The following is a 446,669-nucleotide window of genomic DNA, read 5'->3' as shown; positions in this document are numbered from 1 at the left end:
CGACGGCGTACCGCGCGCCCAGCTTTCCACCCTTGGCGAGACCCGCAGCCCGGGCCTGGCCGACCTGTTCGTCGCCGTCATGAAGGGGACCTACGCATGAATGCCGTCAACCATCCCGTCAGCCCCCTCGGCACGCTGCGCTGGCTGCTCAAGCGCGAGTACTGGGAAAACCGCGGCGGTTTCCTGTATGCCCCGCTGATCGCCGGCCTGATCTCGCTGGTGATGAGCACCGTCGGCATCGCCTTCGGCCTGTTCGCGCTGCACCGCGCGGCGCGCAACGGTGCGCTGCATGTCGATGGCGAGAGCGTGAACGTCAATGGCCTGGACCTGGCGCTGCTCACCCGCAACATCGACGGCAAGGACCTTGCCGACCTCGGTAACGGCCTTGACCTGACCCTGGTGCTCAGCTCGGCATGGCCGTTCCTGGTGCTGGCCTTCGTGGTGTTCTTCTATTGCCTCGGCGCCCTGTACGACGACCGCCGCGACCGCAGCATCCTGTTCTGGAAGTCGTTGCCGCTGTCGGATACCCAGACCGTGCTGTCCAAGGTCATCAGCGCACTGGTCGTGGCACCGCTGATCGCGGTGATTGCCGGCATCATCACCATGTTCGGCTTCATGCTGATCATCAGCATCGTCGCGCTGATGCACGGTGGCAGCCCGATGGCGCTGATCTGGGGGCCCGCCAGCCCGTTGACCCTGGCCGCTGGCCACCTGAGCTGGATTCCGGTCTACGCGCTTTGGGCCCTGCCCACTGCAGGGTGGCTGCTGCTGTGCTCGGCCTGGGCCAAGAGCAAGCCGTTCCTGTGGGCGGTGATGCTGCCACTGTTTGCCGGCGTCATCGTCAGCACCACCAAGATCATGCCGCTGTTCGGCCTGACCACCGGCTGGTTCTGGCAGAACATCGTCGGCCGCCTGCTGCTGGGCGGCGTGCCCGGCATGGACCTGCTGTACCGCCTCGGCGCAGGTGAAGGTTCGCGCCGCGACCTGGATTCGGTGGTCAGCCTGATGTCCCCCGCCTCGCAGCTGAAGTCGCTGGCGATGCCGGAGCTGTGGATCGGTGCGGCCGTCGGGGCACTGTTCATCTTCCTCGCCATCCGCCTGCGCAAGCGCGCCGGCGAGATCTGATTCCATCCACCCGGAGGCACCACCCATGCGTTCTTTGCTCGCCTGTTCTGCGTTGTTGCTGTTGCCGTTGTCGGCGCTGGCCGCCGATGCTCCGAATTGCAAGTTCACTGCCGCCCGCGCACTGAAGCTGGACGTGGCCGGTGCCAAGACGGTGGTGTTCGAGGTCAACCAGCATGACCTGAAGGTGGTCGCCAGCGCTGGCGGCGGCCAGCTGGACGGCCGCGCCTGCGCGTCCAGCCAGGAATGGCTGGACCAGCTGGTACTGGACCAGCGCAAGGTGGGCGACAAGCTGGTGGTGAGCCTGCGCCGCGACGGCCGCCAAAGCGGCATCAGCCTGGGCAACAGCTACGCCTGGCTGGATATCCGTGGCAGCGTGCCGGACAACCTGCCGCTGCAGTTCAAGGTCGGCTCGGGTGACGCCAGCGTGGAGAACGCACAGTCGCTCAGCGTGGACGTCGGCTCCGGTGACGCGGTGGCCCGCGGTACCCGTGGCAGCATCCACGCTGCAGTGGGTTCCGGCGACCTCAACATCGATGGCGGCAGTTCGCTGAATCTGCTGTCGCTGGGTTCGGGCGACGTCAATGCCCGCAACATCGGCGGCGATGCCATCACCGGCACTGTCGGTTCGGGTGACCTGAAGATCACCGATGTGCGTGGCAACGCACGCCTGGATACGGTCGGCTCCGGCGACATCGAGTTCAAGCGCGTGCAGGGCAGCGTCGAAGTCGGCGTGGTCGGCTCCGGTGGCATCGATCTGGCCGATATCGGCGGCAACGTGCATGTGCGCAGCCACGGCTCGGGCGACATCCAGGTGGACGGCGTACGCGGCAGCCTGACCGTCGATCACAGCGGCAGCGGCGATATCGAACACCGCAACGTCAGCGGCCGGGTCACCCTGCCGCGCAGCAAGTAATCCTCTTCCACACACGTCCAGGGGAACATCATGAACCTGTTGCGCCTGCTGCCCGCCACCCTGCTGTGCCTGCCGCTGATCGCCTGTGGTGGCACGTCCTCCGCCCCCGACAAGAGCGTCGGCAAGAGCGTCGCCGAAGCCACCAGCGGCGTCGGCCAGACCGTCAAGGAAGCCATGGACGATGCCCGCAAGGACATCGCCCAGGGCAACATCAAGATCTCGGCCGACAAGCAGCCGCGTGCGGAGATCACGCCGGATGGCCGCCTGCTGATCGCCGGCAAGGAGGTCGCCGCCAACGACGTCCAGCGCCGCCACCTGCAGGAGTACCGCGGTCACGTGGTCGCCGTTGCGATGGCGGGCATGGATGTCGGGCTGGCCGGCGCCAAGCTCGGCGCCAACGCCGCCGGTGAAGCGCTGAAGGGCATCTTCAGCGGCGACAGCGAAGGGGTGGAGAAGCGCATCAACGCCGAAGCCGCCAAGATCGAGGCCCAGGCCAAGCGCATCTGCGATCGCCTGCCGGCGATGCTGGCCAGCCAGCAGGCACTGGCGCGCGAGCTGCCGGCATTCAAGCCCTACGCGACGATGGACCAGAGCGACGTGGACGACTGCGGCAAGGACAACTCGGTCACGTTCTCCAACTGAGACAAATCGACGCACCCGACCGACTGCGGCCTTCCGTTGCCGGTCGGGCACTGTCGGCGGGCTTACAATGGGGGCCCCGGATGCCCCCGAACCGAACGCCATGAAGAAGTTGTTGCTGCTGCTGGCCACCCTGCTCTGCCTGGGCCTGGTCGGCTGCGACAAGGATTACCGCAATCACCGCGCCGAGCGCGGCAAGCCCAAGATTTCCGTCAGCGAAGGCATGGTGACCGTGCGCCGCCCGCCGGCACCGAACATCATCATCCTCGGCGACGGCACGATGAAAGTGGACGAGATCCAGATTCCACTGGACGACGGGCAGAAGCAGATGCTGCAGACGATGTTCGGCAAGCTGCAGGTGCTGCGCCAGAACACGCTGGTGGCCGCACCGGCCGATCCGAACATGCAGCCGGTGAAGATCCAGCCGCCGGAGGGCATGGAGGTAATCCCGGCCGACCTGATCCAGCGCATCCCCGAGTTCAAGGATTACACCGACACCTTCGGCAACATCGTCGCCGACCGTCGCTGAAGAAGAACGCCGCCCGAGGGCGGCGTTCTTCGTTTCCGTAGAGTCGAGCCATGCCCGACTCCGGAACAACCGTCGAGCGTGGCTCGACTCTGCAACCGGCAGATCACCCCCCGGCGCCACCACCGCCAGCCTGGATGCCACCAGCAGTCAGCGCAGTCGGGTCCAGCAGGCGACGCAGCTCGGCCTCGTCAAGCCCGCTGTCTTCCAGCGCCACGTCCAGCACCGGGCGCTGTTCCTTGTAGGCACGCTTGGCAATCGCCGCTGCCTTCTCGTAGCCGATGATCGGGTTCAGCGCGGTGACCAGGATCGGGTTGCGCGCCAGCGCCTCGGCCACGCGGTCCTCGCGCACCTTCAGCCCGGCGATCGCGCTGTCGGCCAGCAGCCTGGACACATTGGCCAGCAGGCCGATGCCATCGAGCAGGTTCACCGCGATCAACGGCAGGGTGACGTTGAGCTGGAAGTTGCCGGTCTGCCCGGCCACGGTGATCGCGGTGTGGTGGCCGATCACCTGCGCGCAGGCCATCACCGTGGCTTCCGGAATGACCGGGTTGACCTTGCCCGGCATGATCGAGCTGCCCGGCTGCAGTGCCGGCAGTTCGATCTCGCCCAGCCCGGCCAGCGGACCGGCGTTCATCCAGCGCAGGTCATTGGCGATCTTGATCAGTGCCACGGCCAGCGCATTGAGCTGGCCGGACAGTTCCACAGCATCGTCCTGCGCGGCCAGGCCTTCGAACTTGTTCTCGGCGCTGTCGAACTTGAAGCCGGTCTGCTGCTTCAGCGCCTTGGCCACCTGCGCGCCGAAGCGCGGGTCGGCGTTGATGCCGGTACCGATGGCGGTGCCGCCCAGCGGCAACCGGCGCACGCGCTTGAGGCTGTCTTCGATGCGCTCCTGCGCCGAGGCCAGCTGCGCCGACCACGCACCGAATTCCTGCTCGAAGGTGAGCGGCATCGCGTCCATCAGGTGGGTACGGCCGGTCTTGACCACCTTGCGCAGGCTGCGGCCCTTCTTGTCCAGGGTCTTGCGCAGGTGCACCAGCGCCGGCAGCAGCTGCTCGTGCGTCGCCAGCACCGCCGACACCCGCAGCGCAGTCGGAATCACGTCATTGGAGCTCTGCCCCTGGTTGACGTGGTCATTGGGATGCACGGTGGTCTTGCCCGCCTTGCCGGCACGGTTGGCCAGGGTGGCGATGACCTCGTTGGCATTCATGTTCGACGACGTGCCCGAACCCGTCTGGTAGACATCGATCGGGAACTGCGCGTCCCAGTTGCCGGCGGCCACTTCGGCGGCAGCGGTCTGGATGGCCTTGGCCACGGTCTTCGGCAGGTGGCCCAGCTCCGCGTTGACGCCGGCGGCCGCGCCCTTGACCAGGCCCAGCGCGCGGATGAAACCGCGCGGCATGCGCTGGCCCGATACCGGGAAGTTCTGCACGGCGCGCTGGGTCTGCGCGCCCCACAGGGCATCGGCAGGCACCTGCAGCTCGCCCATGCTGTCGTGTTCGATTCTGAAACCCTTGCTTGCAGCTTTGCTCATTGCATCAACTCCGCACTACTTCAGTTGGGGAAAGGGAAGCGGCGGCTGGCAGGGTGTCGCTTCCCGGGCTGGCGGCTGCGGCCACAATACTCCCTTGCCCGCAGCATGGGATGACGAGGGCGGGCCAGATCGTTCCACCTGCACGGCCGTTCTGCGCGCGCAAGGGTAGTGCCGGCCGCTGGCCGGCAACCACGCTCGGCCTACGCCGCCATGGCTTGCCGGCCAGCGGCCGGCACTACCTGACCGGCACGTCGTAGAATATGGCCCCCGCCGCTCGTCCCAGCCCTGCCGACATGTCCGATTCCGCCCTGCTCGCCCTGTCCCCGCTCGATGGCCGCTACGCCGGCAAGGTCGACGCCCTGCGCCCGATCTTCTCCGAATACGGCCTGATCAAGGCCCGCATCGTGGTCGAGGTGGAATGGCTGCTGGCGCTGGCCGCCGAACCTGGCATCGTCGAACTGGCGCCGTTCTCCGACGCCGCCGTCGCCCGCCTGCGCGGGTTGGCCGCCCGCTTCAGCCCGGCCCAGGCCGCGCGCGTGAAGGAGATCGAGCGCACCACCAACCATGACGTCAAGGCGGTGGAGTACTTCATCAAGGAACAGCTGAAGGACGACGCCGAGCTGGCTCCGGCGCTGGAATTCGTGCATTTCGCCTGCACCAGCGAAGACATCAACAACCTCAGCTACGGCCTGATGCTGGAACAGGCCCGCCGCGAGGTGCTGCTGCCGACCCTGGACGGCATCGCCACCACGCTGCGCAACCTCGCCCACGCCCAGGCCGGCCAGCCGATGCTGTCGCGCACCCACGGCCAGACCGCCTCGCCGACCACCCTGGGCAAGGAACTGGCCAATGTAGTCGCGCGCCTGGAGCGCCAGCGCCGGCAGATCGCTGCGGTCGAGCTGACCGGCAAGATCAACGGCGCGGTCGGCAACTACAACGCCCACGTGGCCAGCTACCCGGACGTGGACTGGCCGGCCTTCGCCGAGCGCTTCGTGACCGGCCTGGGCCTGGTGTTCAACCCGTACACCACGCAGATCGAGCCGCACGACAATGTTGCCGAGATCGGCGATGCCGCGCGCCGCGCCAACATCATCCTGATCGACCTGGCCCGCGACATCTGGGGCTACATCTCGCTGGGCTACTTCAAGCAGCGGCTGAAGGAAGGCGAAGTCGGCTCGTCGACGATGCCGCACAAGGTCAATCCGATCGATTTCGAGAATGCGGAAGGCAACTTCGGTATCGCCAACGCGCTGTTCGAGCACTTCAGCGCGAAGCTGCCGATCAGCCGCTGGCAGCGTGACCTGACCGATTCCACCGTGCTGCGCGCACTGGGCACCGCGTTCGGCCACAGCCAGGTGGCGCTGGATTCGCTGGCCAAGGGCCTGGGCAAGCTGGAAGTGAACCCGCAGCGTCTGGATGCCGATCTGGACGCGGCCTGGGAAGTGCTGGCCGAGGCCGTGCAGACGGTGATGCGCCGCCACGGCCTGCCGAACCCGTATGAGCAGCTGAAGGCGCTGACCCGCGGCCAGGGCATCACGGCCGAGTCGATGCGTGCGTTCGTGCAGGGGCTGGAGCTGCCGGCGGATGCGAAGCAGCGCCTGCTGGAGATGACCCCGGGCAGCTACACCGGCCTGGCCGAGTCGCTGGCGAAGAAGATTTAAGGGGATCCTTGCGGCGGCGGCCGCGGGCGCTGCCTGCGGCAGGCAACGGCAACATCAACAGCAACAGCGATCCAGGCTCTGGGTTGCTGCGGGCTGGGCGGGGCGGGAGGGGGCCAGCGGGACACGCCGTGAACCCATCCATGGGGGCTCGATGGCGCCATCCATGGCGCCAACGGTCCCGCTGGCCCCTCCCGCCCCACCTCTGACAGATTCCCGGTGACGGATCGAAGAGCATTGGGTTGTCGGGACGGAATTTGAAAGAGGGACGCGGCTTCGCCGCGTCCCTCTTTTGTTTTGGCATGAGCAAGCGCAGCGCGCGACCCGCTGTTGCTTTTGCTTTTCTTCTTCCATTCCGTGGCGGGCCGCGCAGGAAACTGCCAGGGGCCGGGCGGGTGGGCTGCGCGGGGGTGTCCGCCGCATGGATGCGGCGGCCAAGCTTACAGGGACGTACTTGCAGCGTCCCCCGCGCAGCCCACCCGCCCGGCCAAGCGCGGCTTTTGCTTGTGAACCCACCCCGCCACGAGGGGCTCCGCCGTTGGCCGGACACCCCGCGACAATCCCGCGCACGTGCGCAATCCCCACGAACGGCGGACAATGGAGATCTCAGGCGGCCCGCTGCGCCGCCCCTCCCGCTTTCCGCTGCAAGGATTCCCCCATGGCCGCCCGCAAGTCCTCCGCCCCCCTGATCGAAGTCACCGCCCGCCCCGGCCAGCCGCTGGGCATGGCGCCGGCCACCTTCCTGCGCGACTTCTGGCAGAAGCGCCCGCTGCTGATCCGCAACGCCTTCCCCGACTTCCAGACCCCGGTGCAGCCGGAAGACCTGGCCGGGCTGGCCTGCGAAGAAGGCGTGCTGGCGCGCCTGATCGAGCACGACAAGACCCAGGACGGCTGGCGCGTGCGCACCGGCCCGTTCCAGGAAGACGTGTTCCCCGCCCTGCCCGACCATGACTGGACCCTGCTGGTACAGGACGTGGACAAGTGGGACCCGGACGTGCGCGCCCTGATCGAGCACTTCAGCTTCCTGCCGCGCTGGCGCATGGATGACGTGATGATCAGCTTCGCCGCCACCGGCGGCTCGGTCGGCGCCCATGTCGACCAGTACGACGTGTTCCTGCTGCAGGCCCATGGCCACCGCCGCTGGCAGATTGATGCCAGCGAATCGATCAAGGGCAGGCAGCCGCCGCTGGGCTTCCGCCCCGACGTGGAGCTGAAGCTGCTGAAGGTGTTCAAGCCCACCCACGACTGGGTGCTGGCGCCGGGCGACATGCTCTACCTGCCGCCGAACGTGCCGCACCACGGCGTCGCCGAAGACCCCTGCCTGACCTTCTCCTTCGGCATGCGTGCGCCGTCCTCGGCCGAGCTGATCAGCGACTACCTGGACACCCTGATTGCCGATGCCGACGAGAACATCCGCTACCAGGATGCCGACCTGAAGGTGCCGGCCGATCCGAACGAGATCGACACAGTGGCGATGGCACGTGTGATCACCGCCCTCAACGCCATCCGCATGAACGACCCGGACAAGCTGGGTGACTGGTTCGGCCGTTTCATCACCACCTACCGCGCCGCCGGCGAAGTGATGGCTCACCAGGCCGCACCGGCACCGGAGGAAGTGGTCCAGGCCCTGGCCTCGGGCCTGCTGCTGCAGCGCCATCCGTGGGCACGCCTGGCCTGGCGCCGGGCCAAGCGCGGCGCCAGCCTGTACGTCAGTGGCCAGGACTTCGCGCTGCCGGTGAAGGACGCGCAGCGCCTGGCCGGCGCCGAGCAGCTCGATGCCGCCGCCTATCGCGGCCTGTCCGACAAGGGCCGCGCGGTGGTCCAGCAGCTGTTGGTCGGTGGCGTGTTCCAGCTGATCGATCCGAACGAGGTGTATGACGCTGAAGATGAGGATGACGGCGAAGACGCCGTGGTGCTCGGCGAAGTGGTCGAAGGCCGTGACCGTGTCGACGCGATCGACGCCGACGCGGTGTCCGACGATGTCCACACCGTGACCGTGCACGACGACGGCATCGAGGTCATCGTCAACTTCGAGGATCACGACGAAGACGACAGCGACGACGGTCGCGCCTGAGCCCTGCCATGGTCCGGGTCCAGCAGGTCAGCCACGCCGACGCCCACGTCGCCATCCACGACGTGCGCCAACGCGTGTTCGTGCAGGAACAGGGCATCGCCGCCGAACTGGAACGCGATGCGCTGGACCCGCTCAGCGCCCATGTGCTGGCGCTGGACAGTGACAACCAGCCGGTCGGCACCGGTCGGCTGGCCCCGGACGGCCGCATCGGCCGCATGGCGGTGCTGGCCAGCCATCGCAGCCACGGGGTCGGTGAGGCCCTGCTGGAGGCACTGGTCGAGGCCGGGCGCAGGCTCGGCCTGGCCGAGCTGCACCTGCACGCCCAGCTGCCCGCCCGCGATTTCTATGCCCGCCAGGGCTTCCTGCCGGAAGGCGAGGTATTCGAGGAGGCCGGCATCGGCCACCAGCAGATGCGCCGCCGGTTGGGCGCGGCCAGTGCCATCGACAGCCGCGAGCAGGCGGTGGCCATCACCACGGCCATCGTCCACCGTGCCCGCCGCCAAGTGTGGCTGCACAGCCGTCAGCTGGACCCGGGACTGCTCGACGCGCCGCCGGTACAGGCCGCCCTGCGCCGCTTCGTCACCGCCCGCCGCGACAAGCAGCTGCGGGTGATCGTGCACGACGCCGCCGCCATCGCCTCTGCCGGGGCACCGCTGCTGGCCTTGGCCCAGCGCCTGCCCAGCGTGATCCAGTTCCGCGAGGTCACCGACCCGATCGACCGTGCGTTGGCCTCGGCCTGCCTGCTCAACGACGCCGGCGACTTCTACTTTCGTCTGATCGGTCATCGCCTCGACGGCGAGGCAGGCGTCGCGCTGCCTGCACGTTCGCAGCCGTTCGAGCAGCAATTGCAGCGGGTCTGGGACCGTTCGCGCGATTGCAGCGAACTGCGTGCGCTCGGCATCTGAGCGGGTACCGCCTACTCAACCTGTCTGGAAGCGGCACCGGGGGACCCGGGATGCCCGTTTTGGTGCCCCTTCCTGTCCGGATGGGGGTACAATTTGGCTGTTTGAACGCGCCCGCGCAGGGCTATTCATCTTCCTGCCGGGTCCTTCTGAAGCCATACCCCACAAAGCGAATCAACACCCTCCATCGTGGACAATCAACTGAAGCAGTTTGCGCAATCTTCGCAGCTCGCCGGCGGCAACGCCTCCTATGTCGAGGACCTGTACGAGCAGTACCTGGTCTCCCCGGACAGTGTCGATCCCAAATGGAAGACCTACTTCGACGGCTTCAAGGGCCGCGAAGCAGGCGACATTCCGCACTCGGCCGTCATCTCCCACATTGCGGACGCGGCCAAGGAAGCGCTGAAGGCCGGCACCGGCAACGGTGCGGGCGACGAGCGTGAACGCAATGTCGGTCGTCTGATCACCGCCTACCGCTCGCGCGGCCACCTGGACGCCCGCCTCGATCCGCTGGGCCTGGCCGCGCCGGTCAACACCCCGGACCTGGGCCTGCCGTTCCACAGCCTGTCCGATGCCGACCTCAACAGCGAGTTCAGCACCGGCGGCGTCGGTGGCCAGCCGCGCATGAAGCTGCGCGACCTGCTGGCACGCCTGAAGGCGACCTACACCGGCTCGATCGGTGCGGAGTTCATGCACATCTCCGAGGTCGAGCAGCGCCAGTGGATCTACAAGAAGCTGGAAGCAGCCGGCGGCAACTACCAGCTGGACGCTGACACCCAGCGCCGCACTCTGGAGCGCCTGACCGCGGCCGAAGGCCTGGAGCGCTACCTGCACACCAAGTACGTCGGCCAGAAGCGCTTCTCGCTGGAAGGCGGCGACTCGCTGATCCCGATGATGGACACCATCATCCGCAGCGCCGGCAAGGATGGCGTCAAGGACGTGGTGATCGGCATGGCCCACCGCGGCCGCCTGAACGTGCTGGTCAACACCCTCGGCAAGAACCCGCGCAAGCTGTTCGACGAGTTCGAAGGCAAGTTCGAGCACGACGAGCACGCTTCTGCCGGCGACGTGAAGTACCACATGGGCTTCTCGGCCGACGTGGCTACCGACGGCGGCCCGGTGCACCTGGCGCTGGCGTTCAACCCGTCGCACCTGGAAATCGCCGACCCGGTCGTGGCCGGTTCCGTGCGTTCGCGCCAGGAGCGCCGCAAGGACACCGCACGCAAGCAGGTCATGCCGATCCTGATCCACGGCGATGCGGCCTTCTCGGGCCAGGGCGTGGTCATGGAGCTGTTCCAGATGTCGCAGGCCCGCGGCTTCGCCGTCGGCGGCACCGTGCACATCGTGGTCAACAACCAGGTCGGCTTCACCACCTCCAACCCGCTGGACACGCGCTCCACGCGCTACGCCACCGACGTGGCGAAGATGATCGCCGCCCCGGTGCTGCACGTGAACGGCGATGATCCGGAAGCGGTGGTGTTCGCCGCGCAGCTGGCCTTCGAGTTCCGCCAGAAGTTCGCCAAGGACGTGGTCATCGACCTGATGTGCTACCGCCGTTGGGGCCACAACGAGGCCGACGAGCCGGCGATCACCCAGCCGCTGATGTACCAGGTGATCCGCAAGCACCCGACCACCCGCGAGATGTACGCCGAGCAGCTGGAAAAGGCAGGCGTGATCGCTGCCGGTGCCGGCAAGGCGATGGTCGATGCCTACCGCGAGAAGCTCGATGCCGGTGAGGTGACCACCGAGCTGGCCAAGGTCGAGAAGACCCCGCCGACCAGCCCGCTGTTCGTCGATTGGCCGAAGCTGCTGGAAGGCAAGCTGTCCGACCCGGTCTCGACCAAGGTCGAGAAGAACAAGCTGGTCGAACTGGCCAAGCTGATCAACACCATTCCCGAAGACGTGCAGCTGCACTCGCGCGTGGCCAAGGTCTATGACGACCGCCGCAAGATGGCCGCCGGCGAGATCCCGGGCGACTGGGGCTTTGCCGAGAACCTGGCCTACGCCACCCTGCTCGACGAAGGCCATGCACTGCGCCTGGTCGGCCAGGACGTCGGTCGCGGTACGTTCACCCACCGCCACGCGATCCTGCACGACCAGAAGACCGACAACTACTACATGCCGCTGCGGCAGCTGGTGGATTCGCCGGAGAAGGCCACCGTCATCGATTCGCTGCTGAGCGAAGAAGCGGTGATGGCCTACGAGTACGGCTTCTCCACCACCGATCCGAACACGCTGTGCATCTGGGAAGGCCAGTTCGGCGACTTCGCCAACGGCGCCCAGGTGGTGATCGACCAGTTCATCGCCGCCGGTGAAGCCAAGTGGGGCCGCATTTCCGGCCTGACCCTGCTGCTGCCGCATGGCTATGAAGGGCAAGGCCCGGAGCACAGCTCGGCGCGCCTGGAGCGCTTCCTGCAGCTGTGTGCACTGGAGAACATGCTGGTGGTGGTTCCGTCCACCCCGGCACAGGCCTTCCACATGCTGCGCCGCCAGCTGCACCTGACCACCCGCAAGCCGCTGGTGGTGATGTCGCCGAAGTCGCTGCTGCGCCACAAGCTGGCCGTGTCGACCCTGGACGAACTGGCCAACGGCGAGTTCCAGCACCTGATCGGCGACGCCAGTGCGGACGCCAAGAAGGTCAAGCGCGTGGTGCTGTGCTCGGGCAAGGTCTACTACGACCTGCTGGAAGACCAGACCAAGCGTGGCCAGGACGACGTGGCGATCATCCGCGTGGAGCAGCTGTATCCGTTCCCGCGTGCGCTGCTGGCTGCCGAGCTGAAGAAGTACGGCAAGGCCACGGACGTGGTGTGGACGCAGGAAGAACCGCAGAACCAGGGTGCGTGGTACCAGATCCGCCACCACCTGCAGTTCTGCCTGGCCGATGGCCAGAACCTGCACTACGCCGGTCGCGCACGTTCGGCGTCGCCGGCTGCCGGTCACATGGCTGACCACGTCCGCGAACAGCAGCAGCTGATCGCCGACGCGCTGGTCAACCCGTTCAACGACACGTTCGCTGAATAATCCTCCCCCTATTTAGAAGACAAACCAGGAAGCTCCCGCAATGGCCACCGAAGTCAAAGCCCCGGTACTGCCCGAATCCGTCGCCGACGGCACCATCGCCACCTGGCACAAGAAGGTGGGCGACGCCGTCAAGCGCGACGAAAACCTGCTTGACCTGGAAACCGACAAGGTCGTCCTGGAAGTGCCGTCGCCGGTCGACGGCGTGCTGAAGGAAATCAAGTTCGCCGAAGGCTCGACCGTGACCTCCAGCCAGGTCGTGGCGATCATCGAGGAAGGCGCCGTGGCTGCTGCCCCGGCTCCGGCTGCCGAAGCCGCTCCGGCAGCAGCCGCTGCCCCGGCCGCCGCGGCTCCGGCTCCGGCCGCTGCCGCCGCTCCGGCCCCGGCCGCCAAGTCGGCCGCCGATGCGCTGCCGCCGGGCGCCCGCTTCACCGCCATCACCGAAGGCGTGAACCCGGCCGACGTCGACGGCACCGGCCGTCGCGGCGCGGTGACCAAGGAAGACATCGTCAACTTCGCCCGCAACGGCGGCGCCGGCAAGGCCGGTGGTGCACGTCCGGAAGAGCGCGTGCCGATGACCCGCATCCGCAAGCGCATTGCCGAGCGCCTGATGGAGTCGAAGAACTCCACCGCCATGCTGACCACCTTCAACGAAGTCGACCTGTCCAAGGTGTCGGCGGCGCGCAAGGAACTGCAGGACGAGTTCGTCAAGGCCCACGGCATCAAGCTGGGCTTCATGAGCTTCTTCGTGAAGGCCGCCGCCAACGCGCTGCAGCGCTTCCCGCTGGTCAACGCCTCGATCGACGGCGACGACATCATCTACCACGGCTACTCGGACATCTCGATCGCCGTCTCGACCGAAAAGGGCCTGGTCACCCCGGTCCTGCGCAATGTCGAGCGCATGTCGTTCGCCGACATCGAGAAGACCATCGCCGACTACGCCAAGAAGGCGCGTGACGGCAAGCTGGGCCTGGATGAACTGCAGGGCGGCACCTTCACCGTGACCAACGGTGGCACCTTCGGTTCGCTGCTGTCGACCCCGATCATCAACCCGCCGCAGAGCGCCATCCTGGGCATGCACGCCATCAAGGAGCGTCCGATCGCCCAGAACGGCCAGGTCGTGATCGCGCCGATGATGTACCTGGCGCTGTCGTACGACCACCGCATCATCGACGGCAAGGATTCGGTGCAGTTCCTGGTGGACATCAAGAACCAGCTGGAAAACCCGGGCCGCATGCTGTTCGGCCTGTAAGACACCTCCCGCCCCTCCGCGCCTGCGCGGAGGGGTTCTGGTAATGCATCAAGGAATAATTCAATGGCTGAACAATTCGACGTCGTCGTCATCGGTGCCGGCCCGGCCGGTTACCACGCTGCCATCCGCGCGGCCCAGCTGGGCCTGAAGACCGCCTGCATCGACGCGGCGCTGGGCAAGGACGGCAAGCCGGCCCTCGGCGGCACCTGCCTGCGCGTGGGCTGCATCCCGTCCAAGGCGCTGCTGGATTCCTCGCGCCAGTTCTGGAACATGGGCCACATCTTTGGCGACCACGGCATCAGCTTCAAGGATGCCAAGATCGACGTCGAGGCGATGGTTGGCCGCAAGGACAAGATCGTCAAGCAGTTCACCGGCGGCATCGGCATGCTGTTCAAGGCCAACAAGGTCGCTGCCTATTATGGTTTTGGCGAACTGCAGCCGGGCAACGTGGTCAAGGTCACCCAGCATGACGGTTCCATCGTCGAGCTGAAGGGCACCAACGTCATCATCGCGGCCGGTTCGGATTCGATCGAACTGCCGTTCGCCAAGTTCGACGGCGAGACCATCGTCGACAACGTCGGCGGCCTGGACTTCACCGAAGTGCCGAACCGCCTGGCGGTGATCGGCGCCGGCGTCATCGGCCTGGAACTGGGCAGCGTGTGGAAGCGCCTGGGCGCGGAAGTCACCATCCTCGAAGCCATGCCGGAGTTCCTGGCGGCTGCCGACGCCGAAGTGGCCAAGACCGCTGCCAAGGAATTCAAGAAGCAGGGCCTGGACATCAAGCTCAATGCCAAGGTTTCCAAGACCGAGATCACCGGCAAGGGCAAGAAGAAGGAAGTCATCGTCACCTACACCGACGCTGAAGGCGAAAAGACCCTGACCGTGGACAAGCTGCTGGTGGCCGTTGGCCGTCGCGCCGCCACCAAGGGCCTGCTGGCCGAAGGCACCGGCGTCAAGATCAACGAGCGCGGCCAGATCGAAGTCGACGCGCACTGCCACACCGGCGTCAATGGCGTGTGGGCGGTCGGCGACTGCGTGCGCGGCCCGATGCTGGCGCACAAGGGCTTCGAGGAAGGCATCGCGGTGGCTGAGCTGATCGCCGGCCTGCCGGGCCACGTCAACTTCGACACCATCCCGTGGGTCATCTACACCGAGCCGGAACTGGCATGGGTCGGCAAGACCGAAGCCCAGCTGAAGGCCGAAGGCATCCCGTACAAGGCCGGCAGCTTCCCGTTCGCCGCCAACGGCCGCGCCGTGGCGATGATCGAACCGGCGGGCTTCGTGAAGATCCTGGCCCATGCCGAAACCGATCGCATCCTCGGCATGCACCTGGTCGGCGCCAACGTCTCCGAACTGGTGCACGAAGGCGTGCTGACCATGGAGTTCAGTGGCTCGGCCGATGACCTGGCCCGCATCTGCCACGCCCACCCGTCGCTGTCGGAAGTGATCCACGACGCGGCGATGGCAGTCAGCAAGCGCGCCATCCACAAGGCGAACTGATCGGCATCATGGTAGGTGCCGACCGTTGGTCGGTACTCACCTGCAGAAGAAAAACCCCGCCTTGGCGGGGTTTTTTGTTGCCCGTTTTCCTGCAGAGCCAAGCCCATGCTCGGCTCTCCGGTCGGCAGCCGCGGAGGGTGAAGCCGAGCGTGGGCTCGGTTCTACACCTTTCCAGCCGGCTTCTTCGGCGGATCGTCACAGATGCGGTGCTGGGCCACGGTTTCACCGGCCTTCCACTCCTTCACCACCCGGCAGCGCTCCTTGGGTTTGACCGCCTTGGCCGCTGCAGCATCCGCCTCATCGGCAGCGGCGGTCTGCTGGCGTTCCAGCCATGCGGACGGCGGCACCGGTGTGGCCAGTGCCGGCCCCGCGAGCAATGCCAGCGCGACCAGCAACACAGCCCTCATGCCGCCACCGGCCCGCCGCCGAGCAGGCGCGCGGGCAGCATGAACAGCGCGCGCAGGAACGCAAACAGCGCCGAGAAGGTGATGCCGACCAGGCGGAACGGCAGGCTCAGCAGCCACACGAACGGCCAGGCGATCAGGGCGAGGATCGCCAGCGGCCAGCACAGCACGAACAGCAGGCACCACACGCCGAGCGCGAACAGGGTCTTCATCACGGTCTCCTTGTGGCGGCACCTTGCCGCCTGCGGACACCTTGGCGCCCGGCTCTGGCCGCCCGCAAACGGTTTGCGACGAAACCCGGCTCGGGGCGATGAATCCGGTGGTGGGGAAACCGAAGATTGATCAGGTTGCCGGCCAGCGGCCGGCACGACCGAACGGATTCACACCGGCACTGCGCCCGGGCGGCCGTGGGTGACCTGGAAGCGCGCCGCAGTGCGCACCGGCGCATCCGCGTGAAGCACGCTGTCGGCGAAGCGCAGCTCCGCATCCACGGTCTGCCGGTTCAGCTGCAGCTTCCACCAACCACGGCGGTCACCGTCGAAATAGCGGATATGCGGGTTCTGCGGAATCGACGAACCGTAGTACGGGCCATAAGGCGTATCGTCGCCGCCACTGCTGATTGCCGGCGCGATGAACTCGGTGGCCACCACCGGGGCATCGGCCGCGTCGAAATCCAGCTTCAGGTCATTGACGAAAGTGGAATGCCAGTCACCACCGAGCACGATGGCATTGCCCTGCCCGCCCGCCTGCATCGCCTGCAGCAACCGCTTGCGTGCGGCGGGATAGCCGTCCCAGGCATCGTTCCAGAAGCGCTCGCGCGGCGTGCCACCGTCCAGCCGCAGCTGCGCCATCAGCAACTGTTGCACCACCACGTTCCAGCGCGTGCCGCGTGCGGCCGCCATCGACTGCGCGAACCAGGCTTCCTGGCCCACGCCCAGCATGCTCATGCGTGGATCCAACGCAGTGTCGCAGCGCGGCGACTCGCCCACCCCGCAGGGATTGGCCGGACGGAACTGGCGGCAGTCGAGCAGCGCAAGCTGTGCCAGATCGCCGTAACGCAGGCGCCGATGCACGCGCAGGCCACCGTTGCCCGCAGGCGTGCTACGCATCGGCAGGTGTTCGTAGAACGCGCGGTAGGCCGCCGCGCGGCGAACGACGAAGTCCTCCGTCGAGACGCCGGGCTTCTCCGGATGGATGCCGGAGTAATCGTTCTGCACTTCGTGGTCGTCCCAGATCACTGCGAACGCGTGGGCGGCGTGCGCGGCCTGCAGATCGGGATCGAGCTTGTACAGCGCGTACTGGTCGCGGTAGCGCTCCAGGCCGACGGTCTCGCCACTGAAGCGTTCCGCATCCAGCGTGCGTCCGCGCGCGTTCTGCAGTGGGCTGTACTCGTACAGGTAGTCACCGGCATGCAGCACCAGGTCGACATCACTCTTCGCGATATCGCGCAGCACCGGGTAGTAGCCACTGTTCCAGGCCTGGCAGGTGCACAGGGCCAGCCGCAGCTGCTGCAGCTGCGTGTCGGGCAGCGGCGCGGTGCGGAAGTGGCCGACCGCGCTTTCCTCGTCACCGTCGCAGGCAAAACGGTAGTAGTAGTCGCGGCCTGGGCGCAGGCCATTGACCTCCACGTGCACCGAATGCGCCAGCTCGGGCACCGCCGCGGCGACGCCACGCTGCACCAGCCGGCGCATGCCCGGGTCTTCGGCCACGAACCAGCGCACCGGCACCGCCCGCGATGGCATGCCACCGCCGTTGAGCGGGTCCGGCGCCAGACGCGTCCACAGTACGGCTCCCTGCGGATCCGGATCGCCGGCGGCGACGCCCAGGGTGAACGGATCACGCCCCAACCGCGGGCGCGGGCCGGCCGTGGCCAGCCCCGGCATCGCCGCCAGTGCGATCGCCGCCCCCGTGCCCTGCCACGCCATGCGCAACAGGCGACGACGGCTTTCCGGATCGACGGGGCCGCGCATCAGAAGTACACGGTGGCGGTGGCCATCACCTGCCGCGGCGCGCCAACCTGCATGGTCGCCAGGCTGCGGTTCGGGTCGGCGGCGTAGGTGCCGTTGGTGTTGATCGAGGACAGGTAGCGCTTGTCGGTCAGGTTGGTCAGGTTCAGCGCCACGGTCAGGTTCTGCGCCGGGCCGAGCTTGCCGAAGTCATAGGCCACCGAAGCATTGACCAGCCAGTAGCTGGGCACCGACACGTCGTTGGTATAGGTCACGTAACGCTTGCCGACATGGTTGGCGGCCAGGCGCAGGTCCCACGGGCCCGGGGTCCAGGCCAGGGTGCTGGCGAACATCCATTCCGGGGTGTCGACGGTCTTCTTGCCGCGGGTCGGCACCACGCCGTTGTTGACGTAGTCGTTGTCGTAGGTGCTGTCATTCCACGACAGCGCGTTGGACCAGGTCAGGTCCTGCATCGGCTTCAGCTGCAGGGTCGCCTCGGCGCCGCGGCTGGTTACCGAACCGACGTTGGAGAACAGCGCCGGGCAACCGAGGATGCCCACGCACTGCGCGATGGCCAGCAGACGGTTGTCGAACTTGACGTCGTACACCGCTACCGAGGCTTCATAGCCCTGGCCGTAGCCGCGCCAGCCCAGCTCGATGGTGCGCGACTGTTCCGGCTTCAGGTTCTTCGCGCTGGCATCGAAGGCGGCCTGCGGCACGTTGAACGGGCTGCCCACGCCCAGCGCGTAGGCGGCCACGTTCTTGGCGAACGAGCCGAAGATCTCGTTGCCCTCGTTGAGCTTGAAGTTGAAGCCCGCCTGCGGGAGCAGGCCCTTCTTCGAGGTCAGGCTGCTGTTGTTGGCATAGCTGCCCAGCGGCGTGCGCACGCGGGTGCGGGTGTGCGGCGACTTCGCGCCGATGTCGATGGTCAGGCGGTCATCGAACAGGCGGAAGCGGTCCTGCACGTAGAACTGGCGGGTGATGGTGGTGTAGCGCTGGTGCCACACGCGCTGGTCCGGATTGCGCAGGAAGAAGTCGTCGGTGATCGGGCCGTCGATGTAGTAGAAGTTGCGCTGCACGCTGTGGCCGTTGTCTTCGTACCACAGGCCCGCCTCCAGTTCGTGGCCCGCCACGTTCCAGGTGAACGCCGAGGTCACGCCGGTGCGGTCGATCGCATACTCGGTGGTGCGGATCGAGATCGGGATCTCGCGGCTGGTGCCCGGGTTGGACGGATTGGACGGGCTGAACCAATGGCCCTGGCCACGGTTGCTGTGGTTGTAGACGTTGACCTTCAGGCGCATCGACTCGTTCAGGCCGAAATCACCGGCAATGCTGGACACATCGTCATTGCGCAGGCCGTGACCGGAGTAATAGGCGTCCCACGGGCTGTTGACGCCACCACTGTACTTTCCGCGTGCAGCAGCCACCGCGCGATCCCAGTCCGGCGCGTAGTTGTCCCAGTCCCAGCCGAGGCGATCGATCATCTCCAGCGACAGGTCCTGGTAGTCGGCCTCGACGCGGCGCGAAGCGTTGAACAGCGCGGTGATCCTGCTGTCCGTGCCGAAGTTGTAGGTGGCCTTGCCGTTGAACTGCTTCAGTTCCTGCGAGCCCTTGCCCTTCCACTTGTCGCCTTCGGAATACACGCCGGACAGGTAAGCGGCAAAGCCCTGGTGGTCGCCGGTATCGAGGCGCGCATAGCTGCGGCGCGCATTGTCGCTGCCGAAGCTCTGTGCCAGCACGACCCCATATTCGGTGGACGGATCGATCGAGTAGAACTGGAACACGCCGCCGAGGTTGCTGGTGGACGGCGTACCCAGCGCACCAATGCCGGTGGAGACCTCCGCACCGCCCAGGTTCTCGCTGATCACCGCGCGGCTGATGTGCAGGCCGTTGCTGTTGCCGTAGGCCATGTTGCCCAGCGGAATGCCATCGAGGGTGTAGCCCAGGCGATTCTGGTTGAAGCCACGCAGGCTGATGCTGGTGGACCATTCGTAGGCGCCGGTGGCATCGGCCGATTCGAAATGCACGCCCGGCTTGGCCGCCAGCAGCTTCAGCGGGTTGGCACCGGGCGGCAGGACCTTCATGTCCTCGGCGGTCACGCGCTGCACCTGGCGGGCTTCGCCGCGGCCGATCACCGAGATCGAATCGAGGGTCGTGGCCGACTGCGCGTCGGTCGCGGGGGCGGTTTCAGCGACAGCCAGCGACGGCAGCGAAGCACAGACCAGCAGGGCCAGCAGATTGCGGCGAAGCGGAGCGTGGGACGGCATGGAGGCGGATTCCTTGGGCACGCTGGACGCCGAAGGGCGGCGTCGAAGAGCAGCAGCGGCGGAATCGTAGAAGCCTCGCGTTACATGTCATTTACACGCCACGTACGGAAGATTGGCGTTCTGCATGGTTTGCAAGCCGTGGGGTGGTTGCCGGCCAGCGGCCGGCACTACGGTTATTCGAATGAGCCGACCGAGTCGTGGGCCAGGTTGTCGAAGCGGGTGTACTCACCGAAGAACTTCAGCTTGCACGATCCGGTCGGGCCACCACGGTGCTTGCCGATGATGATCTCGGCCAAGCCCTTGTCCGGCGAATTTTCCTTGTTGTAGTAATCGTCGCGGTAGATGAACACGATCATGTCCGCGTCCTGCTCGATTGCGCCCGATTCGCGAAGGTCGGCCATCACCGGGCGCTTGTCGGTACGTGTTTCCAGCGAGCGGTTGAGCTGCGACAGCGCGATCACCGGCACGTGCAGTTCCTTGGCCAGGCCCTTCAGCGAACGCGAGATCTCCGAGATTTCGGTGGCGCGGTTTTCACTGTTGCCCGGCACGCTCATCAGCTGCAGGTAGTCGATCACCACCAGGCCCAGGTCGTGCTCGCGCTTGAGCCGGCGGCACTTGGAACGCAGCACTTCCGGCGACACGCCCGGCGTATCGTCGATGAAGATCTTGGTTTCCTTCAGCATCTTGATCGCGCTGGTGACGCGGCTCCAGTCTTCATCTTCCAGCTGGCCGGTACGCAGGCGCTGCGCGTTGATACGGCCGTTGGAGGAGATCAGGCGCATCGCCAGCTGCGAGGCCGACATTTCCATCGAGAACACCGCCACGCCCTTCTTCGACTTGATCGCCGCGTACTCAGCGATGTTCAGTGCAAAAGTCGTCTTGCCCATGGCCGGGCGCGCGGCGAGGATGATCAGGTCGGTCGGCTGAAGGCCGGCGGTCATCGCATCGAAGTCGTTGTAGCCGGTCGGCAGGCCGGTGATGTTGCCGCCGTTCTCGAAGCGGTTGCGCAGTTCCTCGAAGGCATCCTTCAGCGCGCCAGGCATCGCCACGAAGTCGGTACGGCCGCGTGCACCCTGTTCAGCGATGGCGAACACGCTCTTCTCCGCAGAGGCCAGCAGCTCACTGCTGTCACGGCCCTCAGGCTGGAAGCCATCGTTGACGATGTCGGTGCCGACCTGGATCAGCTGCCGCAGCACGGCCTTGTCACGCACGATCTCGGCATAGGCCACGATGTTGGCCGCCGACGGCGTGGTGCTCGCCAGCTCGATCAGGTAGGCACCATCGCCCACCAGCTCCAGCTTGCCCTGTGATTCGAACCACTCGCCCAAGGTCACCGCGTCGAACGGCCGCTCGCGCTCGGACAGCTCACGGATCGCGCGGTAGATCATCTGGTGATCGCGGCGGTAGAAATCGCCCTCGGTCAGCTGGTCGTTGACCCGGTCGTAGGCCTCCGGCGCCAGCATCAGGCCACCCAGCACCGCCTGCTCGGCTTCCACCGAATGCGGCGGAACGCGCAACTGGTCGATACGCGATTCATCGCGATCACGATCAAAGCCATCACCGCGCTCTCTGCGGTTGGAACGGAAGCCGGAACGAGCGGACATGCTGCGGTGTTTCCTGCAAAAGTGGGCCGGACGAGTGTAGGCATGCGCCGACCCCGGCAGCCATGGACAAGCCTGTGGATAAGCCGTGGAGAAACGGGGGATATCCGCCAGTGCCTGGCCACTCTGGCGCGGGGGCGTCGCAGTGCCTGCGACGGGCGCCGTTGCGGCGCCCGGGTGGGTCATTATCGCAGATCAGGCGGCCAGGGTCGGATTCCGTGCAGCGCACGGGCTCCGGTGCTCAGCGGAACGTGGGGCCAGGGCCCGCCGCTGCGCGCCGGGATCCGACCCGCGGCCTGGCTGCTGCTACCCCATCGGTCTCAGTCGCCCTTCACATGCACCGCGATCAGTGCCAGGAACCGGTCCACGTAGCCCTGCAGGAATTTCTGCGTGCCCTCGTTGTGGATCGTGCCGTCGGCGTCGATCAGGCCGTCCTTGAAATGGATGAACGCCTCGGGCTGGCCGAGCACGTGCATGTCCAGGAAGGCCAGGCTGTTGCGCAGGTGCTGCTGGGCCACGGCGGTGCCGATCTGGCCGATGGAGGCGCCGATCACCGCCGCCGGCTTGCCGGCAAACGCACTGTCACCGTAGGGGCGCGAGCCGATGTCGATGGCGTTCTTCAGCACGCCCGGCACCGACCGGTTGTATTCGGGGGTCACGAACAGCACCGCGTCGGCGGCGCGCACCTGATCCTTCAGCCGGGTGCCCTGAGGCGGGTACTGGCCATCGAAATCCTGGTCGTACAGCGGTAGATCACCAATCTGCACGTACTGGAAGCGCGCGCGGTCGCCAGCGATCTTCTCCAGCGCATGGGCCAGCTTGCGGTTGCAGGAATCCTTGCGCAGGCTGCCGACGAACACGGCGATGGTGGGGACGGACATAGGGACATACTCCTCACGGTGCGGGAGGCCCAGCCTAGACGCCGGGCCCGTGCCGTCCGGTGAAGATCAGCCCCCGGTCACGCGGGTCCGCACCTGCCGCCAATGCGCCTGCCAGGCCTGGAACATCAGCACGTTCCACAGGTGGGTATGCCACTTGCGCTGGCCGCCCAGGAACTGCTGCCACAGCGGCTGCACCGCCGCCGCCGACAGCACGCCTTCGCGCTCCAGGCGCGCCGGCTGCAACAGATCTTCGGCCCACGGCCGCAGGTCGCCCTTCAGCCAGTCGCTGACCGGCGCGCCGAACCCGCGCTTGGGCCGGTGCACCATCGACTGCGGCACGTAGCGGCCAAGCACGCGCTTGAGCAGCACCTTGCTGGTGGTTTCGCTGCGCTTGAAGCCCAGCGGCAGCGACCAGGCGAACTCGGCCACGCGCCAGTCCAGCAGCGGCGCGCGTGCCTCCAGGCTGACCGCCATCGAGGTGCGGTCGACCTTGCAGAGCAGGTCATCCGGCAGGTAGGTCACGTAATCGGCCAGCATCATCGCGTCGGCCGGCGTGCCGGCACCGTGCAGCGGATCGGCCAGGTCGTAGAAGCTGCCGGCGGCCTGTGCGCCAGGCACTGCCGCGGCGGGGTCGCGCCAGCGCGAGATGCGGTTGCGGTACACGTCGCCAATGCCACGCGCGCCGGACTCGGCCAACAGCGCAGCCAGTCCGCCGGTCCGCGAGGCCTCGCCCTGCTGCTGCGCGCGCGCGCCCATCCAGCGTCGCAGCGGGCCCGGCACGCGGCCCAGCATCTGCCAGTTGCGCAGCGCGCGCACGTAGCGGGTATAGCCGAAGAACAGCTCATCACCGCCGTCGCCAGACAACGCCACGGTCACGCCCTGCCGCGCCAGCCGGGCGACCAGCGCGGTCGGCACCTGCGAGGCATCGGCAAAGGGTTCGTCGAACATTGCCGGCAGCTGCGGCACGACTGCCAGTGCATCCGCGCCGCTGACGTAGAGTTCGGTGTGGTCGCAGCCCAGATGCGTGGCCAGTTCCCTGGCCAGCGGTGCCTCGTCGTGGCCCGAATCGGTGAAGCCGATGCTGAAGCTGTGCACCGGCTGCCCGCTCTGCGCCTGCATCAGCGCCGCCACCAGCGACGAATCGGTACCGCCGGACAGGAACACGCCCACCGGCACGTCGGCCACCATGCGCAGCGCCACCGCGTCGCGCAGCAGCCCGTCCAGCTGCTCCTCTGCTTCCTCGATGCGGCCCTGGAACGGCGCAGCCAGTGCCGCCTGCATGCGTGCACGCGCATCCCAGTACGGGCGCTGCGCCTGCTCCGGGCGATGCGCCGATGCACCCGCCGCCACGGCGTCGACGTCCAGGCGCAGCACGCGGCCGGGCATCAGCTTGTAGCAGCGCTGGTGGATGCTGTGCGGGGCCGGAATGTAATCCAACCGCAGCAACAGGGTCAGCGCGTCGCGGTCGATGTCGTTGTCGAACGCCGGGTGCTGCCACAGCGCTTTCAGTTCGGAACCGAACACCAGGGTGTCACCGGCCCAGCCGTAGTACAGCGGCTTCTTGCCAACGCGGTCGCGTGCCAGCCACAGGCACTGCGCCTGGCGGTCCCACAGCGCGATGGCGAACATGCCGTTGCAACGCTGCAGGGTTTCTTCCATGCCCCACTGCAGGATCGCCGCGAGCAGCACTTCGGTGTCGGAATGGCCACGGAAAGCATGCCCCAGCGGCTCCAGTTCGGCACGCAGGGCGGCGAAGTTGTAGACCTCGCCGTTGTAGGCCATCACGTAGCGGCCATCGGACGAGGCCATCGGCTGGTGGCCCAGCGGCGACAGATCGAGAATGCTCAGCCGACGGTGCGCCAGCGCGATGCCTGCCCCGGCATCGACCCAGCTGCCGCCATCATCCGGCCCGCGGTGGTGCAGCGCCTCGCCCATGGCCAGGACCTGCGCCTGCAGCACCTCGGCCGACGCCACCGGCGCCGGCAACAACATTCCCGCCAATCCACACATGCATCAAGGTTCCTGCGCCAGTTCAAGGGCGGCGCCAATCACCGCATTGTCGCTTGGAAGCCCGAACATTGCTGCCCCTGCCAGCGGGGTATAGGTATCGGCGCCGCAGACCCGGCGCAGCGGCAGGTGGCCGAAACCGGCCTCGACCAGTGCGGTGACCACGCCCTCGCCCACCCCTCCACTGTGGCGGCCCTCGTCCAGCACCAGCACGCGCCGTGCGCTGGCGGCCTGGCTGGCGATGAAGCCGGCATCCAGCGGCACCAGCCAGCGCAGGTCGACCACCCGTACCTGCCAGCCCAGCTGCTGTTCGATGGCCCGCGCTGCGCGCAGCGCCATCGGCACGCCATTGCCGTAGGTGTAGACCACCAGGTCGCCAGCCTCCGGCCCGTAAACACGGCCTTCGCCCGGCACCAGTGCCCGGCCCTGGGCCGGGTAGTCGAACAGCCACTGGCCATCGCCCGGCTCATGCAGGTCCTTGCTCATGTACAGCGCGATCGGCTCCAAGAACACGGCCACGCGCCCATCCACCCGGGCCAGCGCCGCCAGCGTGCGCAGCATCATCACCGCATCGTCGCCGCGCGATGGGCAGCCGACCACCAGCCCGGGGATGTCGCGCAGGGCGGTGACCGAGTTGTCGTTGTGGAAATGGCCGCCGAAACCCTTCTGGTATCCCAACCCGGCCACCCGCACCAGCATCGGGTTGCGGTACTGGTCGTTGGAGAAGAACTGCAGCGAACAGGCTTCGCCACGCAGCTGGTCGATGGCGTTGTGCAGATAGGCCAGGTACTGGATCTCCGGGATCGGCAGCATGCCCATGTTGGCCAGGCCCTGCGCCATGCCCAGGATCATGGTCTCGTCCAGCAGGGTGTTGAACACCCGGCGCGGCCCGAAGCGGCGCAGCAGATCCTTGCTGACGGTGTAGACACCGCCCTTCTGCGCCACGTCCTCGCCGAACAGCAGGCTCTGCGGATACTTGGCCAGCAGCTCCTGCAGACCATGGTTGATCTGGATTGCGAGATGCCGCGGCACCTGTCGTTCCGGCAATGCCTCGGCACCGCCATAGAGTGCCTCGCGTGCTTCGGCAGCGACCTCGCGCTGCGCTTCGGCCTGCACCGCTGCAGGGGTGTACGGTGCCAGCGGCGCCATCACCTCCCGCAGCGACTGCAGCTTCGCACTGCCTTCGGCATCGGCGGCGGCGGCCATGCAGCGCGCGCGCATCGTTTCGTAGGCCACTTCGATGGCGGCCGCATCCATCCAGCCTGATTCCAGCGCGATCTGCGCCGAGCGCAGCAGCGGATCCTGCGCCTCGGCCGCGCACAGTTCCGGCAGCGCGCGCCATTCCACTTCAAAGTCGGTGCCGGCATGGCCCATCAGGCGCGTGGTGCGCAGATGCAGGAAGGTCGGCCGCCGCGTGCGCCGGCAGTGTTCCACCGCCGCCTGCACCTGGGCGTGCCCGGTGGCCAGGTCGAGACCATCGGCAAAGAAATAGTCCAGCCCCGGCTGGTGGCTGAAGCGCTCGGCGATCCAGCCATCGGGGGTCTTCACCGAGATGCCCAGGCCGTTGTCCTCGCAGACGAACAGGATCGGCGCCGGTAGTTTCTGGTAGGCCGACCACATCGCGGTATTGAAGGCGGTCTGCGCGGTGGCGTGGTTGGCCGACGCATCGCCGAACGAGCACAGCACGATGCTGTCGGTGGGAATGGGCAGCGCCTGCCCCAGCCGCTTGCCACTCTCGATGGCCAGTGCGGTGCCCAGCGCCTTGGGCAGGTGCGACGCAATCGTCGAGGTCTGTGGCAGCACCCACAGCGGCTTGCTGCCCCACACCTTGTGGCGACCACCGCTGGCCGGATCATCCGCGCTGGCGGCGAAGGACAGTGCCGCATCGCGCAGCGGGTCGATGCCCGGCACCTGCCGCGAACGCTCGGCCATGAAGGCGCCGGAACGATAGTGCAGGAAGGCAGGATCGGTGTACCGGCAGGCCCGCGCCAGCAGCGCGTTGCCTTCATGGCCGGACGAACCGATGGTGTAGAAGACCTTGTTCTGCACGCGCAGCACGCGCGCCATCAGGTCCAGCTGGCGGCTGGCCAGCTGCGAGTCGAACAGTTCATCGAAGGCGGCAGCGGTGAGCGTACTGCCCGGCAGGATCGGAGCATCTGCCGCGGGTCGCGGGCGCGGCGTCCCGCGCCACCCGCGCACCGCCTCAAGGAAATTGACGTCGCACACCTCGGCGCGGTTGAGCCCCCGCATGCGTGCGGGAATCGGATCCGGAACCACAGCGAACATCGAACACCCTCCGTGTCGTTGTTGCGTTCCGCCCGGCAATACCGGGCGCTACCCTGTGGGCATCAAGCCGCCTCGAAGCGTGAGCGCACCTCGGCGGTCACCGCCGGCATCGGCAGGAAGCGCGGCTGCGCACGCACGCGCTGCAGCCAGGCGCGCACCTCGGGGAATGGCTCCAGGCTGATGCCGCCCTCGCCTGCCACGTCGGTGTAGGCAAACAGGGCGATATCGGCGATGCCGTAGCTGCTGCCGGTGAACCACTGCGCCTGGCGAAGGTGCTGCTCCATCACCGCCAGCGCGGTGGCGGCGCGCTCGTGCAACCGTGGCAGCTCGGCGCGGCGTGGCGAGTCGGGCGCCGTCCAGCCCCGGATGAAGCGCGCTACCGCCACGCACGGCTCGTGCGTGTACTGCTCGAAGAACATCCAGCTCAACGCCTGCGCACGCTCCCAGCCATCGCTGGGCAGGTAGGGCGTGCCTTCGGCCAGCCAGAACAGGATCGCGTTGGACTCGGTCAGCACGCGGCCGTCGTCGCGGACGATCAGCGGCACCTTGGCATTCGGGTTGAGCGCCAGGAATTCGGGCGTGTGGGTCTGGCCATGGGCACTGTCCACTTCCACCCAGCGGTAACGGCTGCCGAGCTGCTCAAGCAGCAGCCGGACCTTGTGGCAATTGCCCGAGACCGACATGCCATGCACCGTCAGCGGGACGCGCTCTTCCACCATTGCCTGCTCCATCGGATCCGGCCGGCGGCCGGCTGCGTGCAGTCTGGCAAGTGCGCCAGGGAATGCCAAGCGCGGATGCAGCATGGCAACGCGGTAGTGCCAGCCGCTGGCCGGCAATCGCACGAATCCTGCCGCAACGAGGTTGCCGGCCAGCGGCCGGCACTACCGGGTCACGTTCAGCGTGCACGCTGCCGCCACTGTTCGCGCGACTGGCCCCAGATCTGCATCGGTTTGTCGTTGTACGGCGGCGGCAGTTCGCCCATCCGCAGCAACGTGCTGCCCAGCTTGCGCGCGACCGCCCGCGAGTTGTCGTTGTTCTCGGCGATGGTATGGATCACCTCGTGCCAACCCAGCGTGTCGAAGGCCCAGTCGATCGCCGCGACGGCCGCTTCCGGCGCATAGCCCCGGCCCCAGCTGGCGCGGCGGATGCCCCAGCCGACCTCGGTACCCGACCAGTCCTGCGGTTGCCAGGGGCCCATCCGCCCGATCCAGTCCCCGCTGGATTTTTCGATCACGCTGAACATCGAGAAGCCGAACAGCTGCCAGGCGCCAGCCAGGCTGCAGAAGCCGCGCCAGGCTACCGATGGCGGCTGCACGCCACCGAGGGTGCGCATCGTTTCCTCGTCGGCGCAGAACGCCAGATAGGGTTCGTAGTCCTCGCGCAGCAGCGGGCGCAGGATCAGGCGCTCGGTTTCCAGGCGCAGGTCGAAGATGCTCATGCCGACTCCATGTCGAAGGGGCCACCATGATGGTGGATTCCGCCTCCACACGGATGAATGCCCGCGCTCACAACGAAACGGGCCGGCATGCGCCGGCCCGTCGGGTACAGCACGTATTCTGGATTACTGGCGCGTGGCCGCAGTGGCGCCGGCAGCAGCGGTCTGCGTGACCAGCTGGCCATCGACCACCGGCAGGCGATCGCTGGCCGGCTTGTTGTCCATGCGCACGGTCTTCTCGGCGCCGTCGTAGCGGTAGGTCACGTTGTAGCCCTTCACCACGTCATTGGTGCCCATGGCGATGCGGTTGCCCGGCTTGCTGGCCATGCGCATGGTACCGGTGGTGCCGTCCTCGTTGCGGTAGGTCACGTTGTAACCGGTAACACGGCTCGACTCGGAGGTGGCGGTCTCGGTGTGGCACTGGCGCTCGGTGCGGTTGACCACGCGGCCACCCACATGTCGCTTGTCGATCTGGTTGCCGATGAAGCCACCGGCCACGGCACCGGCTGCGGTCGCGGCCTTCTTGCCGTTGCCACCGCCGACCTGGTTGCCGAGCAGGCCGCCGACCACCGCGCCGACCACGGTGCCGCCGACGTTGCCGTCACGCTCCGGCAGGCGCTCCTGCACGGTCACGTCCTGGCAGACCTCGTGCGGGGTCTGGGTGGTGGAGGTCTCGCGCACGGGATCGGTGCCGATCACGGTGGCGTAGGCCTTCTGCTTCTCGGTGATCGGGTCGACCTTCAGCACGTCGGCGTATTCCAGCCCGCGCGGTGCAGACGGGTCGAGCGTGTCGCCACGCGCGCCATCGTCAACGGCATTGCCGTCAACCAGCCGCGATTCACCGTTGGGGGTTCCGGCGCTGATGGAATCAGGCGACTTGTCGCCGCTCTTCATGAAGGCGGCGGTGGCGATGCCACCGACCAGCAGCGCGCCCGCTGCGACCAGGACAGTTGTAGTTGTGCTTTTCATGACCTGCTCCTTGCGGACCATCCGCAACGTTCTCGGCCCAGATTGCAGCATGCACTGCCTGAACGGAATCTCCACATTTCCTGCTCATTCCTGTAACCCATTCAGCATCGGGAAATGCTGGGCCCGTGGTAGCGTTTGCATATTCCCCACGAGGATCCACGCCATGGCCAACCCGATGCTGCTGCCGGTACTGCAATGGGCCCGCCGGCTGCGCTACCCCACCCTGTTCAAGCTGACCGCCGGCCTGTTCGTGCTGACCCTGTTCATTCCCGACCCGATTCCGTTCGTCGACGAGCTGGTACTGGGCTTCGGCACCCTGCTGCTGGCCAACTGGAAGAGCCGCAATACAGTCCCGGCCCCGCCGCCGCTGGAACAGCGTTGATCCCGCTGGTCGACAGCCACTGCCATCTGGATGCCAGTGAATTCGATGCTGACCGCACGGCGGTGATCGAGCGCGCGGGCGCCGCGGGCGTGCGCGAGCAGGTGGTACCGGCCGTCACGGCCGCCAGCTGGCCGAAGCTGCGCGAGGTCTGCCGGCAGGCACCGGGGCTGTACCCGGCCTACGGCCTGCATCCGATGTTCCTGGCCGAGCACCGGCACGACCATCTGCCGCTGCTGCGCGAATGGATCGTTCGCGAACGCCCGTGCGCGATCGGCGAATGCGGGCTGGACTTCTTCGCCGAGGGATTGGATGCAGAGGCGCAACTGGCGTACTTCATCGGCCAGCTGCAACTGGCCCGCGAGTTCGAGCTGCCGGTGATCGTGCATGCGCGACGCGCGGTGGATGCGGTCATTGCCGCGATCCGTCGCGTCGGCGGCCTGCGCGGCGTGGTGCACAGCTTTTCCGGCAGCCCGGAACAGGCCGCGCAACTGCATCGGCAAGGCTTCCTGCTCGGTCTCGGTGGTCCGCTGACCTACGAACGCGCGCAACGGCTGCAGCGCCTGGTGCGCGGGATGCCGCTGGAACAGCTGCTGCTGGAGACCGACGCGCCCGACCAGCCTGACGCCGGCATCCGCGGCCAGCGCAACGAACCAGCGCGACTGGCAGTCATCGCCCGCCACGTGGCCGCACTGCGCGGGATGGAGCTGGACGCGGTGGCCCAGGCCACGACGGAGAATGCGCGGCGCCTGTTCGCGCTGCCGGCAATGTAACGGGCAGGTGCCGGCCGCTGGCCGGCACGATCCATCACACCTCGCTGGACTCGACCACTTCGGCCTTCACCTTCTTCGGCTCCAGCAGCATTTCAAGCGCCTTGCCGACCGCCGCGAAGGCGAAGGCACCGGTGATGTGGGTTGCCGCACCGAGGCCTGCGCCACAGTCCAGTTTCAATGCAGCATCCGCACCGAGGTTCGGGCGGATGCCGCAGACGCTGCCATCGGCCTGCGGATACTTCACGTTTTCCAGCGAGTACACCGCCGGTACGCCAAAATAGCGCTTGGCATTCTTCGGGAAATTGAACTCGCTGCGCAGCTTCTTGCGGATCAGCGCCAGCATGGCGTCGTGCTCGGTGCGCGAGACATCGCGGATGCGCACCAGGGTCGGATCGGTGCGACCACCGGCAGCCCCCACGGTCAGCAGCGGCAGCTTGCGGCGGCGGCACCAGGCGATCGTCTCGACCTTCACCCGGAAGCTGTCGCAGGCATCGATCACCAGGTCGAAGCCACGGCCCAGCAACTCGGCCATGTTCGACACGGTCAGGAATGCCCGCACGGCATCGACCTCGATGTCCGGGTTGATCGCGCGGCAGCGCTCTGCCATCGCCTCTGCCTTGTTGCGGCCGTAGTTGCCCTCCATCGCGGGCAGCTGCCGGTTGGTGTTGGACACGCAGATGTCATCGGCGTCGATCAGGGTCAGGTGGCCGACCGCCGAACGCGCCAGCGCTTCCACCACCCACGAGCCGACCCCGCCCATGCCCACCACCGCCACGCGGCTGCCCTGCAGGCGCTCGAGCGCACCTACGCCATACAGCCGTTCGATGCCGGCGAAGCGTTGTTTGACCTGTTCGTTCATGCGGCTATTTTAACGTGCAGGCGCCAGTGCCTACAGCGCGCCGGCATCGAACCCACCGTTGCACGCCCGGAGAGCCCGCCATGAACGCCAGCCCGCCCCGCCGCCCGTCCACTGCCCAGCGGTACCTGTTCGTGCTGTGCCTGGGCCTGCTGATCGGCCTGGTCGCCACGGTCATGGTCGGCCGCGCCCTGCAGGCCCGCCGCGACCCGTTCCCGGACAGCCTGATGCAGGTGATGCAGCGGCAATCGCAGCTGCTGCAGCAGGCCCAGCAGCAGAACCGCTGCAGCCTGGCCGACAGCGTGCCGCGGCTGCAGGCCCTGCGCCTTCTGTCCAACGATTTCGACCTGGCCTTTCCCGGGCTGAAGGACAACGGCCGGTTCCAGCAGCACGCCAGCCAGCTGCGCGGCAACCTCAACGCCGCATTGGCGGCTCCGCCCAGTGACTGCACCGCCCTGGCCAAGGTCGTGGAAACCGTGCAGGCCGATTGCCGCGCCTGCCACCAAGACTTCCGCTGACGCGCATTCATCCTGTAGCCGGGCAAGGCACGCCTGGTTGGCACCTTGTTCACGTTCGAAAGGAGAGGATTCGTCCACCCTGCTGCATGACGCAGTACCACCCAACACACCCGCCTTCACGGCCAGGAGACGCTCCATGAAGATCCAGCTCATTGCCGCCAGCGCCATCGCTACCCTCGCCCTGGCTGGCTGTGCCACCTCGCCCGGCTACGGTGGCGGTGGTTACAACAACGGCTACAACAATGGTGGCTACGGCAACAACGGCGGTTACAACCAGGGCCGTTGCGCTGACTGTGGCATCGTCACCCGCATCAACACCGTGCCGTCGGGCCGCACCGCGCCCAGCGCGACCGGCGCCATCCTCGGCGGCATCGTCGGTGCCGTGGCCGGCCATGAGATCTCCGATCACACCGGTGGCAGCCGTGGCAACAAGAACATCGCTGCGGCCGCAGGCGCGGTCGGTGGCGCGCTGGCCGGCAACCAGATCCAGAAGAACGTGACCAGTGATACCTACGACATCAGCGTGCGCATGGACGATGGCCGCACCATCGTGGTCAACCAGCGCGACCTCGGCGGCATCCGCGAAAACACCTACGTGCGCGTGGTCAACGGCAAGGTCATCCTGCGCTGACCTGCGCCGGGCCGGCGGCAAAGAAAAAGGCCCGCTTGCGCGGGCCTTTTTCATGTGACGGCTTGCAGCGCGATCAGGTCGGCTGCACGGCGTCGGCCTGCAGGCCCTTCTGGCCCTGCACGACGGTGAAGGTGACCTTCTGGCCTTCCTTCAGGCTCTTGAAGCCCTGGGTCTGGATGGCACGGAAGTGCACGAACACGTCTTCGCCGTTTTCACGGCTGATGAAGCCGAAGCCCTTTGCATCGTTGAACCACTTGACGGTACCGGTCTCGCGATCAGACATCTCACTAACTCCCTGGTGACTCTCTCTTGTTGTTGGAAACGCCTGGTGGGCGGCTGACAAGCAAGGGGGAAGCGAGGTGCATCGATGCAGCGGATCGGGAAGATCTTGCTTCATCAGGCCACGATCCACGGTGACCTTGCCAAGCTCAGCGACTGCAACTTAACCCGCCCAAAACGAAAAAGCAACTGGCAAAATCTTTCACTGTCAACCCCAAAACGGCGACCATACGGGACAGCATGGGACTCTCATTCATCTTATATCTGCTAGCGGTCATTTTTGTCCTTGTCGGCATCGCCGGAATCATCCTGCCGGCCCTGCCCGGCATCCCGCTGGTGTTCATCGGACTGCTGCTGGCGGCCTGGGCGGACGGCTTCACCCACGTCGGCTGGCCGACCCTGGTCGCGCTGGGCGTACTGACCGTCCTCTCGCTGCTGGTGGACGTGCTGGCCACGGTGGTGGGTGCGCAGCGGGTCGGTGCCAGCCGCAAGGCACTGTGGGGTACGTTCGTCGGCAGCATCGTCGGCCTGTTCTTCATGCCGATCGGCCTCTTTGCAGGCCCCCTGATCGGCGCCCTGGCCGGCGAGTACTGGCACACCCGCGAACTGGGGCGCTCGACCAAGGTAGGCCTGGCCACCTGGCTCGGTATCCTGCTCGGCCTGGCGCTGAAACTGGCCGTGGTGATCGCGATGCTCGGCCTGTTCGCCTTCGCTTGGTTCCTGTAACCCGCACTGCCTTCACGCCGCGCGCACGCGGTGCCCGTGCATAAACCGTGGGGGCTGGCCGTGAACCGGTGCAGCCGCCACACTGTGCGATTCCCGTATTCACCTAAGGGCCTGCTGCAATGACCCTGTCTCCGCTGCTTCCCCGTCTCGCGCCGCTGGCGCTGGCCCTGGCCAGTGCGCCGCTGGCCGCGCAGGAGTTCGCGCCCAGCGCCGAAGCCTCGCCGGCCGCGTGCGCGGCGATTACCACCGATGCTGCCCGCCTGGCCTGTTATGACCGCCAGTTCGGCCGTACCCCGCAGGCCACTGCCGAGGCCGACGCTGCGGCCGAGGCGGCCGCGCAGGCCCGTCGCGAAGAACGCCAGACTGCACGCGTGAGCCAGGGCGAAGAGAAGCTGCGCGAGCGGGTCAGCGATCTGTTCCGTCCAGCAGCCCCTGACAGCGCACTGGCCAATGCTGGCCGCGGTTCGCTGCTGGACAGCCGCTGGGAACTGGCCGAGGACTCCAAGCTGGGCCCGTTCCAGCTGCGCGCCTACAAGCCGGTGTACCTGCTGCCGGCGTTCTGGACCAGCGATCGCAACACCACGCCGCATTCGCCGAACCCGGCCAACACGGTCACCACGCCGCAGGTGCTGGACAGTGCCGAGCTGAAGTTCCAGATCAGTTTCAAGACCAAGATCGCCGAGAACCTGTTCGGCGACAACGGCGACATCTGGGCCGGCTACACCCAGAGCTCGCGCTGGCAGGCCTACAACGGCGAGGATTCGCGCCCGTTCCGCGAAACCAATTACGAGCCGGAAGTGATGATGGTGTTCCGCAACGGCTACTCGATCGGTGGCTGGCGCGGGCGCATGACCGGCATCGCGCTGAACCACCAATCCAACGGCCGCGCCGACCCGCTTTCGCGCAGCTGGAACCGGGTGATGCTCAACATCGGCCTGGACCGCGAGAACTGGGCGCTGGTGCTGCGCCCCTGGTACCGCATTCCCGAGACCCGCAGCGACGACAACAACCCGGACATCGAGGACTACATGGGCCGCGGTGATGCGACCCTGACCTGGAACCGCAACGGCCACGAAGTCTCGCTGATGGCGCGCCATTCGCTGCGCACCGGCAGCCGCTCGCACGGTGCCCTGCAGCTGGATTACGGCTTCCCGATCAGCAACCTGCTGCGCGGGCATGTGCAGGTGTTCGACGGTTACGGCGAAAGCCTGATCGACTACAACCACAAGGCCACCTACGTGGGCGTGGGCGTGTCGCTGCTGGAGTGGTTCTGATGCCCGTGACGATCTGGCACAACCCGGCCTGCAGCAACTCGCGCGGCGCATTGAAGCTGATACGTGATGCCGGCTTCGAGCCAGTGGTGATCGAGTATCTCGGCAATCCACCCGATGTGGCCACACTGCGCCAGGTGCTGGCCGAATCCGGCCTGGACGCGCAGGCACTGGTGCGCAGCAAGGAGGCGCAGTTCGCCGAACTGGGCCTGGAAGGTGCGGACGAGGCCACGCTGCTGGCCGCGATGGCCGAACACCCGCGACTGATCAACCGCCCCGTGGTGCGCACGGACAAAGGCACACGCCTGTGCCGTCCACCGGAAACAGTGCTGGAGATCCTGTAACCCGCCTCGCCGCCGCGTAGCGGAGCGTGTTGGTAGAGTCGACTGTTGGTAGAGTCGACTGTTAGTCGACTTCCTCCTCACCCTTCATATGCATCCGCGGAAAAGCCCGCACTGCGTGCGATAGTCGACTGACAGTCGACTCTACCCGGACGCCCTCTTCTACCCGGACGCCCTCCTCCCCGGCTGGATTACAACCAGTCGGTGATGCCTTCGCGGCGGTACACCTCGGCGAACGCCGGGCGCGCCTTCATCGACGTGGCGTGCGCCTTCAGTACCGGCCAGGTGTCGCTGGGCCTGGGCATGTTGCGCGACCAGCGCATCAGCATCACCAGCATGTAGTCGACCACGCAGGGCGTGGCGCCCAGCAGGTAGGGGCCATGTGCATGCAGGTGCGCGGCCACATGCTGCCAGGCCGCTTCCAGGCGCTGCCGTGCCATCCCGCGGCTGGCCTCGATATTCGCCTCGCCCGCCATTTCGTGTGGATAGAACCAGGCTCGATAGGCCGGCTGCAGCGTATTGGCACACCAGAACATCCAGCGGTAGGCATCGGCGCGCTGCGGCGTGCCCAGCGCGGGCAGCAGGTTGGCGTCCGGATGGCGATCCGCCAGGTACAACGCAATGGCCGCCGCTTCGGTCAGTACCAGGCCATCGATCAGCAGGGTCGGCACCACACCGGCCGGATTCAGCGCCAGGTACTGCGCCGACTTGTGCTCGCGCGCGTCGAAATCCAGCAGCACCAGTTCATGCTCGATGCCCAGCTCGATCAGCAGCCAGTGCACCACCAGCGCGGCGGTACTGGTCGAACCATACAGCGTGGTGCTCATGCAGAAGATCCTGTACAGGTGGATCAGCCGATTATGCGCCCGCGCGCACGATCGTTGCTCAGCCGCAGCTGCTCATGCAGGAATCCCGGCGTTCGCCACAGGACATCATCGGCGCGCGCATCGTACAGTCATGCGTCTTCAGTTCGCAGGCATGGCGCAGGTCCGGGTTGTCCACGTCCTTGCAGCGCTTGTCCGGCGCCGGCACCATCCGCTGCTCGCAATTGCTCTGGCGGCTGCCGAGAGAGTCATTCTGCGCCATGCAGCTGCGATAGCCGGCCTGGCACTGCACGCGGCACTGCGCCGATGCAGGGAAATCCGCGCCTTCGTACGACGCTGGGGTGTTGCAGCCGGCCAGCGCCAGCAGCATGCCTACCACGATGAATCGATGCAGGGCCATGGACACGTCCTGTGCGAGGGTGTGCCGACCGTAGCAGAGCAAGGGCTACAGGCGCGTTAATCCTCCTCCCGGATACAACAACGGCGCCACACGGGCGCCGTTGTCTGGACCGAAGCGTGCGGGGAGTTACTCCACCACCACCGGAATCTTGCCGATGCGGGCCTGCCATTCGCGCGGGCCGGTCTTGTGCACCGATTCACCGGTGGAGTCGACTGCCACGGTCACCGGCATGTCCTGCACGGTGAACTCGTAGATCGCCTCCATGCCCAGGTCAGCGAAACCAACCACCTTGGCGGCCTTGATCGCCTTGGACACCAGGTAGGCCGAGCCACCGACGGCCATCAGGTAGGCCGACTTGTGCTTCTTGATCGCCTCGATCGCGGCCGGGCCGCGCTCGGCCTTGCCGACCATGCCCAGCAGGCCGGTCTGTGCCAGCACCTGCTCGGTGAACTTGTCCATGCGGGTGGCGGTGGTCGGGCCGGCCGGGCCCACCACTTCGTCGCGCACCGGATCGACCGGGCCGACGTAGTAGATGAAGCGGCCCTTCAGATCGACCGGCAGTTGCTCGCCCTTGTTGAGCATGTCGACCATGCGCTTGTGCGCGGCATCGCGGCCGGTCAGCAGCTTGCCGTTGAGCAGCAGGGTCTGGCCCGGCTTCCAGCTGGCCACGTCTTCCGGCGTGATCGTGTCCAGGTCCACGCGGGTGCCCTTGGACGCGTCGTAGGTCAGCTTCGGCCAGTCTTCCAGCGACGGCGGGTCCAGCATCACCGGGCCGCTGCCATCGAGGGTGAAGTGCGCATGGCGGGTGGCCGCGCAGTTCGGGATCATCGCCACCGGCAGGTTGGCCGCGTGGGTCGGGTAGTCGTTGATCTTGATGTCGAGCACGGTGGTCAGGCCACCCAGGCCCTGCGCACCGATGCCCAGCGCGTTGACCTTCTCGTACAGCTCCAGGCGCAGCTCTTCGATGCGGTTGGACGCACCACGGGCCTGCAGCTCGGTGATGTCGATCGGCTCCATCAGTGCTTCCTTGGCCAGCAGCATCGCCTTCTCGGCGGTGCCACCGATGCCGATGCCGAGCATGCCCGGCGGGCACCAGCCGGCGCCCATGGTCGGCACGGTCTTCAGCACCCAGTCGACGATCGAGTCGGACGGGTTGAGCATGGCGAACTTGGTCTTCGCTTCCGAACCACCGCCCTTGGCGGCGACGATCACGTCGACCTTGTTGCCCGGCACCACCTTGACGTTGACCACGCCCGGGGTGTTGTCCTTGGTGTTGATGCGCTTGCCGGCCGGATCAGCCAGCACCGAAGCGCGCAGCTTGTTGTCCGGGTGCATGTAGGCACGGCGCACGCCTTCATTGGCCATGTCTTCCACGCCCATGGTGGCGTCGTCCCAGCGCACGTCCATGCCGATTTCCAGGAACACGGTGACGATGCCAGTGTCCTGGCAGATCGGACGGTGGCCTTCGGCGCACATCCGCGAATTGATCAGGATCTGGGCCATCGCTTCCTTCGCGGCCGGCGACTCCTCGCGCTCGTAGGCGGCGGCGAGGTTCTTGATGTAGTCGACCGGGTGGTAGTACGAGATGTACTGCAGCGCGTCGGCGATGGACTGGATGAGGTCTTCCTGCTTGATCGATGTCACGTCTTGCTCGCTTGCTCGAGGCTGGCGGGGGTAATCCGCCCATTTTACCCCCTCCCCCGGCCCCGGGGTGGTAGTGCCGGCCGCTGACCGGCAAGATCCCCCCGACGCTCTGTCACGTCACGCGCCACTGCGGCGTCCTTGCCCACATGAACGCCGAAACCGCTTTCCAGACCCACCGCCCGCGCCTGATGGCCCTGGCCTACCGCCTGCTTGGCAGCCGCGCCGACGCCGAAGACGTGGTCCAGGATGCCTGGCTGCGCTGGTCCGGCGCCGACCCGGCGGCCGTCCGCGACCCCGAAGCCTGGCTGGTCACCACCACCACCCGGCTCGGCCTGGACCGGCTGCGCGCGGCCAAGCGCGAGCGCGTGCACTACGTCGGCCCATGGCTGGCCGAGCCGCTGGCGGTCACCCTGGAGCCCGACCCGGCGCCCGGCCCGGCCCAGCTGCATGCGCTGGCCGACGACGTTTCGGTCGCCTTCCTGACCCTGCTTGAACAGCTCGGCCCCGAGGAACGCGCCGCTTTCCTGCTGAAGGAGGCCTTCGACCACGACTACCGCGAGATCGCCGAGCTGATCGGCCATAGCGAGGCCAACTGCCGGCAGCTGGTGCACCGTGCCCGGCAGCGCCTGCAGGCCGGACGGCCGCGCTTCAACGCCGATGCCAGCCACCACCGGCAGCTGCTGGCGCGCTTCATGGATGCCTCGCAGCGCGGCGACAGCGAGGCGATCCAGGCTCTGTTGCACGCCAACGCGTTGCTGGTGTCCGACGGCGGCGGCGTGGTTACCGCAGCGATCCGCCCGCTGCTGGGTGCCGAGCGCATCGGCCGCCTGTTCTGGGCCATCGCGCGCCGTGGCGCGGTGCATCCGGCCCAGCTGGGTTACGTCAACGGCGAGCCGGCGATCCTGCGCTTTGTCGGTGATCGCTTGCACTCGGTCACCACCATCGAGGTGGTCGATGGCCGCATCGCCAACGTGTACAGCGTGTTGAATCCGGAAAAGTTGCCGAAGGTTGTCACGCGCGGCGACGCTGCGGCGTCCTGGTAATGAAAGGCGGCCATCGTGGCCGCCGTGGAGCCCCCGATGTCCAATCACACGTCTCCCCGCGTCCCCTACACCCGCCTGGCCGCCGAGGCCTTCAAGGGCCTGCTGGCCACCAGCCAGGCGGTGCATGACAGCTCGATCGATCCGACCCTGATGGAACTGGTGTTCCTGCGCGTGTCGCAGCTCAACGGCTGCGGCTACTGCATGGACATGCACGGCACGGCGCTGCGCAAGGGCGGCATCGAGCCGCGCAAGCTGGACACGCTGCCGGCATGGCACGAGAGCCGCTTCTTCGACGAACGCGAGCGCGCGGCGCTGGGCTGGGCCGAGGCACTGACCCGGCTGACCGACGGCGCGCCGTCGCAGGCGGCGTTCGATGCATTGGCGCCGCACTTCGATGAGAAGGGCATCAGTGACCTGAGCATGGGAATTGCGGTGATCAACGCCTGGAACCGGCTGGGTGCGGGCCTGCTGCCGCCGCTGCCGGCCTGACCCACCCCGCCTTCGACAGTTCATCGGTGCTGCTGGTAGGTGTCGACCTTGGTCGACACGGTAGATCCACGCCATGCGTGGATGCGGGAGGGCCGGATCCCTTCGCTTCGCGAAGGGCTCTGACCCGCTGTGGGTCGCTGGGGTCAGAGCCCTTTGCCGCGCAAAGGGATCTGACCCCCGTGCCGGCCACACGCCTGCACTGACCCCCTCTGCACGTATCGGGCGCGCACAATACGCGCATGCCTGCTACCCCCACCGCTGGCGCTGACGCCGCGAAGAAACCCAGCCTGCGCCAGCGCTTCAGGGCGATGCGCAATCTGCCGCCGTTCCTGCGCATGGTCTGGAAGACCAGTCCCGCGCTCACCCTGGCCAGCCTCGGGCTGCGCCTGATCCGCGCGCTGCTGCCGGTGGCGATGCTGTACGTCGGCAAGCTGATCATCGACAGCGCCCTGCACCTGAGCCAGCACGACGCGGGCTTCCCGCCGCTGGGCGAAGCGCTGTCCAGCGGCGTGCTGAATCCGCTGCTGGGCCTGTTGGCGCTGGAATTCGGCCTGGCCATCGCCTCGGACCTCCTCGGCCGGCTGGTCAGCTACGCCGATGCCCTGCTCTCCGAGCTGTTCGCCAACGTCACCAGCATCCGGCTGATGGAACACGCGGCGACGCTGGATCTGGAGGACTTCGAGGACCCGGACCTGCAGGACAAGCTGGACCGTGCGCGGCGCCAGACCATGGGCCGGATGAACCTGATGAGCCAGCTGTTCGGCCAGGTGCAGGACGCGATCACCGTGGCCAGCCTCGCCGTCGGCCTGCTGGTCTACGCGCCGTGGCTGATCCTGCTGCTGGCGCTGGCACTGGTGCCGGCCTTCATCGGTGAATCGCACTTCAACGCAGCCGGCTACAGCCTCAACTTCCAGTGGACGCCCGAGCGCCGCCAGCTCGACTACCTGCGCCAGCTCGGTGCCAGCGTGGAAACGGCCAAGGAAGTGAAGATCTACAACCTGCACCGCTTCCTGGTGGAACGTTACCGGCGGCTGTCGGTGGCGCTGTTCCAGGCCAACCGTGCCCTGGCACGGCGCCGCGCGTTCTGGGGCACGCTGCTGGCCGCGCTGGGCACGCTGGGCTACTACACCGCCTACGCCTACATCGCCTGGCGCACGGTGCGCGGCGACTTTTCGATCGGCGACCTGACCTTCCTTGCCGGCAGCTTCCTGCGCCTGCGCCAGCTGCTGGAAGGCCTGCTGATCGGCTTCTCGCAGGTGGCCAGCCAGGCGCTGTACCTGGACGACCTGTTCTCGTTCTTCCAGATCGAGCCGGAAATCCATTCGCGCGAAGGTGCGGTGCGCGTGCCGCAGCCGATCCAGCAGGGTTTCGTGTTCGAGAACGTCGGTTTCCGCTATCCCGATGCCGAACAGTGGGCGGTGCGCCACCTCGATTTCCAGCTGCAGTCCGGCGAAGTGCTGGCCCTGGTCGGCGAGAACGGCGCGGGCAAGACCACGCTGGTGAAACTGCTGGCACGGCTGTACGAGCCGGACGAAGGCCGCATCCTGCTCGACGGCCGCGACCTGCGCGACTACGACCTGGACGACCTGCGCGCCAACCTCGGGGTGATCTTCCAGGACTTCGTGCGCTACAACCTCAGCGCCGGCGAGAACATCGGCGTCGGCCAGGTCGAGGCGATGGACGACCAGGCACGCATCGCCGATGCCGCGCGGCGAGGCATGGCCGAGGAAGTGATCGACGACCTGCCCGGCGGCTACGACCAGCTGATCGGGCGCCGCTTCAAGCAGGGCGTGGACCTGTCCGGTGGCCAGTGGCAGAAGATCGCCATTGCCCGCGCGTGGATGCGCAATGCGCAGGTGATGATCCTGGATGAGCCAACGGCAGCGCTGGACGCGCGCAGTGAGTTCGAAGTGTTCCAGCGGTTCAGGGAGCTGGCGGATAATCGTACGGCAGTGCTGATTTCCCACCGTTTCTCTTCGGTACGCATGGCCGATCGCATCCTGGTGCTGGCCGATGGCCGCATCGAGGCCAGCGGTACCCATGCGCAGCTGATGGCCCAGGGAGGACGGTACGCCGAGCTGTTCGAGCTGCAGGCGGCGGGTTACCGCTGAGAACGCCTCTCGTTCCGCCCAATGAGAACCCGTCTCATTTGAGATAGAATCACCCCCGACGACTTTCGATAGATACGCCCATGTCCTCCGCTTTCGGCGCCGAAACGGTGCTTGAGGTCCGTCACTGGACCGATGCCTACTTCAGTTTCACCACTACCCGCGACAGCGGCTTCCGCTTCGAGAACGGCCAGTTCGTGATGATCGGCCTGGAAACCGAGGCACGGCCGTTGCTGCGCGCCTATTCCATCGCCAGCGCCAACTGGGAAGAGCACCTGGAGTTCTTCAGCATCAAGGTGCAGGACGGCCCGCTGACCTCGCGCCTGCAGCACATCAAGCCGGGCGACAAGGTGCTGGTCGGCAAGAAGCCCACCGGCACCCTGCTGATCAGCGACCTGCATCCGGGCAGGAATCTGTACCTGCTGGGCACGGGCACCGGCATGGCGCCGTGGCTGTCGGTCATCAAGGACCCGGAGACCTACGAGCGTTTCGAGAAGGTGATCCTCTGCCACGGCGTGCGCTACGAGAAGGATCTGGCCTACCGCGATTACTTCGAGAAGGAACTGCGTGAGCACGAGTTCCTGGGCGAGATGATCGGCGACAAGCTGCTGTACTACCCCGCCGTCACCCGCGAGCCGTTCGCCAACCAGGGCCGCCTGACCCAGCTGATGGAAAGCGGCCAGATGCAGCGCACCCTCGGCCTGCCGGAGCTGAGCCCGGAAAACGACCGCGCGATGATCTGCGGCAGCCCGCAGATGCTGGCTGATCTGCGCAGCGTGCTCGATGCCCGCGGCTTCCAGGTCTCGCCGCGCATCGGCCAGCCGGGCCACTACGTGTTCGAGCGCGCGTTCGTCGAGAAATGATCTGCAACGGCAGCCGGCCGCCGGCCGGCTCTCCGTGCGCTCCGGGATTGCCGGCCAGCGGCCGGCACTACCCCCTTCACAGCAGCGCTTCGATCGCGCTGCGCAGCTGTTCCGGCCTGGTGGTTGGCGCAAAGCGCGCAGCCACCCGCCCCTGGCGATCGACCAGGAACTTGCTGAAATTCCACTTGATGCGGGCGCTACCCAGCAGGCCCCGCTTCTCGCGTGACAGCCACGCCCACAACGGATCAGCCCCCTCGCCGTTGACCTCGATCTTCTCCGAAAGCGGGAAGCTGACCGGATAATCCAGCGAACAGAACTGGCGGATCTGCGCGGCGTCCCCCGGCTCCTGCGCGCCGAACTGGTTGCATGGGAAGCCGATCACCACCAGGCCACGCTCGCGATACTCCTGCCACAGCTGTTCCAGCCCGGTGTACTGCGGGGTGAAGCCACAGCGGCTGGCGACATTGACCAGCAACAGCGGGTGACCCCGGTACCCGGTGAGGGCCTGTGGCTGGCCGTCGAGGTCGCGGAAGCTGAAATCGTAGGCAGTGGTCATGGCGCTGAACCGTGGGCGGTGAATGCATGGTACCCGCGCCCGGCCGCGGCAACATGCCTTTTGACACAAGTGCGGGCGCCGCCGGGCGGGTTACCCTCGGGCCCTTGTTTGCCTTACCGGAGTTCCTGCCTTGACCACCCGCCTTGCCCTTGCCGTGGCCATGTCCCTCGGCCTTGCCCTGCCCGCCTTCTCGGCCGGCGCCGCCACCCCGGCCGCCAGCAGCACCGCCCAGCAGGCCAATCCGTTCTTCGCCGAAAGCCCGCTGCCGCTGCACTTCCCGCAGTTCGACAAGATCAAGGACAGCGACTTCGCCCCGGCCTTCGACGCCGGCATGGCGCAGCAGCTGAAGGAAGTGGAGGCCATCGCCAACAACAAGGCCAAGCCGACCTTCGACAACACCATCATCGCCCTGGAAAAGAGCGGTGATGTCCTCGACCGCGCGACCACCGTGTTCTTCAGCCTGGTCGGTGCCGACACCAACGACACCCGCAAGAAGCTGCAGGCCGACTACTCGGCGAAGTTCGCCGCGCACAGCGATGCGATCGCGCTGAACGGCAAGCTGTTCGCCCGCATCCAGGCGCTGTATGACACCCGCAGCCAGCTGGGCCTGGACGCCGAAGGCGTGCGCCTGGTCGAGAAGTACTACGACAACTACGTGCGCGCAGGCGCCAAGCTGTCCGACGCCGACAAGGCCAAGCTGAAGGAGATGAACGCCGAGCTGGCCAACCTGGGTACCAAGTTCAGCCAGAACGTGCAGTCGGAGGTGAACGCTTCGGCGATCACCGTCGACGACGTCAAGGAACTGGACGGCCTGTCCAAGGAGCAGATCGCCGCCGCCGCCGAAGCCGCCAAGGCCCGCGGCCAGGACGGCAAGTACGTGATCACCCTGCTCAACACCACCGGCCAGCCGCCGCTGACCAACCTGGCCAACCGCGCCCTGCGCCAGAAGATCTACGAAGCATCGGTGAGCCGCGGCAGCCGCGGCGGTGAGTTCGACAACACCGCTCTGGTCTCGCGCATCATGCAGCTGCGCGCCGACAAGGCCAAGCTGATGGGCTTCCCGAACTTCGCCGCCTACAACCTGACCAACCAGACCGCCAAGACCCCCGAAGCGGTCAACGCGATGCTGGGCAAGCTGGCCCCGGCCGCGGTGGCCAACGCCAAGCGTGAAGCCGCCGACCTGCAGGCGATGATCGACCAGGAACAGAAGGCCGCTGGCAAGCCGACGTTCAAGCTGGAACCGTGGGACTGGGCCTTCTACAGCGAGAAGGTGCGCCAGGCCAAGTACAACTTCGACGAGTCGCAGCTGAAGCCGTACTTCGAAATGAAGAACGTGCTGGAGAACGGCGTGTTCTACGCCGCGGGCCAGGAATTCGGCCTGACCTTCAAGCAGCGCACCGACCTGCCGGTCTACCACGATGACGTCACCGTCTACGACGTGTTCGACGCCGACGGCAGCCAGCTGGCGATCTTCATCTTCGACCCGTATGCACGCGCCTCCAAGCGCGGTGGCGCGTGGATGAACTCCTACGTCTCGCAGTCCAAGCTGACCGGCTTCAAGCCGGTGGTCGCCAATCACCTGAACATTCCGAAGCCGCCGGCCGGCCAGCCGACCCTGCTGACCTGGGACGAGGTGAACACCACGTTCCACGAGTTCGGCCACGCCCTGCACGGCATGTTCTCCAACGTGAAGTACCCGTACTTCTCGGGCACCTCGGTGCCGCGTGACTTCGTCGAGTTCCCCTCGCAGGTCAACGAGATGTGGGCCGACAACCCGGTCATCCTGAAGAACTACGCCAAGCACTACCAGAATGGTTCGGCGATGCCGCAGGCACTGCTGGACAAGGTGCTGGCGGCAGCCAAGTTCAACCAGGGCTTCGCTACCACCGAGTACCTGGGTGCGGCCATGCTGGACCAGCGCTGGCACCAGATCGGCGCCGACCAGGTGCCGGCCGCCAAGGACGTGATGGCCTTCGAGCGCGCCGCGCTGGAGAAGGACGGCATCTACTACGCGCCGGTGCCGCCGCGCTACAAGACCCCGTACTTCAGCCACATCATGGGCGGCTACTCGGCCGGTTACTACGCCTACATCTGGTCGGAAGTGCTCGACGCCAACACCCAGAAGTGGTTCAAGGACAACGGCGGCCTGAGCCGCAAGAACGGCGACCACTTCCGCGCCACCCTGCTGTCCAAGGGCGGCAGCGTCGACGCGATGCAGCTGTTCCGCGATTTCGCCGGCCACGAGCCGCAGATCGAACCGCTGCTGGAAAAGCGTGGCCTGACCGGCGCCGGCAACTGATCGCCCGCGCAGTAGCCTGAAACGAAAAACCGCCCGGGAAACCGGGCGGTTTTTTTGTTGTGGTTGGGGGCAGAGCCCTTTTCTGCGAAAAGGGATCTGACCCCGGGGTCTCCGCCCCGCGCTGGCTTCAGCGTGGCGCCACGTACCCACCCGGTACGCCTTCCGGCGACAGCACCAGCTGCCACAGCTGCGCGTGCCGGCAGCGGAAGGTGGCCATCGATCCGGCCAGGTAGAACCGCCACATGCGGCGGAAATGCTCGTCGTAGCGCGCGTCCAGCTGCGGCCACGCCGCTTCCACATTGCGTCGCCAAGCCTGCAGGGTGAGGTCGTAGTCGGTGCCGAAGTTGTGCCAGTCCTCCAGCACGAAGCGCCCTTCGAACGCCTTGCTGATCTGCACCGCCGACGGCAGCATTGAATTGGGGAAGATGTAGCGCGCGATCCACGGATCGGTGCGATGCCGCGAGATGTTGGTGCCGATGGTGTGCAGCAGCAGCAACCCGCGCGAAGACAGGCAGCGCCTGGCCACCTCGAAGAAACTGGCGTAGTTCTTGTCGCCGACGTGCTCGAACATGCCGATCGAGAAGATCGCATCGAACGGCTCATCCAGTTCGCGATAGTCCTGCAGGCGGATCTCGATCGGCAGGCCGGCGCACAGTTCGCGTGCGAACCCGGCCTGTTCCTGCGAAATGGTCACGCCGACGCCGCTGACGCCGTAGCGCTCTGCTGCGAACTTCAGGGCTTCACCCCAGCCACAGCCGATGTCCAGCACACGCTGCCCGGGGCGCAGCCCCAGCTTGCGGCAGACCAGGTCCAGCTTGGCCTCCTGCGCGGCATCGAGATCACTGGCATTGCGCCAGTAGCCGCAGCTGTACACCAGGCGTTGGCCGAGCATGGCCTGGTAGAGGTCGTTGCCAAGATCGTAGTGGCGGCGGCCCACTTCGTAGCTGCCCTGCCCGACCTGCAGGTTGAACAGGCGCGCCTTCAGCGCATCGGCCACTTCGCGCCAACCGTGCACCCGTTCATCCAGGTGTGCCTGCATCAGGTGGACGAGGAATTCATCGAGGACGTTGGCATCCCACCAACCGTCCATGTAGCTCTCGCCGAGGCCAAGCGAGCCGTGCGCCATGACCCGCGCGAAAAAGCGCGGGTCATGCACCTGGATGTCCTGTGGCTGGGTGCCGCCGATGCGGACCCCGGCTTCCTGCAGCAGGCCGGCGACCCGCTCCTGCAACCCTGTATCCACGCCACCTCCTCGACTGCGGTCAACCGCGTGCGAACAGCTCCACGTAGTCCTTGGCCACGTGCGGCAACAGCACCGCCGCCGGTACGTCGGCGGTCTGGGTGCCGTCCGAGTATGGACCCACCTGGTACGGCGGGAAAACAAAGCGCAGCGCGGTGATCTGCCCCTTGTCGTTGGTCAGCGGCTGGAACTGGCTGAAATTGTCGGCCTGGGGGCCGGTACCGTCGGCAATCATGCGCGATGCGTTACGCAGCGATTCCTGCAGCTGGGCCGGGTCCATGTCCTCGCCACTGAGGCGGGTGGCCACGCGTTCGCGCAGCTGGTCGGCGACGAAATCACTGATCGCCTTCCAGCCCTTGGCATCGGCCACCAGCTTGTCGGCACTGAGCATCTGCTGCTGCGCCGGCAGCCACACGAAACGCGCCACCAGCGGCTCGCCGTGGGCGCCACCGGTATAGCGGCTGCCATCGGCACTGACCACCACCAGCTGCGGCGTTTCCAGCAGCTTTTCGAAGCTCAACGACAGTTCGTAGGGCATGGTCGGCTTGTCATTGCCGAGCCCGTCCAGTGCCTGCTGCAGGTCGCTGCGTGCGCTGGTTGCGTAGTTCTGCAGCGCGCGCGCCAGGCCCGGGTAGCGATCGATGCCGGCCGGGTAGCTGATGCCCACCACTTCGCGCTCGTTGTTCTCGATCACGTCGCGCAGGTCCAGCGGCGCTTCCGTGGCCGGCGTTTCGCCTGCGGCAGTGGCCTCGGCGGCGGGGGCCGCGTCGGTCGCCGGTGCCGGCTCGCTTTCACGCTGGCAACCGGCCAGCAACAGCACGCCCACCACGCCGGCCAGCACGCTGCCGTGCAATGGCCGGTTGTTTCCAATCTTCATCGGGATCCCCTGTTCATGTTTGTACATCATCGCCTGCCATGGCTGAAGCGTGGCCCGCTGGCATTCAGCCAGCGAGCAGGTCGTGGTACTCCTCGTGCCGCTGCAGGAAGGCTTCGGCGTAGGAACATGCCGGCACCACCTTGTACTTCTGCTCGCGGGCAAAGCGCAGTGCCACGCGGGTCAGCTCACCTGCGATGCCACGGCCGGCAATCGGCTCGGGTACCTCGGTGTGGGTGATGACCATGCGCCTGCGTTTGATCTGGTAATCGAGCACCGCCAGCTGTCCGCGCACACGGGCGGTGAAGCGATGGTTGGCCAGGTCGTGTTCGACCTCATAGGCCAGACCGGGGGGCGTGACCGAAGCCATGGAACTGTCTCCTGCGGCGACTGCGTGGATGGTGCGCAGCCGGGCGCCATGATCGCGTGAAGCCTGAACAGGGGCAAGTCCAATCCATTCACGTCAGTTTTCGACCCTCAAGCTGGAGCGAGGACGGCCGCTATCGCCTGTGGAGGGGTACGGCCATGCTGGCACGGCCCTTGCGACCGTTGATCATGCGCACCACCGCGGAGGCTCCGATGCACCCCAGCGATTCCCATTCCGACACCGACCGCGCCCTGCTGGAGGGCCTGCTGCAGCTGGCGGTGGAAGGGCAGACCGAAGATCAGGATTTCCAGCGCATCGGCGAAGAGGTATTCGCCCGCCTGCTGGACACCTACGGCCAGCAGACCCGCGCCTGACCAGGAGCGGGTCCCTGCCCCCGGGGGCGGATCCAGTGGATCCGACCCCGGCCCCTCAACCGCCGCCGAGGCGGAAGGTCGGGTTGGAAAGCTCGCGCAGGAAGTGGGTGAAGATGCTCGGCTGCATGGCCAGCATGAAGATCACACCGAACGCCGCGCCCGCCAGGTGGGCGCTGTGGTTGATGCGATCACCACCGCGCTTGTCCATCCAGATGCTGTAGCCCACGTAGAACGCGGCATAGACAATGGCCGGTGCCGGGATGAAGAACACCAGGATGATCGACCACGGCTTGATCAGGATGAAGGCGAACAACACCGCCGACACCGCCCCGGACGCGCCCAGGCTGAGGTAGTTCGGGTTCTTCTGGTTCTTCAGGTAGCTGGGCAGGATCGAGACCAGCAGCGCACCGATGTAGAACGCCGGGTAGGTCAGGTAGCTGCCGGTCAGCTGCACCATCACGCTCTCGATGAATCCCCCGAAGAAGAACAGGGTGATCATGTTGAAGATCAGGTGCGACCAGTCGGCGTGGATGAAGCCATAGGTCACCAGCCGGTCGTACTGGCGGTGACGGTCGATGGCCGGCGGCCACAGGATCAGGCGGTCGGCCAGCTTGCGGTTGTTGAACGCCATCCACGACAGGAGGGCGGTGATGGCGATCAACAGCAGATTGACGGGGGTCATGTCAGGCTCAGGCGCTACGGTAGTTGTCGACCATACGATAGCGTTTCGCGTACCAACCGAAGGCCAACGCCGCGACGAAGGCGAAACCGGCGAAGAAGAACATCAGGAATGCCGCCTCGCTCAGGCCCGTACTGGCGATCTTGTGGGTCACCGCATCGTTGCGCACAGCAGCGTTGGACAGCAGCACCCACAGGTTGCCGATGGTGGTGGTCAGGTTCCAGAAGCTCATCACCACGCCCTTCATCGCCTGCGGCGCCTGGCTGTAGGCGAACTCCAGGCCGGTGGCCGAGACCAGCACCTCACCGAAGGTCAGCAGCGCATACGGCAGCATCTGCCAGAAGATCGACATGGCATTGCCACCATCCATCACCACCTGGATGCCGCCGACCACGATCCAGGCCAGGCCACTGAAGGCGATGCCGGCGGTCATGCGGCGCAGCGCGGTCGGCTCGAAGCCGAAGCGGCGCAGGGCCGGGTACAGCACCAGGTTGTTGAACGGAATCAGGATCATCACCAGCAGCGGGTTCAGCGCCTGCATCTGCGAGGCGGTGAACCAGCTCGGCATCTGCATCTGCTGGCCCTGCAGGACCCAGGTCGAGGCCTTCTGGTCGAACAGCGAGAAGAACGGCGTGGTCAGCGCGAAGATCACCAGCACGCGCAGCACGGAGCGCACACCTTCCACGGCTTCGGTCGGGTGCAGGCCACGGGCGCGATCGAGCTGCATCCAGGTGCCACCGCCAATACCGGCCAGGATCGACACCAGCGCCAGGCACAGGCAGATGACGATGCCCAGCGAGCCAACCAGGCCGAACGAGGCCACTGCCAGCACCAGGCCGAGTACGGCGATCACCAGGCCCGGACGGCCCTGGCCGGCCACGCGCGTGGTCAGCGCGGTACGCACCACGTTGGCGAACGAATGCGGGTCCTTCGGCGGCAGCGGCACCAGCACGTAGCGCTTGCGACCCAGCCAGAACACGAAAGTGGCGATGAACATCAGGATGCCCGGGATGCCGAACGCCCACTGCGGGCCCCAGTTCTTCAGCACCAGCGGGATCAGCAGCGAGGCGAACAGCGAGCCGAAGTTGATGATCCAGTAGAAGGCGTCGAAAACGATCTTGGCCAGGTGCTTGTTGCTCTGGTCGAACTGGTCGCCCATGAACGAGGCCACCAGCGGCTTGATGCCACCGGCACCCAGCGCGATCAGGCCCAGGCCGAGGAAGAAGCCCTCGCGGCTGTTCTCGAACAGCGCCAGGCACAGATGGCCGGCACAGTAGACCAGGCTGAACCAGAGAATGGTGTGGTACTTGCCGAAGAACCTGTCGGCCAGCCAGCCTCCGAGCAGCGGGAAGAAATACACGCCGATCATGAAGCTGTGCATGATGTCCTTGGCTTCACCGGCACGGCCTTCCGCAGTGATTTCCTGCAGCAGCAGCGAGGTGATCAGGAACTGCACCAGGATGTTGCGCATCCCGTAGAAACTGAACCGCTCGCAGGCCTCATTGCCGATGATGTACGGGATCTGGCGCGGCATCTTTCCCTGGCCGGCGATGGGGGCAACTGCGTCGTGGCTCATCCTGTAAGGCAATCCTGCAAAGCGAAAGGCGCAAGGTTACCGGAAGCGGGGCTTGCGAAGCACGCTGCAGGGCTGCATGACAACGGTGCCAATCCGTGGCAGGCAACGTCACTACATGCCGGAAGTCACGGCACCTGCACGACAAAAGCGTAAACTTATCGTTATGCGCCCCCTCGCCCACGCCCGTCTCCTGCTCAGCTGTCTCGTGCTGCTGCTGGCGTTGCAGGCACAGGCGCGGCCGCAGGCACCGGCCGCCGCCAGCGGTGAGGCCGAGCCCCGGCAGCTGACCGTGGCCGCGCTGGAACTGCCCAGCCGCGATGATGCGCAGTGGAAGCAGCGCCGCGAACAGGTGGCGCACCTGCTCACCGAGCTGCAGCCGGACGTGATCTCCGTACAGCAGGTGCTGCAGCAGCAGGGCCGCAATCCGGCCTGCTGGCTGGCCAGCCGGCTGCGCTACAGCTGCGACTTCGTTACCGCCGATCCGCCCAGCCAGCCGTTGCGGCATGGCAACGCGATGCTGACCCGGCTGCCGGTCAGCGAGGATGGCGTAACCCTGCTGCACCCACCCGGCACCTTCAGCGCCGCCGGCATGATGCGGCTGAAGCTGGGCCAGGCGCTGGTCAACATCTATGTGGCACGGCTGCGCCCGGACCCGGACGAGGCCACTGCCCGCCAGCACCAGACCAGCGACCTGATGACCTGGATCGGGGCCACCGCCGAGGGCATGCCCAGCCTGATCGCCGGTGATTTCTCGGCAACCACCGTCGAGCTCGTGCGCAGTACCCCGGGGTTCCAGCCGGCCCGGCGCAATCCGGGCGGCCGCCCCGAGCCGCCGGCGGCCAGCGGCGGTGGCGCCAGTGGTCATGGCCTGGACGTGCTGTTCCAGGTCAAGCACTTCGGCGGCATCCGCCAGCAGCCGATCCTGCTGCCGGCCGACGGTGACCTGCCGGGCCTGCGTCTGGGCGTAATGGCCACCCTGCGCCTGCAGGGCGATACGGCCACGGCCGAATAGGTAGTGCCGGCCGCTGGCCGGCATTCCAGGGCTGCCGGCCAGCGGCCGGCACTACCAATGCGGAAAACAAAAAGGCCGGGGTCTCCCCCGGCCTTTTCTGTTCATCCTGTTACCACGATCAGGCAATCGCTTCCTGGTAACGGCGCTCGACTTCGTTCCAGTCGATGACGTTGAAGAACGCGCCGATGTATTCCGGGCGGCGGTTCTGGTACTTCAGGTAGTACGCGTGTTCCCACACGTCCAGGCCGAGGATGGGGGTGTTGCCTTCCATCAGCGGGCTGTCCTGGTTGCCGGTGCTTTCGACCACCACCTTCTTGTCCGGAGTCACGCTCAGCCAGGCCCAGCCGCTGCCGAAACGGGTCAGCGCTGCCTTGGTGAAGGCGTCCTTGAACTTGTCGAAGCCGCCCAGGTCCTTGTCGATGGCCTTGGCCACGTCGCCCACCGGGTTGCCGCCCGCGTTCGGTGCCATCACGGTCCAGAACAGCGAGTGGTTGGCATGGCCGCCACCGTTGTTGCGCACCGGACCCTGCAGGTTCTCCGGCAGCGACTTGAGCTTCTTCACCAGCTCTTCGACCGGCAGGTCAGCGTACTCGGTGCCTTCCAGCGCCGCGTTGACGTTGTTGATGTAGGTCTGGTGATGCTTGGTGTGATGGATTTCCATCGTCGCCGCATCGATATGCGGTTCCAGCGCGTCGTAGGCGTAGGACAGCTTGGGCAGGGTATAGGCCATGATGCATCTCCTGATTGCGAGGGCACCCGACGGTGTCGGGCGTTGCGCGGTGAATGATGGGGACAGACCGCCAGATTACCAAGGGGGATGTAAAGGAAATTGCGTCCTGCCGGTGAGCACGACGGCAATTGTTACGCAGCGGTGACGCGGCGCCGTCCTCATGCACCGTGCAGCGCGCAGGCGCTACAGTGCGAGCACCACCCTCGCCCGCTTCCTTGCCCATGCGCAACCCCCGGCTGCTGATCACCGCCATCGCCCTGCTGCTGCTCGGCCTGGTCGTCAACCATTTCATGCAGCGCCCGCCGGCGCCGCAGTTCGCGCCGGACCTGCAGGGTGCGCCTGCCGCGCGCGCACCGGCCACAGCCACGCCCGGCAAGGACAACGGTCTGCCCGCGTTCCTGCCCGCCGAAGCCCGGCAGACCATCGCCCTGATCCAGCGCGGTGGTCCATTCCCGCATCGCCAGGACGGCAGCACCTTCGGCAACCGCGAACAGCAGCTGCCGCAGCGTCCGCGCGGCTACTACCGCGAATACACCGTGGACACCCCCGGCGCGCGCACCCGTGGCGCTCGCCGCATCGTCACCGGCGGCGACCCGCCGGAGGCGTGGTACTACACCGACGATCACTACGAATCGTTCCGCAGCTTCACCGTACCGGCCCAGGGAGCGCAGTGATGAGCCACGATGATTTCGGCCTCGGCCTGCATGACATCAACAATGCCGGCGTCTACGCCATCGACAGCGACGACATCGGCGCACTGGCCGCAGCGATGCGCGATGCCGGGCTGAAGGTGATCCGCATCGATCTGGAAGGCGTGGCCGACAAGCGCACCCTGCTCGCCCGACTGGCTGCACAACTGGATTTCCCGGCTGGCTTCGGCGGCAACTGGGATGCACTGTCGGACAACCTGCGCGACCTGCAGTGGCTGCCGGCCAACGGTTACGCGCTGTTCCTGGCCGACGTGGACACGTTGCGCGCCTCCACGCAGAAGGATTTCGACACCCTACTGGACGTGATGGACGAAGCCAGTCGCGACTGGGTTGGCCGCGACGTGCCGTTCTGGGTGTTCCTGTCGCAGAGCGCGTAGGGCAATGCCCTGGTAGAGGCCGACCCTGGTCGGCATGCGCTGGTGCCTTGGTAGAGGCCGACCTTGGTCGGCGTTTCTGTGCCAACCAAGGTTGGCACCTACCCAAACGCGAGCCGGCCAGGGCGTGGCGCGCCCCTTGCCTACCGGCTCCCGTTATCTTCCTGCAGCTCTTTCTTGAACGGAATGTCCGGCGGCGGTCGCGCCACCGCCGGCTGGTCCTGCATGTTGGGGTTGGTCAGGCCGCAGCCGCCACCCGCCTGCAGGATCGAGATCACGCAGGAGATCTTCGTACCGGTGCCCGGCAACGGAATCTCCATCGACTTGATGCCCTTGCGCACCCATTCGGCCAGCAGTGATTCCTGCGGCACCCAGTACTTGTCGAACGAGGTCGGCGTGTAATCGTACGGCGGTCGCTTCAACCAGGTGCCAGACTGCGCGATGCGCTCCTTGCTCCAGCCATCGTTGGCGCCACCGGGGGCACCACGTTCGGCGTGACCGCCACCTTCCTGCCCCGGCACGCGCACGCTGCCGTCGGCATTGAACAGGCCATTGCCCTTGCCGGCGGCACTGGCCTGGCTTGCGCCCCTGCTGGCGCCGTCGTGGTTGCGGCTCGACGCGCCCCAGTCGTCGCCCTTGGCAGGCGTAGCCCAGTTGCCCGGGTTGGGAGCCGGACGCGCGCCGGCCTGGGCCGGTGTCGTGCTGGAGGCGGATGGCCGTGGCGCGCTGCTGTTGGCCTGGGTTGCAGTGCTACTGGCCGCAGACGCCGGCGTTGCCGCTGGCGCGCTGCCACTGGACGTTGAAGGCGCCGCCGCGGGTGCCGACGCAACTTCGCGCTCGCGCACCTGCAGGTCACGGCCTGCCGGCGCACGCACGGTCGGCTCGCGCCCGGCCACAGCAGCCATCCGTACCTGCGGATCGACCACGGCCTGCACTTCGCGCTCGCGCACCTGCACATCGCGCTGCGGCACACGGACCTGTACATCGGCCGTGCGCAGCGGCTGCGATATCGCCGGTGCATCGACCGTACTGATTTCACGCTCCTGCACCGGGATGTCACGCAGCTGCGGCGTCCGCACCGCGATCTCCGGCGCACGCAGTGCGGCCGGGGCCGGCGGCACCTGCACCGGCTGCACGCTGCGCTCACGCACCGTCGGTACCGTGTCGCGCGGCACGATGCTGATCTCCGTGCGCGGCACGCTGACAGGTGGCACCACGAAATCCGTACTGGCCTCGGCTACTTCGGTGGCCTGCACCGGAGACGGCGGCGGTGCCGCGACCGGCGCCGGCTCGGATTCGGCGGGCGGCGGCGGCACGCTGGCCACTGCAGCCGGAGCGGGTGCGGACGCAGCTGCCGACGCGGACGCCGGACGCGGCTCAGGTGCCGTTGCGGCCCCTGCGTTCTGGCCAGCTGCAACCTGGCCCGGCGGTGCAGCGGCCGCCGCTTCCGCACCTGGCTGATCGCCGCCGCCCTCCCGGGTAGCGCGACCGACGAACTCCACCTGCACGCGCTCGCCCTCGGCGCCTTGTTCTTCCGGTGCCGAGGTGCGGATCACTGCCACCCATAGCAGCAGCATGAAGAACAGCAGATGCAGCAGCGCACTGGCCAAGGCCGAGACCCAACGCATCCAGCGCTGGTCGCGCGGCGCAGCATCCCAGTCCTGCCAGAACAGACGGCGCATCGCTTGCCAGGGTGACAACCGGGGCAACTGCCCGGGTGGCCCTGGCAGCGGACGCGGCAGCAGCACCGCGATCAACTCGCTGGCGTGCAGCGGCCGCGGCAATGGACCGAGCGAGCGCAGCCACAGCGCCCAGCCGTACGGCAGGCGCGTGGTTTTCTCGAGGACGGCCCTGGGCTGCTGGCGGGCCAGCAGCAGGTCGATGAACTGCTCGGCCCGGGTCAGAGGCACGCGTCAGCGATCAGGCGGCGTTGCCGCGAGGGATATACGGCGCGTGGCCACTGTCGTGGTCGGTCGCGTCGCGCACGGCGGTCACGCCCGGCACGCGGCCCATCAGGGTCTTTTCAATGCCCTGCTTGAGGGTCACGTCGGCCATGCCGCAGCCCTGGCAACCGCCACCGAAGCGCAGCAGCACCACGCCTTCGGCCGAAACTTCCTGCACGGCCACCTTGCCGCCATGCGAGGCCAGCTGCGGATTGATTTCGTTTTCCACCACCCAGTGCACGCGCTCGACCAGCGAGGCGGCATCGCCGGGCGCTTCGCCCTTGATGCGCGGCGCCTTGATGGTCAGCTGCTGGGTACCGGCACTGCCGGCGACGATGTCGATCTCGGCGCCATCGAGCCAACCGACGCTGCCGGCATCAACGTAGAGCGTGAAACCATCGCAGTCCACCGCCCACTCGTCGCCGAGCAGGTCGGTCGGTTCGGCGAACTCCAGCCGGGCGTCGGCGCGCGGCGTGCCGGGATCGACCGCGCTCAAGCGCACACCCATGCCGGGCACGCCCTCGCGTTCGATCAGCTTGCGGAAATGGGTCTGGGCAGTGTCGGAGATCTGGATCATCAGGCTATTCTAGCCAAGTAAGCGTCAGCCGCTCATTCGATTTATACACCGTCCGGCGCATTGTTCAGTCAACACGAGGTGGAGATTCCCATGGCCGACCTGATTCCACTGGCCCAGGCCCGTTGCGTGCCGCGCAAAGGCAGCGACCACAAGCTCGGCGAAGCCCGCCTGGCCGAACTGCTGCCGCAGATTCCCGGCTGGGAGCTGAGCGAGGGCGGACAGGCCCTGTCGCGCACCTTCCGCTTCAAGGATTACTACGCCACCATGGCCTTCGTGAACGCGCTGGCCTGGATTGCCCACCGCGAGGACCACCATCCGGACCTGGGCGTGCACTACGACCGCGCTGTGGTGCGCTTTTCCACCCACGACGTGGGCGGCCTGAGCGAGAACGACTTCATCTGCGCTGCGAAGACTTCGGCCCTGACGGAGCAACTGCCATGAACGTACGCTTGCTGAGCCTGTCCCTGATTGCTGCGTCCGGCCTGGCCGGCTGTGGCCCGTCGGAACCGCCGGCACCACCGCCGCCGCCGCCGACCGAAGTGGCCGCGGTGAAGACGCCGCCACCGCAGTACCCCCTTGAACTGGCCTGCATGGGCGTAGGCGGCACCAGCACCTTCAAGGTGACCATCGGCACCGACGGCAAGCCAAGCGAGGTCGCCCTGCTGACCAGCGCCGGCAACCCGCAGCTGGACGAACTGGCCAAAACGGCCGTTCAGGGCTGGCAGTTCAAGGCCGCCACCCGCAATGGCGCTGCCGTGCCGGCCACCATCCAGGTGCCGGTCAGCTTCAACCCGCCGCAGCCGAAGCCCGATCAGTGCTTCGCCATCGAAGAACGCCTGCGACGCGGCGGCTGATCGCGCGCGCCCCGACGAGGCCAGCCGACGCCCGCCTCGCCCTCCCCGCCCCGGGCTCATCCGGGGCGGCTGTCTGTTGAACAGGACCGCGTCGGTACATGCTGCAGATTCCCGCCGAAAATGTCTGGATCGCACTGGCGGTCACCCTCGCGGCCGGCCTGGCCACTGCCATCGGCAGCCTGCTGGTGCTGTTCTCGCGCCGCCCCAATCCGCGCCTGCTGGCGTTCGGCCTGGCCTTCGCCGGCGGCGCGATGGTCTACGTGTCGCTATCGGAGATCCTCAACAAGTCCATCGCATCGTTCGCCCTGGCCTATGGCGAGCGCACCGGCTTCACCTACGGCACGTTGGCCTTCCTGGCCGGCGTGATCGTGATCGTGCTGATCGACCACTTCATTCCCAATCCGCATGACAGCCTGGACAAGCAGGACCCTGCGTTCCGCGAAAACAGTCGCGAGTACCTGAAGCGGGTCGCGCTGCTGACCTCGGTGGCGATCACCGCGCACAATTTCCCGGAAGGCCTGGCGACCTTCTTCGCTACGCTGGAAAGCCCGTCGGTGGGCATGCCGCTGGCCTTCGCCATCGCCATCCACAACATTCCCGAGGGTATCGCGATCGCGGTGCCGGTGTACTTCGCCACCCAGAACAAGTTCTATGCGTTCAGTGCCAGCCTGCTGTCCGGCCTGGCTGAGCCGGTGGGCGCGGCGCTGGGCTACTGGTTGTTGTCAGGATCGCTGTCGCACGCCACGTTTGGCTGGGTGTTCGGACTGATCGCCGGCGTGATGGTGTTCCTGGCGCTGGACGAGCTGCTGCCGGCAGCCAAGCGCTATGCCAAGGGCCACGAGACGGTATATGGCCTGGTGGCCGGCATGGGCACCCTGGCGATCAGCCTGGTGCTGTTCAAGTGGTGAGGGGTTCCCGGCCAACGGGCTAAGCCCCCTCGCGGCTGGCACGTTCCGCAGTATCGAGAGGTCACGGGCGGGGCCGGCTTGCAGGGGACGCCGTGAACCCGTCCATGGGGGCTTGTCCGCGGCATCCATGCCGCAGACACCCCTGCAAGCCGGCCCCGCCCGTGCCCCGTCATTCTTCCGTGCACGCCAGCCGCGCGATGAAAAGATTGAAGAGCGAAGCGCGCGCTGCGCGCGTGAGTCGAGTACGACTCGAGTCTACAAAGGCTGCGTGCGGGTATGGGCCTACGCTGCGGATGTCCGGGTCCGCCTTGTAGCGAGCCGAGCACCGCAGGTCCGGCGAGGGCGAAGAGGCGCGGGTGTCTGAGCGCTGCGAATGGCGCCGACCAAGCGCCCGGCGCCGCCGAACTGCCGTCAGCGCAGCCGATCCAGCGCCTCGACCAGCTCATCGGCCAGCGGCGCGTTCAGCACATACGGGCTCTTGCCGTCGTCCAGCGCGAACTCCAGCGAGGCCGCGTGCAGGAACAGACGCTTCAGCCCGATCTGCTCACGAAGCCGCTTGTTGACCGCCGGATCGCCGTACTTGTCGTCGCCGGCCACCGGATGCCCCAGGTGCTGGGCATGCACGCGGATCTGGTGGGTACGGCCGGTCTCGATGCGCACCTCGCAATAGGAATGGCCGCCGCGGCGCTCCAGCACCCGGAAGTGGCTGATCGATTCCTTGCCGATCGCGTTGACCTGCACATGGCGCTCGCCGCCCTGGCGCAGGCCGACATGCAGCGGCGCATCGACCGTCATCACCCCGTCGGGCATGCGCCCGGCCAGCAGGGTCAGGTAGCGCTTGCGGATGCCGGCGCCGTGGTCTTCACGCAGCAGCGCCTGCAGTTCGCTCAGCGCCGAGCGCTTCTTGGCCACGATCAGCAGGCCCGAGGTGTCGCGATCCAGCCGGTGGACCAGCTCCAGGGTCTGCCCCGGGCGCAGCGCGCGCAGGGTCTCGATGGCGCCGAAGCTGATGCCGCTGCCGCCGTGGCTGGCCACGCCGGTGGGCTTGTTCAGGGCCAGCAGGCGCGTGTCCTCGAAGACGATGGCCTGCTCCAGCCGGCGCATGAATGCCTCCGGGGGACCCACCTTGTCTCCCTCTTCGGTGAGACGAACCGGCGGCACGCGCACTTCGTCGCCCGCCTCCAGCTTGCGCTCGGCCTTGGCGCGGCCGCCGTTCACCCGCACCTGGCCACTGCGCACCAGCTTGTAGACCAGGCTGCGCGGGGCCCCCTTCAGCTGGCCGAGCAGGAAGTTGTCCAGGCGCTGGCCGGCGCGGTCGGCGGGAATGGTGATCATGCGCACGGAAGGCTTGTCGCCAGCGGGCTTGGTGGGGTCTTGGGCGGTCATCAGGCTGTTTATTCTGTTACACTCGGGGGGCGAGATAAGGGATTGATTTCGTTGGAAGTTACTCAGGGCCAGAAGCCCAGCTTCCGACGAATCCGGCACAGTGCGCGACCACCGCCCGCGGGGCGGCCATGTTAGCGGCTCACCGGCCTTCCCGGCCATCGCCGGATGCCTGACACGCAACCGTGCTGAACATGTCCCGCGTGGCGCTCCAGCCTGGCTGACAGCTGCCTGCGGCCCTGCAACACCCAAAAACCATAAGAGTGAAGCGCTCCCGCGGCCTGCCGTGGTGTCGTAGCGCTGGAAACCCAAGCCGCCCTCCCCGCGCTTGCGCGAATGGGCGGCGAGCCGTGTCCAGAGGCGAAACCCCATGGCGTTCCGCGCGGTAGCCGCTTGCGAGGAACGCAACAATGAAGCGAATGCTGATCAACGCCACGCAGGCTGAAGAGCTGCGTGTTGCCATCGTGGATGGCCAGTCGTTGTATGACATCGACATCGAACAGCCGTCGAAGGAACAGAAGAAGTCCAACATCTACAAGGGCCGGATCTTCCGCATCGAGCCCTCGCTGGAAGCGGCCTTCGTCGAGTACGGCGGTGGCCGCCATGGCTTCCTGCCGCTGAAGGAAATCTCCCGCGACTACTTCCAGGCCGGTGTCGACCACAACAAGGCCGGCATCCGCGAGCTGCTTAAGGAAGGCCAGGAGATCGTCGTCCAGGTCGACAAGGAAGAGCGTGGCAACAAGGGCGCCGCCCTGACCACGTTCATTTCGCTGGCCGGCCGCTACATGGTGCTGATGCCGAACTCGCCCAGCGCCGGCGGTGTGTCGCGCCGCATCGAGGGCGAAGACCGGGCCGCGCTGAAGGACGCCCTGGACAAGCTGAACATCCCCGACGACATGGGCGTGATCATCCGTACCGCCGGCGTCGGCCGCGATGCGGAAGAGCTGCAGTGGGACCTGGACTACCTGCTCAATGTCTGGCGCGCCATTGCCGAAGCGGCACTGAGCAAGCCCGCCCCGTTCCTGATCTACCAGGAATCGCGCCTGATCGTGCGCGCCCTGCGTGACTACCTGCGCGCCGACATCGGCGAGATCCTGGTGGACACCGAGGAGATGTACGAGCACGCCCGCGAATTCATGCAGCAGGTGATGCCGCAGACCCTGCGCAAGCTCAAGCACTACAAGGACGACATCCCGCTGTTCAACCGCTTCCAGATCGAATCGCAGATCGAAGGCGCCTACGAGCGCAACGTGCGCCTGCCGTCGGGCGGCTCGATCGTGGTCGACCAGACTGAAGCGCTGACCGCCGTCGACGTCAACTCCTCGCGCGCCACCAAGGGCAGCGATATCGAGGACACCGCGTTCCAGACCAACCTGGAAGCGGCCGAGGAAGTGGCCCGCCAGCTGCGCCTGCGTGACCTGGGCGGCCTGGTGGTGATCGACTTCATCGACATGGCCTCCAACAAGCACCAGCGCGAAGTCGAGAACCGCCTCGCCAACGCGCTGAAGTACGACCGCGCGCGCGTGCAGGTCGGCCGCATCTCGCGCTTCGGCCTGCTGGAAATGAGCCGCCAGCGCCTGCGCCCGAGCCTGGGGGAGTCCAGCCAGATCGTCTGCCCGCGTTGTGACGGCCACGGCCGCATGCGCAGCGTCGAGTCGCTGTCGCTGTCGATCATCCGCGTGGCTGAAGAGCATGCGATGAAGGAGAACACCGGGCAGGTGCTGGTGCAGGCCCCGGTGGAGATCGCCAATTACCTGCTGAACGAGAAGCGCAGCGCCCTGCGCGAGATCGAACAGCGCCACGAGGCGCCGATCGTGATCGTCGCCGACGAGCAGCTGCACACCCCGCACTACACCGTGACCCGCCTGCGCGAGAACGAGCTGGGTGAAGAAAGCAGCAAGCCCAGCTACCAGCGCGGCACCCCGCGCAAGCTGCCGGTGCACGCGCTGACCAAGGGCCAGCTGAACATCCCGCCGCCGGCGGTGACCCAGGTCAAGCACACTTCCCCGGCCCCGGTGCGCGAGGAAGTGGAGCCGGCCGCGGCCGCTCCGGCCCCGGTCGCTGCAGCGCCTGTTGCGCCGGCCCCGGCGGGTGGCGTGATCGGTTGGCTCAAGCGCGTGTTCGGTGGCGAACCGGCGCCCGCGCCGGCACCGGCCGCCCCGGCTGCACGCCAGCAGCAGGACGGCGGTCGCAAGGACCGCAACAAGGATCGCAACAAGGACCGCAAGGACCGTCGCGACGACAATCGTGGCAATGGCAACGCGCAGCAGCAGAAGGATGGCGGCAACCGCAAGGACCGCGGCGAGCAGCGCAAGGACGGCCGCAACGGCAATAACGGCAATGCGCAGCAGCAGCCGCAGCAGGGCAAGCAGAAGGAGCCGCAGCACAAGGATGGCCAGCAGCCGCCGCAGCAGCAGAACAAGCCGCGCAACGAGCAGCAGGGCCAGAACCAGAACCAGCAACCGAAGCTGAAGCAGCCCAAGCAGCCGCGCCCGCAGCAGCAGGACGGTGACAAGCCGGCCGAGAAGCCGCAGCGCAATGCCGCCGAAGCACCTGCCGAAGCCGTGACCGCAGCTGCAGCCGTAGCCGCTACGGCCGTCGCCGCCAATGGGGTGAACGCGCAGGACGCCACCGCGCTGGTCGCCCAGGTCGCCCCGGTGGAAGCGGCCGCACCGGTCGACACCGCTGCCAATGCGGCCAGTGCGACCGACGTGGTCGCAGTTGCCGGTGAAGAGGCTGCAACCGACGCCAATGGCGAGCAGGCTGGCGAAGGCGCAACCCGCCGTCGCCGTGGCCGTCGTGGTGGCCGTCGTCGTCGCCGCGGTGGCGCCGAGAACGCCGCCGGCAGCGACACCCTGGGTGATGACCAGGACGAGGGTGATGACGGTGATGACGCCGACGGCGCCGAGCCGAACATCGACAGCACTGCCGGTACTGCGCCGGTTGCGGCTGTGCAGTCCACGCGTTCGCAGCCGGAGTTCGACTTCGATGACGAAGCCGAGCCGGTCGCTGTCGAAGCCGAGAAGCCAGCCCGTGCTGCCGCCGCGGTTGTCGCCGCGCCGGTTGCCGTGGTGAGCAGCGCTGTGGTCGAAGCCGCCGCCCCGGTCGTGGCTGAAGTGCAGGCACCGGTCGAAGCTGCGAAGACCGAAGCGGTGTCCTCGCCGGTGCAGACCAGCATGCTCGATGCCATCGACGCCGCGACCCCGGTCCAGCCGGTCGCCGCTGCCGCACCGGTCGCCAACGCCACTCCGGTGGTGGACGCTGCTGCGCCGGCCATCGAAGCAAAGCCGGTTGTGGCTGAAACGGCCGCGGTGGTTGAAGCCGCTCCGGTGATCGAAGCGAAGCCGGTCGCAGTCGAGGCCGCGCCGGTCGTGGAATCGAAGCCGCAGGTGGTTGAAGCAACCCCGGTGGTTGAAACCAAGCCGGTGGCCAGTGAGAGTGCCCCGGTGGTGGAGGCCGCCCCGGCCGTTGAAGCCACGCCGGTCGTCGAGACTGCGCCGATCGTGGAACAGCCGGTCGCTCCGGTAGCGGTCGAAGCCGCACCGATCGAAGCCGCCGCCCCGAGCGCTGATGCGGTGGTGACGCCGTCGATCGATCCGGTCGCCGATGGCCATGCCGACGCTGCAGCCCAGGCTGCAGAAGCCAAGGCTGATGAAGAAGACGACGAGGCCGCCAAGCGCACGCCGCCGGCGAACTGATCGCTCCTTGATAGCGTGAAAACGAAACGGCGGGGATCAATGATCCCCGCCGTTTTTGTTTGTGCTTCGGGCCGAACCGTGCCAACCAAGGTTGGCACCCACCAGGGCACAACCCGCGCACGGTCACCGCTTTGGTAGAGGCCAACCTTGGTTGGCGCCGTTGATCGAGTGCACGCGGACACGCCCGTGCCAACCAAGGTTGGCACCTACCCAGACGTGTCCCGTCAGGGTTTCGGCGCGAACTGCAGGCGGGTCCACACGCCGTAGTGGTCCGAGGCCCAGCGACCGCTGTCGTCGGGCTGGTCGAACAGGATCTTCGCCTCGCGCGCGACCATCTCGTCCTGCTGGAAGAAGATGTGGTCGATCCGCGACGGCGCCTGGTAATAGTGGCGGTTGAGCGTACTGACCCCGGACAGATCGGTGTTGACGTGCACGCTGCCGTAACTGTCGCCGTAGTGGCTGCGCAGCTCGCTCAGATCGCCGGCATCCACCAGTGCATTGAAGTCACCTGCGATCACCACCGGCGCGCCCGCCGACGTCGCGCTGATGAAGCGCAGCAGGTCCTCGACCTGGCTGCGACGGATGCGTTGTCCGCTCTCATCACTGCGCTCGTTCAGATGCGTGGCGTAGACGTTTACCGGCGTGCCCTCGACGTCGATGCGCAGGTGGGCCACGGTGCGGTAGTCGTCCAAGGGCTGCAGCAGATGATCCCCCTGGGCAAGGATCGGCCGCCGGGTCAGAAGCGCATTGCCGTAGCGCTTGGGCGCGCCGACCGCATCGGTGGACACGAACACGTACCTGTAACCAAGTTGGCTGGCCAGCCATTGCGCCTGGTTTCGCACGTTGCGGCGTTGGATCACCTCCTGCAGGGCAACCGCATCCGGCTGCAGGCGCTTGAGTTCGGCCAGGATGGTGCGGCGCCGGCGTGGCCAGTCCTCGCGGTCATGATGCAGATTGAAGGTGACCATGCTCATGCCTGGCGCGGTGGCGACATCAGCCGCTGCCCCGGCGGCTGGATCGGCCGCCATCGCGGCGCCCGGCAGTGCCAATGCAATGGCCAGCCCCAGGGCGCGCACGATCGTGCGCACCCTTGCCCCCTGCTGCTTCATCGTTACTGCCCCTTGCGCTCGGCGCGGCGCACCGCGCTCGGTACATCGATCTCGACCCGTGCCGGCAGCTGGTGCACGTGCAGTTCCTTGTTGACCCATTCGGCCGCTTCGCCGTTGATGTTCGCCTCGCCCGGATCACCGGCGTACGGCCACGGCAACACCACGCCACCGACCGGTGGCACCAGGCCCGGCTGCACCTCCAGCACCAGCTGCTTGTCGCTGCGCTGCAGGCGGTAGTTGAGCTGGCCCTGCGGCGTGCGCAGGCCCTGCACGGCGATGCCCTCGCCCTGCAGCCAGGCGCTCGGAATGCCGGCGGCCAGTACCAGCGCATCGTCCATGTCACGGCTGTACGCGAACATGTCCAAGGCCGAGCGCACGAAGTCCGAGGCTACCCAGGCGTGCGGCAGGTCACCGACGAAGAACGGCTTGCGCGGCGTGCGCGAGACCACCTCGGCCCACTGGTTCCAGGCCTGCGGCGCACGGTCCCTGAAGAAGAACTCGGTGGCCTGCCAGGCGCGGTCACGCCAGCCCAGGCGTACGAACGCCGCCACGTTGCGCCACTCGTACGGGGTGTAGTCCTTCCACTCACGCTTGCCGTCACGGCGGGCCACGAACTCCTTCCAGTAGCGCTCGAAGGTCGCCTCCAGTGCATGCTGCGGCAGTCGGCCCTGCTCGCCGCCCGGCGCCAGCGCGATGGTGGTCGAGGTCGCATCGAAATCGCCCAGCTCGGCCGAGCCCGGCAGGTAGTCGATGTCGTGCTGCTGCATCGCCGACAGCAGCGAGGCCTGCAGGTCATCACGGAACTGGTCACGCGATCCGGCGATCTGCATCGCCTCGACCTTGCCCAGCTGGGCCGCCAGCGATGCCGCGTCCTTGTAGCCGCGCAATGCCCAGAAATTATCCCAGTACGAATGCATCGGCTTGGCCGAATAGCCTTCGTGGCTGATCGAGGCCGGCATCATCCCGTAGAAGGCCGGATTGCGTGCGCGGTTCTCCTCGGTGCGCTCGCTGGCGCGCAGCTGCTCCATGTAGTTGTAGGCGCCCTGCACGTGCGGCCACATCAGCTCGGTGAACGTGCTGTCGCCGGTGTAGCGTCCATACTCGGCAATGCTGTAGATCAGTTCGCCATGGCTGTCGTTCTCCGGTACCGGGTCGCTGCCGCGCGCATCGACGCAGCACGGCACCTTGCCGTTCTCGAACTGGTACGGCGCATACCAGTTGATGTAGTCACGCACGGCATCGCTGCGCCCCATGCGCAGCAGGCCCTCGGAAATCATCGCGCCATCGCGGATCCAGCTGCGCGCGTACGAGCGCGTGCCCGGCTGCAGGCGTGGGCCAACCCGCGAGATCAGCATGTGCGCGACGGCCGTGCGCAGGGTATCGACCAGTGCCTGGCCCGCAGCCGGCACCTGCAGCGAGACCACGCCCAGCTTCTGCCGCCATTGATCGGCCACCTGCGCCTGCGCCTTGGCCACGTCCAGCGCCTGCGGCGCCCAGCCACCGGTCTGCGGCAGCACCACCGCCACTTCGCGGCTCTGGCCGGGCTCGAGCTTGATCGTGTACATCAGCGCACCCGACGCCATGCCGGTGCTGTCCTTCACTGCGGTCGTGGCCGGGTACTTGCCGCTTTCCAGATGCATCGCATCGAGTTTGCCATCGAACGTACTGGCAAAGCGCGCATCCGGCACCTGCAGCGGATAGATGCGCGGCTCACCGTTGACCCGAACCAGCTGTTCGCCCACATCCAGTGCATCGATGCGGCTGAAGCCACCGACGGTGTTGAGGAACTGGGTGGGCGGGTTGACCTGCCACGGACGGATTGCCAGCGCCAGGGTGTACTCGTGGGCGACCTTGTCCGGATTGCTCAGCCGGTAGCGGCCGATCAGCTGCGCGCGCTCGGGCGTGCCCTGCACGAAACTGGTCACCGAAAGCCCGGCCTTCTCATGCACCCAGTCGACGGTGGCGATCGGCAGGTAGTGATCCTGCAGCGACTGGGTGATGGCGACCTTCGACCAGTCCAGCAGCTTGCCGTCCAGGCGGATGAACGGCTCGATGCTGAAGCTGCCCTTGGCCGGCTCCAGCGCGCCATCCTCGCTGATCAGCGCCTGTTCCTGGCCACCATCGAGGCCGAGCAGGGTCCAGTACGGCTGTTCGCCCACATAGGCACGCGGCAACGAGCCTCGCGGCAGATCGGCGGCCACCGAGGACAGGAAGGCATTGGGCGTGGCGGCGAAGGCCAGCGGCTTGAGTGCGATGTCACGGATGCCATAGCGCCAGTTCGGGCCATCGCGCAGATCGAAACGCACGTAGCGCGCGTCGGTATCCGGCAGCGCCAGCCAATCGCGCCCCCCCGCACCGCCGGTCACCTCGCGCACAGTGCGCCAGTCCCGGCCATCCTCGGACGTCCGCACGGTGTAGCGATTGGCTTCCAGGTTCGGCAGCCAATCGATCACTACACCGCCGATCTCGCGGCTCTTGTGCAGGTCCAGGCTGATGGTCTGCTGCTTGACGCCACCGCTGATCCAGAACGTGTCGCTCTTGCCGTCGATCATGCGGTCCTGCAGCGCGGTGGCCGTATCGGCAATCACCGATGGCACCAACGCCGAATCATCCTGCGGCGGCAGGCCCTGCAGGGTCAGCTTGTCGAAGCACACCGTGCCGCGGCCACCGACCTTGCTGTAGATCGTGAACTCGACGGCGGCGCTTCGTGCCATCTCCTTCTCGGGCGAGGGACCCCACGCCTTGTCGATCTGGCGGCGGCGGTACTCGACCGGCGTCCACGCCTTGGGAAAGCTATAGCCGGGCCGGTTGACCCACCAGACGTTGTCGCCGCTGGCATCGATCAACTTGAACTGCAGGTCGTTGCCCGGCGATTCGCCACGCAGCTGGAATCCGAAGCGGTAATTGACCGGGTACTCGATGTTCAGCGCGCGGCGGATGCCGACGTAGCCGGAGACATCGTGGAAGTCATAGTCCAGGCACAGCGCGCGGCCACCACCGGCGCCACTGACCGGGCGCAGCGACCCGCTGACCTGGTCGGACAGCACCAGCGTCCAGGCTGCGATGTCGTCGAAGTCGTCCAGCACCTTCGGTGCCGGCAGCGCCGGAGGTGCGGCGATCGCCAGGGAAGTCCACAACAGGCCCAGTCCAACGGCGATCGCTCGCTTCATCCCTTGACGCTCCCCAGCAACAGACCTTGGATGTAGTACCGCTGCAGCACCAGGAACAGCGCCAGCACCGGGACCACGGTGACCACCGCGCCAGCCATCATCATTTCCACGTCCATGATGTGCTCGCGCGAGAGGGTGGCCAGTGCCACCGGCAAAGTGTAGTGCTCCTGGTCGGTCAGCACGATCAATGGCCACATGAAATCGTTCCATGCGCCCATGAAGGTGAAGATCGCCAGGGTCACCAGCACCGGCTTGAGCATCGGCAGCACGATCTGGAAGAAGATGCGCAGCTCCCCCGCCCCGTCGATGCGCGCCGCTTCCAGCAGTTCGTCCGGGATGGAACGCGCGTACTGGCGTACCAGGAAGATGCCGAACACGCTGGCCAGCGCCGGCACGATCACGCCACCGAAGCTGTTGACCAGGCCCAGCTGCTTCATCAGCAGGAACAGCGGCAGCATCGCCACCTGCGCCGGAATCACCAGCGCCGCCATCAGTACCTGGAACAGGCGCTCGCGGCCGACGAAGTTGAGCTTGGCGAAGGCGTAGCCGGCCATGGTGTTGAGCAGCAGCGAACCGACCGTGATGCCGAGCGACACCAGCAGGCTGTTGGCGAAGTTGCCACCCATGCCAGTGCGCGCGAACAGCTCATGGTAGTTGTGCGTGGTGATGCTGGAAGGCAGCAGCGGCGGCGGGAAATGGCTGGCCTCGCCCTGCGGCATGAACGAGACCGAGAGCATCCACAACAGCGGTGCCAGGCTGACCAGGGCCAGCACCAGCAACGCACCATTGATCAACCACGGGTACCAGCGCGACTGGCCGATTTCACGACTCATACCAACTGCCTCTTGCGGCCGAAACGCAGCATCACGGTGGTCACCGCCAGGATGATCAGGAACAGCAGGAACGCCACGGCGGAGGCGCGTCCCAGGTTCCACCACTTGAAGCCTTCCTCGAACATGAAATACAGCACGCTGACGGTGCTCTGCAGTGGGTCGCCGCGGGTCATCACGTAGGGTTCGGCGAACAGCTGGAAGTAGCCGGACACGGTAATCACGCCGACCACCAGCAGCACCGGGCCGAGCATCGGCAGGGTGATGTGCAGGAACTGCTTCCAGCGCGAGGCACCGTCGATGCGCGCGGCCTCGTACAGGTCATGCGGGATCGCCTGCAGGCCGGCCAGGAAGATCACCATGTTGTAGCCGAAGTTCTTCCACACCGCGAACAGCATGATGGTCGGCATCGCCCAGTTGGGATCGCCCAGCCAGTCGATCGGACTGATGCCCAGATGGCCCAGGCCGTAGTTCACCAGGCCGTAGCTGGTATGGAACAGGTAGCGCCAGATCACCGCCACCGCCACCAGCGTGGTCACCACCGGCGCGAACAGCGCGGTGCGGAACAACGCCTTGAAGCGTGCGGCCGGCGCATTCAGCAGCATTGCCGCGCCCAGCGACACGCCGATCGACAAGGGCACGCCGATCAACACGAAGTAAGTGGTATTCCACAGCGACTTCCAGAACATCGGGGTCTGCAGCAGATCGATGTAGTTGCCGAGGCCGACAAAGCGCAGGTTGCTGCTGTCAGCCAGGGCATACAGGTCGAAGTCGGTCACGCTCAGCGCCAGCGCCGAAGCCACCGGCAGGCCGAAGAACACGCCCAGCACGATCAGCGAGGGACCGGCGAAAATCCAGCCGGCGAGTGAAGTACGTTTCATTGCGCGCTCCCGGCGGCCACGGCACTGCTCGATTGCGGCGACGGAACGCGCTGCTGCAGGCGTTGTTGTTCATGCATCCAGCGGCGCTTTGCCAGCACCTTGTCCACGCGCTGGTCGAGTTCTTCGACGGCCTTGTCCTGCGGCAGGCCACCGCGCACCACCTTCTCGGTGACGATGCGCATTTCCTGCACGATGCGCTCCCATTCGAGCACCTTCGGCGTCGGCTTGACCCGCTCCAGCTGGTCACGGAACGCTGCGGCCAGCGGATCGTTGGCCAGCGACGGCGCACTCCACGTGCTGCGGCGTGGCGGCAGGTCGCCGATGATCGAATGGAAACGTGCCTGGATCTGCGGGCGCGACAGGAACTCGATCAGCTTCCACGACGCCTCCTTCTGCTGCGACTTGCGGAAGATCACCAGGCTGGTGCCACCGGCGATGCCCGCGCCCGGACCCTCCGGCCCCGGCAGCGCTGCGGTGCCCCACTGCCCTTCCAGTTCCTTCGGCTGCAGCTTCTTGAACTCGCGGATGTTCCATGGGCCGGAAATGTAGAAGACGTTGAAGCCGCGGAAGAACTCATCCCAGACGTTTGAGATCTGCGTCTCGGACATCTTCGGCGCCCAGCCCTGCTCGAACATGTTGGCGTAGAACGCCAGCGTGCGGCGGAAGCCGGGGCTGCTGAAGTTGCCGCGGGTGTCATCATCGCGCAGCAGCGGATCGGGCTGCTGCAGTGCCAGCGACAGCTGCTGCTCGAACTCGTTGATCGGCATCAGCACCGCATAGCGGTTCGGGCCCTGCATGCGCTTGATCGCCGCCATCTGCTCATCCCACTCCTGCCACGTGCGTGGCGGGTGGTCGTAGCCGGCCTTGGCCAGCAGGTCCTTGCGGTAGTAGATCAGGCGCGTATCGACATACCACGGCACGCCGACCAGCTCGCCGTGGATCACGTTGGTGTCCCAGATGCCCTGGAAATAGTCCCTCTCATCGACCACGGCAGAGCGATCGACGAACGGCTGCAACGGGGTCAGCGCATCGAGCTCGGCGAACTCCGGCACCCAGGTGTTGCCGAGCTGGCACACGTCCGGCAGGCCGTCGGCGGCGAACGCGGTCAGCAGCTTTTCGTGCGCAGCGGTCCACGGGATGTTCTGCACGTCCACCTTGATGCCCGGGTTCTCGGCTTCGAACTCATGGATCAGTTCGCTGACCACCTCGGCTTCCCGGCCCATTGCCCAGAAGCGCACAGTGGTGGTGCCCGGTTCGGTGCGGGCGCAGCCGGCCACGGCCAGTGCGGCCAGGGCTGGCAGTGTCCAGCGGCGCAGACGGTCGATCCAGTTCGGCATCGGGTTACTTGCCCTGGCCTGTGTTGCGGTTGGCATTGTTCTTCTGTTCCTGCGCGGCAGCCGCGCGTGATTCGGCGATACCCACCGCGCGTGCCGCCGCGGCCTTTTCGTCTTTCTGCAGTTCCAGCGGCTGGAACGAACCTTCCGGCGCCAGCCAGCCACCACTGAACCCCGCCCGCTCCAGGCCCTTGCGGATGTACGGGTTCTTCTTCATCACTTCCCAGACGAAATCATTGCGATAGTTGGCGATCATGGTCAGGATCGGCCCCTGGTCGATGGCGATGTAGTCGCTGGCGACCCAGCCACGATCCGGCACCACGCGGCCGGTCTTGATCGGGATGTCGTAGTTGAAGCTGGGATTGAACGAATCCAGGAAGCCGTAGCTGGAATAGATGTAATCGCCGTAGCGCTTGTGCATCTCCAACGTGGCCGGGATCACCTGTTCCGGCGCGAACACCACCGACGCGATCGCGGCGGTCGGAGCGATGGTGCCGTCATCGAAGTTCTCGCGCAGGCCAGCGCCGCGCGAAGAGTAATGGCGGAACTGGCGCTGCTCGCCACGGTATTCCTGCGTGGTGTTCTGCGGGCCATCGCTGGCGGTCAGGCCCCAGACGTTCTCGCCGTAATCCTTCCACTGCATCGGGTTGGCGATGGCGTACTCACGCTGGGCCAGTGCGGCCGAGCGGCTGTTGAGGAAGTAGGTGCTGCCGCGCTCGCGCATGTAGGCGTCCTGGATGTCGCGGAAGTCGATCCAGACGTGGCTGTACTGGTGGCCGAACAGCGGGCCGAAGGACAGGTATTCCTGGCCCTGGTAGACCCCCCAGTCGTTGTCATAGGTGCGCGTCCACACCGTCCACGCATCCGGGCTGACCGGGTGCGTCGGCGAACCCAGGGCAAGGATGTAGACCATCATGGCCTCGTTGTAGCCCATCCAGTCGTGGTCGATGAAACCGCTCTCGGGGAACCAGCCCATCGAGATCAGCGGCGCACGCTGTTGCAGCCAGGGCCAGTCGACCTTCTTGTACAGCGTGTCGGCGATCTGGCGGATTTCCTTCTCGCGCGGATCGTCACCGTCGTAGTACGACTGCGCGAACAGCACCCCCATCATCAGCAGCGCGGTATCCACCGAGGAAAGTTCGACCCAGCTGTCGTAGCGACGGCCTTCCTGCATGTCCAGGAAGTGGTAATAGAAGCCCTTGTAACCCGCCTTGCCGGTACGCTGCGGGCCCATCGGCACGTCGCGGAAGAATTTCAGGGTAGTCAGGGTGCGGTCGATCGCCTGGTTGCGGCTGACCCAGCCGTTCTCGATGCCGATCGGATACGCGGTCAGTGCGAAGCCGACCGAGGCGATGCTGGCGAACGGCCGCGACGGATAGCGGTCCGGGGTCAGGCCATTGATCTCGTTGGTGGTATCCCAGAAGAACTGGAAGGTGCGGCGCTCGATGTCATCGAACAGCGGCGGCAGCTCAGGTTTCATCGGCCGCGGCGGTGCATCGGCCTCGATCAGGATCACCGGCGGCCGCGGCTTGGCAGGCTCCTGCTGGGCCGGCTGGCAGGCGGCCACGGCCAGGCTCAACGCTGCGGCGGACAACAGATGACGTGCCTGCATGGCGCGATTTCTCCGGTGGTCTGATCGATGGGAAAGCATACCGTCCAATGATCTGAAATCGTTTACAAGGTGCGTTCTTAAAAAACCACGAAAAACGTGGTTTGACACCGCGATCATTGCCCATGCCGATGCCCCCTGACCGGCAGCGGCATGGGCAATGGACCGGCACAGGGCCGGCCATTGCCGTTTTCACGCGACCGATGCCGCCGGCGGAGCGGCGGCATCGGGGTCATGCATCCATCCGGGCTTAGAAGCGGAAGCCCACTTCGGCCTTGACCTGGCGCGGCGTACCGACGATGTCGCCGGTCTCGTTGTAGCTCGCGGTCAACTTGCCATTCTTGTAGTAGTTGTAGTTCGAGAAATTGTCGAAGTTGAACACGTTGATGATGTCGATACGCGCATACAGCTCGGTATCGCCCGGCATCTTGAACGTCTTCGTCGCCTGCAGGTCGACCGAGCGATAACCGAAGATCTTGCCACCCAGCAGGAACTTGCCGTTGCCACCCGGAACCGCCGCCATCGGGGTCGGCAGGTCGAAGCCATTGGCCTGCGGCACGCCGTACCAGTCGTTGATCGCGGTCGGGGTGGCCAGGGTGATCTTGCCACCGAAGGTGATGCCCCAGAAGCCCGCATACGAACCGGTCACCACCAGGCGGTGACGCGGCGCGCCGTTGGAGCGGATGGTCGGGTAGTCACCGATCACGCCACGGTCGAACGCGTAGTGCTCGTTGATGTCACGGTTGTGGCGGGCGGTGGTCCAGGTATAGGCGATGGAGGTGCCCCAGCCGCTTTCCTGGGTGAACGGCTTCTGCGCCGACAACAGGATCTGGGTAGCACGGGTCTTGATGCCCTGCTGGCCGATGATCAGGCTGCCGAAGCCCGGCACGTTGCAGCTCCACGCCTGGCCCAGACCGGCTTCGGTGCCACCGCACAGACGCGGATCGTCGAAGAAGTTGCCGGTCGGGTAGCGATTGCCCAGGGTGAAGGCGAAGCCGTCATAGGTGAGCGTGCGCGAGATGGTGGCGTCGGTCAGCCAGTCGCCGATCTGGTTGCTCATGCCCAGGCTGAACTGGTCAGCGTAGGGCACCTTCAGATTGTTGTTCAGCAGGTCGACTTCCAGGCCGGCATTGCTGGTCGAACCGACCAGGCTCTGGAGGTTGCCGATACCGTTGAGCAGGTTCGGGTTCCAGTCATAGCACGCGGCGTTGCCCTGGAAGCACTGACCGGTTGCCGGATTGCGGAAGTAGATCGTCGGCTGCGGCAGGGCCAGCTTGGTGGTTTCCAGCTGCAGGTAGTCGAACAGGTCGCGGTCGTAGGAACGACCGGCACCACCGTGGATCACGTGCTGCTCGTCGGCATTGATGTCATACGAGAAACCCAGACGCGGCTGCCAGGCATTCTTGAATGCCTTGCGGTTGTGGCCGTTGCTGATGTAATCGTTGATGTTCAGGCCGCTCAGCGCCAGCGTGTCGGCGTAGCTCTGGCCAGCGGCGGCACGCGGATCCTGCGCGAACAGCGCATTGACCACTTCCGGCGGGGTCACGAAGTCCAGATAGGACGGGTTCTTCTCGTAGTCCCAGCGCAGGCCGAGGTTCAGCTGCAGGTGGTCGTTGACCTGCCAGTCATCCTGGATGAACAGACCGATCTGCTTCACCTTCGAGCGCACTTCGCCGGACACGCCGGACACGCCGGTGACCGGCTTCACGAACTGGGCCTTGTACGGGATGCTGTCCGGGAAGGTCGGGTTGTCGATGGTGTAGTAGAACTGTGGATTGATCTGCGCCGCATCGGAGGCGTACAGGTCGATCTGCTTGTACTTGGCACCCATCTTGATGGTGTGGTCGCCCGCCCACTGGATGCCATCCAGGGTCAGGTTGTCTTCGATCGACCAGCCCTTCTGGCCCTTCACCTGCGACGACATTGCCGAGGAACCACCGATCGAGACGATGGCGCGCTCCTCGCTCTTGCCGTCCGGCGCGGTGTAGTTGAAACCGTTGCCCATGCTCAGCGGCTTGGGATTGTTGAACGAATCCTCGTGGGTAACCATCAGCTCGTTGTAGTAACGCTCACCGCTGTGGTTCCAGCGCAGCGCGTAACGACGGTCAGTGTTCTTGGTTTCCTTGCCGTGCATCGGCGCGGTCTGGTCCGAGAACTGCTGCTGGGTTTCATCACGGTCCTGGAAGGTCAGTTCCAGGCGATCGTTGTCGGTCGGCTCGAAGTCGACCTTGGCGAAGATCAGGTCCTGCTGGAACGGCTGGCTGGCCGGGCCCAGGCCGGCCTGGGCATCAGCCGGGACGCGGTTGGCCTTGTTGGTCACCGAACCATGCGGTGCGATGGTCACCGGCAGATCGAAGCGCTTGGCTTCATAGGTCACGAAGAAGTGGGCCTTGTCCTTGACGATCGGGCCGCCCAGGGCGAAACCGTATTCCTTCTCGGCCGAATCCTCCTTGCCCTTGCCCGGCTGACGCTCGGCCGGGGTCATCGCGCGCATGCTGTCGTTGGTATAACGGTAGAAGGTTTCACCCTTGAACTCGTTGGTACCCGACTTGGTCGCGGCCGTGACCGCTGCACTGGACACCTGGCCGTACTCGGCCTTGTAGTTGCCGGTGATGACCTTGTACTCGCCGATGGCCAGCTGCGGGAACGGGTTACCGGCACTGCCGGACTGACCGGCCACGCCGCCGCCCTTGACGTAGCTCTTCTGGCCCACGCCGTCGATGTAGACGTTGGTGCCGTCGGAGTTGGTGGCACCGCCGCGCAGCGAGGTGTTGCCCTTGGCGTCGCGGGTGAAGATCATGCCCGGCACCGCGTCGGCGAACTCCAGGAAGTTGCGCGAGACCTGCGGGGTGGTCTGGATCTGCTGCAGGCTGACGGTCTTGCCGACTTCGGACGTGCGCACTTCCTGCAGCAGGGTCGGCGCGACGACGTTGACAGTGTCCAGGTTGGTGGCTGCGGTCGTACCCGGGGTGCTGCTGGCAGCGCCGGCAAAGTTCAGGGTAGCGGTCGAGGCCACGGTGACGGTGACCTTCTGCGACTGGCCGTTGGCAACCACGTCATAGGTGCCCGGGTCCAGGCCCATCAGCGAGTAGCTTCCATCGGCACGGACGGTACCGCGACGGACGGTGCCGGTGGCCACGTTGGTGGCGGTCACCTCGGCGCCGGCCTGCGCGCCGGAAACCTGGCCGCGCAGGCTGGCATTGGCCGACTGCGCCATGACGTTCGGAGCAGCAGCCAGCATCAGGCAGCTGACCAGTGCGGTGCTCAGCAGCCGGCGTGCCGGCGTGCGGAAGGTGGTGTGCATCATCAACTCAATCTCCGGGTGGCGGTAACCGCTTGCGCGGTCCCTGCGATCAATCAAAAAAGAAGGAACGCCTCCGGCTTCAACGGCCGGATGGCGGAGTGGTGGAATCGCGAACTATCAAGCGGGGAACCAGGGTCTGCTTGTCCCCTGTCCCATCCGTGGAGGTGCCGTCCATCAACTGCATCAGGCGCGTCATGGCCCGATCGCCGAGTTCGGCGATGCTGACCTGCATGGTGGTCAGCGACGGGTGGACGAAACGCGCCAGTGGAATGTCATCGAAACCGGCCAGGGCGACGTCGGACGGAACGTGGACACCTGCCTGCGTGAACGCATACAGGCAACCCAGCGCCATCATGTCGTTGGCGGCGAACACGGCATCAGGCAGCGCTCCGGCTGCCAACAACTCCTGACCGGCGCGATGGCCGGAAGCTTCGTCGAAATCACCGGGCAGCTCGATGCCTTCGGCGTCACTGCCGAAAGCCGCCAACGCGTCACGGAAGCCACGCAGGCGCTCGCGCGCGTCGAAGTTGAGGTCCGGGCCAGAAATGAAAGCGATACGGCGGTGACCCGCGTCAAGCAGATGGCGGGTCATCGCCATCGCACCGGCATGGTCATCGATGCTCAGCACCGGGTGGTCCTGCCCGGGCAGATAGGTGTTGATCAGCACCGTTGGCAACGACTGCGGCAGGTTGTCGGTCAGGAAGCCCGGGCTCTCGGCATAGGGCGAGAGCACCAGCAGGCCGTCGACGCGGCCGCGCATGGCGCGCAGGGCCGCGCCCTGCTGCTCCTGGTCACCGTGGTAACTGGACACCAGCAGGTGCTGGCGGCGGTTGCGGGCGACGTTGTCGATGCCGCGCATCAGCTCGGAGAAGAATTCGCCGTACAGGTCAGGCAGTACCACGCCCACCGTATTGGTGCGACGGCTGCTGAGGCTGCGGGCGGCGGCGTGCGGGGTGTAACGCAGCCGTGCGGCCACCTCCAGCACAAGCTGGCGGACCGGTTCGGCGACATTTTCATGCCCGTTGAGCGCGCGGGAAACCGTGGCCACGGAGACCCGGGCTTCGCGAGCGACGTCTTTGATTGTGATAGCTGCCTTGTTCACGAAGCCGCCCTCCACGGCTTGGACCTACCAGCATTGGCGCGGAATGTAAGCGTTTCCATCTGGGCTTGTAAACAGTCCGTTAGGCGAATGTCCTGAAATGGACATGGAAATCTGTCTGTGGCGGGCCCGCTGACGGACCCGCCAGGACAGTGTGGGACAAGGGCTCAGCCCTGTTCTGACGGGGTCAATGCGCGAATGGACAGCGCGTGGATGTCGGTCTCCATCATCGCGCCCAGCGCGGCATAGACCGCGCGATGCCGGGCCAGTGGACCCAGTCCGGCGAAGCGTTCACTGACCACATGCACGTTGAAATGGCCGCGGCCATCGCGCGCACCGGCGTGGCCTGCATGACGATGACTGTCGTCTTCGATTTCCAGCATGCTCGGGGCCAGCGCCTGCTGCAGTGCGTCACGCATCCGCTCGATCCGCTCCGCGTTCACGGCAGGACCTTGCGGAACGGACGCACCTGTACATGGGTGTAGACGCCCGCGGCTACGTAAGGGTCGGCATCAGCCCAGGCCTGGGCCTGCACGAGCGACTCGAACTGCGCGATCACCACCGAACCACTGAAGCCGGCCGGGCCCGGGTCCTCGCTGTCTACTGCCGGGCACGGTCCGGCCAGCAGCAGGCGCCCTTCGTCGCGCAGCGCGTGCAGGCGCGCCAGGTGTTCCGGACGTGCCTGCAGTCGCTGTGCCAGCACGTCCTGGCCGTCATAGCCTTCAATCACATACCACACGGCATTTCCTCGCTTGCGTTGTCGGGTGCGCAGATTCTAGCCAATGCCGCCCTCGCCCCAGCCCGGCTGGACACTGGCGCGACAAAGGCTTACCCTAGACACCATTGCACGTGGCTGGATGCGGCAGCCCGTCGGTTTCTGCGGCCAATGCAGCCCCCGACGACCGTCCCGCTGCTTCGAACCGGACCACCTGGCCGGGCCACGTAGACGACCTCCCCGTAGTTCCGTCGCTGCCGTTTCCTGCGGCGCGTCCTGCTGTTTGATATGTGTGGAATCGCGCCGATCCCGGCGTGTCTGGTGCCGTGGGGCGCCGTGGCGTTGGCCCGGTGAACCCGCTGCCGCGACTGGTCCGATGCAATCCTGATGTCCATTAGATGACTTCCGAACTCGCGCTCGACGCGAACCCGCCAACCCGGCCGCCCGCCCCCCAGCAGCAGGAAATGCCGCTGGCCGTGGTGCATGGGCAACCGGTCCTGCAGATTCCGCAGGACCTGTACATCCCGCCGGACGCGCTGGAAGTCATCCTGGATGCCTTCGAAGGCCCGCTGGACCTGCTGTTGTACCTGATCCGCCGCCAGAACCTGGACGTACTGGACATTCCCGTGGCCGAGATCACCCGGCAGTACGTGGAATACATCACCGTGATGCGCGAGCTGCGCTTCGAGCTGGCCGCCGAGTACCTGGTCATGGCCGCGATCCTGGCCGAGGTGAAGTCGCGCATGCTGCTGCCGCGCCCGGTCAGCGAGGAAGGCGATGAGGCCGACCCGCGCGCCGAACTGGTGCGCCGCCTGCAGGAGTACGAACGCTTCAAGCAGGCCGCCGAGGACATCGACGCCCTGCCCCGCCAGGACCGCGACACCACGGTGGCACACGCCTTCATGCCCGAACGTGCTGCGGTGAAGCTGCCGCCGCCGGTGGACCTGAAGGAAATGCTGCTGGCCCTGCACGACGTGCTCAAGCGCGCCGAGCTGTTCAGTGGCCACGCCATCAAGCGCGAGGCGCTGAGCGTGCGGCAACGCATGGGCGAAGTGCTGGGCCGGCTTGAAGATGGCAAGTTCTACCGTTTTGAAGGGCTGTTCACCGCAGAAGAAGGCAAGCTGGGCGTGCTGGTCACGTTCCTGGCGGTGCTGGAACTGGCCAAGGAACAGCTGCTGGACATCGTCCAGGAAGAGCCGCTGGCGCCGATCTACGTGAAGTCCCTGGCCGCCGGCAACACCAATGCCCCGCTGCAGTTCAGCAGCGAGTTCGACGACAACGACGCCGCCAACGAGAACGAGTGAGCGCTGACTGCCGATGGACCAAACGCTGATCAACCGCATTGTCGAGGGTGCCCTGCTGGCCTCCAGCCAGCCGCTCACCCTGGCCCAGCTGAAAGACCTGTTCCCGGAAGAGGAGCCGGCACCGCCGGGCAGCATCGAACGTGCGCTTGAGCGCCTGCGCGAAGCCTGCGAAGGCCGTGGCGTGGAACTGGTCGAGGTCGCCTCCGGCTTCCGCTACCAGGTGACCGGCGAAGTGCATGGCTGGATCAGCCGGCTGTGGACCGAACGCAAGACCCGCTATACCCGTGCCACCCTGGAAACCCTGGCGCTGATCGCCTACCGGCAGCCGATCACCCGTGGCGAGATCGAGCAGGTGCGCGGCGTGGCGGTCAGCAGCAACATCATCCAGGCGCTGGAGGAACGCGAGTGGATCCGCGTGGTCGGCCACCGCGACGTGCCCGGCAAGCCTGCCCTGTTCGGCACCACCAAGGGCTTCCTGGACTACTTCGGCCTGAAGCGCCTGGACGAGTTGCCGCCGCTGTCGGAACTGAAGGACCTGGGCGAGCTGGAACCCCAGCTGGCCCTGGACCGCGACGCACCGGCCGCCGCCAGTGCCGAGGGTCCGGACATTTCGGCTGGCGCCGATGGCGCTGCTGCCAGCGATGACGCCGGCCTGGCCGGCAGCGACACCCCCGATTCCGCCGACGCAGCGTCTGCGTCGGCTTCCGATGAGCAAGCACCTTCGCCCCTTGATGATGGGCACCCCGATTCCGCGCCGGGCGAGCGCGCGGTGCCCCTGAATGAACGCGAAGACAACGCCGTCGCGATGACGACCGTGGCTGTTGACCAAGCCGATTCCGAACCAGAGGCCGACCCCGAAACCGTCGGCCGGAGCAAAACTGATGAGTGACACCCCCCGTAACAAGCTCTCGCTGAAGCGCGAAGCCACCTCCGAACAGTTCAAGCTGGAAGAGCGCCTGCACAAGGTGCTGGCCCAGGCCGGCCTGGGTTCGCGCCGCGCGCTGGAACAGCGCATCGCCGAAGGCCTGGTCAAGGTCAACGGTGAAGTCGCGCAGACCGGCATGTCGGTCAAGAGCGGCGACAAGATCGAGCTGGATGGCCGCGGCTTCGTCGCCACCGCCCTGGCCGAACCGTCGCGCGTGCTGGTCTACAACAAGCCGGAAGGCGAAGTGACCACCCGCGAAGACCCCGAAGGCCGCCCGACCGTGTTCGAATCGCTGCCGCCGCTGAAGGGCGCGCGCTGGATCGCCATCGGCCGCCTGGACATCAACACCACCGGCCTGCTGCTGGCCACCACCGACGGTGAACTGGCCAACGCCATGATGCACCCGTCGTTCGAGGTCGAGCGCGAGTACGTGGTGCGCGTGCGCGCCCCGGAAGGCGAGGAGAAGGTCTCCGACGCCATCGTCGACCGCCTCGCACGCGGCGTGGCACTGGAAGACGGCCCTGCCAAGTTCGACGAGATCGAACGCATCGGCGGCACCGACTCGCACGACTGGTTCCGCGTCGTGGTGAAGGAAGGCCGCAACCGCGAAGTGCGCCGCCTGTGGGAGTCGCAGGGCTGCCAGGTCAGCCGCCTGAAGCGCACCCGCTACGGCAAGGTGAGCCTGCCGCGCGAACTGGCCCGTGGCCATTCGGTGGAACTGGGCACCGCCCAGGTTGAAGCCCTGCGTGCGCAGCTGAAGCTGGAAGAAGGCGCGCCGTCGGCTCTGACCCTGCAGCCGGTGATCGGCCAGCGTCGCGCCGCCAAGACCACCGTGCGCGTGCGCGAAGGTGGCCGTGGCAATGCCTACGTCAACGGCCATAACACCGCAGACGAAGGCCGCGAGCTGCGTCGCTTCGACAACGTCCGCGAAGACCGCGGCCGTGGCCGCGGCGGCAAGGGCGGCGGTTTCAAGGGTGGCCTGACGGTCAGCGGTGAAGCAGCAGCCAAGCAGTCGCAGAAGCCGTTCAAGCAGCGCACCCAGAAGAACGACCGTTCGCTGCCGGAAGGCAACCCGGCCGCGTTCCGCACCTGGTACGTGCCGGATGGCGTGAGCACGGGCCCGAGCGGCCATCGCAATGCCGGTCCGGGCGCGCGCGGCCCGGGTGCCCGTGGTCCGGGCGCAGGCGGCCAGGGCCGTCCGTACGGCAAGCCGAAGGGTCCGGGCGCCGGCGGCGGACAGGGCCGTGGCGGTTTCGGCGGTGAAGGCCGTGGCGGCGCAGGCGGCCAGGGTCGTCCGGCCGGTGCCGGCAACCGCTCGCAGGGCCAGGGCAACAAGCACCCGTATGGCCATCCGGGCAATGCCCCGAGCTTCCCGTCCGACCACGCCACGCCGGGCTTCAACCCGTATGGCAGCCCCAGGCCGGCGCAGGGCGCCCGTCCGGGCGGTCGCGGTCCGGGTGGTGGCAACCGTGGTCCGGGCGGCAATCGCGGCCCCGGCGGTCCGGGTGGCAACCGTGGCCCGGGTGGCCCCGGCGGCAACCGCGGTCCGGGTGGCCCGCGCCGCAGCGGCCCGCGCGGCGGCTGATCACCGGCACGCCTGAAATGAAAAACCCCGGCGCAAGCCGGGGTTTTTCGTTGAAAAGGGGACGGAGGGGATTAAGTCGTTTTTGCCACGGCCTGTAACAAAGGGGCGAAAGCGACTTAATCCCCTCCGTCCCCTTTTGCGTGGCGCTGGAACGCGGCGGGTGTGGTGCCCGTCATGCCGCGGAAGAAGGCGATGAACGGGCTCTCGGCGGAGAAGCCGGTGTCCTGCGCCACGTGCGCCACGCGCTGGCCCAGCAGCAGCAACTCCATGGCCCGCATCAGGCGCCATTGCTGGCGCCAGGCCTGGTAGCTCATGCCGGTATCACGCTGCATCAACCGGCCGACGGTACGCGCGCTCAGGCCCGTGCGCGCGGCCAGCTCCCCCAGTTCGGGCGGCAGCTGTTCGGCCACCGGGAGGCACCGTGCGATCCGCGGATCACGAGGCAGAGGCAGGTCCATCGGCGCCACCGGTGCAGCAGCGATTTCCAGCACGCACAACGCCAGTTGGTGGTGCGCGCGCGGCGACTGCCAGTCATGGTCGAATGGCGCCTGCGCGATCGGCTCCAGCAAGGCCTGCAGCAGCGACCTCACGCCGATGATCGCCGGCTGCCGGGGCAGCTGGGCCGACAGCGTGGCGTCGAAGTACAACGAACGGTAGTCGACCGCCTGGCGCATCTGCGCGCGATGGCGCAGTCCGCCCGGAATCCACGCGGCGCGCGCGGGCGGCAGCAGGCTGATGCGATCACCGTAGGTCAGGCGCGTGCAGCCCTGCCGGGTATACAGCAGCTGCGCGCGTGCATGCTGGTGCCAACCCGAGTCGTGATCCGCCAGTGAGGCTGCAATCCCCAGCACCGGAGCACTCCAGGCATCGGCGTCGAAGTGCGCGTGCGGCTGCAACCAGGCCATGTCTGATTTCATACATTCGATGACAGGATAGACAGAGTGCGCCATTGCGGACGCGACCACAATGCGGGGCCCTGTTCCTGGAGCGCCCGCATGTCGCGCCGCCTGTTGTTGCTCACCATTGCGCTGCTGATGTTCCCGCAGTTGGCACAGACCCTGTACAGCCCGGCCCTGGCCGATCTGGCCGAACGCTTCGCCCTGCCGCCGAGTGCCGCCAGCCAGGCCATGAGCCTGTACCTGTTCGGCTTCGCTGCAGGCGTGCTGCTGTGGGGGCGCCTGGCCGATCGTATCGGTCGTCGCCCTGCCCTGCTATGCGGCCTGGCCGTGTTCGCACTGGCCGCCTGCGGCGGCCTGCTGGCCAGCACCTTCGGCCAGGTCCTGCTGGCACAGGCACTGGCCGCACTGGGTGCGGCGGCGGCCTCGGTGGTAACCCAGACCGTACTGCGCGACCACCTGCAGGGATCCGCGTTGGCGCAGGCGTTCTCCTGGATCGGCATGGCCCTGGCCCTGAGCCCGGCCATCGGCCTTGCACTGGGCACGCTGCTGGTCGCCGCCCATGGCTATGTCGGCGTACAGTCCGGCCTGCTGCTGATCGCTGCCCTGCTGGCAGTCGCATGCCTGGCGGGCCTGCGCGAAAGCCGCCCTGCACAGACCCCGCACGCGCCCATGCTGCCGCTGCTGCGGGAACTGCTGCGCGATCGCTGGATCTGGTCACACGCGTTGCTGGTGATGGCCTTCAACGTGGCGATGTACAGCTGGTATGTGCTCGGCCCCTTCGTGTTTGCGCGCCTGCACTGGCCAGCCACCTGGTTCGGCGCCAGCGGCGCGGTGCTGGCACTGGGCTCGGCACTGGGCGCGTGGGGCAATGGCCGCCTGCTGCGTGCAGGCGTTGCCGCAACCACGCGCATCCGCATCGCCGCAGGACTGGTCCTGACGGGAGGCCTGCTGGCCGCGCTGCTGCATGATCACCCTGCCCTGATCGCGGCGATGGTGCCGGTGGTGACGGGCTTCGGCCTTGCCATTCCCAATGTGCTCGGCCAGGCCCTGCGCAGCTATCCACACTGTCTCGGCAGCGCAGGCGCGCTGTTCGGCCTGCTCTACTACCTGTTGATCGGTGCGGCAATGGCGCTGGTCGGTGCAGTGCAGATGCTGGCACCGACCGTTATCGCGTGTGGCCTGCTGGCCTTGTGGCTGCAACGGCGGCGTCCCGCTGCAGCCTAGGAATTGCTGCAAAAGCAGCGCACTGTGCTGGCCTTCCGGGAACGGCTTTGATTCCCCGGCTATCGTGCGCGCGCTCCCACACAAGGCAGATGCCCATGATCACCATCACCGCCGAACAGGCCCGCGCCAACGTCGATGCCGCCAAGCGCCCGATCGAACTGTTCTACCCCGATCTCGACAACGCCATCCAGATCGGCTCGGAAAATGGCCGCCGCTACATCGTGTTCGGCTTCAGCCAGGTGATGGCCAGCGAGCAGCTCGTCGAAGACGTGGTCGCACAGCTGCTGAAGAATGGTTTCGGTGTCGAACGGTTGTTGAGCGATTCCGAACAGCACTACATCCGCATCAGCTGGGGAACTGCCGCGCCGTCGCGCCTCAGCGCCGGCTGAGGGTGAACGCGGTGCCGTCCACGCCCAGATCCCAGCCCTTGCCGGTACCGGACAGGGCCAGCGAGATGTCGCCCTTGGTCATCACCTGCGCGTTGCTGGACTTCACCGCACCGGCATGCGCGCCCACCGAGGCGTAAGTACCCAGCAGCTCGTTGACGCTGACTGCGCCGGTGAAGCTGCCACGTCCGTTGGTGATCTTCGACTTGCCCACGGTCAGGCCGCCGCCCTTCATCTCGATGCGCACCGGCATGCTGGCACCATTGCTGCAGGTGACCGTGCCATTGCCGGATGCAGTCTTGTAGATCAGCGACCAGCCGGAGAGGTTGTAGCGCAGCTCGCAGTCGAGGTTGCCAGCGGCGTGCGCGGCCGGGGCCAGCGATGCGGCAGACAGGGCAAGCAGCAGGGCGAAGGGCTTGTTCATGGCAGGACTTCCAGTTCGGTCGGACTGCCGGCGAATCTAGCAGCGCGCGCGTGCACGTTGGATGCAGGCGCACGCGCTGGTGCAGCAGTGTTCAGGCCGGTGCTCAGGCCTGTTCGTCCAGGTGGAAGGCATCGGCATCGAGCATCGCCGGGAAACGCGCGCGGTGTGCGGCCAGCGCCTCAGCCGAGATGGTGGTGGTGACCACCTGTTCGCGCTCGCGGATCTCCACCTGCGGCTGGCCGAGGAAATCCAGCACCGCGCTGTCGCCTGCGTAGTGCAGCTGGTTGCCATCGATGCCGACACGGTTCACCGCCGCCACGAAGCACAGGTTCTCGATCGCCCGCGCACGCAGCAGGGTCTTCCACGCATAGGCGCGCGCCGACGGCCAGTTGGCGACGAAGATCTGCAGGTCGAAATCCAGCTGCTGCGGACGCTCCACGTTGTAGCGGTTGCGGCAGAACACCGGGAAACGCAGGTCGTAGCAGACCTGCGGATTGATCCGCCAGCCCTTCCATTCCACGCTCAGGCGGTCGCGACCGGCGGCATAGCGCTCGTGCTCGCCGCCGTAACGGAACAGGTGGCGCTTGTCGTAGTACTGCAGGTCGCCATCGGGCGTGGCGAACAGCAGGCGGTTGTAGACGCCCTCGCCGTCGCGCAGCTGCACGCTGCCGATCACCGCCGCGTTCAAGGTCCTGGCCTGTTCGCGCACCCAGGCCACGGTCGGGCCGTCCATGCCTTCGGCCTGGGCAATGGCGTCGTTGGAGAAACCACTGGTGAAGGTCTCCGGCAGGATCACCAGGTCGGTGGTGCCGGCCAGCGGTGCGAGCAGCGCACCGTAGTAGGCGCGGTTGCCGGCCGGATCGTGCCAGCGGGTGTCGCCCTGGACGAGGGAAATGCGCAGGTCCTGCATGTTCAAGCCTCGCTCAGAGCAGGCGCAGGCGTTCGATCGCCGCGTCCATCGTTGCTTCATTCTTGGCAAAGCACAGGCGCACCAGGCGCTGGCCGGCCGGCGGGCTTTCGTAGAACGGCGACAGCGGGATCGCGGTCACGCCCTTCTCGATGGTCAGCCACTTCACGAACTCATGGTCCGGCAGGTCGCTGATGGCCGAGTAGTCGACCAGCTGGAAGTAGCCGCCGGGGACCGGCAGCGCCTTCAGGCGGGTGCCGGCCAGCTGCTCGCGGAAACGGTCGCGCTTGGCCTGGTAGAACGCGCCCAGCTCCAGGTGGTGTTCGGGTTCGTCGCGGATCATCGCGGCGAAGCCGTACTGCGCCGGGCCGAAGCTGGTGAAGGTGTTGTACTGGTGCACCTTGCGGAACTCGGCGGTCAGTGCCGGCGGTGCGATCGCATAGCCGATCTTCCAGCCGGTGCAGTGATAGGTCTTGCCGAAGCTGGAGATGACGAACGCGCGCTCGCGCAGTTCCGGGTAGCGCAGCGCCGATTCATGGCGGCGACCGTCGTAGATGATGTGTTCGTACACCTCATCGGAGATCAGGTAGATCTGCGTGCCACGCAGCAGCTCGGCCAGTGCCTGCATGTCCTGCGCCGACAGCATCGCGCCGGACGGGTTGTGCGGGGTGTTGACGATCAGCATGCGGGTGCGCGGGGTGATCGCCGCACGCACGCGGTCCCAGTCGACCGCGAAGGTCTGCGGATCCAGCGACACATGCACGGCCTTGGCACCGGCCAGGTCGATCGCCGGTTCATAGCAGTCATACGCCGGGTCGAGCACGATCACTTCCTCGCCGGCACGCACCACGGCGTGGATGGCGTTGAAGATGGCCTCGGTACCGCCACTGGTGACGGTGATCTCGCTGTCCGCATCGACCTGCGCGCCGTAGCAGTCCAGCGCCTTCTGCGCGATGGCCTGGCGCAGCGGCGCCACGCCGGTCATCGGCGGGTACTGGTTCAGCCCGGCGGCCATCGCCCTGGCGGTCTCGTCGATCAGGCGCTGCGGCGCCGAAAAGTCCGGGAAACCCTGGCCCAGGTTGACTGCGCCGTGTTCGGCGGCGAGCTGGGACATCACGGTGAAGATCGTGGTACCGACCTTGGGCAGCTTGGTGTTCGGTTGCATCGGCCTGGGCTGTGGGGGAACAGGCCTGCGAGTTTACGCAATCCGCGCGTCGGTAGTGCCGGCCGCTGGCCGGCACCCCTGGGACGATCTGCGGCGCCGGGTCGCATCTGCCGGCCAGCGGCCGGCACTACCATCGGCATTCACCGCTACAATTGCCATCGCACTCCGGCATGAAGACCCCTGCCCCTTGAACACCCCTGCATTGCTGGCCGCCAGCGGCCTGAGCTTCTCCCGCAATGACGAGCCGGTGTTCGGCCCGCTGGACTTCCATGTGGACGCCGGCGAAGCCCTGCTGGTGCAGGGCGGCAATGGCGCCGGCAAGACCACCCTGCTGCGCGTGCTGGCCGGCCTGGCCCGGCCCGGCGCCGGCCAGGTGCGGATCGATGGCAAGCCGGCGAGCAATGCCGAACGTGCACGCTACGTGGCCTACCTCAGCCATCTGCCGGCCCTGAAGCCAGACCTGGACACGCTGGAGAACCTGCACTTCCTGTGCGGCCTGCATGGACGGCGTGCGCGGCAGATGCCCGGCAACGCGCTGGCCATCGTGGGCCTGGCCGGTTATGAGGACACCCTCGTTCGGCATCTGTCCGCCGGGCAGAAGCGGCGGCTGGCACTGGCACGCATCTGGCTGTCACCGGCGCCGCTGTGGCTGCTGGACGAGCCCTATGCCAACCTCGACCTGGAGGGCATCACCCTGGTCAACCGGATGATCTCGGCGCACCTGCGCGCCGGCGGCGCTGCGCTGGTCACCACCCATGGCGCCTATGCCGCACCGCCGGTGCGTACCCGCCAGCTCGACCTCGGCGGTGCCGCATGATCGCGCCGGGTACCGAACCAGGCCTGTGGCAGACCGCAGGCGCCCTGCTCAAGCGCGACCTGCGCCTGCTCTGGCGCCGCCGCGGCGATGCGCTGCAACCACTGCTGTTCGCGGTGCTGGTAGTGGTGCTGTTCGCGCTGGCCCAAGGCCGCGAACCACAGCTGCTGGCCGCCACCGCGGGCGCGGTGCTGTGGCTGGCCGTGCTGCTGGCGGGACAGCTGTCGCTGGATTCACTGTTCCGTTCCGACGCCGAAGATGGCTCGCTGGAACAGTGGCTGCTGGCGCCGGTGCCGCTGGCCTGGCTGGTGCTGGTGCGCGTGCTCCTGCACTGGGCGACCACTGCGCTGCCGCTGATCGTGGTCAGCCCGCTGTTGGCCGAAATGCTGCATCTGCCGCATGACCAGCTACCGATGTTGCTGGCATCGTTGCTGCTGGGAACGCCGTTGCTGAGCCTGATCGGTGGCGTGGTCGCCGCACTGACCGTTGGCATCCGACGCTCTGGTATTCTCGTGGCGCTGCTGTCGCTGCCGCTGTACGTGCCGGTGCTTGTGTTCGGCGCCGGCAGCCTGGCGGCAGCCGGACGCGGGCAGGATCCGGTCGGTGCGCTGCTGATGCTGGGCGCCGGCCTGCTGCTCGCGCTGGTGCTGGCGCCGCTGGCCACTGCCGCTGCAATACGTATTTCTCTGAGTTGACCGAGCTGAGAGCCAATCCACCCCTGCTGGATAGCCGCCACGCATGAATCCGATTGTCCGCTGGTTCCACCAACTCGGTTCGCCTCCCACGTTCGACCGTTTCGCTGCCCGCTGGTCGCGGGTGTTCTACCTCGCGGCGGTGCCGGTGCTGCTGGTCGGCATGTGGCAGGCGCTGCTGGTAGTGCCGCCGGAAGCCAAGCAGCTGGACAGCTTCCGCATCCTTTACATCCACGTGCCCAGTGCCTGGATGAGCCTGTTCGTATTCGCGCTGATGGCGCTGTATGCCGCCATCGCGCTGATCTGGCGGATCAAGGTCTGCGAGATCCTTGCCATGGCCTGCGCGCCGATGGGCGCCGGTTTCACCCTGATCACCCTGCTGACCGGCAGCATCTGGGGCAAGGGCACCTGGGGCACCTGGTGGGACTGGGACCCGCGCATGACCAGCGAGCTGGTGCTGCTGTTCCTGTACCTGGGCGTGATCGGCCTCTACCACGCCATCGAGGACCGCCGCAGCGCCGCACGTGCGGCGGGACTGCTGGCCATCGTCGGCGTCAGCCTGCTGCCGGTGATCCGCTATTCGGTGGACTGGTGGGGCGGCCTGCATCAGCGCCAGTCGATCAACGTGTTCGGTGAATCGGCGATCAGCAGCGCGATGATCGCGCCGCTGTGGTGGATGGTGATCGGCACCAAGTTATGGTTCGCCGGTTCGGTGCTGGCCAAGGCCCGCGCCGACAATCTCGACCGCGAGGCCGGCAAGGCCTGGGTCGGTGGTCGCGTCGGTGCCGAACGCCCGGTCCGGGAGGCCCAGCCATGACCCACCTGCCCTATGTGATCGGCGCCTACGCCGTGTTCGTGCTGGTGCTCGGCGCCGATGCCATCGGTTCGTGGCTGCGCCTGCGCGTGGCACGCCGGCTGGCGCTGGCCCGCCAGCAGCGGCAGCAGACCCGCGCCGGCAGGCAGGACGCAGCTGCGCCGCTGTCGACGGAGCTGGAACGATGACCCCGGTACAGCGTCGCCGCTTGGCATGGGTGCTGCTGGCCCTGCTCGCCTCCGGGCTGGCCACTGCGCTGGTGGCGATGGCACTGGAGCGCAACATCGCCTACCTGTACACGCCTTCGGAAGTGCTGCGCGGTGATGTCGATGCGCAGTCGCGCTTCCGCTTGGGCGGCATGGTGGTAAAGGGTTCCTTCAATCGGCCGGTCGGCTCGCTGGAAGCACGTTTCGAAGTGACCGACGGCGACGCGCAGCTGGCAGTGACCACCTCGCGGATCCTGCCGGACATGTTCGCCGAAGGCACGGCGGTGGTCGCCAGCGGCCGCCTGCAGGACGGCACCTTCGTCGCCGACGAAGTGCTGGCCAAGCACGATGAGAAGTACGTGCCAAAGGAAGTGGCCGACAAGATGGGCGATGCCCACCGCAAGCACGATGTGCCGGTGACGGCCCCCGAGGTGCGCTGAGTGCTGCCCGAACTGGGTCAGATCCTGCTGATGTGCGCATTGCTGGCCTCGCTGCTGCAGGCCGGCCTGCCGCTGGTCGGCGCACATCGCAACAACACGGCATGGATGGCGGTGGCACGGCCAGCCGCGCTCGCGCAGCTGCTGCTGCTCGCCGGCGCGTTCGCGGTGCTGACCGCCGCGTTCGTGCAGCAGGATTTCTCAGTGCGCTACGTGGCCGAGAACTCCAATTCGCTGCTGCCGATGATCTACCGCTATTCGGCGGTCTGGGGCGCGCATGAAGGCTCACTGCTGATGTGGGCGCTGGTGCTGGCATTGTGGACCGGCGCGGTGGCGCTGTTCTCCCGGCACCTGCCGGCACCGGTGCAGGCGCGCGTACTGGCGGTGATGGGCATCGTCAGCGTCGGCTTCCTCGCCTTCCTGATATTCACTTCCAACCCGTTCCTGCGCCTGAACCCGGCGCCGCTGGAAGGGCGCGATCTCAACCCACTGCTGCAGGACCCGGGGCTGATCATCCATCCACCGATGCTGTACATCGGTTACGTGGGTTTCGCCGTTCCGTTCGCATTCGCGGCGGCGGCGCTGCTGGAAGGTCGCGTGGATGCGCGCTGGCTGCGCTGGACGCGGCCCTGGACCAACGTCGCGTGGGGCTTCCTGACCCTGGGCATCGCGCTGGGCAGCTGGTGGGCCTACTACGAGCTGGGCTGGGGTGGCTGGTGGTTCTGGGACCCGGTGGAGAACGCCAGCTTCATGCCATGGCTGGTCGGTGCGGCACTGATCCATTCGCAGGCCGTCACTGAAAAGCGCGGCACGTTCGGCAGTTGGACCCTGCTGCTGGCGATCGCCGCCTTCGCGCTGTCGCTGCTGGGCACCTTCCTGGTCCGCTCCGGTGTGCTGACCAGCGTGCATTCGTTCGCCGCCGATCCCTCGCGTGGCCTGTTCATCCTGGTGTTCCTGTCGGTGCTGGTCGGTGGCAGCCTGCTGCTGTACGCGCTGCGCGCCAGCCAGCTGAGCGTGGACGCCGACGACCCGCGCCGTGGTTTCACCGCCACCTCGCGCGAGACCCTGCTGCTGGCCAACAACCTGCTGCTGGCCACGGCCTGCGCGATGGTGCTGCTCGGAACGCTGTATCCGTTGCTGGCCGATGCGCTGTCGCTGGGCAAGATCTCGGTCGGCCCGCCCTACTTCGGCAGCCTGTTCCTGCTGCTGATGGCGCCAATGATCCTGCTGCTGCCGTTCGGCCCACTGGTGAAATGGCAGCGTGACCAGCCCTCGCGCGCCTTCGCGCTGCTGGCACCGTGGCTGGGCCTGGCGCTGCTGCTGGGCGCGCTGGCCTGGTGGCAGGCGCCGCAGAACGGGTGGAAGGCCGGCATCGGCGTGGCCGCTGCGGCCTGGGTCGCACTCGGTACCGCACGCTTCGTCTGGCAGCGACTGCGCGGCAACGGCCGCTTCACCGCCGAAATGCTCGGCATGATCGTTGCCCACGCCGGCATCGCCGTGTTCTTGGCCGGCGCGCTGCTGGTGGAAGCCTTGAACGTGCAGCGCGAAGTGGCGCTGGCCCCGGGCCAGCAACTGGTGGTCGGTCGCTACGAAGTGCGCTTCGAGGGCGTGGACCATCGCGAAGGCCCCAATTTCATCGCCGACCGCGGTCACCTGCGGGTGTTCCGCGACGGCCGCGAACTGGCCCTGCTGCACCCGGAGAAGCGCCAGTACGCCAGCGGCGGCCAGGTGATGACCGAGGCCGGCATCGATGCACGCTTCGACGGCGATGTCTACGTGGCATTGGGCGAGCCGCTGGGCAACAATGCATGGGCGGTACGGGTGCACATCAAGCCGTTCGTGCGCTGGATCTGGCTGGGCGCGCTGTTGATGGCCCTGGGCGGATTCATCGCCGCCGCCGACCGCCGTTTCCGTCGTCCGTAGGAGTTTCCATGTCCGAGTCCCCCGCCCCGCGCCCCTCCCGCCCGCTGCCGCCGGTAGCCATCGTGATCGGCGTGCTGTTTTTCTTCGGCCTGCTCGGGCTGATGATCTACGGGGTTATGAAATCGGGTGATCCGCAGCGCGACGTGCTGCCATCGGCGCTGATCGACAAGCCGGCGCCAGCGTTCGCGCTGCCGGTGCTGCACGACCCGGAAATGATCGTGCACAGCGACGAACTGCGTGGCGCGCCGTACCTGTTGAACGTGTGGGGCAGCTGGTGCGCGGCCTGCCGCGAGGAACACCCGGTGCTGACCCGTTTCGCCGAGAGCAAGCGCGTGCGCGTGATCGGCTACAACTGGAAGGATGAACCGACCGATGCCCTGCATTGGCTGGAACAGCTGGGCAACCCGTTCATGGTCGTGCTCAGCGACGTGGAAGGCCGCACCGCGATCGACTGGGGCGTGACCGCCGCACCGGAAACCTTCCTTGTCGACGGCAGCGGCATCGTGCGCTGGAAGTACAGCGGTGCGATGACCCAGCGCGTGGTCGACGAGAAGCTGATCCCGGCGCTGGAGAAGATCGAGAAGGCCCAGGGCAATGCCGGCAGCACGTTGCACACGGCGCCCTGAGCCCATGCGCTGGCTGCTGGCGCTGCTGCTCCTGATGCTGCCGCTGGCCGCGCTGGCACAGCAGCCGCTGCATGATCCGCAGCCGCTGCAGTTCCGCGATGGCGCCGAAGAACGCCGCTTCCACGACCTGGCCGCGCAGCTGCGCTGCGTGCAGTGCCAGAACCAGTCGCTGGCCGATTCCAACGCGCAGATCGCGCAGGACCTGCGCCGCGAGGTGCTGCAGCTGATGCAGCAGGGCCACGACGACGCGCAGATCAAGCAGTTCCTGGTCGCGCGCTACGGTGAGTTCGTGCTCTATCAGCCACCGTTGCAGCCGGGCACCTGGCTGCTGTGGGGCGGTCCCCTGCTGATGCTCGGTGCGGGTGCTCTGGTGGTGCTGGGCATCGTCCGCCGCCGTGGCCGTACGGTTGGCGCAGCAGCGGCCGGCAAGGCCGATGAAGGAGACGGATGGTGAGCCATTGGCTGCCGGTGCTGGCCGGTCTGGTTGCTGCGCTGATGGCAGCACTGGTGCTGTGGCCGCTGCGCCACTCTGGCCGCCGCGGTTTCGTGGTCGGCGTGTTCGCACTGGGCGTGGCCGGTGCCTGCCTGTACCTGCTGGTCGGTGATCCGCGTGCAGCACAGGTACAACCGACGCCGTCGGTAGCCACCCTGCGCGATGGCGTGCAGGCCCTGCAGGATGCACTGAAGCGTGACCCACAGCGGGCCGATGGCTGGGCGCTGCTGGGCCGGTCGCAAGCCGAACTGGGCAATGCCGCAGCCGCGGCGGACGCGTTCGCGCGGGCCGCCACTCTCGCCCCGGAAGACCCCGGCGTGCTGGTGGAAGCGGCGCAGGCACGTGCGCAGGCCGATGCCGGCAAGCAGTTCGATGACACCGCAATGGCCTGGTTGCAGCAGGCGCGTGCACAGGCACCCGATGCCGAGCGTGCCAGCTGGCTGCTGGGGATCGCCCTGCGCCAGCGCGGAAAGAATGCCGAGGCCGCGGATGTGTGGAGCGGCCTGCTGCCACGGCTTGAGCCCGGCGCCGCGCAGGCGCTGCAGGCGCAGATCGCCATCGCCCGTGAAGCCGCCGGTCAGCCGTCCGATGCAGCCGTTGCGGCGCCACCGGCGCTGTTGCAGGTGCGCGTGCAGTTGCCTGCGTTGAAGGGCACCGAGTGGCCGGCCAGCACCCAGGTATTCGTGCTGGCCCGCGCCGCGGGTGGACCGCCGATGCCGGTGGCCGCACGCAAGCTGCCCTTGGCCGGATTCCCGGCCACGGTCGGGCTGGGTGACGCTGACAGCCCGATGCCAACCGCACCGCTGTCGGCCCATCGCGAAGTGGAAGTGCTGGCACGCATCTCGCGCACCGGCAGCGCCAACCGCAGCGAGGATGACCTGCAGAGCGTACCGGTGAAGGTGAGCCTGCCCCACGACGGTGTTGTGGAGCTGCGCTTCCCGTAACGCGCCGCGGTAGTGCCGGCCGCTGGCCGGCAACCTCATGAATCGTGATGCGCCTGCGAGGTTGCCGGCCAGGGGCCGGCACTACCTGCATCGCCGATGGAAACCAGCGTGTCGCCAGCTCCACATGCGGCCCCGCTAGAATGCCTGCATGACCGAATTCATCCCGCCCGGCACCCGCTTCCACGCCCTGCCCTCGCCCTTCCCGTTCAAGCGCGGCGGCGCCCTGCACGGCGCGCGCGTGGCCTATGAGACCTGGGGAACACTGGCGGCCGACGCCAGCAACGCGATCCTGATCGTGACCGGCCTCTCGCCGGATGCACACGCGGCAGCCAACGACGCCAACCCGGCAGCGGGCTGGTGGGAAGGCATGGTCGGACCCGGCAAGGCGATCGATACCGACCGCTGGTTCGTGGTCTGCGTGAACTCGCTGGGCAGCTGCAAGGGCTCGACCGGTCCGGCCTCGCTCAACCCGGCCACCGGCCAACCGTATCGTCTCGACTTCCCCGAGCTGTCGATCGAAGACGGCGCGCGCGCCGCGATCGAAGTCGTGCGCGCCCTGGGCATCGAACAGCTGGCCTGCGTGGTCGGCAATTCGATGGGCGGCATGACCGCGTTGGCCGTGCTGATGCTGCACCCGGTCATTGCGCGCAGCCACGTCAACATTTCCGGCAGCGCGCAGGCGCTGCCGTTCTCCATCGCGATCCGCTCGCTGCAGCGCGAAGCGATCCGCCTTGATCCACGCTGGAATGGTGGCCACTACGACGACGACGCGTATCCCGAGTCCGGCATGCGCATGGCGCGCAAGCTGGGCGTGATCACCTACCGTTCGGCACTGGAATGGGATGGCCGCTTTGGCCGCGTGCGACTGGATTCGGACCAGACCGACGACGATCCGTTCGGCCTCGAATTCCAGGTGGAAAGTTACCTGGAAGGCCACGCACGGCGCTTCGTGCGTTTCTTCGACCCCAACTGCTATCTGTACCTGAGCCGCTCGATGGACTGGTTCGACTTGGCCGAGTACGCCGATGGCGATGTGCTGGCCGGGCTGGCGAAGATCCGGGTGGAGAAGGCGCTGGCGATCGGCGCCAACACCGACATCCTGTTCCCGGTGCAGCAGCAGCAACAGGTCGCCGATGGCCTGCGTGCCGGAGGCGCTGACGCCCATTTCATCGGATTGGAGTCACCGCAGGGTCACGACGCCTTCCTGGTCGACTTCGATCGTTTCGGCCCCGCCGTGCGCGGCTTCCTCGACGCGCTGTAGTGGCTTGGCGGCGCAACCTGGCGCTCGCCGCGTTCGGCGCGTTGATCGCGCTGATGGTCAGCGGTGTGCTGCCGCTGTGGCTGGGTGGCTGGTGCATGCTGGCCAGCGCGGTGTTGTTCGCGCTGTACGGCCAGGACAAGCGCGCGGCGCAGCGAAAGCAATGGCGCATTCCCGAACGCACCCTGCAGATGCTGGCCTTTGCCGGCGGTTGGCCGGGCGCGCTGCTGGGCCAGGCCCTGTTCCGCCACAAGCACCGCAAAGCCGAGTTCCAGTGGGTGTTCTGGCTGTGCGTGCTGGCCAACGTGGCCTCGATCGCGGTGATGCTGCGCGAGTTTTCGCGGTAACCGTTCGAATGGGTAATGCCGGCCGCTGGCCGGCAAATCCGTGTCCGTATCAAGCGCCATGAGGTTGCCGGCCAGCGGCCGGCATTACCGGTTCACGCTTCGCGGACCAGAGCCCCGTCGCGCAACCGGTACTGCGCATCAACCACGCCTTCGGGCAGGTCGTCGTGGGTGATCATCAACAGGCTGCGCCCGTCCAGCAACCCGGAAAGGTCCTGCAACAGCGCGCGTGCGGTATCCACGTCGAGGCCTTCGGTCGGTTCGTCCAGCAGCAGGATCGGCGCATTGCGCAGCAGCGCACGCGCCAGTGCCAACCGCCGGGCCTGGCCGGCCGACATCGTCGCGCCGTTCTCGCCCACCCAGGCCGGCAGGCCGCCGTTGCGCTCGGCCCATTCGCCCAGGCGCACGCGGCGCAGCACCGCCCACAAGGCGGCGTCGCTGGCATCGGGATCACCCAACCGCAGGTTCTCGGCCACGCTGCCGGCAAACACCGGCGCGTTCTGCGGCAGCCACGCCAGTTGCCGGTGCCAGTCGGCCTGGGCGAAATCACGCAGGTCGCGGCCACCGTAGGTCAGCCGTCCCTGCTGCGGATCCCACAACCGCAGCAGCAGGCTCGACAGCGTGGTCTTGCCGCTGCCGCTGTCTCCACGGATGGCGATGCGTTCGCCTGGCGCCAGGGTCAGCTGCAGGCCGGACAACACCGGCCGCGCGCCGCCTGGCCACTGGAAATGCACGTCATCCCAATGCACGCGCGCAGCCGGCGGCACCACCTGTGGCGCCTGCGGATCGTCCACTGTCGGCGGTTGCTCGACGATCGCCTGCAGGCGATCGGCGGCAATGCGCCCGGACTGCAGCGACTGCCAGGCCAGGCCCATGCCGGCCCACAGCTCGATCAACGCCACGGTGAGGAACACCAAACCTGCGGCCATTTCCGGTGCGATGCGCTGCTGCTCGGCCGCGTGCAGGGCCAACGCTAGCATCGCCACCAGCCCCAGCCCGGCCACCAGGCCATGCAGGGTCGAGGCCGCGATCAGGCGCCAGCGCCGACGACGATCCCGCGAGGCCAGCTGCTTGGCTGCCACGCGCACCTTCAGCTGCCACGCTGCATCGGCATGCAGCGCGGCCAGGTCACCCGCACCTTCCAACCCTTCAAAGGCCGCGGTGCGCAATGCGGCGCGATGCGCCGCGCGGTCGGCCTCTTCATCATCGTGGCCACGCACGCCCAGCCACGGCACGCCGAAGGCGATCAGCAGCGCCAGCACCGCCAGCAGCACCGCAGCCGGCGGCAGGATCAGTGCCGCCGAAACGATCGCGACCAGCGACAATCCGCCCAACGCCACCAGCGGCCCGATCGCACGCACCAGCAGGCCGTCCACTTCACCGATGTCGCCGAGCAGGCGCGCCAGAAGGTCGCCGGTGCGCGTAGCCCCCAATCGTGCGGGTGCCAGCGGCAACGCGCGGCGGAAGAACCACACGCGCAGGTCGCGGGCGATGCGCAGCGTGGCGTCGTGGCCGACCAGCTTCTCGAAATAGCGCGACACGATGCGCGCCATCGTCAGCCCGCGTATACCCGCGGACGGTGAGAAGAAGTTGAAGCCTTGGCCGAGGCCGGCCGCACCAGCCAACGCGGCGGCGGTGAGGAAGCCACCGGACAGGCCAAGCAATGCGGTGCCGGCCAGCATGGTGGTCCACAGCAGCAGCACGGTCAGCAGCAGGCGCGGCCGATGGCGCAGGAACACCGCGCGCAGCGAATCAGGCGAACGGCTCATGCGCGCACCGCCTGTGCCGGTTCGACCAGGCGCCCTTCCGGCAGCAGCAGGCAGCGGTCGGCCCAGGCGATCACCGCCGGGCTGTGGGTGGCGACCACCACACTGCGACCTCGCGCATAGGCAGCCAGGCTGCGCAGCAGTGCGGCCTCGGTATCGGCGTCGAGAAACGCGGTGGGTTCGTCCAGCAGCAGGACCTGCGGGTCGCGCAGCAACAACCGGGCAAGGCCGATACGACGGGCTTCGCCGCCGGACAGGCCGAAGCCACGTTCGCCGATCACCGTGTCCAGGCCCTGTGGCAGGCGCTGTGCGAACTGCAGCACCTGCGCGGCCTCGGCCACCGCACGAAGACGCGCATCGCTGGCACCCGGATCGGCCAGGCGCAGGTTGTCGGCAATGCTGCCGTGGAACAGGTAGGGGCGCTGGCTGGCATAGGCCACCTGCACACCGGGACGCAGCTGCAGCTTGCCGGCGCACGGCGGCAGCCAGCCGGCCAGCGCTTCCAGCAGGGTGCTTTTACCGGAGCCGCTGGGACCAACCAGGGCCAGGCGCTGGCCCGGCTCCAGCCGCAGGTCCAGATCCTGCAGCACATCCTGCGGCGCGCCCAGCGGGCGCAGCACCAGCCCTTGTGCCTGCAGCGGCGGCAACGCGGCCTCGGCCGGCTCCACCGCCAGCGGTGCAACCTCGTTCTCGACCAGGCCCTGCTCATCGGGTAGCGACTGCAGCAGGCGCTCCACTTCGGCGGCGGCGGCCAGTGCATTGGCGCGATCATGGTAGTGCGCGGCCAGCCGTCGCAGCGGCGCATAGAATTCCGGTGCCAGCAGCAGGCAGAACAGCCCCGCACCCAGCGTCGGCACCGCTGCATGCAGCGACATCATGCCCAGATAGCTCAGGCCCAGGTACAGCGCCACCATCGCCACGCTCACCGAGGCGAAGAATTCCAGCACCGTGGACGACAGGAAGGCAATCCGCAGCACCTTCAGCGTGCGCACGCGCACGCCTTCAGCGGCGGCCTCGATACCCTCCAGCTCGGCGTCACCGCGGCCATACAGGCGTAGCAGGCCCAGGCCCTTGATCCGGTCGGCGAAATGGCCGCTCATGCGTGCCAGCTCACCCAGCTGCGCACGGCCGGCCGCTTCGGCGCCCCAGCCCACCAGCATCATGAAGAACGGCACCAGCGGCGCGGTGAACAGCAGGATCAGCGCCACCACCCAGTCGACCCAGGCGACAGCGGCCAGGATCAGCAGCGGCACCACCACCACTTCAGTGCGCACCGGCAGGAAGCCGCTGTAATAGCTCTCGATCGCATCACCGTGATGCAGCATCAGTTCGCCCAGTTCGCCGGTGCGGCGCTGCCGCAGCCACAGTGGGCCGTGGCCCAACAGGCGTGCGAACACGCGTTCGCGCAATGCCAGGCGTGCGGCGTCGGCCACGTCACCGGCGGCGGCCTGGGTGGCGCTGCCCAGCAGGGTGCGCAGCACCAGGATCACCGCCAATCCCGCCAGCACCGGCAGGCCAGAGGCCAGCGGCACGCGCTCCACCAGCACCTGCTGCACCAGCCAGGCGATGGCGGCAGCCTGGCCGATCAACAGTGCGCCGGACAGGCTGATGCACAGCGCGGCCAGGCGCTGGCGGCCCCGGGCGGAGCGTGCCAGGTCGGCCAGCCAGGCCGTGCGCACACGCCGCTGTCGGGCGGTTTCAGCTTCCGGGGACAGGCCGTCAGGGGTCGTTTCGGCAGCGCTCAAGAGGTCTTCACGGGCAACGGGGGAGACACGGCATTGTAGGCGCAGGCAATAGCCCGCCCCTGCGGCCGGCGGTCGCAGTCTTCATCAGGTTGGCATACGATCAACCGGGGCACCTGTTCATACATTGATCTGGATCAAGGCTGTTTGAAGTAGTCGGTCACATCATTCACGTCGTAGACCACCCTTCCCGCCACCTGCAACGGCACTATCCAACGAGGTAGCCAGGCCATGATTGATCAGACAGTCGTAGAACTGTCGCGGCTGCAATTCGCGCTGACCGCGATGTACCACTTCCTATTCGTACCGCTCACCCTCGGCCTGTCCTTCATGGTGGCCATCATGGAGAGCGTGTATGTGATGACCGGCAAGGAGATCTGGCGCAGGATGACCCTGTTCTGGGGCGTCCTGTTCGGCATCAACTTCGCCATGGGCGTTGCCACCGGCATCGTCATGGAATTCCAGTTCGGCATGAACTGGTCCTACTACAGCCACTACGTGGGTGACATCTTCGGTGCGCCACTGGCGATCGAAGGCCTGATGGCGTTCTTCCTGGAAGCCACCTTCGTCGGCCTGTTCTTCTTCGGCTGGAACCGCCTGAGCAAGGTCAAGCACCTGATGGTGACCTGGCTGATGGCGCTGGGGACCAACCTGTCGGCGATCTGGATCCTGGTGGCCAATGGCTGGATGCAGAACCCGACCGGTGCGGTGTTCAACCCGGAAACCATGCGCATGGAAGTGGTCGACTTCATGGCGGTGGTGTTCAACCCGGTGGCGCAGGCCAAGTTCGTGCACACCGTCAGCGCCGGCTACGTGACCGGTGCGGTGTTCGTGATGGCGATCAGCGCGCTGTTCCTGCTGCGCAACAAGCACAAGGACCTGGCCCGTCGTTCGTTTGCGGTGGCCGCGGCGTTCGGCCTGCTGTCATCGCTGTCGGTGGTCGTGCTGGGTGACGAGAGCGGTTACGCCGCCAGCGAACACCAGAAGATGAAGCTGGCCGCGATCGAAGCGATGTGGGAGACCGAGCGTGCGCCGGCCGACTTCACCGCCTTCGGCATCCCCAACCAGGAGACCCACCAGAACGACTACGCGGTGAAGATCCCCTACCTGATGGGCCTGATCGCCACCCGCTCGTTGAACCAGCCGATTCCCGGCATCCTGGAACTGGTCGAGCGCGCCGAACACCGCGTGCGTGGCGGCCAGCTGGCCTACGGTGCATTGGAACGCCTGCGCGCCAACAAAAACGACGTTGAAGCGCGCGAGATGTTCGACCGTCACTGGCAGGACCTGGGCCACGGCCTGCTGCTCAAGCGCTATCGCGATGACATCCTCAACGCCACCCCGCAGGAAATCTCGCAGGCGGCGATGGACACGGTGCCGCGCGTGATGCCGTTGTTCTGGACCTTCCGCGTGATGGCCGGCCTCGGCTTCTACCTCATCGCCTTCTTCGCCCTGGCCTTCTACTACTCCTGCCGCAACAATTTCCAGGACAAGCGCTGGTTCCTCAAGCTGGCCCTGTGGACGCTGCCGGCGCCGTGGATCGCGATCGAGTGCGGCTGGTTCGTGGCCGAGTATGGTCGCCAGCCGTGGGCGGTCGATGGCGTGCTGCCGACCTTCTATGCAGCATCGGGGCTGGCCCTGCATGAAATCGTGCTGACCCTGGCCGGCTTCACTGCCATCTACACCGCGCTGATCGTGGTCGAGATCAAGCTGATGCTCAAGGCGATCCGCAAGGGTCCGGACGAGGTGCTGCCGTCACTGCAGTCGCCCCAGCCGCATGCTTCCCACAATGTCTCGGCGCCGGCCGCCGGCCAGGCCTGAGGCAGGAGAACCAAGATGGATTTCATTCTTCTGGACTACACCACGCTGCGCGTGATCTGGTGGCTGCTGCTCGGCATCCTGCTGATCGGTTTCGCCGTGATGGATGGTTTCGACCTGGGCGTGGGCACCCTGCTGCCCTTCGTCGCCCGCAACGACGCTGAGCGCCGGCTGGTGATCAATACCATCGGTCCAGTATGGGAAGGCAACCAGGTGTGGCTGATCCTGGGCGGCGGCGCGATCTTCGCCGCATGGCCGCCGCTCTACGCGGTCAGCTTCTCCGGGTTCTACCTGGCGATGTTCGTGATCCTGTTCGCGCTGATCCTGCGACCGGTCGGCTTCAAGTTCCGCAGCAAGATGCCCAGCGAGCGCTGGCGCAACACCTGGGACTGGGCGCTGTTCATCGGTGGCTTCATCCCGGCGCTGATCATGGGCGTGGCGGTGGGCAACGTGGTGCTGGGCGTGCCGTTCCACTTCGATGACAGCATGCGCATCTTCTACACCGGCTCGTTCTTCGGCCTGCTGATGCCCTTCGCGCTGCTGGCCGGCCTGCTCAGCGTGTCGATGCTGGTCGCCCACGGTGCCGCCATGCTGGTGCTGAAGACCGACGGCCCAGTGGCCGAACGTGCGGCCCGTTTCGGCAGCATCGCCGCGATCATCGCCTTCGTGCTGTTCGCGGTGGGCGGCGCCTGGGTGGCCTTCGGCCTGCCGGGTTACCAGATCACCTCGCAGGTGGTCACCGACGGCGCCACCAATCCGCTGCTGAAGACCGCCGAACTCGGCGCCGCCGGTGGCTGGATGCGCAACTACAGCGCCATGCCGGCCACGATCCTGGCGCCGCTGCTGGGCCTGGCCGGACTGCTGGCCAGTGCGGTACTGCTGCGGGCCCGTCGCGGCGGCCTGGCCTTCATCGCCTCCGGGGCAGCCATCGCCGGCATCATCCTGACCGTCGGCTTTGCGATCTTCCCGTTCCTGCTGCCGTCCTCGAGCCAGCCCACCTCCAGCCTGACCGTGTGGGACGCCTCGTCCAGCCACCTGACCCTGTGGATCATGCTGCTGGCCACGGCGGTGTTCCTGCCGATCATCCTCGCCTACACCACCTGGGTGTACCGCGTGCTGAAGGGCAAGACCACCACCGAAGAGATGGGCAACAACCCGAACGCGTATTGATTGCTTGCACGTGTGCCGACCAACGGTCGGCACCTACCCGGAATGAAGGAGACTGATCATGTGGTATTTCGCCTGGATTCTCGGTGCCGGCCTCGCCTCGACGGTGGCCATCCTCAACGGCATGTGGTTCGAAGCCCGCGAGCAGAACCGCATCGAGAAGGAAAATCGTCGCTGAGCTGTAAAAAAGCCTTGCCGCCTTGGCCTTCACACGGTATCTTAGGCGGCTCCTTCGGGGTGTAGCTCAGTCTGGTAGAGCGCTACGTTCGGGACGTAGAGGTCGCAGGTTCGAATCCTGTCTCCCCGACCACTTCGGTGGTCGCATTGAAGCCTGGTGAAGTCGTCCAGGCTTTTTTGTTCCCTGAAGTGGCACTGCTTCGGCAGTGTGAAGAAAACAGCATTCACCCCTTGCCGCCATCGGGGTGAATCGCTAGAATAGGCGGCTCCCTTCGGGGTGTAGCTCAGTCTGGTAGAGCGCTACGTTCGGGACGTAGAGGTCGCAGGTTCGAATCCTGTCTCCCCGACCACTTCGGTGGTCACCAAGAAGCCTGGAAGACATCACTGTCCTCCGGGTTTTTTTGTACCAGGCGCCAGGCCTCCCGCATGACGGGACCTTGCCAGGCAGCGCACGTACAATGGCCGCGCTGCCGGCCCGCCTGCAGCCCCCACCCCCACCTGCCGCTTCGGCGTAGACCGATGCCGGCGCTGCATGCCATTGCCCCGGCATGCGACACCTGCAAGGACCACCGATGAGTTCCTCCACTTCCGATTCGCCGTCGCTGCTGCACGGTCGTGTCCTCGCGTTTGCCGCGATCCTGCTGGCAGCGGTCAACCTGCGCACTGCGGTCACCTCGATCACCCCGCTGCTGGACGTACTCGGCCAGCAGTTCGGCTTCGGCACCACCATGACCGGCGTGCTGGGCATGCTGCCGACCGCGTCGTTCGCACTGTTCGGCGTGGCCACGCCGGCGCTGGCGCGGCGCCTGGGCCTGGAGCGCACCACGCTGCTGGCGATGGTGATGGCGATGGCCGGCCTGCTGCTGCGCTCCAGCGCCGGCAACGTCGGCACGCTGCTGCTCGGTTCGGTGCTGGCACTGGCCGGCATGGGCATCGGCAACGTGGTGGTGCCGCCGCTGGTGAAGCGCTATTTCGCCAACAAGGTCGGCACCATGAGCACGCTCTACATCAGCGTGCTGCAGCTGGGCACGATGCTGCCGGCGCTGCTGGCGGTGCCGGTGGCCAACGCCGCAGGCTGGCGCGTGTCGCTGGGCATGTGGGCGCTGCTGGCGCTGGCTGCCGCACTGCCGTGGCTGGTGCTGGCCAGGCGCGCGCCGAAGGCGCAGGCAGATGCCACCGACCCGGCCGCACAGCCGCATGGGAAAGTCTGGCGCACCTCACTGGGCTGGAGCATGACGCTGATGTTCGGCATGACTTCGCTGATGACCTATTCGATGTTCACCTGGCTGCCACGCATCGTGGTCGAGGCCGGCGGCACACCGGCCTTTGGTGGCGTGATGGTGGCGGTGTTCTCGGCGCTCGGGCTGCTGCCGTCGCTGGTCATTCCATCCATGGCAGTTCGCATGCAGAACCCGTTCCCGCTGGTGCTGATCGGCTTCTTCTCGTTCGTGATCGCCTTCACCGGCCTGCTGCTGGCACCGATGAAGGCCCCCCTGCTGTGGGCGTGCCTGCTCGGCGTCGGTCCATCCACCTTCCCGCTGGCGCTGACCCTGATCAACCTGCGCACGCGCACCCCCACCGGCTCGGCGGCACTGTCCGGCTTCATGCAGGGCGTGGGTTACAGCTTCAGCTGTCTGGGGCCGTTCCTGGTCGGCTGGCTGCATACGGTCAGCAACGGCTGGACGCTCCCGTTCAGCTTCCTGTTCGGCTGCGCCACCCTGATGCTGTGCGCCTCCTGGGTGGCCTGCAAGCCGCGCAAGCTGGAAGACCTCTGGTAAGCCGCGCAGGGCCTCGCAACCGGCCCACCTACCGCTCGTCAGCCCGTCTGCGCATTTTGACGCCGGGCTGACAATTCCGGGCGGATAGTGCCCACGAATGCCCATCCTTGCCGCGTGCCGGCATCGGGCATGGGGGCGGCAGCGCCGCCCAGGCCACCATTCGGTGTGCGGGGGACTCTCGTTTCAGACAAGACATTGCAGGTCGCTGTCCGGGTTTGTATCCGTCCTTGCTGGACGGGAATGCACGAAGGGAGTGACGCGGGCCACGGCCACGCCAAAAGCTGGCATGTGATGTGCGTCACATTTCTCAGGTTGTCTGGTTCGGAAGCCAAGGGTCCCCAATGGTTGTCCACCGCCGGCTGGCGCTCTGCGTCGGCCTTGCCTGTACCGCCCTGGCCTGGGCCAGCAGCGCTGCCCCGCCTGACCGCGAGGCGGCCCTGGCCGAGATCGGCCGTTACCGCGACCAAGCCCGCTGGCTGGATGCCCTCGGCGCGATCGAGCGCGCCAGCCAAGAGCAACCCAACGACGACCTGCTGTTCAAGCTGCGCGTACTGACCCTGGGCGACATCGGCAACGCCTGGCGCGCCTGGGAGCTGTACCAGCAGCGCCCGCAGCTGTTCGACGCTGCACAGAAGCAGCGCATCGAAGGCGACTACCTGGCCAAGCTGGTGGTCTGGAGCCTGGCCTACAGCAGCAGCGAAGACAGCCGCCTGGAAGAAGCCGAATCGACCCTGGCGCGCATGCAGCGCTACCTGGGCAGCGAAGGCACCCCGCCCGCGCAGGCGCCGCTTCGCGTCCGCATGGACCGGCTGATCCTGCTCAACCGGCTGGGCCGCCATGCGCAGGTGCGCGAGGAAGCCCGCGCACTGCAGGCCGAAGGCCATGCCCTGCCCGACTATGTGCTGCCTGCGGTCGGCGATTCGCTGATGGGCACCCTGCATCCGGAAGAAGCCATACCGGTGCTGCAGGCGGCAGTGGCCGGCGACCCGACACGCGATGCTTCGCATTCGGAACTGGCCTATGCCTACCTGGAGAGCGAGCAGCAGGAAAAGGCGATCGACCTACTGCAGGCCTGGCGTGACAAGGAGCCGGCGTGGCGCTGGAGCAACGGCAAGTCACCGTACGCGAACTGGTCACGTTACGAGGCCGACCTGAATCTGGCGATGGTACGCGCCTACAGCGGCGACCTGCGCACCGCACAGCACGACCTGGAATCGATGGTCGACATCGCACCGGGCAACGGCGGCCTGCAGAGCGCGCTGGGCAGCGTGTACATGATGCGCGGATGGCCACGCATGGCACTGCAGCGCCAGCAGATGGCACATGCGCTGGACCCTCGCAACATCGAGCCGCGGCTGGGCATGGAGGAGGCCTACGTCGCCCTGCAGCGCGATGACCTGGCAAGGCCACTGCACGACGATCTTGTCGCACGCTACCCGACCCAACCCGCCGTCGAACGCATGGACCAGGCCTGGCGGGCGCATCGCGGTTGGCAGCTGAAGGCATGGACCGACATTGGTCGCAGCTCCGGCGGTGGCGGCACCTCGCCGCTGGGCAACAACGACCGCCACTACGGCATCGAAGTGCAGACACCGGTGCTCGACGACCGCTGGCGGTTGTTCGCCTTCGCCGACAGGCGCTCGGTCGACTTCCAGGACCAGCGCATCGACCCGCGGTGGCTGGGCGCGGGCGTACGCTACCGCTTTGGCCAGCTGGATGCGGAAGCGGCGGTACTGCGCGCCAACGACCACATTGGCGATACCGGCCTGCGCATCGGCGTGGGTTGGCAGTTCAACGATTACTGGCATGCCGGGCTGGTGGCCGCACGCAATGACCCGGAAGCCTCGATGCAGGCGCGCGTGGCGGGCATCACCGCTGACAGCGTGAGCGCGCAGGTCGACTACCGGCGCAGCGAGCTGACCCACTGGATGTTCGGTGCCAGCCGCTTCCGCTACGACGACGGCAACCACCGCGAGCTATTCAGCACCAGCATCGAACAGCGCCTGCTGACCCGCCCGCGCTGGTTGATCGACGGCCTGGCCAGTGCCTACACCAGCCGGGGCAGCCGCGACGACGCGCCCTACTTCAACCCGAAGCGCGACCGCATGGTCGAGATCGGGCTGCGCATCGACCAGCAGCTATGGCGGCACTACGAGCGCCACTTCCGGCACCGCCTGACGGTCTCGCTCGGTGACTACTGGCAGGACGGCTTCGGCAGCGCTCTGGTCCCTTCGGTGTCCTACATGCACGAATGGCAGCTGGGCCAGGGCCGCGTGTTCGAGTACGGCGTGCGCTGGTCGCGGCCGGTCTACGACGGCCACCGCGAGCGTCATATCGGCTTCGAAGCCGCACTGCGCTGGGGAGAGTGACATGGCCCGCATCCTACGACTGATCGTGCTCCTGCTGCTGGCCGCCACGCCGCCGGCGTTCGCGCAGCAGGCCCTGCATCTCGATGCTACTGACAACGGCCTGCTGATCCTCAGCTACCACGACATCCGCGACCGGGTCGCGGCCAAGGGCGACGCCGATACCTACGCGGTGAGCACGCAGAACTTCGCCGCGCACCTGGATTGGCTGGGGGCACACGGCTACCACCCGGTGTCGCTGTCGCAGGTGATCGACGCCTCCCAGGGACGCGCCACGCTGCCACCGAAACCGGTACTGCTGACCTTCGATGATGGCCTGCGCAGCGTCTACGACAAGGCGTTCCCGCTGCTGCAGGCGTACCGCTACCCGGCGCTGGTGGCAGTGATCACCGATTACGTGGACATGGCGCCCGGACGCACGATCGACTATGGCTACCGGCCGTTCGGCCACGATGACTTCGTTACCTGGGCGCAGCTGAAGCAGATGCACGACAGCGGCCTGATCGAAGTGGCCAGCCATACCGACGACCTGCACCACGGAGTGCTTGCCAATCCGCAGGGCAATTCGACGCCAGCGGTGGTCACCCGCATCTACCGGCCGGCCACGCGCAGCTACGAGAGCGAGGCGCAGTACGAGCAGCGCCTGCGCGCCGATCTCGGCCGCAGCGTGCAGCGCATCCAGCAGCACCTGGGCGTGCCCCCGCGCGCCATTGTCTGGCCGTACGCCGCCTACAACCAGTTGAGCAACGACATCGCCGAACAGCTGGGCATGCCGGTGTCCTTCGATCTGGAAGGCCGCAGCACGCCAGTGGCCAGCGACCTGCATGGGCTGGCGCGCTTCCTGGTCAGCGACAACCCGACCGTGGAGGGCCTGGCCTACGAGCTGCGGCGCGACGTTGCGCTCGACGGCATCCGCGCGTTGCAGGTCGACCTGGATGATGTGTACGACCCGGACCCGGCGCAGCAGGGGCGCAACCTCGATGCGCTGATCGAGCGGGTCAAGCGCATCTCGCCCACCCACGTCTACCTGCAGGCGTTCGCCGATCCGGACGGCAACAACACCGCCGATGCACTGTACTTCCCCAACCGGCACATGCCGATGCGCGCGGACCTGTTCAGCCGGGTCGCCTGGCAGCTGAAGTCGCGCGCGGGGGTGAAGGTCTACGCATGGCTGCCGGTGCTCGGCTTCGAGCTGCCCGACCCCGTGCAGCGCAAGGCACTGGCGATCCACAACGGCGATGCCGACGGCATGTACCGGCTGGACTTCACCAATCTGGAGGCACGCCAGATCATGCTCGACATCTACGAGGATCTGGCCGTCAACTCGTACTTCGAAGGCCTGCTCTTCCATGATGATGGCTACCTGCGCGACACAGAACTGCCGACGCTGGCGGCCGGCGACGATGGCAGCGCTCGTACCCGGGCGCTGATCGACTTCACCCTGGCCCTGCGCGACAGTGCGCAGCGTTGGCGGCCGAAGCTGGCCACGGTGCGCAACCTGTACGCGGAGCCGGTGCTGCGTCCGCAGAGCGAAGCCTGGTTCGCGCAGCGCCTGGACCTGTTCAACAAGGCCTACGACCAGACCGCACTGATGGCGATGCCGTGGATGGAAGGCAGCAGGCATCCGGAACGCTGGCTCGACCAGCTGCTGGCCGCGGTGCGTGCGCACGATCCCCAGTTGCAGCACACCCTGTTCGAACTGCAGACCGTCGATTGGCGCAGCGGGCAACCGATTCCCGCCGAGCGCCTGCGCGCGCAGATCCGCCAGCTGCAGGCGCAGGGCGTGCACCACTTCGCCTGGTACCCGGACGACTTCATCGCCGGCCAGCCTTCCACCCATGATGCCCGCGCGGCGATGTCCGCCGGCAACTTCCCGTACCCGGAGAAGTGACATGGACATGCACCCGCTGCTGCAGGTCCTGTTCCAGTTCGCCTTCTACTACCCGATGGTGATGGCGTTCTTCTGGATGTCGGGCGGCCTGTATTACTACTTCCGGCGCGAACGCCATTCGCGCCCACGCAACGACCCGCCGCTGATGGTCGATCCACCGTTCGCGAGTCTGTTGATTCCCTGCCACAACGAGTCCGCGAACCTCGACGACACGCTCGGCGCGGCGCTGGCACAGCGCTATCCGGCCGACTACGAGGTGATCGCCATCGACGATGGCAGCAGTGATGACACCGGCGCCCGGCTCGACGTGCTGGCGGCGAAGCATCCGCGGCTGCGCGTGCTGCACCTGGACCGCAACCTCGGCAAGGCCAACGCGCTGCGCATGGGTGCGCTGGCGGCCCGCTCGGAGTACCTGGTGTGCATCGATGGCGATGCCATGCTGGAGGAACACGCCCTGCACTGGATGGTCTGGCACCTGGTCAGCGGCAACCGCGTCGGTGCGGTCACCGGCAACCCGCGCATCCGCAACCGTTCCACCCTGCTTGGACGCCTGCAGGTGGCCGAATTCTCCTCGATCATCGGCATGATCAAGCGCGCGCAGCGCGTGTACGGGCGCATCTTCACCATCTCCGGAGTGATCGCCGGCTTTCGCCGCACCGCCCTGCACCAGGTCGGCTGGTGGTCGGACGACATGGTGACCGAAGACATCGACATCAGCTGGCGCCTGCAGCGTGCGCATTGGGACATCCGCTACGAACCCAACGCGCTGTGCTTCATCCTGATGCCGGAAACGCTGAAGGGCCTGTGGCGGCAACGGCTGCGCTGGGCGCAGGGTGGCGTGGAGGTGATGCTGCGGCATGCGCGTTCACTGCTGCACTGGAAGGAACGGCGCATGTGGGGCGTACTGCTGGAGTACGTGCTGAGCGTGATCTGGGCCTACACCATGTTGTTCATCGTGGTGCTGTGGGTGCTGGGCAAGCTCATCGACCTGCCGCCGCAGCTGTACATCGCCAGCCTGCTGCCGCAATGGCATGGCGTGATCCTGGCCCTGGTCTGCCTGATGCAGTTCGCCAGCAGCCTGATCATCGACCGTCGTTACGAAACACAGATTGGACGCAACTACTTCTGGGTCATCTGGTACCCGATGGCGTACTGGCTGATCAGTCTTTCCACCACCCTGGTGGCGTTGCCGAAGACCCTGCTGCGCCGTCGCAGCAAGCGCGCCACCTGGACCAGTCCCGACCGGGGGATCCGATGAACGCACAACGCCCGTCCAACCGCTTCGACTCGCGGATGATCCGCAAGCCGCATCGCCAACCACGCTTCCAGCGCACCGCCTGGGGCTTCGTCACCCTCGCGTTCTGGGGGTTCTACTTCTACCTGTGGGCACCGTTGGTGACCCTGTTCTCGTGGCTGATCGGCGGCCAGCTGGCCTGGCAACAGCTGTACCAACGGCAAAGCCAGTTCGACCCCTATGTGCTGGTGGCACTGCCGCTGATGCTGCTGTGTGCCAGCGTGCTGCTGATCGGCTGGGCCGAGTACAACCGCGCGCGCTTCCGTGGCCACGAGCGACGCCTGCCGCGACCGCTGGCCAGCCTCAATGAAGTCGCGGCCGATCTGGGTGCCAGCACCGGCCTTGCGGAGCGCCTGCTGGGCTGCAAGGCCGCCACGCTGCACATGGACGATCACGCGCGGCCGATCGGTATCCGCCGCGAGGTGGTGTGACGCCCCGGTAGTCGCCGACCCGGGTCGGCGCTTGCTTGGGTAGCTGCCGATCCTGGTCGGCGCTTGGGCCTGATGGGCGTCGACCTTGGTCGGCACCGGGGTCTACCGCGAAGAGCATTCGCGCATCGCGTGGATCTACTTGCGCGTCTGCCCTTCACCGCGCACGACGAATCGTTCGACGGTGAGTGCTTCCAGGCCCATTGGGCCGTACGCATGCAGGCGCGTGGTGGAAATGCCGATCTCGCTGCCCAGGCCCAGCTGTCCACCGTCGGAGAAGCGCGACGAGGCATTGACCATCACCACCGCCGAGCGCAGTGCGTTGACGAAGCGCTCGGCATGGCCGGCGTCTTCGGTGGCGATCACTTCGGTATGGTCGGAGGTATAGGCACGGATGTGCGCGATGGCCGCCTCGAGGTCATCAACCACGCGCACGGCCAGCACCAGGTCGAGGAACTCGGCAGCGTAGTCGTCTTCGCTGGCGGCGGTGCTGCCCGGCAGCAGCGGCTGCGCGTTCGTGTCGGCGCGCAGCTCCACGCCACGCTCACCGAGCGCCTGCGCCACGCGCGGCAGGAAGGCTTCGGCCACATCACGATGCACCAGCAGGGTCTCCAGCGAGTTGCAGGCCGACGGACGGCTGCACTTGCCGTCCACCAGAAGGTCGATGGCTTTGCCGAGGTCGGCGCTGGCATCCACGAACAGGTGGCAGACACCCTTGTAGTGCTTGATCACCGGCACCCGCGCATGCTCGGCAACGAAGCGGATCAGGCCTTCGCCGCCGCGCGGAATCGCCAGATCGATCAGTTCATGCAGCTGCAGCAGCTCCAGCATTGCTTCGCGGCGCAGGTCGGTCAGCACGGTCACTGCCGCCGCCGGTACGCCATTGGCCTGCAGGGCGCCGGCCAGCGCCTGCGCGATGGCGGTGTTGGAGTGGATCGCTTCGGAACCACCGCGCAGGATCACGCCATTGCCGGCCTTCAGGCACAGCGCAGCCGCTTCGGCGGTCACGTTCGGGCGCGCCTCGTAGATCATCGCGATCACGCCCAGCGGCACGCGCACCTTCTGCACGCGGATGCCGTTTGGACGCACATCGTCGCGGGTGATCTGGCCGACGGGATCGGGCAGCGCGGCGACCTCACGCACGGCTTCGGCCATCGCGAACAGGCGTGCCGGGTCCAGCGCCAGGCGGTCGAGCATGGCACTGCCAATGCCTTTCTCGCGCGCAGCGGCAAGGTCACGCGCATTACCGGCCAGGATCAGCCCGGCATTCACTTCCAGCGCCTGCGCCATTGCCAGCAGCAGCGTGCGGCGCGCCGCACTGTCGAGGCCGGCAACGATCTGGGCCGCGTCACGGCAGGCACGCGCCTGCGCTTCGATTTCGCTCATCGGGGAGTCCTTCAAACCGGTCATGGCAGCACCAGATCGTCGCGATGGACGACACTGCCACCGTAGTTGTAGCCCAGCACGGCCTCGATGTCGCGCGAATGGCGGCCGGCGATCCGGCGCACATCATCGGCCGCGTACTGGCTGACGCCGCGCGCCACGCAGACGCGGCCCTGCGGCGCGTTCCAGCACACCTGCACCATGTCGCCACGGCGGAACATGCCCTCCGCGCCGGTGATGCCGCCGGGCAGCAGCGAGGCGCCCTTCTCGCGCATCGCCTGCGCCGCGCCGGCATCGACCACGATCGCACCCTCGACCAGCGGCGCGTGACGCAGCCAATGCTTGCGGGCCGCCTCACGGCTGCGCGCGGCGTGGATACGGGTACCGAACAGGCGGTCCTGGGCCAGCGCGCGTACCACGTCACCGCTGCGGCCATTGAACAGATAGGTTTCGATGCCGAGACGCCCCGCCTTCGCTGCCGCTTCCAGCTTGGTGCGCATGCCGCCGGTACCGGCGCGCGAGCCGGCGCCGCCGGCCATCGCCAGCACCTCGTCACTCAGTTCCGGCACGTCGTGCAGCGGCCGCGCGTCGGCCACGGTGCGCGGGTCGGCGCTGTACAGTCCGTCGATGTCGGTGGCAATGAACAGCGCATCGGCATCAACCAGCGCGGCCACGGTGGCGGCCAGGTTGTCGTTGTCGCCGAGCTTGAGTTCGTCCACCGACACGGTGTCGTTCTCGTTGACCACCGGCAACGCGCCCAGCCGCAGCAGTTCGTTGAGCGTGGCGCGTGCGTTGAGGTAGCGGCGGCGGTTGCGCAGGTCGTCATGGGTCAGCAGCACCTGCGCCACCGGGCGCTCGAAGAAGCGCTGCCAGAGCCCGATCAGCTGGGCCTGGCCGAGCGCAGCCAGCGCCTGCCGCGCCGCCATCGCCGCGCCAGGCTCATCGGCCCGCGGCAGGATCGCGCGCCCGGCAGCGACCGCGCCGGAAGACACGATCACCACCTCGCGCCCGGCCAGGACATTGGCCGAGACGAACTGCGCCAGGCCCAGCGCATGGCGTGGTGACAGGCCGCCGCCATCGGCTGCCAGCAGGCTGCTGCCGACCTTCAGCACCGCACGCCGCCATGGCGGCAGCGCTTGTTCGGGGAACGGCGAGGCGACGTTGGCAGCGTGCTGGATCATCGGTCAGTGTCTCAGCGGGTGTTCCATTCGTGCACGGTCAGCTCGGAGGCCTGCATCGTCACCAGCGGGTCGGTGGCGACGATGGCCTGCGCCTGCGCCAGGCTGTCCACGTTGCACAGCACATAGGCGCCACCACTGCCGTCGGCGAAACCACCAGTCAGCTGCAGCTTGCCCTGCGCCTGCAACGCATCGAGGAAATCGCGGTGCGGCTGCACCGCTGCATCGTTGAAGTCCGGCCGGCGCATCGCCATCACCAGGTAGACAGTGCCCGCCATCAGGACAGCGCCTGCCAGCGCGCGCGCAGTTCGTCCAGGCGCAGGTCGGCGGCCGAACCCGGCGACACGCGCGCGGCGAGGCTGCCTTCCGGGGTACGCCCCTGCCCTGCACTGTCGGCACCGGCCGCAGCGGCCTTGTAGGCCTCACGGAACGGCACGCCGGCCACGGCCGCTTCCACCGCCACGTCGGTGGCATACATGCCCGAATCGATGGCCGCACGCAGCTTGTCGTCACGCCATTCCAGGTTGGCCAGCAGCGCCGGCAGCAGCTCCAGCGCGGCCAGGCCACGGCCGAAGCCGTGGAAGATGGCGCCCTTGGACGACTGCAGGTCGCGGTGGTAGCCCGACGGCAGCGACAGCAGCTGCTCGATCTCGGTGCGCGCGGCGGCGACGCTGGCGTGGGTCGCACGCATCAGCTCGATCACGTCCGGGTTGCGCTTGTTGGGCATGATCGAACTGCCGGTGGTGTACTGCGCCGGCAGCGCGACGAAGCCGAACTCGGCGCTGGTGAACAGCGACAGGTCCCAGGCGATGCGGCGCAGGTCCAGCGTGGCACCACCGAGCGCTTCCAGTGCGGCCAGCTCGAATTTGCCGCGCGACAGCTGTGCGTAGATCGGCGAGACCTGCATGCGCGCGAAACCGAGCGCGGCCGTGGTGTGTTCGCGGTCCAGCGGCAGGTTCACGCCGTAGCCGGCAGCCGTGCCCAGCGGATTGGCATCGACCAGCGCATGGGTGTCACGCGCGCGGATGGCGTTGTCGATGAAGGCCTCGGCCCAGCCCGCCCACCACATGCCGGCCGAGGACACTACGGCGCGCTGGATGTGGGTGTAGCCGGGAATCGGCAGGTCCCCCTCGGCCTGTGCGCGGTCCAGCGCGACCTTGGCCACTTCGGCGCTGAGCTGTGCCACGCGCTGCAGCTTCTCCTTCAGCCACAGGCGGGTGGCGACCAGGATCTGGTCGTTGCGGCTGCGGCCGGTGTGGATCTTGCGGCCGGCATCGCCGAGGCGTTCGGTCAGGCGCGCTTCGATCGCCGAGTGGCCATCCTCATACTGGGTATCGAGCACGAAGCGGCCTTCGCGGAAGTCCTGCGCCAGCACCTCCAGTTCGCGCAGCAGGCCGTCCAGCTCGTCGGCACTGAGGATGCCGATGTGCTGCAGGCCTTGTGCATGTGCGGCGCTGGCGGCGATGTCATGCAGGAAGAACTCGCGGTCGAGGATCACGTCGTCGCCGGCGAGGAAGGTCTGGATCTGGGCGTCGACAGCGACGCCGGGCTTCTGCCAAAGAAGGTCTGCCATGGGGGCTCCGGAAGGCGTGTTCAGTGCGGGATGGACATCAGTTCGTCGATGCCCAGCGCGAGGTTGAGGTTCTGCATGGCCTGGGTGGCCGCGCCCTTGAGCAGGTTGTCCAGGGTCGCCACCACGACGACCCGCTTGCCGCCCGGGGCCAGGGTGAAGCCACCGACCTGGGCACCGTGTCGGCCGGCGATGCGACTGACCCACGGCGCGTCATCCACCACGTCGATCAGGGGTTCGCCGGCATAGGCCTGCTGGAAGCGCTCGACGATCTGTTCGCGGGTCTGCACGCGGTTCAGCCACAGGTTGGCGGTAAGCGTGATGCCCCGGAAATGCGGCGCGACATGTGGCATGAATTCAACAGCCACGCCCAGCTGCACCGACACCTCCCGCTCGTGCACGTGGTTGGTCAGCGCGTAGGGCATCAGGTTGTCGGCCAGCAGTTCGACATTGTTCTTGTCCGACGGCGTGGTACCGGCGCCGGAGTAGCCGGAGACACCGAAGCACTGCGGCGGACCGGCCAGCAGGTCCAGCAGCGGATGCACCGCCAGCTGCATCGCCGTGGCATAGCAGCCCGGGTTGCTGATGTGCTTCTGGCCGTTGTAGCGGCCGCGGGTCAGCTCCGGCAGGCCGTAGTACCAGCTGTTGTCGAAGCGATAGTCGGCCGAGAGATCGACGATGACGGTGTCCGGCTTCGCCGCTTCCAGCGCAGCCACGAACGGTGCGGCCAGGCCATTGGGCAGGGCCAGGATCACTGCGTCCACACCCTTGGCCGCCACCGCGTCGGCGTCCAGGTTCTCGTACTGCAGATCGCCCTGGAATTCCGGGTGATGGTCAGACAGGCGCTGCCCGGCGCGCTCGCGCGAGGAGACGAAAGCCAGTTCCAGCCGCGGATGGGCGGCCACCAGCTTGATCAGCTCGGCGCCGGTATGACCGCGGGCACCGACGATGCCAAGGGTAAAGGTCGAATCGTTCATGCGTGGCTGTCCAGGCGGTACTGCAGGTGGCGCTTCACGCCCTGCCATTCCGCATCGATGATGGAGAAGATGACGGTGTCGCGCGGCGTGCCGTCGGCATGCCGCTTGTGATTGCGCAGCACGCCGTCCTGCTTGGCGCCGAGACGGGCGATGGCAGTGCGCGAGGTGGCGTTGAACCAGCTGGTTTCCAGCACCACGCTGATGCAGCCCAGCGTTTCGAAGGCGTGCTGCAGCAGCAACAGCTTGGCTTCGGTGTTGGCGCCGGTACGCTGCACGCGCGGCGCATACCAGGTGTAGCCGAGGCTGAGTTTCGGCACACCGGCATCCATGTCATAGAAACGGGTACTGCCGACGATTCCGCCAGCCGCATCACGGATCACGAACGGCAGCACCTTGCCTTCGCTCTGCGCCTGCAGCGCGGCCCGCACATAGGTCTCGGCCTGTTCCGGCGACGGCACCTGGGTGTACCAGAGCTGGTCCAGGCCGCTGCCTTCAAGCGCATCGCGCAGGCCGGGCACGTGTTCCATCTGCAGCGGCTGCAGGGTTACGTGCTGGCCGCGCAGGGTGGGAACCGTGTTCCAGACATCGAGGTTGCTCATTGCTCAGCCCTGCAGGCTCGGGGTGCGCTGCGCGCAATGATCGACATAGGTCTTGATCCGGTCGATGCCATCGGCACCAAACCAGAATACCTTCCAGTGGTCCTGCTTGTAGCAGCCGTCGGATTCGGCGTAGTAGAAGTGATTGATCGGGTTGCCATGGCGCGAGCGCCAGAACAGCTGCGGCGTCTCTTCCAGCATCACGTTCCAGACCGCACGGCCCAGGCCCTCGCCCTGCGCGTCGTCGAGCACGGCGAACTTGTCCAGGTACACGCCCTCTGCCTCGTCGGTGAGGATGACCGCGGTGCGGTAGTTCTCGCTGACGTAGGCGCGCAACAGCTTGGTCTTCTCGAAATAGTCCGGCACCAGCGCGCGGCCGAAGCTGGATTCGATCAGGCCCTTCAGGCGCGGCAGGTCCAGTTCGTTCCAGGCAGTGGCGCGCAGCACCTTCTCACCCTTGCGCACCAGCGTGCCCGAACCCTTGTGGGTGAACAGTTCCTTGGCCAGGTCGGCCGGGCGCGTGATCGACACCGACGATTCCAGCGGCAGGCGGTCGAGCAGATCCTTGATCTGTTCGATCTTCACCTTCATGCCGCCGTGGATCCACGGCTGCGCGATCAGGTGGTCGTACTCGGTGGACAGGTTGATCGAATCGATCACGTTGCCCGTCTCGTCCAGCAGGCCGCCCGTGCCGGTCAGGAAGATGATCTTGTACGGCTGCAGTTCCTGCACCAGCTCGTTGGCGGCGAAGTCGGCGTTGACGTTGAGGATCTGGCCGCCGGCGGTCTCGCCCAGGCTGGTGATGACCGGGATCGAGCCAGCGCGCAGGCTGGCCTCGATCGGTGCCAGGTTGACCTTCTTCACCTCGCCGACCAGGCCGTAGGTATCCACGTCCAGGTACTCGGCTTCGAACACGCCGCCGGTGATCGAGGTGGCGCGCGCGCCGTTCTGCTGCAGCGCCTCGACCAGCCGCAGGTTGGACTGCTGGAACACCCGGCGCACGATCGCCAGCGCTTCCGGCGAGGTCACGCGCAGGCCGTTCACGGTCTGCTTCTCGATGCCGGCGGCCGACAGTTCGGCATCCAGCTGCGGGCCGGCGCCGTGCAGCACGATCGGGGTCAGCCCGACTTCCTGCAGGAACGACAGCGAAGAGGTCAGCGCGTCGAGGTCGTCGCGCAACACCGCGCCGCCGACCTTGACCACGGCGAAGCGCTTGGCATCCAGCTGCGAGAAGCGCTTGAGGTACTGGCTGATCTCCTTCGCGCTGGCCATGCTGGAAAGCAGGCGCACGATGGTCTGGCGGGTCTGGCGATGGGGCTGGAGGGCAGGAGACATTTCGGTTTCGTCGGAAAGGGAAGAATCAGGCGCCGGCGGCGATGATGCGGTGCACGGCGTCGGTGTAGCGCTGCAGCTGCTCCAGCGTCACGAACTCATCGGCGGTGTGGGCCTGGGCGATGTCACCCGGGCCGAACACCAGCGTGGTGTAACCACCGGCCGAGAACAGCGAGGCCTCGGTCCAGAAGTCCACCGCGTTGCCGATCGGCAGTTCCAGCGCATCGGCCACGTCACGTGCCAGCAGGCGGCGGTTCTCGGCTTCGGCGATGTCGCCGGCCGGCAGGCTGGGGCCACGGAAGGTTTCGGTGAATACCGCCGCTTCCGGCTCGGCGAAACCGGCGAAGGTGGCCAGCAACGCGTCGATGTTCATCGACGGCAGCGGCCGGAAGCCGAAGCGCACTTCGGCAACGGGCGCGATCATGTTGGCCTTGATCCCGCCTTCGACGCGGCCGATGTTGAAGCGCAGGCCCGTCAGCCCACCGAAGCGCGCCGATGCCAGCGATTCCACATGGTCCAGCGCGCGGTTGCCCCAGCGCATCGCCTGGTGCAGCGCGCTGGCAGCCGCATCCTGCTTGCCCGAGGCGTGCCCTGCACGACCGGCGAACTGCATCAGCACCGAGCTGATGCCGCGATGCGCCAGCACCGCTTCGCTCATGGTCGGCTCGGCCACCAGCACCGCTTCGTACGGAATGCCGCGGGCCAGGAACGCGGCGATGCAGCGCGGATCGTTGGCTTCTTCATCGCTGGAGAACAGGAACGCGGCATCACCATCGCTGGCATTGGCAGCAGCCACCAGTGCAGCGGCCGCGCCCTTGATATCACAAACGCCCAGGCCGACCACGCGGTCGTCCAGGCGCCGCATCACATGCGGGTCGGCACTCCAGTGGGGCGAGTCCGGCACCGTATCCAGGTGCACGTTGAACAGGTACTTCGGCGTACCACGCACGGCGTACAGGCTGACCGCGCCCGCGCCATGGTCGATCACCTCGACGTTGAAGCCGGGCAGGTTCGCGCGCAGGTAATCGAAGATGCCACCGGTGGTGATCGCACGCGGCGGGTTGCGGGTGTCGAAAGACACCAGGGCCTGCAGGTGATCGAGCGTCTGTTCAAGCATGAAACAAAGATCCTGTGGAATTCCGCCGGGCATGGCCCGGCGCTACCGTGATGCGTCTGGTGGAGAGCCCCCTTCTTGTTGAAGGGGGCGCGCCAACGGCGCAGGGTTAAGGTGGAATGCGCGGGAGACGCGCGCGCAATTCAATCGCTCAGCGATTGACTTGCGCGTAAAGCGTCGAGCTCATCCCGAACAGCTTGATGAAGCCTTCGGCCTCTTCCACGCCCCAGTCGGCCGACTGCGCGTAGGTGGCACCCTTGGTGTTGAGCAGGTGCGGCGACTTCACCGCCACTGCATCGACGCGGCCACCGCGGGTTTCCAGCACCACTTCACCGTTCACCTTGGCCTGCGAGGACTTCAGGAAGGCTTCGATGTCGGTCTTCAGCGGATCGTGGTAGAAGCCTTCGTACACCAGCTCCACCCACTTGCGCGCCACGTCCGGCTTGAAGCGGTTCTGCTGCTTGGTCAGCACCGCATCTTCCAGCGCGCGGTGTGCGGCCAGCAGCGAAACCAGGCCCGGGGCCTCGAACACGATGCGGCCCTTCAGGCCGATCACGGTGTCGCCGGTGTACACGCCGCGACCGACACCATACGGGGCGAACAGCTTGTTGAGCTGGGCCAGGATCTGGTCGCCCGGCAGCGCCTTGCCGTTCAGTTCAACGGCTTCGCCTTCAACGAACTTCAGGGTGACGGTCAGCGCCTGTTCCGGCCACTCGCTGCGCGGTGCGCACCAGCCACGGGCGCCCTCGCCCGGGGCTTCCCAACGGTCGATCTCGCCGCCGGACATGGTCAGGCCCAGCAGGTTCTCGTTGATGGTGTAGGCCTGCTGCTTGGCGCGCACGCCGAAGCCGCGCTCTTCCAGGTACTTCTGCTCGTAGGCGCGGGTCTGGGTGTGTTCCTTCTGGATCTCGCGGATCGGCGCGATGATCTGGTAGTCACCCAGCGCCTTCACGGCCAGGTCGAAGCGGACCTGGTCGTTGCCCATGCCGGTGCAGCCGTGGGCGATGATGTTGGTGCCCAGTTCGGCGGCACGCTTCAGCGCGGCATCGACGATCAGGTAGCGGTCCGAGACCAGCAGCGGGTACTGGCCCTGGTAGCCTTCGCCGGCCCACACGAACGGCTTGACGAAGCCTTCCCAGATGGCCGGGCCACCGTTGACGGTGACGTGGCTGGCCACGCCCAGTTCGGCGGCGCGCTTTTCGATGAAATCGCGCTCTTCATCATCCACGCCGCCGGTGTCGGCGAACACGGTGTGCACGTTGTAGCCGCGCTCCTGCAGGTACGGCACGCAGAAGCTGGTATCCAGGCCGCCGGAGAAGGCGAGAACGACGTCTTTGTTGCTCATGGGAGTCAGGTCCACTTGGGGGATGGGAATTCGGTAGAGCCGACTGTTGGTCGGCTGGAATGTTGGATGCGCCGCTGCGGGAGCAGCCGACCAACGGTCGGCTCTACCCCTTGTTCGATCTAGCGCCCGGCAACCGCCGCCATGATCGCCTTCTGCACGTGCAGGCGGTTCTCGGCTTCGTTGATGGCGATGCACTGCGGCGAATCCATCACCGCGTCGGTGGCCTTCACGTTCCGGCGCAGCGGCAGGCAGTGGCTGAACACACCGTTGTTGGTCAGTGCCATCTTCCGCTCGTCCACGATGAAGTGCTTGAACTGGTCGCGGATCGGCTTCTCCGGCTCCCAGTTGCCGAAGAACGGCAACGCGCCCCAGCTCTTGGCGTAGACCACGTCGGCGCCGGCGTAGGCGCTGTCGATGTCATGGCTGATCTTCAGCGAACCGCCGCTCTCGGCCACGTTCTGCTCGGCCCAGCCCATGTAGCGATCGTCGAGGATGTAGTCGGCGGTCGGGCACAGCAGGGTCACGTCCATGCCCATGCGGGTGGCGATGGTCAGTGCCGAGTTGGCCACGGCGGTGTTCAGCGGCTTGGGGTGGTAGGTCCAGGTCAGCACATACTTCTTGCCACGCAGGTCCTGGGTGCCGAAGTGCTCCTGCAGGGCCATGACGTGGGCCAGCTCCTGGCACGGGTGGGTGATGGTCTCCATGTTGATGACCGGCACCGGCGAATACTTGGCGAAGCTGTTGAGGACGATGTCCTGGCGATCGTAGGCCCAGTCGATGAACTTGGGGAACGCACGCACGGCGATGATGTCGCAGTAACGCCCCAGCACCTTGGCCACTTCCGCAATGTGCTCCTCGGTATCGCCGTCCATCACCGTGCCGAGGTTGAACTCGATCGGCCACGCATCCTTGCCCGGCTGCAGCACTACCGCGTGGGCGCCGAGCTGGAACGCGCCCAGTTCGAAGCTGGTGCGGGTGCGCATGGAAGGGTTGAAGAACACCAGCGCGATCGACTTGCCCTTGAGCTGGTCGCCGAGCTTGTTGCGCTTGAACAGCGCGGCCTGGGTCAGCAGCGCGTCAAGATCGCTGCGGCTCCAGTCCTGGGTGTTCAGGAAGTGCTTGGGGGACATCATCTTTCCTTGCGTGGCGGCGCCGGGTTCGACGCGGTGGAAGGGAAAAGCAGGAAGCAAAGGTGGATCGAAAAGGTTGCAGTTGCAGCTTTCAGCACATGCATTTTTGAAGCGCGGAAACGAAAAAACCCAGCCGGCGGGCTGGGTTTTTTTCGGACGAACAGCAGAAAGCTCCGGTTACCCAGCGAGGATGTGGGGTTCCGGTCGACGCGCACGCGAGGTCATGCCCGACGCCTGTCGGGCTGCGCTGCTGTCGTGCTGGAAGTCGGTGAGCTTCATGGCCGCCAATCTTTGCATGCGGCCGGGGCCGACGCAAGGGGCCGGGGTCGCAGAATCAGGGATTACCGGCGGCGCCCTGCTCGGGGCCGACCCAGGGGGTGATCGAAACCCGGATCTTCAGCCGGTTGCCGGGGTCTTCCGGCAGGCGCGACCGGTACTTGGTGCCCTTGTAGACGTAATCCACGTCATAGGCGATCGGCCGGCGGAATTCACGCCCGACCGGCACGATGCGGCAGTCGCGGGTCAGCATCGGGCCGTTGTTGGCCGGTGCCGGGGCAGGCGTCTCGGCGGCGGTCTCCTCGGAGACCTCTTCATCGCTGCGCTTGAACATCGAGCGCACCGAGTCCCAGAAGCGGCTGATCCGGCCCTTGTCCTCGACCGGCTCTTCACCGGTGACGTTGACCGGGGCCAGGGTGCGGGTCGAGATCGGCTCGCAATGCTCCTCGGTGCGGGTCGCGCGCAGGGTCTGGAACACCGGCTCGACGTTCAGCACCTGCGCATAGTCGAACTTCACGTTCTCGACGATCACCACCCGGTTGCGCGGCTCGGCCTCCTGCGCCTGGGCCACGGCGGCCGTCGCCGACAGGCAGGCCAGGGTCAGCAACGCGGTGGATTTCAGTGGCGACGGGAGCAAGGACACGGCAATAGTGTAGGCAGTGACGAGCGCAAGGGGCTGAACATTACCCGTCCACGCCGCTCCTGCCCACCCCACCTTGGGTGGAGCCGGCGTCCACCGGTGGCAATCGGCGCCCCAAAGCGGGCCGACACGTTCTAAAATCACAGGCTTGTCCCCCAGCCACAGCCCCATGACCCTGCGCCTGCACAACAACCTGACTCGCCAGCTCGAACCGTTCACCCCGCTCGATCCGGCCTGTCCGACCCTGTATGTGTGCGGCCCCACGGTCTACAACTACGTGCACATCGGCAACGCCCGTGGCCCGGTGGTGTTCGGGGTGCTGGCCGATCTGCTGCGGCGCCGTTTCGGTGGCCTGCGCTACGCGCGCAACATCACCGACGTGGACGACAAGATCAACACCGCTGCGCGCGAGCAGGGGGTGCCGATCAGCACCATCACCGACAGGTTCGCCGCCGCCTACCGTGAAGACATGGCCGCGCTGGGCGTGGTGCCGCCGGACATCGAGCCGGAAGTGACTGCGCACATGCCGCAGATCATCACCATGATCGAGCAGCTGATCGCCAATGGTCATGCCTATGCCGCCGAAGGCCACGTGCTGTTCGCGGTGGCCAGCTTCGACGGCTACGGCAAGCTCTCGCGACGCGATCCGGAAGAGATGCTGGCCGGCGCCCGCGTCGATGTCGCCCCCTACAAGCGTGATCCGGGCGATTTCGTGCTGTGGAAGCCGTCCAGCGACGACCTGCCCGGCTGGGAATCGCCCTGGGGCCGCGGCCGCCCGGGCTGGCACATCGAATGCTCGGCGATGGCGGCCGCCCATCTGGGCGAGACCATCGACATCCATGCCGGCGGTGTCGACCTGCAGTTCCCGCACCACGAGAACGAGATCGCGCAGAGCGAATGCGCGCATGGCGGCAGGATCTTTGCCCGCTACTGGCTGCACAACGGCATGCTCAACTTCGGCGGCGCCAAGATGAGCAAGTCGCTGGGCAACATCGAGCGCGTACACGACCTGGTGCGCCAGCATCCGCCGGAAGCGCTGCGTCTGGCCCTGCTGTCGGCCCATTACCGGCAGCCGCTGGACTGGTCCGATGGCCTGATCGAGCAGTCGGTGCGCACCCTGGACCGCCTGTACGGCACGCTGCGCGAGCTGGCGTCGATCGAAGCCAGCGCGGTGATCCCGGCCAGCGTCGAGGCGACCCTGGATGACGACCTGAACACCCCGCAGGCGCTGGCCGAAGTGGCCCGCATCGCCGCCGATGCACGCCGCGCCACCGACCCGGCCGAACAGGCACGACTGAAGGGCGAGCTGCTCGGCGCCGGCCTGGCGCTGGGCCTGCTGCAGGCCGATCCGGCGCAGTGGTTCGGTACCGCTGCGGGCGACGGCGGCGACGATGCCCGCATCCAGGGCCTGATCGACGAGCGTGCTGCGGCCAAGAAGGCGCGTGATTTCGCCCGTTCCGATGCCATCCGCGACCAGCTGGCCGCCGAAGGCATCGTGCTGGAAGACACCCCGCAGGGAGTGCGCTGGTCGCGCAAGCGCGGCTGACCTGCCCTGCCCCGTGGCCGGCCCGCCGGCCACGCCCCCACTGTAGAGACTGTTGTGACCGACTCCCCGTTCCCGCTTGAACCTACCGCCGCCGAGGCCCAGACCGCCATCGCCGAGGAATTCGGCTTCTTCGGCGACTGGTCCGAGCGCTACCAGTACCTGATCGACCTCGGCCGCAAGCTGCCCGCCTTCCCGGACGAATGGAAGACCGAAGAGCACCGCCTGCTCGGCTGCCAGTCGATGGTCTGGATCGTGCCGGAAGGCAACGCGCAGTCGCTGCGCTTCCATGCCATCAGTGATTCGGCCATCGTTTCCGGCCTGATCTTCCTGGCCCTGCGCGTGTACTCCGGGCGCTCGGCACAGGAAATCCTGGATACCGAGCCCAGCTACATCCAGGACATCGGCCTGGCCCGTCACCTTTCCCCCACCCGCAGCAACGGCGTGGCGGCGATGCTGGCCTTCATCCGCGAGACCGCGCAGGCCCAGCTGCAGCGCGACCCGTCGTGAGCGAGCCTGCCACAGCCGAAGACACCGCGCTGGGCCTGCTGTCCCGGCCCGGTTTCGCCAAGCTGCTGGCCTACCGCATCTTCGCGATGCTGTCCTACCAGGTGGTGGCGGTCACCGTCGGCTGGCACATCTACGAAGTCACCCGCAATCCGTTCTCGCTGGGCCTGGTCGGCCTGGCCGAGGTGCTGCCGTTCTTCTGCGTGGCGCCGTTCGCCGGCTATCTGGTCGACCACCTGCCGCGCCGCCGGCTGGGCATGGTCGCCTGTTCCGGGCTGATCGCCACGGCGCTGGTGCTGACCGGCGTTGCGACGGGTTGGCTGCCGTTCGAAGGCGTGTGGCCCATCTATGCGGCCATCGCCCTGACCGGCATGGTCCGTGCGTTTCTTTCGCCCATCTACAACGCGCTGTTCGCCCGCGTGCTGGCCCGCGACCAGTTCGCGCGTGGCGCCGGACTGGGTGCCGTGGTGTTCCAGGCCGGCATGGTGGCCGGCCCGGCGCTGGGCGGCGTGCTGGTCGGCTTCGGCGGCAAGGGCCTGTCCTACGCGGTGGCTACGGCCTTTGCGCTGGTGGCGATGGCCTGCCTGGCCACGCTGAAAGTGGAGGAGCCGGTGCACACCGGTCCAGCCGCGCCGATCTTCAAGAGCATCGCCGAAGGCGCGCGATTCGTGGTCGGCAACCGGATCATGGTCGGCGCGATGGCGCTGGACATGTTCTCGGTGCTGCTGGGCGGCGTGGTGGCGATGCTGCCGGCCTTCCTGCACGAAATCCTGCACCACGGCCCCGAAGGCCTGGGCATCCTGCGCGCGATGCCGGCGCTCGGTTCGGTGTGCGTGGGCCTGTGGCTGGCCCGCCACCCGCTGCACCGCAATGCCGGCCGCGTGTTGCTGTTCGCGGTGGGCGGGTTCGGCCTGTGCGTGATCGGCTTCGGGCTGTCGCAGCACTTCTGGCTGTCGGCGCTGATCCTGCTGTTCTATGGGGCCTTCGATGGCGTCTCGGTGGTGATCCGCTCGACCATCCTGCAGCTGGCCACGCCGGAAGAAATGCGCGGACGGGTGTCGTCGATCAACGGCATCTTCATCAGTTCGTCCAACGAGCTGGGCGCGTTCTATGCCGGCACGATGGCCCGTCTGCTGGGGCTGGTGCCTGCAGTGGTGCTGGGTGGGTTTGCGGTGCTGAGCGTGGCCGGGATCACCGCGTGGAAGAACCCGACGCTGCGGAAGTTGAATCTTCGCGACCTGCAGTGAGCCTGCGAACAGCGGATTCGGCGGCGCCGGGCGTTTGGCTGGCCACGTCACTTTCCCTCGATGAATGGGTTTGTCACTTTCTTTGCGCGCGCAAAGAAAGTAACCAAAGAAACGCGCCGCCATCCGCGAGCCGGCGCTGCGCGCCGGTGCCCTGTGCTCCTCGGTGAGTCAGGGGACGGCGCCGAACTCGCTGCGCTCAAACAGCGGCGCCTCTTCGCCCCTGATTCCCCTGCGGTGCTCGGCTCGCTACAAGGCGGACCAAGTCAACGGCCACAACTGCTCGTGCCAGCCACGGTCGCTTACCGACGATCCCCCAACAAAAAACCCGGCCGAGGCCGGGTTTTTCGCATGACCAGACAACGATCAGGAATCAGTCGCCCTGCTGCTTCTGCAGGTGCTCCCAACGCTCCTGGGCGTCGATGGTGCGCTCGGCGGTCAGGCGCGCTTCCAGGCGCTCCAGGCCAATCTCTTCGCCGGTGTCGACGCAGTAACCGTAGTCGCCCGCTTCCAGGCGCTTCAGGGTGCTGTCGATCTTGCCGATCAGTTTGCGATAGCGGTCGCGGGTACGCAGTTCCAGCGAGTTCTCGGTCTCGCGGGTCGCACGCTCGGCTTCGTCGCCGATATCACGCACTTCCTCGCGCAGGTTCTCGATGGTCTGCTTGGACTCTTCCACCAGGTCCGCGCGCCAGTTCTGCAGGCGCTGGCGGAAGTACTCCTGCTGCAGCGGGCTCATGTATTCCTCTTCCGAGGACGGCTTGTAGCCAGCCGGCAGGATCGGGCGGCCGGTGGCCTCGTCGGTCTTGTACTCGACCACCTTGTACTTGCTGCGCGGGGCCGGTGCCGCCGAGCGGGCGGCGACGGCCACGGCAACCTTGCCGACAGGGCGCGACACGGTCTTCGGGGCGGAATCGGATTTCACGGCGGTTTTGGCAGGCGATTTCGAAACGGGCACGGGATTCTTGGATTGCGGGGCCTTCGAGGCGGCAGGAGCGGCGGCCGGGGCCGGCTTGGAGGCCGGTTGGGCTGCTGCCACTGCCACGGTCTTGGCCGGGACAGGCTTGGCCGGAGCCGGCTTGGCAGCAGGCTTCGGTGCGGACTTCACTACTGGGGCCGGGGTCGGCTTTACGGCCGGCGCGGCAACATTCTTGGCAACCTTCTTTACAGCGGCAGGCGTGGCGACCGGCTTGGCCGCAGCGACCTTCTTTGCTGCGGGCTTGGCGACCGGCTTGGCTGCAGCCTTCTTCACCACCGCCTTCGGCGCCGGCTTGGTTGCTGCCTTCTTCGCCACTGGCTTGGCGGCAGCCTTCTTCACCGGCGCAGCCTTGCTGGCGGCCTTCTTCACCACCGGCGCCTTCTTGCTGGCAGCGGCAGGCTTGGCCTTGGCGGGCGCAGCAGCCTTCTTCGCCACCGGCTTGGTTGCCTTGACCGGCGTTTTCTTTGCGGTGGCCTTCCTGGCCGCCGGTTGCGAGGACGCTGCCTTGGTCGCCGGCTTGCTGGCCGGTTTCCTGGCAACGGGCTTTGCCGCCAACTTCTTCACAACAGGCTTGGCGGTTTTCTTGGCGGCCGTTGCGGCCTTCTTTGCAGTTTTTTTAGCAGCCACGAAACGCTCTTCCTTGGATTCCCCGGGGCCCGGGAAAGCGGGCCTTTATAGCCTACCCGACCCGCAGCAGCAACCTCGGCACCCTGCTCCATTCAGTCCTGGAGTCAAGGCGCCCTTGGAGGCAGTCCGACGAACACGGACCGCCTTGCGCGGTACGGAACCTGGCCAGCACCCGCAGGTGCTGGTACCGGTCGCAGGCCATCGGCGACATGCGACCAACGGCCCATCCTGCACAAATGCGGCCTTCATGCCAACTGGCATAAGATGACTGGGTGATCTCGCGCCTGCTCATTGCCCTGCTGCGCTTCTACAAGCGCTTCATCAGCCCCTTGCTGGGGCCACGCTGCCGTTTCGTGCCGAGCTGTTCTGAATACGCGATGGAAGCCATCTCGCGGCACGGCCCGCTGCGCGGCAGCTGGCTGGCTGCACGCCGGCTCGGTCGCTGCCACCCGTTCCATCCCGGCGGCTTCGACCCCGTGCCCGAGTCTCCCAACGCCCCCTCTTGCCGTTGCACAGGAAAACACTGACATGTCCTCCACCCTCATCACCAACGCCCGGATGGTCAACGAAGGCCGCACCTTCGACGGCGACCTGCGCATCGAGAACGGCCGCATCGCGCAGATCGGCAGCGGGCTGGCGCCGCGCGACGGCGAGCAGGTGGTGGATGCGGCCGGACGCTGGCTGCTGCCCGGCATGATCGATGACCAGGTGCACTTCCGCGAACCGGGCCTGACCCACAAGGGCGACATCGCCAGCGAATCGGCCGCGGCCGTGGCCGGTGGCCTGACCAGCTTCATGGACATGCCCAACACCAACCCGCCGACGCTGGATTCGACCATTCTGGAAGCCAAGTACGAGCTCGCGCGCGGCCGCGCCTGGGCCAACTATGGCTTCTACCACGGCGCCAGCAATGACAACCTCGACGCGATCCGTGCCCTGGATCCGAAGAAGGCCCCGGGCGTGAAGGTGTTCATGGGTGCTTCGACCGGCAACATGCTGGTGGACAACCCGGAAACGCTGGATGCGATCTTCCGCGAATGCCCGACCCCGATCATCACGCACTGCGAAGACACGCCGATGATCGATGCCAACCTGAAGGCCTTCCAGGAAAAGTACGGCGATGCGCTGACCCCTGACATGCATCCGGACATCCGTTCGCGCGAGGCCTGCATCAAGTCGACCCGGCTGGCGATGTCGCTGGCGCGCAAGCACGGCACCCGCCTGCATGTGCTGCACATCTCCACCGCCGACGAGCTGGCGCTGTTCGAGAAGGGCCCGCTGATCCGTGCCGACGGCAGCCGCAAGCAGATCACCGCCGAGACCTGCGTGCACTTCCTGCACTTCGCGCGCCCGGACTATGCGACCAAGGGCAACCTGATCAAGTGCAACCCGGCCATCAAGGAAGTGTCCGACCGCGAGGCGATCACCGCTGCGCTGGCCGACGACGTGCTGGACGTGCTGGCCACCGACCACGCGCCGCACACCTGGGAAGAGAAGCAGAAGCCGTACGCGCAGGCACCGTCGGGCCTGCCGCTGGTGCAGTACGCGCTGGTGGCCGCGCTGGAGCGCGTCCACGAAGGCAAGCTGACCCGCGAGCAGGTGGTGCAGAAATTCGCCCACGCGCCGGCACAGTTGTTCGACGTGGAAGAGCGCGGCTTCCTGCGCGAAGGCTACTTCGCCGACCTGGTGCTTGTGGAAGACGTGCCGTTCACCGTCAAGCGCGAGGACGTGCTGTCCAAGTGCGGCTGGTCGCCGTTCGAGGGCACGACCTTCCGTTCGCGCGTGGCCTCCACCTGGGTGAACGGCCAGCTGGTGTGGGACGGCAGCAAACTGGTCGGCGAGCCCGCCGGCCAGCGCATGACCTACGACCGCTGATGCGTGCGGCTCTATTTACCGGGGCGCTGCTGCTGGCGGCGCCCCTGCTCAGCGTACCGTCGGCTCACGCGCAGGATGCCATCGGCAGCCTGATCGACAGCCGCGTGGTGTTCCCGGCCAGTGCGTCGCAGGGCGCATTGGTGATCGGCAAGGTGCCCGCCGGCAGCCGCGTGCAGTACGCCGGCCGCCAGCTGCGGGTGAGCGGCTACGGCAGCGTGGTGTTCGGCATCGGCCGCGACGAGAAGGGACCATTGCGCGTGCAGGTGCAGCGCCCCGATGGTGGCAGCGAGACCGCGACCATTGCGGTGACGCCGCGCGACTGGCCCACCGAGCGGGTCAACGGCGTGCCGCCGAAGACGGTCAATCCGCCGCCGGCGATTGCCGAGCGGATCAAGCGCGAACAGGCGCAGGTGACCGCCGCGCGTGCCCGCGATGACGACCGCACCGACTTCACCCAGACCTTCATCTGGCCGGTGCAGGGCCGCATCAGCGGTCGCTTCGGCAATGCCCGCGTGTACAACGGGCAGCCCGGTGCCGGTCATTCCGGCATGGACATCGCGGTACCAACCGGCACCCCGGTGAAGGCACCGGCCGCCGGCATCGTCACCTTCGCCGGGCCGGACCTGTACCTGACCGGCGGTACGCTGCTGCTCGACCACGGTTTCGGGGTCAGCTCCAACTTCCTGCACCTGTCGCGCATCGACGTGAAGGTCGGTGACCGCGTCGAGCAGGGCCAGGTGATCGCCGCGGTCGGCGCCACCGGCCGTGCCACCGGCCCGCACCTGCACTGGGGCATGAACTGGTTCGATACCCGTATCGATCCGCTACTGGTACTGGAACGCAAGTAACGCGCGCAATGCGCTTTGGTGGGTGCCAACCTTGGTCGGCACAACCTCACAGAGCGTGCGGACCAAGGTCCGCACCCACCAGAAGCAGTCAACAGCGCCGATCGATCAACCGCGCGCAGCCCACCACACGCGCAACAAGGTGCGCACCGGGGTCGCTTCAATCGGCTTGCCTGCGGCCTGCGCGGCAACGCGGGCGCGCGCCAGGCTGGACCACACACGGCGCGGGCGCGGGCCGGGCACGCGCGTGCCCCAGCCCTTCAACAGATGCTGCGCCCAGCGCTGTGCAGCCGTGCTGGCATCACCGTCCAGCAGGCTGCGCGGTACACCGGCAACGCCGGCATCCTGCAGGCGCTGGGCCAGGGTCTGCAACTGCACCGCGCGACCGGCACCGGTGCGCGGCTTGTCCGCGAACAAGGCCGCCTCGACCGCAGCCACGGCTTCAGCGTAGTTGGCCAGCGCACGCTCGGCACTGGCGGCGTCCAGCGCGACGGTGCGTGCTTCAACCAGATCCGGCAGCGCCTCGGCCAACTGCGCCCACGGCGCACGCACCGGCTCCAGCAGACGGCCCAGTGGATGGCGCGAACGATGCCCGGCCCAGCTGCGCAGTTCCTCGCCCCACCATGCCAGCTTGGCATCGGCCGGCAGCGGATCGCCGCCGGTATTGAGCATGTCGTCGAACTCCTGCAGCAGCGCGAACCACGCCACGGCAAGTTCGCGTTGCGATTCGGCCACGAACGGGGCGGCCACCGACCATTCCGGCCAACGGCTGCGCCACTTGTCGAGGAAACTGTCCAGCGCGGTACTGCTCACTACGTGATTCCTTACGGCTGGGCCGGGGCTGCCGGCCGGGTCGGCCAGAGACTGGCCAGTTGCAGAAGTTCGGCGTTCTCGACCAGCACGTCGGCCTGCCAGGCCAGCGGGTCGTCGCTGTGCAGGCGGTAGCCCCACAGCGCCGCCACCGACGGCATGGCGGCAGCGCGTGCGGCGATGATGTCGCGCTCGTCGTCACCCACGTACACGCAGTCTTCGGCGGCAATGCCAATGGCCTGCGCAGCGTGCAGCAGCGGCAGCGGGTGCGGCTTGCGTTCGGCCAGGCTGTCACCACCGACCAGTACCGCACAGCGCTGCTGCCAGCCATGCTGCGGCAGGATCAGGCGCGCCAGGTACTCGGGTTTGTTGGTGACGATGCCCCACACCGTACCGGCCTCATCCAGCGCGGCGAGCATGCCGGCCACGCCATCGAACAGCACCGCGTGCTGGCCGATCAACGCTTCATAGCGCTGCAGGAATTCCGGGATCAGTGCATCGCGCGCAGCGGCATCCAGGTCCGGGAACGCGGCCGAGACCATCGCCCGCGAGCCCTTCGACACCACCGGGCGCAGTGCGGCCGGATCGATGGGTGCACGACCACGTTCGGCCAGCATCGCGTTGCAGGTGGCGACGAAGTCCGGCGCGCTGTCCAGCAACGTGCCATCCAGGTCGAACAGCACCGCACGCGGGAAGCGGGCGGAGGTCATGCCGGCTTGACCGCGTAGGCCAGGTAGTTGATGTCGGTGCGGCTGCTCAGGCGGGCGTGGTTGCGCCACGGCTCGTAGGCCATGCCGCTGACGTCCACCAGCTGCATGTCGGCCTCGCGCAGCCAGCGCGCCAGCTCGGCCGGCTTGATGAATTCCTGGTAGTGGTGCGTGCCCTTGGGCAGCAGCCGCGCCACGTACTCGGCACCGACAATCGCCACTGCGAAGGCGGCAGCGGTGCGGTTGATGGTCGACAGGAACAGGTGGCCGCCCGGCTTCAGCAGGCGCTTGCAGGCCTCGATGATCGCGCCCGGGTCCGGCACGTGCTCCAGCATTTCCATGCAGGTCACCACATCGAAGCTGCCCGGCTGCTCGGCGGCCAGGTCCTCGGCGGCCTGCACCCGGTAATCGACCTTGGCGCCGCTTTCCAGCGCATGCAGGCGCGCGACCTTGACCAGCTCCGGGGCCAGGTCGATGGCGGTGACGTCGGCGCCGGCCTGGGCCAGCGCTTCGCTCAACAGGCCGCCACCGCAACCGATGTCGAGCACACGTGCGCCGCGCAGCGGCACGCGGTCGGCCACGTATTTCAGGCGCACCGGGTTCAGCGCATGCAGCGGCTTCTGCGGGCCGTCAGCGTCCCACCAGCGGTTGGCCAGCGCGGCGAACTTGTCCAGCTCGGCCTGATCGAAATTGGAGGAAGCGTGGGGGGCAGTCATGAGGGAGTCCTTGCGGCGCCGGGGTTCAGGCGCGGATATGACGGATGCGCTCGCGCCACTGGCGCGCGTTGGCGATGATGCCCGGCAGGTCCATGCCGACCAGCTCGCGCTGCACCAGCTTCGGCTTGCCGGCGATCCAGACGTCGCTGACCTGCTGGCGGCCGGTGGCGTACACCAGTTGCGACAGCACGTTGTGCAGCGGCTGGGTTTCCAGTGCGGACAGGTCGACGCAGACCAGGTCGGCCTGCTTGCCGACTTCGATCGAACCGATGCGCTCGCCGAAGCCCAGCGCGCGGGCACCACCCAGGGTGGAGGCGCGCAGCGTGGTCGCCGCGTCCAGCGCGGTGGCGTCATCGGCCACGGCCTTGGCCAGGATCGCCGCGGTGCGGTTCTCGCTGAACATGTCCAGGTCGTTGTTGCTGGCGCAGCCGTCGGTGCCGATCGCCAGGTTCACGCCGGCGCGCTGCAGGGCGCAGGCCGGACAGAAACCGGAGGCGAGCTTCAGGTTCGATTCCGGGCAATGCACCACGCTGACGCCACGCTCGGCGCACAGGTGGATTTCCGCATCGGTCAGCTGGGTCATGTGCACCGCGATCAGGCGGTCGTTGACCAGGCCGAGGCGATCCAGCCGCGCCAGCGGGCGCTGGCCGTGCAGCTTGATCGAATCGTTGATCTCCTGCGCGGTCTCGTGGGTGTGCAGGTGCACCTGCATGTCGAGCTGGTCGGACAGCATCCGCACCCGCTCGAAGTTGGCATCGTTGACCGTATACGGCGCATGCGGCGCGAACGCGGTGCCGATCAGCGGATCGGTGCGCCACTGGTCATGCAGTTCACCGGCCTTGGCGAAGTACTCGTCGTCGGTCTTGGCCCAGGCGGTGGGGAAATCGATGATGACCGCCCCGACCAGCGCGCGGAAACCATGCTTCTTGTAGACGGCGGCCTGCACATCGCCGAAGAAGTAGTTCTCGTTGGCGCAGGTGGTGCCGCCGCGCAGCATCTCGGCGATGGCCAGGGTGGTGCCGTCGGCGACGAATTCGGGGCCGATCACCGCCGCTTCCACCGGCCAGATGTGCTGCTGCAGCCAGGTCATCAGCGGCAGGTCGTCGGCGACGCCGCGCAGCAGGGTCATCGGGTTGTGCGTGTGCGCATTGACCAGGCCCGGCATCAGCGCCGCCTCGGGGCGGCTGACCACCTGGGTGGCGCGGAACCGTGCGCGCGCCTCGGCACGCGGCAGGATGGCCACGATCTCGCTGCCACGCACGGCAACGGCATGGTCTTCCAGCACCACCGCATGCGGCTCGATCGGAACGACGTAACCGGCTTCGATGAGCAGGTCGCAGGCTTCGGGGAGGTGCGGGCTATCGCTCATGCGGGCTCACTGGCTGGGGGGCGGCGAGATACTTCTGGGGGACACGCCCCTGAGTCAGGGGCTGCCGCGAAGCGGCGGGGTCTGGAGACCCGTGAAGCGGGGCCCATGATCTGCCGAAGCAGATCATGGGAGCGCCAGCGCGAACGCGCTGGCGCGTATCCGGCCAGCGGCCGGCACTACCGTAATCCGGCTGCGCCGGATTACTTGACGCGTGCGGAGTATTCGCCCGAACGGGTGTCGACGCGGATCACTTCGTCCTGGTTCACGAACAGCGGCACGCGGACCACGGCACCGGTTTCCAGGGTGGCCGGCTTGCCGCCGCCGCCCGAGGTGTCGCCACGGACGCCCGGATCGGTTTCGGTGATCTTCAGCTCGACGAAGTTCGGCGGCTGCACGAAGATCGGCTCACCGTTCCACAGGGTGACCACGCAGGACTCCTCGCCCTTCAGCCACTTCTCGGCGCCGCCCATGCCGGCCTTGGTGGCCTGGACCTGCTCGAAGGATTCCGGGTCCATGAAGTGCCAGTACTCGCCGTCGCTGTACATGAAGTTCATGTCGGTATCGACGACGTCGGCTGCATCCAGCGAGTCGGTCGACTTCATGGTCACTTCCTGGGTACGGCCGTCCTTGATCAGGCGGTACTTCACGCGGGTGAAGGCCTGGCCCTTGCCCGGCTTGACGTATTCGGTGTCGATGATGACGGCCGGTTGGTTGTTGACCAGGATCTTCATCCCGTTCTTGACGTCGTTCATGCCGTAGCTGGCCATGCGTAAACTCCTGAGTGGCAAAAACGCCGCGGGTGCGGCGAGCCGTTAGAATGGAAAGCCCACCGGGTGCCGGTGGGCGACTGTTTTTCTGCCCCCATGATAACCGCAGGCCCCCTCTCCATGCAGCTTTCCGCCTTCCCCCGGCCCCAGTCGCCAGGCGCGCCCGCGCGCTGGCAGCAGCTCTGGCGCCAGGCACTGCGCGACCCGCAGGCGCTGCTGGCCCGGCTGCAGCTGGACCCGGCGGCACTGGGCGTCTCCGAAGCGGCCATGGCCCAGTTCGCGCTGCGCGTGCCGGAGGGGTTCGTGGCCCGCATGCGCAAGGGCGATCCGGCCGATCCGCTGCTGCGGCAGGTGCTGCCGATCGACGAGGAAATGCGCCCGGCGCCCGGGTTCAGCTTCGATGCGGTGGGTGATGGTGCGGCCAAGAAGGCCACCGGCGTCATCCAGAAGTACCGTGGCCGCGCCCTGCTGGTGGCGACGGGCAGCTGTGCGATCAACTGCCGCTACTGCTTCCGCCGCCACTTCGACTATGGCGCGGAAAATGCAGCCAAGGGCGGCTGGCAGGAGGCCGTAGCCGCCATCGCCGCCGACCCCGACATCGACGAGGTGATCCTGTCCGGCGGTGACCCGCTGTCGCTGGCCACGCACAAGCTGGTCGAGCTGACCGACGCCCTGCGCGCGATCCCGCATATCCGCCGCCTGCGCATCCATACCCGGCTGCCGATCGTGCTGCCCGAGCGCGTGGACGATGAACTGGTCACCTGGCTGGGCAGCCTGCCGTGGCCGCTGGCGGTCGTGGTCCACGCCAACCATGCCAATGAATTCGATGCCAGCGTGGACGCGGCGATGGCCCGTCTGCGCGGTACCGGCGCCCAGCTGCTGAACCAGGCGGTATTGCTGCGCGGGGTCAACGACAGCGTGCAGGCCCTGCAGGACCTGAGCGAGCGCAGCTTCGCCGCCGGCGTGCTGCCCTACTACCTGCACCAGCTGGACCGGGTCGAAGGTGTGGCCCACTTCGAAGTGGACGACACCCGGGCCAAGGCATTGATTGCCGGGTTGACCGCGCGCCTGTCCGGCTATCTGGTCCCGAAGCTGGTGCGCGAACTGCCCGGCGACCCGAGCAAGCGCCCGGTGTAATTCCGTAGCGTGGGTCATCCCTTTTCCTGCGGAAAAGGGATGACCCACGGCACAACGTCAATCGGTCAAACGCCCGATTCGATCATCCGCACCACTTCGGTGGCGGTGACCGGGTGGCTCAGCCAGTAGCCCTGCCCCAGATCGCAGCCGCGCTGCGCCAGCAGTTCGAACTGCGCCTGCTGCTCGATGCCCTCGGCCACCACCGTGATGCCCAGCGCGTGGGCCATGGCGATGATCGCCGTGGTCAATGCGAGGTCGTCGGGATCACGCTGCATGTCGGCCACGAAGCTCTTGTCGATCTTCACGCCGTCCACCGGCACCTGGCGCAGATGACTGAGCCCAGAGAAGCCGGTCCCGAAATCATCCAGCCAGACCTTCACGCCGGCGCGGTGCAGCTTGTCCAGCAGCTGTGCGGCGACCATCTCGTCACCGATCACCGCGGTCTCGGTCAGCTCCAGATGCAGGCGCGACGCTGGCAGCCCGGACTCATGCAGGCATTGCGCGACCAGCGCCGGCAGTTCGCCGCCGCGCAGCTGCCGCGGTGACACGTTCACCGACACGAACAGGTCGTCCCCGGCCGCCCCGCGCGGCCACTGCGAGGCCTCCATGCAGGCCGCACGCAGTACTTTCGGGCCGATGATCTCGATCAGACCACTCTGCTCGGCCACCTCGATGAACACCGATGGCGGAATCGTGCCCAGGGTCGGATGCTGCCAGCGCAGCAGCACTTCGACGCCGACCATGCGGCGGTCGCGCATGCGGAAGATCGGCTGGTAGGCCAGGCGCAGTTCGCCGCGCTCCCAGGCGCCGCGCAGCTCCTGTTCCATATGCACGCGACGTTCGACCGCGTGGTCCATCGCCCGGCTGTAGTAGCGATAGCAGTTCTTGCCGGCCATCTTCGCCTGGTACATGGCGATGTCGCCGTTTTTCAACAGGGTGGTCGCATCGGCCGCATCGTCGGGGAACAGGGTCACGCCGATCGAGGTGCCCAGGAACAGCTCCCTGCCCTGCACCACCAGCGGCCTGCCCAGCTCGCGCACCAGCACTTCGGCCAGCAGCCGCGCGTTGGCGGCCACATCACCGTCGCCCACCAGGATCACGAACTCGTCACCGCCGAAGCGGGCCAGCAGGGCCTCGTCGCCGCCTGCCTCCGCAACGGCGCGGCCGATGCGCTGTGCGAACTGCAGCAACGCCTCGTCACCGGCCTCATGGCCAAGCGTGTCGTTGACCCGCTTGAAATCGTCGATGTCGGCGAACAGCAGGCCCAACCGGTGATTGGCGGCACGCGCGGCCATCAGCCGATGGTCCAGCGCTTCGCGGAATGCCAGCCGGTTGGTCAGCCCGGTCAGCGCGTCGGTATAGGCCATGCGCCGCACTTCACGGTCATGGCGGGCGATCGCATCGCGCATGCGGGCGAAGCCGCGCACCAGCTCACCCACTTCGTCGTCACGGGTGTTCTCGGCCAGGGGCGTCTGGTAGTCACCGGCCTCGATGCGGCGCGCGGCCGCGGCCAGATCGCGGATCGGCGCGACCAGCGTGCGCTGCACGTACAGGATCACCACCACGCCGATCACCACCAGCAACCCCAGCATCAGCAGCAACCAACCCAGGTGGCGGCTGCCGACCAGTTGCAGGCGCTCGCCAAGGGTGGCGTTGGCCGCCTGCTCGCGTTGCTGTACTTCGTCCAGCGCCATGCCGACGCGGACGCCGCCGATGCGCTGGTTGCCGACCATGATCGGCATCGTGTTGTCCAGCACCTTCGGCGATTCCTGCACCAGCAAGGCCTGCGCCGCCGCAGCCTTGGGTGCCAGGGGATCGGCCATCGGCTGGCCGAATCCCGGGACCTCGACCGAGCCGTCGTGCACCAGCCGGCCGCGCTCGTCGAACACCAGTACATAGCGCACCACCGGCTGTCGCGCCGTGCTGCGCACCAGCACGCCGACCTGGTCCAGGTCGCGGTAATACAGCGGGTTGGCCAGCGCATCGGACAACTCGCGCGCCATCGCCTCGCCGCGGCTGCGCACGCTGCGGTCGAACAATTCATGGATGACGCCACCGCTGAGGGTGCGCACCTCGCTCTGCATCGCCGTCTGGCGCCCCAGCAGCACCGCCAGGATGGCGACCACCACGACCATCGCTCCGCCCATCGCCAGCAGGAACCGGGCCTGCATCCCCGAGCCGAGCCACTTCATTCCACTTCCATCCGCACGCGCGTCAATCCTTGTTTCAATTCATCCAACCGCTGCTGCGCATGCGCATCGACACGGTGGAAACCGGAAGTGCCAAAAAACCGATGCAACGCGCCCTGTGCCTGCGGGTCGCTGGCTGCCTGCAGCAGGACTTCCTGCAGGCGGTCGCGCACCCGGGCATCGAGGTCGGCGCGGACCATCTCCACCGCACGCGGATAGGGTTCGGTGCGCAGCAGTTCGCGGAAATCGCGCCGGAATGCAGCCGGCACCCGCCGCTCGTCGTTCCAGTCCACGCTGCTCACCGCCCCCACATCCGCCATCCCCTTGTGCACGTACGTCGCGATGTTCAACTCGCTGCGCGCGAACACATACCCCACGCTGTCACGCCCTGGCACGTCCCAGACCCCGGCCAGGATCTGCGGCGACAGGCCATGGTCCAGCAGGGTCATCACCGGTACCAGGTAGGCGCTGGTGGATGCCGTGTTCTGCAGGGCCAGGCGATGGCCGCGCAGATCCTGCACCCGCTGGATGGGACTGTCGCTGCGCACGAAGAACACCGTCTGGTATTCGCGCACCCCGTTGCGCTCGGTCAACAGCAGCGGCCGCGCACCACTGCGCTGGCCCAGTGCCACCGCCGTACCGGAGGTTTCCGTGACCCAGTCGACCCGTCCCCGCCGCAGATAGCTGGCCATCTGCTGCGGGTCGCGGGCCATCAGTACCCGCCCCTCCTGGATGCCGACGTCATGCATGCGCGCCACCACGTAGTCCAGCAGGGGTTGCAGCTGCTCGTAGTGAGCCTGGGGGTCATCGCTGATCCGGCCCAGCACCAGCACCGGATCCGGTGCCGCATGCACGGCTCCGGCCAGCAGGACCATGGCCAGGCTCAGCAGTCCCCTCTGCATTGCCTTTCGCAGACCCGACACAGACGTCATCCCCCCCTGGGTATCCAAACAGACTACCCGAAAAAATGAGAACGTCGTCAGCTGTCCTTGCTGCCGGCCTGGGCCAGACGCGCCATGCGCTGGGTGTCGGCGAGGATGCCGCGCAACAGGCGCACTTCCTGCTCGCTCGGCTCGCTGCGCAGGAACAGGCGGCGCAGCTTGCGCATCGCCGATTCCGGCGCGCGGCCCTTGTGGAAATCGATCTCGTCCAGGGTGTCGCCGAGCTGGGCGAAGAAGCTCTCCATCTGCTCATGGCTGGCGGCCTGTTCGCGGAAGCCCGGCTCGGCGTCGGCGGCCGGCTGCGCGCCCAGCAGCTGCATGCGCGTTTCGTACGCCAGCACCTGCACGGCGGCGGCCAGGTTGAGCGAGCTGAACTCCGGGTCTGACGGGATGTGCACTGCGGCGTGGCAGAGCTGCAGCTCCTCGTTGGTCAGGCCGGTGCGCTCGCGGCCGAATACCAGTGCGACCTCGGCACCTTCGCCCGCCTTGGCCACCGCACGGGCAGCGGCATCGGCCGGCAGGTACTCCTCCAGCTGGACGCGGCGGGCACGGGCCGTGCAACCCAGTACCAGGCGGCAATCCGCCACGGCCTCGGCCAGGGTGGCCACCACCGGAGCGTCCCCCAGCACGTCTTCGGCACCGGCCGAGCGACGGAAGGCCTCCTCGTCCAGCGGCTTTTCGGGGGCGACCAGCACCAGGCGGGCCAGGCCCATGGTCTTCAGGGCGCGGGCGGCAGCCCCCATGTTGCCGGGGTGCTGGGTACCGACCAGGACGAATCGGAGGCGGGTGGCGGCGGGAAACTGGGACATGAACAGGGAAAAGGTCGAGCTGGACGATGACCAATGGTAAACTGTGCGGCCGGCCACTGCGCCGGACCCGCTCTTTTCCCCCGCCAGTCCATCTCTTCTGCCTTTCCGGGAGCCCACGCCATGCAGAAACCCGCCGTCACCGTCATGGTCAAGGCCGCCCGCCTCGCCGGCAACGTCCTGTTGCGCAACATCAACAAGCTCGAGGCACTGAACGTGGTGCAGAAGGGCCGGATGGACTACGCCAGCGAAGTGGATGCGGACGCGGAAAAGGTCATCGTCAAGGAACTCAAGCGCGCCTACCCGGATTACGGCATCTTCGGTGAAGAAGGTGGCGTGCAGGGCGAGCGCCGCCAGATGTGGGTCATCGACCCGCTGGATGGCACCAGCAACTACCTGCGCGGCGTGCCGCACTACTGCGTGTCGATCGCCCTGGTCGAGAACGGCGAGCCGACCGATGCCGTCATCTTCGATCCGCTGCGCAATGAACTGTTCACCGCAAGCCGTGGCGCCGGCGCCGTGCTGAACGACCGCCGCATCCGCGTGGCCGACCGCAAGGATCTGGAAGGCACGATGATCCACACCGGCTTCGCCCCGCGTGAACGCAGCCGCGCCAGCGCGCAGCTGAAGTCGGTCGACACCCTGCTGGTCCAGGCTGAGGACATCCGCCGCACCGGTTCGGCCGCGCTGGACCTGGCCTACGTGGCCTGCGGCCGCGCCGACGCCTATTTCGAAGCCGGCGTGAAGGCGTGGGACATCGCTGCCGGCCTGCTGCTGGTCCGCGAGGCGGGTGGCAAGGTCTGCGACTTCAAGGGCGCGACCCTGGGCCGGATGGACAACCGTGGCCCGGAGACCCACCAGATCGTTGCCGGCAACCTGAAGGTGGCCGAGTCGCTGCAGAAGGTGCTGGTGAACACTGGCTACGCGGCGGAGTTCGACGCGAAGTTCTGAGGTTTCGCGTAAAGCGGCTCATGGAGACGGCACCTGCGAGGGTGCCGTTTTCGTTTGCGCGCACGGAGAGTCGTTTCCGCGACCGCGGAGGGGTGTCACTTTCTTTGCGCGCAAAGAAAGTAACCAAAGAAACGCTCCGCCAGCCGCGAGCCGTCGCTACGCAACGGTTCCCTGCGCTTCTCGGAGAATCAGGGGACGGCGCCGAACTCGCTGCGCTCAGACACCGGCGCCTCTTCGCCCCTGATTCCCCTGCGATGCTCGGCTCGCTCAAGGCGGACTGGAAGATCAAGATCAAGATCGACAGCATCCACACGTGGCGTGGATCTACTGGGTGCAGCTGTGGCATTTGACCTTGGGTCCGCCTTGAGCGAGCCGAGCACCGCAGGTCCGGCGAGGGCGAAGAGGTGCGGGTGTCTGAGCGCAGCGAGTTCCCGCACCGTCCCTCGACGGGCCGAGGAGCGCAGGGTACCGGCGTGCGCAGCACGTCGGCTCGCGCCCTGGCGGCGTGTTTCTTTGGTTACTTTCTTTGCACGAGCAAAGAAAGTGACACCTCCCCGCAGGCGCGGAAACGATCCGCCGGGCACGATCCGGCATCAGCAATGCACCGCGCAAACAAAAACGCCCGGCGCGAGGCCAGGCGTTCCTGCACTGCTTTACGAGCGAAAGCTCACGCCACCGTCGACGCCCGCAGCGCGGCGATGCGCTCTTCCAGCGGCGGATGGCTCATGAACAGCTTCTTCGCCGTCGAACCGGCAATACCGAAGGCGGCAATCTGGGTCGGCAGCGTGCTCTGGCCGTGGTTCAGCTGCAGCCGCTCCAACGCGGCGATCATCTTCTGGCGGCCGGCCAGCGAGGCACCGCCGGCGTCGGCGCGGAACTCGCGGTGGCGCGAGAACCACATCGAGATCATGGTGGCGAACAGGCCGAACACCATCTCCAGCACGAACACGATAATGTAATAGGCGAAGCCACGGCCGCCGCCTTCGCGGTTGCCGGACAGCGCGCTGTCGATAATGCCGCCGACCACGCGGGCCAGCACGATCACGAAGGTGTTCAGCACGCCCTGCAGCAGCGCCATGGTGATCATGTCACCGTTGGCGACGTGGGCGATCTCGTGGCCCAGCACCGCTTCGGCCTCGTCTTCGCTCATGTTGTGCAGCAGGCCGGTGGACACCGCGACCAGCGCGTTGTTGCGGTTGGCGCCAGTGGCGAAGGCGTTGATCTCCGGGCCTTCGTACACCGCTACTTCGGGCATGCCGATACCGGCCGCCTTGGCTTGGCGCTCGACGGTGGCCAGCAGCCAGCGCTCGGTCTGGTTGCGCGGCTCGGTGATCACCACCGCACCGGTGGAGCGCTTGGCCATCCACTTGGAGAGCAGCAGCGAGATGAAGGAGCCACCGAAGCCGAAGATCGCGGCCATGACCAGCAGGCCGCTCATCTGGCTTGGATTGACCCCGAGCAACGACATCACGATGCTGGCGAGAATCAGGACCGCGAAGTTGGTCGCCAGGAACAGGGCAATGCGGGTAAACATGGGAAAATCCGGCTCGGAAGGGGTCGATACCGGTCAATTTGCGGTGTGGTCAGCTTGAATTCAAGCGCCAACCTGACCGACGATTCAGCCAGCATGACCTCCCCCATTCCCTGCGGTCGTTTCGCGCCCTCGCCGACCGGCCTGCTCCATCCCGGATCCCTGCTCGCCGCCTTCGGCAGCTGGCTGCTCGCGCGACATAACGGCGGCTTGTGGCGGCTGCGCATCGAAGACGTCGATCCACCACGCACCGTGCCCGGCGCCGCCGAGTCACAGCTGCGGGCGCTGGCCGCGTTCGGCCTGGTCCACGATGGCCCGATCCTCTGGCAGAGCACCCGCGGCGAGGCCTACCAGGCCGCGCTGGACGTGCTGCTGGCCAGCGACCAGGCCTTTGTCTGCCACTGCAGCCGCAGCGACCTGGCCGCCAACGGCGGCATCCACCATCGTTGCGTCGCCCGGCAACGTCGACCGGACCCTGCCGTCCGCTTTCGCGTGCCACCGTGCAGCATCGTGCACTTCGACGATGGCCTGCGTGGACCGCAGCAGCAGGACGTGCATGCCGAGGTCGGCGACTTCGTGCTGCGCCGCGCCGATGGCTGCTGGGCCTACCAGTTGGCGGTGGTGGTCGATGACGCCGTGCAAGGAGTGACCGAAGTGGTGCGCGGCGCCGACCTGCTCGACTCCACCGCGCGGCAGATCCTGCTGCAGCAGGCATTGGGGCTGGCGGTGCCGCGCTACTGGCACCTGCCGCTGCTGCTGGATGCGCCGGGCCACAAACTGTCCAAGTCGCTGGCGGCGCTGCCGGTGGACAGTTCGCATCCGCTGCCCGTGCTGCGCCAGCTCTGGAAGCTGCTCGGCCAGGCACCTGGGGCGCTGGAACCTGCGCACGACCTGGATACGCTGCTGGCCACCGCTCGGCAGGCCTTCGACCCGGCACGACTGCCGCGGACCGACATCCTGTTGCCAGCCGGCGCACTTTCCGCGCCGATGTTGCAGAATCCCCCTTCCCCCACCCGACACCCGGACAACACTCCATGACATCTCGCGTCGCACTGGTCACCGGCGGAACCGGCGGCATCGGCACCGCCATCTGCCAACGCCTGGCCGACCAGGGCCACCGGGTCGCCACCAACTACCGCGACGAGGCCAAGGCCCGCGCCTGGCAGCAGGCAATGACCGAACGCGGCTACAGCGTGTCGATCTTCCCGGGCGATGTCTCCGATCCAGGCAGCGCCGAAGCGCTGGTGCGCGCCGTCGAGGCCGAGCTGGGCCCGGTCGAGATCCTGGTCAACAACGCGGGCATCACCCGCGACACCACGTTCCATCGCATGCGCGCGGACCAGTGGCACGATGTGATCAACACCAACCTCAATTCGGTGTTCAACGTCACCCGCCCGGTCATCGAGGGCATGCGCCGCCGCGGCTGGGGCCGGGTCATCCAGATCAGCTCGATCAACGGCCTGAAGGGCCAGTACGGCCAGGCCAACTACGCGGCGGCCAAGGCCGGCATGCACGGCTTCACCATCTCGCTGGCGCGCGAGAACGCCGGCTTCGGCATCACCGTCAACACCATTTCGCCCGGCTACGTGGCCACCGACATGGTGATGGCGGTGCCGGAGGAAGTGCGCGCCAAGATCGTCGCCGACATTCCCACCGGGCGCCTCGGCAAGCCGGAGGAAATCGCTTACGGGGTGTCCTTCCTGGTGGCGGAGGAAGCCTCGTGGATCACCGGCAGCAACCTGGACATCAATGGCGGCCACCATATGGGTTGGTAAGCCGCGCCGGCGGCCGCGGCGGCCTCGGCGGCGCACACCCGCCGCCCCTGCCGATGGTCATGCTGCGCAGCACGCAAACCCTTGTTGCGCAACATGATCCCCTGTGAAAGCCAAGCCTGGCGGGGGCTGAGGCGGTTGCAACGGCTGCTGCACTGCGCCATGCTTCGCATCTACTGTGACGAGTGACCGCTTCAATGGCTGCGACCCGCATCATCAAGAAGTATCCGAACCGCCGTCTCTACGACACCGAGATCTCCAGCTACATCACCATCGAGGACGTGCGCCAGCTGATCCTGGACGGTGAAGACTTCGAAGTCCGTGACGCCAAGAGCGGCGACGACCTCACCCGTTCGGTCCTGCTGCAGATCATCGCCGACCAGGAACAGGACGGCGAACCGATGCTGTCCACCCAGCTGCTGAGCCAGCTGATCCGCTTCTACGGCGATTCCCTGCAGGGCTTCATGGGCAACTACCTGGAGCGCAGCATGCAGGTCTTCCTCGACCAGCAGCAACAGTTCCGCCAGCAGATGGGCAACCTGCTGGGCCAGACCCCGTGGGCGATGATGAACCAGTTGACCGAGCGCAACCTGGAGCTGTGGCAGGAATTCCAGCGCAGCATGGGCACCGGTTTCGGTGGTCCGCGACCGGGTGGTACCGGCACCGGCACCGGTACCGGTACCGGCAACAAGCCCAACGAACCCGGTACCGGCACCGGCGGCAAGACCCGCCGCTGAGCCGATGTACCGGCGGATACGAAAACGGCGCGCCCAATGGCGCGCCGCTTTGTTTTGTGCCCCGGGGGAGCATCAACGTTTCGCCTTGCACCCCGTGCATACGCGTTCGACCTTGTAGCCCTTCGCCTTCAGCTTCTCGACCACGCCGTCACCGCCCAGAAGGTGCAGCGTACCGACCACCACCAGCGTGCCACCCTGCCCGGCCTGCAGGTACGGCAGCAGCTTCGGTACCCACGCATCGTTGCGCCCGGTGTTGATGCGCTGGTAAAGCTGCGGATACTGCTGGCGCATTTCCGCGGCCATCTTCGTCCACAACACGCGCTCATCGCCTCGCCGCCAGGCATCATGCAGCTGGCGCGCCTGCTCATCGCCCTTGCCCGCCTGATCCAGCGCCTCGGACAGCATCTGTCGCTGCTCCTGCACGGTCATGCCGTCGAGCATGCCGATCTGGGTATCGATGTCTTCCAACCCAGCGGTCCTGCGGCCGGTCTTCTGCGCGCGCTCCATGAAATGACGGTCCAGGCCCAGCGCCGGGTCCAGGCCCATCTTCTGCATCTGCCCGACCGAAATGCTCAGGCCGACGAACCAAGGCTTCATGCCCTGCATCTGTGCCAACGGAAGCTTGTTCTCGGATGCGAACGCCTGCAGCTTCTGCCAGGTGGCCGCGTCGAGATCGCGCTTGAGCTCGCTGCCATCGGTGCGCACTGCAGCCTGCACCATGCGGCTGGCCAGCTGCGGCGACTGCATGTCCTCGGGCGAAAGTTCGAACACGACCCGCTGCGAGGCCTCGAAGGCCTGCTCGACATCGGGCGACAGCGGGTAGTCCTGCGGTTTCAACAGGTGGAATGATCCAAGCAGGTATACGCGTGAATCACCCGGGCCGGTCACCTTCCACAGCAGCGGCACCGGCGGCTTGGCCGCCGCCGTGGCCGCGGCGTCGGTGGCCGGTGCATTGCGCGCCGGTGCCAGCGGTGCGATTGCAAACGCTGCCATCAGCAGCGTTGCACGGAACAGTCCCTTCAACGGCATCTCAGCCCTCTCCTTCAGACAGGTGGTAGGCCTTCTCGCCCGCTTCCATGCGCAGGTCCAGCCGGTTTTCCGGCGGCGCCAGCGGGCACGTGGCATAGGCGGTGAATGCACACGGCGGGTTGTAGGCATGATTGAAATCGATGCGTAGCGTGCCGTCGGCTGCCGGCGCATCGGTATCCAGGTAGCGCCCGGCCGGATAACTGCCGCGGCCACTGGTGCGGTCGGCAAAGATCAGGAACAGCGGCTGCCCGGTGGCTCCGATCGCCTCCAGCCGCCATGTGCGGCCGTCGCGTTCGAATTCGACCGCACCCGTATTGGGCATCTCGGTGGTCAGGCCGGTGATGTCGACAATGGGCAGGGTCTTGCCCGCCGGATGCGGGATGAAGCGTGCCTGCACCTGCCAGTCCGGGCCACCCGGCCAGTACTCCAGCCCGGCGAAATCACGGCGCGCCGGCGCATCGGCATGCTTGACCCGCAGCGCATCGCGCGGCCCGCGCCGGATGATGCTGAGCTGGCCCTTGCCACCGTCGAAGGCCAACAGGGTTGGCTGCGGATCCTTGTCGGTGTCGATGCGGATACGGCCGCGCACCGGCTGGCCATCATGGCTGACATCCACACCGGCTTCGGGCGTGAACCACCACTGGCTGCCCTCGCGACGCAGCAGGCCCAGCTTGTCCGGGCCAACCGTCAGGCGGATGCCGTTGGTGGCACCACTGCCGACGAAGTGTGATTTGTTCTGCAGCCAGTGCAGGCCGACCAGGGCCGTCCAGCCATCGGGCCGGGTCAGGTCCTGGTAGCGGGCCACCCGCCATTGCTGCTGCGCGGCCGCATAGGCCGGATCTTCGGTAACCTTCGGCGCCGGCGGTGTTGCCGGACTGCACGCGGCCAACAGCAAGGCGGCCAGCAGGCCGCCCATTCCCCGATAACGCATCGATGCTCCCCTCAACGTCCGCGCAGGAACCAGCGGTCGATCTCCGCCAGCGAAAAACGGGCCCAGGTCGGCCGGCCGTGGTTGCACTGGCCAGACCGTTCGGTGATTTCCATGTCGCGCAGCAGCGCGTTCATTTCCGGCACGGTCAGGCGCCGGTTGGCACGCACCGCACCGTGACAGGCCATTGTGGACAGCAGTTCGTCACGTGCGCTGGCCACGCGGCGGCTCTGGCCGTGCTCGCGCAGGTCGGTCAGCACATCGCGCAGCAGCCCCTCCGGTTCGGCATGCGCCAACAGCGCTGGAATACTGCGCACGTGCAGCGATCCGGGGCCGGCACGGGTCACCTCGAAGCCAAGCGCCGCCAACGTTTCGGCTTCACTTTCGGCGGTGTCGGCCTCGCGCTCGCCCACGGCGAGTGTGATCGGCACCAGCAGCGGCTGCGACTGCAGGCCGATACCATCGTGCGCGTTCTTCAGGCGCTCGTAGCCGATGCGCTCGTGCGCGGCATGCATGTCGACCACGATCAGGCCTTCTGCGTTCTCGGCCAGGATGTAGATGCCGTGCAGCTGCGCGATCGCGTAGCCCAGCGGCGGTACGCCGGCGTCGGCACTGGTCACCGGCAGTCCGTTCTCGGTCGGCATCGGCGGCAGCGCAGCACCGCGTTCGGCGCCGGCCGGCGCGGCATACAGCGCGGCATAGGCCGCCGGTGCATCGGCCACCTGCAGTCCAAGGGGCTGCTGCGGGCGCCAGCCGGAAAAACCACCACCACCGCCACCCGAGCCGGCACCGGGCGCAGGTCCACGCGCCAGCCCGAAACCCGATGCGCCCGCGCTCGATGCCATCGGTGCAGCAGCGGCGTCCACCGCATGCACCGGACCCGCACCGATCTCCTGCGCCGACATGCCGGCGCGGGTATCAGCCAGCGCGTCCTTCAGCGTGCGGTAGACGAAATCGTGCACCAGCCGCGAATCACGGAAGCGAACCTCGTGCTTGGCCGGGTGCACGTTGACGTCAACGCGGGTCGGGTCGAGCTCGAGGAACAGCACATAGGCTGGCTGGCGGCCGTGGTACAGCACATCGCCGTAAGCCATCTTCACCGCATGGGCGACGCTGCGGTCGCGCACCGAACGGCCGTTGACGTACAGGTACTGCTGGTCGGCGCTGGCGCGCGAATAATGCGGTTGCGCGATCCAGCCGTGCAGGCGCAGGCCGGCACCACTGTGGTCGACGCGCACGGCCTGGTTGGCGAAATCCTCGCCCAGCGTTTCGGCCAGGCGCGCATCGGAATACAGATCGCCCGGCTTGTAGCGGCGCGAGGCCTTGCCGTTGTGCGACACGCGCAGCTCGACATCCGGTCGCGCAAGCGCCAGCGAACGCAACCACTCTTCGATATGGCCCAGTTCGGTACGCTCGGCGCGCAGAAACTTGCGCCGCGCCGGTACGTTGTAGAACAGCTCGCGCACTTCCACCGTGGTGCCGGGTGCATGCGCACGTGGCGTCACTTCGCCGATCTTGCCGCCTTCGATCTGCAGTGCCGAACCGTGTTCGTCATGTGCGCGACGCGAGGACAGGGTAAAGCGGCTGACCGAGGCGATCGACGGCAGCGCTTCGCCACGGAAACCGAGCGTGGCCACCGATTCGAGGTCGTCCAGATCGGCGATCTTGCTGGTGGCGTGGCGCGAGACCGCCAGCGGCAGCTGTTCCGGCGCGATGCCACTGCCATTGTCGCGGATGCGGATCAGGCGGACACCACCCTCTTCAAGATCGATATCAACGCGGCTGGCACCGGCATCGATCGCGTTCTCGACCAGCTCCTTGACCACCGACGCAGGACGTTCGACCACTTCGCCGGCGGCGATCTGGTTGATCAGGATTTCCGGCAACGGCCGGATCGGGCGCGGTCCGGGCGCGCTCATGGGAGAGGATGGGCAGCAGACTTCATGGGTTGATGATAGCGGAGCCGCCCCGTGTAGAGTCGACTGTCAGTCGACTGCCCTCCGCCGGGCGGCGAAAACCCCGCGCTGCGCGCGTAGTCGACTGACAGTCGACGCTACAGAAAGCAGCAACCCGCCTTCGGCGGGTTACTTGCTGCCGCCGGCCATGGTCCCGGCAGCGTCGATCTCGGCCTGGGCACGGGCTGCGTACAGCGTGCCCGGCGGTGGCTGGCGGCTGAAGAAGGTGTGCACGCCGTCGAGCACGGCACCGGCGATCTTGCGCTGGTAGGCCGGATCGATCAGGCGGCGTTCTTCGTCCGGGTTGGAGATGAACGCGGTTTCCACCAGCATCGCCGGCATGTCCGAGGTGCGCAGCACGGCGAAGTTCGCACGTTCGATGTTCGGCTTGTGGTTGTTGCCGATCCGCTTCAGGCCGCCCAGCACGTGGCCGGCGGCATCTTCAGACGCCTTCATGTAACCGCTCTGGGCAAGGTCCAGCAGCACGTTGGCAAGCGTGCCTTCGGTCTGCTGCAGGCGCACGCCACCCACCAGGTCGGCCGCGTTTTCCTTGTCCGCCAGCCAGCGGGCGCGCTGCGAAGAGGCGCCCTTGGTCGACAGCACGTATACCGACGAACCAGTGGCCGAACGGTTTTCGGCCGCGTCGGCATGGATCGAAATGAAGATGTCGGCCTTGTTTGCACGTGCCTTCTGCGCACGCATCGGCAGCGGGATGAACACGTCGCTGTCGCGGGTCAGATAGGCCTTCAGGCCCGGCGTCGCATTGACCTGGCGGGCCAGCTCACGCGCCACCGCCAGGGTGACATCCTTTTCGCGCTTGCCGGTCGGGCCGATCGCGCCGGGATCCTGGCCACCGTGGCCGGGATCGATGGCGACCACCAGATGACGCATGCCGGCCTGCATGCGGATGCGCGAGGCATCGCTGGGCATGGCCGGGCGCGGCGGTTCCACCGGCGTCGGCGCCGGTGCAGGCACGGTAGCCGGCGGCGTGGTCACCACGGCGGCGGTGCGCTGGCCGGCCAGGATCGCGGCCGGCGAGGAAGAAGGTGAGCTGCTGGCCACGGTACCGGCCGCCGCAACCTGGGCCGGCGCGGTGGACGGCGCCGGGGTCGGCGTGGCCGGTGTGGCGGCAGTGGCACTGGCCTGCTGCCGCACCTGCGCGGTCAGCAGTGCGGTCGCACGTGCGGCATCGGAACGCGACTGTGCGCTTTCAGCCGGGGTCGGCCCGGGCGTCGCCACCGGTGCCTGCGGCTGCACCGCCGGTGTCGCTGCCGGACGGCTGGCGGCCACGGCCGGGCCATCGCCCGGCCATTCGATCACCAGCTTGGATTCATTGCCCTCCCGCTGCATCTGCGGGCGGAACGGCGCCACCGATTCAGCGAGGTCGAAAACGACACGGAAGGTCCCCGGCACCGGCTGTCCGGTACGCACCGCCGTGACCACGCCCTGCGCAGCCGGCATCTTCAGGTTGCGTATGGCGCTGGAGTCAGGGAAGTCGACCACCAGACGGTTCGGACCGGCCAGAGAAAGCGTCTTGTAGCCGCCACTGCCGACCAGCGAGATCTCGGCACGGGTGCCGGTGGCGCCGGTGTTCAGCAGGACCTGGCGGACTTCACCGGCCCACGCGCTGACGCTCGCCAGACCCAGTCCGACGGCGGCACAGATAGCGATGAGACGGTTCCCCGGGCGCATGGCTCAGGATTCAATCACCGCGCTGAACGGAATGCAACACCTTTTTCCTTAATAATCCGTAACCTGCCGGTCTTTGTTCTCGTCAGCCGACAGAAATGGCCTGCAAGTCGCCCCCTTGGGGAAGCCGCTTCAGCCACTCATGTCCGACGTCGCTGGCTCCGGTGAGACGGGCGCGACGTCCCTGCCCCTCGATCTCCAACGCCACCACCAGGTCGGTCGGCGGCAGCGCGCCAGCGCCGCGTTCCGGCCATTCCACCAGCCACAACACCGCGCTGCCCTCGTCCAGGCCCAGGAAATCGAGTTCGCCGGCCTGGCCGATCCGGTACAGGTCCAGGTGCCAGGCCTCGCCACCGCTGGCCAGCGGATAGCGCTCGACCAGGGTGTAAGTGGGGCTGCGGATGGCGCCCTGCACGCCCAGTGCGCGCAGCAGCGCGCGTGCGGTGGTGGATTTGCCGGCGCCGAGGTCACCGCGCAGTTCGATCAGCGCCTGCGGCGGTCGGGTCGCCGCCAGCCACTGCCCGAGCAGTTCGGTGGCATCGCTGTCGGCAAGGAAGAATTCAGTCATGAAGAGCGTTCCGGGTTGGCCAGTTGCCGCAGCGGCACCAGCAGATCAGTGGGAAGCATGCCGCGCGCGCCGTCGGCGGCCGCAGCGTCGCCGGCGAGCGCGTGCAGCAGTGCGCCAGCGGCGGCAGCGTCGAAGGCGGCCAGGCCCTGCGCGCGCAGGCTGGCAATGATGCCGGTGAGCAGGTCGCCCATGCCCCCCACGGCCATGCCGGGGTTGCCTGCAGCAATCAGCCGTGGCACCTGCCCGGGCGCCGTCACGATGCTGCCCGCGCCCTTCAGCACCACCACGGCGTGGAATCGCTCGGCCAACGCCTGCGCACAGCGGTAGCGATCGGCCTGGATGTCAGTGGTACTGCAGTCGAGCAGACGCGCGGCCTCGCCCGGATGTGGCGTAAGGATCGCCTCCGGCAGCGCGCGCGGATCCTGCGCCAGCAGATTCAGTGCATCGGCATCAACCACCAGCGGTTTGTCGCTGTCCAGCACCTGCGCAAACATTGCGCGTGCCCATTCGTCCTGGCCCAGGCCGGGGCCGATCGCCACCACCCTGGCCTTGTCCAGCAGCGCCGGCAGCACATCGCCATCTTCAAGCGCATGGGTCATCGCCTCGGGAAGCCGGGCCAGCAACGGGCCGACGTGATCGCGCCGGGTGGCCAGGCTCAACAGTCCCGCGCCGGCACGCAGTGCCGCTTCGGCCGCCATCGCGATGGCCCCACCGCTGCCATGGTTGCCGCCGACGCACAGCACGTGCCCGGATTCGCCCTTGTGGGTATTGGCACGACGCGGCGGCAGCAGTGGCGGCAAGCGAGCCTGGGTCCAGTGCTCTGCGGCGGGTGACACGCCCTGCCATGCGGCCGTGGGTAGCTGCAGCGGCGCCAACGTCTTCCGCCCGCAATGATCCAGCGCATCGCCGGTATACAGCCCGCGATGCAGCACGATGAACTGCAGGGTCAAAGCAGCCTTCACCGCCTCGCCCGGTACGGCGCCCTGGTCGGCATCGACGCCACTGGGGACGTCCAGCGCCAGCACCGGTGCCGTCTGTGCGTTGAGGGCGGCGATCAGCGCCTGCGCCGCGCCTTCCGGCGCGCGATCGAAGCCCAGACCGAAAAGGGCATCAACCCAGATATCGGCCTCGGGCAGCGCGCCGTCGAAATCGGTGATGGTGCCGCCGTCGGACGTGAATTCCGATGCTGCACGCAGTGCCAGCGACGTCGCCGGTGGCTTGCCCGGCAAGGCGATCACCGTCACCGCGCGCCCGGCCTTCCGTGCATGGCGGGCCAGCACCAGGCCGTCGCCACCGTTGTTGCCTGCTCCGACCACCACGCCGATCCGCTGCGCCTGCGGCCAATGCTGCAGCAGGCACTGCCAGGCGGCCTGACCAGCCTGCGCCATCAGGCCCCAACCGCCCTCGGCGGCCAGCGCCGAGGCCTGCGCATCAAGCGCACGCGCGGCAGCGGAATCGAAAAGATCGGCAGGGTTGGCCATGCGGGGATTTTATACTGGTGCACATGTCCCCCGCCCCCGTCCCTGTCGATCCGGCCCAGGCCGTGCAGCGCATCCGCGAACTGGCGCGTGCGCATGGCTTCCAGCGCTGCGGTATCGCCGGCATCGAGCTGGGCGAGGACGAGGCGCACCTGGCCGACTGGCTGGGCCAGGGCCTGTACGGCACGATGGACTGGATGGCGCGCCACGGCACCCTGCGCGCGCGCCCGGCCGAGCTGCTGCCCGGCACCGTACGGGTGATCTCGGTGGGCATGGACTACAGCCACAAGGACGACACCGAAGCCTGGGCAACCCTGGCCGACCCGGGCCGCGCCTACGTGGCCCGTTACGCCTTGGGCCGCGACTACCACAAGCTGATGCGCAACCGCCTGCAGAAGCTGGCCACGCAGATCAACGATGAAGTGGCACCGCTGGGCTACCGCGTGTTCGTCGATTCGGCGCCCGTGCTGGAACGCGCACTGGCGCGCAATGCCGGCCTGGGCTGGATCGGCAAGCACACCTGCCTGATCGACCGCCGTGGCGGCTCCTGGTTCTTCATCGGCGAGATCTACATCGATATCCCGCTGCCGATCGATGCACCGGCCACGGCACACTGCGGCACCTGCACGCGCTGCATCGATGTCTGCCCGACCCAGGCCATCACCGGCCCGCAGCGGCTGGACGCGCGGCGCTGTATTTCCTACCTGACCATCGAGCACGACGGTGCCATCCCCGAAGACATGCGGCCGTTGATCGGCAACCGCATCTACGGCTGTGACGACTGCCAGCTGGTCTGCCCCTGGAACAAGTTCGCCAAGCGTACCGACGAAGCCGATTTCCGCGCGCGCAACAACCTCGACACTGCCCGTCTGGACCAGCTGTTTGCCTGGGACGAAGCTGAATTCCTGCGCCGTACCGAAGGCAGCCCGATCCGGCGCAGCGGCCATGAACGCTGGCTGCGCAACATCGCCGTGGCACTGGGCAATGCACCGTCCTCGGCCGAAGCGTTGGCCGCGTTGCAGACCCGCGTCGATGATCCCTCGCCGCTGGTGCGTGAACACGTGAAGTGGGCGCTGGGCCAGCACACGGTGCGCTGACGTGCGATCCTGAGCCCCCGTTCCGCCCGCAGCACGCCGTTCCCATGCAGCCACGCAACAACGACATCCTCACCCCCAGCCAGCTCAACACCCTGGCCCGCGACCTGCTGGAAGGCAGCTTCCCGGCGATCTGGGTCGAGGCCGAACTGGGCAGCGTGGCGCGTCCTTCTTCCGGGCACCTGTATTTCACCCTGAAGGACGCACGTGCCCAGCTGCGCGCGGCGATGTTCCGGATGAAGGCGCAGTACCTGAAGTTCGTGCCGCGCGAAGGCATGCGCGTGCTGGTGCGCGGCAAGGTGACTCTGTACGACGCCCGTGGCGAGTACCAGATGGTGCTGGACCACATGGAGGAAGCCGGCGAAGGCGCACTGCGCCGCGCCTTCGAGGAGCTGAAGGCACGCCTGGAGGCCGAGGGCCTGTTCGACCCGGCACGCAAACGGCCGCTGCCGGCGCACGTGCAGCGCCTGGCGGTGATCACCTCTCCCACCGGCGCCGCCGTGCGCGACGTGCTGAGCGTGCTCGGCCGCCGCTTCCCGCTGCTGGAAGTGGACCTGCTGCCGACCCTGGTGCAGGGCGGCAGCGCCGCTGCACAGATCACCCGCCTGCTGCAGGCCGCCGATGCCAGTGGCCGCTACGACGTGATCCTGCTGACCCGTGGCGGCGGTTCACTGGAAGACCTGTGGGCGTTCAATGACGAAGCACTGGCCCGTGCGATCGCAGCCAGCCGCACCCCGGTAGTGTCGGCGGTGGGCCATGAAACCGACTTCAGCCTCAGCGATTTTGCCGCCGACCTGCGCGCACCAACGCCGTCGGTGGCAGCCGAGCTGCTGGTACCGGACCAGCGCGAACTGGCCCTGCGCCTGCGCCGTACGGCCGCGCGCATGGTGCAGCTGCAACGGCATGCGATGCAGCAGGCGATGCAGCGTGCCGACCGCGCCCTGCTGCGCCTGAACGCACAGAGCCCGCAGGCGCGGCTGGACCTGTTGCGCCGCCGCCAGCTCGATCTGGGCCGGCGCCTGCATGCGGTCTTCAACCAGCAGCAGGAGCGCCGTGCCGCACGCCTGCGCCATGCGGCCGCGGTACTGCGCGGGCACCATCCGCAACGCCAGCTCGACGCGATGCAGCGCCGCCTGGCTGCCCTGCGCGGGCGGCCGCAGGCAGCGATGCAGCGTCTGCTGGAGCGCGATGCACTGCGACTGCGCGGACTGGCGCGTTCACTGGAAGCGGTCAGCCCGTTGGCCACCGTGGCCCGTGGCTACAGCATCCTGACCCGCAGCGACGATGGCACGCTGGTACGGAAGGTCGACCAGGTGCAGCCCGGTGACGCGCTGCAGGCCCGCGTTGGCGACGGCGTGATCGACGTGCAGGTCAAGTAAAGGGGTGTTCGGCAGGGCTGCGCCCTGCACCCACGGTAGTGCCGGCCGCTGGCCGGCAACCTCAACAGCAACAGCCAAAGCGGCTCTGGATTGCTGATGGTTTGGCGGGGCGGTGTGGCTGTGCAGGACACGCCGTAAACCCCGCTCCGCGGTCCGGCCCAGCCGCTGGCGGCTGTGCGTTCGGGCGCTTGCGAAGCAGTGCTTCGCAAACGAAGCGCCCTCACCCCTGGGGGCTCGATGGCGCCATCCATGGCGCCAACGGTCCTGCACAGCCACACCGCCCCACCCTCGACAGTTTCCCGATGACGGTCGGTAGATCCACGCCATGCGTGGATGAATCTCTGTCAGATATCGAATCAATTCGGGGTCAGATCCGTTTTCCTGCGGAAAACGGATCTGACCCCAAGCGCCATTCCGGCAGATCGCGGACATCTGTCGAAGGCGGGGTGGGTCCGGTTGCGGGAGTGTCCGCGGCATGGATGCCGCGGCCAAGCCCCCATGGACGGGTTTACGGCGTCTCCCGCAACCGGACCCACCCCGCCATCCCACGGATAGCCAGCTTTTGCTTCGGCTGTTGCTGTTGCTGTTGCTGTTGCTGTTGCTGTTGCTCTGGCTTCGGCAGGTGCAGGGCGCAGCCCTGCCGAACACCACCCTACTTCGCCTGCTCGCAGAACTTCTGCCGGTACTCGAGCGCCTTCGGCATCAGCGCCTGCAGGTTCTGGATGCGGGTGCCCGGGTTCGGGTGGGTGGAGGCAAACTCCGGCGGTGCCTGGCCGCCACTCGCCTGGCCCATGCGCTGCCACAGCGGCACCGCCTCGCGGGGATCGAAGCACGCCGCTGCGGCCAGCATCAGCCCCACTTCATCCGCCTGTGTCTCGTGGCTGCGCGCATACGGCAGCAGGTAGCCATAGCCCATCGCCGACATCATCATCTGTTGCTGCTGCGCATCCATGCCGCTGGCGGCGCCGGCCACCTGGCCGATCTGGGTCAGCTTCTGCTGGGCCATGCGCTGTGCACCATGGCGCAGCAGCGCATGGGCGATCTCATGCCCCATCACCACCGCCATCGCATCGCGGGTGCGTGCTACCGGCACCAGCCCGGTGTAGACCGCCATCTTGCCGCCCGGCAGGCAGAACGCATTGGCCTGGTCGGACGGGATCACATTCACTTCCCACTGGAAATCCCGCGCGAAATGCGCCGGCTGCACGCCGTGCTCCTGGGCCAGCGCGGTCTCCACCACGTCCACCTTGGCAATCAGGCGCTGGGCGATATCGCGCACATCGCGCGCGATCGGTGCATTGGGGTCCATCGGCCGTTCCTGCGACAGGATCTGCTGGTAGGCCTGCAGCCCCAGCGCGGTTTCCTGGCGCGCGTCCAGGCTGCTGTCGATCATCACCTTCTCGCCGGTGTACGGATCGACCGTGCGGTTGGAGAACCAGTAGAACAGCGCATAGCCGGCGGCCAGCAGCAGCACCCACCAGCGGATGTTGCCGAACAGGCCACGCCGCTGTGGGCCTTGCGACGAGCGGGAGAAGGGATCGTTGCGCATCGGGGGACTTCCTGCTGGCCCCGCCGGCTGGCGGGCACGGCGCAATCTTAGTGCGCCGCTGCCCGCAGCGGGTGAAGCCGGGTGCCGCTCAGATGCCGCGCACCAGGCGGAAGCCGATGCGGGCATTGGTGGTATCCGAATCCTGGGACTGCCGCCAGGCCGCGCGGGTCTGCTCGGGGGCATTGGCCCAGTTGCCACCGCGGATCACCCGCGACCGGCAGCCCGGGTTGAACCAGGCGACGCCATCGGACGGTGCGCGGCGGTAGCTGGCATGCCAGCAGTCGGCCACCCATTCGCTGAGGTTGCCGCCCATATCGTGCAGACCGAAGGCATTGGCCTGGAAGCTGGCCACCGGCGCCGGCCCCCACCAGCCATCGCCGTACCCGATAAACGCGTTGTGCCAGTGCCGTCCCGAAGGCGAAACGTCCTTGCTGCCGGTGAAGTTGCCGCTGCCTGGCGGCGGCACGCCGGCATCGCCCCACGGATAGCGGCCACTGCTGCCAGCGCGCAGCGCGTACTCGAACTCGGCTTCGCTGGGCAGCCGGTAGCTGCGGCCAGTCTGCTCGGACAGCCACGCCGCATAATTCTCGGCATCACGCACACTGACGTGCATCACCGGCGAGTTGCCCAGCGCGCGACCGCCGTCGTAGTCGGAACGCCAGTCCACGCCGCTGCGGCGGATGAAATTGCCGCTGCGTTCGTCGTAGACCACCGAATGGCCACGCCGGGTCGCGCGCGGGCGCGCATTGGAGGCTTTCACGTAGCGCTCGAAATCGCTGACGGTGATCTCGGTGATCGCCATGGCAAAGCCGCGATCGAAGCGCACGTAGTGCGACGGACGCTCGGCATCACTCGAGCCCGGCTCGGCATCGCCTGCACCCATCTGGAAGCCACCGTGGGGCACCACCACCATCTGCGGTCCGCGCCCCCCATCGCGCATCGCATCACTGAACACCTGTCCCGGCCGGAAGCTCCCGTAATGGGTGGCCAGGTCGATGCGCTCGCGAAGCTGGCCCACCACTGCATCACCCGGCAGAGCGATGCGAAGCGCCTCGGCCAGCTTCTCGCGCGCCGGCTTCAGGCCTTGTGGCGTGGCAAGGTCAAGCAGTCCGTCATCACGCAGCTGCAGCAGCGTGGCGGCGCGGATCTGCTCGATGCGTTCGAAGGCGTCGGCGATCGTCGGCGACGAATCGCGCACTTTGCTGGCTTCGGCCAGCCAGGTACCCGCACTGGCGAAATCGCGCGCCCGAGCAGCCTGTTCGGCACGGCGGATCAACCCGCTCTCGGCTGCGGCCAGGCCCTGCCGTGCGCGGCTGTTGTCTTCATCCAGCGCCAGCGCCTCACGGAAGTTGCCGATGGCACCGTCGCCATCCTCACCGATACGGTCCGAGCGCAGGTCCTCCTCGCCAGCACGGTTGTAGGCCACCACCCGTTGCGCCAGCTCCACCCGCGCCTGCAGCGCACGCACCTGCTCGTCCTTCGGCGACAGGGTCAGCAACACCAGTGCCTGGCGGCTGGCCTCGGCCAGCGCCTCGCGCTGCTTCAGCGGCCGCACCAGCAGGGCATCGGCCAGCTGCTGCAGTCGCTGGCGGGCACGCTGCAGGCCCAGCCGGGCCTGGCGGTCATCCGGGTCTTCTTCCTGCACCGCCAGCCACAGCGGAATGGCGGCATCCGCATCTTCATAGAGCCGGCCTTCAGCGAACGCCTGCTCGGCGGCGCGCCGCAACTGGGCTAGGCTGCGGCCCTGGCGGTCCACCCGTGGCGGCGTCCACTGCTGTACGTCCTCGGCGGCATCTTCACCGGCGATGGTCACGCTGCCCTGCCCGGCCTGCGAACTGGCATTGGCGCCGGTGTCGGCGCCCTCGGCCGCGCGCGCCTCTTCGCTGGCGGCCCGTTCCGCCGGCGCGGACGGCGACGGCGTGCAGCCGGCCAGGGCCACGGCCAGGGCGGTGCACAACACGGGCGACAACGGAAAACGCAAGCAGAGCCTCCTTCGGCACAGACGCGGACCGACGTTAGGCTATTCTCCCCTGCCTGAGCAAACCCGAGTAGTAGGCCCTGACCCGTGGCAACCTGGATCACCACCCCCGCCGAGCTGGAAGCGTACTTCCAGCAGCGCCCGACCCGCATCGGCCTGGACACCGAATTCATCCGTGAACGCACCTACTGGCCGCAGCTGGCCCTGGTGCAGATGGCGGTCGGGCAGGACATCCTGCTCATCGACCCGCTGATTCCCGGCATGACCGAGGCGCTTGCGCATTGGCTGGCCGATGAATCCATCACCAAGGTAATGCACAGCGCCAGCGAAGACCTGGTTGCCTTCAAGTGGGCCTGCGGCGTGCTGCCGCGACCGCTGTTCGACACCCAGATCGGGGCATCGCTGGCCGGCATCGGCGGCGGTATGGGCTACCAGAAGCTGGTGGCGGAGATCACCGGAGTGGCGCTGGCCAAGGGCGAGACCCGCTCGGACTGGATGCGCCGCCCGCTGTCCGAGTCGCAGCTGCAGTACGCCGCCGACGATGTCGAGCACCTGTTCGCACTGCACGACGCCATTGATGCCAGGCTGCAGGCGCTGGGCCGCCAGCAGTGGTTGCACGACGATGGCGAGCGCCTGCTGGCCAGTGTCGCCAACGATGAAGATCGCTGGCCGCACCTGGCGATGCGCTCGGCACAGTTCCTTGATGACGCCGCGCAGCACCGCCTGTTGCGCCTGCTGCGCTGGCGTGATGTGCAGGCACGCAGCAGCGACCGCCCGCGAAGCTGGATCCTGGACAACGAACTGGCCGCCACTCTGGCGCGCACGCCTCCGGCCGACGAGGCAGCGCTGGGCAAGCTGTTCGAGCAGTTCCCAAAGGCACCGCGCAAACTGGCCGGCGCCGTGTGGCAGGCGCTGTCCACGCCGCTGGCCGACGAAGCCGACGCGCCGCTGGCGCTGCCGGCCAACGACAGCAACAAGCAGGCGCTGAAGAAGCTGCAGGATGCCGTGGCCGAACGCAGCCGCGAACTGGGACTGCCAGATGGCATCCTTGCCTCGCGCAAGCACCTGGAAAGCTATCTGGAACGTCGCCAATGGCCCGCCGCACTGGCCGGCTGGCGCCAGCAGGAACTGGAGTCGCGCCTGCAGGCGCTGCTGCCGGCGAACTAGCAACCCGCATCGGCCGCCTCACGGGGCGGCCCTGCCAATGCTCGACAAGGACATTGCTGCGTGCCTGCATGGCCCTCTTCCTGCATGTCACGATGGATGATCCGCTCGCTGCTGCTGGCCAGCAGCACCCCTGCATGGATCGCAGCAGCCAGCTCAACGCCTACGCGGCACTGACGGGCGGGCTGGATCTGGCCCGTTCGGTTCACTACCTCGCGCTTGCGGCACGCCTGATCGAACAGGCCCCCGCTGCCAGCGAGCAGGACAAGCTCGAACCCTGGCTTCATCCGTACGCCCTGATGCACGGCTATTTCCCGGAATCGAGGCGTAGAGACAGGGCCAGGGCACACTCGCCTACCGGCCCGAGCTGCTGCTTGCCTTTCCGCTGCACATGGACGATCCGCAACGCGAACGCCTGTTCCGGGTGACGGGATTCACCTTCAAGCCTCCTGCTGAATGCCACCGACATGGCAGCCGCATGTCCTGCTTGCCGCCGCTAACGACCGCGCTTCTAATGTCCAGCCTCGTACTCGCTGGATTGCAGCAATGACAAACGGATTTGCAAAAGACGGGCTTTCCCCCGAAGACCTTGCCTGGCGCGTGCAGGCGCGCACTGCGCTGCAGGAACGGCGCTATGCCGAACTGGATGCGTTGCTTGCTCCACATGAGCTGGCCTGGCTGCAGGGAGAGAATGCGCTGCCCGGCATCCGCTGGCGGCTGCGCAACCTGCACGACGCCACGCTGACGCTGGAAGCCCGCCTGCAACAGGCCCAGCAGTGGGCCTCGGCCGCCCCCGGCAGCTACTACGCCTGGCTTTGCCTGGGCGTCTGCTGGCAGGACGCTGCCGGCGAACTGCGCAGCGCCGATGTTGCAGCACTGGTCGAAGACAGCCAGTGGCTGGCGGCGCAGCTGGCCCGCGACCATGCCGTGCACGCCTACCTGCAGGCGATGCCGCTGTCGCCACGACCTGCGTTGGCGCTGGATGGCATCAAGCGCATCACCAGCTACCTGCGCGAACCGAACTGGCTGCGTGCGCTGCAGGCCGGGGAACCCGCCGCATCCGATGACGCCACGCTGGCCGAGCACTACCCTCAAGCCTGGCCAAAGGCATTGCAGCTGCTGTCGCGCTTCGGCACGCCGTTGCAGACGCTGCCGGATACGCTGCCCCCGTTGCTGCGCGAGCGCAGCCAGGACGATTTCGACGCACCACTGGCGTACTGGATGCGCCTGGTACTGGAGCAGCGCCCGGACGATCTGGCCACGCTGGAGGACACCCTGTACTTCCTGTACCCGCGCTGGGGCGGCAGCCATGAGGCGATGGAGAACTTCATCGAGGGTAGCTGGTGCCGTGGCCTGGAACTGGCGCAGAGCAACGCGCTGCGGTGGCACAAGGAGCAGGACTGGATGGGCGATCTGCCCCACCGTGAGGATGCCGAGGCCGTGGCCGCGCACGAGCGCGCCTACACGCAGATCCTCGACTGGCACCTGGACCGCCACCTGCGCGCGCAGGTGCTGGCCCAGCGCGCCGGGCTGCGCTACCGTCTTGGCCGCGTTGAAGACAGCGAAGGCGTCGTGCAGTGGGATCCGGACCACATGCAGGCGGTGCTTGAAGATCTGCAGCAGGCATGGACATTGGACCGCGATGTGGTCCTGCATGAGGGGCTCAGCAACCTCGAGGCCTGCACCTGGTTCGCCCATGTCGACGGTGCCGAAGCACTGTTCGCACAGGTGGTGGACTATGCCGCGCGCGAAGGCGATTCGGCGATCGGCCTGCTCTGGGCCGCCACCGCCATCGAGCATGGCCTGCTCGGCCAGGCCAGCGACCCGACACGCGCCAGTGTCCTGCTGCAGCGCGCGTTGAAGCTTGCGCAGCAGGACGACACCTCGGCGGTGACGTTCGCCGCCAATCTGTTCTGTGATGTTTCGCAAGCCGCAGGCCTGTCGCTGCTGCAGCGCATGGCGGACGATGGCGACGCCGGCGCGATGTCGGCGCTGTGCGACCTGTACAAGGGCCGCCTCGGTGGCCGCGACCAACCGCAGTTCGCCGATGCGGAAAAGGCCGCCTACTGGCAGGAGCGTGCGGTGGAAGGCGGCGACCTGATCGCCACCTACAACCTGGCCGTACGCCTCGTCGCCGCAGGCGGCGCGGAGAATGAAGCGCGTGCGCGCGAGCTGTACCTGCGCTGCCTGGATGAGGCCGAGGCCGGCGAGCGCGTGTGGGGCCCAACCTGCCGCAACCTGGCCTGCCTGGCATTCGATGGCCGGAACGACGCGCACAAGCGCGAAGCGGTCGAACGCGCCTTGATTCCGCTGTGGTGGCGCGGCGACGACGACGACAAGCTGTGGGCTGCCGGCTATCTGGCCGACATCTACCACTTCGGTAACGGCGTCCCGGCCAATGCATTCCTCGCCCTGACCTGGCTGCAGCGTGCCAGCGAGATCGATCCGGAGTATGTGGACGTGGTACGCATGGCACCGCTGATCAACGGCGAAGGCCGCTGGTTCGGTGCCAGCCGCGCACGCAAGCAGCAGGAACAGGACCGGCAGCAGGTGGACAGCGCCACCTGGGCCCTGACCTTCGGCCAGCGCAGCCAGGACAGCAACCTCACTGCGGTCTGAAGCAACGAAAAGGGCGGCCCGGTAATCCGGGCCGCCCTTTGCATTCCAGCAGTGCGATGGCGGGATGCTCCGCCGTCGCGACAGCGCATTACCAGTTCATGTTCAGCGAGACACCGACGGTACGTGGTTCGTTGTAGACCGCGGCCATGTAGTTCTCGATCACACCCTTGAGGTTCTTCTCGTTGGTGATGTTGCGCGCGAACAGCGCCACTTCGTAGGCACCGTAGTTGCCCGAGTAGCCGATCTTCAGGCCACCCTCGAAGTCACCCTTGGAGTTGAACTCCTTGCTGTCGTACAGCACGAAGCTGGTGTAACCCTGCTTGTTCCAGTCGGTGGACACGAACATGGTGCCCGCGTCGCTGACCGGGAAGTCGTAGCGGGCGGCCAGGTTGACGTTGTACTTCGGCGCGTTCGGCAGCGGGTTGCCGTCGATCTGGGCGAAGGTGTTGGCACCGACCTTGATGGTCGGGTCACCGACGGTGCAGACCACCTGGCCGTTGAGGCCGCAGACCTGCGCATACACGCGCTTGTCCTTGATCTCGCTGTGCAGCAGGCTCAGGCCGGCGCTCAGGGTCAGGTTCGGGATCGGGCGCAGCTCCATGTCCGCTTCGAAACCGTAGGCCTTGGCCTTGTCGGCATTGAACAGCACGCCATTGCCGTCCGAATCGTTGCCGTTGAGCTGGATGTCGTTGACGGTGTAGGTGAACGCGGTAGCGTTCAGGCGCAGGCGGTTGTCCCACAGGCTGCTCTTCACACCCGCTTCCCAGGACAGGATGGTCTCGGAATCGGCGGTGGTGAAATCGGCGTTGAACACCGCCGAACGCCCCTGGATGGTCGGGCCGCGGAAGCCACGCGCGACCTTGGCGTAGACGCTCACGTCCGGCGTGATCTGATACATCGCGCTCAGATCCCAGCTCGGGGTGGTGTCGGACATCCTGACGTCGGTGCGGCCCTTGTAGGTGACCACGCCAGCGGCAGTGTCAGCGGTCTTCAGCAGGCGGGTGTGCTTTTCGTCCTTGGTCTGGCGCAGGCCGGCGGTGACAGTGAACTTGTCGGTGAAGGCGTAGCTCAGCTGGCCGAAACCGGCCCACGAGGTGTTCTTGTTGCGCAGGCGCACCCAGTTGTTCGGATTGCGGGCCGCGCCCTGCAGGAACCACGCGCGCTGGTAGAAGTCGGTGGTGTCGCTGCCGTTGAAGTAGAACGCACCGGCCTGCCACTGCAGGGCGCTGTCATCATGGCTGGCCAGGCGGAATTCCTGGGTCCACTGGTCCAGGTCACGGATGCGGCCCATCGACTGGCCGTAGCCGTTCGGCACGCCGTTGACCGGGAAGTTCACCGCGGCGCCGCCGTCGGTGTCGCCGCGGCTGTAGCCGGAGGTGGTTTCGTAGGCGGTGATCGAGGTGAAGTCGATCGCGCCGAAGTCATAACGCGCCTTCACCGAACCGCCGTAGGTCTTGTAGGCCTGCGGGTTGTTGTCGGCTTCGTCGTAGGCGACCTTGTCACGCGGCACGTCGGTCTTGTTCGAGCCCTTGGTCAGCGCACCGCGCAGGAACAGGGTCGAGGTGCCCTCGTAATCACGGGCGTGGGCCGAGGCCAGGATCGAGAACTGGTCGCTCGGGGTCAGCAGCAGCTGCGCGCGTACGTTGCGGTCATCGAAGCCGCCCATGGCGTTCTTCTTTGGGCTGACCGTGCCGTCGGCGCTCGGGCCGCGGTAGGTGTTGTCGACGTAGTCGTCGCGGTGCTGGTACAGGGCCGACACGCGGAACGAGGCGATGTCGTTGATCGGGCCGCCGAAGCCGCCGTCGATCGACACGCTGTTATAGGTCGCATAGCTGGCACTGACGCGGCCGGTGTAATCCTGGGTCGGCTTCAGGGTGTCGAACTTGACGATGCCGGCGGTGGTGTTGCGGCCGAACAGCGAACCCTGCGGGCCGCGCAGCACTTCCACCTGGTCGACGTCATAGACCGGGTTGGACTTCAGCACCACGTGCTCCAGCACCACGTCGTCCTGGATGATCGACACCGGCTGCGAGGCACCCAGGTAGAAGTCGATGTTGCCCAGGCCACGGATGTAGAAGCGCGGGAAGATGCGGCCGGTGGTGGTTTCCGCATACAGGCTCGGCACGCGGCCGGACAGCGCCAGCAGGGTGTCATCGCCGCCGGCGGTGAAGTCGCGCATGCGCTCGCCCTGCACCACGCCCACCGAGACCGGCACTTCCTGCAGGTTCTGCTCGCGGTGTTCGGCGGTCACGGTGATGGTGTCCAGCCCGGTCGGGGTCGGCGCGCTGTCCTGCGCGGCGGCACCGAAGCTGCCGACCAGGGCCAGGCCGGCACAGGCCAGAGCCAGCGGGTGGCGGCGGAAGGAAACAAAGGAAGACGACAGACCCGACAGGCGGCGGGAATCGGAATGGGAGGGCATGAAATGCTCTGAGGAGGCGTCCGTGCGGCCTGCGCGGGCCGGGCGGCAAAAAGGAGGAGAACTGCGCAAGCCGCCATTATCCCCCAAATTGTTACGATTTCGTTGCGCGGCGCCCAAACCCGGCGAAACAAGCGGTTTCGGCACAGTCACCCGCTGATGTGCCTCGCGTCTCGACACGAAATTCCTTTGATCGGCTTGGCAAGCGGCAGGCGCTTGGCTAGACTGAAGCCCTGCCGTGGGGCCATAGCTCAGCTGGGAGAGCGCGTCGTTCGCAATGACGAGGTCAGGAGTTCGATCCTCCTTGGCTCCACCACTATTCAGAAGAACCCGTAGATCTTCGTGATCTGCGGGTTTTTCTTTTCAGCGCCGGCAACTCAGGCCGGCTCCTGGTCGCCGTCCTTGCGCTGCGGGCCGCGTGAGTGCGCATCGCGCACCTGTTGGTCGCGCTGCCCGGGCCGCTGCTTGGCCACATCGTCCTGCTTCCTGTCCTGGCGGCTTTCCTGGACGCCCTGCTTCGGGTCCTGATCCTTGTCTCGCTCGTTCATCGAAAACTCCCTCGTCGGCGGCAGGCCAACGCTGTGCACCACGCTAGAGGCTGGCGGGTAATCCACAAGTCAGTCCTGCGCCAACGTCATGTGCAGGCACTGGCTTGCCGCCATTGCCCCCGCGCAGCCAGAATCCGAGGGCCAACGCCCACCGGTACGCCATGCCCTCTTCTGCCCAGCACGCAGCACACGCCGTGCCGATGATCATTGATGCGACCGACGGCAGCATCCAGCTCGGCAATCTGCCGACTCTGATCGGCCCCACCCTGTCACGGGATGAGGCACGTGTCGCCTTCGTCACGCTGATGCGAGGAGAGCGCGACGTCGGCACCGGCTACGTCTGGCTCAGCCTGCACCGGCTCAGCCTGGGCGGTGCGCCCGCTGGCATCAGCCTGTGCTTTCACGGGCAACAGCTCGACATGGTGACGATGGGCGTCGATCTACCCGGTGCGACGTTGGAAGACGGCTGGCCGACCCAGGCGGCAATCGATGCCGAAGTCGCCTTCATGCGCCGCACGCTGGGTGCGGCGCTGGGACGCAAACTGGCCGGCGGCCACGCCCGCTTCGACTGGGGCGAAGCCTGGGCCCGCTTCGATCCGAAGGGCTTCATGGCCAGCAGCGGTATCCGCTACCGGCCACGTCGGTGACCGTGCTCAGGTGCGGGTGATCGATACCCCGCCCTCCACACGCATCGCGGTTCCGGTAACGAAACTGCTTTCATCGCTGGCCAGGAACAGCGCCGCGTTGGCGATCTCCTCTGGCTCGGCCATGCGCTTGAGCGCGTGCAGCGAGCGCACGAAGTCGCGCGCATCGCCGGTCGGTGCCGCCTGCCGGCCCATCTCGGTATCGGTACCACCGGGCAGCAGCACGTTGCTGCGCACGCCGCGCGCACCGTATTCGGCGGCGATCACCTGGCTCAGGCCGATCAACCCGGCCTTGCTCGACGCATAGGCCGCCATGCCGGGGAAGCCCACGGTGTGGCCGACAAAAGTGCCAACGAACACCAGCGAGCCGCCGCCGCGCGCCAGCAGTGCCGGCAACTGCGCACGTGCGGCATGGAAAGCGGCATCCAGATTGGTGGCCATCACCTCGCGCCAGGCGTCCACCGGGAACTCCGCTGCCGGCACGCCCGGGCCGAGCATGCCGGCATTGTTGAGCGCGATGTCCAGGCCACCAAATGACTGCCGGGCCAGATCGACCAGTGCTTGTGCCGTGCCCGGGTCAGCCACGTCAGCGGCATGCGCCACGGCTTCGCCACCGGCGGCGCGAATCTGCTCGGCCAGCGCCTGCAGCGGCTCCGGCCGCCGTGCGTTGAGCACCAGCTTCGCCCCTTCGGCGGCGAAGCGCAGCGCGCTGGCGCGGCCGATGCCGGCGCTGGCTCCGGTGATGAGGGCGATCTTGTTGTTCAGGCGCATGGTGGCAGTACCGGTTGTGAAGTGGCCGCCACGATGCCGCGCATCTCCCCTGCCGACACTCCGTTTCCGGGCCTGGCCCGTCGGTGCAGGAAACGGAGTTTCCGCAGCACCGGCACGTGCCAGAATCCGGCCATGGACAGTACCGCCACCACCGCCCTCGATGCCCGCGTCGAACGGGTCTGCCGCCACCTTCAGGCGAGCCTCGACGAACCTTCGCTGCAGGAGCTGGCCGACATCGCCGGCTGCAGCCCGACGCGCCTGCATCGTCTGTTCAAGCAGGCCACCGGGCTGACCCCGAAGCAGTACGCCGCCGCGCTGCGCGCCGACCGCCTGCGCACCGGACTGGAACAACAGGAGCGCATCACCGATGCCTTCCACGATGCCGGCTTCGGTTCCAGTGGGCGCTTTTACGAGAACGCACCGAAGTTGCTGGGCATGACGCCCAAGCAATGGCGCGCAGGTGGTCGCGGTGAAGTCATCCACTTCGCGCTTGCCGAAAGCTCACTGGGCAGCGTGCTGGTGGCCAGCAGTGCCATCGGCGTGGTTGCGATCCTGCTCGGCGACGATCCGGAGACGCTGCTGCAGTCATTGCAGCAACGCTTCCGCCAGGCCGAACTGGTCGGTGCCGACCAGGGCTATGAGCAACTGGTGGCACAGGTGGTAGGCCTGGTCGAGGATCCTTCGCGAGGCGCCACGCTGCCGCTGGATATCCGCGGCACCGCGTTCCAGCAACGGGTGTGGCAGGCACTGCAGCAGATTCCGCGCGGGCAGACTGCGTCGTATGCGGATGTCGCCGCGCGCATCGGCGCCCCGCGCTCGAGCCGTGCGGTTGCCCGCGCATGCGCGAGCAACCCGCTGGCGGTGGCGGTGCCCTGCCACCGCGTGGTGCGCCGCGACGGCGACCTGTCCGGCTATGCGTGGGGCGTAGCGCGCAAGCGCGAACTGCTGCGCCGGGAAAAGGCCTCGACTGCCTGAAGCAGGTGCCGACCTTGATCGGCACGCTCAGCTTCCGGTAGCTGCCGACCTTGGTCGGCACGCCGCCAAGCCCTCAATCCAGCTTCACCACCAACTTGCCGAAGTTGCGCCCCTGCAGCAGCCCGAAGAACGCCTCCGGCGCATTCTCCAGCCCTTCCACCACATCCTCGCGGTACTGGATGCGACCCTCGCGCAGCCACTGCCGCATCTCGCGTTCAAAGTCCGGCCACAGGTGGTTGAAGTCGTGCACGATGAAACCACGCACGGTCAGGCGCTGGCGCAGGATCTGGCTGAACAGTGCGGGCAACCGGTCCGGGCCGGGCTGCTCGACGCCCCGCTCGTTGTAGGTGGCGATGGTGCCGCACACCGGAATGCGGGCGAAGTCGTTGAGCAGCGGCAGCACTGCATCCAGCACATGGCCACCGACATTCTCGAAGTACACGTCGATGCCCGCGGGCACTGCCGCGCGCAGTTGATCGGCAAAATCAGCCGCGCGATGATCCAGCGCCACGTCCACGCCCAGCGTCTGCAGGTAGGCACGCTTGGCTTCGCCACCGGCGATGGCGACCACGCGCGCGCCCTGCAGCTTGGCCAGCTGGGCGACGGTCGCGCCCACCGGCCCGGTCGCGGCAGCCACCACCAGCGTCTCACCCGGCTTCAAACGGGCGATTTCGTGCAGGCTGGAATAGGCGGTGAAGCCGGGCATGCCGTATACCCCCAGCGCGGTACTCAACGGCAGGCCGGCCGGATCCAGCCGACGCCCCAGCGCCTTGGCCGGCAGCACCGCATGGGTCTGCCAGCCGCCCGGCGCCAGCAGCAGATCTCCGACCGCCACACCTTCGGCGTTGGATCGCAGCACTTCGGCCACGGTCTGGCCCTCCATCACCGCGCCCACCGCCACCGGCGCGGCATACGAGGGGCCCTCGTCCATGCGTCCACGCATGTACGGGTCCAGCGACAGGTAGCGGTTGCGCAGCAGCACTTCGCCATCCCCCAATGCCGGCAGCGCAGCCTGTTCCAGGCGGAAGTTGGCCGCGCTTGGTGCGCCCTGCGGACGCGAGGCCAGCACGATACGGGAGGTAGCGAGGGAATCGGACATGGTGACCGGCTCTGCTGTTGCCAGCATCAGGAAAGGAATGCCGACACTACGCCGCAACGATCGCCGGCAACGGCCATGAAAACAGCGTTCCATGGACCGGCGCGGCGCGGGTCCGGCGCAGCCCTTGCCCTTGCAGCTTTGGCGATCGCGGCGATCTGCTGATTTCCACCGCAGACGATGATCGACTGACCACGCCCCCGCCCCACAACGGAGGATCAAGCACTTGCGAGCCCGCAGACGGCAATGTGAAGAAATCTTGGCAAAACGCTTGCCGAAGGCAGCCGACCTCCGTAATATACGCGTCCTTGGCAGCGACCTCGCTGCAACGAAACATGTGGCCGAGTAGCTCAGTTGGTAGAGCAGGGGATTGAAAATCCCCGTGTCGGCGGTTCGATTCCGTCTTCGGCCACCACTTTCGAAGGCCTGCAGAAATGCGGGTCTTTTTTTTCCGGAAACCGGGTTTGATCACGGTTGCCACACAATTTGGCCGAGTAGCTCAGTTGGTAGAGCAGGGGATTGAAAATCCCCGTGTCGGCGGTTCGATTCCGTCTTCGGCCACCATCTTCAGAGACCTGCAGAAATGCAGGTCTTTTTTTTGCGTGCGGCCTGCCATCCACGCATGGCGTGGGTCTACCTGGCGCTGGCCCCTTCCATTGCCTCGATCCATGCCGGGCCACCGCCGTCTGGTTGACGAAACATTTACACCGGTACCCGCCGCGGCACCTACGCTGCAGATTCCTGCCGGAGCCTGCCGATGCAATTGCGCCCCACCCTGCTCGCCTGCCTGCTGCTGGCCGCCGCCCCGGTGATCGCCGCCGAACCGGTGCGTGCAGTCGACACGCTGGACATCGACCGCTATGCAGGCCAATGGCACGAGATCGCTCACCTGCCGGTGTCATTCCAGAAGCAGTGCGTCGGCGAGATCACCGCCAACTACGGGCTGCGCCGCGATGGCCGCATCAGTGTCACCAATGCCTGCCGCAACGCCAACGGAGAACGCGTGATCGCCGAAGGCGTTGCACGCCCGGTGGCTGGCCATCCCGGCCAACTGCAGGTGCGCTTCGTTCCGGACTGGCTGAGCTGGGTGCCACTGGTCTGGGCCGACTACTGGGTGCTGGCGCTGGACCCGGACTACCAGTGGGCCCTGGTTGGTGAACCGGACCGGAAATACCTGTGGATCCTCTCGCGCCTGCCGGAAATGGACCGCGCCCGGTTCGAGCAGTTGAAGGAAAAAGCCGAAGCCATGGGCTACGACCTGCGCCCGCTGCGCCTGATGGCCCCGCTTCGCGATACGCCCGCCGATTGAGCCGCAGTTCAATCCGTACGCGCACCGTGCGCCCGAAGATCCAGCGCTACGCACGCCCCGCCGCCATCTTCACGCGCTACCCTCTGCGACGGCTCGCCACAGGCGATCCAAACGACCATACGCCGTAGTATTCTTATTCCAACGCACCGCCTCCAGAGGACCTGCGCCCATGCTCCACCGTTTCCGTATCGCCTTGATCGTCCTGAGCACCTTCGCCCTTGCCGCCTGTGGCAACGGCATCGTCAAGCGTGTTTCGGAACCGGCGGCCAGCCTGCAGCAGCTGACCGTGCGCGCCGACGGCAACTGGACCGTGGCCCTGCGCCTGCAGAACTTCAGCTCGATGCCGATGACTTTCGATGATGTGTCGCTGGCGCTGACCGTGGGCGATGCCGAGGCCGGCACCCTGCAGGCCAAGCCCGGTATCTCCATCGGCGGCACCTCCGCGGATGTCATCAATGTCGACCTGGTGCCCAGTTCGGCCGCACGCCTGGTGGTGGCCGATGCACTGGCCGGCAACCGCACCCTGGCCTATGGCCTGAAGGGAACGGTCGCGGCCACGCCGCAGGAAAAGAAGCAGCGCAGCTTCGACATCAGCAGCCGCAGCACCCTCAACCAGGCCCCGGGCCTGCCGGGCGTGCTGCGCTGATTTCCACCTTCCGTCGCGGCGCCTGGCGCCGCTCTCCCCTGCCCTGATCAAATCGAGACGTACCGATGAGCAGCTACACCGCCCCGCTTTCCGACCTCCGTTTCGCCCTGCACGACGTGCTCAAGGTCGAACCCCTGTTCGCCCGCCTGGGCTTCACCGACGCCACCGCCGACGTGGTCGATGCCGTGCTGGAAGAAGCTGGCCGCTTCAGCGCCACCGTGCTGGCCCCGCTCAACAGCGTTGGCGATGAGATCGGCTGCGTGCTCGACCAGGCCACCGGTGAAGTGACCACCCCGCCCGGCTTCAAGCAGGCCTACGACCAGTTCGTCGATGGCGGCTGGACCGGCCTGACCGCCTCGCCGGAACTGGGTGGCCAGGGCCTGCCGCACACCCTTGGCGTGCCGCTCAACGAAATGATCAACGCCGCCAACCTGGCGTGGGGCAACTTCCCGCTGCTCTCGCACGGCGCCATCGAAGCGCTGAAGCAGCACGGCGAGGCCTGGCAGCACGAGGCCTTCCTCAAGCCGCTGATCGAGGGCCGCTGGACCGGCACCATGTGCCTGACCGAGCCGCACTGCGGTACCGACCTGGGCCTGCTGAAGACCAAGGCCGAGCCGAACGCCGATGGCAGCTACTCGATCACCGGCACCAAGATCTTCATCACTGCCGGCGAGCACGACCTGACCGAAAACATCGTGCACCTGGTGCTGGCCAAGCTGCCCGACGCCCCTCCGGGCGCCAAGGGCATCTCGCTGTTCGTCACGCCCAAGTTCAAGGTCGACCGCGATGGCAATGTCGGCGAGCGCAACGCACTGCGCTGCGGCTCGATCGAGCACAAGATGGGTATCAAGGGTTCGGTCACCTGCGTGATGAACTTCGACGGTGCGCAGGGTTACCTGGTCGGCCAGCCGCACAAGGGCCTGCAGGCCATGTTCACCATGATGAACACCGCGCGCCTGGGCGTCGGCCTTCAGGGCATCGGCCTGTCCGAGCGCGCTTACCAGAACGCACTGAAGTACAGCCGTGAACGCCTGCAGTCGCGCGCCCTGAGCGGTGCGAAATTCCCGGACAAGCCGGCCGACCCGATCCTGGTGCACCCGGATGTGCGCCGCATGCTGCTGACGGTGAAGTCGCTGGTCGAGGGCAGCCGCCTGCTGGCCCTGCACGCCGCCACCCTGATCGACGTTGCCCATCACGCCGAGGACGCCGCCGAGCGCGAGCGCGCCGATACCCTGGTGAGCTTCCTGACCCCGATCTCCAAGGCCTGCCAGACCGAATGGGGCATCGAGAACACCTACAACGCCCTGCAGTGCTTCGGTGGCCACGGCTATATCCGCGAACACGGCATGGAGCAGCTGGCCCGCGATGCGCGCATCACCACGCTGTATGAAGGCACCACCGGCATCCAGGCGCTGGACCTGATCGGCCGCAAGACCGCCTCCAGCCAGGGCGCCGGCCTGAAGCTGATGCTGGCCGAGATCGAAGCCTTCGCCAAGGAGCATGAAGGCAACGAATCGCTGGCCGAGTTCATCGGCCCGCTGCGCGCCAAGGCCGCCGAATGGGGCAAGCTGACCCTGGACGTGCTGCAGCGCGCGGCCGGCAATCCAGACGAACTGGGTGCGGCCAGCTACGACTACCTGTTCTATTCGGGCTACGTGGTACTGGCCTACTGGTGGGCCCGCAGCGTGGCCGCCGCCGACGCCAGCGCGCACGGCGCCGCCTTCGCCCAGGGCAAGCGCGAAACCGCCCGCTTCTACTTCGCCCGTGTGCTGCCGCGCACCCTCAGCCACGCCGCCGCGATCCAGGCCGGCGCCGCCCCGCTGATGGCGATGGACGACGAGCGCTTCGGCGCCTGAGCCGGCTGCCGCCCGGCACCCGCGGTAGTGCCGGCCGCTGCCCGGCAACCGCAATAGCAACAGCTGGATCCCGGTGGATGGCGGGGCGGTGTGGGCTGGCAGGACACGCCGTAAACCCATCCCTGGGGGCTCGATGGCGCCATCCATGGCGCCAACGGTCCTGCCAACCCACACCGCCCCGCCTCTGACAGTTCCCCGCGATCTGCGTAGATCCACGCCACGCGTGGATGAGAACTCCCTAAATCCCTCTGGAGAAGAGCCCCCTTTTGTTAAAGGGGGCGCGCCGACAGGCGCGGGGATTAGGAAGAATGCGCGGGCAACCCAGCGCGCCAACGGCGGGCTGGGTTGCTAAAGGGGGCGCACCGACAGGTGCGGGGGATTAGGAGGAATGCGCGGACCTGAATCGTTGCGATTTGCGTATCGCCGACAGGCGATACACAAATCGTCAACATTCAGGTATAAGCTGTTCTCCCGATGGAGACAGACACTACACGCTTGGGTCTGATCGAAGCCGGAGCTCCGTTTTCTGCTCCGGGCGCCGAAGCATCGCCCAACGCCACGACGCTGCATCGCCCCGGTTCGGTCCGGCTGCTCTCGCTTGATGCCCACGGACGCGTACTGGACTGGATCACCTGGCAGGATGCGGCGTGCCTCTACGCCCGCGAAGCGGTGGCCTGGACGCTGGGCGACCCCTGCCTGCACATCCGCGGCGGCACCAACCGCTTCAGCGGCCTGCAGAGCGGCATGGACCTGCACCCGATCATCGCCGCGCGCGGCCATGCCCGCTCCCGCGCGATCGACCCCACGCCGAACCTGACCAACCCGGCCCTGTTCGCCCGCGACGCCCACCTGTGCATGTACTGCGGCCAACAGTTCAACCGCCCCACGCTCACCCGCGACCACGTCGTGCCACTGTCCAAGGGCGGCCTGGACTGCTGGGAAAACGTGGTCACCGCCTGTTTCCACTGCAACTCGCGCAAGAGCGACCGCACCCCGCAGCAGGCCGGAATGCCGCTGCTGGCCGTGCCCTACCGGCCCAGCTGGATCGAGCACCTGATCCTGTCCAACCGCAACATCCTGGCCGACCAGATGGCCTTCCTGAAGGCGCAATTGCCCAAGCGGTCGAAACTGAGCACCTGAACGCCTGAAAATGCAACCCTCACCGTCCTGTCACGGACGGCGGCGTTTGCTTGCCCCACCCCCGTTTGAGGGCGAAAATGGGCATTCAGAAAAAGTGCGAACATGATGATCGACTCTGCCCGCTATCCCCGCCTCGCGCGCATCCAGACGCCGGATGACCTGCGCACGTTCGACGAATCCGAACTGAGGGCGGTTGCCGACGAACTGCGCGCCTACCTCATCGAATCGGTGGGCAAGAGCGGTGGCCACTTCGCCGCCGGCCTGGGCGTGATCGAACTCACCGTGGCCCTGCACTACCTGTACCAGACTCCGGTCGACCAGCTGGTCTGGGACGTCGGTCACCAGACCTACCCGCACAAGATCCTGACCGGGCGCCGCGACCAGATCCACACCGTCAAGCAGAAGGACGGCGTCGCGCCATTCCCGAAGCGCGAGGAGAGCGAATACGACACCTTTGGCGTCGGCCACTCCTCCACCTCGATCTCGGCGGCACTCGGCATGGCCATTGCCCGCCAGTCCGAAGGCGACGACCGCAAGATCGTGGCGGTGATCGGTGACGGTGCGATGACCGCCGGCATGGCCTTCGAAGCGCTGATGCACGCCGGCGGCATGGACCCGGAACCGAACCTGCTGGTGATCCTCAACGACAACAACATGTCGATCTCCGAGGCGGTCGGCGGCCTGACCAAGATGCTCGGCCGTGCCACCGGCAGCCGCACGCTCAATGCGCTGCGCGAAGGCGGCAAGAAGATCCTCGGTGACAAGAAGAACAACCCGGCGCGTTTCGTGAAGCGCTGGGAAGAACACTGGAAGGGCATGTTCGTGCCGTCCACGATGTTCGAGGAGATGGGCTTCCACTACACCGGCCCGATCGACGGCCACGACATGCCCGCCCTGCTGTCCACGCTGAAGACGCTGCGCGCCTCCAAGGGCCCGAAGCTGCTGCACGTGATGACCACCAAGGGCAAGGGCTACGAGCCGGCCGAAGGCGACCAGATCGGTTACCACGCCGTGGGCCCGTTCGATCCGGACAAGGGCCTGGTGGCCAAGGCCGGTGCCAAGAAGCCGACCTATACCGATGTGTTCAGCGACTGGCTGTGCGATGCCGCCGCCGCCGAGCCCCGCCTGTACGGCATCACCCCGGCGATGCGCGAAGGCTCCGGCCTGGTGCGTTTCAGCAAGGAATACCCGCAGCGCTATTTCGACGTGGCGATTGCCGAACAGCATGCGGTCACCCTCGCCGCCGGCATGGCCACCCAGGGTGGCAAGCCGGTGGTGGCGATCTACTCGACCTTCCTGCAGCGCGCGTACGACCAGCTGGTACATGACGTGGCGATCCAGGACCTGGACGTGCTGTTCGCGATCGATCGCGCCGGCGTGGTCGGCCCGGACGGTGCGACCCATGCCGGCAACCTCGACCTGAGCTTCCTGCGCTGCGTGCCCAACCTGGTGGTGATGGCACCGTCCAACGAAGCCGAGTGCCGGCAGATGCTCAGCACCGGCCTGCAGCACCCGGGCCCGGCCGCCGTGCGCTACCCGCGCGGCACCGGCACAGGCGTTGCAGCCGGCACCGACCTGTCCACCCTGCCGATCGGCAAGGGCGAACTGCGCCTGCAGGGCAGCCGCATTGCCCTGCTCGCCTTCGGCAGCACCGTGGCCGCCGCCGAGCAGGTCGGCCGCGAACTGGGCCTGAGCGTGGTCAACATGCGTTTCATCAAGCCGCTGGACCGCGAGCTGGTGCTGGCTGTCGCCGCCCAGCACGAGGGCCTGGTGACGATCGAAGACAACGTGGTGGCCGGTGGCGCCGGTTCAGGCGTCGGCGAGCTGCTCAATGCCGAAGGCGTGCTGCGCCCGATCCTGCACCTGGGCCTGCCCGACAGCTACCAGCACCATGCCAGCCGCGAGGACCTGCTGGCCGAAGCAGGCATCGACGCCGCGGGCATCCGTGCGGCCATGCTCAAGCGTTGGCCGCAGCTGGCCACAGGTACCCCGCCGCTGAGCGCGGCGGGCTGAGCCCGATTGCCACCCAGTGGATCCGCGCATGGCGTGGATAGCGGGGCCCGGAAACAGGACCTGGCCGGACACCCCGCCCTCAGCCGTAGCTGACCGCTTCCACGAAGGCGCCGCTGGCTTCCACGCGCACGGCAGCGCGCTGCCCGGTATCGACAAAGTGCAGGCGCGCCAGGGTTTCAGCGAAGTCGAAGGCGCGGGCACCGTCGCGGAAATCGATCGGCTCCGGCCGGTCCGGATGCAGCACGCGCCATTGGCGCTGTTCGCATTGCAGGCGGATCAACATGCGGCTCACTCCTTGAGGCAGCGTATCGACGGTAGCGGGACATTCCTGCCGATCACGGCAGGCATCGTCGCAACAGATCAGGGACACACAGAGATGCCCTGATCGCAGAAGATACGGCAATTCAAAATGTGAGCTGTATCAGATTTTTCTGATTTTAGAGGGGCACGCTCAGTTCACCTGGAACTGTGCCCGGCAGCCGTCGCTGACCCAGATGCCACGACGATCCCAGCCCCAGGTCTGGCCCTCGATGCAGGCACTGCGCGAATCCTGGCGAACCAGGCGCACGCCGCGGCGGATGCGGGCGTCGCAGTACTCCTGGCGATGCCCATTGGAATGACAGGTGATCACCTCACCGCCGCCCCAACCGTTGCCGTTGCCGTTGCTCCAGCCACCCCCATTGCCCCAGCCACCGCCACGACGGTACTCGCCGACGAACTCGGCGCGGCAGCCCTGGGTCACCCAGACGCCATAGCGCGACTGGCCCCAGGTCTCACCTTCCACGCACGGCGAGCCGGACAACTGGCGGATCATCCGCGCGCGGCCCTCCAGACGGCACTCGTTGCTACGGTTCTTGATCGACTCGCAGCGCACGATGCCGCTGCCTTCGCGGCCACCGTAGCGGTCGTCGTCATAGCCGTAGCCATAGCTCTGCGCCTGGGCGCCACCCGCCGCCGCCAGCATCGGCAGCAGGGTGCAGGCCAGGGTACGCCAGGTGAGTGCCTTGCCCATCGAGATCTCCAGATGAATACGATGGCGCAAGCATCCGGGATTCGCGGCACGGCGCACAGGGGGGGCGCGTGACGCCGGTTTTTCCCCATTCAAACAACGCAACCGTAGCTGACTGCACCGCAACGACCGGCGTCAGTCTCCTACGTGCAGGGCATCCACCGCGCTGCCGAGCGCCTCGACCCGTACCGTGCTGCGCTGGCCGGTGCGACGGTGGTGCTCGAGGGCCCGCGCCGCGGCGACATCGAAAGCCTCGGCGCCCCGCGCATATCGGGTTGCGTCATGCACCTGCGGATCCAGCACGGACCAGTGCCGGGCGTTGCGTTGAACGGTAATGACCATGAGGGGCTCCTGCGGATGGAAGGATGCGACGGCAGGCGGACGGTCCACGTGCCGGTACACCTTCAGGCTAGCGATCACCTCAGGGGTGGCCCATCAGATTTGTACGAAAATGCCGCGCCCTCCGGTCAGCCCTTTGCCTGCCCTCACATCCCTGAGTCCATTTAGCCTGTTCATTCCGTGATTCTTGTCACGGAGTCAGCTGGGCTTCACACTACCGTCATCAACAGGGGCCCCTTCCACATGCGCACCTTCTTCTCGCAGCAGCGTTGGACGCTGCTGAAGTTCTATTTCGTGGCCAGCTACCTCGTGCTGATCGAGGAACTGATCCGCGCCGCCATGCACTGAGCGCTTGCTGCAGGGCTATTTGCGACAGACACTGTCGCTTTAGGCACGGAGCCCGCCCGATGAAAGCGCTTCTTCTGATTCCAGCCCTGCTGGTGCTGTCCGCCTGTGCCAACCAGCATCAGGCCGCTGCGCGTGCCGATACGGCGGCCACTTCGCCTGCCACGCCGAAGGTCGGTGGCGACCGCGATGCCCACGGTTGCATCGGTTCGGCCGGCTACCAGTGGTGCGAGCACAGCCAGCGTTGCGAACGTCCGTGGGAACTGGCGCAGGCACAGGGCCTGGCCAACACCGCCGAAGCCATCGATGCCTACTGCGCGAAGCCGGCCAGCCCGGCGCGCAAGTGAGTCGCGCCGCCCATGGCTGAGCTGAGTCCGCTCCCCACCCTGGCCCCAGGCCGCTACCGCCACTTCAAGGGCGGCGAGTACGAAGTGCTCGACATCGTCCGCAGCAGCGAGACCCTGCAGCCGATGGTGCTGTACCGCGCGCTGTATGGCGAAGGTGGCCTGTGGGTACGCCCGTACGCCATGTTCGTCGAGCAGGTGCCCGGCGAGCACGGACCGCAACCGCGTTTCGCCCGCGTCGACGCATGAGGGTTCCGCTGCCGGCCATGGCCGGCAGCGCGCGGTAACGCGGCGGGCCTGCGTTACAATCGTACCGTCCAGTCGGTTTCTTCCCGCCATGTCCGCATCCCCCTCCCGTTCGCGCCGCAAGGCGCCCGACAGCGTGCGCCAGTCACTGCTGCAGGCCACCATTGAAGTGATCGGCCGTAACGGCCTGGCCGCGCTGACCGTGCAGGACGTCGCGCAGGCCGCCGGTGTCAGCAAGGGTGCGTTGTTCCATCATTTCAGCAGCAAGCAGGTGCTGGTGGATGAAGCCATCGGAGCGCTGATTGGAGAATTCGAAGCGCGCGTGCGCGCCCTGCTGCAGGAAAACCCCGAAGGCCATGGCCGCTTCAGCCGCGCCTATGTGCAGGCCAACTTCGAGCATCTGCTGCAGCAGGAGCAGGACAACGACATCGGCCTGACCTTGGGCAACCTGATGGAACCGGGCCTGCTTGTGCACTGGCGCAACTGGAAGCGCGCGATGCTGGCCGAGTTCCCTGGCGAAGCCGGCGACCCGCGGCTGTACGCGGCGCGCTGCGCTGCCGATGGCTACTGGGCCACGGCCTACGGGCGTCCGCTGGACGAGGAAGAACGTGCCAATGCATTGGCCATGGCCGAACAGGCCCTGAAACTGTGCGACCCGCAGTGAGCTGGAGCGCTCGATGAATCCCTACCTCTACCTTGCCGCCGCCATCGTGCTGGAAGTGATTGCCACATCACTGCTGAAGGCATCCGACGGCATGAGCCGGCTGGCGCCGACACTGGGCGCACTGGTCGGCTACGGGCTGTGCTTCTACCTGCTGTCGATGACCATGAAGTCGATCCCGACCGGCATCGCCTACGCAATCTGGTCCGGCGTCGGCATCGTGCTGATCTCACTGATCGGGCTGGTGGTGTTCAAGCAGCGCCTGGATGCACCGGCGTTGATCGGCATCGGCCTGATCTGCGCCGGCGTACTGGTGATCAACCTGTTCTCGCGCAGCAGCGCGCACTGAGCACGCTGCTGCGCGATCAACGCTAGCTGACCTTCTTCGCTACGGTCATGCCGAGCAGGAACAGCACCACGGCGATGATGATGCCGGCCCAGAACAGGAACTTGGCGATACCGACCGCGGCACCGGCAATGCCACCGAAGCCGAGCACGCCTGCGATCACACCGATGACGGCGAAGATGATGGCCCACTTGATCATGTCAAACCTTTCCCTGCGGGGACTGCGTACTGGATGATCAGGCTAGACCGTGGCCGATGCGGCAATCGTGAACAGGCCGCGTGCGCGGCGTGAATCAGCGCGGACGGAAGCGCAGCAGCGCGACGGCAAACGCCAGGAACACGCTGCCCACCAGGCGCTCGAACCAACGTCGCGCAAACGGCTTGGCCAACCAGCGGCGAAGGCCATGGCCACCGGCCGCATACATCACGTACCAGAACAGTTCGCACGCGGCGAAGGTGGTCACCAGCACGCTGTACTGCAGCGCCTGGCCGCGTGACGGGTCGACGAACTGCGGCAGGAACGCCGCCGCGAACAGCAGCAGCTTGGGATTGCTCAGGCCCACCTGAAGGCCACCACGGGACACCTTCCACGCGCCCAGCGAGGCCGCAACCGGCGGCGTAGCATCGACCGTCACCGGCGGTGCCGGCCGGCAACTGTCACGCCATGCCTTCAGGCCCAGCCAGGCCAGATAGGCCACGCCCAGATAACGCAGCACCTCGAACAGCATCGGCGAGGAATGCAGCAGCGCACTCAGGCCTGCTGCGGAGGCCGCCAGCACCAGCAGCATCGCCAGCAGGCAGCCGGCCATCGCCGGCACGCTGCCACGGAACCCCAGCCCGACGCTGCGGCCGAGGATATGCAGCATGTTCGGCCCCGGCGTACCACACAGAACGAACACCGTGGCGAGGAACCACCACCAGGTATGCAGGGCCATAGCGCACATCCACTTCAGAAGATCCAACCAGCATAGAGTGCGCCGGGCCTGGCGCGGCACACACAGCGCAGCATGGATGTGGTGGTTACAGATCGCCGCCATCGGCAACCGGGCACCATCTGTGCTGCAATGAGGGCTCCTGGCACGGAGCGGCGCATGAAGACCCTTGGCCTGATCGGTGGCATGAGCTGGGAAAGCTCGGCCCAGTACTACCGGCTCATCAACGAGGAGGTACGGCGGCGGCTCGGCGGTGCGCACTCGGCACAGCTGCTGCTGTGGTCGGTGGATTTCGCCGGCATCAAGCAGCTGCAGCACGAAGGCGACTGGGACACCCTGGGTGACCACATGGTCGATGGCGCGCGGCGCCTGCAGGCGGGCGGCGCTGACCTGCTGCTGATCTGCACCAATACCATGCACAAGCTGACCGATCGCATCGAGGCGGCCTGCACGCTGCCGCTGCTGCATATCGCCGCCCCCACCGCCCAGGCCATCGTGCAGGCAGGCGCACGCAAGGTGGGCCTGCTCGGCACCGCCTTCACCATGGAACAGGACTTCTACCGCGGCCGGCTGCAGGATCGCTTCGGGCTGGAGGTGCTGGTACCCGAAGCCGATGATCGTCGCAGCGTGCACGACATCATCTACCAGGAGTTGATCGCTGGTGTGGTCAGCGAGCACTCACGGCAGGTCTATGCCGGCGTGATCGCGCGACTGGTGGCGCGCGGTGCCGAAGCAATCATTCTTGGCTGCACCGAGATCATGCTGCTGGTACGCCCGGAGGACAGTGCAGTGCCGCTGTTCGATACCACCGCCCTGCATGCGCGGGCCGCCGTGGACACGGCCCTGGCTTGAATCAATGCGCGCAGGAGCGCGGAATCAGTCCGCGCCCTGCACCTCCAGCGCGGTGATCAGCCACTCGACCACCGCCGGTGAATCGCACAGGAAGAAGATGGCGTCACCGGAGCGTGCTTCGGTAAGCAGCCGATAGACCGTGATCGCCACTGCCGACTGGTTGGCGATGAACACTTCCGGGCTGCGCGGCCCTTCACTATGCCCGGCAACAGCATGCAATGCCTTGCGCGCAGCCACAGTGGCAGCCGGGTCCGCGCTGCGGGTCAGTTCCGGCCCGCGCAGCCCCCAGGCAACGAACACATGCTTGCCCTTGAACGTAGTGTCCAGGACCCGCACCTCGGCGCCACCTGCGTCGGCCGAGCGATGAATGACGGTACTGCTGATCAACGCAACCCCCTGTGGTCGTCGTGGTCCGCGCATCCTCCCCCGCAGGCCGCCCGCACACCAGTGACGGCGGCCACAGGCTGCGCCGACAGGCGTGGAAGACATGTAAGAAGGTGTAAACCGATGCGATCGGATGTGCAGCGATGATACGGGATGTAAGCCTCTGCATGGGCTGGTGCGCACTACTAAATCCCTCCTGAGCCGCTTCCGGAACGATGCGTTCCGACGGCCCCGTGCTGGGTCATTCTTGCCGCCCGAATCCCCGCCCGAGGCTCCCCCATGACCCTTCGCCCGCTGCTGCCGATCACCGGCGCCGCCCTTGCCCTGCTGCTGGCCGCCACCGCCGTGGCCGCCCAGGACTACGACACTGATCACATTCCAGCGCTGCGCTGCGAATCCCAGTTCAACAAGACCGAGCAATGCCCCATCGAGGGACCGATGCGCCTGGCCAGGCAGCTGTCGGTGACCCGTTGCGTGGAAGACCAGAACTGGGGCCAGAGCCGGCGCATGCTGTGGGTGACCGACGGCTGCCGCGCCGAGTTCGTCGCCGACGAACACGGCCGCTGGCCGGGACGTGGCCGCAGCCGTGATCGCGACAACGAGGGCGAACGCCTGGTCTGCGAGTCCTACGAGAACAAGGACAAGGAGTGCCGGATTCGCGTGCGCCATGAGGTACGGCTGGTCAGGCAGAAATCGGTGACAGCCTGCATCGAGGACCGCAACTGGGGCTGGGACCGCCGCGGGGTGTGGGTCAGCGACGGCTGCCGTGCCGAGTTCCGTGTGTATTGACTGCCGGCCGCGCGCTGGCTGCATCGAGCAGGCGTGCGTGCCAGGCGGAGTCGATAGACTATGGCCTGCACGGCAGGGAGCACGACATGGAACGATGGTATCTGGCGACGCTGCTGGCGTTGATCCTGCATCAGATCGACGCTGCGTTCTGGCAGGAATGGGCCATGTTCCATGTCCCCGGTGGCATCCAGGGCTTCCTGCTGTTCAACCTGTTCGCAGTCGGCGCCGTGCTTTGGGGTTATCGCCAGATCATGCTGGGCACATCCACGGCGCGCAGCTATGCACTGGCTTGCGGGGGGCTCGGCATTGGCACGGCACTGATCCATCTGGCCTTTGCCCTGTTCGGTCGCAGTGAATTCCACCTGCCGCTGTCGATTGCCGTCCTGCTCGCCTGCTTTGTATCGGGTGGCGGCCTGTTGCTGAAGCTGCGCCCGCGATGAACCGGGCGTCCTCTTCTCCGCACCTGCGCGACGGCATTCCGCAGGACGCAGATGCCTTGATCGCGCTCGACAGCGTGGCAGCCACTGATCCACGGCGGATCATGCAGATTGCCGACTGGCTGGCGTACGGCGTCGTGCAGGTCGCCGAGCAGGACGGCAAGATCGTCGGCTACCTGGTCATCCATCACCACTTCTTTGGCGAAGCCTTCATTGAAATGTTGATGGTGGCGCGCGAACAGCGCAGCCAGGGCATCGGCGCCATCCTGCTGCGGCACGCGATCACGTGGCGCGGTGGCGGCAAGCTGTTCACCTCGACCAATGCCTCCAACACGGGCATGCAACGCCTGCTCGCTGCCGCCGGCTTCGTGGGCAGCGGCATCGTGCATGGCCTGGATGAAGGCGATCCGGAACTCATCTACCGCTTCGCGGAAGACTGATCAGCATCTGCAGAACGCACAAAAAAGCCCACGCATTGCTGCGCAGGCTCCTTGATTCATCACAGTGGTCGGGACGGCCGGATTCGAACCGACGACCCTCTGCCCCCCAGGCAGATGCGCTACCAGGCTGCGCTACGCCCCGACTGATGCTGCGATGTGCCCGCCAGTGCGGCGGGCCGTGAAGTATAGCGGATTACGATGGAAATGGGATCAGCGGCGCAACAACTGCAGCACTTCTTCCAGCTCCATGCGCACCTGCTTGATGATCTGGTTGCTCAGCGCCGATTCCTCGCGGGCATCGGGACCATCCAGACGCAGGCGGGCACCACCGATGGTGTAGCCCTGTTCGTACAGCAGGCTGCGGATCTGCCGCACCATCAGCACGTCATGGCGCTGGTAGTAGCGGCGGTTGCCTCGGCGCTTGGCCGGCTCAAGGCTGGGAAACTCGGTTTCCCAGTAGCGCAGGACGTGCGGCTTGACGTCGCACAGCTCGCTGACCTCACCAATGGTGAAGTAGCGCTTGGCCGGGATCGGCGGTAGTTCGCGGTTACTGCCCGGATCCAGCATAAGCCTCCACCCTCTCCTTGAGCTTCTGGCCCGGACGGAAGGTGACCACCGTACGGGCGGAAATCGGAATTTCCTCGCCGGTCTTGGGGTTGCGACCCGGGCGCTGGTTCTTGCGCCGCAGATCGAAATTACCGAAGCCCGACAGCTTCACCTGACGTCCCTGTTCCAATGCTTCACGCAGCACATCGAAAAACGCGTCGACGAATTCCTTGGCTTCCCGCTTGTTCAGACCGACTTCGTCGAACAGCTTTTCCGCCATCTCCGCCTTGGTCAATGCCATTGCCTGCTACCCCCGAGTGCTGCCCGCTCAGCCGCGGATCCGGGCGTGGTGTTCACGCTCGATGGCAGTGACCGCCTCGGCCACCACCGCATCCACGTCGCGGTCCGTCAGAGTGCGCGACTTGTCCTGCAAAATCAAGCCCATAGCGAGACTCTTGAAGCCCGGCTCGACGCCCTGGCCAACATAGCGGTCGAACAGGTTCAGGTCGCGCAGCAGCGGGCCTGCGGCCTGGCGGACGGTCGCCGCCAGGTCGGCCCAGGCCACCTGCTCAGGCACCAGGAACGCCAGGTCGCGGCGCACCGCCGGGAAGCGCGACAGCTCGCCGGCACGCGGCAGGCGACGGGCGGTCAGCGGCTCCAGGTCCAGCTCGAAGGCGTACACGTCGGCCTCGATCTCCATCGCCCGCGCCAGGCGCGGATGGATCTGGCCGATCCAGCCGATGGCCACGCCATCGCGGAACACCTCGGCCGAACGCGCCGGGTGGCCGTAGGCGCGGGCCGACGGACGGAACTCCAGCTGCGCGCCACTGGCAGCCGCCAGCGATTCCAGGTCGCCCTTCAGGTCATGGAAATCGACCTTGCGGGTCGGCAAGCCCCACTGCACCGCCTGCGCCTCACCGCAGACCGCAGCGGCCACGCGCGGGGTTTCCAGCGGCGCCGGTTGGCCGTCTCCGCCCTGCTGGGCAAACACACGGCCGATCTCGAACAGGCGCACGCGGCCCAGCTGGCGCGCGGCATTGCGGCCGAGCGTGGCGACCAGGCCCGGCAGCAGCGACGGACGCATCACCGCCAGTTCCGCCGACAGCGGGTTGGCCAGCGGCACCAGACCGTCGCGCAGCTGCCACTGGGTCAGCAGCGCGTCGTCGACGAAGGCGAAGTTGACGGTTTCCTGCTGGTCACGGGCGATCAGCTGGCGGCGCACGCTCAGCGCGTCCAGCTGCGTCTCGCTCGGCATCGCCACGCGCGAGGCACCGCCCGGCAGCGTGGTCGGGATCTGCTCGTAGCCGTGGATGCGGGCCAGCTCTTCGATCAGGTCTTCTTCGATGGCGATGTCGAAGCGGCGGCTCGGCGCCGTGACCTGCCAGCCCTCGGCGGTGGCAACCACGTCCATGCCAAGCGCGCGCAGGATGCGCTCGACTTCGGCATCGTCGATGCTGATGCCGAGCACGCGGGTGATGCGGGCGCGGCGCAGCACGATGGTCGCCGGCTGCGGCAGATCAGCTTCACGCACGGCCTCGGTGACCGGTGCCGGTGTACCGCCGGCCAGGTCCAGCACCAGGCGGGTGGCGTACTCGATCGCGGTGCGCGGCAGCGCCGGATCGACGCCGCGCTCGAAGCGATGGCCGGCATCGGTGTGCAGGCCCAGCTTGCGGCCACGGCCCATGATCGCGGCCGGCGCGAAGTGCGCGGCTTCCAGGAACACGGCGGTGGTCGCGTCGGTGACGCGGGTGTCGAAGCCGCCCATCAGGCCGGCCAGGCCGACCGCACGGTCAGCATCGGTGACCACCAGGAAGCTGTCGTCCAGCGCAGCTTCGCGGCCGTCCAGCAGCTTCAGCGTCTCGCCCGCGCGCGAACGGCGCACGGCGATGCTGCCCTGCAGGGTGCCGAGGTCGTACGCGTGCATCGGCTGGCCCAGCTCCAGCATCACGTACTGGGTGATGTCGACCAGCAGCGAGACCGGACGCACGCCGCTGCGGCGCAGGCGCTCGGCCATCCACAGCGGGGTCCTGGCGGCAGCATTGACGCCTTCGATGACACGGCCCAGGTAACGCGGCGCTTCGGCGCCGGCGTCGAGCTGGATGGCCAGCTCACGGCTGCCGACAGCCGCAATGGCGTCGGCCGCGAAGTCCAGCACTTCACTGCGGGTGGCGGCGGCGACGTCGTAGGCGATGCCGCGCAGGCTGAAGCAGTCGGCGCGGTTCGGGGTCAGCTTGATCTCGATGCTGGCGTCCGGCAGGCCCAGGTACTCGACCAGGGTCTGGCCGATCGGGGCATCGTCCGGCAGTTCCAGCAGGCCGGACGCATCGCTGTCCAGGCCCAGCTCCTTGGCCGAGCACAGCATGCCGTTGGACTCGACGCCACGCAGCTTGGCCGGCTTGATCTTCAGCTCGCCGATCTGCGCACCAACCATCGCCAGCGGCGCGACCAGGCCCGGGCGAGCGTTCGGTGCGCCACACACGATCTGCAGCAGTTCGCCCTGCCCGGCATCGACCCTGCACACCTGCAGGCGGTCGGCTTCCGGATGGCGCACGGCTTCAACGATGCGTGCCACGACCACGTGATCGAGGCCTTCGCCAAGCGCGGTTACTTCTTCCACTTCCAGGCCGATGGCGGTCAGCACCGCGCTCAGCTCATCGCGCGAGGCGGAGGTCGGGACGTGGCTGCGCAGCCAGTTTTCGGAGAATTTCATGGTGTCACCCTGGTGGGAGGCGTGCCTCCCGTTGCGGTTTTTGGGGTCGCCCAGCGCATGCGCAAGCAGGCGTCCATCCAGAAAGCAGCCGAGCATGGCTCGGCTCTACACGGTTGCGGCTTACGCGAACTGCTTCAGGAACCGCACATCGTTCTCGAAGAACGCGCGCAGGTCGTTGACGCCGTAGCGCAGCATCGCGAAACGCTCCACGCCCATGCCGAAGGCGAAGCCGGTGTAGCGCTCCGGATCGATGCCGACATTGCGCAGCACGTTCGGATGCACCATGCCGCAGCCGAGCACTTCCAGCCAGCGGGTGCTGCCATCGGGCTGCTGCCAGGCGATGTCCACTTCCGCGCCCGGTTCAACGAACGGAAAGTAGCTGGGACGGAAACGCATCTCGAAGTCGCGCTCGAAGAACGCGCGCACGAACTCGGCCAACGTGCCCTTCAGGTCGGCGAAGGTCGAATGCTCGTCGACCAGCAGGCCCTCCACCTGGTGGAACATCGGCGAGTGGGTCTGGTCGCTGTCGCTGCGGTACACCTTGCCGGCGGCGATCATGCGCAGCGGCGGCGCGTGGTCGCCCATGTAGCGCACCTGCACACCGGAGGTATGCGTGCGCAGGAGGCGGCCGTCGCCGAAGTAGAAGGTGTCATGCATGGCGCGCGCCGGGTGGTGCGGCGGGAAGTTCAGCGCCTCGAAGTTGTGCCAGTCGTCCTCGATCTCCGGCCCTTCCGACAGCTCGTAGCCCAGCCGGCCGAAGATGCCGGTGATGCGCTCCAGGGTGCGGGTGATCGGGTGCAGGCCGGCACGGTCGCCATTGCGGCCCGGCAGGGTGATGTCGATGGCTTCGGCGGCCAGGCGCGCATCCAGTGCCGCGTCTTCCAGCAGCGCCTTGCGCTCGCCCAGCGCGCGGGTCAGCACGTCGCGGGCCTGGTTGATCGCTTCACCGGCGGCCTTGCGCTCGTCGGCCGGCAGGGCACCGAGCTGCTTGAGCTGCGAGGTGATGCTGCCGCTCTTGCCAAGCAGGGCCACGCGCAGCTGCTCCAGCACGTCGGGGCTCTGTGCGGCGGCCACATCGGCCAGCGCCTGGGTGGTGAGGGATTGGATGTCGCTCATGGGGGGCTGGAACTCCAGTCGATCTGCCATCGCGATGCGCGAAGGGCCGACCCCTGTCGCCACCGCCGTCCCCGCGCTGCCGTCGTGGCCTCGCCGGGACCCAAAAAAGAATGGGGAAGGACTTGCGCCCTTCCCCATGCATTGCCTTGACCTGACACCGTCCGAGTGAACGGTTACGGCATCGGGAAGGACTTATGCCGCCAGCGCGCCCTTGGCCTTTTCGGCCAGCGCAGCAAAACCGGCTGCGTCGTGCACGGCGATGTCAGCCAGGACCTTGCGATCCAGGGTGATGCCGGCCTTCAGCAGACCGTTCATGAAGCGGCTGTAGCTCAGGCCGTTGATGCGGGCAGCCGCATTGATACGGGTGATCCACAGCGAACGGAAGTTGCGCTTCTTCTGCTTACGGCCGATGTAGGCGTACTGCTGTGCCTTGATGACCGCCTGCTTGGCGACGCGGAAGACCTTGCGGCGGGCGTTGTAATAGCCCTTGGCGAGATCCAGGATTTTCTTGTGGCGGCGACGCGCCTGTACGCCACGCTTAACTCGTGCCATTTTTCAGTTCCTCAGAGGTAAGGGAGCATGCGGTCCAGACGGCCTGCGTCTTCTGCACGGACATGGCCCGTCTGACGCAGATTACGCTTACGCTTGGTCGCTTTCTTCGTGAGGATGTGGCTACGGTTGGCGTGGCCGCACTTGTACTTGCCCGAGGCGGTCTTGCGGAAACGCTTGGCCGCTGCCCGGTTGGTCTTGATCTTGGGCATTGCAATGTCCTTGATGGGATATGACCCTGGTTTCTGACTGATCTGGCGGCGGCCTGGGCCGCTCTTTCCGTCCTGCCATGATCGGCGTACGACCCGTCCTGGGTGGGTCGAGCCGGGCATGATACAGGCAAAACCGCCCTGCCACCAGCCCCTGCAACCCTTTACCGGCGATTCACCGGCGTCCTGCAAAAGCAAAGGGACGCCAGCGGCGTCCCTTACCCTGAACCCTTCAGCCAGGCGCCCCGGAAGGCGGCCCGTCAGGCCTCAGGTCTTCTTCTTCGGCGCGATCATCATGACCATCTGACGCCCTTCCAGGCGCGGACGGGATTCAATGACGATGTCCTCGCCCAGATCGGTCTCGATCCGGTTGGCCATTTCGCGGCCCAGTTCCTGGTGGCTCATTTCACGGCCACGGAAACGGATGTTGACCTTGATCTTGTCACCATCTTCGAGGAACCCGCGCATCTTGCGCAGCTTGATCTGGTAGTCGCCCTCGTCCGTGACCGGACGGAACTTCACTTCCTTGATCTCGACCTGCTTGGTCTTCTTCTTGGCCTCGCTGGCCTTCTTCTGCGCTTCGAACTTGAACTTGCCGAAGTCCATGATCTTGCAGACCGGCGGATCGGCCTGCGGCTGGATTTCGACCAGGTCCAGGCCTTCATCTTCGGCCATGGACAGCGCTTCGTCGCGCGACAACACGCCGATCATTTCTCCGTCACTGCCGATCACGCGGACGCGCGGCACACGGATTTCCTGATTCTTGCGGTTCTGTTTGTTGTCAGGGGTGCTGATATTACGTTCTCCCAAGGGTATCGAACCGGCCCGGGTGCCTGTGCCCCCGGACCGGACCTTTGCTTACGCGCCCTCGGCCTGGAGCCGCTCGATGAAGGCCTGCAGGCTCATGCTGCCCAGGTCTTCGCCAGAACGCGTACGCACCGCCACAGCCCCATTTTCCTTCTCGCGGTCACCGATGACCAGCAGGTAGGGCACGCGCTGCAACGTATGCTCGCGGATTTTATAGCCGATCTTCTCGTTACGCAAATCCGAGCTGACGCGGAAGCCTTGCTCCGCAAGGGTTTTGGTCACGCCCGAGACGTAGTCGGCCTGGGCGTCGGTGATGTTGGCCACCACCACCTGGGTCGGCGCCAGCCAGGCCGGGAACTGGCCGGCATGGTGCTCGATCAGGATGCCCAGGAAGCGCTCCATCGAGCCGACGATGGCGCGGTGCAGCATGACCGGGTGCTTCTTCTGGCTGTTCTCGTCCACGTACTCGGCGCCCAGGCGGCCCGGCATCATGAAGTCGACCTGCATGGTGCCCAGCTGCCAGGTACGGCCGATGGCATCCTTCAGGTGGTACTCGATCTTCGGGCCGTAGAAGGCGCCCTCGCCCGGCAGCTCCTGCCATTCCACGCCACAGGCGGTCAGCGCCGAGCGCAGCGCGCCTTCGGCCTTGTCCCAGGTGGCGTCGTCGCCCAGGCGCGATTCCGGGCGCAGCGCGATCTTGATCTGGATCTCGTCGAAACCGAAGTGCTGGTAGACCGCCAGCGCCTGCTGGTGGAAGGCCGTCACTTCCGACTCGATCTGGTTTTCCGTGCAGAACACGTGGCCGTCGTCCTGGGTGAAGCCACGCACGCGCAGGATGCCGTGCAGCGCGCCGGACGGCTCGTTGCGATGGCACGAACCGAACTCACCATAGCGGATCGGCAGGTCGCGGTAGCTGTGCAGGCCCTGGTTGAACACCTGGATGTGGCCCGGGCAGTTCATCGGCTTGACCGCGTACGTGCGCTTCTCCGATTCGGTGAAGAACATGTTGTCCTGGTAGTTGTCCCAGTGACCGGACTTCTTCCACAGGCTCACGTCCAGGATCTGCGGGCAGCGCACTTCGCCATAGCCGCTGTTGCGGTAGACCTTGCGCATGTACTGCTCGACCACCTGCCACAGCGCCCAGCCCTTCGGGTGCCAGAACACCAGGCCCGGTGCTTCTTCCTGCAGGTGGAACAGGTCCTGCTGCTTGCCGATGCGGCGGTGGTCACGCATTTCAGCTTCTTCGATGCGCTTGATGTACGCCTCGAGCTGCTTCTTGTCGGCCCAGGCGGTGCCGTAGATGCGCTGCAGCTGCTCGTTCTGCGCGTCGCCGCGCCAGTAGGCGCCGGAGATGCGGGTCAGCTTGAAGGCCTTCAGGAAGCGCGTGTTCGGCACGTGCGGGCCACGGCACATGTCCACGTATTCCTGGTGGTAGTACATGCCCATCGCCTGGATGTCGTCGGACATGTCCTCGATCAGGCGCAGCTTGTAGTCCTCGCCACGGGCCTTGAAGATCTCGATCACTTCGGCGCGCGGGGTCATCTTCTTGATGACGTCGTAGTCCTGGGCGATCAGCTCGCCCATGCGCTTCTCGATCGCGGCCATGTCGTCCGGGGTGAACGGGCGCTCGGAGTAGATGTCGTAATAGAAGCCTTCGGCGATCACCGGGCCGATCACCATCTTCACGTCCGGGTAGAGCTGCTTGACGGCGTGGCCGACCAGGTGGGCGCAGGAGTGGCGGATGATCTCCACGCCCTCCTCGTCCTTGGCGGTGATGATGCGCAGGCTGGCATCGTGGTCGATGACGTCGCTGGCATCGACCAGCACGCCATCCACGGCACCGGCGATGGTGGCCTTGGCCAGGCCGGCGCCGATCGACTGGGCGACCTCCATGACGCTGACGGGGTTTTCAAATTCGCGGCGGCTGCCGTCGGGAAGAGTAATGTTGATCATCGCAGTGGCTTCGTGCGGGGCCCGCTGGGCGGGCTGGAAAGCGTTCCCGGGGCGGCGCCCGGGCAATAAAAAAGCGCCGCGAGGGCGCCTGGAACACAGGGCCTTCGGGGGCAGGTCAACAGTGGGCGGTGGTAGTGCTCATGTCGCACGCTCGGCCGGCGCTGGGCGCGGGCCACCTTGTTCCAGTCAGGGTTCTACGATGATCTTAAACCAGCGCACCGGAAAGCCCAAGGGCTACCGTACGGTCGGCTGAATGTGCCTCGCTGGCGGCGTGAAATTGCAATGATTACCATGTCGGCGCAGGCCGCTCCGTGCCAGCCTGCCCGCTTTCCCCCAGGACCCCGTGATGCGCCACCCGCTCCGACCGGCTTCCGCCGGCCCCGCCCGTGCCCCGCGTTCGCCGGCCCGCTGCCGCGCCGGCCGCCCGCAATGATCACCGTCGGCCTTTCCACGCTCGGCTTCTGCAGCCTGGGCATGCTGGCAGCGATGTTCTCGGCGCTGGCCTTCTATGCCGCTTCGCCGCATTGCCGCTGGCCGCGCCTGCGCCGCGCCGGCCGCCTGGGCCGCCAGATCGGCCTGGTCGCCGCTGCCGCCGCGCTGTGGCTGTGGATGGCCGAGCTCGGCTTTGCCGCCGGCCTGGTGGCGATGTTGTGCACCTGGATGCTGGCCGCGATGCTGCTACCGGCGCTGGCCGCCTGGCACCGTCCCGGCACGGAGTCGCCCTGATGTGGCCGCGCGCCTTCGCTGGCATCGTGGCCGGCTTCTTCCTGGCCGCGGCCGCGACCGGCCTGCTGGCATGGGTACCGCCCGGCCCTTGGCACCGGGCGCTGGTGCCGACCCTGATCGCTTTCATCCCGCTGTGGATGCTGGCCGCCCTGTGGGCGTTCAGTTTCCGCAGCGCGCTGCGCGCCTGGCTGGTGCTGGGTGGCAGCGCCGCCGCCGGCTTCGCCATGCTCGGGCTGCTGCGCCTGACCGGCGCGGTGCAATGAGACCTCTCCCATGAAGTTCAGTTCGCAGACGCTGCGCACGTTCACCACCCTGCATACCTGGGTCGGCCTGGTGGCCGGCTTCGGCCTGTTCGTGGCCTTCTACGCAGGTGCGCTGACCCTGTTCCATCACGACCTGCCACTGTGGCAGACCCCGGGAGCCGCCACCGCACTGCCCGCCGGGCTGGACGATGCGCAGTACCTGCTGGAAGACGTGCTGGCTGCGCATCCGGAGGCACGCCGCCACGTCGGCATGACCTTCCCCGGCGCCGAACACCCGCAGCCGCTTGCGTACTGGCAGGCCGATGACGGCAGCTGGCGCTATGCCTGGCCCGGCCAGATCGCCGGCAGCCCCACACCACCGCAGACCGGACTGGCCGAACTGGTCAACGAGCTCCATTACAGCCTCGGCCTGCCCGTGGCCGGGATCTACGTGATGGGCATTGTCAGCCTGCTGTACGGCATGGCACTGCTCAGCGGCCTGGTGATCCATCTGCCGAAGCTGCTCGGCGACCTGTTCGCGCTGCGTCCGGGCCGCAACCTGAAGCAGCTGTGGCAGGACGCGCACAACGTGATCGGCGTGCTCAGCCTGCCTTTCCACCTGATGTTCGCGGTCACTGGTGCCCTGCTCTGCCTGGTGTTCGTGCAGATGGCCCTGCTCAACCCGTTGATCTACGACGGCAAGGCGCTGCAGGCGGTGCCGACGGCGATGGACACCGCGCCCGTGCGCGATGCCAGTGGCATTCCGGCACCGCCGGGCAGCCTGCGCGTGCTGCATGCGCGCGCGCTTGAAGTCGCCCGCGCACAGGGCGTGGCCAACTTCGAGCCGGCCTACCTGAAGCTGGCCAATGCCGGCGATGCCAATGCCACCATCGAGATCACCGGCGAATCCACCGGTACGCTCGGCCCGCTTGGCGCGGTGGCGCTGGACGTGGCCACCGGCGACGTTCTGGCCTCGCAGCTGCCGGGCCAGCGCGACGCCAACCACGCCACGCTCAGCGCCGCCTACGCGCTGCACTTCGGCGAATTCGGCAACGGCGTGGTGGTCTGGCTGTACTTCCTGCTCGGCCTTGGCGGTGCGTTCCTGTTCTATTCGGGCAACCTGCTGTGGATCGAGTCGCGGCGCAAGCGTCGCCAGCCGCAGCAGCCGCGCGCCGGGGTGAACATGGCGCGGGCCACGGTCGGCGTGTGCATCGGCCTGTGCGTGGCGATCTCGGTCGCGTTCGTCACCGCGCTGGTGCTGGAGCGGCTGGCGCCGACGGCGGTCGATCGCGGCATCCGCTGGGCCTGCTTCGGCAGTTGGGCGGCCTGTGCGCTGTGGGCCGCGCTGCGACGCCCGGCGCAGGCCGCACGCGAGTTGCTGTGGGCGGCGGCGATCAGTACCGCGCTGGTACCGGTGCTGCACGGCGCACTCAATGGTGACTGGCTGTGGCGCGCCGCCGCGCGTGGGCACTGGCCGCTGTTCTGGGTCGACGCCATCGCGCTGGCCATGGCCTTCGGCTTCGCCCGCCTGGCAGTGGCCAGCCAGCGCCGCGCCCGCAATGGCGATCCCAACAGCGTCTGGGCCAACTGAGCCTTCGCCGGGCACGCCGCGGCGCTACCTACCATTGCGCGCAACGCCCCCTGTAGCGTCGAGCTTGCTCGACAGCTGTTGATTTCGCGCCAAGCACCGTCGAGCAAGCTCGACGCTACCCAAGCAGCATCATGCCTAGCCGGGGTAACGACTCACTTCGATCAGGTTGCCATCCGGGTCGCGGAAATACACCGATTCGATCGGCCCCAGCGCGCCGGTGCGTGCAACCGGCCCCTCCTCCACTGCAACGGACTGCGCCTGCAGGTGGGACAGCACATCGACTGTCGCCATGCGCGTGACCAGGCACAGGTCGGCACTGCCCGGCGTGGGCCGCAGCGCATGCGGCTGCAGCGGGGCACTGGCAGCATGCAGATTGATCTTCTGCTGGCCGAACTGCAACGCGGTACGACCCGCGCCGAAGCGCACGACCTGCATGCCGAGCACGCGCTGGTAGAAATCACAGCTGCGGTCGATGTCGGCGACGGTGTGGACCAGGTGGTCCAGGCGTTCAAGATGGATCATGCCCGCAGCGTAACGCTGCGGGCGTGGCGATGCTGTGCGGGGTTGGGCCAATGGCGTTGCGGCATTGCGCCGGGCATCGCCTGATGCAGCTCAATCGCCGATGCGCGCCTTCTGCCAGGGGCCCAGCATGGCGTTGAGCAGGCTGGCCTGTTCGTCGTCGCCGGTCAGCTCCCACATGAACACCCCGGCCAGGCCCTGCTCACGGGCGAACTGCGCACGCAGGCCGATCGAGCGCGGGTCTTCATAGCTGATGAAGATCTTCTGCCCGGCGTTGTACAGCCACGGGCTCTGCGCCTGCGGCTGCCAGTGTTTCGTCCAACCCGGCTGATCGAGATAGCGCGCCTTGATCACCCGCCAGTCGCCGGCATCGGCCGGCGCACTGTAGGACTGGTACAGCCCATCCGCTGCATCGCCGGTGACCTTGAAGCCACGCCCGTAGAACGGTACGCCCAGCACCAGCTTATCGGCCGGCACGCCGTGCTCGCGGTAGTACTGCACCGCGCCGGCCACGTTGTTCCAGCGCCGCAGCTCCGGGGCCAGCGGATCGGCCGGCACTTCATGCAGCGGCGCATTGAAGGTCGACACCGCCGAGAAACCGGTGCCCATGTCGTAGCTCATCAGGTTGATGAAATCGAACACCTTGGCCAACGCCGGCAGGTCGTAGCTCGCTGCTGGATCGTAGGGGCCATCGGTCTGCAGGCGACCGGCGGCCAGCGCGGCGGTCAGCAGCATCGGCTGTCGCTCCTTGCGCCCGTGCGCGTCGAGTGCCACGCGGAACGCCTGCGCGAGCCGGGTCAGGTTGGCGCGATCCTGCGGGCGGTGCGCCAGCTCCTTCGGTCCGCCACTGACCGGGAACTCCCAGTCGATGTCCACGCCATCGAAGCTGCCGGCATGGCGGTCGAAAAACAGCGCCATGCACGAGTCGACCAGGCGCTTGCGGCTGGCCTCGGTCAGCGCTGCATCGGAGAATCCACCTGCGCCCCATCCGCCAATTGAGATCAGCGTGCGCAGATGCAGGTGCGCCTTCTTCAGCTCGGCCAGCGCAGCGAAATTCTTCGGCGCTTCGGCACCGATCGTGCAGCGCCCGTCCTCTATGGTGGAGAACGCGTAGAACAGGTGGGTGAGGCGCTCGGCCGGAATGCTCGACACCGGGTAGCGCGCGGCCGAACCACCGGGGTAGTAGGCACCGAAGATCGGTGGCTGCGCGGGCGCCGCATGCACGGCAATGGGCAAGGCACCGGCAATCAGCACGGCAAGGACAGCCACGGTCTGGCGGAACATGGGATCTCCCGGTTCGAAGGCGCAGCCACGTTAGCAAACGGATGGGGCTGTGGGACGGTTGTCGCGGCATGTCGTCCAGTGGACAGGCGCGCCGCATCCCTTGACGACATCGGGGCAGACATGCGATTGCCGTCATGCACTGCAGCAGGACACACACCGACGCCGGTCTCCCATGCATCGGCTAAGGTAGCCGCGGACCTCCAACCGTGCATGGACATGAGCACCGACCACAACGACATTGACGACGGCGACCTGCTGGACGACGAAATCCTCGACGAACACCAGGCACTGGAGGCACGCGCCTACGCCGTCTTCCGCGAGGGCGACCTGCAGCAGGCAGTGGCGCTGTTCGGCGAGCTGATCGCACTCGCTCCCGAAGTGCCGTATCTGCATTACATGCGCGGATTGGCGCACAAATACCTGCGCGACTGGGCTGCCTCGCTGCAGGACAACCGGCAATCAGAACAGCTGCGCGGCGAGTTCGATGAAGCCACCGCGTGGAATGCCGGTATCGCCGCCACCGGCGCCGGTGACTGGGCCGAAGCGCGCCGCCAATGGGCCCGCTGTGGCATCACCCTGCCCGAGGGCGAAGGTCCGATCGAGGGCAACTTCGGCGTGGCCTGTGTGCGCTTGGCACCGTGGTCCGATGCCGAAGTGGTGTATATGAGCCGCATTGATCCGGTGCGTGCACGCATCGACAACGTACCGCTGCCCGAAAGCGGCTTCCGCTTCGGCGACATCGTGCTGCACGACGGCGCATCAACCGGCCATCGCACCTACGGCGAGCGCCAGGTGCCGGTGTTCAACGCGATGCAGCGCCTGCAGGCATCGGACATGACGACCTTCACCGTGTTCGTGCAGTGTGATTCGGCCGATGACATCGCTGCCCTGGAGGCCATCACGCTGCCAGGCATCGGCATGGTCGAGGACTGGACGGCCACCGTGCGCCGGCTGTGCCGCCGCTGCAGCTACGGCACGCCGCACCAGCATGGTGATGAGGCGCCAGATGAAGACCAATGGAGACGCGAACGTGACCTCGGCGTGGCCGCACAGGGCCGGGCTGCGGTGGAAAAGCTCATGGCGGTGTGGGTCGCTGCAGCCCCCAGCCGGGTGCTGGAGGCCATCGAACAGCGCGAGCACCCGATGAGCGCCCCGGAGCCAGGCCAGGTCTGGTGGCTGGGGGAGGACGAAGAAGGCGCGTAAGTGCAAGGACCAACGGTCCTCATCCACAGGATTCCAGGCAAAGAAAAAGCGGGCCGAAGCCCGCTTTTTCATTTGCGAAAGCGTGAGGACCAACGGTCCTCACCCACCGCACAATCAGCAATACCGATTATTCGGCGCTGGCGGCGTCGCCTTCTTCCACGGCCTTCATCGACAGGCGGATACGGCCCTGCTTGTCGACTTCCAGCACCTTGACCTTGACCACATCGCCTTCCTTCAGCACGTCGCCGACCTTCTCGACGCGATCGCTGGAGATCTGCGACACGTGGACCAGACCGTCCTTGCCCGGCAGGATGGTGACGAACGCACCGAAGTCCATGATCTTGGCGACCTTGCCTTCATAGATGCGGCCCGGTTCGACGTCCGAGGTGATCTGCTCGATGCGGGCCTTGGCGGCCTGCGCAGCGATGGCGTTGACCGAAGCGATGACGATGGTGCCGTCGTCCTGGATGTCGATCTGGGTGCCGGTTTCCTTGGTGATGGCCTGGATGGTCGAACCACCCTTGCCGATCACTTCGCGGATCTTGTCCGGGTGGATCTTGATGGTCAGCAGGCGCGGCGCGTAGTCCGACAGCTCTTCGCGCGGAGCGGTCAGGCCGTGGGCCATTTCGCCCAGGATGTGCAGACGGCCAGCCTTGGCCTGCTGCAGGGCCTGCTTCATGATCTCTTCGGTGATGCCTTCGATCTTGATGTCCATCTGCAGGGCGGAGATGCCCTCAGCGGTACCGGCGACCTTGAAGTCCATGTCGCCCAGGTGATCTTCGTCACCCAGGATGTCGGACAGGACGACGAAGCGCTCGCCTTCCTTGACCAGGCCCATGGCGATACCGGCCACCGGAGCCTTCACCGGCACGCCGGCGTCCATCAGGGCCAGCGACGAGCCGCAGACCGAGGCCATCGACGAGGAACCGTTCGACTCGGTGATTTCCGAGACGACGCGGATGGTGTACGGGAAGGCTTCCAGCGACGGCATGACAGCCAGCACGCCGCGCTTGGCCAGGCGACCGTGGCCGATTTCGCGGCGCTTCGGGCCCATCATGCGGCCGCACTCACCCACCGAGAACGGGGGGAAGTTGTAGTGGAACAGGAAGTTTTCCTTGTACTCACCGGCAACGGCGTCGATGACCTGGCCGTCACGGGCGGTGCCCAGGGTGATGGTCACGATGGCCTGGGTTTCGCCACGGGTGAACAGCGAGGAACCGTGGGTACGCGGCAGCACGCCGGTCTTCACGGCGATCGGGCGGACGGTGTCCAGCGCACGGCCGTCGATACGGACCTTGGTGTCCAGCACCGAGTCACGCATGGTGCGGTATTCCAGCTCGCCGAATTCCTTCGACAGCTCGGCCGGGTTCCAGCCTTCGGCGGCCACGCGGCCAGCCAGGGTTTCGAACACGTCCTTCTTGATTGCCGAGATGGCGTCACGGCGCTGCAGCTTGTCACGCACCTGGAAGGCTTCGCCCAGGCGCGGGCCGATGGCTTCCTTCAGGGCGGAGATCAGCGCGTCGTTCTTGGCCGGGGCTTCCCAGGTCGACGGCTTGGTGCCGGCTTCGACGGTCAGCTCGTTGATCGCGTTGATGACCTTCTGCATTTCGCGGTGACCGAAGGTCACGGCGCCCAGCATCACTTCTTCGGACAGCAGCGCGGCTTCGGATTCAACCATCAGCACGGCGTTGGAGGTACCGGCGACGACCAGTTCCAGCTGCGAGTCAGCCAGTTCGCTGACGGTCGGGTTCAGGATGTACTCGCCGTTCTTGTAACCGACCTTGGCAGCGCCGATCGGACCCATGAACGGGGTGCCGGCCAGGGCCAGGGCAGCGGAGGCACCGATCAGGGCCGGGATGTCGCCGTCCACGTCCGGGTTCAACGACATGACCGTGGCGATGATCTGCACTTCGTTCTTGTAGTCTTCCGGGAACAGCGGACGGATCGGACGGTCGATCAGACGCGAGATCAGGGTTTCCTTCTCGGTCGCACGGCCTTCACGCTTGAAGAAACCACCCGGGATACGGCCGCCGGCGTAGAACTTTTCCTGATAATCGACGGTCAGCGGGAAGAAGTCCTGGCCTTCGCGCGCGCTCTTGGCGGCGACGGCGGTGACCAGCAGTACGGTGTCGTCCATCTTGACGATGACGGCGCCGCTGGCCTGACGGGCGACTTCGCCGGTCTCAAGCGTGACGGTGTGCTTGCCGTACTGGAAGGTTTTGGTGATTTTTGCCACGGAGGGTGTCCTTGGGGATGCTGTCTGCGAATTTGGACCGTCGGCGACCCTTGCCGCCAGCGGGTGGCCGGATCGTTCCGGCCTGAATCGGGGATTGCGGTACTACAAAACAAAACCGCGGCGCATCGCTGCGCCGCGGGGGATTCGTTGCTTAGCGACGCAGGCCAAGCTTCTCGATCAGGGCCTTGTAGCGCTCGACGTCCTTCTTCTTCAGGTAGTCGAGCAGGCTGCGACGGCGGTTGACCATCTGCAGCAGGCCGCGGCGGCTGTGGTGGTCCTTCTTGTGGGTCTTGAAGTGGCCGGTCAGCAGTTCGATGCGGGCGGTCAGCAGCGCAACCTGGACTTCCGGGGAGCCGGTATCAGCCGAGCTGCGCTTGTTGTCTTCAATGACCTTCTGGGTGTCGATCGACATTTCTTTTTCTCTGTGATGCGTGGCCGGCAGGAACGCGCTTCGCGCACCGCCAGGCTCGCCGTGGACTACGAGGATGAAACCTGCGCCAGGCAGGCTGCCGGAAAACGGCCGCGAAATTGTAACGGTCGGGGGCTTCCGGGACAAGGACCGGGGCTGAACCGCCCGGGCCCGGTCAGAGGTTGAAACGACGCTGCGGGGCCAACAGGCCGCTCTCGTCGACCTGGCCCAGGCCCTGGACAGCGTCGTCCGGACCAAACACCGCCACCAGGCCACGCGGCCAGGACAGATCGCGCTGGCGCTGGCCGACGCAGAAGCGGTGGGCCTGGTCGGCATCCAGGTCGACCCGCGGGTACTCGGCCAGGCCGGCCGCCAGCGGCAGCAGCAGCGCGTCCATGCCCGCCTCGTCACCCGCCTCGACCATCGCCCGCAGCTGGTCCAGGGTGACCATCACCGGCTCACGGAACGGCTCGACCCAGAGCCGACGCAGTGCGCTGATGTGGGCACCACAGCCCAGCGCCTCGCCCAGGTCGCGGGCCAGGCTGCGGATGTAGGTGCCGGAGCCGCAGGTCACGCGCAGCCGCAACCGTTCCGGCTGCTGCACCAGCACCTCGATGGCATGTACCTGCACCTCGCGTTCGGGCGCTTCGATGACATCGCCGCGGCGGGCCTTCACATACAGCGGCTCACCGCCCTGCTTCAGCGCCGAATAGATCGGGGCACGCTGGCGGATGTTGCCGGTCAGCGCCGCCAGTGCGGCCTGCAGCGCTTCGGCACTGATGGCCGGCACCGGGCGCTGCAGCAGCACCTGGCCTTCGGCATCGTCGGTATCGGTGGTCTGGCCCAGAACGATCCCGGCGTCGTAGGCCTTGGCCGAGCCGAGCAGCAGGCCGGCGATCTTGGTTGCCTCGCCGAAGCACAGCGGCAGCAGGCCGGTGGCCAGCGGGTCAAGGCTGCCGGTGTGCCCCCCTTTCTCGGCGCGGAACAGGCGGCGGGCTACCTGCAGGGCGGCGTTGGAACTCATGCCGGTCGACTTGTCGAGCAGCAGGATGCCATCCAGGCGGCGGAACTGAATTCGGGTCATGGCAGAATTTTGTAGGGTCGAGCCATGCTCGACTGCCGCAGCGCGGTCTGCATCAGACATCGCGCAGCCGGAATGCAACAACGCCGGGCATGCCCGGCGCCACGCGGTTATTCTTCGTCGCTCTCGCGACGCTTCTCCGCGGCCAGCGTATCGGGCAGGTCGCGCAGGATGTTGTCGATGTGCTCACCACGGTCGACCGAGTCGTCGTAGTGGAAATGCAGCTCCGGCACGTGGCGCAGCTTCATCGCGCGCGCCAGGTCCATGCGCAGGCGGTAGCCCAGCTCCTTCAGGCCGGCCACGGCTTCGGCCGAACGTTCCGGCATCAGCGCGGTGACGAACACCTTGGCATGGGCCATGTCGCGGGTGATTTCCACGTCGGACACGCTCACCGAGGGCAACCCATGCTCGCGCACGGCGTTGTGCACCAGGGTGCCGAGTTCACGGCGCAGCTGGGCGGAGACACGGTCGGTTCGATGGAAAGTCTTGGGCACGAGGAGCTCTTGGTTCAGTTGTCGCCCGACCAAGGGTCGGGCGCTACCTTTGATTCGATTGTCGCCCGACCAACGGTCGGGCGCTACAGGTCCATGGTGGGGCCCGACCGTTGGTCGGGCCACCTTGCAGCATTACAGGGTGCGCGGCACTTCGATACGCTCGAAGCACTCGATCTGGTCACCCGGCTTGACGTCGTTGTAGGCCTTCACCGCGATACCGCACTCGGTACCGTTGCGGACTTCCTCGACGTTCTCCTTGAAGCGACGCAGCGATTCCAGCTCGCCTTCGAAGATCACCACGCTGTCGCGCAGCACGCGGATCGGCTTGTTGCGCCTGACCACGCCCTCGATGACCATCGAGCCGGCAACGGCGCCCAGCTTGGAGCTGCGGAACACGTCGCGGACCTCGGCGATACCGATGATCTCTTCGCGGATCTCCACGCCCAGCAGACCGGAGGCCACCTGCTTCACCTGATCGATCACGTCATAGATGATCGAGAAGTAGCGCAGGTCCACGCCGTTGGATTCGATGATGCGACGGGCCGAAGCATCCGCACGCACGTTGAAGCCGATGACGGTGGCCTTCGAAGCGGCCGCCGAGTTGGCGTCCGATTCGGTGATGCCGCCCACGCCGGAGTGGATCACGTTGATGCGGATGTCTTCGTTGGACAGCGCCACCAGCGCCTGGCTGAGGGCCTGCACCGAACCCTGCACGTCGGCCTTGATGACCAGGTTGAGGACCTGCTGGCCCTCGCCCTTGCCCAGGGTCGCCATGATGTCTTCCATGCGGCTGCCGGCGGTGGCGACCAGGCGCGATTCACGGCGCTTGGTCTCACGCTGCTGGGCAACGTCCTTGGCCAGGCGCTCGTCCTCGACCACCACGAAGTCGTCACCGGCTTCCGGCACGCCGGACAGACCCAGGACCTGCACCGGGATGGACGGGCCGGCGAATTCCGGCTGCTTGCCGGTTTCGTCGAACAGCGCACGCACGCGGCCGTACTGGATGCCGCACACCAGGTAGTCGCCCTTCTTCAGGCGGCCCTGCTGCACCAGCACGGTAGCGACCGGGCCGCGGCCCTTGTCCAGCGACGATTCGATCACCACGCCCGAGGCGCGGCCTTCGTCGACGGCCTTCAGTTCCAGCAGTTCGGCCTGGATCGAGATGGCGTCCAGCAGATCGTCGATGCCCAGGCCGGTCTTGGCCGAGATCTCCACCATCTGGGTGTCACCACCGAAATCTTCGGCCACGACCTGCTCGGACAGCAGTTCGTTCTTGACCCGCATCGGGTCGGCGTCGGACTTGTCGATCTTGTTGATCGCCACGATCAGCGGCACACCCGCCGAACGGGCGTGCTGGATCGCTTCCTTGGTCTGCGGCATGACGCCGTCATCGGCGGCCACGACCAGCACCACGATATCGGTCAGCTTGGCGCCGCGGGCACGCATCGAGGTGAAGGCAGCATGGCCCGGGGTATCCAGGAAGCTGATCACGCCCTTCGGCGTATCCACGTGGTAGGCACCGATGTGCTGGGTGATGCCGCCGGCTTCGCCGGTGGCGACCTTGGTGCGGCGGATGTAATCCAGCAGCGAGGTCTTGCCGTGATCGACGTGGCCCATGATGGTGACCACCGGCGGACGCTGGGTGGCTTCGCCCTGGTTTTCACCGGTCGAGGCCAGCAGTGCGTCTTCGGCGTCGTTGTCGTTGGCACGGATCGCCTTGTGGCCGAGTTCTTCGGTCACCAGCGCGGCGGTGTCGTGGTCGATGGACTGGGTGATGGTGGCCATCACGCCCATCTTGAACAGCGCCTTGACCACCTCGCCGCCCTTCAGCGCGAGCTTCTGCGCAAGGTCGGCCACGGTGATCGTGTCGCCGATCGCCACTTCACGCACCACCGGCGCGGTCGGACGCTCGAAGGCGTGCGGGCCGGCATTGTTGCCACCGCGCGACATGTCGCGACGGCCACCGGCCTGGTTACGGCCACCCGGCCGACCACGGGTGTTGCTGTTGTTGCTGTTGCCACGACGCGCACGGTCGGCAGCCGACAGGTGCATCTGGCCGGCGAAACGGTCGCCCGGGCCACGCTCGTTGCGCGGCGCGCTGCGGTTGTTGCGGTCGTCGTTGCGCGGCGGCGGCGGCGCACTGCGCGGCGCAGCCGGAGCGGCGGCCGGCGTGCGCGGCGGACGCGGCGCGGTTTCATCGATCGGAGCGCGCTTGGGCTTGGTGGCAGCCAGTGCCTCGGCAGCCTTGGCGGCGGCCGCAGCTTCCTCGGCAGCCTTCTTCTCGGCCTCTGCGCGTTCCTTGGCCGCAATCTCTTCCTCACGGGCACGGACGATGGCTTCGTCGCGCAGACGATCCTTCTCGGCCAGGGCCTGCTGTTCGGCGAGGTTGCGGGCGCGCGACTCTTCCAGCTTGCGCAGGATGTCGGCGCGCTCTTCGTCCGGCGTCATGGCGCGCGCACCATCCTTGACGTAGGTGCGCTTCTGGCGCACCTCGACATTCACGGTCGTCTTGCTGCGACCGGAATTGACCGTCACTTCCTGCTGCTTCCGGCGGTTGAGCGTGATCTTCTTTGCAGACTGATCGCTCTCTTCCGGGGCCTGCTCGGGCTTGCCGTGCGAACGACGAAGGAAGCCCAGGAGCTTCACCTTCTCGGAGCTGGTCACGACCTGGTCGGGACCGCTGAACTTCATGCCGGCACCGGCCAGCTGTTCCAGCAGTTTTTCGACCGGCGTGTTGACCAGTTCGGCAAGCTTGCGGATGGTGGTTTGCTGCGACATTCGGATCCTATGATCTTGTGGGCGCCCCCCCGCATCTGGAGGTGGCGCGGATTCTACGCCCTGAGCGGCTCAGGGCCCTGTTCATTGCCGGCTCATTCGCCGCGTTCCAGTCGGGCGATCTCTTCGGCACGGGCGGCCAGGATCAGCGCAGCGGCGCGCGCCTGATCCAGTCCTTCGATGCCGAAGTCCATGACCTCGTCGGCGGCCAGGTCGGACAGGTCCTCGCTGGTACGCACGCCGTGGCCGGCCAGCGCATATGCGGTGGCTTCGTCCATGCCCTTCAGGGACAGCAGGTCCTGCGCCGGCTGGCCGTCTTCAAGGCCTTCTTCGACTGCCAGGGCCTCATTGAGCAGCGCATCGCGGGCACGAGCGCGCAGCTCTTCGACGATGTCTTCGTCGAAACCTTCCACGGCCAGCAGTTCGCCGACCGGGACATATGCGATTTCCTCGACGGTGCCGAAGCCTTCGCTGACCAGGATGCCGGCGATTTCCTCGTCCACTTCCAGCTTGTCCATGAACAGCTGGCGGGCCGAAGCCTGCTCGGCCTCCGACTTGGCGGTGACCTGGTCCTGGGTCATCACGTTGAGCTGCCAGCCGGTCAGGCGGCTGGCCAGGCGCACGTTCTGGCCGCCCTTGCCGATCGCCTGGGCCAGGCGGTCTTCGGCAACGGCCAGGTCCATCGAGTGCTTGTCTTCATCGACGATGATCGACTGCACTTCGGCCGGCGCCATCGCGTTGATGACGAAGTTGGCCGGGTTGTCGTTCCACAGCACGATGTCCACGCGCTCGCCATTGAGCTCGTTGGACACGGCCTGCACGCGCGAACCGCGCATGCCGATGCAGGCACCGATCGGATCGGTGCGCTGGTCGTGGGCGAGCACGGCGATCTTGGCGCGGTCGCCCGGATCACGGGCGCAGGCCTTGATTTCCACCAGGCCCTGGCCGACTTCCGGCACTTCCAGTTTGAACAGCTCGATCATGAATTCCGGGGCGGCGCGGCTGATGAACAGCTGCGGGCCACGGGGTTCCGAACGGACTTCGGCCAGGTAGCCGCGCACGCGGTCGCCGGCGCGCAGCACGTCGCGCGGAATGCCCTTGTCCTTCGGAATGAAGCCTTCGGCATTGCCACCGAGGTCGACATAGATGTTGCCGCGCTCGGCGCGCTTGACCACACCGGTGATCAGTTCGCCGACGCGATCCTTCCACGCATCCACGACCTGCTGGCGCTCGGCTTCGCGCACGCGCTGGACGATGACCTGCTTGGCGGCCTGGGCGGCGATGCGGCCGAAGTCCGGGTTCTCGATCTGCTCTTCGATGTAGTCGCCGACGTCCACGCCTTCGGCTTCGTCGACGGCGTCCATCAGGCGGATCTGGCGGTCCGGCGATTCCATGACCACGTCGTCGGCCACCACTTCCCAGCGGCGGAAGGTTTCGTAGCTGCCATCCTTGTGGTCGATGACCACGCGGGTCAGCACTTCCTCGTCGGGATAGCGCTTCTTCGCTGCCGAGGCCAGGGCGGCCTCGATGGCATCGAAGATCACTTCACGCGGCACGCCCTTCTCGTTGGCGACCGCGTCGACTACCAGCAACAGTTCCTTGCTCATTGGCTCACTCCGCGCGCGGCTTCTTTGCCGCCGGCTCGTTGGAAGAAGAATTCGTGTTCGGCTTCGGACGCTTCGGCGCCGGACCGGTCGGCTTGCTCGGGGCCAGCCCCAGCGCCACCCAGTCGGGCATGATCCGTGCCTTGTCGATGTTGTCGGCCGACACCACCACTTCGGTCTTGTCGACGATGAAGGTGATGGTGCCTGCGGCCTCGTCGGTTGCCTCGATACGGCCCTGCAGGCGACGACGGTTGTCCTGCGGCAGCTTCAGCGTGACCTTGGCCGATTCCCCCTGGTGGCGAGCGAACTGCTCCAGGTTGAACAGCGGGCGATCCACGCCCGGCGAGGACACTTCCAGCGTGTAATTGCCGCTGATCGGGTCTTCGACGTCCAGCTGCGCCGACACTTCGCGGCTGACCCGCTCGCAGTCGTCGACATTGATGATGCGCTCGGGCTGTTCAGCCAGCGGCACGTCGATGTAAAGGCGCAGGGTCGCACCGCCGGGGGCCGGCAGATACTCAACGCCCAGCAGCTCCAGGCCCAGCGACACAACGGTCGGGGCGAGCAGATTCGCGATGTCGGTTGCCTTGTCGCTCACAGCCTGCCTTGATCTCTTGGTTGGGTGCCGGCCTTGGCCGGCGTGAAAACATGACGCCCCGGAAACGACAAAGGGCCCGCTGGGCCCCTTTTCCGGAAAGACTCCGGTGACTGGATTCCGGTTGCAACCTGCAGTGCCTGCCGGTTGCGGCCCTCCTTCCGGGTCCGGACTCCCGCCGGGAGGCCGCCTTCAGGGGTACTGCTAGGCCGCTGATGATAGCGGCTGCACCGCGCTGGTGCAAGGTGCGGACCTGGGGTCAGATCCCTTTCCCGCGGAAAAGGGAGCTGACCCCGATCACGCAGAAACGACGCAGCCACCCAAAGAAAAACGCCTTCGAAGCAGGACTTAGAAGGCGATCTCTTTACTTGGTAGCGGGGGCAGGATTTGAACCTGCGACCTTCGGGTTATGAGCCCGACGAGCTGCCAGACTGCTCCACCCCGCATCAGAAGCGGAATTATGAGCTTTGGCTCCAAAAAATGCAAGCTTTCTCTCATTCATCAAACCGGTTGGCGCCGATCTGAAGTTGGTAGCGGGGGCAGGATTTGAACCTGCGACCTTCGGGTTATGAGCCCGACGAGCTGCCAGACTGCTCCACCCCGCACCGGAAGTGTTTGAACTGCTGCCCCGCTCTCTTTCGAGGAGGGCTACCGCAACGATGTTCTGGCTGAACCGCTGCAGTGACAACTCAGGCTGCGCATATTACACGAATCGCGCAGCTTTGTGTCAACTTTTATGCAAGATGCGCAAATGCCTGCTGGCACCAGACCATGATCGGGTTCCAGGCCAGGCCCAGCGCCAGCAGCGCCAGCGCGTTCACGCCCAGCACCAGGCCCAGCACGCGGTCGTTGCTGCGCGGCATGGCCTCGCCCACCGGCTCATCGAAGTACATGACCTTGATGACGCGCAGGTAGTAGAAGCAGCCGACCACGGCACACAGCACGCCGAGGATGGCCAGCCACAGCAGGCCCCCGTTGACGGCCGCGCCCAGCACCGCCAGCTTGGTCCAGAAGCCCAGGAACGGCGGAATGCCGGCCAGCGACGCCATGATGCACAGCACCAGGCCGGCCATCCACGGGTTGCGGGCATTGAGGCCCTTGAAGTCCTCGATGTTCTCGGCTTCGAAACCGGCACGCGACAGCGCGATGATCGCGCCGAACGCGGCGGTGGACATGATGGCGTAGGCCAGTGCGTAGAACAGCGCGGCGGCATAGCCCTGCGCGCCACCACCGGCGATGCCCATCAGCAGGAAGCCGATGTGCGAGACGGTGGAGAACGCCAGCATGCGCTTGAGGTTGCTCTGCGCGATGGCCATCAGGTTGCCGATGACCAGCGAGACCGCGGCCAGGCCGGCGATCAGCAGCTGCAGTTCAGTCGACAGCGGACCCACGCCCATTTCCAGCAGGCGGTAGGCCATGCCGAAGGCGGCCAGCTTCGGCGCCGAGCTGATGAACAGTGCGATCGGTGCCGGGGCACCCTGGTACACGTCCGGCAGCCACATGTGGAACGGTGCGGCGCCCAGCTTGAAGGCGACGCCGGCGATCATGAACACCGCACCGGTGATCAGCAGCACGCGCTCTTCCGAGTGCGGGATGGCGTCATGGATGACGTCCAGGTGCAGGCTGCCGGTGGCGCCGTAGATCAGCGACATGCCGTACAGCAGCAGGCCCGAGGCCAGCGAACCCAGCACGATGTACTTCATCGCCGCTTCCGAGGCCAGACCGTTCTCACGGTTGCTGGCAACCAGTGCGTAGGAGCACAGCGCCAGCAGTTCCAGGCCCAGGTAGACCATCAGCAGGCTGCCGGCCGAGACCAGGATCATCATGCCGGCGGTGCCGAACAGGATCAGCACCGGGATCTCGCCCTGGAACAGGTTGCGGTCACGCAGGTAGCGCCAGCCGTAGACCAGGGTCAGGCCGCTGAGCAGCACGATCCCGGTCTTCATCACGTCCGCGGCGGTATCGCGCACGAACATGCCATGGAAGACCTCGCCCTGCCCGCCCACGCCGGTGGCCAGCATGAACAGCACCACGGCCAGCGCAGCGAGCGAGAACAGGTGGGTGACGATCTTGTTCCGGTTGCTGACGAACAGGTCGAGGATCATCAGGGCGAAGGCGCTGCCGATCAGCACCAGCTCGGGAGCGAGCGGTGGCAGGTCAGCGGCGGTCAATGGCAGCAGCGGCGAGGTGGTCATCATCAAATCCTGGAATTACAGCAGCTTGCTGGATGCGATCTGCATCGCCAGCTTCGCGATCGAGGGCTCCATCAGGTCGGTCAGCGGCTTGGGGTAGATGCCCAGGGCCAGCACGCCGATGGCGAACACGCCCAGCACCAGCCATTCACGACCGTTGATGTCCTTCAGTTCGGCAACATGGCTATTGGCCACTTCACCGAAGAAGATGCGCTTGTACAGCCACAGGGTGTAGGCGGCGCCGATGATCAGGGTGGTGGCCGCGCCCAGTGCGATCCACGGATTACGCTGGAAGGCCGACAGGATGACCATGAACTCGCCGACGAAACCGCTGGTGCCCGGCAGGCCCGCATTGGCCATGAAGAACAGCATGGCGAAGGTGGCGAACCACGGCATCACGTTGACCACGCCGCCGTAATCGGCGATGCGGCGGCTGTGCATGCGGTCGTACAGCACGCCGACACAGGAGAACATCGCACCGGACACGAAGCCGTGCGAGATCATCTGCACCATGGCGCCCTGCAGGCCCAGGCGGGCAGCATCGGCGTTGCCGGCTTCACGCACCAGCCACAGGGCGATGAAGGTGCCCAGGGTAACGAAGCCCATGTGCGCGATCGACGAATAGGCGATCAGCTTCTTCATGTCGTCCTGCACCAGGGCGACCAGGCCGACGTAGATCACCGCGATCAACGACAGCGCGATCACCAGCCAGGCCCATTCCTGCGACGCGTCCGGGACGATCGGCAGGTTGAAGCGCAGGAAGCCGTAGCCACCGATCTTCAGGGCGATGGCGGCCAGGATCACCGAACCGGCGGTCGGCGCTTCCACGTGGGCGTCCGGCAGCCAGGTGTGGACCGGGAACATCGGCACCTTGACCGCGAAGGCGATCAGGAAGGCGAAGAAGATCCAGGTCTGTTCCTTGGCCGACAGCGGCAGCGCGTACAGGTCGGCCAGCTGGAAGCTGCCGCCCTTCATGTACAGGTAGATCAGCGCCACCAGCATCAGCACCGAGCCGAGGAAGGTGTACAGGAAGAACTTCAGTGCTGCGTAGATGCGGCGCGGGCCACCCCAGACACCGATGATCAGGAACATCGGGATCAGCATGGCTTCGAAGAACACGTAGAACAGCATCGCGTCCGTCGCGGCGAAGATGCCGACGGTGACGCCTTCCAGGATCAGGAAGGCCGCCACGTACTGGTTGACGCGCTTGTCGATGGCGCTCCAGGCGCCGATCAGGGCAAGCACGCTGACCAGGGTGGTCAGCAGGATCAGCGCCACGGCAATGCCGTCCACGCCCAGGTTGTAGCCGATCTTGTACGCCGGGATCCAGGCATGGGTCTCGACGAACTGCAGGCCGTCGATGCCCGCGTTGTAGCCGCTCAGCAGCGAGAGGCTTGCAACGAAGGTGAGTACCGCGACGCCCAGCGACGCCCAGCGGGCAGTCTGTGCATCACGGATCGCAAGGATCAGGGCGCCACCGATGATCGGCAGCCAGATGAGGACACTGAGTAGAGGCCAGTTCGACACGTCTTCTTATTCCGTACAGGTCATCAACGCAGGTAATGCATCAGCACGCCCAGCAGGGCAATCAGGCCGATGATCATCGCGAAGGCGTAGTGATAGAGGAAACCGGATTGGGTACGACGCAGCACGCCGGCTGCAACGTCCACAACACGTGCCGAGAGATTGACCACGCCGTCGACGATGTTGCTGTCGATCCAGCGCGAGACCTTGCCCAGCTTGACGCTGCCACCGGCAAAGCCATCGATCCACAGCTTGTCGAAGCCGTACTTGTTTTCCAGCACCGAAACGATCGGGGCGAAGGTCTTGCGTGCCTTGCCCGAGAGGTCCGGCTTCCACAGGTAGAACAGCGCGGCCAGCAGGAAGCCCGCCAGGGTCAGCCAGAACGGCGGCAGCATCATGCCGTGCAGCGCGAACGCGACCGGGCCATGGAACTCTTCACCCAGGAACGCGACGGTGTTCTTGGCCGGATCGTAGAAGTCGACGATGCCGGTGAAGAACGTCTGTGCCTGGCCCTTGATCGCCTCGTGCGCATGGTTGCCGGCCCAGTCGGTGCCGTGCAGCATCGGACCGATGCTGAAGAAACCGATGGCGATCGACGGGATGGCCAGCAGGATCAGCGGCAGGGTCACCACCCACGGGGTTTCATGCGGTTCATGCGGACCGTGGCCATGGCCGTGGTCGTCATGGGCATCGCCATGGCGGGCATCGGCGGCGTGGTGATCGTCATGGCCGTGGCCATGATCGTCGTGCGCGTCGCGGAAACGCTCCTTGCCGTGGAAGGTCATGAACAGCAGGCGGAAGCTGTAGAAGCTGGTCACCAGCACGCCACCCAGCACCGCCCAGTAGCCATAGGTGGCCACCCAGCTGTTCTGCATGTGGGCGTGGATCTCGGCCGCCTCGATGATGGTGTCCTTCGAGTAGAAGCCGGAGAAGAACGGCGTACCAACCAGGGCCAGCGTACCGATCCACATGGTGATGAAGGTGATCGGCATGTACTTGCGCAGGCCGCCCATCTTGCGCATGTCCTGCTCGTGGTGCATCGCGATGATGACCGAGCCGGCGCCCAGGAACAGCAGGGCCTTGAAGAAGGCGTGGGTCATCAGGTGGAACACGGCGGCCGAGTAGGCCGACACGCCCAGGGCGACGGTCATGTAGCCCAGCTGCGACAGCGTGGAGTACGCGACGACGCGCTTGATGTCGTTCTGCACGATGCCGATCAGGCCGGTGAAGAACGCGGTGGTGGCACCGATGAACAGCACGAAGTTCAGCGCCGTCTGCGACAGCTCGAACAGCGGCGACATGCGGGTGACCATGAAGATACCGGCGGTCACCATCGTCGCGGCGTGGATCAGTGCCGAGATCGGGGTCGGGCCTTCCATCGAGTCCGGCAGCCACACGTGCAGCGGGACCTGGGCCGACTTGCCCATGGCGCCGATGAACAGGCAGATGCAGATGACGGTGGCGATCGACCAGATCACCGGCTCGTTCAGCAGCTGCATGCCCAGGATCGTGCCGTCCCAGATCTGCAGCTGGGCGCGCGGGTCAGCCAGCATGCCGGCCTGCGAGAACACCTGCGAGTAGTCCAGGGTGCCGAACACCCACAGCACGCCAGCGATACCCAGCAGGAAGCCGAAGTCACCGACACGGTTGACCAGGAACGCCTTCATGTTGGCGAAGATCGCGGTCGGGCGCTTGAACCAGAAGCCGATCAGCAGGTACGACACCAGGCCCACCGCTTCCCAGCCGAAGAACAGCTGCAGGAAGTTGTTGCTCATCACCAGGGTGAGCATCGAGAAGGTGAACAGCGAGATGTAGCTGAAGAACCGCTGGTAGCCCGGGTCGTCCTGCATGTAGCCGATCGTGTAGATGTGGACCAGCAGCGACACGAAGGTCACCACCACCATCATCATCGCGGTCAGCTTGTCGACCATGAAGCCGACGTGCGCCGAATACTGGCCGACTTCGAAGAACGTGTAGATGTTCTGGTTGAACGGCTGCGCGCCGCCCCACATCAGCTGGTAGAACGTGTACATCGACAGGCCGCAGGCTACCGCGACGCCGAGGATGGTGATGGTCTGCGCGCCGAAGCGCTTGACCTGGCGACCGAACAGGCCGGCGATGATGCTGCCGAACAGCGGTGCAAGCACCACTGCGATCAACAGACTCTTGGAGAGAGTGATTTCCATCTGTGGATCAGCCCTTCAACGAATCGACTTCGCCGACATTGATCGTGCGGCGGGTACGGAACAGGGTCACCAGGATCGCCAGGCCGATGGCGGCTTCCGCGGCGGCGACGGTCAGGATGAAGAACACGAACAGCTGGCCGGACGGATCGCCCAGCTGACGCGAGAAGCCGACGAAGTTGATGTTCACCGACAGCAGCATCAGCTCGATCGACATCAGCAGGACGATGACGTTCTTCCGGTTGAGGAAGATGCCGGCCAGGCTGATGGCGAACAGCACCGCGCCAAGCGCAAGCATGTGGCCAAGGGTAATCACGGCTGGGTCTCCTCGCCGGTGGCCGGCTTGCTGTTGCTGTGCACGACCGGTGCTTCGGCGCCCATCTTGACCATGCGCAGGCGCTGGCCGGCCTTGACCATGGTCTGCTCACCCGGGTTCTGGCTCTTCACGCCGGTACGGCGACGCAGGGTCAGCATCACGGCGGCGACCACGGCCACGGTCAGGATGACGGCGGCGAACTCGAACGGCAGCAGGTATTCGGTGAACAGCGTGCGCGCCAGCCAGGTGACGTTGGAGCTGTCGGCAGCGACCGCAGCGGCGTTGTCGGCCGGGAACGGAGTGACCGCCCTGCCCTTCACGCCGATCAGGATCAGCATCTGCACCAGCATCGCCACTGCCACGATCAGGCCGACCGGCAGGTAGCGCACCCAGCCCTCACGCATCTTGGTGGGATCGATGTCCAGCATCATCACCACGAACAGGAACAGCACCATCACCGCGCCGACGTAGACCAGCACCAGCGCCACGCCGAGGAACTCGGCGCCCACCAGCAGCCACACGCAGGCAATGGAGAAGAAGGTCAGCACCAGGCACAGCACTGCATGCACCGGGTTGCGCACGCTGATCACCGCACCGGCCGAAACCGTTGCCGCGATGGCGAACACCCAGAAAGCGATATTTACCCAATCCATCTCTCGACCTCAGCGGTAAGCGGCATCGGCGGCACGACGCTCGGCGATCTCGTTTTCGAGACGATCGCCAAGGGCCAGCAGCTGCGGCTTGGTAACGATGTTTTCGCCACGGTTCTCGAAGTGGTACTCGAGGATGTGGGTTTCGACGATCGAGTCCACCGGGCAGCTTTCTTCGCAGAAGCCGCAGAAGATGCACTTGAACAGGTCGATGTCGTAGCGGGTGGTGCGGCGGGTGCCGTCCTCGCGCTTGGCCGAGTCGATGGTGATGGCCAGGGCCGGGCACACCGCTTCGCACAGCTTGCAGGCAATGCAGCGCTCTTCGCCGTTGGGGTAACGGCGCAGCGCGTGCAGGCCACGGAAGCGCGGCGACTGCGGGAACTTCTCCATCGGGTACATCATCGTGTACTTCGGCTTGAAGCTGTACTTCAGCGTCAGCCAGAGGCCCGCCAACAGTTCGAGCAGCAGCAGGCTCTTGAAGTAATGGGTAATCCTGTTCATCACTTTAGACGCCCTTTTGAATCACGCCGAAGAACACCATGACGGCGGTAACCGCGATCCACAGAATGGCCAGCGGGATGAAGACCTTCCAGCCCAGGCGCATGATCTGGTCGTAGCGGAAGCGCGGGAAGCTGGCACGGAACCAGATGTAGGCACTGGCGAAGAAGAACACCTTGACGAACAGCCACGGTGCACCACCCTTCCAGATCCAGTCGACCAGCGGCGAGACATCGCCGAAGTTGACCCAGCCCTGGACCGGGCTCAGCCAGCCGCCGAGGAAGAAGATCGAGATCAGGAAGCTGATCAGGATCATGTTCGCGTATTCGGCCAGGAAGAACAGCGCGAAGGCACCGCCGGAGTATTCGACCATGTGGCCGGCGACGATTTCCGATTCGCCTTCCACCACGTCGAACGGCGCGCGGTTGGTTTCAGCCACGCCCGACACCCAGTAGATGACGAACAGCGGGAACAGCGGCAGCAGGAACCAGTCGAAGAAGCCGGAGCTGCCGGCCTGCGCCATCACGATATTGCTCAGGTTCAGGCTGCCAGCGGCGATCATCACGCCGACCAGGGCGAAGCCCATGGCGATTTCGTAGCTGATCATCTGCGCCGAGGCGCGCATGGCACCCAGGAACGCGTACTTCGAGTTGGACGCCCAACCGGCCAGGATGATGCCGTAGATACCCAGCGAGGTCATCGCCAGCAGGTACAGCAGGCCGGCGTTGGCATTGGACAGCACGATCTGCGAATCGAAGGGGACCACCGACCAGGCCGCGAAGGCCGGGGCCAGGGTGATCAGCGGTGCCAGCAGGTAGATCGCCTTGTTGGCGCTGCTCGGCTGGACCACTTCCTTGAACAGCAGCTTGAAGACGTCGGCGAAGGCCTGGAAGATGCCCATGCCCACGTACATCGGGCCGTGGCGGACGTGCATCCAGCCGATCAGCTTGCGTTCCCAGACCACGTAGAAGGCCACCGAGATGATCACCGGAACGGTGATCACCAGGATCTTCAGGATGATCCAGATCAGCGCGCCGATGTCACCGAGGCCAAGCAGCCACTGGTGCAGCGGGTCGACCGCGTTCAACAGCAATTCGTTCATGCAGCCACCACCGTTACGCGAGCGGCACCCAGCGGCGCGGTCGCGCCGTGGCCCGATTCAATCCAGACCGAACCCGCAGCGACGCGGGCGTCGACCACCACCGGCAGGGTGGCCTTGCCGGCATCGGTGCCGACCTTGGCCATCTGCCCTTCCTGCAGCTGCAGGCGAGCGGCATCTTCAGCGTTCAGCACGATGCGCGGGGCGTTGTTGAGCGGATGCGACTGCAGCGCCGGGGCGCGACGGACCACCGCATCGGTGCGGTAGATCGCGGCGGTCGAAGCCACTTCCAGGCCTTCGCCGGCAATCACCGGCTGCGCCGAAGCGGCAACGGTGACCGACACCGGGGCCAGGCTGGCACGCAGGCCGGCCAGGTCGGTGAAGTCGAAACCGGCCAGCGCCATGTCGCCGCCCAGTGCGCGCAGCACGCGCCAGCCTTCACGGGCCTCGCCCGGCAGCTTGCCGCCGGCACGGGCCGACTGCTCGCGACCATCGAGATTGGTCAGGGTGGCGTCGATTTCCGGCAGCGCACCGATCGGCAGGATCACGTCGGCGACGTCGCGGGTCGAGGCACAGGCGAACTGGCTGAAGGCCACCACCTGGGCACCGGCCAGCGCCTTGCGCGCGGCAGGTGCATCGGCGAAATCCAGGCCCGGCTCCAGGCCGTACACCACGTAGGCCTGGCGCGGCTGCGCCAGCATCGCGGCGACGTCCTTGCCGGCCGGCAGCACGCCGGCGCGGGTCAGGCCCACGGCGTTGGCGCCCTGCGGGATGCGGCACAGCTTGGCACCGGTGGCGGCGGCGAAGTCACGCGCGGCGGCGCGGATGGCGGCAGCCTGCGGGTGGTTTTCGGCGATGCCACCAACGATCAGCACGGTGTTGTTGCCGCCCTGCACGGCCGAACGCAGCTCGGCGTTGGCCAGCGCGTCGACGAACTTCGACGGCGCGACGATCTGCTTGCCGGCAATGCTGAAGGCGAAGTCGAAGTCCACCGGATTGACGACGTGGATCTTCGCGCCCTTGGTGGTCTGCGCCTTGCGCAGGCGGGCGTGCAGCAGCGGCAGTTCGTGGCGGATGTTGCTGCCCAGAACGACGATGCGGTCGGCGCCTTCGATTTCGGCCAGCGGCAGGCCGAACACTTCGGCGGTTGCAGCGTCGGAGAAATCACGGTTGTTGATGCGGTGGTCGATGTTGCTCGAGCCCAGGCCCTTGGCCAGGCGGGCCAGCAGCGCGCCTTCCTCGTTCGAGGTGGACGGATGCACCAGCACGCCCAGGTTGTCGCCCTGGTTGGCCTTGAGGATCTCGGCGGCCGCGGCCAGGCCTTCGGCCCAGCTCACTTCCTTCCACTCGCCATTGACCTTGCGCAGCGGCTTGACCGCACGGTCTTCGCTGTACAGGCCCTGGTGCGAGTAGCGGTCACGGTCGGACAGCCAGCACTCGTTCACCGCTTCGTTGTCGCGCGGCACGGTGCGCAGCACTTCGCCGCGACGCACGTGCAGGAACAGGTTCGAACCCATCGCGTCGTGGTAGCCCAGCGACTCGCGCGCGGTCAGTTCCCACGGGCGGGCGCGGAACTGGAACACCTTGTTGGTCAGTGCGCCGACCGGGCAGACGTCGACGACATTGCCGGACAGTTCGGTGGTCAGCGGCTTGCCGTCGAAGGTACCGATCTGCAGGTTCTCACCGCGGTACATGCCACCCAGTTCGTAGGTACCGGCGACGTCGGCGGTGAAGCGGACGCAGCGGGTGCACTGGATGCAGCGGGTCATCTCGGTGGCGACCAGCGGGCCCATGTCCTCGTCCGGCACCACGCGCTTGCGCTCGTTGAAGCGGCTGACCGAACGGCCATAGCCCAGCGACACGTCCTGCAGCTCGCACTCGCCGCCCTGATCGCAGATCGGGCAGTCGAGGGGGTGGTTGATGAGCAGGAACTCCATCACCGAGCGCTGGAACTTCAGTGCCTTCTCGCTGCGGGTGGCGACCTTCATGCCATCCATCACCGGAGTGGCGCAGGCCGGCGCCGGCTTCGGCGACTTTTCCACGTCCACCAGGCACATGCGGCAGTTGGCGGCGATCGGCAGCTTCTCGTGGTAGCAGAAGCGCGGAATCGAAATGCCGGCCTTGTCGGCCGCCTGGATGATCATCGAACCCTTGGGCACGACCAGCGACTTGCCATCGATTTCGATGGTCACGTGATCCGGTGGCACGTTCGGGTTTACGGGTTGCGCGCTCATGCGGCGGCTGCCTCCACCTTCTTGCCGTCAACCATCGAATGACCGTTGACGATGTAGTACTCGAATTCGTCCCAGAACTGGCGCAGGAAGCCCTGGATGGGCCATGCAGCCGCTTCACCGAACGCACAGATGGTGTGGCCTTCGATCTGGCCGGCCACCGCCTTCAGCTGGTGCAGGTCTTCCATCGTGGCCTTGCCGGCGACGATGCGCTCCAGCACGCGGTGCATCCAGCCGGTGCCCTCACGGCACGGGGTGCACTGGCCACAGGATTCCTTGTGGAAGAACTGGCTGATACGGCAGGCGAACTTGACGCAGCAGACGCTGTCGTCCAGCACCACGATCGCGCCCGAACCCAGGCCGGAGCCCAGTGCACGGATGGTGTCGTAGTCCATCGGCAGGTCCTTCAGCTCGGCCGCGGTCAGCACCGGCATCGACACGCCGCCCGGGATCGCGCCCTTCAGCGTGCGGCCCGGACGCAGGCCACCGGCCATTTCCAGCAGGTCGTGGAATTTGGTGCCGAGCGGCACTTCGAAGTTGCCGCCATTCTGCACGCAGCCGGACACCGAGAAGCACTTCGGACCGCCGTTGGCGGTCAGGCTCAGGCCCTTGAACCACTCCGGACCGTTGCGGATGATCGCCGGCACCGAACCATAGGTTTCGGTGTTGTTGATCGTCGACGGCTTGCCATACAGGCCGAAATTGGCCGGGAACGGCGGCTTGTAGCGCGGCTGGCCCTTCTTGCCCTCCAGCGATTCCATCAGCGCGGTTTCTTCGCCGCAGATGTACGCGCCGGCGCCCAGCGCGCCGTAGATGTCGATGTCCACGCCGCTGCCGAGGATGTTCTTGCCCAGCCAGCCGTTCGCATAGGCGTCGGCCAGGGCCTGCTCGAAGTGCTCGAACGGCTCGTGGTGGAACTCACCGCGCAGGTAGTTGTAACCCACGGTCGAACCGGTGGCGTAGCAGGCGATCGCCATGCCTTCCACCACCGAATGCGGGTTGTAGCGCAGGATGTCGCGGTCCTTGCAGGTGCCCGGCTCGGATTCGTCCGAGTTGCAGAGGATGTACTTCTGCATGTTGCCCTTCGGCATGAAGGACCACTTCAGGCCGGTCGGGAAGCCTGCGCCACCGCGGCCGCGCAGGCCCGAGGCCTTGACCATCTCGATGACCTGCTCCGGCGGGATCTTCTCTTCGAGGATCTTGCGCAGGGCGGCGTAGCCACCGGTCTTCAGGTAGCTTTCGTACGACCACGGGGTGTCGTAATGCAGGGTGGTATAGACCACCTGGTGCGGCAGCGGCGCGGGGCCGACCGGACCCTTGGATTCGTGGTGATGTGCCATGCCCTTACTCCAGCCCGTCCAGCAGCTCGTCGACCTTTTCCAGGGTCAGACGCTCATGGTAGTGACCGTTGATGACCATCATCGGCGCGCCGCCGCAGCCAGCCAGGCACTCTTCCTCGCGCTTGAGGTAGACGCGGCCGTCCGGGGTCGATTCACCGTGCTTGATGCCCAGCTTCTTCTCGCAGTGGCGGACGATGTCCTCGGCGCCATTGAGCCAGCAGCTGATGTTGGTGCAGATGGCCACGTTGTTGCGGCCCACCTTCTCGGTCTCGAACATCGAGTAGAAGCTGGCGACCTCGTAGGCCCACACCGGCGGCAGGTCCAGGTACTTGGCCACACCGGCGATCAGTTCGTCGGTCAGCCAGCCCTGGTTCTGCTCCTGGGCCGCATGCAGGCCCTGCAGCACGGCAGAGCGCTTGCGGTCCGGCGGGAACTTGGACAGCCAGTGATCGATGTGAGCGCGGGTCTTGTCGCTCAGCACCACCATCGGGTCGACGTCGCGCGCCGCCTCGAAATTACCTGTCGCCTTCATCGGCCGACCTCAGCGAAATGCATAACGTGAAATTCCAGAAACTGCGGCGCCGGCTTGCGCCGGCTGCCTGCAGCGGGCGTTGGCGTGGCGGACGGCATTACCGGTCAACCTCGCCGAACACCAGGTCGTAGGTACCGATCATCGCCACCACGTCGGCCAGCATGTGGCCGCGCACGATCGAATCGATCGAGGACAGGTGGGCGAAGCCCGGCGCACGCAGGTGCACGCGGAACGGCTTGTTGGCGCCATCGGAGACCAGGTAGCAGCCGAATTCGCCCTTCGGGGCTTCCACCGCCGAGTAGGTCTCGCCGGCCGGCACGCAGTAGCCTTCGCTGAACAGCTTGAAGTGGTGGATCAGCGCTTCCATGTCGTCCTTCATGTCCTCGCGCTTGGGCGGAGCGACCTTGAAGTTCTTCACCATCACCGGGCCCGGGTTGGCCTTCAGCCACGCCACGCACTGCTTGATGATGCGGTTGGACTCGCGCATTTCGGCAACGCGGACCAGGTAGCGGTCGTAGCAGTCGCCTTCCTTGCCCAGCGGGATGTCGAAATCGACGGCATCGTACTTGGCGTACGGGCGCTTCTTGCGCAGGTCCCAGGCGACGCCCGAGCCACGCAGCATCACGCCGGTCATGCCCCACTGGTGCGCCAGTTCCGGCGTCACCACGCCGATGCCGACGGTACGCTGCTTCCAGATACGGTTGTCGGTCAGCAGGGTTTCGTATTCGTCGATGCGCTTGGGGAACTCGACGGTGAAGTTCTCCAGGAAGTCCAGCAGCGAGCCCTCGCGCGAAGCATTGAGCTGCTTCAGCGCCTTGCCCTTGTGCCAGCGCGACTCCTTGTACTTCGGCATGTGGTCCGGCAGGTCGCGGTAGACACCGCCCGGACGGTAGTACGCCGCGTGCATGCGTGCGCCGGAGACTGCTTCATAGCAGTCCATCAGCTCTTCGCGCTCGCGGAAGGCGTACAGCATCACCGCCATCGCACCCAGGTCGAGCGCGTTGGAGCCCAGCCACATCAGGTGGTTGAGGATGCGGGTGATCTCGTCGTACATGGTGCGGATGTACTGCGCACGCTCCGGCGCCTCGATGCCCATCAGGGTCTCGATCGCGCGCACGTAGGCGTGCTCGTTGCACATCATCGACACGTAATCCAGTCGATCCATGTAACCGATCGACTGGTTGAACGGCTTGGACTCGGCCAGCTTTTCGGTACCACGGTGCAGCAGACCCACGTGCGGGTCGGCGCGCATGATGGTTTCACCGTCCATTTCCAGGATCAGGCGCAGCACACCGTGAGCGGCCGGATGCTGCGGGCCGAAGTTCATGGTGTAGTTGCGGATTTCCTGCCGGCTTTCGGCGGCGTTGCTGGCGAATGCTTCGCCGGCCTGGTGTACGTGGCTCACTTCACTGCCTCCTGCGCGCGCTCACCTTCTGCGGTCTGCAGACGGGCGTCGTCGCGGATCACGCGCGGCACGCCGACACGCGGCTCCACCGAGGTGACCGGTTCGTAGATCACGCGCTTCTTTTCTTCGTCGTAGCGGACTTCGACATTGCCGATCAGCGGGAAGTCCTTGCGGAACGGATGGCCGACGAAACCGTAGTCGGTCAGGATCCGGCGCAGGTCCGGGTGGCCTTCGAAGATCACGCCGTACAGGTCGAACGCTTCGCGCTCGAACCAGTTCAGGCCCGGCCAGATGCCGGTCAGCGAGGACACCACCGGCAGTGCTTCGTCAGGCGCGAAGCAGCGCAGGTGCATCATCAGGTTGTGCTGGTACGAGCGCAGCTGGGCGACCACGGCGAAACGCTGGGTCGGCATGTGCTGCGGGCGGGCACCGTCGGCACCGTTTTCCTCGGTGGGGAACTCACCCCACGCGAAACGGCCCTGGGCCTTGCCTTCGACGCCACGGCTGAAGCCCTGCGAGGACACGTCGGCGGTGTCCCATTCGTCGGAGCCATAACCCAGGTAATCGACGCCGCAGAGATCCACGGCCTGCTCGAAACCAAACTCGTCACGCAGCGCCAGGGCGGTGGCGTGCCACTCGGCGGCAGGCACTTCCAGCGTCACTTCGCCGCGGGGTTCGACCACGATGACCTTCGCACCAGCGAAACGTGCGGAGAGTCGGTCGATGAAGGATGCTTGCTCTGCCATGGGGGCTTGGCGCGCTCTTGTCAGGTGAAGGGGTCAGCGGGCGATGGTCTGTGTACGCCAGATCTTCTTCTGCAGCTGCAGGATCCCGTACACCAGCGCCTCGGCGGTCGGCGGGCAACCCGGGACGTAGACGTCCACCGGCACCACGCGATCACAGCCGCGCACGACAGAATAGGAGTAGTGGTAATAGCCGCCACCATTGGCGCAGCTACCCATCGAGATGACCCACTTCGGGTCCGGCATCTGGTCGTAGACCTTGCGCAGCGCCGGGGCCATCTTGTTGACCAGGGTACCGGCCACGATCATCACGTCGGACTGGCGCGGCGACGGGCGGAACACCACGCCGTAGCGGTCAAGGTCCAGGCGCGCGGCGCCGGCATGCATCATCTCGACCGCGCAGCAGGCCAGACCGAAGGTCATCGGCCACATCGAGCCGGTGCGCGCCCAGTTCAGCAGTGCATCGACGCTGGTGGTGACGAAGCCCTTTTCCAGCAGCGGGTTGTCACCTTCCGGCCGCAGGATGTCATCAACCCGGCCTTCCGGCGTGGGGTTGTTCATGAGGCCATCGAGAGTCTGAATCACTCCCATTCCAGCGCTCCCTTCTTCCAGACGTAAATGAAACCGAGGAACAGCATGCCGACGAACAGGCCCATGGTGACGAGCGAACGCGCGCCCAGCTCCATGAAGACCTGGGTCCACGGCACGATGAAGATGATTTCCAGGTCGAAGACGATGAACTGGATCGCGATCAGGTAGTAGCGCACGTCGAACTTCATGCGCGCGTCTTCGAAGGCCTCGAAGCCGCACTCGTACGGCGACAGCTTTTCCAGATCGGGGCGGCGGGGACCGAGGAATCGACCAACCAGCATCAGCGTAATGCCGATACCGGTGGCAACGATCAGAAACAGCAGAGACGGCAAATATTCGGCCAGCACAGCGATTCTCTCTTGCCTCTGCCGCTGCGCCTGCAGGCGCTTTGGCATGGGGGAGTGGACGGGAATCTACCTGGCGCCTTGCGCGCCAGGCGAACCCGCTTTACTTACAAATGGTGCCCAAGAGGGGACTCGAACCCCTACGACCTAAGTCGCTACCACCTCAAGGTAGTGCGTCTACCAATTCCGCCACCTGGGCAAACGATCACATCAGACTATCTTCCCGATGCGCCGCGTATTGTAACCGGCTTCAGTGTTTCTGGGAGCCTTCCGAAGGCTTTTCTTCACCAGAAACCGAAGATTCCGCCTGAGCCGGCACATTCGCGGCCGGAACCGGGGCGGCCGGGACCGCATCAGCCTTCGGAACGGCCGGCAATTCGCCTGCCGGAGCCGCCGAAGCGACCGCCGCCGGGGCGGACATCAAGCCCAGATCCTGGTCGGCCGCCGGACGGCTGCCATGACCGGCATACCAGGCCATGAAGAGGCTGATGCCGAAGAACACGACGGCCAGCCACTTGGTCGACTTGGACAGGAAGTTCGAGGCGCCACGCGCACCGAACACCGTACCCGAGGCGCCGGCACCAAAGCCCGAACCCGCCGCCGCACCCGAGCCACGCTGCATCAGGATCAGCGCGATCATGGCCACAGCGACCAGCACGTAGACGACATTGAGGATCAACATCAGCATTGGAAACCGCCCTCGGACAATACTTCTAGGATTAGTTCGCGGCCGCCGCCCTTGCGATGGCCAGGAAGTCCGCGGCCACCAGGGAGGCGCCGCCGACCAGCCCACCATCGACATCCGGCTGCGCGAACAGTTCCCCGGCATTGTCGGGCTTCACGCTACCGCCGTAAACAATGGGCAGTGAATCAGCGATTCTAGCATCGATACGCGCGACTTCGCCACGGATGAACGCGTGCACCTGCTGTGCCTGCTCCTTGGTGGCGGTACGGCCGGTACCGATGGCCCAGACCGGCTCATAGGCGACCACGGCCTGGGCCAAACCGGCCGCGCCGACCAGCTCCAGCACCGGTGCCAGCTGGCTGGCGATGACCGCTTCGGTCTGCCCGGCCTCGCGCTGCTCCAGGGTCTCGCCCACGCACAGCACCGGCACCAGGCCGGCGTGCTGGGCGGCCGCGAACTTGCGCGCGACCAGCTCGCTGCTCTCGTGGTGGTACTGGCGGCGCTCGGAATGGCCGACCAGGCCATAGCGGGCCCCGACCTCGACCAGCATGGCCGCGCAGACCTCGCCGGTGTAGGCGCCCTTCTCGTTGCTGCTCACGTCCTGCGCGCCAAAGGCCAGGCCGGTCTCGCCGAAGTCCTCGACCAGCTCACCCAGGTACGGCAGCGGCGGCAGGATCACCACGTCCACCCCCTCCAGCGGCAGCCCGGCAGCCACCTGCCCCAGCAGTTCATTGGCGAATTGACGGCTGCCATGCAGCTTCCAGTTTCCGGCGACGATCTTGCGGCGCATGAGCGGGTGGCTCCTGTGTGAAGTCAGCCGGTCATGATACCCGCTGCGACAAAAATCCGTTTCCTTGTAAGCGGTTACATGGATTTTCAGCCAACGGCGCAGCCCCTCGTGGCGGGGGGCGGGGTTTGGTTGCTCGCGGAGAGCCCGGTTGGATTGGCGGGCTTGGCCGGCCTGGGGGTTCACGGCGCGTCCTGCCAACCCACACCGCCCCGCCCAACACGCAGAAACCCAGAGCCGCTTTGGCTTTGGACTTGCCGGCCAGCGACCGGCACTACCGCGGGTGCAGGGTGCAACCCTGCAAAGACAAAGGCCGCCTTTCGGCGGCCTCACTTTTCTTTACTTCAGCTTGATCTCGCGCAGGCGCTCCTCGAGGAAGCCGTGGGCGGTGATCGGCTCCGGGTACCGGCTCGGGTTCTCCGGGGTGATGCACGAGGGCAGCACGTCGATCAGGAAATCCGGGTTCGGGTGCAGGAAGAACGGCACCGAGTAGCGCGGCTGGCGGGCCAGCTCGCCCGGGGGGTTGACCACGCGATGGATCGTCGACGGGTACACATGGTTGGTCAGGCGCTGCAGCATGTCGCCGATGTTGACCACGATGGTGTCCGCGTCCGAGGTGAACGGCACCCACTCGCCCTCATGCGACTGCACCTCCAGGCCCGCGGCGCTGGCGCCGACCAGCAGGGTGATGAAGTTGATGTCGCCATGCGCGCCGGCACGCACGTTCGGGATGTCGTCGGTGGTGATCGGCGGGTAGTGGATCGGGCGCAGGATCGAGTTGCCGAAGTTGGTCTTGTCGGCGAAGAAGTCTTCCGGCAGGCCGATGTGCAGGGCCAGCGCGGACAGCACGCGCGAACCCAGGTTGTCCAGCGCCTGGTACAGGCCGTAGCCGCGCTCACGGAAGCCCTCGACCTCGGTCGGCCACAGGTTCGGCGCCATCACGTCGCGGTACTTGGAGTCGTCGGCGATTTCACGACCGATGTGCCAGAACTCCTTCAGGTCGAAGTGCTTGGAGCCCTTGGCGGTTTCCACGCCGAAGGGAGTATAGCCGCGGGCGCCGCCGCTGCCGGCCACGTGGTACTTGCGCTTGACCTCTTCCGGCAGGGCGAAGAAGGCCTTGAAGGCATCGTAGGCCGCGTCGATGTCGGCCTGCGGAATGCCGTGGTTGCGGATGCCCGCGAATCCCCATTGGCGGTAGGCCGCGCCCAGCTCGGCCACGAAGGCCTCGCGGTCGCTGTCGAAACGGGTGATGTCGAGGGTGGGGATCTGGCTCACAGCAATTCCTGGCTTGTCATTGGGTCTGGGGGGCCTGCGCATTCATGGCCCGCCTGAACATTGTGACAGATCACCCGGCGGACGCTACTCGATCCTCGGAAACAAATCGATACAATGCGCGACCTGCGCACAATTTAACGAATCCATCACGTTGGCAGCGCAAGCCCCGACCGCGCCTCCCCGACCCGACGCACCATGCCCGACGCCCCAGCCGCCATCGCCCTTCCCTCTGCGGGCCCTGCCCTTCGCTGGCGCCGGCTTGCGTGGTGGTCCCTGTTCGTTCTGGGCAATGCGCTGCTGGCGACGATGATCACCCTCGGCAACGTGCCGCTGTACGACAACCCGGGCGGCCGCCAGGGCCTGGCCTATCTCGCGATTGCCCTGCCCGGGCACCTGCTCGCCTTCGGTGCGCTGGCCGGCGCGCTGCCACTGCTCCTGGGCCTGTGGCCGCGCAGCGCGCGCACGCTGAGCATCAGTGCGGTACTGCTGCAGGGCTTGTGGTTGTGCCTGCTGCTGGTCGACGCCAAGGTGTTCACCCTGTACCGCTTCCACCTCAATGCCATGGTCCTGAACATGGTGTTCGGCGGCGCCCTGCAGGACCAGGTTGCGTTGTCGTGGAAGACCTGGGTACAGGTCGGCCTGCTGGTGGCGGCCATTTTCACCGCCGAGAGCATCCTGGCCTGGGCGTGCTGGAAGCTGCTGCCGGCCGCGCCCCGCCGGCGCAGGGTGCTGCAGGCCTGGGCGGTGGTCGCCCTGCTGATGGCGAGCGGCCAGGTGGCCACCGCCTACTACGACGCACGCGGCGACCGTGACGTGATTGCCCAGTGGAACTACCTGCCCTGGGCCCAGCCGATCACCGCCAAGAGCTTCATGCGCAGGCTGGGCGTGGTCAGTGAACAGCAGGTCGGCCTGCCCGATCCTCGCCATGCGCAGCTGCTGTATCCGCTGCAGCCACTGCGCTGCCAGAGCCCACAGCGGCCCAATGTACTGATGGTCGTGCTGGAATCGCTGCGCCACGATGCGCTTACTCCGCAGATCATGCCGAACACTTCGGCACTGGCGGCCTCCGCTCGTGTCTACGACCGCCATTTCAGCACGGGCAACGCCACCCGCTATGGCCTGTTCGGCCTGCTCTACGGCCTGCCGGGCGGCTACTGGCAAAGCATGCTTGACGAACAGCGCGGCTCGCAGCTGTTCAAGGTGCTGGGCCAGCAGGGGTACGACCTGCATCTGTACGGCAGCGCGCCGATGTACAGCCCGGAATTCGACCGCACTGCATTTGCGGACGTCCGCGACCAGCTGCACCAGGGCCCGCCCGGCCTGGGTTCGGAAGGCCGTGACAGCAGCATCGTGGCCTCGCTTCAGAAGGACATCCGTGCAAGCCAGGCAGCGCACACGCCGTGGTTCGGCTTCGTCTTCCTCGATTCCACCCATGCGCCCTACCACATGCCCGCAGGCTACCCGCCGCTGGCGACCCCGATGGCGCAGGAAATCGACTTCCTCAGGTTCGGTCCGGACCACGACCCGGCCCCGGAACTGAACCGTTACCGGACCGCCGTGCATTACGCCGACAGCCTCGTCGGCACCCTGCTGGACGATCTGCGCGCGCAGGGCCTGGATCAGAACACCATCGTCCTGGTCACCGGCGACCACGCCGAGGAGTTCAACGACCTGAAGCTGAACTACTGGGGCCACAACGGCAACTTCTCCGACTACCAGCTGCAGGTGCCGTTCGTGCTGCACTGGCCCGGCCAGGCCAGCGGCCATGAGACACGCACCAGTTCACATGAGGACTGGGTGCCGACGTTGATGCGCCACGCCCTGGGCTGCGAGAACGCACTGAGCGACTTCAGCACCGGCCAGGATCTGCTGGCCGAACCCGCAGGCGAGCGCGCACTGGTGGTGGAAAGCTGGTCACAACGCGCCGTCCGCCATGGCAATGGCATCTACGTGTTCGACAAGTTCGGCAATGCGACGGCGCTTGACCTGCATTACCGCCCGCTGCCGCGCCAGCCCCCGGATGCCGGCGCCGTCCGTACCGCATGGGAAGCGCTGACCCGCTTCCGCAACCGCTGACCACAGAGGATGGATTCCATGAAACGCTCGCTGCGGATCCTGCATACCGAAGCTGCCCGGGGAATGGGCGGCCAGGAGATCTACATCTTCCGCCACATGCAGGTGATGCGTGCGCGTGGGCACCAGGTGTCGCTGCTGTGCCAGCCCGATGCCCGCCTGGCCCAGCTCGCGCGCGACGATGGCTTCACCGTGCATACCCTGCGCATGGGCGGCCTGGCACGGCTGCTGCGTGGCATCTGGTCGGTGTCACGCCTGGTACGCCGCGAGCGCTACGACGTGGTCAACACCACCAGCCGCCGCGACGCACTGATCGCCGCGGCCGGCGCACGCCTGGGCGGCACGCCACTGGTGGTGCGCTCGCGCCACCTGATGAGTCCGGTCAATTCGTTGCTGACCTATACCGGTCTTCCGCACCGGATCATCACCGTCAGCGATTTCGTCAAGCGGCTGCTGGTCGACCGCGGCATTGCCGCCGAGCACATCGGCATCGTGCCCCCCATGGCGACGCCGCCGCGCTGGGGCATGACCGAGCAGGGCGATCCCTGGGAGAACCTGCAGGCCACCCGCGCACAGGTCCGCGCCGAACTCGGTTTCGCCGAGCGCGACATCGTGGTCGGCTGCGTGGCCGTGCTGCGCGAGCCCAAGGGCCATGCCGAGCTGCTGCGCGCCATGGCGCCACTATGCAAGACCAATCCCGACCTGCACCTGGCCGTGGTCGGCGACGGCGAGCCGGTCATGGGCCGCCTGCAGGCCCTGCGCAGCGAACTCGGGCTGGAGCGCCAGGTGCACCTGCTCGGCTTCCGCAGCGACGCACACCGGCTGATGGCCGGTTTCGACATCTTCGCCCTGGCCACCCACAAGGAAGCCTCGGGGACCGTGTTCCTCGAGGCGGCGCAGGCGGCACTGCCGATCGTCTCGCATCGCGTTGGCGGCGTGCCTGAAATGCTGGTGGAAGGCAGCAATGCCATCCTCACCCGGCTGGGTGATGACGCCGCCCTCACTGGTGCGTTGCGGCTGCTGGTGGATGATCAGGAACGTCGCCGGCAGATGGGCCGCGCCGGTTGGGACTGGATCCGCAGCGCCAAGCAGTTCAGCGCGGCCGGCCACGGAGAGGCCACTGAAAACTACTACCTCCAATGGTTGAAGGAGCTGGGTCATGGCTAACGCCAGAACCGTACCGGTGCTGATGCACCACCATGTCAGCAACTCGCCGGGAATGATCACCGTATCCCCGGAGAACTTCGAGAGCCAGATCGCCTGGCTCGCACGGACCGGCTGGACCTCGCTGACGCTGGACCAGTACGCCGGCTTTCTCGCCGGGAAGCCGGTGCCGCGCAAATCGATCGTGATCACGTTCGACGACGGCTACCTGGACAACTGGGTCTACGCCCATCCGATCCTGCAGAAATACGGCATGCATGCGGTGGTGTTCGTGGTCACCGGCTGGATGCACGAAGGTCCGATCCGCCCGCATGCAGGCATCGAAGGCGCCGAGCTGCCGGCCACGCCGGAACATCGCGCCTGCGAGGACCTGATCTACAAGCAGGGCCGCAGCGACGAAGTGATGATGCGCTGGAGCGAAGCGCGTGCGGCAATCGAAGCCGGCACGTTCGAGGTCCACTGCCATACCCACAGCCACACCCGTTGGCTCAAGCGCGATGACCTGGACCGTGCGCAGCGCCGCGAAGGCATCAGCGGCGACCTGGCCATGGCGAAGCAGACGCTGCTGGAGAAGCTCGGCGAAGTCTCCGATACGCTGTGCTGGCCCTATGGTGACTTCGACGATGACTACATCGAAGTGGCACGCGAACAGGGCTTCCGCTACCTGCACACCACCCATCCCTTCGGCCGCAACGTGATTGGCGGCGATCCGGAGCGGATCTATCGCTTCGCGATCCGCAACCGGCCGGCCAGCTGGCTGCGCAAGCGCATCGCATGGAGCTACAACCCGTTGATCGCGCCGATCTTCAACGGCTTCAAGGCGCGGCAGAAGAAGATGGTGCCTGGCCCGTAGGAGGCCACGTTCATCTTGATCGCGGCAGCACCCGTTTTTCGAATGGACTCAAAGGAACAGTGAAGGCAATGAACGTACTGGTGACCGGCGGTGCTGGCTACATCGGCTCGCATGCATGCGTGGAGCTGCAGCAGCAGGGGCACGGCGTGGTCATCGTGGACTCGCTGTGCAACAGCGACGCCAGCGTGGCCGAGCGCATCGGACGGATCACCGGCACGGCACCGGTGTTCGTGCAGGCTGACATCCGGGACCGGCCGCGCATGGCCGCCTTGATGCAGGAGCACGCGATCGATGCCGTACTGCACTTCGCAGCGCTCAAGTCCGTGGGCGAATCCCAGAAGATTCCACTGCAGTACTTCGACAGCAACATCAGTGGTTCGATTGCCCTGCTCGGTGCCATGCAGGATGCAGGCGTGCAGTTGCTGGTCTTCAGCTCTTCGGCAACGGTGTACGGCAACCAGGACCACTGCCCGGTGGCCGAGACCGCTTCAACCTGTGCGATGACGCCCTATGGGCGCACCAAGCTGGTGGTCGAGCAGCTGCTTGCCGACCTGGCGGCAACGGGCCAGGACCTGCATATCGCGACGCTGCGCTACTTCAACCCGGTCGGCGCCCACGCCAGCGCGCTGATCGGCGAGCTTCCGCATGGCACGCCGAGCAACCTGATGCCCTACATCGCGCAGGTCGCCGCCGGGCTGCTGCCGGAGGTCCAGGTCTTCGGGGACGACTATCCGACCCATGATGGTACCGGCGTGCGCGACTACATCCATGTGCAGGACGTCGCCAGCGCCCACGTGCTGGCCCTGCAGTTCCTTCGCGACCAGCGGCGCAGCATCACCCTCAACCTTGGCACCGGCCAGGGCCACAGCGTGCTGGAACTGATCCAGGCCTTCGAACTCACCACCGGCGTGCGGGTTCCGTTCCGCATCGTACCGCGGCGCGATGGCGACATCGCGGTCAGCTTCGCCGATGCCTCGCTGGCGCTGCGCGAGCTGGGCTGGAAGGCGCGTCACGATCTCACCGACATGTGCCGGGACACCTGGAAGTGGCAGCGGGCGATGTCACGCACCGCACAAGGTGCAATGCCACAGCACCTGCCCGCGCGCTGATGCGGGCAGGACCCAGCGGTCGGAAACGCCCGTACACGACGCGTCACAAGGTGCGCAGCCGCAGCTGAACGCGATCGCGGGTCGCGCACGGTTGAGTCCCCCTCCCAGAAAAAAAACATGGCCGCATACGCGGCCATGTCGGGTGCAACACGCGGGATTGCTACGCTGCTCAGGCAGCGGCTTCGCGCACCGCAGCGGACAAGCGATCGAGTGTCTCCTGCATCAGCGTGGCGTCATCGGCTTCGACGGTAACCCGCACCACCGGCTCGGTACCCGACGGGCGCAGGAACGCGCGACCGCGGCCGGCCACCGACTGCTGCGCGGCCGCCAGCGCGGCCTGCACACTGGCGGCCTGCACCGTGGCCTTGGCCGAGACATTGCCCAACCGCACGTTGACCGTTTTCTGCGGCACCCGCTCCAAACCCTTCAGCGCCTGGCGCAGGGTCTGGCCGCCGTTGCGCAGTGCCACCAGTACCTGCAGGGCACTGACAATACCGTCGCCGGTGGTCGCCCGGTCCAGGCACAGCAGGTGGCCCGAGGCCTCACCGCCAAGCACGCCCCCGCCTTCGACCAGCGCCTGGTGCACGTATCGATCACCAACGTTGCTGCGCACGAACGGGATCTGCAGATCGGCGAAAGCTTTCTCCACGCCGTAGTTGCTCATCAGCGTGCCGACCACCGGGCCGCGCAGGCGGCCTTCGTCCTTCCAGGCGCGGGCCAGGATGTACAGCAGGTCATCGCCGTCGACCGGGTTGCCCTGGTCGTCGGCCATCAGCACACGGTCGCCATCACCATCGAAGGCGATGCCGAGATCTGCGCGGGTCTCGCGGACCTTGGCCGCCAGGTTGTCGATATGGGTGGAGCCCACGCCTGCGTTGATGTTGACGCCATTGGGCTCGGCGCCGATGCCGATCACTTCGGCACCCAGTTCGCGGAACAGCAGCGGTGCGATCTGGTAGGTGGCACCGTGCGCGCAATCCAGCACCAGGCGCACGCCACGCAGGTCGAACGCGCGCGGCACGCTGGCCTTGCAGAACTCGATGTAGCGGCCGACCGCTTCGCGCGCGCGCGAAGCCTTGCCCAGCTTCTCCGATTCGGCGGTGGTGAACGGAACGTCCAGCGCCGCTTCCAGGGCCAGTTCGGTGGCGTCGTCGAGCTTCTCGCCCTGGGCGGAGAAGAACTTGATGCCGTTGTCGTAATGCGGGTTGTGCGAAGCGCTGATGACGATGCCGGCGTCCACGCCCAGCGTGCGGGTCAGGAACGCCACCGCCGGGGTCGGCATCGGCCCCAGCAGCTGTACGTCGGCGCCGGCAGCGACCAGGCCGGCCTCCAGCGCCGCTTCGAACATGTAGCCGGAAATGCGGGTGTCCTTGCCGATCACCACGATCGGCCGGCGCCCGTCCTGGCCGCGCTGGGCGACCAGGACACGGCCCAGGGCGTTGCCCAGGCGCAGCACGAAGTCGGCCGAGATCACGCCCTGGCCGACCCGCCCACGGATGCCGTCAGTACCGAAGTACTTGCGGCCACCCATCAAGCCACCTCCGGCGCCGGCTGACGACCCAGCATCGCCAGCAGATCGGACAGGCGGTCGCGCATCTCGCGACGGTCACAGATCTGGTCGATGGCACCGTGCTCCAGCAGGAACTCCGAACGCTGGAAGCCTTCCGGCAGCTTCTCGCGCACGGTCTGCTCGATCACGCGCGGGCCGGCGAAGCCGATCAGCGCCTGCGGCTCGGCGATGTTGATGTCGCCCAGCATCGCGAACGAGGCCGACACGCCACCGGTGGTCGGGTGGGTCAGCACCGAGATGTACGGCAGGCCCGCTTCACGCAGCTTGCCCAGTGCGGCCGAGGTCTTGGCCATCTGCATCAGCGAGAACAGGCCTTCCTGCATGCGCGCGCCGCCACTCTGCGAGAAGCACACGTAGGGGGCACCGATCTCGACTGCGGTTTCGGCGGCCAGCGCGAAACGCTCACCCACCACCGAGCCCATCGAGCCGCCCATGAAGGCGAAGTCGAACGACGAGGCCACCAGTGCACGGCCCTTGAGCAGACCGCGCATGGCGATCAGCGCGTCGTACTCACCCGTGTTCTTCTGCGCGATCTTGATGCGCTCGCTGTACTTCTTCTGGTCCTTGAACTTGAGCAGGTCGGTCGGGCCCAGGCGCGCACCGATCTCGGTGGTGCTGTCGGCGTCGAACAGGGCGGCCAGGCGCGCACGCGCGCGAATCGCCATGTGGTGGCCGCACTTCGGGCAGACCTCCAGGTTCTCTTCCAGTTCCGGACGGTACAACGCGCTGCCGCAGTTGCTGCACTTTTCCCACAGGCCCTCGGGGACACTGCGCTTCTTGCTGGGGGTGTTGTCGGTGCGGATGCCGGACGGCATCAACTTGCTGAGCCAACTCATGCGGGAGGACACTTCCGTTCAGGGCGGCCCGAGGGCCGCAAAGGCGGACAGTCTAGCTCCGCTTTCCCTGCCCGTGCACCCCTTGCCGGCCACGGAGCCGCCGGAAAAAACCATGCTGGGACGTACGTTTAGGTGCTGGGTCATGCCGGCCGCTGGCCGGCAGCCCCTACGTGCAGACCCATGGGTAGTGCCGGCCGCTGGCCGGCAGCCCCTACGTGCAGACCCATGGGTAGTGCCGGCCGCTGGCCGGCAGCACTTGCATGTGGCCGTCAGGAAGATGCCGGCCAGCGGCCGGCACGACCGTTACGCGTCCAGCGCCTGCCGCAGCGGGGCCAGGAAGTCTCCAGCACGCTGCGCGGCCTCTTCAGCCGAGCCCGCTTCGGCCAGCACCGCCACCAATGCACTGCCGACCACCACGCCATCGGCCTGGCGCGCCATCGCCGCCGCACTGGCGGCGTCCTTGATGCCGAAGCCAGCAACCACCGGCACTGAAGCGCGCGCGCGCAGGGCCTGCAGGCGGGCACTGGCGGCATCGCTGTCCAGGCGTTCGGACGCGCCGGTGACACCGGCAAAGCTGACGTAGTAGAGGTAGCCACGGGCCAGCGCCAGCAGCTTGTCGGCCCGCGCTTCGCTGGTGGTCGGCGACGCCAGCAGGACCAGTGCCAGGCCGGCTGCATCGAAGGCCTGCTGCGCTTCAACCGCTTCTTCCGGCGGCAGGTCGACCAGCAGTACGCCGTCCACGCCTGCGTCGACGGCGGCCTTGGCGAAGGCCGCGTAGCCATGGATCTCCACCGGGTTGAGGTAGCCCATCAGCACCACCGGGGTCTGCGCGTCGCGCTCGCGGAACTGCGCCACGGCCTGCAGGACGTAGCGGCTGCCAGCCCCCCGTGCCAGCGCGCGCTCGGAGCTGCGCTGGATGGTCGGGCCATCGGCCATCGGGTCGGAGAACGGCACGCCCAGCTCGATCACATCGGCACCGGCCTCAACCAGCGCGTGCATGACCGGCACGGTGGCCTCCAGCGAGGGATCACCGGCAGTGATGAAGGGAATCAGCGCCTTGCGCTGCTGCTCGCGCAGGCGCTGGAAACAGGCATCGAGTCGGGATACAGGCATCTCAGGCACATCCTTCAATCAGTTCAATCGCATCACTGGTCCCCCAGTACATCTGGATGACCTTCCCTTCAAACAGTTCCACCCGGATGCCAAGGGCCGAGCCCGGGTCCTGCCAGGTGAGATACTCGCCCTGCTCACCATCGTAGGCATGCGGGCTGGACACAGGCGGCTTCGGGAACCGGGCAATCGCCTGGACGCGGGTCATGCCGACGCGCAGGCCGAATGGACCTGGCTGCTGGGTCGGCGCCCCACTTTCCGGATCCAGGCCGAGGTCGAAACGGACCACCCGATCTTCATCGGTCATCATCGACACGCCGGGCGGCAGCCCCTTGCCGTCGTAGTATTCGCAACTACCGCCGATGGCTTCGACAGCCCCTTGTGCCGTCCACGGCCCGAAGGCCTTCAGATCGGTCATGTGCTGCCCGATCAATACCTCGCCGGCATGGTCCAGCGCCACCGAGGCCACCGCTGGTGCGTCATCGCTGTCGGTATCGTCCACAGACGGCGGATCGTCGATCGGCGTGCGCGCCATCGGGTCGAGGTCATCATTGGCGGCGGGCTGCTGCGCCGGCTGCGTGGTGGCCTTGGCGGCCGGCGCCAGTACCGGTGGCTCCGGCGGCTGGCACGCGGCCAGCCCAAGCGCCAGCAGCAGCACGCCGCTGTTCCGCAGCCGCGCGCTCACAGCACCAGCCCTTCGCGCGCAGCGATGGTGTGCACGTCCTTGTCGCCACGGCCGGACAGATTGCACAGCACGATCTGGTCACGCGGTCGCTCGCGCGCCAGCTTGATCGCCTGCGCCAACGCATGGCTGGACTCCAGTGCCGGCAGGATGCCTTCGGTATGCGCCAGCAGATGGAAGGCCTGCAGCGCTTCCTCGTCGGTGATGCCGAGGTAGCGTGCGCGACCGGTATCGGCCAGGAATGCGTGCTCCGGGCCGACGCCCGGATAGTCCAGGCCGGCTGATACCGAGTGGGTCTCGATGATCTGGCCGTCGTCGTCGCACAGCACATAGGTGCGGTTGCCGTGCAGCACACCGGGGCGACCGGCAGCGATCGACGCGGCGTGGCGGCCGGTGCTGATGCCATCACCGGCGGCTTCGGCACCGACGATTTCGACCTGGCGATCGTTGAGGAAGGCATGGAACAGGCCGATGGCATTGCTGCCGCCGCCCACGCAGGCGGTGATCGCATCGGGCAGGCGGCCGTACTCGGCCAGCATCTGCTCGCGCGCCTCACGGCCGACGATGGCATTGAAGTCACGGACCATGCGCGGATACGGATCCGGGCCGGCCACGGTGCCGATGATGTAGAAGGTGTCCTGCACGTTGGTCACCCAGTCGCGCATGGCTTCGTTGAGTGCGTCCTTCAGGGTGGCCGAGCCGGAAGTGACCGGCACCACCGTCGCGCCCAGCAGCTTCATGCGGTAAACATTGATCTTCTGCCGCTCGATGTCGGTGGCGCCCATGTACACCACGCATTCCAGGCCCAGCCGCGCGGCAACCGTGGCACTGGCCACGCCATGCTGGCCGGCCCCGGTCTCGGCAATGATGCGCTTCTTGCCCATCCGCGCGGCCAGCAAGGCCTGGCCGATGGTGTTGTTGATCTTGTGCGCGCCGGTGTGGTTCAGGTCCTCGCGCTTGAGCAGGATCTGCGCGCCACCGACGTGATCGCTCAGGCGCTGGGCGTGATAGATCGGGCTCGGCCGGCCCACGTAGTGCGCCAGATCGCGGTCATAGGCCAGCTGGAATGCGGGATCCTGGCGCGCCTGGTCATAGGCCTGGGCCAATTCCTGCAGCGGACCGACCAGGGTTTCGGCAACGAAGCTGCCGCCGTAGCGGCCGAAGTGGCCCTGGGCATCCGGGAAGGCGTGATAGTCGGCAATGGGGGAGGCAGACATGGATACGACCGGTGGTTCAGACAGGTGGATACTCTAGCGCACAGGTCATGACCGGAAAATGGATATTATCTGGCGCATATCGTCAGGAAATCTCACATGAGCCGTTCCCTGCTGCCTCCCCTCAATGCGCTGCGCGCGTTCGAAGCGACGGCCCGCCTTGGCGGCGTTGGGCGCGCCGCGCAGGACCTGCACGTCACCCACGGCGCGGTCAGCCGGCAGTTGAAGCTGCTGGAGGATCACCTTGGCCTGGCGTTGTTCCAGCGGGCCGGCCGTGGCCTGCGCCTGACCGCTGCGGGCACGCGGCTGCAGGCAGCATGCAGCGAGGCCTTCAGCGGCATCGAAGACTGCGTGCGCGAACTGCGGCGGCCGACAGCAGCCCCGGCGCTGGTACTGGGCTGCAGTGGCAGCGTGCTGGCGCGCTGGATGATTCCACGACTGCCAGCATTGCAGGCTGCCCTGCCCGGCGTGCGCCTGCAGTGGTCGGCACTGGATGGCAGTTTCACCGAAGCGCAGGCGACGCTGGACGCCGTGCTGCTGCTGGCGCAGGGCCCGTGGCCACGAGGCTGGCAGGTGCGCGAGCTGGCGCCGGAACGGGTCGGCGTGGTGGTGGCGCCATCGCATCCGGCCGCGCAGCGCCTGCGGCATGCACCGCCGTCGGCGCTGCTGCAGGAGACGCTGCTGCACACCAGCTCACGGCCGCAGGCATGGCCGGCATGGGCACAGGCGCACGATCTGGACGTGCCGAAGCTGCAGCTGGGCACCGCCTTCGAGCACCTGTACTACCTGCTGGAAGCCGCGGTGGCCGGGCTGGGCCCGGCGATCGCACCGGAACCGCTGGTGGCCGAAGACCTGGCCGCAGGCCGGCTGGTCGCACCGTGGGGATTTACCGCCACCGGCGGCTTCTGGGTGCTGGCGCGGCCGGATGGCCCGGCCGATGCACGGGTGGACGCCCTGGCCGACTGGGCAGCAGCACAGCTGCGATGAGACAAGGCTCCGGGTGGCGTTCGCCCCGAAGCCGGCAACACAAGCCTCAGCGACCGCCCATCGCGACCCGCTGCTGCTCCTCATGCACCCGCTGCTGGTGCGACGGATCTGCCAGCAGCTTGGCACTGGTCTGCTCCAGCGGCGGTGGCGCCTGAGCCAGATCGATGGCGGTGCGGAAGCCCGACGTCGTGCCCATCACGAACGCCTTGCCATCCTGCACCGTGATGCTCTGCAGCTTGTCGGCCGCATCGATACCGTGATTACATTCCGTTGGAAAACACGTCGAGCACGTCCGCACTGACCCAGCCCTGCGCGCAGTTCCCGGCGTAACGTCCCGGCGCCGCCACATGGCAGGCCTCGCCCCCCGTGTTCGCCAGGCCAGTGATCGGCCTGTCGCCATAGGTCTCGCACAACGTGTTGCCCTTGCACTTGCCGACCGTTGCTGCGGGAACCGCCACGACGTAATAGAACAGCGGATTCTGTCCGGTACGCCCGATGCCCTGCACGCAGACCAGCTGCCCCTTCGACAGCTTTGCGGTCACGCTGGCCTTGCTGCCGGTGGATGGCACCGCATTCAACGTCTCCACACCCTTGGCGTCGGCTACGCCCGCGAAGAAGCCCTGGTCACCACAGTCCGGCGACAGTTCGACATCGTAGAAATCACCGCTGTCCACATCGCCGGCCGTGCAGCCGCCGCTCGTACTGGCGTTGCTGCATTTCACGCCACTGGCCTGGATCAGCGCCGCCAGGCCGTCGGCAGCCGGTGCTGCCGCCGGAACCGTGGCCGGTGCTGTGGCGGGTGCGCCTGCCGGTGTGGCAGCGGCCGGTGCCGATGCAGTCGGGGCGGACGAGTCACCGGCGGCACACGCGCCCAATGCAAGCAGCAGGCCGGGCATCATCGTCAGGCGGTCCAGGCGGAAACGGCGGGAAGAGAGATGGGGCATATCCATTGCGTCCTCGTTCGAAAGCCAAGGCGTATCTCAGGGGTGCGGCCAGCGACACGCACACCGCATCGCACCCAGCCAGGTCAGGCCGGGCCCATTGTGTCCGATCAGATGCTCGGGGGGTGTCGACTTCCTGGCGCTGGATCCTGAATTACCCGAAAGCGGGATGCTCACCGCATTCAGTAGACGTCCGCCTTCATGGCACGGCACGCGACAGGCAAGAACACAGACCCGGCGGAATGCACCGTTGGCGATGACGTTCCGGGTGCGCCCTCAGGGGGCGCGGATCACTCCAGGACCGTGCAGTCCGCGCGGCGCACTTCCTCGACGAAGGTGCGCATCCTGTAACCGTCCTTGATGCCCGGCTCCAGTTCGATGCCGCTGGACACGTCCACGCCCCAGGGAAGCGTGGCCAGCACAGCGTCGTAGACGTTTTCCGGGTTCAGCCCACCGGCCAGCAGGAACGGCCGGTGCAGGCCGGTCGGGATACGGCCCCAGTCGAAGGCCACGCCGGTACCGCCGCCGCCGCCGGGAGCGTGGCTGTCGAACAGGAACCCCGCCGCGCTCGGGTAACGCAGCTGCAACGTGCGCGCATTGACCTCTTCCCGGCCCCCCATGGCAATCGCCTTCAGGTAGGGCATGTTGAAGCTGCGGCAGAAGCTCTCGTCTTCCTCGCCGTGGAACTGCAGCAGGGTTGGCCGCACCGTGCGCAGCACCTCGCGCACCTCTTCCTTGCTGTTGTTGCGGAACAGGGCCACCACATCGACCATCGGCGCGATCGCCTGGCGCATCGCGCGTGCTTCGGCAGGCGCAACCCGGCGGCTGCTCTCGCGGGCAAAGATGAAACCCACTGCGTCCACGCCCAGCTCACCGGCCAGGCGGACATCGCCGGCACGGGTCATGCCACAGAACTTGATGCGCGTGCGGTAGTAGGAGCGGCTCATAGCGTGACCTCGGCGGGCAGATGCCAGTTGTCGGGGTACAGGGGCCCAAGGAACACCAGGCCCTGCGGCGGTGCGGTGGGACCGGCTACGGTGCGATCGCGCCCGGCCAGCAGTTCGGCGATCCATTCCACCGGTTTTTCACCGCTGCCCACCAGGATCAACGATCCGACGATATTGCGGACCATGTGATGAAGGAATGCATTGCCCTGCACGGCCACTTCAATCACTTCGCCCTGGCGGCTGACCTGCAGTGATTGCAGCTCACGCCGCGCATGCAGCGCCTGGCACTGCACGGAGCGGAACGCGCTGAAGTCATTTTCGCCGATCAGGGCCTGGCCGGCGGCGTGCATCAGCGTCTCGTCCAGCGCCCGGCGCTCCCAGCTGAGGGTCTGCCGGTCCAGCGCCGGCCGCACCTCGCGGTTGAGCAGGCGGTAGCGGTAGCGGCGCGCGCGTGCCGAGAAGCGGGCGTGGAAATCGTCGGCCACCGGCACGCACCAGCGCACCGCGATCGAGCGCGGCAGGCGGGTGGTGGTGCCCAGCATCCAGGCGCGCGGGTCGCGCACCACGTCGGTATCGAAATGGACGACCTGGCACTGGCCATGCACGCCGGCATCGGTGCGGCCGGCGCAGACCACCTGCAGCGGCGAATCGGCAACCGACGACAGGGCCTGCTCAAGGCTGGCCTGCACGCTGGGACCGCCCTCGCCCAGGTTCTGCCAGCCCCTGAAATCGCTGCCGTCGTATTCGACGCCAAGCGCGTAACGCATGTGCTACCTCGATATTGCGTATGGGGCGGCGCTCAGGCCGGATCGCGTTCGGACCAGACCGCCAGTTCGTTGCCACCGGGCTCGACGAACTGGAAGCGGCTGCCACCGGGGAAGGAAAACACCGGGCGCACGATCTCGCCGCCGGCGTCGCGCACGGCGGCCTCGACCGGTGCCAGTGCGTCGGCATACAGCACCAGCAGCGGTGCGCCGCTGTCGCTGGCCCGCTGCGGCTGGCCGCGGAAGAAGCCGCCCTGCAGGCGGCCATCGTCGAACGCCGTATAGTCGCTGCCGTAATCGACGAACGACCAGCCGAACACCTTCTCGAAGAAGGCGCGGCTTGCGGCCGGGTCGCTGGAAGCGAATTCAACGTAGTCGATGCGACGCTCGCGGCTCATGGCAGGGCCCTTGTCGGCAGGTTTGGTCACGGCAGGCGGGCCAGCAGTTCGCGGGCCTGGGCCTGGCTGTGCAGGTCACCGCCTTCGGCGACTTCCAGCAACAGGGTGCGCGCAGTCTGCGCGTCGCCCAGATCGAGGTAGGCAATGGCCAGTTCCAGGCGCTCCTGGCCGGCACGCGGCGACCAGCCCGCGTCGCCGGCGGGCGCGGCCGCGCTCGGCGCGATATCGTCGGAATGAGAGGCCTCGACGCTGCCATGGTCGATGCTGTCGATGGCTTCCGGACGTACGGTATCCGCCGGAGCCTCGTTCTCATGCGCGTCAGCCGGCAGATCGAACACTCCGCGGAACTGCGGCTGCTGTTCGGCATGCAGTGCGTAGTCCGGCACCGCCACTTCGGCCGGCGCCTGCGGTACAACGCGTTCGTCCTGCAGCGGCTCGGCGACGACAACCTCGTCGCCGGTGGTTGCGGAATCGTCCCAGCGCGGCAGATCGGTCACCGCTTCGGGCAATGCCACCGCGTCCTCGTCGCGCAGTGTCTCGGCCTGCCATTCGGCCCGCACCGCGTGCTCGGCGACGGGTTCGGCGACCACCACGTCGTGTACTTCGGTTTCGGTCGCCCAGGCAGGCATCGCCGGTTCCTGGCGACCATTGTCGGCAACAGCCGACGACCACGAGGACTGCTCGGCCAGCGTATCCAGCGCCGCACCTGCCGGCACCGCAGCGGCCAGGCCGGCGGCATCGTCTTCCTCACGCAGCGGCGGCAGCGGCGACGGCTTGCGACGACGCAGCAGCCAGGCCGCGCCCGCCGCCAACAGCAGCACCGGCAGCCCCAGCCAGTACCACGGCGTCGCCGCATCACGGGAACCCGGCGCCTGTGCCAGGCGCTGCTGCGCGGCAGCCAGGTCGTTGTCCTTCATCGCGATCAACGACTGCTGCTGCTCCTTCAGCTTCTCCAGATCAGCCACGCGCTGCTTCAGTTCACCGATCTCGGCATCGCGGGTGGCGATGTCCTCACGCGCCTGTCGCAGTTGTTCGTTGCCCAGCATGTCACCCTCGCTGCCGGCAGCGGTGCCGGTGGTTGTGCCCGCGTGCGCGGCGTCGGACGCCAGCGCCGGAGCGATCTCAAGTCGTGCCCCATTGGCGGCAGCCGGGGAAGAAGCGTTCGCGGTTGCCGCCCTGGCGGCCGGCGCGACCGCACCCGCCGGTTGCGGCACGGTGCGCGCCTGCCGCCATTGCGCGGCGTGCTCGCGCACCAGCGCTGAGGCCTCGGCGGCATCGACAGCGGCAAGCGCATCGCTGCCCGGCATGCGCAGCACCGCGCCCTGCTTGAGCAGATTGACGTTGCCACGGATGAAGGCTTCGGGATTGGCGCGCAGCAGGGCGATCATCGCGCGGTCGCGGCTGACCTGGTTGCCACGCGCCACCGCGCTGGCGATCTGCGACAGGGTCTGACCGCGCTGCACGGTGATGCTGCCGTCGGCCGGCGGTGCAGCGACCGGCGCGGAGGCCGCACGCGGGCGTGCCGGTGCAGGCGCCACCGCAGGTGGCGGCGTAGTGGGCGCCTCTGCCGCTGGCACCGTTGCCGAAGCCGGTGCAGGTTCGCGCACGATGGTATTGGAGAGCGTGCCTGCCGGCGCGACGATCTCCGGCTCGGCCACGGCCAGCGCGCTGGACGGCGCATCGACCAGCGCGGAGTACTCGCGCACCAGGCGGCCCTGGCCCCAGTCAGCTTCGATCAGGAAGCTCAGCGATGGCGTCTCCACCGGGGCCTGCGAGGTGACGCGCACCACCGCTCTGCCCTGCGCATTGCGGGTCAGCTCGAACTGCAGCTCGCTGACCAGCCCGGTCGGCCGTTGCAGGCCGACGCGTTCGAAGGTGACCGGCGAGGCCAGCGCCACGCGCAGGTTTTCCAGTTCGGACGGGTCCGCCGACACCACCGGGATTTCGGCCAGCAATGGCTGCCCCGGCTTGGACAGGACACGGATGTCTCCCAGGCCCAATGCGAGTGCCGAACTGCTGGCCAGGGCCAGCAGCGCGGTGGAAAGATAGAGGAGCGGGCGCTTTGCGCCCCTGGCCCGTTTATTCATGGGCGACACTATAAAGCGTGCGGACCGGGGTCCGCACCCACCGGAAAGACCCTTGAGGTAGTGCCGGCCGCTGGCCGGCATGCACTCCGGCACATGGATCACGGCAATGCCGGCCAGCGGCCGGCACTACCGGTGAGGCAACCGCTGTGATCAGCGCTGCTCGGCGGCGACCAGCTCGGCCAGCTGCACGGCATTCAACGCCGCGCCCTTGCGCACGTTGTCCGACACGATCCACAGGTTCAGGCCGCGCGGGTGCGAGAGGTCCTCGCGGATGCGGCCGACGTACACCGCGTCCGTGCCCGAGGCGTGGGTGACCGGGGTCGGGTAACCACCGGCTTCGTGACGATCCACCACTTCGATGCCCGGCGACTGCTCCAGCAGCGCGCGCGCTTCGGCGACGGTGACCTTGTCGCGGGTCTCGATCGCCACCGACTCGGAGTGGCCGTAGAACACCGGCACGCGCACCGCAGTCGGGTTCACCAGGATGCTGTCGTCGCCGAGGATCTTGCGGGTTTCCCAGATCAGCTTCATTTCTTCCTTGGTGAAGCCATTGTCCTGGAAGTCGTCGATGTGCGGGATCAGGTTGAAGGCGATCTGCACCGGGAAGCGCTGCGGATCGATTTCCTGGAAGCTCAGCAGCTGGCCGGTCTGCTTGCCCAGTTCCTCGGTAGCCGAACGGCCGCCGCCGGACACCGACTGGTAGGTGGAGACGTTGATACGCTCGATGCCGTACTTGCGGTGCAGTGGCGCCAGCGCCACCAGCATCTGCATGGTCGAGCAGTTCGGGTTGGCGATGATGCCGCGCGGACGGTTGGCCACCTGTTCCGGATTGACCTCGGACACCACCAGCGGCACGTCATCGTCGTAACGGAAGGCCGAAGAGTTGTCGATCACCACCGCACCGGCAGCGGCGAACTTCGGTGCGTATTCCTTGGACACGCTGCCACCGGCCGAGAACAGCGCGATCTCGACGCCGCTCGGATCGAAGGTGGCCAGGTCCTGCACCTTGACCTTCTGGCCGTTGAATTCGATCTCGCCGCCGGCCGAACGCTCGGAAGCCAGGACGCTCAGGGTACCGACCGGGAAACCACGCTCGGCCAGGATCGACAACATGGTCTCGCCGACCGCACCGGTGGCGCCGACGACGGCGACGTGGAAACTGCGCTGTGCATTGCTCATGGGGGAACTCTCACGAAAACGGGAATGGGGAAGAAACACGCACGACAGCTGGGTTCGGGGAACCTCCTCAAGCGGGGCGCGCGGAGGTTCCCTATCGTTTCCCGGTTTTTTTGCCCAGCGTCACGCGCGCGGCCATCGCCGCATCAGCGTTGATCGCACTCGGCATGCGCGACGGGCCGCCGTCCAGGCCGAGCCCGGCAACCAGATTATCCACGGCCAGCTGTACCATCGCCGTGCGCGTGGCCAGCGAGGCGCTGCCGATGTGCGGCGTGAGCACGACATTGCGCAGCGCCAGCAGTTCGGGGCGCACCGCCGGCTCACCCTCGTAGACATCCAGGCCGGCAGCGGCCAGACGGCCTCGGGCAAGCGCGTCGGCCAACGCCAGTTCGTCGACGATGCCGCCGCGGGCGATGTTCACCAGGGTGGCTGAGGGCCTCATCTTCGCCAGCGCAGCCGCATCGATGATGTGATGCGAGGCCGGCGTGTAGGGCAGCACGGTGACCAGGTGGTCGGACTGCGCCAGCAGCGTGTCCAGGTCCACGTAGGTCGCGCCGAGCGCAGCCTCGGTCTCGGCCGGAAGGCGCGAACGGTTGTGGTACAGCACCTCCATGCCGAAACCATGCGCGCCGCGGCGGGCGATGCCCTGGCCGATGCGGCCCATGCCGAGGATGCCCAGCGTGCTGCCATGGATGTCTGCGCCGAGCATGGCCTGGAACGACCATTGCTGCCACTGGCCTTCGCGCAGCCAGCGCTCGGATTCGGTGATCCGGCGCGCGGTCGCCATCAACAGGGCGAAACCGAGATCGGCGGTGGTTTCGGTCAGGACGTCCGGCGTGTTGCTGGCGAGGATGCCGGCCGCGCTGAGCGCATCGACATCCAGGTTGTTGTAGCCGACGCCGACATTGGCGATCACCTGCAGCTGCGCGGCGTCGGCCACCTGGGCCGCACCGATGCGCTCGTTGAGGGTGATGATCGCGCCGTCGACGCCGGCCAGCTGTTCGGCGATCTGGTCGGGCGACCAGGCGGTGACCGCATCGGTGCTGCGCAGCTGCACGCGATCGCGCAGCGGCGCGATGGCCGCGTCGATCAGCGGCTGGCTCACCCACACCGTCGGCCGCGTGTCAGCCATCGATCTGCCCGGGAATGCGCGGGGTGATCGTGCCGACATCGCCGCACTGCGCGCGATGGCGCAGCGCCTGGTCCATCAGCACCATCGCCACCATCGCCTCGGCGATCGGGGTGGCGCGGATGCCGACGCAGGGATCGTGGCGACCGGTGGTGACCACCTCGACCACGTTGCCGGCGGTGTCCAGCGACGGGCCCGGCAGGCGCAGGCTGGAGGTCGGCTTCAACACCATCGACGCAACCACCGGCTGGCCGGTGGAGATGCCACCGAGGATGCCGCCGGCATGATTGCTGGCGAAGCCCTGCGGGGTCAGCAGGTCACGGTGTTCGGTGCCCTTCTGTGCGGCGCTGGCGAAACCGTCACCGATCTCAACGCCCTTCACCGCGTTGATGCTCATCAGCGCGGCGGCCAGTTCGCCATCGAGCTTGCCGTAGATCGGCTCGCCCCAGCCCGGCGGCACGTTGTCGGCGACCACGTCCACGCGCGCGCCGACCGAATCACCGGACTTGCGCAGCGCATCCATGTACGCCTCCAGCTCGGGCACCTGTGCGGCATGCGGCCAGAAGAACGGATTGTCTTCCACCGCCGACCAGTCGAAACCAGCCGGGGTGATGTCGCCCAACTGCGACAGGTAGCCGCGCACGGTGACGCCGAAGCGTTCGGCCAGCCACTTCTTGGCGACCACGCCGGCGGCCACGCGCATGGTGGTCTCGCGCGCCGAGGAACGGCCACCACCGCGCGGATCACGGATGCCGTACTTGTGCCAGTAGCTGTAGTCGGCATGACCTGGCCGGAACTGCTGGCCGATGTTCGCGTAATCCTTGCTGCGCTGGTCGGTGTTGCGGATCAGCAGCGCGATCGGGGTGCCGGTGGTCAGGCCCTCGTACACGCCGGACAGGATCTCGACCTCATCGGCCTCGCGGCGGGCCGAAGTGTGCCGGCTCTTGCCGGTCGCGCGACGCTGCAGGTCATGGGCGAATTCGGCCGCGTCCAGCGCCAGCCCCGGAGGGCAGCCATCGATCACGCAGCCGATGGCCGGCCCGTGCGACTCGCCGAACGTGGTGACGGTGAACAGCTTGCCGAACGAATTGGAGCTCACGGGCGCTGCGCCGCCAGTTCGGTGATGCGCGCGCTGTGGGCGATCAGCTCGCGGCACTCGACCGCGAAGATGCCCATCTGGCCGACCTTGAACTCGATCCAGGCGAAGTCGACTTCCGGCAGCAGCTTGATCAGGTGCTGCTCGGATTCGCCCACTTCGCAGATCAGCAGGCCGTCCTCGCTCAGGTGCAGCGGGGCGTCACGCAGGATCTTCAGCACCAGGTCGAGGCCGTCGTCGCCGGCACGCAGGCCCATTTCCGGCTCGTAGGAGTACTCCTGCGGCAGGGCATCGGTCTCGTCGTTGGTGACGTACGGCGGATTGGTGACGATCAGGTCGTAGTGGCGACCGGTCAGGCCGTTGAACAGGTCCGACTTGAGCAGGGTGACGTTGTGCGCCTGCAGGCGCTCCTTGTTTTCTTCGGCAAGCGACAATGCATCGTCGCTCAGGTCGACGCCGTCCACTTCCCAGTTCGGGTAGTAGTGGCCCATGGCAATGGCGATGCAGCCCGAACCGGTGCACAGGTCCAGCGCACGGCTGACATCGCGGCCGGCCAGCCACGGCTCGAAGCCGCATTCGATCAGTTCGGCGATCGGCGAGCGCGGCACCAGGGCGCGCTTGTCGCTCTTGAAGCTCAGGCCGGCGAACCAGGCCTCACCGGTCAGGTAGGCGGCCGGGATGCGTTCGTCGATGCGACGCTGGAACAGCTCCAGCACGCGCAGCTTCTCGGCCTGCAGCAGGCGCGCCTGGCCATAGGCCGGGCCGAGGTCGTGCGGCAGGTGCAGGCTGTGCAGCACCAGCTGGGTGGCCTCGTCCAGCGCATTGTCGTAGCTGTGCCCGAAGGTCAGTCCGGCTTCGTTGAAACGGCTGGTGCCGTAGCGGATCAGATCGATGATCGTGTGGAGTTCGGCGGCCGTTTCAGCGGTCATGGCGGTACTGCGGGCAAAGTGGCCCCCGATTATAGGGGCTGGCGCCCGTGGCGGCATCCGTTGCGGCGGAAACGATTCGGGCCACAGCCGGTATGATGGGGCCCACTTCGCGCGGGAGCCCCCATGTTCAATCGCAACGCCGGCATCATCCTGCTGATCGCCCTGGCGGCGGGTCTCGGCCTGCTGGCCGCCCAGCAGCTGTTCGCGCCGAAGCCGCCGGCCAATGCCCCGGCCACCGAAGCGATCACGCTGTACCCGCAGCCGCGCGAACTGCCCGACTTCAACCTGGCCCAGTCCGACGGCACCCGCCTGATCCCGGGCGAACTGAAGGGCCACTGGACCCTGGTATTCCTGGGCTTCACCTTCTGCCCGGACGTCTGCCCGACCACCCTGGCCGAGCTGGCCGGCGCGCAGAACCAGTGGGAAGCCCTGCCCGACAGCCTGCGCCCACGCGTGTTGTTCATCTCGGTCGACCCCGACCGCGACAGCGCCACCCGCCTCGGCGAGTACGTGCACGGCTTCCACAAGGACACCCTGGCCGCCACCGCTGACGTTCCCTCGCTGGAGCGCTTCGCCACCTCGTTGGGCTTCGTGTTCCAGAAGGTGCCGGGCAAGCATTTCGACGAGAACCCCGAGGATTACACCGTCGAGCATTCGGCCAGCCTGGCCGTGCTCGACCCGCAGGGCCGCCTTGCCGGCCTGGTACGCCCCCCGTTCAACGCGCCGGCCATTGCCCGCGACCTGCAGAAGCTGACCGAGAAAACCGCCCCATGAGCCTCACCACCGCCCTGACGTACGCCCTGCCACACCGCCTGCTGTCCTCGATGGCGCGTTCGCTGGCGTACTCGGACGATCCGCGCGTATCGCGCTGGCTGATCGACACGGTCACCCGCAAGTTCAACGTCAACCTGGACGAAGCGGCCAACCCGGACCCGCGCAGCTATGCGACCTTCAACCAGTTCTTCACCCGTGCGCTGAAGCCGGGTGCGCGCGTGGCTGACGCCGATCCGCGCAGCCTGGTGATGCCGGCCGACGGCCGCATCAGCCAGCTGGGGAAGATCGAGGCCGGCCGCATCTTCCAGGCCAAGGGCCAGTCATTCACCGCTGCCGAACTGCTGGGCAGTGACGAGGACGCCAAGCCATACAACGATGGCCTCTACGCCACGGTGTACCTGTCGCCGCGCGATTACCACCGCGTGCACATGCCGTGGACCGGCACCCTGCGTGAGACCGTGCACGTGCCGGGGCGCCTGTTCAGCGTTGGTCCGGCGGCAGTGAACGGCGTACCGCGCCTGTTCGCCCGCAACGAGCGCCTGGTCTGCCACTTCGACACCAGCTTCGGGCCGATGGTCAGCGTGATGGTCGGTGCGCTGCTGGTGTCCGGGGTGGAAACCGTGTGGAGCGGCGAGGAGATTCCGCACTATGGCGACCGCATCACCCGCAAGGACTACCGCGGCCAGGGCATCAGGCTGGAGCGCTTTGCCGAGATGGCGCGCTTCAACTACGGCTCCACCGTGATCGTGCTGCTGCCGCCAGGCGTGGCTGACTTCGCCCCGCAGCTGGGCGCTGAAAGCCCGGTGCAGCTGGGCCAGGCGCTGGCGAAGCTGCGCTGAGGCTTCGGTAGTGCCGGCCGCTGGCCGGCATCTCCGCTGATCCAACGCGTCGAGCATTGCCGGCCAGCGGCCGGCACTACCGGTCGCGTGTTACTGCAGGGACGGGGCCGGACCGACGTCCATGCCGTCGTAGTCTTCCACGCCCTTCTCCGCGGCCAGCGCTGCGAATTCCTGGTTGCGGCGGTCAAGCGAGGCTTCGTCGTGGATCTCCACGCGCTCCACATGCAGCACGTGGAACGGCGCGTCGCCCTCTTCCGGATCCTGTTCGAACAATTCCACGAAGGTGTAACCCTGCGCCTGCAGGTGCTGCGCCAGTGCCTGCAACGGCTCGGCAGTGGAGTGCACGAAGAAGTACCCCCACAGCAACGGGCCGGTGATGTCCCAGTCGGTGTTTTCGCGGAGGTTGGCGAACAGGTTGCGGGTGTCTTCGAGGTCCATGCGGATTCCAGGGTCGGGGGGATTACTTGTCGCAGCCCTGCAGCTTCAGCGTCTGGCCGTGGCGCAGGCTGTAGGCCGGGGCCTTCAGGCCATTGGCGCGGGCCAGGGTGGGCACGTCGCACTGGAACTTGGCCGCGATGGCGCCCAGGGTTTCACCCCGGCCCACCTTGTGGCTGCGCACCGGCTTCGGGCGCGCCGCCGGGCGCGGCGTGGCCACCGGAGCGACCGGCGTGGTCGGCACGCTGGTGGACGCCGCCGCATCGGCCACCGGCACCACGCCGCCCACGGCCACGCTTCCGGTGTAGCTGGTCGCAGCCGGGCGCTTGATTGCTGCGTTCAGATCGGCGGTGATCAGCGTGCGGGCCAGGTCGGCACGCGGGCCACTGACGCAGTTGCGCTGGTACAGGCCGGCGATGCGGGTGGTGGCATTGATCAGCGTGCCGGCCGGGATCCAGCCATCGGCCTCATAGCGCGGGTTGAGGTTGCGCAGCGCGCGCATGTAGCCATCGCGGGTGCCGTGGCTGCCCAGGCAGATGGTCAGTTCGTAGATGGTGGTCGACTTGGCCAGGCGCAGCGTGGCCGGCTGCGCGCTGATCTTCGGGAACTCCACGCCGTATTGCTGCGGGTGCAGGAAGATCCAGGCCGCGGCGATCACCATCGGCACGTAGTCCTTGGTCTCGCCGGGGAACTGGTTGTAGACGCTGTCGGTCCAGAAGCTCTGCCCGGCGCTCTGCTTGAACACGCGCGCGGCGCGGCCTTCGCCACCATTGTAGGCGGCCACCGACATTTCCACGTTGTTGTTCAGTTCGCGCAGGCGTTCGTTGAGGTAGCTGGCGCTGGCCTCGGCCGCACTGCGTGCATCGAAGCGGGTGTCAAAGCCGGTGCCATCCGGGCCGAGGCCGAAGCGGCGGCCGGTGGCCGGCATGAACTGCATCAACCCGGCGGCGCCCGCGCGCGATGAAGCATGCACGCGGCCATTGGACTCCTTGGCCATGATGCCGAACAGCAGCGCTTCAGGCAGGCCACGCTTCTCCCACTCCGGCCACATCACCGCACGCAGGTTCTGGTAGTTCTCGTAGCTGGTCAGCAACGCCGGGCGCATGTCGGTCAGCCAGCGGCGGATGCCGGCCTGCACCGCCGGGTTGTATTCGACCATGCTGTCGAAGGCGTGCCGCTTGTCGTTCAGCAGCGCGGCAGCGCGCGCGGCCTCCGGTACGTCGGCGGTAAGCGGGCCGATGTGGTCGGGGTCGGCTTCCAGGCGGTCACCGCCCTCGTCGGCCACGTCATCGCTGGCGGCCGCGTCGGCGTCGTGCTTGAGCAGGCGCTTGTAGCTGGCCAGCAGGGTGCCCATCTGGCAGCCCTTCTGCTTCACGCAGTCGTTGAGGACATCTTCCATGTCCTCCAGCGCGGCGTCGGCTTCGTTGCTGCCCTTGGGGTCGGCATTGGCGACCAGCAGCAGCGCATCGCTGTAACGCTTCTCGGCGACGGTCATGCGCTGCTGCAGCGCATCCACCTTCACCTTGTCCCGGGCCGAAACCCGCTGCGCATGGGCGTCGGGCGCCAGGGAAACCAGGCCGGCCAGGGCCAGCAGCGGCCAACCGCGGGAAATCAGGACAGGAACGGGCATTGATGGCACTGTGTGCGAAACAGGCAGGCAGAGTAGCGGCGCCGCCAAGGTCCGGGCAAGCCGACCTTCGGACCGTCACCGCCGGCGGTTAACATTGGGCTATTCACCACAAGGGCTGGACCATGGATCCGATTCTGCTCGGCAAAGGCATCACCGACGATGTGGCCGTCACCCTGCTGCCGAAACTCGGCAACCGCCACGGCCTGGTGGCCGGCGCCACCGGTACCGGCAAGACCGTGACCCTGATGACCCTGGCCGAGGGCTTCTCGCGGCTGGGCGTGCCGGTGTTCCTGGCCGATGTGAAGGGCGATGTGTCCGGCCTGGCGGTGCCCGGCACCGGCGCCGAGAACCTGCTCAAGCGCGCCGCCGAGATCGGCGTGGCCGACTACGCACCGGCCGCCAGCCCGACCATTTTCTGGGACCTGTACGGCAAGCTGGGTCACCCGGTGCGCACCACGGTCAGCGAGATGGGCCCGACCCTGCTGGCGCGCATCCTCGAGTTGAACGACACCCAGTCCGGCGTGCTCGACATCGTGTTCAAGCTGGCCGACGACCGTGGCCTGCTGCTGCTGGACATGGACGACCTGCGCGCCCTGCTCGGCCTGGTGGCCGAGGAGCGCAAGGACATCTCCACCGAGTACGGCCTGGTCAGCGCGCAGTCCATCGCTGCGATCCAGCGGTCGGTGCTGCGCCTGGCGCAGGATGGCGGCGAGAACTTCTTCGGTGAGCCGGCCCTGGAACTGGCCGACATCATGCGGGTCAATCACGACGGCCGCGGCATGATCGGCATCCTTGCCGCCGACCAGCTGGTGCTCAAGCCGAAGCTGTATTCCACCTTCCTGTTGTGGCTGCTGTCGGAGCTGTTCGAGCAGCTGCCGGAGGTGGGCGACCTGGACAAGCCGAAGCTGGTCTTCATCTTCGACGAAGCGCACCTGCTGTTCGACGATGCACCGCCGTCGCTGGTGCAGCGCATCGAGCAGGTGGTGCGCCTGATCCGCTCCAAGGGCGTGGGCGTTTACTTCTGCTCGCAGTTCCCTGATGACGTACCGGGCAACATCCTCGGCCAGCTCGGCAACCGCGTGCAGCATGCGCTGCGTGCATTCACCCCGCGCGACCAGAAGGCAGTGAAGACTGCTGCCGAGACCTTCGTGCCGAACCCGAAGCTGGACGTGGCCAAGGTGCTCAGCCAGCTCGGTACCGGCGAAGCGCTGGTGTCCACGCTGCAGGACAAGGGTGTGCCGATGCCGGTGCAGCAGACGATGATCGCGCCGCCGCGCTGCCGGATGGGGCCGATCACCGACGCCGAGCGTGCCCAGGTGCGTGCCGGCAGCCCGGTCGGCAGCCGCTACGACACCGCGATCAACCGCGAATCGGCCGCCGAACTGCTGGCCCAGCGTGCGCAGAAGACCGTCGAACAGGCGCAGGCACCGGCCGCGCGCAGCCGCGAGCAGGACGAAGCGCAGGAAGGCGGTTTCGGCCAGGCGATCAAGGACGCGATCTTCGGCACCAAGCGCCGCCAGGGCATGATCGAAACCATGGCCAAGCAGACCACGCGCACCGTCGGCACCAAGCTGGGCAACCAGATCGTGCGTGGCATCCTGGGTGGCATCTTCGGCGGCAAGCGCTGATCTGCCACTACTGGGGTCGGATCCCTTTCCTGCGGAAAGGATCCGACCCCATCGTTCCCCTGAAAAGAAGTCGCACCACATGTCGCGTTGGCGTCCCCCTGCAGAAAAGAGTACCGCCCTGATCACCGCCTCCGGCCACGCCCGGCTGAAGGCCGAACTGGATGACCTATGGCGTGTGCGCCGCCCCGAGGTGGTGAAGGCACTGGCCGCGGCCGCTGCGGAAGGCGACCGTTCGGAAAACGCCGAGTACACCTATCGCAAGAAGCAGCTGGGCGAGATCGACCGTCGTGTGCGCTACCTGACCAAGCGGTTGGAATCGCTACGCGTGGTCGACACCACGCCGACCGATCCGCTGGCGGTGTTCTTCGGCGCATGGGTGGAACTGGAGAACGTGGACAGCGGTGAGACCAGCCGCTATCGCATTGTCGGGCCGGATGAGACCGATGCTGGGCAGGGCTGGATCAGCATCGATTCCCCCCTGGCGCGTGCGCTGCTGAAGAAGCGAATGGATGATGAGTTCTCGGTGGAGCTGCCCGGCGGCCAGTTCACCTTTGCGGTGATCGGAGTGGAATACGAGCCGTTGTAGCGTCGACTGTCAGTCGACCACCGCGCCAAGCGCGGCACAAACCTCCGCAGCCGGACGGTAAACGCACCGCGCTCCTCATCGCGGTCGATGACTCGTCGAAGCCATCTGTCGGGCGTTCACGGCCTCGGAACGAAGAGCAGTCGACTGACAGTCGACTCTACATAGCCCCGTGCAACGGCGGCGGGTACTGGCGGCCGGCACGCAGCGGGCGGAAGTACGCGGCATCTGCATAGAAAGCGGCGTCCTGTCCCTGGTGCCAGCCCGGGATTCCCGCCAGCGGCAGCGGACGCAACTGCAGGGGATCGGTCACTGCCCTGCCCTCGGCGATGGCCGCGGTCACTGCGTCAACGCAGGCATCATCGACTTCACCGTGCACCACCACGCACTTGCCGACCAGCAGGCGCCCCGGTAGCAGCGCCTGCTCCATCAGCGCGTGCCCGAATATCGCAGCGATAGCGATGTCACCACTCTGCCAGCGCGCAGGCTCGAACAACGCCGGCCAATCATGCACGTCCCATGCGGCCAACACGTCCTCATCGCGCACACGCACGATCACACCGGTTTCGTCGAACTGGGTCAGCGCGGCCTGCGCGCGATTGCGCTGGCCCGGCGGCATGGATGCGATATGCCTGCACTGCTGCACATTGAGCACCTGCTTGAGCTGCAGGTAACGGGCCCACACCAGTGCATTGAACAGGTCATGCCAGTTGTCGGCGCGGGTGGCGATGCGCCCCTGCGCGATGCGGGCTTCGTAGTGCAGGCCGTCGGCCAGCAGCGCGGCATCCTGCTCGACCAGGTGCTTGCCGGGCAGCGTGAGGCGTGCCTCGAGCGCTGCAATGGACGGCCACTCAGGGCTGGCCAGCAGGTCATGGACGTCGCGCAACCCGGCAAACACCGGGTGCGCGAACACCTGCGGATCGACCGCCGCACGCGGCGGCGGCACGAAGCGGCGCACACCGCTGCCGTCACCGGCGGCGGTCGTCGCCGCGGTCACAGCATCTTGAGATCGAATGCCGGGCGGGTAGCGGCCGGCAGCGCATCACCGTACAGGTCGTGCTCGTCGCTCTCGGTGATTTCCACGTCGACGAACTCACCCACGCGCAGCGGCACCTGGTCGGCGTTCTGGATATGCACCAGGCCGTCGATCTCCGGCGCATCGGCCTTGGAACGGGCCACGGCGATGTCACCTTCGATGGCATCGACCAGGCACTGCTGCACGGTACCGATCTTGGCTTCCAGGCGCGCGGCGGAAATCTGCGCCTGCTTCCCCATGAAACGGGCCAGGCGTTCCTGCTTCACTTCTTCCGGCACGGCATCGGGCAAGTCGTTGGCGGTGGCGCCCTCGACCGGTGAGTAGGCGAACGCACCGACGCGATCCAGCTGTGCCTCGTCCAGGAACGACAGCAGTTCTTCGAACTCGGCCTCGGTCTCGCCCGGGAAGCCGACGATGAAAGTCGAACGCACGGTGATGTCCGGCGCGATGCGGCGCCAGTTCTGCACACGCTCCAGGGTCTTCTCGACCGCACCCGGACGCTTCATCAGGCGCAGGATGCGCGGGCTGGCATGCTGGAACGGAATGTCCAGGTACGGCAGGATGCGGTTCTCGGCCATCAGCGGCACCACCTCGTCCACGTGCGGGTACGGGTAGACGTAGTGCATGCGCACCCACGCATCCAGCTCGGACAGACCTTCGCACAATGCCTTCAGGCGGGTCTGGTAGGCCTTGTCGCGCCACATCTTCTCGGCGTACTTCACGTCCACGCCATAGGCCGAGGTGTCCTGCGACACCACCAGCAGCTCGCGCACGCCACCACGCACCAGGCGCTCGGCCTCACGCAGCACCTCGTCGACCGGGCGCGAGACCAGCTTGCCGCGCATCGACGGGATGATGCAGAAGCTGCACTTGTGGTTGCAGCCTTCGGAAATCTTCAGGTAAGCGTAGTGGCGCGGAGTCAGCTTGATGCCGTAGTCCGGCACCAGGTCCACGAACGGATCGTGCTTGGGCGGCAGTGCTTCATGCACCGCTTCCATCACGCTCTGGTAGTCCTGCGGGCCGGACACCGCCAGCACGTTCGGGTAGGCCTCGCGGATCTGCTCCGGGCGCTTGCCCAGGCAGCCGGTGACGATGACCTTGCCGTTCTGGTTCATCGCCTCGCCAATCGCGTCCAGCGACTCGGTCACCGCCGAATCGATGAAGCCGCAGGTGTTGACCACCACCACGTCGGCCGAATCGTAGGACGGGACGATGTCGTAGCCTTCCGAGCGGAGCTGGGTAAGGATGCGCTCGGAATCGACAAGGGCCTTCGGGCACCCCAATGAAATAAACCCTATACTTCTGCGATCCGACACTGCTCTACCTGGCGCTATGGCTACAAAGGCGAGAGTTTACAGCTACTTGCGCTTCAGTGACCCGAAACAGGCCACCGGCAGCAGTGCCGACCGGCAGCTGGAGTACGCCAAGCGCTGGGCGGCCGAGCATGGGATGGCACTCGACGCAGCCCTATCCATGCAGGATGAGGGCCTTTCCGCCTACCACCAACGGCACGTAACCAAGGGTGCGCTGGGTGTCTTCCTGGCCGCTATTGATGAGGGACGCATCCCCGCAGGGTCCGTTCTGATCGTTGAAGGCCTCGACCGACTGAGCCGCGCTGAACCCATTCAGGCGCAGGCCCAGTTGGCGCAGATCATCAATGCCGGAATCACGGTGGTGACCGCCAGCGACGGCCGCGAATACAACCGCGCCGGCCTCAAGGCCCAGCCCATGGACCTCGTCTACAGCCTGCTGGTGATGATCCGGGCGCACGAGGAATCGGACACCAAAAGCAAGCGCGTGCGCGCTGCCATCCACCGCCAATGCAAGGGATGGCAGGATGGGACTTGGCGCGGCGTCATCAGGAACGGCAAGGACCCGAGCTGGACCCGGCTGGACCCTGAGACGAAGGCGTTTCAGCTCGTGCCCGAGCGAGCCGAGGCTGTGAAGCTGGCGATCCGGATGTTCAGAGACGGCCACGGTGCTGTCAGGATCATGCGCACCCTTGCCGAAGAAGGCCTGCAGCTGACCAACGGGGGAAACCCGGCCGGCCAGCTCTACCGGATCCTCCGCAACAGGGCCCTGATCGGCGAGAAGGTGTTGGAGATCGACGGCGAAGAGTACCGACTGGCCGGGTACTACCCTTCCCTTTTGAGCGCGGAACAGTTCGCGGACCTGCAGCAGGCGACTGAGCAGCGCGCGAAACAGAAGGGCACTGGGGAGATTCCCGGTCTGATCACTGGCCTGCGGATCTCCTACTGCGGCTATTGCGGATCGGCAATGGTCGCGCAGAACCTGATGAATCGCGGACGCCGTGAAGACGGCGGACCACAGCACGGGCATCGGCGGTTGATATGCGTGGGCAACTCCCAAGGCATGGGCTGCGCCGTTGCAGGCAGCTGCAGCGTCGTACCTATTGAACACGCGATCATGAGCTACTGCGCGGACCAGATGAACCTGGCCCGATTGTTCGAGGGTGGGGATAGATCTGAGGCGCTGGCTGGCAAATTGGCCATTGCGCGGGCGCGAGTAGCTGACACTACCGCGAAGGTTGAGCGGATCACCGATGCCATGCTGGCAGATGACGCAGGAGACGCGCCGGCCGCATTCATGCGCCGGGCGAGAGAATTGGAAACATCGCTTGTCGAGCAACAAGCCGAAGTTGACGCGCTAGAGCACGAACTTGCAGCGGTCGCTAGCTCACCCACACCTGCCGTGGCCAAGGCTTGGGCCGACCTACAGGAAGGCGTGAAGGCACTGGACTATGACGCGCGGACCAAGGCGCGCCAGCTGGTAGCCGACACCTTCGAGCGTATCTCGATCTACCACAGGGGGACCGAGCCGGAGCAGACGCGCTCCTGGAAGGGCACCATAGACCTGGTGCTAGTGGCGAAGCGCGGCAGCGCGCGCATCCTTCATGTTGACCGCCAGACGGGCGAATGGCGGGGCGGCGAAGAAGTTCGAGATCTGCCGGATGATCCCATCCAGTAGGCGGGTCAGACACCCCGACGAAGCTGCTCCAGCCCTGCCCTCAACCGCGTCTTGCTGCGGACGTCCCTCGCTCGGGGCTTCGTCTCTACAGGCGGCTTGCGCGGCTCCAGCGCTGCCTTGATCCGCTCGATCTCCTTTGCTCCGGCCTCGGCCAGACGCCGGGCCTGTTGCTGCTGCTCGCGGGTCGGCGGGAGACCAGGCAGTGGCGGGGGCAACTGGATTGGCGTGCTGTCGGTCAGCCGGGCAACGGCCGCACGCAGAGGCAGCTCGGGATACAACCTGGCGGCGCACCAGCGCTCGGCGTAGCGCTTCGCCTGTCGGACGTTGGCGGCGCGCGCTTCCTTGGTGTGCCACATCTTCTGGCCCTCCATCCACAGCCGGACGCCAGGACCGCCATCGAGCGTGACGTTCGCCGTTTCCCGGCCGTTGTACCAGAGCGCCCAGCGCTCACCGGTCTGGACCCAGCCAGCGGGAATCGGGGCGGTGCGGAAACCTTGGTAGCCGTGCGAGGGAAGCATGGCCGGGAGGATACGGCCAGGCGTCGCAGATCTTGCGAACGCCAAGCCCACGTTCCTGAAGCATTCGAAGTCGATCGAGGAAAGCGCCCTACTCAAAGCCGGGTCGCATCGAGAACGACCCGCCTCGGGCTTGCTCAACAACTGAACTTCGGCTCGCCGAACGTCTTGCGGAGAGAAGCGATTAGACCTATGTCATCCGTGAGATTCGTTTCACTCACATCAACATGCGGCAATGCGCCAATGGCCCCCACGACGACATGCTTGCGCACCGTTAAAACAGCGTCCAGCGGAACAGGACGCTCTTCGCGTCCGAAATCGTGCTTGCGACTACCACTTACCCAACCGGACGGTGTCAGGTGTTCGTCTTCCCACTCATTGCTCAATGACATTGTCAGCCTCCGTGTGTACCCAACTGAAAAGTGGCCCCGCCCAGTCCGGGCGGGGCCGATTAATCACGCAGCCGGGAGCTTCGGAACGCCCGGCGCTTCCAGCAGTAGCCTGTCCAGGAACGGCAAAGCTGCAGGATCACGTTCGCGGAAGTACTGATGGGCCTTGTTGGGCAGCCAGACCTCATTGAAGTGAAGGCGGAATGCATGCAAATAGCCGATCGGGTACATCTTTGCATCGCAAACGCGGCCATCCGCATATCGCTGCCTGTAGGTGGGCACCTTCGACGTATCAACTCCTTGGCCACGAAGCCACTTAGCGAACATCTTGCCCTCAGAGATGTCCGGGACCATACGTTCGGGAAGCGTGTAACCGAGAGCTTCGAGTGGCGCGATCAACGAAATCGCCAACTCGCTCAGGATCGAGAAGTGCGTATAGGGCACCTTGTCCTTGTTAGCCAGGTAGCGCTGGATGTGATGCGGCAGCCCAGGGGCAGGCCCGCCATTGGGCTGTCGGCCGGAGAGCCATTCCCGCACCCATTTGGCAACAGCGACAGCGAACTTCGGAGAAAGCCACTGGGCCAGATGGGTTGCGACGTCCGGGTGCACCCAAGTTCCCTGCGGCCCGTTCCCCTTAACTACTTGAATTAGCTCGGAAACGGGATATCCCGTTTCCGCAGCCAGCTCGTCAAGGAACTGCCCCGTCGCTTCGAGACGACGGTAATCAAAGAACCTCTTCCCAACGGCCTGACACATGGCGGTTGCATTGATGTACCCATCGAGCTTGCGCTGCTCAATGAGGGTGTTCTCCATCTGACGATGGATAAGATGCAGCGACAGCTGCTGGGTGTTGCTGGTCATGTGGACTTAGCCTCTTGTGTTGCAGGCAAAGCCATGGCCTCAACTAGCGGAACTACGACGCACGTCACAAATCGTTAGTAACGACTGATTGACACATATGACATACGGCGTATGATTCGCTCCGTTACTTCTAGGTAAGTTGTTGCCACTGCTCGGCACTGCTTGCGTAACACCGCCCTACCTAGTTGGCGCTAGGCGGGGCTTTTTATTGCCCCGACGGTGGCCGGGGAATCCCGACGGCCACAAGATAGTGAGGCGGTTCAGCCTCGTCAACGCCAAATGTAGTGAAATTCGGCAATCCTTTGTGCTGCAAGGGTTCCAGCATCGGCGCGCGGATCAATAACTTATGCGATGCCCATCCAAACTGCGCAGTCAAGTAAGTTTCGATGGTTATCAACAACTTAGCCATCCCTAATACACGCGCCGGATACACTCCCTCAGCCTACGATCCGGCCATGTGCGGCCGATTCGTCCAGCTCCCCGTGATCGACTTCGGCCAGCCGGGGCTGGCTGACCTTGCCCCCGGCCTGGCCGAGATCCAGCCCAGCTACAACCTGGCGCCGACGCAGCGCGCATCGGTGATCCTGGACCGCGGCGAAGGTCGGCAGGTCACCCGCTTGGCGTGGGGCCTGCTGCCATTCTGGGCCAAAACCAAGGGCCTGCAGGGTTCGACCATCAACGCCCAGATCGAGACCGTGGCCACCAAGCCCGCCTTCCGGTCGGCGTTCAAGAAGCGCCGCTGCGTGATACCCATGGCCGGCTACTACGAGTGGTCGGTGAGCCCCGAGGACGGCAAGAAGGATCCGTGGTTCATCCACGCCACCGGGCCACTGCTGGCCGCTGGCCTGTGGGAGGACACCAGCCCGCTGCTGCCCGACGGCAACCTAGGCACCTTCACCATCATTACCGGCGACAGCAGCGGCGTCTCGGCCGACATTCACGACCGCATGCCAGTGTGGCTGCAGGCCGGACAGATCGATGAGTGGATGGCCGCCAGCACCGACGACGCCATGGCCATGCTGCTGGCCAGCGAGCCGCCGGCGATGGAGGCCTACCGCGTCAGCCGCGCGGTGAACACGCCGCGGAACAACGTCGAAGATCTGCTGCAGCAGGTCGCATAGGCGCGCTTCAACCGAACCCCCGCGGCATCTCGGTCCGGTGCAACCGGTCAGTAGTTCGTCACGTCCACCGCCATCACGATCCCGACAACGGCCTGGTTTGGTGAGCCGCCAGTCCCGATTTTCGGGATGGTGATGGCGTTGCCGAACAGGCCGTGCTTCCCGCTAACGCCCCGCCCGTTGCCGATCCCCATCACGGTGAAGCTGTTCTGGAAAGTGCTGGTGGCCGGGGCGCAGATCACCCCGGCGACCGTCTTGCCGGTGAAGTCAGGGAACCTGTCCTCTTCCATACCACCATTGGGAAAGACGCCGCCTACACCGATGATCCGCATGGGCTTTGCACCCAGCGCGTACGTCAGCCGGCCATTCGCATCCCACAATGCCAGATACTGCGCATCCTCGTTGGCGGGGCGATCGAACACGTACGCCCAGCCTTGCAGGCGCGCGGGCGTATTCGTCCACAGCGTCAGCCGGAACTGATTCGGACCGATCTCCTGAAGCTGAGGGAAGAACGGATACGGGTCACCGATAAATGCCACCATCGGGGCCTCGGCATTGATCATCATCTCTGCATACTTCCAGTTGCCCCCCGGGTTGTTTCCTGGGTAGGTCACCGGCGAAACATCGATGCGTATTTTCTGCTTCAGCACCAGCGACGGGGTGTCCTCGCTAATCAGCGTGGTCCCAGCGTCGCTCAGAATCTCCACCGCTGCCTTTGCCATCATCGCACTCCGTAGTAGAACTTGACCGGCTTGATAGTGCCGACGAACTGACCGCTGCCATTTTTGTTCAGTGCCCAGTACACCCGACCATTCGCGTAGCCGACCACGGGAACGTAGCCCAGCGAGTCAGAAGGAATGATGGGAATGTAGAAGAACTCCCCTGGCGGCAGATTGGCAGCAAAGCCATTGCCGGGCGTTGCATCCGACCACGCCACACCGCACAGCAGGCCCAACCGGCTGGCGAGGTCCCATAGCCGATTGCCGTTCTCATCGTTCACTTCCATCACAATCTGCATGCCGCCTCCTGTCGGTTGCGGAGGGCCGGGTTCCCGGCCCTTCTTGGTTGATCAAGGCACAACGCCCCATCGCATACGCAGGCGCCCGTTCTGGTCGTAAACACGCCAGTTTCCGTCGCTGTACTCAGTGCGCATACCGGCGCTTGGGGATGACACACGGAACATGTCAGCCAACACGTCGAAGGCAGATATCTCACCCGTTGCGGTGAGCTGGACACCGCCGACCTTCCTGTCCGCGCGCACAGCCACTCCCCACTGGGCCAATGCCTCACCCCCACCCGCAGACCATAGGGACGGCAAGGACGCGTCAGGTGGGCATTGCTCCAGCATGGGCTGCACGTACCACCCTGCGCAGTCTTGACCTGCAGGGGATTCCTTGGTCGTGGCGATTTGGAGCCAGACCGAACTAGCGTTCGCAGGTGCAGGACCTGTAAGGACGAACAATCGCTCATAGTCAGCCAAAGAGCCGCTAGCTCCGTACTTCCGGCTGGCAGACGAGGCAAACTCAGATCCAATCAGGTTTCCGTTGGCATCCACGAAGAAGACGCTGATGTTCGACCTGCCCAGATACGAATTGCAGTAGACCGAGCCCATGTAGGACTTTCCCGGTTCTGCCGGGACCTGCTGAGCCGTTAGAACTTGGATATTCACGGCTTGGCCAACGTTGGCGTAATGAACCATCGCCCTCATGCCTCGCGGAACTCGAGCGTCTTGAATGATCAGATTCGAGCGCTCCCAACTTCCAGTGGCCCAGCGCGTGAACCACGCTGGATCCAGTGATCCAGTCATGGTTGCAGTGCGCAGAAGATTGCCGCCACCACCCAACGTCTTCACCCGAGCTTCCATCGTCTGTACGACAGATGCGTCAGCCTTTCCGCCAAGCGAAGTCTGTATGCCCGATATCTGCTGCGCCTGAGACGCCTGCGCCTGCCCCTGCTCTGTCACTTGGGTCTTCAGCTGATTGAAGCCGCTGGCCGATACATCACCCACCTGTGTTTTCAGGCTCACTAGGTCCTGCGCAGTCGCATCCAGCGTGGTCCCCTGCTGGACCACCGTGGTCTGCAACTGGTTGAATGCGGTTGCGTTCACGTCGCCAACCTGCGTCTTTAGGCTGGTCAAGTCCTGAGCCGTCGCCTCCAGTTTCTGCCCCTGTTGGGTGACCGTCGCGGTGAGCCCCTGGATTGCAGCGGAATTGGCATCTGCCTTGGCATTCACCCCATCAACGCCGGTCTGCAGCTGGGTGATCTGCTGCGAGGTCGTCTCTATCTTGTCCTCGGCGGTTGTGACGCGCGTCGTCAGCTGCTGCAAGGCGGTGGTGTTGGCCGCAGTTGTTCCAGCCAATTCGGTCACATCGCTGCGTAAAGCGGTGATCAGCCCTGCCTGCGACGTGATCGTCTCGTCATGCTGGGTAACCTTGGTGCTGAGATCCGATATCGCCTGAGCGTTGTTGTTGCCCTGGTCAATGATCGCCGGCAGCGAGGCATTGATGGTCGTGATCGACTGCGCCAGCGCACCGGTTGTGGTCGCCGTGGCTTCCTCGAGCGATGTGACCGACGCAGCAGTAGCAAGCGCCCCCTCACCCGCGGGCATCCTGGCCTCCATGGTGCTGATGCGCCGCACCTGCGCGGCATCTGCCGCAACGCGCGCCTTCAGCTCCTCGTATGCCAGGCCAGAGGTCAACTGGAGCGGGTCCGAGCCGGTGTAGTTGCCTCGGATCTGCACCGCCAGCGTATTGCGCTGGGCGGCCTCGGCAGCATCGGCCGAGATCCGGGCCTCCGTTTCGGCCTGAACCACCGCCATGGACGCCCCAGGCTGCGGGCGTCCGACGGCGACGTAGTCGATCAGGAAGTAGTTGGCCACCGATTGCTCGGTGCCCAGCTGCAGGCGAATAGCGTCGACCGTAGCCGGCCACCAGGCAATGTCCTGTACGTCCACGGTGGCCACTCCGCTGGCGTCCCACGCCGGCTCCGGGATGACGGCGCGCTTCTGCGTGCTCCATGCCTGATCCGTGGTCGTGATCCACTGTAGGGATCCGCCCCACGCCGGGCTGCCCACACGCTTCACGCGCAGCTTGACGAAGCGATAGGCGCTGCCGTCGACGGCCAAGGCCACCGGCGACTGCACCCAGGGCGCAGTGGCATGGTTGGCGGGCCGCAGCCAGCCATCCACGAGGGTGGGCGCACCGTTGCCCGTCCACCCTTCAATGGTCTGATTGAACGGCCAGAGCTTGATGCTGTCGAATTGCGTTCCGCTGCCGGCCGCGACCTCCGACACCGCGCGCGCCAACGATTCATCGGCGCTTTGCCGCAGCTGCTCTTCGCGGCTGATCGCCGCCTCGCGCGCCATCTTCTCGTTCAGCAGTGCATCGATCCGGGCCTGGGCCTCGGCGCTGATCGCCTGCATGGCTTCGGTCACGCCCTGCTGCCGCAGCAGGGCCTCGGCGACCAAGTCCTGTGCCGCCTGCGCCAGGCCGGCGGCGCGAGCAGCCGCCTCGTCTGCGATCGCTTGGATGCGGGCACTGATCTCCGCCGCCAGCTTGGCCTGCTGTTCGGCCAGGTCCTTCGAAGTGGTGGGCGGAACAACGCCCACCACGGTTCCGGTGCCTGCCTTGCCGCGAACGGTCGGGGTGATCTGGAACCACCACGTCTTGCCGCTGCCGTCACTATAGACGTAGCGCGTCTCGGTGGTGCGGTGAATCTCCGTCCAAGGGCCGTCCTGGCTCTCGCTGCGCGAGATGACGTAGATCACGCCCTCCAGATCGACGGCATCCCATTCGAGGACAACGCCGTCGGCCACCGGCGTGGGATTGACCCCATTCGCCGGCGGCACGTCCGGCGCCTTGAAGGGCACCGGGAACCACGTCGAAAAGCGCGGTGCCACCGGTGACGCGGACGGCAGCCCGCCCACGCCGATTTCCACCAGCGTGAGTTTCCTTGCTTGCATTGCTGATTACCTCGCGTTGAGTGCTTCGCGCAGCGCTGAACTGCTGGCGTTGCGTACGCCCTGGGTAGTGGTAGACACGAGCTGGCGGAGCAGCTGGTTCTGTTCGGCGAGCAGAGCGTTGCTCTGCTGTATGGCGGCGGTGGTTTGCGTCTGAGCGTCGTTGTTCACGACCAGGTCGAACACGGCCCGGCTGAAGTTGTCCGGCAGCGCCTCGATCGCGTCCGCCAGCGCCCCCATGTTCGTGCCGTCCGTCTGGTTGAGGTCGCCGACCTTCATGCCGTCGATCAGGCCGCTCACGCGGCCGTACAGGCTGTTGTAGTCCTGCCCGCTGGCGTAGAGATTCCGACCAAAGCCCAGCGCTGCCTGTGCGGCCGCCTGCGCGGCGCTGGTGTCGCCACCGGACACCGCCCGCTCCAGTTCCTTCATCGCCTCGCCCAGCTTCTCCTGGTCCGTCAGCGGCGAAAGGTCACTGATCGACAGGCCGTACTGCATGGCCTTCTTGTCCTTGTCGATCTGCGCCTGCAGCTTGCCCATGTTGGTGGCACGAAGCGCCTCGATCTTGGCCAGGTCCTCCGCCCGAGCGCCGGACAAGCCGAGCGCCTTGGCGTAGTCGTTGGCCGACTTCACCTGCTGGCGATACGTGCGCTCGATCGACAGCGCCTGCGACTGGTACTGCGTCAGGTTGGCCGTCATCAGCTGGGTGCTCACATCGGCCATGAGGCTGGCGTAGTTGCCGAGCAGCCCGGTCACCTTCTGCACCTGGGTGGCCAAGTCCGTGCCTGCGACGGCGGCCAGATCCTGGAAGTAGTCGACCGCCTTGTTGACCTTGTCGACCTCCAGGCCGTTGAGCGCCCGGCCCAACTCATCGGCGTTGCCAACGGCCAGCGCGATCGACGCACTGAGCGCGGTGAACACATCCGACGCCTCGAAGTAGCCGTCGAGTTGGCCACCGAACCCCGCCGCCTTGACCGCCTCGGTGTACAACCGATTGGTCATGTCGCTGAGGTATGCCTCCAGCTGCGCCTTGGCCTCAGTGGAGTCGGCCGACAACTGGAGCTTCCCCAGGTCCACCTTCACGCTACCGAGCTTCTGGGTCAGATCCACGCCCAGCTGCTTGGCCAGATCGGTTGCAGCACCGCGGACCTGGCGCGCGGCCATATCGAACGTGCGATCGATGCCAGGGTCCAGCGCGCCGAACTGTGTCCACTTCTTGTCACTGCGGAACAGACCGCCCTTGGCCTTGATATCGGCATAGCTCTGGCCATCGAATCCGCCGAAGCCATAGCTACCCGTGATGCCCTGCCCGGTGACCTTGGGAGCCTGCCGGCCGAACAGCTTCGCGTGGATGCTGGAGCCGGACAGGATCGACGCGACCTTGTCGTTGAAGCCCAAGGCGCGGAACCCCTTGTCGGCCAAGCCGACAGCCCCGGCGGTGGCGATTTTGCCGGCCCAGCTCTCACCATTGGCGATGTTCCAGCCCTGGTCGAACAACTGGGCGTTCTTCATCATGCCGGCGACGATCCAGCCGATGATGGGGACCGCCGCCGCTGCTGAGCCAGCAGCGCCTGCACCCGCCGCACCTGCCCCGGCTCCTGCACTGCCACCACCGATCAACCCGGAGAAGCTGGAACCGGTCATCCCGGCCATGCTGGTCACGTCGCCGAAGCCTGTCAGGGTTCCCGCTGCGGCCCCGGCGGAACGGCCGAACCCGAACAGGCCCTGGCCCTTGGAAAGCAGCCCGGCCACGGTGCTCACGTTCTGGCCGCCGGCCGCAGAGCCATTGCCGCCGAACAACCCCATCAGACTCTGCAGGTTCAAGCCACCGCCCTGCCCGTTCATCCCGTTGAGGATCTGCGTCTGGATCGGGATCACCAGCTTCTGCTGCAGGAACTCGCGGGCCAGGTCACGCAGCCCGCGCTTGGCGGCGTCCTTCAGGTCGTCCCACAGGTTGTCGAAGTCCCGCATGCCGCCGGCAACGAAGTCGGCCATGGCGTCAGCGGCATGGCCTACGCCATTGATGACCACGCCGGCCCACGCCTCAACATTGGCAGCAGCCTCCTCCGCACGCAGCGACAGATCGGCCGATGCCCGGGCGGCGCCGAGCATGGACTGCTCGTACTGCTCGTAGCTCGCCGCCCCCTTGGACAGCGCCAGCGCCTCCTTGCCGCCAGCGGCCTCCACCGCCTTCTGCAGCTCCTGCCGCATGTCTCGCTCGTTCATCATCTCGCGCCGCGACAGCTCACGCGCACGGCCGACCTTGCCCAGCATGGCGGCCTCGGCATCCATCGTCGCAAGGAGCGCCTCGGGGCTGGCCAGGGCCTTCTTGATCTCCGCGCTGGACTGCTCCAACGCCTTCTGCGACTCCAGGATCAGCGTGTTGTACGCGGCCCGCTCGATGCGCCCTTCCTTCAGCGCCTCCTTCAGCTTGTCCTCGAGCTGCTTCTGTCGCTCGGTGGCCTCGGCCAGTGGCCCGGCCATCGTTGCCGCAGCCATTGCAGCCTGCTCGTTGTAGCGCTTGATCGCTTCCGCATCTGCCTTGCGATCCTTGGCGCCTGCGCGCTCAGCGGCTGCCGACGCCTTGCGCGACTCCGTGAAGTTCTTCTGCGCAGCGGCCAGCTCCGTCTGGAGCCGGATGTACTGTGCGCCCTGCTCGATGTACTGCTTGACCTTGGGGTCATCGCGCTTGGAGAAGTCGACGCCGCTGGCTTGGGCCTCCTTGAACCAGTCATTCACGTCCAGCTTTGCCACTTCGGCTGCACTTTTGCCCACGCGGGCGAGCTGACCCGGCAGCGACTGCATTGCCGACGCGATGCGCTTGCCAGCCGCGCCTGCCGAGTCTCCCAGAACGTTGAACGAACCCGACAGGGCGTCAGTTGCGCTCTTCGCTTGAGTACTGCTGCCCGTGAAGGCGTCGAGGATCGCACGCTTACGATCGACCTCCCTGCCAGCAGTGGCCGCGGCAGCGGTCTCTTCCGTGAGGCTCTTGGCCACGGTGGCAGCAGCTGGCGAGCCAGCGATCATTGCTCGCCATGCCGCCTCCAGACCATCGGAGAACTCATCGGCGCCAATCTTGCCGGCCTTAAACGCGGCATCCAGCCGCTGCGTCTCCTGGATGAACTCTGAAGCCTGGCTCGCGGTGGCAAAGTTCGTCGCCGCAGCGACCATCTCCGTAATCGAGCTGGTGATGGTCCGGTAGTTCTCGTCGATCTCCTTCTGCAGTCGAAGGACCTCGCCGGCCTGCATCTGGGCGTTGAGGGTCTTGAACTTCTCGATGGCAGTGTCAGCCGCACCACCAAAATCGATCAGCGCAGCCGACGCAATCTTCGTGTTGTCGCGGAAGATCAACCAGCCCGCGGCGGCAGTGGCCAGCATGGTCACAATTCCCGCCGGACCTCCCAGCATGGCAAGCGTCGCTGATCCAGCACGCGCAAGCCAGCCGGCGTTGGCCGCTGCGGCCTGCGTTTGGGCCTGAGCCAGCAGCAGCGTGGCCTGTCGATGCTCAAGGGTCGCTGCAGCGGCTTTGCTGCTCACGGACACGCTACCGCCGATCGCAGCCGTGCGGCGCACCTCCGCCTCCGCATCGAGCATTGCGGCACGCGTCCGCAGCTCGAGCTGCTGCGCAGCGGCCAAGTTCTGAGCCGCTGCGGCCCGATCTGCCACCATACCAGCGTTGGCCGCAGCGACCCGCGCCAGTAGGGCTTTCAGCAGCGGTCCAGATGCGACTGCGGCTCCTGCGACAGCTACCATTTCCAGATTGCTGCCGAGGGCACCGATGCCGGCTGCAAGCGCCTTGGACGCGCCGGTTGCCTCGTCGGCACGGCCAATCATGACCTGCAGGTTGTTGTTGAACAGCGTCATTGCCTGCCCAACGGTGGAATCCATCTTGCCGAACGCCTCGTCCACGGCGCCAGCCTGGCTCTGCAACGCGTTGATCACCTGCTGTGACGACAACTTGCCCGCGGCGCCCAGTTCACGCAGTTTCCCGATCGGTACGTTCAGGCCCTTGGCGATGGCCTGGGCCAGGGCTGGCGCCTGCTCGAGTACCGAGTTCAGCTCTTCACCTCGAAGGGTGCCAGAGGCAAACGCCTGCCCCAGCTGCACGAGGGCGGCATCGGCACCCGCCGCGGACGTGCCGCTGATCACCATCGTTTTGCTGATGGTCTCGACAACGCGTGCCAAGTCTCTCCCAGACAGACCGAGGGCCTCCTGGTTCATCGCGATTCGCTGGTACAGCTCCGCAGTCGCACCCAGAGGCTGTCGCGCTGCGCCGGCAATCCGGATCACGTCAGCCTGCGCGGCAGCGAACTGCGCCTGGCCCTGCGTGACCAGCCGCAGCCTGTTGTTGAGGTTCGTCCATTCGTCGGCCTTGCCAATTGCGGCTTTTACGGCCACCAAGGCTGATGTAAGACCCACCGCCTCAGTCGCTACCCGACGAAATCCGGCCGCGACCTCATCGGCGCCGCGGCGTGCGGCGTCTGACATAGACGATTGGATCGTAGCCATGTCGCGCTGCACGACGCGCGCGGCCTTCCCGCTGTCGCGCTCGAACGATCCCGACTTCAGCAGCAGGTCGACGGTAAGGGTGTAGAGGCTCATCGCGCTTCCAAAAAAAAAGCCCGCACATGGCGGGCTTGGGCTGATGGAGAAATGTTCTACGGAATCGGGATTTCCGACCCGTTGATGGTCATCTGTGTCACGGTTCCCTCAGCGTTCGTGACACACGACGCGGATGCAGGCTTTGTGGAACCGCCTGTTTCAGAAAGGACCAGCCCGGCCCCGGCAGGCCAGGCGAAATAGTGTTCGTTGGCGGATCCCATGTCCTTCACGTACGGCACCTTGGTGCGGTTCGGGTCCGCTGACGCCGCTTGAATCGCGCTCATGCAGTTCAGCAACCCGCGCTTGGCTCCATCGTCCTGTGCCGTCGAACAGCCAGCTGCCAGCGAGAGCAGTAGCACCGGCGCCAACCTGATTAGATGCTTCATAGGACCTCCCGATATCTGCGGGGATCATGCCAGCTACGTCGGGATTTCCTCAAATTCCATGTACCCCGTGAAGTACTGCCGGCTGATGTTCTCCGCCGACGGCAGCTGTGTCGGGTAGCCGTAGAGCGCCGACCGCGCCGCCAGTAGGGGGTCGAACGCCTTGCTGACCATGTCCCGGTACTGCGGCACAACGCAGGAGCGCCGGCGTCCCGCGATCGCGGCGGCCACCGTCTCCCAATCGGTTCCGCCCAGCCCACCGCCGCGCACAACCGGCGTGGAGCGGCCCGTCAGCGTGCAGGTCAGGCGGCGGTACAGCGCCCCGGGAACCGTATTAACCTGGCCTCCCTTGGTCCGGGCATGAACGCTGGAGTCGATAGTGGCCACGGCCCAGCCGTCCTTGATACCAACGTCAACCGCCCGGAAGATCGCAATTTCGCCCACGTCGACGTTCGTGGCAGTTGTGTCGATCTCGACGGACACCGTCGATACCAAGGCGCTGGCCTTCGGGAAGAGCCAGGCGCAGACACTGCCGTCTGGCAGTCGCACGGTGGTGGCACTCGCGCCGGCGGCGCTCACCTGGACGCCGGGCGGAATGTTGAGGCCGAGAATCGCGATGATCCCCGGCACAACAGCTTCGGCCAGGGTGATCGTGATCGCCAGCGAACTGGTGCGGCGGATCCGAGACGCCCTGCCAGGCTTTCCATCGAACAGCGCCGAGCCCTGGTCCGCACTGAGCCACGTGCCACCGGTGAGGGTCACCGTCGTGACTGCCGGCATGCCATATCCAATCAACACGTCATCATCCCCACACCGTCAGCACCACGTCCCCCGTGGCAGGGTTGCGCTCTACTCGGCGCACCAGCACCGGCTTGCCGTCTTCCAGCCCATACCGGCTGTACGTGAGCCTGCCGATCTGACCTGGCAGCGGCGCCAAATCCTGATCACCGCGCACCGCCAGTTGGTAGAAGTGGCGCGGCACCCGGTACAGGCCGAGGACGCGATCAATCTCCTGTTGCGCGTCGGCCGCATGCCAGAACAACGAGATGACAGGATCAGCAGCTTCCGCCCGCTGGTAGTGGGCATGCAGCGGGCCAGCCCCATACACCTGCCCACGGTAGAGGCCAGTCAGCTCATCGCGGCGCGCCTGCGGAACGTCGACCACGTCGGTGACGAAATCCGATGCGGCCAGCGCTTGGGCGTTCGGGCGGTAGGCCATACGCCGGGTCAGGTTCGGAGCATCATCGGGCACCATGACCAGGTCAGCCGCCAGATCGTCTGCCTCAGACAGATCAAAGGCGAGCGGCCCTGCGTGGGTTTCGGGCGCGATCACGCGAACGAAGCGCAGCACTCCGGCCGGATCCTGATAGCACCCGGCGCCGTAGCTGGGCAGCAGGGCATTCAATACTGCGCGACCGGTGATCGCCGAGCCCGCGTAGTATCCGATACCCATGTAGCCCGTGGCCTGATCGATCGCCACACAGTCGCTGGCCGACCACGCCTCGCGGCCCAGCCGCGCCATCACGTCTCCTACTGCCTGCTCCAGACTGGCGGGCTTCATGCCAGCGCCAACACTGGAAGCATCCACGACCACAGGCGTCACCGGTGGTGACTTCAGCAACACCTGTTGCCCGTCCGGCGCCTCGCTGTAGGTGCCGACCTCCATCAGGTCGCCGCGATCCATCACGGCGTCGACGTAGACCCGTCCGTCGGCCACGAACATTGAGGTAGCGTCGGAGTTGGCCCCCATCGCCGGAATGCTCGCCACTGCCCCGATTACCACGGGCTGCGGCTTCCATGCCAGGGACGCGATGTTCGGCAAGAAAACGCCCCGGTTGAGCGTCTCGTCCAGGTAGTCGTGCGCATCGCGCAGGTGCAGCGTTTTGGTGCCGTCGTCGTTGATCTCGATCTGTTCGATCGCGCAACGGAAAGCTGGGACGGCGTCAGCCCGCATGCCGCTCTCAGGTGCTAGCAGGATCTGCACCGAACTGCCTGAGGCACCAGTGCCAGCCATTCCGTCCAGCAATCCTTCCGCATCGACCAAGACGCACTCGGCGGCCGCGGCCTGGGATACCGGGTCACCGCCCCACGGCCAGAACGCCAGCTCCTGGATCAGGTTGACGCCCTCGGCCACCAACCCCTCGTAACGGGCATTCGCCGGGCTGTCGCCGGGCGCGGACAGCCAGTCCACGTCGGCCAAGCGCGTGGGGCTGGCGGTAGAGCTGGGGAGCCGCCAACCGGCTGCAGCCGCGTCGCTTCGCGGCCCCCACTGCCCTGCGTTGACCGCAAGGCACAGCCCACCGGCCTTGGTGGCGGCCAGTGACGCGGCGAAGAACAGCGGCCCGGACAGCTGCAGCTCGCGCACCAGGATCTGCGCGCCGTTGAGGTAGAGCCGCAGCTGGCGAGGGGTCGAGAACACGACCTGCAGCCCGACAATGTCGCCGTGGGTCACCGCCGGCAGGCCAGTGGCGATCGCTCCTCCAGCCTGCAGCAGGCGCCCGGCGGCGAGGTCCCAGCCGATGCTGGCGAGATCCGCACCCAGCGCCTTGTTCAGCGCTGCGGGGCCGGTGGCGAAGCCTACGAGGGCTGCAACGGGGTCATCGCCCCACACCGCAAACTCCACGCCCACCGTCCCGGCATCAAGGCCGAAGTCGGAGCGCGCGTGGCTGGCCAACGTGGTTGCACCGGTGGTGGCCAGGGTCAGCCCGCCATCTCGCGCAGCGAGTACCGGGCCAATGGGCGTGGCGGCGAACCGCCCGAAAGTGTCGGTCATGGTCATCCCAGTCCGTCGAACCAGTCCTGCGCCTCGTCCTCATCGGAGCGGGGCAAGAGGGCGTCGAGGTAGTGCTGAAAGGAGCGCTTGGTCCCGCCCTGGCTGTGCGAGGCGGTGATGTACGCGGCGAAGGCAGCGGGCTTGATGTGCAGGCTCACGGGGTCGATGGGGTTGCGCTTGTGAAACTCCCACCATTCCAGGAACTCGCGGCGCGACATGGTGGCCCGCAGGTCCGACACCGTCCGGTGCAGGTGACCGGCGAGGACCTTCCAGAACCAGTCCTCGCCGCGCTGCCTTAGCCGTTTCCCGCGTCGGCCTGTGCCTGGGCAGCATCCTCGCCGAAGCCGGAATGCTTCATGGCCACACGCTGCAGCTCAGCGGCAACCAGCGGCTTGAGCTGCGCGGCCTGCTCCACGTTCATGACGGGCTTGCCGTCCTCGTCGCAGATGGTCGCTGCGATCAGCTTGGCGCGGTCACCTTCACCCCACAGCTTGCGGAACTCCGCATCCGGCAGCTCGCGGACATGGAACTGCGCCTTGGCTCCGTTGGGCAGGGTGATCGTGTCGGCGCGCACGTCCTTGGACGCGAACATGCCCAGGTTGGTGAACGACTGCAGGACGCTCAGGGGCTGCTGCGGCTGGGTTTGGGGGGTGTCATTGGTCTTGCTCATTGGCCGTTTCCTCGAATGGCGACAGGGCGCGCGGGCCGCGCACGGCTAATACGCGGAGGATCCGCGCGCCCCGTCAGAGAGATGGCCCGCCGAAGCGGGCCTGGGTGTACGCCGTTGCCGCAGCCTTACGGCGTCGGGCGGTGCGTGGTGACGGCGCCGGAGCCGCGGATGGTGATCGTCGCCTTCCACACATCGTTGTCCTGGCTGGTCACCGCGAAGTTCTGCACGAAGCCGTCGAACTGCTTGGACAGCACATCAGTGGGCGGGGTGATCTTGCCGGCGACTGCGGCCGGCTTCGCCGCTCCTTCGGTTTCCGACTTCGGCGCGGTCACCAGCCAGTTCACGACGGCACCGGTCTCGTGCAGCTCCTCCAGCTTCTCGTGGTCGACGCTGTCGTAGATGATCTCGATGCTGGTGCTGCCGGTCTGCTTGCGGCCAGCGACGAACTGGTCCCAGTCATCGTCGTAGTCGGAGATATCGATCTCCGATGCCTGGCCATCGGGGAAGCCGACCGAACGCAGGCGGGTCACCTTGATGACCTCGGCCGCGCCGATGGCGACGAACAGTTGGGAGTGCTTCGACTTGATTACCTGTCCCATAGGGATTTCCTTGTGTTGCGCCCGTCGCCGGGCATGAAAAAGGCCCCTTGCGGGGCCGGTGGGTTGCAGTTGTGTGGATCAGCGCAGTTGCAGGAGCCTGGCGTCGAAGGAGATGCCAAAGGCGTCCGTGCCGTCGCTGTCAGGCGTAGGGTTGTAGGACTCGATGCTGCCTACGCGCTCGATCGCGTCGCGGATGGCAACGGCCGCGCCGTTGGCCTGCGTCAGGGCTTTGCCCCACACGGTCAATCGGACACGCCAGCCGTCGGACGGCGGCGCCTCGGACAGCATCGCGGTGGGCGAACCGCCGACCACCTCCCACGTCGCGTAGGGCAGTGCTGCATCCTGTGGCGCGGTTCCCGGCCACAACCGGATCGGGTCGCCCAGAACGTGCCGAACCGCTGCATCACCCTGCAGCAGGGACTGGATCAGGGGAACCATCATCGCCATCCATCCTTCTTCAGCTGCTTGTCGAGCGCCGCCCAGGTTTCTTTGATGATCACCTGCGCCGCCTCCGGCCCCTTGGCCTCGCCTGCCGGTGTGAGGAACGGCTCGGCCCTCATCTTCCTGGTGCCGAATTCCTTGAAGCGCCAGTAATAGGCCCAGCCCGCCTCCTCATAGACCTTCCCGACGCGACCGCGGCGCCGGTTGCGCTTGGTGTTGGCGTACTTGCGGCGGCGACCGGTCTTAACCCCTACCGTGAAGTACTCGCCGTCTCGACCTACACCTGCGCGCTGCCGGCTCTTGGTGTTGGCCCGGCGGGTGACGATCTGCGAGGCCATGAACCCCGATGCTCTCGGGGCCCGGCGGCGAGCATCGTCACGGATGACGTTGCCACCCTTGCGCATACCGGCTTGCACGGCTCGCCCTTGAATCGCCTTGGGTGCCTCCCGCAGTGAACGCAGGAGGCCGTCCAGGCCGTCGATCTTCACCTGCTCAGCCATCGGACACCCCGGCATCGACCATCAGCGTGATATGCCCGCGTGCTGTCGCATCCGGCAGCACCGCACGAATCGCATACATCTGCCCGTCAAACACCACACGCATGGTCGGCACTACCCCGGGCAGGTAAGGGATCTCGATGCGTGCAGTCACCTGTCCATGCTCGGCCGAGGCCGCAGTGAACTCTCGACCCGAGAGCGGAACCACCTCTGCCGGCACGTCAGCCCGCCATCTACGCCATTGCTTCACGTCCCCGCCGAGCGGATCACGCACCGGGCCGTAGTCCTGCAGCTCGATGCGATGCCGGTATTTGCCGGCCCGCCTCATGGCAGCACCCGCCGGTAGGGAAACATCAGCCGGTCCAGGGTCGGGTTCTCGGCCAACTGCGAGCCAGCCACCACCGCCTCGCGGTTGGCGTACAGGTCACCCAGCAACAGCAGTACGGCTGCGCGCAGCGGCCCCGGAAGCGGGCCAGGTGTCGTCGTGAACTTGACCGGATAGGCGCCCGGCTCGCTGTCGAGCGCGGCCGGCTCAATCGGCAGCGGAGAGCGGCCCTCACCGACCGGGGTCCACTCATAGGTCGCTGCTGCCAACGCATACCCCGTGGTGCGCTCCACCGACTCACGCGCGGCGGTGATGAAGGCGCCGATCAGCGCGTCGTCCGCATCGTGGATAACTACCAGGTGCGCCTTCGCTTCGCTCAGCGACACGGGTTCCTCTGCCGCCGGGGTCAACGTGCGCAGCATGGGTCATTCCTCCGGCGTGGCCGACTTGATGGCATTGGGGTGGGGGTCGATCAGCCCGCCAAGGCGCAGCGCCTCAACGTGTGCAGCGTTGACCTGGATCACCTGGCCAACCTTCCCGAGGTGGTTGTTACTGAGCACCAGCGCGGGCACGGTTTCGCCCTCCGGCAGAGCCGGTACTTCATCCGATGGCGGCAGGTCGTTGTCCGCCTCCACGGTTTCGGGCCTCTGGCTGTCTCCGCCCTCGTCCGTCTCCGGCTCACTGACAGCATCTGCCGCGCCAGCGTCGGGGCTTTCGGCGTCCGGCTGCTCGCCCTGGCCAGCCGCTGCGTCCACTACGGCAGCTGGCGCTTCCTGCGCGTCGGCCGGACCGCTGGCCACCTGCGCGGAGGTGTTCTTCTGCTTTGCCATGATCGTCTCCGAGGGACGCCCGCGCTGGGGCGTCCCTCCGTTCGTGGGCCGAGGCGGTTAAGCCGCAGCGCCGTGCTTGAAGGTCTTCACCGCGCCGCCCACGTCGACCAGGTTGCCGCCAGAGCGCATCCAGGCCATGAAGCCCACCTGGCCCTTCTTCACATAGGCCGAGTCATTGAAGCGGAACAGGGTCACGGCCATCACGTCGCGGATCTTGTAGTAGCTGAAGTCGCCGAACGCGATCGAGGTGGCGCCTGCGGCCGGGGCCGGGGCGTGCTGGTTGATCTGGATATCGCGATTCAGCAGACGATCCGGCGCACCGCCCGGATTGCCCTGCTCGTAGCCCGGCACGAAGATCGGCCGGCCCTGGTCGTCCTTCACCTTGCGGATCAGCTTCAGCATGTCGTCGTGGAACATCCACTTGGCAAGCTGGCGATACGCCGGATCGACGCTGTGCTCCAGGTCGACCAGGTCGTCGTAGGTGACGATCGGCAGCGCCGAGACAGCGCCGATCTTGCCCACCGTCGCGGCAGTAAAGGCACCCATCGGCTGGCCAACGCCGGTGCCGACGGAGTAGTGGCGGTTGGTGACGCGGCCCAGGCGGGTCTGCAGGCGCTTCTCGATGAAACCGGCGATATCGGCCGTGCTGTCCTGCAGCAGCTCCCACGGCACGGTCACCACCTTGGAGCTGTACTTGTACACCTGCAGGCCCTTGGTGCCGAAGGCCACGTCCTGGTCGTTCGCCGACTGGTTTTCAGCGACCAGTTCGCCCTCTTCGGAGGTGCCATCGCTGGTCGGGTACTGCATCGGCTCGCCGCCGGCAGTGCTGAACACATCAGCCACCTGGCGCATGCCGCCGAATGCCTTCAGAGCATCCAGGATCTGCTCGGCCAGCGTGGTCGGAACGGTGTAGCCACCCTGCTCCGGGTTGACGGCCGGATTGCCCGACATGGCCGCGTTGACCTGCTTCCAGTCCTCGGCGCTCAGGGCGCTGTCACCGCCACGCGCCCAGCGGTCGAACAGGCGCTCCTCGTTGGAGAGGTCACGGCCGCCGCGGTTGGCAGTGTCGTGCTCACGCACGCCCTGTTCGCGCAGTGCCTCGTCGGCCGTGAGGTCCATGACCTTCTGATGACGCTCGATCGCCGCGTCGATGCGCTCGATCTCGGCGATGTTGTTGTCGTACTTGGCCTGGTTCTCCGGCGTCCACTTGTTGCCGTCGCCGGTGCTGGTATCCAGCAGATTGCGGGTTTCCTTTGCCAGCGCGGTGCGGCGCTCCCGCTCGGCCTGAATGTTGAAGGGCATTGGTGATTTCCTCGTGTCGAAAAAAAACCGCCTTTCGGCGGTCAGGATGAACTGCGGGCGGGAGTCGCTTACGCAGCGGAGCGTTCCAGCAGCGCCAGACGGCGCGACAGGTCGGCCTTGTGGGCGGCGGCGGCGGCGCCGTCGTCGGGATCGGGAGTACGGTTGGCCAGTGCGGCAGGCGCGTTGTCGTAGGCGGACAGGTCCCAGGTGTTGGATGCCTTCTTCTTGCCCACGATCTCCACCACCTCGTCTGCGAAGCCGTGTTCCCTGGCTTCGTCGGCCGTGAACCAGGTCTCTTCGTCCATCCACTGGACGATCTGCGCCTGATCCTTCCCAGTACGGCGGGTGTAATCGCCGGCCAGGCCGGCATCGATCTTGGCCAGCAGTTCACCGGTCTTGGTCATGTCGGCCTTGTTGCCGACCGTGATGGTCCATGCGTTGTGGATCATGAACGCACCGCCTTGGCTGATCTCGACCTTGTCGCACGCCATGCAGACCCCGGTCATAGCCGAGGCAGCCAAGCCATCGATGTGGGCGATGACAGTGGCCTTGTGCTGGGCGATGGCGGTCATCATCGATCGGGCCGCAAACACGTCACCGCCGGGCGAGTCGATGCGCAGATGGATCACGTCCGCGTCGATGCCGGCCATGGCCTGGGCAAACATCGTCTCGTCAATATCGCCCCACCACCCGCCGATGACGCCGTGCAGGTAGATGGTCGCCTCCTTACCTTCGGTCTCCGCCCGGATGGGCTTGGACTGGCCGGCGTTGTTCTTGGCCAGCTGCAGCAACTTAGGAATCGGCATCTTCAGGGTTCCTTTCAGGATCGTCGCTGTCCGGCTTCGCCGGTGGCGCGGGTTCTTTCGGTTGGTAGAGCTTGTCGCCGCCCTCGATGGGAGGCAGGTTCTTGAGGCGGCGGACTTCGTTGACGACCATCCAGCCCTGGGTGCCAGGGCCTCCCAACGCCTTGCTGAAGTACTCGGCCTGCGTCTTCGAGTCGCCGGCCATGAACATGTCCACGTTGTGCTCAACGAAGTAGCGCGGCGTGCGGAACAGCTTGCGGTTCAACTCGTCCTTGATCCGCTTCAGGTGCGGGCCCAGCGTGTACTTCACGAAGCCGATGCCCATGCTCTCGATGCCACTGCCCCAGCTGGTCGACTTGGTGGTTTCACCGATCATGTGGGGCGGCACACCGAAGGCGCGGGCTACGTCGATCACCTGCCACTGACGCGACTCCAGCAGCTGCTGGTCGACCGCTGACATGGTCAGTTCGTGAACCTCCAGCCCCTCGGTCAGAACCAGCGGAATGCGACGGTTACCCTGCACCCCGCCGTACTTCTTGACCCAGGCGTCGCGGAAATCATCCTGCTGCTCCTTGGTCATCTTGTTGGGCGTTCGGATGGCCACTTCGGGCTTGCCGCCCTCGCTGAAGAACTTGCCGGCGTGCTCGTCACCTTGGATGGCGATGCCGATGCCGTTCCGCGCGCCCCACTGGATCACCGACATGCCGTGAACGCCATTGAAACCGAAGCCGGGGAAGTGGAGCACATCGTCCTGGTCAACGGTGAAGTACCCGTCCGCGTCGTGGAACGTGTACTGCAGGCGCGTTGGTTCGCGCGGGCTGGTCTTCTCCTGCTTGAGGATCATCACCCTGTCGCGTGGCCAGGGGATCAACCCGGTCGCCACCCCGGCACGGTTGCGCGTCACGTACACCACGCCATCACCGCGCAGCAGCATCTGGCCGACGATGAACTCCCAGCCGGTGGCGCTCGACCAGCCGGAGGAGAACTGCTCGTTCAGCAGCCACCAGTAGTCGTGCTCCGCCCGCTTGCGATGGCCATCCACCCGCTCAAACACTGGCAGCGGCAGCTGGGCGATCGCACCAGCAAGCAGCGAGACGGCGGCAAACACCGCCGAGACCCGCATCGCTGATTCCGGGCTCACCACGGCGCCGGAGGCCGTCGTCGGATTCCCGAACACCTCGAACATGCCCATGCCGGAGGACTGGATCACCTCGCCGTCGACCAGGTTGCTGATCGTCGGCTCGATACGGTCGCGGGCATCGGCCCGCCGGTTCTTCTCGAATAGTCCGAACATCAGTCGATCACCACGAAGCCTTGTTGGGTTTTGCCGGTGTCCCGCGCCTGCATGGCGCGGCCCATGGCCATGATTAGCGCCACCGCGCCGTCGATCTTGCTTTCCATCTTTTCCTTGCGGGGATAGACGTGTTCCTTGGCATCCACGCGCGCCACTACGTTGCCCATCATCCAGGTCATGGCCGCGTTCCCGTCGTGCCACAGGCGCCGCGACAGAATCAGGGCTTCCACTTCCTTCATGGGCTCGGAGAGGTTGCGCACTGACTGCGCCATCTCCACGGTCGGCAGTCCTTCCTGTTCAAGGCGCGTCATCAGGTACGCCGCTTGCGCCGGGTCAAAGGCAATGTCCTGCACGTCGATGCCTTGTGCCGCAAGCTCTTTCAGCTCTTCTTCGATGAACGCGTAGTCCGTCATGTTCCCGGGCGTGGACACGATCAGCTCGTCCAGCAGGAACTGCTGGTACTTCTCGCTTTCCTCCACGGCCGACTCCGGCACGTAGAACCGGGGAATGACGTAGTAGCTATCGCCCTTCTCGAACAGCAGCACTACGGCAGCCACGTCCAGCTTGGATGCCAGATCGACGCCGACCCAGCACGGACAGCCCGCAAATTCGGACACCTCAAACCGTCGTTTCTGCCGCTGCCAGGCCAGCATGTTCATCCATGCCAGCTTGGCGCCGACCCAATCATTCAGGTGCTTGGTACGGAACGCGCTTTGCTTACTGGCCGACCGCTTTGCCTTGGCGAGCTGGTCGAGCAGGAACTGCTCAAAGACGGAAACTCCGTAGTTCGGGTTGGCCTTGCGCAAACTCGCCGGATCGTCCCAGCGGTCGCCCTCGTCTATACAGTAGATCGCCGCGAAAACCGTCTCGTCAGTCACCTCACCGCGCAGGATGCGGATGGCATCGCCCCGCATCTCGAAGCATGGACCGGAGAGGTTGGTGCCCGCCGTGGTGATGATCGACAGCAGGGGTTGCTCGCGCGCGCCCATGCCGGTTTCCATGGCGTCGACCATGTGGTCATCGTCATGTTCGTGGTACTCGTCCACCAAGGCCGCATGCGGGCTGGAGCCGTCGCCAGGCTTGCCGATCATGGTCTCAAACTTGGACATGTCCTCCATGACGAACAGCGGCCCCGGGTTCTTCGGGTTGCCCGCCTGTTCGATACCGAAGCGGGCGCGCAGGGCCGGCAGTTTCTGGACCATCTGCCAAGCCGGGCGGAACACCTCGTACGCCTGTTTCTCGCTGGTCGCGCCCGAATAGACCTCCGCGCCCGCCTCGCCGTCAGCGCAGAACAGGTACAGACCTCGGGCAGCCAGTCGCAACGACTTGCCGTTCTTGCGCGGGATCTCCTCATATGCGCGGCGGAAGCGCCGGTGCCCGGTCTTCTTGTGGACCCAGCCGAACAGATTGCACTCGATGAAGTGCTGCCAGGGCTCCAGCACCAGCAGGCGCTTCTGCGCCGCCCACTTTCCTTTCGTGTGCGGCATCTTCTCCATGAACCGCACCGCGCGGTCCGCCTTCTCGGCGTCGTACTTGTAGGGCCAGTCGGCACCCTTGCGCTTCAGGTCATCCAAGAACCGCTGGCACGCCAGACGGATGAACTCGCCGGCCGGGATCTTTCCTGACGTGACGCCCTTGGCGTATGCCTTGGCTGATTCGCTCGGCGTCATGGATCAGAACTCGTCGAATGGGTTGCCCTCCGGGGTCTTTTCGGTCCCCAGCTTCTGACGGTCAGCCGGGGTCAGGCCCAGGCGCGCCAGGCAGCCGATCAGGTGGGAGTACTTGGCCGCAACGAACTCGCCGCGGTTGGCACGGAACTCGGAAAGCAGCGATGACGCCACCTCCATGATGAAACGGTCGGCGCTGGTCAGGACGCCAGGCAGGGCGCACTTCTCCAGCTCCTTCCAGACCACCGCGACCTCGTCCGGCAGGTGGCCGGGCACCTTGCCCAGGGCCTTCCCCGTCTTTGGCACCTCAGCCCTGTAACGCTGCGGGTTGCGCTTGTCCGCCCCCTTGAGCTTTGCCAGCTCGGCGGGCTGCTTGTGCCTGGCCATCGCCGGTCAGCTCCAAATCCAAAATTCAAATTCTGTGGACGCGAGAAGAAAGGGGGGCGCGCGTATCGGGCGAGGAAGGCCCTCAACTTTGACCCTCCCCCCTCCCTTTCCGTTCAGCTTTCGGTGGATAACTCGCCACTCGTCCAGCTCCGCCATGTGGGCGGGCATCCCTGCCGAACCCGCCATTCTCCCGTGCCGTCTTGGCGCTGTGGCACGGCCGGCACAGCGGCTGCAGGTTGCTGTCGGCGTTGTTGCTGTCGTCCCCGTCGATGTGGTCGACCTCGGTGGCCGGCCGCACCCTGCCCTGCCCAGCGCAGCATCTGCACAGCGGCTCACGAGCCAGCACCACCGCACGGAGCCGGCGCCACAGCGAGCAGTTGGTGGGCAGGGCGCGGCGTGCCTGCCTCTTGCGGACCTGGGCGGTGGTCTCCTTGTAGGGGCGCCAGCCGGCCGCACGGTGCTGGGGTGGCCGAGTTGGCATCAGTAAGGCTTCCCGTCCAGGTCGACTCGCCCCGGCTCGGCACCTTCGTCATGCACCGGCGTGCCGGCCTCCTCGCCCAGCAGCTGCGCCACGGCCTGCACCAACAGGCCAACGTGCATTGCCAGCTCGGCGATCTGCTTGCCCTGCTGCTCGATGATCCCGACCAGTCGGTCGATACGGCTGTCGGTTCTGCTCTCAATCAGCCCCGCCAGGGCCGTAACAGCCGCAGCGCGCGCCACCTCTTCAATCCGTGCAGCGTCCATCACCAACCCTCGTCGTTCGCAGCACCAGGCCGCGGCGTATCCACCACTCAACCCGCTCCCAGTCCGGTTCCATGCCCGTGGCCCGGGCAAACCACACCACGGCAGCCAGATACCACCGCAGCCACCAGCGCAGGCGGACCGACGCAGTCACTGTCGCGTGCATCAGAATTCCTCCACTTCCCAGCCACCGCCGTCCCGCTTGGGCCTGGCCTTCACCGCAATGAAGCGGAACGGGTACATGGCCGCTGCGATCTTGATCTTGGCCCGTGCATCGTCCTGCCAGTGCCCCTTCACCTCGTGGCACTCCATGACGCCGTCGGCAGCCATGACCGCAAAGTCCGGGGTATAGAAGGTGTTGTCGGCCAGGCGCAGCTTCAGGCCCTCGAACCGGTGCCACTGGACCTCACCGGCAGACTGCAGCGCGCGCAGCCGCTCGGCATACGCGGCCTCGGTCTTGTTCATCTCGCCGGTCTTCAACCGGCCCAGCGCCAGCACACGGCGGTTCATGGCGTCACCGATTGCCGGTCGGCCGCGATCACTGCTTGGCTGGCGCGGAGCTGGTCGTCGGCTTCTCTGCCGACTTGAACAACAGCTGCCGCAACCTCTGCTCGTAGTTCGGCGCGCGCATCACGTTCGACGGCGCCGGCGACGGCTTGGGACAGGAGGCTGGTGCTGCAGGTGGCGAGGTCGTCGCGCAGCTGGAGACGACCAGCGCGCAAGTCAGCCACAACAGCAGCAGGGACGGTCGCGGCCGCAGCGCGGTCTTCTTCATGCTTCGCTCCGATGGTGGCCAGTGTCTCGGCCTGGGCGTGCTCGGTGGCACGGGTCTGGTTCACCTGGGCGGCGACTGCCTCGGCGCCGGCGGCGCGCTGGGTGGCTTCCCGGCCCTCTGCCTGATCACTGCGCCAGGCCCAGCCAACGCCGACCATGGCACCTGACCACAGGACGAAGGCAGCGACCGTGGCAAGGATCCGATTCATGGTCAGGCCTTGGCTGCCGGCTCGTCGCGCAGGCGGAAGCCCAGCAGCGGCCAGATCTTCTGCACCGCGTTCTGGCGCGCGATCTTGCGGCCGATCTCGGCGTCGAAGTTCTCTGGGCTGGCGCAGGCCGATTCGCCGGTGACGGTGAAGCCGTTGCGCAGACGGAGGACGCAGAACGTCAGCAGGCGAAGCTCGCCGTGGACGCCGGCCGCCACTGCCTCGGGGTTGCAGTGCGCCGCAGCCTGCACGCCTTCCTCTGCGGTGAAGAAGTACTCGCCGCTGATCTCGGCCTCGATGGCGTTCGGCGTAACACGCGGCGCGGTCAGGCCCTTGTCCTGGATTTCCTGCTCGATGGTCTTGTCGTTCACGGTGCCCTCCGGGGCTCAGTTGATCGGTTCTGCGGATTCACACATCCGGCGCTCAGCGGCCCGACGGTTCACCAGGCCCTGCACGCGCTTCCCGCCGGCGTACACCCAGCGGTCCAGCTCCGGGCACCAGCTCGCGGCGGGCTGGCCAGCGTTGATCCGCCCCACCAATGTCGAGCGGCACGCAGCGCCCACGCCCACGTTGTAGGTCCAGCTGAGCAGCGCCGCAGCCTGGTGGGGCTTCAGTGGCACGCGGATACATGCCTGAATGCCGGTCAGGTATTGCCCAAGCCGGCTGTTCAACCTCTCGGCGCACTCCTGCTCGGTGTAGACCGCCTTATCCGGTCTGCTGGTATCGCCGTAGCAGTAGGTGGCTACGCCGACCATGTCGACGTAGGGAGTCGGCGAGTAGCCTTCCCATGGCTTAACCAGCGCGGCCGCGGCCAAAGCAATGACTGCGGCGGCGCTGCTACCGATGATCTTGGCCTTCATGCTCGCGCCCTCTGCCGCCATTCGCGAACCCAGCGCCAGCCCAGATAGCTGATCTGACCCACCAGGTAGATGATCGTCAGGACCACCACCACGCGATCGAGGTTCGCTCCTGCGGCGACCGCGCCGGCTACCGTCACCGGTGGAGCAGCCTTCGCTACAGCACCAGCGGCAGTGCCAATGATTTCGTCCTTCATGGTGGCCCCGTAGCTCGTCCGGTTCGGCATATGCCCCTCCCGGTTGATTGGTGCCCGCCCCTAGCGCCGGCTGGGCACGAGAGTTTGTCCGGCTGGGACGCGGGCAAAGAAAAAGCCCCGGCTGGGCCGGGGCTTGCGTTTGGATGGTGGTCAATTTGCCCGCCAATCTGCGGACCCTGCAAGTCCTCACTACGCAGCGCGATTCAGTGCCCGGGAGAACTGCTCGGCAGCAACATGCTCCGCACTTCGCATGCGCTCCAGCATCCACTCGTACACCGGACGCCAGAACCGTCGATACGCCGCGTCGTCGGCACCGATCGCCGCCCCACGCTTGCGGCCGCTGAGCTGCTCCAGCCCCATGCCGCCGCATGCTTCGCACTCAACGACTCCGCTCCCCGTCGGCGCGGCCTGAACCCGCGTGCCTTGGCACGTCTTGCAACAGCCACAGCTGGCCATTTCCGCAATCACTGCGCCGGCCAGTACCCCAAGCTGCTCCATGGTGTTGTTCGGCCAGGCTGCAGCGCGCGCCTCATCAAGCGCGTTCTCGGTCCTCTGTAGTTCGCGCCGCTGCGCATCCGTTACCTGGCTGCCACCCCACCCCATGCACGCCTTGGCGATACCGAACTCCGTTCGTGCGGTAGCGAGGTCGTGCATCTGCCGGATGAACTCCGGGGCTACCAGCCCGATTACCGCTTTGCGCAGATGATCGCGGCGGCGAGAAGCGCTCTCAGGCCACCACAGCGCCTCCATCAGCTCCCGACCGAGCCCGTCCTGCACGTACGCCATGGCGGCGGCAATGTCCTGCGTCGTCAGCTCGGGGCGTCCACCGCCGCCGCATGCGTCAAACCGCTGCGTTTTCGGCCCCATGCGGCTTGCCAGCAGCTCGCGTGCCCTGCTCATTTCCATGCGCCTTCCCCTTGGTGGATTGCTCGTGCAGCGCGCGATCGCGCCTCGTGGTCATTCAGTGCGGGCCTTTTGAGGGCCTCTTTCTCTGTCCGGTTCTGGCCCGTCAAGAAGGCACCTCCGGGCCGGCCGGCTCGGCCGCAAAGTGCGTGATCTTGGGGTTGTCACCCCGCCAGCTCCCGAACACCGGCCGCTTGCTCACCGAGTCCCACAGCATCAGCCGCGTCCCGTCCTGTGGCGCGTCCGCGATGGGCAGCCATTTCTCTCCGACCTGGGCGCGTTGATTCCATGCCGCAACAATGTGTGCCTCACATTCCTCAGCAAGTTGTTCCAACGCGGAAATGCACTGGCAATGGATCCTCCGCCAAGGAACGTCACCGTAGATAAAGTGCTCCTGCGAGAAGGCTTCAACGCTGGCCGAGCCACCACAGAACGGGCATGGCTTCAGGTCGAGGACCGTCATGCTGCGCGCTCCCAGCTGGCCGTCAGGCGCTGCACCTGCCCGCCGCGTGCCTCGAACTGCTCCACCGTCTCGGCCGGGCCATCGGCGAGCACACGTGCCTTGGCTCGCTTGGGCCGGGACACCGTGTTGTGGTCCATCCGCCGCTCGCGGGGCGCACGCTGGGGGTTGATCCTCGGCGCCATGGCCTTCGTCTTCTTCATGCTGCCGCCCTCAGTTCGTTGATGTAGGTCTGGTTTGCAATCAGCTCGTCGTCGGAGCCGTACGTCTCGTGGAACGTCCGCGAGCCATCCATCAGGCTCGGGCCGTAGATCTGGCGCATCGTCGCGAAGGTGTTCCCCTCCATCGGATGCCGCATGTGGTGCCACTTGCAGAGGGCGTAGCCGAACATGTGACCGCGCCGCAGATTCCCGCTCTTCGCGTGGTTGTAGTCGCAGCCGTACACCACCAACTCCGGGTCCAGCAGGCCCTGCATCTGCAGCGCCAGGCAGGCCATGCACGGGCCGGTCTTGGCCAGCTCGATCCGGCCCACCTCCTCTCTCGTCGGCGCCGGTGCGTTCGACCACATCAGCGCAGCTCCGGGATCGGGCCGGCGTAGCGGGTGATCGGGATACGCCGCATGCCGTCGCGCCAGACAGTCATCCCGCGCGTCGCGTAGACCACCATCGGCTTGATCCCGTAGCCGTAGGCCAGATACCAGCCCGCCTCGGCCACCGGCTCGCTGACGGGGCGCACCTCGACATTGAAGTGATCGGGGCTCATGCGGCCTTGTCTCCCAGAAGCTCCGCGATTTCTGCCAGGCGCTGACGGGTTCGGGCATTGGCGGTCGGCGAGGCCTCAACGGTGCCAGCCAACAGCGCCACTGGGTTGAAGGCGGGCGTTGCCGGAGGCAGTGCAAGGTGTTCCGCCACCCGCTCGTGCGTCAGCTGGCCAGCGGCGACGGCCTGCTGCAGCACGCTATCCCTTCCTGACACATCGGCTCCCAGGGACAGCTGGTACGCGGCGGTGCGGTGTGCAGCGCGCGCTTCCTTCACCAGCCGGGTGTAAACCTCCAGGAATGCCGGCCGGGCCGCGATCTTGTCGCCCGCCTGCACCAGCGGCAGCGCGGCCGCCCACGCATCGCGGGTCTGCTCAGTCCACACCACGGTTGCACCTTCGTCGGCGGCACGGATCGCGTTGGCCCATGCCTCATTCGGTGCCGGGTGGCCGTCCTCGATGCGTTCGAGGATCGCCGCCAGCGAAAGCCGCGCCTTCAGCTCCCGGCGGCACGACGCCAGCGCGCGCTCCAGCATCGGCAGCGGGTACTGCGCCAGATCCGAAACCATGTAGGCCGCGGCGTTCGGGCTGAGCTGGTCGCCAATCACCTCGGCGGTGGCCACCAGCAGATCGACCAGCCGATCCTGCTCCTGATTACCCAGCACGTGCCGCCCTCCGCTGTGCCAGCAGGGCCTTGGCCGCGTCGGCGGCGCCCAGGTTGGTCTGCGTCTTGTCGGTCTGCCGCGCGGCCTCTTCGGTCACCTGCCGGCCGGTGGCCCACTGCGTGCGGTATGCCTCGCACTTCGCCAGCAACGCGCCCAGGTCGTGCATGTTCTGCACCACGTAGCGCTCGTTGACCGTCAGGAACCACGCGGCAACCAGCGGCGCCTCGCTGTGGCCGAGCCGCTGCACGATCTGCCGGACGTTGGCGTTGACCTTCGCGTTGCGCACCGGTGCCACACCGTGGCGGTCACGGTAGGCACTGGCGTAGGCCGTCCAGGTAGCACGGCACGCAGCCTGCAGGTCGGTCTCGGAATCCACCGCCAGCGGCGCGGCCGGCAGGCCCGCCGGAGATGACGGTTCTCCTGACGGTTCATTGAGGGTTATATGATGGTTAGGCGGCACGGGGCGCACCCCCAGACCTGCGCCCGGTGCATCCCCCCCTGCATGGGGCGCATCCCCTCCTGCAGCGGGCGCCCCCCCTGCATGGGGCGCAGCACCTGCGCCCGGTGCAGTGCCAGCTTTTCCTGCCTTGCGGCCAGCCTTCGACGGCGCAACGGCCTTGTCGAAGTTGGCCGGGGTGACCTTGTAGACCGTGCTGCTGTTGAACCGGCGGTCACGGGTCAGCAGGCCAACGGCCTCCAGATGATCCATTGCCGTGCGCACAGCGCGCGCCGACATGCAGCAGCGAGCGGCGATGGTGCCCACCGCCGGCCAGCACACACCGTCGTCGTTGGCCTGATCAGCCAGCGATATCAGCACAGACTTCTGCGTGACGCTCAGGCCCTGCAGCGGCCAGCACTGCGACATGATGATGGTCGACATGTCAGAGCCCCAACGCCAGGTTCTCGCCCGGCGCCACCGGCCACCAGGTGCACGCAGGTTTGTGGGATGTGCCGCACGGCGCCGTGGGGCCACGCCAGATGCGTCCCTCTCGGGCCAACTCGGGCAGCCGACGGCCCAGCATGTGGCGGTCGAGGCCTGTCAGCGTCGACAGATGCAGGCTGCTCTGGCCAGGATGGCGAATCACAGCAGCCTCGGTCTTGGCGTGCTGGACGCGCAGCGCTCCGCTGGCGACGAGGTCGGCAGCGGCGGCATGGCTGGTGTGCGGATCAGTGGAGCGCGCGAGCGTGCTGCTCATCGGTACTACCTCGTGGAGTCTTCGGGACGTTTCAGGCCCTGAAAAGGGACAACTTCGCCGCTACTTCTCGGGAGCCGGTAGCGGCGCCCAAGTTCGCCGCGTGCCAGCTCTGTTGCAGCCTCCTCGGGAGTGATCCCGCGCGAGGCCGCGTATTGATCAAGCTGCTTTCGCTGGTCGCGCGACAGCTGAATTTCCATGGACCCTCCCCAGGGACTCGTTGGGTCCTTCAGGCCACATCACGGTCGGGGCTACGCTGTTCCAACGCGGCAAGGCCGGCCAGCACCAGGTCACGAACGAACACCGCGGGCTGACGCCCGTTGAAGTTCGCCGCCGCATCGATCAAGGCCTTTTCCGTGTCGTTGAACCGGACCTTGATCGGGTTGTCACGAAGGTTCGAAGGATCTGCGTACATATCCGTATGAGAGTTCAGGAGGGAGTTGTGAAACGAACTGCTACAGCGCGCGGAAAGTCAGGCCGCATCGACCGGGACGATTCGGTCATGGTCGAAATCCGTGGGTGCTACGGGATCAGGCGGTTTGGGCTCTCCGCCGAGCAGGCGCTGGATCTGCGGCAGCGCGGGCAACGCACCGTCTTCCGGCCACGCCTCCACCTGTTCGGCCGGGAGCTGCAGCAAAGTGGCCAGGTGCTTGTCGCTGGCAATACCCAGACGAGCGCGCAGCGCGCGCTTGCTCATGCGACTGTCAACCAGGTGGCGAATGGTTGCGCCTTCCGCCGAACCGCTTTGGAGGAACCGGCTCGAATGCAACTTCAGCAACGCAAAGGCACTCGCAGCTCGTGGCGACTGTGATCGCCCTGTGGCGAGATCACCTACGGTTGATCCAGCTGCGCCAATCGCCTCGCCGATCTGGGCATACGTCATGCCCGCCGACTGAAGCTCACCGATGATGGAAGCCCAAGATTTGTCCATACCGACCACACTACGGTATTCCGTAGGCGCCAGTCAACGGCATTCCGTTACGGAGTTCCGTTCAAATGATGGAATGGAGACTATTGGCACAAGAATTCGCGCAGAGCGCGAAGCCCAGGGGATCAGTCGCGGGGAACTGGCGAAGTTCGCCGGCATCGCGCCGACCACTCTTTCGAATCTTGAACTGGGCCTATCGAAGTCCAGCACCGCCCTCCACAAGATCGCCGCTCGGCTCGGCGTCCATACCGATTGGCTGGAAACCGGGCGCGGCCCCAAGGGCAGCGATGGGGTTCCCGTCGCATCGTTCTCGGAGACTGAGACGCCACCCGGCTATGTTCGCTTCGACTTGTTCGAAGGGGGTGCGGGAATGGGCGCAGGGATGGTCAACCAGGACTACCCAGAGGTGGTGAAGACCATCGAGGTCGCAGAATGGGAAGTCCGCAGGAAGCTCGGTTACCTACCCAAGCCAGGCAGGATCCAGATCATCACCGGCCGCGGGCCGTCGATGAAACCTAAGCTCGAAGACGGCGACATTGTCTGGATCGACACCAGCTGCGACTACTTCGACGGCGACGACTACTACCTGATCAACATCGGTGGCGAGACGCAGATCAAGATGCTGCAGAAGCGCGGCGACGGTCTCTACGTCGTGAGCGTCAACACTGACTTCCCGGCCTACCGCCCGGATCCGGGCGACGTGAGCATCCTGGGGAAGGCGCTGATCCATGCAGGCCTGAGAAAGTTCTAAGTAGCGAGAAAATTTCTACTACCGTCCCAATTTGGGACAACAAGAAAGCCCCGCTGCTCGGCGGGGCTTTTCTATAGAGGCAAAAGGGGATTACGTCGCGGTCTTCAGTAGCGGCTCCAGCATGTTCTGAAGAACCCAACTCAAGATTCCCACAACGGCCGCTCCCACCGGAATCGTGATGGAGGCTATCGCCACCCACATCTTCACGGTAGTAGGCATATGAGTGATGCGCTCCTTGATCGTCGCAACATCGATTTCGACCGCGCGGAGCCGGTCATCGAACTTCGAAAAATCAGTCATAGGTTGCGGACCCGAACTCGACACAGGGGTTTCCAACGTCTTCAGAGTTGGGGCTGACGGGCTTACTCTAACAACTACCGTTCTCAGCCCCTCTGGAGAAGACGACACGACGGCGACCGGCGGCTGAACGACAAATGTCGACCCACCTGCCTTATCAATGTCCGCCATGGTCAGCTTGCCGCAGGATCAGCCGCTGCAACGTGAAGGTCTTGGGCCATGAACAAATCCCGGGCCTGTTCGGCCTTGCCCAGAGCATCTCGCATTTTGCATAGCGCGTCGCAAAACTCGCTCAGCTTTGGGACGGGAATGATCATCGTGGACACGTCTTCTCGGAAATGCTCCACGGTGTTCCCCTGAGGCGTCATCTTGGCAACCTGAACGCCTTCGTGATGGAAGAGTTCTTGTTCAAATTGCTCCTCCGTCAGGCGCATCCCTTCGCGCCAGAAAGTAACGTGGATGAACCCATCTGGGCTGGGCCCGTTGATGATCAAGCCACTAGCCATCGCGCTCGTGTACGCGTTGCTTTGAATGTGCTTTACGGTCGTCTGTGCCACTGCCTTTCCCCTGTGAGCCCTTCCTGGGCAGGCGGATCATAGCCGCGACTCTGCTCCACGTCATTAGTATCCCTACTACTTCAGTCCAGTGTCCCAGCCTGGCTCAGCCGTATCACTTGCAGGGGTGGTCGAGCCTTTCATGAACCAAATTCCGTAGATTCATAATTAACTACGGAATTCCGTTTGACACGGCATTACGGTATTCCGTAGTCTACGACCTGTCGCCCAACACCACCCCATCCGGGGGCAGGGCGCAGGAGATCACGCATGGCCACCCTTTCCCTGGGCGTCAGCAAGGCGCCACCCACCGTCGTAGCGATTCCCTCCCTCGGCGTGGTCGCCATCAAGGTGGGCGCCGCCAGCCTCTACATTGAAGTGGCAGAGGCAGACCGCCTCTCGGTGGAGATCCAGCACGCTGCGCATCAGCTGAGCGGCGAAAGCCAGGATGCCGCCGCATGAGCCGCGTCCTGGTCAATCACCGCAAGGAGTTCACCGCGACCCAGCTCAGGGCACCTAACGAGCTGATGGCCGCGCTGCGCAAGGCGGCCGAAGAAAACCGGCGCTCCGTCAACGCCGAAATGATTTCGCGCCTGATCAGCACCTTCGAAGGACTTGCCATGCCTGCAACCGATGCCGGCGACGGCAAGGCCCACTTCAAGATCCGTCTGGATGATTCGCTGCTCGCCGCGCTCAAGCAGTTGGCCGGCGACAACAACCGCAGCGTCACCGCACAGATCGAATTCATCCTCGCGGCCTTCATCGCAGACCACACGCCAGTCGCGGATCACTCGCCGGACGCCGGCAGTAGCTGCCCAACTCCGGAGGCCAACCGATGAGCGCCGCCCTCGCCCACCACTCCAACGCTCAGCGCGCCGCTGCAGCCGCAGGCATCGTCGCCCGTGCCGGGCGCCGCTGGGGCCTCCTCCCCAACCAGGTCATCGCCGCCGCCAGCTTCGCCGCCAATGCCGTCCTACGGCAGGGCAAAAGCGCTGCAGGTGCCGTTGCCGCTGTCCGAAGCGCAGCGCGCGCCAAAGGCGGTGCTGCATGAGCGCCACCACCATTCCAGACTTCGCCGTCATCGAAGTCCCCGGCTGCGGCATGCGGTTGCGTGCCATGCGGGATCCGGCTGGTTGGAGCGTCTCGGGCTGGCGTCGCACAAAGGGCACCAGGGTCATGGTCATGTTCGCTTCCGCCGACGGTGCGCCCACCTTCAGCGAGAACGCCGGCCAGCATCACGTCATCGTGGACCGTGCCTACGTGGCGCTGCCCGCCACCTCCAGCAGAAAGCTGCGCGACTTCATCACTGAAGTGGAGGGCAATTGATGCGCCACCTGGCCCTGCCCTTCTTCTGCGTCGTGTTCCTCGGGGTCGCCCTCGGCGAAGCATTCGCCAACGGCGTCAGCTCGCGATTCGGCGCCGCCTTCCTGGTCGCAGCAATCCTGTGGGCCGTCATCGCCTACATCGAGATCCGCGCGGCATGGCCACCGTTCGCCGCGGCAATGAGCCGCCGTCGCGAACAACGGCGGGAAGGCTGGAAGCCGCCCGTGCGGAACCCTGGGCCGCCAGCCGCTCCAGTCTGCACCGACGACACCCACTAATCCCCTGCCCTGCGCTCTCCCCCTCTAGCGCAGGGAACCCGCGCCGGCCGGGTTCCAACAGCCGGCAATCCCTCCCAGGAGTCCAGCTTGCGTAACCAGCTCGACATCTTCGATCACGACCCAGCCCGCATGGCAGCGGCCAACCGCGCCGCCGCCGAGCGTGCACTGCACGACGTGCAGTTCACCGCCACCGTCCGGCAGGAACGCCACGCGTACTACGTGGGCGAAGCCGAACGCTGGGAACACCTCGCCGCGCACAGCGCGCGCTCCACCAACAGCAAGGACATGCAGGCATGAGCGATGCCAACAAGATTGCGGCGCCGGCGAGCGCTATGTCAGTACCAGCTCGAGCCCATCAGATCGCTAAGCAGAGCTTCGGCTTTCTCCATGGCGTCCTTCTGCGAAGTCACCGGAATGGCCAAGCCGGTCTGACTGGGTCCATAGATCACGTGGATAGCAGTCACCTCGCCCCTGCCGGGGCCATCGGTAGCTACACGGACCGTCACGTCTCTTCCCCTGATCTTGAAGTTCCAGTACTCGTGCCATCGCGCTCGCTCGACCACTTAATTGCCCTGTCACAACCAACCCATTCCTCAGCATACAAGACCTCGCCGGCGTGGAGCGCGTCGTTCAATGACTGACCAGCTGCTCACCGCTGCACAGGCCAAGCACACAGCGCGCGTACTGCTGACCGAATGCCGGGCACGCCGACACGGCCTCGGCTTCTGGTTCGCCTTCAACGCTGCACAGCGCGCGCGCCTCCGCGCCGCTACCCCCGCATCGCCGCCTGCACAGCTGCGCGCTCCGGCGCAGGCTGCCCCACTGGACCTGTTCGCATGACCGCACCACTGCCCATTTCCCCGGCCACGGCTGTCGAGGCCACCAAGGCATCGTCGCCTGTCGCCGCGGTTGTCTCTGCCATGCGTCGCATCGACCCCGCCGGCGGTCCCGTTGCCGCCGACCAGGTGCGCGCCTGGGCCGATACGTTGATGACCGCGCTCTACACCGCGCAGCCTGTGCGCTGGGAGTACAGGCTCAAGGGCGACTTCGCGCCAGGCTGCTGGATGCAGGCCGACGCAGGGCACGTCTACGGCGCCCACCAGCGTGGGCTCGTTGTCCGCGCCCTGTTCGAAACCCCACGCGTGATCCAGCCGGAGAAGCTGCACCAGTTCAGTGGACGCGTGTGCGTCCGCTGCGGCGACAGCGAGGATTGGGCCGGCCCGGATTGTGAGCCCCTGGTCCGGAAAGTCGACCCGCGCAAGCGCCTACCCGTCGAACCGAGCTGGTTCCTCGAACCACTGAAGTGGATCCGGGACGCCGGCCCGGCTCCGGTCAGCGCGCACGAACGCCGCCGCAGGGCTACCGAAGCCACCTTCCTGATTGAACAGCTCGAATCCCACATCGAGGAGTGCAACAAGCCATGACCCAGGAACATATCAGCCACCCGGAAGGGTTGCCGAACTGCACCGCCGGCCACCGCGCGCGCCACATCCACGACAAGCGCTGCGCCTCCGCCGGCGGTGGCCACCTGGTCGAGTGCGCCTGCAGGTCGACCAGCAAGCATGCCGACCCCGACAAGGCCATCGCTGCATGGCGCCGGCTCAACCGTCCCGAGCGCAGCGCGCGCCCAGCTGCCCCGCCTGTTACGGCCGACAACGTTGTGCAGTTCAAGCTCGGCTTGGCAGAACAATCGTCGCCGATAAAGCGCGAGGCGGGAGTTGGCTATGGGCGCGGCTGAAAAGCTCGCCGGCGCCCCAACCATCGGTGCGGTTGTCTTTGAAGGGATAACCGTCACCGATGGCGAAGGCCGTCCGGCTCAGCTCGCGGTGGTCGACGGTCAAGGCCGGGTAGTGGCAGCTGGGCCTGCCGTGGCCAGAGCAGCGTGGGCGGCATCAGTCGAGGCGTATCGCAACCATCTGCGCGGTTGTGGGCACCTGCGAGCATTGAAAAACCCCTCAGACTAGGGCGTCCCGCGGCCCATGGTTCCGTTAGACTCGCCCTCAAATCAAAACAGAGGGAAGGGACATGGATGGCATAGGCGTAGCGATGGCAAAGCTTGCTGGCATCAGGAAGGGCCTTATCGCCGCCCTGGACGAAGGTAAGCGGGGCAATCCCGCCAACCCTTTCTTGAAATCCACCTATGCCCATCCAGATGCTTTTCCCTACTTTATGGGCGTCGTCAACCAACTGAAGATTCTTAAAGCTGCGCACCCCGACCTTTTTGGTGACTTTAGGGACATCGCGGTTCTGCCATTGGCAGGAGACAAGGATGGTAGGCCCACTGGAAAGTATGCGCGCTATCAGCTTGAGCGACTGGTTCGATCAATTGATGAAATTTTCGAGATCCGCGCGAATTGCGAGCTGACTATGCCTGCCGCCCTTCCCGCCAAGGTTGAGCCACGTGTATTCCTAAGCCATGGCCGGGCACCAGATTGGCGTCAGGTTCAGTCGTTCATCGAGAAGGATGTTGGTATCCCGACCCTCGAGCTTGCCCAAGAAGCAAACGGCGGCGCCACTATCATGGAAAAGCTGGAGCGCAGCGCAGCCCTATGCGATAGCGCAGTGATTGTCATGACCGGCGACGACGCTGACAGTGATGGCCAAGCTCGCACTCGCGAGAATGTGATGCACGAGATCGGTTATTTCCACGGTCGCTACGGTAGGTCGCGTGTGATCCTCCTGCACGAGGATGGCGTTAGCATTCCCACGAATCTGGCAGGTGTGGTCTACGTGCCATTCCCCAAAGGCCTGATCACTGCGGTGGAGGGCACCCTGACCCGAGAACTGCGCGCAATTTATGGCGCACGATAAAAGTAAATCACGCAAATCTTTGGGGTCCGAATGAAACGAACCCAACTCGGGGCTGAAACCCAAAATTAACCATTTATTCTATTGAATTTTCCACAGAACCTAGCACCCAAAGCATCACTATACTTCAGGCATTTTACCGTCAGGCAGGTGCGGCCCCTAGGGCCGCACCGCCAACCGTTCCAAGTATGTTGGGACGGGATCAATCAAGGAGGGGTACTTCGCCCCCCCTAGTGCGCACGCGAAATGAGACAAGAGCCTAGCGAGCAAACTTTGCGCCGATCTCCGCCGCCATCTTCATCGAAGTAGCCAAAGTCGTCTGATCAACGTTTCGCCAATACATCGAGTCCCCAACTGTGGATGCCTGCGTCTGGGCTGGAACATTAATTATGATCACGCCCAATCCGTAGTACTCGTTGAAATCGATGTGTGCAAGCACATCCTCCTTCAGTGGAGAACTGAGCTGAGACTTAGCAATTTTGTCCCGCCACTTCCCTAGGTACTCCTCCATGGAGATCTTCAGAAGCTCCGCCTCCCTCCTCACGCCAACAACGTAGCGGCGTCCAACCTTTCGCGGCTCGATCCTATCAAGCTCAGCAACTCTCTCCGCGTCGGCGTCCTTATCAGTAACACCGATAAATATCTTCCCCACGCGACCAGGGCCTGCATTGGCGATGGCACAAATCGTATTAATTACCTTATCAAAAACTTCGCCATCGACGTCTCTAGCCGAAGACAGTTGTAGCACCCCCTGCTTCAACTCATAGTTCGCCAACTCAACCTCGGAACGACGAATCATTACATCAATATCGGTCGTCGCCGGATTTCCATATATCTCCTTTTCAACATCCGCCGGAGTAAAGAACTGCGAAATGAGACCCTTGATAGTGTCGATATTTCCTCGCCGACCATCCACCGAGCCGGCCCTACGGCTCGTGATCAAGCGCTCCGTCACATCGGTAATAGCGCGCTTTAGACCCGCGTAATCCGAAACGAGCTTCCTATCTCCAACGATCATCTCATGGAAAGCAATCAATAGAACCGCAAAGATGGCAGGAAATGAATTCGTATTCCTGTCCTTGAATATAATTTCCCTCAATTTTTGATCTTTGCCCGCAGAGCAAACCTTCAATATTTCATCAAGGCAGAACTTAAACTCCTCGGAGAATCGCTCAACACCATAAACATCAAGGGCATTCTTAATGCGAATCGACTCCTCCGAACCATCTGTATATATTTCATCAAGCGCCTCTTTAGAACGCTCAATCGGTCTACCGCCGACAATACAAGCAGCAATGTCAGCGATACACTGCTCATCCATACTGTCGCGCAGCTCAGTGGAACGCAGAATGCCATGGCTTACCCAAACCACGTCCTCGGCCTTTACATCGTAGCCATGCTTTGCCATCGGCAAATCAATACTAATGCTTGGCATCTCGGAGAGGAGCAGCGTACTTGGGGAGGCATCACCTCGAACGCCGCAGGCAAGATTTCGAACCAAATCAGAGAATGCATCACTGACACCTGCTTGACGTCGCTCCTGATCGCTCAAACGGTGCCCATAAGTGTTAATTCTCCCAAATACATCATTCACCTCAGCATCGCTAGCATTTCGCATCACTGAAAGCGCTACGGTATAGTCCAAAATCGTTGAAACCTGGGCTGCAGACAGTAGTGGAGCTTCGGTTGGAGGGGCAAACACCCCAGAGTCAGACCGCGCTTTAGCGGTTGGATAGTGTTCCAGCGCAAAATACTCCCCACCCATCACTGGGAAAGCAACCTCAATAAACGAGACTATTGCATGAAGACGCTGAAGACCGTCGATAATCTCAAAGACACCGGGCTCATCCTTCCGTTCGGCAACAAGAATTGCCGGAATCGGGTACTTATTAAGCACTGAATCGATCAGCTTCTGTTTTTCGACCAACGTCCAGACCAGCTTGCGCTGATATCTGCGATTGACGATCAACTTACCCTGGCTGTACATCCCGTAGAGGGACTGAATTGGAGTAGGTTGAGATGAAAGCTCGGCCACTGCTGGTCCCCCATTAAAATGAAGCCCAACATTAGCACCATCGGACCATCAGCCGCCATAGAACTCGGGACCTAATGCCATTGATTGAAAAAATCAACAGTAAACCGATCACCCAAGCTCGAATTATCATCTGACCTAGCTTGGCGATACTGAATCAATCGCACAAGTTCGAAGCGACGTAAGCCACCTTAAGATGGTCGTAGACGCGTACTCCCCTGCTATTTAGCGCCCCGTCCACAAGCGAGGTTCACTAGCCACCAAAAAGTATAGGTGACACCCCCTTCGGGCAGCCAAGGCTGACGAAGCCGACTTTGGGGTTCAGCTGGGACATGGAATCGCGGGACTCTGGGGGCCTGGGCCCCTGCCGGCATGGCAGGGGTTCCTGGGGGCCGGGGCCTGAAAGGGCGCCAGTATACCGGGGTTGGCGGCCGGGCTCTGAATGGCCAGCCGCCCGATCGCGCACAGCCGCTGACACCGCGCTAACCGGCGCAGCACCGACAATGCAGTCCTGTCCCTGCAACGAGAGTAGATGACGATGGCCGAGTGGATCACCCTGGATACGCACCACGGCGCGGTACGGGCCTGGCAGGCACTCCCCGAGGGCACCGCGCGAGGCGGGCTGGTGGTGGTGCAGGAAATCTTCGGCGCCAACCCGCACATCCGCGGCGTGGCCGAGCGCTTCGCCGCCGAGGGCTATGCGGTGCTGGCACCGTCGTTCTTCGACCTGGTCGATGGCCCCGATGCCGACCCGGACGCCCTGCCCTACGACGCCGACGGCGTGAAGCAGGGCCTGGACCGGGTCAGCGCGCTGGGCATGGAAAAGGCGTTGGAAGTGGTCCGCGCGGCAGCCACCCGGCTTGCCCCCTACGGCAAGGTCGGCACCGTCGGCTACTGCTGGGGCGGTACGGTAGCGATGCTGTCCGCAGTGCGCCTGGGCCTGCCCTCCGTCAGCTACTACGGCGCGCGCAACGTCCAGTTCCTCGATGAGACGCCGAAGGCGCCGGTGATCTTCCACTTCGGCGCCCAGGACCGCAGCATCCCGCCGGAAGCGGTCCAGGCCCATCGCGAGAAGCTGCCGCAGATGGCCACCTTCGTCTATCCGGCCGACCACGCCTTCAACCGGGAGGTCGGACATGCGTATGATCCAGACAGCGCCGCCCTGGCGCTGCAACGCACCCTGGACTTCTTCTCGGAGCATCTTGGATGAGCGAATTCGAACTCGATTCACGCCTGGCCACCGATAGCGTGCTGGTGGCCGAAGGACCGTTGTCGCAAGTGCGGCTGATGAACGACGAACGATTCCCGTGGCTGGTACTGGTACCGCGCCTGGCCGGGGTCACCGAGTGGATCGAGCTGGACGGCGAGCAGCAGGACAAGCTGCGCACCGAGCTCAACCGCGCCTGCAAGGCCCTGAAGGGCGCCGACGGGGTGGAGAAGATCAACATCGGCGCGTTGGGCAACATCGTGCGCCAGCTGCACTTCCACGTGATCGGCCGTCATGACGGTGATCCGGCCTGGCCGGGCCCGGTCTGGGGCAGCGGTCCCGCGCACCGCTACGAAGCGGCCGCACTGGACCAGCATGTCGCCTACTGGAAGGAACGGCTAGGATATCCGGCCCACACCTGAGCCTTCGCCGACCCGATGCGATTCAACCTCGTTGCCGCCATCCTGCTGATCCTGATCGGCCTGTTCATGCTCGCCAGCAACCTCGGCTGGACGCACCTGAACCTGTCCAAGCTGCTGCTGACCTGGTGGCCGGTGGCGCTGGTGGGTGTCGGCATTGCGATGCTGTTCGGGCGCGGAAAATAACGAAGGCGGCGCATTGCGCCGCCCTCGTTCATGCAGAGCCGAGCCATGCTCGGCTGCCCCGCCTTGAAGCCGAGCATGGCTCGGCTCCACAAACCGCCTGCAATCTTCAGGTCCGCGGCAGGGTCACACCGGTCTGGCCCTGGTACTTGCCGCCACGATCGCGGTACGACGTCTCGCAGATGTCATCGGCCGCGGCCTGGAAGAACAGCATCTGTGCAACGCCTTCGTTGGCGTAGATGCGCGCCGGCAGCGGCGTGGTGTTGCTGAATTCCAGGGTGACGTGGCCTTCCCATTCCGGCTCCAGCGGCGTCACGTTGACGATGATGCCGCAGCGCGCATAGGTGCTCTTGCCCAGGCACACCACCAGGGTGTCGCGGGGGATGCGGAAGTACTCGACGGTACGCGCCAGCGCGAAGCTGTTCGGCGGAATGATGCACTCGTCGGCGGTGATGTCGACGAAGCTGCCCGAGTCGAAATGCTTGGGATCGACGATGGTCGAGTTGATGTTGGTGAACACCTTGAACTCGCGCGAGCAGCGCACGTCGTAGCCATAGCTGGACGTGCCGTAGCTGACGATGCGCTCGCCGTTGGCCTGCTTGACCTGCCCTGCCTCGAACGGCTCGATCATGCCGTGCTGCTCGGACATGCGGCGGATCCAACGGTCACTCTTGATGCTCATGCTTTGTCCTGGGGGATACGAGGGGCGCGAGGATTCTAGCAGGGGGCCGGGCATCGCCGACGGACCCGGCCGAGGTGCTTACAGCAGCGAAGACAGGATCGGAATCGACGCCCGCGGGCGCTTGCCCACTTCCTCGATCAGGCGCTGCGCGGCATGGCGGTAGGCCTGCGCCGGCACCGAATCGGGCTGCGCCACGGTGATCGGGGTACCGCTATCGCCCTGCTCGCGGATGCCGATCTGCAGCGGCAGCGATCCCAGCAGCGGCACGCCGTACTGCGCGGCCATGCGCTCGCCACCGCCCTCGCCGAACAGATGCTCGACATGCCCGCAGTGGCTGCAGGTGTGCACGGCCATGTTCTCGACAATGCCCAGCACCGGCACCTCAACCTTCTCGAACATCTTCAGCGCCTTCTTCGCATCCAGCGTGGCGATGTCCTGCGGCGTGGTGACGATCACCGCACCGGCCAGCGGAATCTTCTGGGTCAGGGTCAGCTGGATGTCGCCGGTGCCCGGCGGCAGGTCGATCAGCAGGAAATCCAGGTCATCCCACAGCGTGTCGTTGAACAGCTGGGTCATTGCCGAGGTGGCCATCGGACCGCGCCAGATCATCGGCGTGTCCTCTTCGATCAGGTAACCGATCGACATCGTGTCCACGCCGAACGCGCGCAGGGGCTCGATGCTCTTGTTGTCGGGACTTTCCGGCCGCCCGGACAAGCCCAGCATGGCGGGCACGCTGGGGCCGTAGATGTCCGCGTCCAGCACGCCGACACGTGCGCCCAGCTGCTGCAGCGCCACGGCCAGATTGACCGCGGTGGTCGACTTGCCCACGCCGCCCTTGCCGGAGCCGACCGCGATGACATTGCGGATGCGGGCATGTGGCGTCAGTCCCTTCTGGACCTGGCTGGCATGGGGGCGGCGGGGGGAACTGTTCACAACGGGCACCAGCTGTATCAGGGGGAATAACCCAACATCATACAAGCTGGACGTAGCCTGACTGAAATTCAGGATTGCTACAGATTCGTGCACAGATTGTTAAGTTCATGTTACGTTCCTGAAGCACTGTTTTGGGCTGCGGAGCTGGTTTCCAGCGCGCACGATGGCGCATGCGCAGTGCCGATTTTTGTTTTTGCTCTCTATTGGAACTACATGAAATACGCAAGCAACACCGCACGTCGCAACACGCTCGCCGTCGCCCTGATTTCCGCCCTGATGGCCGCCGCCCCGGCAATGGCCCAGGACAAGGCGACCAACCTGGACAAGATCACCGTCACCGGTTCGCTGATCCCGCAGACCCAGGTTGAAACCCAGACCCCGGTGATGTCCATCACCGCCGAAGACATCCAGACCCGCGGCTTCAGCAGCGTTGCTGAAGTGCTGCAGCAGTCCTCGCTGACCACCGGCGGCCTGCAGGGTGGCCAGACCTCGGGTTCGTTCACCCAGGGCGCTGAAGCAGCCGGCATGTTCGGCCTGAACCCGGGTTACACCAAGTACCTGATCAACGGCCGCCCGATGCTCTCGTATCCGGCGCTGTACAACGGTAGCGACACCTTCAACAACATCAGCGGCATTCCGATCGACATCGTCGAGCGCATCGAAGTGCTGCCCGGTGGCCAGTCCTCGCTGTACGGCTCGGACGCGATCGCCGGTGTGGTCAACATCATCCTGAAGGAGCGCATGGACGGCGGTACGATGACCGTCCGTGGCGGCACCTACACCGAAGGCGGCGGCAGCAACATCCGCTTCAGCGCAGCCAAGGGCTTCAACGCGTTCGACGACCGCTTCCACGCGCTGGTCAACGTGCAGATCGAGAACGGCAGCCCGATCTGGGGCTACCAGCGTGACATCACCAAGCAGAACAACCCGGTCGGCTACACCGCGCAGGTGCCGTCGAACGACTTCGCCGTCATCACCAATGCAGACAACAAGCTGCTGATGATGGACCCGAGCCGCTGCGCCAACGTGGCAGGCCTGTACGACGGCACCACCGTCGTCGGCAAGCGCGCGTCGGGCGAGTCCTGCGGTTCGGTGTACAGCGCCGGCTACAAGACCCTGAAGAACGGCAAGAACAGCGGCCAGTTCTACTCGTCGATGACCTTCGACGTGAACGACAACTTCCAGCTGTTCGCCGACGTGCTGTACAGCAAGGAAAAGACCGAGTTCACCTCCGGCTCCAGCGCCCTGTGGTGGGGCACGAAGTCGGTCATGGGTGGCTTCTACGACCAGGGCGCAGGCAAGGTCGTGAACCTGCAGCGCGCCTTCGCGCCGGAGGAGATCGGCGCGGGCGACTACAACAACATCCTGAACTCCGATGAGAGCCGCGCCTACCAGGTCACGCTGGGCGGCAAGGGCATGGTCGGCGACTGGGATTACAGCGCCAGCTTCACCCGTGGCGAGTACCGCCTGGACCAGAACCGCTTCGTGCGCTGGAAGGACAAGATCGAGGACTTCTTCGGCCAGACCGTGCTGGGCCCGCGCCTGGGCACCTACACCGACCCGAAGGACCCGACCGCCACGTTCGGCATCTACAACCCGAACTACGCCGCCTTCTACTCGCCGATCACCCCGGACCAGTTCGCCAGCTTCACCGGCTACGGCACCCACCGCAGCAAGACCTGGCAGAACCTGGGTCGCGTGCAGGTGACCAACGGCTCGCTGTTCAGCCTGCCGGGCGGTGACGCCGGCCTGGCCGTCGTGCTGGAAGGTGGCAGCGAAGGTTGGGACTACTCGCCGGACCAGGCCTTCGTCGACGGCAACGTGTGGGGCACCACCGCCGTCGCGGGCGCCGGCCACCGCAGCAACTACGCGGTCACCAGCGAACTGCGCATGCCGCTGCTGGAGAAGCTGACCGTCAGCGCCTCGGGCCGTTATGACGCGTTCAAGATCGCCGACAAGACCGTCGACAAGGCCACTTACAGCATCGGTCTGGAATTCCGTCCGATCGAGAGCCTGCTGCTGCGCGGCAAGTACGGCACCGCCTTCCGTGCACCGACCCTGTCCGATGCCTTCCAGGGCATGAGCGGCTCGTACTCGTCCGGCCAGAACGACTACTACCGCTGCAGCCAGCTGGGCTACGGCCTGCGTGACGAGGCCTGCTCGTTCTACAAGAACACCTCGGTGTACAGCGAAAAGTCCGGCAATCCGGACCTGAAGCCGATCACCGCCGACGTGTGGAGCGCAGGCGTGGTGTGGGCCCCGGTGAGCAACTTCTCGCTGTCGGCCGACTACTACAACTGGAAGATCAAGAACGAGGTCAAGACCCTCAGCACCGACCAGCTGCTGCTGGCCGAGTACCAGTGCCACAACGGGCTGCCGAACAACACCTCGGCCAGCTGCCAGAACGTCACCGACTGGGTGTCGCGCGATGCCGGCGGCAACCTGACCCGGGTGTACACGCCGAAGCTCAACGTCGCCAGCCAGAACCTGGAAGCGGTGACGGTGGCGGCCAAGTACCAGCAGGATATCGGCCGCTTCGGCTCGCTGATGTTCTCCGGCAACTACACGAACATGCTGAAGCGTGAAGTGCAGCCGATGCCGGGCGCCGCCAAGCTCGACCTGCTGAGCGATCCGTACAACATGTGGTACTACGACAACTTCGCCAAGGTCCGTGGCGATCTGTCGGTGGCCTGGAACATCGCCAAGTTCACCACCACCGTGTACGCCAACTACGTTGGCAGCACCCCGAACTACCTGGCCTACACCGGCCGCAGCTACGGCTATGTCCACTCTTCCGGCGCCAAGGCCGGCAAGTGGGGTTCGTACACCACGTACAACCTGAGCATGAACTACCAGGCACAGGACGATCTGGTCCTGTCGCTGATGGTCAACAACGTGTTCAACAAGCTGCCGGAAGGCCAGCGCTACAACTACCCGGGCAACGAATCGACCCCGTTCAATGACGGCTTCTACAGCGTCTACGGCCGCCAGATCTCGGCCCAGGTCAAGTACAACTTCTGATCCCGTCGTTTTCCGGACTTCGTGTCTGGACCAGGCCCCGCTTCGGCGGGGCCTTTTTTTTTTTTTTCCTTCTATGCGGCATGGGGAAAGCCCGCGACGTATCGATTGTTAATGTCAGTTGAATTTATCAAGTATTCATTTTCCCTGCTTTCCGATAATCCGGAAAAGGGCAGAAATGCCTGTGGAGAAGGGGCTTTTCACCAAGCGCGCAACCGTCCGTCACCGACCGTTACAGAACTGCGCAAGGCACGTTAAGCGTGTGTTACGTTGACGCCACGCCGCCAAACCGCATAGGCAAGGCAGCTGAACAGAATCGAAATCCCAGGAAAGGGATACACGCGTCATCACGATCACACGGAGTAATCGCATGTCTCGTCGTCGCTTCGCATTCTCGCACCACCCGCTCACCCACGCCGTCGCCTGCGGCTTGTTGCTGGCCGGCAGCAGCGCCACCGTACTCGCCCAGGACAGCAGCAAGGCCGCGACCAACCTCGACCGGGTCACGGTCACCGGCTCGCTGATCCCGCAGACGCAGATCGAAAACCAGACGCCGGTGCTGACCATCAGCGCCGAGGCGATTCAGGCGCGCGGTTTCTCCAGCGTTGCCGAAGTGTTGCAGCAGTCCTCGTTGACCACCGGCGGCCTGCAAGGCGGCCAGACCTCGGCATCCTTCACCCAGGGTGCTGAAGCGGCTGGCATGTTCGGCTTGAACCCGGGCTACACCAAGTACCTGATCAACGGCCGCCCGATGCTCTCGTATCCGGCGCTGTACAACGGCAGCGACGCGTTCAACAACATCAGCGGCATCCCCATCGACATCGTCGACCGCATCGAGGTGCTGCCCGGTGGCCAGTCATCCCTGTACGGTTCGGACGCGATCGCCGGCGTGGTCAACATCATCCTCAAGGAACGCATGGACGGCGGCACGCTGAACGTGCGCGGCGGCGCCTATTCCGATGGCGGTGGCGCCAGCTTCCGCGTGAGCGGCGCCAATGGCTTCAACAGCAAGGACGATCGCTTCCGCGCCCTGGTCAATGTGCAGTATGAAAAGACCAACCCGATCTGGGGTTACCAGCGCGACATCACCAAGCAGAACAATCCGCATGGCTACACGCGCCAGCTGCCCTCGAACGACTTCCTGGTCTTCGACGCGGACACCAATGATTTCCTGATGATGGATCCGAACAACTGCGCCGGCGTTTCCGGCCAGTTCGGCGGCACCACCATCCTCGGTACGCGCCGCGCTGGACAATCCTGCGGCTCCGCGTTCGGTGCGGGTTACAAGACGATCAAGAACAGCAAGGAAAGCAGCCAGTTCTATTCGTCGCTGACCTACGATGTGAATGACAACCTGCAGCTGTTCGGCGATGTCCTCTACAGCTACGAAACCGTCAAGTACAACACCGGTGCCGGCTACAACTACTGGGGCACGGACATCAGCATGGGTCCGTTCTTCGATCAGTCCAGTGGTCGCTATCTGGGGCTGCAACGCGTGTTCGCACCCGAAGACATCGGCGGCATTGGCTACCGCGACATCATGAATACCGACCGCAGCAAGTCCTATCAGGTCACGCTCGGTGCACGCGGCGCGATCGGCAGCAACTGGGACTACGAGGCCAGCGTCACCCGCGGCGAGTACAAGCTCAACGAGCGTGGCTATGCACGCTGGAACGACCCGATCAACAACTGGTTCGCCGACAACGTGCTGGGACCGGTGCTGGGCCAGACCGACGACGGCTACAACATCTACAACCCGAACTGGGGCGCCTTCTATTCCCAGCTGCCGCAAGGGGCCTTCCAGAGCTTCACCGGCTTCACCACCAGCCGCAGCCGCACCTGGCAGACCCAGACCCGCGCGCAGATCACCAACAGCTCGCTGTTCAAGCTGCCCGGTGGCGACGCTGGCTTCGCCGCCGTGGTTGAAGGCGGCAGCGAAGGGTGGAACTACACGCCGGACGTGCGCCTGACCGACGGCACGGTGTTCGGTACCACCTCGGTGGCGGGCAACGGCCATCGCAGCAACTACGCTGTCACCAGCGAACTGCGTCTGCCGTTGCATGACATGCTGACGGTCACCGCTTCCGGCCGCTACGACAACTTCAAGATCGCCGGCCATACCGTAGACAAGCCCACCTACAGCATCGGCCTCGAGTTCCGCCCCTTCGAAAGCCTGCTGGTCCGCGGCAAGTACGGCACCGCGTTCCGCGCCCCGTCCCTGCCCGATGCCTTCCAGGGCAAGAGCGGCTACTACGCCAATGGGTCCAAGGATTACTACCGCTGTGGCCAGCTCGGGTTCGATCCGTCCAACACGGTCGACTGCCGCTACGGCAGCGTGTCGGTGTTCGGCACCCAGTCGGGCAATCCGGAGCTGAAGCCGATTACCGCCGATGTGTGGAACGCGGGCCTGGTGTGGGCGCCGATCAACAACCTGTCGGTGTCCCTGGACTACTACAACTGGAAGATCAAGAACGAGGTCAACACCCTCAGCTCCGACCAGTTGCTGCTGGCCGAGTACTACTGCCGCAACGGCCTGACCAACACCGCCGGCGCCACCTGCGAGGAAGTGGCCAACTGGGTCACCCGTGATGCCACCGGCGCGCTGGAGGAGATCTACACGCCGAAGCTGAACGTGGCACGGCAGAACCTCGAGGCGGTCACTGCCAGCTTCAAGTACGTACAGGACATCGGTCGCTTCGGTTCGCTGCAGTTCTCCAGCAACTACACCAACATGCTCAAGCGTGAACTGCAGCCGCAGCTCAACGACCCGTTCCTGGATCTGCTGGGCAACCCGTACGCAATGTGGGTGTACGACTCCTACGCCAAGGTCCGGGCTGACGGCTCGATCGGCTGGGCGATCGACAAGTTCACCACCACGCTGTACTTCAATTACATCGGCCGCACGCCGAACTACCTGTCCTACCTGGGCCGTGGCTATGACTATGTCGATCCGACGTCCGGCTACAAGGCTGGCAAGTGGGGCTCTTACACGACGTACAACCTGAGCGTGAACTACCGCGCGATGGACAACCTGACGTTCTCGCTGATGGTCAACAACCTGTTCAACAAGGTGCCGGACAACCAGCAGCACTCCTACGCGGGCAACATCGACGTGCCGTACAACAACTCCCTGTACAACGCCTACGGACGGGCGATCTACGTCCAGGCCCAGTACGACTTCGGCAGGAAGTAAGCGCAGCCAAGCGCACATGGAAGCAGAAGCCCCGCTCCGGCGGGGCTTTTTTTTGCCTGCGTGGGTCTTCCACCGCATCTCTCCGGATGCTGCGCGTCGGTGACCATCCCCGATCGTTCGCGGCTGCATTCATGAATGTCAGAAAAATATGACAATTCCACCTCATGCAGCGATCGCGTCGCCCATCACACGACAATGATTTTAGATGCATTTTCCCAGAACTTAGCTTCAGTATGTCGAATTTAGCAACCCAGGGCTTTTCCAAGTCTTCTCACCTGAAAAATTTCATTCAGGATTCATTGCATTTTTGTTCACGAGGCATTTATAAATGAGGCACGCCGTTTGTGACCGCGTTCCTGTTTGGCCACGAGGCGCACCCACTACACCCCGGAGAGAGTCCTGATGCAAACGAAGTTCTGGCGCCGCGCGGCGCTGGCTACCGCCCTGTCTGGTTGCCTTTTCTCGATCGCCCACGCTCAGTCCGTGACCGGTTACATCTACGGCCAGGCGCCGGCCGGCACGGGTTCGAGCGTGGTTGTCCGCAACCTGGGGACCGGCGCCACGCGCACCCTGCCGGTTGATGCCAATGGTCGTTACCGCGTGTCCGACCTGCCCAACGGCCGCTACTCGGTGGAACTGCGCCGTGACGGTGCCACGGTCACGACACAGAATGACGTGGCGGTCAACATCGCCTCCGGCACCGAGGTCTCCTTCGCCGGCGGCAAGGCGACTGATCTGGACGGCATCGTGGTGCGCGCCGCGTCGATGGCATCGATCGACGTTTCGCAGGTCGATACCCGGACCGTCTTCAGCTACGAAGACCTGCGCAGCCTTCCGCTGCCGCGCGACATCACTGCTGTTGCCCTGCTGGCACCCGGTGCGATCGCCAGCAACAGCTACAGCGGCGTACCCAGCTTCGGCGGTTCTGCTGCGTCGGAGAATGCCTATTACATCAACGGCTTTGCGGTAACCAACCCGCTGACCAGCATCGGCTCGACCACACTGCCCTTTGAGGCCATCGCCCAGGAACAGGTCCTCACCGGCGGCTATGGCGCGGACTTTGGGCGCTCCACCGGTGGCGTGGTCAACATCGTGACCCGTCGCGGCACCAACGAATGGAAGGCCGGCGCGTACGAGATCTGGAGCCCGGAATCGCTGCGTGCATCTCCGCGCAACATGTATTACGCCAACACCGGCCACTTCACCGCCAATGATCCGCGCGGCGCGGCTTACCAGACCGATGGCAAGCTGTATCAGTACCGCAACAAGAACAACTCCTGGCAGAACACCACCGGTGCCTATGTCGGCGGCCCGATCGTCCAGGACAAGCTGTTCTTCTTCGTCAACGGCGAGTTCACCAAGACTGACGGCACCAGCGCCCGCTACGCGACCAACACCAGCCCGGCCAACCTGACCCGCGGTTGGAACGAGTACACCTATGAATATCCGCGCTGGACGGCGAAGATCGACTGGAACATCACCGACAACCACGTCATCGAGCTGACAGGTGTGTCTGACGTTACCAAGTACGACGCCGAGTACTACTCGTTCGACTACAACAAGTTCACACATGGCGACGTGCAGACCGGCGGCATCAGCACCAAGGAAGACTCCAAACTCTACATCGGCAAGTACACCGGCTACCTGACCGACAACCTGACCCTGTCGGCGCTGTACGGTCGCCAGAAGATCGAACACTCGCAGGGCCTGTACAACTACGACGCAAGCTGCCCGTACATCAGTGCCGGAACCACTGCACGCGTGCCGGGCCTGAACTACAGCGGCTGCCAGAGCACGACCTCGCTGGTCAACGCCGACGGCGCCTTCGACGAGACCAAGGGCGGGCGTATCGACCTGACCTGGCGTCTGGGCAACCATGAACTCCGCTTCGGCTTCGACCGCCAGGATGCAGAGTCGCTGACCGGCACCGAGTATCCGGGTGGCTACGGCTGGATCTATCGTCGCTCCACCAACCCGAACACCCCGATCGATGCATCGCACGGCGTGAGCTCGGCAGCTTCCGGTGGCGGCCTGGGCGCACAGGGCTACTACGTCTATCGCCTTTACAGCACCAAGCTGGCACAGCCGAAGACCGAGCAGGCCTCGCAGTACATCGAAGACCGCTGGCAGGTTTCGGACAACGTTTTGCTATCGCTGGGTCTGCGCAACGAACAGTTCACCAACTACACCGGCACGGGCGAGAAGTATGCGAGCCAGAAGACGCAGCTGGCACCGCGTCTGGGCGTGGCCTGGGACGTTCATGGCGACTCGTCGCTGAAGTTGTTCGCCAATGCCGGTCGCTACCACCTGGCCATGCCGAACAACGTGGCAGTGCGTGCAGCCTCCGGCTCGCTCAACACCAACGAGTACTTCACCTACACCGGCGTCGATCCGACCACCGGTGCACCGACGGGGCTCAATTCCATTCCGGTCGATGCCTCGAAGGGGTACCTGTGCCCGGGCACCAACGCTGTCGCCAGCAACCTGGAATGCGGCAGTGCGCCGAATCCGCGCACCTTGGCCGCAGTGGACATGAAGTCGCACTACCAGGACGAGTACATCATTGGCATGGAGCAGCAGCTTGCGGCTGATACCGTCTGGGGCGCGAAGTTCACCTACCGCGAACTGAAGAGCGCGATCGACGACACCTGCACCCCCGCGCTGGGCGGCGCATGCTTCCTGTTCAACCCCGGCGTGGGCAACACCTTCTGGGAAGAACAGGCCGATGGCAGCTACGAGAAGGTGCACTATTCGGCAGCTGACCTTGGCCTGCCCAAGCTCAAGCGCAAGTACTACGCGCTGGATCTGTTCCTGGAGAAGCGTACGGACAACTGGTACGGCAAGGTCATGTACACCTTCAGCCGCAACTACGGCAATACCGAAGGCCAGCTGAACTCCGACCTGGATACCGGTACCGGTGGCCAGGAAGATGTGTCGGTCACCCAGGACTGGGATCTGCCGCAGCTGATGCAGGGCGCCAATGGGCTGCTGCCGAACCACCGTGGCCATGTGCTCAAGGCGTTCGGCTACATGAAGCTGACCCCCGAGTGGCGCGTGGGTGGCAGCCTGACCGTTGCCGAAGGTCGTCCGAACAACTGCACCAGCATGTACCCGACCCCAGACAAGGGCCTCTACGATGGCTCCTACTATTGGTACTGCGGCCTGCCGGGCAGCGGCACCACACCGGGCACGGCCGGTTACGTGCCGCCGTCGGCGGACTACGGTTCCTCGCCGCGCGGTTCGCACGGCAAGGCGCCGTGGCAGTTCAACCTGGGGCTGAATGTCGCGTACACGCCGGATTGGGCGAAGGGCCTGACCCTGCAGGCCGATGTGATCAACGTGCTGAATCGCCAGGTGGCTGGCAGCACGTACTCGCGTTACGCCGCCTCGCCGTACCGCGGCGCAGCGGACTACAACCCGGAGTACGGTCGTGACCTGAACTACTCGACCCCGCGCTACTTCCGCTTCACTGCCCGATACGATTTCTGATCATCCGGCAGCATCGTTGACCCCGAGGGCCCGTGCGATCCGCACGGGCCCTTCTTTTTTCCTTTCGTGGCGCGTCGCCGTCGGCCCCTTGCGCCCGGCCATGACCTTCGACACCCTTGCAGGGCAGGCCGGCGGCGTATCGTTCGGCCCACGGCCGTCCCTGCGGCCCTTCCCTGACTCACTCGGCCTGGAGGCCATCAAAGTGACCCGTACTCCCAAGATCGTGCTGCTGACCCTGGCCGTTTCGGCCGCGCTGGTTGGCTGCGGCAAGAACGAAACCCCGGCCAAGGACGCCACCGCCTCCACGCCGGCTGCGGCCGAAGCCACCCAGTACACCCTGGACGAGAGCAAGCTGCCGGCCTACAACGCCTTCCAGCCCAGCGACCTCGATACCAGCAAGGACGCCTGCGGCGCCTTCGGCGACTACGTCAACAGCAAGTGGCTGGCCGCCAATGAAATCCCGGGCGACCGCACCAGCTGGGGCGCGTTCACCATCCTCGACGAGCGCTCGGTGGCCGTGCAGCACCAGCTGGCCGAGCAGGTGGCACAGGTGAAGACTCCGAACCACATCGAGAAGATCGTCGGCGACCTGTGGGCCACCGGCATGGACGAGGCCAAGATCAACGCCCAGGGCATCGAGCCGCTGAAGGCCGACCTGACCGTGATCGATGGCCTGCAGGACAAGGCGGCCATCGCTAATTACCTGCGCTCCAGCGCCGCCAAGGGTGACAACGTCCTGTTCGGCTTCGGCGCCGAAGCCGACTTCAAGAACTCGGCCGTGAACATGGCCTACGCCAGCCAGGGCGGCCTGGGCCTGCCGGACAGCACCTACTACACCGATGCCAAGAACGCCGACAAGCTGAAGGCCTACCAGGCGCACGTCGCCAAGGTGCTGGAGTTGTCCGGCGTCGCTGCTGCCGACGCTGCCAAGCAGGCCGAGGACGTGGTCAAGTTCGAAACCCGCCTGGCCAAGGCGTCCAAGTCGCGCGTCGAACTGTCGCGCAACGTCGAGCTGTACTACAACCCGGTCACCGTGGCCGACGCGGACAAGCTGACCCCGAACTTCAGCTGGACCGAGTTCTTCAAGTCGCAGGGCGTGGCCGCACCGGAGAAGTTCTCGCTGGCCATGCCGGCCTTCCATGAGGAAGTGAGCAAGGCGCTGGGCGACACCGATCCGTCGGTGTGGCGTGCCTACCTGCGCTTCCACACCGTGGACAGCGCCTCGCCGTACCTGGCCGACGCCTTCGTGCAGGAGAACTACGAGTTCTACGGCAAGACCCTCAACGGCCAGAAGGAGCAGAAGCCGCGCTGGAAGCGTGTGCTGGGCACCATCGAGAATGACGCCGGTGAAGCCTTCGGCCAGCTGTACGTGAAGGTGGCCTTCTCGCCGGAAGCCAAGGCGAAGATGGAAGAACTGGTGAAGAACCTGGCCGCCTCGCTGAAGGACCGCATCCAGGGCCTGAGCTGGATGAGCGATGAAACCAAGGCCAAGGCCATCGCCAAGTGGGAAACCTTCACCCCGAAGATCGGCTACCCGGACAAGTGGCGTGACTGGTCGGGCCTGCAGACCCAGCGCGACAGCTTCCTGGGCAACGTGCGCGCGGCCAACGAATTCAACTACAAGTTCAACCTGTCCAAGATCGGCAAGCCGGTGGACAAGACCGAGTGGGGCATGACCCCGCAGACGGTCAACGCCTACTACAACCCGCTGCAGAACGAGATCGTGTTCCCGGCCGCCATCCTGCAGCCGCCGTTCTTCGATCCGAAGGCCGACGACGCACTGAACTACGGCGGCATCGGCGCGGTGATCGGCCACGAAATGACCCACGGTTACGACGACCAGGGCGCACGTTTCGGGCCGACCGGCAACATGGAAGACTGGTGGACCGCCGCTGACAAGAAGAACTTCGAAGGCCTGACCGGCAAGCTGGTCAAGCAGTTCGACCAGTACAAGGTCGACGGCCAGGCGGTGAACGGCCACCTGACCCTGGGTGAGAACATCGCCGACCTGGGCGGCCTGGCTACCGCCTACGATGCCCTGCAGAAGGCCAGCGCCGGCAAGGAAGACCCGAAGGTGGACGGCTTCACCCGCGACCAGCGCTTCTTCTTCAACTGGGCCACCGTGTGGCGCACCAAGTACACCCCGGAGAACGCCAAGGTCCGCCTGGCGACCGACCCGCACGCCCCCGCGCAGTTCCGCGCCATGGGTGCGCCGTCGAACCTGCCGACCTTCGCGGCCGCGTTCCAGTGCAAGGCCGGTTCGCCGATGGCCCGCAGCGGCGACCAGCAGGTGGTGATCTGGTAAGCCACGGCTGACGCCGCGGCAGACCTGCAGAGGTCCGGGAATTCCCGGGCCTTTGTTTTTCCGGGGTGTTTTTCATCCACACATGGTGTGGATCCAATGATCTCGGCGCTCCCCGCTAGCGGCCGCCCCTGGTCGGCGAAAGCAGCGTGATGCGTGCATGCCGCGTCGATGCGCGGCTTGCTATAGTGCGCGCGCCCTCAATCCATCACGGATTCGTTCCACATGCCCAATTTCCGTCCGCTTGCCATCGCCCTGGGCATCAGCCTGGCGACCCTGGTCCCGACCCATGATGCGTTCGCCGCCGCCAAGAAGAAGGCCGCGCGCGCCCCGGCCGTCAGCGCCCAGTGCAGCGACTTCTATGACGCCACCAACGCAGGCTGGCTGAAGGCCAACCCGGTGCCACAGACCGGTGCCACCACCGCGCTGGGCCAGCTGGTCGACCGCAGCCGCCAGCAGCAGCGTGAACTGCTCGACGCAGCGATGAAGGCGCCGCAGGGCAACGTGCAGAAACTGCTGGGCGACTTCTGGGCCAGCGGCCTGGACGAAGCCGCCGTGGAAGCCGACGGATCCAATCCGATCGCCCCGCTGCTGACCCGCATCAACGCGATCAAGAAGGCCAAGGATGTGCCGGCCTCGATCGCCGCGCTGCACCAGGTCGGCATCCCGGTGGCCTTCAACTTCGGCCCGGACGTGGACCTGAAGGCGCTGGACCGCCACATCGGTTACTTCATGCAGGGCGGCATGGGCCTGCCGGACCCGGCGTTCTATACCCGCACCGACGCCGACACCGTGGCGCTGATGGGCCGCTACCGCGCCTACGTCAAGCAGATCCTGGCGCTGACCGGCACCCCGGCCGCCAAGCTGGATGCCGAGTCGCAGGCGGTGATCGCGCTGGAAACCGAACTGGCGCGCAATGCGCAGTCGCTGGCCGGCATCAACAACCCGTTCAACAACTACGCGCCGATCTCCACCAAGGAGCTCAACAGCCGTTACCGCAATCTGCAGCTGGATGCCTTCCTGAAGGCACAGGGCGTGGATGACGACCTGGTCTCGCTGGCCGACCCGGGCCTGTTCAAGCAGCTCGACGGCATGGTCACCAAGCTCAAGTCGGACCAGTGGAAGGCCTACCTGCGCTGGCGCGTGGGCGACTCGATGGCGCCGTACCTGTCCAAAGCCTATCGCGACGCCGAATTCGAATTCCGTGGCCGCGTGCTGCGTGGCGAAACCCTGCCACCGCAGCGCTGGGCAGACGTGCTGGAGGCGATCAACGTGGCCGCCGGCCCGATGCTCGGTCGCGAATACGCCGCCCGTTACCTGTCGGCCGAAGACCGTCGCCAGGCCGCATGGATCGTCGACAAGGTGCGCGAAGTGCAGATCGAAGCGGTCAAGAACAGCAGCTGGATGAGTGCCGAAGCCAAGACCGAAGCGCAGGCCAAGCTGGCCGCGCTGAAGATCGAGATCGGTACCCCGCTGCGTGATCTCGACTACAGCGTGCAGCCGATGGGCCGTGGTTCGTTTGGCGGCAACATGCTGATCGCGTCGACCTGGCGCCACCGTGAGGAAATGAAGCGCATCGGCAAGGGCAACGCCGACCGCCGCTGGGACGTGCTGCCGCAGCAGCCGTCGCTGGCCTATGACCTGGCGCAGAACCGCCTGATCGTCACCGCTGCGATCCTGCAGGGGCCGGTGTTCAACGCCAAGGCCGACGCTGCCGACAAGTTCGGCAGCTTCGGTGGCCTGGTCGGCCACGAGCTGACCCGTGCGATCGATGCCAAGGGCGCACTGGTCGATGCCAAGGGCGAACTGCGCAGCTGGTGGACGCCGGCCGACAAGACCGCCTGGACCCTGCTCGGCAACCGCGTCGCCGCGCAGTACGGCGCCTACGATTTCCCGGGCGTGAAGGGTGCCAAGGTCAACGGCACGCTCACCCAGGAAGAGAACCTGGCTGACATCGCCGGTCTGGAACTGGCCTGGGCCGCGTACACCGCGCAGGAGCCGAAGGCCAAGCAGGCACAGCAACAGGGCTTCTTCCGCGCCTGGTCGGCGCTGTGGGCGCAGCAGCTGTCGCCGAACGAGGCCGTGCGTCGCCTGACCGCCGACATCCGTGCACCGGGCCTGTGGCGCAGCAACGGCACGCTGGCCAACCTGCCGGCGTTCGGTGCCACCTTCAGCTGCAAGGCCGGCCAGCCGATGCAGCGCAGCGAAGCCGAGCAGATCAAGGTCTGGCGCTGAGCTAACTGCTGCAACTGGTAATGCAGAGGGCGCCTTCGGGCGCCCTTTTTTTCGCTTGGCGACCCAAAAAAGGGACCCCGGCATGGCCGGGGTCCAGGTCGTTTTCTGGAGAGATCGATCAGGTGCTGCGATCAGAAGTCGTAGGACGCACTGACACGGACCGAACGAGGCGCGCTGAAGTAGGTACCCATGCCGTAGGTGTTGGACACCGTGTAGGGGCCATCTTCATAGACCGCGTCAGACTGCACGGCGCGACGCTGGTTCAGCACATTGAAAACATCCAGGCTGAAAGCCAGCTTGTGATCGGCAAACGAAGGGCGATACATCACGCCCAGATCCAGGCGGGTCGTCCAGGGCTGCCGGCCGGCGTCACCCGGACGCGACGGCTTGCCACCGCAATAGTGATAGGCCGCGTCGTAGCCCAGCGGATCACTCTCATCGGTGCCGTAGTAGCCCAGGCAGCTCTTCGGCGCCCCCGACATGATCCGCAGGGTGGCCGACGCCGACCACTCGTCGTTGAACATATAGGCGCCATAGCCCTTCAGCTGGTGACGGCGGTCGTTCGCCAGATAGCCACCGGCGTATTCCATCAGTGCCGCGGCATCCCAGTCCTGGGTCTTGGAGACGTCATCCTGGCCGATATCCGACTTCACCTGGCCTTCGGTATTGCCGAAGCTGCGCGACCAGGTGTAATCCAGACGTCCGTACCACTTGTCGCTCAGCGGGTGCTCGATGAACAGATCGACGGCGATGTAGTCACGCTTGGCCTTCTTGTTGCCGTAACCCCAGTCGGCGGAGCTCATCTGCACCGGCGTGTAACCCGAGCCATCCGCGTGTCGGATCATGAAGGTGTTGGTCTTGCCCGGATTGAAGATCACACAGCCCGGGACATCGAGATTGCTGTCGTCGACGCCCATCGCGGCAAGCTTGTCGTGGATGCGATCGGAGTCACAGGTATCGTCGATGGCCGTCTGCAGGCGACGATAGGTGAACTTGGCACCGGAGCTCCAGCGCTCGCCCAGCGTCTTCTCGAAGCCAAGGATCAGCTCGTCCTGGTACTGCGACTTCAGGTCGGTCGGCGCAATCGACAACGGATCAGGGGTCTGGCCATATTCATTGTTGGCTGACACCGGGCCCGGGCCCAGAGCGGTCAACCCGGTCGGGTTGCCGTTGGCATCAATTCCGCTATAGGTGAAGTACTCGCGGGTGAACGTCGAGGCGGAAGCACCACGAATGGCAACGCTGTTGGGCAACGCCAGGTAGTAGCGGCCCAGGTTGGCGAACACCTTCAGCGACGAATCGCCAAACACATCCCAGCTCGCGCCCAGACGCGGCGCCCACTGGTCACCGCTGTCGACGTAAGGCTTGGCCGCACTGTTGTAGTTGGTGAACTTGTCATTGCGGATGCCGAGGGTCACCAACCAGTTCGGCGTGACCTGCCAGCGGTCCTCCAGATAGTAGGCCTTCTGCTTGACCGACATGCTGGTGGTCGTGGAGAAGATGTACTTCTGCACGAAGTAGCCATTGCCGCCCGGCGGGGTGATATCAAAGCCCGGATTCGGCGACGAGGCCGGATCAACACGACCATAGATCCAGGCATACCCCGGCCCGGTCATCGCCTGACCTTCGTTATGCCCCTGGAAGTACATGTTATCGATACCACCGGTCAGCTCGTGGTTGCCGATGCGGTACTGCAGGTCTACACGCAGGCCTCGGGTCTTGCTGCCCGCATCTGACGACTTGGTATAGAGCGCCGACTGGTCGTTGCGGATGGGGCGGCCACCGGTAATGGACGGATCCTGATTGCCCGGGCTGCTGAGATAGGGGTTGGCCGTATCCAGCGGATTCGACTCCAGATTGCTCTCCTTGCTGCGACCCCATACCGCACTCAGGGTCAGGTCATCGTTCAGGTAGCCGGTGTACTTGAAGATGTCAAAGTCGTCCTTGAGCTTCGTGGTGTTCGGGAACGTGCCGGTGCGATCACCTTCGGCCAGGTCCTCGTAGTCGAACGATCGGTAGTAGCCACCGTTGCGATCGGTGTTCTGCACGCGGGTGTATTCCAGCGTGTTGCTGTCGTTGATGTTCCAGTCGATCTTTCCATAGAACTTCGGCGCATCAATGGTGTAGTGGTTGCGCACCTGCTGCGTTGCTGCAGAGCTGTTCGTGGACACACCTTCGGTGCGGTCCTTTTCCGCAGCCAGGTGAATGAACAGACGATCCTCGATCAGCGGGCCACTGGCATAGCCACTGTAGGTGGTACGCGTGGCGACATCGTCCTTGCGGTAGCGATAGAGCGAACCAGGCAACGAGTCATCGGTGTAGCTGTATCCATCTGGCAGCTGGCGATTGGGATAGATGACAGTGGCCGCAGAAGCCGACAGCGAGTCCGGGGCCCAGGTGGCCTGCACGCCGAAATGCCATTCATTGGTGCCGCGCTTGCCGAGCTGGTTGATCACACCACCGGTGGAGCGCCCGTATCCCGCTCCGTAGCCGCCCATGAACGTTTCCTGCTGGTCGATCGACCCATAGGGCAGGCTGATACCACCCAGGTTGCTGAGCGGATTGTTGGCCAGGAAGCCATTCAGATAGTAGGCATTCTCAGTAACACTGGAACCACCGAAAGACAGCACCGAACGCGAGCCATTGCTGAACGCGCCACTGCCTGCGACAACACCTGGCGCCAGCAATGCGATGGCTTCGGCGCTACGTCCCAGTGGCAACACATCCAGTTGCTCGGACGTAATGACCGACTTGGACACCGTATTGGTGACATCGATCTTCGGCACATTCGCCGCGACGACGTTCACGGCCTCCAGCGTGGTGGCGGCACTGCTGCCACCGGCAAACGACACCTCGGTGCCAACGCCGACCTTCAGCAGAACATTCTCGCGCTGATCGACGGTCTGGCCGTCACGCTGCTGGATGATGGTGTACTTGCCCACCGGCAACGAGCCTAGGTTGTAGCGGCCATTGCTGTCGACGGTCGCCGAGCGTTTCAGGCCCGTATCGCTCTGCACGACGATGGTCGTGCCGGCAGGCGCACTGCCGTACAACGAACCGGTCGTGCTCTGCGCGGCTGCGGCGCCGATGAAAGAAGTCAGGACGACCGCCAAGGCGGTACGCTTCAACCTTGCGACGTGCTTGCTGCTGGTCATGGAGTTTCCTTGATTCGGTGAAGATCAGGCTGCAGTTGCAGAATTGCTGCACGGAAGCGACAGCCCCATGTAGCTGAACCAAATATTAATTTCATCAATTCTTAATTTGCAATGGCAGCTGAACAAAAATAACCAATTGAAATTGAAGGAAAAGTTTTGATACAAACATGAACTTTGTTCAAGTTTTGTTTATTAATCAGCCGCTTGCAGCCCGCTCCTCCCGTTTCCGCCCCCAGTCTCCGGTCGCCGTGATACCCATCCCGGCTTAACACCCGGCGTGCTATCGCTGCGGCCTCGTCCATCGCGGAGCCCCGAAATGGCACACAAGACCACCATCTGTGTCTGGTACGACAACGGCGCGCTCGAGGCCGCCACCTTCTATGCCAGCCTCCTGCCCGACAGCGCGGTGACCGCCGTGCATCACGCACCTGGCGACTACCCCGACGGCAAGGAAGGCAATGTGCTGACCGTCGAATTCACCGTCTGCGGCATTCCCTGCGTCGGCCTCAACGGCGGCAGCGCGTTCAAGCACAGCGAAGCGTTCTCCTTCCAGATCCAGACCGAGGACCAGGCCGAGACCGACCGCCTGTGGAATGCGCTCGTCGGCAACGGTGGCCAGGAGAGCCAATGCGGCTGGTGCAAGGATCGCTGGGGCATCTCCTGGCAGATCAGCCCGCGCATGTTGATCGAAGCAGTGACCAGCAAGGACAAGGCACTGGCCAAGCGCGCCTTCAAGGCGATGATGCCGATGAAGAAGATCGACATCGCCACCATCGAAGCGGCGATAAAAAAAGGGGACGGAGGGGATTAAGTCGTTTCTGCCCACCGCTGCCGACCCAGTGCGAATTGCGACTTAATCCCCTCCGTCCCCTTTTTTTGAGGTGCTGATGTCCTGGGATGCAATCATCATCGGGGGTGGCCACAACGGCCTGGTCTGTGCGGCCTATCTGGCGAAGGCCGGAAAGCACGTGCTGGTCCTTGAACGGCGCGGCATGCTCGGCGGAGCGGCGGTCACCGAGGAGTTCCATCCCGGCTTCCGCAACTCGGTGGCGTCGTACACGGTGTCGCTGTTGCAACCGAAGGTGATCGAAGACCTGCAACTGCATGCGCATGGGCTGCGCATTGTCACGCGCCCGGCCAACAACTTCCTGCCATTGCCCGACGACCGCTACCTGTTGTCGGCACCTGGCCGCACCCAGGCCGAAGTCGCTAGATTCTCCGCTCGGGATGCACAGCGCCTGCCAGCGTACGAAGCACGCCTGGAGATCTTCGCCGATGTACTGCGCGCGTGGGCTCTCCGCGCGCCACCGGACATCGGCGTTGCCGGCGGCTGGCGCGGCCTGCCCGCACTTTGGCAGATGGGGAAGCTCGGCCGCGAACTGGCGGCGCTGGATGCACCGCTGCGGCAGGAGCTGCTGGACCTGTTCACTCTGTCGGCGGCGGAATACCTGGACCGCTGGTTCGAGAGCGAGCCGATCAAGGCGCTGTTCGGCTTCGATGGCATCGTCGGCAACTATGCCAGTCCATACACACCGGGCAGCGCCTACGTGTTGCTGCATCACGTGTTCGGCCAGTGCAATGGCGTGAAGGGTGCATGGGGCCATGCGATGGGTGGCATGGGCGCGATCAGCCAGGCCATCGCCAGCGCGGCGCGCGAGGCCGGGGCCGAGCTGCGCGTGGATGCCGGCGTGCGACGGGTACTGACCGAACAGGGCCGCGCCGTGGGGGTGGAACTGGCCAACGGCGAAACCCTGCGTGCACGCGCGATGGTCGCCAACGTCAATCCGAAGCTGCTGTACGAACAGCTGCTGGAGCCGGCGCAGGTACCGGCTGCCACACGCGAACGCATGACGAACTGGCGCTGCGGTTCCGGCACCTTCCGGATGAACGTGGCGCTGTCGCGGCTGCCGGAGTTCCGCGCCCTGCCCGGTCCGGGCGATCACCTCAGCGCCGGCATCATCATGGCACCCAGCCTGGACTACATGGATCGCGCCTGGCTGGATGCGCGCCGCGACGGTTGGTCGCGCGAACCGATCGTGGAAATGCTGATACCCAGTACGCTGGACGATTCACTGGCACCGCCCGGGCAGCATGTGGCCAGCCTGTTCTGCCAGCACGTGGCGCCGGTACTTCCTAATGGGCGTCACTGGGATGACCACCGCGAGACGGTAGCCGACCTGATGATCGCTACCGTTGAACGCTATGCGCCCGGCTTCGCTGACAGCGTGCTCGGTCGTCAGGTGCTGTCCCCGCTCGATCTGGAACGCACCTTCGGCCTGGTCGGCGGCGACATCTTCCACGGCGCACTGAGCGCCAACCAGTTGTTCTCGGCGCGGCCGATGGTCGGCCAGGCCGGCTATCGCGGTGCCCTGCCCGGGCTGTACCTGTGTGGTTCGGGTACCCATCCCGGCGGTGGTGTTACCGGTGCACCGGGGCACAATGCGGCGCAGGTGGTGCTGCGGGACCTGTAGCGGTGTGGCGACCAACGGTCGGCACCCACAGCGTCAAATGGTCCCATTCAAAGCGTGCCAACCAAGGTTGGCACCTACCCGCGTGGGACAAGGTGTGCCGACCAACGGTCGGCACCTACGGCGTCAAATGATCCCATTCAAAGCGTGCCAACCAAGGTTGGCACCTACCCGCGTGAAGCGAGGCGCATCGCGCCTCACTTCACGCTGCGCAGATGGTTCGGGCGCTTCGGGGGGCCGGGCGGGCGGCGCTTGTTGAACGGCGGCTGCCCGCGCCAGTAGCGGATCAGCAACCAGCCGAACAGCATGCCGCCCAGGTGCGCGAAATGGGCCACGCCCGGCTGCCAGCCGGTCATGCCCAGCACCAGCTCACCCACGCCGAACAGGATCACGAATGTGCGCGCCTTCATCGGGATCGGCGGGAACAGCAGCATCACCCGCTGGTTGGGGAACAGCATGCCGTAGGCCAGCAGCAGGCCAAACACGCCACCGGAGGCGCCCAGCACCGTCGCCGGGTTTTCCAGCAGCGTGCCCACCAGCAGCTGGCAGACGCCTGCACCAGCCACGCACACCAGGTAATACAGCAGGAAGCGCTTCTCGCCCCAGGTCTGCTCCAGCGGCGCGCCGAACATGAAGACCGCCAGCATGTTGAAGAACAGGTGGCCGAAGCTGCCATGCAGGAAGCCATAGGTCAGCAGCTGCCACGGCTGGAAGTTGCCCCCCGGCGAGAACGCATCGAAGCCCTGCTGCAGCGGTTGCAGCATGAACGGCTCGAAGGTCTGCATGCCGAGCAGGAACGGCTGCTGCAGCAGGAACAGGATCGCATTGGCGATCAGCAGGGCCTTGGTGACGGTTGGCAGTCGCGGGAACATGGGAGTACCGGCATGGAACGGCCTCCATCATAGCCGCAGCACCGTGTCTTGTTGGCGGCCCTCAGGTCCGGCCTGTTCAGTCGCCAGCGGTGCTCAGCCCGGGCCCCACACAGCGGCATCCAGTGCCGCTGCCGGATCAGCCGCCGGCATCCGCACCCGGCCGTTCTCCACCACCACGCCCTCCGCGCGCAACCGCTGTGACTGCTCGCGCCATCCGGCCGACCCTTCTTCCATGGCAATTCGCCCATCCGAGCGCAGCACGCGGTGCCAGGGCAGGTCCGGGTCGTCGTTCTGGCCCAGAATGCGCGCGGTCAGGCGTGCACGCCCGGGCAGGCCCGCGCGCATCGCCACCTGGCCGTATCCCATCACCTGCCCTGCGGGGATCGCGCGGATCACCGCCAGAATGCGGGCACGCGCCTGCTCCGGCGTCAGCGCCGCAGGCGGGTCACCAGCAGAACGCCGATCAGTACCAGCACGGTGCCGGCGATCTGCGCCGGCCCCATCGGTTCGTCGAGCAGCCATAGGCTCATCACGATGGTGGAAACAGGGCCCAGCATACCGACCTGCGCGGCCAGCGACGAACCCACGCGCTGCACCGCCAGCATGATCGCCAGCACCGGCAGCACCGTGCACACGGTGGCATTGACCAGCGACAGCCATTGCACTGGCGCCGGTGCCTGCCACAGCAACGGCAACGGATGGGTCACCGCGAAATGCAGCAGCACCAGCACGCTGGCCACGCAGCTGGCATAGGCGGTCAACCGCACCGCGCCGATGCGTGCGACCACCTGCCCACTGCCGAACAGGTACAGCGCGTAGCTGAGCGCACTGCCCAGTACCAGCAGGCTGCCGACGATGATCTGCCCGCCCTCGCGCTGCAGATCGTGGCCGAAGGCGAGCAGCACGCCCAGATAGCTCAGCACCAGCGCGCCGATCTGCCACCGACCGGGCCGCTGGCGCGCCAGCAGCACGTTGATCAGCAGCACCAGGGTCGGGTTCAAGTAAAGAATCAGGCGCTCAAGGGTCACGCTGATGTACTGCAGGCCCTGGAAGTCGAGCAGACTGGACAGGTAGTAGCCGGTGAAGCCCAGCCACAACACGCGGGCACGGTCGGCCCAGGTCAGCGGCTCGGCCCGGCGCGCGGCCCACAGTGCGATCAGTACGAACAGCGGTAGCGCCATCAGCATGCGCAAGGCGAGCAGCGTGGTGGCATCCACGCCGTGACGCAGGCCGAGCTTGACGATGATGGCCTTGCCGGAGGCGGCGATGGCGCCGATCGCGGCCAAGCCGATGCCTCCCAGCGCGATGCGTGGGGAAGCGGTGGCGATACGGGAAGCGGGGCTGGACATCAGGACGACGGCGGGCCGAACGGGGCGGCCAGGGAAGGCGCAAGGGCGTCCATTGTCGCATGGGTGCGCCTGGTGACCTGGAGAGCCGAGCCTGCGCTCGGCTGCCCCCTGTCTGCACGGAACGCAGCCGAGCATAGGCTCGGCTCTAAAACCGTCCAGCTCAGCGCATCAGCACCACTTCCTCGGCCGAGGTCGGGTGGATCGCCACGGTGTCGTCGAACTGGGCCTTGGTCGCGCCCATCTTCACCGCCACCGCAAAGCCCTGCAGGATCTCGTCGGCCGCTTCGCCCAGCAGGTGGATGCCCACCACCCGTTCTTCCGGACCGGCACAGACCATCTTGAACAGGCTGCGCTGGGTGCCGTTGGCCAGCGCCTGCAGCATCGGACGGAAACGGCTGTGGTAGACGCTCACCTGATCGAACCGCGCGCGCGCCTCTTCTTCGCTCATGCCCACCGCGCCCAGCGGTGGATGCGAGAACACCACGCTGGCCACGTTCTCGTAATCCATCTTCGACTGCGGGCGGCCACCGAACAGGCGGTCCATCAGCCGCCGCGAAGCGGCCACCGCCACCGGGGTCAGGCCGACCTTGCCAGCGATGTCGCCCACCGCGTGCACGCTCGGCACACACGTGGTCTGCCATTCGTCCACCTGCACCTGCTGGTGTTCGCCGATACCGATGCCGAGCGCTTCCAGGCCCAGATCGCGGCTGTTGCCACGGCGGCCGGTGGCAAAGAACACCGCGTCGAACACGCTGTCGAGCGGGCCATCATGGCCGAATGCACGTACGCGTTCGCCATCGCGCTGCAGTTCGCGCAGGCGATAGCCGAAATGGATGCGCACGCCCTGCTGCTTCAGGTTCTCGGCCAGCTGATCGGTCAGCTCGTAATCGAAGCGATCCAGCAGCCGCTGGCCACGCACCAGCAGGCTCACCTTGCTGCCCAGTGCCTGCAGCAGGCCGGCCAGCTCCACCGCGATGTAACCGCCACCGATGATCGCCACCTCGGCCGGTGCCGCGCGCAGATCGAAGAAATCATCGGAGACCAGGCCCAGTTCGGCACCGGGGATGTCAGGCCGCAGCGGGTGCGCGCCGGTGGCGATCAGGATGTGTTCAGCGCTGTAACGCACGCCATCGCTGCAGGCCACGGTATGCGCATCGAGCAGATGACCGCGCGCCGGAACGCGCACCACGCCGGTTTCGTCCAGGCGCTTGTGGTAGCTGGTGTGGATGTTGCTGATGTAGGCCTGGCGATGGATCACCAGCTCCTTCCACGACAATGCCGGGCGTGCCTTGACATCGAAACCCATCGCACTGGCCAGGCCGATGCGCTCGTGCAGGTCGGCCGCCAGCCACATGGCCTTCTTCGGCACGCAGCCGACGTTGACGCAGGTCCCGCCCAGTTCACCAGGCTCCAGCAACGCCACGCGCTTGCCGTGCTGCGCGGCGCGGATCGCGCCAGCCAGGCCGGCGGAACCACCGCCAAGGACGATCAGGTCGTAATCATAGGGTGCAGTGCTCATCGGAATCGCTCGGGTCGGTAAGGGGCAGGATCGATCGCCGGCATGCGGCCGCAGACGAGATCGGCGATCAGCTGGCCGGGGCCGGCGCTCATGCTGATGCCGAGCATGCCATGCCCCGCTGCAAGCCAGACGTGAGGATGCGCGGGCGCGCCGCCGATCAACGGCACGTCGTCCACGCTCATGGGGCGCCACCCGCACCACTGTTCCTGCAACTGCACACCACGTGGCGCGCGCAGGTAGTGGTCGGCGGCCTGCTGCAGGGCCTGCAGGCGGGTCGTGCGCAGCTGCGGATCGGCACCGGCGAATTCCATGGTGCCGCCCAGCCGCAGCGCTTCGCGCCAGGCGATCACGAACACGGAATGGTCCTTCAGCACGACTGGACGCTGCGGCACCTGCGCCGGTCGTGACCAGGTCAGCGAGTAGCCCTTGCCGGGTTGGATCGGCACGCGCAGACCCAGTTGCCGCGCCCAGCGCGGTGACCACGGCCCGGTCGCCAGCACCAGCTCTCGCGCCTGCAGCATGCGTTCACCGACACGCACGCGCACACCCTGCGCATCGGCGCTGAAATCCTCCACGTCCGACTGTTCTTCGATCACCACGCCCTGTGCGCGCAGCACGCGCGCCAGTTCGGCGGTGTAGCGGTCCGGACGCAGCTGGGCATCGCCGGGGAAGTGGATCGCACCGGCAAGGCGATCATGGAACGCCGGATTGTCGCGCGCGTAGTCGGTGCCATCGATGCGCGCCGAGGCAATGCCCTGTGCGTTCAGCGCCTCACACTCGGCAGCGTGGTGATCGAAATTGCGGGCGTCACCGAACACATAGTCCAGACCGCGCGCCTCGAACTCGCAGTCCAGCGCATGCGTCTGCACCCACTGCGCCAGGCGCAGCCGTGAATCATTCAACAATGCGCCGCGTGCCCGCGTGGCGTGCAGCCAGTCGCGTGCGTTGCAGCGCGCCCCGAACTGCAGCAGCCAGCGCCACAATGCTGGGTCCAGGCGTGTACGCACGTACAGCGGCGCACGCGGATCGAGCATCCAGCGCAGCGCGCGCAACGGCACGCCAGGCGCTGCCAGCGGTGGCGCGTGGCTGGGGGTGATGGTGCCGCAGTTGCCATGCGAGGTCGCGCCGCCGACACGCCCACGGTCGATCACGCGTACCTGCCGGCCCTGTGCACGCAGCGCGAGTGCGGCAGCCAGTCCAATGGCACCGGCGCCGACCACGATCACATCCTCGCGCGCGCCCTGCATCGATCAGCCCTGGCCGGCCTCGCGCCGCATCGGCGGCCACTGCCGATAGGTCATCGCGCGCCACAGCCATTCCATCGGCCCAAAGCGGAAGCGGCGCAGCCAGACGTGCGAGATGCCCACCTGCACGGTGAACAGCAGCAGCGCGAACATCAACTGTACGCTGCGTGGCATCGTTTCGAACGCGCCCAGGCCGTAGTGGTAGAACAGCCAGGTGCACAGCAGCGACTGGCCGAGGTAATGGGTCAACGCCATGCGCCCGACCGGCGCCAGCCAGCCCAGCCGCGCGCGCCAGTGTACGATCCAGGCCAGGTAACCCAGGCACATCGGCAGGCCGCCGATCGTCACCAGCGCCATCGCCGCCGTAACCGGCAGATCGTAAGCGCCCGGCGCCAGATACGGCTTCCAGGCAACACCCAGCAGCGTGACCAGCAGGCCGAAGGGCAGCGCCCCCCAACGCAACACCGCATACAGCCGCGGGAAGCGATCCGGCGTGGCCAGCGCGCCGCTGCCGGCAAACCAGCTGCCGATCAGGAACATGCCCAGCACTTCCGGGCCGGTGATCAGCATCGCCCCCATCGACGTGCCGAACTCGCTCAGCCGCTGCGCATTGGCCTGCATCCAGCTGCCCTGCCCGTACACCAGGCGCTGCAGATCGATGCTCTGCTGCGCGTCGGTGAGCATCTTCCGCACGTCCTCCGCCGAAGCCATCGACACCATCGCGCCGACCAGCAGCATCATCGCCACACCGCCGAGATAGACCGTTACACCCATCCACGGCAGCCAGCTGCGCGGCGCCTCGCGGCAGGCCAGCAACGGCAACGAGACCAACGCGTACATCACCAGGATGTCGCCGGACCAGACCAGCAGCGCGTGGCACAGGCCGATCAGCAGCAGGCCAGCGCTGCGGCGCAGGCAGAACGGGGTGAAGTCACGCCCGGCGGCCTCGGCGCGCTGCGCCATCACCGCGAAGCCGGCGCCGAACAGCAACGAGAACAGGGTGAAGAACTTCCCCTGCACGAACACGTAGACAAAGGCATCGGCCCAGTAGTCGATACCCTGCCAATGCACGTCGATGCCGGTGAAGGCCAGGTCCAGCGGTCCGCTGAAGGCCTCGATGTTCATCAGCAGGATGCCCAGCAGCGCAGCACCGCGCAGCACGTCCAGCACGGCGATGCGTTCGCCGGAAGCCACCGGCTGCAGGGAAGGAGAAGCGGCGTTCACGGGGCGTCCGACGGGCAGGTCCGCCATTATGCCGCCGGCCCGCGTGCCATGGATGCCCGCGCCGTGTTCCAGAAACGCAATGGCCCGCCGAAGCGGGCCGTTGCTGCCATCATGATCGCGCTGCGATCAGTGGTGGTGACCGCCGTCGCCGTGGACGTGGCCGTGGTCGATCTCTTCCTTGCCGGCTTCGCGCACATCGACGATTTCCACGTCGAAGTGCAGGTCCTTGCCGGCCATCGGATGGTTCAGGTCGACGTCGACGACGCTCATGCCGACCTTCTGCACGGTCACCGCACGCGGGCCGAAGTTGGTCTGCAGCACGACCTGCTGGCCCGGAGCCAGCTTGGTGTTGCCGAAATGCTTCTTCGGCACGCGCTGGGACAGGCCCTCGCGGCGCTCGCCGTAGGCATCGGCTGCGTTGACGTCAACGCTGAAGGTCGCGCCGGCTTCCTTGTCCATCATGGCGTTCTCCAGGCCCGGGATGATGTTGCCGTGGCCGATCAGGATCGCCAGCGGCTCGCCGCGGTCCTTGGACGATTCGATCGGCTCCTGGCCGACTTCGGAAACGGTGTAGTGGAAGCGGACAACGCGGTCTTTTTCGATCTTCATGCGCAACTCTGTCTGGATCTGCCGGAGGCAGGCGGGTTGGGGCGGGTTGTCGCCCGGCGGGGACGCCGCCATCATGACGGCCAATCCCAAGGTGGCGCATTATCCGGAGAACATGCACATCACGCCAGTTTCGTCCGGCCTGCGCCGGCTCCTCGCCCCGGCCCTGCTGCTGGCTCTGCCCGTGCTGATGACCGCCTGCGGCGGCGGCAAGGCCACCCGCCCCGCTCCGCCCCCGCCGACCGCGAACTGGCCGAAGACCGTGCCGGACAACCCCGAGGCGGCCAACTCGGTGCTGATGCGTGCCATCAGCCTGGTCGGCACCCCCTACCGCTATGGCGGCAACACCCCGGATTCCGGCTTCGACTGCAGCGGCCTGGTGGCCTATGTCTATCGCGAGATGCTGGACCTGAAACTGCCGCGAACCTCGCGCGACCTGGCGGCGGTACAGGGTCCGAAGATCGATCCGCAGCGCCTGGCCACCGGCGACCTGGTGTTCTTCGGCAGCCGCGGCAGCGTCACTCATGTCGGTATCTATGTCGGTGAAGGGCGCTTCGTGCATGCGCCGAGCACCGGCGGCACCGTGCGCCTCGACTCGCTCAGCGGTCCCTACTGGAAGGACCACTACACAGGGGCGAAACGCGTCCTTCGCTAAAATGAACAGGCGATATGTTCAAAACTGTGACGAACATCACCATGCAACTAACGAATTACTAACGGAATTTTTAACTTATCCGCGCTTTTACAGGGCATGATGCCCCATCGTTTTTTTCCTGTGACCGACGCGTGACGACTGACGACCTGAAAAGCGAAGGCCAGACTTCCGTATCTTCACGTAGTGCCCGCCCGCTGTTGCTTGGCCTGGCACTGTGTCTGACCAGCCTTCCGGCCTGGTCGCAGACTGCTCCGAACCGTTCCGATGTGAGCCCGGCCCCGGTGGCCGAGAGCACCGCCCGACCGGCCGCCAAGGCCGAGGCTGCCGCTCCGCAACGCAGCCGCGTCGACGCCGCCGCCAGCGCTACCCTGGCCGCCCTGCTGCCTCACCTGGCCGCCAACGACACCATTCCGCTGATGGACCGCTCGGCCGTGGTGGCCGGTGACCTCAGCCGCCTCCTCGCCAACTACGACACCAGCAGCGCTGCCAATGGCAGCGTTGTCGGCACCGCGGCCGACAATGGCAAGGTGCAGTCGCTGCTGCGTCGCGCGATGACCCTGCTGGGCACCCCATACCGTTGGGGCGGCAGCAACCCGGACAGCGGCTTCGACTGCAGTGGTCTGGTCGGCTACGTGTTCCGCTCGGCCCTGGGCATTGAGCTGCCGCGCGTCTCGCGCGAAATGGCACATGACGACAACGCCGAACTGATCAACGACCGCACCGCGCTGGCCGCCGGTGACCTGGTGTTCTTCGGCCGCAAGGGCCGCGTCGATCACGTCGGCATCTATGTGGGTGATGGCCGCTTCCTGCACGCACCGAGCTCGGGCAAGGACGTGCGCGTGGACACCCTGCTCAGCGGCTACTGGGGCAACAAGTTCATGCAGGCCCGCCGGGTCGATCTCTGATCTGGCCGGTTGGCGCTACCACGCCGCCTGACACGAGAAAGCCGCTGCCCTGCAGCGGCTTTTTTGTTAAGCCCACGCAATGGTGGGTAGCTGCCGATCTTGGTCGGCACCGCCTTCATCCACGCATGGCGTGGATCTACCGACCTCTGATGGGTACTGACCTTTGGTGGGTACTGACCTCTGGTGGGTACTGACCTCTGGTGGGTACTGACCTTTGGTGGGTACTGACCTTTGGTGGGTACTGACCTTTGGTGGGTACTGACCTTCGGTGGGTACTGACCTTTGGTGGGGGCCGACCGTTGGTCGGCACCGCCTCCATCCAGGCATGGCGTGGATCTACCAGGCCCGGCTTGATCGCCACCGCGCCAGCCAGCTCCCAGACAAAAAGCCCGCCGTTCAGGGCGGGCCTTTCGTCGTCTCCACACACCCTCAGGCGCGTGGCGGCGTCGGATCGGGGTCGTCCACACCCACATTGCTGGACGGATTGTCATACACCGCCTGGTCGAGCAGCCCGGTTTCCTTGGCCACGATCACCGGCACCAGCATCTGGCCGGTCACGTTCGTCATCGTGCGCATCATGTCGAGGATGCGGTCGATGGCATACAGGTAGCCGATCGTCTCCAACGGCAGGTTGGCCGCGCTCAGCACCACCGTAGCCATGATCACCGCGGTACCCGGAACACCGGCCGTACCGAAGCTGCCCAGCACCGAGGCAATCAGCACCACCACGTACTGTTCAGGGGTCAGCGGCACACCGCTGTACTGCGCGATGAACACTGCGCACAGCGCCGGGTAGATGGCACCGCAGCCGTCCATCTTGATGCTGGCGCCCAGCGGCACCGCAAACGAACCGTAATCCTTGTTCACGCCCAGGTTGTGGGTGATCGAACGCAGTGCCACCGGCATCGCCGCGAAGCTGGAAGAGCTGACGAACGCAACCTGCATGCCCGGCGCCGCACCACGGAAGAACTTCAGCGGGTTCAGTCCGTGCGCCAACAGCAGTGCGCTGTAGACCACCACGATGTGCAGGGCGCAGGCCACGTACAGGGCCAGCACGAAATGCCCCAGCGGCAGCAGCTTCTCGAACCCGTAGCTGCCGACCAGACCGGCGATCAGGCCAAAGGTGCCGATCGGGGTGACTTCCAGCACGAAGCGGGTCACCTGGATCATGATGTCGCTCATCTGGCCGACCAGCTTGCGCGCCTCGGTCACCTTCTCGCCGAGCTTGACGATGGCGAAGCCGACCAAGCCAGCGAAGAAGATGACCGGCAGGATCGAGCCACGGCCGGCGGCCAGCACGGTTTCGCCGGCCGCGTTGACCTTGGTGCCGATACCAGACAGCGCATAGAAGACATTGGCCGGTACCACGTCCAGCAGCACCTGCACCACGCTGGGCACTTCGCGCGGCACGTAATTGCTGGCCATCGTCAGCTGCAGGCCACCGGCGCCGGGCTGCAGCACGGTGCCCACGCCCAGGCCGACGCACACCGCCAACGCAGCGGTGATCACGAACCACAGGAAGGTGCGGCCACTGAGCGCGGCAACCGACTTCTGGCCGTGCAGCGACGAGATCGCATTGATGACCGCGAAGAACACCAGCGGCACCGCGATCATCTTGATCAGGGTGACGTACAGCTCGCCAAGCGGGCCGAACCACGTTTCCGCGGCCGGGCCGAGCGCCCAGCCGGCCAGCGCGCCGAGCACGAAGCCACCGACCACGCGCTGCCAGAATGGAATCCGCAGCCAGGCAGAGACCAGCTTCATAGGCAATCCAGAGGGAAGGAAGGGATGCTGGCACGATAGCCCATCAACGGCTGGGGAACGACCGCCCGACCGGCAAATCAGTGTGTCATCGGCGTGCCTTGCGAGGGCGGGCATAATGAACGTCCCGTTACAGTTTGTGAGATCCCAGCGTCCATGCGCCGTTCCGTCTCCCTGTTGGCCGCCTGCGCCACCACCCTGCTGCTGGGCGCCTGCGCCAGCACCACCCCCGCCACTGCCCCGGCCGGCCTCAAGGTCGCCGTCGACCCCGTCGCCCACCCGGCCGGCGAGACCCCGCAGTGGTGGTATCGCAGTGGCGCCGCCCAGGCCGCCGCCAACGGTGCGATGTCCGGCAAGGCCAAGAACGTCATCCTGTTCCTCGGCGATGGCATGAGCCTGACCACCGTGGCCGCCTCGCGCATCTACGAGGGCCAGCAGAAGGGTGGCTCCGGTGAAGAGAACCTGTTGTCCTGGGAGCGCTTCCCGGCCACGGCATTCAGCAAGACCTACAACACCGATTCGCAGACGCCCGATTCGGCCGGCACCATGACCGCTATCACCACTGGCGTGAAGACCCACATGGGTGCGATCGGCGTCAGCGCCGGCAGCCGGACCGACTGTGCCGACAGCCTGTCCAAGGGCCTGCTGACCTGGCTGCAGCTGGCCGACAGCGCCGGTCTGGCTACCGGCGTGGTCTCCACCGCGCGCCTGACCCATGCCACCCCGGCCGCCACCTACGCGCACTCGCCCGAGCGCAACTGGGAAAACGACACCGACCTGACCGAAGCGGCCAAGGCAGCCGGCTGCAAGGACATCGCCCAGCAGCTGCTGTCGACCTCACGCTATGGCCGCGGCCCCCTGGTCGCCCTCGGTGGCGGCCGCGGTGAATTCACCACCGTGGAAGAGCGCGATCCGGAATACGACGACAAGGTCGGCCAGCGCCTGGATGGCCGCAGCCTGGTGCAGGAATGGCAGCAGGCACACCCGCAGGGTGCCTACGTGTGGAACAGCAAGCAGCTGGCCGCCGCCGCCAACGCACCGGCCATCCTCGGCCTGTTCGAGCCGGACCACATGCGCTACGAGTACGAGCGCCCGCAGGATCCGGGCGGCGAGCCGAGCCTGGCCGAACTGACTGCCGCAGCGATCAAGAATCTGGCCAAGCACCAGGAAGGCTACGTGCTGATGATCGAAGGCGCGCGCATCGACCACGCCAACCACAGCGGCAACGCCTACCGTGCACTGACCGAGACCGTGGCCCTGTCCGACGCAGTGCGCGTGGCCAACGAGCTGACCTCCGCCGACGACACCCTGATCATCGTCACCGCCGACCACTCGCACACGCTGAACTTCGTCGGCTACCCGGCGCGCGGCAACCCGATCCTGGGCAAGGTGAAGGACAAGGGCGGCGAAGATGGCGCCGGCAAGCTGGACTACGCGCTGGACGGCACCGGCCAGCCGTACACCACGCTGAGCTACGCCAACGGCCCGGGCCACACCGGCAGCAGCAACCAGCAGCCGGCTGGCCCGAAGCGTTACCCGCACAACCCGAGCAGCTTCGAACCGGCCAACGGCCGCCCGAACCTGCGCGAGGTCGACACCGAGCATCCGGACTACATGCAGGAAGCGCTGGTGCCGATGAAGTCCGAATCGCACGGTGGCGAGGACGTCGGCATCTGGGCACGCGGCCCGGGCAGCAAGGCGATCCGCGGCACGCTGGAACAGAACGCGATCTATCACATGATCGTGCAGGCCACCCCGGCCCTGCGCGAGCGCCTGTGCCAGGCCGGCACCTGCGATGACAAGGGCGTGCCGGTGCAGCTGCCGGCACCGACCGCGTTCGAGCGCAAGGCCGAGGCCAAGTGATCGCACGGCAGGCCCGCTCTGACGCTGCCAGCGGCCGCTTCGCGCGGTCGCTGGCCCTGCTTGGCATGCTGGTCAGCGCCACTGCAGCGGCACAGGCACCGGCATGCAAGCTGCTGACTGACGAACACGGGTTGTGGCCACTGCCCAACTGCGAGGTGATCGATCACCAGCCGAAGATCAGCGCCGACACGCTGAAGGACCTGAATTACGACGACCACGGCCTGGCAGTGGTGTACGCCGACCAGGGTTTCCACTACGTCGACCGCAAGGGCCGCAGCCTGCCGGTGCTGACCTGGGACAACGGCCCGGAAACGCCGCAGGAAGGCCTGCTGCGCGCCCGCGTCGGCAACCGCGTGGGCTACTTCGACCTGACGTTCCGCCAGGTGGTGCCCGGCACCTTCGATTTCGCATGGCCGTTCCAGGACGGCGTGGCCGAGGTCTGCAATGGTTGCCGTCGTGGTACGCCGGATGCCGATGGCCACACGCCGATGGAAGGCGGAGAGTGGTTCCGCATCGACCGTTCGGGTCGTCGGGTGAAGTAGGGTTTTCGGCAGGGCTGCGCCCTGCACCTGCCGAAGCCGAAGCCAAATCAAGATCAAAAGCGGCTCTGGTTTTCTGTGAGTTGGGCGGGGAGGTGTGGGTGGTCAGGACACGCCGTAAACCCGTCCATGGGGGCTCGATGGCGCCATCCATGGCGCCAACGGTCCTGCCCACCCACACCGCCCCACCCCCGACAGTTTTCCGGTGACGGTTGGACCATCCACGCTTTGCGTGGATCGTATCTGTCAGATATCGAATTGAATCCGGGGTCAGATCCGTTTTCCGCAGGAAAACGGATCTGACCCCATGAGCAACCCGACAGTTCGCAGGAAACTGTCGAAGGCGGGGTGGGTCCGGTTGCGGGAGTGTCCGCGGCATGGATGCCGCGGCCAAGCCCCCAAGGACGGGTTTACGGCGTCTCCCGCAACCGGACCCACCCCGCCAACCTTCAGGAAACCAGCTTCTGCCGTTGCTGTTGCTGTTGCTCTGGCTCGTAGCGGGTGCAGGGCGCAGCCCTGCCAAGTAAACCCCACCCTATACTTGCCACCGTGACCGCCTTCCCTGCCCTCGTTCCGCTGGATGCGCCGCTGCTGGTGGGCTACAGCGGTGGCGTCGACTCCACCGTGCTGCTGCACTGGCTGTGGCGCTGCGCGCAGACTTCCGGCACCGCCCTGCGCGCGGTGCACGTGCATCACGGCCTGCAACCCGATGCGGATGACTGGGTGCTGCACTGCCAGCAGCAATGCGACGCCTGGGGCATTGAGCTGGCCGTGCACCGCGTGCAGGTCGAGAACGGCACAGGCCTGGGCACCGAAGGTGCCGCGCGACAGGCACGACGTGCCGCGTTCGCGGCTGAGCTGCGCGAAGGCGAAACGCTGGCGCTGGCGCAGCACCAGGACGACCAGGCCGAGACCTTCCTGTTGCGCGCCCTGCGCGCTTCCGGCGTCGATGGCCTGGCGGCGATGTCCACGCACAGCCGCCTTGGCGAACATCCCTTGTGGCGCCCGCTGCTGGCGGTACCACGCAGTGCACTGCTCGACTACGCGCGCCAGCACGCGCTGCGCTGGATCGAAGACCCCAGCAACGCGGAAGACCACGCCGATCGCAACTTCCTGCGCCTGCAGGTGTTGCCGTTGCTGCGCCAGCGCTGGCCGCATGCGGCTGCAGCATTGGCGGGCAGCGCGACGCATTGCCGGCAGACCCGCGAACTGCTGGACGAGGAAGACGCCGAGCTGATCGCGCATCTGGAAGTGGCACCGCGCGTGCTGTCACTGGAACTGCTGCGCCAGATGTCGCCGCGCCGCGCGGCACGCATGCTGCGCGCGTGGGTGCTGGGCCATGATGCGGCACCGTTGCCGGCCTCGGTGTTGCAGCAGGCGCTGGAGGAGCTGTTGCCGGCCGACATCGACCGCCAGGCGCGTGTGCGCTGGCAGCAGCACGTGATCCAGCAATGGCGCGACCACGCCTATCTGCTGCCGGCCCGGCTGCCCTCGCTGCCCCTCGACTGGCAGGCCGTGTGGGATGGCCGTGCACCGCTGTCATTACCCGACGGCGGCCAGCTGAGCCTGCTGGGCGCCGGCGCTTTCGAACAGCCACTGCAGGTCCGTGCACGCGTGGGCGGCGAGCGCATCCTGCTGCCGGGTCGCCAGCATTCGCACGCGCTGAAGGACTGCCTGCAACGCGAGCACCTCGCCCCCTGGCGACGCGCGCAGCTGCCGCTGATCTTTGATGGCCCGCAGTTGCTGGCCGCCGCCGACGTGGTCATCGCCGCACCGCTGCAGGCCTGGTTGCAGGCGCATGACGCGCAGTTGCAGTGGCGCCCGGGCGGCTGGTGAATTGACCCCCGCGCGCGGCCCGTCCACACTTGCCGCATGGCCAAGAAGTCCCCCGAAAACGCCTCCCCCGTCGCCCAGTTCGAGCAGTCGCTCGAATCGCTGGAGCAGCTGGTGGAGCAGATGGAAACCGGCGAGCTGAGCCTGGAAGCCTCGCTCAGTGCTTACGAGCGTGGTGTCGGTCTGTACCGCCAGTGCCAGCAGGCGCTGGAGCAGGCCGAACTGCGCGTGCGCCTGCTCAGTGATCCGGCGCAGCCGGAAGCCTCCGAGCCCTTCGACCCGCCCAGCCATGACGGCTGAGGTTCTGTTCGCGCGCTGGCGCGACCGTATCGAAAGCCAGCTCGATGCCGCCCTGCCCTCGCCTGCCGAGGCGCCGCAGCACCTGCACCAGGCCATGCGCTATTCGGTGCTGGGTGGCGGCAAGCGCATGCGGCCCCTGCTGGTCTACGCCAGTGGTCACCTGTTCGGTGCGCAGCCGGAAAGCCTGGATGCGGCGGCCATGTCCGTCGAGCTGATCCATGCCTATTCGCTGGTGCATGACGACCTTCCGGCGATGGATGACGACGCCCTGCGTCGCGGCAAGCCCACCACCCACATCGCCTTCGACGAAGCCACCGCGATCCTTGCTGGCGACGCCCTGCAGACCCGCGCCTTCGGCCTGCTGGCCGATGCGCCGCTGCCGGCCACGTTGCGCGTGGCCTGCCTGCAGACCCTGGCCCACGCCTCCGGCGCGTCCGGCATGTGTGGCGGCCAGGCGCTGGACATCGATGCCACCGGCCAGCAGCAGACGCTGGCGGCGCTGACCCGCATGCACGCGCTGAAGACCGGCGCGCTGATCCGCGCGGCAGTGCGCATGGGCGCGCTGTGCGGCCAGGCCCACGAACCGCAGCTGGCCCAGCTCGACAGTTTCGCCGATGCACTCGGCCTGGCCTTCCAGGTCCGCGATGACATCCTCGATGTCGAAGCCAGTTCCGAACAGCTGGGCAAGACTGCCGGCAAGGACCAGGCGCAGGACAAGAGCACCTTCCCCGCCCTGCTTGGCATGGACGGCGCAAAGGCCCAGCTGCACGAGCTCGCAGCGCGCATGCAGTCGATCCTGGCCGGGTATGGCGAGGAAGCCGACGCGCTGCGCGCGCTGGCGACGCTGGCGGTGGAACGCGATCACTGATCGCTATACACGGCCGGGCATTTCCCGCACACGAAAACGCCCGGCAATGCCGGGCGTTTTCAATCCCCCATGCAGCCGTTCTTACTTGATCAGGCGCAGCGCGAACGGGTAGCGGTAGGCTTCGCCGTTGTTGGCCTTGACCGCTGCGATGATGCTGAACACCAGGCTGATGATGCCGACGATCGGGGCCAGGAACACGCCGATGATCACGATGGTCAGGATCATGCTGATGACCATGGCGATGGTCACGGTGATCTGGAAGTTCAGGGCTTCCTTGGCCTGGTCGGTCACGAAGGCCTTGCCAGCATCGTCCTTGTTGATCAGCCAGATGATCAGCGCGCCGATGAAGCCGGTGAAGATGCCCAGCAGGTGCGCGGCCAGGGCCATGGTGCGCTGGTCGGCCGGAACGTCGGCGGTGGCCGGTGGCGGCGGCGGGACGTTATCGAATTCACTCACGACAAAACTCCTTTTCATTGGGTGGTCTTGACCAACCAGCACCCAGCTGATTGTGTCAGGCGGGCATAGCTTACGCCATCGACGGCATCAATCATTACCTGCGATGGTCATCCGCCCCAACAGGATCGAACCGGTCCGGATGTGCGAGCGGGGATCGACGTCGCTGCCGACCGCCTCGATGCTGCTGAACATCTCGCGCAGGTTGCCGGCGATGGTGATGCCGTCCACCGGGTACTGGATCTCGCCGTTCTCGACCCGGAAGCCACCCGCGCCACGCGAATAGTCGCCGGTCACGCCGTTCACGCCCTGCCCCATCAGCTCGGTCACCAGCAGGCCATCGCCCATCTGCCGCGCGATGTCCTGCAGCGGGCCGGCATTGGCCGCCAACTGCAGGTTGTGCACGCCACCGGCGTTGGCGGTGGTCTGCAGGCCCAGCTTGCGTGCCGAGTAGCTGCCCAGCACATAGCGCTGCAGCACGCCGTCCCGGACCAGAGCCGAGGCCCGGGTGGCCACGCCGTCGCCATCGAAGGCGGCCGAGCGCAGGCCACGGCGCAGGTGCGGCAGCTCCTCGATCTGCATCCATTCCGGGAACAGGCGTTGGCCAACGCTGTCCAGCAGGAAGCTGGCCTGGCGATACAGAGCACCGCCGGACACCGCCGACAGCAGGTGCCCGACCAGGCTGCGCGCCACTTCCGGGGCGAACAGCACCGGCATGCTGCCGGTGGCCAGCGATCGTGGCTGCAGGCGGGCGACAGTGCGCTCGGCGGCACGACGTCCGACCAGGTCGACGTCCTCCAGGTCCTCGCGAGCCAGCGCACTGGTGTACCAGCCGTCACGCTGCATGCCATCGCCCTGCCCGGCGATCAGCGCACAACCGACCGAATGGTGGGTGCCGCGCTCACGGCCGATGAAACCATGCGAATTGGCATAGACCGACAGGCTCTGCATGCTCGACACCGAGGCGCCGTCGGAATTGCGGATCTGCGCATCGGCCTCACGGCCTGCGGCTTCGCAAGCCAGGGCCAGGTCCACCGCCTCGTCGGCCTGCAGCGCCCACGGGTGCCAGCCGTCCAGGTCCGGGAAGTGGGTGGCCATCAGGGCCGCCTCGGCCAGGCCGGCGGCCGCGTCATCTTCGGTATGCCGGGCGATGGCGCAGGCCTGCTCGACCGTGGCCGCCAGGCTGGCCTCGTTCAGGTCGCCGGTGCTGGCGCTGCCCTTGCGGTGGCCGAAATACACAGTGACGGCGATGCCGCGGTCGCGGGTGGACTGCACGGTTTCGACCTCGCCGAGGCGGACATTCACCTCCAGCCCGCGGTCTTCGCTGCAGCTGACTTCAGCCTGGCTGGCACCCAGCGCGCGGGCGCGGTCGAGCAGCTGCTGGGAGAGGTCGGCCAGCCGTTCCAGCCGGGCCGGGCTGTCGTCGCCGACGGCGGCTTCAGGGGCGATCACGTTCAATGCTTTATCCTGTACGGGTTGGGCCCGGCATCACGCCGGGCGACTTTTTTTGAAATCAGGTATGGACGATGCGCGGACGCGACGAAGAAACCGGTGAATTCCACGACAAGAGCCGCAGCCAGAACCGGCGCGACGCGCTCGACGTCCTGGCCCTGGGCGAAAAACTGGTGTCGCTGACACCGGCCCAGCTGGCGCGCCTGCCGATCCCGGAAGACCTGCTGCCGCACATCGCCGAGTGCAAGCGCATCACCGCGCACATCGCCCACAAGCGCCAGCTGGCGTTCCTGGCCAAGCACATGCGCCGCGAAGAAGAAGCCACGCTGGATGCGATCCGCGATGCGCTGGATGCCAACAGCGAAACCGGCCGCCGCGAAGTGGCGATGATGCACCGCGTGGAAGACTGGCGCGAGCGCCTGCTGGCCGAAGGTGACAAGGCGCTGGCCGCCCTGCTGGACGATTATCCGCAGGCCGACCGCCAGCAGCTGCGCACGCTGGTGCGCAATGCGCAGGCCGAGAAGGCGAAGAACAAGCCGCCGCGTGCCTATCGCGAGATCTACCAGGTGCTGCGCGCACTGATGCTGCCGGCGGCGCTCGGCCTGAAGGCCAGCGCCGAAGACGCTGGCCACGTCGAAGCCGACGAGGCCGACGAGGACTGAGTCCGCGCTGGAGCGGGCGGTGGCGCTGGCCATCGCCCGGCTCAGGCCTGGGTACCGCCGACGGTGATGCCCTCGATCAACAGCGACGGCTGGCCGACACCCACCGGCACGCTCTGCCCGTCCTTGCCACAGATACCCACGCCCTCGTCCAGGGCCAGGTCGTTGCCGACCATGCGCACCTTCTGCATGGTTTCCGGACCGTTGCCGATCAGGGTCGCCCCCTTCACCGGCGCGGTGATGCGGCCATCCTCGATCAGGTAGGCCTCGGTGGCCGAGAACACGTACTTGCCGCTGGTGATGTCGACCTGGCCGCCGCCGAAGTTCACTGCATACAGGCCCTTCTTCACCGAGCGGATCATTTCCTGCGGGTCGTGCTGGCCGGCGCGCATGTAGGTATTGGTCATGCGCGGCATGGTCAGGTGCGCGAACGATTCGCGACGCCCGTTGCCGGTCGGTGCCATGCCCATCAGGCGTGCGTTGAGGCTGTCCTGCATGTAGCCGACCAGGATGCCGTCCTCGATCAGCGTGGTGCACTGGCTCGGGTGGCCTTCGTCGTCGATGTTGAGCGAACCGCGACGCCCGTCCAGGGTTCCATCGTCGACGATGGTCACGCCCGGTGCCGCCACGCGTTCGCCGATGCGGCCGGCGTACACGCTGGTGCCTTTGCGGTTGAAGTCGCCTTCCAGGCCGTGGCCGACCGCTTCATGCAGCAGCACGCCGGGCCAGCCAGGTCCCAGTACCACCGGCATCACGCCGGCCGGCGCCGGCACGGCGTCCAGGTTCACCAGCGCCTGGCGCAGGGCCTCGCGCGCAAACGCTTCCGGGCGGCCATCAGCGAACAGTTCCCCGTAGCCATAGCGGCCACCGCCACCGGCATAGCCGGACTCGCGGCGGCCGTTGTGCTCGACGATCACCTGCACGTTCAGGCGCACCAGCGGGCGCACGTCAGCGCCCAGCACGCCGTCGCTGCGCGCGATGAGCACCGTGTCCACGCCGCCGGACAGGCTCACCATCACCTGCTTCACGCGCGGGTCGGCGGCACGCAGGTAGCCGTCCAGGCGCTTCAGCACCTCGACCTTTGCCTCGTTGCCGACGCCATCGATGGGATCCAGCGCCGGATACAGCGCGCGTGAATTGCCACGCAGCAGCGAGCGCCCGGACTGCGCGCCACCCTCGCGCGAAATCGCACGCGCCGACTGCGCCGCGGCCAGCAGCGCGTCGGCATGGATGTCGTCGGAGTAGGCGAATCCGGTCTTCTCGCCGGACATCGCCCGTACGCCCACGCCTTGCTCGATGGAATGGGCGCCGTCCTTGACGATGCCGTCTTCCACGCTCCAGCTCTCGCGGCGGGCGTGCTGGAAATAGAGGTCGCCGAAGTCCACACCGGGGCCGAGCAGCTGGCCGAAGGTGCGCTCCAGGCCATCGGTATCCAGCCCGCCGGGGCGCAGCAGGCGATCTTGGGCAAGCGTCAGGGCGATATCAGTCATGGTTCTCGATCTGGGGGTGCTGGGGCGGTCAGGCAAGCCCCGTGAACAGGAGGTCCACGCTCAGCGTGAGCGTGGCAGGTCGGTAACGGGCGGCGGAACGGCCGGGGCCGGGCGCGGAGCGGGCGCTGGCGGGGTCTTGTCGCGGCTGCGTTCGATCACTTCCACCTTCGGCTCCTTCCATGGACCGGTCACCTTGTAGGTGCGGGCGCCGATCTCGCCGAGCGGTTTGGACAGTACCGCATTGGTGGCCGCGCCGAGCGCCGCGCCCACCGGGCCACCGGCCACCGCGCCGACCACCGTCAGCAGGTTGCCGGCGCGCGGGTTGACATCGATGGTCTGGTCGAACCGCTGGTTGCGCAGGTCGGCCTGGCCGCGGATGGTGATGTTCGCCGCCGGGCCCTCGATCAGTACCTTGTCGGTGCGGGCCATGCCCTGCCCGAACTGAACGCTGCCGTCGACCTGGTTGAACGCGAAGCCCTTGGAGAAGAAGTCGCGGAAGTCGAACATCAGGCGCCGCGGCAGCTGGGTCACGCTGAGCAGGCCCAGCACACGGCCAGCGCCCGGCTCCAGCTCCAGCAGCTGGCCATTACGCGCGTGCAGATCAAGGCTGCCCTGCAGATTGGCCAGCTGGAAGTCCGATGGCCCCCCGCTCCAGGAGGCCTGCAGCTGCGCCTGGCCAGAGCCGCCACGCAGCTGGCCGCCGTAGTCGAGGTTCTGCATCAGGCCGCCCAGGTCCTCGCTGCGCACCTGCGCGGTCAGCTCGGTGCGGGCACCACCGGTGCGACCCAGCCAGCGACCGCTGATGTCGATCTCCTGATCGGGCGCGCGGAAGCGCAGCTCGTCCACGTTCAGGCCATTGGCCAGCGGCCGCGTACGCAGCACCGCCTGGCCCAGCACCACCTTGCCGAACTTCAGGTCGGCGATGTCCAGCGCGAACGGCGGCAGCTTGGCCGGGTCCATGTCGTTGGCGCCGGCCTGCACCCGGGCTGGCGCGGCCGCGCCCGGCGCCGGCGGCAGCGACTGCCAGTGCACACGGTCGAGTCGGCCACTGATGGTGCCTCCTTCGGCGTTGGGTACGGTCAGGCGACCGGCCAGCGAAGGTCCATCCAGGCGCACGTCCAGCGCCTGCGCTCCCGGCTGCAGCTGCAACCGGGTCTGCTCGAAGACGCCGCCGATCAGCATCAGCTTGCCGACCTGCACGTCCACTGCACGCAGCGGCATGCCGTCATCGTCGTTGCCACCACGGGCCAGACTGATCCACTCCAGCGCATCCAGAGTCGGGCTGCGGCCATTGACGGACAGTCCGCTGGGCGGCGGCTCGCGATCGGCATGGTCGCTGCCCAGGGTGACCTGCACACCGGTGTGGTTGTTGTGGCTGCGCGCGGCCAGGGCCAGACGCTGGCCAAAGGCCACATCGATGCGACCAGCGCCCATCGGCAGCTGCGCGGCCACCGTGGTCGCCAGCGGCTCGGTGGCCGGCTTGTCCAGCGGTGCCGGCAAGTCCAGGCGGGTTCCTACCAGATCCGAACTCAGGCGCAGTTCGCTGGGCGGTGCGGGCGCTCCCGGTGCGACTTTGGGCAGGTTGACCGCGATGGTCCAGGGCGAGTTACCCGCGATATAGGGCTTGAGCCACGCCATTTCCGGGGCGCGGTCAATCAGCACACCGGCGTCGAGGTTGGCCGTCAGCTGCGACTCGAACGCCAGCCTGCTGTCGTGCACGTAGCCGCCGGCACGCAGGCTCAAGCGGCCGTCCTGGCCGAGGTGGCGCACCGCCAGTTCCTCGGCACCGAAGCCGCCATTGCTGTAGCGCGCCTGCCCATGCATGTTGTCGAAGGCCAGCTGGAAGCGCTTGTCCACCAGCTTCACACCATTGAGGTCGACCGTGCCCTGCAGGTGACCGCCGCCTTCATCGTGGTGCAGCGGCTGCAGCAGGTCGAAGGTCACATGCGCCGGGCCCGCAGCCGTGAGGTTGTCCAGGGTGTCGCCATAGTCCTTGTGCAATGGGCTCTGCCGCAGCATTGCCAGCAGTCTGCCGGCCTCGCTCTGCGCATCGGCACGCACGTACAGCGGCTGCTGCCCGAAGTCCTGGATGCCCGCCTCGAATTTCTGCACCGCTACACCGGCCAGGTCCCCGCGCCCATGCATGTCGAAGCCGGGGCCGATGAAGGCGATATCGGCGTCGACCTGGCGCATCAGCGGCCAGTCGTGCTGGAAGCGGATGTCGCCGTTGGTGATATGGCCGGTGGCCTCGAAGCGGCCATCGTTGTTGTCGAACGGCCAATCGTCCAGGTCACCGCTGACCAGGCCGATGCCATTGCGCACCTGGCCGCCGGCCAGCGCCATGTCCAGCCAGTCGGTGGCGCCCTTGCTCATCTTGGAGTGGATCCAGAAGCGCTTGGCCGCCGTCATCGGCACATCGTCCAGCTTGGCCGCCAACTGCAGCCAGGGCCGCGTGCCGTCGCCCTGGAACCAGACACCACCGCGCACATCGGCCGCGTAGTCGGTGCCTTCCACGCGCATCGCCGCAGTGCCGATACGCCAGCCACCGCCCTCGTCACGCCAGCCCACGATCTGGCCCGCCAGGTGCAGGTCGTGCCGCACGCCGAAGCCGGTGGGCCAATCGAACTGCAGCTGCCGTTGCGGTTGCAGCTGCAGGCTGAAGCCATCGGCGTCGCCCTCGAAATGTCCCCCCAGGCCGCGCAGACCCGGAGAATTGCCAACGCTGGCAAAGCCCAGCGACTGCAGCTCGCCCTGTGCCCGCAACGGGCCATCACGTTCGCCGGCCAGTTGCAGCTCTCGCACATCCAGCTGCGGTTTGGACAGGAACAACCAATGGCGCAGGCCTGGCTCGAGGCGATCACTCAGCGCCAGCGCACGCAGCGCCGTACCGGCCTGTACTTCGCCGGAACTCACCCGCAGCTGCCTGCCAACCTGCAACTGCAGGCCATCGAGCTGTTGTTCGCCGTCTTCGGTCTTCAAACGAAGGCGCGGTACCTGCAGCGCCCAACCATCGGCCTGACGCTGCCAGCGCAGGCGCGCCTGCAAGCGCTGCAGCTGCAACTGTGGCGTTGCCACGTCGGGCATCGGTGCACCGTCGACGCGCACGTCACGCAGGTCCGAATCGGTGGTCAGCGCCACCGGCGCGAAGTCGCGCAGGGTCAGCCACAGGTTCAGCTCACCCTTGCCTTCGCGCAGGCGCACGCCACCAGCTGCCAGCAACGGCGACCAGGCGTGGAAATCAACAGGATCGGCACCCAGCCAGGCCTGCCCGTTGCCGCGCGCGCGGTCCACGTCCAGCACTGCGGTCAGCGGCAGGGCATCGGTCTGCGCCCAGGCACGCACGCCCACACGCAGGCGGTCGCCATTGACGCGCAGGCGCAGATCGATACGCGGCAGGGTGGTATCGATACCCAGTCCCGGTGCATGCACACCCAGGCGGCCATCGATCACCTGCAGCTCGCCCAGCCGGCGCAGCGCGTCCAGCGGGTCACCGCCGGTGTTGGACTGTGGCAGGCCGCGCACCGACCAGCGGCCGTCCTCGCCCTGCTGCAGGTCCAGCGCCAGGCCACGCAGGCGCAGCTCGGTCAGCGAGCGACCAGGCAGCATCCCGCTGTACATTGACACCAGCACTTCGGCCTCGCCGATGGCCAGGCCCTGACCGGCGCCGATGCGCAGGCCCTTCAGCTGCAGCAGCGGACCACGCCGGGTCCAGGCCGTCTGCAGCTGGTCGAAATGCACCGGCTGGCCGGCACGCTCACTCAGCCAGGCGGCAATCCTGTCGGGGTGACGCTCGGCCAGCGGCAGCAGCTGGCTGAGGGTACCCACCAGCAGTGCCAGCCCGACCAGGCCTACCGCGCAGGCGGCAATGAAATGACGGCGGATCCTTCGCAGTCGCAGGCGCGGCGGCGCGCTCATCGGCCACCGCCGGCCTGCGGCCGGCGAGGATCAGAGCAGAACGACATCGAATTGCTCCTGCAGGTACTGCTCGTCCGCCTGGAAGCGGATGCTCTTGCCGAGGAATTCCTCCAGCTCGGCCACCGCCGAGGATTCCTCGTCGGTGATGCGCGCGACCACCTTGGTCGAGGCGATCACCAGCAGGCGTGCGGCATCGAACTGGCGCACGGCACGGGTGATCTCGCGGAAGATCTCGTAGGTCACCGTTTCGGTGGTCTTGATGCTGCCACGGCCACTGCACTGCGGGCACGTTTCCGACAGCTGGCGCTCCAGGCTTTCCACCGTGCGCTTGCGCGTCATCTCCACCAGCCCCAGCGGAGAGAAGTCGTACACCGTGGTCTTGGCATGGTCGCGGGCCAGCGCCTTTTCCAGGGTGCGCAGCACCTGGCGGCGATGCTCGGCATCGTCCATGTCGATGAAGTCGATGATGATGATGCCGCCCAGGTTGCGCAGGCGCAGCTGGCGGGCCACGGCCTGTGCCGCTTCCAGGTTGGTGCGGAACACCGTCTCTTCCAGGTTGCGCTGGCCGAGGAACGAACCGGTATTGACGTCGATGGTGGTCATCGCCTCGGTCTGGTCGATCACCAGGTAACCACCGGATTTCAGCGGCACCTGCTTGTCCAGCGCACGGCCGATCTCGTCCTCCACCCCGAACATGTCGAAGATCGGGCGATCGCCTGAATACAGTTCCAGCTTCTCGGCCAGCACCGGCATGTACTTGGCGACGAACGCCTGCAGCTGCGCGAAGGTTTCCTTCGAGTCCACCTTCACCTTGTCCACGTCCTTGCGGATCAGGTCGCGCACCGAACGCAGCGGCAGGCTCAGGTCTTCATAGATGTTGCTGCACGAGGCCGCTTCGCGGCCGCGGCGCTCGACCACGTTCCAGACCCGCGACAGGTAAGCGATGTCCTCGGCGATGGCCTCGGCCGGCTGGCCCTCGGCATTGGTACGCACGATGTAGCCGTAGCCGCCATGCTGCGCAGACAGCTCGGTCACCAGGGCCTTCAGGCGGGCGCGCTCGGCTTCATCCTCGATGCGCGCGGACACCCCCACCACCTTGGATTGCGGCAGCAGCACCATGTAGCGCGACGGAATGCTGATCTGGGTGGTCAGGCGTGCGCCCTTGGTGCCGATCGGGTCCTTCACCACCTGCACCACGATGTCCTGGCCGTCACGCAGCAGCTCGACGATGGGCACGCTGGCCGGCGGCGGCAGGGTCGTGTTCTCGGTGTCTGCACTGGCCACCGGGGCCGGGCGCACCACGTCGTTGGCGTGCAGGAACGCGGCGCGCTCCAGGCCTACCTCGACGAACGCGGCCTGCATGCCGGGCATGACCCGCTGCACCTTGCCCTTGTAGATGTTGCCGACCACACCCCGGCGCCAACCGCGCTCGATGTGCAGTTCCTGCAGCATGCCGTTCTCGATCACCGCGACCCGGGTCTCGCGCGGGGTCACATTGACCAGGATTTCCTCAGACATCGGCAGCCTCCCTGGCGGCATCGGCAGTGGGGGCCGGCACGCCACAGCGCGCCAGCAGACGATCGGTATGCAGCAATGGCAGCCCCATGACGCCGGAGTAGCTGCCGGAAAGATGTTCGATCCAGCGCTCGGCCCCGCCCTGGATGGCGTAGGCCCCGGCCTTGTCCAACGGCTCGCCGGTGGCGACATAGGCGGCGATGTCGGCGGCGGCGATTGGGGCGAAGGTCACTTCGGAAATGACCAGTTCGCTGTCCAGCCCGTCGGCGCCGACCACCACCACCGCAGTCATCACCTGGTGGGTGCGCCCGGCCAGGCGCGCCAGCATCGCGCGGGCGCCGGCGGCGTCGGCCGGCTTGCCGAACACTTCACCGTCCAGCACCACCTCGGTGTCCGAGCCGAGCACCCGCGCCTGCGGATCATCGGCCAGCACCCGGGCCAGGCCGGCGCGCGCCTTGTCGGCGGCGACCCGGCACACATACTGTTCGGCGCTTTCAGCGGGCGCGCGCTGCTCGACGACCTCCAGGTCCAGGGCCTGGAAGGGGCGTCCGAGTCGGGCCAGCAACTGGTTGCGTCGGGGGGAGCGGGAAGCAAGATAGAGCATCGGCACAGCATAACCTGAGGCCGCCACCTGAATCGTCGGCAACCCGTCCCGGAACGCGTTGAACCCCGAACGGGCTCACAGCGCGTTCATCGCTACGACACCACCCTCAACGGCACAACAAGGAGTTCTCCATGCGCCTGACCGCCACCCCGCTGCTGCTTGCCCTGTCCCTCGCCCTTGGAACCTCGATGACTGCCCATGCCGCCCCGTCGTCGCCGTCGATCGCCGCCGCGGCCGAAGGCACGCTGCTGAACATCTCGGCCAATGCCGAAGCCACCCGCGTACCGGACGTGGCCACCCTGTCGGCCGGTGTGGTCACCCAGGCCGCCGATGGCAACAGCGCCATGCGCCAGAACGCCCAGCAGATGGACAAGGTACTGGCCGCGATCAAGGCCGCCGGCATCGCCGAGCGCGACGTGCAGACCAGCGGCGTCAGCCTCAATCCGCAGTACCGCTATGCCGACAACGAAGCGCCGAAGATCACCGGCTACCAGGCCAGCAACACGGTCAGCCTGAAGGTCCGTGACATCGCCAAGCTCGGCAAGGTGCTGGACGCGCTGGCCGCTCAGGGCGCCAACCAGATCAACGGCCCCAGCTTCGAGATCGACCAGCCGGAACCGGTCTATGACGAAGCGCGCCTGGCCGCGCTGAAGAAGGCCCAGGCCCGCGCCCAGACCTATGCCAAGTCGCTCGGCCTTCAGGTGCGCCGCATCGTCAGCATCTCCGAGAATGCCGGGGGTGGTTACCGCCCGATGCCGATGATGCGGACCATGGCCGCCGGCGCGGCGATGGACAAGGCCACGCCGGTCGCCCCGGGCGAATCCACTGTGTCGGTCAATCTGGACGTGGTGTTCGAGCTGGGTCGCTGATCCCATCCGTTCCGGTAGACAGAGGCGGGTCCCGCAGGGGCCCGCCTTTTTCATGGGCCGGGGCGGCTGGCTGAAGGCCAGCCCAACGATCCTGCCCCTGCCTCTAGGCAGTGGCCGGGGCCTGGCGTTAATGATTGGCTGCCAGCCGCGTGCGGCAACCCCGCCACGGGCCCTGGTGCGTTGAGGACTTCGTCACTGGCATGGAGGTGGACCATGGTTCGTACGTATCCCGTTGCATCCCCGCACTTCGACCCCGCCCGCGTTGCCGCCTGGAGCGCGGCCATCGCCCTGCACCTGCTCGCGTTCCTGTTGCTGCTGATTCCGGCGACCTACCAGGCCGTGCAGGTCCCGCGTGACAAGACCACGGTCAGGCTGATCGAGAAGATCCCGCCAACGCCGCCCCCACCGGTGCTGCAGGAACCGGAGGAAGTCGCCCGGGTCGTGCCGAAACCGCAGGCACAGCCGGCGACACCGCCACTGCCGGCCCCAACCGCGACCGTGGAGGAAACGCAGGGCATCATGCTGCCGGCCGCCGAACCGGCCCCGCCGCAACTCGCGCCGAGCATCGACACCCATGCACCGCTGGCCGGCGCCCAGCTGCAATACCGCAGTGCCCCGCCACCGGCCTATCCGGTCGCCGCACTGCGCAATCATGAGCAGGGCACGGTGCTGCTGCGGGTGGAGGTCGACAGCGGCGGCCAGCCGGTCGCGGTCAGCATCGAGCGCAGCAGTGGCTCCCGCCACCTGGACCAGGCTGCACGCCAACAGGTGCTCAAGCGCTGGCGCTTTGAACCGGCCCAGCGTGATGGTGTAGCGGTACCGGCCATCGGTTTGGTGCCGGTGCAGTTCTCGTTGCCGGACTGACGACCCGGGCCGGTCCGACCGCCTGTCGGACCGGCCTTCGGGACCGAACTGCCAAACTCGGCAAAGTTCCAGTTCAAACGTTACGGATTAAGCAAAATTTCACGACTTCGTCACCCGTCGGAAACCTAGATTGGCCCGTCCCGGACACTCCGGAGACAGCCCTCAACGCTACGGTTTTCCAGTTAGGAGAGAAGCTGTGAAACACCTGATCCAACGGCCCGCCAGCCGCCGCCGCTGCACCCTGGCATCGTCCATCACCCACATCCTTACCGGCGGCACATTGCTGCTGGTTGGCGCCGTGGCTTCCACCTCCGCCTTCGCGCAGGAGAAGGCCACCAACCTGGACCGCATCACGGTTACCGGTTCGAACATTCCGCGCACCAACACCGAAACGCCGTCCCCGGTGCAGGTGGTGACCCGCCAGGAAATCGACCGCACCGGCAAGACCACGGTCGCCGAATACCTGCAGACCCTGACCGCCGATGGTTCCGGCTCGATCCCGAAGACCTTCGGCAACGGCTTTGCCGGCGGTGGTGCCGGCATCTCGCTGCGCGGCCTGGGCGCGGGTTCGACCCTTGTCCTGTTGAATGGTCGTCGCATGGCCACCTACGGCCTGGCCGATGACGGCCAGAAGGTCTTCACCGACCTGAGCACCATCCCGCTCGACGCCGTTGAACGCGTGGAAGTGCTGAAGGACGGCGCCTCGGCGATCTATGGCTCCGATGCCATCGCCGGCGTGGTCAACATCATCCTGCGCAGTGATTTCCAGGGCGCGATCCTTCGCGGTTCCTATGGCCTGTCCGGCGACAGCGATGGCGACGCGAAGAAGGCGACCCTGACCGCCGGTACCGGCGATCTGGCCACCGACGGCTGGAATGCCTTCTTCAGCCTGGATGTCGCAAAGACCGACGCGATCAAGATCAGTGATCGCAAGAACCGCAAGTGGATCGGTACCGGCGATACCCGCCCGTGGGGCTATGGCAACAACGCTCAGTTCCTCGGCGGCGCTTTCCTCAGTGGAAAGACCCGCGGCGGTGTTGGTCCGAACGGTTCGGTGTACGACGATCGCAATGTGACCGAAGAGAATCCGGCCTTCCTGGTCGCTTTGCCCGGTTGTGCTGGTCTTACCACGATTCCGGGCCAGACAGAGGCATCCGCGCAGGCGCAGGGCTGCTTGTGGGATCCGAACCAGCTGTATCGCGATCTCACCCCGGAAGAGAAGTACGTCAACGTGTTTGGACGTGCCAGCTTCGCCTTTGGTGAAGGTGGTGAGATCTACACCGAAATCGGCTACTCAAAGAAGGAAACCACCTTCAGCAACACCCCGTCTGGCGTTTCAGGCGGCTGGGGCTATCCGGGTGGCCCGGTCAACGCCAACAGTGGCGACGGCGCTACGGTGCTGGGACCGAATCATCCAGATAATCCGATTCCGGGCCAGGCCTCGCGCCTGCGCTATTCGGCCTGGGATGTCGGTCCGCGTGTAACCAACAACACCAACGAGTTCACTCGCTTCCTGGTCGGCGTCAAGGGCAACTGGGGCGACTGGAGCTACGACACCGCGTATCTGCACTCCGGCACCGACCTGGTCAACAAGCGCACCGGCTTCCTCAACTACGACAATGTACGTTGTGCACTGGCCAACCCAAACTGCGCTGGTGGTGTTTGGCGCATCGGTGACAATGCCGGTATGAACTCGCAGGCCTTGTACGACTTCATTTCGCCGGATATCAGCGCACGTGCGAAGTCGAGCCTGGACATGTTCGACTTCACCGTGTCGCGCAGCCTGATGGACCTGAAGGGTGGCCCGCTGGGCCTGGCGCTGGGTACTGAATGGCGCAAGACCAGCAACAGCCTGACCCCGCAGACCTACACCGACCAGGGCCAGATCATCGGCCTGGGCTACTCGGCCTACGACGGCACCCAGAACGTGTACGCCGGTTACGTCGAGCTGTCCGCACCGGTGCTGGAAACCCTGGAACTGTCCGGTGCGGTGCGCTACGACAAGTACGAGAGCGGTGAAGGCAAGGCCACGCCGAAGATCGGCATCAAGTGGACGCCGGCCGATTGGATCGCACTGCGCGGCAGTTATGCGGAAGGCTTCCGTGCACCGAACCCCGCCGAGAACGGCGATGGTGGTCTGGCAGCATTCTCCAATGCGTCCGACCCCGTGCGTTGCCCGGGCGGCAATCCGGCACCAGGTGCAAACGACGACGACTGTGGCGCTCTGCCGGTCGCCATCATCACCCGCCCGAACAAGGACCTGAAACCGGAAGAGTCCAAGAGCTATTCGGTGGGTATCGTCCTGCAGCCCACGTCCACGACTTCGCTGACCATCGATGCCTGGCAGATCAAGCGCACCAACGAAATCGCCCAGGGCAGCACCTCCGAAGCCATTGCCGCCGGCAACGTGTTGCGTGACAACAACCTGCTAAATGGCGTACCCGGTACCGGCAGCATCCTGGCGGTCAACACGCAGTACATCAATGCCGCATCGACCCGGGTCCGGGGTATCGATACCGATATCCGCCAGACCTTCGATATCGGCCCGGGTCAGCTGGAGATGGACCTGCAGTGGAGCCATGTGCTCAAGTTCGAGCGCACCGATGCCGACGTGACTGTCGACTACGCCGGTACCCACGGCAACTGCGACGTGACCAACTGCATCGGCACGCCGAAGGACCGCATCAACTTCGGCACCACCTGGAGGCAGGGTCCGTGGAGCGTCAGCGGCGTTGCCAACTACATCTCGAAGATGGACAACAAGGACTTCCGTGGTCCGAACGGCTCCTACCTCTTCGCGTATGCAGACGGTACGGACGTCAAGAAGATCTCCTCGTTCACCACCTTCGACCTGTCGGGCCGCTGGAACATCACTGAAGCCTTCGAGCTGAACGCCTCGGTGCAGAACGTGTTCGATCGCATCGCGCCGCTGGATCCGTCCACCTACGGCGGTGTCAATTACAACCCGCTGCACTTCAGTGGTGCCATCGGTCGCTATTTCACCGTCGGTGCCAAGTACACCTTCAAGTAATACAGGCGACACCCTTCAACGCACCACCTTCGAAGGCCCGGGCATCTGCCCGGGCCTTCGTCGTTGCGGCCCCTTGCGTGCATGTTCACGGGCACACCGCTACCGTGGGTCAGCGGCATCAGCGCCGCAGGGGACATCATGGCCGCGACATCACAACGCCTCGGGCTGCCCGCGTTGACCGCACTGGTGGTCGGTTCGATGGTCGGTGCCGGCATCTTTTCATTACCGCAGAACGTGGCGCGCAGCGCCGGTCCGGCGGCGGCGCTGCTCGGCTGGGCGGTCAGCGGCGCCGGCATGCTGATGCTGGCCTTCGTGTTCCAGGCGCTGGCCAACCGCCGGCCGGATCTCGATACCGGCATCTACGCATACGCGCGCGAAGGCTTCGGCAACTACATCGGCTTCTCCGCCGCGTGGGGCTACTGGGTTGCCTCGGTGCTCGGCAACGCCAGCTTCTTCGTGCTGATCTTCAGTGGCCTCGGCCACTTCATGCCGGTCTTCGGTGAAGGCAATACCCCGGCCGCCGTGGCCGCTTCGTCGCTACTTCTCTGGACCGTGCACCTGCTGGTGCTGCGCGGCCTGCGCACCGCCGCCATCGTCAACGGCCTGGTAACGGTGGCCAAGCTGCTGCCTATCACGTTGTTCCTGATCCTGGCCGCCGGTGCCTTCCGCATGGATGTGTTCCGCGCCGATTTCCTGGGCGCGCCCGCACTCGGCGATCTCGGCCAGCAGCTGCGCGGCATGATGCTGGTGACCGTGTGGGTATTCATCGGCATCGAAGGTGCCAGCATCTACTCGCGGCGTGCGGCCCGTCGCGCCGATGTCGGCCGCGCCACGGTGATCGGCTTCCTCGGCGTCTGGCTGCTGCTGGTGCTGGTCAGCCTGCTGTCGATGGGCGTGCTGTCGCAGGCCGAACTGGCGGGGTTGCCCAATCCATCGATGGCTTATGTGCTGCGCGCCATCGTTGGCGAGTGGGGCGCGACGGTGATCATCGTCGGCTCGATCATTTCGGTACTCGGCGCGCTGCTGGCCTGGGTGCTGCTGTGTGCCGAAGTGCTGTACGCCGCTGCAGGCGACGGCACCATGCCGGCCTTCCTGGGACGCGAGAATGCGCGCGGCGTGCCCGCCAACGCGCTGTGGCTGAGCAATGGCTTGATCCAGCTGTTCCTGCTGCTGGTGCTGGTCAACTCCGGCGGCTACACGGGCCTGGTGCTGCTGGCGGCCTCGATGAGCCTGGTGCCCTACTTCCTGTCCACCGCGTTCGGCGTGCAGCTGGCGTGGCGCGGGGACGCCTATGCGGGTGAACCGGGCGTGCGCTGGCGTGACTTCGCTGTGGCGCTGCTGGCCAGTGCCTACGCGTTGTGGCTGGTGTATGCAGGAGGCCTCGACAACCTGCTGCTGTCGGTACTGCTGTATGTGCCCGGCGTGGTGGTGTTCGCACTGACCCGGCTGCAACGCGGTGAGCAGGTATTCACGCGTTGGGAATGGGTGTTGTTCGGCGCCATTCTGGTGGTGGCCATCGCTACGCTGGTGGGGTTCTCCAGAGGTGAGCTGGCACTGTAGAGTCGAGTGCGGGCTCGGCTCTACAACAACGCAAAAAAAAGACCTGCATCTTGCGATGCAGGTCTCTTCAAAGTGGCGCCCGAAGTTGGACTCGAACCAACGACCCCCTGATTAACAGTCAAGTGCTCTAACCGGCTGAGCTATTCGGGCAGACGACTAGTATAACCACTCTTCACGCGCGATGGTAGGGGTGATTCGCGATCATTGCGGCGGCCCGGTACAACTGCTCGGCCACCACCAGGCGCACCAGCATGTGCGGCAGCGTCAATGGTCCAATCGACCACTTTTCGTCGGCCAGCGCGGAAACTTCGGGCGAATGCCCTTCCGGGCCACCGATCAGGAAGGCAAGGTCCCTGCCCTGCCCACGCCAATGCTCCAGCCGCTGCGCCAGCTGTTCGGAACTGAGCTGGCGGCCCGGCACATCCAGCGCCACCACATAGGCATTCTTCGGCAGTGCGGCGATCACGCGCCTGCCTTCGTCTTCGGTGGCGCGGCGCGCATCGCGGCCCTTGCCGCGCAGGCCGGGCTCGATTTCCACCAGATCGAACGGCAGCCAGTGCGACAGCCGCTTCTGGTACTCGGCGAAGCCCTGCGCCACCCAGCTGGGTGCGCGTTCGCCGGTAGCAATCAGGCGGGCTTTCATCAACGGTCCTCCAAAACGTCGACGGCGCCATCGGCGCCGTCGAAGGGATGCATCAACGTGCGGCTCAGGCCACTTCGTCGTCGCTGGACGGCGGCTGGTCGCCAACGGTCCACAGGCGCTCCAGGGCATAGAACTCACGCACGCGCGGCAGCATCACATGCACGATCACGTCGCCCAGGTCGACCAGCACCCACTCGGCTTCGCGCTCGCCTTCAACACCCAGCGGCATCACGTCGAGATTCTTGGCAAAGCGCACGACTTCATCGGCGATCGACTTGACGTGGCGGGTCGAGGTGCCCGAAACGACGATCATGTAGTCGGCAACGCTGGACCGGCCGCGCACATCGATCTCGACCAGGTCCTTGGCCTTCAGGTCTTCGGTGGCTTGGCGGACGCTGGCCAGCAGTTCCGGCACGGACGGCGGCGGGCTGGGCAGATCGACCTTGATGGTCTGGGGCTGGGTCTGGTTGCTCAAAGTGGATCGACTCGATAAACGTGGGGGCGATTATACGGGCAAGCCGGGGCGGCGGCATTCACGGCGTAGGGGAGCGGTACAGGCCATGGGCGGCCACATAGTCGGCCACGGCCGGCGGCAGCAACGCCCGCCAGGGGCCGCCGGCGGCGATCTGCGCACGCACGGCACTGGCCGATTCCTCGCGCAGCGGATGATGCAGGCGCAGGATGCGCCCGGCCGGACTGGCGAACAGGGCCTGCTCGTTGTCGGCCCAGCGCCCTTCCAGGGCGCGGCCAAGTTCGCCATCCACCGAGGCCTGAAGGGGACTGCCCGGGCGCTCGGCCACCACGAAATGGGCCAGCCCGAACAGTGCCTCCCATTCATGCCAGCGGGTCAGGCCCAGCAGGCTGTCGGCCCCGACCAGCCAGGCCAATGGCCGGCTGGGGCCCAACTCGCCGCGCAGTTCGCGCAGGGTGTCGACGGTATAGGACGGGCGGCCGGGAAAGCGTATGGCGCGGTCCAGTTCACGATGGTCCAGCAGCAGGCCAGGCTCATCGCCGATGGCCAGCGAGAGCATGGTGAAGCGCTGATCAGCGGTTGCGCCCGGCACCGCGCGATGCGGCGGATCAGCCGCCGGCAGCATGCGTACAGCGACCTGCAGTTCGTCACGGGCAGCACGCGCGATGGCGAGGTGCCCGAGGTGCACCGGATCGAAGGTGCCCCCGTAATAGATCCGCAGGCTCATCACTCAGGCCCGCGCCAGCAGGCGCACGGCACGCGGTTCGGCCACGGCCACCAGCAGGCGCTCCAGCGCCAGCCAGGCATCACCGTCGGCGCGCCCCTTGGCGATGCGGTCGACCAGTCCGGCCTCGGCCACGAAACGCTCCCAGCGCTTGCCCTCGGGGTGCCGCTGCAGCGCACGCTTGTAGGGCGCTTGCCGCGATTCCCAGATGCCGCGCGATTTCATTTCGGCGGCCAGATTGCCGCCACGCGCCTGTACCCGGGCCAGGCCGGCACCAGCCAGCAGCTCGCGGATCACCATTGGCATCAGTGCGGCCACCGCCTCGCCTTCGCCACGCAGGCCCGCCAGCATGCGCAGCACCGCCGGCGGCTGGCCGGAGAACGTGGCTTCCAGCAGCCGGAAAACGTCATAGCGGGCGGCGTCGGCCACCAGCGATTCCATCCGTTCCACGTCCAGCGGCTGGCCGTCGGCCAGCAACGCCAGCTTGTCGATTTCCTGCGCAGCGGCCAGCAGGTTGCCCTCGACCCGCTCGGCCAGGCGCTGCACGGCGGCCGGATCGGCACGCAGGCCCTTGCCACGCAGGCGGCGCTCGATCCAGTCCGGCAGTTCGTGCGGCTTGATCGCCCACGCCACCGACAGCACGCCGATGCGATTGACTGCCTCGGCCCACTTGCCCTGGTGGGCCTTGCTCCATTCGCTGGCGGTAATCATCAGCACCACGTCCGGCGCCGGGTTGGCGCAGAACTGGCTGATCACCTCGGCCCCGTCCTTGCCCGGCTTGCCGCTGGGCAGGCGCACCTCGACCAGGCGGCGGGCACTGAACAGGCTGGGCGCGTTGAAGCTGGCGTCGAGCTGGTTCCAGTCGAAATCACGCCCATCGGCGTCGAACACTTCCCGCTCGGCGATGCCGGCGGCGCGCGCGCGTGCACGGATGGCGTCGGCCGCCTCAAGCACGCGCAGGGTTTCCGGGCCGGCAATCAGGTAGACCGGCGCCAGCGGGGTGTCAGCGCCCTGGCTGGCCAGCTGCTCCGGACGCAGTTCCATCGTCGCGACTCAGTGCTTGGCTGCGGGAACCGGCTCGACCGGCTCCGCCCCTTCGATCGGCTTGGCCTTCGGCGCCGTCAGGCTGCCGCCCTTCTCGATCTCGGCGCGCACCACGCTGTCGATGCGGCGGATGATCGACGCGGACATTTCCCGTCGCAGCTCATCGGCCAGGATTTCGCGTTCGGTGGTGGTACCGGTGGCGTCGGTCGGCGGCGACACGTAGTCGCGCGACAGTTCGATCACCTGCTGCGGCACCAGCTCGCTGCCATCCTCGCGACGGAAGATGAAGATCACCGCATAGCGCAGGCTGTACTCCTGCGCACGGCCCTGCGAGTCGATGGCGATCGGCAGGTCGCCCCAGCGTTCGGAGAGCACCTGGAGCTGGGTACTGGGCCCCTTGCTGTCCTCGTCGGCCAGCTTGGCACCGGAAGCCAGCAGGCTGCGATTGAGCAGCTTGACCAGTTCGCTGTAAGGCGCGGTGGAGACCACCTTCACCGGCGCCGTGTCGGTCGGCAGCATCAGCTTGTTGCGCAGATGGAAACCGCAGCCGGCAAGGCCGAGGACAAGAACGAGGGCAAGCAGGATTCGGGTCATGGAGACAGTCTGGCGGAGCCGGGCGATCACGGCAACACACAGCCTGCCCGAAGCCGCGTGAATGCAGGGCCATCAAGTGCATGGCCCCGCACCGGGAAGGTACCGGCCACCGCGTGGGTGACCGGCCCAGGATGCATCAGGCAGCGACGATGTTCACGATCTTGCCCGGCACGATGATGATCTTGCGCACGGTCAGGCCTTCCATGAACTTGGCCGCATTCGGCTCGGCCAGAGCCAGTGCTTCGACCTGCTCGCGTGCAGCATCGGCGGCCACCTCGATGGTGCCACGCAGCTTGCCGTTGACCTGCACGGCCAGGGTCAGCGCGTCGCGCACCAGCGCACCGGCGTCGGCCTGCGGGAACGGCTGGTCTTCCAGCAGCGTCTCGCCATGGCCCAGCACCTGCCACAGGGCGTGGCTGGCATGCGGGGTGATCGGGTTCAGCAGCAGCACGATGGCCTGCAGCGCTTCCTGGCGCACCGCACGGCCCTGCTCGCTGCCGTCCTCGAACTTGGCCAGCGCGTTCATCAGCTCCATCACCGCCGCGATGGCGGTGTTGAAGCTGTGGCGACGGCCATAGTCGTCACCGACCTTGCCGATGGTCTCGTGGGTCTTGCGACGCAGTGCCTTCTGGTTGGCGTCCAGCGCGGCCACGTCCAGCGCCGGGGCGGCACCGTCGGCGGCGTGCTTGTGCACCTGGGCCCACAGGCGGCGCAGGAAGCGCGCCATGCCGTCCACGCCGGCTTCGTTCCACTCCAGCGACTGTTCCGGCGGGGCGGCGAACATCGAGAACAGGCGCACGGTGTCGGCACCGTACTTGTCGACCATCGCCTGCGGGTCCACGCCGTTGTTCTTCGACTTGGACATCTTTTCAGTGCCACCGACCACCACCGGCTGGCCGTCGGCGATCAGCGTGGCGCCAGTGATGCGGCCGCGCTCGTCGCGCTGCACTTCCACATCGGCCGGATTGATCCAGTCCTTCGAGCCGTCCGGGTTCGGGCGGTAGTAGGTCTCGGCGATCACCATGCCCTGGCACAGCAGGTTGCGTGCCGGTTCGTTGCTGTCCACCATCCGCGCGTCGCGCAGCAGCTTGTGGTAGAAGCGGAAATACATCAGGTGCAGGATCGCGTGCTCGATGCCGCCGATGTACTGGTCGACCGGCAACCAGTAATTGCCGCGCTTGTCGACCGCATCTCGGGCACCCGGCGAGGTGTAGCGGGCGTAGTACCAGCTCGACTCCATGAAGGTGTCGAAGGTGTCGGTCTCGCGCTCGGCCGCGCCGCCGCATTCCGGGCAGGTGGTCTTGCGCCATTCCGGATCGGTCTTGATCGGCGAACCAGTCCCCGAGAACGCCACGTCCTCCGGCAGCACCACCGGCAGCTGCTCTTCCGGCACCGGCACCGCACCGCACTTGTCGCAGTAGATCACCGGAATCGGGCAACCCCAGTAGCGCTGGCGGCTCACGCCCCAGTCGCGCAGGCGATAGTTGACGCGGCGCTGGCCCTGGGCCTTGCGCTCGAAGCGTTCGGCCAGGGCTTCGAAGGCGCCCTGGAAATCCAGCCCATCGAATTCGGCCGAGTTGACCAGCTCGAAGGCACGGTTCTTGTCGCTGTACCAGTCCTGCCAGCGGGCACCATCCCAGGTGCGCTCGTCGTCGTTGCGCGGATCCTTCAGGGCGATGACCTGCACGATCGGCAGGCCGTACTTGTTTGCCACTTCATTGTCGCGCTGGTCGTGGCCCGGGACGGCCATCACCGCACCGGTGCCGTAGCCCATCAGCACGAAGTTGGCGACCCACACCGGCACCTTTTCGCCGGTGACCGGATGGATGGCACGCAGACCGGTGTCCATGCCGCGCTTTTCCTGGGTTTCCAGCTCGGCCTCGGACACGCCACCCTGCTTCATTTCCGACAGCAGCGCAGCCAGTTCCGGGTTGTTCTTCGCCGCATGCAGGGCCAGCGGATGTTCGGCGGCGATCGACACGAAGGTCACGCCCATCACGGTATCCGGACGGGTGGTGAACACGCGCAGCGGATCCAGCGCAGTGCCGTCGACATCACGCACGTCGAACTGGATTTCCAGGCCCTCGGAGCGGCCGATCCAGTTGCGCTGCATGGTCTTGACCGAATCCGGCCAGCCGTCCAGTTCATCCAGGCCGTCCAGCAGTTCCTGGGCGTAATCGGTGATGCGCAGGAACCACTGCGGGATCTCGCGCTTCTCGACCAGCGCACCGGAACGCCAACCACGGCCATCGATGACCTGCTCGTTGGCCAGCACGGTCTGGTCGACCGGATCCCAGTTCACCACCGCATTGCGGCGGTAGGCCAGGCCCTTGCGCATCAGGCGCGTGAACATGCGCTGTTCGTGGACATAGTAGTCCGGGCGGCAGGTGGCGAATTCGCGCGACCAGTCCACCGCATAGCCCATGGCCTTGAACTGGCCACGCATGTGCTCGATGTTCTTGTAGGTCCAGGCCGCCGGTGCGGTCTTGTTCTTGATTGCCGCGTTCTCCGCAGGCAGGCCGAACGCGTCCCAGCCCATCGGCTGCAGCACGTTGTGGCCGGTCATGCGCTTGTAGCGGCTGATCACGTCGCCGATGGTGTAATTGCGCACGTGGCCCATGTGCAGCGCACCGGACGGGTACGGAAGCATCGACAGGCAGTAGTACTTCGGCTTGTCCGAAGTCTCGTCGACTTCGAAGGCACGGGTGGCGTCCCAGTACTTCTGGGCGGCGGATTCAACCTGCTGCGGGTCGTAGGCGTTGGTTTCAGCGCTGGTCATGGAACACGCGGATGCGGCGGCAAAGCGGTACAGCGTACCGCAGTGCGGCAAACGTCTCCAATCCTGCCCGCCGACAGCCGGCGCCGCCAGCGCCCGGAGCCGGTCTCAGCGCGGTCGCGACAGAGGCAGGGCCAGCGCCAGCCAGACCGCCCAGCAGGCGAATGCAAGCCGTTGTGCCAGCGGCGCCGGCAGCACGCCCTGCAGCGCAAAGGCAGCCAGCGCCGCCAGCACGCCACAGGCGAGCGCCACCCCGCCCAGGGCGCGGCCGTGCGTCTGGCGCAGCTGGGAGATGCCCAGCAACAGGGTGCCGGCGACGAAGCCCAGCACCCAGATCATCCAGGCACTGGCGTGCAGCTGGCTGGCCGGCCCGTGCAGATCGTCCACATCCAGCGGCATCAAGCCCATCGCGGTGAAGGCCAGTCCGCCCAGCAACAGCATCTGGCTGCCCACCCGCGGCGCCCAGCGAGCACTGGCCGGCAGCTGTCGGCGCAGGCACTCGGCCACTACGACCGCCAACAGGCCCGGCAGTACGAAGCCCAGCAGATTGAAGGCCAACGCGTGCGGCACGCCGTGTGCGCCCAGCAGGGCCACCGGGTGACTGGCCTGTGCATAGCCATCCAGGCCGGCGCCGAAGCCCAGCACCGCCAGCACGAACAGCAGTGCGGCGGCGGGGCCGGACAGACGCAACAGGGAAGACGGGCAGGTCATGCGGGCTCCAGGAGCAACAGCGGCGGGAACGACGCATTGTCGGGCATTTGCCGCAGTCCGGGTTGAGACTGGCATCGATCGTCACCATAGAATCGGTCTCCAGACGCCAATCGATGCCTCCCCCATGACCGAGACGACCTACGTATTCGACGCCACCACTGCGACCTTCGAGGCCGAAGTCCTGCAGAAGTCGCTGCAGACGCCGGTGCTGGTCGACTTCTGGGCCACGTGGTGCGGCCCCTGCAAGACCCTGGGGCCGATGCTGGAAAAGCTGGCCGCCGAATACAACGGCGCCTTCGAGCTGGCCAAGGTCGATGTCGACAAGGAACAGCAGATCGCCGCCGCCTTCCAGATCCGCTCGGTGCCGACCGTGTTCCTGGTCAAGGGCGGCCAGCTGGTGGACGGCTTCCCCGGCGCCATCCCGGAAGGCCAGCTGCGTGAGTTCCTGGCCCAGCACGGCATCGTGCCGGCCGACGTCGGGGACACTGCCGACGACGACGAAGCGCCGTTGGATCCGCAGGCACAGGTGGATGTACTGCGTGCGCAGATCGCCGCCGAGCCGGACAAGGACGAGCTGAAGCTCGACCTGGCCCTGGCCCTGCTGCAGATCGGCGGCGTGGACGAAGCCGGTACGCTGATCGACGGCCTGCCCGCCAACCTGGCCACCGACGACCGCGCCGTGCGCGCCCGCGCCCGGCTGTCCTTTGCCGCCGCCCTGAAGGACGCCCCGGCCGCCGAGGTGCTGGACGCGCGCATCGCCGCCAACGGCAATGACCTCAAGGCCCGCCACCTGCGCGGCGTGCAGCTGCTGCTCGGCGGCCATGACGAAGCCGCGCTGGCGCAGTTCCTGGAAATGCTGCGGATCGACCGGAGTTTCGAGGAAGGCCTGCCGCGCAAAGCGCTGATCGATGCCTTCAATGTGATCTCGGACGAGGACCTGGTCGGCCAGTACCGCCGCAGGATGGCTTCCCTGCTGTTCTGAACGGAAGCCGGGTTCGTTCAGAATCCCTGCACTGGACGCGGGCAATAATGCGCACGATGGCGGCCGTACGGCCGCCACGATCCGTTCGGGGGGATGAGGTCGGGGCCATGGGGTCTTGCAGCTGCACCCCCGCATTGCCGGGATTGCAAAACTGTGACCTTCGTCCGCTCGCTGTTGTTTGCCATGCGCTTCCAGGGCGCCCTGCTCTGTGCCCTGCTTCTGCTGCCGGCCATCGCCGCCGCGCAGGACTGGAACTACCGGGTCCGCCCCGGCGACACCCTGTGGGATCTGGGTGGCGTGTATCTGAAACCCTCGGTGCGCTGGCAACAGCTCCAGCAGCACAACCGAATCGACAATCCCTACCGGCTGCCGCCCGGCCAGCTGCTGCGTTTCCCCATCAGCTGGCTGCGCATCGAACCGGCACCGGCGCGGGTGCTCTCGGTCCGCGGCAAAGTCGAACTGTCCAGTGGAGACGGCAGCGCCAGCCGCGCCATCCAGGCCGGCGAGCAGCTGCATATCGGAGACACCGTACAGACCGAGGGCGAATCTAGCGTCACGCTGGAATTTGCCGATGCGTCGCGCCTGCAGCTGCGTGAGTACTCGCGCCTGCGCCTGGACCAGCTCAGCCGCTATGGCCACACCGGCATGGTCGACACCCGCCTGCGCCTGCAGCAGGGCCGCGCCAGCAATCGGGTGACGCCCGCGCGCGGCCCGGCATCGCGCTACATCATCGATGCGCCCACCGCCACCAGCAGCGTGCGCGGCACCGTCTTCCGGGTCAGTGCCGGCGACGGTCGTGATGTCGCGGCCACCGAGGTCCTGCAGGGCAAGGTGCAGGTCGGCAACGCCCATGGCCAGCGCATGGTCCAGCCCGGACAGGCCACCCGCAGCGCCAGCGCAGACGCCGCTCCGGACGCAGTCTCCGTACTGCTGCCGGCACCGCAGCTGCGCAACGATGAACTGCGCCTGGCCCCGTTGCCGACGCTGCTGGCATGGACTCCGGTCGCCGGCGCCGCGCATTACCGCGTTGAAGTGGTGGAGGCAGCCACGCCGGAGATCCTGCTGTTCGCTGCCACCACCCCCGATACCCGCCTGGCCATCGGCGATCTGCCGCCGGGCCAGCTGCGCATCCTGCTGCGCGCGGTCGATGCGCAGGGTGTGGAAGGCATCGACGCCAGTGCCGACTTCGAACTCAGCGACCAGCCTCCACCGCCGCTGACCCTGGCCCCGCTGCATGGACAGACAATCAACAGCGACCGCCCGCGTTTCCGCTGGAGCCAGGCCCCCGGTGCGCGCAGCAGCGTGCTGCAGATCGCGGCTGATTCCACCTTCGTACAGCCACTGCAGGAACAGACCAGCACCGGCACCGACCTGCGCCTGGCGCAGCCATTGCCGCCGGGTCACTACTTCTGGCGGATCGCCTCCCGCAGTGCCGATGGGCACCAGGGGCGCTATGGCCAGGCCCTGCCACTGCAGCTGAGCAACGAGCCGGTCGATCCTGCGCTGCAACCGCCCGAGGCCGCGCACGGTGAACTGACCCTGCGTTGGCAGGCCGGCAGCGAAGGCCAGCGCTATCGCGTGCAGGTCGACCGCCGCGGCGACTTCAAGGCACCCTTGGTCGACGAAACCGTGGCCGAACCGCAGGTCAGCTTCAAGCGTCCCTGGCGCGGCACCCTGCATGTGCGCGTGCAGTACATCGACGATGACGGCCATGCCGGCGAGTTCTCGCCTGCCCAGAAGATCGCCCTGCCGTGTCGCCTCTGCTATGGCACCGGCGGCGGTGCCCTGCTGCTGTGGCTGCTGTTGTGAGGCGTTCGCCGCTGCCGTGGTCGAAGCGGATCCTGCTGGCCATGCTGGCCGGGATACTGACCCTCGTCGCCAGCCAGGGCCAATGGCTGTGGCGGCAGGACGAGGCCACCTACGACGCGATGGTCGGCAACTGGGACTATCGACCCGACCCGAGCGTGCTGATCGTGGCCATCGACGAAGGCAGCCTGCAACGCATCGGCCAATGGCCGTGGCCGCGCTCGGTCCACGCCCGGTTGCTGGATCGCCTGACCGATGCCGGTGCCGAACGGGTCGCGCTGGATCTGATGCTGTCCGAACCGGACCGCCGCGACAGCCGCCAGGATGAGGCGCTGGCCGCGGCCATCCGTCGCAATGGCCGGGTGGTGCTGCCGGTGCTGGCCGCACCGGCAGCCGGTGATCGCATGGCCGAGGAAATGCTGCCGGTTCCGCAGATCGCGGCCAGTGCCGCCGCCATCGGCCACACCGACGTTGAGGTGGACAGCGACGGCGTCGCCCGCGGCATCTACCTGCATGCGGGCATCGGCAAGGCGCATTGGCCGGCGCTCGGGCTGGCCCTGACCGGCCTGCCTGCGGGCGCGGTGCGCGGGCTGCCCGACCCTGATCCCGAGGTGGGCTCGCCTTATCAATGGCGGCGCAACGACTACGTGCGGGTGCGCTATGCCGGACCTCCCGAGCAGTTGCCGCAGGTTTCCTACGCAGACGTACTCGATGGCCACGTGGACATGGCGATGCTGCATGGCCGCCGCATCATCGTCGGCATGACCGCCAGCGGCATCGCACCGCGCCTGCTGACCCCGACCACCCGCGAGTTCTGGATGAGCGGCAGCGAGTACCAGGCCAACATCGCCTCGATGCTGCTGCAGCACAAGCAGATCGAGGTGCTGCCCCGCTTCTGGCAGCACACCATCAGCGCGGTGCTGGTGGCGCTGTGCGTGATCCTGCTCGGCCTGCGCCTGCCGTGGCTGGCGGCGCTGTGTTCGCTGCCGCTTGCTCCTCTGCTGAGCTGGTTGCTGTTGCGCACCAGCAACCTCTGGTGGGCGCCAGCCACCGCCCTGCTGGGCGTCCTGCTGGTACTGCTGGCCTGGGCGATCTGGCGGATTTCGGCCTGGCACCGGCAGGCCAACCGCGACGCACTGACCGGCCTTGGCAATCGCCTGCGTTTCGAACAGGCGTTGCAGCAGGAATGCGACGCCGCACGACGCAACGGCAAGCCACTGAGCCTGGCGCTGATCGATGTCGACCACTTCAAGCGCCACAACGACCGCCATGGCCACCAGGTCGGCGACCGCGTGCTGCGGGACGTCGCCCGGTTGATCGGCGCGCATGCGCGGCGTCCGCGCGACATGGCCGCGCGTTACGGTGGCGATGAATTCGCGCTGGTATTGCCCGATACCCCGGCCGAGGGCGCGCGGCTTGTCATCCAGGACCTGATCGACTGCGTACGTGCATTGCCGGTACACGGTGACGGCAGCGACGATCGGGTGACGCTCACCATCGGCGTGTTTACCCGGGTACCGGAAGGCGAGCTGCAACCGCATCATTTCGTCGAAGGGGCCGACACCGCGCTGTACCAGGCCAAAGCGAATGGACGCGACGGGTATGTGATCGACGGCGGCGCGTGACCGGTGCCACCGGGTGCAACATACGCATGCGAATGGTTAGACTGGACACCTCGCCCAGCGCCCCCGGATCCGCATGAACGCCCGTCTGTTCCGCTTCGGCATCAACCTCTGGCCGCCCTTCCTGTTCACCGGCATCCACGTCACCCGCATCACCCCCGACTACCGGCAGATTGATGTCGAGCTGCGCCTGCGGCCATGGAACCGCAACTACGTCGGCACCCACTTCGGCGGCAGCCTGTTCGCGATGACCGATCCGTTCTGGATGCTCGGCCTGCTGCACATCCTCGGCCGCGACTACTACGTGTGGGACCGCGCCGGCGCCATCGACTTCCTCAAGCCGGGCCGTGGCATCGTGCGGACGTCGTTCCGCATCGACGACGCGCTGCTGGACGAACTGCGCGCCGAAGCGGCCAGTGGCGAGAAGGTGCTGCGCTGGTTCAGCAACGACGTGGTCGATGAAAGCGGCGAGGTGGTCGCACAGGTCCGCAAGCAGGTGTACCTGCGGTTGAAGCCACACGCACGCTGAGCGCGCCTCAATCGCGCGCCAACGCAGTCGAAGCTGGCTCCGCCTGCAGCGGCACCGACAGCCACGGGCTTTCGTCGTTGCTGCGGGACGGCGAGCGCCGCGGCACCTGCAGATGGCGGCCATCGGCGGACAGCTGCGGTGACCGCACCGGCGAGGCGAACTGCGCCGGCAACCGCTGCAGGGCATCCACCGGATCCCCCGGCTGCTGCCGCAGCCAGCGCTGTGCACCCAGCAGGCGCAGCATCGCCGCGGCGTCCTGGGTGCGCGACGAATAGGCCGGATAGACCGGACCCGCAATGTCGGTCAACAGGCAACCCATGACGTTCGACAGGCAACCAAAGTCACGCTGCGGCGGCGCCGGTGCCGGCAACGGACGGTCCGCCTCCAGCGCAGCGGTCGCCGTCGCGCCACAGGCCCAACCGAGATTGCCGGCCGCACGGGCCAGGGTGCTGCTGCGGTCCAGTACCAGCGCGCCGCCGAATTCCCGCGCCGAGGTCTCGATCGCCACCCGGTTCATCGCATACTCGCCCTGCATCGCACGGCACAGGCTCTGCTCGTCGGCCCGCATCGGCTGCATGGCCTGTACGCATTCGGCCGGCAGCGGGTGATCGGCAGGCAGTTCGACCAGCATGTCGGCCAGCAGCTGCGCGTTGGCCTGTACCAGGCTGGCGCCGATGATGCTTTCGACCAGATAGCTGCCACCGGGCACCAGCCGCCGGCCCAGCTGCACTCCCCGGCAGCTGCCGCGCAGGGCACCGTCGATGTCACCCTGTACGAACGCCAGCGCGCGTGCGCTGGTGGCATCGACCACCAGCCCGTAGGTCGGCATCGGCACCAGGATGCCCTCGCCCTTCGGCTGGAACGGCGATACGAAGTAGTCTGCTTCGGCGAGCTGATCCAGCCGCGCGTGAAACTGCTGGTGCCCGGCATGGGCCTCCACGAAGCGTTGCGGGTCCGCGCGGACCTGGGCGAGGCAGCCGCGGGCGGCCGGCCCGCAACTGGCACCGGGCCGCGAGCGCAGCTCGGCATGGTTGGCCACCAGGTGTGTCTGGCCGCCGCTGCTGCCCAGCAGGTCGGCCTCCCAACGGCGCACGTCCTCGGCCAACGCCTGCTCGCGCTGGCGGGCATCCAGATCGTCGAACGGCAGCGTCCACAACAGGGCATAACCGTTGCGCCCGCTCGCCGGCAGCCGCGCTTCCAGCCGTTGCTGCGCCTGCAACCGCGATTCCGGCACCGGCCACATGCGTGAGGCGCACCACACCACGATGGTCAACAGCAGCAGGCCCGCCAGGGTCCAGCCCAGTCCGCGCAGAATCTTCAACACAGCTTCCCTTCCATGGCTCGTTGCCGCAGTCGATCCACCAGCGTAATCGACCGGCAGTGACCGCTACAATGCGCACATGTCGCTCGAAGCCCCCGCCCTGGTCCCCCGCCCCTCCCTGCAGCGCCTGTTCCTGACCGGCCTGCTGACCCTGCTGCCGATCTGGCTGACCTGGGTCGTGGTCAAGTTCGTGTTCGTGCTGCTGTCGGGCATTTCCAGCCCGCTGGTGGTACCGCTGTCCGAGCAGATCGCGACAAGCTTCCCGCACTATCTCGGCTGGGTCCGCGCCGAATGGATCCAGGACACCATCGCCCTGCTGGCCACCCTGCTGGTGATCCTGGCGGTGGGCGTGGCCAGCCGCCGCGTGCTCGGCCAGCGCCTGCTGCGCTGGGTGGGCGCGGTCATCAAGCGCATTCCGCTGGCCAGCATCATCTACGACAGCGCAAAGAAGCTGCTGGACATGCTGCAGACCGAACCGGGCAGCACCCAGCGCGTGGTGCTGATCGACTTCCCGCACCGCGACATGAAATCGGTCGGACTGGTCACCCGCGTGATCAAGGAACACGGCACCGACCGTGAGCTGGCCGCGGTGTATGTACCGACCACGCCGAACCCGACCTCGGGCTACCTGGAAATCGTGCCGGTGGAACTGCTGACCCCGACTGACTGGACCGTCGACCAGGCCATGAGCTTCATCATTTCCGGCGGCGCCGTCGCACCATCCAGCGTGCCGTTCACCCGCGCCGGCGAACGCACCGGCGAACGCACCGAATGACCCCGGCGCCGATCGAGCGCCCGCTGCAGGACCGCGCGGTCCTGCTGTTCATCGTGCTGGCCGCGTTCTTCTGCGGCAATGCGGTGCTGGCCGAGCTGATCGGGGTGAAGATCTTCGCGCTGGAAGACACCCTGGGCATCGCCCCGCTGAACTGGAACCTGTTCGGCCAGACCGGCTCGCTCAGCTTCACCGCAGGTACCCTGCTGTGGCCGGTGGTGTTCATCATGACCGACACCATCAACGAGTTTTTCGGCAAGCGCGGCGTGCGCTTCATCTCGTGGCTGGCGGTGGTGCTGATCGGCTACGGCTTCCTGTTCGCCTTCGCGGCCATTTCGCTGGCGCCGGCCAGCTGGTGGGTCACGTCGATGGATGGCCACGGTGTGCCCGACTACCAGGCCGCGTTCGCAGCCGTGTTCGGCCAGGGCATGTGGACCATCGCCGGTTCGCTGGTGGCCTTCCTGCTTGGCCAGCTGACCGACGTGGCGGTGTTCCACCGCATCCGCCAGGCCACCGGTGAACGCCACGTGTGGCTGCGTGCGACCGGATCGACTGCGATCTCGCAGGTGGTGGACAGCTTCGTGGTGATCTGGATCGCCTTCGTGCTGGGCCCGCAACACTGGCCGACCTCGCTGTTCCTTGCGGTCGCCAGCGTCAACTACGTGTACAAGATGGGCTTTGCGGTCGCCCTGATTCCGTTGCTGTACCTGATGCGGCGTGCCATCACCCGCTATCTGGGCGCCGATCGCGCGGCGGCACTGCGCGCCGCCGCTGCGGCTGACTGAAGCCCCAGCGCCACCAAGCTGACTGCGTCTTCACGCTGGCCGTACGCGCGCGGATCGTGCAAGCTCCACGATCTGTGTTCCACGGAAGCTTCTTGATGCCGTATTCCCCCCGCGTCCTGGCCGCTGCCATTGCCGCGTTGTTCCTGTTCAGTGCCGTGCCGTCGGCCGAAGCAGCGAAGAAGAAGGCCAGCCGCCCTGCCGCTGCGCAGACCCGCCAGGCCGCCAAGCCCAAGGCCAGGCCCGCCCGTGCCACCGCACCGGCCCGTGGCAGTTCGGCGCGCCGCGCTGCGCCGCGTCCGGTCGCACCGGCCCGTGCCGTGCCCAAGCAGGTGCAGCTGGAACGGCTGTACGACGAGTACTGGGATGCCTCGATGCGGTTGAACCCGCTGCAGGCCACGTTCCAGGGCGAACCGCGCTACAACGACCAGCTGCCCAACATCCTGTCCGCCGCCTGGCGCCAGCAGTCGCACGACTTCACCACGCAGTGGCTGGGCAAGGTCGAAAAACTCGGCAGCGATGGCCTGCAGGGCCAGGACCTCCTCAGTTACGAGATCTTCGTACGTGACGCGCGCGCCTCGCTGGCTGCCGAGCGCTACCCGAGCTGGATGATGCCGATCAGCCAGTACTACAACATCGGCAGCATCATGGCGATCCTCGGCTCCGGCGCCGGCGCGCAGCCGTTCAACACCGTGCAGGACTACGACACCTGGTCGCGCCGCTCGCTCGGCATTCCCGAACTGTTCGACCAGGCCATCGACAACATGCGCCAGGGCATGAAGGCCGGCGTGGTGCAGCCGCGCGACCTGATGGAGAAGGTGCTGCCGCAGCTGGATGCGGTGATCAAGCCGACCGCTGAAGAGAGCATCTTCTGGTCGCCGATCCGCACCATGCCGAACACGATTGCGGCCGAAGACAAGGCGCGCATCAGTGCCGAGTACAAGCGCATGATCGAACTGCGCATCATGCCCGCCTACCGCGCCCTGCGCGGCTTCATCGCCACCGAGTACCTGCCGGCCACGCGCGCCAGCAGCGGCATGGGCGCGCTGCCCGACGGCCAGGCCTGGTACGCCAACCTGATCGTGCAGACCACCGCCAGCGACCAGACCGCCGCGCAGCTGCACGCGCTGGGCGAGCAACGCGTGCAGGAACTGCAGGCACAGATAGCCACGGTGATGAAGGACGCCAAGCTGCGTGGCACGCCGGCAAAGCTGCTGCGCAGCATGCGCAACGATCGCCAGTTCCAGTACAGCGATGCCAATGCACTGATCAGCCGCTACCGCCAGGTGCAGCAGCAGGTCAACGCGCGCCTGCCGCAGGTGCTCGATACGCTGCCGAAGTCCGCGCTGGAAGTACGCGCAGTGGAACCGGAACGGGCGCTGACCGCCGCCGCTGCCGCCTACCAGCCGTCGCCGCCCGGGCAGCCCGGCGTGCTGTACATCAACACCCGCGACCTGCCCAGCCGCAAGCGCTGGAGCGTGCCGGTGCAGTACCTGCATGAAGCGATTCCCGGCCATCACGTGCAACTGGGCCTGCAGCAGGAGCTGGCCAAGCTGCCACGCTTCCGCCGCCTCGGTGGCGATCTCGCCTTCGTCGAAGGCTGGGGCCTGTACGCCGAAACGCTGGGCGAAGATCTCGGCGCCTACACCGATCCCTACGACCGCATCGGCTACCTGTACTCGCGCCTGCTGCGCGCCGCACGCGTTGTCGCCGACACCGGCGTCAATGCACAGGGCTGGAGCAAGCAGCAGGCCGTGGCCTACCTGCAGAAGACGGTGGACATGAGCAGCGATGACGCCAACGCCGAAGTCGAGCGGATCATGGCCCAGCCCGGCCAGGCACTGTCGAACGTCGCCGGCCTGACCACCATCGTTGCCCTGCGCGACAAGGCGAAGGCACGCCAGGGCGCAGCCTTCGATCTGCGCCGCTTCCATGCAGAACTGCTGAAAGACGGCTCGATGCCTCTGGACGTGCTGGACCGCAAGATGGAGCGCTGGATGGCACAGCCGGCCAGCGCTGCGCCCACACCTTCGCCCTGACGCTTCCGGAGCCACCATGCGCCCTGCCGTCGCCCTGTTCGCCGCCGTGCTGGGCCTGCTGCCTCTGGCGGGCGCCGCCGCACCGGTGCTGACCCCACCGGATGCCGGTATCGACGGCCTGATGCAGGCCTACGATGGCCAGGTGCCCGGCGCCGCAGTGCTGGTGCTGCATGACGGGCAGCCGGTGTTCCGCCGTGGCTACGGCCTTGCGGTGGTCGAAGACGGCACCCCGGTCACAGCCGCCAGCAATTTCCGGCTGGCCTCGGTCAGCAAGCAGTTCACCGCTGCGGCGGTGCTGCTGCTGGTGGAAGACGGCCGGCTCGGGCTGGACCAGCCGGCCCGGCAGTGGCTGCCCGAGCTGCCACCGGCTGCAGCGGGCATCACCCTCCGCCACCTGCTCTCGCATGCCAGCGGCCTGCTCGACTACGAAGACCTGATGGACCCGGCAGGCACGCGGCAGGTACACGATGCCGATGTGCTGGCCCTGCTGTCGCGCCAGGACCGGCTGAACTTCGCGCCGGGCACGCAGTACCGCTACAGCAACAGCGGCTATGCACTGCTGGCACTGATCGTGGGCCGCGCATCCGGCCAGGATTTCGCCGCCTTCCTGCAACAACGCATCTTCCGCCCGCTGGGCATGACGCATACCGTGGCCCACCAGGACGGCGTGGACACGGTCGCCGCACGCGCCTATGGCTACAGCAGGATCGATGGCCGCTGGCAGCGCACCGACCAGAGCACTACCAGCGCTGTACTGGGAGACGGCGGGATCTACTCCTCGCTGGACGATCTCGCCCGCTGGGACGCCTCGCTGTACGACGACCGCCTGCTGTCGAAGGCCTCGCGCCGGGCGATGTTCAGCCCCGCCACACCGACGCCCGAACCGGATGTCCCGCACTACGGCTTCGGCTGGCGCCTGAACGGCCCGGTGCAATGGCACAGCGGCGAGAGCATCGGCTTCCGCAACGTGATCGTGCGCCACCCGGAGAAGCACCTGACCGTGATCGTGCTGACCAACCGCAACGACCCCGAACCCTATCCGCTGGCGCAGAAGATCGCCCAGCGCTGGCTGGACACCCTGCAATGACCCCCGGTTCCGACGCCCTGCTGGGCATCCACCACGCCGCACTGATCTGCAGCGACTACCCACGCTCGAAGGACTTCTACGTGCGCATCCTCGGCCTGCGCGTGCTGGCCGAGAACCACCGCGCCGCACGCGATTCCTGGAAGCTCGATCTGGCCCTGCCCGACGGCGGCCAGCTGGAACTGTTCTCCTTCCCCTCGCCGCCGCCCCGTCCCAGCCGCCCGGAGGCCCAGGGTCTGCGCCACCTCGCGTTCCGGGTGGCTGCACTGGAACCCTTCATCCAGCGCCTGGCCGCGCATGGTGTCGCCTGCGAACCGATCCGCGTGGACGAATACACCGGCCGACGCTTCACCTTCTTCGCCGACCCCGACGACCTGCCACTGGAGTTGTACGAAGTCGGTTGAGCGTTTTTCAATCGTGATTCATCCACGCATGACGTGAATCTACTGTGTCGACCAAGGTCGACACCCACCAAGAGCCGCAGAAATCTGTCAGAGGTGGGGCGGTGCGGGTGGGCAGGACCGTTGGCGCCATGGATGGCGCCATCGAGCCCCCAGGGATGGGTTTACGGCGTGTCCTGCCCACCCACACCGCCCCGCCATCCCACGGAATCCCGCCGCTGCCGTTGCTGTTGCCTCTGCAGGTGCAGGGCGCAGCCCTGCAAAGCCCCCCCTTCCCCATACCCCGCCGAATGGGTATACAGTCGGCCCGTACCGGCATCGTGCCGGAATGAACCCTGGGAGGGGACCATGCGCAAGACCTTCAAGACCCTGCTGCTGGCACTGCCGCTGTGCCTGGCCGCGCTCTCGGCGCAGGCCGCCGACGGCGCCGCCGGCCGCTGGAAGACCATCGACGACAAGACCGGCAAGGTGAAGTCGATCGTCGAGATCACCCAGGCCGCCAACGGCACCCTGACCGGCAAGGTGGTCGACATCCTGCACTCGGACAAGGGCCCCAACCCGGTCTGTGACGGCTGTGAAGGCGCCAACAGGAACAAGCCGGTGAAGGGCATGACCATCCTCTGGAACCTGAAGGCCGACGGCGCCAACAAGTGGTCCGGTGGCACCATCCTCGACCCGGCCAACGGCAAGACCTACAAGTCGAAGATGGAACTGCAGCCCGGCGGCACCCGGCTGGACGTGTCCGGCTGCATCGCCTTCATCTGCCGCGCGCAGACCTGGCAGCGCGAATAAGCGCCCCGGCCCCCGCTTCATCCCCGTGACCCGGCCTCGGCCGGGTCACCTCATTGCGGGCATGCGATACTCTGCGGTTCCCCTCGGCTTCACCCCGCGACCATGACCCGTACCGCGCTCGTCACCACCGCCCTGCCCTACGCCAACGGCCCGCTGCACCTGGGCCACCTGGTCGGCTACATCCAGGCCGACATCTGGGTGCGTGCGCGGCGAATGAGTGGCGGCAAGGCCTGGTTCGTCTGCGCCGACGATACCCATGGCACGCCGATCATGCTGGCCGCGGAAAAGGCCGGGGTCACCCCGGAAACCTTCATCGCCAACATCCAGGCCAGCCACGAACGTGACTTCGCCGCCTTCGGCGTGGCGTTCGACCACTACGACTCGACCAATTCGGCGGCCAACAAGGCGCTGACCGAGCAGTTCTACCTGAAGCTGGAAGCGGCCGGCCACATCAGCCGCCGTTCGGTGGCCCAGTTCTACGACCCGGCCAAGGGCATGTTCCTGCCCGACCGCTACGTCAAGGGCATCTGCCCGAACTGCGGCAGCCCCGACCAGTACGGCGACAACTGCGAAGTGTGCGGCGCTACCTATGCGCCGACCGACCTGAAGGAACCGCGTTCGGTCATCTCCGGTGCCACGCCGGAAATGCGCGATTCGGAGCACTTCTTCTTCGAGGTGGGCCACTTCGACGCGTTCCTGCGCGAATGGCTGGCCGGCGACGTCGCCCTGCCGGGCGTGAAGGCGAAGCTGGGTGAGTGGCTCAATGCCGAAGGTGGCCTGCGCGCGTGGGACATCTCGCGCGATGCGCCGTACTTCGGCTTCCAGATTCCCGGCCAGCCGGGCAAGTACTTCTACGTCTGGCTGGATGCACCGATCGGCTACCTGTCCAGCTTCCAGACCCTGTGCGGCAGGATCGGCGAAGACTTCGAAGCGCACCTGCGCGCCGGTACCAGCACCGAGCTGCACCACTTCATCGGCAAGGACATCGTCAACTTCCACGGCCTGTTCTGGCCGGCGGTGCTGCACGGTACCGGCCACCGCGCGCCGACCCGCCTGCACGTCAACGGCTACCTGACCGTGGACGGTGCCAAGATGAGCAAGTCGCGCGGCACCTTCGTGATGGCGCGTACCTTCCTCGATGCCGGCCTGGAGCCGGAAGCGCTGCGCTACTACTACGCCGCCAAGTCCGGCGGTGGCGTCGACGATCTCGACCTGAACCTGGGTGACTTCATCGCCCGCGTCAACGCCGACCTGGTCGGCAAGTTCGTCAACCTGGCCAGCCGCTGCGCCGGCTTCATCAGCAAGCGTTTCGACGGCCAGCTGGCCGCGCAGCTGCCCGATGCGGCGCAGTACCAGCGCTTCGTCGACGGCCTGGCGCCGATCCGTGAAGCCTACGAGCGCAACGACCCGGCCGCGGCGATCCGCCTGACCATGGCCCTGGCCGACGAAGCCAACCGCTACATCGACGACGTCAAGCCGTGGGTCATCGCCAAGCAGGAAGGCGCCGACGCGCAGCTGCAGGCCGTGTGCAGCCAGGGCCTGAACCTGTTCCGCGTGCTGGTCACCGCCCTGAAGCCGGTGCTGCCGGCCACCGCCGCGCAGGCCGAAGCCTTCCTGGCCGCGCCGGTGAACGACTGGACCGAACTGGCACAGCCGCTGCTGGGCCACCGCATCACCGACTACACCCCGCTGTTCACCCGTATCGACCCGAAGAAGATTGACGCCATGATCGACGCCTCCAAGGACACCCTGCAGCCGGCCGCGGCCGCCGCTGCCGCCCCCGCCGCCAGGACCGAAGCCGCCAAGCCGGCCGCCCCGGCCCCGGCCAAGGACGAAGCAAAGAGCGCCGACGCGCCGGCCTACATCGGCATCGACGATTTCGCCAAGCTCGACCTGCGCATCGGCAAGGTGCTGGTCTGCGAGTTCGTGGAAGGATCGGACAAGCTGCTGCGCTTCGAGCTGGATGCCGGTGAACTGGGCAAGCGCCAGATCTTCTCCGGTATCCGTGGCAGCTACGGCGAGCCGGAGAAGCTGGTCGGCCGCAGCGTGGTGTTCATCGCCAACCTGGCCCCGCGCAAGATGCGCTTCGGCCTGAGCGAAGGCATGATCCTGTCGGCCGGCTTCGACGGCGGTGCGCTGGCGTTGCTGGACGCCGACAGCGGCGCGCAGCCGGGCATGCCGGTCCGCTGATGCCCGCAGCGGGCGTGGCCTCGGTCGCGCCCGCCGGCAGCATTGGCCAGCGGAGGCAACGCGATGGGAGGCAACGGAATGGAACTGGCGCTGTTCGACTTCGACCACACCGTGACCACCTGCGATACCTATGGCCGTTTCCTGCGCCGCGTGGCCACCGCCGAACAGCTGGCGCAGGCGTGGTGGAAGGTCGGCCCGTGGCTGCTCGCGTACAAGCTGAAGCTGATCTCGGCCGAACGCATCCGCGCGCGCGTCACCCGCCTGACCTTCAGCGACCGCCACAGTGACGACATCGCCACCCTGGCCGCCGGCTTCTCGCGTGAGTTCCTGCCCGACGTGGTGCGCCCGGAAATGCTGGAGCAGATCCGCTGGCACAAGGAACAGCAGCACACCGTGGTGATCGTGTCCGGCTCGCTGGACCTGTACCTGCGGCCGTGGTGCGAGCAGCTGGGCCTGCAGTTGATCTGCAACCGGCTGGAATGTCAGGACGGACGCCTGACCGGCCGTTACGCCGGTGGCGACTGTGGCCCGCGCAAGGTCGAGCACATCCGTCGCCAGTTCGATCTGTCGCGTTACGTGCGCATCCATGCCTACGGTGACAGTTCCGAAGACAAGCCGATGCTGGCGCTGGCCCACGAGCGCTGGTTCCGCGGCAAACCCCTGAAGTAACCCGACGCGCAGCCTTCGCCACGCATGAGCCTGATCCCGCCCCTGACCGAACGCCTCGACCGCCTGCTGCCGCAGACCCAATGCGGGCAATGCGGCTACGACGGCTGCCGACCGTACGCGCAGGCGATGGCGCGCGGCGAGGCAGGCGTCGACCGCTGCCCACCCGGTGGCGATGCCGGTGCACGCGCGCTGGCCCAGGTTCTGCGCGTACCGGCGATTCCTTTTGATCGTTCGCGCGGCGAGCACAAGGCGCCGCAGGTGGCGTTGATCGTGGAAGCCGACTGCATCGGCTGCACCAAGTGCATCCAGGCCTGCCCGGTGGACGCCATCGTCGGCGGCGCCAAGTACATGCACACGGTGATCGCCGATCTGTGCACCGGCTGCGAGCTGTGCATCCCGCCGTGCCCAGTCGACTGCATCGAGCTGGTGCCGGCCTAGCCACCGGACCAACCGGCGGAGCGGCGGAGCGGCGGGGTAGAGTCGACTGTTAGTCGACTGCTCTTCGTTCCGGCGGCGCAAAACCCCGCGCTGCGCGCGACAGTCGACTAACCGTCGACTCTACCCCCCCTCCACTGCTGGGAGGTGACCCCGCCGTTACGGCACTGCCGCCGTCACCACGATTTCGACCTTCCAGTCGGCGTGGGCCAGCTTGGCCTCGACCGTGGCGCGCGCTGGGGTCGCACCTTCCACCACCCACTCATCCCATGCCTTGTTCATACCGTCGAAATCGGCCATGTCGGCCAGGAACACTTCGGCGCGCAACACGTGCTGGCGATCACTGGCCACCAGCGCCAGCAGCTTGTCGATCTCGGCCAGCACCTGCCGGGTCTGCCCGGTGATGTCCTGGCTGGTGTCTTCCGGAATCTGGCCGGAAAGGTAGGCGACCTTGTTGTACACGGTCATTTCGGACATGCGCGGTCCGACGTCGTAACGCTCCATCATGGGCGTGGCTCCTGCGGGTGATCAGGCCTGCATTGTCCTCCAAACCGGTCAACGATGGGTGCAGGGCAGCCATCCACACACGGTCACTACCGGCTTCCGACAGCGACGCTGGTCAAATGCCAGCGACAGGCGCACGATGCGCCACGGCTGCATTGACACCGCCCTCGCCCTCCCTGACGCACCCTTGCGCCGATGACCGAAACCACCGACCCCGCCACCGCTCCCTCCACCCCGGCATGGAAGCGGGTCCTCACCATCGTCATCCCGCTGCTGATCCTTGCGTTGGCGCTGCACGGCCTGGCCAACGAGTTCGATGAGAACGGCTACCGCGCCATCCGCCATGCCTTCCACCAGCTCAGTGGCACGCAGATCGCGCTTACTGTCGTGCTGGGCCTGGCCAGCTATGCCTGCCTGATCGGCTTTGATGCCATCGGCCTGCGCCGGAGCGGCATCCGCGTGCATCCGGCGCGCATCGGCATCACCGCGTTCCTGGCACACACGCTCGGCCAGACCGTGGGCTTTGCCGCGCTCACCGGCGGTGCGGTGCGCCTGCGCGGCTACCGTACTGCCGGCCTCGACCTGGCGCAGATCGGCCAGGTCGTGCTGATGAGCACGCTCGGCTTCGTGTTCGGTGCGTGGCTGCTGATCAGCGTGGCGCTGTGCATGGAACCGGCGGCAGCGGCGCTTGCCCTGCCGCTGGACCCGGATGCGGTGCGCGTGGTCGGCATCGTCGCGCTGCTGGCCTATGCGGCCACCCTGCTGCTGGTCGGCCGCGATGGACGCCAGTTCAGCGTGTTCGGCCATGTGCTGTGGCTGCCCGACCGGCGCACGATGATTGGGGTGACCGTGCTCAGCGTGATCGAGCTGGTGCTGGCCAGTGCCGCGTTCTATGTGCTGCTTCCGGACTCGACGCCGACCGGCCTGCCCGGCTTCGTCGGCCTGTACCTGGTCGCGGTGCTGGCCGGCCTGGTTTCGACCGTGCCCGCCGGCCTCGGCGTGTTCGAATGGAGCCTGCTGAAGCTGCTGCCACAGGTGGCACCGGCTGCGGTGCTGGCGGCGGCGTTGATCTACCGCGTCACCTACTACGTACTGCCCCTGCTGCTGGCCACCCTGCTCGCGCTTGCACCCGCGCTGCGCCAGCCGCTGCAGGCCAGTGCCGGGGCAACCCGTGCCGGCTGGAACGCGCTGCGCCCATGGTTGCCGCAGATCATCGCGCTGGCGGTGTTCAGCATCGGTGCTGCGCTGGTCATCGACGGCACGTTGCCCACGCCGCGCCGTCACCTGGTCAACGCATCACTGCCGATCCTGGAAACGTCCCATCTGATCGGCAGCCTCAGCGGCGTCGCCCTGCTGCTGATCGGCCAGGGCCTGGCCCGGCGCAGCCATGCCGCATGGATGCTGGCGATGGCCGTGTGCGTGATCACCCCGTTGCCACTGTGGCTGCGCGGTGGCCAACCATTGATCGCGGTCTCCGCCCTGCTGGTGGCGATGGCGCTGTGGGCCGCACGCCGCGAGTTCTACCGCCAGGGCGCGCTGCTCGATGAAGCATGGTCGTGGCCATGGCTGCGCAACCTCGGCCTGGTACTGGTGGCGGTCACCTGGCTGTTGTTCTTCACCTACAGCCATGTCGAGTACCAGAACGAGCTGTGGTGGCAGTTTGCGATATCCGGCAACGCACCGCGTGCGCTGCGTGCGCTGCTGGTGGTGGCGATCGCGCTTGTGATGTTCGGCCTGGCGCGGCTGCTGCACAGTACGCGCAGCCCGCTGCCAGCCGCCGACGAGGCCACGCTGCAATCATTGGCGCCGGTACTGGCCGGTGCCACCGATACCCAGGCCTGCCTGGTACTGACCGCCGACAAGGCGGTGCTGCGCGATGATGCGAAACAGGGCTTTGTGATGATGCAGCGCTACGGCGGTTCGCTGATCGCGATGGGCGATCCGGTCGGCCCGCCTGATGTGGCGCGCGCGCTGATATGGCGCTTCCGCGAGGAAGCTGACCGGCTCGGCCTGCGCCCGGTGTTCTACCAGGTGGGCGAGACCTACTGGCAGACCTATCTCGACCTGGGCCTGGGCCTGGTCAAGCTGGGCGAGGAAGCGATCGTGCCCTTGCATGACTTCGGCCTGGAAGGCCGCGAACGCGCCGATCTGCGCCAGGCCTGGAACCGTGGCAAGCGCGGGGGCCTTTCGTTCCGCGTGGCACCGCTGGAAGAGATTCCCAGCCTGCTTCCCCGCCTGCACGCGATCTCCAACGCGTGGCTGGAAGACAAGGCCGGCGACGAGAAAGGTTTCTCGCTGGGCAGCTACGATCCGGATTACCTGGCGCGCTTCCCGGTGGCACTGGTCGAAGCCGAGGGCCAGATCGTGGCATTCGCCAACCTGTGGCAGGCACCGGCCGGTGCCGAGCTGTCGGTGGACCTCATGCGCCACGTCAACGAGGCACCGAAGGGCACGATGGACTTCCTGTTCATCGAGCTGTTCCTGTGGGGCCGCGCTCAGGGCTATGCGCGCTTCTCGCTGGGCATGGCGCCGCTGTCCGGGCTGGCCCAGCATCGCCTTGCTGGGCGCTGGAACCGACTGGCCGGCCTGCTGGCGCGGCATGGCGAACGCTTCTATGGCTTCAGTGGCCTGCGCCGCTTCAAGTCGAAGTTCGACCCGCAGTGGCGACCGCGCTATCTGGCAGCACCCGGCGGCATGCACCTGCCGGCCGCGTTGCTGGATGCCACGCGCCTGATCTCGCTGGACCCGCGGCGTAACTGAAGCCCTGAGCCGCCGGGCATGGCCCGGCGCTGCAAACCACCCGGTAGGTATCGACCTTGGCCGACACGGCGGCGACAGCGTTCGGGCGTGGCCCGGCGCTAAGCCCCGCCCTTGAGGATCACTTCGGCCAATCGGTCGTAATCACCATTGAAGTGATGGTCGCCCGGAAGCTTCACCTTCTGCACGCCGTCGTTGGCCGGCAGGCCGGGGCACAGCGCGTCGTCATCCTTGTCGCCATACACGCAGAGGGTCTTGGCCGCCGGCAGCTTCGCCACTTCCGGCGCGATCGGCAGGCCGTCGCCGCCGCCCCCCAGCCAGTTGCTGACATGGAATTCGAAGTCAGCCTTCCTGCCCACCGACAGCAGCACGATACGGTCCAGCGTCTCTCGGGTGCCGGCATCAAGCTGGTTGATGGTGGCCGGCAGCACGTCGGCACCCTGCGAGAAACCGATCAGCATCACCTTGTCGCGGTGCCACTGCTGGCGGTAGTGATCGATGATCTTCTGCAGGTCAGTGGCAAATCCCTTCGGCGTGCGTTCGCTCCAGAAGTAGCGCAGTGAGTCGATGCCGACCACGGCCACGCCATGTTCGTTGAGCGACGATGCCACGTCCTTGTCCAGGCCGGCCCAGCCGCCATCGCCGGAAACGAACACGGCCAGCGTGTCGCCATTACCGGCAGCGGGTACTTCCACTATCGGCAGGCCCTTCAGCGCGGCTGGTGGCGGTGCCAGGCTGACGCCGGCCTGCGCGCCGATCACCCGCGCCGCCGCCACCAGGCCGGGTGAAGCATCGCCGCGCGCGGTGCGCTTGAACTCGCGTGCCATCGCCACCTGCTGCACGAAGCGGCTGGCCTCGCCAACCTTGCAGCCATGGTCGCCGGCGGCGCTCAGCCACGGGGAATTCAACTCGGCAGGCTGCAGCTTGTTGTGCTTCACGCCATCGCCGCAGACCATGCGCTCGTGGCTGTGATCCGGGCAGAAGCCGGTGGTCAGCAGGCCGGCGAACACCTGGGTGTCGGCCTGTGCGGCCAGCGTGTAGGCCATCTCGGCGCCTTCACCATCACCACCGACCAGCGGCAGGTGGTAGCCAGGTAGGTGCAGGGAGGCCTGCAACCAGCGCGAGAAGTTCTCGACGTCGCCGGAACCGAACGAACAGGGCGGATTCCCCTCGCGTTTGAGCACGCTGCGCAGATGCGCGATGTCCACGGCAGCGACCATCGCGCCATCGGCACGCAGGGCCTCGATCGGAAGGCGGCTGGTATCACCACCGGCGGTGGGTTCATGGAACCAGATCACCACACGCTGCGGCGTGCCAGCCGGCATGTGCACCGGAATCTGCTCGAACCGCCCGTGGCTGAACTGCTGTACGTTGGCCGCCGCCATTGCCGGCAGCGCTGCCAACGCCAGAACCACACCCATTGCCCTGCCCAGCCCTGCACGCTTCATGTCGCATCCCCGATGGAATGCGCACACGATACGCCGCCGCCGCGTGCACGGCACGTACCGGCGCAGGCCGTTGGGGATTCAGTGGGCTACGGCCCGACGGCTGCGCCGGTACAGGGCCATCGCCAGATACAGCAGCCAGCCAACGATCACCGCGATCACCACTTTCTGTCCCAGCCCACGCGGTGGTCCACCACGCCACAGCACATGCAGCCACAGCAGCACGAAGGCCAGCCATGCCCAACCCCAGAGCAGGCCCGCGGCGGACTGCCAACCCGGTTCGCGGCGCAGGTACCAGGCCTGCAGCAGCATGCCGACGCTGGCACACAGGAACGCGGTGTTGGCTGCCAGTCCATGGATGAACGGTGCCAGCAGCGGGGTCGCTTCAGGCAGCCAGCTGTCACCGATGGCGACCGTCGCCAGCCCCAGCGCAGAGACAGTGAACAACAGCGGCGCCGCCGCACTGCGGCGCGGCCCGATGCTGCCGCGATACAGCGCAATGCCAAGCGCCGCAATGGCCAGCGCCAGCAGGCAGTAGGCAGCGCGCAATGCCAGGCCCCACGGCCCGTGCAGGTACAGGCTCAAGGTTGCCCGCACCCAGTCCAGATCACTGCGCGCGACCTGGGTCCACAGCGCGGTGGTCACGAACAGCAGCAGCGCCACCAGTGCCAGCACCGCCGCCGGACGCGCACGGCTCATGGCGTTGCCTCCGGATGCCGCGTCTTCCACTCGGCCAGCGCCTTGCGATAGCGCTGCAGCTCATCGGCATACAGATCCAGCACGCACAACGGACAGCCGCTGCCACAGCACTCGTTGGGACCGGGCTCTTCGGGGGGCAGCGGGCGGGGGTCGGGATCAGGGACGGACACAGTGGGAAGCGACAATCGGTGAGAGCAGGCCCAAGTGTACCGGTCCAGCTCAGCGGGCCAGCTGTCGACGCAGGTTTTCCCGAGCCGCCGCATCCAGGCGCTGGTGGAAGAAGTCACTGAGGAAGATGCGCGGCGCCCGCAGCAGCCCCTGCAGGAAACGGCGACGCCCGGCGCGGTACAGGAAGCCCGGCACGACCCCTTTGTACTCTTCGGCCACGCCACGATCGTAGGCGGCGAACACCGGCTCGGGCGCGGCCAGGATCGCCATGTCGCAGTCCAGGAACAGCGCGGCCTCGGCATCAACGTCGTCCGGGCCCAGATCGCCATGGCGGGCTGTCAGCAGGATCAACTGCTCGACCCGCGCGGCGTCGACGCCGGCCAGTTCCGGGGCCCGTGCGATTGCCTGCAGGGACAGCGCCGCCGAACGCGCTTCGTTATCCTTGCGGCCCGCCACATAGATCGCGTCGTGGTAGAGCACGGCCAGGTACACCTCGGCGGGCCTCTGCCAGCCCGGGCCGTCAGCCACGTCCTGGCAGTGCTGCAGCACCGCGCGTACGTGTCCGAAGTGGTGGTAGGCGCGGGGCGGCGTTGCGTAGCTGTCCTGCAGCGCCTGCCACTGCGCAGGAGCCAGCGTCAGCGGAGAGAAATCCATACCCCGATCATCCCGCCTGCGCAGCCCCGCGGCAAGCTGATGGTTTTTTCACCACATACTCACAACGCTTGCCCGGTGAGGCCTGGACGCGGTTGTCCACAGCTTTGTCGAGCGCTGGTCCACATCGGTTGTGGATGAAACGCCGTACCGGCCACTCGCCGACCAACGGTCACTGCAGCGCGGCGCCGCCGGGTCTACACTCGCTGCAGGCGGGAGCGCCCGCCGCTGCCGGGAACTGTCATGTACCGCCCTGCCGCCCGCATCTTCGTCGTGGTCCTGGCCGCTTTGATGGCCGCGCCGCTCTGCGCACAGGACCACCCGCGCACCGATGCACTCCCACCCATCGGAAGCGTCCCCCCGGTGGAGGTCCCCTCACCGGAACAGGTCTTCGCGATTCCTCCCGCAATGCGCGCGATGCTGCAGGCGCAGGTGATCGACCGCAGTTCATCGCGCGAGCAGCGGCTGCAGGCACTGGTGGAAATGATCTTCGGCCGCCAGGGGCTGGACCTGCAGTACGACGCGAACGCGACCTACACCGTGGACGAAGTCTGGCAGCAGCGCCGCGCCAACTGCCTCGCCTTTACGCTGATGTTCGTGGCACTGGCGCGCGAGGCTGGCATCCAGGCCCGCGTTCAGGAAGTCGGCCAGGTCGTGTCCTGGTACCAGGACCAGGACGCCGGCGTGGTCTACAGTGTGGGCCACGTCAACGCGGGCGTGGAGATCGCGGGGCGTTACGCCACGGTCGACCTCGATCGCAACGTACTCTACGACCGCCACGGCCCGCAGCCGGTCAGCCGCGCGCGTGCACTGGCCCATTTCTACAACAATCGAGGTGCCGAACGCATGGCCGAAGGAGACCTCGTCGGCGCCCGCGCGTTCTTCGATGCCTCGGTCGTGCAGGATCGCGCATTCCCCTCGGTCTGGAACAACCTGGGTGTGCTCGACAACCGTGAGGGCAACACCGATGCGGCGCGGGAGGCACTGGACCGCGCCCTGCGCCTGGACGGCCGCCAGGATGCGGCGCTGACCAATGCCAGCGCGCTGTATCGGCAGCTTGGGCTGGATGCGCAGGCCAAGGCCCTGGAGCGACGCTTGAAGTCGGTGCAGCGTGAGGACCCGTTCGCGCAGTACATGCTGGGCACGCAGGCCGAGCAGGCCGGAAAGCTGGCCGAAGCCATCCGCTATTACCGGCAGGCCGTACGCCTGTATGACACCGCGCACCAATTCCACTTCGGGCTGGCGCGCGTGTATTTCCTGTCCGGGCAGCTTGAGCGCGCCGACCGTGAACTGACCCGCGCGCAGCTGCTGGGTGGTGCACCGGAGCAGGCACGCTACCAGGCCAAGCTCGACAGCCTGGCCCGCTGGCGCGCGCAGCAGCAGGCCAGGCGCTGAGACCGATCAGGCCTTCTTGAGGAAGCAGGTCTTCAGGACCAGGCCCTTGATCTTGTCCGAGTTGCCTTCGATGTGCTCGGCATCATCTTCGACCAGGCGGATGTTGCGGATCACGGTGCCCTGCTTCAGCGGGATCGAAGACCCCTTCACCTTCAGGTCCTTGATCACGGTGACGGTGTCGCCGGCCTGCAGGGTATTGCCGTTGCTGTCACGCACGACCAGGGTCGAACCGGCACTTTCCTCGGCGGTCCATTCGAAACCGCAATCGGCGCAGATCCACAGCGCGCCATCGGCATAGGTGTTTTCCAGGGTGCACTGCGGGCAGGCGGGAACAGACGACATCGGCAAGTACCTCAAAGTGAATCAACAGCCGCCATTGTAACCGCCCGGTCCGGGGCCCCGGCTCCCTGGCAGGTGCCCGGCCGCCGCCATGACCACGGCTGGAGCAGCCGCGACGCTGGAACTTGCAGTCGGCGGCGAACTGCAGCAGAGTGCGCGGCCCCTGACCGCCCCCGGAACTCCCCATGCGCCTCGGCATCGACTTCGGTACAAGCAACTCCGCCGCCGCCATCGTGCATGAGGGGAAACTGCTGCCGATCCGTTTCGGTGACGCCGAACAGTTCCGCACCAGCGTGTACTTCCCCGGCGTGGTGCCCGACCCGGACGACTTCCAGCTCGACGACGGCCAGGAACACCAGCTGCAGCAGATGATCGACAGCGCCGCGCGTGCAGCCCGTGCCGCCGGCCAGGAACGCACGCCGCAGGCGCTGCGCCGCGAAGCCCTGCGCGCCCTGCGCCGTGAATGGATGGAGGCCCGCGCCGGCAAGGAACGCAGCGCCAGCGACCTACTGCAGAACGCGGTCTACGGCGACGACGCGCTGGAAGCCTATTTCGAGGAACACGAAGGCAACCTGGTGCAGAGCCCGAAGTCGATGCTGGGCTACAACCTGCACCCACGCGCGAAGCAGACCATCACCGGCATCGCCGCGCACATCCTCGAACACATCCGCCTGACCGCCAGCGCCCAGCTTGGCCAGCCGCTGCGTGCCGCTCTGCTCGGCCGCCCGGTGCAGTTCCGCAGCTCGATCGGCGCGGCCGGCAATGACCAGGCACTGGATATCCTGCGCGAGGCCGCCACCCAGGCCGGCTTCGACCAGATCGATTTCCTCGAAGAACCCGCCGCGGCGGCCATGCACTACCACGCCGAAAGCCGCGAGCGGCACCAGGCGGTGATCGTCGACATCGGCGGCGGTACCACCGATATCGCGCATGCCGAAGTCGGTGGCGACGACGCCCCGCGTATCCACCGCGCGTGGGGTATCGCCCGCGGCGGTACCGACATTGATCTGGCGCTGAGCCTGTCCAGCTACATGCCGCTGTTCGGCCGCGGCATCACCCGCGTGCCCGCCCACCACTATGTGGAAGCAGCCACCGTGCAGGACATGACGCGCCAGCGCGACTTCCGCCAGCACAAATACGATCACGTCGACGAGCCGTGGGGCGGGCGCCTGCAGGCCCTGCAGGACACCGGCAATACCGCCCGCCTGTACCGCGATGTCGAACGCGCCAAGATCGCCCTCAGCGCCGCCAGCGAGCACCGCAGCACGCTGGACTACATCGCCCGCGACCTGCATGCCGACAGCAGCGCCGATGGCCTGGCCGCCGCCGCCCACGGCTACCTGGAGCAGATCCGGGAACTGCTGGCCCAAGTCCGCAGCGACATCGGGGGCGACCCGGATGCGGTGTTCCTGACCGGCGGCATGTCCCGTGCCGGCTACCTGCGCCAGGCCGTGGCCGAGGCCTTCCCGGGGGCCCGCATGGTCCACGGCGAGCCCTCGCTGGGCGTGGTCCAGGGCCTGGCGTTGGCGGCAGCCAGCCAGGATTAACAAAACGTTACGCGGTCTAAGTTACTCTTGGTCGGCTAGAACCCCGCTGCACCTTCCACCGGCCACGCCGGTGTGTGTCCACGGTGCAGCCTGGCCCGCCCTGCGGGCCTAGCGGCCATGCCTTCCTGGCTCGTTCATGGTCCGCGCAGCACCTGAGCCGCCATCGAGACCCGCTTTGGGCACCCGCCAGGCCCCTGTGGCCTTACAACCTGACGCAGCACCTGCACCCATCGACTGCCGCCGTTGTGACGCGGTCTGTTGCCGGCTGCCCGTGCTGCTGCAGCCCGGCGACCACGTGCCTGGCCAGTTCCTGTCACGCGACACCCACGGCCGTGCCGTGATGGCGCGCAACGAGGAAGGCTGGTGCGCGGCGATCGATCCCTATCACCTGCGCTGCACGATCTATTCGCAGCGCCCGGCGATCTGCCGCCAGTTTTCGATGGGCGGCGATGACTGCCGCCGCGAGCGGCAGGACTACCTGCGCCAGGCCGACGCCTGGGCGCTTTCCTCCCCTTCCACCTGACAGGAGCAACCATGCCCCGCAAGGCAAAGACCCCCGCGAAGGCCAGCAACAGCATCCGCAGCGAACGCAAGGGCGCGGCCGCCAGCACCGTGGTCAGCAGCGATTCGATCGCTTCGGACCTGGCAGCGTTCCGCAAGGCCGGTGGCAAGATCGAAGTCCTCGGCACCACCTGGGCGCTGAAGAAAGCCAGCTGACCCAGTACCGACCGCGGCGGCGCTGCCGCCGCGGCCTGCCGGACCGTGCTCAGCGATCCAGGCGTACCCGCACACTGCCCGAATGCGACTGGATGCGGATGTCTCCATCGCCGCCCCCCAGACGCGTATCGAGATGGCTGCCCGGCCCATAGCGCGGCCGCTCCACCTGACCGGCGTCGCTGTTGATCGAGCCGCTGAAGCTGTTCACCGACAGCTGTGCCGACACCGTGCGTGGCAGGCTCAGCGTGACCGAGGCACTGACCGATTCGACATTGATGCGGCCGCCGGGCGCCAACCCGGCCGCTGCCAGATCGATGCTGCCAGAGACGGTTTCCACCGCCAGTCGCTGCACGCGCCCGGCGTCGACCTCGACCCGTCCGGACACCGTCTGCGCACCGATATCACCGGACACGCCACCGCCGGCCTCGATGCGGCCACTGACGGTGTTCACATCCAGCTTCGGCGTCTGCAGGCGTGCGCTGACGCTGCCACTGACCGTGTTGAGCTTGCTGTCGCCACTGCGGCCAGCCGCGCTCAGGCTGCCGCTGACCGTGTCGGCCTGCAGCCGTCGCACATCGATACCACTGATGTCCTGGCTGGCGCTGACCGTGCTCAGCAGCAGCTCCACCGATCGCGGCACGTTCAGCACCAGCGTTGCACCACCGCTGTTGCTGCGGCGCGGATATTCGATCTCCCAGCGCACACGGTTGGCGCTTTTTTCCTGGCGCAACTGCAGGCCGTCGCTGAGCGTGCCGGTGAGCTGCACGTCATTGCGGTCCCAGCCACGCACGGTCACCTTGCCGGCCACGTTGCTCAGCTCGATGCGACCGCCCGCAGCCAAGGTGTGGCGCTCGTCGATGCGGGTGTCGGCCAGTGCCACGGCAGGGGTCAGCAGCAGCGCGACGCAGCAGGAAATCAGGGTTCGGGTCATGGGGGTCTCCTCAGGTCGTCAGGCCGGACTCGGCGGCATAGGCCGCCTGCCGGGTCAGTTCCAGCCGCAGCGCATAGGTGCGCTTGAGCTGGCCAAGCAGGTGCGGCGCACGCGGGTCCTGCGCCAGGGCGGCACGGATCTGCGCCGCGCTTTCATCCAGTTCGTGCAGGGCCGGCTGCCATTCCGGCGCCCGTCCATCGGGCAGCGAAGCGACGGCCTGCTGATACTGCTCGGTCATCGCCGCGGCCTGCAGCTGCAGGGCGGACGGCGCCGGCGTATCCGGCTGCGCATGCCGCCACGGCGCCACCGCATACAGTGCCAGGCTGGCCGCCAGGGCAGCGCCGGCCGGCAACCACCAGCGGCGCCGCGAACGCACCGGCAGGACCATCACGTTGTCCGTTGGCGCGGGTGCTGCCTGCGATTCACGCGGCGGCAGCCGGGCGGACAGGCGTGCCCAGCCATCGGCGGGTACATCGCGCTCGTTCGGCAGCGCGCGCAGCCGGGCCAGCAGGTCGTGATCGGAATCGTGTTCGTGTGTACTCATGTCATGTCTCCCAGCCGTGCGCGCAACAGGCCGCGCGCACGATGCAGCTGTGCCTTGGAACTGCCGACAGCCATCTGCAGCTGCTCGGCGATTTCCTGGTGTTTCCAGCCTTCGATATCGTGCAGCACCAGTACCGCACGCGCCCGTGGTGGCAGTGTCGACAATGCGCGCTCCAGGTCACGCTCGGTACCCGCGCAACGGTCATGCACCGCCAGTTCCTGCAGGCCGCCATCGACATCCTCCAGACTGTCGTGATCCTGCCCTGCGGCGCGACCGCGCAGTTCCATCAGTGCGGCGTTGACCCCCAGCCGATGCAGCCAGGTGGACAGGCTGCTCTCGAAACGGAACCCTGGCAGGGCTTTCCAGGCCTGCAGGAAGGCCTCCTGCAGCGCATCCTCGGCACGTGCCTGCTGGCCGCCACACAACCGCCACAGGACAGCGAATACACGCGGCGCGTGACGCCGGTACAGCAGTTCGTAGGCAGCGGTGTCGCCGGCGGCCGCCGCCCGCACCAGGGCGGGTTCGTCGACGGCGTCGTTGGCGGCAGGCAGCGCGGGCATGGTGGTGTCGAGCATATCGCTTGGATGCGGCGACCCGGGAAAAGGTTTAGAGCCGATCGACGGCCGATGCCATGCAACCTTTTCGACGGCTGCTGCATCCATGGAAGGTCCTTCGCGAATCTGCCGTCCGGGAGTCCTGCCATGTCCAGCCCTTCCTGCGCCGCCCTGCTGGTGATCGCTGCCTGCGTCCTGCTGCAGGCGCTGGGCCTGTCACTGCAGCTGCGCCCCGACAACGGCCGCGCCTGCCTGCATCAGCACCGCCAGGAGCTGGTCTGCCTGGCCTGGACCCCGGCGGTCGAATCCCCCGCACGCGCCGGGTAACATCGAGGGCCGTTATTGCCACCCGTCGTCGCCCCCATGATGTTGTCGCTGAAGGATCACCTGCCGGCCTGGACCTACCCTTGGCTCCACGACGCGGGTATCGCCGTGAAGATCCTGCTCACCCTGCTGGCCGCGTGGCTGCTGCGGGTGCTGGCACGGCGCTTGATCCGCCGCTTCGCCGAGCACTACACGCTGCCACCGGAAATGGTGATGGGCGCGCGCCGGATCACCAGTTTCGTGGTCTATTTCAGCGCAGTGCTGTACATCCTCAGCCTGCTCGGCGCATCGCCGTCGGTACTGTGGACCGCGTTCACCGGCTTCGCGGCGGTGGGTGCGGTGGCCTTCTTCGCGGCCTGGAGCGTGCTCTCCAACATCTTCTGCACGCTGCTGATCTTCACCACGCGCCCGTTCCGCCTGCATGACTACATCGAGGTGCTGGAGAACGGCGAGAAACCGGGCCTGAAGGGCCGGGTGATCGACGTGAACCTGATCTACACCACGCTGCAGGAGACCGGCGACGGCCACGAGGGCACGGTGCTGCAGCTGCCGAACAACCTGTTCTTCCAGCGCACGGTGCGGCGCTGGCGCGACCCGGCGCAGGCCCCCGGTGGCATCCAGGGCGACGGCTGAGGGAGGTTCTTCTTTGCAGGGCTGCACCCTGCACCTGCCGAGGCCGAAGCCGAAGCCGAAGCAAGATCAAGAGCGGCATTCCGTGGGATGGCGGGGCGGTGTGGGTGGTCAGGACACGCCGTGAACCCGTCCATGGGGGCTCGATGGCGCCATCCATGGCGCCAACGGTCCTGCCCACCCACACCGCCCCACCTCTGACAGATTCCGCGCGCTGTTGGTGGGTGCCGACCGTTGGTCGGCACATCTGTCAGATATCGATAGTCAAAATTGAATCCGACCCCGTGCCGACCAACGGTCGGCATCAGCAGCGGGTTCCAACAGATCGCGGAAATCTGTCAGAGGCGGGGCGGTGTCGGAGTGCGGGGTGTCCGCGGCATGGATGCCGCGGCCAAGCCCCCATGGACGGGTTCACGGCGTCCCCGCACTCCGACACCGCCCTGCCAACCCACGGAATGCCAGCCTTTGATGTTGACGTTGCTTCTGCAGGTGCAGGGCGCAGCCCTCCAATAAAACACCCCTTACCTCAGCTGGCTGTCCTTGCTGCCACGCCGGTTGTAGCCGGCATGCGCCTGTTCTTCGTCGTCATGCGCCTGCTGGCACGCCACGCACAGCCGTACCCCGGGCACGGCCTGGCGCCGCGCCAACGGAATCGGTGCGTCGCATTCCTCACAGTGTTCCAGACCAGGGCCCTGCCGCAGCTGGCGCCGCGCGCGGGCAATCGCATCGTCGACGGTGGCGTCGATCTGATCCTGGACCGCGCCGTCTCCCGCCCAACCGGTGGCCATGGCCATCCTCCGCAGGTGTGTCGCCTGATATGGGGACGATACACCCGCGCACAAAGGAGCAGACCTGTGTTGAGCCGAGCCATGCCCGGCTGATCTTCAGCAATCTGAGCAGAACGTGGAGGGCTTCAATCAGGTCGATCGCGACTTAATCCCCTCCGTCCCCTTTTCGCTTACCAGACCAGGTCGTCGGGCACCTGGAACTGCGCGTAGTAGGCGTCGTCCTCGGCATTGCCGGTGGATATCTCAGCGGTCGAGCCCGGCTGGCCGTGGTCGACGATGATCGCTTCCGGGGCGCGCTCACGCACCTTCTCGGCAGCAGCACGTGGCAGCAGCGCGTAACCGTCGCCGTGGGCAACGATGACCAGCACGCCGACCGACAGCGCCTTGCGCAGCTTGGGGTCGATCAGCAGGGTGCGGATCGCCGTGCCATCGCTGAAGCGGTACTCGTCATCGCCCTTGTGGGGCACGGCATGGGCCGCGATGATCTGCTTCGCCTGCGCCTTCTGTTCAGCCTGCCTGGCCTGCGCATTGCGCTCGGCGGCCAGCGCGCGGTCGCGCTCGATCTTCTCGGCGCGGACGCGTTCAGCCTCGCGCTGGACCTCGGCCGAGGTCGATTCGGCCTTGCCCTGGCGGGCCTTGGCCTGCTCGCGCGCGGCGGCGCTGGCCTGCGACTTCTTGGCCAGGCCGGCCTTGAGCAATTGTTCCTGCAGCGCGTTGGGCTTTGCCATGGTCGGTGCGTACCGCGTGTAATCTTGGATGCCCCATTCTACCGACGCCCCGCCGCCCCTGCATGGCAGTCCTGAAGTACCTCACCGGCTATCCCGAACCCCTGGTCGCCCAAGTCAGCGAACTGCTGGCGCAGGGCAAGCTCGGCCCCTGGCTGCAGCAGCGCTATCCCGACCCCCACGAGGTGCGCAGCGACCGCCAGCTGTACGACTACACCCAGGAACTGAAGGACCGCTACCTGCGCAAGTCGGTGCCGCTCAACAAGGTCTGCTACGACAACACGCTGGAAGTGATCAAGCACGCGCTGGGCACTCATACCGCCATTTCCCGCGTGCACGGCGGCCGCCTCAAGGCCAGCCGCGAGATCCGCATCGCCACCGTGTTCCGCCAGGCACCAGCAGCGTTCCTGCGCATGATCGTGGTGCATGAGCTGGCCCACCTGAAGGAAGCCGACCACAACAAGGCCTTCTACCAGCTGTGCCAGCACATGGAGCCGGAGTACCTGCAGCTGGAGTTCGATACCCGCCTGTACCTGACCGAGCTGGCCAACCGCGGCCAGCGCTGACCGGCCGCAGCAGCTACACTGCGCGCCCCCTGCCCGACCTTGCCGCCATGGAACCGATCCGTCTCGACAAACGCCTGTCCGCCCTGCTCGGCATCCCGCGCGGCGAAGCGCGACGCTACATCGAAGGCGGCTGGGTCACGGTCAACGGCGAGGTGGTGGAACAGCCGCAGCGCCCGGTCGATGACAGCGCGGTGATCGTCGTAGCCGAGCAGGCCAGCGATGAAAAGGCCGAACGGGTCAGCATGCTCCTGCACAAGCCGGCCGGCGTTGCCGCCGAGACTCTCTGCGCGCTGGTCAGCAGTGACAGTCGCAGCGAGCTCGATGCCAGCGGCATCCGCCCCCTGCAACGCCACTTCCACGGCCTGCAGCTGGCCGCCTCGCTTCCGGCCAGCGACAGCGGCCTGGTGGTGGTCAGCCAGGATCCGGCCGCGCTGGCCCATCTGCAGCGCAATCTGGGCCGCACCGAGCAAGAATACCTGATCGAAGTGGCCGAAGGCGGCCCGGAGCGTGGGCCATGGCTGATGGCGCGTCTGCAGCAGGAGGCCGGCGGCGGCAAGGTCAGCTGGCAGAGCGAACAACGCCTGCGCTTTGCCGGCAAGGGGCTTACCGCCAAGGGCCTGCGTGCAGCGGTGACAGCCGCCGGGCTGCAGGTGACCGGGGTGCGCCGCCTGCGTATCGGACGCGTGGCGCTGGGGCCGCTGCCGCCGGAGCAGTGGCGCTACCTGGGCAGCGACGAGCGGTTCTGAGGTGTGCGGGTCAGAGCCCTTTCCTGTGGAATGGGATCCGACCCCATCGGTGACGCCCCCTCGGGGTGGGATCCCGTGCCGAAGGCAAGGGCTCTGACCCCCTGTCGAGGGCTCTGACCCCCTGTCGATCCTGCAGGCATTCCTTCACGCATGGCGTGGCTCTACCATCGGGGCATGAGCCTGCCCAAGCCGCTGTGGCGACGCCTGCTGCGCATCGCTGCAATCATTCTCGCTGCGCTGGTGCTGCTGGTGCTGTCCGGCCTGCTGCTGGCCGACCACCTCACGCCGCAGGCACGGGGCACGCCTTCGCATGTGCTGCCACTGCAGCCGGCGCAGACCCGCATCGACCAGCAGATCGTGCCATTGCAGGAGGCCCATCCCGGCCAGTCCGGCGTGGCCTTCCTCAGTGATGGCATGGATGCCTTCGCCGCACGCGCGATGATCACCACGCACGCAGGCCGCAGCCTGGACCTGCAGTACTACATCTGGCACGACGACCTGATCGGCCACCTGATGGCCAAGGCGCTGTATGACGCCGCCGAGCGCGGCGTGCGCGTGCGCATCCTGCTTGATGACATGAATGCCAAGGACAAGGACGCGCTGATGATGGCGCTCGATGCGCATCCGAACATCGAGATCCGCCTGTACAACCCGTTCCGCAACCGGACCGGCATCCTGCGCATGGTGGAGATGGTGCAGCGCTTCTTCAGCGTGAACCACCGCATGCACAACAAGAGCTGGATCGCCGATGGCCGCGTCGCGATCGTCGGTGGCCGCAACATCGGCGAGGAGTATTTCAGCGCGCGCACCGATGTGAACTTCCAGGATCTGGACCTGCTGGTCGCCGGCCCCGCCGTGGAGCAGGCCAACCGCATCTTCGACGACTACTGGAACAGCGAAACCGCCATTCCGGTATCCGCGCTTGCCTTCCATACCGACGCACAGCTGCGCCTGCTGGTGCGCGAATCGGACCATGAGGCGCAGCGGGACGTGGCCCGGCCGTACCTGGCGCGCGTGGCCGAATCACGCAAGCGGCAGCGCCCGAGCCCCGAGCCGCTGCGCTGGAGCGGTGCAGTGCGCATCGTGTCCGACCCGCCGATGAAGCACCGCAAGGACGATCGCGCTGCCTGGCTGGTGTCGACCCTGATCAGCGAGCTGCAGGCCGCCAGGCACAAGGCCCTGTTGATCTCGCCCTACTTCGTTCCCGGCAACGAGGGCCTGGATGGCCTTTCGGCCATGTCCGGGCGGGGCGTGCAGGTCGGCGTGGTCACCAACTCACTGGCCGCCAATGACGTCGCCGCCGTACATGGTGGCTACATGGGCTACCGCGTGCCGTTGCTCGAAGCCGGCGTCCACCTTTACGAACTGAAGGCACAAGGGCAGTCCGGCGATGCCGGCGTGTTCGGCAGCAGCGGCGCCAGCCTGCATACCAAGGCGTTCCTGGTCGATGACCGCCGCGGTTTTGTCGGTTCGTTCAACCTCGACCCGCGCTCGGCCTATCTGAACACCGAGATGGGCGTGCTGTTCGACGATCCGGTGCTGGGCGCACAGCTGCGGGACGAGTACCTGCGCCTGGCTGATCCCAGGCACAGCTGGTGGCTGGCGCTGGATGACCGTCGCCGGTTGCGCTGGCTGGAGCGCGAACCTCCACCGCACTGGGTGGAGGCCGAGCCGGGGGCAACGGCGCGCAAACGCTGGTTGTCGCGGGTGATCAGCTGGCTGCCGGTCGAATCGCAGCTGTAGCGCTCAGGGTGTTGGACCCGCCTCTTCCTGTCCGGCCTCATCACGTGTTTCCACGCTGCGTCCATGCAGGCGCCGCCAGATCCAACGCAGGGCATGCGGCGGCGCCGAAGGCAACTGTTCGAGCAGGGCCAGCATGCGGCTCTGGCTGGCATGTCCATGCCGGCACAGCAGGCTGGCTGCCGCCGCAGCGCTGGCCAGACGCAGGCTGTCGGCGAGTGGGCCATCGGCCTCCGGCGCCAGTGCCTGGTGCACGGGCTCGGGCAGCTCCCAGGCTGCAGCCACGCGTTGTGCCAGCGGCAACGACCATTGTTGGAGCAGTTGCAGGGCCAGCGCCGGCTCTACGGTTTCGTCGCGTGCCTGCGCTTCCTGCAGCAACTGGCGCATCACCAGCGCTGACCCCAGCCCCTGCACCAGGCCCAGCCACTGCGCAGCGAAGGCATCACCGAAGGTGACCGTGCGCGCATGATCGGCGGCCGCACGCGAAGCCAGCAGTGCGTGCTCCCAGATGATCGTACTGAACTGCGGAAACATGCCGCACTGCACCTGCATCACCGGCTGCACCAGCACTGCGCTGATGATCTGGCGCACGCCCTCGGTACCGACCAGGGTCACCGCACGCTGCAGGCTTTCCACCGGCCGCTCATGCACCTTGTAGGCCGGGCTGTTGGCGATGCGCAGCAGATTTCCGGTCAGCACCGGGTCCTGGCCGATGATCGCGGCCATCACCCGTGCCGAGGCGGCATCGTCGTTGACGGTCTGGATCAGCTGCGGCAGCAGTTGCGGGCGCCGTGGCAGGTGCCGGGCGGCCCAGTCACGGTCCTGCAGCGCGCGCGCCACCGCTTCGCCCAGTGCCGGATCCTGCACGGGGGCAGGCTCGCCAGCCAGCCGTGGGTACAGGGCAAGTGCATGCAGGCCGCGCTGCAGGTGGGCGGCGATCTCGCCGGCCTGCAGGGCCTCGCCCTGAAGGCTGGCTGCGGCAGCAGCGACCGCCTGTCGCGATACGGCCGCCAGGCGCAACGGAGCCGCCCCGGTCGAGCGCGCCAGCCAGCCGCGCAGCGATCGCCACCAGGCCGGCGTCATCGCCGCCTGCCCTGTCGTTGTGGTGCCCTTGCCGTCACTGACCGCCCTGCCTCTTCACGCGAATCCGGCCACCCGCCGTCGTCGCAGCATCGGCCGCACTTTCATCTTCTTTAACCGGAAGGGCGCCGATGTCGACGGCAGCGACCGGGGGAATGGACTAGAATGGCGCCGCGCGACCCGTCCCCCTGCACTGACGACGTCGCTTTTTTTGTTTTGGGACCCTACCGTTCACTGGCCGTTCGCTGCAGTTCGCCGCTGTTCGCGCCATCGGAGACGCCATGCTATTCGAAACCCTCGCCACCACCGGCCACGAACAAGTGGTGTTCTGCCACAACCACGATGCCGGCCTGAAGGCGATCATCGCCATCCACAACACCACCCTGGGCCCGGCCCTGGGCGGCGTGCGCATGCGCCCTTACGCCAGCACCGACGAGGCGCTGGCCGATGTGCTGCGGCTGAGCCGGACGATGACCTACAAGAATGCGCTGGCCGGGCTCAACGTGGGCGGCGGCAAGGCGGTGATCATCGGCGACCCGAAGACGGACAAGACCGAGGTACTGTTCCGCGCCTTCGGCCGCTACGTCGATTCGCTGGGCGGCCGCTACATCACCGCCGAGGACGTTGGCACCGACGTCAACGACATGGAGAACATCTACCTGGAGAGCCAGTTCGTGACCGGCGTGCACCAGGTCCATGGTGGCTCCGGCGATCCGGCGCCTTTCACGGCCTACGGCGCACTGCAGGCACTGATGGCGTCGATGCGCTTCAAGTTCGGCCATGAGGAAGTAGGCAAGACCAGCATCGCGGTGCAGGGCCTGGGCCACATCGGCATGGAACTGGTGAAACTGCTGCGTGACCGCGGCGCCAAGCTGTATGTCACCGACTTGGACAGTGCGCTGGTTGATCGTGCAGTCAGCGATTTCGGCGCCGAGGCGGTCAAGCCGGACGAGATCCACGAAGTGAACGCCGATGTGTTCGCACCGTGTGCGCTGGAAGGCGCGATCAACGCCGACACGCTGCCGCGGATCAAGGCCAAGATCATCTGCGGCACTGCCAACAACCAGCTGTCGAGCCTGGAGATCGGCGACGAACTGCATGCGCGCGGCATCCTCTACGCCCCGGACTACGCCGTCAACGCCGGCGGCGTGATGAACGTGTCGCTGGAGATCGACGGCTACAACCGCGAACGCGCGATGCGCCTGATCCGCAGCATCTACCACAACCTCACCCGCATCTTCGAACTGTCGCAGCGCGAGAACATCGCGCCGCAGCGGGCCGCCGATCGCATTGCGGAAAGCCGCATCCTGTCGATCGGCAAGCTGAAGATGCCGCTGGGCCGCAGCACTCCGCGCCTGGGCAACCTGCGCGGCGGCTGAGGCTGCAGACGTCGCGCCGGGAGCCTTCCCGGCGCGACCGATTGCTAGAACCCGGTGCTGTAGCGCAACGCAGCCTGCCGCGCGCCCTCGCCACCGATACGCTGGTCGAAACCCAGGCTCAAGCGGCCATTGCGGCCCCACCACGATTCCAGCGCGACGCCGATCAGCGCACTGCCGCGCGGCGCATTCCAGCCTGCCAGCGGCGCCCAGGCATCCACGCCGACAAAACTGGCCTGCCAATCGGCGTCACCGCCGTCCAGCCGCTGCTGCCACTCGGCGTGTCCGCGCAGGTTCCAACGCCCCCAGCCCCGCTCGCCGCGGATGCCGGCCAGCATCTGGCTGCGCTGCGCGCGGGTGGCATCACCCCGCAGGCCGAAGCCGAAACCGCCCAGCTCATTGAACGCATCGGTATCGACACGCGTGGTGCTGGCACCGAGGTAGGGCGTCAACGAAGCGCCTGCGCGGCCCAGGCGATATCCGCCTTCCACGCTGGCGCTGCTGAAACGCCCGCCGTAACGCGCCGAGACACCGTAGGCGCCCGCACCCAGCAGCAGCTGGCGATCCAGCGCGCGGGTGAACTGGCCACTGCCGAACTGGGCCAGCGCATAGCCACGCCCCAGGCTCCAGCCAGCGTACAACTGTGCCTGCGCCTGGCGATCACGCCCGCGATCACCGCCGAAACTGCTGCCACCATTGCTGCGGGTCTCACCGAAGGCGACGCCCATCAGGCCGTTGCCGCCCAGCGGCAGATCCTGGCCGGCCATCCAGCCCCGGCTGTCGGCGGCGTTGCCGGCGAAGCTGCCCTGCCCCGCCTCACCCAGCGCGCTCTGCCAGCTCCCGCGCAGGCGCGGGGTGGCCTGTACACGATCGAAGCGCTCGGCAATCGCACGCCGCGACATGTCGATGCTGTCGAAGGTGGCAGCCTCGGCGCGGGCATGCGCCTGGCCGGACAGGCTCTGCAGGCTGTCGGCCAGGCCCTGCTGGCCGCCTCCGGCCCACTGCAGCGCACCGGCTGCCGCACCGAAGGGCGATCCCTGCAGGCCGGTGTTGCCGTCGAGCACTGCGAATGCGCCTTCCAGGCGCTGCGCTGCGGCCTGTGCGGAGGCGCTCAGGCCACTGGCTGCGGCGGTGACGCTGACCTGGTTCACGTTCAACCAGGCGTTGTTGCTGTCGTAGCCATACGTGGGTGCCACCAGGGTCAGCCCCTGCAGGCCGGTGGAAGTGGCTTGGGTACTGAAGGTGCCGTTCAGGCCACCCCCGGCGTGGATGAGGTCCTGGCGCGTTCCGTTCTGCGGCACATAGCCGGAGACGAAGCCGTGCACACGCACACCGCCATTGATCGTTGCGTTGCCGGTGACCTGAAGTGCGTTGGCACCGAGCGCGATCATCAGCTGCGCGCCGGGCTGCTGGGTGTAGTTGCCCTCGATGGTGCCGGTGGTATTGCCGGTGGTGAGGAACACGCTGCCGCCGTTGACCACATTGCCGATCACCCGCGGCGTGCCACCGTTGAACTGCAGACCGGTGGAATCCGGGTCGGGCTGGGCGAGGATCGTCACATTGGAACGGATCACGCCACTGTTCTGCAGCGTCAGGATGCCGCGCTCGATGCGGGTGGCGCCGGAATAGCTGTTGTTGCCGGCCAGTACCAGCTTGCCTCCGCCCTGCTTGACCAGGCCACCGCTGCCGGTGATGTCGTTGCTCCACATCGAGTTGGTCGAGCCGGCATCAACGTTGGCAACCACATCGCCCCAGTCGAAGCGGCCGGGACCGTTGATCGCGCGACCGATGTCGAGCAGGCCATAGCCGAACACCGGATCCACGCCGGGCGCACCGATGTCCTTGGCAGTGCCCAGCAGGGTCTGCCTCACCAGATCGTTGTTGAAGTAGGGGAAGCGCTGCCAGACCAGCGCCGCCGCACCGGAGACCAGCGGCGCGGCGAACGAGGTGCCGTAGTTCCAGTAGTAACTGCCACCGTTGGCATCCGGGTAGACCGCGCTGCCCGGCGCTGCCAGGCAGTAGCGGGCCGCCTGGCCGCAGGCATTCGAATAGCTGGCCAGCGCTCCCGGCGTAAACGGGTCCACCGCCGTGGCCACCAGCCAGCCGCGCTCCAGATCGGCCGCCGGAAGCGTGCCTGCCACGCCCTTCTGGCTGGGCAGCGCGGCCAGGCTGCTCGGTTCGCTGCGGCCGTCATTGCCGGCGGCGAACACCACCAGGCCACCGTGGTTGATCACGAACGGCCGGTATTCGGCGGCTACCTGCGCGGTGGTCGGCAGGTCGGTCCAGTACAGGCCGCCCCACGAGTTGTTCATCACCTTCACGTTGTAGCTGATCAGGTCCTGGTGGACCTGGGCCACGCCCAGCGGCCCACTGAAGGCATTGCCCTGGCCACTGCCGTCGTCGGTCGGCGGCTTGTCGGAAATGATTCTTGCCGAGACGATCTGGGCGCCTGGCGCGATACCGCCCGGCCAGGTCCCCACTGCTGCGCCGGCGGCGAGGCTGGCCACGGCGGTGCCATGCCCGACCACGTCATCAACCGCCAGGTTGTTCCTGGCGGGATCGATGTAATTGAAGTTGGCCAGCACGCGACCATTCAAGGCCACCGCGTTGCGCTGCACGCCCGAATCGACGATGCCGATGCGCACGCCCTGCCCGGTCAGGCCGGCGGCCTGTGCGGCACGCGCGTTGGTGACTGAAAGATGCGCGTCAAAGGCCGGCTCCTGCGGCTTGGCCGGCGGTGGTGTCGTCGGCGGAGGCGTGGTTGGAGGTGTCGGCGTGGTCGGGGGCGGGTCGACGCGCACGTTGCTGCCGCCTCCGCCGCCTCCACCACAGGCCGTCAGCGCCATCGCCAGCGCGGTTGCCAGCACAGACCTCACCATCATCGTTCGCTCCATCGATTCCTTCCCGTGAACGTTGGCCTGCCTTCATCCCGGCAGGCGTTCGGCGCCGCACAGCGGCAGCCCTCCCCGACCCTCTATACTTGGGCCGACCCCCACGCAGTCTGCCGGGAAACCGGGGCGCATCCAACGGCCTCCGGTCTCCTTTCCGAACATTGCTTACGCATCAACGAGATTGCCATGTCCAACATCGTCATCGCCGCCGCCAAGCGCACCGCCATCGGCTCCTTCCTCGGCCAGTTCAACGGCGTGCCGACCCCGACCCTCGGCGCGGCAGCCATCGCCGCCGCGCTGGAACAATCGGGTGTCCCGGCCAGCGACGTTTCCGAAGTCCTGATGGGCTGCGTGCTGCCGGCCAACCTCGGCCAGGCGCCCGCCCGCCAGGCGGCGATCGCCGCCGGCATCCCGCTGTCGGCCGGTGCCACCACGCTGAACAAGGTGTGCGGCTCGGGCATGAAGACCATCATGCTCGGCCATGACCTGATCAAGGCCGGCTCGGCCAGCATCGTGGTCGCCGGCGGCATGGAATCGATGTCCAACGCCCCGCACATGCTGCCGAACTCCCGTACCGGCAACCGTTTCGGCAACTTCCAGGCGGTCGACCACATGGCCCACGATGGCCTGGTCAACGCCTACGACGGCAAGGCCATGGGCGAATTCGCCGAGTGCGCGGTGGACAAGTACCAGTTCAGCCGCGAAGAGCAGGACGCCTATGCGATCGAGTCGGTCAAGCGCGCGCAGGCTGCCCAGGCCAACGGTGCATTCGCCGACGAGATCGTCGCGGTGAAGGTAGCCACCCGCAAGGGTGAGGTCGAGGTCGCCATCGACGAGCAGCCGGGGCGCTCCGACATCGCCAAGATCCCGACCCTGCGTCCGGCCTTCAAGAAGGACGGCAGCGTGACCGCCGCCAGTTCCTCCAGCATCTCCGACGGTGCCGCCGCGGTGGTGCTGCTGACCGAAGAGGATGCCGCCGCGCGAGGCATCACGCCACTGGCCCGCATCGTCGGCCACGCCACCCACTCGCAGGAACCGGAGTGGTTCACCACCGCCCCGATCGGCGCGCTGCACAAGCTGCTGGGCAAGACCGGCTGGTCGCTGGACCAGGTCGATCTGTTCGAAATCAACGAAGCCTTTGCCGTGGTGGCGATGGCCCCGATGCGCGAACTGGGCATCCCTCACGACAAGCTCAACGTGAATGGCGGCGCCTGCGCACTGGGTCACCCCATCGGTGCCTCCGGCGCACGTCTTGTGGTGACCCTGGTCAACGCTCTGCGCACGCGTGGTGGCAAGCGCGGCATTGCCACCCTCTGCATCGGCGGCGGCGAAGCAACGGCAATCGCCATCGAATTGATTTAAAAAGATTTAACGATGATTTCGCAAAAATGAATGCGGGATCGCTTGACACCCAATCTTGGCTTGTCATCATGTTGTCGGCGCGCAGCATGCGCGTTGCCTAATTCTAACGACGAGGATTTACACAATGAGCATCAACAAGCTGCTGGTCGCGATGTCCCTGGCTCTGGCCCTGGCCGCCTGCTCGAAGCAGGAAGCTGCCCAGGACGCCGCTGCTTCGGCCAACGAAGCCGCCACCGAAGCCCAGGCTGCTGCCGACCAGGCCGCCGCTGCTGGCGCCCAGACCGCCGACGCTGCCCAGCAGGCCGCTGACACCGCCGCCACCGCTGCTGACGCCGCCACCGACGCCGCTGCCCAGACCGCCGGTGCTGCCACCGACGCTGCTGCCGGCGCTGCTGCTGACGCTGCCAAGGCTGCTGAAGGCACCGCTGAGAAGGCCAAGGACGCTGCTGAAGAAGCCAAGAAGTAATAACTTCTTTCTTCACGCTGTTCTGGAAAAGCCGCTGGTTCGCCAGCGGCTTTTTCTTTGCGTGGATGCCGGCGATCAAGCCCCTGCATCGCGACCCGGTCTTCACAACGGCATGAATAGGCTGGCGTCCCCATCCATTGCAGTGCCGGAGACCGCCATGAAGATTCGTCCGATCACCACCACCCTGCTGGCCGCCTCCCTGCTGCTGGCTCTGGCCGCCTGCAAGGGCCCGGAAGCCGAACAGGCCAAGCAGGACGCGCAGCAGGCGGCCGACAGCGCCGGCGCTGCCGCCCGCGACGCCGTCGACAAGGCTGCTGCCGCCACCCGCGAAGCCGCCGACAAGACCGCCGCCGCTTCCGAGCAGGCCGCCGCCGATACCCAGCAGGCGCTGGACAAGGCCGCAGACGCCACTGCCAACGCCGCCGACAAGGCCAAGGACGCCGCAACCGACGCCGCCGCGCACGCCAGCGACGCCACCGCCGACGCCGCGCAGAAGGTCGCCGACAAGGCCCGCGATGTCGCCAATGACGCCAAGGCCAACGCCGCCAAGGAAGAAGCCAAGCACTAAGCCCTACCGGCAGCCGAGCACCGGCTCGGTTCCACAGGAAAAGCCGCGGCACTGCCGCGGCTTTTCTGCTTTTCGCTCCCTGCTTCTTCTGTTGATTCCGTGGTGTGCGCCCACGGAAAGTCTCCAAGGACGCGCGGGTAGGTTGCGCAGGGGCGTAAGCGCCATGGATGGCGCGCCCGAGCCTTATCTGATGAAAATCTGTCAGCGTAGGTGTCGAGAGCCGGCGTGGGCCGCCCCTACGGCAGCGCGCGCGCCAGCATCGCCGTAAGCTCCAGCCCCGCCGGCAGCGTCCCGAACGCCAGCCCATGCTCCCCTTCCAGCCGGCTACGCACGAACGCCTCCGCCATCGGACTGCGCGCACGCATCAGCAGCGCCGCCTGCAGCAGCAGCGCAGTGCGCTCGCAGAACAGCCGCGCCTGCGCTTCCTCCGGTGGCGGCGCCGCTGCCCAACGCTGCAATGCCGCTGCATAGCGCGCATCACGGTCGGCCACCGACGCCAGCTCACAGCGCAACGCCGCCATCGCCTCCGGTTCACGCGCCAGCGCACGCAGCACATCCAGGCACTGGATGTTGCCGCTGCCCTCCCAGATCGAATTCAACGGTGCCTGCCGGTACAGGCGCGGCAGCATTGACTCCTCCACGTAGCCGGCACCGCCCAGGCATTCCTGCGCTTCATTGACGAAGGCCGGCGCACGCTTGCACAGCCAGTACTTGCCCAGCGCCGTCCCCAACCGCGCCATCGCCGCTTCATTGGCATCCACACCGGCACGATCCACCGCGCGTGCGATGCGCATCGCCAACACCGTGGCCGCTTCCGACTCCAGCGCCAGATCAGCCAGCACGTTGGTCATCAGCGAGTGCTCCACCAGCAGCTTGCCGAAGGTGCGCCGATGGCGTGCATGATGCAGCGCCTGCGCCAGCGCCATGCGCATCTCCGCGGCCGCACCCAGCATGCAGTCCAGGCGGGTCATCATCACCATCCCGATGATGGTCGCCACGCCACGCCCTTCTTCGCCCACGCGCCATGCCTGCGCGCCACAGAACTCGACCTCGCTGGACGCATTGGACCAGTCACCCAGCTTGTCCTTCAGCCGCATCAGCCTGAATGCATTGCGGTCGCCATCGGCCAGCCGGCGCGGCATCAGCAGGCAGGTCAGCCCGCCCGGCGCCTGCGCCAGCACCAGGAAGCCATCGCACATCGGCGCGGAAAAGAACCACTTGTGGCCGACCAGGCGGTAACGTTCGCCATCGATCGGCTCGGCGCGCGTGCTGTTCGCACGTACATCCGAGCCGCCCTGCTTCTCGGTCATGCCCATGCCCAGCGTGATGCCGGTCTTGTCCGCCACCGGCACGTCGCGCGGGTCATAGACCGGCGCGGCGGCCTTGCGCGCCCATTCGGCCAGGTGCGGCTGCGACTGCAGCACTGCCACCGCCGCATGGGTCATGGTCAAGGGGCAACTGGTGCCGGCTTCGGCCTGGTGGTGCAGGTAGCTCAGCGCCGCACGCGCGACGTGTGCGCCGGGCTGCGGCTCGTGCCAGGACAAACCCGCCACGCCATGCTGCTTCGCTGCGGACATCAGCTGGTGGTACGCAGGGTGGAACTCGACCGTATCAATGCGGTGGCCCTGCGCATCGTGCGTACGCAGCCGCGGGCGATCACGGTTGGCATCGAAGCCGAGCCGGTACAACTCGTCGCCGGCCAAGGCCCCGTACACGGCCAGGCGTGGCGCTAAGGCACCGGCACCCTCGCGATGCACCGCCTCCGCCAACGCCACATCGTCGGTCCACAGCTGGCGGCCCGCGAACGGTGGCGGCTGGTTCAGCACCACATGGGTTTCAAATGGCGCGTTGCTGCTGAAGCTGGGTCCACTCATCCGGTCCATCCTGGCGGCAAGAGGTATGCGGTCCGATTGTGCCGCATGCCCCGCCAAGCCCGTGTTCAGGCCGGTTCTCACCGCCTGCACGAAGCGCAGGCCACAGTGGCCGCATGGAAGGCAATGACGATCTGGTAGTGCTGCGTCCGGAGGGGCTGTACTGCGCCGCGGGAGATTTCCACATCGATCCCTGGCGCCCGGTGCCGCGCGCGGTCATCACCCATGGCCACGGCGACCACGCGCGCCCGGGCATGGGCGAATACCACTGCAGCGAAGGAAGCCTGCCGATCCTGCGCTGGCGGCTGGGCGATGTTGGCGTGCAGGCGCACGCCGAGGGGGTGCCGTTCCGCTTGGGCCGGGTGCAGGTATCGCTGCATCCGGCCGGTCATGTGCTCGGTTCGTCGCAGGTGCGCATCGACGATGGTGAACGGGTGTGGGTGGCGTCCGGCGACTACAAGCGCCAACCCGACCCGACCTGCACGCCCTTCGAAGTGGTGCCCTGCGATACGTTCATCACCGAAGCGACGTTCGCGCTGCCGATCTATCGCTGGCCGGACACCCCGGCGGTCGCCGCAGAGATCGTGGCGTGGCGCCGCGAATGCGAACAACGTGGCGAAGCGGCGATCCTGCTGTGCTATGCACTCGGCAAGGCGCAGCGGGTGCTGGCCGAGTTGTTGCCACTGGACGACCGCCCCGCGTGGCTGCACGGCGCCATCGCCAATGGCGTGTCGGTCTACCGGCAGGCCAACATCCCGATGCTGGAGACGCTCACCGTCGCCGAACAGGGGCGTCAACCCGATGCCGCCGGCCAGTTGATCCTGGCCCCACCCTCGGCCGCAGGCACGCCGTGGATGCGCCGCTTCGGACCGCATCAACTGGGGTTCGCCTCGGGGTGGATGCAGTTGCGCGGCAACCGGCGGCGCCGCAACGTCGACCGGGGCTTCGTCATTTCCGACCACGCTGATTGGCCCGCGCTGCTGCAGACCATCGAACAGACCGGCGCGCAGCGGGTCATCGCCACCCATGGCAATACCGATGCATTGATTCCGTTCCTGCGCGAGCGCGGCGTGGCGGCTGAAGCCTTTCGCACCGACTTCGGGAGCGAGGAATGAAGGCCTTCGCCGCGCTCTACCAGCGCCTGGACCGCAGTACTGCGACGCTGGACAAGCGCGCCGCACTGGTCGACTACTTCCGCCACGCAGCGGCGCACGATGCGGCGTGGGCGCTGTACCTGCTCAGCGGCGGCAAGGTCGGCGGCGCACGCCGCAGGATCGCCGCCAGTGGTGAGCTGCGCAGCTGGATTGCCGAGGAATCCGGACTGCCCGCCTGGCTGGTGGAAGACAGCTACGCTCAGGTCGGCGATCTGGCCGAAACACTGACACTGCTGCTGGATGACCCCTTGCATCCCGCCGCCGACCGGCCGTTGTCGGACTGGATCGAACAGCATCTGCTGGCGGTGGCCAACCAGCCCGAAGTGGTGCGCCGTGCGGCGGTCGTCGCCGGCTGGCGGCAGCTGCGTAGCGGCGAGCGCCTGGTGTTCAACAAGCTGCTCACCGGCGCGCTGCGCGTGGGTGTCTCGCAACGGCTGGTGCAGCAGGCGCTGGCAGAATGGTCCGGCCTGGACATCGCGCGCATCGCCCAACGCATGCTCGGCGAGTGGGTGCCCTCTCCCGCGTTGCTGGGGCAGCTGCTGTCGCCGGATGAACTGCCACTGGACCGGCAGCAGCCGTACCCGTTCTTCCTGGCCTCACCGCTGGAGGGCGAACCGGGCGAACGGCTGGGTCCGGTCGAAGACTGGCTGCTGGAGTGGAAGTGGGATGGAATCCGTCTGCAGCTGCTGCGCCGACGCGGTGAAGTGGCGCTGTGGTCACGTGGCGAAGAACGGCTGGATGGCCGCTTCCCGGAAATTGAACAGGCCGCGATGGCGCTGCCCGACGGCTGCGTGCTGGACGGAGAACTGCTGGCCTGGGACGAGAGCGACGACCTGCCACGCGCCTTCACCGCGCTGCAGACCCGCATCCAGCGTCGCAAGCCCGGTGCAGCGACCTTGCGCAACACCCCGGTGCGCGTGCTTGCCTACGACCTGCTTGAACGCGACGGCGAGGATCTGCGCGGGCTGCCACTGCAGCAACGGCGTGCACAGTTGGCCGAGGTCATCGGTGCCCTCGGCGATACACGCATCCAGCTGTCGCCCGACGTACCCGCTGGAGACTGGCTGCAGGCGGCCACGTTGCGGGAGGCCGCCCGTGAGCGGGGCGTGGAAGGGTTGATGCTGAAACGCCGGACGTCCGCCTACCAGTCAGGGCGACGGCGCGGCGACTGGTGGAAATGGAAGGTCGACCCCCTGACCATTGATGCCGTGCTGCTGTACGCGCAGGCCGGCCATGGACGGCGCAGCACGCTGTACACCGATTACACCTTCGGCGTCTGGGACGGCGATACGCTGGTGCCGGTGGCCAAGGCCTATTCGGGCCTGGATGACAAGGAAATCCTGGCCCTCGATCGCTGGATCCGCGCCAACACCCGTGAACGGTTTGGCCCGGTGCGCAGCGTGCGTGCCGGACAGGTGTTTGAACTGGGCTTCGAGGCAGTCAACCGCAGCAGCCGGCACAAATCCGGCATCGCCGTGCGCTTTCCCCGCATCCTGCGCTGGCGCCACGACAAGCCCGCCGCCGAAGCCGATCAGCTGGCCACGCTGCAGGCGCTGGCGCGATGAACCGCCGCGAGGCGTTGCGCCGGCTGGAAGACTGGTTCGCTGCGCGCGGCTGGCGCTCACTGCCGTTCCAGCGCGCGATGTGGCGGCACTATCTGGCGGGCGACTCCGGGCTGCTGCACACCCCCACCGGCAGCGGCAAGACGCTGGCCATGTTCGGCGGCCCGCTGCTGCAGGCGATGCTCGATCCACCGTCGGCACCGCGCCGGGCCAGCGCGGTGCGGCCGCTGCAGGTGCTGTGGGTGACGCCGCTGCGGGCATTGGCCAGTGATACCGCACGTGCGCTGCAGGCAGTGGTCGACGGGCTGGGCTTGGGCTGGCGGGTCGGCCTGCGCAGCGGCGATGCCAGCAACCGCGAGCGCCGGCAGGCCCGCGAAGGCCGCGTCGACGTACTGGTGACCACGCCGGAATCGCTGGCACTGCTGCTGAGCTATCCCGACACACTGCCACGCATGCGCCAGCTGCGCTGCGTGGTGGTGGACGAATGGCATGAACTGCTGGGCAACAAGCGCGGCGTCCTGCTGCAGCTGAACCTGGCGGTGCTGCGCGACGCCGCTCCTTCCCTGCAGCTTTGGGGACTGTCGGCCACGCTGGGCAACCTGCCGCAGGCCCGCGACGTGCTGCTGCCTGGCCAACAGGATGCACCGATCGTACAGGGCGTTCGTCCGCGCGCGATCAGCGTGCGCAGCCTGCTGCCGGAACCGGGTGAACGTTTCCCTTGGGCGGGGCATCTCGGCCTGGCGCAGCTGCCGCGCGTGCTGGACGCACTGATGGCCGTACGCAGCAGCCTGCTGTTCACCAACACCCGCGCGCAGGCCGAGCTGTGGCACCAGGCGCTGGCGGCGGTATGGCCGGAAGACGCGGACACGCTGGCACTGCATCATGGCTCGCTGGATCCAGCAATGCGGCAGCAGGTGGAAGACGGCCTGCGCGCAGGCGCGTTGCGCTGCGTGGTGGCGACCTCCAGCCTCGACCTCGGCGTGGATTTCCCGGAGGTTGAACAGGTACTGCAGCTGGGCAGCCCCAAGGGCGTGGCGCGGCTGCGCCAGCGCGCCGGGCGCGCACGCCATCGTCCCGGCGCCGGGGGGGCCATCGTCTGCATACCCAGCCACGCACTGGAACTGGCCGAATATGCAGCGGTGCGCCGCGCACTGCACGAAGGCGTGGTCGAAGTGCGTCGACCGCCGACGTTGTCACTGGACGTGCTGGCACAGCATGCGGTCAGCCGCGCCCTCGCTGGCGGCTTTGACAGTGATGCGCTGCTGGCGCAGGTGCGTCGCACCCATGCCTTCGCCACGCTGGGCGATGAACAATGGCGGGCCGTGCTGGACTTCATCGTGCAGGGTGGGCAGGCGCTGGCGCAGTACCCCGATTTCCACAAGGTCGTGCGCGATGCCGATGGCAGCTACCGCATGCACGATCGCCGCCAGTCGCTGCGGCACCGCCTGTCGATCGGCACCATCAGCAGCGATGGCAGCGTGCGCGTGCAGTTCCTGCGCGGTGGCGGGCTTGGTGCAGTGGAGGAGCAGTTCGCCAGCCGCCTGCGTCGCGGCGACCGTTTCCAGTTCGCCGGGCGCCTGCTGGAACTGGTGCAGCTGCGCGACATGACCGCTTTCGTGCGGCTGGCACGAGGGCGCGGTGATGGTGTGGTGCCGCGCTGGCAGGGAGGCCAGTTGCCGCTGTCGATGCCACTCGGCCGTGAGCTGGAGTGGGTGCTGTCCGGCGCCGACGACAGTGCCGAATCCCGCTGGTTGTCACCGTTGCTGGCACTGCAGCAGCAGCTGTCGGCGCTTCCCGGCCCAGAACACCTGCTGGTGGAAGAGGTGCGGCGCCGCGAAGGCCAGTTCATGTTCGTCTACCCCTTTGCCGGCCGCCACGTACACGAGGCACTGGCCGCGCTGTTGGCGCTGCGCTGCACCCGCCAGCAACGCAACAGCATTGGCTATGCGGTGAACGATCATGGCCTGGTGCTGGCGCCGGCGCGGCCGATCGATCTGGATGAGGCGCAATGGCGTGCGTTGTTCGGCAATGACCGGTTGCTGGCCGATCTGCGCGAGGCAGTGAACCTGGGCGAGCTGGCGCGACGTCAGTTCCGGGGCATCGCACGCGTAGCAGGCCTGCTGGTGCCCAGCCTGCCCGGTGGCATGCCACGGTCGCTGCGCCAGCTGCAGGCGTCCGCGGGCCTGCTGTACGACGTGCTGCGCGAGCACGATCCGGAACACCTGCTGCTGGCGCTGGCGGAACATGAAGTGCTGTACGACAGCCTCGACCTGCCGGGGGTGCAGCACGTACTGGAGCGGATCGGCACGCAGCAGCTGTCGCTGCAGCGACCGTCATCACTCACGCCGCTGGGCTTTCCATTGTGGGCCGAACGCCTGCGCGGTCAGTTCAGCAATGAAGACTGGCGTATGCGCGTGCAGCGCGCGGCCCAGCAACTGGAGCGCCGCCATGACCGATGAATTGCCGCTGCTGCTTGCCGGTGAGTCCGTGGTCCTGGTGGGCGCGCGTGCGCTGTACTGGCCCGCGCGGCAGGCACTGCTGATCGCAGACCTCCACCTGGGCAAGGCCGATGTGTTCCGTCGCGCCGGCATCGCGTTGCCCAGCGGCGGCACCGGCGAAGACCTGCAACGCTTGCAGCGGCTTCTGGACGTGCATGCCTGCCGCGAGCTGTGGATCCTGGGCGACATCCTGCATGGGCCGGCGCATCGCGCTGGGTGGTACCAGCAATGGCTGGGATGGCGTGAACGCAATGCTTCGCTGGACGTGCATGTCCTGCGCGGTAATCACGACCGCCAGCTGCCGCATGCGCAGTTGCAGGTCCAGATCCACGATGAAGTACGACTGCGGCCGTTCCTGCTTCGGCATGAGCCGATGCCCGATGCGGCGCTGCATGTGATCGCCGGGCATCTGCACCCGCAGGTTGCCTTGAGGCCACTGCGACGGCGCTTCCCCGCGTTCTGGCTGCGTGACCGGATGACGGTCCTGCCGGCCTTCTCCGCATTCACTGCAGGCATCGTGCCTGCCCCCGCCCGCGGCGAACAGATGATCGCCTGCGTGGAAAGCGGCCTGGTGGAACTGCCGGTCGCCTGACTCAGGCCGGGCCAATGCCCAGCTGCGGCATCAACTGGAAATCAGGGGTGTCATTCTCACGCCGCCGCGGCAAGGCCTGGATTGCCGCCAGCATCTCCTGCGCGCAGGTCCGGATGCGTGCGTGGTGTTCCGGCGACGCATGGCTGACCAGGCTGCCGACATGGAACTCGAATACATCCTCCAGTACGTCGGGCTGGTCCTCGTGCAGCATCTGCAGCAGTCCACGCAGCTTGCAGATTTCCGATTCCAGCTCTTCGACCGCGAACAACATGGCGTCCTCCTCTTCAACATCAAGCGGCACGTCCGGGCCGCAACAGGCCGCAACAGCAGCGCTGCCCGGGCCACGCGCGATGTTGATCACGGAAAGGAAAACGGGCGACGCGCAGTCGCGTGCAACCTACTTCTCGCACATCCACGGTGAGGCAACCGTTAATTCACGTGACGGCACGCTTCACGCGGTGGCCGTGATCGCGTTGCTGCGAGGTATCTCCATCGTCGTCGCCAATGCGTCGATGAAGGCCGGATCCAGCGTAAGCGAACCGAACCACCCCTGCTGCGTGCCGCTGAGCACGCGCAGCATGTGGCCACGGCCTCCGGGCAGGCGCCCCATCGGACCCAGCAGCACGTCGCGCGTCTTCGCCCAGGCATCGCGATCGGACTGGAACAGCGGCGTCAGCCAGCGACTCCAGCGCTGGTAGACCGCCACGTGCGCCCTGCGTTGCGCCTGGTAGGCCTGCAATGCAGCGGCACCACCGCCATGCGTGCGCACCGCATCGCGCAGCGCCAGTGCATCGAGCAGCGCCATGTTCACCCCCTGCCCCAGCTGCGGGCTCATCGCGTGCGCCGCATCACCTGCCAGCACCATGCGGCCCTGGTGCCAGCGCGTCATCACTGCATCGCGATAGACCGCGCGCGCCAGCTGGCCGGCATCGCGCAGGTGGGCGAAGCGCGCACTGGCCTGCGGCCACAGCGCATGCAGCTCGTCCAGCCAGGGCGTCATGCCATCGGCCTGCCAGCGCTCGAAGTCGGTGCGTGGCAGGCTCCAGAAGAAACTCAGGCGCGGCGTGTCATCGCCGGGGCGCGTGCCGACCGGCAACAGGCCGATCATCTTGCGCGCGGCCCCGTAGCGCTGCCGCAGCTCCTGCACATGCGGCCAGTCTTCGGCCGGCAACAGGCACCACAGCGCTCCCCACGGATACACGCGGTCCAGCCCGGCACCGCCGGCAATGGTGCTGCGCAGCGTAGAGGCCGCGCCATCGGCGGCCACCACCAGGTCGAACGGGCCATGCAGGCGCCCTTCGCTGTCGCGCAGGCGGCCCTGCTCGGCATCCACGGCGGCGATGGTGACGCCCGCATGCAGATTGCCTGCCCCCGCGCGCGCCTGGTCCAACAGCGAGAACAACGCCCCACGCTGCATGCCCAGGCCATGCAGGCGCGCATCCAGACCGTCGTAGCGCATGTCCATCACCGCGCGCTCGCATGGCGTGTCGCCATACAGGCGGTGCACCGGCGCGGCATGCGCGCGCACCGCATCCAGCAGGCCCATCTGCCACAGCACCTGCAGGCCGCTGGGCTGCAGCAGGAAACCGGCACCCACCGGTCCCGGCGTCGGCACGCGCTCGAATATCTCTACCTCGTGGCCGTCACGGGTGAGGAGGATGGACACTGCCTGTCCAGCGGTGCCGTAGCCGATCACGGCGATACGCAGTCGTTCCGTCATGGCCACATTGTGCCCGAGGCGGGTGGATCGCGAACCGGCCGCGGGCACGCCGCGCAAAAAAAAACCCCGCCGAAGCGGGGTTTTCAACGCACTGTCGAGTGGATCACTCGGCCGGCGTGATGTTCGAAGCCTGGGCACCCTTCGGGCCCTGGGTCACGTCATAGGTGACACGCTGGCCTTCCTGCAGGCTGCGGAAGCCCTTGGAGTTGATGGCGGAGAAGTGCGCGAACACGTCGGCGCTGCCATCCTCCGGCGAGATGAAGCCAAATCCCTTGGCGTCGTTGAACCACTTGACGGTACCGTTCGGCATGGTGATGCGAGACCTTATGCAATGAATGGGTGGTGTACGCTGAACCCGCGCACAAGCTGAGTATGCAAAGCTTGCTCGGGGAAGACAATCACCCCCGCGCCAATTCGCCCACCAGTTCCGGAAGTCCGTTGCTGGCCGCCTGTACGTTGGCCAGCACTTCGGCCATCGTAATCTCCTCGCCATCACCACAGCCGGCAGCCCAGTTGGCGATGATCGCCAGGCAGGCGTAATCCAGCCCCAGTTCGCGTGCCAGCGCGGCTTCCGGCATGCCGGTCATGCCCACCAGGTCGCAGCCGTCGCGGCGCATGCGGGCGATTTCAGCGATGGTTTCCAGGCGCGGGCCCTGCGTTGCGCCGTAGCAGCCACCGTCATGGACCGTGACGCCGGTCACTTTGGCCGCCGCCAGGATCTTGCTGCGCAGCATCGGCGTGTACGGGTGGCCGAAATCGACGTGGACCACATCGGTGCCCTCTTCTTCACAGATGGTGCTGATGCGGCCCCAGGTGTAGTCGATGATCTGGTCCGGGCAGGCCAGCACGCGCGGGCCGAAGTTCTCGGTGATGCCACCGACCGTGTTCAACGCCAACACGCGCTGCGCGCCCAGCTGCTGCAACGCGGCCAGGTTGGCGCGGTAGTTGATCTTGTGCGGCGGCAGCGAGTGGCCTTCACCATGGCGCGCCAGGAACGCCACGCGATGGCCGAGCAGCGTGCCCACGCGCACCGGACCTGACGGGCGGCCGAAGCGGGTGTCGACCTCGTGGGTCTGCACGTCGTCAAGCTTGGCCAGGTTGTAGACACCGGTACCGCCGATCACGGCCAGGGCGATCTGTTGCATTCGAAGCACTCCATGAAAAGACGAACGCCGGCACCCGAGGATGCCGGCGGCAGAAGAAGACGCGCCGCGGGCGGCTGCGCCGTTATTCCTTCATCGCGTAGATGGCCGGCACGCAGCGCAGGGTTTCGTTGACGTCCATGCCGAAGCCGAACACGTAGCGGTCCGGCAGTTCGATGCCGGCGTAGTCGGCGGTCACATCCGGCAGCGCGCGGTCGTGCTTCTTCACCGTCATCGCGGCGATGCGCACGTCGGTTGCGCCCTGTTCCAGGCACCAGGTGCGAACGCCCTGCAGGGTGTAGCCCTCGTCAAGGATGTCGTCGACCAGCAGCACGCGGCGGCCGAACAGCGAGGTGGCCGGCTTGTGCTTCCAGACCAGGTCGCCGCCGGTGGTTTCACCGCGGTAACGGGTGGCGTGCAGGTAATCGAACTGCACGTCCTGGCCGCGCGCGCCCAGTTCCAGCGCCAGCTGGCCGGCGAACGGCAGCGCACCGTGCATGATCGACAGGAACAGCGGCACCTCGCCCTTGTAGTCGCGCGCGATGGCGTCGGCGATACCAGCAATGGCCTTGTCGATGGTGGGGCGGTCGACCAGCAGGTCAGCCTGGGCCAGGGCCTGGGAAATGGTGAGGTTGGGCATCAGACGGTTCTTCCAAGGGTTTCAAGCAGACGGGTTTGGGTGTCGCCATGGCGGGCATCGGCCAGCAGGCCATCCCAGCCAAGCGCGCCGCGGCCGATCAGGCCCAGCAGCGCAGCGGTATTGAGGGAGCGCCCCTGCACCGCGTGCAGGGCTTCATCGACCAGCTCCGGGTGGCAGACCAGCACCACGTCGCAGCCGGCGTCCAGATGGGCGTGCACGCGCGCCGGCACGCCGCCGGCGCTGTGCGAGGCGGCCATGCCGATGTCGTCGGAGAACACCACGCCACGGAAGCCGAGCTCGCCGCGCAGGATGTCCTGGATCCAGCGCGGCGAGTAACCTGCCGGTTCAGGCGCAATCTGCGGGTAGATCACGTGCGCCAACATCACCGCATCGGCACCGGCGGCGATGCCGGCCTGGAACGGCACCAGGTCCTGCGCACGCAGCTCGTCCAGCGCGCGCGGATCGATCGCAGTATCGACGTGGGTGTCTTCCAGCACGGTGCCGTGGCCGGGGAAATGCTTGAGCGTGGCGGCCATGCCGACCGAGTGCATGCCACGCACGTAGGCGGCGGTGAACGCGGCCACCACCTGCGGGTCTTCACTGAAGGCGCGGTTGCCGATGGCCCGGTTGCCACGGCCAAGATCGACTACCGGCGCGAAGCTCAGGTCCAGGCCGCTGGCGCGTACTTCGCTGGCCATCAGCCAGGCGTGCCGTTCGGCCAATGCCAAGGCCTGCTGCGGGTCGGTGGCATACAGGGCACCAATGTCCTGCAGTGGCGGCAGATCGCTGTAACCCTCGCGGAAACGCTGTACGCGACCGCCTTCCTGGTCCACGCAGATCAGCTGCGGGCGCGGCGCGGCGGCGCGGATCGCCGCGCTCAGATCGGTCACCTGCTGGCGGGAGGCGAAGTTGCGCTTGAACAGCACCACCCCGGCCACGGCATCGTGCTGCAGCCAGTCACGTTCCTGGGCGGTCAGTTCGGTGCCGGCAACGCCGATCAGCAGCATGGTCGATCTCCACAACGCGCGCCCGCATGGCGCAGTGCCGCATTGTCGCAGAACCGGCCGACAGGCGCAGTGGTCAGAAAAAGGGGAGTGTGCGGTCAGGGCCCCTGCGGGGATCCGACCCCGGGGCCGGATCCCCGCAGGGGCCCTGACCCCGATCTGCTCAGACCTTGCAGCCGTCCGGGCCGCAGGCCTCGTCGTCGCCAGCCGGGGTGGCCGGGGCGCCCTGTTCGGCGGCAATCTGGCGCAGGGCGTTGGCGAAGGCCTCGGGGGGCTGCGCCCCGGAAATGGCCCACTTTCCATCGATGACGAAGGTCGGCACCGAGGAAATGCCCAGCGCATGGGCCTGGACCAGCTTGGCTTCGACCTCGGCCAGGCCGCGATCAGAGGCCAGCATCTGCGCGATCTCACCCGCATCGAGGCCGCCAGCTACGCCGGCCTTGATCAACACCTGTGGGTCCGCCAGGTTCTGGCCAAGCTCGAAGTGGGCGCGGAACAGCGCCTCGCCCACCGCGTCCTGCACGCCGTGCTGGCCGGCCAGCCACAGCACCCGGTGCGCCGGCAGCGTGGTCACCCGCACCTGGCCCCGGCTGAAGTCCATCGGCAGGCCTTCCGCACGGGCCGTGGTCTGGGTCTGGCCGAGGATCTGCTCGGTGCGCTCGACGCCACCGAACTTGCGTACATAAGCCTCGCGCAGCGGCACCGGGGTGTCGTCCGCGTCCGGGTCCAGCTGGAACGGCTGCCAGTGGATATCGAGTTCAGGCGCATCGGCGCCCAGCAACTGCACGCCCTGCTGGAAACGATGCTTGCCGATCCAGCACCAGGGACAGACCACGTCGGAGTAGATGTCGATTCTCATCCCCCCGACATGGGGCCCGCCCCCGACGAAAAAAGGGGACGGAGGGGATTAAGTCGCTTTCCGCACAGGCGGGGTAAAGACGACTTAATCCCCTCCGTCCCCTTTTCAGGGTTTCACCACTGTGAATAGGGGTGACTGGCGAGCGCGACGTTGTAGTAGCGGGCGTCGTCGGTGACTTCCGCGCCGGCCCAGTCCGGCAGCTCGATGGCCTGGTCGGCGCTGTCCAGTTCCACCTCGGCCACGACCAGGCCGGCGTTGTCGCCGAGGAACTCGTCCACTTCCCAGGTCAGGCCGGCGTGCTCGACCAGATGGCGGCGCTTGTCGATCAGGCCACCCACGCACAGCGCCAGCAGCGCGCGCGCGTCCTCCACCGGAATCGGGTAATCGAATTCCTGCCGGGTGTGGCCGATGGTGCGCGACTTCAGGTTCAGCGCAGCATGGTCGCCCTCGATACGCACGCGCACCGAGGCGTTCTGGGTACCGCGATCCAGCGCGCCCATGTCGTTGATGTAGCCCTGCGCCATCGGGATCACCCGGTGCGCAGCGGATCGCCAGCCATCGTTGATGACCAGGAATTTGCGTTCGATTTCAATGCCCATGGCGCGATTATGCGCCATGGGTGATGACAGCCGCTCAGCGCTTCTCGAACACCGCGATGCTTTCCACGTGCGCGGTGTGCGGGAACATGTCCATCGCACCGGCACTGACCAGGGTGAAGCCCTGTTCGTTGACCAGATAGCCGGCATCGCGCGCCAGCGAGCCCGGGTGGCAGCTGACGTAGACAATGCGCTTGAACTGCTTCAGCGGCAGCTGCTGCAGCACTTCGATCGCACCCGAGCGCGGCGGGTCCAGCAGCAGCTTGTCAAAGCCCTGGCGCATCCACGGGGTGCTGCGCTGGTCCTGGGTCAGGTCGGCGCTGAAGAACTGCGCGTTGGCTAGGCCGTTGCGCACGGCATTCTCACGGGCACGCGCGACCAGGCCGGCATCGCCCTCCACACCCACCACTTCGCGCACGCGGCGCGCCAGCGGCAGGGTGAAGTTGCCCAGGCCGCAGAACAGGTCAAGCACGCGTTCGTCCTCGCCCGGCTCAAGCAGGTCCAGGGCGTGGGCGATCATCTTTTCGTTGAGCTTGGCGTTGACCTGGATGAAGTCCAGCGGGCGGAACGCCAGTTCCACGTCCCAAGGCGCCAACCGGAACGACAGCGGCACGCCCTGCCCGTCCAGCGGCTGCACGGTGTCCACGCCGCCGGATTGCAGGTAGATCACGAAACCATGCTGCTGGCCAAAGGCGGCCCAGGCGGCGCGGTCGGCATCGCTGAGCGGCTGCAGGTGACGTACGGTCAGCACCACCGCCTGGTCACCGGCGATGAATTCGATCTGCGGGATGTCGCGCTTGCCATCGAGTGACTCGATGAAGGTGGACAGCGCCTCGACCTTGGTACCGATCTCGGGGATCACGGTCAGGCACTGGCTGAGGTCGGCGACGAAACGCGGGTCCTGTTCACGGAAACCGACCAAGGTCTTGTCCTTCTTCTCGACCCGGCGCACCGAGAAGCGGCCCTTGCGGCGATAACCCCAGCTCTCGCCGACCAGCGGCGCCAGCACCTTGCCCGGCTTCACATGGCCGATCCTCTCCAGGTTGTCCATCAGCACGCGCTGCTTGGCGACGATCTGCTGGTCTTCGTCCAAGTGCTGCAGCACGCAGCCGGCGCAGGTACCGAAATGCGGGCACTTCGGGGTCACGCGCTGGGGCGAGGCCTGCAGCACTTCCACCGTGCGTGCCTCGTCGAAATGGCGGCTGCGGGCGGTCTGTTCGGCCATGACCACCTCGCCCGGCAGGGCGCCGCTGACGAAGGTGACCTTGCCGCCCTCGCCTTCACGGCGGGCGACACCGCGACCATCATGGCTGAGGTCGAGGATCTCGGTCTGGAACGGGGTACGGTCGATGCGGGAGCGGGATCGGGCCACGTGGCAACAGGCTGCGGGCAAAAATGGGGGCACATTGTCGCAGATCCTGACTGGCAGGGTCCGGACCCGCTTGCGCCCGCCGCCGCCGTGCTTGATGATTGCAGCAGCTGACATGGAGGCAGCCCTGATGCAGATGACCCCGCGGGCCAGCCGGCCCCGCTTCCTGCTTGTCGAGGACGACATCATCAGCCGCGGTTTTTTCAAAGCGGCGTTGGAAACGTTACCGGCGGACGTGGACACCGCAGATTCATTGGCCAGCGCGCTGGCCAGCGCCGAGCCCGGCGCGCATGACCTGTGGCTGATCGACGTCAACCTGCCGGACGGCAATGGCGCGCAGCTGCTGCGTGAACTGCGCCGTTCACACCCCGATACCCCGGCATTGGCGCATACCGCCGATGGCGACACCTCCATCCATGCCCGCCTGCGCGAAGCTGGCTTCAGCGACACGCTGGTCAAGCCGCTGGGCCGCGACCAGTTGCTGAAGGCTGTGCGCCGGGCACTGGTGAACAGCCCGGCGGGGATCTCCGTTGCCCCGGCTCCGGCAGCGGTCGAGCTGCAGGTGCAGGACTGGGACGAGACCGCGGCACTGGCCGCGCTCAATGGCCAGCGCAACCACTTGATCGCGCTGCGCGAGCTGTTCCTGGCCGAGTTGCCGGGCGTACGCGACGCGGTCGAGCAGGCCGTGGACCAGCACGACGAGCGCCAGCTGCGCAGCCAGCTGCACCGGTTGCAGGCGAGCTGTGGGTTTGTCGGCGCGGCACGGCTGGGACGGGCGGTGCGGCAGCTGCATCATGCGCCCGAGTCCGGGCAGGCCCAGGATGGGTTCCGCGCCGCGGTCGCTGCCCTGCTGCATTGAGGGTTGCTCGGCAGGGCTTGCAGCCCTGCACCTGCGGAGGCTTCAAGCCAAGGCGACGGCAACGACCAGAGCCAGAGCGGCTCTGGCTTTCTGCTGGTTGGGCGGGGCGGTGTGGGTTGGCAGGACACGCCGTAAACCCATCCCTGGGGGCTCGATGGCGCCATCCATGGCGCCAACGGTCCTGCCAACCCACACCGCCCCACCCCCGACAGATTCCCGGTGACGGCGGGTAGATCCACGCCATGCGTGGATGAATCTCTGTCAGATATCGAAATCAATCTGGGGTCGGATCCGTTCTCCTGCGGAGAACGGATCCGACCCCATGCCATTCCGACAGCTCGCAAGAATCTGTCGAAGGCGGGGTGGGTCCGGTTGCGGGAGTGTCCGCGGCATGGATGCCGCGGCCAAGCCCCCAGGGACGGGTTTACGGCGTCTCCCGCAACCGGACCCACCCCGCCATCCCACGGAATGCATGCTGTTGCTGTTGCTGTTGCTGTTGCTTTGGCCTCGGCAGGTGCAGGGCTGCAAGCCCTGCCGGACACCCCTACCTGCGGGGCGCGAGCTGCTCGAGCATTTCCCAGGACTTCAGGCCGCGTGGCCCGAGGTGATGGGCCAGCACCCGCCGCATCGGCAGGCGCAGGCTGGCCAGGTCGGCGGCAGCGGGCTCTTCGTCGGCCGCCAACGCCAGCAGCGCCGAGCCAGTGGCCGCCGCCCGGCGTTCCCCACCGCGCTCACTGAGCAGGCGCTGCGCGCCTTCCTGTGGGTCCAGCTCGTAGCGCGCGGCCGGGTCGATCGGCTGTCCGTCGCTGGCACTGTCCAGTTCGAAAGCCAGGCCCAGCGCGGTCAGCAGCTCGCGCTCGAAACGACGCAGCGTCCAGGCCAGGCCGGCACCGACCGCCAGCCGTGCGCGCGCTTCGCCATAGGCCAGATACAACTCAGGCAACGGATCCTGGCGAGGTGCCAGGCGCAGGGTCAGTTCACTCAGATAGAAGCCGGCCAGCATCGCCTGGCCGACCAGGCGCGGGGCCGCATCCAGCGCTTCAGCGCCGCGCAACTGGGCCAGTTCACCGCGCTGCTGGGCGCTGAAGCGGATCCACTGCAATGGCTGCAGGGCAGCGCGCAGCACCTGGCCCTTCGCGGTTGACACACCACGCGCGAGCAGGCCGACGCGGCCATGCTGCGCGCTCAACACCTCGACCAGCAGGCTGGTCTCGCGGTAGGCCCGCGCATGCAGCACGAAGCCGGTGTCGTCCTCGATCATCATCGAAGCGACCGCAACGGCTTACTCGTAACCGAAGGCCTTCAGCGCGGCCTCGTCATCGGACCAGCCTTCACGCACGCGCACCCAGGTCTCCAGGAACACCTTGGCCCCGAACAGACGCTCCATCTGCAGGCGGGACTTGGCGCCGATCTCCTTGAGGCGGGCGCCGCCCTTGCCGATCACGATGGCCTTCTGGCCTTCGCGCTCGACCCAGATCACCGCGCCGATGCGCAGCAGATTGCCGTCCTCGGTGAAGCGCTCGATCTCAACGGTGGTGGCGTACGGCAGCTCTTCGCCGAGCTGGCGCATCAGCTGCTCGCGTACCAGCTCGCCGGCCAGGAAACGCTGGCTGCGGTCGGTGATCTCGTCCTCGCCGAACATCGGCGGCGCTTCCGGAAGCAGCTTCAGCACGTCGCGCACCAACGCTTCCAGGCCATTGCGCTTCTGCGCCGAGATCGGATGCACGGCAGCGAAATCACGGCCCTCGGTCACCTGCTGCAGGAACGGCAGCAGCGCGCCCTTTTCCTTCAGACGGTCGATCTTGTTGACCACCAGCACCACCGGAATGCCGGCGTCGCGCAGCACATTGAAGGCCAGGCTGTCTTCTTCATCCCAGCGACCGGCCTCGATCACCAGCAGGCCGGCATCGACACCCTCCAGCGAGCCGCGCGCGGCACGGTTCATCACCCGGTTCATCGCCCGCTTCTGCACCTTGTGCAGGCCGGGGGTATCAACCAGCACCAGCTGGCCTTCCGGATAGGTGGCGATGCCCAGCAGGCGATGACGCGTGGTCTGCGGACGGTTGGAGACAATGCTGACCTTGGCGCCGACCAGGGCATTGGTCAGGGTCGACTTGCCCACGTTCGGGCGGCCGATGACGGCCACGCTGCCGCAATGATGGGGAGTTTGTTCGCTCACTTGGAATCCAGTTGTTCTAGGACGGCCGCAGCCGCCTGTTGTTCGGCAAGCCGCCGCGAGGCGCCTTCGCCCTCGGTGCTGGCGGCCGGGTCGGCTACGTTGCAGCGTACCCGGAAGTGCTTGGCATGGTCGTCACCGGATTCTGACACCAGTTCATACTGCGGCAACGCCTTCTGTCGGGCCTGCAACCATTCCTGCAGGCGGGTCTTGGGGTCCTTCTCGGGACGGCCGGAGGCCGGCAGCGCCTCGATCGAAGCGCTGAACCAGGGCAGTACCACCGCCCGGCAGGCCTCGAAGCCGGCATCCAGGTAGATCGCAGCCACCACGGCTTCCACTGCGTCGGCCAGGATCGAGTCGCGGCGATGACCGCCGGACTTCATTTCGCCCGGGCCCAGGGTCAGCCGCTCGCCCAACTGCAGGGTGCGCGCGATCACCGCCAACGCACCTTCGCGCACCAGCTCGGCACGGGCACGGGTCATCGCCCCTTCGTCAGCCTTGGGCCAGCGTCGGTACAACGCCTCGGCCGCCATCATGTTGACGATGCTGTCGCCGAGGAACTCCAGTCGCTCGTTGTGCGGCGCACCGGCACTGCGATGCGTCAGCGCCTGCTTGAGCAGGGCCGGGTCGCTGAAGGCATGACCGATCAGGTCGCCACGTTGGATGAATTTACTGGGCACCGCTTCGTGTCAGGTCCTGGGAAGAATCGAATTTGCCAACCACATCGAGGTTGCCGATCAGCTGGCGACGCACTTCGTAGTTGACCTTGAGGGTCCAGCCATTGTCGCGACGGTCGAACTTCACGTTGGCCGGCTTCACATTGTCCGAGTAGTTGATGTACAGGCGCTTGAAGAACAGGTCCTGGATCCGCGACGGCTCCATGCTGCCCACGCCCGGCTCGTTGGCCAGGCTCTTCATCGCCGAGCGCACGGCGTAGTACTCCTGGTACATCGGGAACAGCTTCATGCCGATGTAGAGGAAGAAACCGACCACGATCAGGACCGTCAGGAACGAGGTCAGGGTCATGCCGCGCTGCGTGTTCATCGTCTTCATTGCGTTCTCCCCAGATACGCGTTGGATGTGAAGGTACTCAGTTGATGCCCGATCAGTTGATGCTCGAGCCGATCCGCGACGGCTCGAAGCCATCCTTGCAGAACCAGCCCTGGCAGTTCAGCCAGATCAGGAAGGCCTTGCCGCGCAGGTTCTCTTCCGGCAGCAGGCCCCAGAAACGGCCATCGTCGCTGTTGTCGCGGTTGTCGCCCATCACCAGGTACTTGCCGGCCGGCACCGTCCACTGGCCCTGGCCGCGCGGGTAGTCGGTCTCCAGCACGGTGTGGGTGCGGCCCGGCAGGTGCTCGACCAGCAGGTTGGCGCCTTCGCCCTGGCCCTTGTGGCCGGCGTAGATGCCCTTGTTGTCGTACTTCAGCGGCTCGCCATTGAGGATCACGCCGTCGCCTTCGAAGACCACGGTGTCACCCGGCACGCCGATCACGCGCTTGATGAAGTTCTCGCCCTTGGCCGGGTCGTTGTCGCTGTGGCCGGGGAAGTGGAATACCACCACGTCGCCACGCGAGGGCTCGCCGAACGGCACGATCCTGGTGTTGCTGATCGGCAGGCGCAGGCCGTAGGAGAACTTGTTGACCAGGATGAAATCGCCGATCAGCAGGTTCGGCATCATCGAGCTGGACGGGATCTTGTACGGTTCGGCAATGAAGCTGCGCACGATCAGCACGATCGCCAGCACCGGGAAGAACGCACGCGAGTAATCCACCAGCACCGGCTCGGAATCGAGCAGGCCGGCGCGCTGGGCGCGACGCTTGGCGAGGTACAGCTTGTCCGCAAGCAGGATCAGGCCCGAGGCCAGGGTCAGCACGACCAGGAGGATCTCAAACAGTTTCATTCAGGGTCCTTTGCAACGTCACCGGACGACCGGCCCCGCAGGGCCGGTGCGGGATTACTTGTTGTCCATCTGCAGCACGGCCAGGAACGCTTCCTGCGGGATCTCCACGCGGCCGACCTGCTTCATGCGCTTCTTGCCTTCCTTCTGCTTTTCCAGAAGCTTCTTCTTGCGCGAAACGTCGCCACCATAGCACTTGGCCAGCACGTTCTTGCGCATGGCCTTGACCGTGGTACGGGCGATGATCTGCGAGCCGACCGCGGCCTGGATGGCGACGTCGAACATCTGGCGCGGAATCAGGTCCTTCATCTTCTCGCACAGCTCACGGCCACGACGGTCGGCATGGCTGCGGTGCACGATCAGCGACAGTGCGTCGACCTTGTCGCCGTTGATCAGCACGTCCACGCGCACGAACGGGCCGGCGTCGAAGCGCACGAAGTGGTAGTCCAGCGAGGCGTAGCCACGGCTGACCGACTTCAGCTTGTCGAAGAAGTCCAGCACCACCTCGGCCATCGGCAGCTCATAGCTGATCTGCACCTGGCTGCCCAGGTAGTTGATGCCGATCTGGCTGCCGCGCTTTTCTTCGCACAGCTTGATGATGTTGCCGATGTACTCCTCGGGAGTGAGCACGTTGGCACGGATGATCGGCTCGCGGATCTCCTCGACCTGGTTCACCGGCGGCAGCTTGGCCGGGTTGTCCATGTTGATGATCGAGCCATCGGTCTTCAGGACTTCATACACCACCGTCGGCGCGGTGCTGATCAGGTCCAGGTTGTACTCGCGCTCCAGGCGTTCCTGCACGATTTCCATGTGCAGCATGCCCAGGAAGCCGCAGCGGAAGCCGAAGCCCATCGCCTCGGAGCTTTCCGGCTCGAAACGCAGCGCGGCATCGTTCAGGCGCAGCTTGTCCAGCGCTTCGCGCAGGTCCGGGTAATCTTCGGCATCGACCGGGAACAGACCGGCGAACACGCGCGGCTGCATTTCCTGGAAGCCCGGCAGCGGCTTCGGTGCCGGGTCGCCGGCCAGGGTCAGGGTGTCGCCGACCGGCGCACCGTGCACGTCCTTGATGCTGGCGGTGACCCAGCCCACTTCACCGGCACGCAGCGCAGGCAGCACTTTCCGCTTCGGCGTGAACACGCCGACGTTGTCGACCTGGTGATTGCGGCCGGTGGACATCACCTGCAGCTTGTCACCGGCCTTGATCTCGCCCTGCATCACGCGTACCAGCGAGACCACGCCCAGGTAGTTGTCGAACCAGGAGTCGATGATCAGCGCCTGCAGCTTCTCGGTGTCGCGCGGTGTCGGCGGCGGGATGCGATGCACGATCGCTTCCAGCACGTCCTGCACGTTCAGGCCGGTCTTGGCACTGACCGGCACGGCGTCGGAGGCGTCGATGCCGATCACGGCCTCGATCTCGGCCTTGGCGCGCTCGATGTCGGCGGTCGGCAGGTCGATCTTGTTGATCACCGGCACCACTTCCAGGCCCTGCTCCACCGCCGTGTAGCAGTTGGCCACGGACTGCGCTTCCACGCCCTGGGCCGCATCGACCACCAGCAGCGCGCCTTCGCAGGCGGCCAGCGAGCGGCTGACTTCATAGGAGAAGTCGACGTGGCCGGGGGTGTCGATGAAGTTCAGATGGTAGGTCTGCCCGTCCTTGGCCAGGTACGGCAACGACACCGACTGCGCCTTGATCGTGATGCCGCGCTCGCGCTCGATCGGGTTGGAGTCGAGCACCTGCGCTTCCATCTCGCGGGCCTGCAGGCCACCACAGAGCTGGATGATGCGGTCGGCCAGCGTGGACTTGCCGTGGTCGACATGGGCGATGATGGAGAAGTTGCGGATGTTCCGCATCGAATCAGAAGACATAGGTGGCGGCGGCGCGCGGCGTCGTCAGGGTAACGGTCGATTATCGCATGCCCGGCGCCCCACCGCGAAAGCGGACTGCTCGGGCCCCGCCCGGAAAGGCCGAAGCCCCGCCAGAGCGGGGCTTCAGGGGAGACACAGGGGCCGCCGAAGCGGCCCCGGCAGGCCTTACTGGCCGGCCTTGACCGCCACGAAGGCGCTGTTGCCGTTGCCGGTGCGCACCAGCAGCATCACCACGTCGTCCTTCTTGTAGCTGGACAGCGCCCGGTTCAGGCTCTCCACGCTGCCGACCGGGGTGCGGCCGACCTGCAGGATCACCATGCCCGGAGACAGGCCGGCATCACGCGCCGCCTGACCCTTGACTCCGGTGATGCGCACGCCTTCGTTGCCATCCAGGCCGAACTGCTTGCGCTGCGGTGCGGTCAGGTCGCTCACGTCCAGGCCCAGCAGGGCATTGGCGCCGGCCTGCGGTGCCGCATCGGGCCTGGCGGCAGACGCCGCACGGGCATTGCCCTGACCGTCTTCGCTCAGCGCCGTGAGCGTGGCGCTGAGGTCGCGCGGCTTGCCGTCGCGGATCACCCCCAGCGTGACCCGGCTGCCCGGTGCCATCGCACCGATCAGCGGCGGCAGGTCGGACCAGCTGTTGACCGGACTGCCGTTGACCGAACGCACTACGTCGCCGATCTGCACACCAGCCTTCTCTGCGGCACTGCCGGCGACGATCTGGTTGACCAGCGCGCCACGGCTGTCGGGCAGGCCCAGGCCCTGCGCCTTCAGCGCATCGATCGGCTCGACCACCGCACCCAGCTGGCCACGGGTGACCTTGCCACTCTTCTTGATCTGCTCGACCGCGCTCATCGCCAGGTCGATCGGGATCGCGAAGCTGATGCCCATGTAGCCGCCGGAGGCGGAGAAGATCTGCGAGTTGATGCCGACCACTTCGCCGCGGGTGTTCAACAACGGACCGCCGGAGTTGCCCTGGTTGATCGCCACGTCGGTCTGGATGAACGGCACGTAGCGCTGGTCGGCGCCACCCGTGCTACGTCCCAGTGCACTGACGATACCGGCGGTGACCGAATGGTCGAGACCGAACGGCGAGCCGATCGCGACAACCCACTGGCCGGGCTTCAGCGTATTGGAATCACCCACGCGCACGGTCGGCAGGTTCTTGCCATCGATCTTCAGCAGCGCCACGTCGTACTGCTGGTCGCTGCCCACCACCTTGGCGTTGAACTCACGGCTGTCGCCCAGCTTGACCTTCACGTCGCTGGCATCGGCCACCACGTGGTAGTTGGTCAGCACATAGCCATCGGGCGAAATGATGAAGCCCGAGCCCATGCCGCGGCCCTTGATGCTGGGGCCACCGTCCGGGCCGCCCGGGCCCTGCCCCGGCATCGGGAAGTCCGGGCCGAAGAAGCGACGGAAGAATTCCGGCATGTCGTCGTCACCGCCCATCGGGCCCCGCGAAGCCTGGCGGTTGGTGCGGACGATGGTGGTGTCGACGTTGACCACACCCGGCCCGACCTGTTCAACAAGGTTGGTGAAATCGGGCAGGCCGGTAACCAGCGGCTGTGCCGGTGCCCTTGGCGCGGTGGCTGGAGCAGCCTGGGTCGGGGCGGCCGGAGCCGGTGCCTGCGCGCAGGCCACCAGCGGCAGGGTCAGGGCCAACAGGCCCATGGCCTGCGTGCGGAGTCGGGGAGTCATCGGACGGCAACCTCCGGATCGGATGGAAAGAGGAATACGGGCCCCGCTGACGGCGGGGCGTGAAAGCGCCCGGCTCAGTCGCGCGGGCGCGGCGGCACCGGCAGGTCGTCCTGCAGGCGCGGCTCGAACGGGTAGAAGGCGGCGCCACCGGTATGGGCCGGGAAGCTGGCATTGAGCGCGCCGCCGGCGGCAGGCGCCAGGCTGGAACGCGGCCACGGCCGCGCCTGCAGCCCACCGACCTCGCCAAACGGCATGTTGCGGCTGCCATTGGCCGGTATGGTCGGGGTCAGCGGCGCCTGCGCAGCAGCCACCGCGCGTTGCGGCACGTCCTCACGCTGGGCGGCACGCGCGGCCTGCTGGCTGCGGGTGGCACTGGCGCGGCGGGTGTCCTGGCGGCGACCGGCAGTGGCCATCGCCAGGGCGGGAGCCGCCGCCACAGCCATCGCGGCCGTGTCTGCAGAGGCTTCGGTAACCGGGGCAGGATCGGTCGGCACGGTCGGCAGCTCCGCCTGGCTGGCGATCACCTGAGGTGCCAACGGCTCGCCCGGGGTGGCTTCCTTCAGCTTCTCACCGCCCATGAACAGCGCCACCGCTGCCACTGAAGCGGCCAGTGCGGCACCACCGCCCCAGGCCCGCCAGCCACTGCGACGCACCTGACGGCGCGGCTCGGCCTGCGGCGCAGGCTCGGCGGCGATGGCAGCAGCCACGGCGGAACTGAACCCGGCCGGGGCCAGTGCCGACGCCTGCCCACGCATCACGTCGCCCAGCAGCTGCCAGCGCTCCTGGCAGCCGGCCAGTTCGGGGTCATGCTCCATCCGCCGCAGCAGGAAGCGCGCTTCATCGGCGCCCAGCTCGCCATCGACCAGGGCCGACAGCTGCTCGCGATGGCGCTGGTCCAGGCGCTGCCCGGCGGGCGATTGATGGTTCTGCCATTCGTTGAACGGGTTACTGGTCATACGCGGCTCTTCTCACGGGTGGCGCTGCCGATGTCCAACAGCGGCCGGAGTTCGGTGTCGATCGCCTCGCGCGCCCGGAAGATCCGTGAACGCACGGTGCCGATCGGGCACCCCATTTTCTGCGCGATTTCCTCGTAGCTCAGGCCTTCCACCTCGCGCAGGGTGATCGCCGACCGGAGCTCTTCCGGCAGCGCGTTGACGGCCTTCATCACCGTCTGTTCCAGCTCCTGGCGCATCAACTCGCGTTCGGGCGTGTCGGTGTCGCGCAGGCGCGTACCACTGTCGAACTGTTCGGCATCGCCGATGTCGATGTCATCGGTCGGCGGCCGTCGATTGTGTGAAGCCAGGTAGTTTTTGGCGGTATTCACGGCGATTCGATGCAACCAGGTTGAGAACTGGGCGTCGCCACGGAAACTTCCGATCGCGCGATAGGCGCGGATGAAAGTGTCCTGGGCGACGTCCTGACATTCGCTCCAGTCGGCGATGTAGCGGCCGACAAGGGCCACCACGCGATGCTGGTACTTGCGCACCAGGACATCGAACGCGGCGCTCTCGCCGTGCTGCACGCGCCGGACCAGTTCCAGATCCAGCTCCTGTGGTGTATCAACCTCGGCCATGAGGGGCCGCACTCCTGTCAGCCCAACCGACGTCGGGCAATGAGACTGCCAATCCCGGGAAAAGTTCAGTCGCCGATCACCCGGCGCCGCACCAGCTTTTAACCACCGTTCCGTTAGCGTTCCGGTCCACGGCCATGGATCCGGGGTCGCCACTCCCCTGCTATTGGGATTTGACGCGGAGGAAACAACCTCTGGATCATAGCCGCTTCTCCATACACAACCGGATGGAACGTCCATGCTCTCAGGCTTCGATGGTCTCCGCTTCAGCCACTGGCACCCCGAGATCCGCGACGACGGCGTGGTGGTCCTCTCCCTGGATCGCCAGGACAGCAGCGTCAATGCCATGTCGCAGGATGTGCTGCTGGAGCTGGGTGACCTGCTTGAGCGCATTGCACTGGACCCGCCCAAGGGCGTGGTGATCCAGTCGCTGAAGAAAGCCGGCTTCATTGCCGGGGCGGACCTGAAGGAGTTCCAGGAGTTCGACCGTCGCGGCACCGTCAACGATGCCATCCGCCGCGGCCAGGCTACCTACCAGAAGCTGGCCGAGCTGCCCTGCCCCACCGTGGCGGCCATCCACGGCCATTGCCTGGGCGGCGGCACCGAGCTGGCGCTGGCCTGCCGCTATCGCGTGGCCTCCAATGACAGCAGCACCCGCATCGGCCTGCCGGAAACCCAGCTGGGCATCTTCCCGGGCTGGGGCGGCAGCGCGCGCCTGCCGCAGCTGGTCGGCGCTCCCGCGGCAATGGACATGATGCTGACCGGCCGTACGCTGTCGGCCTCGGCCGCGCGTGGCATCGGGCTGGTCGACAAGGTGGTGGCACCGGCCGTGGTGCTCGACACCGCCGTGGCGCTGGCGCTGTCCGGCACCACGCGCCCGTTCAAGCAGCGCGCAACGGCCTGGGCCACCAACACCTGGCTGGCACGCACGCTGCTGGCACCGCAGATGGTCAAGCAGGTCGCACGCAAGGCCAAGAAGGACCAGTATCCGGCGCCCTACGCGCTGATCAGCACCTGGCAGCGCAGTGGCGGCAAGCCGATCCAGGCGCGTTTGGACGCCGAGCGCCGCGCGGTGGTGAAGCTGGCCAGCACCCCGACCGCGCGCAACCTGATCCGCATTTTCTTCCTGACCGAACGCCTGAAGGGCCTCGGTGGTGGTGATTCCGGCATCCGCCACGTGCACGTGGTCGGCGCCGGCGTGATGGGCGGTGACATCGCCGCCTGGGCCGCCTACAAGGGCTTTGAAGTGACTCTCCAGGACCGCGAGCAGCGCTTCATCGACCCCGCCATGGAGCGCGCGCAGGCGCTGTTCGCCAAGAAGGTGCGCGACGAGAGCAAGCGCCCCGCCGTGGCCGCGCGCCTGCGTGCCGACCTGGAAGGCAACGGCGTGGCCGAGGCCGACCTGGTGATCGAAGCGATCATCGAGAACCCGGAAGCCAAGCGTGCGCTGTACCAGACGCTGGAACCGAAGATGAAGCTGGACGCGCTGCTGACCACCAACACCTCGTCGATTCCGCTGGTGGAACTGCGCGACCACATCCAGCGCCCGGCGCAGTTCGCTGGCCTGCACTACTTCAACCCGGTGGCGCAGATGCCACTGGTGGAGATCATCCACCACGACGGCATGGCGCCGGAGACCGAGCGCCGCCTGGCCGCGTTCTGCAAGGCGCTGGGCAAGTTCCCGGTACCGGTGGCCGGCAGCCCGGGCTTCCTGGTCAACCGCGTGCTGTTCCCGTACATGCTGGAAGCCGCCACCGCGTATGCCGAAGGCATTCCGGGCCCGGTGATCGACAGGGCCGCGGTGAAGTTCGGCATGCCGATGGGCCCGATCGAACTGATCGACACCGTCGGCCTGGACGTGGCCGCCGGCGTCGGCCGCGAACTGGCGCCGTTCCTGGGCCTGCAGATTCCAGCGGCCTTGCAGACGGTGGAGCCGGACAAGCGCGGCAAGAAGGACGGCCAGGGCATCTATACCTGGGAAAACGGCAAGCCGAAGAAGCCGGACGTGGCCAGCGATTACCAGGCCCCGGCCGATCTTGAGGACCGCCTGATCCTGCCGCTGTTGAACGAGGCGGTGGCGTGCCTGCACGAAGGCGTTGTGGCCGATGCGGACCTGCTGGATGCCGGCGTGATCTTCGGTACCGGCTTTGCCCCGTTCCGCGGTGGTCCGATCCAGCACATCCGTGCGGTCGGTGCCGATGCGATCGTCGAGCGGCTGAAGGCACTGCAGCAGCGTCACGGTGACCGCTTCGCCCCGCGCCCGGGCTGGGACAACCCCACCCTGCGCGAACCAGTGGTTTGAGTTTATCGGCCGGGCCTGCGGCCCGGCGCCCGCGGTAGTGCCGGCCGCTGGCCGGCAACCTCAGAAGCCAGAGCCAAAGCGGCTCTGGCTTTTCTGTTTGTTGGGCGGGGCGGATCATTACGAACTGGTGGGTGGCTACCTGGGCCGCCACCAGGAGCGAAGCAACCAGCGTTTGATTTTGACTTTGATTTTCTTTTTTCTTCTCCGTGGCTGGACGCACACGGAAACTGTCAGAGGTCGGGCGGGGTGGATTCGCGGGGGTGTCCGCGGCATGGATGCCGCGGCCAAGCCTCCACGGACGGATTCACGGCGTCCCCCGCGAACCCACCCCGCCCGGCCAAGCGCGGCTTTTGCTTTACGCGACCAACCCCACAGCCACGAGGGGCTGCGCCGTTGGCTGGAACACCCTGTTACCCATACGGGGCATGTCCCCGTCACAGCCGCATGCGATGCTGATCTCCTGATCCCTGCCAGCGAGAACGCCCGCATGACCACCATCATCGCCCCGCGCGTGCACGACATCGGCGGACTCGAAGTCCGTCGCGCCGTCCCCACCCTGCAGGCGCGCAGCATCGGCTCGTTCGTGTTCGTCGACCAGATGGGCCCGGCGCTCATGCACCCCGGCACCGCCATCGACGTGCGCCCGCATCCGCATATCGGCCTGGCCACGGTCACCTACCTGTGGTCGGGCGCCATCGGCCATCGCGACACACTCGGTTCGGACCAGGTGATCCGACCCGGAGACGTCAACTGGATGACCGCTGGCCGCGGCATCGCCCATTCCGAGCGCACGCCGCAGCCGGACCGCGATCACGACAACCCGATCCACGGCATGCAGACCTGGGTGGCGCTGCCGAAGTCACATGAAGAGATCGAGCCGGCGTTCTACCACCACGCCGCGGCCACCCTGCCCGAGCAGCGCCGCAACGGTGCCTGGCTGCGCGTCATCGCCGGCCGCGCCTATGGCGAGGAATCGCCGGTGAAGGTGTTCGCCGACACCCTCAACGTGGCAATCGATCTCGACCCGGATGCGGAAATCGATATCGACGACGGCCACCGCGAGCGCGCGCTGTACATCCTCGAAGGCGACGCACAGCTGGATGGCGTGGACATCCCTGCACAGCATCTGGTGATTCCCGAAGCCGGCGCACGTGGCCGCCTGCGCGCGAAGACGCCGGTGAAGGCGATGCTGTTCGGTGGCGAGCCGCTGGATGGCCCGCGTCACCTGTGGTGGAACTTCGTGTCCAGCTCGAAGGAACGCATCGAGCAGGCCAAGCACGATTGGGAGGCCGGCCGCTTCGGCACCATTCCGGGCGACGACAAGGAATTCATCCCGCTGCCGCAGTACTGAACATCGCGTGTTGCACACATCCGAAGGTGTATGCCTGCACCCGGCGTTGACGCTACAGTCACCCGCTGATCATTGAAATGTGACATAAATCACACTTTCGACCGTCAAAGGAGTGCAACACATGAGCATGGGTAAACGCTTGTCCGCCGAATTCCTCGGCACGTTCTGGCTGGTTCTGGGTGGCTGCGGCAGTGCGGTGCTGGCCGCCAAGTTCGGCGGTGACAGCAATCCGCTGGGTATCGGGTTCCTCGGCGTGGCGCTCGCCTTCGGCCTGACCGTGGTGACCGGCGCCTATGCGTTCGGCCATATCTCCGGCGCGCACTTCAATCCGGCGGTCAGCGTCGGCCTGTGGGCCGGTGGCCGCTTCCCGACCAAGGACCTGGTGCCGTACATCATCGCCCAGGTGGCTGGTGGCCTGTTGGCCGGCTTCATGCTGCTGCAGATCGCCTCGGGGGCCAGCGGCTTCGCCATCGACGGCAGCCAGGCCGGTGCGTTCGCCAGCAATGGCTATGGTGCGCTGTCGCCCGGCGGTTACAGCGTGGCGGCGGCCTTCCTGTGCGAAGTGGTGCTGACCGCCGTGTTCCTGATCGTGATCATGGGCGCCACCCACGGCAAGGCACCGGCTGGCTTCGCGCCGCTGGCGATCGGCCTGTCGCTGACCCTGATCCATCTGATCAGCATCCCGGTCACCAACACCTCGGTGAACCCGGCCCGCTCCACCGCCGTGGCCTTCTTCGCCGGCAGCGGGGCGGTCAGCCAGCTGTGGCTGTTCTGGGTCGCCCCGCTGCTGGGCGGTGCGATCGGCGGCATCATCTACAAGTGGCTCGGCAACGACCGCTGAGGCCTGTGCGGACCGTTGCGGCCGACCTTCGGCCGCAATGGTTACGCTTGTAACCGCAATTTGTGCGATCGCTCACGTTCCGTTAAGGTTGAGTTGACCGTCCGTGCACATGCCGGCCGGCGGGGCATCCGGGGATGGGATGCCAAGGCCGCCGGTCCATCCGACGGAGCCACGACACACCACCTTGGGGGATGCATGAAGTTCGCGCCTGTAGTGTTGTCGAGCCTGCTTTTCGCTGCGGCCCAGGCCGCCGCGCAGGCTCCCACCGAATGTCCTTCATTGCCGGCCAACAGCGGCCTGCAGTGGCAACAGCAGGCACAGGCCGATTTCCTGGTCTGCCGTGCCAGCACCAGCGATGGCCGCGAGGTACTGAGCCTGATGCTCAGTGCACGCGATCCCAACCTTCCATTGAACCGCTCGCTGCGCCACGAAAAGGGCAGCTTCGGCGGTGAATCACTGTACTGGTACCAGCCCGATCTGGGAGGCCAGCAGCCGCCCGGTTATGCCGAGCGCCGCATCAGCGTGGTCAAGCTCGACAAAGGGCGTTACGCGCAGATTTCGCTGTATCCGGACAGCGCGCAGGAACTGGGTTCGCTGCAACAGCTGGCGCAGGGGATGAGCCTGACCCCGTCGGCCGTGGCTGCCGGGAACTGACGATGGCGGGGATGACTGCCTTGCAGCATCCCCGCAATGCGAGCCGACCTGACGGTAGTGCCGGCCGCTGGCCGGCACCTCGATCCGCCGTGACCGCTGGCAGTTGCCAGCCAGCGGCCGGCACCGCCTCAGAACTTGCCTTCCTGGAAATCGACGAAGGCCTGCATCAGTTCCTGCCGCGTGTTCATCACGAACGGGCCATGGCGCATCACCGGTTCCCGCAACGGACGACCAGCCACCAGGATCAGCCGCGCACCCTCGCTGCCGGCCGACAGATGCAGCTGCTCGCCACCGCCCAGCACCGCCAGTTCCTGGCGGGCGACGTCGCGCGCCGCGTCCTGCTCACCCACCGTCACCGCACCTTCGAACACATACGCGAAGGCGTTGTGCCCTTCCGGCAAGGCATAGGTCCAGGCGCGATCCGGGGCCAGCGTGATGTCCAGGTACAGCGGATCGGTGGCCGGCTGCACGATCGGGCCCTGCGTGCCATCCACGTTGCCGGCGATCACCTTCACTTCCACGCCGGCGTCCGGCTGCACCACGGGAATGCGCTCGGGCGCGAACTCCTGGTACTTCGGCTCGGTCATCTTCTCTTTCGCCGGCAGGTTCACCCACAGCTGGAAGCCGCGCATCTGACCGCTTTCCTGCTCGGGCATTTCCGAATGCACCAGGCCACGGCCTGCGGTCATCCACTGCACGCTGCCCGGGGTAAGCAGGCCCTCGTTGCCGTGGTTGTCGCGATGCCGCATGCGCCCGTCGAGCATGTAGGTGACGGTCTCGAAACCGCGATGCGGATGCTCCGGGAAGCCGGCGATGTAGTCCTCGGCACGGTCGGTGCCGAATTCATCGAGCAGCAGGAACGGGTCCAGGTCAGGCAGCGTCGGGCCGCCGATGACGCGGGTCAGGCGCACGCCGGCACCGTCGGAGGTGGGCATGCCACGGATGGTCCGCAGTACGCGGACCGGTTCGGGAAAGCTCATGGCGACTCCTGTTGGATGGATGCCACTGAAGATGGACGCCACATGGCCGCACGCCAATGGACGGCGCCGCAACCGATTGTTCCATCCCTGATGTTCGCTGCATGTCAGCACAACAAGCGTACGACCAAAGTACTACCGCCGATTCGTCCTGTGCCAATTGACCCTGCCGTGGGCACGCGGGACTCTTTGACTGTCTTTCCGGGAGAGAGCACCTCATGAAAGGGTTTTCCAAAATAGGCTGGGCGGTACTCGCCCTGCTCGGCGCCTTCTGTCTGGGCACCGTGGCCTTGCGCCGCGGCGAACACATCAATGCCCTGTGGATCGTCGTCGCCGCCGTTTCGCTGTACCTGGTGGCCTACCGCTTCTACAGCCTGTTCATCGCCAACAAGGTGATGCAGCTGGATCCGACCCGGGCCACCCCGGCGGTGATCAACAACGATGGCCTGGACTACGTGCCGACCAACAAGCACGTGCTGTTCGGTCACCATTTCGCAGCCATTGCCGGTGCCGGCCCGCTGGTGGGACCGGTGCTGGCCGCACAGATGGGCTACCTGCCCGGCCTGCTGTGGCTGGTGGTGGGCGTGGTGCTGGCCGGCGCGGTGCAGGACTTCATGGTCCTGTTCCTGTCCAGCCGCCGCAACGGCCGCTCCCTGGGCGATCTTGTGCGGGAAGAGATGGGCCAGGTGCCCGGCACCATCGCGTTGTTCGGTGCGTTCCTGATCATGATCATCATCCTGGCGGTGCTGGCGATGGTGGTGGTCAAGGCGTTGGCCGAAAGTCCGTGGGGCATGTTCACGGTGATCGCGACGATGCCCATCGCGATCCTGATGGGCGTGTACATGCGCTACATCCGCCCCGGCAGGATCGGCGAGATTTCGGTGGTCGGCCTGATCCTGCTGCTGGCCGCGATCTGGTACGGCGGCAAGGTCGCCGCCGATCCGGTCTGGGGCCCGGCCTTCACCTTCACCGGCACCCAGATCACCTGGATGCTGATCGGTTACGGCTTCGTCGCCTCGGTGCTGCCGGTGTGGCTGCTGCTGGCCCCCCGCGATTACCTGTCGACCTTCCTCAAGATCGGCACCATCATCGCGCTGGCCGTCGGCATCCTGATTGTGATGCCGGAACTGAAGATGCCGGCGCTGACCCAGTTCGCTGCCAGTGGTGATGGCCCGGTGTGGAAGGGCGGCATGTTCCCGTTCCTGTTCATCACCATCGCCTGCGGTGCGGTCTCCGGCTTCCACGCGTTGATTTCCTCCGGCACCACGCCGAAGCTGCTGGCCAATGAAGCGCACATGCGCTACATCGGCTACGGCGGCATGCTGATGGAATCGTTCGTGGCGGTGATGGCGCTGGTGGCGGCCTCGATCATCGATCCGGGCATCTACTTCGCGATGAACAGCCCGGCGGCGGTGATCGGTGCCGATGCGGCCTCGGCGGCGCACTACATCACCAACACCTGGGGCTTCACCATCACGCCCGAGCAGCTGACCGCGACCGCGGCGGCCATTGGTGAACCGACCATCCTGCATCGCGCAGGTGGCGCACCGACACTGGCGGTGGGCATCGCGCAGATCCTGCACGAAGCGATTCCCAGTGGCAGCGACGCGATGATGGCGTTCTGGTACCACTTCGCGATCCTGTTCGAAGCGTTGTTCATCCTCACGGCAGTCGACGCTGGCACCCGTGCCGGTCGCTTCATGCTGCAGGACCTGCTGGGCAACTTCGTGCCGGCCCTGAAGAAGACCGAATCGTGGACCGCCAACATCATCGGTACCGCCGGCTGCGTGGCGCTGTGGGGCTACCTGCTCTACACCGGCGTGGTCGATCCGTTCGGTGGCATCCAGACGCTGTGGCCGCTGTTCGGCATCTCCAACCAGATGCTGGCGGGTATCGCACTGATGCTGGGCACGGTGGTGCTGTTCAAGATGAAGCGTGACCGCTATGCGTGGGTGACGGCCGTGCCGGCCATCTGGCTGCTGATCTGCACCACCTACGCCGGCTTCATCAAGATCTTCGACAGCAATCCGGCGCAGGGCTTCCTGGCCCAGGCACACAAGTTCCAGGCCGCCCTCGCCAGCGACACCATCACGGCACCGGCCAAATCGGTGGCGCAGATGAAGCAGATCGTGGTCAACGCCTACGTCAACACCGGCCTGACCGCGCTGTTCCTGCTGGTGGTGGGCGCAGTGCTGGTGTATTCGATCAAGACCATCCTGGCGGCCCGCCGCAATCCGCAGCGCAGCGACCGCGAGACCCCATACGTGGCGCTGAAGCCGCATGAAATGGTGGATCTGTGATGAGCACGCAACTGGTTCCCGCCGGCCAGTACCAGGCACACCGCCGTATCTGGCGGCGCCTGGTGCAAACCGCACGACTGTGCTGTGGCATCCCTGATTACGACAACTACGTCCGGCACATGCTGGAAAAACATCCGGACCAGGAGCCGATGGATTACAAGACGTTCTTCCGCGAGCGCCAGGAAGCGCGCTACGGCGGACGCAACGGTGGCCGTTGCTGTTGAGGGTTGGGTGTGGGTGCCGGGCTTGCCGCCCGGCGCCCGCACCTTCGACAGATTTCCGGCGACGGCGGAAAGCATCAGGGGCCAGATCCGGTTCCTCCGGGAAACGGCTCTGACCCCTTCTTCGAAATGCATCCACGCATGGCGTGGATCTACGCAAGCATGACGCCGGGGCGGCCCGGACTCAGCCGTTGGCCATCCACTTCAGGATCAGGCCAGTGACATACGCCAGCCCGGTGCCGGTGGCGTAGCCCACCGTGCCCAGCAGCACGCCCACCGGAGCCAGCGTCGGATGGAACGCCGCAGCCACCACGGGGGCCGAAGCGGCTGCGCCGATGTTGCCCTGCGAACCGATCGCGAAGAAGAACAGCGGCGCGCGCAGCAGCTTCGCCACCACCCACAGCACCAGCACATGCGTGGCCATCCAGATCGCGCCGAGCAGGAACAGCCACGGCCGATCCAGCAGCGACAGCAGGTTCATCTGCATGCCGATGCAGGCGATCAGGAAGTACAGGAACACCGTGCCCAGCCGCGAAGCGCCCGCAGCTTCCAGCCGGCGCGCACGGGTGAAGCTCAGGCCCAGGCCCATCGCGGTGGACAGCAGGATCACCCATACGAACTGGCTGTCCAGGCTGAACTGGCTGGCCCAGCTGACATTGGCCTTGAACCAGCCCGCCAGCGGCGCGGCGATGGCATGGGCCAGGCCGACGCCGCCCAGTGCCACGCCGACGATCAACATCAGGTCGGTCATGCTGGGAATGCGCGCGTTCTGCGCCTCGTAGGCACTGATGCGCGCCTTCATCTCGTCGATGGCACGGGTATCGGCACCGTTGCGGGTATCGATCTGCTGCGCGCGGTTGGCCAGAAACAGCAGGATGGCCATCCACAGGCTGGCGCAGGCCACGTCGACCACCGCGAACTGGCCGAAGGTGGTGGCATCGGTGCCGAACACTTCACGCATGGCCACCATGTTGGCGCCGCCGCCGATCCAGCTGCCGGCCAGCGCCGCCATGCCGGCCCAGGTATCACCGGCCACGGTTTCGGGGTGGATCAACTTCATCAGCTGGAACGAGACGATGGCGCCGAGCATGATGCCGGCGGTACCGGCGCAGAACACGATCAGCAGTTTCGGGCCGAGCTTGGCAATACCCTTGAGGTCGATCGACAGGGTCAGCAGGACCAGCGCGGCCGGCAGCAGCACGTCACGCGCGACCGGGTTGTACAGCGAGGTGTTGTGGCCGTCGATGACACCGGCGGTGTTGTAGATGGCGGGGACGAAGTAGCACAGCAGCAGCGCCGGCACCCAGGCGAAGATCTTCTTCAACAACGGGGTCGGGCCACTGGCAGCCCAGAAGATCAGGGCCAGGGTGGCGGCAATCAGGCCCAGGCCAACGATGTCGTTGCTGATCAGGGCAGTAGCGGGTTCGGTCGGCATGGGATCCTCTGTCGATCGAAAGAGCGGGAAAAAAAAGCGCCGCATGAAGCGGCGCACCCCGAGATTAACATTGTCTTCACGCCGGGTCATGCTGCAGTGCCGGCTGCCCTTTCCCGGAGCCACTCCCATGCAGCTCGGCGCCTTCTCCGTCAGCCTCTCGGTCAGGGACCTGGCGGCCTCCCGCAGCTTCTACGAAGCACTGGGCTTCTCGGTGACCGGTGGCGAGCCGGCGCTGAACTGGCTGGTGATGCGCAACAACGGCATTGTCATCGGCCTGTTCCAGGGCATGTTCGAGGGCAACCTGCTCACCTTCAACCCGGGCTGGGACCAGCACAAGCAGGAACTGCCCCACTTCCAGGATGTACGTGAACTGCAGGCGGAACTGGATGCGAAGGGCATTGAACTGGCGGTGCGTACCGACCCTCATGGGCGGGGCACCGGCTACCTGCAGTTGGCCGATCCCGACGGCAATGTGATCCTGATCGACCAGCATGTGGCGCGGCCGAACGGCTGGTAATGCGAACGGACATTGCGTGGGCAGGCGTCGACCTTGGTCGACGGGCAGCATGCCAACCAAGGTTGGCATCTACCAGGACGGCCGGTTCAGGCCGGACGTGAAGCGCTGAAATCGAGCGTGGCGCGCGTGCCACGCGGCTCGCAGGGCTGCAGCTGCAGGGTCCAGCCAAGGTGCTCGCAGAGCCTGGCGATCAGGTCCAGGCCGATGCCGCCGCCACGGTCGGCGCGCTCGCCACGGGCCATCCGCGCGTGGATCGCCGCAATCTCCTCCGGGCTCATGCCATGTCCCGGATCCTGCAGGGTCAGCACCGCCGACGAGCTCAGGCGCAACTCAATGTGGCCACGCCCGCTGTTCTCGATGGCATTGCGCAGCAGGTTGCCGATCGCGGCCTGCACGACGGCCAGCGGCGCGACAATATCCACCGGGGCCGCCTGGATGCCGATGCTCAGGTCCTTGTCACCGAGCAGGTGACGATGGTCGTCGACGATTTCCGGCAGCAGCTGGTCCAGGGCGATGCGCTCGGCGCGTGCGGCCAGGCGCGCCGGGTCACGGGCCAGCACCAGCAGCAGTTCGATCAGCTGCTCCACGCTCTGCGCGGTGCGCAGCACGCGTTGCATCTGCTGGCGCGCGCGCTCGGGCAGGCCCGGCTGTTCCAGTGCCAGCTCTGCGGCACCGGTCATCACCGCAATCGGCGTACGCAGCTCGTGGCTGGCGGTGCTGATGAACACCCGCTCGCGTTCGACAAACTGCTCGTTGCGGTCCAGATAGTCGTTCAGTGCATCGGCAATGGTATGCAGCTCGGAGCTGCCACGCGGGTCGACCTCGATGCGCTGGCCCTGGACACCCGGCCGCAGCGCCGCGATGTGCTGCGCCAGCAGGCTCAACGGGCGCACCATGCGTTCCATGCCGAACGACGCCATCAGCACGGTGACGAAGATCATGATCACCCCGGCCAGCATCACCCAGCGCGTGGCGAACTGTTCCAGGTCATGGAAGTCGGAAATGTCCAGCGCCAGCGCCACCCGCCCCATCGAGCCGGTGTCACGCACCATCACCGCAGTCTGCCGCCCCTTGATCGGCACCCCGTCATGCAGCCCCGGGTGCAGCAGGCGCACGCTTTCCGGCATGTTGCCTTCATCGAAGCGGAACAGGCTGAGCGTGTCCGAGTCCTGCCAGCGATAGTGCGGCTCGTGCTCGGTGTGCTCGACGATGCTGTCCAGTTCGGAATTGAGCAGCGCGCGCCAGGCAGCGTGCTCCGCATGTTCATGCACGTAGTTGCCGACGCTGAACACCGCGATCGACAGCAGCGCCAGATAGCCCAGCAACCACCACACCACGCGCCGGTACAACGGCCCCGGCTTACTCGCCTTCATCATCATCCTTGCCGGCATCGCTGGGCGTGGTCACGGCCAAGCGGTAACCCACCCGCGGCAGGGTATGGATCAGTTTCTCGGCGAACGGTCCGTCCACACTGCGGCGCAGCTCGTAGACATGCGAACGCAGCAGGTCGCCATCCGGCGGTTCGTCGCCCCACAGAGCGAATTCCAGCTGCTGGCGGGTCACCGCGCCGGGGCTGGCGCGCATGAGCACTTCCAGCAGCTTGCGGCAGGCCGGGTACAGGTGCAGCACCTGGGTGCCGCGCTGGGCTTCCAGGGTGGCCAGATCCAGCACCAGATCGCCCACCTGCAGGCGCTTGCGCGGGTTGCGGCCCTGCGCACGCAGCAGCAGCGCTTCCAGCCGCACCTCCAGCTCCGGGAGTGCGAACGGCTTGGTCAGGTAGTCGTCGGCACCGGCGCGGAAGCCGGCAATCTTGTCCGGCAGCTCGTCACGCGCGGTCAGCATGATCACCGGCACTTCCGATGCATGCTCGGCGCGCAGCCGGCGCAGCACCTCCGGGCCCTCCATGCGCGGCAGCATCCAGTCCAGGATGACGGCGTCATACGGATGGCTCCCGGCCAGGTGCAGTCCGGTGATGCCATCCGGCGCCACGTCGAGCACGTGCCCGCGCGACTCGAAATAGTCGAACAGGTTGGCCACCAGCTGGCGGTTGTCCTCGATCACCAACAGACGCATGCACGAAACACCCACGGAAGTTCGTACCATGGTAGCGCCGCACATGTCGGAATGCGGTCGCCCCGGCGCCGCTCTGACGCTTTTCCCACCCCCGCCACCTCAGAATGGCCGTTTTGCTCCCGGAGCCTGCCGTGCCCGTAGCCCTGCCCCGCCGTTGGCGCCTGCCCCTGTTGTGGCTGCTGATCATTGCTGCGCTGGCAGCGGGGATCGGCCTTCGGCAGCCGCAGCCGCCGGACGAGCCGCGCTTCGTGCTGGCGGCCCGGACCATGGTCGAGAGCGGGCAATGGCTGCTGCCGCACCGTGGCGTGGAACTGTATGCGGAGAAGCCCCCCGTCTTCATGTGGCTGCAGGCCGCCGCCTACGAGATCGTCGGCAGCTGGCAGTGGTCCTTCCTGCTGCCGTCGTTGCTGGGCGCCCTGCTCAGCCTGTGGCTGGTGTCGGACCTGGCGCGGCGGCTGTGGTCGCCACGACATTCCATCTACGCCCTCGCTGCGCTGTTCTGCACCCTGCAGTTCGGGCTGATGGCCAAGCGCGCGCAGATCGACATGGTGCTGGTGGGCATGACCACCGTGGCCCTCTGGGGCCTGATGCGTCATCTGTGTGAACGCCGCAACCTGCCTGCCCTGTGGCTGGCCGGCTTCGCCGCAGGCGTCGGCACGGTGACCAAGGGCGTGGGTTTCCTGCCGCTGCTGATGGTGCTGCCCTGGTTCGGCTGGTGGCTGTACCAGCGCCGCCGCGGACGCACGGTGGAGGGTCCGCATCCGGCAACCCTGCTGTGGCTGATCCCGGCCTTCCTGCTGGGTGTCGGGGTGTGGCTGGCGCCGCTGGGCTGGGCCCTGCTGCACACGCCCAGTGCCGAACTGCAGGCTTATGCGCACGAGCTGCTGTTCAAGCAGACCGGCACCCGTTATGCCAATGCGTGGCACCACCGGCAGCCCGCCTGGTATTACCTGCAGGTGATCCTTACCCTGTGGCTGCCGGGCAGCCTGCTGCTGCCGATGCTGTTCAAGCCCTGGTGGCGCCGTATCCGCCGTGGCGACCGCCGCCAGTGGCTGCTGCTGGGCTGGGCCGTGCTGGTGCTGGTGTTCTTCAGCGCCAGCCCGGGCAAGCGCGAGGTGTACCTGCTGCCGATGTTGCCGGCGATGGCGCTGGCCGTAGCCCCGCTGCTGCCCGGCCTGCTGCGCCGCCTGTGCGTTCGCCGCTACCTGTTCGGCTACAGCGTGGTGCTGATGCTGGCCACTGGCACGCTGGGCGTGATGCTGCTGACCGAACACGCTTGGGCGGTGGCCCAGCTGGAACGCCGCGCCATGCCCGATACCCTGCTGCCGGTGCTGGGCGATGGCCTGCTGACCTTCGCCATCGCGCTGGCCACGCTGATCGTGTGGTTGCGGGTGCGCCGCGCGGCGACGCTGGTGCTGCTGACCCACGGCATGCTGTGGATGCTCTACGGCCTGGTACTGATCCCGGCGCTGGATCCCTATGCATCGGCGTCAGCGCTGATGCGCCGGGTCGGCGCGCGGATCGGACCGGATGCCGAACTGGCGCTGGTGGCCTGGCGCGAGCAGAACCTGCTGCAGGCCGACCGCCCGGTACGCGAATTCGGCTTCAAGCGGCCTTGGGCAGAGCAATGGCATGACGCCGGCCCTTGGCTCGCTGAGGCGCCGGACAAGCGCTGGCTGCTGGTGCTGGACGATGCGATGAGCCCCTGCGTGGACCCGGCCAAAGTGATCGACATCGGTGTTGCCAACAGGAATCGTTGGCAACTGCTTCCCGGTACCGCATGGAACCCGGAGTGCCACGCCGAGCGGACAGGATCGACCGCCGAAGAAGACTGAACGTTGACACGTGCCGGACGAACATTAACCCGGCACGAACAAGCGTCCGACCCTTCTCCGACATCCAGGTGACGAGCATGACTGCGGATTCCCGAACCGCCCCTTCCCAGCATGCCCGTCCGTCCCCTTGATTCGGTAGCGCCGCTTGCGACATCACCACTGGCGTCTCGATTTGCCGTAACTCACCTCTGGCTGCCTGTCGCAATTGGTCTGCCGTTGTTTACGCTGCTGATGGGCTTCGGCGGCGATCAATGGGTGGCCGATCACCTGTTCCGTCTTGAAGGCAGCCACTGGGCGCTGCAGGACGCCTGGATCACCCGCAGCGTCGTGCACAAGGCCGGCAAATGGTTGAGCACGGCGGCGGCGCTGGTCGTGATCCTGCTGTGCTTCCACCACTGGCGAAAGGGTCGCGATCGCACCCTGCAATGGGCGCTGCTTTATGTCGTAATTGCCATGGCACTGGGCACCGGCGTGATCTCCCTGCTGAAGTCGCTGGTGCCGATGGAATGCCCGTGGGACCTGCTGCGCTACGGTGGCCACCAGCCTTTCATCGGTCTGTTCACCCTGCGCCCGGAAGGCATGCCGGCACAGGCCTGCTTCCCGGCAGGCCACGCCAGCGCAGGCTATGCGTGGCTCTGCCTGTACTTCTTCGCGTTGCTGTGGCGGCCGTCCTGGCGCTGGACCGGGCTCTGGATCGGCCTCGGCACCGGCCTGGTGTTCGGGATCAGCCAGCAGTTGCGGGGCGCCCATTTCCTTTCGCATGACATTGCCACCGCGTTGATATGTTGGCTGCTTTCGTTGGGCCTGTATGTTCTGATCCACCGTCAGCTGGACCGTCCCCACCGCCAGGAGGCAAACGCATGAGTGCATCGGTCCAACGCCCCGCCCGCCTCCCCGCCCTTGCGGGTCTTCGCAACTGGCGGCCGCAGCTCTCCACGGAAGCACTGATCGCGCTGACCAGCCTGTTCTTCGCGGTGGCCGGCAACGGCCTGTTCTGGCACAGCGCGATGGCGAGCCATCCGGGCAGCCTGCGTTACGCGCTTTCGCTGCTGCTGTTGCTGCTGGGTGCGCACGGCGTGCTGCTGGGCATCCTGGTCTGGCGCTGGAATGCCAAAGTGGTAATCAGCCTGTTGCTGCTGGTGACGGCGTTCGCTGCGCACTACATGAGCCGCTACCACATCTATCTGGATGCGGACATGCTGCGCAACGTGCTGGCGACCGACCCCAAGGAGAGCCGCGAGCTGATGACCGTATCGCTGCTGTGGCCGGTGCTGCTGCTGGCCGTGCTGCCGATGGTGGTGCTGTGGCGCGTGCAGCTGCGCCGACGCAGTTGGGGCCGCAGCCTGCTGTGGCGACTCGGCTTCCTGGTCGTGGCGGCGGCGACCGCAGTTGGCGGTGCGCTGATCTCGTTCCAGGATGTCTCGGCGCTGATGCGCAACCAGCGCGAAGTACGCTATCTCGCCACCCCGGCCAACGTGCTGCTCGGTATGCCGCGCGCGCTGCGTGGCGACAACCCGGTGCAGCGCGCGCCGAAGCTGCCGATCGGCACCGACGCCAAGGCCACGCCACGCGCCCCGGCCAGCAAGCCGCGCCTGCTGGTGATCGTCATGGGCGAAACCGTGCGCGCGCAGAACTGGGGGCTCAACGGTGGCCGCAACACCACCCCGGAGTTGGCCCAGGCACCGGTGATCAACTTCCCCGACATGCACTCCTGCGGCACCAGCACCGAAGTATCGCTGCCGTGCCTGTTCTCGCCGTGGGGACGCCACGACTACGATGAAAAGAAGATCCGCGCACACCAGTCGCTGCTGCACGTGCTGAACCGCGCCGGCATCGCGCCGTTGTGGCGTGACAACCAGTCCGGCTGCAAGGGCGTCTGCGAAGGGCTGGAGTTCCAGTCGCTGTCCGATGCGACCACGCCGGGACTGTGCGCCGATGGCCGCTGCATGGACGAGATCCTGCTGCAGGACCTGGCCACCCAGGTGCGTGCCAAGCCCGGTGACCGCGTGGTGGTGCTGCACCAGCTGGGCAACCACGGCCCGGCCTACTTCGAGCGTTACCCGGCAGCCTTCGCGCGCTTCAAGCCAACCTGCGACACCCGTGACATCGGCCGTTGCTCTCGCGAAGAGATCACCAACAGCTATGACAACGCGGTGTTGTACACCGATCATTTCCTGAGCAAGACCATCGGCACCCTGCAGGGCATGCAGGATTACGACACGGCGATGATCTACCTGTCCGATCATGGTGAATCGCTGGGCGAGAAGGGCCTGTTCCTGCATGGCGTGCCGTATGCGATCGCTCCGGCCGAGCAGACCCGCGTACCGATGACGATGTGGTTCTCGCCGGGCTTCGCCAGCAGCCGTGGGTTGGACCTGCAGTGCGTGCGCAAGCGTTCGGCGGCCTATACCGACCACGACAACCTGTTCCCGTCGGTGCTGGGCCTGATGCAGGTGAAGACCTCGCTGTACGAGCGCGATCGCGACCTGTTCGCCAACTGCGAAGGTTGAGGGTTGTTCGGCAGGGCTTGCAGCCCTGCACCCGCAGTAGTGCCGGCCGCTGGCCGGCAGCCTCGACAGCAACAGCAGAAGCGGGTTTCCTGAGGCATGGCGGGGTGGGTCCGGTGGCGGGAGACGCCGTAAACCCATCCATGGGGGCTTGGCCGCGGCATCCATGCCGCGGACACTCCCGCCACCGGACCCACCCCGCCTTCGACAGTTTTCCGCGATCTGTTGGAACGACGCATTGCCCTGGTGGGTGTCGACCTTGGTCGACACAGTAGATCCACGCCATGCGTGGATGACTCATTCGATATCTGACAGATGTGTCGACCAAGGTCGACACCTACCGACAGCACATGGAATCTGTCGGAGGTGGGGCGGTGTCGGAGTGCGGGGTGTCAGCCGCATGGATGCGGCTGCCAAGCCTACAAGGACGTACTTGCGGCGTCCCCGCACTCCGACACCGCCCCGCCAAACCACGGACAGTCCGCTGTTGCTGTTGCTTCGGCCTTTGCCGTTGCTTGAAGGCCTCTGCGGGTGCCGGGCGCCGCCCGGCCGACTTCCGCCACTTGCGGTGGCAGCGACGGCCCACTAGCCTTCGGCCGTCGTTCACCACCCAAGGACCGCCCGTGAAACACCGTCATCTCCTGCTGGCCTCGGCAATCGCCGCCGCCACGCTGGCCCTGGCCGCCTGCAAAAAGGAAGCTGCCCCAGGCACCGATACCGCCAGCAGCAGCGCCCCGGCCGGCGAAACCGCCGACCAGTTCGTGGCCCGCATCAATGCCGAATTCAAGGCCGCCTACCCGGAGATGACCTCGGCGCAGTGGCTGTCTTCCACCTACATCAACAGTGATTCCGAACGCATCGCGGCCAAGGCCAACGAGCGTTCGCTGACCCAGCTCAACAGCTGGATCGAGCAGGCCGCCAAGTTCGACGGCAAGCCGATGAGCGAGGACAGCAAGCGCGCGATCCACCTGCTGAAACTGATGTCCTCGATGCCGGCACCGCGCGATCCGGCCAAGCTGGCCGAGCTGACCCAGATCGCCACCCGCATGGAAGGCAGCTACGGCGCTGGCAAGTACTGCACCGACGCCAACGATCCGAACTCCTGCCGCCAGCTGGGCGAACTGGAACAGGTACTGGCGCGCAGCCGCGACTACGACAAGCAGCTTGACGCCTGGCAGGGCTGGCACAGCACCACCAAGAGCATGCGCGGCGACTACCAGAAGTTCGTCGGCCTGGTGAACGAAGGCGCCAAGGGCATGGGCTTCACCGATGCCGGCCAGATGTGGCGCAGCGGCTATGACATGCCGCCGGAGCAGATCGGCCCGGAAACCGACCGCCTGTGGGAACAGGTCAAGCCGATGTACGAGCAGCTGCACTGCTACGCGCGCGGCAAGCTGGACAAGACCTATGGCAAGGACAAGGCCGAAGTTGGCAATGGCCTGATCGCCGCGCACCTGCTGGGCAACATGTGGCAGCAGGACTGGTCGAACCTGTGGGACCAGCTGGAACCGTACCCGGGCGCCGGCAGCCTGGACATCACCGCGGCGCTGGAAAAGCAGTACCAGACCAACCTGAGCGCGGCGCTGGCCAAGGCCGGCAAGGATGCCAACGTGGCCGCGCAGTACAAGGCGCAGCGCGAGGCCGAACTGCGTACCGCCAAGCAGATGACCGAGCGCGCGCAGGACTTCTACGTGTCGCTGGGCATGCCGTCGCTGCCGCAGTCCTACTGGGAAAAAACCCAGTTCATCAAGCCTGACGACCGCGACGTGGTCTGCCACGCCAGCGCCTGGGACATGAACATGGAAGGCGACGTGCGCACCAAGATGTGCATCAAGCCGAACGAAGAGAACTTCACCACCATCTACCACGAGCTGGGCCACATCTATTACGACCTGGCCTACAACCCGCTGCCGCCGCTGTTCCAGGGCGGTGCCAACGATGGCTTCCATGAAGCGATCGGCGACACCATCGTGCTGGCGATGACGCCCAAGTACCTCAGCTCGATCGGCCTGGTCGATGCGCCGACCGAAAGCCGCGAGGCGGTCATCAACAACCAGATGCGCATGGCGCTGTCAGGCGTGTCGTTCCTGCCGTTCGGGCTGATGATCGACCGCTGGCGCTGGGGCGTGTTCGATGGCTCGATCACTGCCGACAACTACAACAAGGCGTGGTGGGACCTGAAGGCCAAGTACCAGGGCGTGGCGCCGGCCAGCACCCGTGGCGAAGAGTTCTTCGATCCGGGCGCGAAGTACCACGTGCCGGGCAACACTCCGTACACCCGCTACTTCCTGGCGCGCATCCTGCAGTTCCAGTTCTACAAGGGCCTGTGCGACGCGTCCGGCTACAAGGGCCCGCTGCATGAGTGCACCTTCTACGGCAACAAGGAAGCCGGCCAGAAGTACTGGGCGATGCTGAGCAAGGGTGCCAGCCAGCCGTGGCAGGCCACGCTGAAGGAGCTGACCGGTACCGACAAGCTCGATGCCGGCCCGATGATCGAGTACTTCACCCCGGTCAACGAGTGGCTGAAGCAGCAGAACGAAGGCCAGATGTGCGGCTGGCAGGCCAACGCGGCCCCGACGGCGAAATGAAAAAAGGGGCGGGTCCGAAAGGATCCGCCCCTTTCCGGTAGTGCCGGCCGCTGGCCGGCAACTACGCGATGAAGACCCAAAGGGCAGTCGGCCAGCGGCCGGCTCTACTGAAACGGCAGTCAAAGGCCAGATGTGCGGCTGGCAGGCCAACGCGGCTCCGGCGGCGAAATAAAAAAAGGGGCGGATCCGCGAGGATCCGCCCCTTTCCGGTAGTGCCGGCCGCTGGCCGGCAACTGCACGGTGGAAATCCATCTGGCAGCCGGCCAGCGGCCGGCTCTACCGAAACAGCAGTCAAAGGCCAGATGTGCGGCTGGCAGGCCAACGCGGCCCCGGCGGCGAAATGAAAAAAGGGGCGGATCCGAAAGGATCCACCCCTTTCCGGTAGTGCCGGCCGCTGGCCGGCAACTGCACGGTGGAAATCCATCTGGCAGTCGGCCAGCGGCCGGCTCTACCGCAACAGCGATCAGCTGTTCTTCTTCGCGGCCATCGCTGCGGCCAGCTCGGCCTTGAATTCCTCGAAGGTCTGGCCCTTCTCCCTGGCTTCGGCCTGTGCGGCATCGCGCAGCGCGTCGGAGTACATCAGGCGCACCGGCGTACCGTTGCGCTCGTGCAGTTCACCGGCCTGCATGATCAGCGCCAGCACCTGCGCAGCGCTCTCGCTGTGGCCCGCGATGCGGCCGTCCATGCCCAGCACCCATTCGCCGTCGCGGCGCACGACACCGGCCAGCAGGGTGCGCTGTGCATCGCGCAGTTCCGCATGCGGCTCCACCGGCGAGGCCTGCGCGGCGGCCTTGTTGGCGGCCTGCTTTTCCTGGCGACGGCGCTGGTCGCGGCGGGTCTTGGAGCTGGTGGACATGGTGCGGTACCGCTGCGAAGGGGGGCGCAAGGATAGCGCACCCCGCCCGCAGCACCGCTTCACACCCCTCAGTCCAGCACTTTGCCGTGCCGCCAGTAGCCCATGAAGGTGATCGCGCGGCGGTCCAGCCCGCAGTCGCGCACCAGATGGCGACGGATCGCCATCACCGCCCCCGCCTCGCCCGCCACCCAGGCGTACAGCGGCCCGGCCACCCGGGTATCGGCCTGCTCCCAGAGGATCTGCGTATCGACGTCGATCTCCTCCAGCGCATCGCAGGCAGTCACGCCCGAGGTCGCTGCCAACCGCGCCTGGACCGCCTGCAGCAACCGCTGTCCGTAGGCGGCCTGCCCGCGCGGCAGCCAGACCAGCTCGGCGCTGGAGGGCGCCTTCAGGTGCACCGCATCACCGGCCTGCGCCACCTCCAGCAGCGCCAGCGTGCGCGGTGGGTCGACCATGGCCGCCAGTTCCTCGAGGATGCCGGCCACCGCAGGCAACGCGGTTTCATCGGCCACCAGCAGCACCTGGCCGACACCGGCCGGTGGCTTCCACTCCCAGCCCTCGCTGCTCTCGGCACAGTCGGCGTCCGGGGCCAGCAGCACCACGCGGTCGCCTGGGCGGGCGTGCATGGCCCAGCGCGAGGCGGGGCCGGTTTCGCCATGGATGACGAAATCGACGTCGACCTCGCCCTGCTCCGCGCGCAACTGGCGGATGGTGTAGGTACGCATCGGCGGGCGCTTGTCGTCCGGCAGGGCCCGGTAGCGAGGGTACCAGTCTTCACCGCTGGGGACCTGCGGCACCTCCTGGCCGGGCAAGGGGAAGAACACCTTGATGCGCTGGTCAGGGCCTTCGGTCTTCATCCGCGCCACGTCGGCACCGGTGAACACCATGCGGTCCAGGGAAGGGGAAAGAACGCGGCGCTCCTTCAGCGCCACCTCGAACAGGCGGTAGGTCTGCTGCGCAGCCATGGGGAACCTCATGCAACGACATCGGATTGGCTGGCTGTCGTGCATCCACGCACCGGCTGGCTGGAGTGCCCAGCCTAGTCCGGTCGTTCCTCTTCGCAAGCGTTGCGGGCAAAGCGGCCGGCCCTACCCCTGCGCGCTGCTCAATGGCCCGTGCAGGCCGCCTGTGCCGCGCGTTCACGCTGGTGTTCCCAGTACCAGAACACGAAGCCGGCGGCGAAGAACGCGGCCTGCCCCAGCGCCAGGTGCAGCGGGCTGGCACTGAGCAGCGGCGACACCACGCCGGCCACCACCGTGCTGATCATCAGCTGCACGAAGGCCTGGAGCGACGAGGCCAGGCCGCGCTGGTGCGGGTACATGTCCAGCACCGCCAGCGCCAGGATCGGGAAGATCAATGCCATGCCCATGCCGCCCAGGAAGATCGGCAGCACCGCCCACGGCAGCACGAACTGCGGCGACAGCGCCACGTAGCCGACATTCAGCAGCACCGACAGCGCACACAGGCCGAAACCAATGGACACCTGGCGGGTGGGCGTGGTGTGCCCGGCCATGCGCCCGGACAGGAACGAGCCGGTGGTCATGCCGCCGATGGTGGGGATGAACAGCCAGGCAAAACCACCCTCGCCCAGATGCAGGTGCTGCATCACGAACACCGGCGCCGAGGAGATGTACAGGAAAATGCCGCCGAAACCGATGCTGCCGGCCAGCGCCAGACGCAGGAACCGCGGGTTGAAACCGATGCGCACGTAATCACGCAGCAGCACGCGCGGCGACAACGGCACCCGTGCCTCCACCGGATGGGTTTCCGGCAGGTAGCGTGCGGTGGCCGCCAGCAGGAGCAGCGCAAACACCACCAGGAACCAGAAAATCAGTGGCCAGCCGGCGCCACTGAGCAGGATCCAGCCGCCAATGATCGGTGCGATGGCCGGAGCGATGCCGAACAGCATCGATACCTGGCTCATCAGGCGCTGCGCGTCGTGTCCGTGGTACAGGTCGCGGATCACCGCGCGGCCGACGATCATGCCAACGCCCGCTGACAGGCCCTGCAGCGCGCGGAACGCCAGCAGCGTGGTCAGGTCGGTGGACAGCGCGCAGCCGACCGAAGCGCCGACGAACACCACCAGGCCACCGAGGATCACCCGCTTGCGGCCCCAGGCATCGGACAGCGGGCCGTGCGCCAGGCTCATCAGACCGTAGAACAGCAGGTACACACTGATGGTCTGCTGCACCGCCACTTCGTCCACCGCCAGGCGCTGGGCCAGCTGCGGGAACGCCGGGAAGATGGTGTCGATCGAGAACGGACCGAACATGGCCAGGCCGGCGAGCAGCAGGGCCATGCGGCGGGTGGAGGGAGCAACAGCGGCGGTCATGGGAAAGGCGTCCGGCAGGGCCATGCGCGGCACGCACGGCGGGCGCCGGTCCCCTGCAGCAGGGACGGCGCCAGATGAATTCGGGTATCCGCCCATCATAGGTGGGGATTGCGCCTGATGCCATGCAGCAGTGCACAAAACGCACGGACGGGCCATCGGCCATTCAGGCGCGGCCTCCAGGACCGAAGGCGGCCGCCGCGCCCGCAACGGGCTATAATCGGTGGGCAACACGGTGGGAGAAGCGGAACACCGCTGCCGAAGGCGCAACGCCCGTAATCGCTCAGGCCCGATACCACCCGTAACACAACTCTGGAGAGACCGGTTCGATCCGGCGCCGAAGGGGCACGAAGCTGCGGTCCGCCGCGCTTTTAAACTCTCAGGCAAAAGGACAGAGGGGCGCCCCGCAGACCGCCGACCGGCGGCTTGTGCCCGTGCGTGTGCCCTTTCCTGACGGATCCTTCGCCATGTCCCAGAACACCCCTTCCCTGCGTGAGCTCGAGCACCACAATGCGTTCGTCGAGCGCCACATCGGCCCCAACGACGCCGAGATCGCGCAGATGCTCGACGTCGTCGGCCACGCGTCGCTGGATGCGATGACCGACGCCATCGTGCCGGCCAAGATCAAGTCGCCGGCACCGCTGGCACTGCCGGAGTCGATGACCGAAGTGCAGGCACTGGCGAAGATCCGTGCGATCGCCGACAAGAACACCGTGCTGCGCAGCTTCATCGGCCAGGGTTACTACGGTACCCACACGCCGAACGTGATCCTGCGCAACATCCTGGAAAACCCGGCGTGGTACACCGCCTACACCCCGTACCAGGCGGAAATCTCGCAGGGCCGCATGGAAGCGCTGATCAACTTCCAGACCCTGTGCGCCGACCTGACCGGCATGGAAATCGCCAACGCCTCGCTGCTGGACGAAGCCACCGCCGCCGCCGAAGCGATGACCCTGGCCAAGCGTTCGGCCAAGTCGAAGTCGGACACCTTCTTCGTGCACGACGCCGTGCACCCGCAGACCCTCGAACTGCTGCGTACCCGCGCCGAGCCCATGGGCATCGTGCTGCGCGTCGGCACCCCGGCCGAAGCACTGGAAGCGGAAGCGTTCGGCCTGCTGCTGCAGTATCCGGACACCTTCGGCCAGGTCGGCGACTACAAGGCGCTGGTCGATGCCGTGCACGCACGCGGCGGCCTGGTGGCCGTGGCCACCGACCTGCTGGCCCTGACCCTGCTGGCTGCCCCGGGCGAATGGGGCGCGGACATCGTGGTCGGCAACAGCCAGCGTTTCGGCGTGCCGTTCGGGTTCGGTGGCCCGCACGCCGCCTTCATGGCCTGCCGTGACGCCTACAAGCGCTCGATGCCGGGCCGCCTGATCGGCGTTTCGATCGATGCCCAGGGCAACCCGGCCTACCGCCTGACCCTGCAGACCCGCGAACAGCACATCCGCCGCGAGAAGGCCACCTCCAACATCTGTACCGCGCAGGTGCTGCTGGCGGTGATGGCCTCGATGTACGCCGTTTACCACGGCCCGGAAGGCCTGACCCGCATTGCCCGCCGCACGCACCGCCTGGCCTCGATCCTGGCCGCAGCGCTGCGCAATGCCGGCGTGCAGGTCGGTGGCGACTTCTTCGACACCCTGCACGTCACCGGCGTGCATGCCGATGAAATCCATGCCAAGGCACGCGCCGCCGGTTACAACCTGCGCGCGATCGACAGCGACTCGGTCGGCATCAGCCTGGACGAGACCACCACCCGCGCCGACATCGTCGCCGTGGCTGCGGTGTTCGGTGCCTCGCTGGACGTCGACGCGCTGGATGCCAGCACCGCCGACGCGCTGCCGACCGGCCTGCTGCGCCAGTCCGCGTTCCTGACCCACCCGGTGTTCAACACCCACCACAGCGAGCACGAGCTGCTGCGCTACCTGCGTTCGCTGGCCGACAAGGACCTGGCGATGGACCGCACGATGATCCCGCTGGGTTCGTGCACCATGAAGCTCAACGCCACCGCCGAGATGATCCCGGTGACCTGGCCGGAGTTCTCGCAGATCCACCCGCTGGTGCCGGCCGACCAGGCGCTGGGCTACAAGGAACTGATCGACACGCTGGAAGCGATGCTGGTCGAATGCACCGGCTACGACGCGGTCAGCCTGCAGCCGAACTCCGGCGCACAGGGCGAGTACGCCGGCCTGCTGGCGATCCGCGCCTACCACCGCTCGCGCGGCGAAGGCCACCGCGACATCTGCCTGATCCCGGATTCGGCGCACGGCACCAACCCGGCCTCGGCGCAGATGTGCGGCATGAAGGTGGTGGTCACCAAGACCGATGCCAACGGCAATGTCGATGTGGAAGACATCCGCCTCAACGCCGAGAAGTACAGCGACCGCCTGGCCGCGATCATGATGACCTACCCGTCCACGCACGGCGTGTTCGAGGAAGAGGTGGTCGAGATCTGCGAGATCATCCACCAGCACGGCGGCCAGGTGTACACCGACGGCGCCAACATGAACGCCTTGGTCGGCGTGGCCAAGCCCGGCAAGTGGGGTTCGGACGTTTCGCACCTGAACCTGCACAAGACCTTCTGCATCCCGCACGGCGGCGGCGGCCCGGGCGTCGGCCCGTGCGCGGTCAAGGAACACCTGGCCCCGTTCCTGCCGGGCAAGCTGGGTGACAACGGCCCGGTCGGCATGGTCAGCGCCGCCAGCTTCGGCAGCGCCTCGATCCTGCCGATCAGCTGGATGTACATCGCGATGATGGGCCGCGAAGGCCTGCGCAAGGCCACCCAGGTCGCGCAGCTCAACGCCAACTACATCGCCAAGCGCCTGGCCCCGCACTTCAAGACCCTGTACACCGGCCGCAACGGCCTGGTGGCACACGAGTGCATCCTCGACGTACGCCCGCTGGAGAAGACCAGCGGCATCGGCGCCGAGGACGTCGCCAAGCGCCTGATCGACTTCGGCTTCCACGCCCCGACCCTGAGCTTCCCGGTGGCCGGCACGCTGATGGTCGAACCGACCGAGAGCGAATCGCTGCACGAGCTGGACCGCTTCATCGACGCGATGATCCAGATCCGCGAGGAGATCACCGCGATCGAAGACGGCCGCCTGGACCGCGAGGACAACCCGCTGAAGAACGCGCCGCACACCGCCACCGCGGTGACCGCCAGCGAGTGGACCCACGCCTACCCGCGCGAACTGGCTGCCTTCCCGCTGGCCAGCCTGAAGCAGAGCAAGTACTGGCCGCCGGTGGCGCGCGTCGACAACGTGTACGGCGACAAGAACGTGATGTGCGCCTGCATCCCGGTCGATGCCTACAAGGATGATGAAGTCGAGGCTTGATTTCTCGCGGCATCGGTAAAGAGAACGGCCCGCGCAAGCGGGCCGTTTTCATGAGGGCGGGTGGACCAGGGTCCACATCCACGGTAATCCCGATCACGGGTCCGGCATCTGCCCCAGGCTCAACTGCCACGACACACCGAAGCGATCCTGCACCCAGCCGTAGCGGTTGCTGAAGTCATAGTCGCCCACCGGCATCAGCCAGTGGCCGCCCTCGCCCAGCACGCGCGCGGCGCGCTCGAACTGCTCGGCGCCGGAGCACTCGACGAACAGCGAGATCGACGGGCTGAAGGTGAAATCGTGCACGTCCAGGCTGTCAAAGCACAGGTAGTGGGTGCCACCGAGCAGGAAGATGGCCTGTCGGACCTGCCCGGGCACGCCGGCACCGGCGCCGTCCGGATGGCGCTGCATTGCCAGCAGGCGGAAATCGGCGAAGGCCTCGGCGTACAGGGCCAGGGCGGCCTCGGCCTGGCCGGTGAACATCAGGAAGGGGCGACTGCGCAGCATGCGGTACTCCCGGTCGACGGGCCGATGACGGCCCACACGATCAGGATGGCACGGCGGATGTGCAGCCCCCGTGGTAGTGCCGGCCGCTGGCCGGCAGCTTCAGTCACGCCTCGCGCATGCGCCGCGCGATGGCGCTGCCGGCGGCGATCGTGGCGGTCAGCGCCACCATCGACAGGAACTGCAGGCGGGTGTGCGACTCGCTCAGCAGCAGGCCGAAGATCAGCGCCAGGATCGCCAGCGCGCAGCAGGTCAGCCACGGGAAGCCCGCCATGCGGAACGGCAGCCGGGTACCCAGGCGATCCGCGCGGCGGCGCAACACCAGTTGTGAGACCAGCGACAGCGTCCACACCAGCAGGCAGGTCGAACCGACGATGTTCAGCAGCACCGGCAGCACCCGGTCCGGGAACAGCAGTTCCATCACCGTGGCGGCGAAACCGAACAGCACGCTGGCCAGCACGGCAATCACCGGCACCTGGCGCGGATCGGTCCAGCCCAGCACGGCCGGGGCTTCGCGGCGCTGCGCCAGTGAATACATCATGCGCGAGGCGCCGTAGAGGTTGGCATTGAGTGCCGACAGCAGCGCGATCACCGCGATCAGGGTGATGGCGGTGCCGGCGCCCGGAATACGGGCAATGTCCAGCACGGCGGCGAACGGCGACTTCAACGCTTCGCTGGTCCACGGCACGACGGCGATGATCACGCTCAGCGAGCCGATGTAGAACACCAGGATGCGCCACGCCACGGTGCGGATGGCACGGGCGATGCTGCGCTCCGGATCCTCGGTCTCCGCCGCCGCAACGGCCACGATCTCGGTGCCACCGAAGGCAAAAACGACAACCAGCAGTGCAGCGCCAATACCGGCCAGGCCCTTCGGCGCGAAGCCACCATGCTCGGTGAAGTTGCTCAGGCCCGGCGAGGTCACCTGCGGCAGCCAGCCCATCAGCAGCGCCACGCCGATGGCGATGAAGGCCAGGATCGCCGCCACCTTGAGGATGGCGAACCAGAATTCGAACTCGCCGAAGTTCTTCACCCCG

At 66.5% G+C, this 446,669-nt stretch carries 421 protein-coding genes, 10 tRNA genes, 1 pseudogene and 1 riboswitch (2 of these 433 cut by a window edge); of the genes and pseudogenes, 183 read left to right on the top strand and 249 right to left on the bottom strand.

Annotation, left to right across the window (positions count from 1 at the left end):
- The 5 genes from JLDANKMP_RS08100 to JLDANKMP_RS08080 all read left to right on the top strand — a co-directional run.
- A protein-coding gene (locus JLDANKMP_RS08100) for an ABC transporter ATP-binding protein (protein ID WP_005410262.1) crosses the window boundary here: on the top strand, positions 1-100 show its end. Its footprint begins 776 nt before the window's first position; 100 of the gene's 876 nt are visible here — the last part of the coding sequence; its start codon lies off the left edge, out of view; its stop codon occupies positions 98-100.
- Complete coding sequence (locus JLDANKMP_RS08095) at positions 97-1,125, top strand: ABC-2 transporter permease (protein WP_212560879.1); 1,029 nt, start codon at positions 97-99, stop codon at positions 1,123-1,125. Before JLDANKMP_RS08100 ends, JLDANKMP_RS08095 begins: the two co-directional genes overlap by 4 nt.
- 25 nt (positions 1,126-1,150) lie before the next feature.
- Positions 1,151-2,038 carry a DUF4097 family beta strand repeat-containing protein gene (locus JLDANKMP_RS08090; RefSeq protein ID WP_005410264.1) on the top strand — a complete coding sequence of 296 codons (888 nt, stop codon included), beginning with the start codon at positions 1,151-1,153 and terminating at the stop codon, positions 2,036-2,038.
- Between the two features lie 30 nt (positions 2,039-2,068).
- Positions 2,069-2,680 (top strand): hypothetical protein, encoded by a 612-nt coding sequence (locus JLDANKMP_RS08085; RefSeq protein ID WP_005413931.1) that lies wholly within the window; start codon positions 2,069-2,071, stop codon positions 2,678-2,680.
- 100 nt (positions 2,681-2,780) lie between these two features.
- Positions 2,781-3,206, top strand: coding sequence for a hypothetical protein (locus JLDANKMP_RS08080; RefSeq protein ID WP_212560878.1), 426 nt, complete (start codon positions 2,781-2,783; stop codon positions 3,204-3,206).
- 103 nt (positions 3,207-3,309) lie between these two features.
- Here JLDANKMP_RS08080 and JLDANKMP_RS08075 read toward each other — a convergent pair whose 3' ends face one another.
- On the bottom strand, positions 3,310-4,737 hold the full coding sequence (locus tag JLDANKMP_RS08075) for a class II fumarate hydratase (protein ID WP_049403131.1): 1,428 nt from the start codon (positions 4,735-4,737) through the stop codon (positions 3,310-3,312).
- A gap of 293 nt (positions 4,738-5,030) precedes the next feature.
- On the opposite strand from JLDANKMP_RS08075, the gene purB reads away from it, so the two are divergent.
- The 6 genes from purB to lpdA all read left to right on the top strand — a co-directional run bounded on the left by purB (position 5,031) and on the right by lpdA (position 15,141).
- Positions 5,031-6,398 (top strand): adenylosuccinate lyase, encoded by a 1,368-nt coding sequence (gene purB, locus JLDANKMP_RS08070; protein ID WP_049403132.1) that lies wholly within the window; start codon positions 5,031-5,033, stop codon positions 6,396-6,398.
- Positions 6,399-7,053: 655 nt separating this feature from the next.
- Positions 7,054-8,469 (top strand): cupin domain-containing protein, encoded by a 1,416-nt coding sequence (locus JLDANKMP_RS08065; RefSeq protein ID WP_038645462.1) that lies wholly within the window; start codon positions 7,054-7,056, stop codon positions 8,467-8,469.
- 8 nt (positions 8,470-8,477) lie between these two features.
- Positions 8,478-9,374: a GNAT family N-acetyltransferase gene (locus JLDANKMP_RS08060; protein WP_212560877.1), complete on the top strand. Its 897-nt coding sequence runs from the start codon at positions 8,478-8,480 to the stop codon at positions 9,372-9,374.
- Positions 9,375-9,560: 186 nt separating this feature from the next.
- Positions 9,561-12,392, top strand: a complete 2,832-nt coding sequence (locus JLDANKMP_RS08055) for a 2-oxoglutarate dehydrogenase E1 component (RefSeq protein ID WP_005410271.1) — start codon at positions 9,561-9,563, stop codon at positions 12,390-12,392.
- Positions 12,393-12,432: 40 nt separating this feature from the next.
- Complete coding sequence (gene sucB / locus JLDANKMP_RS08050) at positions 12,433-13,641, top strand: dihydrolipoyllysine-residue succinyltransferase (RefSeq protein ID WP_212560876.1); 1,209 nt, start codon at positions 12,433-12,435, stop codon at positions 13,639-13,641.
- Positions 13,642-13,704: 63 nt separating this feature from the next.
- Complete coding sequence (lpdA, locus tag JLDANKMP_RS08045; protein ID WP_005410273.1) at positions 13,705-15,141, top strand: dihydrolipoyl dehydrogenase; 1,437 nt, start codon at positions 13,705-13,707, stop codon at positions 15,139-15,141.
- A 161-nt stretch (positions 15,142-15,302) separates the two neighbouring features.
- Here the strand turns inward: lpdA and JLDANKMP_RS08040 are convergent, their stop codons facing one another.
- The 11 genes from JLDANKMP_RS08040 to JLDANKMP_RS07990 all read right to left on the bottom strand — a co-directional run bounded on the left by JLDANKMP_RS08040 (position 15,303) and on the right by JLDANKMP_RS07990 (position 28,937).
- A complete protein-coding gene (locus JLDANKMP_RS08040) occupies positions 15,303-15,548 on the bottom strand; it encodes a hypothetical protein (RefSeq protein WP_049402259.1) in 246 nt (81 codons plus the stop codon).
- Complete coding sequence (locus JLDANKMP_RS08035; protein ID WP_005410275.1) at positions 15,545-15,757, bottom strand: hypothetical protein; 213 nt, start codon at positions 15,755-15,757, stop codon at positions 15,545-15,547. The genes JLDANKMP_RS08040 and JLDANKMP_RS08035 overlap by 4 nt, the downstream gene beginning before the upstream one ends.
- Positions 15,758-15,925: 168 nt before the next feature.
- Complete coding sequence (locus JLDANKMP_RS08030) at positions 15,926-17,515, bottom strand: alkaline phosphatase D family protein (protein ID WP_212560875.1); 1,590 nt, start codon at positions 17,513-17,515, stop codon at positions 15,926-15,928.
- Positions 17,515-19,758, bottom strand: coding sequence for a TonB-dependent receptor (locus tag JLDANKMP_RS08025; RefSeq protein ID WP_212560874.1), 2,244 nt, complete (start codon positions 19,756-19,758; stop codon positions 17,515-17,517). The genes JLDANKMP_RS08030 and JLDANKMP_RS08025 overlap by 1 nt, the downstream gene beginning before the upstream one ends.
- A gap of 173 nt (positions 19,759-19,931) precedes the next feature.
- Positions 19,932-21,362 carry a replicative DNA helicase gene (locus JLDANKMP_RS08020; protein WP_005410278.1) on the bottom strand — a complete coding sequence of 477 codons (1,431 nt, stop codon included), beginning with the start codon at positions 21,360-21,362 and terminating at the stop codon, positions 19,932-19,934.
- Positions 21,363-21,679: 317 nt separating this feature from the next.
- Entirely contained in the window at positions 21,680-22,240 is a 561-nt protein-coding gene (locus JLDANKMP_RS08015; RefSeq protein ID WP_005410279.1) for an NAD(P)H-dependent oxidoreductase, read from the bottom strand.
- A gap of 66 nt (positions 22,241-22,306) precedes the next feature.
- Positions 22,307-24,250, bottom strand: coding sequence for an asparagine synthase (glutamine-hydrolyzing) (asnB, locus tag JLDANKMP_RS08010; protein WP_212560873.1), 1,944 nt, complete (start codon positions 24,248-24,250; stop codon positions 22,307-22,309).
- 3 nt (positions 24,251-24,253) lie between these two features.
- Positions 24,254-26,533 (bottom strand): transketolase C-terminal domain-containing protein, encoded by a 2,280-nt coding sequence (locus JLDANKMP_RS08005; protein ID WP_212560872.1) that lies wholly within the window; start codon positions 26,531-26,533, stop codon positions 24,254-24,256.
- 62 nt (positions 26,534-26,595) lie between these two features.
- Positions 26,596-27,252, bottom strand: a complete 657-nt coding sequence (locus JLDANKMP_RS08000) for a glutathione S-transferase family protein (RefSeq protein WP_031269994.1) — start codon at positions 27,250-27,252, stop codon at positions 26,596-26,598.
- A 176-nt stretch (positions 27,253-27,428) separates the two neighbouring features.
- On the bottom strand, positions 27,429-27,971 hold the full coding sequence (locus JLDANKMP_RS07995) for a GNAT family N-acetyltransferase (RefSeq protein WP_212560871.1): 543 nt from the start codon (positions 27,969-27,971) through the stop codon (positions 27,429-27,431).
- A gap of 123 nt (positions 27,972-28,094) precedes the next feature.
- Complete coding sequence (locus JLDANKMP_RS07990) at positions 28,095-28,937, bottom strand: glycine zipper 2TM domain-containing protein (RefSeq protein ID WP_049397942.1); 843 nt, start codon at positions 28,935-28,937, stop codon at positions 28,095-28,097.
- Between the two features lie 163 nt (positions 28,938-29,100).
- Between JLDANKMP_RS07990 and JLDANKMP_RS07985 the strand changes: the two genes are divergently transcribed.
- Both JLDANKMP_RS07985 and JLDANKMP_RS07980 read left to right on the top strand, forming a co-directional pair.
- Positions 29,101-29,319: a DUF6116 family protein gene (locus tag JLDANKMP_RS07985; RefSeq protein ID WP_005410285.1), complete on the top strand. Its 219-nt coding sequence runs from the start codon at positions 29,101-29,103 to the stop codon at positions 29,317-29,319.
- Positions 29,316-30,089 (top strand): TatD family hydrolase, encoded by a 774-nt coding sequence (locus JLDANKMP_RS07980; RefSeq protein ID WP_212560870.1) that lies wholly within the window; start codon positions 29,316-29,318, stop codon positions 30,087-30,089. Before JLDANKMP_RS07985 ends, JLDANKMP_RS07980 begins: the two co-directional genes overlap by 4 nt.
- Before the next feature lie 34 nt (positions 30,090-30,123).
- On the opposite strand, the gene JLDANKMP_RS07975 is transcribed toward JLDANKMP_RS07980, so the two are convergent.
- Positions 30,124-30,948, bottom strand: a complete 825-nt coding sequence (locus JLDANKMP_RS07975) for a tRNA threonylcarbamoyladenosine dehydratase (protein WP_111150993.1) — start codon at positions 30,946-30,948, stop codon at positions 30,124-30,126.
- A gap of 80 nt (positions 30,949-31,028) precedes the next feature.
- Between JLDANKMP_RS07975 and JLDANKMP_RS07970 the strand changes: the two genes are divergently transcribed.
- Positions 31,029-31,463 carry a cytochrome c gene (locus JLDANKMP_RS07970; RefSeq protein ID WP_049452163.1) on the top strand — a complete coding sequence of 145 codons (435 nt, stop codon included), beginning with the start codon at positions 31,029-31,031 and terminating at the stop codon, positions 31,461-31,463.
- Between the two features lie 136 nt (positions 31,464-31,599).
- Positions 31,600-32,094 (top strand): glycine zipper 2TM domain-containing protein, encoded by a 495-nt coding sequence (locus JLDANKMP_RS07965; protein ID WP_005410289.1) that lies wholly within the window; start codon positions 31,600-31,602, stop codon positions 32,092-32,094.
- A gap of 73 nt (positions 32,095-32,167) precedes the next feature.
- Here the strand turns inward: JLDANKMP_RS07965 and JLDANKMP_RS07960 are convergent, their stop codons facing one another.
- Positions 32,168-32,377: a cold-shock protein gene (locus tag JLDANKMP_RS07960; protein ID WP_005410290.1), complete on the bottom strand. Its 210-nt coding sequence runs from the start codon at positions 32,375-32,377 to the stop codon at positions 32,168-32,170.
- A gap of 236 nt (positions 32,378-32,613) precedes the next feature.
- Here JLDANKMP_RS07960 and JLDANKMP_RS07955 point away from each other — a divergent pair, with 236 nt between their 5' ends.
- The 3 genes from JLDANKMP_RS07955 (at position 32,614) to arsC (ending at position 34,714) form a co-directional block, all read left to right on the top strand.
- The gene (locus JLDANKMP_RS07955) at positions 32,614-33,099 is read left to right on the top strand and encodes a DUF456 domain-containing protein (RefSeq protein ID WP_033835435.1); all 486 of its coding nucleotides are present in this window, start codon (positions 32,614-32,616) and stop codon (positions 33,097-33,099) included.
- 119 nt (positions 33,100-33,218) lie between these two features.
- Positions 33,219-34,373, top strand: coding sequence for a phospholipase A (locus JLDANKMP_RS07950; protein WP_005413953.1), 1,155 nt, complete (start codon positions 33,219-33,221; stop codon positions 34,371-34,373).
- Positions 34,373-34,714, top strand: coding sequence for an arsenate reductase (glutaredoxin) (gene arsC, locus JLDANKMP_RS07945; RefSeq protein WP_012480792.1), 342 nt, complete (start codon positions 34,373-34,375; stop codon positions 34,712-34,714). The genes JLDANKMP_RS07950 and arsC overlap by 1 nt, the downstream gene beginning before the upstream one ends.
- Before the next feature lie 188 nt (positions 34,715-34,902).
- Here the strand turns inward: arsC and JLDANKMP_RS07940 are convergent, their stop codons facing one another.
- From JLDANKMP_RS07940 to JLDANKMP_RS07930, 3 genes are all read right to left on the bottom strand, one after another.
- Positions 34,903-35,538: a glutathione S-transferase family protein gene (locus tag JLDANKMP_RS07940; protein ID WP_076739325.1), complete on the bottom strand. Its 636-nt coding sequence runs from the start codon at positions 35,536-35,538 to the stop codon at positions 34,903-34,905.
- 58 nt (positions 35,539-35,596) lie between these two features.
- Positions 35,597-35,935, bottom strand: a complete 339-nt coding sequence (locus JLDANKMP_RS07935) for a hypothetical protein (protein ID WP_005410295.1) — start codon at positions 35,933-35,935, stop codon at positions 35,597-35,599.
- Positions 35,936-36,061: 126 nt separating this feature from the next.
- On the bottom strand, positions 36,062-37,579 hold the full coding sequence (locus JLDANKMP_RS07930; RefSeq protein WP_005410296.1) for a fumarate hydratase: 1,518 nt from the start codon (positions 37,577-37,579) through the stop codon (positions 36,062-36,064).
- Between the two features lie 146 nt (positions 37,580-37,725).
- Here JLDANKMP_RS07930 and JLDANKMP_RS07925 point away from each other — a divergent pair, with 146 nt between their 5' ends.
- From JLDANKMP_RS07925 to JLDANKMP_RS07910, 4 genes are all read left to right on the top strand, one after another.
- The gene (locus tag JLDANKMP_RS07925; protein ID WP_212560869.1) at positions 37,726-38,622 is read left to right on the top strand and encodes an RNA polymerase sigma-70 factor; all 897 of its coding nucleotides are present in this window, start codon (positions 37,726-37,728) and stop codon (positions 38,620-38,622) included.
- A gap of 36 nt (positions 38,623-38,658) precedes the next feature.
- Positions 38,659-39,111 carry a carboxymuconolactone decarboxylase family protein gene (locus JLDANKMP_RS07920; RefSeq protein WP_005413960.1) on the top strand — a complete coding sequence of 151 codons (453 nt, stop codon included), beginning with the start codon at positions 38,659-38,661 and terminating at the stop codon, positions 39,109-39,111.
- Between the two features lie 239 nt (positions 39,112-39,350).
- Complete coding sequence (locus tag JLDANKMP_RS07915; protein WP_212560868.1) at positions 39,351-41,222, top strand: ABC transporter ATP-binding protein; 1,872 nt, start codon at positions 39,351-39,353, stop codon at positions 41,220-41,222.
- 80 nt (positions 41,223-41,302) lie between these two features.
- Positions 41,303-42,082 carry a ferredoxin--NADP reductase gene (locus JLDANKMP_RS07910; RefSeq protein ID WP_005410300.1) on the top strand — a complete coding sequence of 260 codons (780 nt, stop codon included), beginning with the start codon at positions 41,303-41,305 and terminating at the stop codon, positions 42,080-42,082.
- Between the two features lie 76 nt (positions 42,083-42,158).
- Here JLDANKMP_RS07910 and JLDANKMP_RS07905 read toward each other — a convergent pair whose 3' ends face one another.
- On the bottom strand, positions 42,159-42,638 hold the full coding sequence (locus JLDANKMP_RS07905) for a glutathione peroxidase (protein WP_212560867.1): 480 nt from the start codon (positions 42,636-42,638) through the stop codon (positions 42,159-42,161).
- 130 nt (positions 42,639-42,768) lie between these two features.
- On the opposite strand from JLDANKMP_RS07905, the gene JLDANKMP_RS07900 reads away from it, so the two are divergent.
- Positions 42,769-44,937 carry a M3 family metallopeptidase gene (locus tag JLDANKMP_RS07900; protein ID WP_033832920.1) on the top strand — a complete coding sequence of 723 codons (2,169 nt, stop codon included), beginning with the start codon at positions 42,769-42,771 and terminating at the stop codon, positions 44,935-44,937.
- Positions 44,938-45,064: 127 nt separating this feature from the next.
- Here JLDANKMP_RS07900 and cfa read toward each other — a convergent pair whose 3' ends face one another.
- From cfa to JLDANKMP_RS07885, 3 genes are read right to left on the bottom strand one after another with little or no spacing between them, the layout of a single operon-like run.
- Complete coding sequence (cfa, locus tag JLDANKMP_RS07895) at positions 45,065-46,180, bottom strand: cyclopropane fatty acyl phospholipid synthase (protein ID WP_212560866.1); 1,116 nt, start codon at positions 46,178-46,180, stop codon at positions 45,065-45,067.
- A gap of 19 nt (positions 46,181-46,199) precedes the next feature.
- Positions 46,200-47,081 (bottom strand): DUF3298 and DUF4163 domain-containing protein, encoded by an 882-nt coding sequence (locus JLDANKMP_RS07890; RefSeq protein ID WP_005410304.1) that lies wholly within the window; start codon positions 47,079-47,081, stop codon positions 46,200-46,202.
- 37 nt (positions 47,082-47,118) lie between these two features.
- Complete coding sequence (locus tag JLDANKMP_RS07885) at positions 47,119-47,421, bottom strand: GNAT family N-acetyltransferase (RefSeq protein ID WP_005410305.1); 303 nt, start codon at positions 47,419-47,421, stop codon at positions 47,119-47,121.
- Positions 47,422-47,630: 209 nt separating this feature from the next.
- Between JLDANKMP_RS07885 and JLDANKMP_RS07880 the strand changes: the two genes are divergently transcribed.
- Entirely contained in the window at positions 47,631-47,792 is a 162-nt protein-coding gene (locus tag JLDANKMP_RS07880; RefSeq protein ID WP_005413966.1) for a hypothetical protein, read from the top strand.
- Positions 47,793-47,847: 55 nt separating this feature from the next.
- On the opposite strand, the gene JLDANKMP_RS07875 is transcribed toward JLDANKMP_RS07880, so the two are convergent.
- Positions 47,848-48,474, bottom strand: coding sequence for a rhomboid family intramembrane serine protease (locus tag JLDANKMP_RS07875; RefSeq protein WP_005410307.1), 627 nt, complete (start codon positions 48,472-48,474; stop codon positions 47,848-47,850).
- Between the two features lie 7 nt (positions 48,475-48,481).
- The gene (locus tag JLDANKMP_RS07870) at positions 48,482-50,047 is read right to left on the bottom strand and encodes an oligopeptide:H+ symporter (protein WP_033832923.1); all 1,566 of its coding nucleotides are present in this window, start codon (positions 50,045-50,047) and stop codon (positions 48,482-48,484) included.
- A 163-nt stretch (positions 50,048-50,210) separates the two neighbouring features.
- Here JLDANKMP_RS07870 and JLDANKMP_RS07865 point away from each other — a divergent pair, with 163 nt between their 5' ends.
- Entirely contained in the window at positions 50,211-51,059 is an 849-nt protein-coding gene (locus JLDANKMP_RS07865) for an endonuclease/exonuclease/phosphatase family protein (RefSeq protein ID WP_032965923.1), read from the top strand.
- A 118-nt stretch (positions 51,060-51,177) separates the two neighbouring features.
- On the opposite strand, the gene JLDANKMP_RS07860 is transcribed toward JLDANKMP_RS07865, so the two are convergent.
- Complete coding sequence (locus tag JLDANKMP_RS07860) at positions 51,178-51,789, bottom strand: superoxide dismutase (RefSeq protein ID WP_005410310.1); 612 nt, start codon at positions 51,787-51,789, stop codon at positions 51,178-51,180.
- A 221-nt stretch (positions 51,790-52,010) separates the two neighbouring features.
- On the opposite strand from JLDANKMP_RS07860, the gene JLDANKMP_RS07855 reads away from it, so the two are divergent.
- A complete protein-coding gene (locus tag JLDANKMP_RS07855; RefSeq protein ID WP_126927542.1) occupies positions 52,011-52,463 on the top strand; it encodes a ribonuclease domain-containing protein in 453 nt (150 codons plus the stop codon).
- Positions 52,463-52,876, top strand: coding sequence for a barstar family protein (locus JLDANKMP_RS07850; protein ID WP_032129660.1), 414 nt, complete (start codon positions 52,463-52,465; stop codon positions 52,874-52,876). Before JLDANKMP_RS07855 ends, JLDANKMP_RS07850 begins: the two co-directional genes overlap by 1 nt.
- 140 nt (positions 52,877-53,016) lie before the next feature.
- On the opposite strand, the gene JLDANKMP_RS07845 is transcribed toward JLDANKMP_RS07850, so the two are convergent.
- Entirely contained in the window at positions 53,017-54,783 is a 1,767-nt protein-coding gene (locus JLDANKMP_RS07845; protein WP_212560865.1) for a hypothetical protein, read from the bottom strand.
- Between the two features lie 10 nt (positions 54,784-54,793).
- Entirely contained in the window at positions 54,794-55,393 is a 600-nt protein-coding gene (locus JLDANKMP_RS07840) for an NfuA family Fe-S biogenesis protein (RefSeq protein ID WP_005410314.1), read from the bottom strand.
- Positions 55,394-55,483: 90 nt separating this feature from the next.
- Between JLDANKMP_RS07840 and JLDANKMP_RS07835 the strand changes: the two genes are divergently transcribed.
- The 3 genes from JLDANKMP_RS07835 to zupT all read left to right on the top strand — a co-directional run bounded on the left by JLDANKMP_RS07835 (position 55,484) and on the right by zupT (position 57,155).
- On the top strand, positions 55,484-55,834 hold the full coding sequence (locus JLDANKMP_RS07835; RefSeq protein ID WP_006456031.1) for a 4a-hydroxytetrahydrobiopterin dehydratase: 351 nt from the start codon (positions 55,484-55,486) through the stop codon (positions 55,832-55,834).
- Complete coding sequence (locus JLDANKMP_RS07830) at positions 55,831-56,247, top strand: energy transducer TonB (RefSeq protein WP_212560864.1); 417 nt, start codon at positions 55,831-55,833, stop codon at positions 56,245-56,247. The genes JLDANKMP_RS07835 and JLDANKMP_RS07830 overlap by 4 nt, the downstream gene beginning before the upstream one ends.
- 98 nt (positions 56,248-56,345) lie before the next feature.
- Positions 56,346-57,155, top strand: coding sequence for a zinc transporter ZupT (gene zupT / locus JLDANKMP_RS07825; RefSeq protein ID WP_212560863.1), 810 nt, complete (start codon positions 56,346-56,348; stop codon positions 57,153-57,155).
- Positions 57,156-57,566: 411 nt separating this feature from the next.
- Here the strand turns inward: zupT and JLDANKMP_RS07820 are convergent, their stop codons facing one another.
- A complete protein-coding gene (locus tag JLDANKMP_RS07820) occupies positions 57,567-58,541 on the bottom strand; it encodes an RluA family pseudouridine synthase (RefSeq protein WP_212560862.1) in 975 nt (324 codons plus the stop codon).
- Between the two features lie 407 nt (positions 58,542-58,948).
- On the opposite strand from JLDANKMP_RS07820, the gene JLDANKMP_RS07815 reads away from it, so the two are divergent.
- Positions 58,949-62,236: an Rne/Rng family ribonuclease gene (locus JLDANKMP_RS07815; protein ID WP_212560861.1), complete on the top strand. Its 3,288-nt coding sequence runs from the start codon at positions 58,949-58,951 to the stop codon at positions 62,234-62,236.
- A gap of 224 nt (positions 62,237-62,460) precedes the next feature.
- On the opposite strand, the gene JLDANKMP_RS07810 is transcribed toward JLDANKMP_RS07815, so the two are convergent.
- The 10 genes from JLDANKMP_RS07810 to JLDANKMP_RS07765 all read right to left on the bottom strand — a co-directional run bounded on the left by JLDANKMP_RS07810 (position 62,461) and on the right by JLDANKMP_RS07765 (position 76,311).
- The gene (locus JLDANKMP_RS07810) at positions 62,461-63,345 is read right to left on the bottom strand and encodes an endonuclease/exonuclease/phosphatase family protein (protein WP_212560860.1); all 885 of its coding nucleotides are present in this window, start codon (positions 63,343-63,345) and stop codon (positions 62,461-62,463) included.
- A 2-nt stretch (positions 63,346-63,347) separates the two neighbouring features.
- Positions 63,348-66,515 carry a discoidin domain-containing protein gene (locus JLDANKMP_RS07805; protein ID WP_212560859.1) on the bottom strand — a complete coding sequence of 1,056 codons (3,168 nt, stop codon included), beginning with the start codon at positions 66,513-66,515 and terminating at the stop codon, positions 63,348-63,350.
- On the bottom strand, positions 66,512-67,348 hold the full coding sequence (locus JLDANKMP_RS07800; RefSeq protein WP_005410322.1) for a carbohydrate ABC transporter permease: 837 nt from the start codon (positions 67,346-67,348) through the stop codon (positions 66,512-66,514). The genes JLDANKMP_RS07805 and JLDANKMP_RS07800 overlap by 4 nt, the downstream gene beginning before the upstream one ends.
- Positions 67,345-68,226, bottom strand: coding sequence for a sugar ABC transporter permease (locus JLDANKMP_RS07795; protein WP_005410323.1), 882 nt, complete (start codon positions 68,224-68,226; stop codon positions 67,345-67,347). The genes JLDANKMP_RS07800 and JLDANKMP_RS07795 overlap by 4 nt, the downstream gene beginning before the upstream one ends.
- Positions 68,223-69,563 (bottom strand): sugar ABC transporter substrate-binding protein, encoded by a 1,341-nt coding sequence (locus tag JLDANKMP_RS07790; protein ID WP_212560996.1) that lies wholly within the window; start codon positions 69,561-69,563, stop codon positions 68,223-68,225. The genes JLDANKMP_RS07795 and JLDANKMP_RS07790 overlap by 4 nt, the downstream gene beginning before the upstream one ends.
- A 4-nt stretch (positions 69,564-69,567) precedes the next feature.
- Positions 69,568-71,172, bottom strand: a complete 1,605-nt coding sequence (locus JLDANKMP_RS07785) for a glucoamylase family protein (protein ID WP_024956629.1) — start codon at positions 71,170-71,172, stop codon at positions 69,568-69,570.
- 247 nt (positions 71,173-71,419) lie between these two features.
- Entirely contained in the window at positions 71,420-74,476 is a 3,057-nt protein-coding gene (locus JLDANKMP_RS07780; protein ID WP_033832936.1) for a TonB-dependent receptor, read from the bottom strand.
- A 76-nt stretch (positions 74,477-74,552) separates the two neighbouring features.
- Complete coding sequence (locus JLDANKMP_RS07775; RefSeq protein ID WP_012480808.1) at positions 74,553-75,590, bottom strand: LacI family DNA-binding transcriptional regulator; 1,038 nt, start codon at positions 75,588-75,590, stop codon at positions 74,553-74,555.
- A gap of 149 nt (positions 75,591-75,739) precedes the next feature.
- Complete coding sequence (locus JLDANKMP_RS07770) at positions 75,740-75,991, bottom strand: BolA family protein (protein ID WP_212560858.1); 252 nt, start codon at positions 75,989-75,991, stop codon at positions 75,740-75,742.
- Positions 75,992-76,011: 20 nt separating this feature from the next.
- The gene (locus JLDANKMP_RS07765) at positions 76,012-76,311 is read right to left on the bottom strand and encodes a YciI family protein (RefSeq protein ID WP_005410329.1); all 300 of its coding nucleotides are present in this window, start codon (positions 76,309-76,311) and stop codon (positions 76,012-76,014) included.
- Positions 76,312-76,685: 374 nt separating this feature from the next.
- Here JLDANKMP_RS07765 and JLDANKMP_RS07760 point away from each other — a divergent pair, with 374 nt between their 5' ends.
- Genes JLDANKMP_RS07760 through JLDANKMP_RS07750 form a run of 3 tightly spaced genes read left to right on the top strand, consistent with a single transcriptional unit; the run spans position 76,686 to position 80,101 of the window.
- Positions 76,686-77,591, top strand: a complete 906-nt coding sequence (locus tag JLDANKMP_RS07760; RefSeq protein WP_005410330.1) for a ScpA family protein — start codon at positions 76,686-76,688, stop codon at positions 77,589-77,591.
- A gap of 13 nt (positions 77,592-77,604) precedes the next feature.
- Positions 77,605-78,480: an SMC-Scp complex subunit ScpB gene (gene scpB, locus JLDANKMP_RS07755; protein ID WP_212560857.1), complete on the top strand. Its 876-nt coding sequence runs from the start codon at positions 77,605-77,607 to the stop codon at positions 78,478-78,480.
- Positions 78,473-80,101, top strand: a complete 1,629-nt coding sequence (locus JLDANKMP_RS07750) for a pseudouridine synthase (RefSeq protein ID WP_212560856.1) — start codon at positions 78,473-78,475, stop codon at positions 80,099-80,101. The genes scpB and JLDANKMP_RS07750 overlap by 8 nt, the downstream gene beginning before the upstream one ends.
- Positions 80,102-80,217: 116 nt before the next feature.
- Here the strand turns inward: JLDANKMP_RS07750 and JLDANKMP_RS07745 are convergent, their stop codons facing one another.
- The gene (locus JLDANKMP_RS07745) at positions 80,218-81,006 is read right to left on the bottom strand and encodes a helix-turn-helix transcriptional regulator (protein WP_212560855.1); all 789 of its coding nucleotides are present in this window, start codon (positions 81,004-81,006) and stop codon (positions 80,218-80,220) included.
- Positions 81,007-81,096: 90 nt separating this feature from the next.
- Here JLDANKMP_RS07745 and JLDANKMP_RS07740 point away from each other — a divergent pair, with 90 nt between their 5' ends.
- On the top strand, positions 81,097-82,224 hold the full coding sequence (locus JLDANKMP_RS07740) for an MFS transporter (RefSeq protein WP_212560854.1): 1,128 nt from the start codon (positions 81,097-81,099) through the stop codon (positions 82,222-82,224).
- Positions 82,225-82,319: 95 nt separating this feature from the next.
- Positions 82,320-82,613, top strand: coding sequence for a hypothetical protein (locus JLDANKMP_RS07735; RefSeq protein WP_212560853.1), 294 nt, complete (start codon positions 82,320-82,322; stop codon positions 82,611-82,613).
- On the opposite strand, the gene JLDANKMP_RS07730 is transcribed toward JLDANKMP_RS07735, so the two are convergent.
- From JLDANKMP_RS07730 to JLDANKMP_RS07720, 3 genes are all read right to left on the bottom strand, one after another.
- Positions 82,600-83,034, bottom strand: a complete 435-nt coding sequence (locus tag JLDANKMP_RS07730) for a hypothetical protein (protein ID WP_212560852.1) — start codon at positions 83,032-83,034, stop codon at positions 82,600-82,602. The genes JLDANKMP_RS07735 and JLDANKMP_RS07730 overlap by 14 nt on opposite strands.
- A 103-nt stretch (positions 83,035-83,137) precedes the next feature.
- Entirely contained in the window at positions 83,138-83,944 is an 807-nt protein-coding gene (locus JLDANKMP_RS07725) for an amidohydrolase (RefSeq protein WP_212560851.1), read from the bottom strand.
- A 13-nt stretch (positions 83,945-83,957) separates the two neighbouring features.
- The gene (locus tag JLDANKMP_RS07720; RefSeq protein ID WP_049456032.1) at positions 83,958-85,106 is read right to left on the bottom strand and encodes a pyridoxal phosphate-dependent aminotransferase; all 1,149 of its coding nucleotides are present in this window, start codon (positions 85,104-85,106) and stop codon (positions 83,958-83,960) included.
- A gap of 187 nt (positions 85,107-85,293) precedes the next feature.
- Between JLDANKMP_RS07720 and ccmA the strand changes: the two genes are divergently transcribed.
- The 11 genes from ccmA to JLDANKMP_RS07665 all read left to right on the top strand — a co-directional run bounded on the left by ccmA (position 85,294) and on the right by JLDANKMP_RS07665 (position 93,660).
- A complete protein-coding gene (gene ccmA, locus JLDANKMP_RS07715; RefSeq protein WP_005413987.1) occupies positions 85,294-85,923 on the top strand; it encodes a heme ABC exporter ATP-binding protein CcmA in 630 nt (209 codons plus the stop codon).
- Entirely contained in the window at positions 85,920-86,615 is a 696-nt protein-coding gene (gene ccmB / locus JLDANKMP_RS07710) for a heme exporter protein CcmB (protein WP_005410340.1), read from the top strand. Before ccmA ends, ccmB begins: the two co-directional genes overlap by 4 nt.
- A gap of 43 nt (positions 86,616-86,658) precedes the next feature.
- The gene (gene ccmC, locus JLDANKMP_RS07705) at positions 86,659-87,429 is read left to right on the top strand and encodes a heme ABC transporter permease CcmC (RefSeq protein ID WP_212560850.1); all 771 of its coding nucleotides are present in this window, start codon (positions 86,659-86,661) and stop codon (positions 87,427-87,429) included.
- Positions 87,426-87,614 carry a heme exporter protein CcmD gene (gene ccmD / locus JLDANKMP_RS07700; RefSeq protein WP_005410342.1) on the top strand — a complete coding sequence of 63 codons (189 nt, stop codon included), beginning with the start codon at positions 87,426-87,428 and terminating at the stop codon, positions 87,612-87,614. Before ccmC ends, ccmD begins: the two co-directional genes overlap by 4 nt.
- Positions 87,611-88,072 (top strand): cytochrome c maturation protein CcmE, encoded by a 462-nt coding sequence (gene ccmE / locus JLDANKMP_RS07695; protein ID WP_005410343.1) that lies wholly within the window; start codon positions 87,611-87,613, stop codon positions 88,070-88,072. The genes ccmD and ccmE overlap by 4 nt, the downstream gene beginning before the upstream one ends.
- Positions 88,073-89,992, top strand: coding sequence for a heme lyase CcmF/NrfE family subunit (locus JLDANKMP_RS07690; protein WP_212560849.1), 1,920 nt, complete (start codon positions 88,073-88,075; stop codon positions 89,990-89,992).
- Between the two features lie 8 nt (positions 89,993-90,000).
- A complete protein-coding gene (locus JLDANKMP_RS07685) occupies positions 90,001-90,618 on the top strand; it encodes a DsbE family thiol:disulfide interchange protein (RefSeq protein WP_005410345.1) in 618 nt (205 codons plus the stop codon).
- 4 nt (positions 90,619-90,622) lie between these two features.
- Positions 90,623-91,072, top strand: coding sequence for a cytochrome c-type biogenesis protein (locus tag JLDANKMP_RS07680; protein ID WP_005413991.1), 450 nt, complete (start codon positions 90,623-90,625; stop codon positions 91,070-91,072).
- Positions 91,066-92,055 carry a cytochrome C biogenesis protein gene (locus JLDANKMP_RS07675; RefSeq protein ID WP_212560848.1) on the top strand — a complete coding sequence of 330 codons (990 nt, stop codon included), beginning with the start codon at positions 91,066-91,068 and terminating at the stop codon, positions 92,053-92,055. Before JLDANKMP_RS07680 ends, JLDANKMP_RS07675 begins: the two co-directional genes overlap by 7 nt.
- Before the next feature lie 148 nt (positions 92,056-92,203).
- On the top strand, positions 92,204-93,316 hold the full coding sequence (locus JLDANKMP_RS07670) for a homoserine O-acetyltransferase (RefSeq protein WP_212560847.1): 1,113 nt from the start codon (positions 92,204-92,206) through the stop codon (positions 93,314-93,316).
- The gene (locus JLDANKMP_RS07665) at positions 93,316-93,660 is read left to right on the top strand and encodes a DUF1294 domain-containing protein (protein ID WP_212560846.1); all 345 of its coding nucleotides are present in this window, start codon (positions 93,316-93,318) and stop codon (positions 93,658-93,660) included. The genes JLDANKMP_RS07670 and JLDANKMP_RS07665 overlap by 1 nt, the downstream gene beginning before the upstream one ends.
- Positions 93,661-93,752: 92 nt before the next feature.
- On the opposite strand, the gene cydC is transcribed toward JLDANKMP_RS07665, so the two are convergent.
- Together cydC and cydD are read right to left on the bottom strand one after the other, a co-directional pair.
- Entirely contained in the window at positions 93,753-95,426 is a 1,674-nt protein-coding gene (cydC, locus tag JLDANKMP_RS07660; protein WP_212560845.1) for a thiol reductant ABC exporter subunit CydC, read from the bottom strand.
- Positions 95,423-97,168: a thiol reductant ABC exporter subunit CydD gene (cydD, locus tag JLDANKMP_RS07655; RefSeq protein WP_212560844.1), complete on the bottom strand. Its 1,746-nt coding sequence runs from the start codon at positions 97,166-97,168 to the stop codon at positions 95,423-95,425. Before cydD ends, cydC begins: the two co-directional genes overlap by 4 nt.
- 228 nt (positions 97,169-97,396) lie before the next feature.
- Here cydD and JLDANKMP_RS07650 point away from each other — a divergent pair, with 228 nt between their 5' ends.
- The 10 genes from JLDANKMP_RS07650 (at position 97,397) to pgaD (ending at position 108,087) form a co-directional block, all read left to right on the top strand.
- Positions 97,397-98,986, top strand: coding sequence for a cytochrome ubiquinol oxidase subunit I (locus tag JLDANKMP_RS07650; RefSeq protein WP_212560843.1), 1,590 nt, complete (start codon positions 97,397-97,399; stop codon positions 98,984-98,986).
- Between the two features lie 15 nt (positions 98,987-99,001).
- Positions 99,002-100,153: a cytochrome d ubiquinol oxidase subunit II gene (gene cydB / locus JLDANKMP_RS07645; RefSeq protein WP_005410353.1), complete on the top strand. Its 1,152-nt coding sequence runs from the start codon at positions 99,002-99,004 to the stop codon at positions 100,151-100,153.
- Positions 100,154-100,211: 58 nt separating this feature from the next.
- Positions 100,212-100,328 carry a cytochrome bd-I oxidase subunit CydX gene (cydX, locus tag JLDANKMP_RS07640; RefSeq protein WP_005410354.1) on the top strand — a complete coding sequence of 39 codons (117 nt, stop codon included), beginning with the start codon at positions 100,212-100,214 and terminating at the stop codon, positions 100,326-100,328.
- Between the two features lie 55 nt (positions 100,329-100,383).
- Positions 100,384-100,460: transfer RNA gene (locus JLDANKMP_RS07635), tRNA-Pro, on the top strand.
- A gap of 140 nt (positions 100,461-100,600) precedes the next feature.
- Positions 100,601-100,677 (top strand) — tRNA-Pro (locus JLDANKMP_RS07630).
- Positions 100,678-100,899: 222 nt separating this feature from the next.
- Positions 100,900-102,105 carry an MFS transporter gene (locus JLDANKMP_RS07625; RefSeq protein ID WP_212560842.1) on the top strand — a complete coding sequence of 402 codons (1,206 nt, stop codon included), beginning with the start codon at positions 100,900-100,902 and terminating at the stop codon, positions 102,103-102,105.
- Positions 102,106-102,446: 341 nt separating this feature from the next.
- Positions 102,447-104,474, top strand: a complete 2,028-nt coding sequence (pgaA, locus tag JLDANKMP_RS07620) for a poly-beta-1,6 N-acetyl-D-glucosamine export porin PgaA (protein ID WP_212560841.1) — start codon at positions 102,447-102,449, stop codon at positions 104,472-104,474.
- Between the two features lies 1 nt (position 104,475).
- Complete coding sequence (pgaB, locus tag JLDANKMP_RS07615; RefSeq protein ID WP_212560840.1) at positions 104,476-106,362, top strand: poly-beta-1,6-N-acetyl-D-glucosamine N-deacetylase PgaB; 1,887 nt, start codon at positions 104,476-104,478, stop codon at positions 106,360-106,362.
- 1 nt (position 106,363) lies between these two features.
- A complete protein-coding gene (gene pgaC / locus JLDANKMP_RS07610; RefSeq protein WP_049460532.1) occupies positions 106,364-107,620 on the top strand; it encodes a poly-beta-1,6-N-acetyl-D-glucosamine synthase in 1,257 nt (418 codons plus the stop codon).
- Complete coding sequence (gene pgaD, locus JLDANKMP_RS07605; protein ID WP_012480823.1) at positions 107,617-108,087, top strand: poly-beta-1,6-N-acetyl-D-glucosamine biosynthesis protein PgaD; 471 nt, start codon at positions 107,617-107,619, stop codon at positions 108,085-108,087. Before pgaC ends, pgaD begins: the two co-directional genes overlap by 4 nt.
- Positions 108,088-108,222: 135 nt before the next feature.
- On the opposite strand, the gene JLDANKMP_RS07600 is transcribed toward pgaD, so the two are convergent.
- The 11 genes from JLDANKMP_RS07600 to JLDANKMP_RS07550 all read right to left on the bottom strand — a co-directional run bounded on the left by JLDANKMP_RS07600 (position 108,223) and on the right by JLDANKMP_RS07550 (position 119,607).
- Positions 108,223-109,494, bottom strand: coding sequence for a glutamate-5-semialdehyde dehydrogenase (locus JLDANKMP_RS07600; protein ID WP_099484816.1), 1,272 nt, complete (start codon positions 109,492-109,494; stop codon positions 108,223-108,225).
- The gene (gene proB / locus JLDANKMP_RS07595; RefSeq protein ID WP_212560839.1) at positions 109,491-110,648 is read right to left on the bottom strand and encodes a glutamate 5-kinase; all 1,158 of its coding nucleotides are present in this window, start codon (positions 110,646-110,648) and stop codon (positions 109,491-109,493) included. Before proB ends, JLDANKMP_RS07600 begins: the two co-directional genes overlap by 4 nt.
- Before the next feature lie 11 nt (positions 110,649-110,659).
- A complete protein-coding gene (locus JLDANKMP_RS07590; RefSeq protein WP_005414003.1) occupies positions 110,660-110,923 on the bottom strand; it encodes a YciI family protein in 264 nt (87 codons plus the stop codon).
- Positions 110,923-112,218, bottom strand: a complete 1,296-nt coding sequence (gene argH, locus JLDANKMP_RS07585; RefSeq protein ID WP_212560838.1) for an argininosuccinate lyase — start codon at positions 112,216-112,218, stop codon at positions 110,923-110,925. The genes JLDANKMP_RS07590 and argH overlap by 1 nt, the downstream gene beginning before the upstream one ends.
- A gap of 20 nt (positions 112,219-112,238) precedes the next feature.
- Positions 112,239-113,192 carry an N-acetyl-gamma-glutamyl-phosphate reductase gene (argC, locus tag JLDANKMP_RS07580; protein WP_049395390.1) on the bottom strand — a complete coding sequence of 318 codons (954 nt, stop codon included), beginning with the start codon at positions 113,190-113,192 and terminating at the stop codon, positions 112,239-112,241.
- Positions 113,189-113,791 carry a GNAT family protein gene (locus JLDANKMP_RS07575; RefSeq protein WP_212560837.1) on the bottom strand — a complete coding sequence of 201 codons (603 nt, stop codon included), beginning with the start codon at positions 113,789-113,791 and terminating at the stop codon, positions 113,189-113,191. The genes argC and JLDANKMP_RS07575 overlap by 4 nt, the downstream gene beginning before the upstream one ends.
- A gap of 3 nt (positions 113,792-113,794) precedes the next feature.
- A complete protein-coding gene (locus JLDANKMP_RS07570) occupies positions 113,795-115,123 on the bottom strand; it encodes an acetylglutamate kinase (protein ID WP_212560836.1) in 1,329 nt (442 codons plus the stop codon).
- A 25-nt stretch (positions 115,124-115,148) separates the two neighbouring features.
- Positions 115,149-116,237, bottom strand: a complete 1,089-nt coding sequence (locus JLDANKMP_RS07565) for an acetylornithine deacetylase (RefSeq protein WP_212560835.1) — start codon at positions 116,235-116,237, stop codon at positions 115,149-115,151.
- Between the two features lie 148 nt (positions 116,238-116,385).
- Complete coding sequence (locus JLDANKMP_RS07560; protein ID WP_010486639.1) at positions 116,386-117,579, bottom strand: argininosuccinate synthase; 1,194 nt, start codon at positions 117,577-117,579, stop codon at positions 116,386-116,388.
- A gap of 119 nt (positions 117,580-117,698) precedes the next feature.
- On the bottom strand, positions 117,699-118,709 hold the full coding sequence (locus JLDANKMP_RS07555) for an N-acetylornithine carbamoyltransferase (protein ID WP_005410369.1): 1,011 nt from the start codon (positions 118,707-118,709) through the stop codon (positions 117,699-117,701).
- 334 nt (positions 118,710-119,043) lie between these two features.
- Positions 119,044-119,607 (bottom strand): hypothetical protein, encoded by a 564-nt coding sequence (locus tag JLDANKMP_RS07550; RefSeq protein WP_024958440.1) that lies wholly within the window; start codon positions 119,605-119,607, stop codon positions 119,044-119,046.
- 187 nt (positions 119,608-119,794) lie between these two features.
- Here JLDANKMP_RS07550 and cysS point away from each other — a divergent pair, with 187 nt between their 5' ends.
- The 3 genes from cysS to JLDANKMP_RS07535 are packed head-to-tail and all read left to right on the top strand — an operon-like array spanning position 119,795 to position 122,922.
- Positions 119,795-121,171 carry a cysteine--tRNA ligase gene (gene cysS, locus JLDANKMP_RS07545; RefSeq protein WP_005414013.1) on the top strand — a complete coding sequence of 459 codons (1,377 nt, stop codon included), beginning with the start codon at positions 119,795-119,797 and terminating at the stop codon, positions 121,169-121,171.
- Positions 121,172-121,225: 54 nt separating this feature from the next.
- The gene (locus JLDANKMP_RS07540) at positions 121,226-121,678 is read left to right on the top strand and encodes a SufE family protein (RefSeq protein WP_005410372.1); all 453 of its coding nucleotides are present in this window, start codon (positions 121,226-121,228) and stop codon (positions 121,676-121,678) included.
- Positions 121,675-122,922: an MFS transporter gene (locus JLDANKMP_RS07535; RefSeq protein WP_088435928.1), complete on the top strand. Its 1,248-nt coding sequence runs from the start codon at positions 121,675-121,677 to the stop codon at positions 122,920-122,922. Before JLDANKMP_RS07540 ends, JLDANKMP_RS07535 begins: the two co-directional genes overlap by 4 nt.
- 370 nt (positions 122,923-123,292) lie before the next feature.
- On the opposite strand, the gene dksA is transcribed toward JLDANKMP_RS07535, so the two are convergent.
- Entirely contained in the window at positions 123,293-124,522 is a 1,230-nt protein-coding gene (gene dksA / locus JLDANKMP_RS07530; RefSeq protein ID WP_005410374.1) for an RNA polymerase-binding protein DksA, read from the bottom strand.
- Between the two features lie 272 nt (positions 124,523-124,794).
- Between dksA and yidD the strand changes: the two genes are divergently transcribed.
- Genes yidD through JLDANKMP_RS07515 form a run of 3 tightly spaced genes read left to right on the top strand, consistent with a single transcriptional unit; the run spans position 124,795 to position 127,245 of the window.
- Positions 124,795-125,049, top strand: coding sequence for a membrane protein insertion efficiency factor YidD (gene yidD / locus JLDANKMP_RS07525; RefSeq protein WP_005414016.1), 255 nt, complete (start codon positions 124,795-124,797; stop codon positions 125,047-125,049).
- Position 125,050: 1 nt separating this feature from the next.
- Positions 125,051-126,397: a dihydroorotase gene (locus JLDANKMP_RS07520; RefSeq protein WP_012480835.1), complete on the top strand. Its 1,347-nt coding sequence runs from the start codon at positions 125,051-125,053 to the stop codon at positions 126,395-126,397.
- Positions 126,397-127,245: a M23 family metallopeptidase gene (locus JLDANKMP_RS07515; protein WP_005414018.1), complete on the top strand. Its 849-nt coding sequence runs from the start codon at positions 126,397-126,399 to the stop codon at positions 127,243-127,245. Before JLDANKMP_RS07520 ends, JLDANKMP_RS07515 begins: the two co-directional genes overlap by 1 nt.
- Before the next feature lie 105 nt (positions 127,246-127,350).
- Here JLDANKMP_RS07515 and JLDANKMP_RS07510 read toward each other — a convergent pair whose 3' ends face one another.
- The 5 genes from JLDANKMP_RS07510 to efp form a co-directional block, all read right to left on the bottom strand.
- Complete coding sequence (locus JLDANKMP_RS07510) at positions 127,351-128,055, bottom strand: phytoene synthase (RefSeq protein WP_012480837.1); 705 nt, start codon at positions 128,053-128,055, stop codon at positions 127,351-127,353.
- 11 nt (positions 128,056-128,066) lie between these two features.
- Positions 128,067-128,762, bottom strand: coding sequence for a phosphoglycolate phosphatase (locus JLDANKMP_RS07505; RefSeq protein ID WP_005410378.1), 696 nt, complete (start codon positions 128,760-128,762; stop codon positions 128,067-128,069).
- The gene (ubiG, locus tag JLDANKMP_RS07500; protein ID WP_005410379.1) at positions 128,759-129,475 is read right to left on the bottom strand and encodes a bifunctional 2-polyprenyl-6-hydroxyphenol methylase/3-demethylubiquinol 3-O-methyltransferase UbiG; all 717 of its coding nucleotides are present in this window, start codon (positions 129,473-129,475) and stop codon (positions 128,759-128,761) included. The genes JLDANKMP_RS07505 and ubiG overlap by 4 nt, the downstream gene beginning before the upstream one ends.
- A gap of 25 nt (positions 129,476-129,500) precedes the next feature.
- Complete coding sequence (locus JLDANKMP_RS07495) at positions 129,501-130,844, bottom strand: TRZ/ATZ family hydrolase (RefSeq protein ID WP_005410380.1); 1,344 nt, start codon at positions 130,842-130,844, stop codon at positions 129,501-129,503.
- A gap of 200 nt (positions 130,845-131,044) precedes the next feature.
- Entirely contained in the window at positions 131,045-131,611 is a 567-nt protein-coding gene (gene efp / locus JLDANKMP_RS07490; RefSeq protein WP_005410381.1) for an elongation factor P, read from the bottom strand.
- Positions 131,612-131,707: 96 nt separating this feature from the next.
- Here efp and epmB point away from each other — a divergent pair, with 96 nt between their 5' ends.
- Positions 131,708-132,748 (top strand): EF-P beta-lysylation protein EpmB, encoded by a 1,041-nt coding sequence (gene epmB, locus JLDANKMP_RS07485; protein WP_086010234.1) that lies wholly within the window; start codon positions 131,708-131,710, stop codon positions 132,746-132,748.
- 65 nt (positions 132,749-132,813) lie between these two features.
- On the opposite strand, the gene JLDANKMP_RS07480 is transcribed toward epmB, so the two are convergent.
- From JLDANKMP_RS07480 to JLDANKMP_RS07470, 3 genes are read right to left on the bottom strand one after another with little or no spacing between them, the layout of a single operon-like run.
- Positions 132,814-134,940 carry a GGDEF domain-containing protein gene (locus tag JLDANKMP_RS07480; protein WP_212560834.1) on the bottom strand — a complete coding sequence of 709 codons (2,127 nt, stop codon included), beginning with the start codon at positions 134,938-134,940 and terminating at the stop codon, positions 132,814-132,816.
- Entirely contained in the window at positions 134,937-135,869 is a 933-nt protein-coding gene (locus JLDANKMP_RS07475) for a phosphate/phosphite/phosphonate ABC transporter substrate-binding protein (RefSeq protein WP_212560833.1), read from the bottom strand. Before JLDANKMP_RS07475 ends, JLDANKMP_RS07480 begins: the two co-directional genes overlap by 4 nt.
- 47 nt (positions 135,870-135,916) lie before the next feature.
- A complete protein-coding gene (locus JLDANKMP_RS07470; protein ID WP_005414025.1) occupies positions 135,917-136,687 on the bottom strand; it encodes an RNA methyltransferase in 771 nt (256 codons plus the stop codon).
- A gap of 120 nt (positions 136,688-136,807) precedes the next feature.
- Between JLDANKMP_RS07470 and JLDANKMP_RS07465 the strand changes: the two genes are divergently transcribed.
- A complete protein-coding gene (locus JLDANKMP_RS07465) occupies positions 136,808-137,635 on the top strand; it encodes an inositol monophosphatase family protein (protein WP_005410386.1) in 828 nt (275 codons plus the stop codon).
- A 667-nt stretch (positions 137,636-138,302) separates the two neighbouring features.
- On the opposite strand, the gene htpX is transcribed toward JLDANKMP_RS07465, so the two are convergent.
- Positions 138,303-139,169, bottom strand: coding sequence for a protease HtpX (htpX, locus tag JLDANKMP_RS07460; protein WP_005410387.1), 867 nt, complete (start codon positions 139,167-139,169; stop codon positions 138,303-138,305).
- Positions 139,170-139,262: 93 nt separating this feature from the next.
- Here htpX and gluQRS point away from each other — a divergent pair, with 93 nt between their 5' ends.
- The 3 genes from gluQRS to phaR all read left to right on the top strand — a co-directional run bounded on the left by gluQRS (position 139,263) and on the right by phaR (position 141,675).
- The gene (gene gluQRS / locus JLDANKMP_RS07455) at positions 139,263-140,204 is read left to right on the top strand and encodes a tRNA glutamyl-Q(34) synthetase GluQRS (RefSeq protein ID WP_212560832.1); all 942 of its coding nucleotides are present in this window, start codon (positions 139,263-139,265) and stop codon (positions 140,202-140,204) included.
- On the top strand, positions 140,201-140,941 hold the full coding sequence (gene phbB, locus JLDANKMP_RS07450; protein WP_005410389.1) for an acetoacetyl-CoA reductase: 741 nt from the start codon (positions 140,201-140,203) through the stop codon (positions 140,939-140,941). Before gluQRS ends, phbB begins: the two co-directional genes overlap by 4 nt.
- 194 nt (positions 140,942-141,135) lie before the next feature.
- On the top strand, positions 141,136-141,675 hold the full coding sequence (gene phaR, locus JLDANKMP_RS07445) for a polyhydroxyalkanoate synthesis repressor PhaR (RefSeq protein WP_107231006.1): 540 nt from the start codon (positions 141,136-141,138) through the stop codon (positions 141,673-141,675).
- 72 nt (positions 141,676-141,747) lie between these two features.
- On the opposite strand, the gene JLDANKMP_RS07440 is transcribed toward phaR, so the two are convergent.
- The 6 genes from JLDANKMP_RS07440 to JLDANKMP_RS07415 all read right to left on the bottom strand — a co-directional run bounded on the left by JLDANKMP_RS07440 (position 141,748) and on the right by JLDANKMP_RS07415 (position 149,325).
- Positions 141,748-142,704, bottom strand: coding sequence for a TraB/GumN family protein (locus JLDANKMP_RS07440; RefSeq protein WP_024958298.1), 957 nt, complete (start codon positions 142,702-142,704; stop codon positions 141,748-141,750).
- Position 142,705: 1 nt separating this feature from the next.
- Positions 142,706-143,635, bottom strand: a complete 930-nt coding sequence (locus JLDANKMP_RS07435; RefSeq protein WP_212560831.1) for a DUF1684 domain-containing protein — start codon at positions 143,633-143,635, stop codon at positions 142,706-142,708.
- Between the two features lie 11 nt (positions 143,636-143,646).
- Positions 143,647-145,551: a DNA mismatch repair endonuclease MutL gene (gene mutL / locus JLDANKMP_RS07430; RefSeq protein ID WP_212560830.1), complete on the bottom strand. Its 1,905-nt coding sequence runs from the start codon at positions 145,549-145,551 to the stop codon at positions 143,647-143,649.
- A 165-nt stretch (positions 145,552-145,716) separates the two neighbouring features.
- Positions 145,717-147,279, bottom strand: a complete 1,563-nt coding sequence (locus tag JLDANKMP_RS07425) for an N-acetylmuramoyl-L-alanine amidase (protein WP_099606064.1) — start codon at positions 147,277-147,279, stop codon at positions 145,717-145,719.
- Positions 147,280-147,361: 82 nt separating this feature from the next.
- Entirely contained in the window at positions 147,362-147,844 is a 483-nt protein-coding gene (gene tsaE / locus JLDANKMP_RS07420) for a tRNA (adenosine(37)-N6)-threonylcarbamoyltransferase complex ATPase subunit type 1 TsaE (protein WP_005410396.1), read from the bottom strand.
- Positions 147,841-149,325: an NAD(P)H-hydrate dehydratase gene (locus JLDANKMP_RS07415; RefSeq protein ID WP_212560829.1), complete on the bottom strand. Its 1,485-nt coding sequence runs from the start codon at positions 149,323-149,325 to the stop codon at positions 147,841-147,843. Before JLDANKMP_RS07415 ends, tsaE begins: the two co-directional genes overlap by 4 nt.
- A gap of 23 nt (positions 149,326-149,348) precedes the next feature.
- Here JLDANKMP_RS07415 and queG point away from each other — a divergent pair, with 23 nt between their 5' ends.
- Positions 149,349-150,419 (top strand): tRNA epoxyqueuosine(34) reductase QueG, encoded by a 1,071-nt coding sequence (queG, locus tag JLDANKMP_RS07410; protein ID WP_212560828.1) that lies wholly within the window; start codon positions 149,349-149,351, stop codon positions 150,417-150,419.
- 44 nt (positions 150,420-150,463) lie between these two features.
- Positions 150,464-151,795, top strand: coding sequence for an exodeoxyribonuclease VII large subunit (gene xseA / locus JLDANKMP_RS07405; RefSeq protein WP_212560827.1), 1,332 nt, complete (start codon positions 150,464-150,466; stop codon positions 151,793-151,795).
- Positions 151,796-152,447: 652 nt separating this feature from the next.
- Here xseA and JLDANKMP_RS07400 read toward each other — a convergent pair.
- Complete coding sequence (locus JLDANKMP_RS07400; protein ID WP_005414033.1) at positions 152,448-153,344, bottom strand: M48 family metallopeptidase; 897 nt, start codon at positions 153,342-153,344, stop codon at positions 152,448-152,450.
- An 88-nt stretch (positions 153,345-153,432) separates the two neighbouring features.
- A complete protein-coding gene (locus tag JLDANKMP_RS07395) occupies positions 153,433-155,325 on the bottom strand; it encodes a formylglycine-generating enzyme family protein (protein ID WP_024958089.1) in 1,893 nt (630 codons plus the stop codon).
- An 84-nt stretch (positions 155,326-155,409) separates the two neighbouring features.
- Here JLDANKMP_RS07395 and rnd point away from each other — a divergent pair, with 84 nt between their 5' ends.
- The 3 genes from rnd to JLDANKMP_RS07380 all read left to right on the top strand — a co-directional run bounded on the left by rnd (position 155,410) and on the right by JLDANKMP_RS07380 (position 159,105).
- Positions 155,410-156,489 carry a ribonuclease D gene (rnd, locus tag JLDANKMP_RS07390; protein ID WP_024958088.1) on the top strand — a complete coding sequence of 360 codons (1,080 nt, stop codon included), beginning with the start codon at positions 155,410-155,412 and terminating at the stop codon, positions 156,487-156,489.
- Between the two features lie 68 nt (positions 156,490-156,557).
- Positions 156,558-156,914: a hypothetical protein gene (locus JLDANKMP_RS07385; RefSeq protein WP_227843311.1), complete on the top strand. Its 357-nt coding sequence runs from the start codon at positions 156,558-156,560 to the stop codon at positions 156,912-156,914.
- Positions 156,915-157,032: 118 nt separating this feature from the next.
- A complete protein-coding gene (locus JLDANKMP_RS07380) occupies positions 157,033-159,105 on the top strand; it encodes a DUF4034 domain-containing protein (RefSeq protein WP_111117830.1) in 2,073 nt (690 codons plus the stop codon).
- 88 nt (positions 159,106-159,193) lie between these two features.
- Here JLDANKMP_RS07380 and JLDANKMP_RS07375 read toward each other — a convergent pair whose 3' ends face one another.
- Complete coding sequence (locus tag JLDANKMP_RS07375) at positions 159,194-161,524, bottom strand: TonB-dependent receptor (RefSeq protein WP_212560826.1); 2,331 nt, start codon at positions 161,522-161,524, stop codon at positions 159,194-159,196.
- Between the two features lie 237 nt (positions 161,525-161,761).
- Between JLDANKMP_RS07375 and JLDANKMP_RS07370 the strand changes: the two genes are divergently transcribed.
- Positions 161,762-161,837 (top strand) — tRNA-Ala (locus JLDANKMP_RS07370).
- Positions 161,838-161,898: 61 nt separating this feature from the next.
- Here the strand turns inward: JLDANKMP_RS07370 and JLDANKMP_RS07365 are convergent.
- Positions 161,899-162,069: a hypothetical protein gene (locus JLDANKMP_RS07365; protein ID WP_005410406.1), complete on the bottom strand. Its 171-nt coding sequence runs from the start codon at positions 162,067-162,069 to the stop codon at positions 161,899-161,901.
- Positions 162,070-162,230: 161 nt separating this feature from the next.
- On the opposite strand from JLDANKMP_RS07365, the gene JLDANKMP_RS07360 reads away from it, so the two are divergent.
- Positions 162,231-162,716 (top strand): hypothetical protein, encoded by a 486-nt coding sequence (locus tag JLDANKMP_RS07360; protein ID WP_100438770.1) that lies wholly within the window; start codon positions 162,231-162,233, stop codon positions 162,714-162,716.
- Positions 162,717-162,722: 6 nt separating this feature from the next.
- Here JLDANKMP_RS07360 and JLDANKMP_RS07355 read toward each other — a convergent pair whose 3' ends face one another.
- Entirely contained in the window at positions 162,723-163,484 is a 762-nt protein-coding gene (locus JLDANKMP_RS07355; RefSeq protein ID WP_111687508.1) for an SDR family oxidoreductase, read from the bottom strand.
- A gap of 132 nt (positions 163,485-163,616) precedes the next feature.
- Here JLDANKMP_RS07355 and JLDANKMP_RS07350 point away from each other — a divergent pair, with 132 nt between their 5' ends.
- Positions 163,617-164,459 carry a methylated-DNA--[protein]-cysteine S-methyltransferase gene (locus JLDANKMP_RS07350; RefSeq protein WP_212560825.1) on the top strand — a complete coding sequence of 281 codons (843 nt, stop codon included), beginning with the start codon at positions 163,617-163,619 and terminating at the stop codon, positions 164,457-164,459.
- Positions 164,460-164,532: 73 nt separating this feature from the next.
- Here JLDANKMP_RS07350 and JLDANKMP_RS07345 read toward each other — a convergent pair whose 3' ends face one another.
- Positions 164,533-165,558, bottom strand: coding sequence for an NADP-dependent oxidoreductase (locus tag JLDANKMP_RS07345; RefSeq protein ID WP_212560824.1), 1,026 nt, complete (start codon positions 165,556-165,558; stop codon positions 164,533-164,535).
- Positions 165,559-165,894: 336 nt separating this feature from the next.
- Between JLDANKMP_RS07345 and JLDANKMP_RS07340 the strand changes: the two genes are divergently transcribed.
- The 7 genes from JLDANKMP_RS07340 (at position 165,895) to dxs (ending at position 172,519) form a co-directional block, all read left to right on the top strand.
- Positions 165,895-165,970 (top strand) — tRNA-Phe (locus JLDANKMP_RS07340).
- A 73-nt stretch (positions 165,971-166,043) separates the two neighbouring features.
- Positions 166,044-166,119: transfer RNA gene (locus tag JLDANKMP_RS07335), tRNA-Phe, on the top strand.
- Positions 166,120-166,312: 193 nt separating this feature from the next.
- Entirely contained in the window at positions 166,313-166,864 is a 552-nt protein-coding gene (locus JLDANKMP_RS07330) for a lipocalin family protein (protein WP_061201546.1), read from the top strand.
- Between the two features lie 169 nt (positions 166,865-167,033).
- Positions 167,034-167,510, top strand: a complete 477-nt coding sequence (locus JLDANKMP_RS07325; protein ID WP_212560823.1) for an LEA type 2 family protein — start codon at positions 167,034-167,036, stop codon at positions 167,508-167,510.
- Positions 167,511-167,575: 65 nt separating this feature from the next.
- The gene (locus JLDANKMP_RS07320; protein WP_212560822.1) at positions 167,576-169,366 is read left to right on the top strand and encodes an acyl-CoA dehydrogenase C-terminal domain-containing protein; all 1,791 of its coding nucleotides are present in this window, start codon (positions 167,576-167,578) and stop codon (positions 169,364-169,366) included.
- 474 nt (positions 169,367-169,840) lie between these two features.
- Entirely contained in the window at positions 169,841-170,506 is a 666-nt protein-coding gene (locus tag JLDANKMP_RS07315) for an HNH endonuclease (RefSeq protein WP_212560821.1), read from the top strand.
- Positions 170,507-170,611: 105 nt separating this feature from the next.
- The gene (gene dxs, locus JLDANKMP_RS07310) at positions 170,612-172,519 is read left to right on the top strand and encodes a 1-deoxy-D-xylulose-5-phosphate synthase (RefSeq protein ID WP_212560995.1); all 1,908 of its coding nucleotides are present in this window, start codon (positions 170,612-170,614) and stop codon (positions 172,517-172,519) included.
- Positions 172,520-172,598: 79 nt separating this feature from the next.
- Here dxs and JLDANKMP_RS07305 read toward each other — a convergent pair whose 3' ends face one another.
- The 3 genes from JLDANKMP_RS07305 to JLDANKMP_RS07295 all read right to left on the bottom strand — a co-directional run bounded on the left by JLDANKMP_RS07305 (position 172,599) and on the right by JLDANKMP_RS07295 (position 173,870).
- On the bottom strand, positions 172,599-172,802 hold the full coding sequence (locus JLDANKMP_RS07305; RefSeq protein WP_005410416.1) for a hypothetical protein: 204 nt from the start codon (positions 172,800-172,802) through the stop codon (positions 172,599-172,601).
- Between the two features lie 168 nt (positions 172,803-172,970).
- Positions 172,971-173,531: a DUF3011 domain-containing protein gene (locus tag JLDANKMP_RS07300; protein WP_212560820.1), complete on the bottom strand. Its 561-nt coding sequence runs from the start codon at positions 173,529-173,531 to the stop codon at positions 172,971-172,973.
- A 132-nt stretch (positions 173,532-173,663) separates the two neighbouring features.
- Positions 173,664-173,870 (bottom strand): hypothetical protein, encoded by a 207-nt coding sequence (locus JLDANKMP_RS07295; RefSeq protein WP_005410418.1) that lies wholly within the window; start codon positions 173,868-173,870, stop codon positions 173,664-173,666.
- Positions 173,871-174,274: 404 nt separating this feature from the next.
- On the opposite strand from JLDANKMP_RS07295, the gene JLDANKMP_RS07290 reads away from it, so the two are divergent.
- The 4 genes from JLDANKMP_RS07290 to JLDANKMP_RS07275 all read left to right on the top strand — a co-directional run bounded on the left by JLDANKMP_RS07290 (position 174,275) and on the right by JLDANKMP_RS07275 (position 175,812).
- The gene (locus JLDANKMP_RS07290; protein ID WP_005410420.1) at positions 174,275-174,559 is read left to right on the top strand and encodes a hypothetical protein; all 285 of its coding nucleotides are present in this window, start codon (positions 174,275-174,277) and stop codon (positions 174,557-174,559) included.
- Between the two features lie 12 nt (positions 174,560-174,571).
- Positions 174,572-174,805 carry a DUF1653 domain-containing protein gene (locus JLDANKMP_RS07285; protein WP_005410421.1) on the top strand — a complete coding sequence of 78 codons (234 nt, stop codon included), beginning with the start codon at positions 174,572-174,574 and terminating at the stop codon, positions 174,803-174,805.
- An 88-nt stretch (positions 174,806-174,893) separates the two neighbouring features.
- A complete protein-coding gene (locus JLDANKMP_RS07280) occupies positions 174,894-175,466 on the top strand; it encodes a TetR/AcrR family transcriptional regulator (RefSeq protein ID WP_212560819.1) in 573 nt (190 codons plus the stop codon).
- A gap of 13 nt (positions 175,467-175,479) precedes the next feature.
- Positions 175,480-175,812 (top strand): SMR family transporter, encoded by a 333-nt coding sequence (locus JLDANKMP_RS07275; protein ID WP_005410423.1) that lies wholly within the window; start codon positions 175,480-175,482, stop codon positions 175,810-175,812.
- Between the two features lie 22 nt (positions 175,813-175,834).
- Here JLDANKMP_RS07275 and JLDANKMP_RS07270 read toward each other — a convergent pair whose 3' ends face one another.
- Together JLDANKMP_RS07270 and JLDANKMP_RS07265 are read right to left on the bottom strand one after the other, a co-directional pair.
- Positions 175,835-176,008, bottom strand: coding sequence for a DUF1328 domain-containing protein (locus JLDANKMP_RS07270; RefSeq protein WP_005410424.1), 174 nt, complete (start codon positions 176,006-176,008; stop codon positions 175,835-175,837).
- A gap of 94 nt (positions 176,009-176,102) precedes the next feature.
- Positions 176,103-176,744: a LysE family translocator gene (locus JLDANKMP_RS07265; protein WP_212560818.1), complete on the bottom strand. Its 642-nt coding sequence runs from the start codon at positions 176,742-176,744 to the stop codon at positions 176,103-176,105.
- A gap of 156 nt (positions 176,745-176,900) precedes the next feature.
- On the opposite strand from JLDANKMP_RS07265, the gene JLDANKMP_RS07260 reads away from it, so the two are divergent.
- Positions 176,901-177,593 carry an aspartate/glutamate racemase family protein gene (locus tag JLDANKMP_RS07260; protein WP_212560817.1) on the top strand — a complete coding sequence of 231 codons (693 nt, stop codon included), beginning with the start codon at positions 176,901-176,903 and terminating at the stop codon, positions 177,591-177,593.
- A 24-nt stretch (positions 177,594-177,617) separates the two neighbouring features.
- On the opposite strand, the gene JLDANKMP_RS07255 is transcribed toward JLDANKMP_RS07260, so the two are convergent.
- A complete protein-coding gene (locus JLDANKMP_RS07255) occupies positions 177,618-178,013 on the bottom strand; it encodes a hypothetical protein (RefSeq protein WP_044570630.1) in 396 nt (131 codons plus the stop codon).
- Between the two features lie 243 nt (positions 178,014-178,256).
- Between JLDANKMP_RS07255 and JLDANKMP_RS07250 the strand changes: the two genes are divergently transcribed.
- The 3 genes from JLDANKMP_RS07250 (at position 178,257) to JLDANKMP_RS07240 (ending at position 179,643) form a co-directional block, all read left to right on the top strand.
- Positions 178,257-178,766 carry a DUF3011 domain-containing protein gene (locus JLDANKMP_RS07250; RefSeq protein ID WP_005410428.1) on the top strand — a complete coding sequence of 170 codons (510 nt, stop codon included), beginning with the start codon at positions 178,257-178,259 and terminating at the stop codon, positions 178,764-178,766.
- Positions 178,767-178,852: 86 nt separating this feature from the next.
- A complete protein-coding gene (locus JLDANKMP_RS07245) occupies positions 178,853-179,206 on the top strand; it encodes a DUF6713 family protein (RefSeq protein ID WP_212560816.1) in 354 nt (117 codons plus the stop codon).
- On the top strand, positions 179,203-179,643 hold the full coding sequence (locus JLDANKMP_RS07240; RefSeq protein ID WP_212560815.1) for a GNAT family N-acetyltransferase: 441 nt from the start codon (positions 179,203-179,205) through the stop codon (positions 179,641-179,643). Before JLDANKMP_RS07245 ends, JLDANKMP_RS07240 begins: the two co-directional genes overlap by 4 nt.
- A 65-nt stretch (positions 179,644-179,708) precedes the next feature.
- On the opposite strand, the gene JLDANKMP_RS07235 is transcribed toward JLDANKMP_RS07240, so the two are convergent.
- From JLDANKMP_RS07235 to thrS, 9 genes are all read right to left on the bottom strand, one after another.
- Positions 179,709-179,785 (bottom strand) — tRNA-Pro (locus JLDANKMP_RS07235).
- A 68-nt stretch (positions 179,786-179,853) separates the two neighbouring features.
- Positions 179,854-180,210 (bottom strand): MerR family transcriptional regulator, encoded by a 357-nt coding sequence (locus JLDANKMP_RS07230; RefSeq protein ID WP_005410431.1) that lies wholly within the window; start codon positions 180,208-180,210, stop codon positions 179,854-179,856.
- Complete coding sequence (locus tag JLDANKMP_RS07225; protein WP_005410432.1) at positions 180,191-180,490, bottom strand: integration host factor subunit alpha; 300 nt, start codon at positions 180,488-180,490, stop codon at positions 180,191-180,193. Before JLDANKMP_RS07225 ends, JLDANKMP_RS07230 begins: the two co-directional genes overlap by 20 nt.
- A 27-nt stretch (positions 180,491-180,517) precedes the next feature.
- Positions 180,518-182,899 carry a phenylalanine--tRNA ligase subunit beta gene (gene pheT / locus JLDANKMP_RS07220; protein WP_212560814.1) on the bottom strand — a complete coding sequence of 794 codons (2,382 nt, stop codon included), beginning with the start codon at positions 182,897-182,899 and terminating at the stop codon, positions 180,518-180,520.
- Between the two features lie 120 nt (positions 182,900-183,019).
- On the bottom strand, positions 183,020-184,015 hold the full coding sequence (locus JLDANKMP_RS07215) for a phenylalanine--tRNA ligase subunit alpha (protein WP_005410434.1): 996 nt from the start codon (positions 184,013-184,015) through the stop codon (positions 183,020-183,022).
- A 192-nt stretch (positions 184,016-184,207) separates the two neighbouring features.
- The gene (gene rplT / locus JLDANKMP_RS07210) at positions 184,208-184,567 is read right to left on the bottom strand and encodes a 50S ribosomal protein L20 (RefSeq protein ID WP_005410435.1); all 360 of its coding nucleotides are present in this window, start codon (positions 184,565-184,567) and stop codon (positions 184,208-184,210) included.
- 11 nt (positions 184,568-184,578) lie between these two features.
- Positions 184,579-184,776 carry a 50S ribosomal protein L35 gene (rpmI, locus tag JLDANKMP_RS07205; protein WP_005410436.1) on the bottom strand — a complete coding sequence of 66 codons (198 nt, stop codon included), beginning with the start codon at positions 184,774-184,776 and terminating at the stop codon, positions 184,579-184,581.
- Between the two features lie 264 nt (positions 184,777-185,040).
- Positions 185,041-185,568 (bottom strand): translation initiation factor IF-3, encoded by a 528-nt coding sequence (gene infC, locus JLDANKMP_RS07200; RefSeq protein WP_074725076.1) that lies wholly within the window; start codon positions 185,566-185,568, stop codon positions 185,041-185,043.
- Positions 185,569-185,631: 63 nt separating this feature from the next.
- Positions 185,632-187,533 (bottom strand): threonine--tRNA ligase, encoded by a 1,902-nt coding sequence (gene thrS, locus JLDANKMP_RS07195; RefSeq protein ID WP_212560813.1) that lies wholly within the window; start codon positions 187,531-187,533, stop codon positions 185,632-185,634.
- A 429-nt stretch (positions 187,534-187,962) separates the two neighbouring features.
- On the opposite strand from thrS, the gene JLDANKMP_RS07190 reads away from it, so the two are divergent.
- The 3 genes from JLDANKMP_RS07190 to JLDANKMP_RS07180 are packed head-to-tail and all read left to right on the top strand — an operon-like array spanning position 187,963 to position 190,092.
- Positions 187,963-188,259: a hypothetical protein gene (locus JLDANKMP_RS07190; protein WP_005410439.1), complete on the top strand. Its 297-nt coding sequence runs from the start codon at positions 187,963-187,965 to the stop codon at positions 188,257-188,259.
- The gene (locus JLDANKMP_RS07185) at positions 188,259-188,522 is read left to right on the top strand and encodes a hypothetical protein (protein ID WP_212560812.1); all 264 of its coding nucleotides are present in this window, start codon (positions 188,259-188,261) and stop codon (positions 188,520-188,522) included. The genes JLDANKMP_RS07190 and JLDANKMP_RS07185 overlap by 1 nt, the downstream gene beginning before the upstream one ends.
- Positions 188,523-188,532: 10 nt before the next feature.
- The gene (locus tag JLDANKMP_RS07180) at positions 188,533-190,092 is read left to right on the top strand and encodes a PepSY-associated TM helix domain-containing protein (RefSeq protein WP_005414066.1); all 1,560 of its coding nucleotides are present in this window, start codon (positions 188,533-188,535) and stop codon (positions 190,090-190,092) included.
- A gap of 135 nt (positions 190,093-190,227) precedes the next feature.
- Here the strand turns inward: JLDANKMP_RS07180 and JLDANKMP_RS07175 are convergent, their stop codons facing one another.
- Positions 190,228-190,614 carry a VOC family protein gene (locus JLDANKMP_RS07175; protein ID WP_212560811.1) on the bottom strand — a complete coding sequence of 129 codons (387 nt, stop codon included), beginning with the start codon at positions 190,612-190,614 and terminating at the stop codon, positions 190,228-190,230.
- Positions 190,615-190,704: 90 nt separating this feature from the next.
- Entirely contained in the window at positions 190,705-191,895 is a 1,191-nt protein-coding gene (locus JLDANKMP_RS07170; protein ID WP_212560810.1) for a glycoside hydrolase family 18 protein, read from the bottom strand.
- Between the two features lie 216 nt (positions 191,896-192,111).
- On the opposite strand from JLDANKMP_RS07170, the gene JLDANKMP_RS07165 reads away from it, so the two are divergent.
- The gene (locus JLDANKMP_RS07165; RefSeq protein ID WP_239502346.1) at positions 192,112-193,098 is read left to right on the top strand and encodes a hypothetical protein; all 987 of its coding nucleotides are present in this window, start codon (positions 192,112-192,114) and stop codon (positions 193,096-193,098) included.
- 127 nt (positions 193,099-193,225) lie between these two features.
- Here JLDANKMP_RS07165 and pnp read toward each other — a convergent pair whose 3' ends face one another.
- The 27 genes from pnp to JLDANKMP_RS07030 form a co-directional block, all read right to left on the bottom strand.
- Entirely contained in the window at positions 193,226-195,334 is a 2,109-nt protein-coding gene (gene pnp / locus JLDANKMP_RS07160) for a polyribonucleotide nucleotidyltransferase (protein ID WP_005410444.1), read from the bottom strand.
- Between the two features lie 151 nt (positions 195,335-195,485).
- On the bottom strand, positions 195,486-195,746 hold the full coding sequence (gene rpsO / locus JLDANKMP_RS07155) for a 30S ribosomal protein S15 (RefSeq protein ID WP_005410445.1): 261 nt from the start codon (positions 195,744-195,746) through the stop codon (positions 195,486-195,488).
- A 172-nt stretch (positions 195,747-195,918) separates the two neighbouring features.
- Positions 195,919-196,827: a tRNA pseudouridine(55) synthase TruB gene (gene truB, locus JLDANKMP_RS07150; protein ID WP_212560809.1), complete on the bottom strand. Its 909-nt coding sequence runs from the start codon at positions 196,825-196,827 to the stop codon at positions 195,919-195,921.
- Between the two features lie 107 nt (positions 196,828-196,934).
- Positions 196,935-197,318: a 30S ribosome-binding factor RbfA gene (rbfA, locus tag JLDANKMP_RS07145; protein ID WP_005410447.1), complete on the bottom strand. Its 384-nt coding sequence runs from the start codon at positions 197,316-197,318 to the stop codon at positions 196,935-196,937.
- Between the two features lie 132 nt (positions 197,319-197,450).
- Positions 197,451-200,096 (bottom strand): translation initiation factor IF-2, encoded by a 2,646-nt coding sequence (gene infB / locus JLDANKMP_RS07140; protein ID WP_005410448.1) that lies wholly within the window; start codon positions 200,094-200,096, stop codon positions 197,451-197,453.
- A 92-nt stretch (positions 200,097-200,188) separates the two neighbouring features.
- On the bottom strand, positions 200,189-201,700 hold the full coding sequence (gene nusA, locus JLDANKMP_RS07135; protein ID WP_005410449.1) for a transcription termination factor NusA: 1,512 nt from the start codon (positions 201,698-201,700) through the stop codon (positions 200,189-200,191).
- 4 nt (positions 201,701-201,704) lie between these two features.
- Positions 201,705-202,295, bottom strand: a complete 591-nt coding sequence (rimP, locus tag JLDANKMP_RS07130) for a ribosome maturation factor RimP (RefSeq protein WP_005410450.1) — start codon at positions 202,293-202,295, stop codon at positions 201,705-201,707.
- Positions 202,296-202,661: 366 nt separating this feature from the next.
- Positions 202,662-202,738, bottom strand: a tRNA-Met gene (locus JLDANKMP_RS07125).
- Between the two features lie 82 nt (positions 202,739-202,820).
- Positions 202,821-202,897 (bottom strand) — tRNA-Met (locus JLDANKMP_RS07120).
- Positions 202,898-203,026: 129 nt separating this feature from the next.
- On the bottom strand, positions 203,027-204,487 hold the full coding sequence (gene nuoN, locus JLDANKMP_RS07115) for an NADH-quinone oxidoreductase subunit NuoN (RefSeq protein ID WP_212560808.1): 1,461 nt from the start codon (positions 204,485-204,487) through the stop codon (positions 203,027-203,029).
- 15 nt (positions 204,488-204,502) lie between these two features.
- Positions 204,503-206,011 carry an NADH-quinone oxidoreductase subunit M gene (locus JLDANKMP_RS07110; protein ID WP_005410452.1) on the bottom strand — a complete coding sequence of 503 codons (1,509 nt, stop codon included), beginning with the start codon at positions 206,009-206,011 and terminating at the stop codon, positions 204,503-204,505.
- A 23-nt stretch (positions 206,012-206,034) separates the two neighbouring features.
- Positions 206,035-208,194, bottom strand: coding sequence for an NADH-quinone oxidoreductase subunit L (nuoL, locus tag JLDANKMP_RS07105; protein ID WP_212560807.1), 2,160 nt, complete (start codon positions 208,192-208,194; stop codon positions 206,035-206,037).
- Between the two features lie 7 nt (positions 208,195-208,201).
- Entirely contained in the window at positions 208,202-208,507 is a 306-nt protein-coding gene (nuoK, locus tag JLDANKMP_RS07100) for an NADH-quinone oxidoreductase subunit NuoK (protein ID WP_005410454.1), read from the bottom strand.
- Positions 208,504-209,160 (bottom strand): NADH-quinone oxidoreductase subunit J, encoded by a 657-nt coding sequence (locus JLDANKMP_RS07095; protein ID WP_010486441.1) that lies wholly within the window; start codon positions 209,158-209,160, stop codon positions 208,504-208,506. Before JLDANKMP_RS07095 ends, nuoK begins: the two co-directional genes overlap by 4 nt.
- Positions 209,161-209,169: 9 nt before the next feature.
- The gene (gene nuoI, locus JLDANKMP_RS07090; RefSeq protein WP_005410456.1) at positions 209,170-209,658 is read right to left on the bottom strand and encodes an NADH-quinone oxidoreductase subunit NuoI; all 489 of its coding nucleotides are present in this window, start codon (positions 209,656-209,658) and stop codon (positions 209,170-209,172) included.
- A gap of 4 nt (positions 209,659-209,662) precedes the next feature.
- A complete protein-coding gene (nuoH, locus tag JLDANKMP_RS07085) occupies positions 209,663-210,757 on the bottom strand; it encodes an NADH-quinone oxidoreductase subunit NuoH (protein ID WP_005410457.1) in 1,095 nt (364 codons plus the stop codon).
- Positions 210,754-212,988: an NADH-quinone oxidoreductase subunit NuoG gene (gene nuoG / locus JLDANKMP_RS07080; protein WP_062606465.1), complete on the bottom strand. Its 2,235-nt coding sequence runs from the start codon at positions 212,986-212,988 to the stop codon at positions 210,754-210,756. Before nuoG ends, nuoH begins: the two co-directional genes overlap by 4 nt.
- Entirely contained in the window at positions 212,985-214,325 is a 1,341-nt protein-coding gene (gene nuoF / locus JLDANKMP_RS07075; protein ID WP_010486436.1) for an NADH-quinone oxidoreductase subunit NuoF, read from the bottom strand. The genes nuoG and nuoF overlap by 4 nt, the downstream gene beginning before the upstream one ends.
- 4 nt (positions 214,326-214,329) lie before the next feature.
- Positions 214,330-214,857, bottom strand: coding sequence for an NADH-quinone oxidoreductase subunit NuoE (nuoE, locus tag JLDANKMP_RS07070; RefSeq protein ID WP_005410460.1), 528 nt, complete (start codon positions 214,855-214,857; stop codon positions 214,330-214,332).
- Positions 214,858-214,954: 97 nt separating this feature from the next.
- A complete protein-coding gene (locus tag JLDANKMP_RS07065; RefSeq protein WP_014037950.1) occupies positions 214,955-216,262 on the bottom strand; it encodes an NADH-quinone oxidoreductase subunit D in 1,308 nt (435 codons plus the stop codon).
- Positions 216,259-217,008 (bottom strand): NADH-quinone oxidoreductase subunit C, encoded by a 750-nt coding sequence (locus JLDANKMP_RS07060; RefSeq protein WP_005410462.1) that lies wholly within the window; start codon positions 217,006-217,008, stop codon positions 216,259-216,261. Before JLDANKMP_RS07060 ends, JLDANKMP_RS07065 begins: the two co-directional genes overlap by 4 nt.
- 33 nt (positions 217,009-217,041) lie before the next feature.
- Positions 217,042-217,596, bottom strand: a complete 555-nt coding sequence (locus JLDANKMP_RS07055) for an NADH-quinone oxidoreductase subunit B (RefSeq protein ID WP_005410463.1) — start codon at positions 217,594-217,596, stop codon at positions 217,042-217,044.
- Complete coding sequence (locus JLDANKMP_RS07050; protein WP_005414075.1) at positions 217,587-217,943, bottom strand: NADH-quinone oxidoreductase subunit A; 357 nt, start codon at positions 217,941-217,943, stop codon at positions 217,587-217,589. The genes JLDANKMP_RS07055 and JLDANKMP_RS07050 overlap by 10 nt, the downstream gene beginning before the upstream one ends.
- A 111-nt stretch (positions 217,944-218,054) precedes the next feature.
- Positions 218,055-218,139: transfer RNA gene (locus JLDANKMP_RS07045), tRNA-Leu, on the bottom strand.
- Between the two features lie 51 nt (positions 218,140-218,190).
- Positions 218,191-218,628 (bottom strand): preprotein translocase subunit SecG, encoded by a 438-nt coding sequence (gene secG, locus JLDANKMP_RS07040; RefSeq protein WP_212560806.1) that lies wholly within the window; start codon positions 218,626-218,628, stop codon positions 218,191-218,193.
- 31 nt (positions 218,629-218,659) lie between these two features.
- Positions 218,660-219,415 carry a triose-phosphate isomerase gene (gene tpiA, locus JLDANKMP_RS07035; protein ID WP_212560805.1) on the bottom strand — a complete coding sequence of 252 codons (756 nt, stop codon included), beginning with the start codon at positions 219,413-219,415 and terminating at the stop codon, positions 218,660-218,662.
- A gap of 336 nt (positions 219,416-219,751) precedes the next feature.
- Positions 219,752-220,729, bottom strand: coding sequence for a 2-oxoglutarate and iron-dependent oxygenase domain-containing protein (locus tag JLDANKMP_RS07030; RefSeq protein ID WP_005410467.1), 978 nt, complete (start codon positions 220,727-220,729; stop codon positions 219,752-219,754).
- A 153-nt stretch (positions 220,730-220,882) separates the two neighbouring features.
- On the opposite strand from JLDANKMP_RS07030, the gene JLDANKMP_RS07025 reads away from it, so the two are divergent.
- The 4 genes from JLDANKMP_RS07025 (at position 220,883) to galE (ending at position 225,886) form a co-directional block, all read left to right on the top strand.
- Positions 220,883-222,763 (top strand): DUF3413 domain-containing protein, encoded by a 1,881-nt coding sequence (locus JLDANKMP_RS07025; protein ID WP_212560804.1) that lies wholly within the window; start codon positions 220,883-220,885, stop codon positions 222,761-222,763.
- Positions 222,764-222,781: 18 nt separating this feature from the next.
- Complete coding sequence (locus tag JLDANKMP_RS07020; RefSeq protein WP_005410469.1) at positions 222,782-223,927, top strand: glycosyltransferase family 4 protein; 1,146 nt, start codon at positions 222,782-222,784, stop codon at positions 223,925-223,927.
- On the top strand, positions 223,920-224,777 hold the full coding sequence (locus JLDANKMP_RS07015) for a polysaccharide deacetylase family protein (protein ID WP_005410470.1): 858 nt from the start codon (positions 223,920-223,922) through the stop codon (positions 224,775-224,777). The genes JLDANKMP_RS07020 and JLDANKMP_RS07015 overlap by 8 nt, the downstream gene beginning before the upstream one ends.
- Positions 224,778-224,845: 68 nt before the next feature.
- Positions 224,846-225,886 (top strand): UDP-glucose 4-epimerase GalE, encoded by a 1,041-nt coding sequence (gene galE / locus JLDANKMP_RS07010; protein ID WP_212560803.1) that lies wholly within the window; start codon positions 224,846-224,848, stop codon positions 225,884-225,886.
- 169 nt (positions 225,887-226,055) lie between these two features.
- Here the strand turns inward: galE and glmM are convergent, their stop codons facing one another.
- The 5 genes from glmM to trpB form a co-directional block, all read right to left on the bottom strand.
- On the bottom strand, positions 226,056-227,417 hold the full coding sequence (gene glmM, locus JLDANKMP_RS07005; RefSeq protein ID WP_049397008.1) for a phosphoglucosamine mutase: 1,362 nt from the start codon (positions 227,415-227,417) through the stop codon (positions 226,056-226,058).
- Positions 227,417-228,292 (bottom strand): acetyl-CoA carboxylase, carboxyltransferase subunit beta, encoded by an 876-nt coding sequence (accD, locus tag JLDANKMP_RS07000; RefSeq protein WP_005410473.1) that lies wholly within the window; start codon positions 228,290-228,292, stop codon positions 227,417-227,419. The genes glmM and accD overlap by 1 nt, the downstream gene beginning before the upstream one ends.
- A gap of 303 nt (positions 228,293-228,595) precedes the next feature.
- Positions 228,596-229,405 carry a tryptophan synthase subunit alpha gene (trpA, locus tag JLDANKMP_RS06995; protein WP_012480887.1) on the bottom strand — a complete coding sequence of 270 codons (810 nt, stop codon included), beginning with the start codon at positions 229,403-229,405 and terminating at the stop codon, positions 228,596-228,598.
- Between the two features lies 1 nt (position 229,406).
- A complete protein-coding gene (locus JLDANKMP_RS06990; RefSeq protein ID WP_212560802.1) occupies positions 229,407-230,087 on the bottom strand; it encodes a hypothetical protein in 681 nt (226 codons plus the stop codon).
- The gene (trpB, locus tag JLDANKMP_RS06985) at positions 230,084-231,301 is read right to left on the bottom strand and encodes a tryptophan synthase subunit beta (protein ID WP_088435905.1); all 1,218 of its coding nucleotides are present in this window, start codon (positions 231,299-231,301) and stop codon (positions 230,084-230,086) included. The genes JLDANKMP_RS06990 and trpB overlap by 4 nt, the downstream gene beginning before the upstream one ends.
- 96 nt (positions 231,302-231,397) lie before the next feature.
- Here trpB and JLDANKMP_RS06980 point away from each other — a divergent pair, with 96 nt between their 5' ends.
- Positions 231,398-232,285, top strand: a complete 888-nt coding sequence (locus JLDANKMP_RS06980) for a LysR family transcriptional regulator (protein WP_212560801.1) — start codon at positions 231,398-231,400, stop codon at positions 232,283-232,285.
- A gap of 46 nt (positions 232,286-232,331) precedes the next feature.
- Here the strand turns inward: JLDANKMP_RS06980 and JLDANKMP_RS06975 are convergent.
- From JLDANKMP_RS06975 to prmB, 10 genes and pseudogenes are all read right to left on the bottom strand, one after another.
- A pseudogene (locus JLDANKMP_RS06975) lies at positions 232,332-232,544 on the bottom strand (peptidoglycan-binding protein); the annotation flags it as partial.
- Between the two features lies 1 nt (position 232,545).
- Positions 232,546-233,235, bottom strand: coding sequence for a hypothetical protein (locus JLDANKMP_RS06970; protein ID WP_212560800.1), 690 nt, complete (start codon positions 233,233-233,235; stop codon positions 232,546-232,548).
- A 281-nt stretch (positions 233,236-233,516) separates the two neighbouring features.
- Complete coding sequence (locus JLDANKMP_RS06965; RefSeq protein WP_005410480.1) at positions 233,517-234,173, bottom strand: phosphoribosylanthranilate isomerase; 657 nt, start codon at positions 234,171-234,173, stop codon at positions 233,517-233,519.
- Positions 234,170-234,940 carry a tRNA pseudouridine(38-40) synthase TruA gene (gene truA, locus JLDANKMP_RS06960; protein WP_005410481.1) on the bottom strand — a complete coding sequence of 257 codons (771 nt, stop codon included), beginning with the start codon at positions 234,938-234,940 and terminating at the stop codon, positions 234,170-234,172. The genes JLDANKMP_RS06965 and truA overlap by 4 nt, the downstream gene beginning before the upstream one ends.
- Before the next feature lie 32 nt (positions 234,941-234,972).
- A complete protein-coding gene (locus JLDANKMP_RS06955) occupies positions 234,973-235,335 on the bottom strand; it encodes a VOC family protein (protein WP_005410482.1) in 363 nt (120 codons plus the stop codon).
- 26 nt (positions 235,336-235,361) lie between these two features.
- The gene (locus tag JLDANKMP_RS06950; protein ID WP_212560799.1) at positions 235,362-237,422 is read right to left on the bottom strand and encodes a FimV/HubP family polar landmark protein; all 2,061 of its coding nucleotides are present in this window, start codon (positions 237,420-237,422) and stop codon (positions 235,362-235,364) included.
- Positions 237,423-237,572: 150 nt separating this feature from the next.
- Positions 237,573-238,601 carry an aspartate-semialdehyde dehydrogenase gene (locus JLDANKMP_RS06945; protein ID WP_005410484.1) on the bottom strand — a complete coding sequence of 343 codons (1,029 nt, stop codon included), beginning with the start codon at positions 238,599-238,601 and terminating at the stop codon, positions 237,573-237,575.
- 91 nt (positions 238,602-238,692) lie between these two features.
- Entirely contained in the window at positions 238,693-239,730 is a 1,038-nt protein-coding gene (locus JLDANKMP_RS06940) for a D-glycerate dehydrogenase (protein WP_212560798.1), read from the bottom strand.
- On the bottom strand, positions 239,723-240,826 hold the full coding sequence (aroC, locus tag JLDANKMP_RS06935) for a chorismate synthase (protein ID WP_108270362.1): 1,104 nt from the start codon (positions 240,824-240,826) through the stop codon (positions 239,723-239,725). The genes JLDANKMP_RS06940 and aroC overlap by 8 nt, the downstream gene beginning before the upstream one ends.
- Positions 240,823-241,752, bottom strand: a complete 930-nt coding sequence (gene prmB / locus JLDANKMP_RS06930; protein WP_005410487.1) for a 50S ribosomal protein L3 N(5)-glutamine methyltransferase — start codon at positions 241,750-241,752, stop codon at positions 240,823-240,825. Before prmB ends, aroC begins: the two co-directional genes overlap by 4 nt.
- A 123-nt stretch (positions 241,753-241,875) precedes the next feature.
- Between prmB and JLDANKMP_RS06925 the strand changes: the two genes are divergently transcribed.
- Together JLDANKMP_RS06925 and asd are read left to right on the top strand one after the other, a co-directional pair.
- Positions 241,876-242,526: an SCO family protein gene (locus tag JLDANKMP_RS06925; RefSeq protein WP_005410488.1), complete on the top strand. Its 651-nt coding sequence runs from the start codon at positions 241,876-241,878 to the stop codon at positions 242,524-242,526.
- Entirely contained in the window at positions 242,523-243,365 is an 843-nt protein-coding gene (gene asd, locus JLDANKMP_RS06920; protein ID WP_005410489.1) for an archaetidylserine decarboxylase, read from the top strand. Before JLDANKMP_RS06925 ends, asd begins: the two co-directional genes overlap by 4 nt.
- A 90-nt stretch (positions 243,366-243,455) precedes the next feature.
- On the opposite strand, the gene JLDANKMP_RS06915 is transcribed toward asd, so the two are convergent.
- Together JLDANKMP_RS06915 and JLDANKMP_RS06910 are read right to left on the bottom strand one after the other, a co-directional pair.
- Positions 243,456-243,803 (bottom strand): ribonuclease E inhibitor RraB, encoded by a 348-nt coding sequence (locus JLDANKMP_RS06915; RefSeq protein ID WP_005410490.1) that lies wholly within the window; start codon positions 243,801-243,803, stop codon positions 243,456-243,458.
- 22 nt (positions 243,804-243,825) lie between these two features.
- Positions 243,826-245,430, bottom strand: coding sequence for a transglycosylase SLT domain-containing protein (locus JLDANKMP_RS06910; protein WP_024958305.1), 1,605 nt, complete (start codon positions 245,428-245,430; stop codon positions 243,826-243,828).
- A gap of 122 nt (positions 245,431-245,552) precedes the next feature.
- Here JLDANKMP_RS06910 and JLDANKMP_RS06905 point away from each other — a divergent pair, with 122 nt between their 5' ends.
- Together JLDANKMP_RS06905 and greB are read left to right on the top strand one after the other, a co-directional pair.
- Positions 245,553-247,058 (top strand): helicase HerA-like domain-containing protein, encoded by a 1,506-nt coding sequence (locus tag JLDANKMP_RS06905; RefSeq protein WP_012480897.1) that lies wholly within the window; start codon positions 245,553-245,555, stop codon positions 247,056-247,058.
- A gap of 79 nt (positions 247,059-247,137) precedes the next feature.
- A complete protein-coding gene (gene greB, locus JLDANKMP_RS06900; protein WP_212560797.1) occupies positions 247,138-247,644 on the top strand; it encodes a transcription elongation factor GreB in 507 nt (168 codons plus the stop codon).
- Positions 247,645-247,801: 157 nt separating this feature from the next.
- Here greB and JLDANKMP_RS06895 read toward each other — a convergent pair whose 3' ends face one another.
- Together JLDANKMP_RS06895 and rimO are read right to left on the bottom strand one after the other, a co-directional pair.
- Entirely contained in the window at positions 247,802-248,638 is an 837-nt protein-coding gene (locus JLDANKMP_RS06895) for a DUF3025 domain-containing protein (protein WP_212560796.1), read from the bottom strand.
- On the bottom strand, positions 248,635-249,993 hold the full coding sequence (rimO, locus tag JLDANKMP_RS06890; protein ID WP_212560795.1) for a 30S ribosomal protein S12 methylthiotransferase RimO: 1,359 nt from the start codon (positions 249,991-249,993) through the stop codon (positions 248,635-248,637). Before rimO ends, JLDANKMP_RS06895 begins: the two co-directional genes overlap by 4 nt.
- Positions 249,994-250,039: 46 nt before the next feature.
- Here rimO and JLDANKMP_RS06885 point away from each other — a divergent pair, with 46 nt between their 5' ends.
- Complete coding sequence (locus tag JLDANKMP_RS06885; RefSeq protein WP_249336823.1) at positions 250,040-251,665, top strand: recombinase family protein; 1,626 nt, start codon at positions 250,040-250,042, stop codon at positions 251,663-251,665.
- Between the two features lie 5 nt (positions 251,666-251,670).
- On the opposite strand, the gene JLDANKMP_RS06880 is transcribed toward JLDANKMP_RS06885, so the two are convergent.
- The 3 genes from JLDANKMP_RS06880 to JLDANKMP_RS06870 all read right to left on the bottom strand — a co-directional run bounded on the left by JLDANKMP_RS06880 (position 251,671) and on the right by JLDANKMP_RS06870 (position 253,430).
- Positions 251,671-252,183, bottom strand: coding sequence for a hypothetical protein (locus JLDANKMP_RS06880; RefSeq protein ID WP_212560994.1), 513 nt, complete (start codon positions 252,181-252,183; stop codon positions 251,671-251,673).
- Positions 252,184-252,317: 134 nt separating this feature from the next.
- Positions 252,318-252,572 carry a translation initiation factor 1 gene (locus JLDANKMP_RS06875; RefSeq protein WP_143567668.1) on the bottom strand — a complete coding sequence of 85 codons (255 nt, stop codon included), beginning with the start codon at positions 252,570-252,572 and terminating at the stop codon, positions 252,318-252,320.
- 63 nt (positions 252,573-252,635) lie between these two features.
- Positions 252,636-253,430, bottom strand: a complete 795-nt coding sequence (locus JLDANKMP_RS06870; RefSeq protein ID WP_099553173.1) for a KilA-N domain-containing protein — start codon at positions 253,428-253,430, stop codon at positions 252,636-252,638.
- Positions 253,431-253,885: 455 nt separating this feature from the next.
- Here JLDANKMP_RS06870 and JLDANKMP_RS06865 point away from each other — a divergent pair, with 455 nt between their 5' ends.
- Positions 253,886-254,551, top strand: a complete 666-nt coding sequence (locus tag JLDANKMP_RS06865) for an SOS response-associated peptidase (protein WP_212560793.1) — start codon at positions 253,886-253,888, stop codon at positions 254,549-254,551.
- Between the two features lie 47 nt (positions 254,552-254,598).
- Here the strand turns inward: JLDANKMP_RS06865 and JLDANKMP_RS06860 are convergent, their stop codons facing one another.
- The 37 genes from JLDANKMP_RS06860 to JLDANKMP_RS06680 all read right to left on the bottom strand — a co-directional run bounded on the left by JLDANKMP_RS06860 (position 254,599) and on the right by JLDANKMP_RS06680 (position 282,759).
- Positions 254,599-255,270, bottom strand: a complete 672-nt coding sequence (locus tag JLDANKMP_RS06860) for a hypothetical protein (protein ID WP_212560792.1) — start codon at positions 255,268-255,270, stop codon at positions 254,599-254,601.
- Positions 255,270-255,566 carry a hypothetical protein gene (locus JLDANKMP_RS06855; protein WP_005408972.1) on the bottom strand — a complete coding sequence of 99 codons (297 nt, stop codon included), beginning with the start codon at positions 255,564-255,566 and terminating at the stop codon, positions 255,270-255,272. The genes JLDANKMP_RS06860 and JLDANKMP_RS06855 overlap by 1 nt, the downstream gene beginning before the upstream one ends.
- A gap of 51 nt (positions 255,567-255,617) precedes the next feature.
- Positions 255,618-258,509 carry a hypothetical protein gene (locus JLDANKMP_RS06850; protein WP_212560791.1) on the bottom strand — a complete coding sequence of 964 codons (2,892 nt, stop codon included), beginning with the start codon at positions 258,507-258,509 and terminating at the stop codon, positions 255,618-255,620.
- Between the two features lie 6 nt (positions 258,510-258,515).
- A complete protein-coding gene (locus JLDANKMP_RS06845) occupies positions 258,516-263,105 on the bottom strand; it encodes a tape measure protein (RefSeq protein WP_212560790.1) in 4,590 nt (1,529 codons plus the stop codon).
- Positions 263,106-263,161: 56 nt separating this feature from the next.
- Positions 263,162-263,491, bottom strand: coding sequence for a hypothetical protein (locus JLDANKMP_RS06840; protein WP_099553169.1), 330 nt, complete (start codon positions 263,489-263,491; stop codon positions 263,162-263,164).
- A gap of 33 nt (positions 263,492-263,524) precedes the next feature.
- The gene (locus JLDANKMP_RS06835; protein WP_227415963.1) at positions 263,525-264,286 is read right to left on the bottom strand and encodes a hypothetical protein; all 762 of its coding nucleotides are present in this window, start codon (positions 264,284-264,286) and stop codon (positions 263,525-263,527) included.
- A gap of 4 nt (positions 264,287-264,290) precedes the next feature.
- Entirely contained in the window at positions 264,291-266,261 is a 1,971-nt protein-coding gene (locus JLDANKMP_RS06830) for a hypothetical protein (protein WP_249336822.1), read from the bottom strand.
- 2 nt (positions 266,262-266,263) lie between these two features.
- Positions 266,264-266,500, bottom strand: coding sequence for a hypothetical protein (locus tag JLDANKMP_RS06825; RefSeq protein WP_227415965.1), 237 nt, complete (start codon positions 266,498-266,500; stop codon positions 266,264-266,266).
- A 56-nt stretch (positions 266,501-266,556) separates the two neighbouring features.
- On the bottom strand, positions 266,557-266,931 hold the full coding sequence (locus tag JLDANKMP_RS06820) for a hypothetical protein (RefSeq protein ID WP_111687194.1): 375 nt from the start codon (positions 266,929-266,931) through the stop codon (positions 266,557-266,559).
- A gap of 125 nt (positions 266,932-267,056) precedes the next feature.
- Positions 267,057-267,530 (bottom strand): hypothetical protein, encoded by a 474-nt coding sequence (locus JLDANKMP_RS06815; protein ID WP_099529562.1) that lies wholly within the window; start codon positions 267,528-267,530, stop codon positions 267,057-267,059.
- A 78-nt stretch (positions 267,531-267,608) separates the two neighbouring features.
- Positions 267,609-267,971 carry a DUF3168 domain-containing protein gene (locus JLDANKMP_RS06810; RefSeq protein ID WP_099605636.1) on the bottom strand — a complete coding sequence of 121 codons (363 nt, stop codon included), beginning with the start codon at positions 267,969-267,971 and terminating at the stop codon, positions 267,609-267,611.
- On the bottom strand, positions 267,968-268,471 hold the full coding sequence (locus JLDANKMP_RS06805) for an HK97-gp10 family putative phage morphogenesis protein (protein WP_212560788.1): 504 nt from the start codon (positions 268,469-268,471) through the stop codon (positions 267,968-267,970). Before JLDANKMP_RS06805 ends, JLDANKMP_RS06810 begins: the two co-directional genes overlap by 4 nt.
- Positions 268,464-268,796, bottom strand: a complete 333-nt coding sequence (locus JLDANKMP_RS06800) for a phage head closure protein (protein WP_049450657.1) — start codon at positions 268,794-268,796, stop codon at positions 268,464-268,466. Before JLDANKMP_RS06800 ends, JLDANKMP_RS06805 begins: the two co-directional genes overlap by 8 nt.
- Positions 268,793-269,215 carry a head-tail connector protein gene (locus JLDANKMP_RS06795; protein ID WP_049450655.1) on the bottom strand — a complete coding sequence of 141 codons (423 nt, stop codon included), beginning with the start codon at positions 269,213-269,215 and terminating at the stop codon, positions 268,793-268,795. Before JLDANKMP_RS06795 ends, JLDANKMP_RS06800 begins: the two co-directional genes overlap by 4 nt.
- 3 nt (positions 269,216-269,218) lie before the next feature.
- On the bottom strand, positions 269,219-269,623 hold the full coding sequence (locus JLDANKMP_RS06790) for a hypothetical protein (RefSeq protein ID WP_212560787.1): 405 nt from the start codon (positions 269,621-269,623) through the stop codon (positions 269,219-269,221).
- 57 nt (positions 269,624-269,680) lie between these two features.
- Positions 269,681-270,925, bottom strand: coding sequence for a phage major capsid protein (locus tag JLDANKMP_RS06785; protein WP_099605632.1), 1,245 nt, complete (start codon positions 270,923-270,925; stop codon positions 269,681-269,683).
- A 68-nt stretch (positions 270,926-270,993) separates the two neighbouring features.
- Positions 270,994-271,716, bottom strand: a complete 723-nt coding sequence (locus tag JLDANKMP_RS06780; RefSeq protein ID WP_249336821.1) for a head maturation protease, ClpP-related — start codon at positions 271,714-271,716, stop codon at positions 270,994-270,996.
- 1 nt (position 271,717) lies between these two features.
- Positions 271,718-273,022, bottom strand: coding sequence for a phage portal protein (locus JLDANKMP_RS06775; RefSeq protein ID WP_212560785.1), 1,305 nt, complete (start codon positions 273,020-273,022; stop codon positions 271,718-271,720).
- The gene (locus JLDANKMP_RS06770) at positions 273,022-274,692 is read right to left on the bottom strand and encodes a terminase TerL endonuclease subunit (RefSeq protein WP_212560784.1); all 1,671 of its coding nucleotides are present in this window, start codon (positions 274,690-274,692) and stop codon (positions 273,022-273,024) included. Before JLDANKMP_RS06770 ends, JLDANKMP_RS06775 begins: the two co-directional genes overlap by 1 nt.
- A gap of 3 nt (positions 274,693-274,695) precedes the next feature.
- Entirely contained in the window at positions 274,696-275,076 is a 381-nt protein-coding gene (locus tag JLDANKMP_RS06765) for a hypothetical protein (protein WP_005408955.1), read from the bottom strand.
- Between the two features lie 82 nt (positions 275,077-275,158).
- Positions 275,159-275,557, bottom strand: coding sequence for an HNH endonuclease signature motif containing protein (locus JLDANKMP_RS06760; protein WP_212560783.1), 399 nt, complete (start codon positions 275,555-275,557; stop codon positions 275,159-275,161).
- Positions 275,557-275,820: a hypothetical protein gene (locus JLDANKMP_RS06755; RefSeq protein WP_212560782.1), complete on the bottom strand. Its 264-nt coding sequence runs from the start codon at positions 275,818-275,820 to the stop codon at positions 275,557-275,559. Before JLDANKMP_RS06755 ends, JLDANKMP_RS06760 begins: the two co-directional genes overlap by 1 nt.
- 162 nt (positions 275,821-275,982) lie before the next feature.
- On the bottom strand, positions 275,983-276,327 hold the full coding sequence (locus tag JLDANKMP_RS06750; RefSeq protein WP_212560781.1) for a DUF1064 domain-containing protein: 345 nt from the start codon (positions 276,325-276,327) through the stop codon (positions 275,983-275,985).
- Positions 276,324-276,800, bottom strand: a complete 477-nt coding sequence (locus JLDANKMP_RS06745; protein WP_212560780.1) for a lysis system i-spanin subunit Rz — start codon at positions 276,798-276,800, stop codon at positions 276,324-276,326. Before JLDANKMP_RS06745 ends, JLDANKMP_RS06750 begins: the two co-directional genes overlap by 4 nt.
- Positions 276,801-276,802: 2 nt before the next feature.
- Positions 276,803-277,168: a Gp49 family protein gene (locus tag JLDANKMP_RS06740; protein WP_212560779.1), complete on the bottom strand. Its 366-nt coding sequence runs from the start codon at positions 277,166-277,168 to the stop codon at positions 276,803-276,805.
- Positions 277,169-277,183: 15 nt separating this feature from the next.
- Complete coding sequence (locus JLDANKMP_RS06735; RefSeq protein ID WP_087803295.1) at positions 277,184-277,657, bottom strand: lysozyme; 474 nt, start codon at positions 277,655-277,657, stop codon at positions 277,184-277,186.
- A complete protein-coding gene (locus JLDANKMP_RS06730; RefSeq protein ID WP_032954460.1) occupies positions 277,654-277,851 on the bottom strand; it encodes a hypothetical protein in 198 nt (65 codons plus the stop codon). The genes JLDANKMP_RS06735 and JLDANKMP_RS06730 overlap by 4 nt, the downstream gene beginning before the upstream one ends.
- Positions 277,852-278,040: 189 nt before the next feature.
- Complete coding sequence (locus tag JLDANKMP_RS06725; protein ID WP_182680984.1) at positions 278,041-278,751, bottom strand: hypothetical protein; 711 nt, start codon at positions 278,749-278,751, stop codon at positions 278,041-278,043.
- A gap of 109 nt (positions 278,752-278,860) precedes the next feature.
- Positions 278,861-279,217, bottom strand: a complete 357-nt coding sequence (locus JLDANKMP_RS06720) for a Lar family restriction alleviation protein (protein ID WP_212560778.1) — start codon at positions 279,215-279,217, stop codon at positions 278,861-278,863.
- Positions 279,214-279,417 carry a hypothetical protein gene (locus JLDANKMP_RS06715; protein ID WP_197634298.1) on the bottom strand — a complete coding sequence of 68 codons (204 nt, stop codon included), beginning with the start codon at positions 279,415-279,417 and terminating at the stop codon, positions 279,214-279,216. The genes JLDANKMP_RS06720 and JLDANKMP_RS06715 overlap by 4 nt, the downstream gene beginning before the upstream one ends.
- Entirely contained in the window at positions 279,414-279,782 is a 369-nt protein-coding gene (locus tag JLDANKMP_RS06710; protein ID WP_197634299.1) for a Ref family recombination enhancement nuclease, read from the bottom strand. Before JLDANKMP_RS06710 ends, JLDANKMP_RS06715 begins: the two co-directional genes overlap by 4 nt.
- The gene (locus JLDANKMP_RS06705; RefSeq protein ID WP_065200530.1) at positions 279,782-279,976 is read right to left on the bottom strand and encodes a hypothetical protein; all 195 of its coding nucleotides are present in this window, start codon (positions 279,974-279,976) and stop codon (positions 279,782-279,784) included. The genes JLDANKMP_RS06710 and JLDANKMP_RS06705 overlap by 1 nt, the downstream gene beginning before the upstream one ends.
- Positions 279,973-280,635 (bottom strand): hypothetical protein, encoded by a 663-nt coding sequence (locus JLDANKMP_RS06700; RefSeq protein ID WP_182680980.1) that lies wholly within the window; start codon positions 280,633-280,635, stop codon positions 279,973-279,975. Before JLDANKMP_RS06700 ends, JLDANKMP_RS06705 begins: the two co-directional genes overlap by 4 nt.
- The gene (locus JLDANKMP_RS06695; RefSeq protein WP_212560777.1) at positions 280,625-281,515 is read right to left on the bottom strand and encodes a helix-turn-helix domain-containing protein; all 891 of its coding nucleotides are present in this window, start codon (positions 281,513-281,515) and stop codon (positions 280,625-280,627) included. Before JLDANKMP_RS06695 ends, JLDANKMP_RS06700 begins: the two co-directional genes overlap by 11 nt.
- Before the next feature lies 1 nt (position 281,516).
- Positions 281,517-281,831, bottom strand: coding sequence for a winged helix-turn-helix domain-containing protein (locus tag JLDANKMP_RS06690; protein ID WP_212560776.1), 315 nt, complete (start codon positions 281,829-281,831; stop codon positions 281,517-281,519).
- A gap of 226 nt (positions 281,832-282,057) precedes the next feature.
- Positions 282,058-282,243, bottom strand: coding sequence for a hypothetical protein (locus JLDANKMP_RS06685; RefSeq protein ID WP_008268731.1), 186 nt, complete (start codon positions 282,241-282,243; stop codon positions 282,058-282,060).
- 57 nt (positions 282,244-282,300) lie between these two features.
- Complete coding sequence (locus JLDANKMP_RS06680) at positions 282,301-282,759, bottom strand: hypothetical protein (protein ID WP_180848905.1); 459 nt, start codon at positions 282,757-282,759, stop codon at positions 282,301-282,303.
- A 73-nt stretch (positions 282,760-282,832) separates the two neighbouring features.
- Between JLDANKMP_RS06680 and JLDANKMP_RS06675 the strand changes: the two genes are divergently transcribed.
- The gene (locus JLDANKMP_RS06675) at positions 282,833-283,507 is read left to right on the top strand and encodes a helix-turn-helix transcriptional regulator (protein ID WP_099470468.1); all 675 of its coding nucleotides are present in this window, start codon (positions 282,833-282,835) and stop codon (positions 283,505-283,507) included.
- A gap of 90 nt (positions 283,508-283,597) precedes the next feature.
- On the opposite strand, the gene JLDANKMP_RS06670 is transcribed toward JLDANKMP_RS06675, so the two are convergent.
- Entirely contained in the window at positions 283,598-283,807 is a 210-nt protein-coding gene (locus JLDANKMP_RS06670) for a hypothetical protein (protein WP_182680974.1), read from the bottom strand.
- A gap of 170 nt (positions 283,808-283,977) precedes the next feature.
- Positions 283,978-284,361, bottom strand: coding sequence for a hypothetical protein (locus JLDANKMP_RS06665; RefSeq protein ID WP_182680973.1), 384 nt, complete (start codon positions 284,359-284,361; stop codon positions 283,978-283,980).
- Positions 284,362-284,628: 267 nt separating this feature from the next.
- On the opposite strand from JLDANKMP_RS06665, the gene JLDANKMP_RS06660 reads away from it, so the two are divergent.
- The 10 genes from JLDANKMP_RS06660 to JLDANKMP_RS06615 all read left to right on the top strand — a co-directional run bounded on the left by JLDANKMP_RS06660 (position 284,629) and on the right by JLDANKMP_RS06615 (position 288,770).
- Entirely contained in the window at positions 284,629-284,820 is a 192-nt protein-coding gene (locus tag JLDANKMP_RS06660; protein ID WP_058982046.1) for a hypothetical protein, read from the top strand.
- Positions 284,817-285,197: an Arc family DNA-binding protein gene (locus JLDANKMP_RS06655; protein WP_212560775.1), complete on the top strand. Its 381-nt coding sequence runs from the start codon at positions 284,817-284,819 to the stop codon at positions 285,195-285,197. The genes JLDANKMP_RS06660 and JLDANKMP_RS06655 overlap by 4 nt, the downstream gene beginning before the upstream one ends.
- Positions 285,194-285,409 (top strand): hypothetical protein, encoded by a 216-nt coding sequence (locus JLDANKMP_RS06650; protein WP_212560774.1) that lies wholly within the window; start codon positions 285,194-285,196, stop codon positions 285,407-285,409. The genes JLDANKMP_RS06655 and JLDANKMP_RS06650 overlap by 4 nt, the downstream gene beginning before the upstream one ends.
- Complete coding sequence (locus JLDANKMP_RS06645) at positions 285,406-285,684, top strand: hypothetical protein (protein WP_249336820.1); 279 nt, start codon at positions 285,406-285,408, stop codon at positions 285,682-285,684. The genes JLDANKMP_RS06650 and JLDANKMP_RS06645 overlap by 4 nt, the downstream gene beginning before the upstream one ends.
- A complete protein-coding gene (locus JLDANKMP_RS06640) occupies positions 285,684-285,959 on the top strand; it encodes a hypothetical protein (protein WP_197599840.1) in 276 nt (91 codons plus the stop codon). Before JLDANKMP_RS06645 ends, JLDANKMP_RS06640 begins: the two co-directional genes overlap by 1 nt.
- An 87-nt stretch (positions 285,960-286,046) precedes the next feature.
- Entirely contained in the window at positions 286,047-286,256 is a 210-nt protein-coding gene (locus JLDANKMP_RS06635) for a hypothetical protein (protein WP_005418780.1), read from the top strand.
- A gap of 336 nt (positions 286,257-286,592) precedes the next feature.
- Entirely contained in the window at positions 286,593-286,799 is a 207-nt protein-coding gene (locus tag JLDANKMP_RS06630) for a hypothetical protein (protein WP_212560773.1), read from the top strand.
- Entirely contained in the window at positions 286,796-287,383 is a 588-nt protein-coding gene (locus JLDANKMP_RS06625; RefSeq protein WP_212560772.1) for a hypothetical protein, read from the top strand. Before JLDANKMP_RS06630 ends, JLDANKMP_RS06625 begins: the two co-directional genes overlap by 4 nt.
- A complete protein-coding gene (locus JLDANKMP_RS06620; RefSeq protein WP_212560771.1) occupies positions 287,380-287,697 on the top strand; it encodes a hypothetical protein in 318 nt (105 codons plus the stop codon). The genes JLDANKMP_RS06625 and JLDANKMP_RS06620 overlap by 4 nt, the downstream gene beginning before the upstream one ends.
- A gap of 287 nt (positions 287,698-287,984) precedes the next feature.
- A complete protein-coding gene (locus JLDANKMP_RS06615) occupies positions 287,985-288,770 on the top strand; it encodes a nucleotide-binding protein (protein WP_212560770.1) in 786 nt (261 codons plus the stop codon).
- A 256-nt stretch (positions 288,771-289,026) separates the two neighbouring features.
- Here the strand turns inward: JLDANKMP_RS06615 and JLDANKMP_RS06610 are convergent, their stop codons facing one another.
- Positions 289,027-290,802, bottom strand: coding sequence for a DUF262 domain-containing protein (locus tag JLDANKMP_RS06610; RefSeq protein WP_343237738.1), 1,776 nt, complete (start codon positions 290,800-290,802; stop codon positions 289,027-289,029).
- Between the two features lie 535 nt (positions 290,803-291,337).
- On the opposite strand from JLDANKMP_RS06610, the gene JLDANKMP_RS06605 reads away from it, so the two are divergent.
- From JLDANKMP_RS06605 to JLDANKMP_RS06595, 3 genes are read left to right on the top strand one after another with little or no spacing between them, the layout of a single operon-like run.
- Positions 291,338-292,009 (top strand): dienelactone hydrolase family protein, encoded by a 672-nt coding sequence (locus tag JLDANKMP_RS06605; RefSeq protein ID WP_138969946.1) that lies wholly within the window; start codon positions 291,338-291,340, stop codon positions 292,007-292,009.
- Positions 292,006-292,428, top strand: a complete 423-nt coding sequence (locus JLDANKMP_RS06600; protein WP_005410497.1) for an HIT family protein — start codon at positions 292,006-292,008, stop codon at positions 292,426-292,428. Before JLDANKMP_RS06605 ends, JLDANKMP_RS06600 begins: the two co-directional genes overlap by 4 nt.
- Positions 292,429-292,443: 15 nt before the next feature.
- Positions 292,444-292,611, top strand: a complete 168-nt coding sequence (locus JLDANKMP_RS06595) for a DUF5668 domain-containing protein (RefSeq protein ID WP_005410498.1) — start codon at positions 292,444-292,446, stop codon at positions 292,609-292,611.
- Between the two features lie 106 nt (positions 292,612-292,717).
- Here the strand turns inward: JLDANKMP_RS06595 and dcd are convergent, their stop codons facing one another.
- Together dcd and apbC are read right to left on the bottom strand one after the other, a co-directional pair.
- Positions 292,718-293,290 carry a dCTP deaminase gene (dcd, locus tag JLDANKMP_RS06590; RefSeq protein ID WP_005410499.1) on the bottom strand — a complete coding sequence of 191 codons (573 nt, stop codon included), beginning with the start codon at positions 293,288-293,290 and terminating at the stop codon, positions 292,718-292,720.
- 78 nt (positions 293,291-293,368) lie between these two features.
- On the bottom strand, positions 293,369-294,223 hold the full coding sequence (gene apbC / locus JLDANKMP_RS06585) for an iron-sulfur cluster carrier protein ApbC (RefSeq protein WP_024956337.1): 855 nt from the start codon (positions 294,221-294,223) through the stop codon (positions 293,369-293,371).
- 213 nt (positions 294,224-294,436) lie between these two features.
- Between apbC and JLDANKMP_RS06580 the strand changes: the two genes are divergently transcribed.
- The 5 genes from JLDANKMP_RS06580 (at position 294,437) to JLDANKMP_RS06560 (ending at position 308,460) form a co-directional block, all read left to right on the top strand.
- On the top strand, positions 294,437-297,244 hold the full coding sequence (locus tag JLDANKMP_RS06580; RefSeq protein WP_005410501.1) for a TonB-dependent receptor: 2,808 nt from the start codon (positions 294,437-294,439) through the stop codon (positions 297,242-297,244).
- A 367-nt stretch (positions 297,245-297,611) separates the two neighbouring features.
- Positions 297,612-300,434, top strand: a complete 2,823-nt coding sequence (locus tag JLDANKMP_RS06575; RefSeq protein WP_005410502.1) for a TonB-dependent receptor — start codon at positions 297,612-297,614, stop codon at positions 300,432-300,434.
- A gap of 402 nt (positions 300,435-300,836) precedes the next feature.
- Positions 300,837-303,923 (top strand): carboxypeptidase regulatory-like domain-containing protein, encoded by a 3,087-nt coding sequence (locus JLDANKMP_RS06570; protein WP_212560769.1) that lies wholly within the window; start codon positions 300,837-300,839, stop codon positions 303,921-303,923.
- A gap of 202 nt (positions 303,924-304,125) precedes the next feature.
- Positions 304,126-306,228 (top strand): M13-type metalloendopeptidase, encoded by a 2,103-nt coding sequence (locus JLDANKMP_RS06565; RefSeq protein ID WP_212560768.1) that lies wholly within the window; start codon positions 304,126-304,128, stop codon positions 306,226-306,228.
- 222 nt (positions 306,229-306,450) lie between these two features.
- The gene (locus JLDANKMP_RS06560; protein ID WP_212560767.1) at positions 306,451-308,460 is read left to right on the top strand and encodes a M13 family metallopeptidase; all 2,010 of its coding nucleotides are present in this window, start codon (positions 306,451-306,453) and stop codon (positions 308,458-308,460) included.
- A 131-nt stretch (positions 308,461-308,591) separates the two neighbouring features.
- Here the strand turns inward: JLDANKMP_RS06560 and JLDANKMP_RS06555 are convergent, their stop codons facing one another.
- On the bottom strand, positions 308,592-311,615 hold the full coding sequence (locus JLDANKMP_RS06555; protein WP_005410506.1) for a TonB-dependent receptor: 3,024 nt from the start codon (positions 311,613-311,615) through the stop codon (positions 308,592-308,594).
- A 316-nt stretch (positions 311,616-311,931) separates the two neighbouring features.
- Between JLDANKMP_RS06555 and JLDANKMP_RS06550 the strand changes: the two genes are divergently transcribed.
- Positions 311,932-312,426, top strand: coding sequence for a VOC family protein (locus tag JLDANKMP_RS06550; RefSeq protein ID WP_212560766.1), 495 nt, complete (start codon positions 311,932-311,934; stop codon positions 312,424-312,426).
- Positions 312,427-312,502: 76 nt separating this feature from the next.
- Complete coding sequence (locus JLDANKMP_RS06545) at positions 312,503-314,086, top strand: NAD(P)/FAD-dependent oxidoreductase (RefSeq protein ID WP_212560765.1); 1,584 nt, start codon at positions 312,503-312,505, stop codon at positions 314,084-314,086.
- Positions 314,087-314,280: 194 nt separating this feature from the next.
- Here JLDANKMP_RS06545 and JLDANKMP_RS06540 read toward each other — a convergent pair whose 3' ends face one another.
- The 7 genes from JLDANKMP_RS06540 to JLDANKMP_RS06510 form a co-directional block, all read right to left on the bottom strand.
- Positions 314,281-314,955, bottom strand: a complete 675-nt coding sequence (locus JLDANKMP_RS06540; protein WP_005410509.1) for a rhomboid family intramembrane serine protease — start codon at positions 314,953-314,955, stop codon at positions 314,281-314,283.
- Positions 314,956-315,048: 93 nt separating this feature from the next.
- Entirely contained in the window at positions 315,049-315,387 is a 339-nt protein-coding gene (locus JLDANKMP_RS06535; protein ID WP_223846496.1) for an MGMT family protein, read from the bottom strand.
- Positions 315,384-316,304, bottom strand: a complete 921-nt coding sequence (locus JLDANKMP_RS06530; RefSeq protein WP_212560764.1) for a DMT family transporter — start codon at positions 316,302-316,304, stop codon at positions 315,384-315,386. Before JLDANKMP_RS06530 ends, JLDANKMP_RS06535 begins: the two co-directional genes overlap by 4 nt.
- Before the next feature lie 160 nt (positions 316,305-316,464).
- The gene (gene gorA / locus JLDANKMP_RS06525; RefSeq protein ID WP_099529711.1) at positions 316,465-317,823 is read right to left on the bottom strand and encodes a glutathione-disulfide reductase; all 1,359 of its coding nucleotides are present in this window, start codon (positions 317,821-317,823) and stop codon (positions 316,465-316,467) included.
- Positions 317,820-319,070 (bottom strand): FAD-dependent oxidoreductase, encoded by a 1,251-nt coding sequence (locus tag JLDANKMP_RS06520; RefSeq protein ID WP_212560763.1) that lies wholly within the window; start codon positions 319,068-319,070, stop codon positions 317,820-317,822. The genes gorA and JLDANKMP_RS06520 overlap by 4 nt, the downstream gene beginning before the upstream one ends.
- A 3-nt stretch (positions 319,071-319,073) precedes the next feature.
- Complete coding sequence (locus JLDANKMP_RS06515) at positions 319,074-320,318, bottom strand: DUF418 domain-containing protein (RefSeq protein ID WP_212560762.1); 1,245 nt, start codon at positions 320,316-320,318, stop codon at positions 319,074-319,076.
- Positions 320,319-320,417: 99 nt separating this feature from the next.
- On the bottom strand, positions 320,418-320,900 hold the full coding sequence (locus JLDANKMP_RS06510) for a peptidylprolyl isomerase (RefSeq protein ID WP_012480915.1): 483 nt from the start codon (positions 320,898-320,900) through the stop codon (positions 320,418-320,420).
- Positions 320,901-320,973: 73 nt separating this feature from the next.
- On the opposite strand from JLDANKMP_RS06510, the gene JLDANKMP_RS06505 reads away from it, so the two are divergent.
- Positions 320,974-321,552, top strand: coding sequence for a C40 family peptidase (locus JLDANKMP_RS06505; protein ID WP_005410516.1), 579 nt, complete (start codon positions 320,974-320,976; stop codon positions 321,550-321,552).
- A 197-nt stretch (positions 321,553-321,749) separates the two neighbouring features.
- On the top strand, positions 321,750-322,457 hold the full coding sequence (locus tag JLDANKMP_RS06500; RefSeq protein ID WP_223846497.1) for a C40 family peptidase: 708 nt from the start codon (positions 321,750-321,752) through the stop codon (positions 322,455-322,457).
- Between the two features lie 429 nt (positions 322,458-322,886).
- Here JLDANKMP_RS06500 and JLDANKMP_RS06495 read toward each other — a convergent pair whose 3' ends face one another.
- On the bottom strand, positions 322,887-324,221 hold the full coding sequence (locus JLDANKMP_RS06495) for a dicarboxylate/amino acid:cation symporter (RefSeq protein WP_019660634.1): 1,335 nt from the start codon (positions 324,219-324,221) through the stop codon (positions 322,887-322,889).
- 153 nt (positions 324,222-324,374) lie between these two features.
- Here JLDANKMP_RS06495 and JLDANKMP_RS06490 point away from each other — a divergent pair, with 153 nt between their 5' ends.
- The 5 genes from JLDANKMP_RS06490 (at position 324,375) to JLDANKMP_RS06470 (ending at position 329,621) form a co-directional block, all read left to right on the top strand.
- Entirely contained in the window at positions 324,375-326,081 is a 1,707-nt protein-coding gene (locus tag JLDANKMP_RS06490; protein ID WP_212560761.1) for an alkaline phosphatase, read from the top strand.
- Entirely contained in the window at positions 326,078-326,623 is a 546-nt protein-coding gene (locus JLDANKMP_RS06485) for a WG repeat-containing protein (protein WP_212560760.1), read from the top strand. The genes JLDANKMP_RS06490 and JLDANKMP_RS06485 overlap by 4 nt, the downstream gene beginning before the upstream one ends.
- A gap of 546 nt (positions 326,624-327,169) precedes the next feature.
- The gene (gene tilS, locus JLDANKMP_RS06480; RefSeq protein WP_212560759.1) at positions 327,170-328,456 is read left to right on the top strand and encodes a tRNA lysidine(34) synthetase TilS; all 1,287 of its coding nucleotides are present in this window, start codon (positions 327,170-327,172) and stop codon (positions 328,454-328,456) included.
- A gap of 36 nt (positions 328,457-328,492) precedes the next feature.
- A complete protein-coding gene (locus JLDANKMP_RS06475) occupies positions 328,493-328,753 on the top strand; it encodes an exodeoxyribonuclease VII small subunit (RefSeq protein WP_005410522.1) in 261 nt (86 codons plus the stop codon).
- On the top strand, positions 328,743-329,621 hold the full coding sequence (locus JLDANKMP_RS06470; RefSeq protein WP_212560758.1) for a farnesyl diphosphate synthase: 879 nt from the start codon (positions 328,743-328,745) through the stop codon (positions 329,619-329,621). The genes JLDANKMP_RS06475 and JLDANKMP_RS06470 overlap by 11 nt, the downstream gene beginning before the upstream one ends.
- A gap of 81 nt (positions 329,622-329,702) precedes the next feature.
- Here JLDANKMP_RS06470 and JLDANKMP_RS06465 read toward each other — a convergent pair whose 3' ends face one another.
- Complete coding sequence (locus tag JLDANKMP_RS06465) at positions 329,703-330,077, bottom strand: DUF4870 domain-containing protein (protein WP_005410524.1); 375 nt, start codon at positions 330,075-330,077, stop codon at positions 329,703-329,705.
- A gap of 87 nt (positions 330,078-330,164) precedes the next feature.
- The gene (gene pmbA, locus JLDANKMP_RS06460) at positions 330,165-331,532 is read right to left on the bottom strand and encodes a metalloprotease PmbA (RefSeq protein WP_212560757.1); all 1,368 of its coding nucleotides are present in this window, start codon (positions 331,530-331,532) and stop codon (positions 330,165-330,167) included.
- Positions 331,533-331,600: 68 nt separating this feature from the next.
- Between pmbA and yjgA the strand changes: the two genes are divergently transcribed.
- Positions 331,601-332,188, top strand: coding sequence for a ribosome biogenesis factor YjgA (gene yjgA / locus JLDANKMP_RS06455; RefSeq protein ID WP_005414121.1), 588 nt, complete (start codon positions 331,601-331,603; stop codon positions 332,186-332,188).
- Positions 332,189-332,229: 41 nt separating this feature from the next.
- Here the strand turns inward: yjgA and tldD are convergent, their stop codons facing one another.
- From tldD to JLDANKMP_RS06435, 4 genes are read right to left on the bottom strand one after another with little or no spacing between them, the layout of a single operon-like run.
- A complete protein-coding gene (tldD, locus tag JLDANKMP_RS06450; protein ID WP_005410527.1) occupies positions 332,230-333,675 on the bottom strand; it encodes a metalloprotease TldD in 1,446 nt (481 codons plus the stop codon).
- A gap of 60 nt (positions 333,676-333,735) precedes the next feature.
- Positions 333,736-337,590 (bottom strand): YhdP family protein, encoded by a 3,855-nt coding sequence (locus JLDANKMP_RS06445; RefSeq protein ID WP_212560756.1) that lies wholly within the window; start codon positions 337,588-337,590, stop codon positions 333,736-333,738.
- Between the two features lie 30 nt (positions 337,591-337,620).
- Positions 337,621-339,108, bottom strand: a complete 1,488-nt coding sequence (gene rng / locus JLDANKMP_RS06440) for a ribonuclease G (protein WP_005410529.1) — start codon at positions 339,106-339,108, stop codon at positions 337,621-337,623.
- Positions 339,101-339,709: a Maf family nucleotide pyrophosphatase gene (locus JLDANKMP_RS06435; protein ID WP_032966937.1), complete on the bottom strand. Its 609-nt coding sequence runs from the start codon at positions 339,707-339,709 to the stop codon at positions 339,101-339,103. The genes rng and JLDANKMP_RS06435 overlap by 8 nt, the downstream gene beginning before the upstream one ends.
- Before the next feature lie 131 nt (positions 339,710-339,840).
- Between JLDANKMP_RS06435 and JLDANKMP_RS06430 the strand changes: the two genes are divergently transcribed.
- The 4 genes from JLDANKMP_RS06430 to JLDANKMP_RS06415 all read left to right on the top strand — a co-directional run bounded on the left by JLDANKMP_RS06430 (position 339,841) and on the right by JLDANKMP_RS06415 (position 346,033).
- Entirely contained in the window at positions 339,841-340,578 is a 738-nt protein-coding gene (locus tag JLDANKMP_RS06430) for an SIMPL domain-containing protein (RefSeq protein ID WP_005410531.1), read from the top strand.
- Between the two features lie 213 nt (positions 340,579-340,791).
- Positions 340,792-341,442 carry an energy transducer TonB gene (locus JLDANKMP_RS06425; protein WP_212560755.1) on the top strand — a complete coding sequence of 217 codons (651 nt, stop codon included), beginning with the start codon at positions 340,792-340,794 and terminating at the stop codon, positions 341,440-341,442.
- 196 nt (positions 341,443-341,638) lie between these two features.
- Complete coding sequence (locus JLDANKMP_RS06420) at positions 341,639-344,473, top strand: TonB-dependent receptor (RefSeq protein WP_043034741.1); 2,835 nt, start codon at positions 341,639-341,641, stop codon at positions 344,471-344,473.
- A gap of 138 nt (positions 344,474-344,611) precedes the next feature.
- Positions 344,612-346,033 carry a basic amino acid/polyamine antiporter gene (locus JLDANKMP_RS06415; RefSeq protein ID WP_212560754.1) on the top strand — a complete coding sequence of 474 codons (1,422 nt, stop codon included), beginning with the start codon at positions 344,612-344,614 and terminating at the stop codon, positions 346,031-346,033.
- 73 nt (positions 346,034-346,106) lie between these two features.
- On the opposite strand, the gene JLDANKMP_RS06410 is transcribed toward JLDANKMP_RS06415, so the two are convergent.
- The 8 genes from JLDANKMP_RS06410 to JLDANKMP_RS06375 form a co-directional block, all read right to left on the bottom strand.
- Positions 346,107-346,183: transfer RNA gene (locus tag JLDANKMP_RS06410), tRNA-Asn, on the bottom strand.
- Between the two features lie 22 nt (positions 346,184-346,205).
- Positions 346,206-346,676 carry a 23S rRNA (pseudouridine(1915)-N(3))-methyltransferase RlmH gene (gene rlmH, locus JLDANKMP_RS06405; RefSeq protein ID WP_005414126.1) on the bottom strand — a complete coding sequence of 157 codons (471 nt, stop codon included), beginning with the start codon at positions 346,674-346,676 and terminating at the stop codon, positions 346,206-346,208.
- Between the two features lie 64 nt (positions 346,677-346,740).
- Positions 346,741-347,151 (bottom strand): ribosome silencing factor, encoded by a 411-nt coding sequence (gene rsfS, locus JLDANKMP_RS06400; protein WP_005410536.1) that lies wholly within the window; start codon positions 347,149-347,151, stop codon positions 346,741-346,743.
- Between the two features lie 58 nt (positions 347,152-347,209).
- The gene (nadD, locus tag JLDANKMP_RS06395) at positions 347,210-347,878 is read right to left on the bottom strand and encodes a nicotinate-nucleotide adenylyltransferase (RefSeq protein ID WP_005410537.1); all 669 of its coding nucleotides are present in this window, start codon (positions 347,876-347,878) and stop codon (positions 347,210-347,212) included.
- The gene (gene holA, locus JLDANKMP_RS06390; protein ID WP_012480930.1) at positions 347,879-348,916 is read right to left on the bottom strand and encodes a DNA polymerase III subunit delta; all 1,038 of its coding nucleotides are present in this window, start codon (positions 348,914-348,916) and stop codon (positions 347,879-347,881) included. It lies immediately after the preceding gene.
- A 9-nt stretch (positions 348,917-348,925) separates the two neighbouring features.
- Positions 348,926-349,510, bottom strand: coding sequence for an LPS assembly lipoprotein LptE (gene lptE, locus JLDANKMP_RS06385; RefSeq protein WP_049459674.1), 585 nt, complete (start codon positions 349,508-349,510; stop codon positions 348,926-348,928).
- 136 nt (positions 349,511-349,646) lie between these two features.
- Positions 349,647-352,289 (bottom strand): leucine--tRNA ligase, encoded by a 2,643-nt coding sequence (gene leuS, locus JLDANKMP_RS06380; RefSeq protein ID WP_212560753.1) that lies wholly within the window; start codon positions 352,287-352,289, stop codon positions 349,647-349,649.
- 105 nt (positions 352,290-352,394) lie between these two features.
- Complete coding sequence (locus JLDANKMP_RS06375; protein ID WP_212560752.1) at positions 352,395-352,997, bottom strand: DUF998 domain-containing protein; 603 nt, start codon at positions 352,995-352,997, stop codon at positions 352,395-352,397.
- A gap of 124 nt (positions 352,998-353,121) precedes the next feature.
- Between JLDANKMP_RS06375 and trxA the strand changes: the two genes are divergently transcribed.
- From trxA to JLDANKMP_RS06355, 4 genes are all read left to right on the top strand, one after another.
- Positions 353,122-353,979 carry a thioredoxin gene (gene trxA / locus JLDANKMP_RS06370; RefSeq protein ID WP_212560751.1) on the top strand — a complete coding sequence of 286 codons (858 nt, stop codon included), beginning with the start codon at positions 353,122-353,124 and terminating at the stop codon, positions 353,977-353,979.
- A gap of 153 nt (positions 353,980-354,132) precedes the next feature.
- The gene (locus tag JLDANKMP_RS06365; protein ID WP_111189440.1) at positions 354,133-355,788 is read left to right on the top strand and encodes a FecR domain-containing protein; all 1,656 of its coding nucleotides are present in this window, start codon (positions 354,133-354,135) and stop codon (positions 355,786-355,788) included.
- Positions 355,785-357,410 (top strand): CHASE2 domain-containing protein, encoded by a 1,626-nt coding sequence (locus JLDANKMP_RS06360; protein ID WP_100438797.1) that lies wholly within the window; start codon positions 355,785-355,787, stop codon positions 357,408-357,410. The genes JLDANKMP_RS06365 and JLDANKMP_RS06360 overlap by 4 nt, the downstream gene beginning before the upstream one ends.
- A 73-nt stretch (positions 357,411-357,483) precedes the next feature.
- Positions 357,484-357,936 carry a DUF4442 domain-containing protein gene (locus tag JLDANKMP_RS06355; protein ID WP_005414133.1) on the top strand — a complete coding sequence of 151 codons (453 nt, stop codon included), beginning with the start codon at positions 357,484-357,486 and terminating at the stop codon, positions 357,934-357,936.
- 7 nt (positions 357,937-357,943) lie between these two features.
- Here the strand turns inward: JLDANKMP_RS06355 and JLDANKMP_RS06350 are convergent, their stop codons facing one another.
- Entirely contained in the window at positions 357,944-359,260 is a 1,317-nt protein-coding gene (locus JLDANKMP_RS06350) for a hypothetical protein (protein WP_212560750.1), read from the bottom strand.
- A gap of 76 nt (positions 359,261-359,336) precedes the next feature.
- On the opposite strand from JLDANKMP_RS06350, the gene JLDANKMP_RS06345 reads away from it, so the two are divergent.
- The 9 genes from JLDANKMP_RS06345 (at position 359,337) to rnfB (ending at position 368,424) form a co-directional block, all read left to right on the top strand.
- Complete coding sequence (locus JLDANKMP_RS06345; RefSeq protein ID WP_005414135.1) at positions 359,337-360,032, top strand: DUF502 domain-containing protein; 696 nt, start codon at positions 359,337-359,339, stop codon at positions 360,030-360,032.
- A complete protein-coding gene (locus tag JLDANKMP_RS06340; protein WP_212560749.1) occupies positions 360,029-360,814 on the top strand; it encodes a queuosine precursor transporter in 786 nt (261 codons plus the stop codon). Before JLDANKMP_RS06345 ends, JLDANKMP_RS06340 begins: the two co-directional genes overlap by 4 nt.
- Before the next feature lie 95 nt (positions 360,815-360,909).
- Positions 360,910-362,850 carry a DUF885 family protein gene (locus tag JLDANKMP_RS06335; RefSeq protein ID WP_212560748.1) on the top strand — a complete coding sequence of 647 codons (1,941 nt, stop codon included), beginning with the start codon at positions 360,910-360,912 and terminating at the stop codon, positions 362,848-362,850.
- A 16-nt stretch (positions 362,851-362,866) separates the two neighbouring features.
- On the top strand, positions 362,867-363,937 hold the full coding sequence (locus JLDANKMP_RS06330) for a serine hydrolase domain-containing protein (RefSeq protein WP_212560747.1): 1,071 nt from the start codon (positions 362,867-362,869) through the stop codon (positions 363,935-363,937).
- Positions 363,934-364,338 carry a VOC family protein gene (locus JLDANKMP_RS06325; protein ID WP_212560746.1) on the top strand — a complete coding sequence of 135 codons (405 nt, stop codon included), beginning with the start codon at positions 363,934-363,936 and terminating at the stop codon, positions 364,336-364,338. Before JLDANKMP_RS06330 ends, JLDANKMP_RS06325 begins: the two co-directional genes overlap by 4 nt.
- A gap of 345 nt (positions 364,339-364,683) precedes the next feature.
- Entirely contained in the window at positions 364,684-365,127 is a 444-nt protein-coding gene (locus tag JLDANKMP_RS06320; protein WP_005410552.1) for a DUF2147 domain-containing protein, read from the top strand.
- Between the two features lie 102 nt (positions 365,128-365,229).
- Positions 365,230-367,317 carry a methionine--tRNA ligase gene (gene metG / locus JLDANKMP_RS06315; RefSeq protein ID WP_212560745.1) on the top strand — a complete coding sequence of 696 codons (2,088 nt, stop codon included), beginning with the start codon at positions 365,230-365,232 and terminating at the stop codon, positions 367,315-367,317.
- Between the two features lie 78 nt (positions 367,318-367,395).
- Positions 367,396-367,986, top strand: a complete 591-nt coding sequence (locus JLDANKMP_RS06310; protein WP_005414141.1) for an HAD family hydrolase — start codon at positions 367,396-367,398, stop codon at positions 367,984-367,986.
- A 24-nt stretch (positions 367,987-368,010) separates the two neighbouring features.
- Positions 368,011-368,424 carry an Rnf electron transport complex subunit RnfB gene (gene rnfB, locus JLDANKMP_RS06305; protein WP_012480943.1) on the top strand — a complete coding sequence of 138 codons (414 nt, stop codon included), beginning with the start codon at positions 368,011-368,013 and terminating at the stop codon, positions 368,422-368,424.
- 156 nt (positions 368,425-368,580) lie between these two features.
- Here rnfB and JLDANKMP_RS06300 read toward each other — a convergent pair whose 3' ends face one another.
- Positions 368,581-368,928: a RidA family protein gene (locus JLDANKMP_RS06300; RefSeq protein WP_005410556.1), complete on the bottom strand. Its 348-nt coding sequence runs from the start codon at positions 368,926-368,928 to the stop codon at positions 368,581-368,583.
- Positions 368,929-369,120: 192 nt separating this feature from the next.
- Here JLDANKMP_RS06300 and mprF point away from each other — a divergent pair, with 192 nt between their 5' ends.
- Complete coding sequence (mprF, locus tag JLDANKMP_RS06295) at positions 369,121-371,685, top strand: bifunctional lysylphosphatidylglycerol flippase/synthetase MprF (protein ID WP_111687539.1); 2,565 nt, start codon at positions 369,121-369,123, stop codon at positions 371,683-371,685.
- Between the two features lie 98 nt (positions 371,686-371,783).
- Here mprF and JLDANKMP_RS06290 read toward each other — a convergent pair whose 3' ends face one another.
- The 4 genes from JLDANKMP_RS06290 to JLDANKMP_RS06275 form a co-directional block, all read right to left on the bottom strand.
- The gene (locus JLDANKMP_RS06290) at positions 371,784-373,130 is read right to left on the bottom strand and encodes an AcvB/VirJ family lysyl-phosphatidylglycerol hydrolase (RefSeq protein WP_283246290.1); all 1,347 of its coding nucleotides are present in this window, start codon (positions 373,128-373,130) and stop codon (positions 371,784-371,786) included.
- 78 nt (positions 373,131-373,208) lie between these two features.
- Complete coding sequence (locus tag JLDANKMP_RS06285) at positions 373,209-373,826, bottom strand: DUF998 domain-containing protein (RefSeq protein ID WP_043035448.1); 618 nt, start codon at positions 373,824-373,826, stop codon at positions 373,209-373,211.
- Complete coding sequence (locus JLDANKMP_RS06280; RefSeq protein WP_050550426.1) at positions 373,823-373,996, bottom strand: oxidoreductase-like domain-containing protein; 174 nt, start codon at positions 373,994-373,996, stop codon at positions 373,823-373,825. Before JLDANKMP_RS06280 ends, JLDANKMP_RS06285 begins: the two co-directional genes overlap by 4 nt.
- A 49-nt stretch (positions 373,997-374,045) precedes the next feature.
- Positions 374,046-374,648, bottom strand: coding sequence for a hypothetical protein (locus tag JLDANKMP_RS06275; protein WP_212560744.1), 603 nt, complete (start codon positions 374,646-374,648; stop codon positions 374,046-374,048).
- Between the two features lie 240 nt (positions 374,649-374,888).
- Between JLDANKMP_RS06275 and JLDANKMP_RS06270 the strand changes: the two genes are divergently transcribed.
- Positions 374,889-376,040: a transglutaminase-like domain-containing protein gene (locus tag JLDANKMP_RS06270; protein WP_111687541.1), complete on the top strand. Its 1,152-nt coding sequence runs from the start codon at positions 374,889-374,891 to the stop codon at positions 376,038-376,040.
- Between the two features lie 6 nt (positions 376,041-376,046).
- Here the strand turns inward: JLDANKMP_RS06270 and JLDANKMP_RS06265 are convergent, their stop codons facing one another.
- Positions 376,047-376,382: a zinc ribbon domain-containing protein YjdM gene (locus JLDANKMP_RS06265; protein ID WP_005414225.1), complete on the bottom strand. Its 336-nt coding sequence runs from the start codon at positions 376,380-376,382 to the stop codon at positions 376,047-376,049.
- A gap of 182 nt (positions 376,383-376,564) precedes the next feature.
- Here JLDANKMP_RS06265 and JLDANKMP_RS06260 point away from each other — a divergent pair, with 182 nt between their 5' ends.
- The 3 genes from JLDANKMP_RS06260 (at position 376,565) to JLDANKMP_RS06250 (ending at position 378,643) form a co-directional block, all read left to right on the top strand.
- Entirely contained in the window at positions 376,565-377,926 is a 1,362-nt protein-coding gene (locus JLDANKMP_RS06260) for an Hsp70 family protein (RefSeq protein WP_012480950.1), read from the top strand.
- A 229-nt stretch (positions 377,927-378,155) separates the two neighbouring features.
- Complete coding sequence (locus JLDANKMP_RS06255; protein ID WP_053462562.1) at positions 378,156-378,449, top strand: YkgJ family cysteine cluster protein; 294 nt, start codon at positions 378,156-378,158, stop codon at positions 378,447-378,449.
- 11 nt (positions 378,450-378,460) lie between these two features.
- On the top strand, positions 378,461-378,643 hold the full coding sequence (locus JLDANKMP_RS06250; RefSeq protein ID WP_005410566.1) for a hypothetical protein: 183 nt from the start codon (positions 378,461-378,463) through the stop codon (positions 378,641-378,643).
- Between the two features lie 49 nt (positions 378,644-378,692).
- Here JLDANKMP_RS06250 and JLDANKMP_RS06245 read toward each other — a convergent pair whose 3' ends face one another.
- Genes JLDANKMP_RS06245 through JLDANKMP_RS06235 form a run of 3 tightly spaced genes read right to left on the bottom strand, consistent with a single transcriptional unit; the run spans position 378,693 to position 380,693 of the window.
- Entirely contained in the window at positions 378,693-379,574 is an 882-nt protein-coding gene (locus JLDANKMP_RS06245) for a DUF4097 family beta strand repeat-containing protein (RefSeq protein ID WP_005410567.1), read from the bottom strand.
- 10 nt (positions 379,575-379,584) lie between these two features.
- The gene (locus JLDANKMP_RS06240; RefSeq protein ID WP_111117954.1) at positions 379,585-380,118 is read right to left on the bottom strand and encodes a hypothetical protein; all 534 of its coding nucleotides are present in this window, start codon (positions 380,116-380,118) and stop codon (positions 379,585-379,587) included.
- Positions 380,115-380,693 carry a sigma-70 family RNA polymerase sigma factor gene (locus tag JLDANKMP_RS06235; protein WP_005414221.1) on the bottom strand — a complete coding sequence of 193 codons (579 nt, stop codon included), beginning with the start codon at positions 380,691-380,693 and terminating at the stop codon, positions 380,115-380,117. The genes JLDANKMP_RS06240 and JLDANKMP_RS06235 overlap by 4 nt, the downstream gene beginning before the upstream one ends.
- A 126-nt stretch (positions 380,694-380,819) precedes the next feature.
- Here JLDANKMP_RS06235 and JLDANKMP_RS06230 point away from each other — a divergent pair, with 126 nt between their 5' ends.
- Together JLDANKMP_RS06230 and JLDANKMP_RS06225 are read left to right on the top strand one after the other, a co-directional pair.
- A complete protein-coding gene (locus JLDANKMP_RS06230) occupies positions 380,820-380,999 on the top strand; it encodes a hypothetical protein (RefSeq protein ID WP_024958248.1) in 180 nt (59 codons plus the stop codon).
- A gap of 36 nt (positions 381,000-381,035) precedes the next feature.
- Positions 381,036-381,629 (top strand): mechanosensitive ion channel family protein, encoded by a 594-nt coding sequence (locus JLDANKMP_RS06225; protein ID WP_005410571.1) that lies wholly within the window; start codon positions 381,036-381,038, stop codon positions 381,627-381,629.
- A 518-nt stretch (positions 381,630-382,147) separates the two neighbouring features.
- Here the strand turns inward: JLDANKMP_RS06225 and JLDANKMP_RS06220 are convergent.
- Positions 382,148-382,414, bottom strand: coding sequence for a DksA/TraR family C4-type zinc finger protein (locus tag JLDANKMP_RS06220; RefSeq protein WP_005414219.1), 267 nt, complete (start codon positions 382,412-382,414; stop codon positions 382,148-382,150).
- A 170-nt stretch (positions 382,415-382,584) separates the two neighbouring features.
- Positions 382,585-383,142: a DUF2058 domain-containing protein gene (locus JLDANKMP_RS06215; protein WP_005414218.1), complete on the bottom strand. Its 558-nt coding sequence runs from the start codon at positions 383,140-383,142 to the stop codon at positions 382,585-382,587.
- 62 nt (positions 383,143-383,204) lie between these two features.
- On the opposite strand from JLDANKMP_RS06215, the gene JLDANKMP_RS06210 reads away from it, so the two are divergent.
- From JLDANKMP_RS06210 to JLDANKMP_RS06200, 3 genes are all read left to right on the top strand, one after another.
- Positions 383,205-383,705: a M48 family metallopeptidase gene (locus JLDANKMP_RS06210; protein WP_005414217.1), complete on the top strand. Its 501-nt coding sequence runs from the start codon at positions 383,205-383,207 to the stop codon at positions 383,703-383,705.
- 47 nt (positions 383,706-383,752) lie between these two features.
- On the top strand, positions 383,753-384,451 hold the full coding sequence (locus JLDANKMP_RS06205; protein ID WP_212560743.1) for an RNA pseudouridine synthase: 699 nt from the start codon (positions 383,753-383,755) through the stop codon (positions 384,449-384,451).
- 150 nt (positions 384,452-384,601) lie between these two features.
- Positions 384,602-386,194 carry a phospholipase D family protein gene (locus JLDANKMP_RS06200; RefSeq protein ID WP_212560742.1) on the top strand — a complete coding sequence of 531 codons (1,593 nt, stop codon included), beginning with the start codon at positions 384,602-384,604 and terminating at the stop codon, positions 386,192-386,194.
- Positions 386,195-386,197: 3 nt separating this feature from the next.
- Here the strand turns inward: JLDANKMP_RS06200 and JLDANKMP_RS06195 are convergent, their stop codons facing one another.
- Positions 386,198-387,274, bottom strand: coding sequence for an HDOD domain-containing protein (locus JLDANKMP_RS06195; protein ID WP_005410577.1), 1,077 nt, complete (start codon positions 387,272-387,274; stop codon positions 386,198-386,200).
- A 278-nt stretch (positions 387,275-387,552) separates the two neighbouring features.
- On the opposite strand from JLDANKMP_RS06195, the gene JLDANKMP_RS06190 reads away from it, so the two are divergent.
- Positions 387,553-388,650 (top strand): Glu/Leu/Phe/Val dehydrogenase dimerization domain-containing protein, encoded by a 1,098-nt coding sequence (locus JLDANKMP_RS06190; protein WP_005410578.1) that lies wholly within the window; start codon positions 387,553-387,555, stop codon positions 388,648-388,650.
- Positions 388,651-388,694: 44 nt separating this feature from the next.
- Here the strand turns inward: JLDANKMP_RS06190 and JLDANKMP_RS06185 are convergent, their stop codons facing one another.
- On the bottom strand, positions 388,695-391,541 hold the full coding sequence (locus JLDANKMP_RS06185; protein WP_212560741.1) for an autotransporter serine protease: 2,847 nt from the start codon (positions 391,539-391,541) through the stop codon (positions 388,695-388,697).
- Between the two features lie 183 nt (positions 391,542-391,724).
- On the opposite strand from JLDANKMP_RS06185, the gene JLDANKMP_RS06180 reads away from it, so the two are divergent.
- From JLDANKMP_RS06180 to JLDANKMP_RS06170, 3 genes are all read left to right on the top strand, one after another.
- On the top strand, positions 391,725-392,900 hold the full coding sequence (locus JLDANKMP_RS06180) for a thiolase family protein (protein ID WP_005410580.1): 1,176 nt from the start codon (positions 391,725-391,727) through the stop codon (positions 392,898-392,900).
- Positions 392,901-393,024: 124 nt separating this feature from the next.
- On the top strand, positions 393,025-393,366 hold the full coding sequence (locus JLDANKMP_RS06175) for a hypothetical protein (RefSeq protein ID WP_005410581.1): 342 nt from the start codon (positions 393,025-393,027) through the stop codon (positions 393,364-393,366).
- 157 nt (positions 393,367-393,523) lie between these two features.
- Positions 393,524-393,934 (top strand): hypothetical protein, encoded by a 411-nt coding sequence (locus tag JLDANKMP_RS06170; RefSeq protein WP_005410582.1) that lies wholly within the window; start codon positions 393,524-393,526, stop codon positions 393,932-393,934.
- 236 nt (positions 393,935-394,170) lie between these two features.
- On the opposite strand, the gene JLDANKMP_RS06165 is transcribed toward JLDANKMP_RS06170, so the two are convergent.
- On the bottom strand, positions 394,171-395,808 hold the full coding sequence (locus tag JLDANKMP_RS06165; protein ID WP_212560740.1) for an acyl-CoA dehydrogenase family protein: 1,638 nt from the start codon (positions 395,806-395,808) through the stop codon (positions 394,171-394,173).
- Between the two features lie 113 nt (positions 395,809-395,921).
- Here JLDANKMP_RS06165 and JLDANKMP_RS06160 point away from each other — a divergent pair, with 113 nt between their 5' ends.
- Genes JLDANKMP_RS06160 through pdeM form a run of 4 tightly spaced genes read left to right on the top strand, consistent with a single transcriptional unit; the run spans position 395,922 to position 401,611 of the window.
- Positions 395,922-396,920: a ligase-associated DNA damage response exonuclease gene (locus JLDANKMP_RS06160; RefSeq protein ID WP_005414211.1), complete on the top strand. Its 999-nt coding sequence runs from the start codon at positions 395,922-395,924 to the stop codon at positions 396,918-396,920.
- Positions 396,917-398,524 carry an ATP-dependent DNA ligase gene (locus tag JLDANKMP_RS06155; protein ID WP_212560739.1) on the top strand — a complete coding sequence of 536 codons (1,608 nt, stop codon included), beginning with the start codon at positions 396,917-396,919 and terminating at the stop codon, positions 398,522-398,524. The genes JLDANKMP_RS06160 and JLDANKMP_RS06155 overlap by 4 nt, the downstream gene beginning before the upstream one ends.
- A complete protein-coding gene (locus JLDANKMP_RS06150) occupies positions 398,521-400,980 on the top strand; it encodes a ligase-associated DNA damage response DEXH box helicase (RefSeq protein WP_212560738.1) in 2,460 nt (819 codons plus the stop codon). The genes JLDANKMP_RS06155 and JLDANKMP_RS06150 overlap by 4 nt, the downstream gene beginning before the upstream one ends.
- A complete protein-coding gene (gene pdeM, locus JLDANKMP_RS06145; protein ID WP_212560737.1) occupies positions 400,970-401,611 on the top strand; it encodes a ligase-associated DNA damage response endonuclease PdeM in 642 nt (213 codons plus the stop codon). Before JLDANKMP_RS06150 ends, pdeM begins: the two co-directional genes overlap by 11 nt.
- Before the next feature lies 1 nt (position 401,612).
- Here pdeM and JLDANKMP_RS06140 read toward each other — a convergent pair whose 3' ends face one another.
- From JLDANKMP_RS06140 to rlmD, 9 genes are all read right to left on the bottom strand, one after another.
- Positions 401,613-401,882: a hypothetical protein gene (locus JLDANKMP_RS06140; RefSeq protein WP_024958257.1), complete on the bottom strand. Its 270-nt coding sequence runs from the start codon at positions 401,880-401,882 to the stop codon at positions 401,613-401,615.
- Between the two features lie 180 nt (positions 401,883-402,062).
- Entirely contained in the window at positions 402,063-403,331 is a 1,269-nt protein-coding gene (locus JLDANKMP_RS06135; RefSeq protein WP_212560736.1) for an NAD(P)/FAD-dependent oxidoreductase, read from the bottom strand.
- A gap of 103 nt (positions 403,332-403,434) precedes the next feature.
- The gene (locus JLDANKMP_RS06130) at positions 403,435-403,641 is read right to left on the bottom strand and encodes a cold-shock protein (protein ID WP_005410590.1); all 207 of its coding nucleotides are present in this window, start codon (positions 403,639-403,641) and stop codon (positions 403,435-403,437) included.
- Positions 403,642-403,729: 88 nt separating this feature from the next.
- A complete protein-coding gene (locus JLDANKMP_RS06125; protein ID WP_005410591.1) occupies positions 403,730-404,476 on the bottom strand; it encodes an S-methyl-5'-thioinosine phosphorylase in 747 nt (248 codons plus the stop codon).
- Between the two features lie 82 nt (positions 404,477-404,558).
- Entirely contained in the window at positions 404,559-405,113 is a 555-nt protein-coding gene (locus JLDANKMP_RS06120) for a hypoxanthine-guanine phosphoribosyltransferase (protein WP_005410592.1), read from the bottom strand.
- Positions 405,113-406,120 carry a beta-N-acetylhexosaminidase gene (gene nagZ, locus JLDANKMP_RS06115; protein WP_212560735.1) on the bottom strand — a complete coding sequence of 336 codons (1,008 nt, stop codon included), beginning with the start codon at positions 406,118-406,120 and terminating at the stop codon, positions 405,113-405,115. Before nagZ ends, JLDANKMP_RS06120 begins: the two co-directional genes overlap by 1 nt.
- A gap of 160 nt (positions 406,121-406,280) precedes the next feature.
- A complete protein-coding gene (locus JLDANKMP_RS06110; RefSeq protein ID WP_212560734.1) occupies positions 406,281-406,976 on the bottom strand; it encodes a DsbA family oxidoreductase in 696 nt (231 codons plus the stop codon).
- Between the two features lie 113 nt (positions 406,977-407,089).
- The gene (locus tag JLDANKMP_RS06105; protein WP_012480971.1) at positions 407,090-407,575 is read right to left on the bottom strand and encodes a CYTH domain-containing protein; all 486 of its coding nucleotides are present in this window, start codon (positions 407,573-407,575) and stop codon (positions 407,090-407,092) included.
- A 34-nt stretch (positions 407,576-407,609) separates the two neighbouring features.
- A complete protein-coding gene (gene rlmD / locus JLDANKMP_RS06100) occupies positions 407,610-408,944 on the bottom strand; it encodes a 23S rRNA (uracil(1939)-C(5))-methyltransferase RlmD (RefSeq protein ID WP_005414201.1) in 1,335 nt (444 codons plus the stop codon).
- A 127-nt stretch (positions 408,945-409,071) separates the two neighbouring features.
- Here rlmD and JLDANKMP_RS06095 point away from each other — a divergent pair, with 127 nt between their 5' ends.
- A complete protein-coding gene (locus JLDANKMP_RS06095; protein WP_012480972.1) occupies positions 409,072-409,800 on the top strand; it encodes a response regulator in 729 nt (242 codons plus the stop codon).
- A 544-nt stretch (positions 409,801-410,344) separates the two neighbouring features.
- On the opposite strand, the gene recO is transcribed toward JLDANKMP_RS06095, so the two are convergent.
- From recO to rpoE, 9 genes are all read right to left on the bottom strand, one after another.
- Positions 410,345-411,064, bottom strand: coding sequence for a DNA repair protein RecO (recO, locus tag JLDANKMP_RS06090; protein ID WP_212560733.1), 720 nt, complete (start codon positions 411,062-411,064; stop codon positions 410,345-410,347).
- Positions 411,065-411,082: 18 nt separating this feature from the next.
- Positions 411,083-411,979: a GTPase Era gene (gene era / locus JLDANKMP_RS06085; RefSeq protein ID WP_005410599.1), complete on the bottom strand. Its 897-nt coding sequence runs from the start codon at positions 411,977-411,979 to the stop codon at positions 411,083-411,085.
- Positions 411,976-412,656 carry a ribonuclease III gene (gene rnc / locus JLDANKMP_RS06080; protein WP_005410600.1) on the bottom strand — a complete coding sequence of 227 codons (681 nt, stop codon included), beginning with the start codon at positions 412,654-412,656 and terminating at the stop codon, positions 411,976-411,978. Before rnc ends, era begins: the two co-directional genes overlap by 4 nt.
- Positions 412,646-413,029: a DUF4845 domain-containing protein gene (locus JLDANKMP_RS06075; RefSeq protein ID WP_005410601.1), complete on the bottom strand. Its 384-nt coding sequence runs from the start codon at positions 413,027-413,029 to the stop codon at positions 412,646-412,648. Before JLDANKMP_RS06075 ends, rnc begins: the two co-directional genes overlap by 11 nt.
- A gap of 52 nt (positions 413,030-413,081) precedes the next feature.
- Entirely contained in the window at positions 413,082-413,876 is a 795-nt protein-coding gene (gene lepB, locus JLDANKMP_RS06070) for a signal peptidase I (RefSeq protein ID WP_005410602.1), read from the bottom strand.
- A 54-nt stretch (positions 413,877-413,930) separates the two neighbouring features.
- Positions 413,931-415,724, bottom strand: coding sequence for a translation elongation factor 4 (gene lepA / locus JLDANKMP_RS06065; protein WP_005410603.1), 1,794 nt, complete (start codon positions 415,722-415,724; stop codon positions 413,931-413,933).
- 180 nt (positions 415,725-415,904) lie between these two features.
- Positions 415,905-417,440, bottom strand: a complete 1,536-nt coding sequence (locus JLDANKMP_RS06060; RefSeq protein WP_005410604.1) for a DegQ family serine endoprotease — start codon at positions 417,438-417,440, stop codon at positions 415,905-415,907.
- A gap of 74 nt (positions 417,441-417,514) precedes the next feature.
- On the bottom strand, positions 417,515-418,396 hold the full coding sequence (locus JLDANKMP_RS06055; RefSeq protein ID WP_212560732.1) for a sigma-E factor negative regulatory protein: 882 nt from the start codon (positions 418,394-418,396) through the stop codon (positions 417,515-417,517).
- A complete protein-coding gene (rpoE, locus tag JLDANKMP_RS06050) occupies positions 418,393-419,013 on the bottom strand; it encodes an RNA polymerase sigma factor RpoE (RefSeq protein ID WP_005414197.1) in 621 nt (206 codons plus the stop codon). The genes JLDANKMP_RS06055 and rpoE overlap by 4 nt, the downstream gene beginning before the upstream one ends.
- A 235-nt stretch (positions 419,014-419,248) precedes the next feature.
- On the opposite strand from rpoE, the gene JLDANKMP_RS06045 reads away from it, so the two are divergent.
- The 4 genes from JLDANKMP_RS06045 (at position 419,249) to JLDANKMP_RS06030 (ending at position 424,158) form a co-directional block, all read left to right on the top strand.
- Positions 419,249-421,312, top strand: a complete 2,064-nt coding sequence (locus JLDANKMP_RS06045) for a 3-hydroxyacyl-CoA dehydrogenase NAD-binding domain-containing protein (protein WP_024958698.1) — start codon at positions 419,249-419,251, stop codon at positions 421,310-421,312.
- A 487-nt stretch (positions 421,313-421,799) separates the two neighbouring features.
- Positions 421,800-422,663 carry a pirin family protein gene (locus tag JLDANKMP_RS06040; RefSeq protein WP_005410608.1) on the top strand — a complete coding sequence of 288 codons (864 nt, stop codon included), beginning with the start codon at positions 421,800-421,802 and terminating at the stop codon, positions 422,661-422,663.
- 121 nt (positions 422,664-422,784) lie between these two features.
- Positions 422,785-423,504, top strand: a complete 720-nt coding sequence (gene aqpZ, locus JLDANKMP_RS06035) for an aquaporin Z (protein WP_111687549.1) — start codon at positions 422,785-422,787, stop codon at positions 423,502-423,504.
- Between the two features lie 195 nt (positions 423,505-423,699).
- On the top strand, positions 423,700-424,158 hold the full coding sequence (locus JLDANKMP_RS06030; RefSeq protein WP_005410610.1) for a hypothetical protein: 459 nt from the start codon (positions 423,700-423,702) through the stop codon (positions 424,156-424,158).
- A gap of 128 nt (positions 424,159-424,286) precedes the next feature.
- Here the strand turns inward: JLDANKMP_RS06030 and JLDANKMP_RS06025 are convergent, their stop codons facing one another.
- Entirely contained in the window at positions 424,287-425,138 is an 852-nt protein-coding gene (locus tag JLDANKMP_RS06025) for a pirin family protein (protein WP_005410611.1), read from the bottom strand.
- A gap of 215 nt (positions 425,139-425,353) precedes the next feature.
- Between JLDANKMP_RS06025 and JLDANKMP_RS06020 the strand changes: the two genes are divergently transcribed.
- Both JLDANKMP_RS06020 and JLDANKMP_RS06015 read left to right on the top strand, forming a co-directional pair.
- Positions 425,354-427,435: a carbon starvation CstA family protein gene (locus JLDANKMP_RS06020; protein ID WP_005410612.1), complete on the top strand. Its 2,082-nt coding sequence runs from the start codon at positions 425,354-425,356 to the stop codon at positions 427,433-427,435.
- Positions 427,435-427,659, top strand: a complete 225-nt coding sequence (locus JLDANKMP_RS06015; protein ID WP_005410613.1) for a CstA-like transporter-associated (seleno)protein — start codon at positions 427,435-427,437, stop codon at positions 427,657-427,659. Before JLDANKMP_RS06020 ends, JLDANKMP_RS06015 begins: the two co-directional genes overlap by 1 nt.
- Before the next feature lie 181 nt (positions 427,660-427,840).
- Here the strand turns inward: JLDANKMP_RS06015 and JLDANKMP_RS06010 are convergent, their stop codons facing one another.
- Positions 427,841-429,091 (bottom strand): DUF819 family protein, encoded by a 1,251-nt coding sequence (locus JLDANKMP_RS06010; protein ID WP_212560731.1) that lies wholly within the window; start codon positions 429,089-429,091, stop codon positions 427,841-427,843.
- A gap of 127 nt (positions 429,092-429,218) precedes the next feature.
- Between JLDANKMP_RS06010 and JLDANKMP_RS06005 the strand changes: the two genes are divergently transcribed.
- Positions 429,219-429,608, top strand: a complete 390-nt coding sequence (locus JLDANKMP_RS06005) for a VOC family protein (protein ID WP_212560730.1) — start codon at positions 429,219-429,221, stop codon at positions 429,606-429,608.
- An 86-nt stretch (positions 429,609-429,694) separates the two neighbouring features.
- Here JLDANKMP_RS06005 and JLDANKMP_RS06000 read toward each other — a convergent pair whose 3' ends face one another.
- Both JLDANKMP_RS06000 and JLDANKMP_RS05995 read right to left on the bottom strand, forming a co-directional pair.
- Positions 429,695-430,981 (bottom strand): HAMP domain-containing sensor histidine kinase, encoded by a 1,287-nt coding sequence (locus JLDANKMP_RS06000; protein ID WP_012480983.1) that lies wholly within the window; start codon positions 430,979-430,981, stop codon positions 429,695-429,697.
- Positions 430,968-431,681: a response regulator transcription factor gene (locus JLDANKMP_RS05995; protein WP_005410617.1), complete on the bottom strand. Its 714-nt coding sequence runs from the start codon at positions 431,679-431,681 to the stop codon at positions 430,968-430,970. The genes JLDANKMP_RS06000 and JLDANKMP_RS05995 overlap by 14 nt, the downstream gene beginning before the upstream one ends.
- Before the next feature lie 131 nt (positions 431,682-431,812).
- On the opposite strand from JLDANKMP_RS05995, the gene JLDANKMP_RS05990 reads away from it, so the two are divergent.
- The 4 genes from JLDANKMP_RS05990 to JLDANKMP_RS05975 all read left to right on the top strand — a co-directional run bounded on the left by JLDANKMP_RS05990 (position 431,813) and on the right by JLDANKMP_RS05975 (position 438,611).
- Positions 431,813-433,516, top strand: coding sequence for a glycosyltransferase family 39 protein (locus JLDANKMP_RS05990; protein WP_005410618.1), 1,704 nt, complete (start codon positions 431,813-431,815; stop codon positions 433,514-433,516).
- Between the two features lie 111 nt (positions 433,517-433,627).
- Positions 433,628-434,380 carry a phosphatase PAP2 family protein gene (locus JLDANKMP_RS05985; RefSeq protein ID WP_012480985.1) on the top strand — a complete coding sequence of 251 codons (753 nt, stop codon included), beginning with the start codon at positions 433,628-433,630 and terminating at the stop codon, positions 434,378-434,380.
- The gene (locus JLDANKMP_RS05980; protein WP_212560729.1) at positions 434,377-436,026 is read left to right on the top strand and encodes a phosphoethanolamine--lipid A transferase; all 1,650 of its coding nucleotides are present in this window, start codon (positions 434,377-434,379) and stop codon (positions 436,024-436,026) included. The genes JLDANKMP_RS05985 and JLDANKMP_RS05980 overlap by 4 nt, the downstream gene beginning before the upstream one ends.
- A gap of 620 nt (positions 436,027-436,646) precedes the next feature.
- Positions 436,647-438,611, top strand: a complete 1,965-nt coding sequence (locus JLDANKMP_RS05975; RefSeq protein WP_061201490.1) for a M2 family metallopeptidase — start codon at positions 436,647-436,649, stop codon at positions 438,609-438,611.
- 463 nt (positions 438,612-439,074) lie between these two features.
- On the opposite strand, the gene JLDANKMP_RS05970 is transcribed toward JLDANKMP_RS05975, so the two are convergent.
- The 3 genes from JLDANKMP_RS05970 to JLDANKMP_RS05960 form a co-directional block, all read right to left on the bottom strand.
- The gene (locus tag JLDANKMP_RS05970) at positions 439,075-439,467 is read right to left on the bottom strand and encodes a hypothetical protein (protein ID WP_005410623.1); all 393 of its coding nucleotides are present in this window, start codon (positions 439,465-439,467) and stop codon (positions 439,075-439,077) included.
- Between the two features lie 68 nt (positions 439,468-439,535).
- Positions 439,536-440,432 carry a siderophore-interacting protein gene (locus JLDANKMP_RS05965; RefSeq protein ID WP_212560728.1) on the bottom strand — a complete coding sequence of 299 codons (897 nt, stop codon included), beginning with the start codon at positions 440,430-440,432 and terminating at the stop codon, positions 439,536-439,538.
- Positions 440,433-440,572: 140 nt separating this feature from the next.
- Positions 440,573-441,799, bottom strand: a complete 1,227-nt coding sequence (locus JLDANKMP_RS05960; protein ID WP_032966071.1) for a multidrug effflux MFS transporter — start codon at positions 441,797-441,799, stop codon at positions 440,573-440,575.
- 299 nt (positions 441,800-442,098) lie between these two features.
- Positions 442,099-442,201, top strand: a riboswitch (glycine riboswitch).
- Positions 442,202-442,263: 62 nt separating this feature from the next.
- Between JLDANKMP_RS05960 and gcvP the strand changes: the two genes are divergently transcribed.
- Positions 442,264-445,131: an aminomethyl-transferring glycine dehydrogenase gene (gene gcvP, locus JLDANKMP_RS05955; RefSeq protein WP_212560727.1), complete on the top strand. Its 2,868-nt coding sequence runs from the start codon at positions 442,264-442,266 to the stop codon at positions 445,129-445,131.
- A 93-nt stretch (positions 445,132-445,224) separates the two neighbouring features.
- Here the strand turns inward: gcvP and JLDANKMP_RS05950 are convergent, their stop codons facing one another.
- Both JLDANKMP_RS05950 and JLDANKMP_RS05945 read right to left on the bottom strand, forming a co-directional pair.
- Entirely contained in the window at positions 445,225-445,635 is a 411-nt protein-coding gene (locus tag JLDANKMP_RS05950) for a VOC family protein (protein WP_005410627.1), read from the bottom strand.
- A 103-nt stretch (positions 445,636-445,738) separates the two neighbouring features.
- Positions 445,739-446,669 carry the 3' portion of an amino acid permease gene (locus JLDANKMP_RS05945; protein ID WP_005410628.1) on the bottom strand. Its footprint extends 437 nt past the window's final position, so 931 of the gene's 1,368 nt are visible here — the last part of the coding sequence; its start codon lies off the right edge, out of view; its stop codon occupies positions 445,739-445,741.

It is taken from the genome of Stenotrophomonas sp. PE591 (assembly GCF_018320795.1).
Classification (GTDB): Bacteria; Pseudomonadota; Gammaproteobacteria; order Xanthomonadales; family Xanthomonadaceae; genus Stenotrophomonas; species Stenotrophomonas maltophilia.
Note: the sequence above shows the minus strand (reverse complement) of the source record. Positions and strands in the feature narration are given on the sequence as shown.

Excerpts from the sequence above, each read along its gene's own strand:
- JLDANKMP_RS07805 (WP_212560859.1), bottom strand. The coding sequence starts at position 66,515 with ATGAAGCGAGCGATCGCCGTTGGACTGGGCCTGTTGTGGACTTCCCTG.
- infB (WP_005410448.1), bottom strand. The coding sequence starts at position 200,096 with ATGTCGCAGCAAACCACCATCCGCAAGCTTGCCGAACTGGTCAACACG.
- JLDANKMP_RS07060 (WP_005410462.1), bottom strand. The coding sequence starts at position 217,008 with ATGGCAGAGCAAGCATCCTTCATCGACCGACTCTCCGCACGTTTCGCT.
- JLDANKMP_RS06495 (WP_019660634.1), bottom strand. The coding sequence starts at position 324,221 with ATGAAGCTGGTCTCTGCCTGGCTGCGGATTCCATTCTGGCAGCGCGTG.
- JLDANKMP_RS06560 (WP_212560767.1), top strand. The coding sequence starts at position 306,451 with ATGCCCAATTTCCGTCCGCTTGCCATCGCCCTGGGCATCAGCCTGGCG.
- JLDANKMP_RS05950 (WP_005410627.1), bottom strand. The coding sequence starts at position 445,635 with ATGCTGCGCAGTCGCCCCTTCCTGATGTTCACCGGCCAGGCCGAGGCC.
- JLDANKMP_RS06330 (WP_212560747.1), top strand. The coding sequence starts at position 362,867 with ATGCGCCCTGCCGTCGCCCTGTTCGCCGCCGTGCTGGGCCTGCTGCCT.
- JLDANKMP_RS06135 (WP_212560736.1), bottom strand. The coding sequence starts at position 403,331 with ATGACGGAACGACTGCGTATCGCCGTGATCGGCTACGGCACCGCTGGA.
- JLDANKMP_RS06425 (WP_212560755.1), top strand. The coding sequence starts at position 340,792 with ATGGTTCGTACGTATCCCGTTGCATCCCCGCACTTCGACCCCGCCCGC.
- JLDANKMP_RS07795 (WP_005410323.1), bottom strand. The coding sequence starts at position 68,226 with ATGAAACGTACTTCACTCGCCGGCTGGATTTTCGCCGGTCCCTCGCTG.
- recO (WP_212560733.1), bottom strand. The coding sequence starts at position 411,064 with ATGATGATCGAGGACGACACCGGCTTCGTGCTGCATGCGCGGGCCTAC.
- JLDANKMP_RS07385 (WP_227843311.1), top strand. The coding sequence starts at position 156,558 with ATGGCCCTCTTCCTGCATGTCACGATGGATGATCCGCTCGCTGCTGCT.
- JLDANKMP_RS07720 (WP_049456032.1), bottom strand. The coding sequence starts at position 85,106 with ATGCAACCGAACACCAAGCTGCCCAAGGTCGGTACCACGATCTTCACC.
- ubiG (WP_005410379.1), bottom strand. The coding sequence starts at position 129,475 with ATGACTGCCCCCCACGCTTCCTCCAATTTCGATCAGGCCGAGCTGGAC.
- cysS (WP_005414013.1), top strand. The coding sequence starts at position 119,795 with ATGACCCTGCGCCTGCACAACAACCTGACTCGCCAGCTCGAACCGTTC.
- JLDANKMP_RS07600 (WP_099484816.1), bottom strand. The coding sequence starts at position 109,494 with ATGACCGGTTTGAAGGACTCCCCGATGAGCGAAATCGAAGCGCAGGCG.
- JLDANKMP_RS07750 (WP_212560856.1), top strand. The coding sequence starts at position 78,473 with ATGAGTGACACCCCCCGTAACAAGCTCTCGCTGAAGCGCGAAGCCACC.
- JLDANKMP_RS08005 (WP_212560872.1), bottom strand. The coding sequence starts at position 26,533 with ATGTTCGCTGTGGTTCCGGATCCGATTCCCGCACGCATGCGGGGGCTC.
- JLDANKMP_RS06915 (WP_005410490.1), bottom strand. The coding sequence starts at position 243,803 with ATGGACCTCGAAGACACCCGCAACCTGTTCGCCAACCTCCGCGAAAAC.
- mprF (WP_111687539.1), top strand. The coding sequence starts at position 369,121 with ATGACCGAAACCACCGACCCCGCCACCGCTCCCTCCACCCCGGCATGG.
- JLDANKMP_RS07400 (WP_005414033.1), bottom strand. The coding sequence starts at position 153,344 with ATGCGCAACGATCCCTTCTCCCGCTCGTCGCAAGGCCCACAGCGGCGT.
- pdeM (WP_212560737.1), top strand. The coding sequence starts at position 400,970 with ATGACCGATGAATTGCCGCTGCTGCTTGCCGGTGAGTCCGTGGTCCTG.
- JLDANKMP_RS07675 (WP_212560848.1), top strand. The coding sequence starts at position 91,066 with ATGGTGAGCCATTGGCTGCCGGTGCTGGCCGGTCTGGTTGCTGCGCTG.
- JLDANKMP_RS07940 (WP_076739325.1), bottom strand. The coding sequence starts at position 35,538 with ATGAGCACCACGCTGTATGGTTCGACCAGTACCGCCGCGCTGGTGGTG.
- JLDANKMP_RS06605 (WP_138969946.1), top strand. The coding sequence starts at position 291,338 with ATGGCCGAGTGGATCACCCTGGATACGCACCACGGCGCGGTACGGGCC.
- dcd (WP_005410499.1), bottom strand. The coding sequence starts at position 293,290 with ATGAGCATCAAGAGTGACCGTTGGATCCGCCGCATGTCCGAGCAGCAC.
- JLDANKMP_RS07440 (WP_024958298.1), bottom strand. The coding sequence starts at position 142,704 with ATGCCGTTGAAGGGACTGTTCCGTGCAACGCTGCTGATGGCAGCGTTT.
- JLDANKMP_RS07300 (WP_212560820.1), bottom strand. The coding sequence starts at position 173,531 with ATGGGCAAGGCACTCACCTGGCGTACCCTGGCCTGCACCCTGCTGCCG.
- JLDANKMP_RS06850 (WP_212560791.1), bottom strand. The coding sequence starts at position 258,509 with ATGCAAGCAAGGAAACTCACGCTGGTGGAAATCGGCGTGGGCGGGCTG.
- JLDANKMP_RS07185 (WP_212560812.1), top strand. The coding sequence starts at position 188,259 with ATGTGGCCGCGCGCCTTCGCTGGCATCGTGGCCGGCTTCTTCCTGGCC.
- greB (WP_212560797.1), top strand. The coding sequence starts at position 247,138 with ATGTCGCGTTGGCGTCCCCCTGCAGAAAAGAGTACCGCCCTGATCACC.
- pgaA (WP_212560841.1), top strand. The coding sequence starts at position 102,447 with ATGGTTGTCCACCGCCGGCTGGCGCTCTGCGTCGGCCTTGCCTGTACC.
- JLDANKMP_RS06200 (WP_212560742.1), top strand. The coding sequence starts at position 384,602 with ATGGCGTGGCTCTACCATCGGGGCATGAGCCTGCCCAAGCCGCTGTGG.
- JLDANKMP_RS07565 (WP_212560835.1), bottom strand. The coding sequence starts at position 116,237 with ATGCTTGAACAGACGCTCGATCACCTGCAGGCCCTGGTGTCTTTCGAC.
- JLDANKMP_RS06955 (WP_005410482.1), bottom strand. The coding sequence starts at position 235,335 with ATGAGCCGCGAGCGTCGCATCGACTACGTTGAATTCGCTTCCAGCGAC.
- JLDANKMP_RS06730 (WP_032954460.1), bottom strand. The coding sequence starts at position 277,851 with ATGAAGGACGAAATCATTGGCACTGCCGCTGGTGCTGTAGCGAAGGCT.
- JLDANKMP_RS07905 (WP_212560867.1), bottom strand. The coding sequence starts at position 42,638 with ATGACCACTGCCTACGATTTCAGCTTCCGCGACCTCGACGGCCAGCCA.
- JLDANKMP_RS06120 (WP_005410592.1), bottom strand. The coding sequence starts at position 405,113 with ATGCCCAACCTCACCATTTCCCAGGCCCTGGCCCAGGCTGACCTGCTG.
- JLDANKMP_RS06745 (WP_212560780.1), bottom strand. The coding sequence starts at position 276,800 with ATGAATCGGATCCTTGCCACGGTCGCTGCCTTCGTCCTGTGGTCAGGT.
- JLDANKMP_RS07575 (WP_212560837.1), bottom strand. The coding sequence starts at position 113,791 with ATGAGCAACCTCGATGTCTGGAACACGGTTCCCACCCTGCGCGGCCAG.
- JLDANKMP_RS06980 (WP_212560801.1), top strand. The coding sequence starts at position 231,398 with ATGAGCCGTTCCCTGCTGCCTCCCCTCAATGCGCTGCGCGCGTTCGAA.
- JLDANKMP_RS06805 (WP_212560788.1), bottom strand. The coding sequence starts at position 268,471 with ATGGCTGAGCAGGTGAAGATCGACGGCCTGGACGGCCTCCTGCGTTCA.
- JLDANKMP_RS07925 (WP_212560869.1), top strand. The coding sequence starts at position 37,726 with ATGAACGCCGAAACCGCTTTCCAGACCCACCGCCCGCGCCTGATGGCC.
- JLDANKMP_RS07255 (WP_044570630.1), bottom strand. The coding sequence starts at position 178,013 with ATGCGCGGACCACGACGACCACAGGGGGTTGCGTTGATCAGCAGTACC.
- JLDANKMP_RS06625 (WP_212560772.1), top strand. The coding sequence starts at position 286,796 with ATGACCGCACCACTGCCCATTTCCCCGGCCACGGCTGTCGAGGCCACC.
- JLDANKMP_RS07590 (WP_005414003.1), bottom strand. The coding sequence starts at position 110,923 with ATGGCGGGCACTGTCTACCTGGTGATGGCGATGCGCCGGCCGGACTTC.
- truB (WP_212560809.1), bottom strand. The coding sequence starts at position 196,827 with ATGACCCGAATTCAGTTCCGCCGCCTGGATGGCATCCTGCTGCTCGAC.
- JLDANKMP_RS07260 (WP_212560817.1), top strand. The coding sequence starts at position 176,901 with ATGAAGACCCTTGGCCTGATCGGTGGCATGAGCTGGGAAAGCTCGGCC.
- asd (WP_005410489.1), top strand. The coding sequence starts at position 242,523 with ATGAGCCTCACCACCGCCCTGACGTACGCCCTGCCACACCGCCTGCTG.
- JLDANKMP_RS06865 (WP_212560793.1), top strand. The coding sequence starts at position 253,886 with ATGTGCGGCCGATTCGTCCAGCTCCCCGTGATCGACTTCGGCCAGCCG.
- JLDANKMP_RS07365 (WP_005410406.1), bottom strand. The coding sequence starts at position 162,069 with ATGAACGAGCGAGACAAGGATCAGGACCCGAAGCAGGGCGTCCAGGAA.
- ccmC (WP_212560850.1), top strand. The coding sequence starts at position 86,659 with ATGAATCCGATTGTCCGCTGGTTCCACCAACTCGGTTCGCCTCCCACG.
- JLDANKMP_RS07990 (WP_049397942.1), bottom strand. The coding sequence starts at position 28,937 with ATGAAAAGCACAACTACAACTGTCCTGGTCGCAGCGGGCGCGCTGCTG.
- JLDANKMP_RS06275 (WP_212560744.1), bottom strand. The coding sequence starts at position 374,648 with ATGGATTTCTCTCCGCTGACGCTGGCTCCTGCGCAGTGGCAGGCGCTG.
- JLDANKMP_RS06725 (WP_182680984.1), bottom strand. The coding sequence starts at position 278,751 with ATGAGCAGGGCACGCGAGCTGCTGGCAAGCCGCATGGGGCCGAAAACG.
- JLDANKMP_RS06140 (WP_024958257.1), bottom strand. The coding sequence starts at position 401,882 with ATGTTGTTCGCGGTCGAAGAGCTGGAATCGGAAATCTGCAAGCTGCGT.
- argH (WP_212560838.1), bottom strand. The coding sequence starts at position 112,218 with ATGGCAGACCTTCTTTGGCAGAAGCCCGGCGTCGCTGTCGACGCCCAG.
- JLDANKMP_RS06925 (WP_005410488.1), top strand. The coding sequence starts at position 241,876 with ATGTTCAATCGCAACGCCGGCATCATCCTGCTGATCGCCCTGGCGGCG.
- JLDANKMP_RS06290 (WP_283246290.1), bottom strand. The coding sequence starts at position 373,130 with ATGAAGCGTGCAGGGCTGGGCAGGGCAATGGGTGTGGTTCTGGCGTTG.
- efp (WP_005410381.1), bottom strand. The coding sequence starts at position 131,611 with ATGGCCAGCTACGGCATGAACGACGTCAAGAACGGGATGAAGATCCTG.
- JLDANKMP_RS06105 (WP_012480971.1), bottom strand. The coding sequence starts at position 407,575 with ATGGGCATTGAAATCGAACGCAAATTCCTGGTCATCAACGATGGCTGG.
- JLDANKMP_RS06860 (WP_212560792.1), bottom strand. The coding sequence starts at position 255,270 with ATGGCAAAGGCAGCGGTGGAGATTCTGAGCGACGCTGGGACCACGCTG.
- rpmI (WP_005410436.1), bottom strand. The coding sequence starts at position 184,776 with ATGCCCAAGATCAAGACCAACCGGGCAGCGGCCAAGCGTTTCCGCAAG.
- JLDANKMP_RS06355 (WP_005414133.1), top strand. The coding sequence starts at position 357,484 with ATGAACGCCCGTCTGTTCCGCTTCGGCATCAACCTCTGGCCGCCCTTC.
- JLDANKMP_RS06810 (WP_099605636.1), bottom strand. The coding sequence starts at position 267,971 with ATGATGGTTCCCCTGATCCAGTCCCTGCTGCAGGGTGATGCAGCGGTT.
- JLDANKMP_RS07935 (WP_005410295.1), bottom strand. The coding sequence starts at position 35,935 with ATGGCCCTGCATCGATTCATCGTGGTAGGCATGCTGCTGGCGCTGGCC.
- nuoI (WP_005410456.1), bottom strand. The coding sequence starts at position 209,658 with ATGAACAGGATTACCCATTACTTCAAGAGCCTGCTGCTGCTCGAACTG.
- JLDANKMP_RS06445 (WP_212560756.1), bottom strand. The coding sequence starts at position 337,590 with ATGAGCGCGCCGCCGCGCCTGCGACTGCGAAGGATCCGCCGTCATTTC.
- JLDANKMP_RS07815 (WP_212560861.1), top strand. The coding sequence starts at position 58,949 with ATGAAGCGAATGCTGATCAACGCCACGCAGGCTGAAGAGCTGCGTGTT.
- JLDANKMP_RS07955 (WP_033835435.1), top strand. The coding sequence starts at position 32,614 with ATGGGACTCTCATTCATCTTATATCTGCTAGCGGTCATTTTTGTCCTT.
- JLDANKMP_RS06555 (WP_005410506.1), bottom strand. The coding sequence starts at position 311,615 with ATGACCAGCAGCAAGCACGTCGCAAGGTTGAAGCGTACCGCCTTGGCG.
- JLDANKMP_RS06540 (WP_005410509.1), bottom strand. The coding sequence starts at position 314,955 with ATGTTCCCGCGACTGCCAACCGTCACCAAGGCCCTGCTGATCGCCAAT.
- JLDANKMP_RS07320 (WP_212560822.1), top strand. The coding sequence starts at position 167,576 with ATGAGCAGCTACACCGCCCCGCTTTCCGACCTCCGTTTCGCCCTGCAC.
- pgaD (WP_012480823.1), top strand. The coding sequence starts at position 107,617 with ATGAACGCACAACGCCCGTCCAACCGCTTCGACTCGCGGATGATCCGC.
- JLDANKMP_RS06160 (WP_005414211.1), top strand. The coding sequence starts at position 395,922 with ATGGAAGGCAATGACGATCTGGTAGTGCTGCGTCCGGAGGGGCTGTAC.
- JLDANKMP_RS08000 (WP_031269994.1), bottom strand. The coding sequence starts at position 27,252 with ATGGTGGAAGAGCGCGTCCCGCTGACGGTGCATGGCATGTCGGTCTCG.
- JLDANKMP_RS06235 (WP_005414221.1), bottom strand. The coding sequence starts at position 380,693 with ATGCTCGACACCACCATGCCCGCGCTGCCTGCCGCCAACGACGCCGTC.
- JLDANKMP_RS06095 (WP_012480972.1), top strand. The coding sequence starts at position 409,072 with ATGCAGATGACCCCGCGGGCCAGCCGGCCCCGCTTCCTGCTTGTCGAG.
- prmB (WP_005410487.1), bottom strand. The coding sequence starts at position 241,752 with ATGACCGCTGAAACGGCCGCCGAACTCCACACGATCATCGATCTGATC.
- JLDANKMP_RS06155 (WP_212560739.1), top strand. The coding sequence starts at position 396,917 with ATGAAGGCCTTCGCCGCGCTCTACCAGCGCCTGGACCGCAGTACTGCG.
- thrS (WP_212560813.1), bottom strand. The coding sequence starts at position 187,533 with ATGATCAACATTACTCTTCCCGACGGCAGCCGCCGCGAATTTGAAAAC.
- JLDANKMP_RS07025 (WP_212560804.1), top strand. The coding sequence starts at position 220,883 with ATGCCCGACGCCCCAGCCGCCATCGCCCTTCCCTCTGCGGGCCCTGCC.
- JLDANKMP_RS06045 (WP_024958698.1), top strand. The coding sequence starts at position 419,249 with ATGCTCTCAGGCTTCGATGGTCTCCGCTTCAGCCACTGGCACCCCGAG.
- JLDANKMP_RS08095 (WP_212560879.1), top strand. The coding sequence starts at position 97 with ATGAATGCCGTCAACCATCCCGTCAGCCCCCTCGGCACGCTGCGCTGG.
- JLDANKMP_RS07165 (WP_239502346.1), top strand. The coding sequence starts at position 192,112 with ATGAGCACCGACCACAACGACATTGACGACGGCGACCTGCTGGACGAC.
- JLDANKMP_RS07880 (WP_005413966.1), top strand. The coding sequence starts at position 47,631 with ATGCACCCCAGCGATTCCCATTCCGACACCGACCGCGCCCTGCTGGAG.
- JLDANKMP_RS06490 (WP_212560761.1), top strand. The coding sequence starts at position 324,375 with ATGCGCCGTTCCGTCTCCCTGTTGGCCGCCTGCGCCACCACCCTGCTG.
- JLDANKMP_RS05980 (WP_212560729.1), top strand. The coding sequence starts at position 434,377 with ATGAGTGCATCGGTCCAACGCCCCGCCCGCCTCCCCGCCCTTGCGGGT.
- rpoE (WP_005414197.1), bottom strand. The coding sequence starts at position 419,013 with ATGGCCGAGGTTGATACACCACAGGAGCTGGATCTGGAACTGGTCCGG.
- JLDANKMP_RS06030 (WP_005410610.1), top strand. The coding sequence starts at position 423,700 with ATGAAGTTCGCGCCTGTAGTGTTGTCGAGCCTGCTTTTCGCTGCGGCC.
- JLDANKMP_RS08090 (WP_005410264.1), top strand. The coding sequence starts at position 1,151 with ATGCGTTCTTTGCTCGCCTGTTCTGCGTTGTTGCTGTTGCCGTTGTCG.
- JLDANKMP_RS07520 (WP_012480835.1), top strand. The coding sequence starts at position 125,051 with ATGTCCTCCACCCTCATCACCAACGCCCGGATGGTCAACGAAGGCCGC.
- JLDANKMP_RS06620 (WP_212560771.1), top strand. The coding sequence starts at position 287,380 with ATGACCCAGGAACATATCAGCCACCCGGAAGGGTTGCCGAACTGCACC.
- JLDANKMP_RS06815 (WP_099529562.1), bottom strand. The coding sequence starts at position 267,530 with ATGGGACAGGTAATCAAGTCGAAGCACTCCCAACTGTTCGTCGCCATC.
- JLDANKMP_RS07910 (WP_005410300.1), top strand. The coding sequence starts at position 41,303 with ATGTCCTCCGCTTTCGGCGCCGAAACGGTGCTTGAGGTCCGTCACTGG.
- JLDANKMP_RS07835 (WP_006456031.1), top strand. The coding sequence starts at position 55,484 with ATGGCCGACCTGATTCCACTGGCCCAGGCCCGTTGCGTGCCGCGCAAA.
- argC (WP_049395390.1), bottom strand. The coding sequence starts at position 113,192 with ATGAACGATTCGACCTTTACCCTTGGCATCGTCGGTGCCCGCGGTCAT.
- JLDANKMP_RS07890 (WP_005410304.1), bottom strand. The coding sequence starts at position 47,081 with ATGTACAAACATGAACAGGGGATCCCGATGAAGATTGGAAACAACCGG.
- nuoG (WP_062606465.1), bottom strand. The coding sequence starts at position 212,988 with ATGAGCGCGCAACCCGTAAACCCGAACGTGCCACCGGATCACGTGACC.
- JLDANKMP_RS07015 (WP_005410470.1), top strand. The coding sequence starts at position 223,920 with ATGGCTAACGCCAGAACCGTACCGGTGCTGATGCACCACCATGTCAGC.
- JLDANKMP_RS07245 (WP_212560816.1), top strand. The coding sequence starts at position 178,853 with ATGGAACGATGGTATCTGGCGACGCTGCTGGCGTTGATCCTGCATCAG.
- rpsO (WP_005410445.1), bottom strand. The coding sequence starts at position 195,746 with ATGTCGATCGACACCCAGAAGGTCATTGAAGACAACAAGCGCAGCTCG.
- JLDANKMP_RS06595 (WP_005410498.1), top strand. The coding sequence starts at position 292,444 with ATGCGATTCAACCTCGTTGCCGCCATCCTGCTGATCCTGATCGGCCTG.
- JLDANKMP_RS07230 (WP_005410431.1), bottom strand. The coding sequence starts at position 180,210 with ATGCTGGATCCGGGCAGTAACCGCGAACTACCGCCGATCCCGGCCAAG.
- metG (WP_212560745.1), top strand. The coding sequence starts at position 365,230 with ATGACCCGTACCGCGCTCGTCACCACCGCCCTGCCCTACGCCAACGGC.
- JLDANKMP_RS06640 (WP_197599840.1), top strand. The coding sequence starts at position 285,684 with ATGCGCCACCTGGCCCTGCCCTTCTTCTGCGTCGTGTTCCTCGGGGTC.
- JLDANKMP_RS06880 (WP_212560994.1), bottom strand. The coding sequence starts at position 252,183 with ATGCTTCCCTCGCACGGCTACCAAGGTTTCCGCACCGCCCCGATTCCC.
- arsC (WP_012480792.1), top strand. The coding sequence starts at position 34,373 with ATGCCCGTGACGATCTGGCACAACCCGGCCTGCAGCAACTCGCGCGGC.
- JLDANKMP_RS06340 (WP_212560749.1), top strand. The coding sequence starts at position 360,029 with ATGACCCCGGCGCCGATCGAGCGCCCGCTGCAGGACCGCGCGGTCCTG.
- trxA (WP_212560751.1), top strand. The coding sequence starts at position 353,122 with ATGACCGAGACGACCTACGTATTCGACGCCACCACTGCGACCTTCGAG.
- JLDANKMP_RS06250 (WP_005410566.1), top strand. The coding sequence starts at position 378,461 with ATGCCCCGCAAGGCAAAGACCCCCGCGAAGGCCAGCAACAGCATCCGC.
- JLDANKMP_RS07265 (WP_212560818.1), bottom strand. The coding sequence starts at position 176,744 with ATGGCCCTGCATACCTGGTGGTGGTTCCTCGCCACGGTGTTCGTTCTG.
- JLDANKMP_RS07870 (WP_033832923.1), bottom strand. The coding sequence starts at position 50,047 with ATGAGCCACGACGCAGTTGCCCCCATCGCCGGCCAGGGAAAGATGCCG.
- JLDANKMP_RS07965 (WP_005410289.1), top strand. The coding sequence starts at position 31,600 with ATGAAGATCCAGCTCATTGCCGCCAGCGCCATCGCTACCCTCGCCCTG.
- purB (WP_049403132.1), top strand. The coding sequence starts at position 5,031 with ATGTCCGATTCCGCCCTGCTCGCCCTGTCCCCGCTCGATGGCCGCTAC.
- cydB (WP_005410353.1), top strand. The coding sequence starts at position 99,002 with ATGGATTTCATTCTTCTGGACTACACCACGCTGCGCGTGATCTGGTGG.
- pgaB (WP_212560840.1), top strand. The coding sequence starts at position 104,476 with ATGGCCCGCATCCTACGACTGATCGTGCTCCTGCTGCTGGCCGCCACG.
- JLDANKMP_RS07680 (WP_005413991.1), top strand. The coding sequence starts at position 90,623 with ATGCGCTGGCTGCTGGCGCTGCTGCTCCTGATGCTGCCGCTGGCCGCG.
- JLDANKMP_RS07875 (WP_005410307.1), bottom strand. The coding sequence starts at position 48,474 with ATGACCCCCGTCAATCTGCTGTTGATCGCCATCACCGCCCTCCTGTCG.
- JLDANKMP_RS06265 (WP_005414225.1), bottom strand. The coding sequence starts at position 376,382 with ATGTCGTCTGTTCCCGCCTGCCCGCAGTGCACCCTGGAAAACACCTAT.
- JLDANKMP_RS06615 (WP_212560770.1), top strand. The coding sequence starts at position 287,985 with ATGGATGGCATAGGCGTAGCGATGGCAAAGCTTGCTGGCATCAGGAAG.
- JLDANKMP_RS07975 (WP_111150993.1), bottom strand. The coding sequence starts at position 30,948 with ATGAACGAACAGGTCAAACAACGCTTCGCCGGCATCGAACGGCTGTAT.
- JLDANKMP_RS07950 (WP_005413953.1), top strand. The coding sequence starts at position 33,219 with ATGACCCTGTCTCCGCTGCTTCCCCGTCTCGCGCCGCTGGCGCTGGCC.
- JLDANKMP_RS06770 (WP_212560784.1), bottom strand. The coding sequence starts at position 274,692 with ATGACGCCGAGCGAATCAGCCAAGGCATACGCCAAGGGCGTCACGTCA.
- JLDANKMP_RS06910 (WP_024958305.1), bottom strand. The coding sequence starts at position 245,430 with ATGCCCGTTCCTGTCCTGATTTCCCGCGGTTGGCCGCTGCTGGCCCTG.
- JLDANKMP_RS06435 (WP_032966937.1), bottom strand. The coding sequence starts at position 339,709 with ATGCTCTATCTTGCTTCCCGCTCCCCCCGACGCAACCAGTTGCTGGCC.
- JLDANKMP_RS06060 (WP_005410604.1), bottom strand. The coding sequence starts at position 417,440 with ATGACTCCCCGACTCCGCACGCAGGCCATGGGCCTGTTGGCCCTGACC.
- JLDANKMP_RS06055 (WP_212560732.1), bottom strand. The coding sequence starts at position 418,396 with ATGACCAGTAACCCGTTCAACGAATGGCAGAACCATCAATCGCCCGCC.
- rlmH (WP_005414126.1), bottom strand. The coding sequence starts at position 346,676 with ATGAAAGCCCGCCTGATTGCTACCGGCGAACGCGCACCCAGCTGGGTG.
- JLDANKMP_RS06870 (WP_099553173.1), bottom strand. The coding sequence starts at position 253,430 with ATGACCAGCAACACCCAGCAGCTGTCGCTGCATCTTATCCATCGTCAG.
- JLDANKMP_RS06675 (WP_099470468.1), top strand. The coding sequence starts at position 282,833 with ATGGAGACTATTGGCACAAGAATTCGCGCAGAGCGCGAAGCCCAGGGG.
- JLDANKMP_RS07270 (WP_005410424.1), bottom strand. The coding sequence starts at position 176,008 with ATGATCAAGTGGGCCATCATCTTCGCCGTCATCGGTGTGATCGCAGGC.
- JLDANKMP_RS06025 (WP_005410611.1), bottom strand. The coding sequence starts at position 425,138 with ATGAGCTTTCCCGAACCGGTCCGCGTACTGCGGACCATCCGTGGCATG.
- JLDANKMP_RS06075 (WP_005410601.1), bottom strand. The coding sequence starts at position 413,029 with ATGAAGACGATGAACACGCAGCGCGGCATGACCCTGACCTCGTTCCTG.
- JLDANKMP_RS07275 (WP_005410423.1), top strand. The coding sequence starts at position 175,480 with ATGAATCCCTACCTCTACCTTGCCGCCGCCATCGTGCTGGAAGTGATT.
- JLDANKMP_RS06310 (WP_005414141.1), top strand. The coding sequence starts at position 367,396 with ATGGAACTGGCGCTGTTCGACTTCGACCACACCGTGACCACCTGCGAT.
- JLDANKMP_RS06285 (WP_043035448.1), bottom strand. The coding sequence starts at position 373,826 with ATGAGCCGTGCGCGTCCGGCGGCGGTGCTGGCACTGGTGGCGCTGCTG.
- JLDANKMP_RS06790 (WP_212560787.1), bottom strand. The coding sequence starts at position 269,623 with ATGGCAAAGCAGAAGAACACCTCCGCGCAGGTGGCCAGCGGTCCGGCC.
- JLDANKMP_RS06325 (WP_212560746.1), top strand. The coding sequence starts at position 363,934 with ATGACCCCCGGTTCCGACGCCCTGCTGGGCATCCACCACGCCGCACTG.
- JLDANKMP_RS06655 (WP_212560775.1), top strand. The coding sequence starts at position 284,817 with ATGAGCCGCGTCCTGGTCAATCACCGCAAGGAGTTCACCGCGACCCAG.
- JLDANKMP_RS07305 (WP_005410416.1), bottom strand. The coding sequence starts at position 172,802 with ATGTTGATCCGCCTGCAATGCGAACAGCGCCAATGGCGCGTGCTGCAT.
- JLDANKMP_RS07915 (WP_212560868.1), top strand. The coding sequence starts at position 39,351 with ATGCCTGCTACCCCCACCGCTGGCGCTGACGCCGCGAAGAAACCCAGC.
- yjgA (WP_005414121.1), top strand. The coding sequence starts at position 331,601 with ATGCGCGGACGCGACGAAGAAACCGGTGAATTCCACGACAAGAGCCGC.
- JLDANKMP_RS08060 (WP_212560877.1), top strand. The coding sequence starts at position 8,478 with ATGGTCCGGGTCCAGCAGGTCAGCCACGCCGACGCCCACGTCGCCATC.
- sucB (WP_212560876.1), top strand. The coding sequence starts at position 12,433 with ATGGCCACCGAAGTCAAAGCCCCGGTACTGCCCGAATCCGTCGCCGAC.
- JLDANKMP_RS07850 (WP_032129660.1), top strand. The coding sequence starts at position 52,463 with ATGAGCCACGATGATTTCGGCCTCGGCCTGCATGACATCAACAATGCC.
- nuoH (WP_005410457.1), bottom strand. The coding sequence starts at position 210,757 with ATGAACGAATTGCTGTTGAACGCGGTCGACCCGCTGCACCAGTGGCTG.
- lepB (WP_005410602.1), bottom strand. The coding sequence starts at position 413,876 with ATGAAACTGTTTGAGATCCTCCTGGTCGTGCTGACCCTGGCCTCGGGC.
- gluQRS (WP_212560832.1), top strand. The coding sequence starts at position 139,263 with ATGACCTCCCCCATTCCCTGCGGTCGTTTCGCGCCCTCGCCGACCGGC.
- holA (WP_012480930.1), bottom strand. The coding sequence starts at position 348,916 with ATGGAACTGCGTCCGGAGCAGCTGGCCAGCCAGGGCGCTGACACCCCG.
- JLDANKMP_RS08040 (WP_049402259.1), bottom strand. The coding sequence starts at position 15,548 with ATGAGGGCTGTGTTGCTGGTCGCGCTGGCATTGCTCGCGGGGCCGGCA.
- JLDANKMP_RS06755 (WP_212560782.1), bottom strand. The coding sequence starts at position 275,820 with ATGGACGCTGCACGGATTGAAGAGGTGGCGCGCGCTGCGGCTGTTACG.
- JLDANKMP_RS06190 (WP_005410578.1), top strand. The coding sequence starts at position 387,553 with ATGCTATTCGAAACCCTCGCCACCACCGGCCACGAACAAGTGGTGTTC.
- JLDANKMP_RS07735 (WP_212560853.1), top strand. The coding sequence starts at position 82,320 with ATGATCACCATCACCGCCGAACAGGCCCGCGCCAACGTCGATGCCGCC.
- JLDANKMP_RS06110 (WP_212560734.1), bottom strand. The coding sequence starts at position 406,976 with ATGAGAATCGACATCTACTCCGACGTGGTCTGTCCCTGGTGCTGGATC.
- JLDANKMP_RS07330 (WP_061201546.1), top strand. The coding sequence starts at position 166,313 with ATGCAATTGCGCCCCACCCTGCTCGCCTGCCTGCTGCTGGCCGCCGCC.
- nuoL (WP_212560807.1), bottom strand. The coding sequence starts at position 208,194 with ATGGAAATCACTCTCTCCAAGAGTCTGTTGATCGCAGTGGTGCTTGCA.
- JLDANKMP_RS06670 (WP_182680974.1), bottom strand. The coding sequence starts at position 283,807 with ATGACTGATTTTTCGAAGTTCGATGACCGGCTCCGCGCGGTCGAAATC.
- JLDANKMP_RS06940 (WP_212560798.1), bottom strand. The coding sequence starts at position 239,730 with ATGGCTGACACGCGGCCGACGGTGTGGGTGAGCCAGCCGCTGATCGAC.
- JLDANKMP_RS06530 (WP_212560764.1), bottom strand. The coding sequence starts at position 316,304 with ATGTCCAGCCCCGCTTCCCGTATCGCCACCGCTTCCCCACGCATCGCG.
- JLDANKMP_RS06245 (WP_005410567.1), bottom strand. The coding sequence starts at position 379,574 with ATGACCCGAACCCTGATTTCCTGCTGCGTCGCGCTGCTGCTGACCCCT.
- trpB (WP_088435905.1), bottom strand. The coding sequence starts at position 231,301 with ATGTCTGCCTCCCCCATTGCCGACTATCACGCCTTCCCGGATGCCCAG.
- JLDANKMP_RS07800 (WP_005410322.1), bottom strand. The coding sequence starts at position 67,348 with ATGAGTCGTGAAATCGGCCAGTCGCGCTGGTACCCGTGGTTGATCAAT.
- lptE (WP_049459674.1), bottom strand. The coding sequence starts at position 349,510 with ATGACCCGAATCCTGCTTGCCCTCGTTCTTGTCCTCGGCCTTGCCGGC.
- nuoF (WP_010486436.1), bottom strand. The coding sequence starts at position 214,325 with ATGGCACATCACCACGAATCCAAGGGTCCGGTCGGCCCCGCGCCGCTG.
- JLDANKMP_RS06015 (WP_005410613.1), top strand. The coding sequence starts at position 427,435 with ATGAGCACGCAACTGGTTCCCGCCGGCCAGTACCAGGCACACCGCCGT.
- JLDANKMP_RS07345 (WP_212560824.1), bottom strand. The coding sequence starts at position 165,558 with ATGTCCGATTCCCTCGCTACCTCCCGTATCGTGCTGGCCTCGCGTCCG.
- JLDANKMP_RS07325 (WP_212560823.1), top strand. The coding sequence starts at position 167,034 with ATGCTCCACCGTTTCCGTATCGCCTTGATCGTCCTGAGCACCTTCGCC.
- JLDANKMP_RS07315 (WP_212560821.1), top strand. The coding sequence starts at position 169,841 with ATGGAGACAGACACTACACGCTTGGGTCTGATCGAAGCCGGAGCTCCG.
- JLDANKMP_RS06000 (WP_012480983.1), bottom strand. The coding sequence starts at position 430,981 with ATGAAGGCGAGTAAGCCGGGGCCGTTGTACCGGCGCGTGGTGTGGTGG.
- cydC (WP_212560845.1), bottom strand. The coding sequence starts at position 95,426 with ATGAGCCGTTCGCCTGATTCGCTGCGCGCGGTGTTCCTGCGCCATCGG.
- JLDANKMP_RS07920 (WP_005413960.1), top strand. The coding sequence starts at position 38,659 with ATGTCCAATCACACGTCTCCCCGCGTCCCCTACACCCGCCTGGCCGCC.
- tsaE (WP_005410396.1), bottom strand. The coding sequence starts at position 147,844 with ATGACTGAATTCTTCCTTGCCGACAGCGATGCCACCGAACTGCTCGGG.
- JLDANKMP_RS06750 (WP_212560781.1), bottom strand. The coding sequence starts at position 276,327 with ATGAACCGCCGTGTGCTGGCGCTGGGCCGGTTGAAGACCGGCGAGATG.
- JLDANKMP_RS07425 (WP_099606064.1), bottom strand. The coding sequence starts at position 147,279 with ATGCGCCCGGGGAACCGTCTCATCGCTATCTGTGCCGCCGTCGGACTG.
- JLDANKMP_RS06680 (WP_180848905.1), bottom strand. The coding sequence starts at position 282,759 with ATGGACAAATCTTGGGCTTCCATCATCGGTGAGCTTCAGTCGGCGGGC.
- JLDANKMP_RS06475 (WP_005410522.1), top strand. The coding sequence starts at position 328,493 with ATGGCCAAGAAGTCCCCCGAAAACGCCTCCCCCGTCGCCCAGTTCGAG.
- tpiA (WP_212560805.1), bottom strand. The coding sequence starts at position 219,415 with ATGCGCCGCAAGATCGTCGCCGGAAACTGGAAGCTGCATGGCAGCCGT.
- cydX (WP_005410354.1), top strand. The coding sequence starts at position 100,212 with ATGTGGTATTTCGCCTGGATTCTCGGTGCCGGCCTCGCCTCGACGGTG.
- JLDANKMP_RS05960 (WP_032966071.1), bottom strand. The coding sequence starts at position 441,799 with ATGACCGCCGCTGTTGCTCCCTCCACCCGCCGCATGGCCCTGCTGCTC.
- JLDANKMP_RS06875 (WP_143567668.1), bottom strand. The coding sequence starts at position 252,572 with ATGTCATTGAGCAATGAGTGGGAAGACGAACACCTGACACCGTCCGGT.
- JLDANKMP_RS07840 (WP_005410314.1), bottom strand. The coding sequence starts at position 55,393 with ATGATCCAGATCTCCGACACTGCCCAGACCCATTTCCGCAAGCTGATC.
- JLDANKMP_RS06375 (WP_212560752.1), bottom strand. The coding sequence starts at position 352,997 with ATGACCTGCCCGTCTTCCCTGTTGCGTCTGTCCGGCCCCGCCGCCGCA.
- JLDANKMP_RS07560 (WP_010486639.1), bottom strand. The coding sequence starts at position 117,579 with ATGAGCAACAAAGACGTCGTTCTCGCCTTCTCCGGCGGCCTGGATACC.
- JLDANKMP_RS06415 (WP_212560754.1), top strand. The coding sequence starts at position 344,612 with ATGGCCGCGACATCACAACGCCTCGGGCTGCCCGCGTTGACCGCACTG.
- JLDANKMP_RS06470 (WP_212560758.1), top strand. The coding sequence starts at position 328,743 with ATGACGGCTGAGGTTCTGTTCGCGCGCTGGCGCGACCGTATCGAAAGC.
- JLDANKMP_RS06010 (WP_212560731.1), bottom strand. The coding sequence starts at position 429,091 with ATGCCGACCGAACCCGCTACTGCCCTGATCAGCAACGACATCGTTGGC.
- ccmB (WP_005410340.1), top strand. The coding sequence starts at position 85,920 with ATGATCGCGCCGGGTACCGAACCAGGCCTGTGGCAGACCGCAGGCGCC.
- nagZ (WP_212560735.1), bottom strand. The coding sequence starts at position 406,120 with ATGCTGCTGATCGGCGTTGCCGGCACCGAACTGACCGCCCAGGAACGT.
- JLDANKMP_RS07625 (WP_212560842.1), top strand. The coding sequence starts at position 100,900 with ATGAGTTCCTCCACTTCCGATTCGCCGTCGCTGCTGCACGGTCGTGTC.
- rplT (WP_005410435.1), bottom strand. The coding sequence starts at position 184,567 with ATGGCACGAGTTAAGCGTGGCGTACAGGCGCGTCGCCGCCACAAGAAA.
- trpA (WP_012480887.1), bottom strand. The coding sequence starts at position 229,405 with ATGCCTGTATCCCGACTCGATGCCTGTTTCCAGCGCCTGCGCGAGCAG.
- JLDANKMP_RS07780 (WP_033832936.1), bottom strand. The coding sequence starts at position 74,476 with ATGATGCACACCACCTTCCGCACGCCGGCACGCCGGCTGCTGAGCACC.
- JLDANKMP_RS07790 (WP_212560996.1), bottom strand. The coding sequence starts at position 69,563 with ATGCCGAACTGGATCGACCGTCTGCGCCGCTGGACACTGCCAGCCCTG.
- JLDANKMP_RS06630 (WP_212560773.1), top strand. The coding sequence starts at position 286,593 with ATGACTGACCAGCTGCTCACCGCTGCACAGGCCAAGCACACAGCGCGC.
- JLDANKMP_RS07505 (WP_005410378.1), bottom strand. The coding sequence starts at position 128,762 with ATGACCTCCGCCCGCTTCCCGCGTGCGGTGCTGTTCGACCTGGATGGC.
- epmB (WP_086010234.1), top strand. The coding sequence starts at position 131,708 with ATGATAACCGCAGGCCCCCTCTCCATGCAGCTTTCCGCCTTCCCCCGG.
- truA (WP_005410481.1), bottom strand. The coding sequence starts at position 234,940 with ATGCGTTACGCGCTTGGCGTCGAATACGACGGCAGCGATTTCAGGGGC.
- JLDANKMP_RS06205 (WP_212560743.1), top strand. The coding sequence starts at position 383,753 with ATGGAACCGATCCGTCTCGACAAACGCCTGTCCGCCCTGCTCGGCATC.
- JLDANKMP_RS07350 (WP_212560825.1), top strand. The coding sequence starts at position 163,617 with ATGGACAGTACCGCCACCACCGCCCTCGATGCCCGCGTCGAACGGGTC.
- pgaC (WP_049460532.1), top strand. The coding sequence starts at position 106,364 with ATGGACATGCACCCGCTGCTGCAGGTCCTGTTCCAGTTCGCCTTCTAC.
- JLDANKMP_RS06845 (WP_212560790.1), bottom strand. The coding sequence starts at position 263,105 with ATGAGCCTCTACACCCTTACCGTCGACCTGCTGCTGAAGTCGGGATCG.
- JLDANKMP_RS06550 (WP_212560766.1), top strand. The coding sequence starts at position 311,932 with ATGGCACACAAGACCACCATCTGTGTCTGGTACGACAACGGCGCGCTC.
- lpdA (WP_005410273.1), top strand. The coding sequence starts at position 13,705 with ATGGCTGAACAATTCGACGTCGTCGTCATCGGTGCCGGCCCGGCCGGT.
- JLDANKMP_RS06965 (WP_005410480.1), bottom strand. The coding sequence starts at position 234,173 with ATGAGCCGCTCCTACTACCGCACGCGCATCAAGTTCTGTGGCATGACC.
- JLDANKMP_RS06905 (WP_012480897.1), top strand. The coding sequence starts at position 245,553 with ATGGATCCGATTCTGCTCGGCAAAGGCATCACCGACGATGTGGCCGTC.
- JLDANKMP_RS06760 (WP_212560783.1), bottom strand. The coding sequence starts at position 275,557 with ATGCCAACTCGGCCACCCCAGCACCGTGCGGCCGGCTGGCGCCCCTAC.
- JLDANKMP_RS07495 (WP_005410380.1), bottom strand. The coding sequence starts at position 130,844 with ATGAGCGATAGCCCGCACCTCCCCGAAGCCTGCGACCTGCTCATCGAA.
- JLDANKMP_RS07480 (WP_212560834.1), bottom strand. The coding sequence starts at position 134,940 with ATGAAGTGGCTCGGCTCGGGGATGCAGGCCCGGTTCCTGCTGGCGATG.
- mutL (WP_212560830.1), bottom strand. The coding sequence starts at position 145,551 with ATGAGCGCGCCCGGACCGCGCCCGATCCGGCCGTTGCCGGAAATCCTG.
- JLDANKMP_RS07290 (WP_005410420.1), top strand. The coding sequence starts at position 174,275 with ATGAAAGCGCTTCTTCTGATTCCAGCCCTGCTGGTGCTGTCCGCCTGT.
- JLDANKMP_RS07730 (WP_212560852.1), bottom strand. The coding sequence starts at position 83,034 with ATGAACAAGCCCTTCGCCCTGCTGCTTGCCCTGTCTGCCGCATCGCTG.
- JLDANKMP_RS06520 (WP_212560763.1), bottom strand. The coding sequence starts at position 319,070 with ATGCAGGGCGCGCGCGAGGATGTGATCGTGGTCGGCGCCGGTGCCATT.
- gcvP (WP_212560727.1), top strand. The coding sequence starts at position 442,264 with ATGTCCCAGAACACCCCTTCCCTGCGTGAGCTCGAGCACCACAATGCG.
- JLDANKMP_RS06685 (WP_008268731.1), bottom strand. The coding sequence starts at position 282,243 with ATGTACGCAGATCCTTCGAACCTTCGTGACAACCCGATCAAGGTCCGG.
- JLDANKMP_RS07770 (WP_212560858.1), bottom strand. The coding sequence starts at position 75,991 with ATGCGTGACGCACTGCAGCAGGCGCTGGCCCCGAGCATGCTGGAAATC.
- JLDANKMP_RS06215 (WP_005414218.1), bottom strand. The coding sequence starts at position 383,142 with ATGGCAAAGCCCAACGCGCTGCAGGAACAATTGCTCAAGGCCGGCCTG.
- JLDANKMP_RS07820 (WP_212560862.1), bottom strand. The coding sequence starts at position 58,541 with ATGACCGCCCAAGACCCCACCAAGCCCGCTGGCGACAAGCCTTCCGTG.
- JLDANKMP_RS06320 (WP_005410552.1), top strand. The coding sequence starts at position 364,684 with ATGCGCAAGACCTTCAAGACCCTGCTGCTGGCACTGCCGCTGTGCCTG.
- ccmD (WP_005410342.1), top strand. The coding sequence starts at position 87,426 with ATGACCCACCTGCCCTATGTGATCGGCGCCTACGCCGTGTTCGTGCTG.
- JLDANKMP_RS06705 (WP_065200530.1), bottom strand. The coding sequence starts at position 279,976 with ATGAGCCCCGATCACTTCAATGTCGAGGTGCGCCCCGTCAGCGAGCCG.
- JLDANKMP_RS07960 (WP_005410290.1), bottom strand. The coding sequence starts at position 32,377 with ATGTCTGATCGCGAGACCGGTACCGTCAAGTGGTTCAACGATGCAAAG.
- JLDANKMP_RS06720 (WP_212560778.1), bottom strand. The coding sequence starts at position 279,217 with ATGACGGTCCTCGACCTGAAGCCATGCCCGTTCTGTGGTGGCTCGGCC.
- JLDANKMP_RS06830 (WP_249336822.1), bottom strand. The coding sequence starts at position 266,261 with ATGACCGACACTTTCGGGCGGTTCGCCGCCACGCCCATTGGCCCGGTA.
- JLDANKMP_RS06820 (WP_111687194.1), bottom strand. The coding sequence starts at position 266,931 with ATGAGCAAGACCAATGACACCCCCCAAACCCAGCCGCAGCAGCCCCTG.
- JLDANKMP_RS07865 (WP_032965923.1), top strand. The coding sequence starts at position 50,211 with ATGCGCCCCCTCGCCCACGCCCGTCTCCTGCTCAGCTGTCTCGTGCTG.
- JLDANKMP_RS07280 (WP_212560819.1), top strand. The coding sequence starts at position 174,894 with ATGTCCGCATCCCCCTCCCGTTCGCGCCGCAAGGCGCCCGACAGCGTG.
- JLDANKMP_RS08080 (WP_212560878.1), top strand. The coding sequence starts at position 2,781 with ATGAAGAAGTTGTTGCTGCTGCTGGCCACCCTGCTCTGCCTGGGCCTG.
- JLDANKMP_RS06970 (WP_212560800.1), bottom strand. The coding sequence starts at position 233,235 with ATGGATATGCCCCATCTCTCTTCCCGCCGTTTCCGCCTGGACCGCCTG.
- JLDANKMP_RS07285 (WP_005410421.1), top strand. The coding sequence starts at position 174,572 with ATGGCTGAGCTGAGTCCGCTCCCCACCCTGGCCCCAGGCCGCTACCGC.
- JLDANKMP_RS07095 (WP_010486441.1), bottom strand. The coding sequence starts at position 209,160 with ATGGATTGGGTAAATATCGCTTTCTGGGTGTTCGCCATCGCGGCAACG.
- JLDANKMP_RS06785 (WP_099605632.1), bottom strand. The coding sequence starts at position 270,925 with ATGCCCTTCAACATTCAGGCCGAGCGGGAGCGCCGCACCGCGCTGGCA.
- JLDANKMP_RS05965 (WP_212560728.1), bottom strand. The coding sequence starts at position 440,432 with ATGGCTGCGCAGCAGACCTACCGCCTGTTCGAGGTGGCGCTGAAGGAG.
- queG (WP_212560828.1), top strand. The coding sequence starts at position 149,349 with ATGTCCCCCGCCCCCGTCCCTGTCGATCCGGCCCAGGCCGTGCAGCGC.
- JLDANKMP_RS07670 (WP_212560847.1), top strand. The coding sequence starts at position 92,204 with ATGACCGAATTCATCCCGCCCGGCACCCGCTTCCACGCCCTGCCCTCG.
- JLDANKMP_RS07020 (WP_005410469.1), top strand. The coding sequence starts at position 222,782 with ATGAAACGCTCGCTGCGGATCCTGCATACCGAAGCTGCCCGGGGAATG.
- JLDANKMP_RS06800 (WP_049450657.1), bottom strand. The coding sequence starts at position 268,796 with ATGAGGCGGGCCGGCAAATACCGGCATCGCATCGAGCTGCAGGACTAC.
- JLDANKMP_RS08065 (WP_038645462.1), top strand. The coding sequence starts at position 7,054 with ATGGCCGCCCGCAAGTCCTCCGCCCCCCTGATCGAAGTCACCGCCCGC.
- JLDANKMP_RS06515 (WP_212560762.1), bottom strand. The coding sequence starts at position 320,318 with ATGGCGGACCTGCCCGTCGGACGCCCCGTGAACGCCGCTTCTCCTTCC.
- JLDANKMP_RS06950 (WP_212560799.1), bottom strand. The coding sequence starts at position 237,422 with ATGAATAAACGGGCCAGGGGCGCAAAGCGCCCGCTCCTCTATCTTTCC.
- JLDANKMP_RS06645 (WP_249336820.1), top strand. The coding sequence starts at position 285,406 with ATGAGCGCCACCACCATTCCAGACTTCGCCGTCATCGAAGTCCCCGGC.
- JLDANKMP_RS06580 (WP_005410501.1), top strand. The coding sequence starts at position 294,437 with ATGAAATACGCAAGCAACACCGCACGTCGCAACACGCTCGCCGTCGCC.
- JLDANKMP_RS06345 (WP_005414135.1), top strand. The coding sequence starts at position 359,337 with ATGTCGCTCGAAGCCCCCGCCCTGGTCCCCCGCCCCTCCCTGCAGCGC.
- JLDANKMP_RS07295 (WP_005410418.1), bottom strand. The coding sequence starts at position 173,870 with ATGGTCATTACCGTTCAACGCAACGCCCGGCACTGGTCCGTGCTGGAT.
- JLDANKMP_RS06945 (WP_005410484.1), bottom strand. The coding sequence starts at position 238,601 with ATGAGCAATGCACAGCGCAGTTTCCACGTCGCCGTCGTCGGCGCCACC.
- JLDANKMP_RS06570 (WP_212560769.1), top strand. The coding sequence starts at position 300,837 with ATGCAAACGAAGTTCTGGCGCCGCGCGGCGCTGGCTACCGCCCTGTCT.
- JLDANKMP_RS06795 (WP_049450655.1), bottom strand. The coding sequence starts at position 269,215 with ATGCTGCGCACGTTGACCCCGGCGGCAGAGGAACCCGTGTCGCTGAGC.
- JLDANKMP_RS06510 (WP_012480915.1), bottom strand. The coding sequence starts at position 320,900 with ATGAAGATCGAAAAAGACCGCGTTGTCCGCTTCCACTACACCGTTTCC.
- JLDANKMP_RS07785 (WP_024956629.1), bottom strand. The coding sequence starts at position 71,172 with ATGCAGGCACGTCATCTGTTGTCCGCCGCAGCGTTGAGCCTGGCCGTG.
- gorA (WP_099529711.1), bottom strand. The coding sequence starts at position 317,823 with ATGAGCACTGCACCCTATGATTACGACCTGATCGTCCTTGGCGGTGGT.
- JLDANKMP_RS07650 (WP_212560843.1), top strand. The coding sequence starts at position 97,397 with ATGATTGATCAGACAGTCGTAGAACTGTCGCGGCTGCAATTCGCGCTG.
- xseA (WP_212560827.1), top strand. The coding sequence starts at position 150,464 with ATGCAGCCACGCAACAACGACATCCTCACCCCCAGCCAGCTCAACACC.
- proB (WP_212560839.1), bottom strand. The coding sequence starts at position 110,648 with ATGATCCAGCACGCTGCCAACGTCGCCTCGCCGTTCCCCGAACAAGCG.
- rng (WP_005410529.1), bottom strand. The coding sequence starts at position 339,108 with ATGTCTGAGGAAATCCTGGTCAATGTGACCCCGCGCGAGACCCGGGTC.
- scpB (WP_212560857.1), top strand. The coding sequence starts at position 77,605 with ATGGACCAAACGCTGATCAACCGCATTGTCGAGGGTGCCCTGCTGGCC.
- JLDANKMP_RS07190 (WP_005410439.1), top strand. The coding sequence starts at position 187,963 with ATGATCACCGTCGGCCTTTCCACGCTCGGCTTCTGCAGCCTGGGCATG.
- rnfB (WP_012480943.1), top strand. The coding sequence starts at position 368,011 with ATGAGCCTGATCCCGCCCCTGACCGAACGCCTCGACCGCCTGCTGCCG.
- lepA (WP_005410603.1), bottom strand. The coding sequence starts at position 415,724 with ATGCGGAACATCCGCAACTTCTCCATCATCGCCCATGTCGACCACGGC.
- JLDANKMP_RS06710 (WP_197634299.1), bottom strand. The coding sequence starts at position 279,782 with ATGTGGTCGAACGCACCGGCGCCGACGAGAGAGGAGGTGGGCCGGATC.
- JLDANKMP_RS07885 (WP_005410305.1), bottom strand. The coding sequence starts at position 47,421 with ATGGCTTCGGTCACGCCCCCCGGTCTGGCCTATGAGGTCGAACACGAC.
- nuoN (WP_212560808.1), bottom strand. The coding sequence starts at position 204,487 with ATGACCACCTCGCCGCTGCTGCCATTGACCGCCGCTGACCTGCCACCG.
- asnB (WP_212560873.1), bottom strand. The coding sequence starts at position 24,250 with ATGTGTGGATTGGCGGGAATGTTGTTGCCGGCGCCGGTGGCGTCGGCC.
- JLDANKMP_RS06765 (WP_005408955.1), bottom strand. The coding sequence starts at position 275,076 with ATGGCCAGGCACAAGCAGCCCGCCGAGCTGGCAAAGCTCAAGGGGGCG.
- JLDANKMP_RS07375 (WP_212560826.1), bottom strand. The coding sequence starts at position 161,524 with ATGCCCTCCCATTCCGATTCCCGCCGCCTGTCGGGTCTGTCGTCTTCC.
- JLDANKMP_RS07970 (WP_049452163.1), top strand. The coding sequence starts at position 31,029 with ATGAACGCCAGCCCGCCCCGCCGCCCGTCCACTGCCCAGCGGTACCTG.
- JLDANKMP_RS07380 (WP_111117830.1), top strand. The coding sequence starts at position 157,033 with ATGACAAACGGATTTGCAAAAGACGGGCTTTCCCCCGAAGACCTTGCC.
- dxs (WP_212560995.1), top strand. The coding sequence starts at position 170,612 with ATGATCGACTCTGCCCGCTATCCCCGCCTCGCGCGCATCCAGACGCCG.
- phaR (WP_107231006.1), top strand. The coding sequence starts at position 141,136 with ATGGCTGCGACCCGCATCATCAAGAAGTATCCGAACCGCCGTCTCTAC.
- JLDANKMP_RS06690 (WP_212560776.1), bottom strand. The coding sequence starts at position 281,831 with ATGAGCAGCACGCTCGCGCGCTCCACTGATCCGCACACCAGCCATGCC.
- JLDANKMP_RS06185 (WP_212560741.1), bottom strand. The coding sequence starts at position 391,541 with ATGGAGCGAACGATGATGGTGAGGTCTGTGCTGGCAACCGCGCTGGCG.
- JLDANKMP_RS07685 (WP_005410345.1), top strand. The coding sequence starts at position 90,001 with ATGTCCGAGTCCCCCGCCCCGCGCCCCTCCCGCCCGCTGCCGCCGGTA.
- JLDANKMP_RS07215 (WP_005410434.1), bottom strand. The coding sequence starts at position 184,015 with ATGAGCGACATCCAATCCCTCACCACCCAGGCGCTGGCCGATGTGGCC.
- JLDANKMP_RS07860 (WP_005410310.1), bottom strand. The coding sequence starts at position 51,789 with ATGGCCTATACCCTGCCCAAGCTGTCCTACGCCTACGACGCGCTGGAA.
- JLDANKMP_RS06660 (WP_058982046.1), top strand. The coding sequence starts at position 284,629 with ATGGCCACCCTTTCCCTGGGCGTCAGCAAGGCGCCACCCACCGTCGTA.
- galE (WP_212560803.1), top strand. The coding sequence starts at position 224,846 with ATGAACGTACTGGTGACCGGCGGTGCTGGCTACATCGGCTCGCATGCA.
- JLDANKMP_RS08025 (WP_212560874.1), bottom strand. The coding sequence starts at position 19,758 with ATGCCGTCCCACGCTCCGCTTCGCCGCAATCTGCTGGCCCTGCTGGTC.
- JLDANKMP_RS05970 (WP_005410623.1), bottom strand. The coding sequence starts at position 439,467 with ATGTCCACCAGCTCCAAGACCCGCCGCGACCAGCGCCGTCGCCAGGAA.
- JLDANKMP_RS07985 (WP_005410285.1), top strand. The coding sequence starts at position 29,101 with ATGGCCAACCCGATGCTGCTGCCGGTACTGCAATGGGCCCGCCGGCTG.
- JLDANKMP_RS06650 (WP_212560774.1), top strand. The coding sequence starts at position 285,194 with ATGAGCGCCGCCCTCGCCCACCACTCCAACGCTCAGCGCGCCGCTGCA.
- JLDANKMP_RS07995 (WP_212560871.1), bottom strand. The coding sequence starts at position 27,971 with ATGAGCATCTTCGACCTGCGCCTGGAAACCGAGCGCCTGATCCTGCGC.
- JLDANKMP_RS06170 (WP_005410582.1), top strand. The coding sequence starts at position 393,524 with ATGAAGATTCGTCCGATCACCACCACCCTGCTGGCCGCCTCCCTGCTG.
- accD (WP_005410473.1), bottom strand. The coding sequence starts at position 228,292 with ATGAGTTGGCTCAGCAAGTTGATGCCGTCCGGCATCCGCACCGACAAC.
- JLDANKMP_RS06505 (WP_005410516.1), top strand. The coding sequence starts at position 320,974 with ATGACGGCCAATCCCAAGGTGGCGCATTATCCGGAGAACATGCACATC.
- JLDANKMP_RS07745 (WP_212560855.1), bottom strand. The coding sequence starts at position 81,006 with ATGGCCTGGTTGCAGCCGCACGCGCACTTCGACGCCGATGCCTGGAGT.
- JLDANKMP_RS06775 (WP_212560785.1), bottom strand. The coding sequence starts at position 273,022 with ATGTTCGGACTATTCGAGAAGAACCGGCGGGCCGATGCCCGCGACCGT.
- JLDANKMP_RS07225 (WP_005410432.1), bottom strand. The coding sequence starts at position 180,490 with ATGGCATTGACCAAGGCGGAGATGGCGGAAAAGCTGTTCGACGAAGTC.
- JLDANKMP_RS07515 (WP_005414018.1), top strand. The coding sequence starts at position 126,397 with ATGCGTGCGGCTCTATTTACCGGGGCGCTGCTGCTGGCGGCGCCCCTG.
- JLDANKMP_RS06575 (WP_005410502.1), top strand. The coding sequence starts at position 297,612 with ATGTCTCGTCGTCGCTTCGCATTCTCGCACCACCCGCTCACCCACGCC.
- JLDANKMP_RS07570 (WP_212560836.1), bottom strand. The coding sequence starts at position 115,123 with ATGTCTCCTGCCCTCCAGCCCCATCGCCAGACCCGCCAGACCATCGTG.
- JLDANKMP_RS07055 (WP_005410463.1), bottom strand. The coding sequence starts at position 217,596 with ATGGGAGTGATTCAGACTCTCGATGGCCTCATGAACAACCCCACGCCG.
- JLDANKMP_RS07725 (WP_212560851.1), bottom strand. The coding sequence starts at position 83,944 with ATGCAGGACCTGCGCATTTCCCTCGTCCAGGGCGACACCCGCTGGCAC.
- JLDANKMP_RS08035 (WP_005410275.1), bottom strand. The coding sequence starts at position 15,757 with ATGAAGACCCTGTTCGCGCTCGGCGTGTGGTGCCTGCTGTTCGTGCTG.
- glmM (WP_049397008.1), bottom strand. The coding sequence starts at position 227,417 with ATGGGTGGCCGCAAGTACTTCGGTACTGACGGCATCCGTGGGCGGGTC.
- JLDANKMP_RS06150 (WP_212560738.1), top strand. The coding sequence starts at position 398,521 with ATGAACCGCCGCGAGGCGTTGCGCCGGCTGGAAGACTGGTTCGCTGCG.
- JLDANKMP_RS06020 (WP_005410612.1), top strand. The coding sequence starts at position 425,354 with ATGAAAGGGTTTTCCAAAATAGGCTGGGCGGTACTCGCCCTGCTCGGC.
- JLDANKMP_RS06840 (WP_099553169.1), bottom strand. The coding sequence starts at position 263,491 with ATGAAGCATCTAATCAGGTTGGCGCCGGTGCTACTGCTCTCGCTGGCA.
- JLDANKMP_RS06220 (WP_005414219.1), bottom strand. The coding sequence starts at position 382,414 with ATGGCCACCGGTTGGGCGGGAGACGGCGCGGTCCAGGATCAGATCGAC.
- JLDANKMP_RS06225 (WP_005410571.1), top strand. The coding sequence starts at position 381,036 with ATGATGTTGTCGCTGAAGGATCACCTGCCGGCCTGGACCTACCCTTGG.
- secG (WP_212560806.1), bottom strand. The coding sequence starts at position 218,628 with ATGCTGATGTTGATCCTCAATGTCGTCTACGTGCTGGTCGCTGTGGCC.
- JLDANKMP_RS07760 (WP_005410330.1), top strand. The coding sequence starts at position 76,686 with ATGACTTCCGAACTCGCGCTCGACGCGAACCCGCCAACCCGGCCGCCC.
- JLDANKMP_RS06130 (WP_005410590.1), bottom strand. The coding sequence starts at position 403,641 with ATGCCGAACGGTACCGTCAAGTGGTTCAACGACGCCAAGGGATTTGGC.
- JLDANKMP_RS06005 (WP_212560730.1), top strand. The coding sequence starts at position 429,219 with ATGCAGCTCGGCGCCTTCTCCGTCAGCCTCTCGGTCAGGGACCTGGCG.
- JLDANKMP_RS08030 (WP_212560875.1), bottom strand. The coding sequence starts at position 17,515 with ATGCGCGGCCCCGTCGATCCGGAAAGCCGTCGTCGCCTGTTGCGCATG.
- nusA (WP_005410449.1), bottom strand. The coding sequence starts at position 201,700 with ATGAGCAAGGAACTGTTGCTGGTAGTCGACGCGGTCGCCAACGAGAAG.
- JLDANKMP_RS07475 (WP_212560833.1), bottom strand. The coding sequence starts at position 135,869 with ATGACGTCTGTGTCGGGTCTGCGAAAGGCAATGCAGAGGGGACTGCTG.
- pheT (WP_212560814.1), bottom strand. The coding sequence starts at position 182,899 with ATGAAATTCTCCGAAAACTGGCTGCGCAGCCACGTCCCGACCTCCGCC.
- JLDANKMP_RS08015 (WP_005410279.1), bottom strand. The coding sequence starts at position 22,240 with ATGTCCGTCCCCACCATCGCCGTGTTCGTCGGCAGCCTGCGCAAGGAT.
- JLDANKMP_RS06335 (WP_212560748.1), top strand. The coding sequence starts at position 360,910 with ATGCCGTATTCCCCCCGCGTCCTGGCCGCTGCCATTGCCGCGTTGTTC.
- JLDANKMP_RS06230 (WP_024958248.1), top strand. The coding sequence starts at position 380,820 with ATGTCCAGCCCTTCCTGCGCCGCCCTGCTGGTGATCGCTGCCTGCGTC.
- JLDANKMP_RS06695 (WP_212560777.1), bottom strand. The coding sequence starts at position 281,515 with ATGTCGACCATCATCATGTCGCAGTGCTGGCCGCTGCAGGGCCTGAGC.
- JLDANKMP_RS07030 (WP_005410467.1), bottom strand. The coding sequence starts at position 220,729 with ATGCGCAGGCCCCCCAGACCCAATGACAAGCCAGGAATTGCTGTGAGC.
- JLDANKMP_RS08075 (WP_049403131.1), bottom strand. The coding sequence starts at position 4,737 with ATGAGCAAAGCTGCAAGCAAGGGTTTCAGAATCGAACACGACAGCATG.
- JLDANKMP_RS07555 (WP_005410369.1), bottom strand. The coding sequence starts at position 118,709 with ATGTCCCCCAAGCACTTCCTGAACACCCAGGACTGGAGCCGCAGCGAT.
- JLDANKMP_RS06715 (WP_197634298.1), bottom strand. The coding sequence starts at position 279,417 with ATGAAGAAGACGAAGGCCATGGCGCCGAGGATCAACCCCCAGCGTGCG.
- JLDANKMP_RS07180 (WP_005414066.1), top strand. The coding sequence starts at position 188,533 with ATGAAGTTCAGTTCGCAGACGCTGCGCACGTTCACCACCCTGCATACC.
- JLDANKMP_RS06270 (WP_111687541.1), top strand. The coding sequence starts at position 374,889 with ATGTACCGCCCTGCCGCCCGCATCTTCGTCGTGGTCCTGGCCGCTTTG.
- JLDANKMP_RS06260 (WP_012480950.1), top strand. The coding sequence starts at position 376,565 with ATGCGCCTCGGCATCGACTTCGGTACAAGCAACTCCGCCGCCGCCATC.
- JLDANKMP_RS06545 (WP_212560765.1), top strand. The coding sequence starts at position 312,503 with ATGTCCTGGGATGCAATCATCATCGGGGGTGGCCACAACGGCCTGGTC.
- htpX (WP_005410387.1), bottom strand. The coding sequence starts at position 139,169 with ATGTTTACCCGCATTGCCCTGTTCCTGGCGACCAACTTCGCGGTCCTG.
- JLDANKMP_RS08020 (WP_005410278.1), bottom strand. The coding sequence starts at position 21,362 with ATGTCCGCTCGTTCCGGCTTCCGTTCCAACCGCAGAGAGCGCGGTGAT.
- JLDANKMP_RS05995 (WP_005410617.1), bottom strand. The coding sequence starts at position 431,681 with ATGCGTCTGTTGGTGATCGAGGACAACCGCCAGCTGGTGGCCAACCTG.
- JLDANKMP_RS06175 (WP_005410581.1), top strand. The coding sequence starts at position 393,025 with ATGAGCATCAACAAGCTGCTGGTCGCGATGTCCCTGGCTCTGGCCCTG.
- ccmE (WP_005410343.1), top strand. The coding sequence starts at position 87,611 with ATGACCCCGGTACAGCGTCGCCGCTTGGCATGGGTGCTGCTGGCCCTG.
- JLDANKMP_RS06600 (WP_005410497.1), top strand. The coding sequence starts at position 292,006 with ATGAGCGAATTCGAACTCGATTCACGCCTGGCCACCGATAGCGTGCTG.
- JLDANKMP_RS07855 (WP_126927542.1), top strand. The coding sequence starts at position 52,011 with ATGCGCAACCCCCGGCTGCTGATCACCGCCATCGCCCTGCTGCTGCTC.
- phbB (WP_005410389.1), top strand. The coding sequence starts at position 140,201 with ATGACATCTCGCGTCGCACTGGTCACCGGCGGAACCGGCGGCATCGGC.
- tldD (WP_005410527.1), bottom strand. The coding sequence starts at position 333,675 with ATGACTGATATCGCCCTGACGCTTGCCCAAGATCGCCTGCTGCGCCCC.
- zupT (WP_212560863.1), top strand. The coding sequence starts at position 56,346 with ATGCTGCAGATTCCCGCCGAAAATGTCTGGATCGCACTGGCGGTCACC.
- JLDANKMP_RS07250 (WP_005410428.1), top strand. The coding sequence starts at position 178,257 with ATGACCCTTCGCCCGCTGCTGCCGATCACCGGCGCCGCCCTTGCCCTG.
- JLDANKMP_RS06855 (WP_005408972.1), bottom strand. The coding sequence starts at position 255,566 with ATGCAGATTGTGATGGAAGTGAACGATGAGAACGGCAATCGGCTATGG.
- JLDANKMP_RS07740 (WP_212560854.1), top strand. The coding sequence starts at position 81,097 with ATGTCGCGCCGCCTGTTGTTGCTCACCATTGCGCTGCTGATGTTCCCG.
- JLDANKMP_RS07435 (WP_212560831.1), bottom strand. The coding sequence starts at position 143,635 with ATGCGTTATCGGGGAATGGGCGGCCTGCTGGCCGCCTTGCTGTTGGCC.
- aqpZ (WP_111687549.1), top strand. The coding sequence starts at position 422,785 with ATGAGCATGGGTAAACGCTTGTCCGCCGAATTCCTCGGCACGTTCTGG.
- JLDANKMP_RS07470 (WP_005414025.1), bottom strand. The coding sequence starts at position 136,687 with ATGTCCCAGTTTCCCGCCGCCACCCGCCTCCGATTCGTCCTGGTCGGT.
- JLDANKMP_RS06040 (WP_005410608.1), top strand. The coding sequence starts at position 421,800 with ATGACCACCATCATCGCCCCGCGCGTGCACGACATCGGCGGACTCGAA.
- JLDANKMP_RS06195 (WP_005410577.1), bottom strand. The coding sequence starts at position 387,274 with ATGACGCCGGCCTGGTGGCGATCGCTGCGCGGCTGGCTGGCGCGCTCG.
- JLDANKMP_RS06125 (WP_005410591.1), bottom strand. The coding sequence starts at position 404,476 with ATGCAACAGATCGCCCTGGCCGTGATCGGCGGTACCGGTGTCTACAAC.
- leuS (WP_212560753.1), bottom strand. The coding sequence starts at position 352,289 with ATGACCAGCGCTGAAACCAACGCCTACGACCCGCAGCAGGTTGAATCC.
- nuoE (WP_005410460.1), bottom strand. The coding sequence starts at position 214,857 with ATGAAGGCGACAGGTAATTTCGAGGCGGCGCGCGACGTCGACCCGATG.
- JLDANKMP_RS06210 (WP_005414217.1), top strand. The coding sequence starts at position 383,205 with ATGGCAGTCCTGAAGTACCTCACCGGCTATCCCGAACCCCTGGTCGCC.
- JLDANKMP_RS07240 (WP_212560815.1), top strand. The coding sequence starts at position 179,203 with ATGAACCGGGCGTCCTCTTCTCCGCACCTGCGCGACGGCATTCCGCAG.
- JLDANKMP_RS06165 (WP_212560740.1), bottom strand. The coding sequence starts at position 395,808 with ATGAGTGGACCCAGCTTCAGCAGCAACGCGCCATTTGAAACCCATGTG.
- JLDANKMP_RS06430 (WP_005410531.1), top strand. The coding sequence starts at position 339,841 with ATGCGCCTGACCGCCACCCCGCTGCTGCTTGCCCTGTCCCTCGCCCTT.
- JLDANKMP_RS07360 (WP_100438770.1), top strand. The coding sequence starts at position 162,231 with ATGCCCTCTTCTGCCCAGCACGCAGCACACGCCGTGCCGATGATCATT.
- JLDANKMP_RS07830 (WP_212560864.1), top strand. The coding sequence starts at position 55,831 with ATGAACGTACGCTTGCTGAGCCTGTCCCTGATTGCTGCGTCCGGCCTG.
- JLDANKMP_RS07465 (WP_005410386.1), top strand. The coding sequence starts at position 136,808 with ATGCAGAAACCCGCCGTCACCGTCATGGTCAAGGCCGCCCGCCTCGCC.
- JLDANKMP_RS07355 (WP_111687508.1), bottom strand. The coding sequence starts at position 163,484 with ATGCGCCTGAACAACAAGATCGCCCTCATCACCGGAGCCAGCGCCGGC.
- JLDANKMP_RS05985 (WP_012480985.1), top strand. The coding sequence starts at position 433,628 with ATGCCCGTCCGTCCCCTTGATTCGGTAGCGCCGCTTGCGACATCACCA.
- JLDANKMP_RS07175 (WP_212560811.1), bottom strand. The coding sequence starts at position 190,614 with ATGATCCATCTTGAACGCCTGGACCACCTGGTCCACACCGTCGCCGAC.
- JLDANKMP_RS06735 (WP_087803295.1), bottom strand. The coding sequence starts at position 277,657 with ATGAAGGCCAAGATCATCGGTAGCAGCGCCGCCGCAGTCATTGCTTTG.
- JLDANKMP_RS06240 (WP_111117954.1), bottom strand. The coding sequence starts at position 380,118 with ATGAGTACACACGAACACGATTCCGATCACGACCTGCTGGCCCGGCTG.
- JLDANKMP_RS07170 (WP_212560810.1), bottom strand. The coding sequence starts at position 191,895 with ATGTTCCGCCAGACCGTGGCTGTCCTTGCCGTGCTGATTGCCGGTGCC.
- JLDANKMP_RS06180 (WP_005410580.1), top strand. The coding sequence starts at position 391,725 with ATGTCCAACATCGTCATCGCCGCCGCCAAGCGCACCGCCATCGGCTCC.
- JLDANKMP_RS06300 (WP_005410556.1), bottom strand. The coding sequence starts at position 368,928 with ATGATGGAGCGTTACGACGTCGGACCGCGCATGTCCGAAATGACCGTG.
- JLDANKMP_RS07810 (WP_212560860.1), bottom strand. The coding sequence starts at position 63,345 with ATGAAGCAGCAGGGGGCAAGGGTGCGCACGATCGTGCGCGCCCTGGGG.
- JLDANKMP_RS08085 (WP_005413931.1), top strand. The coding sequence starts at position 2,069 with ATGAACCTGTTGCGCCTGCTGCCCGCCACCCTGCTGTGCCTGCCGCTG.
- JLDANKMP_RS07415 (WP_212560829.1), bottom strand. The coding sequence starts at position 149,325 with ATGGCCAACCCTGCCGATCTTTTCGATTCCGCTGCCGCGCGTGCGCTT.